This is a genomic window from Delftia sp. PX-1 (assembly GCF_055797465.1).
Genome location: NZ_CP184763.1, coordinates 279,734 through 665,000 on the forward strand (window position 1 = coordinate 279,734; position 385,267 = coordinate 665,000).

Genomic DNA, 385,267 nt, shown 5'->3' on the forward strand with positions numbered 1-385,267 from the left:
TGCGAGCCCCAGGTCAGGCCCCAGTCGCGGCAGGTCTGGCCCACGCGCACGGAGCCGGCCATGGTCCAGAAATGCGGGTCGGCCAGGGGGATGTCCACGGACTGCAGCGACAGCGCATGCACCATCTGGCGCCAGTCGGTGGCGATCATGTTGGTGGCCGTGGGCAGACCGGTGGCGCGGCGGAATTCGGCCATGACTTCGCGGCCCGAGAAGCCGTTCTCGGCGCCGCAGGGATCTTCGGCATAGGCGAGCACGCCGTGCATGTCGCGCATGAGGCGGATGGCGTCCTTGAGCAGCCAGCCGCCGTTGGGGTCCAGCGTGACGCGCGCCTGCGGAAAGCGCCTGGCCAGCGCGGTGACGGCCTCCACTTCCTGCTCGCCGGCCAGCACGCCGCCCTTGAGCTTGAAGTCGTTGAAGCCGTAGCGCGCATGCGCCGCCTCGGCCTGGCGCACGATGGCGGCCGGGTCCATGGCGGTCATGTGGCGCACCTGCGTCCAGTCGTCGCTGCCGCTTTGGTCTTCGCCGGGCCTGACGTAGGGCAGGTCGGTCCTGTCGGTGGGGCCGGTGAAGAACAGGTAGCCCAGCATCTCCACGCGGTCGCGCTGCTGGCCTTCGCCCAGCAGGGCCGCCACGGGCACGCCCAGGTGCTGGCCCAGCAGGTCCAGCAGGGCCGACTCCACGGCGGTGACGGCATGCACGGCAATGCGCAGATCGAAGGTCTGCAGGCCGCGCCCGCCCGTGTCGCGGCCGGCCAGGGCCTGCTGCACGTTTTGCAGCAGCTTGAGGTGGTTGCCCACGGACTGGCCGATGAGCAGCGCCTTGCTGTCCTCCAGCGCCTGGCGTATGCCTTCGCCGCCAGGCACCTCGCCCACACCGGTGTGGCCCGCGCTGTCGTGCACGAGCACGATGTTGCGCGTGAAGTAGGGCGCATGCGCGCCGCTGAGGTTCATGAGCATGCCGTCGCGGCCGGCGACGGGAATGACTTCGATCTCGGTGATGGTCGGGGTGGAGGACATGGCGTGCTCTTGGATCGTTTGGATCGGTCTCTGGGAAAAAAAGGGCTATGCGGTGGCGGCGGTGGCCGGCTGCTGCGCGGCCGACCAGGGCACCTCGGCCTCGGGCCGGCCCGTGGCGATGAACTGCGCCAGGTTGCGCAGCACGAGGTCGGCCATGGCGCGGCGGGTTTCATGCGTGCCGCTGGCGATGTGGGGCGCAAGCACCACGTTGTCCTGCGACAGCAGCTCGGCATGGGGGCGGGGCTCGTCCTCGAACACATCCAGGCCCGCGCCCGCGATGCGGCCCTGCTGCAGGGCCTGGACCAGTGCGGCCTCGTCGACCACGCTGCCGCGCGCCACGTTGACAAGAAAGCCCTGCGGGCCCAGAGCGTCCAGCACCTCGGCGTTGACCAGGTGCTGCGTGCCGTCGCCGCCTGCGGCCGTGATGACGAGGAAGTCGGCCCAGCGCGCCAGCTCCAGCAGCGAGGGCTGGTAGAGGTGGGGCGATCCCTCGACCGGGCGGCGGTTGTGATAGGCCACCTCCATGTCGAAGCCGGCCGCGCGGCGCGCCACGGTGGAGCCGATGCGGCCCATGCCGAAGATGCCCAGGCGCTTGCCGCTGGCACGCGTGCGGATGCCGAAGCGGCCCTGGCTCCAGTCGCCCCGGCGCACGAAGCGGTCGGACTCGCTCAGGCCACGCGCGGCGTCCAGCAGCAGTGCGAAGGCCATGTCGGCCACGCAGTCGTCGAGCACGCCGGGCGTGTAGCCCACGCGGGCTCCCTGGCGCAGCAGGGACTCGCGGTCCAGCGCGTCAAAGCCCACGCCGAAGCTGCTCACGAAGCGCAGCTGGGGCAGGGCCTGCACCACGCTCGCGGGCACGCCCATGGCGGCCGAGGTGACCAGGTATTCGAACTGCGCGCCGTGCTCGGCGAGAAAGCGCTCGCGGTCGGGCTGCTCGGACAGCAGCGTCACCTCATAGGCCTGGGCCAGCTCGGCATCGAGCTGGGGCAGCGGCATCTTGCCGAACTGGAGAACGCGTGGACGGGAGGTCGCCATGCCTTGGAATCCTTGGAACTTGCGGGGGCTGCAAGCCCCGGTGAAAAGGGCCTGCGGTGCGCAGGCCAGCGGGCAAAGGCCGGCGGGCAAAGGCCCCGGGGCCGGCCCGTTGTTTCCAGCTCAATCAGCGGTGATCTTTCTTGTCTGGATGAGTTGCTTCCAGCGCTCCGATTCCTGGGCCTGGTAGCGCGTGAATTCCTCGGGCGTGTTGCCCACGATCTCCAGGCCCTGCTCCACGAAGCGCTTGCGGATGTCGGGCTGCTGCACGGAGGCGATGGCGGCCTTGGCCAGCTTGGCCTTCACATCGGCGGGCAGGCCCTTGGGCGCGGCCAGGCCTTGCCAGGAATAGACCTCGGCGCCCTTGACGCCGGCCTCGGCCAGCGTGGGCACATCGGGCAGCACGGGCGAGCGCTGGCTGCCGGTCACGGCGATCGCATGCAGCTTGCCGCTGCGCAGATGGGGCAGCACGGCGTTGACGTTCTGGAACGAGAAGTCCACCTGGCCGCCGATCAGGTCGGTGATGGCCGGGGCGCCGCCCTTGTAGGGAACGTGCATGCCTTCGGTGCCGCTTTGCTGCCAGAACAGCTCGGCCGACAGATGGTCCGAGGAGCCGTTGCCCGAGCTCGCGAAACTGATCTTGCCGGGGTTGGCCTTGAGCGCGGCGATGACCTCGGCCACGGTGCGGGCCTTCTGCGCGGGGCTGGCCACGAGCACGTTGGGCGCCTGCACGGGGATGGTGATGTAGTCGAAGTCCTTGCCTGCGTCATAGGGCACGTTCTTGACCAGGTGCGGCGTGACCACGAAGGGGCCCAGCGAGGCCACCAGCAGGGTGTAGCCATCGGCCGGTGCGCGCTTGACGGCGCCCGCGCCGATGGTGCCCGTGGCGCCGGGGCGGTTTTCCACCACGAAGGGCTTGCCCAGCTGCTCGCCCATGCTCAGGGCCATGGCGCGGGCCACGGTGTCGGTGGAGCCGCCAGCCGGGAAGGGCACGATGATGTTGACGGCCTTGTCCGGGAAGCTGCCGGCCGCCTGCGCCGTGAGGGCCAGTGCGGCACCCAGCGCGATCAGAATCTTTTTCATGTTCTTGTCTCCTGGGGGGCGCAAGGGCCGGACTGGCCCCTGCGCCCGGTCTTGTGGCTTATTGGGGGCCGAGCTTGTCGATCAGGGCCTTGAGCTCTTCCAGCTCGGAGGGCTTGAGGTCCGTCAGCGGGGCGCGCACGGGGCCGGCGTCGTGGCCCACCAGCTTGGCGCCGGCCTTGATGATGCTCACGCCGTAGCCTTCGACGCGGTTGCGGATCTTCAGGTAGGGCATGAAGAATTCCTTGAGCAGCTTGTGCTGCGTGGCCATGTCGTCGGTGCGCACGGCTTCGTAGAACGCCATCGCCGTCCTGGGGATGAAGTTGAAGACGGCCGAGGAGTACACGGGCGTGCCCAGGGCCTTGTAGGCGGCCGCATAGACCTCGGCCGTGGGCAGGCCGCCCAGGTAGGCGAAGCGGTCGCCCATCGTCATGAAGATGGAGGACATGGTCTCGATGTTGCCCATGCCGTCCTTGAAGCCCACCAGGTTGGGGCAGCGCTCGGCCAGGATGGCCAGCGATTCGGGCGTGAAGCGGGTGCGGTCGCGGTTGTAGACGATGACGCCGAACTTCACGCTCTTGCAGACCTGCTCCACATGGGCGATCAGGCCTTCCTGGCCGGCTTCGGTCAGGTAGTGGGGCAGCAGCAGGACGCCGTGGGCGCCCAGGCGCTCGGCCTCCTGGGCGTGTGCGATGGCCGTGCGCGTGGGGCCGCCGGCGCCCGCGATGATGGGCACCTTGCCGCGGCAGGTGTCCACGGCGGTCTTGATGATCTGGCCGTATTCCTCGCCGTACAGCGAGAAGTACTCGCCCGTGCCGCCGGCCGCGAACAGCGCGCTGGCGCCGTAGGGGGCCAGCCATTCGAGGCGGGCCGCATAGCCCTTGGCATTGAAGTTGCCGTTGCTGTCGAAGTCCGTCACGGGGAAGGACAGCAGGCCGGAACTCATCACGTCTTTGAGGTCTTGGGGGGTCATGGTGCTCTCGGGAACAAGGGGGGGGGGAAGAAAGAAAAAGGGGTGGAATCAGTCGAGCTTCAAACCGGCTGTCTGAACCACTTTTTGCCAGCGCTGGCGTTCGGTGGTCAGGAAGCGCGCGGTCTCGGCGGGGTTCATGGTCACGACCTCGGCGCCCTGGCCCGTGAGGCGGGCGCGCACCTCGGGCGAGCGGATGGCGGTGATCAGGGCCTCATGCAGGCGCTGGACCACGGCCTCGGGCGTCTTGGCCGGAACGACCACGCCTTGCCAGGTGCCGGTCTCGAAGCCGGGCACGCCCTGCTCGGCGATGGTGGGTACGTTGGCGGCCAGCGGCATGCGCGTGCCCTTGGACAGGCCCAGCAGCTTGAGCTTGCCGCTTTGCACATGGGGGTAGGTGGCCAGCATGCCGTTCATCAGCACCTGGGTCTGGCCTGCCACCGTGTCCTGGATGGACTGCACGCCGCCCTTGTAGGGCACGTATTCCCAGCGGGCGCCCGTGGCGCGCGCCAGTTCCACGCCGGCCAGGTGCGGGGCGCTGCCCGTGGCGGTGACGGCAAAGCTCAGGTCTTCCTTCTTGGACAGGGCCACCAGCTCCTGCAGGTTGTTGGCCGGCACCGAGGGGTGGACCACCAGCAGGTGGGGCGAGTAGGCCAGCATGGCGGTGCCGCGCAGGTCCCGGGACAGGTCGAAGGACAGCTTGGTGTAGAGCGAGGGCGAGATGGCCAGCGCACCCAGGTCGCACAGCATCAGCGTGTGGCCGTCGGGCTGGGCCTTGGCCACCATGTCGGCGCCCAGGTTGCCGTTGGCGCCGGGCTTGTTCTCGATGACCACGGGCTGCTTGAGTTCTGCCGACAGCAGCGGGCCGATGGCGCGCGCAATGATGTCCGAGCTGCCGCCCGGCGGGTAGGGCACCACCAGGCGCAGCGGCCGCGTGGGCCAGTTGCTCTGGGCCAGCGCGCCGGCACCGGTGGCCACGAGGGCGGTGGCGCCAGCGGCGCGCAGGAATTGCTTTCGGCTCAGGGTCATGCTCTTGTCTCCGGGTTTTATGTTGTCAGTTGTCGTACAACTGGAGCGAATTTTCAACCGAGACATGCATGCCGTGATAAAGGGTTTTCCCTTGGTTGTCTGAATTCCTGTGCCGGCGCCATCGGTCCCGCAGGGCGCAGGGCGGTCCAGGATGCCCAGAAGGCGTCAGGAGGCGCTGGTCTTTTGCGCCAGGCGCAGGCGTTCGCGGCTGTTGGTCAGGTGGATGCGCATGGCCGCGCGGGCCGAGTCGGCGTCCTGGCGCTCGATGGCGGCGAGGATTTCCTCATGCTCGCGGTTGACGCGGCGCAGGTAGTCGGGGTCGCGCTGGGGCTGGTGGATGGAGGCGATGCGCGTGCGCGGAATCAGCTGGGCGCCGAAGTGGCGCAGGATGTCGCCGAAGTAGCGGTTGCCCGTGGCCTCGGCGATCTGGGTGTGGAAGGCCAGGTCATGGGCCACCGTGTCCTCGCCGCGCGCAAAGGCGATCTCGAAGGCCTGCAGCGCCGTGCGTATGCCCTGCAGCTGCTCGGGGCTGCGGCGCAGCGCGGCCAGGCCGGCGCTTTCGGTCTCCAGGCTGATGCGCAGCTCCAGCACGGCCATCACGTCCACGGCGGCCGTCAGCTCGTCGGCATTGAGCATCAGCGTGGATGCGGGCTGGGCGGCGCGCACGAAGGTGCCTATGCCATGGCGCGTCTCCACCAGGCCCGAGGCCTGCAGGCGCGACAGCGCCTCGCGCACCACGGTGCGGCTGACTTCGTAGGTCTGCACCAGCGACGATTCCGTGGGCAGCTTCTCGCCTTCGGCCAGCAGGCCGTTGCGGATCTTGCTCGCGAACTCGTCGAACAGCAGGGCGGCCAGATTGCGGCCGCTGCGACCGGACTTTCCTCGCAGGGGAAGCTCGATCGTTGGGGGTGATGCGGGAAATCCCTTTGCCGAACTTTCCATGGTGCTGATCATAATCTCTCCAAGTTGTACGACAACGTATCACAAGACGTCAACGCTTTCGCAGATTTTTCCGATTTTCCGACCCCGTCCGCAGTCCAGATGAGCACCTCCCAAGCGACCCACGCGATCCGCCACGTCCGCATCACGCCCATTGCCTTCCGCGATCCGCCGCTGCTCAATGCGGCCGGCATCCACGAGCCCTGGGCGCTGCGCTCCATCATCGAGATCGAGACGGCCTCGGGCCTGGTCGGCATCAACGAAAGCTACGGCGACCAGCCCATGCTCGATGCGCTGGCCAAGGCCGCGCCCGCGCTGGTGGGGCTGTCGCCCTGGGCGCTCAACGAGATGGAGGCCCGCGTCGCGGCCCTGGTGGCGCCGCCTGCGCTGACGGCGTCGGAGTTCCTGGGCCAGCAGGTGTCGCTGGCGCCGGGCACGCATGTGTCCAAGACCGTGGCCAAGGTGGTCAGCGCCTTCGAGGTCGCCATGCTGGATCTGCAGGGCCAGATGGCCGGGGCGCCCATCGTGGACCTGCTGGGCGGGGCGGCGCGCGACAGCGTGCCGTTCTCGGCCTACCTGTTCTACAAGTACGCCGAGCACATCGACAGGCCCTATGGGCCAGATTCTTCGCCCGACGCCTGGGGCGAGGCCCTGGCGCCGCAGCAGCTGGTGGAGCAGGCGCGGCGCATGATTGCGCAGTACGGCTTCCAGAGCATCAAGCTCAAGGCCGGCGCGCTGCCGCCCGGGCAGGAGGCGGCCGGCATCCTGGCGCTGGCCGATGCCTTTCCGGGCACGCCGCTGCGCATCGATCCCAATGGCAACTGGACGGTGGAGACCAGCCTGAAGATCGTGCAGCAGCTGCAGGGCGTGCTCGAGTACTACGAGGACCCGGCGCCGGGCCTGGACGGCATGGCCGCCGTGGCGCGCGAGTGCGATGTGCCGCTGGCCACCAACATGGTGGTGACGGACTTTGCCGAGTTCCGCCGCAACGCCGACATGGGCTGCCCCGTGAAGATCGTGCTCAGCGACCACCATTACTGGGGCGGGCTGCGCGCCACGCAGCGCCTGTCCACGCTGTGCCGCACCTTCGACCTGGGCCTGTCCATGCACAGCAATTCCCACCTGGGCATCAGCCTGGTGGCCATGACGCACCTGTGCGCCAGCGTGCCCCTGCTGACCTATGCCTGCGACACGCACTACCCCTGGCAGGACGAGGAAGTGGTCGAGGGCGGCCGGCTGCAGTTCGAGCAGGGCAGCCTGCGCGTGCCCACGGCGCCCGGCCTGGGTGTGCGGCTGGACCGCGAGGCCCTGGCCCGCCTGCACGACAACTACCTGCACTGCGGCATCCGCAACCGCGACGACCTGGGGCAGATGCGCAAGTACGACCCCGCGTTCACCGGCCACCAGCCGCGCTTCTGAACCCGCTTTCACACGATTCCAACGACACAAACCCGGAGACAAGCACCATGCAACGCCGCACACTCATCCAACATTCCCTCGCCAGCGCCCTGCTGCTGGGCACGGCCCTGGCCGCCATGCCGGCCGCAGCGCAGGGCAACTGGCCCACGGGCAAGCCCATCACCTACCTGGTGCCGTTCCCGCCCGGCGGCAATACCGATACGCTGGCGCGCGTGATCGCCCAGCCGCTGAGCAAGGCCCTGGGCACGCCCGTGGTGATCGAGAACAAGGGCGGCGCGGGCGGCAGCGTGGGCTCGGCCATTGCGGCGCGCGCCCCGGCCGATGGCTACACCATCCTGGGCGGCACCATCAGCTCGCACGCCATCAATGTGAGCCTGTACGCCAAGCTGGACTACGACCCGGTCAAGTCCTTCACGCCGGTGGCCATGCTGGGCTCGGGCCCGCTGGTGCTGGTGGTGCCGGCCTCCAGCCCCTACAGGACGCTGGCCGACGTGCTGGCCGCCAGCAAGGCCAAGGCAGCGGCGGGCGGCCTGACCTCGGCCTCGCCGGGCAGTGGCACCTCCAACCACATGGCGCTGGAGCTGCTGGGCTACCAGACGGGCGTGAAGTTCACCCATGTGCCCTACAAGGGCAGCGGCCCGGCCGTGCAGGACGTGATCGGCGGCCAGGTGGACATGATGTTCGACACCGCCCTGGTCGTCGGCCCCCATGTGCAGGCCGGCAAGCTGCGCCCCATCGCCGTGACCAGCTCCAAGCGCCTGGAATCCCTGCCCGATGTGCCCACCATTGCCGAGGCCGGCGAGAAGGGCTTCGACATGGGATCGTGGCAGGCCGTGTTCGCGCCCGCAGGCACGCCGGGCCCCATCGTGGAGCGGCTGCATGCGGAGATCATGAAGATCGTCGCCACGCCCGAGGTGCAGGCGCGCCTGAAGAACTTCGGCATGCTGCCTTCGCAGATGACACCGGCCGAGCTGGGCGAGTTCCAGAAGGCCGAGGTGGTCAAGTGGGGGAAGGTGATCAAGGCTGCTGGAATAAAAGCAGAGTGACCCCCTGAGGCGCTTCGCGCCTTCCCCCTTCTCGCTTCGCGGAGGGGGACGACACCCTCGCTGCGGGGCGGCGCGGCCGGCGTAGGCCCTTGCTTGGTGTCCCTCGCCTTGGGCCGCGCCGGTTGCGTGGGCTGTGCCAGCTGCTTTACTGCTGTAGTGCCAGCCCTTTAGAAAATTGAGACATTGCCATGAGTACCCCACTTCCTCTTTCCATCCGCATGCATCCGGCCGACAACGTGGCCATCGTGGCCAATGACGGGGGTTTGCCTGCGGGCACGGTGATGCCCGGGGGGCTGGTGCTGGTCGACAAGGTGCCGCAGGCGCACAAGGTGGCGCTGGTGGACATTGCCGAGGGCGGCGAGGTGCGCCGCTACAACGTGGTGATCGGCTATGCGCTGCAGGCCATTGCCGCGGGCAGCTGGGTGCATGAGCGGCTGCTGCGCATGCCGGGGGCGCTGTCTCTTGAGGGGTTGCCGATCGCCACGGTGCAGCCGCCCGAGCTGCCGCCGCTGACGGGCTACACCTTCGAGGGCTACCGCAATGCCGATGGCACGGTGGGCACGCGCAACATCCTGGCCATTACCACCACGGTGCAGTGCGTGGCCGGGGTGCTGGATTACGCGGTGGGCCGCATCAAGGCCGAGCTGCTGCCGCGCTATCCGAACGTGGACGATGTGGTGGGCCTGGAGCACAGCTATGGCTGCGGCGTGGCCATCGATGCCGTGGGCGCAGAGATTCCGCAGCGCACGCTGCGCAACATCAGCCACAACCCGAATTTCGGCGGCGAGGTGATGGTGGTGAGCCTGGGCTGCGAGAAGCTGCAGCCCGAGCGGCTGCTGCCGCCGGGGTCCTTCCCCATCGTCGATGAGCGAGAGCCCGCGCTGGACGTGGTCTGCCTGCAGGACGAGGCGCATGTGGGCTTCATGTCCATGGTGGACTCCATCATGGGCCGCGCCAGGGTGCATCTGGAGCGGCTGAACGCGCGCCGGCGCGAGACCGTGCCGGCCAGCGCCCTGGTGGTGGGCGTGCAGTGCGGCGGCAGCGATGCGTTCAGCGGCGTCACGGCCAATCCGGCCGTGGGCTTTTGCACCGATTTGCTGGTGCGCGCAGGCGCCACCGTGATGTTCAGCGAGGTGACCGAGGTGCGCGACGGCATCGACCAGCTCACCTCGCGCGCCTCCAGCCCCGAGGTGGCCCAGGCCATGATCGAGGAGATGGCCTGGTACGACGCCTACCTGGACAAGGGCCGCGTGGACCGCAGCGCCAACACCACGCCGGGCAACAAGAAGGGCGGCCTGTCCAACATCGTCGAGAAGGCCATGGGCTCCATCATCAAGAGCGGCACGGCGCCCATCACCGGCGTGCTGTCGCCGGGCCAGCGTCTGGCCGACCGGGGCATCCAAAGCGGCCTGGTCTATGCAGCCACGCCGGCCAGCGACTTCATCTGCGGCACGCTGCAGCTGGCCGCCGGCATGAACCTGCATGTGTTCACCACGGGCCGGGGCACGCCCTACGGCCTGGCCCAGGTGCCCGTGATCAAGGTGGCCACGCGCAGCGACCTGGCGCGGCGCTGGCATGACCTGATGGACGTGAACGCGGGCCGCATTGCCGAGGGCCAGGCCAGCATCGAGGACGTGGGCTGGGAGATGTTCCGCCTGATGCTGGACGTGGCCAGCGGCCGCAGGAAGACCTGGGCCGAGCAGTGGAAGCTGCACAACGCCCTGGTGCTGTTCAATCCAGCGCCCGTGACCTGAGCCACGCGCACAGGCCCCTGTCGGCACAGGCTGACAGGGCGCCGGTGCGCCGCTGCGCACAATGGGGGCCATGCCCTCAGATACCCCGGAAACTCCCCCCGCCTCGTCCTGGTCCGCACACCTGGACCGGCTGCTTGAACTGAACCCGCTGCGCGCCATGTGGAACGCCGTGCAGCTGTGGCTGGACGCCGATGGCCTGCGCATGAGCGCCGCCATGTCCTTCTACGGCATCCTGAGCCTGGCGCCGCTGCTGCTGCTGCTGGTCGGCCTGCTGGGCTGGTGGGTGGACCGCAGCTATGTGGAGCACCAGCTCATCGACCAGGTGCAGGACGTGATCGGCGAGCGCGGCGCCCAGGTGGTGCGCGGCGCGCTGGAAAGCGCCCAGCGGCCCGACGAGGGGCGGCTGGCTTCGCTGTTCGGCTTCATCCTGCTGATGTCGGGCGCCACCGGTGTCTTCGTGGAGCTGCAGTCCGCGCTGGAAAGGCTCTGGACCTCGAACGGCGAGCCGCCGCCGCCCAAGGCCGTGTGGTGGCGCATGGCCGCGCTGCGGCTGCGCGGCCTGACCTATGTGCTGGCGCTGGGCTTCTTGCTGCTGGTGTCCATGGCCCTGTCCACGGCCATCCAGCTGATCACCAACTGGGCCGGCACCAAGCTGCAGATGCAGCCGCTGGGGCCGCTGGTCAGCCTGATCAACGAGTGCGTGTCCTTCGGCATCACCGTGCTGCTCTTCGTGGGGCTGATGCGCATAGGCGGCGGCCCCAAGCCCCGGCTGCGCTATCTGATCTTCGGGGCCATCATCGGCGCCCTGCTGTTCACGCTGGGCAAGCAGGCCCTGGCCTGGTACCTGGCCACGGCGGCCGTGGTCTCGGCCTATGGCGCGGCGGGCTCGCTGGTGGTGCTGCTGATGTGGATCTACTTTTCCTCGGCCATCCTGCTGCTGTCGGCCGCCACTGCCAAGGCCTTCAGCGATGCCGGCGTGCGCTTCACCCACCCCATCCGCTGGGCGCCGCCCGCCGAGGCGGCCAGCGCCGGGGACACTCCGGGCGGCAAGGGCTGAGTTCCCGCATTTCGACGAAGATGAACGCCTGCGCCGCGGCCCGCAAAGCCGCGGCGCAGGCGTTTGGGCAATGGAACAATGCAGCAAAGTCCCCTGGCACCAAGGCCGGGGGCCAAGGACAAGATGGACCGATTGCAGACCATGCGGGTATTCCAGACCGTGGCCGACGAGGCCGGGTTTTCGGCGGCGGCGCGGCGCCTGGACATGTCCGTGCCCACGGTCACGCGCCTGGTGGCCGACCTGGAGCAGCACCTGGGCACGCGGCTGCTGCAGCGCACCACGCGAAGCGTCTCGCTGACCGAGGCTGGCGAGGCCTACCTGGAGCGCGTGCGCGGCATCCTGGCCGATGTGGAGGACGCCTTCAGCCTGGCCCAGGCGCACACGCTGGAGCTGTCTGGCGCCGTGCGCGTGCTCACGCCGCCCGTGTTCGCCGAGCATGTGCTGGCGCCGCTGGTGGCGGACTTCCACCGCCTGCATCCGCGCATTTGCATCGAGGTCTTCGTGGAGTCGGCCAGCGAGGCGGCCGTGGGCGAATACGACATCACCTTCGTCAATGCCGAGGAGGGCTACGACGGCAACGTGGTGGCCCGGCCCATCGTCACCACCTGCGGCCTGGCCTGCGCCGCGCCCGAGTACCTGGACGCCCATGGCGTGCCTGTCGTGCCCGAGGACCTGGCCGGCCACCAGTGCCTGCTGCGCCGGCGCATCCAGGGCCGCTCCGACATGCTGCGCATGCGCCGGCTCGACGGCAACGCGGGCGAGGTCGAGGTGGCCGTGCGCCCCGTGCTGGTGGCCAACCACACGGGCACGCTGCTGCGCGCCACGCTGGACGGCGCGGGCATCAGCACCCAGCCGCTGGACCTGATCGCGCGCCACCTGCGCTCGGGCCGGCTGCGCCATGTGCTGCCCGAATGGACCACGGGCCGATTCACGCTCTACGCCACCCTGCCCACGCGCAAGTTCATGCCGGCGCGCGTGCGCAGCTTCCTGGACTTCGTGGCCGAGCACACGCAGCGCTCCATGCAGGGCCTGCCCGAGAACCTGCCGGCGCTGTCCATCTAGCGTTCCCCGCTCCTGCCGGCCTGCGCCTGTCATCTAGGTTACTGCCGCAGCGGTTTGCGCCTCGGGGTTTCCCAGGTGAATTCCGCTGTGCGGAATCTTCGGGTTGATGGTGCACGGCACCGCCTCCTAAGCTGGTTCACAGCAAACAAGGAGGCAAGGCAATGCGAGAACAGACCCTGGTCCGGTGGCGGCCACCGGCGGCGGCAGGCGGGAGGCGGTGATGGACGTCTTCCTGCAGCAAGTGCTCAATGGACTGACCCTGGGCGGCATCTATGGCCTCGTGGCCCTGGGCCTGACCCTGGTCTACGGCATCCTGCACGTGCCCAACTTCGCGCACGGGGGCTTCTACATGATCGGCGCCTTCGTGGCCTTCCAGGCCATGGTGGCCTGGAGCTGGGGCTACTGGGCGGCCATGCTGGTGGCGGCGGTGGCGGTGGCGGTGCTGGGCATCGTCAGCGAGCGGCTGATCTTCCATCCGCTGCGCAAGGCCTCGCCCCTGCATCCCAAGATCGCCTCCATCGGGCTGCTGCTGTTCCTGGAGGCCGGAGCCCAGGCGCTGTGGGGCGCGGACTTCCAGCGCATGCCCACGCCCTATACCTCCATCGTGGAGATGGGCGGAATCACGGCGCCTGCGCAGCGCCTGCTGATCATAGTCGCGGCCTTTGCGCTGATGGTGGCGCTGCACCTGTTCCTGACGCGCACCACCACGGGCTCGACCATCATCGCCATGGCCCAGAACCGCGAGGGCGCATCGATGGTGGGCATCGACGCCAACCGCGTATCCATGCTGACCTTTGCCATCTCGGGCGTGCTCGCGGCCGTGGCGGCCACGCTGTATGCGCCCATCAACCTGGTCTATCCGGCCATGGGTCACCTGGTCATCACCAAGGCCTTCGTGATCATCATCCTGGGCGGCATGGGCAGCATCCCGGGCGCCGTGCTGGGCGGGCTGATCATCGGCTTCGCCGAGAGCTTCGGCGCCTACTACATCTCCACCGACTACAAGGACATCATCGCCTTCGTGCTGCTGGTGGTGATCCTGTCGCTGCGCCCTCAGGGCCTGTTCGCCAAGAGGAGTCATTGAATGAACGGATTCATCGACTCCCGCATCGCCTGGGGCCTGCTGCTGGCCGCCGGCATCGCCTTTCCCTGGCTGGCGGGCAATGACTACCACCTCACGGTGATGAGCACGGCCTACATCTTCGCCATCGCCACGCTGGGCCTGAACCTGATCACGGGCTACACGGGCCAGCTCAACCTCGCGCATGCGGGCTTCATGGCCGCGGGCGCCTATACCGTGGGCATTCTCACGGTGGACCATGGCTGGCCGTTCTGGGGCGGGCTGGTGATGTCGGGCGTGGTGTGCGCGGTGCTGGGCTACCTGATCGGCATCGTCTCGCTGCGGCTCAAGGGCCACTACTTCTCCATCTTCACGCTGTGCGTGGGCTACATCATGTTCCTCGTGATCGAGAAGTGGGAGGGCCTGACCCACGGCACCGTGGGCATCATGGGCATCCCCGCGCCCGAGGCCCTGGGCGCGCTGAGCTTCGAGTCGCCGCTGGCGCTGTACTACCTGGTGCTGGCCTTCCTCGTGGCCTCGGTCTGGGTGATGCGGCGCATCGTCCGGTCGCTGCTGGGCCGCACCTTCATGGCCATCCGCAACAGCGACGAGCTGGCCGAGGCGCTCGGCATCAACCTCATGCGCAACAAGGTGCTGGCCTTCATGCTGAGCGTGGTCTACGCGGGCGTGGCGGGCGGCCTGTATGCGGGCTTCGTGCGCTTCATCGGGCCGGACATGGCGGGCGTGCACCACACCTTCGACATGATGATCTTCGCCATGGTCGGCGGCATGGGCACGGTGCTGGGGCCGCTGCTGGGCGCCATCGGCATGCCCTGGATCACGCAGTACCTGCAGTTCCTGCAGGAGTACCGCTTCATCGTCTTCGGCCCCATTCTCGTGATGCTGGTGATCTTCATGCCCTACGGCGTGGTGGGCAGCGTCACCGCCTGGCGCGCGCGCCGCAATGCCAAGGAGGGCAAGCCGCATGCTCAAGATTGACCACCTGACCAAGCGGTTCGGCGGACTGGCCGCCGTGAGCGATGTCAGCACCGTGATCGAGGAAGGCCGCATCAACGCCATCATCGGCCCCAACGGCGCCGGCAAGACCACGTTCTTCAACCTGATCAGCTGCGTGCACAAGCCCACCTCGGGCACCATCACCTTCAATGGCCAGGACGTGACCTCGCTGCGCACCGACCAGGTGGCGAAACTGGGCGTGGCGCGCACCTTCCAGACCACGGCGCTGTTCGACCGCGCCACGGTGTTGGACAACCTTATCGTGGGCCACCGGCTGCGCACGCGCTCAGGGCTATGGGATGTGCTGCGCGGCTCCAGCCGCCTGCGCGAGGAAGAGCGCGTGTGCCGCGAAAAGGCGCGCGACGCGCTGGACTTCGTGGGCCTGTCGCACGTGGCCGGCCGCATTGCGGGCGACATCACGCAGGAGGAGCGCAAGCGCGTGGCCTTCGCGCTGGCCCTGGCCACCGACCCCAAGCTGATGCTGCTCGACGAGCCCGCCGGCGGCGTCAACCCCGAGGAGACCGAGGGCCTGGCCGAGCTGATCCGCAAGCTGGTGCGCCACGGCATCACGGTGGCGCTGATCGAGCACAAGATGGGCATGATCATGAGCCTGGCCGACAAGATCCTGGTGCTCAGCTACGGCGAGAAGATCGCCGAGGGCACGCCCGAGGAGATACGCCGCAACCCCGCCGTCATCGATGCCTACCTGGGGAGCGAGCATGCTGAAGTTTGAGAACGTGTCGCTGCGCTACGGCAGCTTCCTGGCGCTGGACGGCGTGAGCCTGCATGCCGACCGGGGCGAGCTGGTGGTGCTGCTGGGCGCCAACGGCGCAGGCAAGAGTTCGCTGTTCCTCACGGCCAGCGGCATCCACAAGGCCGCGGGCGGCTCCATCGTCTGGAACGGGCAGGAGCTGGCCGGGCGCAAGCCTTCGGCCATCGTGCAGTCCGGCGTGGTGCAGTGCCCCGAAGGGCGCAAGCTGTTTCCCCAGATGTCGGTGCTGCGCAACCTGCAACTGGGCGCCTATGTGCACCGCCGCGACCCCGGTCCCAGCCAGAAGACGCTGCAGGAGGTGATGGAGCTGTTTCCCATCCTGCGCGAGAAGCAGCACGACCCGGCCGGCTCGCTGTCGGGCGGCCAGCAGCAGATGGTGGCCATCGGCCGCGCCATGATGGGCCGGCCCCAGGCCCTGCTGCTGGACGAGCCCTCGCTGGGCCTGGCGCCCCTGGTCATCAAGCAGATGTTCGAGGCCATACAGCGCATCAACGCGGCCGGCACCACCGTGCTGCTGGCCGAGCAGAACGCCTATGCGGCGCTGAAGATCGCGCACCGCGCCTATGTGATGGAAAGCGGCCGCATCGTGCGCGAGGGCAGGCCCGCCGAATTGCTGGCCGACGACTCCATCCGCAAGGCCTACATCGGCGCATGACGCCGCCTCTTGCCTCTACCCAAGCCACCACCACCAACGATCCAAGGAGACAGACATGACAGCATTCGCACCATTGACCCGCCGCAGGGTGGGCACGCTGGCCCTGGCCTGCGCCGCCGTGGCCGCCGCCGGCCCCGCGCTGGCGCAGGAGGTGGTCAAGATCGGCTACTCCGGCCCGCTGTCGGGCGGCGCTGCCCAGTACGGCAAGAACGTGCTCGACGGCATGCAGATGGCCGTCTCCGAGATCAATGCCGCAGCGCCCGAGATCGGTGGCAAGAAGGTCAAGATCGAGATCGTTCCGCTGGACGACAAGTACAACCCGTCCGAGACCGCGATCAACGCCCAGCGCCTGGTGCAGCAGCACAAGACGGCGGCCATCCTGGTGCCGCATTCGGGCGGCATCTTCGCGCTGCAGACCACCAACGAGCGCAGCAACTTCATCGTGCTGGCCTACAGCTCGGTGCCGCAGATCACCAACCGGGGCAACAAGCTGACCCTGCGCATCCCGCCCGAGTTCACCTCGTACATCGACCCGTTCTCCAAGTACGTGATGGGCCGCTTCGGCAAGAAGGTGGCCCTGGTGGGCGCCGACCACGACTACGCCAAGGCCTGGGTCGCCGCCTTCAAGCCCGGCTGGGAAAAGCTGGGCGGCACCGTGGTGGCCGAGAACGCCATGAGCTACAACCGCGCCACCGATTTCTACAGCGGCGTGAGCAAGGCCCTGGCCGAAAAGCCCGACGTGCTCTTCGTGGGCGGTGCCTCCGAGCCCACGGCCCTGGTCGTCAAGCAGGCGCGCGAGCTGGGCTTCAAGGGCGGCTTCGTGGTCATGGACCAGGCCAAGCTCGACGAAATGGCCCGCGTGGTCGGCGGCTATGCGCCGCTGGAAGGCGCCATCGGCGTCATGCCCGTCTCCGAGGACACCAAGCCCGAGAACAAGGCCTTCGTCGAACGCTTCGGCAAGGTCTACCCGGGCCGCATCCCCGGCTCGGAGGCGCAATGGAACTACACGGCCGTGCACGCCACCGTCAAGGCCATGCAACTGGCCGGCTCGGCCTCGGACACCAAGGCCATCCACGCCAAGCTCGACGAAGCCTACAAATCCCTGCGCCCCGACGTGAACCCCGGCGGCGTCAAGGGCGTGGATGATCGCGGCGGCACGTTGACCACGGAACGCGGCGCCGCTGTGCGCGACGGCAAGATCGAGGCGGTGATGACGGTGGCGAACAAGTAGAGCGCCGCTCAGTTTTTCGACCGAAAGCGCCTGGTGCCAGCTTGATCTGGCCCAGGCGCTTTCTTGTGGACTCAGTTGTCCGGTACTTGCGTTTGACGTTACTGACGCGGCACGTTATTATTTGCTTCCATGACGATCCAGTCATTCAAGTGCCCCGACACCGAGCAACTGTTCCAGCAGAGGCGGGTGCGTCGGTGGAGCAGCATTGAAGTGGTTGCGCTGCGCAAGCTTCGGATGCTGCATGCCGCTCATGTGCTTCAGGACTTGAGGGTCCCGCCCGGAAACCGGCTGGAGGCGCTGCACGGAGACCGCAAGGGGCAGCACAGCATCCGCATCAATGACCAGTGGCGCGTGTGCTTTGTGTGGACCCATGAAGGCCCGAGTCAGCTGGAGATCGTCGATTACCACTGAAGCGAAAGCGTTGATCCTGGATCTGGCGCAGGAGTGCTGACCATGAACAAACCTTTGAACCTCCCCACGCCAGGCGAAATCCTGGCCACTGAATTCCTGGAGCCCATGGGCCTGACGCAATACCGCCTGGCCCAGGCCATCCATGTCCCGCAGACACGCATCGCGGCCATCGTCAAGAACGGCCGCTCCATCACCGCGGATACGGCGCTGCGCCTTGCGCGCTTCTTTGGCACGTCCGTGGAGTTCTGGATGAATCTGCAAAGCCAGTACGACGCCGATATCGCGCGCGAGGCCATAGGCGACGACCTGGAGTCCATCGAGCCCTTTGCTCTGCAGGCTTGAAGAAGACATGCTGAGTCGCTGCGCAGCGGCTCACGTAAGAAAGGCCCCTGCACCGCGGTACAGGGGCCTTTCTCATTGCAGGGCTGCGTTGTTTACAACAAGCTCGCTCCACCATCCAGCACCAACGCCTGCCCCGTCATGTGCCGCGATGCATCGGACGCCAGGTAGACCACGGCGCCCTTGAGGTCCTCCTCGCCGCCGATGCGTCGCAGTGGGGCGCGGGCGATGAGCTGGTCGCCGAGCTTGTCGATGAGGCCGTTGGCCAGCTTGCTGGGGAAAAAGCCCGGGCAGATGGAGTTGACGCGGATGCCGTAGTGGCCCCATTCCGAGGCCAGGGTGCGCGCCAGGTGCACGGCGGCCGCCTTGGAGGTGTTGTAGGCCACGGTGTTCATGCCGGACGGCGTGCCCTTGAAGGCCGCGACCGAGGCCGTGATGATCACGTTGCCCCGGCCCTTGGGGATCATCACGCGCCTGGCCACTTCGCGGGTGAGGAAGAAGGGCGCGGAGACGTTGAGGTTCATGACCTTGTTCCAGGCCTCGTCCGGGTATTCCTCGGCCTTGGCGCCCCAGGTGGCGCCCGCGTTGTTGACGAGGATGTCGATGTCGCCGCAGCGCGCCAGCACGTCCTCGACCAGGGCGGGGATGGTGTCGAACTTCTGCAGGTCGTTGGTGAAGGTCTCGACCTGGTAGCCAAGGCCCTGCAGGTGGGCCTTGGCCTCGGCCAGCTCGTCGGACTTGCGCGCCGTGATGGCGAGCCGGGCGCCCATCTCGCCCAGCGCCTCGGCCATCTGCAGGCCCAGGCCGCGCGAGCCTCCGGTGATCAGGGCGGTCCTGCCCGTGAGGTCGAACAATGCTTTCACGCTCATGCTGTATGTCTCCTGGCTTGGGTTTCTGGTGGTTGAGCAACACCTGCATGCTAGGGCGCCGGCACCGTGCACGCTGTCGTCTTGGCTACTTTGCCGTGCTGAGCGGTACCGCGCGGGCACCTGCGGGACAGGCGTTCAGGCCCTGTCGATGTCCTGCTGCAGCCGCCGCACCATGCGCTGCAGCGCGGGCACGCCGTCCTGGCGCAGCGCGTCGGCCGTGACGAAGCGCGAGGGCCCGCCCAGGCTGACGGCCATCAGCGGCAGGCCGCGCCCCGGCGAGAAGGCCAGGGCGATGGCGTTGACCTCGGGCTGCCAGTCGCCGAACGAACGCGACAGCCAGGGCTGGGGCTGGTTGCCTGCCTCCGGCCACAGCGGCAGCTGGGCCTGTGCGGCGGCCCATTGCTCGGGCGCGTGAGACTGCAGATAGTCCAGCGCGCGCTGGCGCTCGGACGCGGGGCTGGCGGCCAGCCAGGCACGGCCCACGGCCGTGGTGGCCAGGGGAATGCGCGAGCCCATGTCCAGGTCGCGGTGCATGAAGCGCGCGCTGGGGCAGTGCTCGATGTAGACCATGTTGTGCCGGTCGCGCGTGGCCAGGGCCACCTCGGCATCGGTGGCGGCCGCCAGCTTGCGCATCAGCGGGCGCGCGATCTGGCGCACGTCCAGGCGCGAGAGCATGGCGCTGCCCAGCGCCAGCGTGGCCGTGCCCAGGCGGTATTTGCCCTCTTCGGGCACATGGATGAGGTAACCCAGCGTGGTCAGCGTGTGCGTCAGGCGCGAGACCGTGGACTTGGGCAGTCCGCAGCGCCTGGCGATGTCCTGGTTGCCCAGCAGCTTCTCGCCGGAGCGAAAGCACGACAGCACGTCCAGCCCGCGCGCCAGTGCGACGATGAAGTTGCGGTCTTCGTCGCCTGGCGGGGCTGAAGGAAGGGAGGAGGGCGGCATGCGCCGATTATCGGCAGCCGCCCCGCCACGGGGTGTCGTGGGCTTTACTTCTCGACGAAGGCGCGCTCGACCACGAAGTCGCCGGGCGTGGTGGTGTTGCCTTCCTTGAAGCCGCGGTGCTCCAGCAGCTCCTTGAGTTCGTTCAGCATGGCGGGGCTGCCGCACAGCATGACGCGGTCGGTCTCGGGGTTGAGCTCGGGCAGGCCGATGTTCTGCGGGAAGGTTCCGGCCGTGATCTGGTTGGAGATGCGGCCCTGGTTGCGGAAGGGCTCGCGCGTCACCGTGGGGTAGTAGATGAGCTTGTCCTTGACGATCTCACCGAGGAACTCGTGCTCGGGCAGTTCCTTCTCGAACAGCTCCTGGTAGGCCAGCTCGTTGGCATGGCGCACGCCGTGCACCACGACCACCTTCTCGTAGCGCTCGTAGGTCTCGGGGTCGCGCGCCACGGCCAGCCAGGGGGCCAGGCCCGTGCCGGTGCCGATCAGGTACAGGTTCTTGCCGGGCAGCAGGTAGTCGATCAGCAGCGTGCCCGTGGGCTTCTTGCCGACGATGATGGTGTCGCCCACCTTGATGTTCTGCAGGCGCGAGGTCAGCGGGCCGTCGGGCACCTTGATGGACAGGAACTCCAGGTGCTCCTCGTAATTGGGGCTGGCAATGGAGTAGGCGCGCAGCAGGTTCTTGCCGTCGACCTTCAGGCCGATCATCGTGAAATGGCCGTTGGAAAAGCGCAGCGCAGTGTCACGGGTGGTGGTGAAGGAGAAAAGGCGTTCGGTCCAGTGGTGGACGGACAGCACGCGTTCTTCAAGAAAAGCACTCATGTTGGCAATACGGTGAATTCGGGGCGGACAGTGCCCGCCGGGACGTTGCAATGAGAGGTCAGTGCCATGCAGGCACGCGGTGGCGGGAAGCGCAGGGGGCAGGCGCGGTGTGCGCGTTGCCGCTGCTTCGTGGCGGCCGGTGACCGGGGCAAGGTCGCTATTGTCCGGTAAATGGCGTCAAAAGGGGCAGGCGCGAACCTTTGTCTTGATACGGATTAGTGATAAGCAAAATGACGCTGGCCGAGTCCAGCGGGCCATCGCCTATTGCTTTTCGGGCAGGCCAGCGTCGAGTGTCCAGTGCTGTATGGCCTGTGCCAGCCAGTCCATGAGCACGCGCACGCGGCGTGGCAATTGGCGGCGGTGGGCATAGATCAGGTGCAAGGGCATGGGCGGGGGCGGATGGCGGGGCAACACCTCGATCAGCTCCCCGGCATCCAGCAGCGGCTGCACGGCCAGGCGCGGGACCTGGATCAGGCCCAGGCCGGCCTGGCAGGCCGAGAGATAGGCCTCGGCGTTGTTCACGGTGAGCGCGCCCGCCATCGGCAGGTACCGGGGCTGGCCATCCTCCTCGTACTCGAAGCCCAGCGGCCGCGCGCCCAGCGTGCGCTGGTAGTGCACCAGCCGGTGACCGCCCAGATCCTGCAGCGTGGCGGGCAGCCCGTGGGCCTGGACATAGCCGGGGCTGGCGCAGGTGGCCAGCGCCACCAGGCCCAGCGGGCGTGCCACCAGGCCGGGCTCGTCCACGGGGCCCAGGCGCAGCACGCAATCAAAGCCTTCGCGCACCAGGTCCACGCGACGCTCGGTGCAGCTCAGCTCCAGCTCCAGCGCCGGATGGCTTTGCAGCAGTTGCGGCAGCAAGGGCATGACGACGTGGCGCGCCAGGCCGGTGGTCATGTCCAGCCGCACCTTGCCTTGCAGCGGTGCGTCGCCGGCCTGCTGGAACTGGCCCTGGAATTCGTCCACGTCGGCCAGCAGGTCCTGACAGCGTTCGTAGCAGGCCTGGCCGTCCTGGGTGAGCTGCACGCGCCGCGTGGTCCGGTGCAGCAGCCGCGTGCCCAGCCGCGCCTCCAGCTGCTGCACGGCCTGGGAGACGCTGGCCTTGGGCAAACCCATGCTGTCGGCCGCACGCGTGAAGCTGGCCATCTCGGCCACGCGGCTGAAGATCTGCATCTGCTCCAGAAGCTTGATTGTTTGCATGGGACGAACAAATAAATCAGAAACAGCCAATTTATCCAGAAAACAGCCTTCAATACAGTCGCCGTCATTGCAACCCACTGCCGAGGTCCGTCATGACAGCGTCTCTTTCGAACACTTCTCCTTCGACCGCTTCTTCCATTGCAAACCGCCGCATCGTCCTCGTCACGGGCGGCAGCCGCGGCCTGGGCCGCAATACGGCCGAGCACCTGGCGCGCCAGGGCCTGGACGTGGTGCTGACCTACCGTGAGCGTGCCGACGAGGCCCAGGCCGCCGTGGCCGCCATCGAGGCGCTGGGCGGGCGGGCCGCCGCCCTGCAGCTGGACGTGGCGCGCAGCGCGGGCTTTGCGGACTTTGCGGCCCGCGTGCGCCGGGCCCTGGCCGAGACCTGGCAGGCCGACCGCCTCGATGCGCTGGTGCACAACGCCGGCATCGGCATCAACGCGCCATTCGCCACCACCACCGAGGCGCAGTTCGACGAGCTGGTCGCCATCCACTTGAAGGCGCCGTTCTTCCTGAGCCAGCACCTGCTGCCCCTGCTGCGCGACGGCGGCAGCATCATCCACCTGTCCAGCGGGCTCACGCGCTTCACCCAGCCCGGTTATGCGGCCTATGCGGCCATGAAGGGCGGCGTGGAGGTGTTGACGCGCTACCTGGCGCGCGAGCTGGGGGCGCGCGGCATTCGCGTCAACACGGTGGCGCCGGGGGCGATTGCCACGGATTTTGGCGGTGGCCGTGTGCGCGACGATGCGCAGGTCGGCGCCGCCCTGGCCAGCCAGACGGCGCTGGGCCGCGTGGGCCAGCCCGACGACATCGGCCCCGTGATGGCCGCCCTGCTGCAGCCCGGCATGGGCTGGGTGCAGGGTCAGCGCATCGAGGCCTCGGGGGGAATGTTTCTCTGAAGGCGCCGGGAGGGGCGTCAGCGCAGCCGCTCGCGCGCCACCATGGACAGCAGCACGATGGCGGCGGCTGCGCTGATGTGGCCGAACCAGGCCACCAGCCCCAGCGACCAGGGCTCCACCTGCAGCGCCGCCCACAGCGACAGCGCCAGCAGCACCCAGCCGGCCGCGCGCAGGCGCCGTGTGCGGGCGGGTGGCAGTTCCTTGCCGAACAGGTCGCTCTGGTGGCGGTCCATGGCCAGGGCCAGGCAGGCGAAGGCGCCCAGGGCCAGCAGCTGACAGAACAGATGGGCCATGCTCATGCGCTGGTCTCCGCTGCGGCGGCTGCTGCTGTGGCGGCCACTGCCGTGGCAGCCACTGCCGTGGTGGCTGCTGCAGTGGCGGCTGCCGTAGGCGCGGGCCGGGCGGCGCGCACCGGTTTGGCCTTGGGCTGGTGGCGCTGGGTGCGCAGGGCCAGATGGGCATGCAGTGCGGCCAGGGCCAGCAGCATGAGGTCCATGCCGGCAAACACCCAGTCGCCCGCGCGCAGGCTGGCCAAGAGGCCGCGATCCGTGGTCAGCGCGTTGACCACGGGCAGCAGGGCCAGAACGGCGGCGCCGGCCCACAGCAACTCGATCCAGGCCCGCCTGGCGGGCCGGCCCATCGCCCAGAACAGGGTGGCCCCCCAGGCGATGAACATGGCGTGCACCTCCCACTCGGCGCGCTGCGCCATCTCCACCGGCAGCAGGCGGTTGGCCCAGAGCATGCCGGCCATGCCGATGGACAGGCCGGCGATGGTGGCGATGTTCAGCCGTTCCACGAGCCGGAAGCCGAAATGCGGCCTTTCCGGGTCGGGCAGCTTGCTGCGCCGCTTCACGTTCCACAGCACCAGTCCCGTGCCCACCATGGCCGTGCCCGCAAGACTGACGATGAAGTACAGCCAGCGCGTGGGCAGGTCGCCGAAGCGGCCCATGTGCAGCGCATAGAGCACGCCGCGCGTCTCGGCAGCGGCGCCCACGCTGTCCTGGGCCTTGAGCAGTTGGCCGCTGACGCCGTCGAACGTCATGAACTGCGGGCTGATGGAGACGCGGCCGTTGTCGCCGCGCACCACGACCACGCTGGCCTTGGCATCGCCGGGCAGGTTGACGTTCAGGCGCTCCACCTGGCCCGCGCCCCAGCGCTGCTCGGCCTGGCGCACCATGTCGGCCAGCGGTGCCAGGGGCGCGGCCTGCCCCGAGGGCTTGCCTGCCGGAACGAAGGCGCTGAGCTGCTGGCCTGCCACCACGCGCTGCTCGGGCGTCATGGTGGTGGCCAGGCTGGCCCAGGGCATGTACATCAGGGCCAGCGTCACCAGGCCGGTGTATGTGATCATCAGGTGAAAGGGCAGGCCCAGCACGGACAGCGCGTTGTGCGCGTCCAGCCAGGAGCGCTGGCCCTTGCCCCAGCGGAAGGTGAAGAAGTCGGCAAAGATCTTCTTGTGCGTGATCACCCCGCTGACGATGGCCACCAGCATGAACATGGCGCACAGCCCCGCCAGATAGCGGCCCCAGAGCACGGGCATGTAGTGGAACTGGAAGTGGAAGCGGTAGAAGAACTCGCCGCCGCGCGTCTCGCGCACCGGGCCTTCGAGGCGCGTGCCGGTGGCCGGGTCGAAGCGGCCGTTCTCGAAGCGGCGCCTGGTGCCCTTTTCGGTCTGCGGCGGGCTCCAGAACACCGTGGCCACCGTGCTGCGCGCATCGGGCAGGTTGATCAGCCATTGCGGGCTTTGCGGCGCCACATGCGCCATGGCGTCGCCGATCCGCTGGGCCACGAGCGCGGGCTCGCTCGCCTGGCTCTGGTGCGGCTGCTCGGGCTGCATCCACTGCGTGATCTCGTTCCTGAAATAGCTCACCGTGCCCGTGAGGAACATGGCGTAGAGGAACCAGCCCAGCAGCAGGCCGACCCAGGTGTGCAGGTCGGACATGGTCTGGCGGATGCCGGGCGCCTTGGCGGCTTTCCCGGGCTTGGCAGACTTGCCGGCCGTGTTCGTGGTGTCCGGGGTGTTCGTGGTGTTCGTGGTGTTCGTGTTCATGCGCCCAGCCCCTTGCCCCAGGTCCACCACGCGGCAGGCGCCAGTACCAGGGCGGCGACCAGCAGGCCGGCCCAGGCGCGCGTGGCGCTGCGCACGGCAAACACCCAGATCACCGCGCCCGCGTAGACGGCAAAGCTCAGCAAGGTGCCCGAGATCGCCGCCTGCGTGCGGTCTGCGGGCAGGGCCACAACGGCCACGCTGGCCAGGGCGGCCACGGCATAGCCGCCGAACAGCGCAGCGAGGATGCGGGAGATCAGCGGCCCGTAGTCACGGAACCAGTCACGGAACCAGTCATGGGTGCGGGCAAGAGTGGGAGATGGCATGGCGCAGTGCCTGGAAAGGCTCGAAAAACACCGGCAGAGGAGGCGGCGGTGGCGCGGATGTTATTTGAGAATAAGTCCCATTACAAGCAACGCTGGCAAGCTGCACGCCTGCCGTCCCTCCGCCTCCCCAACGCTGTCCCTCAGCCGGCCGGCAGCCGCATGCGTGCCTGCAGGTTCTCGAAGATCTGGCGCGTGACGGGGCTGATCACATGGCTGCGGATGTACAGGCGGTAGACCAGGTCCGGCAGCGGCGGCATACCGTCGCCCGCACCCAGCACGCGCAGGCCCGGGTCCAGTTGCTCCACGCCGCGCGCCGTCACGCCCAGGCCCGCGCGCAGGGCCGCGCGTATGCCCACCAGGCTGGTGCAGGTATGGCGCGGTGTCCAGGCGATGCCTGCCGCATCCAGCGCGTCGCAGCCCAGGCGGCGGAAGATGCTGGGCCCGTCGGCCATGACCAGGGGCACGGGCTTGCCCGGGTCATGGGCATAGCCCGCGCCGCACAGCCAGACCGTGGGTGTGGAGCGCAGGGCAAAGCCCTCGAAGCCTTCATCCTCCCGGTTGGAGATGGCCAGGTCCAGCTCGCCCTGCTTGAGCGACTCCATCAGGAAAGGGCTGCGCCCCACATGGATGTCGATCTGCATGCCCGGAAAGTTCAGCGCGATCTCCTGCAGCACGGGCGGCAGCATGTTGTCGGCCGCGTCGTGGGGTGCGCCAATGCGCACCAGGCCCTGCACCTGGCGGTGCTGCAGGTTGCGCAGCGCCTCGTCGTGGATGGCCAGCATGTGGCGCGCATAGCCCAGCAGGCGCTGGCCGTGGTCGGTGAGGCGTTTTTGCCGGCCCTGCTTCTCGAACAGCGCGTGGCCGATCTTCTCCTCCAGCCGCTGCATCTGCTGGGTGATGGCCGATTGCGTGCGGCCCATCTGCACGGCGGCGGCGGCAAAGCTGTCGTGGCTGGCAATGGCGGCCAGGGTGCGCAGCAGGTCCAGGTCAAGCGTCTCCATACTTCAATTTTATTGAAGTATTTGTTGAGGGTGCGTGGATTGTTGCGGGCCGGACGCCTCACTACAGTGGGCTTCAACGACGACAAGGAGTCCCCTTTGAATACCACCACCACCATCACCGAACAGCGCAGCGCCGCCGTGGCAGCGGCCATCGACCACATGAAGCAGGCCATTGGCGAAGGCGCTGCCACGCGCGCCAGCCTGGACGCCGTGCTCCAGCAGCTGCTGGGCCTGGCCGCGCGCCGAGACTTCTGGCAGCAGGCCGACTACGCCGCGCCCGAAGAGGGCGAGCACCAGGCGCGCTACCTGATCGCCGAGGACGCCGACCAGAGCTATGCGCTGTACCTCAACGTCATGCGCCCGGGCAAGCGCATCGTGCCGCACAACCACACGACCTGGGCCTGCATTGCCGCCGTGGAAGGCACGGAGCACAACCGCGTCTACGAGCGCACCGACGACGGCTCCGTCCCCGGCAAGGCCACGCTGCGTGAGACGGATCTCGTGGTGGTGGCGCCAGGCCAGGGCATCGCCCTCATGCCCGAGGACATCCACTCCGTGGAGATCCAGGGCGAGCAGGTCATCCGCCACCTGCACATGTACGGCCGCGCGCTGGAGACGCTCAACGAGCGCACCAGCTACGACCTGGCCGCCGGCACCTGCCAGACCATGGCCATCGGCGTGCAGACGCGCCGCTGAGCCCCGGCCTTCCGGCCGCTACCTCCCGCTTCCTGCCTTTTCCCTGTCCATGCCGCAGCGCGCCCCACGGGGCGCGCGTGGCAGGGCTTTGCCCGAAATTCCTTGCCGATCTTTTTCCCGGACCGCATGCAATGACCGCATCCATTGACGCCCACACCCTCAAATCCTGGCTGCACGACGGCCAGGAGATCGCGCTGCTCGACGTGCGCGAGCACGGCCAGTACGGCGAGTCGCACCTGTTCTACGCCACGCCCCTGCCCTACAGCCGGCTGGAGCTGGATGTGCCCCGCCTGGTGCCGCGCAGGCAGGTGCGCGTCGTCACCTACGACGGTGGCGAGGGCGATGCCGGCGCGGGCGTGGCCGGGCGCGCCGCGCGCCGCCTCGAAGCCCTGGGCTACACCCAGGTGTCTGTGCTGGAAGGCGGCACCCAGGCCTGGAGCGCGGCAGGCTACACGCTGTTCGCCGGCGTGAACCTGCCCTCCAAGACCTTTGGCGAACTGGCCGAGCACGCCTACGGCACGCCGCGCATCACGGCCCAGCAGCTGGCGGCGCGCCAGGCGGCGGGCCTGCCCCTGGTGGTGCTGGACGGCCGGCCCGTCTCCGAGTTCCACAAGATGAACATCCCCGGCGCCATCTGCTGCCCCAATGGCGAGCTGGCGCTGCGCGTGAGCCGCCTGGTGCCCGATGCGGCCACGCCCATCGTGGTCAATTGCGCGGGCCGCACGCGCTCCATCATCGGCGCGCAGACCTTGATCAACCTGGGCATTCCCAACCCCGTCTACGCGCTGGAAAACGGCACCCAGGGCTGGTACCTGGCCGACCTGCCGCTGGAGCACGGCGGCACGCAGCGCTATGGCGACGACTCGGCCAGCAGCGCGCTGCAAGCACAGGCCCGCGCCCTGGCCGAACGCTTCGACGTGCCCGAGGTCGATGCCGACACCGTGCGCGCCTGGAGCCAGGATGCTGCGCGCACGCTGTTCCTGTGCGATGTGCGCACGCCCGAGGAATTCAAGGCCGGTTCGCTGCCCGGCGCCCAGCACACGCCCGGTGGCCAGCTCATGCAGGCCGGCGACCAGTACGTGGGCGTGCGCGGTGCGCGCCTGGTGCTGTTCGACAGCGATGGCGTGCGCGCCCCCGTGGTGGCCAGCTGGCTGCGCCAGCTCGGCCATGACGCCTGCGTGCTGCGGGGCGGCCTGCACAGCGGCCTGGACCTCGCACCGGCCCAGCTGCCCCAGGCCCCCGCACTGGCAGGCATCGCGGTGCAGGCCCTGCACGAACGCATGCGCCAGGGCGAGGTGGCCGTGGTCGATCTGCGCGCGGGCATGAAGTACCGCGCAGGCCACATCGCCGGGGCCCGCTGGTCCATCCGCCCGTGCCTTGCCAGCGATCTGGCCGGCGAGACGCGCCAGATCGTGCTGGTGGCCGACGAGCCCGGCATGGCGCAATGGGCCGCGCTGGAGCTGCAGGGCGCCGCGCCGCTGCTGCTCGAAGGCGGCCTGGCCGCATGGCAGCAGGCCGGCCTGCCCGTCGAGGCCACGCCCGACAGCCCCACCGACGCCGAATGCATCGACTACCTGTTCTTCGTGCACGACCGCCACGACGGCAACAAGGAAGCGGCACGCCGCTACTTGGCCTGGGAGACGGGCCTGGTGCCGCAGCTCGATGCCCAGGAACTGGCCGCCTTCCGCCTGCCGAGTGCATGAAGCTCCCCCTGAGCGGCTTCGCCGCTTCCCCCTCTCTCGCTGCGCGGGAGGGGGACGGCACCCTCGCTGCGGGGGCGGCGCGGCCGGCGTAGGCCCTTGCTTGGTGCCCCTGGCCAAAGTCACGTCAGTTGCAAAGGCAGCGCCATATATCGCTGACTTGCCGTAGAGCGACATAAATCAGATCACATAACGACAGGAGACAAGACATGTTCGCAATCCCCACCCTGGCCAGGATGCTGGCCGCCAGCCTCGCGGCCCTGGCCATGCTCTCGCAGGCCACGGCCGAGCCGCTGGCTGCACGCAACGGCTATCCGGCCCAGCCGATCCGCTTCATCTCGCCCTTCCCGCCGGGCGGCGGCAACGACGCCAGCACGCGCTGGGTTACCACGCGCCTGACCGAGGCCACGGGCCAGCCCTCCGTGGTGGAAAACCGGGGCGGCGCGGGCGGCAACATCGGCGCCAAGGCCGTGGCCGAGGCCAAGCCCGATGGCTACACCGTGCTCACGGGCCAGGTCTCGCTGATGGCGGTGAACCCCGCGCTGTACAGCGCGCCGGGCTTTGATCCGCTCAAGAACTTCGTGCCCATCACGCAGATCAACGCGGCGCCGCTGGCCATCGTGGTCGCCTCGGCCTCGCCCCTCAAGAGCTTTGCCGACCTGGTGGCGCGCAGCAAGGGCGAGCCGGGCCGCGTCACCTATGCCACGCCCGGCAACGGCACGCTGTCGCACCTGGTGGGCGTGGTGCTGTCCAAGGAAAACGGCGTGCCCATGACCCATGTGCCCTACAAGGGCGCGGGGCCGGCCATCAACGATCTGCTGGGCCAGCAGGTCGATGTGCTGATCACCTCCACCTCGTCCGTGGCCGGCATGATCCAGGCGGGCCAGGTGCGTGCGCTGGCCGTCACCAGCCCGCGCCGCATCGGCGTGTTCGGCAAGGTGCCCACGCTGGAGGAGCTGGGCCTGCGCAATGCGCGCTTCGAGGACTGGTACGGCTTCTTCGCACCCGCCGGCACGCCGCCCGAGCGCGTGGCCTATCTGCACGACGCCATCGTGCGCACCCTGCAACTGCCGGAAGTGACCAAGCTGGTCGTCGATGGCGGCAGCGAAGTCGTGGCCAATACGCCCGAAGCCTTTGCCGCCCAGCTGCGCCAGGACATGGAGCGCTGGTCGCGCGTGGTCAAGCTCTCGGGCGCGAAGATCGACTGATGGCTGCCGAACACGCCCCCGTGCCTGGATCATCGGCCCCTGGTGCCCCCGCGCTGGACCTGCAGACCCGGCTGCTGCATGCGGGCAAGCGCCCGGCCTATGCGGGCGGCACGGCCGTCAACCCGCCCCTGGTGCGCGCCAGCACCGTGCTGTTCGAGAGCACGGCACAGCAGCGCGAGATGCGCGAGCGCCGCGCCGGCGAGCGCATCTTCAGCTACGGCGCGCGCGGCACGCCCACCGGCTTTGCGCTGGAAGATGCCGTCAGCGAGCTGGAAGGCGCCCACCGCACGCGGCTGCTGCCTACCGGCCTGGCGGCCATCGGCATGGCCCTGCTCAGCTACCTGCGCCCCGGCGACCATGTGCTGCTGACCGACAGCGCCTACCAGCCTGTGCGCCACCTGGCCGGCCAATGGCTGCGGCCCTACGGCATCGAGTACGACTTCTTCGCGGCCGATGGCAGCGACGCCCAGGCGCGCATGCGCCCCAACACCCGCATGGTCTATGCCGAATGCCCGGGATCGCTGGTCTACGAAATGTGCGACCTGCCCGCGCTGGCCGCCATGGCCCATGCGCGCGGCGCCCTGGTCGTGGCCGACAACACCTGGGGATCGGGCTGCCAGTACCGGCCGCTGGCGCTGGGGGCCGATGTCTCGGTGATGGCAGCCACCAAGTACCTGGCTGGCCACTCCGACGTGATGATGGGCACCGTGGCCACCACCGAGGCCGCCTGGGAGCCGCTGGCCGCGCGCTGCGATGCCTTCGGCATGGCGGTCAGCCCCGACGATGCCTGGCTGGTGCTGCGCGGCATGCGCTCGCTGGCCGCACGGCTGCAGATGCACGAGGCGCATGCGCTGGAGGTGGCGCACTGGCTGCAGCAGCACCCGGCCGTGGCCACCGTGTTCTGCCCCGCGCTGCCCACGCACCCCGGCCATGCGCTGTGGCTGCGCGACTGCCAGGGCACGAACGGCCTGGTTTCGCTGGAGCTGCAGCCCGGCACCGCCGAGGCCGCCGTGGACCGCTTCATCGACGGCCTGCGGCTCTTCGGCATCGGCGCCTCCTGGGGCGGCTACGAAAGCCTGGCGACGGCCGCGCACATGGCGCAGGCGCGCAGCGTCACCGACTGGAGTGCGCGCGGGCCCGTGGTGCGCCTGCACATCGGCCTGGAGTCGCCGCGCGACCTCATCGCCGACCTGGAGCAGGGGTTGGCGGCGCTGGACATGCCTGCCTGAGCGATCAGGCCCTCTGAGCGCGCGCCAGTTCGCCGGCCAGCGTCTGCACCAGCGCAGCGGCCGGCATCTCACGCGCCAGCGGCGCACCCTGGCCGGCCCAGTGGGCTGCGTAGTCGGAGCTGCCCTGGGCGGACGCCGCCTGGTGCAGGGCCTTGCCTGCGTCGTAGACGCGCGGGTAGTCGGGCAGGGGCTGGCCATGGCTGGCGCCCAGCGCATGCAGTCGGTTGACCATGCCGCGCGCCGGCCGGCCCGAGATGGCGGCGGTGATGCCTGTGTGGTGGGCGCGTTCGCTGCGCAGCTCGGCACGGTAGGCCGGGCTGGCGGACGATTCAGGGCAGAGGATGAAGGCCGTGCCCAGCTGCGCCGCACAGGCGCCCAGGCCCAGCGCGGCCGCAATGCCCTCGCCGTCCATGATGCCGCCGGCCGCGATCACCGGCAGGGCCGTGTTGCGGGCCAGCACGCGCACCAGGGCGAAGGTGCCCATCATGCGGTCCTGCGCGGGATCGAACGTGCCGCGGTGCCCCCCGGCCTCCACGCCCTGGGCCACGATGGCATCGACACCGGCCTGCTCCACCTGGCGCGCCTCGTCCAGCGACGTGGCGCTGGCCAGGGTCACGACGCCGGCTGCGCGCAGCGCGTCGATGAAGCCCTGCTCAGGCAGCCCGAAATGAAAGCTCACCACGGCGGGCCGCTCCTGCATCAGCATGGCCTGCAGCGCGGCGTTGCCGACGGCGGTGGCGTAGATCTCGTTGAGCGTGGCAGGCGGCGTGGCGCCAAAGCGCGCGAACTCGGGCGCCAGATGGGCCAGCCAGGCGGCCTCGCGCTGCGCATCGGCCCGGGCCGGCCGGTGGCAGAACAGGTTGACGTTGAAGGCGCCCGAAGTCAGCGCGCGCGTCTGCACGATCTGCTGGCGTGCCTGCTCCGTGCCGCTGGCGCCAATGCCCAGCGAGCCCAGGCCGCCGGCCTCGGTGACGGCGGCCGCCAGCGCGGGCATGGACGTGCCGGCCATGGGGGCCTGGATGATGGGATGGCGCATGCCCAGTCGGGCCATCCACGCGGTCTTTGCGGTGCTCATACGACTCCTTGTTTCCTGCCTCGAATCCGCGCACTCATGCGGCGGCCTGCCGGCGTGCGCTGGCGCGGCTGGCGGCGATCATCAGCGTGCCCAGCAGCAGCGACACGCTGCCGATGACGAACAGGCGCTGGTACGAGCCCAGGCCCGCATAGCTCCAGGCCATGAAATATCCCGACACGGCCTGCATCAGCGCAAAGGCCGCCGTGGCATAGCCCCACATGCGCTTGTGCTGCACGGGGCCGATCAGCTGCATCAGGTAGCCCGAGGTGATGGCCGCCATGCCCGGCGACAGCGCGCCCACCAGGAAGGACGAGGTCGCATGCCCCGCAAATCCCACCCAGAACAGCGGCATGGCAATGGCCAGGGTCTTGACCGCATAGGCGCCCGTGGTCGTGCCCCACCAGCCAAAGCGCGTGGCGCACAGCGAGGCCACCAGCGGCCCGGCAATGGCGCCCAGGCCGAACACGGCCCACTGCGTGGAGGCGTAGGCATCGCCCAACTGCAGCTCGCGCGCCAGGTAGTCCACCCAGAACACCGTGTGCGGCACAAAGCCGAAGGCGTCCGTCATATAGGCCAGCATCACCAGCACCACGGGCAGCGTCCACAGGGGCGCGGCGGGCACGGGCCGGGCATGGGGCGTGATGGCGATGGGCGCAGGCACCGGCAGCCGCCGCACATGGCGCCAGCCCAGCCAGCCGGCCCAGGCGCAGACCGCCGCCAGCGCCCACCAGACGGCGCCCAGGCTCTGGCGCGCCAGCAGCGGTATCAGCGTGGCCGACAGCAGGGCGCCGGCACCTATGCCGCAGAACATCAGCGGCCCCAGGGCCGCACGCCGCTGCAGGGGCGTGGCCGCCAGGGCCACGGAGGGGCCCAGCACCATCAGGATGGCGCCGCCAATGCCCGAGATGCAGCGCCAGGCAAAGAACCAGGGCATGGGCAGCGGCCAGGCGCAGGCCGCAAAGCTCAGCGCCAGGGCCACCCAGCACCACAGCAGCACGCGCAGCGCGCCCAGGCGTTCGGCCAGCGGCGCGGCCGCCAGCGCCCCGATCAGATAGCCCAGCAGATTGGCCGCGCCCAGGTAGGCCACCTGCTCGCCGCTGAACCAGCCGGCATGCACCATCTGCGGCATCAGCGCCGTGTAGGCAAAGCGCGCCAGGCCGACGCCGCTGAGCGTGGCCATGAAGCCGGTCAGCAGCAGGGAAGTTTCGTTGCGTTGGATCACGGGAGTGGGCGCCATGCGGGGAGGATGGGCATACCTTAAGCCGCCGGAGTCATCATGTCCAATGATTCAAAATGATGGCGTCGATCTCGATTGAAGATGAATGCCACTGGAGCCGCGATGCAATTGAAGTCCCTGCGCATGTTCCTGGCCGTCTGCGACAGCGGCAGCTTCGGCGCCGCCGCGCAGCAACTGCACACCGTGCAGTCCAACGTGACGGCCCATGTGAAAAAGCTCGAGGACGAGGCTGGCGTGCAGTTGCTGGAGCGCAGCGCTCCCGTGCACGCCACGCCTGCCGGCCGCCTGCTGGAGCAATACGCGCGGCGCATGCTGGCCGACCACGACGAAGCGCTGGCGCTGCTGCAGGGCAGCGCCCGGGCCGCAGGCGCGCTGCGCATAGGCTCCATGGAAACCACGGCCGCGCTGCGCCTGCCGCCGCTGCTGGCGCGCCTGCACCAGGCCCGGCCCGGCCTGGACCTGGAGCTGCGCACGGCCACCACGGCCGAGCTGCTGGCCGACCTGCTGGCAGGGCGGCTGGACTGCGCCTTCGTCTCGGGCATGCCGCCCCAGTCGCGGCTGCAGGGCTGGAAGGTTTTCGAGGAGGAACTGGTGCTGGTCACCGCCTTCGCGCTGCCGCGCTTTCCCGATGCCGCCCAGCTCAGCGCCGTGCCCTTCCTGGCCTTCCGCCAGGGCTGCAGCTACCGCCAGCGCATCGAACTGCTGCTGGCCACGCGCGGCGTGGCCGCACGCATCATGGAAATGGGATCGCTGGACGCCATCCTCGGCTGCGTGGCCGCCGGCATGGGCTACGGCCTGCTGCCGCGCAGCGTGGTCCAGGCCCAGCAGCACCGCTTCGGCGTGCACATCACGGCCCTGCCCGGCGCACTCGCCCAGGAAGTCGCCCGCGTGGAAACCTGGTTCGTCGTGCCCGCGCGCCAGGGCTGGTCGCCTGCGCTGCATGCGTGCGTGGAGGTGCTGGGGATCGAGGGTGTGCAGGGCGAAGAAGCCCTGGGCATGGAAGCCGTCCCGGCAGCGTCTGCCTGAAACTCAGAACAGATCGGAAGGCAAGGCTGCTGCCTTCTGGGCGACGTCCACCAGTCTTTGGGCCTGGGTGGTCGCATAGGCGGCGATGCGCTGGGCGAAGACGTGTTCTTCTGGCGTGTAAGGCGATTCGCGCAGAACCTTGGCCGCCGCACCAGGAGCTGCCCTGGCCATGCGCTGGGCTTCACGTGCGAGCAGCCTGCGGTCTATCGCACACAGGTGCGCGAAATGCGCAAACTCGAAGGGTGTGAGTTCCTCCAGCGCAAAGCAGTCGCCGAAGGCCATCGCCAGTTCCTGGGACACATCGGGATACTGGGCCACGCTGACGAGGTCATACCAGGGCGCGGTCGCCAGGCCCTGCGGCAGCACGTGGAAGGAGAAGTTCTTGCCATGTGCGTCGCCATTGCCGATCAGTATCTGGAACAACGCCCATCGGATCATTGCCAGCTTGTCCGCAGCCTTCGCCACCGAGTGCTCCAGTAGACCGAACAGCCGGGGAAAGCTCATGCCGTCGCGGTATAGCCGGGCATCGCCCACGCTGCCGATGTGGTGCTCGTACTTGTAGCTGACGGGAAGATCGCCCGCTTGGCATGCATCGATGATGTGGGTGCGCACGACCCGCCTTTGCGGCGCCTGCCGCACGCGGTCAAAGCGCCTGACTGCCAGCACCGGCTGTGGCACGTGCAGCATCTGCACCTCGGCTGCAGGCAAGCGCATGGCCGCTGCCAGGCGCATGCAGAAATGCTCGTTCACCACCATGTGCGGCACCGCGCTGTCGCGCGGCTGGGGTTTGAGGATGTGGGTGGACGGAACGTTGTCGGGAAGGAAGATGGTGCCTTCCTGCACGCTCTCGCCTTCCACGTGCACGGGCAGCTTGTCCTGGTAGCCGGCCACCGACATGCGCACTTTGCCATCCCACTCGATGAAAGGGCGCGTGTCTCGGTCTGCAATGCGTTGGGCGAGTTCGGCTGTCGATATGGGGCGAGCGGTATTGGCGGCCTGGGGATCGGGCTTGCTGCCGTCGGCCTGAAACCGGAAAGCCCCGGTGGTCTCGGCGCCGAGGGCGCGTATCAGACCGAAGATGTTGCCCTTGCCTATGCCCTGACTTCTGGCCACCACATCCAGCGCCGCGCCTTCAGGCAGCAGGTTCTCGATGAAACGCCGGATGGAGCGCGAGTCGTAGCCCCCTTCGGGAGCGGCCAGCGGCAGGCAGGGCGCCAGGTAGAAAGGCCGTTCATGCTCCAGCCATGCAGGCGCATACCGCAGTCCCCAAAGATCGTTGTGCGGGTCATGGGTCACATCGGCCACGTGCGTGCCGACATCGTTCCACAGCGAAAGCGAAAGCGACGGCGGCGTGGCCATGTGCGCTTCAGGCCCGTGGAAGTCGTGCCATCAGGGCGTCCTGCTTGGGCGCGATGACCATGGCGAGACCCAGCCCGTCGAGTACGGCCAGCAGCTTGTCGGAGCCCACGCCGCCCTTGCCGTTCTCCAGACGGGAGAGCAGATCCAGCGACACGCCGCACAGGGCTGCCGTGTCATCGATGCGCAGGTGCTGGGCCTTGCGCATGGCACGGATCTGGGCGCCGAGCCTGGACAGGTCAGCGATGACCACGGCCCCGGGCTGCAGGGGATCCTGCTGCGGGCCGTTCATGGGCGTGGAAGACGGCATGGATGAATTGGCTTTATTTCTGATATTCCGAAATTCTAGGATTTCTTAGGGAATTTTCAAAACAATTTCCAATATTCCGAAATTCAGGAGTACTTCGTTTCATTCAGGAGGAAATTTCGGAATATCAGAAATAATTCCGACAACCATGCAACCGCGTCCAATGCAGATCCTCATGAAGGCAACCGCAACACCCTCCGATACTGCATGGCCTCGGCCACATGCCCGGTCTCCACAGCCGCGCTGCCGGCCAAGTCGGCAATGGTGCGCGCCACCTTGAGCGCGCGGTGGGTGCTGCGGGCCGACCAGCCCAGGCGTGCGGCGGCCTTGTGGGCGAAGGCCAGGGCCTCGGGCGACAGGCCCAGGTGGTCGTCCAGGGCCTGGCCCTGGAGCTGGTGGTTGGCACTGCCCTGGCGCTGCAGGGCCAGCGCGCGGGCCTGGACCACGCGCTCGCGCACGGTGTCGCTGGCCTCGCCCGAGCGCGCGGCCAGCAGCTCCTGCGGGGGCAGGGCGCCGACTTCCACATGCAGGTCGATGCGATCCAGCAGCGGGCCGCTGATGCGCGCCTGGTAGCGCGCCACCTTGTCGGGCGTGCAGCGGCAGCGCTGCACCGTCGACCCCCAATGGCCGCAGGGGCAGGGATTCATGGCCGCGACGAGCTGGAAGCGCGCGGGGAATTCGCAGCGCTGGGCGGCTCTGGCGATGGTGATCTGGCCGGTCTCCAGCGGCTCGCGCAGCGCCTCCAGCGCGCTGCGTGCGAACTCGGGGAATTCGTCCAGAAACAGTACTCCGTGATGGGACTGCGAGATCTCGCCAGGGCGCGGCGGCGAACCTCCTCCGACCAGGGCCACGGCGCTGGCCGTGTGATGCGGACTGGCCGTGGGGCGCTGGCGCCAGCGCTCGGGCGTGAAGCGGCCGGCCAGGCTGGCGATGGCGGCGGCCTCCAGCGCCTCGTCATCGCTCATGGGCGGCAGCAGGTCGGCAAAGCGCTGGGCCAGCATGGACTTGCCCGAACCCGGCGGCCCCACCAGCAGCAGGCCGTGGCCTCCGGCCGCAGCGATTTCCAGCGCGCGCCGCGCCTGGGCCTGGCCGCGCACCTCGGCCAGGTCCAGGCTGCTGCGCACGGCGACGGCGGGCTGCGGCTGCACCGCATGCCAGCCCGGGCCGGGGCATGTCTGGGTGTCGCCTGCTGCCGGCAAGGGGTCGGTTTCGTCGGTGTCCTCGCTTTCGTCGCTGCAGCAGGCATCGTCCGGTTCCTGCTCCGCCTGCACCAGGGCATTGGCCGAGCGTGTGATGAAGCGGCGCACCACGTCCAGCAGGTGGTGCGCGCAGAACACCTGGGCCGACGGCACGAAGGCCGCCTCCTGCGCGCTGCCCGGCGGCAGCACCAGGCGGGCGCCGTCCTGCTGGCGGTGCAGGGCCAGGGCTGTGGCCAGCGCGCCGCGCACGGGCCGCAGCGCGCCCGACAGCGACAGCTCGCCCGCGAATTCGTAGTCGGCCAGCGCATCGCCATTGATCTGGCCGCTGGCCGCGAGAATGCCCAGCGCAATGGGCAGGTCGAAGCGCCCCGAATCCTTGGGCAGGTCGGCGGGCGCCAGGTTGACGATGATGCGTTTGTTGCTCGGGAACTCCAGCCCTGAGTTCAGCAGCGCCGAGCGCACGCGTTCACGCGCTTCCTTGACCTCGACATCGGCCAGACCCACCAGCGTGAACGACGGCAGGCCGTTGGCCAGATGCACTTCTACGGTGACACGCGGGGCGGCCAGCCCCAGCAGCGCACGACTTTGAACCAGGGCCAGACCCATGGGCACCTCGCAGGAACGACAGACACAAAGCCACACAAAGGAAGAAGCCGCCAGCGGTGCGGCGGCTTCGGTGACCCAGTATGGCAACGGCCTTGGGCCTTGTGGACGGCGGGCGCGGCGCTGAACCCAAATCTCAGAATGTTCTGACCCTTGCAGCGCAAAAATCAGAACAGCTTCACCAGCGCCGGAACGCTCAGCACGGCCGTGTAGTAGCCCATGAACTGCACGCCGGTGTTGAAGCCCGGGCCGCGTGACAGCAGGCCGCCGAGCAGGCCCGGCAACGGCCATTCCCCTGCGCCATGCGCCATGCGAGATTGCAGGCCGAAACGCGTGCGGTGCTGGCTCAACCCGCCTGAGCCAGCCCCCGGGCCTGCGCACGCAGCAGCGCGATGAAGCGCTGCTGCTCCTGCGTGGGCGCGTCATCGGTGCGGGTGAGGATGCCGAAGGGCGCCATGGGCACGTCGATGCAGACCGGCAGCGCCCTGACCAGGCCCATGCGCAGATAGTCCTTGAGCGCGGATTCGGACAGCAGCATCACGGCATCGGTCAGCTGCACCAGTTGCTGCATGGAGTACACCGAGCTGCATTCGATGATGTCGGCCGGCGCGGGCAGCTCCAGGCGCTGCAGCAGCTGGTCGAGCGCGATGCGCGCGGGGCTGGTGGCCGGCTGCAGGATCCAGGGCCAGTCGCGCACCAGTTCCTCCCAGTCGAGCTTGCGCCGGCGCGCCAGCGCATGGTCGCTGCGCACGACGAGCAGCAGCCGCTCGTTGCCCAGTTCCTCGAAGCCGTAGCCGCTGCTGTCTGCCGTGGGGCTGCGCCGTGCAATGGCCAGGTCGATGCGCCGCTGGTCCAGCAGGCGCAGGATCTGGTCGCTGGTGTCGCCCATGATGCGCAGGCGCAGCTGCGGGCTTTGCGCCTTCATGCGGGCCACGGCAGTCATCACCAGGTCGGGTGCTGCGCCCATGATGGTGCCGATGGACAGGTAGCCGTAGCCGCCCTGGCGGCGCGCGGCCAGGTCTTCGGCGCAGCGGTCCAGGCTGTTGAGCGAAGCCTCGGCAAACCGCACCAGCTGCGCGCCCAGCGCCGTGGGCCGCATGCCGCGCGGCAGGCGCTCGAAGAGCTGGCAGCCGAACATGTCCTCGATCTCGCGCAGCATGCGCGTGGCTGCAGGCTGGGACATGGCCAGGCTCAGCGATGCGCGGTGCAGGTTCAGGCTCGATCCCAGCGCCACCAGCATGTGCAGGTGCTTGTAGCGCAGACGGTTGAGCAGGCTGCGGTGCAGCACGGGCGGGGCGGATTCGGGCGGCTTGTCAGGCATAAGCGCAAGGTATCGGATGTGACCGAAATTCGATTTGTTGAGCATCGATCATGCGCCGTACATTGGCCCTGCGACAAGAAAAAACAGACCCAATCCAGGAGACAAGACATGCACAGCCCATCGCCTGTTTCATGACGCGCCGACGCGGCCGGCACCAACGCCGCGGCCGCGCTCGCACCTTCACAAAGCACGCCTTCAGCGCTCCGGACGACCGGGCGTGACGGCCTCTCATTGCCTGCAAGGAAAGTCATGAAAAAACTCCCCGCTCCCCTGCTCGCCAGGATCTCCTGGCGCCTGCTGCCCTTTTTGCTGCTCATGTACATCATGGCCTTCCTGGACCGGGCCAACGTGGGCTTTGCCAAGGTGGCCTTCCAGGCCGATACCGGCATCAGCGATGCGGCCTTCGCCTTTGGCGCGGGTGTGTTCTTCGCGGGCTATGCGCTGCTGGAGGTGCCCAGCAACCTGATCATGCACCGCGTGGGCGCCCGCATGTGGATGTGCCGGATCATGGTCACCTGGGGCCTGGTGTCGGCGGCCATGATGTTCGCCCACGACCAGACCACGTTCTACGTGCTGCGCTTTTTGCTGGGCGTGGCCGAGGCGGGGTTCTTCCCCGGCGTCATCCTGTACCTGACCTACTGGTTCCCGGCAGCGCACCGCGCGCAGGCCATGGGCTTTTTCTACTTCGGCGCGCCGCTGGCCTTCATCTTCGGCAGCCCGCTCTCGGGCCTGCTGCTGGAGCTGGACGGCATCGGCGGCTGGCACGGCTGGCAGTGGCTGTTCGCGGTGGAGGGGCTGATGGCCGTGGCCGTGGGCATCTGGGCGTATTTCCACCTGGACAACCGCCCCGCCGACGCCACCTGGCTCAGCCGCGAGGACAAGGCGCTGCTGCAGGACATCCTCGACAGCGAAGAGCGCGCCAAGGGCGGCCACGGCCACAGCCTGCTGGCCGCGCTGTGCCAGCCGCGCGTGCTCTACCTGGCGCTGATCTACCTGCTGATCCAGGCCAGCGTCTATGGCGTGGTGTTCTACCTGCCCAGCCAGGTGGCGGGCCTGCTGGGCACCAAGGTGGGCCTGCTGGTGGGCGTGGTCTCGGCCATTCCCTGGCTGTGCGCGCTGCTGGCCGCCTGGTGGATTCCGGGCCATGCCGAGCGGACAGGCCAGCCGCGCGGCATCGCCAGCCTGACGCTGGTGATGGCTGCCGTGGGCATGGCTGCATCGGTGAGTTTCTCCAGCCCCCTGCTGGGTGTGGCCGCGCTGTGCCTGGCGGCGGCCGGCTTCATCGCCGTGCAGCCCGTGTTCTGGACCTTTCCTGCCAACACGCTGGCCGGCGCTGCGGCCGCTGGCGGCATCGCCTTCATCAACTCCCTCGGCGCCGTGGGGGGCTTCATCGCCCCCATCGTCAAGAACTGGGCCGAGGGCTTTTTCCACTCCCCGGCGGCCGGCCTGTACCTGCTGGCCGGCACCACGCTGCTGGCTGCGGCCCTGGTGCTGGGCGTGCGCGCACGCCTGGCGCCGGCCTTGGCCGCACCGTCGGCCGCCTGAACCACTTGCACACGGAGCACAACCATCCCATGACACAGATCCCCACCATCAAGCAGGTGCGCGCCTTCACGCTCAAGGGCGGCGGCGCCGACTACCACGACCAGTCCGACGGCCACTGGATCGACGACCACATCGCCACGCCCATGGCCAAGTACCCCGAGTACCGGCAAAGCCGCCGCAGCTTCGGCATCAACGTGCTGGGCACGCTGGTGGTGGAGATCGAGGACAGCGCCGGACGCGTGGGCTTTGCCGTGACCACGGGCGGCGAGCCTGCGGCCTACATCGTCGAAAAGCACCTGGCGCGTTTCCTCGAAGGCGCCCGGGTGACTGACATCGAGCGCATCTGGGACCAGATGTACCTGTCCACCCTGTACTACGGCCGCAAGGGCATCGTCATCAACACCATCTCGGGCGTGGACCTGGCGCTGTGGGACCTGCTGGGCAAGGTGCGCGGCGAGCCAGTGCACCAGCTGCTGGGGGGCGCCGTGCGCGACGAGCTGCAGTTCTACGCCACGGGCGCGCGGCCCGACCTGGCGCAGAAGATGGGCTTCATCGGCGGCAAGATGCCGCTGCACCACGGCCCGGCCGAGGGCGAGGAAGGGCTGCGCCGCAACCTGCAGGAGCTGGCCACCATGCGCGAGCGCGTGGGCCCGGACTTCTGGCTCATGCTGGACTGCTGGATGAGCCTGGATGTGAACTACGCCACGCGCCTGGCCCAGGGTGCGCAGGCCCATGGCCTCAAGTGGATCGAGGAGGCCCTGCCGCCCGACGACTACTGGGGCTACGCGGCCCTGCGCAAGAACGTGCCCACGGGCATGCTGGTGACCACGGGCGAGCACGAGGCCACGCGCTGGGGCTTTCGCCAGCTGCTGGAGATGGGCTGCTGCGACATCATCCAGCCCGACGTGGGCTGGTGCGGCGGCATCACCGAGCTGCTCAAGATCTCGGCCCTGGCCGATGCCCACCAGGCCTTGGTCATTCCGCATGGCTCCAGCGTCTACAGCTACCACTTCGTGGCCACGCGCCACAACAGCCCGTTTGCCGAGTTCCTGATGATGGCCCCCAAGGCCGACGAGGTCGTGCCCATGTTCCATCCGCAGCTGCTGGGCGAGCCCGTGCCCGTCAACGGCCGCATGCGCCTGTCGGCGCTGGACAAGCCTGGCTTCGGCGTGGAGCTCAATCCCGAGTGCGCCCTGCACCGCCCGTACACGCACTGAAGGAGCCCGCCATGCAACTGCCTGCCAACCCCTTCAAGGCCGCGCTGCGGCGCGCCGAGCCGCTGTACGGCATCTGGGCCGGCTTTGCCACGCCCTATGCGGCCGAGATCATCGCCACCACGGGCTATGACTGGATGCTGGTCGATGGCGAGCATGCCCCCAACACCGTGCCCACGCTGCTGGGCCAGCTGCAGGCCGTGGCGCCCTATGCCACGCACCCGGTGGTGCGCGCCGTGCAGGGCGACACCGTGCTCATCAAGCAACTGCTGGACGTGGGCGTGCAGACGCTGATGGTGCCCATGGTGGAGACGGCCGAACAGGCGCGCGAGCTGGTGCGCGCCATGCGCTACCCGCCCCATGGCGTGCGCGGGGTGGGCGGCGGCCTGACGCGGGCCACGCGCTGGGATGCCGTGCCCGACTACATCCGCACGGCGCATGAACAGCTGTGCCTGATCGTGCAGATCGAGTCGCCCCGGGGCGTGGCCAATGCCGCCGAGATTGCGGCCGTCGATGGCGTGGACGCCGTCTTCATCGGCCCGGCCGACCTGTCCACGGGCATGGGCCATGCGGGCGACGCCAGCCAGGGCGAGGTGCAGGACGCCATACGCCGCACCGTCCAGGCCACGCTGGCTGCCGGCAAGGCCTGCGGCATCCTCGCGCCGCGCGAGGAAGATGCGCGCCGCTATGCGGACTGGGGCTGCCGCTTCATCGCCGTGGGCATAGACATCAGCCTGCTGCGCCAGGCCGCGCTGGCCAATCTGGGGCGCTATCGCGCCACGCACGCCACGGACCAGGCGGCCCCCCCTGCATCCCGCACCTACTGAACCCAAGGAGAACTCCATGGCATCCCTTCCCGTGCTGCGCAATTTCATCGCCGGCAGCTTCACCGACAGCGCCGAACTGCATGAGGTGACCAACCCCGCCACGGGCGCGGTGCTGGCGCGCGCGCCCCTGTCCAGCCAGGCCGATGTGGACCGCGCCATCGCCGCTGCGCGCGGCGCCCACAAGGCCTGGGCGCGCCGCCCGGCCGTGGAGCGCGCGCAGTACCTGCGCCGCGTGGCGGCCCGCATCCGCGACAACGCCGCGCGCATTGCGCGCACCATCACCGAGGAGCAGGGCAAGGTCCTGGGCCTGGCCGAGGTCGAGGTGAACTTCACCGCCGACTATCTGGACTACATGGCCGAATGGGCGCGCCGCATCGAGGGCGAAGTCATCACCAGCGACCGGGCCAACGAGCAGATCTTTTTGCTGCGCAAGCCGCTGGGCGTGGTCGCGGGCATCCTGCCCTGGAACTTCCCCTTCTTCCTGATCGCCCGCAAGATGGCGCCGGCCCTGCTCACGGGCAACACCATCGTCATCAAGCCCAGCGAGGAAACGCCCATCAACTGCCACGCCTTCACCGAGCTGCTGGCCCAGTGCGAGCTGCCGGCCGGCGTGTTTAACGTGGTCTATGGCCAGGGCAGCACGGGCGCTGCGCTGGCCGGGCATGCGGGCGTGGACATGGTCAGCTTCACGGGCAGCGTGGCCACGGGCGAGCGCATCGCCGCAGCCTCCGCGCCCCACATCACCAAGCTCAACCTGGAGCTGGGTGGCAAGGCCCCGGCCATCGTGCTGGCCGATGCCGACCTGGACCTGGCCGTGCGCGCCATCCGCGACTCGCGCATCATCAACACCGGCCAGGTCTGCAACTGCGCCGAACGCGTCTACGTGCAGCGCCAGGTGGCCGACGAGTTCACGGCCCGCATCGCCCAGGCCATGGCCGCCACGCGCTACGGCGACCCGATTGCGCGGCCCGACGTGGAAATGGGCCCGCTGATCAACCAAAAGGGCCTGGACAGCGTACAGGCCAAGGTGCGCCAGGCCATCGCCGACGGCGCGCAACTGGTCACGGGCGGGCAGGCCGTAGACCTGGGCGCGGGCTTTCACTTCCAGCCCACGGTGCTGGCCGGCTGCCATGCCGGCATGGAGATCATGCGCAAGGAAATCTTCGGCCCCGTGCTGCCCATCCAGGTGGTGGAGGACCTGGACGAGGCCATCGCCCTGGCCAATGATTGCGAGTACGGCCTGACCTCGTCGCTGTACACGCGTGACCTGTCCAAGGCCATGCAGGCCATGCGCGAGATCGACTTCGGCGAGACCTACATCAACCGCGAGAACTTCGAGGCCATGCAGGGCTTCCATGCGGGCGTGCGCAAGTCCGGCGTGGGCGGGGCTGATGGCAAGCACGGCCTGTACGAGTACACGCACACGCATGTGGTGTACCTGCAGGGGTGAGCCAACGGCTCGCCTATCGCTTCACGGTGGCTGACGTTATGAACCGGGCAATGGTGCTGGAAACCCCGGGCACTAGCGGCAGCCCCTCCTTGTCATAGGTTGCAAGATTGGCAGCGCGATCGTTGGTCTCCACCTTCTTGAGCACATGGTTGGTGGCGGGCAACAGCACAAGCTTGGCGTTCGGTGCAGCCTTGGCCAGACGCTGAGCATCCTTTGGCTTGATCTGCAGGTCGCGCTCACCTTGAATGATGAGCACGGGTTTGGAATAGCCCGCTATCAGGCGAGCGGGGTCCAGCGCGAAGGTGTTGATGAGAAAGCCTTGTACGCTGGCATGGAACATGGTGTTGAGCGGCCTGTCCATCTGGCGGGTATCCACGCGCCTGCCTGCTTCCAGAGCATCGATGACCGGTAACGCCTGGTCCAGGATCGGTGCATTGGCGGGGTCTTCCTTGAGCTGTTCCCGAAGCGTCTGCCCCATTGGGCGACCAGGAGCTGCTACCAATATCAGTCCGCAGATATCGGAGCGGCCCTGGCCAGCCTCCAGGGCGACCAGTCCACCTTCACTGTGTCCCAGCACCCAGACGCATTGGGCACCGGTCTCGCTGCGGATGGCGTCCACCCAGTGGTGCACATCTTCGGCATAGGCCTGGATGGTCACGGCATTGGGGTCCTCCACGGCCTTGTAGCTTTCGAACATGCCACGTTTGTCGATGCGTACGGTGGCAATGCCCTGGGTGGCCAGTTCCTGTGCGAGCAGTTGGTAGGTCGAGGCTTTGAGGCCGAACGGGCTGTTGCCGTTGCGGTCGGTGGGGCCTGAGCCGGGGACGATCAGTACGACCGGCGGCGCGCTTTGGCTCGGCATCAGCAGAACACCCCGCAGTGGGTCAAGTGGCCCCGTTGCCTGCAGCGGCTTTTCGCCAAGGACGGCCGTGGCCGGTGCGGCCATGGTGGTGCTTGCGCAGATGGCGGCCGCCAGGCCGAGGAGTAGAGCTTTCATGGGAAAGGCCGCAGAGTTGATCTGCGTGCCATTGGAGCATGCTTGTCTGTCGGCCCTGTCAGGTCGAGGCCGTGCGCTTGCGGTTGCGCGGCGCCTTGGGCGGCGGGCTGCTGGCCTCCAGCTCCCGCGCCCGGGCGCGGATGCGCGCAAAGGCGCTGGCCATGGCCTGCAGCTCGGGCTCGGGCACGGCGTCCATGAGCTCGCGGTTGATGGCCTGCACCTGCGGGAACAGCTCGGCATGCAGGGCGCGGCCCGTGTCGCTCAGGCGCAGCAGTGCGCGGCGCGCATCGCCCACCTGGCTCTCTTTCCACACCAGGCCCTTGGCCAGCAGCGCCGTGACCGCGCGCGAGGTGCGCGTGCGGTCCAGCTGCGCCTGCTCGGCCAGCTGCGAGGGCTGCAGCTGCCCGGCCTCGGCCAGCAGGCAGAGCATGCGCCACTCGCGCCGCGTGATGCCGTAGCGGCCCTCGCACAGGCGCACCACGCGGCTGCCAGCGGCCGCCTGCAGCCGCGCCAGGTGGTAGAGGAACATGTCGTCGAGCACGGCGGGGTGGCGCCAGCGGTGGAGGTCGGTCATGGACTCGCGGGCCGGTTTCGGGTTTACGCTAGGGATGATGGATTAGATGCATTGTCGGCGGCCTGCGTACATTGGCCGCAAGACAACGACAAGGAGACAAGTATGCCCAGCCCCCTCGCAGCCCTGGCGCGTGCCGCCCTGGCTTTGGTCGCCGCCGGCCTGTGCGCGGCGCCCGCCCTGGCCCAGGAATGGCCCAAGGCCAAACCCATCCGCATCGTCGTGCCCAATCCGCCGGCCGGCCCGTCCGACATCTCGCTGCGCCCCGTGGCCGCCGCCATGCAGGCGGCGCTGGGCCAGGCCGTGGTCGTGGACAACAAGCCGGGCGCCAACGGCAACATCGGCGCGGCCGAGGTCGCGCGCTCCGCGCCCGATGGCTACACTTGGCTGTGGGCCATGGACCCCGTGCTCACCGTCAACCCCCATGTCTACAAGAACATGGGCTACAAGGCCGACGCGCTGGAAACCCTGGTCGTGGCCGCGCGCTTCTCGCAGACCCTGGTCTGCGGCCCGGGCACGGGCTTCAAGTCCGTCAAGGACATGGTGGCCGCCAGCAAGACGCGCGAGCTGACCTATGCCTCGGGCGGCGCGGGCTCGCCGGGCCACCTGGTCATGGAATCGCTGCTGGCCACCTCGGGCGCCAAGATGGTCCATGTGCCCTACAAGGGCCCCGCGCCGGCCATGCAGGACCTGCTGGGCGGCCAGGTGGACTGCGGCTTCCTGGCCGGCCCCACGGTCTTGCCCCAGGTCCAGAGCGGCAAGCTGATCGCCCTGGCCACCTCGGGCAAGACGCGCTCGGCGTTGGCGCCCGAGCTGCCGACCATTGCCGAGTCGGGCTTTCCCGAGTTCGACGGCACCTTCTGGATCCTGCTGGCCGCACCCAAGGGCGTGCCGCCTGCCGTGCAAAAGCGCTTTGTCGACGCCATGAACGAGGCCATCCGCGCACCCGAGCAAAAGGAACGCGCCAAGGCCCTGGACATCGAGATGGTCGGCTCCACCGTGGCCGAGGCCCAGGCGCGTGCCAAGGGACAGTCCGCGCAGTGGGCCGCCCTGGTCAAGCGCATCCACCTGACCAACGACTGAAGCCGCCACCAGGGCCTGTGGCCCTGAGGCATCGCCGTTTTGGCGATACTCCCTTTCCCAACGCATCCACTGTCTTCTGGCTCCCATGGCAACCCAGCGCCCCAATCTGATCTTCATCCTGGCCGATGACCTCGGCTATGCCGACCTCGGCTGCACGGGCGCGCGCGATGCGCACAGCCGCGCCACCGATGTCTCGCCTCGCCTGGACGCCATGGCCGCGCAGGGCATGCGCTTCACGCGCGGCTATTCCAACTCGGCCGTGTGCTCGCCCACACGCTTTGCCCTGGCCACGGGCCGCTGGCAGTACCGCCTGCGCGGCGCGGCCGAGGAGCCGATCGCCAGCGTCCACGGCGACAAGGTGCTGGGCCTGCCGCCCGACCATCCCACCGTGGCCTCGCTGCTGCGCGACGCCGGCTACGCCACCGCCCTGGTCGGCAAATGGCACCTGGGCTACCCGCCGCATTTCGGCCCGCGCATGTCGGGCTACGAGGAGTTCTACGGCTTTCACGCAGGCGGCGCCGACTACTTCGCCCACTGCGACCCGCGCGGCCGCCCCGACTTCTGGATCAACGAGGAGCCGCACGAGGAAGAGGGCTACCTCACCGACCTGCTTAGCCGCCGCGCCGTGGACTTCGTCGAGCGCCAGACGGCCGACAAGCCCTTCTACCTGTCCCTGCACTACAGCGCCCCGCACTGGCCCTGGCTCACGCGCGACGACCTGGCGGAATCGCGGCGCATCGGCGGCTTCGGCAAGCACACCGACGGCGGCACCATCGAGACCTACCAGCGCATGATCCACCACATGGACGAAGGCATTGGCTGGGTGCTGGATGCGCTCGAGAAAAAGGGCATGGCCGAGAACACGCTCATCGTCTTCACCAGCGACAACGGCGGCGAACGTTTCTCCAACAACTGGCCCTTCATCGGCCAGAAGATGGACCTGCTCGAAGGCGGCATCCGTGTGCCCCTGGTGGCGCGCTGGCCCGAGCGCATGCCGGCAGGCGCCGTCAGCGACACGCCCAACCTGACCATGGACTGGTCGGCCACCTTCCTGGCCGCCGCGGGCGTGGACGGCCACGCCGACTACCCGCTGGACGGCGTCAGCCTGCTGCCCCTGATGGAAGACGGTACCTGGAACCCCGAGCGCGACCTGTGCTGGCGCATGAAGCACCGCGCCCAGCGCGCCCTGGTGCGCGGCGACTGGAAATACCTGCAGATCGAAGGCGTGGAATACCTGTTCAACGTGGCCCAGGACCCGCGCGAACGCGCCAACCTGCGCGACCGCGAGCCCCAGCGCCTGGCCGAGCTACGCGCGGCCTGGCAGCAATGGGATGCTTCACTGCCGCCCATTCCGGAAGAAGCCAAGGTGTCGCTGGTGTTCAGTCGGCAGGATCTGCCTTCGGCGACGTTTTGAGGGTGTGTGTGCCCGCAGGCTGTGGGCGATAAAACAAGGCAGGCCTTTGGGCCTGCCTTGTTTCCTGATTACTGGTACGTCCTGACCATGCCCGCCCGTGCGGCCTCCGAGTTGTCGCACATGTCCTTGGCCTGTTTGTAGAGTGCCTGGGCCTTGCTCTTGTCCTTGTCGACGACTTCGTAATGGCTGGCCTTGGCAAGCACCAGGTTGTATTGGAGATAGCCGGCGCTGGCCGATGGCAGCGACTTCACGGCCTGTGACACCATTTGGTCCAGGCCCTCCAAGGACCCGCCCCAGCGCGGGCTCAGGTAGTTGAGGGCATTGACGCGGGCCGCCAGGTTCTTGGGATCGGCCTGATCGGCCGCCTGCAGCCACTGCGCCGCAGTACGTCCACCCACCTGGTTTTCCATCGCGGCCAATCCAATCAGCATCGTCTGCGGCAAGGCCGAGCGGGCATCCAGCGCCATGGCCTTTTGCAGATACGGCTGGGCCTTCGCGCTGAGCTGCTTGACACTGTTCCACTGGCTGCCCGTCACGCTGGAAGCCGGCGCCTCACCACGCGCGCCAAATGCCTTGTTGCCGTAATAGAGGCCCGCATTGAGCTGGGCAAAGAACGACTTGGGCTGCTGATCCGCCCACATGCGCATCACGTTCTCTTCCTGCAGGCTCAGTTGCTGCAGTCCCAGCAGATCCCGCATGGTCAACAAGTCCCCGCCCGAGGAAGAAAGATTCTTCTTGTGCTTGCGGGCCAGTTCCTTGTCCAGCGCCTCGAACTTGAACTCGCTGAGCAGTGCAGCCCTCTCGGACTCTTCCAGAGTGGCATTGCCATCGGGAATCAGCGGGCACTGCGCGGCATAGGTGGCAGTGGCTGCGGAGAGAGACAGGGTGGCGAGCAGGATGCGGATCAGGGTTTGGGTGGGGTTGGAGGCCATGTGCGTCCCTCTTGGAAATGGAATGTGTTATTCAAAAATTTTCAAAATCAATGTTAGATATATTTGTCTTTCTCAAGACAATATATCCATCAAGATAAATTCGGCATCGAATGGTGAGCATCAGGCTCCATGCGATTAATTATCGACCAGCATGGTAAATAAATTATTCAGAAATTCAATTGCGTATGTTATGGATAAGCAGTTTTTGCTGGGCAACTGTATGACTGAGGTTCATGCGGCATTGGCATGTTCATCCTGGAATGCTTGGGGCTTGTTCAGTGAAGGCAGGCTGATTAATTATTTTGTCAATTTCGGATTGTGAATAGAGACTATATCGTTCAAGCAGTTATTGTTGTTGCACGATAATACTACGTGTTTGTCTTTCACATAAAATTTTCCTTCAAAGAAGCCGCTTGAATTAAAATTTTTTACGGCTTCGTTTTTTAAATTGAACTGCATAACTCTTCCCCAGTCATAGGATTTGTAGTCAATCAATGCGTCTTTTCTTTCAAGAAGCCCGCCAAATTCTCCTGCAGGAAAATATATATCGAGAGTTTTTCTATTCTTTTTGCTGAAAAATGGTGTGCTCACAATAAGTAGTGATTCTTTGCCTGCGAATTGAGTAGGCAGAGTCCATTTGCCTTTTACGGTTATGCATTTTTTGCTATTGGGTATGCAGAATTCGGAGGTTTTGGTATTTGAGTAAAAGAAATATATAGCACCCGTGACCGTGAAAGAAGTCAGCAAAATACCAGCAATATATTTTTTCATTTTATTCACATTCATCAGATGTTGAAATGGTCCAATTCCCTCGCCCTGCTGCATGAGCTGAATTGTCATAACCTTTGGGTGTGGCGCTAACCATTGCGCCGTATTCCGCGGCAACAGCTTTCGCTCCCGATAATCCACCAGAAGTTCCCGCAGCGATCAATGCGTCTGAGCCAAACTCAAACCCGATCTCTGCGGCCGTGAGTGCATCTATTTTTCTTTGTTTGTCTAAATATCTTAGTGCCTCGTTATCCCATTCACTCATCGGGGTACCTCGCGAGAGTTTTGCTACCAACTCTTCATATGCCTGCTTTCTCTTTAAAATTGCATCACATTTACACGATCTCTTTTTTGCGGATTTCCTTCCGGAAACAACACCCCACAAATCTAAAGCGCCTCCTGCAATATCAAAAAGACCGAGAGGGTCCATAGCGATAGTTGGTGATTTTGGGTATGAAGTATTATGAGATCCCCCCGCTAACCCAATCGGATCCTGATTGATATAGCTCCCCACCACCGGATCGTAATACCGATGCCGGTTGTAATACAGCCCCGTTTCCCTGTCATGGTGCTGCCCTGGCAGCCGGATCGCCTGGAGGATGCCTTGCGGGTTGTACTCCTGCAGCACATTGCCCCAGGGATCCAGCTTGCTACCCAGGCCACTTGGCCGGTCTGGTCCGTCAGGACCATTGGCGTGCCCAGTTGGTCGCAGTGGTAGTGAGATGGCGATGCGCTGTTGCCGCTCCTGTTCCTGCAGTTTTGCCTGCATGCCGCTCAGTAGGCGTGTGGTGCCCTCGGCCTCTTCGCCCAGGATCGCCTGGACGCTGGGCTGCAGGCTGTGCTCCAGGGTGTGGCGCAGGTGGCGGGCGGCCTCTTGCTGCATGTCCCTCGGCACGTCGCTGAGGGTGGTTTGCATGAGGGCCAGGGCTGGTGCCTAGTGGTCGTCGTCGCTATCCTGCGGCATGCCCGCAGTCATGGCTTGCCCCGGCAGGTGAGGCTCGTCTTGGGGATCGCCGCTGGCCATTGTGTTCCAGGTGTTCCGCTTGGTGCAGGCTGTGATTGTTGCTGTCGAATGTGTAGCGATTTGGGCTGTGAGGGCTGTACGAGAAGACATTTCTCATTAGCTTTTTCGCCACTGATCTTTAGTTTGTGTCGACACGCTGGATGGGGTGCGTACTCCGTGCATTTCTATGAATTTCGTGCAAGCCGTTAATTAATAAAACATGCCAAAAATCCGATATAACGCATTCATTTATTTTTATTTCCATCCTTCTGTAACTTATTTTTTTTATTTTTTGGAAAAATAGCAAAAATAATAAATACCACACCCAAAAATATACCACCACATTCTCCAAAAAAATCTAAAATCGGAAACGCCAACCAATAAATAAAATAGAATGGAGACGATTTTACACCTGTATGAATATTGACTCCATCGGGCAATCCAAGTGTAACAACAATAAAGAAACAACCAATTAAGAAAAGTAATTTTTTCATTATCTTCCCAGTCTAAAAATCCCTAACCCTTTCTTCCAATTATCTTTAACATCATAAGCATTGGAGAATGGATCTACTTTTGGATCAAATGGCATTTGATACGCTGGATCTCTACCTGCAGATACGCAGCGGCATCCCTGTGGAGGATCTGCAGTTGAATTTGCAGGGGAATGAAGTCTGTGGATTTTTTTGAATCGCCAGATTTGCAAGCAAGTGAATTTTTATCAGAACAATCCCATTCAACACATGGAAGATCAAGCGGATCCCCTGGATACCCCGGATTTGGCGTTTGCGTCATGTTCGCGGCAGCCTCATATGCTGCACGACGAGGCAGATCGCTACGAGGAATAGGTCTTGGTATTTGTCCTCGTGGATAGTATGTTCCCGCCGCAGGGGGACCAATTGAGCGTAATCCCATCGGATCTATCCAATTCAATGGATTTTCAGGGTAATTGAAATGATTAGTTCCGCCTAACCAACCAATCGGATCCTGATTCACATAACTCCCCACCACCGGATCGTAATACCGATGCCGGTTGTAATACAGCCCCGTTTCCCTGTCATGGTGCTGCCCTGGCAGCCGGATCGCCTGGTGGATGCCTTGCGGGTTGTACTCCTGCAGCACATTGCCCCAAGGGTCCAGCTTGGCCGCCCAGGTGACTAGCCCCCGTTGGTCGGTCAGGGCCATGGGCGTGCCCAGATGGTCGCAGTGGTAGTGGTGGATGGCGATGCGGGCGTGCTGTTCTTTTTCCTGTTTCTGCAGTTGGGTCTGCATGCCGGTGAGCAGGCGGGCCGTGCCCTCGGCCTGTTCGCCCAGCATGGCCTGGGCGCCGGACGGCAGGCCGTGGTCCAGGGTGTGGCGCAGGTGGCGGGCCGCGTCTTGCTGCATGTCGCGCGGCATGGCGTCGAGCATGGTTTGCATCAGGGCCAGGGCCGGCGTGTGGTTGGGGTCGTCCTGGTCGGGCAGGCCTGCGGCGATGGCTTGCACCAGCAGGTGGGGCTCGTCTTGGGGGTCGCCGCTGGCCGTGGTGCTCAGGCGCACCAGGGGCGTGAAGCTGCCGGGCTCGTAGATGGTGTGTTCTATGTGGCGCGTGTCGCTGCCGTGCTGCAGGCGCTCGGTGTGGATGAGGCGGTCGCCGTCCCAGCCGTAGTAGTGGGTGCGGGTGGGGGTGGTGGAGTCCGCGCTTTCGACCTGCTGCTTCAGGCGCCTGCCCAGGGCGTCGTAGGTGTAGCGGCTGTGGTGGCGCAACTGCTCGGCGTTGCCCTGGATCTGGCTGCTGCGCACGGCGATGAGCTGGTGTGCTCCGTCGTAGTGCAGTTGCTGCTGGCTGTGGTCTGCATGCATTTGCGCGATGCGGTTGCCGCAGGGGTCGTAGCGCCAGACGCGGTCTTCGCTGAAGCCGATGCGGTTGTCTTCCCAGCGCTGCACGGGGCCTTGCCGCTGGCCTGCAAGGTGGCCCAGGCCCATGAGGTTGAAGTCGGTGTGCCGCCAGTGGGCGTGGACCTGGGCGGCCCAGCTGTCCTGAGGGCTGGCTTGACCCGGTGTGCCCGGTGCGGGCAGGCGGTTGCCCGCAGGGTCGATCTGCCAGCGGGTGGTGGTCTGGGGCTGCTGGCTGTCGGTGGCCGCTCTGAGGCGCCCGGCGCTGTCGTAGCCGTAGCGCAGCAGTTGTGCGGCCTGGCCCGGGGCGCCGGCCTGTTCGATGGCAACGAGCTGGCCCAGGCTGTCGTAGTGGTAGCGGCGGCCAAGGATCTGGCCGATGAGGGGCTGGACGAGGTGTTCCCTGCCTTCCGTGCTTTGCAGGCCTGTGGTGCCCAGGGCCGTGAGGCGGCCCATGCTGTCCCATTGGCGTTGCACCTGCAGGGGGTGGTGTGCGTCGGCGTCTGCGTCTGCATCTGCTGCGGGAGTGGGTGGGTGCAGGCTGCGGCGGACTTCGCGGTGCAGGGCGTCGCGTTCGAAGTCGATGAGGCCGGCGCCGTTGAGCTGCAGTCCGTGCACATGGCCTGAGCCGTAGGTGAGCCAGGCGATCTTTCCCAGGCCTTGCAGCTGGCTGTGCTGGCGTGCGCCCAGCGCATCCAGGGTGTGGGCGATGCGGTGTTCGTATTCGATCTGCGCTGCGCCCCCGTTGCCGCCCCCGTCCTTGCCTGGGCGGTACAGCTGCTGCACTTCTGCGGTGATGCGGCCCAGGGCATCGCGTTCCAGTGCTATGCGGCTTTGCAGTTGGATGGTGTTCTCTGCGGTGTTCTCGACGGTGTGCTGCCAGACGCTGGCGGCCATGAGGCGTCCGGCCGCATCCCATTCGTAGCGGTGGGTCTGGGCCGGCGCATGGGCCGTGGCGGGCAGCTGACGTTCGACCAATCTGCCGCCTTCGTCCCAGCGGTAGTGGCTGCTGCTTTGCCGTGCAGCGTTGCCGTCCGTGGCTTCCATGAGCTGGCCTGCCGCATCCCAGCGGTAGCGCTGCAGCCGCTGGTCAAACCCTTCTTCCTGCACGAGCCGGTCCAGCGCGTCCCAGGCAAAGCGGCTTTGGGCTCCGTTTTCGTTGACGAGACGCGTGAGGCGGCCGGCGCTGTCGTATTCGAAGGCCAGGGTGAGGCCGCCATGTGTTCGCTGGACCAGCCTGCCCCAGAGGTCGTAGCGCAGGTGGATGCTGGGGTCGGCGGCCGGTGCAGCAGGGCTTTGTGCCCCCATGAGAGGGGTGAGCGGGGGCTGGGCCGGTTCGATGCGCGTGAGATGGCCTGCGCTGTCGTAGTGGTAGCGCTCGATCTGGCCGTTGGGCAGTTCGCTGGCCACGATGCGGCCCTGGCCGTCGCGCTGGTGGCGTTGGCGCTGGCCCAGGGCGTTGCCCACTTCGATGAGCGCACCCCAGCGGTCGTAGTGGTAGTGCGTGCTGTGGCCCGAGCAGTCGGTGTAGCTGAGCAGTTGGCCCGCGTCGCTCCAGGCCAGCTGTTTGCTGCCGCCCTGGGCGTCTTCGATGCGCCGGGGGCTGTCGCAGGTGAGCGGCGCTTCCTGGGGGTCGGGGTAGTGGTAGCGCTCGGTGCTGCCGTCGGCCTGGGTGATCTGGGTGAGGCGTCCCCAGGCGTCGTATTGGTAGCCGGTGGTGGCGCCTGCCGGGTCGGTGGAGGCGAGCAGGCGGCCCGTGGCTTCGTCGTGTTCCTGCTGGGTGCTGCGCCCATCGGGCAGTTGCACGCCGATGAGCCGGCCCTGGCCGTCGCGCCTGAGGTGGACGCTGCGGCCCAGCGGGTCGGTGCGCGAGGCCAGGCGGCCGAAGCTGTCGTAGGCCTGCAGCCAGCGGCTGCCGTCGGCCTTGTGGTGGGCGATGAGGCGCGACAGGCCCGCTGCGCCTTCGAAGTAGTAGGTCTCGATGCGATCCAGGCTGTCGCTGACGCGGGTGGCCGCGCGCGGCTGGCCGTCCGGGCCCGGCGGTTGGCTGAGGTAGTCGAAGCGGTAGGACAGCCCTTCCTGGTTGCTGTGTTCGATGACGCGGGCGCCGGGCTGGGCGCTCTCGTAGCGGTAGCGGTGCCAGGGTCCGCTGGCATGGCGGTGGGCGCTGATGCGGTGGTGGTCCCATTCGAATTCGCGCACGAGCTGGCCTGCGCGGTCGTGGACGGTGATGAGATCGCCTGCACTGCTGTAGCCGTAGCGCACGAGCGTGATGGGGGTGGACAGGGGATGCAACGGGTCCTGCGTGAGGTCGACCCCGATGAGGCGCCAGCCATCGTCGGCGCCCCACAGTCCGTTCAGGCCCTGCGCGTCCTTGCCGCCGTGGATGCGCTGGTGCAGCAGCCGGTAGCGCCGGCCCGTGCCGTCGCTCAGCGAGACCAGGCGGCCTGCGGGGATGGGGTCCTTGCTCGCACTGTGGCCGGCCTCGGGCGTGGTGCCGTCGCTGTAGTGGTAGAGCTGGCGGCGCCCGAAGCGGTCGATCTGGGCCATGAGGCGCCAGGGACCGTCGACCGACTCACCGGGCGGGGGGCCAAAGCCCCAGAGGGTGTCGCCATCGCTGCTGAAGGCCAGGATGGCCTCGGGATTGCACGCCAGCGCCGCCTCCACATGCGACCAGCGCGGGTTCGCAGCCCAGGGCGCTGTGCCGCCGTCCGGCTCCGGGCTGCCGCCGCGCAGCAGCCAGATGTCTTCGCTGGCACTGTGCAGCTGGCCGCCCGGGGCCAGAGGCTGGTCGAAGGTGATGACGCGGCCGCTGGCGTCCAGCAGCAAGGTGGCCTCTTCCTGCAGGCGGATGCTGAGCTCCTGCAGCAGGTGCCAGCCATGGCCCAGCAGGCCGCAGGCAGCGCCGTGCTCGGGGTTGACGTAGCTGCTGTATTGACGCTGCCAGGCCACGGGCAGCGCAGCCGAGGGCAGGGCAAAGTCCAGGTCTTGTGCGCCCAGCAGGACCTTGGCGCCCAGCTGGGGGTTGACGGGGGAGCTGACGGTGATGCCGCCCGGGCAGACGGAGCAGGCCAGGCCCCCCTGGCTGCCGATGAGCACGGTGCGCGAGCCGGTGACGATCTTGCCCTTGACGACGCTGTCGGTGATGCGGGCTGCGGGTTGGCCACTCATGCGAGGCTGCTCCTGGAGAGGTGAGAGAGAACGGGACGGCGGATGCAGAAGATGCGGGGAATGCAGGGGCTGCAGGACATGCGGGCCTCAGCAGTTGAGCCGGTCCATGGGCGAGAGGATCTGGATGTCGCCGGGCGTGATGCGGATGGTGCTTTCGCCGCAGGTCAGCAGGATTTCCTGCTGGGCTTCGAGCCGGATCTTGGCGGCATTGAGCTGGATGCTTTGTCCATCCATGGTGAGCTGGGAGGCCTTGCCACCTCCGCCTGCGCCCCCACCGCTGCCGCCGCCACCACCGCCCACGGTCAGCGAGTACTGCGAGCCCACTTCGGTGCTTTGCTTGCTGCCGACCTTGACCTGGCGCTCCTGCCCCACGGTGAGGCTCTGGTTCATGCCCACATGGGTCTGCATGGCCACGCCGATGTTTTCCATGTAGTTGACGCCGATGTTCATCATCTTCATCCCACCCACGTTCTGCATGTAGGCCATGCCTATGGTCTGGGTCTTGAGCAGGCCGACCGTGACGTGCCAGTTCTGGCCTATCTTGTCGGTCTCGGTCTTGCCGATGGTCTTGCTGCGGTTCTTGCCGATGGAGATGTTCTCGTCGATGCCAACGTCTTCATTGCGGTTGTCGCCGATGCTGATCTTCTCGTTATGGTCCACCCGCTCCGTGCGGTTGTTGTGCACGGTGATGGTCTCGTCACGGTCCACGGTCTCGGTGCGGTCGCGGTGGATGACGCTGGTCTCGTCCCGGTCGATGGTCTTGCGCCGGTCGTTGCCCACCCATTTGTCCTCGTCGTTCTCGACTTCGGTGAGCTGGTCCTTTTGCGCATGCAGCCACAGCTGTTCGGCGCCCGCCTTGTCCTCGAAGCGGATGGCGTTGGCGTCGCCCGGGCCGTTCTTCATGCCCGCGCCTGCGGCACCGCCCTTGCTCGACCGGGTCTTGATGCCCGATTGCGTGGCGTTGGCCGGCAGCGCCCAGGGCGGCATGTTGGCCGCGTTGTAGACGCAGCCCGTGACGATGGGATAGTCCGGGTCGCCGTTGAGGAAGTCCACCACCACCTCGTGCCCTATGCGCGGGATGGAGATGGCGCCAAAGCCTGGTCCTGCCCAGTTGGTGGCCACGCGGATCCAGCAGCTGGAGTTCTGGTCCTTGCTGCCCAGCCGGTCCCAGTGGAACTGCACCTTGATGCGGCCGTATTCGTCGGTCCAGATTTCTTCTCCGGCCGGACCCACGACGACGGCGGTCTGCGGGCCCGTGGTGCGCGGCTTGGGCGTGGTGCGCGGCGGCGTGAAGGCCAGGCTGGTGGGCTGGGCCTGCAGTTCGTAGCGCTGGAAGGAGCCGTCTTCGGCGGCGCTGCCCTTGGCGCCCGGGGCCACAGCGCTGACGCGGGGGTTCTCCTTGAGGTGGTAGCTCAGGCCGGTGATCAGGTACTGCCGGTTCTGGTCACCACGCGGGTAGTTGTAGAGGCTGAAGGTGTAGCCCGTGGCCAGCGCCCGGTGGCAGGACTGGCCCCGCACCCGGCTGTGGCCCGTGAGGCCTTGCTTCAGGCGCACGCGGATGTAGGCATCTCCATCGCCGTACTCCGTGTAGCCGCCCGGCCATTCGTAGGTTTCATGGCCGTCGTGCGCATGGCCCGGTGGATCGCGGCGCATGTGGGACAGTTCGGCCCGGGGCTTTTTGAAGTCGTAGTCGTCGATGTAATGGCGGCCCGGCTTGATTTCCTGCTCCAACTGCCAGGCGTGGATGTTTTCCTGATCGCCTGCGGCGGCTTTTTCCGGGGGATAGAAGGGAATGGATTCACCACCGGGCAATGCGCCATGCGAGGCAATGATGTCGTCGCACAGCACCAGGGTGTGCTGGCCCGATGCGTGCTCGAAGAAATAGTAGATGCCTTCGTGTTCCATCAATCGCGAGACGAAGTCGCAATCGCTTTCGTTGTATTGCACGCAGTAATCCCAACTGCGATAGGCGCGCGTGAGTTTCCTTTGCATTGGATGGCCATAGACGCCCAATACCTGCTCGATGATGTCGGGCACGTTGAGGTTCTGGAAGATGCGAAAGTCGCTCTTGCGCGTGGCCAGCCACAGCCAGGGGCTCAGGCGCGCCTTGTAGGCTTAGTGGCGATGGTCCTGGCCCTGCATGCCGAAGCGGGTGACGATGCCGTCGATGAAGCGCCTGCCGCCGCCCTGGGTTTCTATTTCTATGGTGGCGTTTTTGCCCAATAGGGCCTTGGGATCGATGCTTTCGTTTTCGCTGAGCATTTCCACATCGAGGCTGAAAAGCTGGCTGATGTTTTCCTGGCCGCGCAATTCACGGAAATGCAGTTCATCGCCCAATGGCGTATGGATGGTGACTCGGCGTGTCATTGTATGAACCGCCCTGGGGGCGGCCTCCCGTCTCTTGGTGAGCGGGGATCATAGACAAGCCGATGGCTATAGGGCAATCAAATGCAGGGTCAGATACATCCTGTAAATGTAAGCAATTTCCCATCTTGGATACAGGCATGTATTTGAATGGCAGGCTATCCAATCAGGCATGTTCCAAAATCAGGTAATCCAGACTTGGCTGATCATGTGCTGTGGCAGGCGACCTGGGAATGTGCTGTACTGGGCATGAAAGCATTTGCACTTTTTTGGTGCATTTTTGGTGAGATGCCATGTGAGCGACCGCTATCACCGTAACGGTGCAGAACTTCTGCACAAAGCCGGTGCATGGGAGGATGCTGCGGTGCTGCATTGGTGGGCCGGAAGGCGCCCCACCCGGCAGAAAAGACTGGCACGGTCCGTGCTTAACCCGGTTGTCACGAAATTTTTCAAACCGGAGGATCCCATGTCCCGTGCCAGCCTCAAGTCGCTCGCCATCGCCTGTGTCGCCATCGCTCCGCTCTGGGCCCACGCCCAGCTCACGGCCAATGTGTCCCTGACGACGAACTACAAGTTCCGCGGACAGGACCAGGACACGGGACGCAACAAGGCCGTCAAGCCTGCCCTGCAAGGCGGCTTCGACTACACCTTCGGCGACAGCGGCTGGTACATCGGCAACTGGAACTCCAGCGTGGACTGGCTGCCGGGCAACTCCCTGGAAACCGACTTCTACGGTGGCTACAAGTTCAAGGCCGGCGAGGTGGACCTGGACTTCGGGGCCCTGCAATACCTGTACTCGGGCAACTCCAGCGGCAACACCACCGAGCTGTATGGCGCGGCCACGTACGGCCCGTTCACGGCCAAGTATTCGCACACCGTATCCAAGGACTACTTCGGCTGGGCGGGCGAGAAAGCCGGCTCGGGCCTGTCGGGCCGCAATACCGGCTACCTGTGGCTGGGCTTCAGCAAGGAAGTCATGCCCAAGGTGACCGTGAAGGCCTCGCTGGGCTTTACGCGCTTTGCCAGCGACATCAAGGGCCTGGGCGTGCCCAACTATATGGACTACAGCGTGGGCGGTGCCTACGATTTCGGCGACGGCGTGTCGCTGGGCGCGGCCGTCACGGGTGCGAACAAGAAGTCTTACTTTGGTGACGTCAACAAGGCCCGCCTGATCGTGACGCTGACCAAGACCCTGTAACCGGACCTGAGGAGCTAAGCATCATGAAACTGGTGACCGCCATCATCAAGCCCTTCAAGCTGGACGAGGTGCGCGAGGCGCTCTCCGACATCGGCGTGCAGGGCATCACCGTGACCGAAGTCAAGGGCTTCGGCCGCCAAAAGGGCCATACCGAGCTGTACCGCGGCGCGGAATACGTGGTCGATTTCCTGCCCAAGCTGCGCCTGGAGGCCGCCGTGCCCGACGCGCTGGTGGACCAGGTGATCGATGCCATCGAGGCCGCTGCGCGCACCGGCAAGATCGGTGACGGCAAGATCTTCGTGCTGCCCATCGAGCAGGCCGTCCGCATCCGTACCGGCGAGACCGGCGACAGCGCACTGTGAGTTTCAACCCCACGTTTCCCGAAAGACTGCCATGACCAAACGACTTCTTTCCATGGGCCTGGGGCTGGGCCTGCTGGCCGCAGGCGCCGCCGCCCTGGCACAGGAGCCCGCCGCTGCTGCAGCCGTTGCCGATGCGGCCGCTGCGGCAGCCCCCGCCGCCGCGGCCGCAGCCGAGGCGCCGGCCCCCGCGCTCAGCGCCGGTGACACGGCCTGGATGCTGACCTCGACCATGCTGGTGATCCTGATGGTGATCCCGGGCCTGGCACTGTTCTACGGCGGCCTGGTGCGCACCAAGAACATGCTGTCCGTGCTGTGCCAGGTGTTCGTGATCTTCTCGCTGATCACGCTGCTGTGGGCCGTCTACGGCTACTCGCTGACCTTTGCGGGCGAAGGCAACTTCTTCGGCGGCTTCGGCAAGATCTTCCTCAAGGGCATTGCGCCCGACACGCTGGCCGGCGCACTGCCGACCATTCCCGAGTACGTGTTCGTGGCCTTCCAGTCCACGTTCGCCGCCATCACCGTGGCCCTGATCGTCGGCGCCTTCGCCGAGCGCATCAAGTTCTCTGCCGTGATCCTGTTCTCGGTGCTGTGGTTCACCTTCAGCTACATCCCCATGGCCCACATGGTCTGGGGCGGCGGCCTGCTGGGCAAGGACGGCGCGCTGGACTTCGCAGGCGGCACCGTGGTGCACATCAACGCCGGTATCGCCGGACTGGTGGGTTCCTACATGCTGGGCAAGCGCATCGGCTTCGGCCGTGAGGCCCTGCCTCCGCACAGCCTGACGCTGACCATGGTCGGTGCCTCGCTGCTGTGGGTGGGCTGGTTCGGCTTCAACGCCGGCTCGGCAGGTGCTGCCAACGGCATCGCCGGCCTGGCCTTCATCAACACCATCGTCGCCACGGGCGCCGCCACCATCTCCTGGCTGGCCGCTGAAGCCCTGCACAAGGGCAAGGCCTCGATGCTGGGTGCCGCCTCGGGCGCCGTGGGCGGCCTGGTGGTCATCACCCCGGCGGCCGGCCTCGTGGGCCCCATGGGCGCCATCGTCATGGGCCTGATTGCCGGTCCCGTCTGCCTGTGGGGTGTGTCCGGCCTGAAGAAGCTGCTCAAGGTCGATGACGTCTGCGACGTGTTCGGCGTGCACGGCGTGGGCGGCATCCTGGGCGCCATCCTGACCGGCGTGTTCTGCGCCTCCAGCCTGGGCGGCATCGAGCCGGCAAACTTCAACATGGGCCATCAAGTGTGGGTGCAGGTCAAGAGCGTGCTGCTGACCATCGTCTGGTCCGGTGTGGTGGCTGGCATCTCCTACAAGATCTGCGACTTGGTCGTCGGCCTGCGCGTCAGCGAAGAGTCCGAGCGCCAGGGCCTGGACATCACCACGCACGGCGAGGTGGCGTACTACCGCTGATCGGTTTACAGGGAGTTCATTGCGGATTGGCCTCGGTGCTTGCACCGGGGCCTTTTTTCATTGCCGCGCCGCAAACGCCCTTCAGCAGCTGAGGAAATCAGGAGGCCTGCTGCACGCCAACCGCCTTATGGTGAGCTCCGTTATAAGACGGATCTTTGGCCTATATTCCATTGACGGAATATATTCTGGAGGGAATAATGACCCAACCCTGGGAGGTGGAGTACACCGACGAGCTTGGCATCTGGTGGGCCGATCTGACGCAGGCCGAGCAGGAGTCCATCGATGCATCGGTTCGGTTGCTGGAGGCAAGAGGGCCGAATCTCGGATATCCCCATACGTCCGGCATCGAGCGTTCAAGGCACCCGCACATGCGCGAGCTTCGCGTGCAGCACGAAGGCCGGCCCTATCGGCTGCTGTACGCATTCGATCCGCGCCGCTGTGCCATCTTGCTGATCGGCGGCGACAAGACGGGCGATGGCCGCTGGTATGAGGTGCATGTACCCATCGCCGACCGCTTGTACGACACGCACATCGAGACCCTGAAAAGAGAAGGACAGATCCATGGCTAGGAAATTCAACGAACTGCGCGCCGGCATGTCGCCCGAGGCACAGTCCCGTGCTGCGGCACGGGCCGAGGCCATGCTTGTGGAAATGCAGTTGCAGGAGCTGCGCAAGGCCCGCAACGTGACCCAGGTCGAAGTGGCCAGGGCCATGAGCGTGGAGCAGGCTGCCGTCTCCAAGCTGGAGCGCCGCGAGGACATGTACGTGAGCACGCTGCGCGAGTACGTCAAGGCCCTGGGCGGCGAGCTGAAGCTGGTGGCCTCCTTTCCCGACGCCGACATCCAGGTCCATCCTTTCGAGCCGGCACGATGAAGGCCGCAGGCGGCTGATTCGACTTGCGCCTTTGCCTTTTCGTCCCGGGTGTTTTGCGCCGCCCGCAGAACTTCAAGCGCGCCGTTCAAAAAATTCACGGGCCCGCACCGAGGCGCAAAAGGGCCCAGCCGCTACCATGCAGGCCATGGATTCAGCCCAAAGCCAACTCATCCAGATCGCCGAGCGCGTGCGCGCCGCGGCGGCCGACGCCACGCCGCTGCGCATACGCGGCGGCGGCACCAAGGATTTTCACGGTCTGGCCTTGCAGGGCGAGCTGCTGGACACGCGGGCGCTGGCCGGCGTGGTCAGCTATGAGCCCAGCGAGCTGGTCGTGACCGTACGCGCCGGCACGCCGCTGGCCGAGGTCGAGGCCCTGCTGGCCGCACAGGGCCAGTGCCTGGCCTTCGAGCCTCCGCATTTCGAGGGAGCGGATGGCCGCGCCACCGTGGGCGGCATGGTGGCCTCCGGCCTGTCGGGCCCCTCGCGCGCCAGCGTGGGTGCCGTGCGCGACTTCATGCTGGGGCTGGAGATGATCAACGGCCAGGGCGAGCTGCTGCGCTATGGCGGCCAGGTCATGAAGAACGTGGCGGGCTACGACGTCTCGCGGCTGATGGCTGGCTCCTGGGGCACGCTGGGCCTGATCACCGAGGTCAGCCTCAAGGTGCTGCCCGTGGCGCCTGCCGAGGCCACGCTGCGCTTCGAATGCACGCAGCAGCAGGCGCTGGACTGGCTCAATGCCTGGGGCGGCCAGCCGCTGCCGCTCAATGCCAGCTGCTGGCTGCAGGAAGACAGCGCGGCCCAGGGCGTGCTGTACCTGCGCCTGCGTGGTGCGCGTGCCGCCGTGCAGGCGGCCTGCGGGCGCCTGGGGGGCGAGCGCATGCACAGCGCTGCGGCCGACTGGCAGGCCTGCCGGGAGCACCAGCTGCCCTGGTTCACCGCACGCGCACCGGGCCATGCGCTGTGGCGCCTGTCCGTGCCGCAGACGGCGCCGGTGCTTGCGCTGCCTGACGGCTGCACGGGGCCCCTGATCGAATGGCACGGCGCATTGCGCTGGGTACAGGCGCCGCGTGCGCTGGGCCATGCGCTGCGCACGCTGGCAAAAGCAGCGGGCGGATCGGCCACCTTGTTCCGCGCCGAGGCCGCAGACCAGCCCAGCGCCGAACCCGATTTCGACGCCCAGGCGGCCGATGCCACGGCCGCGCTGCATGCACGGCTCAAGCAGGCCTTCGATCCTGCGGGCATCTTCAACCGCGGCCGGCTGGCCGCCGCCTGGTAGGCCGGGCCAACGCCTGGCTCCGCCCATGCGCATGCGCCACCACCTGCACCTGCTCACGGACCGGCACCGCACGGTGGCCAGCAACCGCACGCTGGGCCTGTTGCTGGCCTTCAACGCGGGTGCGGTGAATGCGGGCGGCTTTTTGCTGGTGCACTCCTATACCTCGCACATGACGGGCTTTGTCTCGCTGCTGGCCGACAACCTGGTGCTGGGCAATACGGCTCTGGTGCTCAGTGCCTGCGGCGCGCTGCTGGCCTTTCTGTGCGGCGCGGCCGCGACGTCGCTGCTGGTCAACTGGGCGCGCCACCACCGGCTGCGCAGCAGCTATGCGCTGCCGCTGCTGCTGGAAGCCGCGCTGATGCTGCTCTTCGGCTTGCTGGGCGCGGCCATGCTGGCCTGGCCCACGCCGTTCGCCGTGCCGCTGGCCGTGCTGCTGCTGTCCTTCATCATGGGATTGCAGAACGCCACGGTGACCAAGATGTCGTCCTCGCAGATCCGCACCACACACATGACGGGCGTGATCACCGACCTGGGCATGGAGCTGGGTCGAGCCCTCTACTGGAACCGCCATGGCAGCCCGCCCGAGCACCGGGTCCACGCCAACCATGTGCGGCTGCGGCTGTTCGCAGGGCTGCTGTCCATGTTCCTGCTGGGCGGCATTGCGGGCGCGCTGGGTTTCAGGCACCTGGGCTTCGTCTTCGTCGTGCCGCTGGCCGTGGTGCTGTGCCTGCTGTCCCTGCCGCCGCTGTGGGCCGACCGTGCGCGGTTGCCCCTGCTGCTGGGCCGGCGAGCCGCGCCTCGCGCATGACCGCCGTGTCCGGCTGCCGTGCCTGACCGTTCCCCGATACCCATACAACAAGAGCCCCACCATGCAGACCCAACTCGCACCCCAGTACCGCGCCACGCCCGAGGGCCAGGAGGCCGAAGCCATTTTGCGCAAGTGCGTGCACTGCGGCTTTTGCACGGCCACCTGCCCGACCTACCAATTGCTGGGCGACGAGCTGGACGGGCCGCGTGGCCGCATCTACCTGATCAAGCAGGTGCTGGAGGGCGAGACCCCCACGCGCGCCACCCAGCAGCATCTGGACCGCTGCCTGACCTGCCGCAACTGCGAAAGCACCTGCCCCAGTGGCGTGCAGTACGGCCACCTGGTGGACATAGGCCGCAAGATCGTCGAGGAACAGGTGCCGCGCCCCTTCGGCGAGCGCGCCAGGCGCTGGGCGCTCAAGGAGGGGCTGAACTCGCCGCTGTTCGCCCCGGCCCTGAAGCTGGGACAGGCCGTGCGCGGCCTGCTGCCCGAAGTCCTGGCCGAGAAAGTGCCCCAGCCGCAGGACGCGGGCCGCTGGCCCGTGCGCGAGCATGCGCGCAAGGTGCTGCTGCTGGCCGGCTGCGTGCAGCCCGCGATGATGCCGCGCATCAACTACGCCACGGCGCGCGTGCTGGATGCGGCCGGCATACAGACCGTGATCGCTCCCAACGCCGGCTGCTGCGGTGCCGTGAAATTCCACCTCAACGACCAGGAAGGCGGCAAGGCGCAGATGCGCGCCAACATCGACGCCTGGTGGCCCCAGGTGGACAGCGGCGCGGTGGAGGCCATCGTCATGAACGCCTCGGGCTGCGGAGTCACCGTCAAGGAATACGGCCACCTGCTCAAGGACGATGCGCAGTACGCGGACAAGGCCGCGCGCATCAGCGCCCTCACGCGCGACCTGAGCGAGCTGCTGCCTGAGCTCCTGCCCGAGCTGGCCGAGCGCCTGCACGGCAGGGTGCGCGCACCGGCCGCGCCCATGGCCTACCACCCGCCCTGCACGCTGCAGCACGGGCAAAAGCTGCGCGGTGGCGTGGAAACCCATCTGGCCAGGCTGGGCTTCGAGCTGCGCGTGGCGCGCACCGAGTCGCACCTGTGCTGCGGCTCGGCGGGAACCTACTCGGTGCTGCAGCCCGAACTCTCGCACCAGCTGCGCGACCGCAAGATCGGCGCACTGACCGAAGGCTTCGATGCCCGGCGGCCTGCAGCCATCCTCTCGGCCAACATGGGCTGCATCGTCCACCTGCAAAACGGAACGGACGTGCCGGTGCGCCACTGGATCGAGGTGCTGGACGAGGCCCTGCCGGCCTGATGCCACCCGCGCATCTGTGCCGCATGCGCGACGCCGTGGGGACTATGCCCGCGCAAGCCTTTGCAATGCTGGCATGATGCGGGGTTTCGTTTTCTCCAAGCCCATGTGCTCCGCCATGACTGAATCCGTGTCTGAACCGCAAGAACAGAACGCCGCGCTGCCGGCGGACGCCGCTGCCGGCACCGTGCCGCAGGCTGCCGCCAGCGCCGATGGCCAGGGCCGCAAGCGCTCGCGCCGCGGCGGACGTGGCCGCAACAAGGGCAAGGCCTCCGAGCCCGTCGCCGACGCCGCAACCGGCGCGGCCGGCAGTGCCGAGGCCAACGCTTCCAGGCCCGTGCGCACCCAGCATCCGCTGCTGGCGCAACTGGCCCAATGGCATCCGAACCTGTTCGGCGAGCAGCCCCTGCCGCTCAAGCGCGGCATCTTCGAGGACCTGCTGGCCGCCCATCCCGAAGCCATCGACCGCGACCAGCTCAAGCTGGCCCTGTCCCAGCACACACGTTCCAGCCGCTACCTCACCGTGGTGGCCAGCGGCCAGGCGCGCCATGACCTGCAGGGCCAATCGGTCGAGCCCATGGCGCCCGAGCATGTGCACCATGCGCTGATCGAAGTCTTCCGTCGCCGCCAGCACCGCTCGCCCGAGGACCTGGCGCCCAAGCTGCGCAACCGCATCATCGCCGCCTACGAGGCCTCGGGCCTGTCCCGCGACGACTATGCGGCGCGCGTGCAGGGCCGTGACGAGGCCACCAACGCCCTGGTGGCCGAGGCCCTGGCCGAAGCCGATGCGCGTTCTGCACGAGACGAAGCTCTGCTGCGCGCCTTCGAGGCCAGCGGCCAGACCACCGAAGCCGGCTTTGCCGACATGTACGGCATGAACCCGCGCCAGGTGGCGCAGCAGCTGGAACGCGCCCGCCGTCGCCTGCAGACGCAGGCGGCCTGAGGTACCAAGGACCGGCACCAAGGACCGACGCCAAAGACCGGTAGCACCGCCTGCCGGCACACTCCACCGCCGCATGCTTGGCAAGGGCCGCGCCGGTGCACCTGCCCTGGATCACAGGCGGCATCTCTGCAGCGGACCCTTCCGCCAGCACGCAGATGCCCACCAGGGGCGGGCCCGGGGATGAACTGTTTCACGGACGCCGCTGCACCCGGCCACGGGGCGGCGGCGCCTTGCCGTGCGCGCTCGTTCCCGTGGTCTGGCAAGGGCGCGCAAGGCACTTCAAAAGCAAAAAAGCAAAAGGAGACTTGCGATGTGGCTGGGTTTGTCGTTGTTCTACGTGGGCGCCGTGCTGTGCCTGAATGGCCTGTGGATGCTGGGGCGCATTGCCGACCGGGAGATCTGGGTCATCAACGTGTTCGCGGGCCTGGTCTCGCTGATCATCGGCCTGGCCTCGGCCTTCGGGCCCGAGCCTGATGCGGCCTCTGTCAAGACCGGCGCGCTCACCCTGCTGTTCGCCTTCACCTACCTGTGGGTGGCCATCAACCGCTTCACGGGGGCCGATGGCCGGGGCCTGGGCTGGTTCAGCCTCTTCGTGGCGATCACGGCCGTGCCGGTGGCCATCGATTCGCTGATCGGCGCCCGCACTGCCATCGACTGGTGGATGGCCGCCAACTGGGCGGCCTGGGCCGTGCTGTGGGCCATGTTCTTCATGCTGCTGGCCCTGGGCCGCAACATCGGCCGCATGACGGGCACGCTGTGCATTGCGCAGGGCGTGCTCACGGGCTGGCTGCCGGGCTACCTGCTGCTGGCCGGGCAGCTCACGTGCTGATTGCGCAGCGTTGGTGCGGGCAGGGCGTCAAGCCCCATGCCGTCGTGCATGCGCCAGCGCAGACAGCAGCGCGGCCGCGATGATGCAGGCACCGCCCAGCAGCGTGCGCGGCGTCAGCACCTCGCCTGCAATCAGCACCGAGGAGACGCTGGCGAACACCACTTCGGCCAGCATGACCACGGCCGTCACGCCGGCCGGCAGGCGCGCGGCGCCGAACTGCAGCGCCCAGTTGCCCAGCATCAGCAGCACGGCCAGGCCGGCGGCGATCAGCATCCAGCCGGCCTGCGGAGCCGGCAGCGGCGGCACCAGGCCCACGCTGCTGCCTGCAAAGGCGCTGAACAGGCCCATCGCCATGCAGCCGCTGAACATGGCCAGCATGCGCGCCTGCGCCGGCACGGCCTGCAGGCGGCGCAGCAGCACGTTGGTCAGCGCGAAGGTGAAGCCGCCGAACAGTGCCAGGCCGTCGGCCAGCGACAGGCCGCGCAGCAGCCCGGGCGAGCCGCCGCTGAATGTGCCCTCGGGCACCAGCACCAGCGCCACCCCGCCGAAGGCCAGCAGCAGCCGCGTCAGCGCAGCGGGCGTGGGCCGCTCGCCCAGGAGCCTCCAGGCCAGCAGCACCGACCATGCGGGCATCAGATAGAACAGCAGCACCACGCGCACCACGTCGCCAATGGTCACGGCCCAGTTGAAGGCGATGTTGTTGCTGCCCGCGCAGGCGCCCAGCAGGATCAGGGCCGGGTACTGCAGCGCCTGGCGCAGGCTGGCCGGGCGCAGCGCCACCAGCCCCGCCAGCACCAGGGCATACATCAGCGCCGTGGCCCACAGCGGATGCAGGCCAGCCTCGTGCATGGCGCGGAACGGCCACCAGGCCAGGCCCCAGACCAGGGTGTTGAACAGCAGGGCGAGAACGGGCAGCGGGCTATGCATGGGGCAATGAAAAACGCCCGGGCAGGCAAGGCCTGCTCCGGACGCCGTGGGGACAAGGGCAGGCTAGTGGCAATCCTTGCGGGCAATCGCCAGCAGGCGCTCGACTTCCTCGGGATGCTGGCGCAGGTTGTTCCTGTGCCAGCGTCCGATCAGCCACATGATGCCGGCCACCACCAGGCCGAACACCGTGATGGCACCAAAGGCCGACAGCCCGAACTTGGTGGACAGAGCATAGAAGGCGCCCAGCGCCAGGATGCAGGCCTGCTCGTTGAAGTTCTGCACGGCAATCGAGCGGCCCGCGCCCATGAGGTTGTGGCCGCGGTGCTGCAGCAGCGCATTCATGGGCACGACCAGGAAGCCGCCCAGGCCGCCCAGCAGGATCAGGAAGGGAATGGCCACCCACACGCTGTGGATGAAGATCATGGCGATCACCAGCAGGCCCATGGTGATGCCCAGCGGAATGACGCGCGTGGCGTTGTCCAGCCGCATGCGCATGGATGCGAGGATGGCGCCTGCCGCCGTGCCGATGGCCACCACGCCCACCAGGGCCGATGCCTGGGAGGTGCCGTAGCCCAGGGCCGCCGCGCCCCAGGCCAGCACGATGTAGCGCAGATTGCCCGACACGCCCCAGAACAGCGTGGTCGTGGACAGCGAGATCTGGCCCAACTTGTCCCCCCACAGCCGCTGGCTGCAGGTCCAGAAGTCGGGCAGCAGGGCCAGGGTGTTGGCCAGCAGGCTCTTGCTGGGGTCCTGGCGCAGCGGGCGCAGGATGGTGTCGGTCAGCGGAATGCGCAGGTTGAACCAGGCGGCCAGCGCATAGACGCCGACCAGCACGGCAATCGCCGCCTCGGCTGCAGTGTCCACGCCCGTGTCCAGCAGCGGCAGGTCGAAGTCCAGCAGATGGGTCGAGATGCCCGGGCTCAGCAACTGCCCGCCCACGAGCACGCCCAGGATGATGGAGGTGATGGTCAGCCCCTCGATCCAGCCATTGGCCTTGACCAGCTGGGAGGCGGGCAGCAGCTCGGTGAGGATGCCGTACTTGGCGGGCGAGTAGGCCGCTGCGCCCAGGCCGACCACGGCGTAGGCGATTAGCGGATGGTTGCCGAACAGCATCATCAGGCAGCCCACGATCTTGATCGCATTGCTGATGAACATCACCCGCCCCTTGGGCAGGGCGTCGGCAAAGGCGCCGACGAAGGGGGCCAGGATCACGTAGAACAGCGCGAACATGGGCACCAGGGCGGCGCGCTGCCACTCGGGGGCGCCATTGGTGCGCAGCAGTTCCACGGCGGTCACGAACAGGGCGTTGTCTGCCAGCGAGCTGAAGAACTGCGCTGACATGATGGTGTAGAAACCGCGCTTCATGGATAGGCAGATGGGGTCAGCCGCAGGGCTGCTGACCGGTTAAATAAGGGCCCCGTGGCAAGTGACTGGCGGTTATATCACGCGGCCTTTGGCCGGCAGTGCCAGAATCCCAAGCTTCTGACTGAGTGAAAACCATGCCGCGTCCCATTCTTGCCACCATCCATTCCGCCGCGCTTCGCCACAATCTGGAGCGGGTGCGGCAAGCGGTCCCCGATGCCAAATTGTGGGCCGTGGTCAAAGCCAACGCCTATGGCCACGGTATCGAAAACGTGTTCGAGGCCCTGCGCGGCGCCGACGGCTTCGCCATGCTGGACCTGGCCGAGGCCGAGCGCGTGCGCCAGCTGGGCTGGCGCGGCCCCATCCTGCTGCTGGAGGGCGTGTTCGAGCCGCGCGACCTGGAGCTTTGCTCGCGCCTGTCCATCTGGCATGCCGTGCATTGCGACGCCCAGATCGACTGGCTGGCCGCGCACAAGACGCAGAACGGCCACCGCGTCTTCCTCAAGATGAACTCCGGCATGAACCGCCTGGGCTTCACGCCCGAGCGCTTTCGCGCGGCCTGGGCCCGGCTCAATGCATTGCCCCAGGTGGAGGAAATCTCGTTCATGACCCACTTCAGCGATGCCGACGCAGGCGCTGGCCAGTCGGGCATCTCCGCGCAGCTGCAGCGCTTTCACGACGCCACGTGCGACCTGCCCGGCGAGCGCAGCGTGGGCAACAGTGCCGCCACGCTGCGCCATGGCGACGATGCCCAGGTGCGCTGCGACTGGGTGCGGCCCGGCATCGTGCTGTACGGCAGCTCGCCCGACTATCCGCAGCACACGGCGGCCCATTGGGGCCTGCAGCCCACGCAGACACTGAGCTCGCGCATCATCGGCGTGCAGCAGCTGGCTGCGGGGCAGAGCGTGGGCTATGGATCGCGCTTCACGGCCGAAGGTCCCGTGCGCCTGGGCACCGTGGCCTGCGGCTATGCCGACGGCTATCCGCGCCACTGCGGCACCGGCACGCCCGTGCTGGTCGACGGCGTGCGCACCCGCACCCTGGGCCGCGTGAGCATGGACATGCTGGCCGTGGACCTGACGCCCGTGCCCGATGCCGGCATGGGCAGCGAAGTCACGCTGTGGGGCCGCGCCAGCAACGGCGCCGTGCTGCCCATCGACGAGGTGGCCGAGGCGGCCGGCACGCTGGGCTATGAACTCATGTGCGCCGTCGCGCCGCGCGTGAACAAGGCCGTCGATTGATCAGGGCGCGGCCTGGACGCTGTCCCTGGCCCGCTCCAGCAGCGCCATCATCTGCTGTTGCGCGGCAGGCTCCCAATCCTTGAGCAGCCGCGCCGCCAGCGCCTGGCGCGACTGGCGCAGCCGGTCGAACAGGGCCTGGCCCTGGGGGCTGAGGCTCAGGCAGCGCACGCGGCGGTCGCGGGCGTCCGGTTCGCGGTCCAGCCATCCCTGCTCCTGCAGCTGCGCCAGCATGCGCGCGAGCTGGGCCTTGTCCATGTGGCTGTGGTCGACCAGATCCCTTTGCGTGCGGCCCGGGTGCCGGCCCACGTACATCAGCACGCGCACCTCGTTGGGCGTCAGCCCGGGCTCCATGGACTCCATGTCCTCGCGCATGCGCGAGCGGAACAGGTGCAGCAGCTCGTGCATGGCCTCGAAGATATCGGCGGGCAGGGAGGCATTCATGGCAGGGTCTTGTGGAAATATGTTGACAAAGTCAACGGATGACAGAGAATTGGTGGACTAAATCAACATTCTAGGCCGTCACAGGCCGTTTCGCCAATGAACTTGCCCAATCCAGCCAACTCTGCCGTGGCGCCTGCCCCCGTCGTCCACCGTGTCCGCCATCCGTTCCGCGCCCGCCATGTGCAATTGCTCTCGCGCGAGCAGCCCAGCCCCGGCTTTGTGCGCCTGACCCTGGGCGGACCCGAGCTGGAGGACTTCGTGAGCGCCGGTTTTGACGACCACGTCAAGCTCATCCTGCCGCAGGCCGGGCGCGAACTGCCCGCGCTTCCCGTGCTGCTCGATGGCCGCCCCACCTTCGTGGAGGACGAGCGCCCCACCTTGCGCGACTACACGCCGCTGCACTACGACGCTGCGCGCCAGAACCTCATCATGGATTTCGCACTGCACGATGCAGGCCCCGCCACTGAATGGGCGCTGACCGCGCCCCTGGGCCAGTGGGTGGGCCTGGCCGGGCCGCGCGGCAGCCTGGTGATCTCGGCCAACCTGCCATGGCATTGGCTGTTCGGCGACGAGACCGCCATGCCCGCCATCGAGCGGCGCCTGGCCGAGCTGCCCGCCGGCAGCCGCGCCGTGGTGCGCGTGCAGCTGCGCAACCCTGCCGACCGCCGCCAGTGGAAGAGCACGGCCCAGCTGGACTGTGCCTGGGTCGAATCGCTGGCCGACGCCGTGCAGGCGCTGGAGCTTCCCCAGGACGACGACGGATATATCTGGGCGGCGGGCGAGCACAGCGCCATGGCCGAGCTGCGGCGCCTGCTGCTGGCCAAGGGCGCCGCGCCCAAGCGCATGCGCGTGGCCTCGTACTGGAAGCAGGGCCAGGCAGACCACCATGAAGACCTGAACGATCCCAGCTGACCTGCGTGGAGAAAAGCAAGAAAGGCACAGACGAAAAAAAGCCCACCGAAGTGGGCTTTTTTTCGTGGTGGTTGCGCGAGAAGGATTTGAACCTCCGACCTTTGGGTTATGAGCCCAACGAGCTACCAGACTGCTCCATCGCGCGGTAATTCCGCAGTAATTTCGTTTCACCGCATTTTGTGCAGCGAAGAAGGCAACTATAACCGATATCTCTTTGTCACGCAACTGCGTTAGACAACAGGCAGGCGGGCGGGGCGGCAGCCACCGCTCGGTATAGTGCCCAACCCATGGCCAAAGACAAAACCACGTTCATCTGCAATGCCTGCGGCGGCTCCAGCCCGCGCTGGCTGGGCAAGTGCCCGGCCTGCGGGGCCTGGAATTCGCTGATCGAGGCCGTTGCCGAGCCTGCGGGCGCGGGCAAGAACCGGCTCAGCCAGCCGCAGGGCTATGCGGGCCTGGCCAATGCCCAGGCCGTGATGCCGCTGTCGGCCATCGAGGCCCAGGACGTGGCGCGCACGCCCAGCGGCATCGAGGAGCTGGACCGCGTGCTGGGCGGCGGCATTGTCGAAGGCGGCGTGGTGCTGATTGGTGGCGACCCCGGCATCGGCAAGTCCACCCTGCTGCTGCAGGCCATGGATGCGCTGCACCGCGTGGGCTTGCCCACGCTGTATGTCACGGGCGAGGAAAGCGGTGCCCAGGTCGCGCTGCGCTCGCGCCGCCTGGGGCTGGAGGCCAGCCAGGTCAATGTGCTGGCCGAGATCCAGCTGGAGAAGATCCTCGCCACCATGGAGGCCACGCAGCCGGCCGTGGTCGTCATCGACTCCATTCAGACCGTGTACTCGGACCAGCTGTCCTCGGCGCCGGGCTCGGTGGCCCAGGTGCGCGAATGCGCGGCCCACCTCACGCGCGCGGCCAAGACCACGGGCATCACCGTGATCCTGGTCGGCCATGTGACCAAGGAAGGCGCCCTGGCCGGCCCGCGCGTGCTGGAGCACATGGTGGACACCGTGCTCTACTTCGAGGGCGACACGCACAGCAACTTCCGCCTGGTGCGCGCCATCAAGAATCGCTTTGGCGCCGTCAACGAGATCGGCGTCTTCGCCATGACGGAGAAGGGCCTCAAGGGCGTCACCAACCCCAGCGCCATCTTCCTGTCCCAGCACAGCGAGCCCGTGCCGGGCTCCTGCGTGCTGGTCACGCTGGAGGGCACGCGGCCCATGCTGGTGGAAATACAGGCCCTGGTCGACCAGGGCGGCCCCGCGCCCCGGCGCCTGTCCGTGGGCCTGGACCGGGACCGGCTGGCCATGCTGCTGGCCGTGCTCAGCCGCCATGCGGGCGTGGCCTGCGCGGACCAGGATGTCTTCGTCAACGCCGTGGGCGGCGTGCGCATCAGCGAGCCTGCGGCCGACCTGGCCGTGATGCTGTCCATCACCTCCAGCCTGCGCGGCCGCGCCCTGCCCAAGGGATTCCTGGCCTTTGGCGAAGTGGGCCTGGCCGGCGAAGTGCGCCCCGCGCCGCGCGGCCAGGAGCGCCTGAAGGAAGCCGCCAAGCTCGGCTTCACCATGGCCGTGGTGCCCAAGGCCAATGCGCCCAAGAAGGCTATCCCCGGCCTGACCGTGCATGCCGTGGAGCGCGTGGACGAAGCCATGAACATCGTCCGAGGGATGGGCTGAGGCACTGCCTTGCCGAGCGCATTGCGGGGGCATACGCACTGTCCGCAGCGGTCCTGCGGCGCCTCCATAAGACAATCGGCGCCATGAATTTGCGCAATATCCTGATTCCCCTGGGTCTGCTCGTACTGCTGGTGGCTGCGCACCAGTCCTATGGCTGGATGGGCGTGGTTGCCGTGGGCGGCGGCATCATGATGTGGCTGCTGCTGCATTTCACGCGGCTGATGTCCATCATGAAGAAGGCCTCGGACCGTCCCATGGGCTATGTGGGCAGCGCCGTGATGCTCAACGTCAAGCTCAAGCCCAAGGTCTCGCTGATGCACGTGGTGGCCATGACGCGCTCCCTGGGCGAGCGCCTGTCCGAAGACGGCCAGCATCCCGAGATCTACCGCTGGACCGACGGCACGCAATCCCATGTGACCTGCGAGTTCATGCATGGCCGGCTCGTGAAGTGGACCCTGGTGCGCCCCACGCCCGAACCCGAACCGCAACCCGAGACGGTGGCGGCCCCCGAGGCAGCCCCCGCGCCCTAAAATAGCGGGTTGGTGTTCTGTTCAATACCCCCAAGGATGTTTCTATGAGCCCCGTTGTTCCCTCGATGGCCGATCGTGACGGCAAGATCTGGATGGATGGACAGCTGGTGGACTGGCGCGATGCCAAGATCCACGTGCTGACCCACACGCTGCACTACGGCTGCGGCGCATTCGAGGGCGTTCGGGCCTACAAGACCGAACAGGGGCCGGCCATCTTCCGCCTGGAAGACCACACCAAGCGACTGTTCAACAGCGCCAAGATCCTGCGCATGCAGATCCCGTTCACCCAGGAAGCGGTGAACCAGGCCCAGGTGGAGGTCGTGCGTGCCAACCAGCTGGAATCGTGCTACCTGCGCCCGCTGACCTGGATCGGCGACCGCAAGCTGGGCGTCTCGCCCAAGGGCAACACCATCCACCTGATGGTGGCTGCCTGGGCCTGGGGCGCCTACCTGGGCGAGGAAGGCATGCAGCGCGGCATCCGCGTGAAGATCTCCAGCTTCACGCGCCACCATGTGAACATCACCATGAGCCAGGCCAAGGCGGTGAGCAACTACACCAACTCCATCCTGGCCAACACCGAGGCGCTGGACGACGGCTACGACGAGGCCATCCTGCTGGACGCCTCGGGCTTCGTCTCCGAAGGCTCGGGCGAGAACATCTTCGTCATCAAGGACGGCGTGGTCTACACGCCCGACCTGTCGGCCGGCGCGCTCAACGGCATCACGCGCAATACCGTGATGCACATCTGCAAGGACCTCGGCCTGGAGGTGGTGCAAAAGCGCATCACGCGCGACGAGCTGTACATCGCCGATGAAGTCTTCTTCACCGGCACGGCCGCCGAAGTCACGCCCATCCGCGAGGTGGACCGCATCGAGATCGGCGCGGGCAGCCGCGGCCCCCTCACCGAAAAGATCCAGCAGGCCTTCTTTGACATCGTCAACGGCCGCAACCCCAAGTACGCCCATTGGCTGACTCGGGTCTGAAAAAAATGACCCCCCACGCTACCCTTGCTTTGCAAGGTCCACTGCCCCCCGAGGGGGTGCTTTTCATCTTGGGGCGGCCCGGCGATGAAAATGACAGATACCCACGAAAGAGATAAGCAAGCATGACAACGAATGCCACCGTCGAACTGGCGGCCAAGGACCTCAACGCCCAGGGCGGCGTGTTCTGCCCCAGCCCCAAGGCCGACATGAAGCTGTGGAACAGCCATCCCAAGGTCTACCTGGACGTGGCCCACACCGGCGAGGCCAAGTGCCCCTACTGCGGCACGCTGTACCGCTTGAAGGCCGGCGAAGTCTTCGCAGGCGGGCATTGAGCAAAGCGGGCCTCGGCCCGCTTTGCGTGTCTCAGCGCGCCGAAAGCGCGCGGCTCCAGATGCTGTCTGGCGCAGCACCTCCGTGCAAAGCCAGCATGTCCGTGAAATGGCGCCGTTCCCCGCCGCGCAGCTTGACGATGGGTGCCGCCACCTGCGGCGCCTTCGCCAGGCACAGCTGGGGGTAGAGCAGGTACCACTTCCAGCGCAGGGCGCGGTGGTAGAAGAAGGCGGTGTCCTCGGCCTTGAACAGCGTGAGCCGGGCATCGGGCAGCCGGCGCATCACCTGCTGGGCCGTCACATGGATCAGAAGGTAATTTGGATCGGGGATGCCCTGCAGCACCTCGGCGGCGTCGGGCCGCGACTGCAGGCGCTGCAGGTAGGCCGCAGGGCCCTCCACGATCAGCGCCTGGTGAAACTCCTTTTGCCATTCCGATACAAAGCGCGAGCCGGCCGGAGCGCAGAATGACCAGCTTTCGATCACGGGGTAGCGCCTGTCCCTGGTGAAGCCCTCAAGGTAGAAGCCGGTCAGCTCGGCAGCGCCTGCGCCGGCGCCCATCCAGTCCAGCGGCGCGGTCAGCAGCGTGGTGGCATCGAACCAGTAGCCGCCGTGGTGCGCCACCAGATACAGGCGCAGCCAGTCCGATTGCTTGGTGGGGTGGAGTTCGGCAAACGCCGCAGGAAGGTCGCCGCAGGCCACGTACTGGCCCAGGCTCTCTGGTGTCACGACGATGACCTGGTGACCCGGGCATTGCCGCCGCCAGCTGTCCACGCACTGCTGGACGAAAGGGTCCAGGCCGGACTGGTTCCAGTACGTCCAGATCGTCTTCGGGATGTCCGCTGCAAGACCATCGGCTGCCGGGGGCGATGGGGGCAGCTGCAAGGGCGCGGGCATGGTGTAATCTGCGCCGATTTTGGAAGGGGCTGCCCAGCGATGGAGCAGCCTGAATAAGACCGCAGGAATTTTTTTCATAGCGGATGGAAAGCGGAATGCCCGCATTTTGGGGCAGAAAGTCGCGGTCTTGATGAGATTTGACAAGTCGAAGCTGCCAGGGCTCCTCACGACCCTGGCCGCTGTTCTGGTGCCCGGACTGGCCTTGTGGCTGCGTTCGGGCTATTCCTATGGCGCGGGCCTCATGGCCCTGGGCGCCCTGTGTTTTCTGCCCCGCTGGGTCCGGTACAGGCAGTCGCCTGGCACCTGGCTGCTGGTGGCACTGTTCATGGGCATGGCGGTGATGTGGTACCACCTGTCCGTGCTGGACGGGGGCACCGGTCAGTTCGACCGCCCCGTGAAATTCATCCTGGGCGCGGTCAGCCTGCTGTTCGCCATGTGCTACCCGCCCACGGCGCGGATCTTCCTGTGGGGCATACCGCTGGGCAGCGCAGGCGCGGGCTTCATGGCCCTGTGGCAGGTCTGCGTGCTGGGCATGGAGCGGGCCACGGGCTACACCAATGCCATCCAGTGGGGCAACATGGCCTTGCTGCTGGGCTGCTTCTCGTGCATCTATGCCATGTCCTTCTGGCACCAGCGCTCCCTGCTGTGGCGCCTGCTGGTGCTGGCGGCCGCTGCAATGGGTGCGCTGGCTTCGCTGCTGTCGGGCTCGCGGGGGGGCTGGCTGGCGCTGCTGCCGATGTTCCTCATGCTGATGGTGCTGGTGCGCATGTACCGCCCGCAGTACTTCGGGCGCCTGTTGCTGGGCTGCGCTGCAATCGTGGTGGCGCTGGCCACCGTGATGGCCTTCATACCCCGCGTCAGCGAGCGCGTCGACGAGGTCTACCTGGATGTGAGCAACTACCTGCATTCCGGCAACTCCGACACCTCGCTGGGCACCCGGCTGGAGCAGTACCGGCTGGCCGTGCAGATGATCGGCGAGAAGCCCCTGCTGGGCTGGGGCATGCAGGGCTATGTGGACGAGATGCACCGGCGCGTGGACGCGGGTGACTATGGACGCTCCATCCGCGAATACAACTTCATCCACAACGACTTCCTGGACATCTGGGTCAAGCTCGGCGTGCCGGGCGTGCTGCTGCAGGCGGCACTGTTCATCTCGCTGCTGTGGCTGTTCTGGCCCTCGCGGCGGCGCATGGCGCTGTGGCCTGCGGACAGCACCCCCTGGCGCGAGGCCCTGCTGCTGCGTATCCTGGGCAGCCTGATGCCAGCCATGTACCTGGCGTTCGGCATGTCACAGCAATTTTTCGTGCACAACAGCGGCATCGTCTTCTTCGTCTTCCTCGTGGTGGCCCTGTGGTCATCGCTGCATGGCCTGGAAAGGGCCAGCGGAGCCGTGCGGTGACGGAGCGCGCCACCACCGCCCGGCCCCGGGTGCTGCACTTCGTGACGGGCGGCTTCTCGGGTGCCACCCAGGTGGCGGTGGATCTGGTGTCGGCGCACCGCGCGTCGGGCCGCTTCGACGCCCGGCTGGTGCTGCGGCGCAAGCGCAATACCTCCGATGAACGCGTGCAGAAGCTGCGCGACGGCGGCATCGATGTCGATGTGGTCGCCGGCTGGTCCCATGCCGCCACCGTCTGGCAGCTGCGCCGCATCTGCCTGGACTTCCGGCCGGACATCGTCGTCGCCCATGGTTTCAGCGACCACCTCTGGGGCCGCTTTGCCGCGCTGTGGGCCGGCGTGCCCTGCCTGGTGCATGTGGAACACAACTCGCGCGAGCGCTACACGCGCTGGCGGCTGGCGCAGGCCCTGTGGCTGACCGAGCGCACGGCCGCCATCGTCGGCTGCTCCGAAGGCGTGCGCCAGAGCCTGCAGGACCGCGGCTTTCCTGCAGACAAGCTCTTGGCCATCAGCAACGGCATCCGGCCCGAGCCCTATCTGCAGGAGCCACCCCCCTTGCTGCAGCGCCGCCCGGACATCGTCATGGCCGCGCGCTTTGCGCGGCAAAAGGACCATGCCACCTTGCTGCGCGCGCTGGCCGTGCTGCGCCAGCGCGGCCTCAAGCCCACGCTGACCCTGGCCGGCGGCGGCAAGGCGCGCGCCCAGCAGGCGGCGCAGCGGCTCAGCGCCGAACTGGGCCTGCAGGACCAGGTGCAATTCATCGGCATCTGCAACGACGTGCCCGGCCTGCTGCGCGCGCACCGCGTCTGCGTGCTGTCCACGCACTACGAGGGCATGCCCCTGTCCCTGCTGGAGGGCATGGCGGCGGGCTGCGTGGTGGTGGGCAGCCGCGTGGTGGGCGTGCAGGAAGTGGTGCGGCCCGGCGACAACGGCCTGCTGGCCGCGCACGCCGACCCTGAATCGCTGGCCGACGCCCTGCAGCAGGCGCTGCAGGATGACGAGGCCGCCGTGCGCATGGCCGCCACCGCGCGGCAGGAAGCCCTGTCGCACTACAGCCTGCAGCGCATGACCGGCCAGTACGAAGACCTGTTCGCCCGCCTGCTGCAGGGGGAGCGTCCGTGACCTGGCTCAGCATCCTGGTGCCCGTCTATAACGTGGTGCCCTACCTGGAGGAATGCCTGCAGTCCGTCATGGACCAGGCCGATGCCGGCGTGCAGGTGCTGGTGCTGGATGACTGCTCCACCGATGGCTCCTGGGCCCTGATGCAGCAGCTGGACCAGCGCTGGCCCGGCCGCCTGCAGCTCATGCAGCATGAGCGCAACGCCGGCCTGAGCGCGGCGCGCAACACCATGATCGATGCGGCCACGGGCGACTACCTGTGGTTTTTGGACTCCGACGACAAGCTGCTGCCCGGCGCGATTGCCGGGCTGTCGGCCATCGTGAAACAACATGCGCCCGATGCCGTGCTCTGCGACTTCTCCGTCTGGCGCGAGGCCCCGCGCCTCAAGCACCGCCTGCGCGGCGAGGCGCACCGGCATAGTTTCCAGGGCCCCACGCTGCAATGCTCACAGGACCGGGGCGCCCTGCTGGCCGGCCTGCTGCGCACGGGCCAGCTGCATGCCTGGTCCAAGATCTCGCGCCGCAGCCTGTGGGATGCCGGCCTGCGCTTTCCTGCAGGCCGCTACTTCGAAGACATGATGACTATGCCGCAGATGGCGCTGCGCTGCGCCAGCTTCTACTACCACCCCCAGCCCTGGGTGGCCTACCGGCAGCGTGCCAACTCCATCCTTGCGTCCATGACGCCGGCCAAGGCCGCAGACCAGTCCGCCGCCCTGTGGCCCCTGGCCCAGGCCGTGCAAGCCCTGCAGGACGATGCGCTGCGCAACGACGGGCGCCTGCAGTTCGCCTGGGCGCACCAGGCTGCGCGCAACCTCATCGGCGCCCTGCGCTTTCTCGACCGGCAGCGGGACATGCCGCCCGCGCAGCGGCAGGCGCTGGCGCAGCAGTTCCTGGCGGACTTCGGCCGCATCTCCCCGCTGTCCCTGCCGGCCCTGCGCCAGGCCTATGTGCGCAGGGGCTGGGTGCTGCGCGCCTGGAAGCTGCGCCGCTGGGAGCAGTGGGCACGCCAGCAAGGAGCCCACGCATGAGCGGCCTGAAACTGAAAACCCGGGGCGAGCTGTGGCTGGCGGCCGGCATGCGCCGCTTCTACGCCACCTTCGCACGCCGCCTGGAGAAGGGCCCGGCGCCCGACTTCCGCAGCCATGACATCGGGCCTGCGGCGCCCGTGCCCGTCTCCACGCCCATTCCCCGCATCATCTGGGCCTACTGGAATGGCGACTCGGTGCCGCTGCTCATACAGCGCTGCTTCGACAACTGGGCCCGCCTGAACCCCGGCTACAGCCTGCGCGTCCTCAACGACGCGCAGCTGCCGCAGTACGTGCCGCAGCTGCCCGGCAACCTGCAGCAGCTGCCCGTGGCCAAGCGCTCGGACTGGCTGCGGCTGGAATTGCTGCACCGCCATGGCGGCATCTGGCTGGACGCCAGCACCATCCTCACCGAGCCGCTGGACTGGCTGCTGGAGCAGCAGCAGCGCAGCGGCGCCGACCTCGTCGCCTACTACCTGGAGCGCTACACCCGCGACCCGCAGGTGCCCGTGGTCGAGAACTGGCTCATGGCCGCGCCCCCGGGCAGCGCCTTCATTGCGGCCCTGCACAAGGAATACGTGGAGCAGGTCCTGCCGCAGACGGGCGAGGCCTATATCGCCCAGCTCCAGCAGGCCGGCGATTACGAACAACTGCGCCAGGGCATCGACATGCCCGCCTACCTGAGCATGCACCTGGCCATGCAGCGCGTGCTGCGCGCCGGTGGCAGCTACCGCCTGCGGCTGGCCAAGGCCGAGGACGGACCCTTCTTCCTGCACGTGCAGGGTAACTGGGGCCGCACCCCGCTCAAGATCCGCCTGATGTTCTCGCGCGCCGAACAGGCGCCCGTGCCGCTGATCAAGCTGCGCGCGCCCGACCGCAAGAAGCTGGACTTCTACCTGGAGCGCGGCCTCTACGTGCCCGGCAGCATCGCCGACCGCTATCTGCGGGGCTGATTCCCGCTCATCGCCTTCCATTGCGAGCCATAACCGGGCCGCGACGATGTGCCTGTGCCGATGCGCCATCATCGTGGCATTGCGTTTGAATGGGGGAAATGCATATGCACCAGGACTACGCCATCCTGAAGCGCCAGGACAATATCGATGCGTATTTCAAAGATATAGAGAAGATATACGTCTCCAATGGCTGGGGCAGCAGCTATCCGGAAGGCCTGCTTCGGCAGATGTTCAGTGCCTCCTACTACCTGCTGGCGACGACCACCAGCGGTGCTGTCGGCTTCCTGCGCGGCTTCACCGACGGCGCCATGGTCACGCACCTCAGTGAAATCGTCGTGGACCCCGGGCTGCAGCGGCGGGGTATCGGCAGGCTCCTCATGCAGGAATGCCTGCAGGATGTCGGCCACACCACCATTTATGCAGAGGCCCTCAATCCCCAGGCTGCCCTGCTTTTGGAGCAGCACGGCTTTGGTGAGAGCCGGGGTCTGAAGGTGTATTCAAGAAAGAGTGAGCGGGGCTGAATTCGGCAATCCAAAGGGCCCCGCATTCTCGCTTCCTGCCGTAGAGCCATCAGCCCAGGGCCGTCTCATGCAGGTAGTGCCACAGCACCCCTTGGCCCGCACGTTTGAGGATCACGACTGATCGGCGCGAGGTCTGCACGCCGTCCAGGCGATGGGTTTCCAGATAGCGCATGGCCAGGCCGGCCGTGTCCCGCCATACGGGCTGCATGTCGCAGACGCATATCTCCAGCCCTGGCCGCTGGCCGGCCGCGCGCCGGAACATCTGTTCCACATCGTCCAGGCCGACGAGCCTGCCCGTGGTGGTCACCATGCTGAACTCCGGGCTGAACTGGGGCATCAGCGCCTGCAGCGCTTCCTGTGCGCCCGCTGGTTGGGTGAAGACGGTGTGGATCAGCTCGTGCACCTGGTGGATGCTGCGTTCGGCGATGCCGATGTCAATGTCACGGTCGATGGGCTTGTTGTCTTGCATGGTGGTCCTCGGGGGTGTGCAGCGATCGCAGTTGCAGCAGGGGTACAAGCCCTGCCAGCGATGCGATCAGAAACGTCATGTGATAGGCCCGGCCTGCGTCCAGGCGGGTGGCGAGCGTGTTGAAAACCATCAGGAAAAACGCAGCGCCCACGCTGAAGGCCATCTGCCGGTTGAGGTTCCAGATCACGCTGGCCTGCTGCGTCTGCCGGCCGTCGAAGTCCAGCAGGGCCGTCGTCTGCGCGGTATTGGCACCCAGGCCGCCGCCCAGGCCCATCAGCCCGTAGGCGGCCGCCAGCAGCCAGGGGTCGGCGGGGGCCGCCACGGCGGCCAGCGCCGCAATGCCCAGGCTGTGCAGCACCATGCTGGCGATGAACAGGGGCCGTGCGCCCGCGCGGTTGTACAGCCGGCCGCCCACCAGCATGGACACCAGGGCGCCGCCTGCGTAGACCATCATGAATCGGCCTGTGGCCTGCGCGCTCAGGTGCAGCATGTCCTGCAGGTAGAAGATGTTGAGCAGGTTCACGCCCGTGAACACGCCGGGAATGGCGTGGTAGACGGCCACCGACATGCGCAGGCGCGGGCTTTTGAGCAGTTGCAGTTCCACAATGGGGTGGGCGGTCTTGCGGGCATGGATGGCATACAGCACCGTGAAGGCCAGGCCCGCCGCCATGCCCAGCCAGGCCAGCGCCAGGCCCTGGCCCGAACCTTGGCCTGCGCCATAGAGCGACATGCCCAGCAACCAGGCGGCCAGCGCGGCGCTGACCAGCACCAGGCCCCTGAGGTCCGGCCGCTGCCGGGCCGTGGCCGGTGCATCGCGCACCCACAGCCAGGCCAGGCCTGCGGCGGCCAGGGCCAGCGCAATATTGGAATGGAACACCCAGCGCCAGGAGCCGTGGTCCACGATCATCCCGCCCAGCCAGGGCGAGAGGGCCGGTGCGATCAGCGCCACGGCCATGACCAGCGTGGAGACACGCGCGCGCTCCGGCCCCTGGAACCGGTTGAAGGCCAGGGCCTGGCCCACTGGGATCACCAGCCCGCCCGCCATGCCCTGGATGAAGCGCCAGCCCACCAGCTGGCCGAAGCTGCCCGCCTCGCCGCAGGCCCAGGCGGCCAGGGCGAAGGCCAGCATGGAGCCCGCCATCAGCCCGCGCGCGCCCCAGCGGTCGGCCAGCCAGGGGGCGAGGGGAATGGCCAGCGTCAATCCCAGCATGTAGGCATTGGCCACCCAGGCCCCGGCCGAGATGCCCACATGGAACTCGGCCGCAATCGTGGGCAGCGCGACGGCGGGCATGAAGATGTTGATGCAGTCGACGAAGAAACCCATCAGGAAAACGGTGGCCAGGCGGTATCGGTATGTCATCTTGCGCTTTCAGGAGGGGCAAGACTAAAGAGCGCGGGCGGCCACGTCGATGGGGCTATGCTGGACTCTTTGTTTGACTGGATTGAACAATGACCCCCGCAAGCCCGGCCATGCACACACTGCTCCACCGCGCGCAGACCTTTCTGGCCGTGGTGGATTTCGGCTCGTACACCAGGGCGGCGGACTTCCTGGGCATCAGCAAGGCCATGGCCAGCCTGCACGTGAAATCGCTGGAAGAGGCGCTGTCGGTGGCCCTGCTGGTGCGCAACACCCGCAGCATCGCCCTGACGGAAACCGGGCGGGAGTTCTACGACGAGTTCAAGGGCATCGTCCGCGACGTGGGCAGCGCCTTCGACAACGCCATGCACAGCGGCAACCGCATCGCGGGCCGGCTGCGCATCAGCACCACCAGCGAATACGGGGAGAAGTACATTCTTCCGCTGATCCCGGCCTTCCTGGAGCGCTACCCGGGCATCTCGGTGGCCTATGACGTCAACTCTTCACTGAGCGACCTGGTGGCCGAAAAGCTGGACCTGGTCGTGCGCCTGGGCCACCTGGCGGACTCCAGCTTCAAAAGCCGCAGGCTGGCCGGCTACGACATCGTGCTGGTGGCCTCGGCCGCCTTCCTGCGCAGCCATCCCGTGCGCAGGCCCGAAGACCTGGCGGACCTGCCCTGGATTGCCAACAGCAACCTCACCCACCCCACGGCCTGGACGCTGCGCACTGCCGGCGGCCAGGGTGTGGACGTGGTGGGCCGGGCGGCCCACCAATCCAACTCCTCCACCGCCATCCGCGCCCTGGCCCGGTCCTCGCTGGGTGTGGCGGTGCTGCCTGCGTGGTTTGTGGAGGACGACCTGGCCGGCGGCGTGCTGCAGCGCGTGCTGCCGGACCACGCCCTGCCGCCCCAGCCCATCAGCGTGGTCTTTCCCGACAGCAGCCACCTGCCGCGCAAGACCCGCGTGTTCATCGACTTCCTGTGCGAGCACCTGGGCCGGGATTGAGGGTGCGGCTGGCCGGCCCGCCCTGGCCCCGTTAAACTGCCCGCAAGCCGAAAGGCCCGGTGCGTAGAAACACCTTTGAACCAGCGTGCAGCCCCCACCGTAAAGCGGGGCTTTGTCATACCCAATTTCAGGATGTGCGCTTGCGCACGTCCGCAAGTTATGGGGTGTGGTGGGGGCTACCCGTAAGGATGTCCGCATGGCTGGTTCCATGTTTCTAACCGCCACACTCCACCCGTTGTGCGTAGAAACGCAGCGCGTGGTTCTTCAGTCTCAACCAGGAGCTGCAGCCATGAACGTATTCACCTTGTCCGGCCTTTTCCGACAGGAGGGCTGACCCCATGACATCCCGCAAAAACACTGCCGGCGCGGCAGTGCAGGCGCAGCCTTTGCCCAAGCGGTCGCAAGCCGCAAGGCCTTCCGACTGGCCCAGCGCGTGGCAGGCCATGCATGTCTGTCTGGTCGTCATCGAGGGGCGGCTGGTCACCCTGGCCGAGGTCTGTGGCAAAAAGCCCGACCGCAAGGCCCGCCAGTTCGACGTGGAATGCGCGGTGGAGCTGGCGCTGGCGCACATACGCCGCATGCGCGCCGACCCGCCGGACAGCCACCAGGCGTTCGAGCAGCAGTGGCACCTGGCGTCCTGCGCCATCGAACTGGCCGATGGAGCCTACCGCTTCCCCCGCTCGCGCTACGGCCGCCTGCTCAAGCGCACCCGCTGGCATTTCGACCTGCTCAGGGATCTGGTGGAACGTGTGGAGTGGCAGCACCGGCGCGGCTGAGCCGCAGGCGGCAGCTCAGGCCAGCGGCAGCCGCAGCACGAAGCAGGCGCCCGGCTGGCCGTCGGCGCGGCCTTCGCAGTGCACGCTGCCGCCGTGGCGCTGGGCGATGGAGCGCACCAGGGCCAGGCCCAGGCCCACGCCGCCCGAGCGCTCGCTGGCGCCGGGCAGGCGGAAGAACTTCTCGAAGATGCGCTCGCGGTGGGCCGGCGCCACGCCGGGGCCGTGGTCGCAGACGCGGATCTCGGCCATGGCGTCCTGGCGCGCCAGCTCCAGCGTGATGGCGCCCTGGCTGTAGCGGCGCGCGTTCTCCAGCAGGTTGCGCACGGCACGGCGCAGCAGCTTGGAGATGCCGGGCACTTCCAACGCGTCGGTGGACTGCAGGTCCAGGTCGGCATCCACGCGCGCGCATTCCTCGGCGGCCAGGCCGATCAGGTCCACGGGCTCGATCGTGCCCACGTCGCCCTCATAGGTCTCCAGCCGGCTGGCCAGCAGGATCTCGTCCACCAGCTGGTCCAGCTCGCTGATGTTGCGCTGGATCTCGGCGCGCGCGCGGGCGCTGGCTGGGTCGTCGCCCATGAATTCCAGGCCCATGCGGATGCGCGTCAGCGGCGAGCGCAGCTCGTGCGAGGCATTGGCCAGCAGCGATTTGTGCGAGGTCACCAGGGTCTCGATGCGCGCGGCGGCGGCGTTGAACTGGTGGGCCAGGTCGGCCACCTCGTCGCTGCCGTGCTCGGGCACGCGCACCGACAGGTCGCCCTCGCCAAAGCGCTTGACGCCGCGCTGCAGGTTCTCCAGCCGCTTGAGCAGGCGGCGGATGATGGGGAACACGCCCACTGCCACGGCCACGCCCACCAGGCCCAGCAGCCACAGAAAGCCGAAGGGCGGGCGCAGCCAGAAGGCGGCGGCGCCGTCGTGCGGCGGGCGGTCACCGCGCGGCGGGCGCGGCGCCATGTGCAGCATGTAGGTCTGGCCGTCCGTGCCTTCGATCTCGAAGCGCAGGCCCTCCTCGGGCGGGCCGGGCAGGCGCCGCGCGCGGCCCTGGGCGATGACCTTGCCGTCCGCATCGCGCATGGCCACGTCGCGCGAGGGCGGCGAGCTGGCGCTTTGCACGTTCTGCGCGTTCTGCTCGGCCGCGATCTGCCAGGCCCAGGCCACCGTCAGCGTGAGCACGGCCACGCCGCCCACCACGGCCAGCCAGATGCGCAGGTACAGGCGCTGGGAGAAGAGGGACAGCAGCTTCATTCGCTTGGCTAGTCTTGTTGCTTGGCGAAGACGTAGCCCACGCCGCGCACGGTCAGGATGCGCTTGGGCGCCTTGGGGTCGGCCTCGATGGCGGCGCGGATGCGGCCCATGTGCACGTCGATGGAGCGGTCGAAGGCCTCCAGTTCGCGGCCTCGCACGGCCTCCATGATCTGGTCGCGCGTGAGCACGCGGCCCGCGCGCTCGGCCAGCGTGACCAGCAGGTCGAACTGGTAGGAGGTCAGCTCGCAGGGCTGGCCCGCCACGGTGACGCTGCGCGCGTCGCGGTCGATCTCCAGGCTGCCGAAGCGCAGTGCCGTGGTCGGCTGGCCTGCGGCCGAGCCCTCGCCGCCGCCGCCGCGCCGGCGCAGGATGGCGCGGATGCGCGCCAGCAGCTCGCGCGGCTCGAAGGGCTTGGGCAGGTAGTCGTCGGCGCCGATCTCCAGGCCGATGATGCGGTCCATGGGGTCGCCCTTGGCCGTGAGCATCAGCACCGGCACCTGCGCTGCGGCGCCGGGCAGGGCGCGGATGCGCCGGCAGACCTCCAGGCCGTCCATGTCGGGCAGCATGAGGTCGAGGATGACGAGGTCGGGCAGGTCGGCGCCGGCCACGCCGTCGGCGGGCTGCAGCTGCTCCAGGCCGCTGCGGGCGTCGCCCATGTGCGTGACCTGCAGGCCGTTGTTGCCCAGGTAGTCACCCACCATCTGCGCGAGGCGGGTGTCGTCTTCGATCATCAGAAGATGGTGCGTACTCATGGAGGGCAGTGTATTCATGCTGGGGCCTGGCGTCGTGTTGCGACGATGCTCGCAGCCCCCCGTCAGCCGTGCTTGTCGCTTGCGTAAAGTTCGGTAAAACAGCGCAGCCTGCGGCCAGCCGCTCAACTGCCGCGTTGCGCGGGCCGCACCGCATGCACGCGCGAGGCCAGCGCGATCAGCACCAGCACGGGCAGGCCCAGCAGGGCCGTGGCCTGGAAGAAGCTCACGTAGCCATGCGCATCGACAAAGGCGCCCGAGAAGCCGGCCAGCCATTTGGGCGCCAGCAGCATCATGGAGCTGAACAGCGCGTACTGCGTGGCCGAGTACTGCACATTGGTCAGCCCTGACAGGTAGGCGATGAAGGCCGCCGAGGCGATGCCGCCGGCCAGGTTGTCCGCGCTCACCACCCAGACCAGCGCATTCACGTCATGGCCGCGCGTGGCCAGCCAGGCGAACAGCAGGTTGGTGGCGGCCGACAGCGCGGCGCCCAGCATCAGCACGCGCATCACGCCCCAGCGCATGGCCAGCGCCCCGCCCAGGAAGGCGCCCGCCAGCGTCATGATCACGCCGTACACCTTGGTCACGGCGGCCACCTCGTCCTTGGTGAAGCCCATGTCCACGTAGAAGGGGTTGGCCATGATGCCCATGACCACGTCGCTGATGCGGTAGATGGCGATCAGGCCCAGCACCAGCAGCGCCTGCCACCGGTAGCGGCCCAGGAAGTCGGCAAAGGGCTCGACCAGCGCGCCACGCAGCCACTCGGCCGCATTGCGGGCAGGCGCCAGCGGGCGGGGCACCGGTTCCGGCGAGAGCAGCACGGTCAGCATGCCCACGGCCATGGAGGCGGCCATGGCCAGGTAGGCCACCTGCCAGGCGCCGCTCTGGTAGCCCGCCATGCCCGCCACCTCGGCGCGGGCGGCCAGCCACAGCACGCCGGCGCCGGCCCAGATCATGGCCAGCCGGTAGCCGGTCTGGTAGGTGGCGGCCAGCGCGGCCTGGCGCTCGGTATCGGCCGATTCGATGCGGTAGGCATCCAGCGCAATGTCCTGCGTGGCCGAGCCGAAGGCCACGGCCAGCGCGCACCACACCAGCGGCGTGAGCGAGACGCGCGGATCATTGAATGCCATGCCGCACAGCCCGGCGACGATGAGCATCTGCGCGAACAGCAGCCAGCCGCGCCGCCGCCCCAGCCAGCGCGTGAGCAGCGGCAGCGGCATGCGGTCCACCAGCGGCGACCAGACCCACTTGAAGGCATAGGCCAGGCCCACCCAGCTCAGGTAGCCGATGGTGGTGCGGTCCACGCCGGCCTCGCGCAGCCAGAACGACAGCGTGCCCAGCACCAGCAGCAGCGGAAGGCCTGCCGAAAAACCCAGGGCCAGCATGCGCAGGCTGGCCGGCTCGGCATAGACGCGCAGGGTCTGGGCCCAGCTGCGGCGGGGCGCTTCAGTGGGGGTGGAAGGGGCGGAGGAGGTGGTGGTGGACGGCTCGGTCATGTTGGGCTGCGGCAGGCTGCGGCCATTATCGGGCCCATGGTGGCGCGGACTGGCGCGCGCTACCATCGCGGGCACAGGATGCCGCCATGGCCTACACCCTCTCTTCCCTCCACAGCGATGCCGCCGCGCAAGACGGCGCGGCCGATGCCACCGATACCGCCTTCGCGCCGCACAGCTCGGTGCGCAGCTACAGCGGCGAGCACCAGGCCCATGCCCACGGCCATGCGCAAATCCTCTATGCGCTGCAGGGCCGCATGGAGCTGGAGGTGGGCGGGCGCAGCGCCTTTGTGGACGCCGTCAGCGGCATGCTCATCCCCGCCGGCGTGGACCACGGCTACCTGGCGGCGCCGCGCTCGCGCGTGTTCGTCATCGATGCGCCCAGCGGCCCGGGGCTGGACCGGATGCGGCGCTTTTCCGTGCCGCCCGCCCTGCGCGGCCGGGAGTCGGAAGGCCCGGCCGCCGAGCAGCTGGCCCAGGTGCTGCAGGCGCCCGGCCTGCTGGCGCGCCGGGGGCTGGACCTGCAGCAACTGACCACGAGCGTACAGGCCGCATTGCACGAGGACTGGCCCACTGCCCGGCTGGCCGCCCTGTGCCATATGAGCGCCCAGCGCTTTCACGCGCGCTTCGTGGAGCTGGCGGGCCAGCCGCCCCAGGCCTGGCTGCGCGGCCTGCGCCTGGATGCGGCCGAGCGCGGGCTGGCGCGGGGCCTGCCCCTGGAGGCCACGGCGCTGCGCTGCGGCTATGCCTCGGCCAGCGCGCTGGCCTATGCGCTGCGGCGCGACCGGGGCGTGACGGCGCGGCAGCTGCGCGGCTAGCCCGTTCACAGTCTTGCGGACTACGAGCGTTTCTCGACAAGTGCCCGGCCGCGCCAGGCGCAACATGGCGCCATGGTTCGCAATTCTTCCGCTTCTTCCTCCGCCGTCGGCATCGCCTTCGTCTCCGTGGCCGCCGTGCTCTGGGGCACGACGGGCACGGCGCAAAGCCTGGGCGCAGGCGGGCTGTCGCCGTTCTGGGTGGGCGCCGCGCAGCTGGCGGTTTCCAGCCTGTTTCTGGGCGCGCTGCTGGCGGTTTCCCATTGGAGGCTGCGCGGGCGGGCCGGGCAGGGCGGGGCGCGCGTCCAGCCGCTGCTGCCCAACCCGGTGCACCTGGGCCTGCGCCCGGCCTGGTTCCTGCTGGCATCCATGGGAATCGGCGGCTACAGCATCTTCTTCTACGAGGGCGTGACGCTCACGGGCGTGGCCGTGGGCACGGCCGTGGCCATTGGCAGCGGCCCCATCTGGGCCGGGCTGATGCAGGCGCTGGTGCTGCGCGCGCCCCTGTCTGCCCTGTGGTGGGCCGGCACGCTGGTGAGCGTGGCGGGAGGCGCGGCCATGGTGATGGCCCGGGGCGGCGCCACGCTGTCCTGGAGCGGCCTGGCCCTGTGCCTGCTGGCGGGGCTGTCGTACGCGGGCTATGCGCTGATCAACAAGCGCCTGGTCACCCACATGTCGCCGCGCGTGGTGAATTTCTATGTCTTCACCGGGGCGGCCAGCATGGCGGTGCCGATTGCGCTGGTGCAAAGCGGCCTGCCTCAGTGGAGCCTGGCGGCAGTGATGGTGGTGGTCTACCTGGGCGTGGTGGTGTCGGGCCTGGCGCACATGCTGTTTTCCATCGGGCTGCGCAGCATCTCCGGCCCCACGGGCGTGACGCTGAGCCTGATCGAGCCCGTGGCGGCCTTCGTGCTGGCGGTGTGGGTCGTGGGCGAGCGGCAGCCGCTGCAATCGTGGCTGGGGCTGCTGGCCGTGCTGGCCGGGCTGATGCTGGTGATCGGCGCCGAGATGCGCTCGCAGCGGGCCGTGATGGCCGCGCAGATGGCGTGACTCTTTGTAGGCCGGCGCCGCTCTTCACGATGCGCTGTTCTCCGCATGTTGCAGGCATGCACGGCCGCTAGACTTGGCGGCATGCAGCAGCCATCCCATCTCTCCTCCGAATCCTGTGCCCCGTCCGCCTGGGGCTGTGCCTGCGCGCCCTGGCGCGCGCGTCGCGGTTTCTTGCTGGCCGGCAGCGCGGCGGCCCTGGGCTTGGCCACGGCGCCGGTGGCGGGCCAGGTGCAGGTGGGCGGTGCCTCGGGCCTGCGCAAGCTGGTGCCGGCCGAGACGCTGGAAGGCGCCGCCACCGACCAGTACCAGCAACTGCTGGCCAAGGCCCGCGCCCAGGGCGCACTGGCCGGCGACAGCAACCCGCAGCTGCTGCGGCTGCGCGCCATCGCCCGGCGGCTGATCCCCTACACCGCGCAATGGAATCCGCGCGCCAATGCCTGGCGCTGGGAGGTGAATCTGATCGGCAGCAAGGAGATCAATGCCTTTTGCATGCCGGGCGGCAAGATCGCCTTCTACACCGGCATCATCGACCAGCTGCAGCTGACCGACGACGAGATCGCCATGATCATGGGCCACGAAATGGCCCATGCGCTGCGCGAGCACTCGCGCGAGCAGCTGGCCAAGAACCAGGCCACCAGCATCGGCATCTCGCTGGGCGCCCAATTGCTGGGCCTGGGCGACCTGGGCAATGCGGCGGCCCGCCTGGGCGGCCAGTTGCTGTCGCTGAAATTCAGCCGGGGCGACGAGAGCGAGGCCGACCTCGTGGGCCTGGAGCTGGCCGCGCGCGCCGGCTACAACCCCCAGGCCTCGGTCTCGCTGTGGCGCAAGATGGGCCAGGCCACGGGCGACCGCGGCGGCCTGGAATTCCTGTCCACCCACCCCGCAGGCCCCGAGCGCATCCGCGAGCTGGAGCGCAACATCCCGCGCGTGGAAGGCCTCTACGAGGCCGCACGGCGCGGGTAGGCAGCCGCCTTCAGGCGGCGGCTTTTTGCTTGGGTTGATAGCCCATCACGGCTTTCACTTCAAGGTACTCCTTGAAGCCGTGCTCGCCCCATTCCCGGCCCGTGCCCGACTGCTTGTAGCCACCGAACGGCGCGCCGAAGTCCGGCCCCGCGCCGTTGAGGTGGACCATGCCGGTGCGCAGGCGCGAGGCCACGCGGCGTGCGCGCTCCAGGCTGCCGGACTGCACATAGCCCGACAGGCCGTAGGGCGTGTCGTTGGCCTGGGCGATGGCCTCCTCCTCCGTGTCGTAGGGCAGGATGACCAGCACGGGGCCGAAGATCTCCTCGCGCGCAATGGTCATGTCGTTGCGCACATCGGCAAACACCGTGGGCCGCACGAAGTAGCCGCGCGCAAGGCCCTCGGGGCGGCCCGTGCCGCCGGCCACCAGGGTGGCGCCTTCGGCGATGCCGGCTTCGATCAGGCCCTGGATCTTGCGGAACTGCGCCTCGCTGACCACGGGGCCCATGTGCATGGCGCCGGTGTCGGCCAGTGCATCGCCCACCTTCATGCCTTCGGCAGCGGCCTTGGCCGCGGCCACGGCGCGCGCATGCAGGGCGCGCGGCACGAACATGCGCGTGGGTGCGTTGCAGCTCTGGCCGGAGTTGGTGAAGCAGGCGTTCACGCCCTGGGTCACGGCCTTTTCAATGTCTGCGTCGTCCAGCACGATGTTGGCCGACTTGCCGCCCAGCTCCTGCGTCACGCGCTTGACGGTATCGGCCGAGGCCTTGGCCACGGCAATGCCCGCGCGGGTGGAGCCGGTGAAGGTCATCATGTCGATGCCGGGGTGCACGGACATGGCCTCGCCCACCGAGGGGCCGTCGCCGTTGACCAGGTTGAACACGCCGGCCGGCACGCCCGCTTCGTGCAGGATCTCGGCCACCAGGATGGCGTTCAGCGGCGCGATCTCCGAGGGCTTGAGCACCATGGTGCAGCCCGCCGCCAGGGCCGGTGCCACCTTGCACATGATCTGGTTGATGGGCCAGTTCCAGGGCGTGATCATGCCCACCACGCCCACGGGCTCATGCACGATGCCGGTGGTGCCGCGCACGCTCTCGAACTCGAATTCCTTGAGCACCTGCAGGGTCTGCTTCAGGTGCCCCGCGCCCACGGTGGCCTGGGCCGCGCGCGACAGCCACAGCGGCGCGCCCATCTCCAGCGAGATGGTCTGCGCCACCTCGTCGATGCGGCGCATGTAGACCGCCAGCACCTTGTCCAGCAGGGCCAGCCGCTCGTCGCGCGTGGTCTGCGAGAAGCCGTCGAACGCGCGGCGTGCGGCGGCCACGGCTGCATCGACATCGGCGGCCGAGCCCATGCTGATGCGGGCCGCCACCTCCTCGGTGGACGGATTGATCACATCCAGCGTGCGCGGCACGGCCGGGGGAACCCATTGGCCGTCGATATAGAACTGCAGGTGCTCTTGCGTGCTCATGAAGCTGTCTCCGTGTCTCGTTGTCATTGGGTGGAAGGGGTGTCGAAGGTGACGCGCTGGTTCACGCGGTAGTGGGGCCAGTAGTCGGCCACAGCATAGTGCTGCGTGCTGCGGTTGTCCCAGATGGCGATGCCGCCCGCGTCCCATTGATGATGCACCATGAACTCCGGCTTCTTCAGCCAGTCCAGCAGGAAGGCGAGCACGCCGCGCGCCTCGTGCCGGTCCACGCCCGTGATGTGGCGCGTGAAATCGGCATTGACGAAGATGCACTTGCGGCCTGAATCGGGGTTGGTGCGCACCACGGGATGCGTCACGGGCTTGAACTGGCGCAGCGCCTCGAACAGCGCCTCCTCGCCCTTGCGGCCCAGGTATTCCCGGAAGCCCGATTCCTCCCAGGTATGGACCGCCTGCAGGCCTTCCAGGTACTGCTGCATGCCGGGCGAGAGCCAGTCATAGGCCTTGCTGGTGCTGGTCCAGCAGGTGTTGCCGCCGGCCGGCGGCGTGGTCACGATCTGGATCACGGTGCCCAGCGGCGGCTGCTGCTTCCAGCTGATGTCGGTGTGCCAGTTGTCTATGGCGGGCGGGCGGTCCTTGTCGGAGATGATCATCTCCACGTCGGGCATGCCGCTCTTGCGCTCGAAGTACGAGCCCTTGGACAGCGGGCCGAACACCTGCGCCAGCGCCACATGCTGCTCGGCCGTGATGGCCTGGGGCCGGAAGAAGATGACCTCGAAGTCGTACAGGGCCTGTCGCAGTTCCGCCTGCACCTCGGGGGACAGGGGGCGGGTCAGGTCCACGCCCTCGATCCAGGCCGCGAAGTTGGGCATGCGCGGCACGGGGCGGATGTGGTGGTAGCGGGCGTCGATGTCGATCAGCTGCATGGGGGCGGCATTGGCCATGGGGTACTCCTTGAAGGAACGGATGGGAGGGGAGGAAGGGAGGAAGGGGGGTGGGGAGAGAGGGCTGGCGGGCTCACTGCCAGTGCAGCAGCCGCCTCTCGGCCCAGGACATGAAGCGCACCATGCCCACGCCCAGCAGGGCCAGCACCAGCAGCAGCGCCATGACGCCATTGATGTCGAAGGTGGAGCCCAGGTAGGCCAGGGTCTGGCCCAGGCCCTTTTCGCTGGCGATGATCTCGGTGCCCACCACGCCCAGCAGGGCATAGATCAATCCCAGGCGCAGGCCCGAGAAGATCACCGGGACGGCGCCGGGCAGCGTGACCTCGAAGAAGGTGGTGGCGGCGCTGGCGCCCAGGGTGCGGCACAGCGTGACGTGGTCCTGGCTGACGCCCCGCATGCCTGCCACCGTGGCCGACAGCACGATGAAGAAGGTCAGCGAGCAGCCCACGGCGATCTTGCTGCCCAGCCCCAGCCCGAACCACAGGATGAACAGGGGCGCCAGCGCGATGCGCGGCATCACGTTCAGCGCGTTGAAGTAGGGCTCCGCAAAGCGCTCGATGGCCGGCCAGCGCACGAAGGCCAGCCCGGTGGCGAAGGCGGCCACGCTGCCCAGCACGAAGGAGCAGCCCACGGCGGCCAGCGTCCAGCCCAGGTCGGACCAGAACCGGGCCGTGCCCGCATGGTTCCAGAGATAGGCGGCCACGCCGCTGGGCTGGCCGAAGAAGGTGGGGTCCAGCCAGCGGCGCGCGGCGGCCCATTCGGCCAGTCCCAGCACGAGACAGATGAACAGCGCATGCAGCGCCAGCCATTGCAGACGGTCAGCCTTCATGGTGCACCCATCCCGATTCAAGCTGCGACCACAGGGCCGCATAGAGTTCATGGAAGCGCGGCGACTTCTGCAGGTCGCGGATGGAGCGCGGGCGCGGCAGGTCTATGGGCAGGTCGGCGATGATGCGGCCCGGGCGCGAGGACATCACCACCACGCGGTCGGAGACGGCCACGGCCTCGGCCAGGTCATGGGTCACGAACAGCACGCTGTGGCGGTGCTGCTGGCACAGGCGCAGCAGCAGGTCCTGCAGCTGCAGCTTGGTCTGCGCGTCCAGGGCGCCGAAGGGCTCGTCCATCAGCAGCAGCTGCGCGTCCAGCGCAAAGGTGCGCGCCAGCGCCGTGCGCTGGCGCATGCCGTGGGACAAGGCCTTGGGCAGGGCCTGCGCATGGTCGGCCAGGCCCACCTCCTGCAGCATGCGCAGTGCGCGCTCCGTGCTGTCGGCCGTGCCGACGCCGCGCACGCGCGCGCCGAAGGCGGCGTTCTCCAGCGCCGTGCACCAGGGCAGCAGGCTGTCGCGCGCCAGCATGTAGCCCACGCGGGAACTGCCCAGGCGCGGTGCCTCGCCCAGCACGCGCAGCGTGCCGGCGCCGGTGTGGGCCACCAGGCCCGCGCAGAGGTTGAGCAGGCTGGTCTTGCCGCAGCCGCTGGGCCCGACCAGCGAGACGAATTCGCCCTCGGCCACCTGCAGCGCAATGTTGTCCAGCACCTGCGTGCGGCCGTCGAAGCTCAGGTGCAGGCCGTCGGCGGCAATGGCCTGCGGCGGCAGTTGCGATACATTGGAAGTCATGGCGCGCGCCCCCTTCACTGCGCCAGCAGGGGCGCGGTGTCGATCAGCCGGCTGATCTGCCCCGTGCGCTGCAGGTAGCGCGCGGCATGCTGCAGGGCCTTGGGGTCCACCGCAAACTGCATGGAAGGAATGGCGTTGCGCAGCGCCACTTCCAGGATCCGTTCGCCGCCGGTCGTGTTGATGCGGAAGCTGTCCTGCGCGACTTTGAGCAATGCATCGAAATGGGCCGGTTCGCGGGCATAGTCGGCCGCCTCGTTCATGGCGCGGCGCAAGCCCTCCACGGCCGGGGCGTTCTTGCGCAGGAAGTCGGCGCGCACCACCTGCAGCACGCCGGCGCCGTTGGTGTCCACCACATCGGCCGGACCCTGGCCCCTGCGCGGATCGACGACGATGCGGCAGGCCTGGCTGACCTCGCAAAAGCCGTCCATGGGCGAGAACAGCATCAGGCCATCGACCTGCCTTTGCGCAATCGCCGGAAAGGCGGTGTTGGGCGATCCCACGGCGACGATGGTGACGTCGTCCGCCTTCATGCCGGCGCCCTGCAGCAGGCTCACGAGCTGGAACTCGGCCGCGCTGCCGCGCGCCGTCACGCCGATGCGCCGGCCCTTGAAGTCCTGCATCACGGCGGGATAGCCCTGGGCGGCATGCGGGGTGGGCAGGGCCGACGAGGCCATGAGGAAGAACGTCGGCGCGCTGGCGCCGCTGCCGATCACCTTGAGGTCGGCGCCCTTGTTGACCGCCTGGAGCAGCACCTCGGGCGGCGTAAACGCCACTTCGAGGTCACCGGCCAGCAAGGTCTGCAGCGCCAGCGGTGCCTGCGGGATGGGGCGCAGTTCGCAGCGTATGCCGTGCTTCTCGCACAGTCCCCGCGCGTTGGCCACGCGCACCAGGAAATTGCCGATGCCGGGGTAGTCCTGGATACGCAGCGTGGGCGTCTGTGCCAGGGCTGCCTGGGTCGAGAGCAGGGCGAACACGAAGGCGGATACCAGGGCGAGCGTGGTGCGGATCATGGGGGCGGGCTCCATACGTGTGGGTATGGGGCCGATTACAAGGACGGTGCTATGCGCCAATTGCCGCGAAAGGGACAATGATCGGGTGAACACCAAGCTCGGTTCCCCCAACACCTCTTTGGCGCAGGCGCGCAGCGAGCGCTATCGCGTGGACCTGCTGGCCGAATTGCCGGCCGCATCGGCACGCGGGCTGCGGGCCATAGGCTCCAGGCGCCGCTACCGCGATGGACAGTTCGTGCAAAAGCGCGGCGATGCGGCCGACCATGCGCTGGTGCTGCTGTCAGGGCGCTTTCGTGTCGTGGCCTTCACCGTGGGCGGCACCGAGCGCATGACGCGCTGGCTGGAGGCCGGGGAGATCACCGGCATCAGCTCGGTGCTGGGCAATGCGCCCGTGCCCGTGGACCTGGTGGCCGATGGCGATGTCGAGGTGCTGGTCCTGCCGCGCCAGCCGCTGCTGGACTTCCTGGAGCGCGATGCGCCCGCATGCCTGGCTGTGGCGCGCCTGCTGAGCCTGCGCGTGAACGGGCTGCTGGACACGATCTTCATCAGTTCGGAGGACACGCTGCATGCCCGGGTCTGGGCCACCTTGCAGGTTCTGGCGGCAGAGAACGGCCAGCCCCTGCCCGGTGGCCGTACCCTGCTGCGCATATCGCAGGGCGATCTGTCGCATGTGGTGGGCGCCTCGCGCCAGCGCGTGAACGAGGAGCTGCGCAAGCTGCAGGCGGGCGGCAGCGTGCGTCTGGGCTATCGGTGGATCGAGGTGCTGGGCTGAGGCAGCTGCAGGCTCAGGTCCCGCCCACGTAGGGGTTGCTCTTGCGCTCGCGGCCGAAGCTGCTTTCGGGGCCGTGGCCCGGGATGAACACGGTCTGGTCGCCCATGGGCCACAGGCGCTGGACGATGCTGTCGATCAGCTGCTGGTGGTTGCCCTGGGGAAAGTCGGTGCGGCCGATGCTGCCCGCGAACAGCACGTCGCCCACGAAGGCGCGGTCGATCTGCGGCGCATGGAACACCACGTGGCCGGGCGTATGGCCGGGGCAGTGGCGCACCTGCAGCGTTTCCTGGCCGATGCTCACCGTGTCGCCATCGTGCAGCCAGCGCGTGGGCGTGAAGGGGTCCGAATGCGGGAAGCCGAACATGGCGCCCTGCTGGGGCAGGGCATCGATCCAGAACTGGTCGCCGGGATGGGGGCCGATGATGGGCAGCTGCTGTGCATCGGCCAGCTCGCGCGTGCCGCCCGCGTGGTCTATGTGGGCGTGCGTGAGCCAGATGGCCTTGAGCGCCAGGCCCAGGCGCTCTATCTCCCAGCCGATCTGCTCCAGGTCGCCGCCCGGGTCGATGACGGCGGCTTCCATGGTCTGGTCGCACCAGACCAGCGAGCAGTTCTGCTGGAAGGCGGTGACGGGGATGGTGTGGTACTGGAGCATGGGCGGCGTGGGTGCTTCTGGCGAAAGCGCCCATTATTCCCGCTCCTTCCCCTGATGGCAGCGCAGGGCCGCCTCCGCTTGCGCCGTCAGGTGGTCGGTTGGCCGCATTGCCCGCAGAACCGCGCACCGGCCGGATGGCTGGCGTTGCAGCTCCTGCAGGCCTGCGGCAGCACCGCGCCGCCGCACTGCGGGCAAAAGCGCGAGCTGGAGGCAATCGATGCATGGCAGCCGGGGCAGACCGCCGCCACGGCCGCAGGCGGGTATGCGCCGCCGGCGTGATGCCCGCCGATATGGACGCCGATATTGCCGCCGTGATGGCCGCCGTGATGGCCGCCGTGATGGCCGCCGCGCGCGTGTTGTCCGAACAGTCTTTGCAAGAGTCCCATGGTGCCTTCCTTCGCACTGCGCGGCTGCGCCGCTGCAGTCGCTCAAAGGTGCATTGGGACACGGCAGCGGTGCGCCGGGTCGTGGATGGCGATCATTTAATGTGGCTGTCATTTCGCGGCAATCCGGCGTCTTGTGACGGACAGGCGACATCCTCGCGGGCAGACCCCGTGGCTGCCGCCACGCGGCCGTGATACAAGCTAGCCGTGCCGCCAAGCCAGCCTGCCGTCATGCAGGCGCGCAAGGATTTTTTCGAGGATGGGCCGGGCCGCCGCCTGCGCAATGCAGCGCAGGGCGGGTACCGGCATCACGCGAGGGAGAACCGGTATGTTGATTGGCGTGCCTGCCGAGACCATGGCAGGAGAAACCCGGGTGGCCGCGACCCCCGAGACCGTCAAGAAGCTGCGTGCGCAAGGCCATGTGCTGCGCGTGCAGTCGGGAGCGGGAGTGGCGGCCAGCGTGCCCGATGCCTTGTTCGAGGCAGCGGGCGCCGAGATCGTCGATGCGGCAGGCGCCCTGGGCGCCGATCTTGTGCTCAAGGTGCGCATTCCTTCGGAGGGTGAGCTGCCCCTGGTCCGCAAGGGCGCAACGCTGGTCGGCATGCTGGACCCCTTCCAGCCCGCAGGCCTGCAGCGCCTGGCCGATGCGGGCATCACGGCCTATGCGCTGGAGGCGGCTCCGCGCACCACGCGTGCGCAGAGCATGGACGTGCTGTCCAGCCAGGCCAATATCGCCGGCTACAAGGCCGTGATGATTGCGGCCAACCAGTACCAGCGCTTCTTTCCCATGCTGATGACGGCGGCCGGCACGGTGAAGGCCGCGCGCGTCGTGGTGCTGGGCGTGGGCGTGGCCGGCCTGCAGGCCATTGCCACGGCCAAGCGCTTGGGCGCCGTGATCGAGGCCAGCGATGTGCGGCCCAGCGTGCGCGAGCAGGTCGAGTCGCTGGGCGCGAAGTTCATCGACGTGCCCTACGAGACGGCCGAGGAAAAGGAGGCCGCCGAAGGCGTGGGCGGCTACGCCCGCCCCATGCCGCAAAGCTGGCTGGACCGGCAAAAGGCCGAGGTCGCCAAGCGCGTGGCCCAGGCCGACGTGGTCATCACCACGGCGCTGATCCCGGGCCGGCCCGCGCCCGTGCTGGTCACGGCCGAGATGGTGCAGGCCATGAAGCCAGGCGCCGTCATCGTGGACCTGGCGGCCGAGCGCGGCGGCAACTGCCCGCTGACCCAGGCCGGCATGACCGTGGTCACGCATGGCGTGACCATCGTGGGCCTGACCAACCTGGCGGCGCTGGTGGCGGCCGATGCCTCGGCCCTGTATGCACGCAATGTGCTCGATTTTCTCAAGCTCATCATCAACAAGGATGGCGCCCTGCATGTGGACATGGAGGACGACATCGTGGCCGCGTGCCTGATGGCCCATGAAGGCCAACTCGCAGCACAGCGGAGGAAATGACATGGAAGCCGTATCCCCCACCATCATCCATCTCATCATCTTCGTGCTGGCCATCTACGTGGGCTACCACGTGGTGTGGACCGTCACGCCCGCGCTGCACACGCCGCTGATGGCGGTGACCAATGCCATCTCGGCCATCGTCATCGTCGGCGCCATGCTGGCGGCGGCGCTCACGGAAACGGGCCTGGGCAAGACCATGGGCGTGCTGGCCGTGGCGCTGGCCGCGGTCAACGTGTTCGGCGGCTTCCTGGTCACGCGGCGCATGCTGGAGATGTTCCGCAAGAAAGAGCGCAAGAGCGCTCCGGCCAAGGACGGCAAGGACGCCAAGGCGGAGGGCCAGTCATGAGCATGAACCTCGTCACATTGCTCTACCTGGTGGCCAGCGTCTGCTTCATCCAGGCGCTCAAGGGGCTGTCGCATCCCACCACGTCCATACGGGGCAACCTGTTCGGCATGGCCGGCATGGTGATCGCCGTGCTGACCACGGCGGCGCTCATCGTGCAGCTGGCCGGCGGCAATGCATTGGGCCTGGGCTGGGTGCTGCTGGGCCTGCTGGTCGGCGGCACGGCCGGTGCCGTCATGGCGCAGCGCGTGGAGATGACCAAGATGCCCGAGCTGGTGGCCTTCATGCACAGCATGATCGGCCTGGCGGCGGTGTTCATCGCCGTGGCCGCCGTGGCCGAGCCCTGGGCCTTTGCCATCACGGCCAAGGGCGGCGCCATCCCGGGCGGCAACCGCGTGGAGCTGGCGCTGGGCGCCTTCATCGGCGCCGTGACCTTCACGGGCTCGGTGATCGCCTTCGGCAAGCTCAGCGGCAAGTACAAGTTCCGCCTGTTCCAGGGCGCGCCCGTGCAGTTCAAGGGCCAGCATGCGCTCAACGCCGTGCTGGGGCTGGCTGCGGCCTTCTTCGTCTTCGGCTTCTGGCACAGCCAAAGCTGGATGGACATCGTGCTGGTCATCGCCCTGGGACTGCTGCTGGGCGTGCTGCTGATCATTCCCATCGGCGGCGCGGACATGCCGGTGGTCGTGTCCATGCTCAACAGCTACTCGGGCTGGGCGGCGGCGGGCATCGGCTTCTCGCTGAACAACAGCATGCTGATCATTGCGGGATCGCTGGTGGGCAGCTCGGGCGCCATCCTGAGCTACATCATGTGCAAGGCCATGAACCGCTCTTTCTTCAGCGTGATCCTGGGCGGCTTCGGCGGCGAGGCCACCAGCGCGGCCGCAGGCTCCCAGCAGCAGCGCAACGTGAAAAGCGGCAGCGCCGACGATGCGGCCTTCGTCCTGGGCAATGCCGAGACCGTGGTCATCGTGCCCGGCTACGGCCTGGCCGTGGCGCGTGCCCAGCACGCGGTCAAGGAGCTGGCCGACAAGCTCACCGAGCGCGGCGTGACGGTGAAGTACGCCATCCACCCGGTGGCGGGCCGCATGCCCGGCCACATGAACGTACTGCTGGCCGAGGCCGAGGTCCCCTACGACCAGGTCTTCGAGATGGAGGACATCAACAGCGAGTTCGGCCAGGCCGACGTGGCCATCATCCTGGGCGCCAACGACGTGGTGAACCCCGCCGCACACGTCAAGGGCAGCCCCATCTACGGCATGCCCATCCTGGAGGCCTACAAGGCCAAGACGGTGATCGTGAACAAGCGCTCCATGGCGGCCGGCTATGCGGGCCTGGACAACGAGCTGTTCTACATGGACAAGACCATGATGGTCTTCGGCGACGCCAAGAAGGTGGTGGAGGACATGGGCAAGGCGCTGGAGTGAGGCGTGCGCCCGGGCTGAAGTCCGAGGAGGGCAGGGCCCAAGCCCTGGCCTCCTTGAAAACGATCTTGGGTCAGCCCCCGGACCGGGTCAGCAATTCGTCCAGCGCATCGGCGATGGCTTGGCCTTCATGCTCCAGTGAGGCCACCACTTCACCCAATTGATCCAGGGCGACTGAAACCATGTCCTGGGCATGCAGGACGACCGGCACGCCTTCAATGACAAACACGGGATTCATCCTCGCACCCACGGTTGGAGTGCCGCGCGGCAGCAGAGCTCGTCTGCGAACGAACCCACCGAGATGTTGACCGCGTTCCAGTCGCTGGCGCAGGCGTCGGCAAGCCGTTGGCGCTCACGCTGTGCGCCCTCCTGCCTGGCAACGTATTCGGCCAGCAGGGATTCCATGGTGGCCGAGAGATTGTCGGTATAGGCCTTGGCCTGCGTCACCAGATCTGCATTGATCGTGAGATGGATTGGCCGCTTGGCGCTGGAGACAGCAATGGATTTCATCTCGGAACCCTCAGATAAAGATCATGCGCACAGTGTCTGTATGAGACCGCGACGAGTCAAACCGCCGCGACCCAAGGCCCTGCTTGAACGTCTCACAGCTTCATGTCGTAGCCGATGGTCACCGGCGCATGGTCCGAGAACTTCACATCCTTGTAGATGTTCTCGGTGCGGGCCAGCGCGGCGGTAGCGGGGGTGGCCAGGTGGTAGTCCAGGCGCCATCCCACGTTGTTGGCGTAGGCCTGGCCGCGGTTGCTCCACCATGTGTAGCAGGTGTCGGTGGTGTCGGGCTGGAGCAGGCGATAAACGTCCACCAGGCCGCCAGTCGGCTCAGTTTTGTTCAACAATTTTGTCATCCACTCGCGTTCCTCGGGCGTGAAACCGCTGTTTTTCTGGTTGCTGCGCCAGTTCTTGAGGTCGATCTGCTGGTGGGCGATGTTGATGTCGCCGCAGAGGATGAACTCGCGTTCGCCCTTCATGCGCATCAGGTGGGCGTGCATTTCGGCCAGGAAGCGGAACTTGGCCGTCTGGCGCAGTTCGCCGGAGCTGCCGCTGGGAAAGTAGGCGCTGATGATGGACAGCTTGCGAGATGGCGTGTCGAAGCGCGCCTCCACGTAGCGGCCTTCGGCGTCGAATTCGTGCGAGCCGAAGCCGACCACGACGTCGCTGGGCTCGTGGCGGCTGTAGACGCCCACGCCCGAGTAGCCCTTTTTCTCGGCGTAGTGGAAGTGGCCGCGCAGGCCGGCCAGCAGCTCGAAGCGTCCGGTCATGTCGGCGGCCTGGGCCTTGATTTCCTGCACGCAAATACAATCCGGCGCAGTGGCCTCGATCCAGGCTTCGACGCCCTTGGTCGAGGCCGAGCGGATGCCGTTGAGGTTGAGGCTGGTCAATTTGAACAAGGATGAATCCATGGTGGTGAGTAATCTGCAGGCCGATGACGCAGGCCGTCTGGCGCAGGAATTTGTGCAATTCGCCGTTGACGCAGGGGTGCTGCGTTTCGGCGAGTTCAAGACCAAGGCCGGGCGCATGAGCCCGTACTTCTTCAATGCCGGCCTGTTCGATGACGGCGGCAAGATGGGCCGTCTCGCCGAATTCTATGCAAAAGCCATCGCGGCCAGCGGCATCGAGTTCGACATGATCTTCGGCCCGGCCTACAAGGGCATCCCGCTGGCGGCCACCGTGGCGGTGGAGCTGGCCCGCATGGGCATCAACAAGCCCTTTGCGTACAACCGCAAGGAAGCCAAGGACCACGGCGAGGGCGGCACCCTGGTGGGCGCGCCCCTCAAGGGCCGCGTGCTGATCGTGGACGACGTGATGAGCGCCGGCACGGCCGCGCGCGAGTCCATCGCCATCATCCGCGCCGCCGGTGCCACGCCGCATGCCGTGGCCATCGCGCTGGACCGCCAGGAAATGGCCACGGAAAATGGCCAGGACGTGCCCCACAGCGCCGTGCAGTACGTGCGCAACCAGCTGGGCATGCAGGTCTGCACTATTGCAAAACTGGCAGACTTATTGCTTTATCTTGAGATTCAAGGTGGCAGCGCAGGCAGCGGCCACCATGAGCGCGTGCTGGCCTACCGCCAGCGTTATGGAGTCAACGACAAGGGGTAAGCGGTTGATGAAGCGGGCGATGCATGCACGATCCTTGCTGTGTGCCATGGGCTTGGCCACGCTGGGCTGCGCCGTGCTCGCCCAGGATGTGCCCCTGGGGCCGGGCATCTATTCATGCACCGACGCCCGTGGCCGCCGCCTGACGGCCGACCGCCCGATTGCCGAATGCGTGGACCGCGACCAGCGCGTGCTGGGCAACTCCGGCGTGGAGCTGCGCCGCGTGGGCCCCACGCTGACCGACAACGAACGCGCCGAGCTGGACGCCCAGCGCCGCCGCGACCAGGCAGAGCAGCGCCGCATGCGCGAGGAGCGCTCGCGCGACAAGGCGTTGATCACGCGCTACCCCAACCAGGCCGCCCACGATGCCGAGCGTGCCGAGGCCATCTCCCAGGTCGATCAGGTCATCTCCGTGGCGCGCCAGCGCCAGCAGGAACTGCAGACGCGGCGCACGGCCCTGAATGCCGAGATGGAGTTCTACAGGAAAGACCCCGCCAAGGCGCCGGCATCGCTGCGCCGCCAGCTCGACGAGAACACGGTCTCGCAGGAGGAGCAGCAGCGCTTCGTCCAGCAGCAGGACCAGGAAAAGCGCCGCATCCAGGAGCGCTTCGATGCCGAGCTGCAGCAGCTGCGCCAGCTGTGGGCTGCGAGCGCACGCCGCTGAGGCTGGCCCAACGCCGCGCCCGCCGCCGCGTTCTTTCTTCTTCCTGCCCCTCCTTTCCTTCCTCCTTCTCGTTGCACGCTTGCTGAGTCGAATTCGTCCTGCATGCGGCGCCCGCATGCAGGGCTAGGCTTTGCGCATCGAGTCTGCGGGCTGACATCAAGGGAGGCAGCATGACGGTGTGGCGTTGGTTGATGGCCTTGCTGCTGTGGGCAGCCGGGGCCTGGCTGTCCTGGGGCGGCGCCCAGCTCCTGCTGGCCGGCGGCAGCGGCTACTACGTGATCGCCGGCCTGCTGCTGCTGGTGGTGGGGTGGGGCGTGGCGAGCCGTTCGGCCATGGCGCTGTGGCTGTTTGCGCTGTGGCTGCTGGGCACCGCGCTGTGGGCGGTCTGGGAGATAGGGCTGGACTGGTGGCCGCTGGCGGGGCGCCTGGGGGTGCCCTGGTTGATGGGCCTGCTGCTGGTGCTGCCCTGGTCGGTGCGTGCGCTGCGCCATGAGCCCGACATGGGCCAGAACCGGGGCCTGGCACCAGCCCATGCGGCGCTGGCGCTGGTGGTGCTGGGCACGGCCATTCTCGCGGGCCTGTCCTTCGGGCGCCAGCGCGATGCCCATGAAACCCAGGGCCAGTTTGCGGGGGCGGCCGCCGCTGCGTCGGACCTGCCTGCCGACGGCCAGGTCACGGCCGTGCAGAACATGTCCATGGTGGCCTCCGAGGCCGGCGGCCTGCGCAGCCCGCCGGTGCTGCAGGGCGATGCCACCGATGCCGTGCCCGATGGCGAATGGCATGCCTACGGCCGCACCGGAGCGGGCCAGCGCTATTCGCCGCTGCGCCAGATCGGCCCGCACAACGTGCGGCTGCTGCAATTGGCCTGGGAGTTCCGCACGGGCGATGTGCGCGGCAAGCCCGGCGATCCCGAAGAAACCACGTTCGAGGTCACGCCGCTGAAGATCGGCGAGCGCCTGTTCCTGTGCACGCCCCACCAGTCGGTGATTGCGCTCGATGCCACGACGGGCAAGCAGCTGTGGCGGCGCGACCTGCCCATGCCCAAGGGGCTGGCGCTGCAGCACCTGACCTGCCGGGGCCTGTCCTACCAGTCGGCGCAGGCGGCCGCGCAGTTCGATGCGGCGGCGGGGCAGACGCATTCGGCGGTGGCGCCGGCTGCAAGGAAGGCCGGCGCACAGGCGGCACGGGCGGTACAGGCTGATCCGGCTTCCACGGTCTCCCCGGCCTCCCCGGCCCCTTCCTCCGATGATGGCCGCTGTACCGCCAAGCTGTTCATGGCCACGGCCGACGGCAAGGTGGTCGCCCTCAATCCCGCCGACGGCCAGACCTGCGGCAACGTGGCGGGCGGCCAGGGCCATATCGACCTCTGGCAGGGCATGCCCGAGCGCAAGCCGGGCTCGTACTACTCGACCTCGCCGGTGGTGGTGGCGCGCGACCGCATCATCGTGGGCGGCACGGTGCTGGACAACCATTCCACGCGCGAGCCCTCGGGCGTGATCCGCGCCTTCGACATCCGCTCGGGCGCGCTGCTGTGGGCCTGGGACCCGGGCCGGCCAGCGACCAGCACGCCGCTGCCCGAAGGGCAGACCTATGTGCCCAGCTCGCCCAACAGCTGGTCCATCTCCAGCGTGGACGAGACGCTGGGCCTCGTCTTCGTGCCCATGGGCAATGCGCCGCCCGACCAATGGGGCGGCCGGCGCAGCGCCGAGGCCGAGCAGTATTCGTCCTCGGTGGTGGCGCTGGACATCGCCACGGGCGCCGTGCGCTGGGTGTTCCAGACCGTGCACCACGATCTCTGGGACTACGACGTGCCCTCGCAGCCCAGCCTGATCGACCTGGAGATCGGCGGCCACAGCGTGCCCGCCCTGGTGCAGCCCACCAAGCAGGGCGAGCTGTTCGTGCTGGACCGGCGCACGGGCCAGCCGCTGCTGCCCGTTACCGAGGTGGCTGCGCCGCAGGGCGCGGCACGCGGCGACCGCACGGCGCCCACGCAGCCGCATTCGCAGCTGAGCTTCAATCCCCCGGCCCTGACCGAACGCGACATGTGGGGTGCCACGCCCTTCGAGCAGCTGTGGTGCCGGCTGGCTTTCCACCGGCTGCGCTACGAGGGGCGCTTCACGCCGCCCTCGGAGCAGGGCTCGCTGATCTATCCGGGCAACTTCGGCGTCTTCAACTGGGGCGGCGTGGCCGTGGACCCGCGCCGGCAGGTGGTGTTTGCCACGCCCACGCGGCTGGCCTTCGTCTCCACCCTGGTGCCGCGTGCGGACGATACCTCGCTGCTGGTGCAGGATGGCGGCCCGCCCAAGGACGGCCTGCCCGCGCTCAACGAAAACTTCGGCGCACCGTTTGCGGTGCGGCTCAAGCCCTTTGTCTCGCCGCTGGGCATTCCCTGCCAGGCGCCGCCCTGGGGCTTTGTGGCGGGTGCCGACCTGCGCACGGGCCAGATCGTCTGGCAGCGCCGCAACGGCACGCCGCGCGACCTGAGCCCGCTGCCGCTGGGCTTTCGCATGGGCGTGCCCGGCATTGGCGGCCCGGTGGTGACCGCTGGCGGCGTGGCCTTCTACTCGGGGGCACTGGACAACTATGTGCGCGCCTATGACGTGGACAGCGGCCGCCAGCTCTGGCAGGACCGCCTGCCCGCAGGCGGCCAGGCCACACCCATGACCTACCTGGGCACGGACCAGCGCCAGTACCTGGTGGTGGTGGCGGGTGGCCATGGTTCGACCGGCACCAAGGCTGGCGACAGCGTGCGTGCCTATGTGCTGCCCAAGGAGGTGGCGGCGCCCTGAGCGCTCAGCGCCGTGGGGGTCTGCGCCGGCTCATGCCGATCCGGCCCGGCCCAGCATGCGCAGAACGCGCGTGACCAGCAGCGCGGCCACCCAGGCCAGTCCGCCGATCAGCAGCGGCAGGCGCAGCAGCGCGCCTTGCTGGGCGAACAGCATCAGCGCGTCTGCCTTCCACAGCGCGGCATAGCCCGTGTACAGGCCGTAGGCCAGCCAGGCCAAGGCGCCCAGGGCGAACAGGGCCGCCATGCGCCGGGCGCTGCGGCCATCGCGCGAATCCGCGGGCAGGGCGCGCGTGCCGTGCCAGACCCAGCCGATGGAGGCGAGCACCAGCAAGGCACTGGCTGCCACGGACAGCTGCAGCCAGGTATGGGGGGAGAGTGAGGACATCAAAAGGAAACTGCGCGCCGGCAAAGTGCCGGCCGCAGCGAGTGTAGCGGCGCCGTGCCCTGCGTGGTTTCGGTGCTCAGGCCGGGTGCCAGACGGTGGCGCCGTGGCCCTGGCCGCCGCTGCCGGGGACGGAATGGATGCCCAGCACGGCTGCATGGCGCTGCAGCAGGGCGTCGAACTGCTCGATGCTTTCCGCCGTGGCCGGGGCGTCGTCGTATTCGCTGGCCACCTGGTCCGTGGTGAAGGAGCTGGCGCCGAACTTCTGGACAATGTTGCGCAGCTTGTCGAGGTTGGGGCTGGAGGATGGTGTCATGGCAACTCCTTGGGGTCATGGACGCCTGCTGCGCCGCAGGCCTGTGGGCCAGTGTAGCCCCGGGGCCTGGAGCGGCCATCCGGGGCATCCCCGCAAAGCGGCGTAGGACTTGGAACCCGCCGTCAGCCGCCCGTGGCCACGGGGCCGGCGCTCAGCACTTCAGCCAGCGGCTTGCGCGGCGTGGGCACCTCGCGCTCGCGCAGATCGTCGGGCAGGGCGGCTGCATCGCCGCGCCAGCCCACGGCGATCACCACCTCGGGCTCCAGGTGCTCGGGCAGGCGCAGCACCTCGCGTGCGGCCTCGGCCGAGAAGCCGCCCATGGCGTGCGTGGCCAGGCCCATGGCATGGGCCTCCAGCGCCAGGTAGCCCCAGGCGCAGCCCGCGTCGAAGCTGTGCTTGCCGGGCGAGGCCTGGCGGTCGGACATCAGCACGATCAGCGCGCCCGCCTCCAGGCACCAGCGGCGGTTGAACTCGTTGGGAATGGTGCTGAAGGCCTGCCAGTTCGCATCGCCGCGCAGCGCATAGGCAAAGTGCCAGGGCTGCTTGTTGCTGGCCGAAGGGGCCCAGCGCGCGGCGTCGGCCAACTGCTCGACCTGGGCCTGGCTCAGTGCCTCGGGCCTGAAGGCGCGCGGCGACATGCGGCCCAGGAATTGCGGATGGATGGGGGTGGTGGTGTTGCGTGTCATGCGGATAGGCGGCAAGCAGAAAGGAAAGCGGCAACGATAGCGCAAGGCCTCAGGGCTGGCGCGGTGCCTGGCCATGCTGCTGGCTGATCACGCGCAGGTGGCGCTCCATGCGGATGAAGACCAGCACCATCACCACCAGCACGAGGAATGACATCAGCATGCTCCAGAAGGCCGTCTCCACGGCGCCGAAGCGTTCCTTCCAGGAGCTGCTGCCGTGGCTGTCCTCGCCGCGCAGCGCGCGCGCCGCATTGTCCAGGGACAGCGTGTAGTTCAGCAGCACCGTGGACAGGATCTGCTGGGCCGTCTGCGCCTGCAGCCGCGGCTCCAGCGCGGCATTGCCGAAGACCTGCTCCAGCGCGGCGGGCAGGCCCTGCACATAGGCCGCATAGGCGCCCTTGCCGTGTTCCAGCTCGGCGGCCTGGGCACGCTCGTGGATGGCGGCGGCGGTATCCACGGGATCGACCATCCAGCTGTCTTCCTCGTCGGCGGAGGCGGCTGCGGCAGCCGCTGCGTCGGCAGCCGCTGCATCGGCCGCCGCATCCACGGCCCCGGCATCGCCTTCGCGCTGGCCGCGCTCCTGGATGCGGCGCTGCACATCGGCCTCGGACGGCAGGGCGTCGCCTTGCAGCAGCGGGTGCAGCGGTGCCAGGCCCCGGGCCTGGTGGTCCCGCTCGATGCGCTCGCGCCGCGCAGGATCCTTGTTCACGAAGGCGCGCACCAGGGCGTCGGCCTTCTGGAAGGCGGGGCGCAGCGCCGGATCGGCCAGGCGCTTTTCCATGGCGGGTTCGCCGCCGCCCGCGCCCAGGTCGCGGCTGGTTTCGTCCACGACGAACTGCAGGTCGGGCCTGGCGTCCTTCCAGTTCAATTCCTGGGCCACGGCCTGGGGCGTCTCGGCCTTGCCGGGCCTGAAGCTCTCCCAGGTCCACAGTGCCATGCCCACCAGCACGAGCAGGGAGAACACCAGCAGCACCACGCGCACCACCTGCACCAGCAGGTCCTCGATCCTGCGCAGCATGTTTGTAATCATCGGATTCCTCGGTTGGTTCGTAAAACAAGGGCGCGTCCGGCCCGCCTGCAGGCCTGTTCTGTTGCTATTGATTTGAAAGCACCGGACGCAGACGCGCGAATTCTAGGAAGGCTGCCGCGCACGCGCGCACCGGTTCTCAATGTTTTACATTTCGCGCCAAACTCGAAGTGTGCATGTGCTCCCGTGGCATGCGCCGTCCTGCAATGGGTGTCTGCCGGATGGCGGGATGTTCATGGCCGCAGGGCGCATGGTTCTCCCGCTTGCGGGCGCGCTGGCTTTGGGCCTACCGGCTGTAGCGGCTTCCCGAATCCGCTGTAATGCTCGCTTTGATTTCTGACTGACTAGAGAGGGCTCGCCCATGACCAAAACGTCGCTGGATAAATCGAAGATCAAGTTCCTGCTGCTCGAAGGCATCCATCCGTCCGCACTCGAAGTGCTGCGCAACGCGGGCTACACCAATGTGGAGACCGTGACGGGCGCGCTGGAAGGCGAGGAGCTCAAGCGCAAGATCGCCGACGTGCACTTCGTCGGCATCCGTTCGCGCACGCAGCTGACGGCCGACGTGTTCGCCGCCGCGCAAAAGCTCGTGGCCGTGGGCTGCTTTTGCATCGGCACCAACCAGGTGGACCTGGACGCGGCGCGCGAGCGTGGCGTGGTGGTCTTCAACGCGCCTTACTCCAACACGCGCTCGGTGGCCGAGCTGGTGCTGGCCGAAGCCATTCTGCTGCTGCGCGGCGTGCCCGCCAAGAACGCCTCCGCCCACCGCGGCGGCTGGCTCAAGAGCGCCGAGAATTCCTACGAAATCCGCGGCAAGACGCTGGGCATCGTGGGCTACGGCTCCATCGGCACCCAGCTGTCGGTGATGGCCGAGTCGGTGGGCATGCAGGTGCTCTTCCATGACGTGTCCACCAAGCTGCCGCTGGGCAATGCGCGCCAGGCCGCATCGCTGGCCGATCTGCTGGCCGGCAGCGACATCGTCACCCTGCACGTGCCCGAGCTGCCCTCCACCCAGTGGATGATCGGCGCCAAGGAAATCGCGGCCATGAAGCCCGGCGCCATCCTGATCAATGCCTCGCGCGGCACCGTGGTGGAAATCGAGCCGCTGGCCGAGGCCCTGAAGGCCGGCAAGCTGCTGGGCGCCGCCATCGACGTGTTCCCCACCGAGCCGCGCAGCAACAAGGATGAATTCGTCTCGCCCCTGCGCGGCCTGGACAACGTCATCCTGACCCCGCACGTGGGCGGCTCCACCATGGAGGCCCAGGCCAACATCGGCCTGGAAGTGGCCGAGAAGCTGGTCAAGTACAGCGACAACGGCACCACCACCTCGGCGGTGAACTTCCCCGAAGTGGCCCTGCCCGCCCACCCCGGCCAGAACCGCATCCTGCACGTGCACCACAACCAGCCCGGCGTGCTGTCGGCCATCAACCAGGTGTTTGCCGAGAACGGCATCAACATTGCCGGCCAGTACCTGCGCACCGACGAGAAGGTGGGCTATGTGGTGATCGACCTGGCGGCCCAGTCCTCGGGCCTGGCGGTCGAGAAACTGACCCAGGTTCCCGGCACCATCCGCTGCCGCGTGCTGTTCTGATGGCCAGGTTTCAGGATGCTGCGCTTGGGCGCACTTCCTGAAACTGGCGCATTGCCGGGTCGCCCTATCTGCCCGGCTGCAGCAGCAGCCGCATCAGGTCCGTGCGCGTGATCAGGCCGGTCAGCCGGCCTTCGCGCATCACGGGAATGCAGGGCACGCTGTGCCGGGCCAGGGCGTCCAGCAACTGGCCCACGGGCGTGTCCTCGTCCACGCTGAGTTCAGGCGCATGAACCAGCTGGGGCAGCTCCGACAGGCGGGGCACGGCCCGGCTCTTGCCGGGCAGGCGCTGGCCCAGCCAGTTCAACAAAGAAGGTTTTGCCGCAGATTCGGCCGGGCGCACGGGGCTCATCCACAGCCACTCGTACAGCTCGGCACGGGAGACCGTGCCGGCCAGGCCGCCATCGGCGTCCAGCACCGGCAGGCTCTTGGCCGGGTGCGCGCGAAAGCGTGCGGCCACGGCGTGCACGTCGTCGTCCAAGGAGCAGCTCACGGGATCGCGCGTCATCAGCTGGGCGCAGCGCACGCCGCCCAGGCGGTGCTCGATGGCGGTTTCCTCGGCGGCGGCCAGCAGCTCGGCCAGGTCGTCGGCTTCCAGGTTGTTTTCCTGGCCGAAGCGCAGCAGCAGCGCCTCCAGATCGGCATGGGACAGGCCCAGGCGCGAGGCATGGCGATGGGCCGAATCGGCGGGCGAGGCCTTGGGCGCCGTGTCGGCATGGTGGGGATAGCGCCGGCCCGTGGCGCGGTGGAGCGCCGTGGCCGCCAGGACCAGCGCCAGCGTCAGCGCGCCCACGGGCACGAAGGGCAGCATCCAGCCGGCGGCCAGCGAGGCCTTGGCATTGAGCACCGTCAGCAGGGCCATGGCGCCACCCGGCGGATGCAGCGAGCGCGTCAGCAGCATGCAGCCTATGGCGCCACCCACGGCCAGCGCAGGGGCCAGCTGGGGAGGGCTCCACTGCAGCACGAACAGGGCCCAGAGCGCCGACACCGTATTGCCCACTACGCAGGACCAGGGCTGGGCCAGCGGGCTGGTGGGCACGGCGAACAGCAGCACAGCCGTGGCACCCAGCGGCGCGAACAGGCGCAGGGGAAGATCCCAGGTGCCCGCATGCGCCAGCCAGACCAGGGCCGTGGCCATTCCCATGCCCACGATGGAGCCCATGGCCACGCGCCACATGTCCGCAGGCGCGGGGCGTGGCACCACAGGCCCCCATGCTTTTCTGTTCCAGCCCATGGCCTTGTTGTCTTTTTGTCTTTGCCTGCGCGGCCCCGGGGAGGGCTGCAAAAGCGCGTCATTTTAGGAGGGGACGCCGCTCTTGCTGGCAGCATGGGCTTTGCACCCTTTCGGTGCAGCGCGCCTGCCGGCTCAGTCCACCACGGACTGGTACACGCCCTCGCGCATCACCCAGCGGTAGGGAATGCGCTGAGCCATGGACTGCATCATGAGGATGGCGAACAGGTCCTCCTGCGGATCGATCCAGAAGAAGGTGCCGTAGATGCCGCTCCATGAAAAGTCGCCCACGCTGCCCGGCAGCGGGTTGAGGCCCGGCGCCGTGCGCACCGCAAACCCCAGGCCGAAGCCCTGGCCCACGTCGGGCGAGGGCAGCTGGGCGCCGAAATACGCCATGTCCGGTCCCATGCGCACGCTGGCGGGCAGGTGGTTGGAGGTCATCAGCTCCACGGTCTTGCGCGAGACCAGGCGCACGCCGTCCAGCGTGCCGCCGTTGCGCCAGAACAGGCACAGCCGCGCGTAGTCGGCCATGGTCGAGACCATGCCACCGCCGCCCGACTCGAACACCATGGCGCGCGTGACCGGGGGGATGGGCGGCATCTGTTTCTGCGGCCCTTCGGGCTGGGGCCGCGCGGCGCGTGCGATCTCGCTGTCGGGCGCATGAAAGCCCGTGTCGGCCATGCCCAGCGGCCCGGTGATGTGTTCGCGCACGAAGGCGGCCAGCGTCTGGCCGCTGACCACCTCGACCACGCGGCCCAGCACGTCGGTGGACATGCCGTATTCCCAGGTCTCGCCGGGCTGGGCCACCAGCGGCAGCTGCGCGAGCCTGGTGATGAACTGCGCATTGGTGAACTTGCCGCTGAACAGGCCCGCATCCAGGTACATCTTCTTGACGGGGTGCTCGGTGCCGGCGAATCCATAGGGAATGCCGGAGGTGTGGCGCAGCAGGTCCTGCAGCGTGATGGAGCGTGCCAGCGGCGCGCGCTCCAGGCCCACGCGCAGCGCGGCCAGCTCGGGCAGGTACTGCTCCACAGGCTCGATGATGGACAGCCGCCCCTGCTCGGCCAGCATCATGATGGCCAGCGAGGTGATGGGCTTGCTCATGGAGGCGATGCGGAAGATGGCATCGGGCCGCATGGCCGTGCCGGCCTCGGGGTCCAGCAGGCCGAAGCTCTCCAGATAGGCGAGCTTGCCGCGCCGCGCCACCAGGGCCACGGCGCCCGGGATCTCGCCGGTGTCCACGCCGCGCTGCAGCCGGGCCGACAGGTGTGCCAGGCGCGCGCCGCCCAGGCCTACGGCTTCAGGGGAGTCGGCCCAGGGCAGGCCGGGGATGTGCAGGCGGTCGGTGCTGGCGGTCATGCTGTCTCCTCAGGTGCGATGGCAGGGATTCTGGAGACATGCGGGCGCAGGCGCTGTTCGGTGCGGGACAGCCGGCGCGGAGCGTGCACACGAAAAAAAGCCCGCCACGGTGGGCGGGCTTGGCGGGCCTGGTGGGCCGGGTGGACCGGGCGTGTGGTCAGGCCAGCTTGGCCTTGAGCAGCTCGTTGACCTGCGCCGGGTTGGCCTTGCCCTTGGAAGCCTTCATGACCTGGCCGACCAGGGCGTTGAAGGCCTTGTCCTTGCCTGCGCGGTACTGCTCCACGTTGGCCGGATTGGCGGCGATCACCTCGTCGATGATCTTCTCCAGCGCGCCCGTGTCGTTCATCTGCTTGAGGCCCTTGGCCTCGATGATGGCGTCGACATCGCTGCCTTCGCCGCTCCACAGCGCTTCGAACACCTGCTTGGCGGCGTTGTTGGAGATGGTGCCGTCGCCGATGCGCTTGATCAGCGCGGCCAGCTGGGCGCTGGAGACCTTGGCGGCCTCCATGCCGATTTCCTCGGTGTTCAGGCGGCGCGAGATCTCGCCCATGATCCAGTTGCTGGCCAGCTTGGGCGCATTGCAGGCCCGGGCCGTGTCCTCGAAGTAGGCGGCCATAGCCTGGCTTTGCGTCAGCGTGGTGGCGTCGTACTCGGGCAGGCCGTATTGCTCGACAAAGCGCGCGGCCATGGCGCGCGGCAGCTCGGGCATGTCGGCCCTGACCTGTTCCACCCACTCGGGCGCGACCACCAGCGGCGGCAGGTCGGGGTCGGGGAAGTAGCGGTAGTCGGCCGCGTCTTCCTTGGTGCGCATGGAGCGCGTCTCGCCCGTGTCGGGGTCGAACAGCACGGTGGCCTGCTGGATGCGGCGGCCGTCCTCGATTTCCTCGATCTGCCAGCGGATCTCGTAGTCGATGGCCAGCTGCATGTTCTTGAAGCTGTTGAGGTTCTTGATCTCGCGGCGCGTGCCCAGCGGCTGGCCGGGCTTGCGCACGGAGACGTTGGCGTCGCAGCGAAAGCTGCCTTCCTGCATGTTGCCGTCGCAGATGCCGATCCAGGTCACGATCTGGTGCAGCGTCTTGGCGTAGGCCACGGCTTCTTCCGTGCTGCGGATGTCGGGCTCGGTCACGATCTCCAGCAGCGGCGTGCCGGCGCGGTTCAGATCGATGCCCGACTGGCCGATGAAGTCCTCGTGCAGCGACTTGCCGGCATCTTCCTCCAGGTGGGCGCGCACCAGGCGGATGGTCTTCTTCTCGTCGCCGAGGAAGAAGGACACCTCGCCGCCCTGGACCACGGGAATCTCGAACTGCGAGATCTGGTAGCCCTTGGGCAGGTCGGGATAGAAGTAGTTCTTGCGCGCGAAGATGCTGCGCGGCGCAATGTGCGAGCCCAGCGCCAGGCCGAGGCGGATGGCGCACTCGACGGCCTTTTTGTTCATCACCGGCAGCGTGCCGGGCAGCGCCATGTCCACGGCGCAGGCCTGGGTGTTGGGCTCGGCGCCGAAGGCGGTGCTGGCGCGGCTGAAGATCTTGGACTGGGTGGCCAGCTGGGCGTGGGTCTCGAAGCCGATGACGACTTCATAGCCCTGGATGAGTTTCATCATTTGTTTTAGCTCTGTCTACGAATACCGCCCCGGCGACCAACGTCATAGCCCAGACGATAAATATCAGGAAGGTCAATTTTCTGTACAGGACCATCACGAAGCTGTAACACTCCTATTTCTACCAGCGTATCCCGGAGATCTAGTTCCTTTTTACTTTGACGCTTTTCTTGAATATCCCATGGAATAAACCAGGATTCGGAACGACTTTTTTCTTCAATGGTGGATATTGTCCTGTTTTTGGTATGTCGCCAATAATCAAGAAGTCTTATCCACTCCATGGGAACGGTCGTGCTTCTAATGACATCGAGGGCGTTTTCTACCCAAGGGTAATCTTCATTTAATTCCTGTACTCTATCATGAGAGGCTTTGCGAACCCCGCTGCGTATGGCCTCTGGATGCAAAACACGCTCTGAGAAATCTCCAAATCTGTCGCTGGTTTCTTCTAGCGCATGTGTCATTGCTCGAAAGAGTGTGCGCGGGCTAACGCGGTTTCGACCATCTGCTAAATGGTCATACCACCATGTAAAGACATAGCCCTTTCTTTTGTCTGAGCCCATGAAGGTTCCAGCAAACTCTTCTAGAAGCTTACGAATGCAATTGCTATCTCCTAGCGCTTTATTCGTCCATCTTTCATTGCATTTTGTCCAGTTGGATTCAACTATGCGGTTGCTCCAATCACGAAAATATGAGCTTCGCTGCCCAAGATAATGCCATAGGAGAGCGTAGAGATCCTCCCTGCTCCAAACAAGGTCAACTGCTTCATTCAAAAGCTTTGACGCATCTGAGAAATCGCTGACTTCGCGGGTGGTCATGTCTTCTCGTACAAAAGCTTTAAAGCGTAGGCCTTTGCTGCGTCTGAAATGAAGTAAAAACTGAAATAGGCCTCTTAAAAGTTTACGTGAGTCACCGAAGGCGCTGGCAACTAAGTCTAGTCCGTCAAATACTACTAAAACTTCTTTTTCGCTTGCATGATAATCGTCGCTTATTTTTTGAAGAGCAATTAAAAGCGCGTCTGGATTTTCATTTCCCCATTTAATTCTGGCACTCCAAGGGTCAAATTCACTACCTTTGGGAAATTTCATGCCTTGAGGGGTTGGGAATTGTGCGAGTACTAAAACTGCCCAGATATTCAATGGTTCAATATTTTGGTCATTCAGCCATTTGCTTAAAACTTGCTTGCTAGGAAGTTTTTGCTCAATACGATTATCCCATTGTATTGATTTGCAGTCCGTTAGATTTTTCCACCCTAATGTGGGCAATATATTGGCTAGCCCATTTCTAATGGGTTCATTTACTAAGGCCTCTGCCCAAAAGGATTTTCCGGCGCCTCTCATGCCACGCACGACCATAGTTTCGAGGCTTAGGGCTTTTCTGTGATGAGCAGGGACAAAAACGTCATCAATACTAGTGGGAGGAGCATCTGCTCTCCATGCGGTAAATTTTTCTAATGCATCGCGTCGCAATTCTTTTGTTACGTTATTCATTTGTTAATTCCGAGCCAATCAATGGCATTCTTTACAAAATCACCAAAGACTTTAGCCTGAAGTTCAGGACTCATGTGATCTTCAAACTGAAGTGGATCAAATGCACGCAACGAATCATCCCACCGGACTCGCCAAGGGTTGTGAGGCGCATCAACATCATCGAAGTCAAAATTAAAGGCATCTAGTCCATCAGTTCCTGGTGGAATTTCATCGTAAAGATCTTGAAACAGATCATACGAATTTTGCCGGAATGATTCAAAATAATTGGGCGCCAATGCTGGGTCTGGTGTTAAAGCAGAAACTAGTTGTAGATCTTCTCTGAAATCTTCTGCTGTATGAATGCTGGGATGGCGTTGTAGATGTCTGAATAGTAAGTTGTAAGCATCCCAAGTTTGACTGGTATTGATCGCAAACAGGAAGACGCGGGCACCTAGGCGTGTAATGGCAACTGCTGCAGTGTCATCTATGCCTGCGCGGCTATCTAGCAAGATTACGTCCGGATTGTATTCTGCTTCCAGTTTCTTAAGTGCCCTATCAAGCCTTTGAGCATACGACTCGCCATTCTCAGTTGTGGTATAAAGGCGTCCTAGTTTATTTACATATGAGTCCGATTTTCTACCGAACGCAGGAACAACGAAGATTCGACCGGAAACTATTTTGTTAAGCGGACTGCCTTCTACCATGCCACCTAATTCAAATAATGTGTTGGCGTCTGTTGGGCTAAGGGCATCTGCAGAAAACCAGTCTACCAAGCCATAATCTGGTCGAGCGTCTGGTGACATAAGACTGGATGATAGTCCTGGAGACTCGAAATCAGCATCCACAACTAACACACGTTTTCCCAATTGGGCAATACTAATGCAAAGTCCGACTAATGCGGTACTACGGCCAACGCCACCTTTGACACCAAAAAATACGCCTCGAGGAACATGTGAAGCTGTCTGGGAAATACGTGGGCGAAGCCAGTCCAGTTCTTTCTCTTGTCGATCAAGAACATAAATTTCAACTGGGTTTTTCTGTATAAGAGATTTATCTTCGCTTTCCCAGATATCTGCGGGGTCAAATAAATCATCTTCGAACATAAAAAGCATAGAAGCTGTATCTTCGCCATCTTCCTTGCTATGTCCTGCGCTAAGTAGGCCTAGTTCTTTGTTAAGCTCGGTTGCAGCGAAAATTAATTCGTCATACTGCTGGTCCTGGGGTCTTTTCCCTGGTATACAAATATGTAGGCGGCCTGCCCAGTCACGGACGATGACCAAAGGCCGTGTGGAAAGGCGCTTTTTCCAGAATTCAGCTCTATGATTTATTAATTCCAAGCACTTGGAGATTGCGGAATCCCAGTCGAAATGGCTAATGGTCATCTAATTAGGCCTTTTCTGATGTTGTGTGCTAGTTTGACAAGCTGAGTGGCTGCCTCTTCTTGTTTTGATAAGATCGATTCATTAAAGCAATCTGCGCTGTTTTTGTAATACCTCTGATCAACCGTCCAATCGTCGAAATGCTTCTTGAACATCAAGGCTTGACTTCTTATTGCGTGACGACGAGCTAAAGTACTATGTGATTCAAATTCGCGCCAAAAGTCTTGAAGATGTCCTCTGACAATATTGACTGAGCCTAGTTTGGTCTGCAACATGGATTTGAGTGCACATTCGGCGGCAAAGCCAAAAAGTTGGCTGGCGCCCGCAAAAGATGCAGGCGTCGCTGAATAAAGTACCCTTGCGTCTACCAAGTGGCGGTTTGCTGCTCCAAAGTAGTCGTCACTCATAGGATGCTGCTGTAGTTGCGTGCCAATTCGTGGCCTGCTGGAAGCGGTGGGCGGCGTTGAGCAGCTGGCCTTCCTTGAAGTAGTTGCCGATCAGCTGCAGGCCCACGGGCATGCCGGCCTCGCCAAAGCCTGCGGGCACGCTCATGCCGGGCAGGCCGGCCAGCGATGCGGGCAGCGTGAAGATATCGGCCAGGTAGTTGGCCAGCGGGTCGCTCTTTCCGCCCAGCTGCCAGGCCACGGTGGGCGCGGCGGGGCCGGCGATCACGTCGCACTGCTGGAAGGCGGCCTGGAAGTCGTCGGCGATCATGCGGCGGATCTTCTGCGCCTGCAGGTAGTAGGCGTCGTAGTAGCCCTCGGACAGCACGTAGGCGCCGATCATGATGCGGCGCTTGACCTCGTCGCCGAAGCCTTCGGCGCGGGTCTTCTTGTACATGTCCACCAGGTCCGTGTAGTCCTTGGCGCGGTGGCCGAACTTCACGCCGTCGAAGCGCGAGAGGTTGGACGATGCTTCGGCCGGGGCCAGGATGTAGTACACGGGAATCGACAGCTCGGTGCGCGGCAGCGAGATCGGCACCAGGCGGGCGCCCAGCTTCTCGTATTCCTTGAGCGCGCCATCCACGGCGGCGCGCACGTCGGCCGACAGGCCTTCGCCGAAGAACTCGGCGGGGATGCCGATGCGCAGGCCTTCGATGCCGTCGTTCAGGCGGGCCGTGAAGTCTTCGGCGGGCACGTCCAGGCTGGTGGAGTCGCGGTCCAGGTCGGGGCCGCACATCTCGGACAGCAGCAGGGCGCAGTCCTCGGCGCTCTTGCCCATGGGACCGGCCTGGTCCAGGCTGGAGGCGAAGGCGATCATGCCGTAGCGGCTGGCGCGGCCATAGGTGGGCTTGATGCCCGTGATGCCGCAAAACGATGCGGGCTGGCGGATGGAGCCGCCCGTGTCGGTGCCGGTGACGGCGGGCGCCAGGCCGGCGGCCACGGCCACGGCCGAGCCGCCCGAGGAGCCGCCGGGCACGCGGTCCAGGTTCCAGGGATTGCGCACGGGCGCGGGTGCGTCGAAGCCCACGGGCGCGACGGCCGAGTTCTCGTTGGCCGAGCCCATGGCGAATTCGTCGCAGTTGAGCTTGCCCAGCGTCACGGCGCCGGCCTCGGCCAGGCGGGTGACCACGGTGGCGTCGAAGGGCGAGCGGTAGCCGGCCAGCATCTTGCTGGAGGCCGTGGTCGGGAAGTCGCGCGTGACGAAGATGTCCTTGTGCGCAATGGGCACGCCAGCCAGGCGGCCGCCCTTGCCTTGGGCAATCAGTGCGTCGGCAGCGCGGGCCTGGGCCAGGGTGGCCTCTTCGTCGATGCTGACGAAGGCGCCCAGGTTCTGGTGCGCCTGGGCGCGGGCCAGGAAATGCTGGGCGGCTTCGACGGCGCCGAGCTTGCGCTCGCGCAGCAGGGCCGACAGGGCCGACACGCCGAGCGTGTGCAGATCAGTGGTTTGCTGGGTCATGTATGGGATGCGGAAAACGGGGACGGATGCCAGGGGACAGGAAGCAGGGCGAGCGACGCCCGGCGCTCACTCGATCACCTTGGGGACCAGGAACAGGCCGCGCTCGACGGCCGGGGCGCTGCGCTGATTGGCGTCGCGCTGGTCGGGCTCGCTGGCAATGTCCTCGCGCAGGCGCAGGGCAATGTCCTGGATGGCGGCGACCGGATGTGACAGCGGGCTGACGCCCGAAGTATCCACAGCCTGCATCTTCTCCACGATGCCGAAAAAATCATTGAGCTGGCCTAGCATGCGCTCACTCTCTGCGGAAGAGAGCTCGAGCCGTGCGAGGTTCGCGATGCGTGCGATGTCTTGTGCGTTCAGTGCCATAGGAATTTTGAAGGGGGCAACGGGATGTAAACCCGCATTTCAAGCCCCGGCAGTACAAGTTATTCACAGGGGATACGGTATTATCTCGGCTTTGCCGCAAGACCCTCTCCGAGCTGGTCATTGTGCGAAAAGCCAACCCCATCCAGACTCCCTAACTTTCATCCCGGCGATGGCAGGCCGACGAGCATGCCGTGCCTGAGAGGACTCTCGTAATGTTCGGAGCTTTCCGTCGGTATTTCTCCACCGACCTTGCCATTGATCTTGGCACAGCCAACACCCTGATTTTCGCCCGCGACAAGGGCATTGTTCTGGACGAACCCTCCGTTGTCGCCATCCGCCACGAAGGCGGCCCGCATGGCAAGAAGGTGATCCAGGCGGTGGGCCGTGAAGCCAAGGCCATGCTGGGCAAGGTGCCCGGCAACATCGAGGCCATCCGCCCGATGAAGGACGGCGTGATTGCCGACTTCGTCATCACCGAGCAGATGATCAAGCAGTTCATCAAGATGGTGCATCCGCGCTCGGTGCTCACGCCCAGCCCGCGCATCATCATCTGCGTGCCCTGCGGCTCCACCCAGGTCGAGCGCCGCGCCATCAAGGACGCGGCCGAGGCGGCAGGCGCCACCTCCGTCTACCTGATCGAGGAACCCATGGCCGCCGGCATCGGTGCCGGCCTGCCGGTGTCCGAGGCCTCGGGCTCCATGGTGGTGGACATCGGTGGCGGTACCACCGAAGTCGGCGTGATCTCGCTGGGCGGCATGGTCTACAAGGGCTCCGTGCGCGTGGGCGGCGACAAGTTCGACGAAGCCATCATCAGCTACATCCGCCGCAACTACGGCATGCTGATCGGCGAGCCCACGGCCGAATCCATCAAGAAGAACATCGGCTCGGCCTTCCCCGGCTCCGAAGTCAAGGAGATGGAAGTCAAGGGCCGCAACCTCTCCGAAGGCGTGCCGCGCAGCTTCACCATCTCGTCCAACGAGGTGCTCGAAGCCCTGACCGACCCGCTCAACCAGATCGTCAGCGCCGTCAAGAACGCGCTGGAGCAGACCCCGCCCGAGCTGGGCGCCGACATTGCCGAGCGCGGCATGATGCTGACCGGCGGCGGCGCGCTGCTGCGCGACCTGGACCGCCTGCTGGCCGAAGAGACGGGCCTGCCCGTGCTCGTGGCCGAGGAACCGCTGACCTGTGTGGTGCGCGGCTGCGGCATGGCGCTGGAGACCATGGACCGCCAGGGCAGCATCTTCACCAGCGACTGACGCGGCGCAGGCCGGGGCCCGTTGTCGCGGGCCCGGGCGGCGGCCGACCGACTGCAACGTTTTTCTTCTCCCTTCCGTGGTGACCTGCATGCTTGCCCTGCCTTCCTTCGCACCGGGCCCGGCCCGTGCTTTCCAGGCCGCAGCAAGTGCGGCAGGGCAGGCCCTGCCGCGCGGGAGGGGCGCATGAATCCCAACACCCTGGACCACTCGGCGCCCTCGCTGTTCAAGCGGCGGCCCTCGCGCGTCTCCCAACTGGCCATCTACAGCGCATTGGCGCTGTTTCTGATGGTGGCCGACGCGCGTTTCAGGATCACCGACCCCGTGCGCGTGGCCGTGTCCACCGTGCTGTACCCCGTGCAGTGGGTGATGCTCAAGCCGGTGGAGGCCGTGCACGACGCCAGCCGCTACCTGGGCTCGCTGGACGAGGCCCAGACCCGGGAGCAGGGCGCCCGCAAGGAACTGGTGGCCATGGCCCAGCGTGCCTCGCTGGCCGACGAACTGATCCAGGAAAACGACCATCTGCGCGAGCTGCTGCAGCTGCGCGACCGCCTGACCACGCCCGGCACGGCGGCCGAAGTGGTCTACGACAGCCCCGACCTCTATACCCGCCGTGTGGTCATCGACCGCGGCCAGGTGGACGGCATCGCCCAGGGCTCGCCCGTGCTCGATGAAAAGGGCGTGGTCGGCCAGGTCACGCGCGTGTATCCGCTGCGTTCCGAGGTCACCCTGCTCATCGACCGCGACCAGGCCATTCCCGTCTTCAACCCGCGCACCGGTGCACGCAGCGTGGCCTATGGCGACCCGTCGCCGCTGCGCACCGGCGGCATCGAGCTGCGCTTCATGCCCAGCAATGCCGATGTGCAGGAAGGCGACCTGCTGACCACCAGCGGCGTCGACGGCCTGTACCCGCCGGGCCTGCCCGTGGCCAAGGTGGTCTCGGTGGAGCGCCGCGCGGACTCGGCCTTCTCCCGCATCTACTGCGAACCCGTGGGCCGCGTGCAGGGCGTGCGCCACGTGGTGGTGCTCAAGCCGCTGGACCGCGCCACGCATCCCGAGGCGGAAGGCGCTGCCGAACCCCTGCGCGCCGGCAAGGGCAAGGAAAAAGACAAGGGCAAGGAAAAAGACAAGGCCAAGGACGGCAAGGGCAAGGAAGCCGCCAAGGACGGCGGCAAGGCCGGCAAGACAGATGCGCCGGCCACGCCTGCCGCACCCGCTGCTCCCGCCGCACCCGCCTCCGCCAGGAAGGAGCCCGCATGATCATGCCGCGCGGCCAGCAGCTGCTGCTGCCGGTCAATCCCCTGTTCATCGTCGTCAGCCTGCTGGCGGCGCTGGCACTCAACATGCTGCCGCTGGGCCGCCAGGCCTGGCAGCCGGACCTGCTGATGGTGCTGCTGGCCTTCTGGGCGCTGAACCAGCCCCAGCGCGTGGGCATGGGCGTGGCCTTTTTGCTGGGCCTGTGCATGGATGTGGACCGCTCCTCCCTGCTGGGCCAGCATGCGCTGGCCTATGCGCTGCTGGTGTTCGCGGCCGGCGCCATGGGCCGGCGCCTGTCGTGGTTCTCCACGCCCGTGCAGGCGCTGCACCTGCTGCCGCTGTTTGCCGTGGTGCACGGCCTGCAGGTGCTGCTGCGCATGGTGGCCGGTGGCATCATGCCCGGCCCGCTGGTGGTCGTCGCGCCTTTGATCGAGGCCCTGCTGTGGCCCCTGGTCAGCGGCCTGCTGCTGGCGCCTCAGCGCCGCCCGCCGGACAGTGACGAGAACCGTCCCCTGTGAGGCTTGACGCGTGATGGAAATCCGCAATACAGAAGCCGAGCTGCAGCGATTCAGGTTGCGCGCATGGGTGATGAGCGTGGTGGTGCTGCTGGCCTTCGGGCTGGTGGTGGCGCGCTTGCTGGTGCTGCAGGTGCAGCGCCATGAGGAGCTGTCCGAGCGCGCCGAAAGCAACCGCACGGCCGTGGTGCCCATCGTGCCCAACCGGGGCCAGATCCTGGACCGCAACGGCGTGGTGCTGGCCACCAACTACTCGGCCTACACGCTGGAGATCATGCCCTCGCGCGCGGGCAACCTTGAAGAGACCATCGACAGCCTGGCCGAGATCGTCGAGATCACGCCGCGCGACCGGCGCAAGTTCAAGCGCCTGGTGGACGACTCCCGCAGCTTCGACTCCCTGCCCATCCGCACGCGCCTGACCGATGACGAGGTCGCGCGCTTTGCCGCGCAGCGCTACCGCTTCCCGGGCGTGGACATCAAGGCGCGGCTGTTCCGCACCTATCCCATGCAGGACACGGCCAGCCATGTCATCGGCTACATAGGCCGCATCAACCAGCGCGAGAAAGAGGCGCTGGAAGACTCCGACGACGCCGCCAACTACCGTGGCACCGACGTCATCGGCAAGCTGGGCGTGGAGCAGAGCTACGAAACCGACCTCCACGGCCAGACCGGCTGGGAGGAAATGGAAACCTCGGCCGGCGGACATGCCGTGCGCAAGCTTGGCAGCCGCCCCGCCACGCCCGGCGACAGCCTGGTGCTGTCGCTGGACATCAAGCTGCAGCGCATGGTGGAGGAGCTGTACGGCGACCGCCGCGGCGCCCTGGTGGCCATCGATCCGCGCAGCGGCGAAGTGCTGGCCATGGTCAGCCGTCCCACCTTCGACCTGAACCTCTTCGTCGATGGCATCGACCAGGAGAGCTGGACCACGCTCAACGAATCCATCAACCGCCCGCTGCTCAACCGCGCGCTGCGGGGCACCTATCCGCCGGGCTCCACCTACAAGCCCTTCATGGCGATTGCCGCGCTGGAGTCGGGCAAGCGCCGCCCGGACACCACCATCATGGACAACGGCAGCTGGACCTTCGGCGGCCACACCTTCCGCTCGGGCCACCCCAACGGGCCGACCAACCTGCGCCGCTCCATCATCAAGTCGTCCAACGTGTACTACTACATGCTGGCCAACGACATGGGCGTGGACATGATCCACGACTACATGAAGCCGCTGGGCTTCGGCCAGCTCACCGGCATCGATGTGCGCGGCGAGGCGCGCGGCGTGCTGCCCAGCACCGAGTGGAAGCGCAACACCTACAAGCGGCCCGAGCAGAAGAAGTGGTACGCGGGCGAGACCATCTCGCTGGGCATCGGCCAGGGCTACAACAACTTCACCATCCTGCAGCTGGCCAATGCCATGTCCACGCTGGCGGCCAAGGGCGTCAAGCACCGCCCCCACCTGGCCGTGGGTCGTGTCGATGCCGTCACGCAGCAGTTCTCGGCCATCAACAAGGATCCAGGCACCAGCATGGGCTACAAGCCCGAGAACGTGGAGGCCGTGCGCGCCGCCGTGGCCGCCGTGACGGTGGAGGGCACCTCGCGCGGCATCTTCGGCAACGCGCCCTACACATCCACCGGCAAGACCGGCACGGCCCAGGCCGTGGGCGTGCGCCAGAACGAGAAGTACAACGCGGCACGCCTGTCCGAGTTCCAGCGCGACCACTCGCTGTACATCGCCTACGCGCCGGCCGACAACCCCACCATTGCCGTCGCTGCCATCGTGGAGAACGCCGGCTTCGGTGCCGCTGCCGCCGCACCGCTGGCGCGCCGCGTGTTCGACTACTGGCTGCTGGGCCGCTACCCCAGCCTGGAAGACATGGCCGCCATGCGCAAGGGCCAGGCCGGCGTGCCCATAGGCACCCCGCGCCGCGTCTCCGAAATCACGCTGGATGCGGAAACCGTGAACCTGCCCGGCCTGCCGCGCTATGAGCCGCCCGAGGCGCCGGTCCCCGTGCCCGCAGGCCGCCCGGCGGTGCTGTCGCCGCCTTCGGCTGCCGAGCTGGAGGATTGAGGCACGCTTGTGTGCCGCTGCAAGCGGGTCTGAGCCCTGCGCGGCAGATTCAGTGCTGCCAGGGATCGATGACCGTGACCCCGCAGTCCGCAAAGTCCCGCACATTGCGGGTGGCAAGGCTGGCTCCCCTTGAGCGGGCGATGGCCGCAATCATGGCGTCGAACTGGCTGATGGGTCTGCCGGACTGCCTTCGGGCCGCGGCGATCTGCGCATAAGCGTCAGCGGCACCGTTGTCGAACTCCAGGACGCGGCCTGCCATATCGATGTCCAAGATGGCCTGCACTGCAGCCAGCAACCCATGCTTGCGCTGTCCCTGCGGCAACAGCAGGACGCCGTACAGCAATTCGCCGCGCGTGATGGCTGTGGTGAGCAAACTGGAGCGGGGCTGGCTGGCCAGCCATTCCATGGCGCGCCTGTCGGGATCGGGGCGCAGAGCCTCGGACAGGACGTTGGTGTCGAGAATGATCACCGGCTGGCACCCAGCGGATTGCGAATGGGCTCGCGCTGCGCAAGCACCAGTTCAACGCCGCCCAGGGGCTCGACCCGGGCCCGGATGGAGTCGAACAGTGAATGCCCCTCCGCCGCATTGGCTGCGAGTGCCGCGCGCAAGATGTTGCGGGCCTCTTCTTCCATGGAGTGGCCGTGCAGGTCCGCCTGCAGACGCAGCCGGGCCTGCAGGTCTTCATCCAGATCGTGGATCGTCATGGTAGTCATGGCCAGGCTCCTTTCGGGTCAATGACGCATGGTAGTCATGGACACGCAAGGCGACAACGGCATGCCCCCTGCGCATGAGGGCACGCAAGGCGACGAATCAGGGCTTCGGCCTCAATGCCCCATGCGCCCGATGAACGCCGCGATCCGCTCGCTGGCCGGGTTGCCGAAGAATTCGGCCGGTGGCGCCTCGTGGGCGATGCAGCCCTGGTCGAAGAACATCACGCGGTCGGCCACCTCGCGGGCGAAGCCCATTTCGTGGGTGACCACGATCATGGTCATGCCGCCGCGTGCCAGCTCGCGCATCACGTCCAGCACCTCCTGGACCATCTCCGGGTCCAGCGCGCTGGTGGGCTCGTCGAACAGCATCACCTGCGGCTCCATGGCCAGGGCGCGGGCAATGGCCACGCGCTGCTGCTGGCCGCCCGACAGCTGCCACGGGTACTTGTGGGCGTGGGCCTGCATGCCCACGCGCTCCAGCAGGGCCATGGCCTTGGCATTGGCCTGGGCGCGCGGCGTTTTGTGGATGCGGCGCGGCGCCAGGGTCACGTTGTCCAGCACCGTCATGTGGCCGAACAGGTTGAACTGCTGGAACACCATGCCCACTTCGCAGCGCTGCTTTTGCAGCGTGGCTTCGTTGTCGGTGACTTCGACGCCGTCGATGGTGATGCGCCCGCCATCATGCGGCTCCAGCCGGTTGATGGCGCGCAGCAGCGTGGACTTGCCCGAGCCCGAGGCGCCGATGATCACCGTCACCTCGCCCGTGCAGAACTGCGTGGAAACGCCCTTGAGCACCTGGTGGCTGCCGAAGGACTTGGTGACCTTCTCGGCCACGATGTAGGGCATGCCCCGTGCCAGCTTGTCGGCGCTCATTTGTGGCGGCCCTCCACGTCGAAGCGGTACTCCACGGCAGCCGTGACCTGGGTCACCAGCGTGGTCAGCACCAGGTAGGTCACGCCCACGGTGACCAGGGTCTCCACGGGCTGGAAGGTGGCCGACTGGATGCGGTTGCCCACATTGGTCAGCTCCACCACGCCGATGGCGTACGCCAGCGACGAATCCTTGAGCAGGGCCACGAAGTTGCTCACCAGCGGCGGCAGCGAGATCTTGAAGGCCTGCGGGAACACCACGTCCATGAAGACGCGGCTGCGCGGCAGGCCCAGCGCGCGTGCGGCCTCGGCCTGGCCGCGCGGCACGGCCTGCAGGCCGGCACGCACGGCTTCGGCGTTGTAGGCGCCCACGTTCAGCGCCAGCGCAATGCAGGCGGCGGCGAAGTCGGGCAGGTTCAGGCCCGGGATCAGCACCGGCAGCGCGAAGTAGATGAACAGGATCTGCACCAGCAGCGGCGTGCCGCGGATCGCCCAGACGTAAAAGCCTGCAGCCCAGCGCAGGGCGGCCGTGCGTGAGGTGCGCGCCAGCGCGGCGGCGATGCCCAGCACCAGGCCGGCGGCGCCGCTGGCCAGCGTCAGGTACAGCGTGGTGCGCGCGCCATCGGCGAAGGTGTCGGCATTGGAGCCTATGGGCTCGGGCAGCAGGGACAGCAACTGCCCCAGCAGCGAAACCACGAGCACCATCAGCAGCAGGGCCGTGACCAGGGTGGCGTTGCTGCGCTGCGAGCGGCTCCAGTGGGCGGGCCAGAGGACGGTAAGCATAGGTGGGCTAGAAACAAAAAGGCGCCCTGCAAGTGGGCGCCGGTCGGGCAGATCTGCCCGGGGCCTCAGTCAGGGCAGCGGATGTCTTCGTGGAAATATTTCTGCGACAGCTTGGCGTAGCTGCCGTCGGCCAGGGCGTCCTTGAAGGCCTTGTTCCAGGCGTCGGCCAGCGACTTGTTGTCCTTGGCCACGGCGGCGGCGATGCGCTCGACCAGCAGCATCTCGCCCTGCTTGAGCTGGGCATTGGGGTTCTTCTGCTGCAGTTCCTTGGCAATGAAGCGCTCGGTCACCCAGGCGTCCACCCGCTTGGACAGCAGCGCATTGCGCGCGGCCTCGTTCGTGGGGAAGTTGACCAGGCGCTTGATGCCGGTCACGTTCTTCTCCATGTACTGCAGATAGGTGGAGCCGGTCTGCACCGACACCGTCTTGCCCGCCAGGTCCTTGGCCGAACGGATGGCCGGGTCCAGCGACATCACGATGCCGCCCGAGCAGTAGTGGGGCTGGGTGAAGGTCACGGCCTTCTCGCGCTCGGGCGTGATGCCGTGCGAGGAAATCACCAGATCCCAGCGGTCCTGCTGCAGGCCGGTCAGCAGGGCGTCGAAGCTGATGGTCTTCCACTCGTACTTCACGCCCATCTTGCCGGCCAGCATCTGTGCCAGCTCGACCTCGAACCCGGTCAGCTGCTTGCCCTCGAAATGGGCAAAGGGCGCGTAATAGCCTTCGGTGGCCAGGCGCAACGTGCCTTCCTTCTGGATGGCGTCGAAGGGGCGGGCCTGAACGCCTGCGGCGGTCCACAGGGCCAGCGCGGCGGCGGCGATGACGGTAATGCGTTTCATGGAAGCTCCAGGAGGGCTGTCGCTCAGGACCTGACCCCGGCGCCGCAAGATGGGGAAAGCGCCAACGCACGGATCGGTGCATGGCCATGGACGGCGGGGCCGATTGCGTGGCTGCGCGGCGGGTCGGGTGCAGCCGCTGGCAGGGGTGCGACATGCACCTGCCGCCGCAGCTCAAGGCGAAAAGTCGGCAATTATAGAAGGTTGCCGTCGCCGATGCCGATGGCAGGTGTTGCGGATGCCGCTGGCCTGCCTGCTCAGGCGATGAAGGCGTCGTAGCCGGTCTTGAGGATCAGCAGGCTCACCACGCCGATGAAGATGCCCCGCACGAAGCCCGTTCCATGGCGCAGGGCCATGTGCGTGCCCAGCATGGCGCCCAGCACGTTGGCCACCGCCATGGGGACGGCCAGGTGCCACCAGATATGGCCCTTGAGCGCGAACAGCGCCAGCGCCGCCAGGTTGGTGGCCATGTTCAGCAGCTTGGCCGAGGCCGAGGCGTTCAGGAAGTCATAGCCCATCAGCCGCACGAACAGGAACACGAAGAAGCTGCCCGTGCCGGGGCCGAAGAACCCGTCGTAGAAGCCGATGGCCAGGCCGATGGCGCAGGCGATCAGCGTCTCGGCGCGGCCCGAATAGCGCGGCGTGTGGTTGCGGCCCATGTCCTTGCGCGCCAGCGTATAGACCAGCACGCCCAGCAGCACCAGCGGCAGCAGCTGGCGCAGGAAGTCGGGGGAGATCTGCGTGACGGCCCAGGCCCCCGCAAAGGAGCCCGCCATGCCCACGCAGGCGGCCGGCATCATCGCGCGCCAGGGCAACTGCACCTTGCGGCCGTACTGCCAGGTGGACATGGCCGTGCCCCAGACGGAGGCGCTCTTGTTGGTGCCCAGCAGGGTGGCCGGTGGTGCGGTGGGGAAGGTGGCGAACAGCGCGGGCAGCAGGATGAGGCCTCCGCCGCCCACGATGGCGTCCACGAAGCCGGCCAGCATCGAGGCCAGCGAGACGATGATCCATTCCATAGGGCGGCGATTGTCGCACCGCCACGGTGCCGCATCAGGCTGGCCGCAGGCATAAAAAAAGCGCCGGACTTGCCGGCGCTCTGGGAAATGCATCTTGGGATGCTATTTATGAATGTTGATCTGGTTGTGTACGAGTTGTCTCCTCGGCCCCTCTTGTGCAGCACTGTGGTACCGCGAGAGTGGATGGACTTTAATGGCCGCACCTGGGTGGTGCATCGGGGATTTCCCGCAGTTGCCGCGAAAGTGCGGGATTGCACCAGCAAGGGGCTGGGACGATGATTGCCGGTTGCCGGACGTTCAGCGCATGCGCAGCACCAGCTTGCCGAAAGCACCCCGCTCCAGATGCTCCAGGGCTGCCGGCAGATCGGCCAGCGCGTATTCGCTGTCGATCACAGGTTGCAGCTTCAGCCAGTCCACGGCACGCACCAGATCCTGCAGCGCACGCCGGTGTGCCACGCCGATGCCCTGAACGGTGGCGCGTCCCAGCAGCAGCGGATAGACCGAGCCGCGCAGCTCGTCGCCCTGCAGATTGCCGATCACCGACACGCGGCCTCCCTGTGCCAGGGCCGATAGTGAGCGGCCGAAGTTATCCCCCCCGGCCAGTTCCAGCACATGGTCGGCGCCGCGTCCTCCCGTGAGGGCGCGCACCTCGGCGGCCCAGTCCGGCGTGCGGTGGCGGTGGATGCCGTGGTCTGCACCCAGCTGTGCAGCCCGCGCCAGCTTGTCGTCGCTGCCCGAAACCACCACCACGCGCGCACCCTGGGCATGGGCGATCTGCATGGCGAACAGCGCCACGCCGCCCGTGCCCATGATGACCACGGTGTCCCCGGGCCGCGTGGGCGCGGACTCGGCCAGCGCGAACCAGGCGGTTGCGCCCGCGCACGTCAGGGTGCTGGCCTGCGCAAAGTCCAGCTGACGGGGCGCGGCGACCAGGTTGTCTTCGCCCAGCACCACGTATTCCGACAGCATGCCCGGCCCGGGCGAGCCCAGCGGCAGGCTGGTGCGCGGCTGCACGCCGTCCTGCCAGCCGCAGAAGAAGGTGCTGATCACGGCGTCGCCAACCGCGAACTCCGCGACGCCCGGGCCGATGGCGACCACCTCGCCAGCCATGTCCGAGCCGGGCACCAGGGGCAGGGCCGGCCCCATGCCCATGCCGTCGCGCAGGATCAGCAGATCGCGGTAGTTCAGCGATGCCGCATGCACGCGCACCAGTACCTGGCCCTGCCCGGGCTCGGGAATGGGGACTTGCACCAGCTGCAGGTTTTCATGGCCCAGGGCGGGCAGTTGCCATTGCTGCATGAATGGGGAAGACGCAGGCACGGTCATGGAAGGCGGTCCTTTCGAGGCAGATATCAAACAGGACTTCAGTCTATTGATTCCTCCATAATTGCATTGATTCAATTGAGGCTATGGTTTGTAGAATTTATGGAACCAATTGCAAATGACAGGCTGGCAGGCGTCAGCGCTTTCGTCGCCTCGGCCGAGGCCGGCAGCTTCGCCCAGGCGGCCGAGCGCCTGGGCCTTACGCGCTCGGCTGTTGGCAAGGCCGTGGCGCGGCTGGAAGAGCGCCTGGGCGCGCGGCTGTTCGTGCGCACCACGCGCAGCCTGGGGCTGACCGAGGACGGCCAGATGTTCTACGAGCGCTGCGCGCAGGCGCTGGAGGACCTGGATGCCGCCCGGCACATGCTGGAAGCCGGGCGGCGGGAAGTGGTGGGCCGGCTGCGCATCAGCGCACCCGTGGTCTTCGGCCGCCACCACGTGGCTCCCTTGCTGCTGGAGCTGGCGCAGCTGCATCCGCGCCTGCGCATCGAGGCCAGCTTCACCGACCGCCAGCTGGACTTCGCCGATGACGGCATCGACCTGGCCATACGCAGCGGGGAACTGTCTGACAGCGACTGGCTGGTTGCGCGGCGCCTTGGCATGCAAACCATGGTGCTGTGCGCATCACCCGCCTATCTGCAGGTCCATGGCGCGCCGCGCAGCGTGGCCGACCTGGCCGGGCATCGCTGTATTGCCTATATGCGCAGTGGCCGCGCCGCCCCCTGGGGGCTGGCCGGTGAGGATGGATCGCTGGCCGCGCCCGTGCTGGAGCCGGCGCTGGGCTTTGACGACATAGAAACCATCGCCACGGCCACGCTGCAGGGCGCGGGCCTGGCCCACATGCCGCTGTGGCGGGTGCGCAGTGCGCTGGACAGCGGGGCGCTGGTGCGCCTGCTGCCCGACGTGCCGGCCGCGCGCATTCCCCTGCATGTGCTGTGGCCGCGCACGCGCTTTCTGCCCTACCGGCTGCGCGTGACCATCGATGCGCTGCTGGCGGCGATTCCGCCGCTGCTGCAGGAGCAGTCCTAGGCGGCCAGCGCAACGGCCGGTTCCGTGCTCTGCCGTGCCGGCTCCTGGCCCCGGCCCTGCCTGTCCGCAAGAATCCAGCCGGCGGCCTTCTCCGCCATCATCAGCGTCGGGCTGTTGGTGTTGCCGCTGGTGATGCGCGGCATGGCGCCTGCGTCGATCACGCGCAGGCCCTGTACGCCGCGCACGCGCAGGCGGCTGTCGAGCACGGCCATGGGGTCGTCGGCGCGGCCCATTCGCGTGGTCCCCACCGGGTGGAAGATGGTGGTGGCAATGTCGCCGGCCAGGCGGGCCAGGTCCTCGTCGCTCTGGTATTGCACGCCGGGCTTCCATTCCTCGGGGGCAAAGCGCGCCAGCGCGCTCTGGCTGACGATGCGCCGCGTCACGCGCAGGCTGTCGGCGGCCACCTGCCGGTCCTCGGGCGTGGACAGGTAGTGCGGCGCAATGGCAGGCGCCTGGCGGAAGTCCCCGCTGCGGATGCGTACCGTGCCCCGGCTGGTGGGGTTGAGGTTGCAGACGCTGGCCGTGAAGGCCGGAAAACCGTGCAGCGGCTCGCCGAAGGCGTCCAGCGACAGCGGCTGCACGTGGTACTGGATATTGGGGTGCGCCTGCTGGGGGCTGCTGCGCGTGAAGGCGCCCAGCTGCGAGGGCGCCATGCTCATGGGGCCGCTGCGGCGCAGCAGGTACTCCAGGCCGATGCCGGCCTTGCCCCACAGCGAATTGGCCATGGTGTTGAGCGTGCGCGCGCCCTTGATCTTGTAGACCGAGCGGATCTGCAGATGGTCCTGCAGGTTCTCGCCCACGCCGGGCAGGTCGTGGCGCACGGCAATGCCGTGGTTCTGCAGCAGCGCGCCCGGGCCGATGCCCGACAGCTGCAGGATCTGCGGGGAGTTGACGGCGCCCGCGCACAGCAGCACCTCCTGGCTTGCCTGCACATCGACCATTTCCGAGCCGGTCCAGACCTGTGCGCCGCTGCAGCGCAGGCCGCCGGCGGGCAGCGGCTCGAACAGCAGCCGGCTGACCTGGGCATGGGTCCACAGCTCGAAGTTGGGGCGGCCATAGCAGGTGGGCCGCAGGAAGGCCTTGGCGGTGTTCCAGCGCAGGCCGCCCTTCTGGTTGACCTCGAAGTAGCCCACCCCCTCGTTGCTGCCGCCGTTGAAGTCCTCGGTGGCCGGAATGCCGGCCTGCTGGGCGGCTTCGGCAAAGGCATCCAGGATGTCCCAGCGCAGGCGCTGCCGCTCCACGCGCCATTCGCCGCTGCCGCCTGTGCCCGTGCCGCCGTGCAGGGCGCGAAAGCGCGCATCGGCGTTGCCCCCGGCGTCCAGCCGCCAATGGCTTTCATGCTGGCGAAAGGCCGGCAGCACCTGGTCCCAGCGCCAGGCGTCGTCGCCGGTCAGCTCGGCCCAGCCGTCGTAGTCGCGGGCCTGGCCGCGCATGTAGATCATGCCGTTGATGCTGGAGCAGCCGCCCAGCGTCTTGCCGCGCGGATAGCGCAGGCTGCGGCCGTTGAGCCCTTCGTCGGGTTCGGTCTGGTACAGCCAGTCGGTGCGCGGATTGCCGATGCAGTACAGGTAGCCCACGGGGATGTGGATCCAGTGGTAGTCGTCCTTGGCGCCCGCCTCGATCAGCAGCACCCGGCTGCGGCCGTCGCGCGAGAGCCTGTTGGCCAGGAGGGCGCCTGCCGTGCCGGCGCCGATGACGATGTAGTCGAAGGTGGTATTGCTCATGGAGATGGGCGGGCGTCCGCTGCGGGCCGGAACGTCCTTGGGAGCCGGGGTTGGTGCTTCGGCCCATTGTGCGGACGGCATGCGCACTGTCGAGAGGGAAAGCGCGCTGGACTCCTTTTTTCGCAGCAGCGCATGCAGCAGCGATAGCGGTCCCGCTGGTTTTTTGATAAAAATTGCACGCGTAGGGCAAAGCCGTCGCGCACACGGCGTTGCGGGGCAATCTGCGGGCCGCGCCGCTCGGTTATCCTGCGGTCTTGGCGGGCGTGCCGCCTTGCCTGCCCACGCGCCTCGGCCTCGCCTTCGCAACCCCCAAGGACTTCCTGCACTTGTCTGCCCTCAACAATCCCCCCCAATGCAGCCTGCGCCGTGACAACGACGGCCAATGGGCGTTGCTGACCGGCTCCTGGGGCGCGGCCGAGCTGGGCCGGCGGGCGCAATGGCGCAGGCTGCGTGCACAGCTGGCCGACGCCAAGGGCGATGACCTGGGCTGGAACCTGAAAGGGCTGGACTGGCTGGACCACGTGGGCGCGCAACTGCTGTGGAACCACTGGGGCCGTCGCTTGCCCGCGCGCCTGGCGGCCAGCGACGCGCAGCGCGCCATGCTCGACCGCGTGGCCCGTTTTTCCAAGGAGCCTGCACCGCCGGCTCCGCGCCTGAGCCTGCTGGAGCACATCGACAGCCTGGGCTGCCTGGTGATCAACGCCTGTGGCCATTTCGCACAGCTGACGCGGCTCATCGGCCAGTTGCTGATCGACCTGGTGCGCTTTGCGCGTGCCCCGCACCGGGGCCCCTGGCGCGACATTTCCGGCCACCTCTACTCCATGGGCGCCACGGCCCTGCCCATCACGGCCCTGGTGGGCTTTCTGATCGGCGTGGTGCTGGCCTACCTGATGGCGCTGCAGCTGCGCCAGTTCGGGGCGGAATCCTTCATCGTCAACATCCTGGGCATCTCGCTGATCCGCGAGCTGGGCCCGCTGCTGGCGGCCATCTTGGTGGCGGGCCGCACGGGCTCGGCCATCACCGCCCAGATCGGCGTGATGCGCGTCACCGAAGAGCTGGACGCCATGCAGGTCATGGGCATACCGCACGGCTTTCGCCTGGTGCTGCCGCGTGCGCTGGCGCTGGCCATTGCCATGCCCCTGGTCTCGCTGTGGACCACGCTGGCCGCGCTGGCCGGCGGCATGCTGGCCGCCGACCTGACCATGGGCGTCACGGGCGCCTACTTTGCCGAGGCGCTGCCTGCCGCCGTGAAGATCGGCAACCTCTGGATCGCCATGGGCAAGTCCGTGGTCTTCGGCGCCCTCATCGCCTTGATCGGCTGTCACTGGGGCCTGCGCGTGGAGCCCAATACGCAGAGCCTGGGCAAGGGCACGACGGCCTCGGTGGTGTCGGCCATCACCATGGTCATCGTGGTGGATGCGATCTTCGCCATCTTGTTCAAGGACGTAGGCATCTGATGGCCATGGACACCGAAACCTCCTCCACGCCCGCAGCCGACGAGCCCATCGTGCGCATCGCCGGGCTGTGGAGCGTGTTCGGCGAAGGCGAGAACGCCTTTGCCGTGCACCAGGACCTGGACCTGGATGTGCAGCGCGGCGAGATGCTGTCCATCGTCGGCGGCTCGGGCACGGGCAAGACCGTGCTGCTGCGCCAGATGCTGGGGCTGCTGGAGCCCACCAAGGGCCGCGTCGAAGTGCTGGGCCGCCCGGCCAGCGAAATGGGCCGCGAGGGCGCTGCCAGCCGCGTGGGCATGCTGTTCCAGCACGGGGCGCTGTACTCGGCCTTCAGCGTGCTGGACAACGTGGCCTTCGCTCTGCGCGAGCAGGGCACGCTGCCCGACGATCTGGTGCGCGACGCGGCCCTGGTCAAGCTGCAGATGGTGGGCCTCAAGCCCGAGCATGCCTCGCGCATGCCGGCCGATCTCTCGGGCGGAATGATCAAGCGCGTGGCGCTGGCGCGGGCGCTGATCATGGACCCGCCCCTGCTGCTGCTCGACGAGCCCACGGCCGGCCTGGACCCCACCAGCTCCGACGAATTCTGCGAACTGCTGCGCGAGCTGCGTGCCGAGCTGGGCCTGACCGTCATCATGGTCACGCACGACCTGGACACGCTGTTCGCACTGTCCTCGCGCGTGGCCGTGCTGGCCGAGAAGAAGGTGCTGGTCAGCGGCCCGCCGCGCGAGGTGGCCGAGTTCAAGCATCCGTTCATCGAGCATTTCTTCCAGGGCGAGCGCGGCAGGCGCGCGATGAGCACGGTATGAGAAGCCCCCCTGAGTCGCTTCGCGCCTTCCCCCCTCTCGCTTTGCGGGGGGGGACGACACCCTCGCGGCGGGGCGGCCCTTGCTCGGTGTCCCTTGCCTTGGGGTGCGCCGGTTTTGAAGGCCGCGCTCTGAGTGCTGGCCCTGGGGGCTGTGGCCCCATGCCTTGTTTTGCTGGGCTCAACGTTATGGACCATTGATATGGAAAACAAATCACATGCCATGGCGGCCGGCATTTTCGTGCTGGTCGTGGCGGCCCTGCTGGCGGGGCTGGCGATCTGGCTGACGCGCGATACGCGGCAGTACAACGAGTACGAACTGTCCACCAAGGATGGCATCAGCGGCCTGCAGGCCCAGGCCGCCGTGCGCTACAAGGGCGTGGCCGTGGGCAAGGTCACGCGCATCGGGTTCGATCCGCAGACCAATGGCAACGTGCTGATCCGCATCGCCATCGGTGTGAACACGCCCATCACGCCCACCACGTTCGCCGTGCTGGGCTACCAGGGCGTCACGGGCCTGGCCCATGTGCAGCTCGATGATGCGGACCAGCCCCAGCCCCAACTGCCCCCGGGCCCCAGCGGCCTGCCGCGCCTGCCGCTGCGCTCTTCGCCGCTGAGCATGCTGGCCGACCAGGGGCAGGTGCTGCTGGAGCGCGCCGATGAAATCTCGCGCCGCCTCAGCGACATGCTGGACACCGACAACCAAAAGCGCGTGAGCCAGGCGCTGGAGAACATTGCGGCCGCTGCCGCAGGCGTGCAGCAGCTCACGCAGAACCTGGACCGCACGCTGTCCACCCAGGTGCCGCAGCTCGCCGCCGACGCCCACAACACCCTGCAGTCGCTGGAGAAGGCCAGCAACGGAGCCGCCGCCGTGGCGTCCGAGCTGCAGCAGACCGTGCGCCGCGTGAACGCGCAGGACGGGCCGCTGGAGCAGATCGCCCAGAGCACGCGCGCACTGACCCGCATGGCCGATTCGCTGGGCCGCAGCACGGTGCCGCACGCCAACCGAGCGGCCGATGATGTCTCGCGCGCCGCGCGCCAGATGGGCACGGCGGCCAGCCGCTTCAGCGACAACCCGCAGGCCGTGATCTACGGGCCGGGCCAGGCCCGTCCGGGGCCGGGCGAGCCCGGCTTCGTCGCCCCGTCTGCAGCCACCCAGCCCTGACCGAGGAACCCGCATGTCCCCATCTCGCAAGACCGCCGTGGCCAGCGCTGGACTGGCCGCCGCCCTGATCCTGCTGGCCGGCTGCTCGGCCCTGCCGCAGCCCCCCGCCCAGCCCGCACGCTATGACTTCGGGCTGGCGCCGCTGTCCACGCCCGCGCAGTCCGCCACATCCGCCGCCCCGCAGGCACGCACGCCGCTGGCGCTGGCCGATGTGGAGGCCCCCGCCCTGTCCGACGGCAGCACGGCCATGTTCTACCGCCTGGCCTATGCCAACGGCCAGGAACTGCGCCCCTACCAGCTGGCGCGCTGGAGCCAGCCTCCTGCACTGCTGCTGCAGCAGCGCCTGCGCAGCCAACTGGGCCTGCAGCGCCCCGTGCTGGCCAGCAGCGAAAGCGTGGCCCAGCCGCGCCTGCAAGGCGCCGTGCCCACGCTGCTGCGCGTGGACATCGAAGAGTTCAGCCAGGTCTTTGACGCGCCCGGCTCCAGTGCCGGCGTGGTGCGCCTGCGCGCCACCCTGGTCGAGCAAAGCGGTGCTGTGGACCGCCTGCTCGGACAGAAGGTGTTCGAGGTGCGCAGTCCTGCAGCTTCGGGCGATGCGGCGGGCGGCGCCCAGGCCCTGGCCAAGGCCACGGATGCGGCCATTGCGCAGATCGATGCGTGGCTGGGGCAGCAGGGGCACTGAGCGGCTGCTGGATTTCCAGCCCATCCATTCTCTTGAGAACGGCTGGTGGGTGCATTGCATCCGCTGGCCGTTTTTTGTTTTTGGCAACTGGCTCTGCACGCAAGTGGACTTTTTCTGCCCCTGCCGGATGGTTGCTTTTCGAGGCCGGGTCTCGGCCCGGCAGCCGACTGCCCTTTTCTTGATTCGCCAAGAAAGGTCAGATCACGAAGCAAGCCTGTCCTTCGGCAGGCTTGCAATCCCGCAACCGCCACGGCGCAGGTGCGGACATACGGGGAAAAGGTCGGTACTCAGGGCAGGGGCGGGCCGCGCCTGACCCAGCGCTTCCCGCGCGTCCGTCAGGGGCTGTAGTCCCGATCCCACCGTCTCGGCTGCCCCTGGGACGACCGTCAACACTAGGTCCAGACTACGACGCGCAGCCCCCAGGTTTTTTACAGTGGAACCGTCGCTGATGCAGATCGCGGCTTTGAAAAAACAAGGCCTGATTGCACGGCACGACTTCAACATCACTGAAAGGAACAAGCCATGAATGAAGACCGCATCAAGGGCAACTGGAAGCAATTCACCGGCAAGATCCGTGAGCAATGGGGCAAGCTCACCGATGACGATCTGGACGTGATCGCCGGCAAGCGCGAGCAATTCCTGGGCAAGCTGCAGGAGCGCCAGGGCCTGGCCCGCGACGCTGCCGAAAAGCAGCTGACCGACTGGCAAAAGCGCAACCCCGACTTCCGCTTCGAAGACTGACGAGGGTGGACTGCGGATGGGCTGGTCGCCCTGGCCGGCGCCCCCATCCGCTCCTCGATAGCCGGCATGCCCCCAGGGCATGCACCCAAGGCCCGCCGCCGCAGGCATCAAGGGCCACCTCAGTACAAATACAAGGAGTTCCATCATGCAAACACCGCAACGCTTTCGCCACATGCTGTCCGCCGTCGCCCTGGGCCTGATGGCCTCCGGCGCCATGGCCATGACCAATGCCGAGCACACGGCCGCCAAGAACCAGATCGAGGCCGACTACAAGGCTGCCAAGGAACAGTGCAAGCCGCTCAAGGACAACGCCAAGGACGTCTGCGAGAAGCAGGCCAAGGGCCAGGAAAACGTCGCCAAGGCTGAACTGGAATCGCGCCGCAATCCTTCGCCCAAGAACAGCGAAAAGGCACTCAAGGCCAAGGCTGATGCGGACTACGACATCGCCAAGGAAAAGTGCGATGACCTCAAGGGCGACGCCAAGGACGTCTGCGTGAAGGATGCCAAGGCTGCCCATGTGCGTGCCGTCGAAGCCGCCAAGGTGAACAAGGCCCAGGCCGAACCTGCCGCCAACTCTGCCGCCAAGGCCGCCAACGTGGCCGAGACCCGCAAGGACGCTGCCGAGGAAACCCGCGAAGCCGACTACAAGGCTGCCAAGGCCCGTTGCGACACCATGAGCGGTGACGCCAAGGATGCCTGCGTGGCGGATGCCAAGCGTAAATATGGACAGTAAGCTCCCCCTGAGCGGCTGACGCCGCTTCCCCCTCTCTACCCGCTTCGCGGGGGAGGAGGACGACGCCCTCGCCGCGAGGCGGCTCTTGCTTGGCGTCCCTGATGTTGGGGCGCGCCAGTTTTATCCGCCTTGACCAAGCCCCGCTCGCGGGGCTTTGCTGTTTTCGGGTTGGCTGATGTGGGTCAAACGGGTTGGGCGGTGCTGTTCCTAAGCTGCAGTCTTTCATGATGAAGGCAGGAGAAGCATATGGCCGTGCTGGAATGGAGCGGAGCGCTGGCATTGGAATTGCCGGCCATGGACGAGGTGCACCAGGAGTTCGTGCTGCTGCTGGCCGAGGTGGAGGCGGCCGATGATGCGCAGCTGTGCGTGCGCTGGGATGAGCTGATCGCGCATACGCAAGTGCACTTCGACCAGGAAGACCGCTGGATGCAGTCCACGCGGTTCACCAGCACCAACTGCCACAGCCTGCAGCACAAGGTAGTGCTGCAGGTGATGCGCGAGGGGGCGGCCAAGGCGGCAGCGGGGGATCTGGCCGTGATCCGCAGCATGGCGGGCGAGCTGGCGGCCTGGTTCGTGCACCATGCGCAGACCATGGATGCGGCGCTGGCCCTGCATCTGCGCAGCGCGGGCTTCGATCCCGCCACGGGCTCGCTGGCCCACCCCGAGGCCTTGCCCGAGCAGCCCATCACGGGCTGCGGCGGTGCATGCGACGGCAGCGCCGACCGCGCGCGGGCCGTGCCGGCCTGATCCGGCGGGCCTTCAATCGGCCAGCCAGCCCGCTCAGGGCACGATCGCGGGCGAGGCCAGGATGGGGAAGATCTTCACCAGCCCGCCCGCCATCACCTCTACGGCCAGGGCCGCGAGGATCAGGCCCATGAGCCGCGTCATCACGTTGATGCCGGTCTTGCCCAGCACGCGCGCAATCGGGTCGGCCAGCGAAAAGCAGACCATCACCACCAGCGCCACCACCACGCCATAGCCCACCAGCGCCAGGTGCTGCCAGATGGTGCGTGCCTGGTCGGCATAGATCACCACGGTGGACATGGAGGCCGGCCCTGTCAGCAGCGGAATCGTCAGCGGCACCACGGCAATGCTGTTGCCCATGGCGGCCTTTTCCGCGCCTGCCGCCAGCGTGGGCGCGTTGGGCCGTTCCTCGGCCGGGCGGGCGTTGAGCATGTTCATCGCGCTGATCAGCAGCAGCAGGCCGCCGCCCACCTGGAAGCTCTGCAGCGAGATGTTGAAGAAGTCCAGCACCTGCAGCCCGATGATGGCGCAGGCCGCGATCACGCAGAACGAGGCCAGCGCCGCCGTGCGAATGGTCTGCTGGCGCTGCTGGGCGCTGAATCCCTCGGTGTAGTGGATGAAGAAGGGGACGATGGCCAGCGGGTTGATGATGGCCACCAAAGTGATCAGCGGTTTGAGGTCCATGGTTGCCTTGGAGCTAGAGGTTGCCGCCCGAGATATCGACCAGGCTGCCCGTGGTGTAGTGCGAGCCGTCGGACATCAGCCAGAGGATGGCGTCGGCCACCTCCTCGGCCCTGCCGCCGCGCTGCATGGGCACGTTGGGCGCCAGGCGCTCGACGCGGTCGGGCTGTCCGCCGCTGGCGTGGATGTCGGTCTCTATCAAGCCGGGCCGCACGGCGTTCACGCGTATGCCCTGGGCGGCGACTTCCTTGGCCAGGCCCAGCGTCATCACGTCCAACGCGCCCTTGGCGGCCGCATAGTCCACGTACTGGCCCGGTGCGCCCAGCCGCGAAGCGATGCTGGAGACGTTCACGATGGCGCCACCCCTCCCGCCGTGGCGGGTGCTCATGCGCCGCACGGCCTCGCGCGCGCAGATGAAGCTGCCGATGGTATTGACGCGGAACATGCGCTCCAGCCGCTGCACGCTCATCTCGGCCACGGTCTGCGCGCGGTCCACCACACCGGCGTTGTTGACCAGGGCATCCAGCCGGCCGAACTGCGCATCCACCGCACCGAACAGGGCCAGCACCTCGGCTTCGTCGCCCACATCGGCCTGCACGGCCAGCGCGCGGGTGCCGGCCAGTTGCACGTCGGCCACCACGGCCTCGGCCGCATCGCGCTGGTGCTGGTAGCTGATCACCACGTCCCAGCCCCGGTGCGCTGCCATGCGTGCCGTTGCGGCGCCTATGCCGCGGCTGCCGCCGGTGATGAGCACGACTTTTCGTTCCATCGAATGTCTCCTGTGAAAGAATTGCCGCACGGGCCGGCCCGCCGCCATTACAGCATTGCGGGGCGCGTCCGCCCACCGGGAAATCACAACAGGTTCTCAGACAGAAAGGAACGCGGACATGGGCAGTTTTGTGCAGTTGACTTCATTGGATGGCACGTCTTCGCCGGCCTGGGTGGCCCGCCCCGACGTGCCCGCGCGCGGTGCCATCGTCGTGCTGCAGGAGATCTTCGGCGTCAACGCCCATATCCGCGCCGTGACCGACCGGCTTGCGGCGCGGGGCTATGTGGCCGTGGCGCCGTCACTGTTCACGCGTGTGGAGCCGGGTGTGGACCTGGGCTACGGCGACGCCGACCGTGCCAAGGGCATGGCGCTGAGATCCGCCGCCGAGGCGCTGCCCCAGCCCGGCGTGCTGCCCGAGATCGAGGCCGCCATCGCCCATGCCGCCACGCTGGTGCCCGGCGGCAAGGTGGGCATCGTGGGCTTTTGCTGGGGCGGCCTGTGGGCCTGGCGCGCGGCCTGCAACCTGCCCAGCCTGTCGGCTGCGGCCTGCTACTACGGCGGCGGCATGACCACGCCGCTGGAGATGGGCCGCGAGCCGCTGTGCCCCGTCATCGCCCACTTCGGCCGGCGCGATGCGCACATTCCCGTGGACGCCGTGCAGGCCTTCGCCCAGGCGCAAAAGCATGTGCAGGTGCACCTGTACGACGCCGACCACGGCTTCAACTGCGACCAGCGCAGCGCCTACGACGAGGCCAGCGCCCTGCAGGCGCGCGATCGCACGCTGGCCTTCTTCGACCAGCACCTGGCCTGATCTGCCGTGCCGGGCGTGGCCCGGCATGGAAAATCCAGGCATCGGGATTTCCGGGAGTGCTGCTTGAAACCCGGTGCCTGATGCAATAGGCTTTCCAGAAGTCTCAACAGGAAAGGATGTCCATGCGACCGTCCGTGGTACTCGACATGAATCGCAGCGCAGTGCGTGAAATGGCCAGCCGTTTCCGCACTGCGAACCCGCGCGTCTTCGGCTCCGTGCTGCATGGCACCGACCGGGACGGCAGCGACCTCGACCTGCTGGTCGATGCATTGCCGGGCGCGACGCTGTTCGACCTGGGCGGCCTGCAGGACGAGCTGGAATCGCTGCTCGGCCTTCGCGTTGGTCTGCTGACGCCCGGAGACCTGCCGCTGAAGTTCCGTGCCCAGGTGCTTGCGGAGGCGCAGCCGATATGAACGGGCATCGCCTTCCCGATTACCTCGATCACATACAGCAGGCCGCAACGGATGCCTGTAGCTTCGTGGAGGGCTTGGCCAAGGAGGATTTCCTGGAGGACAAGCGCACCCAGCAGGCCGTCATCATGAGCCTCGTCATCATCGGCGAGGCTGTCACGAAGGTCATGGATGGCTATGCCGAGTTCGCCCAGACACACGGGCAAGTGCCATGGCGCAACATGCGCGGCATGCGCAACCGCATCGCCCATGGCTATTTCGACATCAACCTCGATCTGGTGTGGGACACCGTGCAGACGGCCTTGCCTGAATTGCTCAGGCAATGGCCATCCATTCGCCGGGATGCGGACGGCGCCAGGCCGGGCTGACCGGTGCTGCGCGAGTGTCCGCAACTGGCCTGATCAACCCCCGGGGTCCGGATCACAGGCCGGCCCCGGCGTCGCCTTGCGCGCCTGCACGGTCTGCAGCGTGCCCCGCAGCGCGCGCTGCTGCGCGGTCAGGAAGCTCATCAGCCCGCCCAGGTCGCTCAGTTGTTGGTCTGGGCCAGCCATGCAGCACAGGTCGATCACCAGGCCCATCTGGTGCATGCAGTCCTTGAGGCGATAGACCTCGTATTCGGAAATGGGGTAGTACAGGCTGGTTTCTTGACCGGGCGTGCACACAGGGGCGAAGGGAAAGGCCGGGGTGATTGTTTCGCCGGGGACGGTGGTGTCAGCCATGGCGGCTCCTTTGCGACAGGTGTAGAACCTGCCTCCCCCCCGCCAAGAGGGGTGGCAGGACTGTGCAGGTTGGCGGACCGGGCAAAGGAGCCGGCACCCCCTTGCGGAGGTCCCGCACAGCCCCGCCAAAACGGAACTGTGCCCAGCGCAGCACACTGGGAAGATGGAAAAGCCGCTGTCTCGTTGTAAAGACAAACGGCTGCTGCTCCTTTGCTTTCGGGCCGCCAAGCCCGAATCCCCCGAGGGGATCGCGAAATGGTACTCCAAATGCGCGTTCTGCCGCGCTCTGAAGCCAGGCTCAACCTTGGGGTTGCTGCGCGTGCAGCCCCATGTGGTACAGCCCCCAGGGCGCCTGCGCAAAACGTTCCTTGAGCGGCTTGCCTGCCAGATCGGCAATGCGGTCGGCGTCGTACATGGCCCATTGCGGGCCCAGGCCGCCCAGGCCCAGGCGCCGGCCGTCCATGTGCGTGGCCAGCAGCATGCGCCATTGCAGGGCCTGCGCCAGCGGCAGCTGGGCGCGGTAGCCGTCGATGGCCTGCAGGGTGATCCACTGGCCCTTGGCCGCTGCGGCGGCGGTGTCCACGCCGGCCGCCTGCAGCACGGTGGCCAGCAGCGGGCCGCGCAGCCGGTGGGGCTGGCCGTCGTATTCGATATGGGGCGTGATCTCCACCGTGGGCAGGCGCTCCAGCGCACCGGCCCCTGTGGTCCAGGCCGAGTCGAAGGCCAGGCCATGGTTTTTCAGCAGCAGATCGGCCACCGGGTCCAGCGGCCCCCGGTTGCCGCGCACGCCGGGGCCGCTGATGGTGAGCACGGCGGCTTCGGTGCTTTTCCCGGGGGCGGCGGGGGCGGCCAGGGCCCTTTCGCACAGGGCCAGGCCGGTGGCTGCGCTGGCGGCCAGCAGGCTGCGGCGTGAAAGCGGGCTCCGGCTTGCGGATGCGGTCATGGGGAACTCCTGGGGGTGCGTGGCGATGTGCCAGCGCCGATTTTCCGTGAAGTGCCCATCCTGCGCGACAACGCCGCGCCCGCTGCGGTCAGCAGGCCCAGCAGCGCAATCCCCCCGGCGCCCAGCGCTGGAATGGGCGCCGCAGATGGTGCGGGGGCCGCCGTGACGGTCACGGTGTTGCTGTCCGAGCCGGAGGTATTGCCATCACCGGGCACATAGCGCGCCTGCACCGTGGCCGTGCCCGGTGGCAGCCGGGGCACGCTGCAGCTGGCCTGCCCGCCGGTCACCGGAACGCTGGCGCACAGCACCTGCGTTCCGTTCAAGAAATCCACCGTGCCGCTGGCGCCGGCAGGCAGCGTGACCTGGACGCTGAAAGTCACGCTCTGGCCATGGCCTGGCGCAGCGGGGGAGGCCGACAGGTGGGCGCTGGTGGCTGCCGGGCCGATCACCACGGTCACGGCTGCGGCTTCGGTGGTGGCGCCGTTGGCATCGGTGGCGGTCAGCGTGAAGCTGTAGCTGCCTGCCGCCTGCGTGGCTGGAGCCGAGAGGGTGCCGGCGGCCTGGCTGAAGCCTGCGGGCAAACCGCTCACGCTGTAGCTGAACGGCCCCACGCCGCCGCTGGGCACGGGCGCCAGCGGCTGGCTGTAGGCCGTGCCGTAGGTGCCGGAGGGCAGGCTTGCCGTGACGCTGAAGGCCGTGAAGCTGGCCTGCACGCTCCTGGCTGCATCGATGGTGACGCTGCACGTGGACGTGCTGCCGCTGCAGGCATCACCCCAGGTGGCAAAGGCATGGCCAGCGTCGGGCGTTGCGGCCAGGGTCACCAGGGTGGGCGCGCCTTCGAAGTAGCCATAGCCGGCCTGGCACAGGCCGCCTGGGCGGCCGCAGTCCTGTATGGCACCCGTGGCTGCAGGCGGGGAGGCCTGCGCCGATACGCCGCCCACGCCGCTGGTCAGAACAGTCAATGCCGCCTGGAAGACGTTCGCCTCCACGGCGCCGATGTCGCACCGCGCACCCTGCGGCCGGGCCACGCCGCGCTGGTCCGTGCCGGGTGCGGCAGTGCAGGCCACCCCGTCCAGTGCCGGGCTGCCGGTGGTGTTCAACATGGTCTGGGTGGGGCCGCCGTGGCTGGCCAGGGGGCCGAGCTGCGGGTTGCCCGTGGTGAAGGCCAGGGCGCTGATGTCGGCATTGTTCAGGGCCTGCGCCAGGCCCAGCAGATTGTTGCTGCCGCTGGCATCGCTGGTGCCGCCATTGCGCAGGTCCAGCACCACGTCCCTGCCAGCGGGCTGTTTGGTGGCCGGCTCGAACACGCTGTCCTGGGCAATGCTGGCCTGCATCTGCAGCGAGGCACCGCTGCGGGTGCAGCTGATGTTGCCACCCGCACTGCAGGCCGCCTGGGAATCGCCCAGGCTATAGATGGCGCCGCCTTGCGCGGCCGGGTTGTCGTCGCCATTGGCCTGCACGGTATTGCCGGCCAGGGTGGAGAAACGGATGGTGAGCACGCCGTTGTAGTTGAAAACGGCGCCACCCAGGCCGGCGCCGCCGCCGCTGCTGTTGCCCAGCCCGCCGTGTGCACCGTTGCCAGCCAGGGTGACCTGGTTCAGCGTCAAGGTGCCTGCGTTGTTGAAAATGGCCCCTCCCATGCCGCCTGCGCCACCGCCAGCGTCGAAGGGGCCGCCCCCACCGTTGCCGGCGCCGAAGCCGCCACCGCTGCCACGACGGCCACCACCACCGCCAAAGCCGCCACCGCCGGAGCCGCCGCCGCCACCACCGAAGCCGCCGTTCTTGCCGCTGGCGCTGCCACTGCCACCGCCCAGGCCGCCATCGTCCGGGCCGCCAGCGTTCGGCCCTCCCCCCGGGGACAAAGTCCCATCCTCGCCCACGCCGGCACCTGCAAAGGAGTTCAAGGAAAGCCTGCCTCCTTGCCCCCCTTGTGCGTGATTGCGCGTGAGCGTGCTGCGTTCGATGGTGAGCTGGCCCCGATTGAAGATGGCACCGCCCGCACCCAGCGCGCCGCCGCCAAAGCGGCTGGAGCCGCCTGTGGCCTGCCCCCCGGCCAGGGTCAGGCCGCGCAGGACCAGGCCACCCTGCGCATCGATGTCGAACAGCCGGAAGCCGGGTGCGGTACCGAGGCGCTGCACGCTCACGCCCTGGGGCGTCAGGCCATTGGCGGTGGCATCGATGGTGATGTGCTTGCCGCTGATGAAGAAGGCGCTGGGGCCGAACTGCGAGACGTAGCCGGGCCAGCTGGCCAGCGGCAGGCAGGTGGCGCCGGCGGCCTGCCCGGTGTCCAGGCAGTTGGTAAAGCGGGTCAGCGAGATGGTTTGTCCATCCAGGGCCGCGCCGAAGACGATGGTGTCGCCATCGGCGGCATGGTTGATGGCGTCGCGCAGGGTGTCGCAGTTGCGGTCGCCTGCGGCAGGCGAGCATTGCGCACGAGACAGCGGCTCGGTGTCTGCAATCTCGCCGGCGGTGGTGACGGTGAGTGTGGCGGCCTGGGCCGCGGCGCCGGCAAGGGCCAGTGACAACCCGACCGTCAGGCCCGGCAATGTCCGGACCCAGGGGCTTGGCGTGGGCATGGGTGGTGCGTCGGCTGCAGCAGACGGGTGGATGATGGACATGGCGGACCCCCTCGGTAGGCACAGCATCTCGGTGATGTGCTGAAGAGGGCAAATCTATGGGGTGTCCGGCTTTCTGTATGTCCCCCGTTCGGGCTACATGGCCGATGAGAGGAGCGGGGCCGCCATGCCGCCCATGTCACCTATCCGGGCGACATGACAGCGGTCTTGTTCCATGTGAACATGCGGCCCTCGCCACGCACTCCACCTCCATGGACACGCACACAGACCCTTCCTCTGCCGCCGCGACGGGTGGCGCCACACCCATCCGCGTGGCCGTGGTGGAGGACGACGCCGCCTGCCGCCATGCCCTGGTGGGCGTGATCAATGCCGCGAAGGACATGGTCCTGTGCTGGGCGGCAGCCAGCCGCACGGAGGCCCTGCACCAGCTCGGCCGGGCCGATGGGGCCGGTGCCATGGACGTGATGCTGGTGGACCTGGGCCTGCCCGACGGCAGCGGCCTGGAGGTGATTGCTGCCGTGCGTGCCCGCCATCCCGGGGCGGCGGTGATGGTCAGCACCATCTTTGGCGACGAGCAGCATGTGCTGGCCGCCATCGAGGCCGGCGCCATGGGCTATCTGCTCAAGGACCTGGCCGCCGACGCGGTGCTGGAGGAAGTGCGCAGCCTGCACGCGGGCGGCAGCCCCATCAATCCCATGGTGGCGCGCAAGCTGCTGCTGCGCCAGCAGCGGGCCGGGGCGGTGGCAGGGCTGGAACGGCCTGTGGAGCCGCAGGCCGCCGCGCAGGCGCTGTCCACGCGCGAGCTGGAGGTGCTGCGCCTGGTGGCGCGCGGCCATACGCTGGACGAGGTGGCGCGCCAGCTGGGCGTGTCGCGCCACACGGTGCGCACCTTCGTGCGGCGCGTCTACGGCAAGCTGCAGGTGTCCAGCCGCACGCAGATGATGCATGTGGCCTTGCAGCGCGGCTGGCTGGCCGAGGGGCGGCAATGAGCGCCGCCACGGTGGGCAGATGACGCAGCCGCTGCTGCAGGGGAGGGTCTTGCTGGTTTCGGCGGGACTGGTGGCGCTGGCGATGCTGCTGGCGGGGGCATTCGGGCTGCGTGGCCCCGCCGCAGGCGAAGCGGTGCAACTGCGCCAGGCGCAGCTGTGGCGGTCGGACAGCCCGCACTGGGCGCCGCCTGCGGCGCTTGCGTCGGCCGACGACGCGGTGCTGGATGCATCGACGCCGTGGAGCGATGTGGACCTGCCCTATGGGGGCGACAGGGCCGTGTCGGGCAGCGGCGACCTGGCAGCGGCGCCGCCCGAGGTGCGCTGGTTCCGCGCCGTGGTGCCGCCTGAAGCCCTGGTGCCTACGCCGCAGGGCGCGCGCCTGTATATCCCGCGCTGGCAGACGGTGGGCACGGTGGCGGTGTATGTGGATGGGAAGCTGGCCTGGCAGACGCGCGGCAGCCGGGTGTGGAACAGTTTCAACCGGCCGGTGTGGCTGGACCTGGGCGGGCTGGCGCAGCCGGGCAGACCGCTGCAGGTGCATGTGCGCATGGCCAGCCAGCAGGGCGTGGGCGGGGCGCTGTCCAGCCTGTGGGCGGGGCCGGCCGAGTCGCTGCGCCTGTCCTGGCGGCTGCGCAGCCTGCTCCAGGCCGATCTGGTGGTCTATACGGCAGGCTCCTACCTGGTGCTGGGCCTGTTCGCGCTGGCGCTGTGGACGCTGCAGCGGCGGCGCGGGGATGTGGTGTTCCTGCTGTTCTTCCTGATGTCGCTGTGCCAGTTGCTGGGCTCGCTGCAGTTCATGGTGGACGGCGAGGGGCTGGCCCTGTCGGACGGCTGGTTCTCCTGGCTGACGCTGGCCGGCCTCATGGGCGCCACGGTGGCGGCCTTCCATTTCCTGTGCCTGATGCAGCGCAGGCGCCGGCCATGGCTGGCCCGGGTGCTGCAGGGCTACGTGGGCACGGTGCTGCTGGTGGCGGTGCCGCTGTGGGGGCCGGCGCACGAGACCATCCTGCCGCTGCTGCGGCTGCTGATGGTGCCGCCGGAGATCCTGGTGCTGTGCATGGCCGTGGCGGGCGCCTGGCGCATGCGCGATGGCGGCAGCACCATGCTGGCCGTGTGGATGCTGCTGTCGTTTCCCATCGGCTTCCATGACCTGGCGCTGCAAAGCTACCTGATCAGCATAGAGAGCATCTACCTCACGCCCTATGTGTACCTGGGGCTGTTCACGCTGTTCCTGCTGGTGGCCTACCGGCGCTACAACGGCGCGCTGGCCGTGGCCGAGAACGCCAACCTGCATCTGGCGGAACGGCTCAAGGCCCAGGAGGCGGAGCTGGCCCAGGCCCATGAGCGCCTGCTGGCCGTGGAGCGCGAGCAGACGCTGATGCAGGAGCGCCAGCGCCTGATGCGCGAGATGCACGACGGCGTGGGCTCCTCGCTGATGAGCGCGCTGCGCGTGGTGGAGTTCAACCAGGCCGGCACGGTGGACCTGGTGCAGCTGCTGCAGGAGTGCATCGATGACCTGAAGCTGTCCATCGACTCGCTGGAGCCGCTGGACTGCGACCTGCTGGCGCTGCTGGCCGGGCTGCGCTACCGGCTGGGGCCGCGCCTGGAGGGGGCGGGGCTGCGGCTGCACTGGGAGGTGAGCGACCTGCCCGCGCTGCCCTGGCTGGATGCGCAGGCCGCCCTGCATGTGCTGCGCATCCTGCAGGAGGTGCTGACCAACATCATCAAGCACAGCGGCGCGCGCGAGATTACGGTGCGCACGGCCCAGGCCCCCCTGGACGGCCGGGCCGGCGTGCAGGTGCTGGTGGAGGACGACGGCCACCCCTTCGACCGCGCCCAGGCACCCATCGAGGGCCGCAAGGGACTGGTGAACATGCGCACACGCGCGCTGGCGCTGCAGGCGCGGCTGGACTGGGCGCCGCTGGCCGGCGGCAATCGCTTCACGCTGTGGATGCCGCTGGAGCGGGCGGGGCCCTAGCCCTGCGCCGTGCGCGCCATGTAGCGCTTGCGCCAGAAGAACATGGTCAGGCCCACGGCAATCGCCATCATCGAGCCCATGGCCCACCAGAAGCCGTCCTGCTTGTGCACCAGGGGGATGAACTCGAAGTTCATGCCGAAGATGCCGGCAATCAGGTTCAGCGGCAGGAAGACGGCCGTCAGCGCGGTCAGCGTGCGCATGATGTCGTTGGTGCGGTTGCTCTGCACCGAAAAATGCATCTGCACCACGGTCTCGGTGCTTTGCTCCAGCCGCCGCACATGGTGGACCACGCGCTCTATGTGTTCCAGCACGTCGCGGCTGCGCACCTTGAGCAGGTCCAGCTCGCGCAGCGCCGCCGCGCCCTCGGGAGGCGCCCAGGTCTCCAGCGCGTCGATCCAGTCCTGCACGGCAGCGCGCTGGTCTTCGCAGACTTCGTCCAGCTCATGCAGGGCCAGCCGTGCGTCCAGCAGCGCCCCCCAGTTGGCAAAGCGCGTGCGCGGGCGCAGCAGCTCGGTCTGCCAGTGGTCCAGCTGGCGCGACAGTTCGCGGCGCAGGTCCAGGAAGCCGTCCACGATGAGGTTGACCACGCGCAGCATGAGGTCGGCCGGGCTGGCCGGCAGCCGCGTGCCGGAGGTGGGGTTCAGCCGTCCCTCGCGCAGATCGCTGGGCATGGCGGCCAGCAGCCGCGCGGCATAGGCGTCGCGCACGGTGCAGTCGTCGGGGTGCACGGACAGCAGCACCTGGTCGAACATGGCAAAGCCCACGGGGCTGGTGTCGATGTTGCGCAGCACGGGCGGGCCTGTGCGGCGCACGGGAGGCGAGGGGGGCGCCGCCTGCGCCGCAGGCGAAGAGGCCGTGCCGGCCTGCGCGGCGGCACGCGCCTGCCCGCTGGCCAGGCGGCGAAAGACCAGCAGGTCGTACTGCGAGGTGTAGTCGTAGCGCGATGGCAGCTGGGCGTTGAGCAGGTCCGAGACATGCAGGTCCACCAGCTGCTGGCCCGACAGCAGCTGCAGCGTGCGCTGCACGTCGGCCAGCCGCTCCTGCAAGGTGGCGCGGGTGCAGGAGATCCACAGGAAGCCCTGCGCGGGCGCCTGCCCGGGCAGGTCGGCCAGTTCGGTGGCGCCGCCCGGCTGCAGGTGGAAGATGCGCATGTTCCTGGCGTTCCCGGCTGAGGGAGCGGCTCCCGTGCCCGTGGGCGGCGTCACCGGCGGCATGCGTTCAGCCGCGCAGCTTGCGCGCGGCGTCGATGGCGAAGTAGGTCAGGATGCCGTCGGCACCCGCGCGCTTGAAGGCCAGCAGCGATTCCATCATCACCTGGTCATGGTCCAGCCAGCCGTTGGCGGCGGCGGCCTTGAGCATGGCGTACTCGCCGCTGACCTGGTAGGCGAAGGTGGGCACGCCGAATTCGTCCTTGACGCGGCGCACCACGTCCAGGTACGGCATGCCGGGCTTGACCATGACCATGTCCGCACCCTCGGCCAGGTCCTGGGCGACTTCGCGCAGGGCCTCGTCGGTGTTGGCGGGGTCCATCTGGTAGACGTTCTTGTCGGCCTTGCCCAGCGCGCCGCGCGTGCCCACGGCATCGCGGAACGGGCCGTAGAAGGCGCTGGCGTACTTGGCGCTGTAGGCCATGATGCGGGTGTGGATGTGGCCGTGGGCCTCCAGCGCCTCGCGGATGGCGCCGATGCGGCCGTCCATCATGTCGCTGGGCGCCACCATGTCCACGCCGGCCTCGGCATGGGTGAGGGCCTGGCCTACCAGGACCTGCACGGTCTCGTCGTTGATGATGTAGCCGGACTCGTCGAGGATGCCGTCCTGGCCGTGGCTGGTGTAGGGGTCCAGGGCCACGTCGGTCATCACGCCCAGTTGCGGGAACTCCTTCTTGAGCGCCCGCACCACGCGCGGGATCAGGCCGTCGGGGTTGAGCGCCTCCTTGCCGTCGGGCGTCTTCAGCGAGGTCTCGATGGCGGGGAACAGCGCCAGGAACGGGATCTCCAGCTGCACGCACTGCTCTGCCACGGGCAGCAGCAGGTCCAGGCTCAGGCGGTCCACGCCGGGCATGGAGGGCACGGCCTCGCGCTGGTTCGTGCCTTCGTGCACGAACACGGGGTAGATGAAGTCATGGGCCGTGAGCACGTTCTCGCGCACCAGATTGCGCGTGAAGGCGTCGCGGCGCAGGCGGCGGGGGCGGTTGAGCGGGAAGGGGGTGGGGCTGGACAGATGCATGCCGAAAATTGTGCCCCATTCCCGCCGCAGGCCCCGCAACCCCGGCGACGACGCCGGCACGCGGGACTCGGCTTTTGCGCCTGCGCAGCCTGGCGCACCCCTGTACGCACGTACACTGCCCGCATGCTGTGGGTCAAAGCCTTTCATATCGTTTTCGTGGCAAGCTGGTTCGCGGGCCTGTTCTATCTGCCTCGCATCTTCGTCAATGTGGCCATGGTCACGCCCGGCTCGGTGGCCGAGCGTGAGCGCCTGCTGCTCATGGCACGCAAGCTGCTGCGCTTCACCACGCTGCTGGCCGTGCCCGCATTGGGCCTGGGCCTGTGGCTGTACCTGGGCTACGGCATCGGCAAGGGGCCGGGCAACGGCTGGATGCATGCCAAACTGGCCGGCGTGCTGCTGGTCATCGGCTACCACCATGCCTGCGGGCGCCTGCTGCGCAAGCTGATCGACAACCGGGACCAGCACAGCCACCGCTGGTTCCGCTTCTTCAACGAGGTGCCGGTGCTGCTGCTGGCGGCCATCGTCATCCTGGTGGTCGTCAAACCTTTCTGAGAAACCGTTCCAACGAAGAGGGAGGCAGGGCGTGGTGCAAAAGACTTCGGCCTGGCCGCTGGCACTGGTCTATGCGGTGCTCATCGTTTTCGCCAGCCTGTTTCCCTTCGATGGCTGGCGTGCCCAGGGCATTGATCCGCTGGTCTTCCTGACGGCAAAGATCCCGCCGCCGTACTGGACCTGGTTCGACGTCAATACCAATATCGTCGGCTACGCGCCGCTGGGCTTTTTCCTGGCGCTGGCCCTGGTGCGCAGCGGCAGCCCGCGCGCGGCCGTGCCGCTGGCGGCGCTGGCAGGCACCCTGCTGTCGCTGTCCATGGAGTTCCTGCAGATCTACCTGCCGCGGCGCGTTCCCTCCAATCTGGATCTGGTGCTCAATGCGGGCGGCACCTTGTTGGGCGCGCTGGTGGCGCTGCTGCTGGAGCGCCTGGGCGCCCTGGCGCGCTGGAGCGCCTTTCGCACCCATTGGCTGGGCGAGGATGGCGGCGGCGCCATGGTGCTGCTGGCGCTGTGGCCCTGGGCGCTGCTCTTTCCCGCCGCCGTGCCCTTTGGCCTGGGCCAGGTGCTGGAGCGGCTGGAGCAGGGGCTGCTGGATCTGCTCGAAGGCACGCCCTTTCTCATGTGGCTGCCGCTGCGCGAGTCGGCCCTGACGCCGCTATCGCCCGTGACCGAGATGCTGTGCGTGATGCTGGGCCTGTGGGTGCCCTGCCTGCTGGCCTATTGCGTGATGCGCCACATGGGTCGGCGCGCCGTGCTGGCGGGCTCGGCCATTGTGATCGGCATCGCGGTCTCGGCGATGTCGGCCGCGCTGAGCTGGGGGCCTGCCCATGCCTGGGAGTGGGTGGACCTGCCGGTGCGCATGGGCGTATGGGGCGGCGTGGGCCTGGCCATGGTGGCCCTGCCGCTGCCGCGCCGCGCCTGTGCAGCCCTGCTGATGCTGGTGCTGGTGCTGCAACTGAGCATCCTGAACCAGGCGCCCACCAGTGCCTATTTCTCCGAGACGCTGCAGGCCTGGGAGCAGGGGCGTTTCATCCGCTTCTACGGGCTGGGGCAGTGGCTGGGCTGGCTGTGGCCCTATGCCACCCTGGTCTACGTGCTGCTCAGGGTGGCGCGCCGCGATGCAGGGCCGCTGCCGCCTGCACCTTCAGCGCCCCCGGCGCCTTCGGGGCAGCAGACGCAGGCCTAGAATCCGCTGCATGAGCGAAAACCCACGTCCCGGGGCCGAAGGCGGCCAGCAAGGCGCAGGCAACTACTATGCGCGCCACATCTTCTTTTGCCTCAACGAGAGGCCTGGCGGCGAGGACTGCTGTGCGCTGCACGGCGCCAAGGCAGGCTTCGACCACTGCAAGAAGCAGGTCAAGCAGCTGGGCCTGGCCGGCAAGGGCCAGGTGCGCGTGAACAAGGCCGGCTGCCTGGACCGCTGCGCGGGCGGGCCCGTGGCCGTGGTCTACCCCGAAGGCACCTGGTACACCTTCGTGGACGAGACCGATATCGACGAGATCGTCGAGTCCCATCTCAAGAACGGCCAGCCCGTGGAGCGCCTGCTGCTGCCGCCCGACGTGGGCCGCTGAGCACCGGCTGGAACTTTGGGCCTTTCCGGGCATCAGTGCTTTGTCAGCTTGGACTGGCTGCTACTACTAGGATAGCGATTGTGAATGCGCAGACCGAACGTTTGACCCTGACCGGCCTTGCCGGGGCCGTGGAGGCCCTGCGCGACGCGCCGGCCGCCGATGCGACTGCGCGCGGCGTGGCCATCATCGCCCACCCCCATCCGCTGTTTGGCGGCACCATGGACAACAAGGTGGTGCAGACCCTGGCGCGGGCCTTCGTGCAGTGCGGCTACACGGCCGTACGCTTCAACTTCCGTGGCGTGGGTGCCAGTGCCGGCGAGCACGACGCAGGCATCGGCGAGGCCGAGGACATGCTGTCCGTGGTCCGCCAGGTCGCTCCCGAAGGGCCGATCGCGCTGGCGGGCTTTTCCTTCGGCGCCTTCGTCACCAGCCATGTGCTGGCGGGCCTGTGGAATGAAGGCCGGGTGGAAAAGGCTGTGCTGGTGGGCACGGCGGCCAGCCGTTTCTCGGTGGCCCCCGTGCCGCCCGAAGCCCATGACCGGACATTGGTGGTGCACGGCGAGGCCGATGACACGGTGCCGCTGTCGGCCGTCATGGACTGGGCGCGCCCGCAGATACTGCCTGTTACCGTCGTGCCCGGGGGCGGTCATTTCTTTCACGGACAATTGCCGCTGCTCAAGAGTCTCGTGGTCCGCCATTTGCGCTCACTTCCCTAGCGGCCCGCGCCGCTGCTCAATAGGCCCGCCCCAGCCGGCGGCATCTTCCGCCTTTCCTGCTTTACCTGCCCTTTAGCGAGAGTTTTCCTCATGAAGCCCATTTCCTCCACGCTGCGAGTCCTGGCACTGGCAGCGGCCATGGCGCCGGCCCTGGCGCTGGCGCAGATCACCCCGCCCCAGCCGCCCGAGATCGCGGCGCGCAACTATCTGCTGGTCGATGTCACCGCCAACCAGGTGCTGGGTGCCAAGGACATCGATGCGCCCATCGAGCAGGCCTCGCTGACCAAGCTGATGACCGGCTACCTGGTCTTCGACGCACTGCGCGCCAAGAAGATCACGCTGGAGCAGCGCCTGCCCGTCAGCGAGCGCGCCTGGAAGATGCCGGGCTCGCGCATGTTCATCGACCCCAAGATGCAGGTGCCGGTGGATGACCTGATCAAGGGCATGATCGTGCAATCCGGCAACGACGCCACCATGGCCCTGGCCGAAGGCGTGGGCGGCTCGGCCGAGAACTTCGTGCGGCTCATGAACGAGCAGGCCAAGGCGCTGGGCATGAAGAACACCAGCTACAAGAACCCCGAAGGCCTGACCGAGCCCGGCCACCTGACCACGGCGCGCGACCTGTCCATCCTCGCGCAGCGCCTGATGCAGGACTTCCCCGAGTACATGCACTACTACTCGACCAAGAAGTACTTCTACCCGGGCACGCCGGCCTCCAACGGCACCAACCGCAACTCGCTGCTGTTCCGCGACCCGACCGTGGACGGCCTCAAGACCGGCCACACCGCTGCGGCCGGCTACTGCCTGGTGGCCACGGCCAAGCGCGATCTGCCCAACGTGGGCAGCCGCCGCCTGATCTCCATCGTGCTGGGCGCCGCCAGCGAGAACGCGCGCGCCAATGAAAGCCAGAAGCTGCTGAACTGGGGCTATGCGGCCTTCGACTCGGTCAAGCTGTTCGATGCCGAGCAGGCCGTGGCCACGCCCGAGGTCTGGAAGGGCAAGGCGGGCACCGTCAAGATCGGCCGCACCACGCCCATCGTGGTCACCGTGCCGGCCGGCAGTGGCGGCAAGCTGAGCACCGAAGTCGTGCGCCAGGACCCGCTGATCGCTCCGTTCACCAAGGGCCAGGCCATGGGCACGCTCAAGGTCAAGCTGGGAGCCGACACCGTGGCCGAAGTGCCGCTGGTGGCGCTTGAAGGCGTGGAGCAGGCTGGCTTCTTCGGCCGTGCCTGGGATGCGATCCGCCTCTGGATCAAGTAAGCCCCGCGCCTGTCGCGCAGGCCCTCGCGTACCGGCTTGAAGGGGGTGCAGTTGTGCGATCTCCTGCAAGCTGGTACAGTCGAGGGCTTTTCGGAATTTCCGAAGGGATTCACGTTTTCGCTTTTCGCAAGCAATTCACGTTTAGGGACGTTTATTAATGCCAACCATTAACCAACTCGTGCGTCAGGGCCGCACGGTCGAAGTTGTCAAATCCAAGAGCCCTGCTATGGAAAACTGCCCTCAGCGCCGCGGCGTGTGCACCCGTGTGTACACCACGACGCCCAAGAAGCCTAACTCCGCTCTGCGTAAGGTTGCCAAGGTGCGCCTGACCAACGGCTTCGAGGTCATCTCCTACATCGGTGGTGAAGGCCACAACCTTCAAGAGCACAGCGTTGTGCTGGTGCGCGGCGGCCGTGTGAAGGACTTGCCCGGTGTGCGTTACCACATCGTGCGTGGCTCCCTTGACCTGCAAGGCGTCAAGGACCGCAAGCAAGCCCGTTCCAAGTACGGCGCGAAGAAGCCCAAGGCCAAGTAAGCCCTGCGTTTTTTCGAAGAAGGTGCTGTATCCCGCGTGGCGCGAGATCCAGCGTAGTGACCCCAAACGCAAGTGTTTTGCGCGGGTCGAGTAAGTGGGAGTCCTGTTGGCTCTCGCGGTGTCTGAAAAGACGCCAACTGAAGCAAGATAGAGGTAAAAAATGCCACGTCGTCGCGAAGTCCCCAAACGTGAAATCCTGCCGGATCCCAAGTTCGGCAATGTCGAGCTGTCCAAGTTCATGAACGTGATCATGGAAGGCGGCAAGAAGGCGGTCGCAGAACGCATCATCTACGGTGCCCTGGACCTGATTCAAAAGAAGCACCCTGACAAAGACCCGCTGGAAGCCTTCATCGTTGCCATCAACAACGTGAAGCCCATGGTCGAAGTGAAGTCCCGCCGCGTCGGCGGTGCCAACTACCAGGTGCCCGTCGAAGTGCGTCCCGTGCGTCGCCTGGCCCTGTCCATGCGTTGGCTGAAGGAAGCTGCACGCAAGCGCGGCGAGAAGTCCATGGCCCAGCGCCTGGCCAACGAGCTGCTCGAGGCCACCGAAGGCCGTGGCGGCGCCATGAAGCGCCGTGACGAAGTGCACCGCATGGCCGAAGCCAACAAGGCGTTCAGCCACTTCCGCTTCTAAGAGCGCTTCGCTCCTGATCAGACGGGCCGCATGCATTTTTGCCTGCGGCCTTGTCTCGATTAGGAGCATCCCCAGATAAGACTGCTGTCCGTCTGCACCATGAGGCTGGAACGGGCAGAGACTCCCTCCATACGATCAATCAAGGATCCATCATGGCTCGCAAGACCCCCATCGAGCGCTACCGCAATATCGGTATCTCCGCCCACATCGACGCCGGCAAAACCACCACCACCGAACGTATCCTGTTCTACACCGGTGTGACCCACAAGCTGGGCGAAGTGCACGACGGCGCTGCTACGACCGACTGGATGGAGCAAGAGCAAGAGCGCGGCATCACCATCACTTCCGCTGCAGTGACCTGCTTCTGGAAGGGCATGGACCTGTCCTACCCCGAGCACCGTTTCAACATCATCGACACCCCCGGCCACGTGGACTTCACCATTGAGGTGGAGCGTTCCATGCGCGTGCTGGACGGCGCCTGCATGGTGTACTGCGCCGTGGGCGGCGTGCAGCCCCAGTCGGAAACCGTGTGGCGTCAGGCCAACAAGTACAAGGTGCCTCGTCTGGCCTTCGTGAACAAGATGGACCGTACCGGCGCCAACTTCTTCAAGGTCGTCGAGCAGATGAAGCTGCGCCTGAAGGCCAACCCCGTGCCCGTCGTGATCCCGATCGGTGCCGAAGAAAACTTCAAGGGCGTGGTCGACCTCGTCAAGATGAAGGCCATCATCTGGGACGAAGCCTCGCAAGGCATGAAGTTCGAATACCACGAAATCCCCGCCGAGCTGGTGGAGACCGCCAACAAGTGGCGTGAAAATCTCGTGGAAGCCGCTGCCGAAGCCAGCGAAGACCTGATGAACAAGTACCTGGAAGAAGGTACTCTGTCCGAAGAAGACGTGAAGGCCGGCCTGCGCGCTCGTACGCTGGCTACCGAAATCCAGCCCATGCTGTGCGGTACCGCCTTCAAGAACAAGGGTGTGCAGCGCATGCTGGACGCCGTGATCGACTACCTGCCGGCGCCTGTGGACATCCCTGACGTCACCGGTACCGATCCCGAAAACGAAGAAACCAAGCTCAGCCGCAAGGCAGACGACGGCGAAAAGTTCTCGGCCCTGGCCTTCAAGCTGATGACCGACCCGTTCGTCGGCCAGCTGACCTTCGTGCGCGTGTACTCGGGCGTCCTGACCAAGGGCGACACCGTGTTCAACTCGGTCAAGGGCAAGAAGGAGCGTATCGGCCGTATCGTGCAGATGATGGCCAACGAGCGCGTGGAAGTCGAAGAAATCCGCGCCGGCGACATCGCTGCCTGCGTGGGCCTGAAGGACGTGACCACCGGCGAAACGCTGTGCGCCGTCGAAGCTCCCATCGTGCTGGAACGCATGGTCTTCCCCGAGCCCGTGATTGCACAGGCCGTGGAGCCCAAGTCCAAGGCCGACCAGGAAAAGATGGGCATCGCCCTGTCGCGCCTGGCTGCTGAAGATCCGTCCTTCCGCGTGCGCACCGATGAAGAATCGGGCCAGACCATCATCGCCGGCATGGGCGAGCTGCACCTGGAAATCATCGTTGACCGCATGAAGCGCGAATTCAACGTGGAAGCCAACGTGGGCAAGCCCCAGGTGGCCTACCGCGAAACCATTCGCCAGAAGGTTACCGATGTGGACGGCAAGTTCGTTCGCCAGTCCGGCGGCAAGGGTCAGTACGGCCACGTCGTGCTGACCCTGGAACCCCAGGAAGCCGGCAAGGGCTTCGAGTTCGTCGACGAAATCAAGGGCGGTGTGGTTCCTCGCGAATACATCCCTGCGGTCGAGAAGGGCGTGATCGAGGCGCTGACTTCCGGCGTGCTGGCCGGCTACCCCGTGGTGGACGTCAAGGTGCGCCTGACCTTCGGTTCGTACCACGATGTGGACTCGAACGAAATGGCCTTCAAGATGGCTGCCATCTTCGGCTTCAAGGAAGGCGCCAAGAAGGCCAGCCCCGTCATCCTCGAGCCCATGATGGCCGTGGAAGTCGAGACGCCTGAAGACTACGCCGGCACCGTGATGGGCGACCTGTCCTCGCGTCGCGGCATGGTGCAGGGCATGGACGACATGGCCGGCGGTGGCAAGTCCATCAAGGCCGAAGTGCCGCTGTCGGAAATGTTCGGCTACGCCACTTCGCTGCGTTCGCAGACGCAAGGCCGCGCTACGTACACGATGGAGTTCAAGCACTACGCCGAAGCTCCCCGCAACGTGGCCGAAGCCATCGTGGCTGCTCGCGCCAAGTAAGGCTTTTTGTATAATCGAAGGCTTTTGAGTCGCAGCCCCTGAAAAGGGGCTGCGATTTTTGCCGGTCTGCGATCCCATGCCGTCCTGTCACCTGTGCGGGGCGACCAAGCAATGGGATGCAGACCTTAAACATCACACAGGTTTTGCTCTTTCGGAGAAATCATGGCAAAGGAAAAATTCGAGCGGACCAAGCCCCACGTCAACGTGGGCACCATCGGTCACGTGGACCACGGCAAGACGACCCTGACGGCTGCCATCGCCACCGTTCTGTCCAAGAAGTTCGGCGGCGAAGCCAAGGCTTACGACCAGATCGACGCAGCACCTGAAGAAAAGGCCCGCGGCATCACGATCAACACCGCCCACGTCGAGTACGAAACGGCCAACCGCCACTACGCTCACGTTGACTGCCCCGGCCACGCCGACTACGTCAAGAACATGATCACCGGCGCTGCTCAGATGGACGGCGCTATCCTGGTGTGCTCGGCCGCTGACGGCCCGATGCCCCAGACCCGCGAGCACATCCTGCTGGCTCGTCAGGTGGGCGTGCCCTACATCATCGTGTTCCTGAACAAGTGCGACATGGTGGACGACGAAGAGCTGCTGGAGCTGGTCGAAATGGAAGTGCGCGAGCTGCTGGCCAAGTACGACTTCCCCGGCGACGACACCCCCATCATCCGCGGCTCGGCCAAGCTGGCCCTGGAAGGTGACGCAAGCGACAAGGGCGAGCCCGCCATCCTGCGTCTGGCTGAAGCCCTGGACACCTACATCCCCACGCCCGAGCGCGCTGTGGACGGTGCCTTCGCAATGCCCGTGGAAGACGTGTTCTCGATCTCCGGCCGTGGCACCGTGGTGACCGGTCGCGTTGAGCGCGGCATCATCAAGGTCGGCGAAGAAATCGAAATCGTCGGTATCCGCGACACCCAGAAGACCATCGTCACCGGCGTGGAAATGTTCCGCAAGCTGCTGGACCAAGGCCAGGCTGGCGACAACGTGGGCCTGCTGCTGCGCGGCACCAAGCGTGAAGACGTGGAACGCGGCCAAGTGCTGTGCAAGCCCGGCTCCATCAAGCCCCACACCCACTTCACGGCTGAGGTGTACGTGCTGTCCAAGGACGAAGGTGGTCGCCACACTCCGTTCTTCAACAACTACCGTCCCCAGTTCTATTTCCGCACGACCGACGTGACCGGCTCCATCGAGCTGCCCGCCGACAAGGAAATGGTGATGCCTGGCGATAACGTGTCGATCACCGTCAAGCTGATCGCCCCCATCGCCATGGAAGAAGGTCTGCGCTTCGCTATCCGCGAAGGCGGCCGTACCGTGGGCGCTGGCGTGGTTGCAAAGATCATTGCGTAATTCTTAGAAAACTAGGAATACACAATGTCCAAGCAAAAAATCCGCATCCGCCTGAAGGCGTTTGACTACAAGCTGATCGACCAGTCGGCTGCTGAAATCGTTGACACTGCCAAGCGCACCGGCGCCATCGTCAAGGGTCCCGTGCCCCTGCCGACACGCATGAAGCGCTTCGACATCCTGCGCTCGCCGCACGTCAACAAGACCAGCCGCGACCAGTTCGAAATCCGCACTCACCAGCGCCTGATGGACATCGTTGACCCGACTGACAAGACGGTTGACGCTCTGATGAAGCTGGACCTGCCCGCAGGTGTGGACGTCGAGATCAAGCTGCAATAAGTACTTCACAGGCCCCTTGCGGGGCCGTTGAAGGGCTTTGATTTAACGCGAACTTGCTTGAAAAGGCAGTTCGCGTTAAAATTTGGGGCTTCGCCTTTCTTGAGCGAAGTTTTATCAACCTTCTTTCGTGCGCAAGGCCTTGGTCATCTGGGGCGGGAGCGCAACGCTGGGCCAATTGCAGTTTCAGCGGCGGAAGTTTTGGAGCAAACAAATGAGTCTGAGCAACTCCCTCGGGTTGCTGGGTCGCAAGGTGGGCATGATGCGTCTGTTCACTGATGATGGGGACGCAGTGCCTGTCACAGTGGTGGATGTGTCGAACAACCGCGTGACTCAGGTCAAAACCCAAGAGAACGATGGCTACGTGGCCCTGCAGGTCACTTTCGGTTCGCGCAAGGCATCTCGCGTGACCAAGCCAGAAGCCGGCCACCTTGCCAAGGCAGGTGTCGAAGCCGGTGAAGTGATGGGTGAATTCCGCGTGACCGAAGAAACCGCTGGCAAGTACGCCGCAGGCTCCGTCCTGCCCGTCGCCGAGCTGTTCTCGGTGGGCCAGAAGGTGGACGTGCAAGGCACTTCCATCGGTAAGGGCTTCGCCGGCACCATCAAGCGTCACAACTTCCGCTCGCAGCGCGCCTCGCACGGCAACAGCCGTTCGCACAATGTTCCCGGCTCCATCTCGATGGCCCAGGATCCAGGTCGCGTGTTCCCGGGCAAGAAGATGACCGGCCACATGGGCGATGAAACCATCACCACCCAAAATCTCGACGTGGTTCGCATTGACGAAGCACGCCAACTGCTCTTGATCAAGGGCGCTGTTCCGGGCTCCAAGGGTGGCTTCGTGACGGTGCGCCCCGCCATCAAGGCCAAAGCTTCCAAGGGAGCGAACTAATGCAGCTCGAACTCCTGAATGAACAAGGCCAGGCCGCATCCAAGTTTGATGCGCCCGAGACTGTTTTCGGCCGTGAATTCAACGAAGACCTCGTCCACCAGATCGTGATCGCCTACCGTGCCAACGCACGCCAGGGCACTCGCGCTCAGAAGGACCGCGAGCAGGTTCGTCACACGACCGCCAAGCCGTTCAAGCAAAAGGGTACCGGCCGTGCTCGTGCCGGTATGTCCTCCTCGCCTCTGTGGCGTGGCGGCGGCCGCATCTTCCCGAATCTGCCTGAAGAAAACTTCACGCAGAAGATCAACAAGAAGATGTACCGCGCCGGCATGGTTGCCATCCTGTCGCAGCTGGCCCGCGAAGGCCGTCTGGCCGTGGTGGACTCGCTCAAGCTCGAAAGCCCCAAGACCAAGGTGCTGGCCGACAAGTTCAAGGCCATGAACCTGGAATCGGTCATGGTGATCGCTGAAGAAGTCGACGAGAACCTGTACCTGGCTTCCCGCAATCTGAAGAACGTGTTCGTGGTCGAGCCGCGCTACGCCGACCCCGTGTCGCTGGTGCACTACAAGAAAGTGCTCGTCACCAAGGGTGCGATCGACAAACTCAAGGAGATGTTCGAATGAGCACGCTCAAGTTTGACGAAGGTCGTCTGATGCAGGTGTTGGTTGCTCCCATCGTGTCCGAAAAGGCCACCATGGTTGCAGAGAAGTCCAACGCCGTGACGTTCAAGGTGCTGCAGAGCGCCACCAAGCATGAAATCAAGGCCGCCGTGGAACTGATGTTCAAGGTGGAAGTTGCTGGTGTCTCCGTGGTGAACATCAAGGGCAAGACCAAGCGCTTTGGCAAGACCACCGGCCGCCGCGACCACGTTCGCAAGGCCTACGTGATGCTCAAGCCCGGTCAAGAGCTGAACCTGTCCGGGGAGGCTGCGTAATCATGGCTGTTATCAAGCTCAAACCGACGACCCCCGGCCAACGCGGCACGGTCAAGGTCACGCGTGACCATCTGCACAAGGGTGCAGGTTTCGCCCCCCTGCTGGAGCCTCAGCACCAGAAGTCGGGCCGTAACAACAACGGTCACATCACCACCCGTCACAAGGGCGGTGGCCACAAGCACCACTATCGCGTGGTGGACTTCAAGCGCACCAAGGACGGCATCCCCGCCAAGGTCGAGCGCATTGAGTACGACCCCAACCGTACGGCCCACATCGCTCTGGTGTGCTATGCCGACGGCGAGCGTCGCTACATCATTGCTCCGCGCAACCTGGAAGTCGGCGCAACGATCGTCAGCGGTTCGGAAGCCCCGATCCGCGTGGGCAACACCCTGCCGATCCGCAACATCCCCGTGGGTTCGACCATCCACTGCATCGAACTGAAGATCGGCGCTGGCGCGCAGATCGCCCGTTCGGCAGGTACGTCGGCTACGCTGCTGGCCCGTGAAGGCATCTACGCCCAAGTGCGTATGCGTTCCGGCGAAGTGCGCAAGGTGCACATCGAATGCCGCGCGACCATCGGTGAAGTCGCCAACGAAGAGCACAGCCTGCGCCGTCTGGGCAAGGCCGGTGTGAAGCGCTGGATGGGTATCCGCCCGACCGTTCGCGGCGTGGTGATGAACCCTGTCGATCACCCGCACGGTGGTGGTGAAGGCAAGACCGGTGAAGGTCGTCACGCTGTTGACCCATGGGGCAACCTGACGAAGGGCTACCGTACCCGTAACAACAAGCGCACGCAGTCGATGATTGTGTCGCGTCGTAAGAAGTAAAGGGTAGCAAATGACTCGTTCTCTTAAAAAGGGTCCGTTTGTTGACCATCACTTGCTGGCAAAGGCCGAGAAGGCCGTCGCCACCAAGGACAAGAAGCCCGTCAAGACCTGGTCGCGTCGCTCCATGGTTCTGCCCGAGTTCATCGGTCTGACCATTGCCGTGCACAACGGCAAGCAGCACGTGCCCGTGTATGTGACTGACCAGATGGTCGGCCACAAGCTCGGCGAATTCGCGCTGACCCGTACCTTCAAGGGTCACCCGGCGGACAAAAAAGCCAAGAAGTAAGGAATAGAACATGTCTGAAACACGTGCTGTTCTCCGTGGCGTCCGCCTGTCTGTGGACAAGGGTCGCCTGGTCGCGGACCTGATCCGCGGCAAGAAAGTGGACCAAGCCCTGAACATCCTGACGTTCACGCAGAAAAAAGCTGCCGTGATCATCAAGAAGGTGCTCGAGTCCGCCATCGCCAACGCCGAGCACAACGACGGCGCCGACATCGACGAACTGAAGGTCAAGACCATCTTCGTCGAACAAGGCACCACGCTCAAGCGCTTCACCGCGCGTGCAAAGGGCCGCGGCAATCGCATCAGCAAGCCCACGTGCCACGTGTACGTGACGGTTGGCAACTGAAAGGCCTGGGAAGAATATGGGACAGAAAATCCATCCTACCGGCTTCCGCCTGGCTGTTAGCCGCAACTGGGCCAGCCGTTGGTACGCAAGCAACCGCGACTTCGCCGGCATGCTGGCCGAAGACATCAAGGTGCGCGAGTTCCTGAAGGCCAAGCTGAAGAACGCCGCCGTGTCGCGCATCCTGATCGAGCGTCCTGCAAAGAACGCCCGCATCACGATCTTCTCGGCACGTCCTGGTGTCGTGATCGGCAAGAAGGGCGAGGACATCGAGAACCTGAAGAAGGAACTCGCAACCCGTCTGGGCGTGCCCGTGGCTGTGAACATCGAAGAAGTGCGCAAGCCTGAAATCGATGCCAAGCTGATCGCCGACTCGATCTGCCAGCAGCTCGAAAAGCGCATCATGTTCCGCCGCGCCATGAAGCGTGCGATGCAAAACGCCATGCGTCTGGGTGCCCAAGGCATCAAGATCATGTCTTCGGGCCGTCTGAACGGTATCGAAATTGCACGCTGCGAGTGGTACCGCGAAGGCCGTGTGCCACTTCACACGCTGCGCGCCGACATCGACTATGGCTTCTCCGAAGCCAAGACGACCTACGGTGTGATCGGTGTGAAGGTCTGGGTCTACAAGGGTGACACGCTGGGTCGTAACGACCTGCCGGCAGCCGAGACCCCCCGCCCCGAAGAAGAGCGTCGTCCTCGCGGCCCCCGCCGCGATGGTCGCGGCGATGGTCGTCGTGACGGTGCTGGCCGTGGTGCCCGCCGCCCCGCAGGCGCTAACGCAGCACCTGCAGACGGCAGCGACAAGCCCGCCGGCGCTGGCGCTGATTCCGTTAAGCGCGTTCGCAAGACTGACGCGCCCGCTACAGCAGCGGACGGTAAAGGAGAATAAAGATGCTGCAACCTGCTCGCCGCAAATACCGCAAGGAGCAAAAGGGTCGCAACACCGGTATTGCAACGCGTGGTAACTCCGTTGCTTTCGGTGACTTCGGCCTGAAGTCCACTGACCGTGGTCGCCTGACGGCACGTCAGATCGAAGCGGCTCGCCGCGCGATCTCGCGTCACGTCAAGCGCGGCGGTCGTATCTGGATCCGCGTGTTCCCGGACAAGCCAATCTCTACCAAGCCCGCAGAAGTGCGTATGGGTAACGGTAAGGGCAACCCCGAGTACTACGTGGCCGAAATCCAGCCCGGCAAGGTGCTCTACGAAATCGTGGGCGTCCCTGAAGAGCTGGCTCGTGAAGCGTTCCGCCTGGCCGCTGCAAAGCTGCCGCTGCGTACGACCTTCGTGTCCCGTCAAATTGGTGCCTAAGGAGAACAACATGACGAAAGCTGCTGAACTCCGCCAAAAAGACGTTGCCGGCCTGGAAGCCGAAGTGAAGTCCCTGCAAAAGGCTCACTTTGGTCTGCGTATGCAAAAGGCCACGCAACAGCTGGGTAACACGAACACGCTGCGTACCACGCGCCGTGACATCGCCCGCGCCAAGACCATCCTTGCTGAAAAGCAAGCCGCCAAGTAATCAGGAAGCCGACATGACGGAAGCTAAAAAATCCCTCAAGCGCACCTTGATTGGCAAGGTGGTCAGCGACAAGCGTGCCAAGACCGTGACGGTCATGGTTGAACGCCGCGTCAAGCACCCGATCTATGACAAGATCATGATCAAGTCCAGCAAGTACCACGCTCACGACGAGCAAGGTGAGTACAAGCTGGGCGACGTGATCGAAATCACGGAAAGCCGCCCGCTGTCCAAGACCAAGAACTGGGTTGCTACCCGCTTGGTGCAAAAGGCTGCTCTGGTGTAAGCCTACCTAGGCCCACCGGCTGCAAAGCCACAGGAAACGACCCACAATGTGGGTCGTTTTTTCGTTTGGGGACCGCCATTTCGGCAGCCCCCGGTTTTGCACCACAAAGGAGATAGAGATGATCAAAGTCGGAGATGCCCTGCCCGCTGCCACCCTGATGGAATACGTGGAAGTCGAAGGCAATGGCTGCAGCATCGGCCCCAACCCCGTGAAGCTGCCCGAAGCCGCTGCAGGCAAGACCATCGCGGTCTTCGCCGTGCCCGGGGCATTCACTCCCACCTGCTCGGCCAAGCATGTGCCCGGCTTCGTGGAGCAGGCCGAAGCCTTCAAGGCTGCCGGCGTGGACGAGATCTGGTGCCTGTCGGTCAACGACGCCTTCGTGATGGGCGCATGGGCCCGCGACCAGAAGACCGATGGCAAGGTGCGCATGCTGGCCGACGGCGACGCCGCATTCGCCAAGGCCACCGGCCTGACGCTGGATCTGAACGGCAAGGGCCTGGGCCTGCGCAGCAACCGCTATTCCATGCTGGTCAAGGACGGCAAGGTCGTCACGCTGAACGTGGAAGGCCCTGGCAAGTTCGAGGTCAGCGACGCGGCCACTTTGCTGGGCCAGGCCAAGGCCTGATCGCGCTGCCGGCCTTCTGGCCTGCGCACCGCGCTATTGCGAAAAAAGGCATTGCACCCGGGTGCAATGCCTTTTTGTATTGGGGGCGCTGGTTCAGCCAGGCCGGCCTAGAAAATATCGGCCTTGAGGTAGTGCGCCCCCGCGATGGGGTTGTGATAGTAGGGCGGGATTTCCTCGAAGCCCAGGTCGACGTAGAGGGCGCGGGCCGATTCCATGTCGTCCAGCGTGTCCAGCAGCACATGGTCATAGCCGGCCTGGCGCGCCACATCAAGCATGGCTTCGGCCAGCTGCCGACCCAGTCCGAAACCGCGAAAGGCCTTGCGCACGAACAGGCGCCTCATCTCGGCGGCATTGGCGTAGTCGCAGTTGTCCAGGGGGCGCAGGGCGCAGCAGCCGGCCACTGCGCCATCGACCCTGGCCAGCAGGATGTGGCCGCGCGGCGCAGCGTAGTCGCCGGGCAGATCGGCGATCTCGGCCTCGAAATCTTGAAATTGCAGATCGACATCCAGGCTTGCAGCGTACTCCCGGAAGATCTGGCGGACTTCGTCCCAGTCTTCCGCGGGATTCGGCGCCAGCAAGGCGACAGCAGGCTTGTCCACGGGCACTCAGCTAAAACGACGGAAAGCGCAGTGTAGCGGCAAGCGGCCCACCTCTGGCTGCGCCGTCAGAAAGCGCCACCAAGCTGCTGTATCCACCATGCCGCAGCGCCTGCCCCGAAGGCCAGGGCCAAGGCCAGCCAACGGCTGCCTGCCGTGTCGCGTGAGGCGGGTACTGGCGCGGACAACTGTTTGTCCCCGGTCACCATGGCTCGCACCAGGCCGCGCCCGCGCCAGGCATAGAACACGATGGCCAGAAGATGCAGGGCCACCAGTGCGTACAGCAAATACTGTCCCCAATGCGCGTGATAGGCCGTGGCCTGCGCCACCGTGCCGCCCGATGCGAAGCGGCTCAGCGGCCCGGAGAACGCAATCTCGTCATCGCTGAGCAATCCGCTGCCTACCTGGGCGATCAGCACCGCCAGCATGGCCAGCACGGACAGAGCGCCCAACGGGCTGTGGCCTGCGCTGTCGCTCTCCGCTCCTTGTCCGCGCAGATGGCGCAGCAGGGCGGAAGGTGCATGGATGAAGCTGGCAAAGCGCGACCAGCGGCCACCCACCAGGCCCCACAACAGGCGAAACAGCAGCAAGGCCAGCATGACATGGCCCAGCAGCAGATGCCAGTTCATGGCATTGCCGCCCAGTTTGGCCGTCACGACCAGGGCAATCACGGTTGCGGCCAGCAGCCAGTGAAACAGCCGGGTGGGCAGGTCCCAGATGCGGACCTTGTGCTTGGCGGCGCCTTGTGCGGTCGGTTCTTGTGCCATGGCATGAGCGTGTGGGTGGGAATGAGTGCATTGTGCCGACCTGCATTCCGGAGCCGGCAGTCAATGCACCCTGGCTGCGGTCAATCAAAGCTGCGCCCGCAAGGCGTCACTGCCATACTGGCCCGGCAGATTTCCCCACACTCGAAAAGGAAAACCACGATGAAGAAAGTTTCTGCATGGGCGCTGGCCGCCCTGGTGGCCGCTACCGCGCTGCCGGCTTCCGCCCAGTTTGCCAAGTCCGAGGACGCCATCAAGTACCGCCAGGGCGCGCTGGCCGTGCTGGGCCAGCACTTCGGTCGCCTGGGTGCGATGGCGAACGGAAAGATCCCCTTCGATGCCAAGGCGGCCCAGGAAAACGCCGAGGTGGTGGCCTTGATGGCCAAGCTGCCCTGGGCAGGTTTCGGCGCAGGCACGGAGGGTGGAAAGGCCAAGCCTGAAATCTGGAAGGAGCAGGCCAAGTTCCAGGATCTGTCGGAGAAGATGCAGGCCGAGACGGTCAAGCTCGCTGCTGCGGCCAAGTCCGGCAACCTGGACCAGCTCAAGGCGGCCTTCGGCCCGGCCGCTGCCAGCTGCAAGGCCTGCCACGACAGCTTCCGCAGCCGCTGATCGGCATGCAGATGCAAAAAAACCGGCGTGATGCCGGTTTTTTTCTGGGCTTGCCTGCGCCGTATCAGGCTTCGGCCAGCAGTTTCTCGATCAGCCGGTGCAACTCGGCGAAGTCAGGCGCTCCCACATAGCGCTTCACGATGTCGCCGCGCTTGTTGACGATGTAGGTGGTGGGCGTCAGCTGCACATCGCCCCAGGCGCGGGCCACGGCGCCGGTGTTGTCCAGCGCCACCTTGAACGGCAGCTTGCGCGAATCGGCGAAGTTCACCACATAGCTGGGCGGGTCGTAGCTCATGGCCACGGCCAGGGTCTCGAAGCCCTGGCCCTGGAATTTCTGGTGGGTGGCGACGATCTCCGGCATCTCGGCCACGCAGGTGGTGCAGCTGGTGGCCCAGAAATTGACCAGCGTCACCTTGCCCTTGAAATCGGCCGTGGTCTGCTTGCTGCCATCCAGCAGCACGAAGGTCGATTGCGGCGCCGCCGTCTGGCCTGCGCCCGAATACACCCATGCGCCCATTCCGGCGGCTGCGGCGATCACCACGCCTGCGATCCAATGTTTTTTGCTTGCCATAGCGACGATTGTGCCCAAAGTTGTGCCCGTAGGCCTGCACGCATGCCGTGCACCGCGTTTCGATGCGCGGCAAGGGCAAAAGTTCGGGTCTCGGTCAAGCGGGCCGTGTCGATAATGCCGGCATGACATTGATGGAAAGCTTTTTGATCCCCATGGCAAGGCTCCGCGCTCCTGCCATGCGGCTTGCTGCCGCTGTGTTGGTGTTGACGCCCTTGGCCGCATGCAGTCCCCGGCTGGATTGGCGGCAGGTTGCGGTCGAGGGCACGCCACTGCGTGTGCTTTTGCCTTGCGATCCGCAATCGGCCACCCGGCCGGTGGAACTGGGCCAGGGCATGGGCACGGTGCAGATGTCCATGATGGGATGCGACGCCGATGCGTCCACCTACGCGGTTTCCCACTTCCTGGTCAGCGAGCCCTCCAGGGCCGCCGAGATGCTGTCGTACTGGCAGGCGGCCGTGCTCGGTCAGATGAATCCGGGTGCGCCGGGACAGGCGCCGGCCGGCGCCAAGCAATTGCGCTCCAAGGAAGATGGCTCCTTCGTGCCTGCAGGCGCCTTGAATCTGCCGCAGTCGCTGCGCACCACGTTTGAAGGCGTGGGTCCCCAGGGCTGGAAGCTCACGGCCCATGGCGTGTGGTTTGCACGAATGGAGCCGGCGGGCGCGCGCCTCTACCATGCCGTGATCTACAGCGACAAGCCGCGCACAGACGAGGCCAACAACTTCTTCGCCAGCCTGCAACTGCAGTAGCAACAGGTTTGGAGCCACGGATGCGGGAGGCAACTGTGGCATGGAGCGCAGCGCAGGCGCGCCGTTTGCCCTGCATGCGCCTTCGCACGCCATAATCGACTCCGAACCCTGTGACTTCATGACCACGCGCATCCTTTTGTTCACCCACGCACCTTTGGCCCAGGCACTGCGCGAATGCGCCCTGCATGTGTTCGCCGACAGTGCCGAGGACGTCCTTGCCCTGGATGTGCCCGCTCAGGAGCCGCCCGAGGCCACCCTGATGCGTGCCGAGCAGTTGCTTGAAGACCATGGCGGCCTGCTGGGGCTGCCCACGCTGGTGCTGACCGACCTCTTTGGTGCGACGCCCTGCAACGTGGCGCAGCGCCTTGTGGCGCAACTGCCTGCCGGGCGGCTGGTGGCCGGAGTGAACTTGCCCATGCTGCTGCGCTCCATAGGCTATCGCCACGAGGCGCTGGAAGCCGTGGCCGAGCGTGCCTTGGCGGGAGGCAGCCATGGGGTGATGCAGGTGGGCGTGAACACGCCTCAGAACCAGAGTCCGCGACCATCCAATGATCAAGACCCCTATCACCATCAGCAATAAACTGGGCCTGCACGCCCGCGCCTCCGCCAAGCTCACCAAGCTTGCAGGCAGCTTTCCCTGCGAAGTCTGGATGAGCAAGGGCGAGCGGCGCATCAATGCCAAGAGCATCATGGGCGTGATGATGCTGGCTGCCGGCATGGGCTCCGAGGTGCTGCTGGAGACCGACGGAGCACAGGAGCAGGAAGCCATGGATGCGCTGACCGCCCTGATCAACGACAAGTTTGGCGAAGGCCAGTAATGTGCCTTTGCGGCGCTGGCAGGCGGTGAGCGCAACAGAGCAACACGCGCTGGAACTGGACGATGCCGCATTGCGACGGTCCGGGGCCTGCGCAGCAGCAGGCAAAGGACAGGCGCAATGACGTTTGCAATCCACGGACTGGCCGTGTCACGGGGTATCGCCATAGGGCGTGCGGTGGTGGTGGCCTCCAGCCGCATGGAGGTGGTGCACTACTTCATCCGGCCCGACCAGGTGGACGCGGAAATCGACCGTGCCCGCAGTGCGCGCAATGCCGTCATCGACGAGCTGCGCCGCCTGCAGGATGAAATGCCCAAGGATGCGCCGGGCGAGCTGGATGCCTTGCTCGACGTCCACCTGCTGCTTTTGCAGGACGAGGCCCTGGCCGCCGCCATCAAGCACTGGATATCCGATCGCCTCTACAACGCCGAATGGGCGCTGACCACGCAGCTGGAGGTCGTCTCGCGCCAGTTCGACGAGATGGAGGACGAATACCTGCGCGAGCGCAAGGCGGACCTCGAGCAGGTGGTCGAGCGCATCCTGCGCCATATGAAGGGCATGGCCAGCCCCGTGCCCGCACCGGCCGAGCTGTTGGCAGTCGAGGCAACGGGGGAGAGCACGCCGCCGCAGCAGCCGCTGCTGCTCGATGGCGCCACCGAGGCGCCCCTGGTTCTGGTGGCGCAGGACCTGTCGCCAGTGGACATGCTGCAGTTCAAGAGCCGGTTGTTTGCCGGCTTCATCACGGCCGTGGGTGGCCGCACTTCGCACACGGCCATCGTGGCGCGCAGCATGGACATTCCTGCCGTGGTCGGCGCCCGGGCTGCGGGGCAACTGATCCGCCAGGACGACTGGATCATCATCGACGGCAATGCGGGGGTCGTCATCGTCGATCCCTCACCCATCATCCTGGCCGAATATGGCTTTCGCCAGCGCCAGAACGAGCTCGAGCGCGAGCGCCTCTCGCGCCTGCGCCACACGCCTGCGCTGACGCTGGACGGAGAGCGTATCGAGCTGCTGGCCAACATCGAGCAGCCCGGCGACGGGCCTGCGGCCGTGCATGCGGGCGCGGTGGGCGTGGGGCTGTTCCGCACGGAATTCCTGTTCATGGGGCGTGGCGGCAACCTGCCCGGCGAGGAAGAGCAATACCGGGCCTACCGCGAAGCCGTGGATGGAATGCAGGGCATGCCCGTGACCATTCGCACACTGGACGTGGGCGCCGACAAGCCGCTGGACAAGGCCCAGCCCAAGGACTACTACCTGAACCCCGCGCTGGGTCTGCGCGCCATCCGCTGGAGCCTGGCCGATCCGGCCATGTTCCGCACCCAGCTGCGCGCCATCCTGCGTGCTGCCGCGCATGGGCAGATCCATCTGCTGTTCCCCATGCTGGCCCACCAAAGCGAGATCGAGCAGACCCTGGCCCAGGTGAGGTTGGCGCAAAGCGAGCTTGACGCGCGCGGCGTGGCGCACGGCCCGGTCAAGCTGGGCGCCATGATCGAGGTGCCTGCGGCAGCGCTGATCGTGCGCACCTTCCTGCGCTATTTCGACTTCCTGTCCATCGGCACCAACGACCTGATCCAGTACACGCTGGCCATCGACCGCGCCGACGAGACCGTGGCCCATCTCTACGATCCCCTGCATCCCGCCGTGCTCAAGCTGGTGGCGGATGTGATCGCCGAAGGAAGGGCGCAAGGCAAGAGCGTCTGTGTCTGCGGGGAGACCGCCGGCGATGTGGCCATGACGCGCCTGCTGCTGGGCCTGGGCCTGCGCAGCTTTTCCATGCATCCGGCGCAGATCCTGGTCGTCAAGCAGGAAATCTTGCGTGCCGACACACGCAAGCTGGCCGCCTGGGCGCAGGAAGTCCTTCGTTCGGACAGCCCGGCAGCGCTGCTGAGCCCATGACTTCGGTCAAGTGAAGGCGCGAGGCAAAAAAATCACAACTTCAGTTGCGATTGATTCTCATTCGATGTTATGATCCGCTCCAATGCAGCAAGAAGCTCTCTGGTGGGGAATTCGAGCTGCAAGCTTTTTCAGTTTCATCGTGGGGCGACTCGCCAGGCCTGTTCAGCCTGCAGCAAGTCGGTTTGCCAGCCAGCGGTCTGCCGGTTAGCCAGGCTTTTTTTCTACGTGGAACGGGAAAGCACGATTGCATTCAATTCAAGCAGGGCATGCACGTTGGCCCTGCTTTTTTATTGCCTTCAACTGCGTCGGCATCAGTTGTTTTCCGGCTCAGGATGGCCTCGCACGACAAAGCGCCGCGAAAACCCCAGGGGGCGCGTGACGGCGCGCGGATCGCCAAGAAATGGCAGCCGGAATCCAGGTTCCTGCAGGATTTCGACACTCCAGTCCGTATTTCCCATGAATCGAAATCGCACCAGCGATCGTTCGTCCGATGGCAGCAACGAGAAGCTGCCCGTGGAATACATGCTGCCTATCACGGCCTTGTCGAGTGCGTGCAAATTCTCGTCGAGCAGCGTGATCCGCAGCATCTCCTCCATGGGCGTGTCATCGGTGGTGAACAGAAGGTAGAGGTCGTTCCATTCAAAGGCTGCCTCGAGAATGGTGCCGTCCACCAGAATGGGCGTTGCATTCCCGTTGAGCACCAGGCGGCTTTGCGGTACCTGCCCTGCAGGATGGGATGCGGCGGGCTGCAGTGACAACTGCCGGTCGGAGAGGATGCGCATCTGTTGTCCTGAAGTGTCACCAGAGGAATTCGACGCCTATGGCAGCCAGTGCCCCGCCGACAAAAGCGCCGACCACCACGCAGGCAGGTGCCCCGGGCCCGCAGGCCAGCCCGGCCAGGGCACCACCTGCCATGCCTCCACCGATCCCGGCACCTGTGACGGCCAATTCCTTGCCGGCGGCCTCCACCTTGTTGTCTGCGTTGGCGATGGTGTAGACCGATACCGCAATGGAGAAGACCAGGAGGCCGCGTCCTGCCCGGGAGAGCGTGCGCATTCTCTGGGTGATGGCGGCATTGGACTTGCCGGCGGATTTGACGATTTCGCCATACACGGCGTTTTGCTGGGCCGCCGTGAGGCGATCGAACCGCACGTTGGGGCCGTGCAATTGCTGGGCCTTGCGGGCAATCAGCTCATTGAGCGTCTTGCCCTCGCTCTTGATGCGTTGCGCCATGGCTCTGCCCACGGGGGTGCTGCGGCCTCGGATGATCTCCATGATGACATTGCGGGCCTCCTGGGCCTGTTGTGCAGCCTGTCCCCAGGTGATGCGGCCGCTCGTGGCCTGCAACTGAAGCTCGTTGGCCATGGCCTGAATCTGTCGGGCATAGGCCAGGCGTGCAGATGAGTCCAGCGAGAGATGCACCCCGGCATTGGCAACCTCTGCTTTCAGTGCCTGTATGGCGGCATCGAATGCTGCACGGTCCTTTTGCTCGTCATTGGCCATATGCATTTATCCCTTTGTCAATGGATCGGCGCCCGAACGCCCGAAATCCTGGATTTCATGTCGTTGAGCCGCATTCCTGGGTCGTTCGGATTTTTTTGAATGCAGAAAGCATTCGGAAAATCGGCATCATAAAGAGATCGGGAAATTCATCAACCGAGATGCCGGTGACACATGGCATCGATTGTTTGTTGCTGAATGTGTATTCAGGTCAAAACCGGCGCCTGAATACCATGCCTCCAGACATGAAAAAGGGGATGGCCTGCAAAGGCCATCCCCGAAGTGCGTGAAGAAGGCCGCCCTGCAGGCAGGCGGCCATCGCCGGCTCAGACGCCGGCGGCGTGTGCCTGCTGGTCCGCGTGGTAGCTCGAGCGCACCATGGCGCCCACGGCTGCATGCGTGAAGCCCATCTTGTACGCCTCTTCCTCGAACATCTTGAAGGTGTCGGGGTGCACGTAGCGACGCACCGGCAGGTGGCTGTTGCTGGGTGCCAGGTATTGGCCGATGGTCAGCATGTCGATGTCATGCGCACGCATGTCGCGCATGACCTGCAGGATTTCCTCATCGGTCTCGCCCAGGCCGACCATGATGCCGCTCTTGGTCGGAACCTTGGGGTGCAAGGCCTTGAACTTCTTGAGCAGGTTCAGCGAGAACTGGTAGTCCGAGCCGGGACGCGCTTCCTTGTACAGGCGCGGTGCGGTCTCCAGATTGTGGTTCATCACATCGGGAGGCGCGGCCTTGAGGATTTCCAGCGCACGGTCGTCGCGGCCACGGAAGTCGGGCACCAGGATCTCGATCTGGGTCAGCGGCGAGAGCTCGCGGATGTTCTTGATGCACTCGACGAAGTGGCCCGAGCCGCCATCGCGCAGGTCGTCGCGATCCACGCTGGTGATGACCACGTATTTCAGGCGCAGCTCGGCAATCGTCTTGGCGAGGTTGAGCGGTTCGTTGGTGTCCAGCGGGTCGGGGCGGCCGTGGCCCACATCGCAGAACGGGCAGCGGCGCGTGCACTTGTCTCCCATGATCATGAAGGTGGCCGTGCCCTTGCCAAAGCACTCGCCGATGTTGGGGCAGGAGGCTTCCTCGCAGACCGTGTGCAGCTTGTTGGCGCGCAGGATGTCCTTGATCTCGTAGAAGCGCGTGGTGGGGCTGCCCGCCTTGACGCGAATCCACTCGGGCTTCTTGAGGGCCTCGCCATGCTCGACCTTGATCGGGATGCGCGAAAGCTTCGCTGCCGCCTTCTGCTTGGCCAGCGGGTTGTACTCGGCTTGTGACTGCGCTTCGCGCACGACGGTGTTGGTGGTCATGGTTCTGGATTCAGGGGGCTAGGCGGCGCTGCAACTGTCGTCCCAGCACGCGCGCGGCTTCGTCCCAGGTTGTCTGAACGCCGATTGTAGAAAGGTCCACCGTTTGCAGCCCTGCGTAGCCGCAAGGGTTGATCCGGCCGTAGGGTTCCAGGTCCATGGCGGCGTTCAATGCAACGCCGTGATAGGTGCAATGCCGGCTGACCTTGATGCCCAGGGCTGCAATCTTGCCCAGCCCCGAAAAATCGGGTTGGGGCGCGGGCGAGCCGGGCGCGCGCAGTTGCGGGCGCTGGGGCAGCATGGCATGGCTGCGAGGGTCGTCGAGGCGCACGTAGATGCCGGGGGCGCCTTCCACGCGGTGGCCGGTGATGCCGAAATGCTCCAGCGTGCGGATGACCGCATCCTCGATGCGGAACACGTATTCCTTGACGAAGTAGCCCAGGCGCTGCAGGTCCAGCAAGGGATAGGCGACCACCTGGCCCGGGCCGTGGTAGGTGACCTGTCCGCCGCGGTTGGTGGCCACCACGGGAATGTCGCCAGGGCTCAGCAAGTGGTCACTTTTGCCGGCGAGGCCTTGTGTGAAATGTGCGGAGTGCTCGCATATCCACAGCTCGTCGCGCGTGCCGGCATCGCGTTGGCTGGTGAAGGCCTGCATGGCCTGCACCGTGGCCTCGTAGTCCGTGCGGCCCAGCAGGCGCAGGTCCAATGACTGCGACTGCTGCGCGTCAAGGGTGCTCACAGCACCACTTTCACCAGCGGATGCGAGGTGAAGGCGCGGTACAGATCGTCGAGTTGTTCGCGGCTGGTCGCCGTCACCGTGACGGTGACGCCCAGGTATTTGCCGCTGCTGCTGGGGCGCAATTCAATGGTGCTGGCGTCAAAGGCAGGATCGAAGCGTTGGGCGATCTGGGTGATCTCGTGCACCAGATGCTCGGCCTTGACGCCCATGACCTTGATGGGGAACTGCGACGGGTACTCGATCAGCGAATCCTTGCGCGGGTCCGCGCCCGGCTCGGTGGCTGGGGTGGGGGTAGGGGTGGAGGCGTCGGTCATAGGTGAATCAAGGTTAATCGCTTGGCGTTGGAGGCGATTGTGCGCTATCGTTCGCGGCCATGTCGCAGCCCGGGGCTGCCGCGTCGTCCGCCACGAGAACTCCACACACAACAAACAAGTGGCCTGCGGCGCGAGGCTGGCGCTGTTGGCCGGCTGCCACACAGCCCGGTCGCCGCCTCCGTTTTGGGCATGCCCGTAACAACCCCTATCGTTCGGCAGGGGTTTTTACTTATAATCAGAGGCTTTGTGAAAAAGTCTTGTCTGGTCTGCGGCCTTAGAGAATTCAATGAAAAACTACGCCGCCGACACAGACGCTGACAGGGAACTTGAGGGCGAGGATTCCGACTTCAAGCCCCTGACCTCCGAGGAGGCTCGGGAGTGGCGCACGCGAAACCCGCAGATGTCTGTGTGGCGTTTCGTGGTGGTCCAGGCGGCGGTGGGCGTGCTGGTGGCACTGGTCGCATGGCTGGTGACGGGGCGCGCCGAGGTCGGATGGTCGGCTGCCTACGGTGCCTTGTCGGTGGTGTTGCCGGCAGCGCTGTTTGCGCGTGCCGTCGTACGAAAGAGGCCGGGCGGCGCTGCAGCCGCCATGGTGGGAATTTTTGGCTGGGAACTGGTGAAGCTGGTGCTGTGCATTGCCATGCTGGCGGCTGCACCCAAGCTGGTCCCGGGGCTGAGTTGGCTGGCGCTGCTGGCGGGCTTGGTAGTCGTCATGAAAACGTATTGGGTCGCGCTGATAGTGCGATCCAGTGTCCGAAAAACCGATTGATATTTGAAGAGAAGTTGACCGATGGCCGCAGACGCGCACGCACCTACTGCAAGTGAATACATCGTTCACCACCTGCAGCACCTCCAGAACATCAAGCAAAAGTCGATCATCGACTTTTCGGTCATCAACCTGGACTCGATCGTCGTCAGCGCCACGCTGGGCGTGCTGAGCCTGTTCGTGCTGTGGCTTGCCGCGCGCAAGGCCACATCGGGCGTTCCGGGGCGCTTCCAGGCGGCTGTAGAGTTGCTGGTCGAGATGGTGGACAACCAGGCCAAGGCCAACATCCACAACGCGCAAAGCCGCAAGTTCATCGCTCCCCTTGCACTGACCGTGTTCGTGTGGATCTTCATGATGAACGCCATGGATATGCTGCCGGTGGACCTGCTGCCGGTGCTGTGGCAGGGCTTCCAGGGTGACTCGCACGCCTACCTGCGCGTCGTTCCCACGGCTGACCTCTCGACCACGCTGGGCCTGTCCTCGGCCGTGCTGATCCTGTGCTTCTTCTACAGCATCAAGATCAAGGGCATGGGCGGCTGGGCCCACGAACTGGTGACTGCCCCGTTCGGCACCAGCAAGAATCCCGTGTTTGCACTGATCCTGGGTGTCGTGAACCTGGCCATGCAAATCATTGAATATGTCGCCAAGACGGTTTCGCATGGCATGCGACTGTTCGGCAACATGTACGCTGGTGAGTTGGTGTTCTGTCTGATCGCTCTGATGGGCGGTGCGGCTGCCATGTCGCTTTCCGGTGTGTTGCTCCCCTTGGGGCACATCATTGCAGGCTCTATCTGGGCGATCTTCCACATTCTGATCATCACCCTGCAGGCCTTCATTTTCATGATGCTGACGCTGATCTATCTCGGCCAGGCGCATGAAGCCCACTGACCATTTCCTTTCCCTCTCAACCTTTCTCTTTCTTTAATCTCAGGAGTCATCATGGAAAACATTCTCGGTCTCGTCGCTCTGGCTTGTGGTCTGATCGTTGGTCTGGGCGCTATCGGCGCTTCGATCGGTATCGCCCTGATGGGTGGCAAGTTCCTGGAATCGTCGGCACGTCAGCCTGAGCTGATCAACGAACTGCAAACCAAGATGTTCATCTTGGCCGGTCTGATCGACGCTGCCTTCCTGATCGGTGTGGCCATCGCTCTGCTGTTCGCTTTCGCCAACCCCTTCGTCCTGGCCTAAGCTCCGATCAACGCCCTAGATAGAAAGGTGTTGCCGTGAGTATCAACGCGACCCTGTTCGTCCAGGCCATCGTTTTCCTGATCCTGGTGCTGTTCACGATGAAGTTCGTGTGGCCCCCGATCGCGAAGGCGCTGGATGAACGAGCTCTGAAAATCGCCGATGGCCTCGCTGCTGCCGACAAGGCCAAGACCGACCTGGCCGCTGCCAACAAGCGCGTCGAGCAGGAACTGGCCCAGACGCGCAACGAAACGGCATCGCGGCTTGCGGACGCCGAACGCCGTGCCCAGGCCATCATCGAAGAAGCCAAGGCCCGTGCCTCCGAAGAAGGCAACAAGATTGTTGCTGCTGCCCGCGCCGAGGCCGAGCAGCAGACAATCCAGGCCCGTGAAGCCCTGCGCGAGCAAGTGGCTGCGCTGGCCGTCAAGGGCGCCGAGCAGATCCTGCGCAAGGAAGTGGATGCCGGCGTCCATGCCGACCTGCTGAACCGCCTGAAGACCGAGCTGTAAGGAAGAGCAAACATGGCAGAACTCGCCACCATTGCCCGTCCTTACGCAGATGCCCTGTTCAAGGCCAGCACCCAGCAGGGTGCTGACCTGTCCGGCACTGTTGCCTGGGCGGAGGAATTGGCGGCGATTGCCGCCAATCCGCAATTGCGCCAGCTGGCCGACGACCCCAAGGTGACCGACGAACAACTGTTCGACGTCATCAGCGGCGTGGCCGGCTCGGCATTGCCCGATGCCGCACGCAACTTTCTGCGCGTCATCATTGAAAACGGCCGACTGCAAGCCCTGCCAGAAGTGGCGGCCCAGTTTCGCAGCCTCGTGAACCGCGCCGGTGGCTCGTCCGACGCCGTGGTTCAAAGCGCATTCCCCATAGATGCTGCCGCACTGGCCGCACTCGGGACTTCGCTGGAGAAGCGTTTCGGCCGAAAGCTGAACCTGTCGGTGCAGCAAGATCAGTCCCTGATCGGTGGCATCCGCGTCGTGGTGGGTGATGAAGTTCTTGACACCTCCGTCAAGGCCCGCCTGGAACAAATGAAAGCGGCCCTCATTGCGTAACAACGCGACTGAGGTCTCGGCTAACCAAAGCTAAAGAAGGAAAGAGTCATGCAACTCAATCCCGCAGAAATTTCTGAACTGATCAAGAGCCGCATCGAGGGTCTGGCTGGCAGCAGCGACATCCGTAACGAAGGCACCGTGGTTTCGGTGACCGACGGTATCGTGCGCGTGCACGGCCTGTCGGACGTGATGCAAGGCGAAATGCTGGAATTCCCCGCAGGCAAGGACGGCCAGCCCTCCTTCGGCCTGGCGCTGAACCTCGAGCGCGACTCCGTCGGCGCCGTGATTCTGGGCGAGTACGAGCACATCTCCGAAGGCGACACCGTCAAGTGCACGGGCCGCATTCTGGAAGTGCCCGTCGGCCCCGAACTCATCGGCCGCGTGGTCAACGCCCTGGGTCAGCCCATCGACGGCAAGGGCCCGATCAACGCCAAGATGACGGACGTGATCGAGAAGGTCGCTCCTGGCGTGATCGCACGCCAGTCCGTGGACCAGCCCCTGCAGACCGGCATCAAGTCCATCGACTCGATGGTGCCCGTCGGCCGTGGCCAGCGCGAACTGATCATCGGCGACCGCCAGACCGGCAAGACCGCCGTGGCCATCGACGCCATCATCAACCAGAAGGGTCAGGGCGTTACCTGCATCTACGTTGCGATCGGCCAGAAGGCTTCCTCGATCAAGAACGTGGTGCGTGCCCTGGAGCAGGCCGGCGCGATGGAATACACCATCGTTGTGGCTGCCACCGCTTCCGAATCCGCTGCCATGCAGTACGTGTCGGCCTACTCGGGCTGCACGATGGGCGAGTACTTCCGCGACCGCGGCGAAGACGCGCTGATCGTCTATGACGATCTGTCCAAGCAGGCCGTGGCCTACCGCCAGGTTTCGCTGCTGCTGCGCCGTCCCCCGGGCCGCGAAGCCTTCCCCGGCGACGTGTTCTATCTCCACAGCCGTCTGCTCGAGCGCGCAGCCCGCGTGAATGCCGACTATGTCGAAGCCTTCACCAAGGGCGAAGTCAAGGGCAAGACGGGTTCGCTGACGGCTCTGCCCATCATCGAAACCCAGGCGGGTGACGTGTCGGCCTTCGTGCCCACCAACGTGATCTCGATCACGGACGGCCAGATCTTCCTGGAAACCAGCCTGTTCAACGCCGGTATCCGCCCCGCCATCAACGCCGGTATCTCGGTGTCGCGCGTCGGTGGTGCTGCACAGACCAAGCTGGTCAAGGGCCAGTCCGGCGGTATCCGTACCGACCTGGCGCAATACCGTGAGCTGGCTGCCTTCGCGCAGTTTGCCTCCGACCTGGACGAAGCCACCCGCAAGCAGCTCGACCGCGGTGCCCGCGTGACCGAACTGCTCAAGCAGGCCCAGTACAGCCCCCTGTCCACCGCCCTGATGGGCGCTTCGCTGTTCGCAGTGAACAAGGGCTACATGGACGACATCCAGGTCAAGCAAGTGCTGGCTTTCGAGTCTGGTCTGCACCAGTTCCTGAAGACCAGCCACGGCGCCCTGATCGACAAGCTGAACGCTTCCAAGGCCATGGACAAGGATTCCGAAGCCGAATTGAACGCCGCCATCGTTGCGTTCAAGAAGTCGTTCGCTTAAACCGGACGAGGAGCCATCATGGCAGCAGGTAAGGAAATTCGCGGCAAGATCAAATCGGTGGAAAACACCAAGAAGATCACCAAAGCCATGGAAATGGTGGCCGCATCCAAGATGCGCAAGGCGCAGGAACGGATGCTGGCTGCACGCCCGTACAGCGAAAAGATCCGCAACATTGCAGTCCATCTTGGCCAAGCCAACCCCGAGTACGTGCACCCGTTCATGCAAGTGAACGGTGATGCCAAGACTGCCGGCGTCATCGTTGTGACGACGGACAAGGGGTTGTGCGGCGGCATGAACACCAACGTGTTGCGTGCTGTCACGGCCAAGCTGCGGGAGCTGCAGGATCAAGGCGTGTCGGCAGAAGCGGTGGCCATTGGCAACAAGGGTCTGGGCTTTCTGAACCGTGTCGGCGCCAAGGTGGTTTCGCACGCGACGGGTCTGGGCGATACGCCCCATCTGGAAAAGCTGATCGGCCCTGTGAAGGTGCTGCTCGATGCGTACGCAGCGGGCAAGCTGAGCGCGGTGTACCTGAGCTACACCAAGTTCATCAACACCATGAAGCAGGAATCGGTGGTGGAGCAGTTGCTGCCCCTGTCGTCCGAGAGCATGCAGGCCGAGAAGACGTCTGGCCATAGCTGGGACTACATCTACGAACCCGATGCGCAGTCCGTGATCGACGAGCTGCTCGTGCGTTACGCAGAGTCCCTGGTCTACCAAGCGGTTGCAGAAAACATGGCGTCCGAGCAATCGGCGCGCATGGTGGCCATGAAGGCCGCGACCGACAACGCCGGCAACGTCATCAGCGAGTTGAAGCTCGTCTACAACAAGACGCGTCAGGCAGCCATCACGACCGAACTGTCGGAAATCGTGGCTGGCGCCGCTGCGGTGTAAACGGCTTTAACAGACAAACTAATTGGAGCAAAAAATGGCTCAAGTGCAAGGCAAGATTGTTCAATGTATTGGCGCTGTGGTGGACGTCGAGTTCCCCCGCAACGCAATGCCCAAGGTGTTCGATGCCCTGAAGCTCGACGGCTCGGCCCTGACGCTGGAAGTGCAGCAACTGCTGGGTGACGGCGTTGTGCGTACCATCGCCCTGGGCTCGTCCGACGGTCTGCGTCGTGGCCTGATGGTGTCCAACACCGGCAACCCCATCACCGTGCCCGTGGGCAAGGCGACGCTGGGTCGCATCATGGACGTGCTGGGCAACCCCATCGACGAACGCGGTCCCGTGGATCAGGCCCTGACGGCCCCCATCCACCGCAAGGCACCGGCTTATGACGAGCTGTCGCCTTCGCAGGAACTGCTGGAAACCGGCATCAAGGTGATCGACCTGATCTCTCCCTTCGCCAAGGGCGGCAAGGTGGGTCTGTTCGGTGGCGCCGGCGTGGGCAAGACCGTGAACATGATGGAACTCATCAACAACATCGCCAAGGGCCACGGTGGTCTGTCGGTGTTTGCCGGTGTGGGTGAACGTACCCGTGAAGGCAATGACTTCTATCACGAAATGTCGGACGCCGGCGTGGTCAACCAGGAGTCGCTGAACGACTCCAAGGTCGCCATGGTCTACGGCCAGATGAACGAACCCCCGGGCAACCGTCTGCGCGTGGCGCTGACCGGCCTGACCATGGCCGAAGCCTTCCGTGACGAAGGCAAGGACGTGCTGTTCTTCGTGGACAACATCTACCGCTACACGCTGGCCGGTACCGAAGTGTCCGCTCTGCTGGGCCGCATGCCTTCCGCCGTGGGCTACCAGCCCACGCTGGCCGAGGAAATGGGCCGCCTGCAAGAGCGCATCACCTCGACCAAGGTCGGTTCGATCACTTCCATCCAGGCCGTTTACGTGCCTGCCGATGACTTGACCGACCCCTCGCCTGCCACGACGTTCGCCCACTTGGACTCCACCGTGGTGCTGTCGCGTGACATCGCTTCGCTGGGTATCTACCCCGCTGTCGACCCGCTGGACTCCACCAGCCGCCAGCTGGACCCCCAGGTCGTGGGTGAAGAGCACTACAAGGTGGCCCGCGAAGTGCAGGGCACGCTGCAGCGCTACAAGGAACTGCGCGACATCATCGCCATTCTGGGCATGGACGAGCTGGCTCCCGAAGACAAGCTGACCGTGGCCCGCGCCCGCAAGATCCAGCGTTTCCTGTCGCAGCCTTTCCACGTGGCCGAAGTGTTCACTGGCGCTCCCGGCAAGTACGTGTCGCTGGCTGAAACCATCCGTGGTTTCAAGATGATCTGCGCCGGCGAGTGCGATCACCTGCCCGAGCAGGCCTTCTACATGGTTGGCACCATCGACGAAGCCTTCGAGAAGGCCAAGAAGCTGGCGGCTTGAGCCTGCGGCACCCCCTGAGCGACTGCGTCGCTTCCCCCTCTCTACCCGCTTTGCGGGGGAGGGGCACGACACCCTCGCCGAGGGGCGGCCCTTGCTCGGTGTCCCCGATCTGGGCCCTGCCGGTTCCAAGTTCCAGTCCTACCTTTTCTGAGGAGCAAAGATGAACACCATCCACGTTGATGTGGTCAGTGCCGAAGAGTCCATCTTCTCCGGTGAAGCGCGCTTTGTCGCCCTGCCCGGTGAATCCGGCGAACTGGGCATTTTTCCCCGCCACACTCCGCTGATCACGCGCATCAAGCCCGGCTCGGTGCGTATCGAGATGGCTGACGGCAGCGAAGAGTTCGTCTTCGTGGCCGGCGGCATCCTGGAAGTGCAGCCCAACTGCGTGACCGTGCTGTCCGACACCGCTATCCGCGGTGCCGACCTGGACGCCGAGAAGGCCGAGAAGGCCAAGCTCGAAGCCGAGGAAGCGCTGAAGAACGCCAAGAGCGAAGTCGATCTGGCGCGTGCCCAGTCCGAGCTGGCCGTCATGGCCGCCCAGATCGCGGCCCTGCGCAAGTTCCGCCAAAAGCGCTGAGCCCTCCCGGGACCAGTCGCAAGAAAGCCGCCCTCGGGCGGCTTTTTTCATGGTGCGCAGGCGTCTCAGTCGCCGCAGCGGGCCTGGTAGACGTAGGTCACGGCGTTGTCCTTGGGGTCGACCGTGCGCGACTTGTGCGTCACGGCCTTGGCTGGCACGGGGCACAGCGCGCGGATCTGCTGCTCGCATCGCTTGGGGTCGTCCTCGCGCAGCTTGCAGCTGAGCACATAGTCGTACTCTTGCGAGTCATCGAGGACGGGGCTAGCGCAGGCGCTCAGGGCCAGCACGGCGGCCAGCAGGCCCAGGCGGGCCAGGGTGTTCTTCATGGTGTGGATGCTCCTTGATGAAATGGCGTGACGCTATCACAGCCTCCGTGCCCGCGATAGCTCGATGAAGGGGGGCGCTCGGCCTGAGGGCCGGTTTGCCTCAGTGCCGCTGTATCACGACGGTATCGGGAAGATTGTCGCCACCTTCGTGCACAGGCTGCAACGGGTCACGCGGGAAGTTGGTTTCCAGCAGCAGGCTCACGCGCTCCAGGGCTGCTGTCATGCCCATGGCATAGTGGCCGCCCTGGAAAGCGGCCTGCATGTCACTGATCAGCGTCTGCCACTGCTGGGCAGGCAGGGTGCGCGCCAGGGCGCGGTCGGCGACGATCTCGATGGCGTGGTCGGCCAGCAGCAGATAGATCAGGGCGCCGTTGTTGTGCTCGGTATCCCAGACGCGCAGCTTGCCGAACAGCGTGATGGCGCGCTCGCGCGGCGTGGCATCGCGCCAGATGTAGCTGGGCGGCAGGCCGGGCTCGACGCAGATACGGATCTGTCCTGTATGGCGCTGCTCGCTCATGGTGATCAGGCGCTCCAGCTCCGCCAGGGTCTCGGGTGGGAGTGCACGCCGCAGCTGCCCTTCGGCCCAATGGTGGCGCAGCAGCCGGACCAGACGCTGAACAAAGCCTGTGATTGCAGCCGCCATCTCACCAACTCCCCGAGGCGCCGCCGCCCCCAAAACTGCCGCCTCCCCCGGAGCTGAAGCCTCCGCCGCCACTGCTTCGTCCGCCGCCTCCGCCAAAACCACCGCCGTAGCCACCCCCTCCGCCCCATCCACCGCCACCCCTGCCGGAGCGGCCGCTGCCCAGCAAGGTGAACAGCAGAGCGACGATGCCTGCTCCGCCAGCCACCAGCAGACTGGCGGTCACCACATAGGCGGCAATGCCGGCGCCTGTGCCTGCCAGCACCGAGGCCAGGGGCCGGCCCAGCATCGAGCGCAGGATGGGACCCGCGATGACCACACCGAAAAAGAAGAACAGCATCAGGTCTTCCATGTCGAAGCCACGGTCCGGGCTTTTGGAAGAAGGGGCATTGGGGGAGGGGGCCGGCAGCTGCTCGCCCGCAATGCGTGCCGCCACCTGGTCCAGCGCAGCGGCAATGCCGCCTGCATAGTCGCCCTGGCGAAAGCGCGGGGTCATCTGCTGGTCGATGATGCGAGCGGCCGCCAGGTCGGGGATGGCGCCTTCCAGCGCGCGGGCCACTTCCAGCCGCATGCGCCTGTCGTTCTTGGCAATCACCATCAACAGCCCGTCGCCCACGTCGCGGCGGCCTATCTTCCAGTCGCTGGCCACGCGCCAGGCATAGGCGGCGATGTCCTCCGGCGCCGTGGTGGCCACCATCAGCACAACGACCTGCGAGCCCGACTTCTGTTCAATGCTGCGCAGCCTGTCTTCAATGGCCCGTGCCTCGTCGGGCGACAGCGTGCCCGTCTGGTCGATGAGCCGGGCCGTCAGCGGGGGGACGGGTTGCGGAGCCTGCGCCAGCGCGCTGCCTGGCAGCAACAACGCTGCCAGGAGCAGGGCGCAAAGCATGCGCCAGAGCGGCGCCAGGGATGTGGTCACGGTTTACTTGTTGCCGAAGTCCACCGTGGGCGGGCGAGAGATTTCGGCCTCGTTCTGCACGCTGAAGGTGGGCTTGGGCTCATAGCTGAAGACCTTGGCCGTCAGATTGGTCGGAAAGCTGCGCGCCAGCACGTTGTAGGACTGCACGGCCTGGATGTACTGGTTGCGCGCCACGGTGATGCGGTTCTCCGTGCCCTCCAGCGTGACGCGCAGGTCACGGAAGCCCTGATTGGCCTGCAACTGGGGGTAGCGCTCGGCCACCACCATCAGCCGGGACAGCGCACTGGACAGCTCACCCTGCGCCTGCTGGAACTTGTTGAAAGCCTCGGGGTTGTTGACCAGCTCGGGCGTGGCCTGGATGGAGGTGGCCTTGGCGCGTGCCTCCACCACCTTGGTCAGGGTCTCCTGCTCGAAATTGGCCTCGCCCTTGACCGAGGCCACGATGTTGGGCACCAGGTCGGCACGGCGCTGGTACTGGTTGAGCACCTCGCTCCAGGCCGACTTGGTCTGTTCGTCAAGGCGCTGGAAATCGTTGTAGCCGCAGCCGGTCAGTACCAGAACGGTGGCAAGTGTGGCGATTAGACGTTTCATGAGATGACAACCTGAAAGCGACAATGGAAGACAGTATCGTGCACGATGCTGCGCATCGCTGGCGATTGTGCTGCGCACCTGGCCCGCCGCCCTGTAGGGCAAAGGCCATTCGCAGCGACTGGGACAAGGACTGCAAACGGGCTCTATGCATCAATTCAACGCGGCGCGCTGGCTGCCCGGTGGCCACGCACAGACCATCTGGCCGGCGCTGTTCGCGCACCGTCGGCCGGCCGGCCATGCGGCACCCCGGTGGCGGTGGGAGCGCTGGGATACCCCGGATGGCGACTTCATCGATGTCGCCTTCGGCAGTGCTCCCACCCTGCCTGCCGATGCGCCATGGCTGGTGCTTTTCCATGGCCTTGAAGGCTCGGCGAACAGCCACTATGCCCAGGCCATGGCCTGTGTGGCCGAACAGCGCGGCTGGCACATGGCCGTGCCGCACTTTCGCGGCTGCAGCGGCGAGGTCAACCGGGCGCCGCGCGCCTATCACTCGGGCGATGTGCAGGAGGTGGACTGGATACTGCGCCGCCTGCGCGAGCGGTCTTCTCGCCCGCTGCATGCGGTTGGTGTCTCCCTGGGCGGCAATGCGCTGGCACGCTGGGCGGGCGTGCAGGCGGACAAGGCTGCCGAGGTGGTGCAGGCCCTGGCGGCGGTGAGTGCGCCGCTGGACCTGGCCGCCGGGGGAACGGCGCTGGGGAAAGGGCTGAACCGCTGGATCTACACGCGCATGTTCCTGCGCACCCTGGTGCCCAAGGCGCTGCTCAAGTGGGCGCAGTTTCCCGGTCTCTTCGATCGTGATGCCGTGCTGCGTGCACGTGATCTGAGAGAGTTTGACGATGCGTTCACGGCGCCGGTCCACGGCTTTCGTGATGCGCAGGATTATTGGCATCGGGCGGCGGCCAAACCGCTGCTGGGCAGCATTGCCGTGCCTGCACTGCTGCTCAATGCGCTGGACGATCCCTTTGTCCCTTCGTACAGCCTGCCGGCGCCAGGCGAAGTCGGCCCGCGGGTTACGCTGTGGCATCCGCCGCACGGCGGTCATGTGGGTTTTGCACAGGGGCGTTGGCCGGGACATGTACTGGCCATGCCGCAGGCCGTCACGCAGTGGCTGGCGCACAGTGAAAAAGGATGAATGCAATGGACGATATCGTGAAGCAGGCCATGGCCAAATGGCCCCATGTGCCTGCCTGCAGCGGCTGGCTGGGGCTGGACGAGCGCGGGCGCTGGTATCTGCGCGATGAACAGGCCCAGGCCAGCGGCGCTTTCGACAGCGGAATCCCGGGAGCCAAGGGCGCGGAGGTGCGCAACGAAAAGCTGGCGGACTTCATCGCCCGCAACTACCTGGCCGAGCCCGATGGTCGATGGTTCTTCCAGAACGGTCCCCAGCGCGTGTATGTGGAGCTGGAGAATGCTCCCTGGATATGGCGGTTGCGCTGGGATGGCGAGGGCCTGCAGATGCACAGCCATACAGGAGCCGAACTGGATGCCGGGGCCATCACCGAAGCGCTGATGGACGAGACGGGGCGCCTGTACCTGGCGACGCCTTCCGGCCTGGGCCTGGTCCATACGCAGGACATGATCGATGCCGCGGCTGCGCTGGAGGCGGGCGCGTTGCCGGCCTGTGAAGAGGTGCGGGCCGAGGCGTTGCCGCAGCGCTACGGTTTCGTGCGCAGTCCTGCGCGGGCATGAAAAAACCGGCCGAAGCCGGTTGGTTCCAGAAGTCCCGCGTGTTGCTCAATTGGCGGGGGCTGCTGCGCCTTCTGCCGCGGCGCCTTCTGCGGCAGGGGCCTTGGGTTCTTCGAACTTGCCGCCCGCTGCGTTGGCCATGTAGACCACGCCGCGTGCAATTTCGGTGTCGTTGAAGTCGCCGCCACCCTGAGGGGCCATGGCGCCCTTGCCCTTGAGTGCCGAGTGCACCAGGCCTTCCAGTCCCTGTGCTAGGCGAGGGCCCCAGGCCGCAGCATCCTCGAACTTGGGTGCTCCTGCAGCGCCCGTGGCGTGGCAAGCGGCGCACTGGCCCTTGTAGACCTCTTCGCCCGCGCGCAGGGGGCGGTTGGCATCACGGATCTCCACAAGGCCGATCTTCTGCAGGCGCTGAGCCTTGGCCATTTCGGTCTGGGAAGCGCCGGCACCGGACTTGTCGGCCGAACTCACGTACTGCACGAGGCCGATGATCACGAACACCGGAACCACGAACGAGAAAAACACCGCTATCAGCAGTTGCCTGGGATTCTTGATCGGGCCCGTATGGGCTTCTTCGGTGTGGGTTGCGCTCATGAAGTCCTCTTGTGTTGTGGGGGCGTGAGTCAACAACAAATTATATCGACGGCCCTCTTGCAGACACTGCGCGCAGACCCGGGTTGACCTGGGACGCACATATGCCATGAGATGGATCAAGCAATTGGCAAATGCTTGCCGCACTGAATGACAAAGAGGCGTTCACCTTGCGGTGAACGCCTCTTTGCGGTTGGCGCGGCAGATGCGGTTATTGCTGCGCGGGAGTTTGCTTGGTTGCAGCCGCTGTCGCCGTCCTGTCGGTCCAGCCGCCGCCCAGAGCCTTGTACAGCTCGATCTGATTGAGCAGTTGCGCCAGGCGCACGCTCACGGTGGATTGCTCCAGCGCGAACAGGGTGCGCTGTGCGTCCAGCAGGTCCAGGTAGCTGGCCACGCCGTTGCTGTAGCGCAGGTCGGACAGCTTCAGGCGTGCCTGCTCGGCTTCGAGCTGGGCGCGCTGGGCCATGATCTGGTCACGCAGCGTGCCTTGGCTGTCCAGTGCGTCGGAGACTTCGCGGAAGGCGCTCTGGATGGACTTTTCGTACTGCGCAATGGCCACTTCGCGATCGACCTTGGCCGCAGCCAGATTGGCCGAATTGCGGCCCGCATCGAAGATGGGCAGCAGGGCCGAGGGCGCCAGGGTGAAACCCCAGCTGCCGCTCTTGAACAGGCCCGACAGCTCGTTGCTGGCCGTGCCGAACTGCCCGGTCAACGTGATGCGCGGGAAGAAGGCCGCACGCGCCGCGCCGATGTTGGCATTGGCGCTGATCAGTTGCTGCTCGGCCTGGCGGATGTCGGGGCGCTGCGTGAGCAGGTCAGACGGCAGGCCGGCCGGCACTGCAGGCAGGTCGGCCGTGTCGCGCAGGCCCTGGCTGGAGCCCAGGCTGGCGACCACGTCCGCAGGCAGCGCCTGGCCCAGCAGCAGCACCAGGGCGTTCTCGTCCAGGGCACGCTGGCGCTGCTGCTGCGCCAGGGTGGCGCGCGCAGCTTCGGTCAGCGAGACGGCCTGGCGGTAGTCCAGCTCGGAGGCCACGCCCGTGTCGAAGCGCAGCTTGGTCAGCTTGATCGACTCTTCGCGGGTCTGCAGCGTGTCGCGCGAGATCTTCAGCAACTGCTCGTCGGCCAGCAGCGTGTACCAGCCGCTGGCCACGGCGGCCACCAGGCTGGTCTGCGCGGCGCGGCGCGCTTCCTCGGTGGCCAGGTACTGGGCCAGGGCCGCTTCCTTCAGGCTGCCGATGCGCCCGAAGAAGTCCAGCTCCCAGGAGGTCACGGCCAGGCCGACCTGGTAGCTGTTGACGTACTTGGTGCCGGAGCCCGTGGTATTCGGGGCGCGGCTGGCGTTGACGCCTGCACCGACCGTCGGGAACTGGTCGGCGCGCGTGATCCGGTACTGCGCCTGGGCGCGCTCGATATTGAGCGCGGCCACGCGCAGGTCGCGGTTGTTGTCCAGCGCGGTGCGCACCAGTTGCTGCAGGCGTGCGTCCTGGAAGAAATCCTGCCAGGGCAGCTGTGCGGCAGCCGTTCCGCCTTCTGCCGCAGCAGTGGCGTTCGCACGGGTGTATTGGGCCGCCACCGGAGCGGCAGGGCGCTCGTAGGTGGGGATGAGCGAGCATCCCGCCAGGAGCACGGCGGTGGCGATGGCCACCGGGGTACTGCGATTAATCATGGCTCAAGGCCTCCTTGCCGGCCGGTGTGGACGGCGGGTTGTGCGTTTTGATCTTGCCCTTGAACAGCTTGCGCACCACGACGAAGAAGGTGGGCACGAACAGCACGGCCAGCACGGTGCCGGTGATCATGCCGCCGAGCACGCCGGTGCCGATGGCACGCTGGCTGGCGGAGCTGGCGCCGGAGGCGATCACCAGAGGCACCACGCCCAGGCCGAAGGCCAGCGAGGTCATGATGATGGGCCGGAACCGCAGGTGCGCGGCTTCCAGCGCGGCCTCGATCAGGCCCTTGCCTTCGGCCTGCAGGTCCTTGGCGAACTCCACGATCAGGATGGCGTTCTTTGCCGACAGGCCGATCACCGTCACCAGTCCGATCTGGAAGTACACGTCGTTGGAATAGTTGCGCAGCAAGGTGGCAAGCACCACGCCCAGCAGACCCAGTGGCACGACCAGAATCACCGACAGCGGAATCGACCAGCTCTCGTACAGAGCGGCCAGGCACAGGAACACGGCCAGGATGGCGAAGGCGTACAGGAAGATGGCTTGCGAGCCCGCCAGCTTTTCCTCACGCGACTGGCCGGTCCACTCGAAGCCGAAGCCTTCGGGCAGCTTGGCAGCCAGCTTTTCCATCTCGTCCATGGCATCGCCCGAGCTGAAGCCCGGAGCAGCCGAGCCTTCGATGCGCACGGCCGGGTAGCCGTTGTAGCGCACCGTCTGCTGCGCGCCCTTGACCCACTTGGTGGTCGCGAACGTGGACAGCGGCACCGGATCGCCCTTGGCATTGCGCGCGTTCAGGCGCAGCAGATCGTCGGGCTGCATGCGGGCCGGAGCGTCGGCCTGCACGATCACGCGCTGCAGACGACCCTGGTTGGGGAAGTCATTGACGTAGGACGAGCCCAGTGCCGTGGACAGCGCCGCATTGATCGAGGTGAAGTCCACGCCCAGTGCGTTGGCCTTGTCGCGGTCGATCTCGATGCGCAGCTGCGGCGCGTCTTCCAGGCCGTCGGGACGCACGCCGGCCAGCACCTTGCTCTGCCCGGCCATGCCCAGCAGCATGTTGCGCGCATTGATCAGCGCATCGTGGCCGTGGCCGGCACGGTCCTGCAGGCGGAACGAGAAGCCCACGGCATTGCCCAGTTCGGGAATGGGCGGCGGGTTCACGGCGAACACGAAGGCGTCGCGTATGCCCGCCGTCATGCCCATGATGCGGCCCGTCATGGCATCCACCGTGGAGTCCGCTCCCTTGCGCTCGGACCAGTCCTTAAGCGGCACGAAGGCGAGGGCGGCGTTCTGGCCCTGGCCGGAGAAGCTGAAGCCCAGCACGCTGACCATGTTGGCCACTTCGGGCTGCGGCAGCACGGCCTCCTCGACCTGCTTCATGACTTCCAGCGTGCGCTCCTTGGCGGCGCCAGGAGGCAGTTGCACGTTGACGATGAAGTAGCCCTGGTCCTCGGTCGGCAGGAACGAGGTCGGCAGGCCACGGAACACCACCACGGCACCGGCGATCACGGCCAGGTACACGCCGATCATCAGCACCGAGCGCTTGAGCAGGCGGGCCACCCAGCCTTCATAGGACTTGGCCGAGCGTGCGAACGTGCGGTTGAACCAGCCGAAGAAGCCTTTCTTCTCGTGGTTGTGGCCGGCCTCCACGGGCTTGAGCAGCGTTGCGCACAGAGCCGGTGTCAGCGTCAGCGCCATGAAGGCCGAGAAGCTGATGGAGGCGACCATCACGATGGAGAACTGCCGGTAGATATTGCCGGTGGACCCCGCGAAGAAAGCCAGCGGTATGAACACCGCGATCAGCACCAGCGTAATGCCCACGATGGCGCCCGAGATCTGGCCCATGGCCTTGATCGCGGCCTCGCGCGGCGGCAGGCCTTCCTCGCTCATGATGCGCTCGACGTTCTCCACGACCACGATGGCGTCGTCCACCACGATGCCGATGACCAGCACCATGCCGAACATGGCCAGCACGTTGATCGAGAAGCCCACGGCCTGCATGACCGCGAAGGTGCCCAGCAGTGCAATGGGCACCACGATGGTCGGGATCAGCGTGTAGCGCCAGTTCTGCAGGAACAGGTACATCACCAGGAACACCAGCACGATGGCTTCCAGCAGCGTGTGGGCCACCTTCTCGATGGAGATGCTCACGAATTTGGAGCTGTCGTAGGGAATGGAGTAATTCACGCCCTTGGGGAAGAACTTCTTCAGTTCCTCCATGCGTGCATGCACGGCCTTGGCCGTGGCCAGCGCATTGCCGCTGGGCGTCAGCTGCACGCCGATACCCACGGCATCCTTGCCGTTCAGGCGGGCGGAGGTCGCGTAGGCCTGGCCGCCGATCTCGATGGTGGCCACGTCCTTGAGTCGCACGGTGGAGCCATCGGCATTGGCGCGCAGCACGATGTTCTCGAACTGGCTGATCGAAGACAGCTGGCCCATCACCGTCACCGTGGCGGCGATCTTCTGGCCCGTGATGTTGGGCAGGTCGCCGATGGCGCCGCTGGCCACCTGGGCGTTCTGGCTGCGGATGGCGGCTGTCACGTCCTCGGCCGAGAGCTTGTAGCCCTGCAGCTTGGCGGGATCGAACCAGATGCGCATCGCCTTTTCCGTGCCGAACAGCTGTGCCTGGCCCACGCCTGCCACACGCTGGATTTCGGGAACGATGTTGCGCGAGGCATAGTCGCCCAGGGCCACCGTGTCATAGGCCTTGGCGTCCTCGGACGACAGCATGATGAACAGCAGGAAGTTGGACGACGCCTTGTCCACGCGAACGCCCTGCTGCGTCACCGACGCAGGCAGGCGCGGCGTGGCGCGCGAGAGGCGGTTTTGCACGTCCACCTGCGCCAGGTCCACGTTGGTGCCGGCCTCGAAGCTGATGGTGATGCTGCCCGTGCCGTCGGCCTGGGCCACAGACTCCATGTAGACCAGGCCGGGCGAGCCGTTCATCTCGCGCTCGATCACGGACAGCACGCTGTCTTCGAGCACCTTCGCGGACGCGCCTGGATAGGCCGTGTTGATGACGATGGCCGGAGGGGCCACCTTGGGGTATTGAGCGATCGGGAGCTTGGTCAGCGCGATACCACCGAGGACGATGATGAACAGCGCGACGACCCATGCAAAGATCGGTCTGTCGATAAAGAACTTGGCCATTGCTGAGCCCCTTGATTACTTCTTGTCTGCCTGGTCTGCAGGCTTGGCATCGGCTGCGGCTTGCGGGGCTGGCGCTGCCGTGCCGGCCGGCTTCTGGGCGCCTGCGGCCTCGGGCTGCCAAGGTACGGGCTTGACCGGCGTGCCGGGTGGCAGCATCTGCAGCTTCTGGAAGCCGTCGACCATCACCTTCTCGCCCGCCTGCAGGCCTTCGCTGACCAGCCATTGGTTGTTCTGGGCCGTGGTCACCTTCACTTGGCGCTTGGTGATCTTGCCGTCGTCGCTGACCACGCTCACGGTGTCGCCGGTCTCGGTGCGCGTCACCGCCTGCTGGGGCACGGCAATGGCGTTGGACGCCTGGGCCTGCTCCATGCGCACGCGCACATACATGCCGGGCAGCAGCAATCCCTTGGGATTGGGCACCTCGGCACGCAGCGTGACCTGGCCGGTGGAGCTGTCCACGGTCAGGTCGGTGAACAGCAGCTTGCCCTTGAGTTCGTAGGCCGTGCCATCGTCCAGGCGCACTTCGACGCTGGCGGCTTCGGCGCCATCGGCCTTCTTGAGCTTGCCCTGCTCCATCGCGCGGCGCAGCCGGAAGGCTTCGCTGGACGACTGGGTGAAATTCACATAGACCGGATTGATCTGCTGGACCACGGCCAGCGGGGTCGCCTCGCCCTGGCCGACCAGCGCGCCTTCGGTCACCAGAGACTGGCCGATGCGGCCAGAAATGGGGGCGGTGACGCTGGTATAGCCAAGATTGATCTCGGCGGTCCGCACGGAGGCCTTGCCGGCCGCGACGTCAGCCTGGGCCTGCTTGTAGGCAGCCTCTGCATTGACGAAGTCCTGCTTGCTGATCGCGTTGGCGGCAACCAGCGGGCGGTAGCGTTCCAGTTGCGCCAGTGCCTGGGCCTGGTTGGCCTCGGCACGGGCCTGCGTGGCCTTGGCACTTTGCAGCGTCGCCTGGTAGGGCGCCGGATCGATGCGGTACAGCACCTGGCCGGCCTTCACGTCGCTGCCTTCCTTGAACAGGCGCTCCTGCACGATGCCGGCGCTGCGGGCCCGGATCTGGGCCACGCGGCGCGCGTCCACGCGGCCGGGCAACTCGGTCACAAGTCCCACATCGGCGGGGGTGGCCACCACCACACCTACAGGGACGGCGGGCATCTGCTGCTGTGCGGCAGCTTGTTCTTCGGGCTTTTTCCCGCAGGCGGCCATGGCCATTGCGGCGGTGACGGCCAGGGCCACGGTGGTGAGGCGCAGACTGTTGTAAGGGGACGGAGCGGCTGACACATTGCTGCGTGTGCTGGGCATGATGGGTCCTTGTGCTGAATCAAATAACGATGTTGACGTTCCGGTCAGCGCTATCCGGAACGCCCGTGTCCACGGGCAAGTCGCGGATTATACATACATACATGAATGTATAATGACCGCAGTTGCTGCAAGGCGGCGCGAAGCATGGCGTAGCGTGGCATGGCCGGGCTCAACGATGGAAGGAAATACATCTTGGCACGACGAACGAAAGAAGATGCGTTTGCAACGCGCAACAGTCTGCTGGACGCTGCGGAGCAAGTGTTCTACGAGCAGGGTGTCGCCCGGGCCTCGCTCAACGAGATTGCCCAGCGAGCCGGCGCCACGCGCGGTGCGGTCTACTGGCATTTCAAGGACAAGCTGGATCTCTTCTATGCCATGCTGGATCGCGTCACGCTCCCGCTGGAGCAGGCCGCTCAGGGCGACTGCGAAGATGACTCCGAATGCGATGCGCTGGAATATGTGCGGCGCCTGATGGCGGTGGTCTTCGGGCGCATTGCGGATGACGACAGCACGCGGCGCGTCTTCGAGATCCTGTTGCTCAAGGTGGAGTACGTGGGCGAGCTCATGCCGGTGCAGGAGCGCAATCGCGCGGCACTGGACTCCTTTTCGTCCCGGCTGGAGCTGGCGCTGTGTGCCGCCGCCGAAAGCCATGCGGTCACCATGCCCATGTCGGCGCACCAGGCATCGATCGCACTGTGCGCCATGTTTGACGGGCTGCTGCAGAGCTGGCTGCTGGGACGGGCTTTCGATCTCAAGCATGTGGGTGCCCAGGCGGTGGATGTCTGCCTGCGCGGGCTGGGCTTCACGGTTTCGGAGGCTCCTGCCCAATGAGCGGGCGGGGCCGCGGGGCTTGTACGCGGTAGTGCAAAGTCATGCGACAATCATCGGCTTGTGCAGGGCAGCGATGCCTTGAGCGGCTGTAGCTCAGTGGATAGAGTATTGGCCTCCGAAGCCAAGGGTCGTGGGTTCGATCCCCGCCAGCCGCGCCACATTTTTCTTGGATCGCCCCGGTGGCCTGAGAAAAAAATGCACTGAATTTTTTCAGACGAAAAAAACGGTGCTAGAATTCAAATCTCTTCGGAGGGGTGCCCGAGTGGCTAAAGGGGGCAGACTGTAAATCTGTTGGCTTACGCCTACACTGGTTCGAATCCAGTCCCCTCCACCAGTAATGGTGAAGAAGAGAAGTCATCTGAAAAGGTGGCAGCGTGCAGTCAATCTGTGCGGGAGTAGTTCAATGGTAGAACCCTAGCCTTCCAAGCTAATGACGCGGGTTCGATTCCCGTCTCCCGCTCCAGTTTGCAAGCAAAGTTTTTTGAGGTTGCTTCGGCGGCTTCAAGGCCCATGTGGCTCAGTGGTAGAGCACTCCCTTGGTAAGGGAGAGGTCGGCAGTTCGATCCTGCCCATGGGCACCATTCTCTCTGGTGCGCTCGCTAGATGGGGTTGCGCCAAATCCTGTTGTAGTGATTTAGATTTTTTTCGGAGTCGGAAAAATGGCTAAAGAAAAATTCGAGCGTACCAAGCCCCACGTCAACGTGGGCACCATCGGTCACGTGGACCACGGCAAGACGACCCTGACGGCTGCCATCGCCACCGTTCTGTCCAAGAAGTTCGGCGGCGAAGCCAAGGCTTACGACCAGATCGACGCAGCACCTGAAGAAAAGGCCCGCGGCATCACGATCAACACCGCCCACGTCGAGTACGAAACGGCCAACCGCCACTACGCTCACGTTGACTGCCCCGGCCACGCCGACTACGTCAAGAACATGATCACCGGCGCTGCTCAGATGGACGGCGCTATCCTGGTGTGCTCGGCCGCTGACGGCCCGATGCCCCAGACCCGCGAGCACATCCTGCTGGCTCGTCAGGTGGGCGTGCCCTACATCATCGTGTTCCTGAACAAGTGCGACATGGTGGACGACGAAGAGCTGCTGGAGCTGGTCGAAATGGAAGTGCGCGAGCTGCTGGCCAAGTACGACTTCCCCGGCGACGACACCCCCATCATCCGCGGCTCGGCCAAGCTGGCCCTGGAAGGTGACGCAAGCGACAAGGGCGAGCCCGCCATCCTGCGTCTGGCTGAAGCCCTGGACACCTACATCCCCACGCCCGAGCGCGCTGTGGACGGTGCCTTCGCAATGCCCGTGGAAGACGTGTTCTCGATCTCCGGCCGTGGCACCGTGGTGACCGGTCGCGTTGAGCGCGGCATCATCAAGGTCGGCGAAGAAATCGAAATCGTCGGTATCCGCGACACCCAGAAGACCATCGTCACCGGCGTGGAAATGTTCCGCAAGCTGCTGGACCAAGGCCAGGCTGGCGACAACGTGGGCCTGCTGCTGCGCGGCACCAAGCGTGAAGACGTGGAACGCGGCCAAGTGCTGTGCAAGCCCGGCTCCATCAAGCCCCACACCCACTTCACGGCTGAGGTGTACGTGCTGTCCAAGGACGAAGGTGGTCGCCACACTCCGTTCTTCAACAACTACCGTCCCCAGTTCTATTTCCGCACGACCGACGTGACCGGCTCCATCGAGCTGCCCGCCGACAAGGAAATGGTGATGCCTGGCGATAACGTGTCGATCACCGTCAAGCTGATCGCCCCCATCGCCATGGAAGAAGGTCTGCGCTTCGCTATCCGCGAAGGCGGCCGTACCGTGGGCGCTGGCGTGGTTGCCAAGATCATTGCCTAATTGATTCGTAGGGGTATAGCTCAATTGGCAGAGCGTCGGTCTCCAAAACCGAAGGTTGTAGGTTCGATTCCTACTGCCCCTGCCACCTGATGGTGGAATCGCAACGAGCCCGCCCCAAAGCGGGCTTCGGTGTCTTGGCGTTGCGCAAAAAATGCGCATTAGAAATGGATTATGGCCACTACTCAGGTTGAAACGGTCAGCTCCGGAGCTGACAAAGCCAAGCTTGCCGCAGTCGCGGCTTTAGTTGTTGCTGCGATCGCAGGTTTCTATCTGCTGAGCAAGCAAGGTCCCATCGTTCAGTGGCTGGTGCTGCTGGTCGGTCTGGCTGCGGCTGCTGGCACGTTCCTTGTTTCCGAGCCCGGAAAGCGTTTCGTCAGCTTTGCGCAGGATGCCTGGCGCGAAGTCAAGAAGGTCGTCTGGCCGACGCGCAAGGAGACCATGCAGATGACCTTGTACGTCTTCGGCTTTGTGGTCATCATGGCCTTGTTCCTGTGGTTCACGGACAAGACGCTGGAGTGGGTCCTGTATGACCTGATTTTGGGCTGGAGGAAGTAATGGATGCTGTCGAAACAGGTGTGAACGACGGAGGGGCAACGCCTGCCAATCCGGATCTGCGCTGGTACATCGTCCATGCCTACTCCGGCATGGAAAAGGCCGTGGAGCGCAACATCATCGAGCGCATCGCGCGTTCGGACATGCAGTCCAAGTTCGGCCGCATCCTGGTTCCCACCGAGGAAGTGGTGGAGATGAAGAACGGCCAGCGCCGTACCACCGAACGCCGCCTGTTCCCTGGCTACGTGTTCGTCGAGATGGTCATGGACGACGACACCTGGCACCTGGTCAAGCACACCAGCAAGGTGACTGGTTTCGTGGGTGGTGCCAAGAACCGCCCCGCACCGATCTCCGAAGAGGAAGTGCGCAAGATCGTCAGCCAGATGCAGGAAGGCACGGACAAGCCGCGCCACAAGATCGAATTCATGCCCGGCGAACTGGTGCGTGTCAAGGAAGGCCCCTTCACGGACTTCAATGGCTCGGTCGAAGAGGTCAACTACGAAAAGAGCCGCCTGCGCGTCTCGGTGATGATCTTCGGTCGCTCCACGCCGGTCGAGCTTGAATTTGCCCAGGTTGAAAAAACCTGAGTTACCGCTTACAATCTCTGGCTCTGCATTTTTAGGCTCGGTGCAGGGCGTGTCAGCAAGAGTCTTTTAACCCCCGGGGAGCTGCCGGCTGCAACTATTGTTGGTTGGGCCGGCGGCGCTATACCCGCAAGGAGCATTCAATGGCGAAAAAAATCGTCGGCTTCATCAAGCTGCAAGTGCCAGCTGGTAAGGCCAATCCCTCTCCTCCGATCGGTCCTGCGCTGGGTCAGCGCGGCCTCAACATCATGGAATTCTGCAAGGCGTTCAACGCCCAGACCCAAGGTGTCGAGCCCGGCCTGCCCCTGCCCGTGGTCATCACGGCCTTTGCCGACAAGAGCTTCACCTTCATCATCAAGACGCCTCCGGCGACTGTGCTGATCAAGAAGGCCATCAAGCTGGACAAGGGCTCCTCCAACCCCCTGAAGAACAAGGTCGGCAAGATCACCCGCGCTCAGCTGGAAGAGATCGCCAACACCAAGCTGAAGGACATGAACGCTGCTGACGTCGACGCCGCCGTGCGTACGCTGGCTGGTTCGGCCCGTTCGATGGGCGTGATTGTGGAGGGCGTGTAAATGGCCAAGTTGACCAAGAAGCAAAAGGCTCTCCAGGGCAAGGTGGAGTCCACCAAGCTGTACGCTTTCGCCGACGCCGTGGCGCTGGTGAAGGAAGCCGCCACCGCCAAGTTCGATGAATCCATCGACGTGGCCGTGCAACTGGGCGTGGACGCCAAGAAGTCTGACCAAGTGGTTCGTGGCGCCGTCGTGCTGCCCCACGGCACTGGCAAGACCGCCCGCGTGGCCGTGTTCGCCCAAGGCGCCAAGGCTGAAGAAGCCAAGGCTGCTGGCGCCGATGTGGTCGGCATGGACGACCTGGCTGCCCGCGTGAAGGCTGGCGACATGCCCTTCGACGTGGTCATCGCTGCCCCCGACGCCATGCGCGTCGTCGGTACGCTGGGTCAGATCCTGGGCCCGCGCGGCCTGATGCCCAACCCCAAGGTGGGTACGGTGACTCCCGATGTGGCCACGGCCGTGAAGAACGCCAAGGCTGGTCAGGTGCAATACCGCGTCGACAAGGCCGGCATCATCCACGCCACCATCGGCCGCCGCTCGTTCGACAACGAGAAGCTGCAAGGCAACCTGGCTGCGCTGATCGACGCCCTGAACAAGTCCAAGCCCGCCTCGAGCAAGGGCCTGTACCTGCGCAAGGTGGCTGTTTCGTCGACCATGGGTGTGGGCGTTCGCGTCGACACGCAAACCATCTCGGCCTGATAGCCAAGAAATCTTGAGGCGGCTTGCGGGCTGCCTCAGTGGTGGGCCGGCGCAGCGATGCGCCGGGTCATCCAAGACCGTTGGTGTGCCTTGCGGCACTTAAACCTCAGGGGCCAACGCAGATGGCGATCCCGCTGCAGATGGATGCATTTCCAAAACAGTTGGTCGCTGCAACAAGAGCGCGCATGAGGGGCCTGCCCCGAGTGTGCATTTGAAGGAGTAGACCTTGAGTCTTAATCGCAGTGAGAAAGAAGCGGTCATCAATGAAGTGACCAGCCTCGCCGCAAAAGCTCAAACGCTTGTGATCGCGGAATACCGCGGCATCACGGTCGCCGACATGACCAAACTGCGCGTTGACGCCCGCAGCAAGGGTGTGAGCCTGAGCGTGTTGAAGAACACGCTGGCCCGCCGTGCTGTGGCTGGCAGCCAGTTCGACGTTGTCGCCGACCAGATGACCGGCCCTCTGATCTATGGCTTCTCTGAAGACGCAGTGGCTGCCGCCAAGGTGGTGGCCGACTTCGCGAAAACCAACGACAAGCTGGTGATCCGCGGTGGTGCGTTTGCAGGCAAGGCCCTGGACGTGAACGGTGTGAAGCAACTGGCGAACATCCCCTCGAAGGAAGTTCTGCTGGCACAACTGTGTGGCTTGCTGATGTCGCCTATCTCGCGTACGGCCGTTGTGCTGGGCGCCCTGGCGGCAAAGAAGAGCGAAGGCTCTGCCGAAGAACCGGCAGCCGAAGCAGTCGCAGCCTGAGCGCGCGGCAGTTAACCAATATTGTTAGGAAATCAAAATGGCATTCGATAAAGACGCATTTCTGACCGCGCTCGACGGCATGACGGTCCTGGAACTCAATGACCTGGTGAAGGCCATTGAAGAGAAGTTCGGCGTGAGCGCTGCCGCCATGGCCGCTCCCGCTGCTGGTGGCGCTGCTGGCGGCGCTGCTGCTGCAGAAGAAAAGACCGAGTTCAACGTTGTGCTGACCGAAGCCGGCGCGAACAAGGTTTCCGTCATCAAGGCCGTGCGTGAAATCACCGGCCTGGGTCTGAAGGAAGCCAAGGACCTGGTCGACGGCGCTCCCAAGAACGTCAAGGAAGGCGTTGCCAAGGCTGACGCTGAAGCCGCTGTGAAGAAGCTGGTGGAAGCCGGTGCCAAGGCTGAACTGAAGTAATTCAGTCCCCTCAAGGGCTGGAGGCTCCGAAAAAGGGCCTCCAGCCTTTGGCGCTTGTGGAGAGCGTATCCATAGAGCACACTAGAAAGCGGTCTGGAGCAGCCTGTTTTCTAGTGTCTTCTGACAACCCGACAGCAGAAGATGCCTTGGTTCGGGCGATGTGCAACGCATCGCCGTCAGCCATGGTTGGTAGTGGCCAACCGCCAAGCCCGCAGGGAGCTTTCCATGTGGGGCAGTCGTCGCAGACCCAGGACTCATGTCTTTGCCCGGAGATCTCATGGCCTATTCTTACACCGAACGCAAGCGAATCCGCAAAAGCTTCGGGAGCCGCGACAGCGTGCTCGAAGTGCCTTACCTGCTGCAGATGCAAAAAGATGCATATACCGCATTCTTGCAGGCAGATGTAGCCCCCAAAAAACGCACCATCGAAGGCCTGCAAGCGGCCTTCAACTCTGCCTTCCCCATCGTCTCCCACAACGGTTTTGTGGAGATGAAGTTCGTCGAGTACAACCTCGCCAAGCCTGCTTTCGATGTGCGCGAGTGCCAGACCCGTGGTCTGACCTTCGCCTCTGCCGTGCGCGCCAAGGTTCAGCTGATCATCTATGACCGTGAGTCTTCGACCTCGCAGTCCAAGGTGGTCAAGGAAGTCAAGGAGCAAGAGGTCTACATGGGCGAAGTGCCCCTGATGACCGACAAGGGCTCGTTCATCATCAACGGCACCGAGCGCGTCATCGTCTCGCAGCTGCACCGCTCGCCTGGCGTGTTCTTCGAACACGACAAGGGCAAGACCCACAGCTCGGGCAAGCTGCTGTTCTCGGCACGCATCATTCCTTACCGCGGTTCGTGGCTGGACTTCGAGTTCGACCCCAAGGACCTGCTGTTCTTCCGCGTCGACCGTCGTCGCAAGATGCCCGTGTCCATTCTGCTGAAGGCCATCGGCCTGACGCCGGAATCGATCCTGGCCAATTTCTTCGTCAACGACAACTTCCGCCTCATGGATTCGGGCGCGCAGATGGAGTTCGTCCCCGAGCGCCTGCGCGGCGAGGTCGCGCGCTTCGACATCACCGACAAGTCGGGCAAGGTCGTGGTCGCCAAGGACAAGCGCGTCACTGCTCGCCACACGCGTGAGCTGGAGCAGTCGGGCACCAAGTTCATCAGCGTCCCCGAAGATTTCCTGATCGGCCGCGTGGTCGCCAAGAACATCGTTGATCCGGACACTGGCGAGATCATCGCCAAGGCCAACGAAGAGTTGACCGAGTCCCTGCTCAAGAAGCTGCGCAGCGCCGGCATCCAGGATCTGCAGTGCATCTACACGAACGAGCTGGACCAGGGCGCCTACATTTCGCAGACCCTGCGCACCGACGAAACCGTCGATGAGTTCGCTGCGCGCGTGGCCATCTACCGCATGATGCGCCCCGGCGAGCCGCCGACCGAGGACGCCGTGCAGGCCCTGTTCCAGCGCCTGTTCTACAACCCCGACACCTACGATCTTTCGCGCGTGGGCCGGATGAAGTTCAACGCCAAGGTCGGCCGCGATGGCGCCACCGGCCCCATGGTGCTGTCCAACGAGGACATCCTGGCCGTGGTCAAGATCCTGGTGGATCTGCGCAACGGCAAGGGCGAGGTCGATGACATCGACCACCTGGGCAACCGCCGCGTGCGTTGCGTGGGCGAACTGGCCGAGAACCAGTACCGCACGGGCCTGGCACGTATCGAGAAGGCCGTGAAGGAGCGTCTGGGTCAGGCCGAGCAAGAGCCGCTGATGCCCCATGACCTGATCAACAGCAAGCCGATTTCGGCCGCCCTGAAGGAATTCTTCGGTGCGTCGCAGCTGTCGCAGTTCATGGACCAGACCAATCCTCTGGCCGAAATCACGCACAAGCGTCGCGTCTCGGCCCTGGGCCCGGGCGGTCTGACGCGCGAGCGCGCAGGCTTCGAAGTGCGCGACGTGCACGTGACCCACTACGGCCGCGTCTGCCCTATCGAAACGCCTGAAGGCCCGAACATCGGCCTGATCAATTCGCTGGCCCTGTACGCCCGCCTGAACGAGTACGGCTTCATCGAGACGCCTTACCGTCGCGTGGCCGACGGCAAGGTCACGATGGAGATCGATTACCTGTCGGCCATCGAGGAAGGCAAGTACATCATCGCCCAGGCCAATGCCGAGCTGGATGCCGAAGGCCGCCTGATCGGCGACCTGGTGTCGGCGCGCGAAAAGGGTGATTCGACCCTGGTGTCGGCCGAGCGCGTTCAGTACATGGACGTGTCGCCCGCACAGATCGTGTCGGTGGCTGCCTCGCTGATTCCGTTCCTGGAGCACGATGACGCGAACCGCGCATTGATGGGCGCCAACATGTCGCGTCAGGCCGTGCCTGTGCTGCGTCCCGAAAAGCCCATGGTGGGCACGGGCATCGAGCGCGTGGCGGCAGTGGACTCCGGCACCGTGGTGACGGCAACCCGCGGCGGTATCGTGGACTATGTCGATGCAACGCGCATCGTGGTCCGCGTGAACGATGCGGAAGCCGTGGCCGGCGAAGTCGGCGTGGACATCTACAACCTCATCAAGTACCAGCGTTCCAACCAGAACACCAACATCCACCAGCGTCCCATCGTCAAGCGTGGCGACAAGCTGGCCAAGGGTGACGTGGTGGCCGACGGCGCATCGACCGACCTGGGCGAAATCGCCATCGGTCAGAACATGCTGATCGCCTTCATGCCCTGGAACGGCTACAACTTCGAGGATTCGATCCTGATCAACGAGCGCGTGGTGGCCGAAGACCGCTACACCTCGATCCATATCGAAGAACTCGTGGTGATGGCCCGCGACACCAAGCTCGGTGCCGAGGAAATCACGCGCGACATCCCGAACCTGTCCGAGCAGCAGCTCAACCGCCTGGACGAGTCCGGCATCATCTACGTGGGTGCGGAAGTGCAGCCCGGCGATGTGCTGGTCGGCAAGGTCACGCCCAAGGGCGAGACCACGCTGACGCCTGAAGAGAAGCTGCTGCGCGCCATCTTCGGCGAGAAGGCTTCCGACGTGAAGGACACCTCGCTGCGCGTGGACCAGGGCTCGCAAGGCACCGTGATCGACGTGCAGGTCTTCACCCGTGAAGGCATCCAGCGCGACAAGCGTGCCCAGCAGATCATCGACGATGAACTCAAGCGCTACCGCCTGGACCTGAACGACCAGCTGCGCATCGTCGAGGCCGACGCCTTCGACCGTATCGAGAAGCTGCTCAATGGCCGCGTGGCCAACGGCGGCCCGCAAAAGCTGGGCAAGGGCGCCAAGATCGACAAGGCCTACCTGGACGGCGTGGAGAAGTTCCACTGGTTCGACATCCGTCCTGCAGAGGACGAGGTCGCCACCCAGCTCGAGTCCATCAAGAACTCGCTGGAGCAGACGCGCCACAGCTTCGACCTGGCTTTCGAAGAAAAGCGCAAGAAGCTCACCCAGGGCGACGAGCTGCCCGCTGGCGTGCTCAAGATGGTCAAGGTCTACTTGGCCGTCAAGCGCCGCCTGCAGCCCGGCGACAAGATGGCCGGCCGCCACGGCAACAAGGGCGTGGTCTCCAAGATCGTTCCGGTCGAGGACATGCCCTACATGGCCGACGGCTCCACTGCCGACATCGTGCTGAACCCGCTGGGCGTGCCTTCGCGCATGAACATCGGCCAGGTGCTGGAAGTGCATCTGGGCTGGGCCGGCAAGGGCCTGGGCCAGCGCATCGGCGACATGCTGCAGCAGGAAGCCCGTGCCGCCGAAATCCGTGCCTTCATGGAAGAGATCTACAACTCGCGCGGCCGCAAGGAAGACCTGGCCCAGCTCGATGACAACGAGATCGTGTCCATGGCGCAGGCGCTGACCACGGGCGTGCCGTTTGCCACGCCGGTGTTCGACGGCGCTTCCGAGCAGGAAATCCAGGACATGCTGCATCTGGCATATCCGGAAGAGCTGAAGGAGCGCAAGGGCCTGACCGAAAGCCGCACGCAGGCCTACCTGTATGACGGCCGCACCGGTGACCGCTTCGAGCGTCCGACCACCATCGGCTACATGCACTACCTGAAGCTGCACCACTTGGTCGACGACAAGATGCACGCCCGCTCCACGGGTCCGTACTCTCTGGTGACGCAGCAGCCCCTGGGCGGCAAGGCCCAGTTCGGCGGCCAGCGTTTCGGGGAAATGGAAGTGTGGGCGCTGGAAGCCTACGGCGCCGCCTATGTGCTGCAGGAAATGCTGACCGTGAAGTCCGACGACGTGGTGGGCCGTACCAAGGTGTACGAATCCATCGTCAAGGGCGAGCACGCCATCGAGGCAGGCATGCCCGAGTCGTTCAACGTGCTGGTCAAGGAAATCCGCTCCCTGGGCCTCGACATCGAGCTTGAGCGTTCTTAAATATTGAAAAGGGAAAGAGTCTTATGAAATCTCTACTCGACCTGTTCAAGCAATTCACGCCCGATGAGCATTTCGATGCCATCAAGATCGGTCTGGCTTCTCCCGAGAAGATCCGTTCCTGGTCCTTCGGCGAGGTGAAGAAGCCCGAGACCATCAACTACCGCACGTTCAAGCCCGAGCGCGATGGTCTGTTCTGCGCCAAGATCTTTGGCCCCATCAAGGACTACGAGTGCCTGTGCGGCAAGTACAAGCGCCTCAAGCACCGCGGCGTGATCTGCGAGAAGTGCGGCGTCGAAGTGACCCAGACCAAGGTGCGCCGCGAGCGCATGGGCCACATCGACCTGGCTGCGCCCTGCGCCCACATCTGGTTCCTGAAGTCGCTGCCGTCGCGTCTGGGCCTGGTGCTCGACATGACGCTGCGCGACATCGAGCGCGTGCTGTACTTCGAAGCCTACGTGGTGACCGACCCCGGCATGACCCCGCTGAAGAAGTTCAGCATCATGACCGAGGACGACTACGAGGCCAAGCGCACCGAGTACGGTGACGAGTTCGAAGCCAAGATGGGCGCCGAAGGCATCAAGGACCTGCTCGAAGGCATCGACATCGACGTCGAGACCGAGCGCCTGCGCGGCGACCTGACCGGCTCCGAAGTCAAGGTCAAGAAGAACGCCAAGCGCCTGAAGCTGCTGGAAGCGTTCAAGAAGTCCGGCATCAAGCCGGGCTGGATGGTCATGGAAGTGCTGCCCGTGCTGCCCCCGGACCTGCGTCCGCTGGTGCCGCTGGACGGCGGCCGCTTCGCGACGTCCGACCTGAACGACCTGTATCGCCGCGTCATCAACCGCAACTCGCGTCTGCGCCGCCTGCTGGAGCTGAAGGCTCCGGAAATCATCGCGCGCAACGAAAAGCGCATGCTGCAGGAAGCAGTGGACTCGCTGCTGGACAACGGCCGCCGTGGCAAGGCCATGACGGGCGCCAACAAGCGTGCCCTGAAGTCGCTGGCCGACATGATCAAGGGCAAGAGCGGCCGTTTCCGCCAGAACTTGCTGGGCAAGCGCGTGGACTACTCGGGCCGTTCCGTGATCACGGTGGGTCCGTACCTCAAGCTGCACCAGTGCGGTCTGCCCAAGCTGATGGCGCTGGAACTGTTCAAGCCCTTCATCTTCGCGCAGCTCGAGCAGCGCGGCATCGCCACCACCATCAAGGCGGCGAAGAAGGAAGTGGAATCCGGCACGCCCGTGGTGTGGGACATCCTCGAAGAGGTCATCAAGGAGCACCCGGTCATGCTGAACCGTGCTCCCACGCTGCACCGCCTGGGCATCCAGGCCTTCGAGCCCATCCTGATCGAAGGCAAGGCCATCCAGCTGCACCCGCTCGTCTGCGCGGCCTTCAACGCCGACTTCGACGGTGACCAGATGGCCGTCCACGTTCCGCTGTCGGTGGAAGCACAGATGGAAGCCCGCACGCTGATGCTGGCCTCCAACAACGTGCTGTTCCCCGCATCGGGCGAGCCCTCCATCGTTCCTTCGCAGGACGTGGTGCTGGGTCTGTACCACGCGACGCGCGAGCGCATCAACGGCAAGGGCGAGGGCATGGTCTTCGCCGACATCGGCGAAGTGCAGCGCGCGCTGGACGCCGAGCAGGTCGAGCTGGCCGCCAAGATCAGCGTTCGCCTGACCGAGTGGACGAAGAACAAGGACTCCGGCGAGTTCGAGCCTTCGACCAGCCTGGTGGAAACCACCGTGGGCCGCGCCCTGATGTCCGAGATCCTTCCCAAGGGCCTGCCGTTCAGCCACATGAACAAGGCGCTCAAGAAGAAGGAGATCTCCAAGCTCATCAATGCCTCGTTCCGCAAGTGCGGTCTGAAGGCCACGGTGGTGTTTGCCGACAAGCTGCTGCAAAACGGCTTCCGCCTGTCCACGCACGCCGGCATCTCGATCGCCATCGGCGACATGCTGGTGCCGCCGCAAAAGGCCGAGATCATCGGTCGTGCCGAAGCCGAGGTGAAGGAGATCGAACAGCAGTACGTCTCCGGTCTCGTGACCGCTGGCGAGCGCTACAACAAGGTGGTGGACATCTGGGGCAAGGCCGGCGACGAAGTCTCCAAGGTCATGATGGCCCAGCTGGCCAAGGAAAAGGTCATCGACCGCCACGGCAACGAAGTCGAGCAGGAATCGTTCAACGCCATCTACATGATGGCCGACTCCGGCGCCCGCGGCTCGGCCGCGCAGATCCGCCAGCTGGCCGGCATGCGTGGCCTGATGGCCAAGCCTGACGGCTCCATCATCGAGACGCCCATTACGGCGAACTTCCGTGAAGGCCTGAACGTTCTGCAGTACTTCATCTCCACCCACGGCGCCCGAAAGGGTCTGGCCGACACGGCGTTGAAGACGGCCAACTCCGGCTACCTGACGCGTCGTCTGGTGGACGTGACGCAGGATCTGGTGGTCAACGAGGACGATTGCGGCACGAGCAATGGCGCACTGATGCGCGCCATCGTCGAAGGCGGTGAAGTCATCGAATCGCTGCGCGACCGCGTGCTGGGCCGTACCACGGCCGAGGACGTCGTGCATCCCGAGACGCTGGCCGTGCTGCTGCCCGCAGGCACGCTGCTCAACGAAGACGTGATCGACGAGCTGGAATCGCAAGGCGTGGACGAGATCAAGGTCCGCACCGCGCTGACCTGCGAGACCCGCTACGGCCTGTGCGCCAAGTGCTACGGCCGCGACCTGGGCCGCGGCGGCCTGATCAACCTCGGCGAAGCCGTGGGTGTGATCGCCGCCCAGTCCATCGGCGAGCCCGGCACGCAGCTGACCATGCGTACCTTCCACATCGGTGGTGCCGCTTCGCGCGCTGCCATCGCCTCGAGCGTGGAAGCCAAGTCCAACGGCTCCATCAGCTTCAACAGCACGATGCGCTACGTCAGCAACACCAAGGGTGAGCTGGTCGTGATTTCGCGTTCGGGCGAAATCGTCATCAGCGACAACGGCCGCGAGCGTGAGCGCCACAAGGTGCCCTACGGTGCCGTGCTGACCGTCAGGCCCGACCAGCAGGTCAAGGCCGGTCTGATCCTGGCCAACTGGGATCCGCTGACCCGACCCATCATTACCGAGTACGCCGGCCAGGTGCGCTTCGAGAATGTGGAAGAGGGCCTGACCGTGGCCAAGCAGGTCGATGAAGTGACCGGCCTGTCCACGCTGGTGGTGATCGATCCCAAGCGCCGTGGCTCTGCCAAGGTCGTGCGTCCCCAGGTCAAGCTGATCGATGCCAACAACCAGGAAGTCAAGATCCCCGGCACCGACCACTCGGTGACGATCGGCTTCCAGGTCGGCGCGCTGATCCAGGTGCGTGACGGCCAGGACGTGGGCCCCGGCGAAGTGCTGGCCCGTATCCCTGTCGAAGGCCAGAAGACCCGCGACATTACCGGCGGTCTGCCCCGCGTGGCCGAGCTGTTCGAAGCCCGCACGCCCAAGGACAAGGGCACGCTGGCCGAGATGACCGGCACCATTTCCTTCGGCAAGGAAACCAAGGGCAAGGTGCGCATGCAGATCACCGATCTGGATGGCAAGGTCTGGGAAGAACTCGTGCCCAAGGAAAAGAACATCCTGGTGCACGAAGGCCAGGTGGTCAACAAGGGTGAGTCCATCGTCGACGGCCCGGCCGATCCGCAGGACATCCTGCGCCTGCTGGGCATCGAGGAGCTGTCGCGATACATCGTCGATGAAGTGCAGGACGTCTACCGCCTGCAGGGTGTGAAGATCAACGACAAGCACATCGAGGTGATCGTTCGCCAGATGCTGCGCCGCGTCGTGGTCGAGAACACCGGCGACTCGACCTACATCGCTGGCGAGCAGGTCGAGCGTTCGGAGATCCTCAATACCAACGAGGCGCTGCAGCGCGAAGGCAAGATCCCTGCCACGTACTCCAACGTGCTGCTGGGTATTACCAAGGCATCGCTGTCGACCGACTCCTTCATCTCTGCCGCGTCGTTCCAGGAAACGACCCGCGTGCTCACCGAGGCTGCCATCATGGGCAAGCGCGACGAGCTGCGTGGCCTGAAGGAAAACGTCATCGTGGGTCGCCTGATCCCCGCTGGTACGGGTCTGGCATACCACCAGGCGCGCAAGGCCAAGGACGCCATGGACGACGCAGAGCGCCGCGCCATCGCCGACGCCGAAGCGGCCGAACTGGCCGGTGTGATGGCTGACGACGACGCTGGCGTGGCTGCCGTCGCCGGTGACGCTTCCGCTGACTGATAGGCGGTGTCACCCCCTGAGCGGCTGTGCCGCTTCCCCCTCTCTCGCTACGCGGGAGGGGGACGACGCCCTCGCTGCGGGGGCGGCCCTTGCTCGGCGTCCCTCTTGTTGGGACATGCTGTCTCCTAGAGCAGTGCATGGCGCAAGTGCTTGATGATGTGACGCTCCCGGCCTGCCCTGCGCAGGCGGGAGCGTTTTTCTTTGGGAATAACCAGAGTTCGGCCGGACCAGCTTCCGGCCGGGCCATTGCAGACGATGTGGTCCTTGTCTCTTGAATGGATGCTGCTGGCACTGCTGGTGTTCTGGGCCGTCGGCGCATACAACCGGCTGGCCCGGCTGCGCAGCGGCTGCGTGCAGCAGTTCGGTACGCTCGATGCATACCTGGGCCAGTGGCATGCCATGCTGCAGGCCTTCGAGGCACAGCCCAAGGGCGAAGGCCAAAGCCCCGCCCTTGTGCATGCCCAGGCCGCGCTGCACCAGACCGCCGCGCAGTTGCAGGCTGCGCTGGTCGATGCCCGTGGCCGGCCGCTGCGCGAGAGCGCGCTGGCCTCGCTGGAGCATGCCTGCTCGGCGCTGGAGGTGGCCTGGCAGGCCATGACCAAGGTCGCCGTTGACACCGGCGCCGGCGCCGCTGGCACTGGCACTGCGCCATCAGATGCCCCGTCGCCGGACCCCGATCCGCTGCAGCCCTGGCAGCAGCGCTGGACCGAGCACCAGGTGCGCAACCGCCTGGGACTGCAGCAATTCAACGCCGCGGCCGAGCGCTACAACGCCGCCATCGCGCAATATCCGGCCAGGTTGCTGGCCTGGCTGCTGGGCTTTCGCCCGGTGCGCAGCCTGCTGGTCGAACCTGCGCCCGGCAAGGTGCAGGAAAGTGGAACATGAACCAACGCACGCATTCTTCCCCGCGCCGCGCTGCGGCGCCCTCGCAGGCGCATGCCGTACCGGCCGCACCTCCTCTTTGGCAGCAGCTCGACGCCGTCGCCCAATGCCTGCAGGCCGTGCTCGAAGGCCAGTCCAGCCGCAGCGTGCTGGCGCGTGTGCCGCAGCCGCTGCGTCCCGGCGTGCAGGCCCTGCTGTTCCAGGTGCTGCGCCAGCTGGGCCGTGCCCAGGCGCTGCAAAAGCAGTTGGCCTCGCGCAACCCGCCGCCGCGCGTCAGCGCATTGCTGAACACCGCCCTGGCCTTGGCCTGGGATGAATCTCGCGCGCCATACCCGCCGTTCACCCTGGTCAACCAGGCCGTGGAAGCAGCCAAGCAAGGGCCGACTCGCGCGCAGTCCGGCTTTGTCAACGCCTGCCTGCGCCGCTTTCTGCGCGAGCGCGATGCCCTGGTCGCCGCCACCGAAGCCCAGCCGCAGGCGGTCTGGAACCATCCCGCCTGGTGGATTGCCCGCCTGCGCAAGGACCATCCCGATCACTGGCAGGCCATCCTGCAGGCCAACAACGAGCAGCCTCCGATGACGCTGCGCGTCAATCGCCAAAGGGCAGACCGCGCGCAGTACCAGGCGGCGCTGCAGGCCATGGACGTGCCATCGCTTGCCGTGGCCGACAGCGGCCTGCAACTGCAGCAGGCCTTGCCCGTGCAATCCCTGCCGGGCTTCGATCAGGGCCTGGCCTCCGTGCAGGATGCGGCGGCGCAACTGGCCGCACCGCTGCTGCTGCAAGGGCTGGAGCAGCCCGCCGGCCGAGCGTTGCGGGTACTTGATGCCTGCGCCGCCCCCGGTGGCAAGACGGCCCACCTGCTGGAATACGCAGCGCCGCAGACCCTGCAGGTCACGGCGCTGGAGATAGACGCCGAGCGCGCCGCGCGCATCGAGGACACGCTGGGAAGGCTGCAGTTGCAGGCGCAAGTGGTCGTGGCCGATGCGTCCCAGCCTGCGCAGTGGTTCGAGGCGCAATGCGGTGGCCAGCTGTTCGACGCCATCTTGCTGGACGCGCCCTGCACGGCCTCGGGCATCGTGCGGCGCCAGCCCGACGTGCGCTGGCTGCGCCGCGAAAGCGATGTGCACCAACTGGCCCAGATCCAGTCCCGGCTGCTCGACACCCTGTGGCCCCTGCTGCAGCCTGGCGGGCGCCTGCTGTACTGCACCTGCTCGGTCTTCAGGCAAGAGGGCGAGGCACAGGTTCAAGCGTTTGTTGCACGCAACAGTGAGGCGCGAACACTGCCGGCGCCGGGGCATTTAATCCCGGGCAAGGACTACAAAGCCGGCATGCTGGCTGACAATGCTTTGGGTGACCACGACGGCTTCTTCTACGCCTTGCTGCAAAAGACGCGCTGACCCCCGTCCCCGGACCAGGTCGCCAGCCTGGCTGCGCCTGCTGGCGCGGCTGGCCGGGGCACTTGTGCTGGCCGCCGTGCTGGCCGGCCTGGGCCTGCAGGCCAGGGCCGATGCGCTGACCGCCGAGATCGGATCCATGCAGCTCGAGCGCTCCGACGATGGTCTGCTGCTGTCCGCCAATCTCCAGTTCGAGTTGCCCTACCAGATCGACGACGCGCTGCGCCAGGGCATTCCCATGTACTTCGTGGCCGAGGCCCAGGTCCAGCGTGAGCGCTGGTACTGGTCCGATCAGCAACTGGCCACCGCCAGCCGCCACTACCGCCTCAGCCACCAGCCGCTGACACGCCGCTGGCGCCTGCACATCTCCAATACCCCCTTCTCCAGCGCCGGGCTGGGGCTGGCCCTGGGCCAGACCTTCGAGACCCTGGAAGATGCGCTGTCCTCCATGCGGCGCATCTCGCGCTGGAAAATCATGGACACGGCACCCACGCAGTCGGGTGTCTCGGTGCAGCTGCGCTTTCGCATCGACCTGTCCCAGCTGCCAAGGCCGTTGCAGATCGGTGCGCTGGGCCGCTCGGGCTGGAACCTGCAGCTGTCGCGCGCCCAGATGCTGGAAGACGCGCCATGAACCGGGACACCGACGCCGACGAACGCATGGCCCTGCCGGCTTCGGCCGGCCTGTCGCGCGGCACGCGCTGGGCCGTGGGCGTGGGCGCCGGTCTCATGGGGCTGGTCGGCGTGCTGCTGCTGTTCCTGCTGACCCTGGCCACCAACAACCGGCTGGACTACGAGCGCAACTACAACTGGCTGTTCGCCGCCAACGTGGTCGTGGCCGGCCTGCTGCTGGCCATCCTGGTCTGGGGCGGCATCCGCCTGGCCATACGCCTGCAGCGGGGGCGCTTCGGCAGCCGCCTGCTGCTCAAGCTGGCCGGCATCTTCACGCTGGTGGGACTGGTGCCGGGCCTGCTGATCTACATCGTTTCCTACCAGTTCGTCTCGCGCTCCATCGAGAGCTGGTTCGACGTGCAGGTCGAGGGTGCGCTGTCGGCAGGCGTGAGCCTGGCCAGTTCCACGCTGGAGACCGTGGCCAACGACATGGCCAACAACACGCGCACTGCAGGCGCCCAGCTGTCCCAGGTCTCCGATGCGGGCGCCGCGCTGATCCTGGAGCGCGTGCGCGACCAGCTGGGTGCCACCGATGTCGTGCTCTGGAGTGCGTCGGAGCTTGCCGTCATGGGGCCCACGCAGACCACGCGCAGCGGCGAGTTCCCGGGCCTGCGCGCCATCGCCAGCGCAGGCCAGTCGCGCTTCAACCTGCAGCCCGAACGCCCCAGCGCGCAAATGCTGCGCTCGCTGCGCGAGCAGCGCGCCGTGGCCAGCATCGAAGGACTGGACGACGACGGCACGGCCCAGCCGGGTGCCACAGCGCCGAATGCCCAGGTCCGCACGCTGGCCGTGGTTCCCAACCCCAGCGTGGGACTGCTGACCGAGCCGCGTTATTTGCAGGCCACCATTGCGCTGCCGCAGGCGCTGGTGACCAACGCCCTTGCCGTGCAGGCCGCCAACCGTGAATACCAGGAACGCGCGCTGGCACGCGGCGGCCTGCAGCGCATGTACATAGGCACGCTCACGCTCAGCCTGTTCCTGGCGGTCTTCGGCGCCGTGGTGCTGGCCATCGTGCTGGGCAACCAGCTGGCCAGGCCGCTGCTGCTGCTGGCCCAGGGCATGCGCGACGTGGCGCGCGGCGATCTGCGGCCCAAGCCGGCGCTGCAGACGCGCGACGAGATCGGCGGGCTCACGCGCTCCTTCGCGCTCATGACCCAGCAACTGGCCGACGCCCGTGCCGAAGCCAACCGCAGCATGGGCCAGCTCGATGCCGCACGCGGCAACCTGCAGACCATCCTCGACAACCTCACATCGGGCGTCATCGTGCTGGACGCGCGGGGCGCCATCGTCCTGAGCAATCCCGGGGCCACGCGCATACTGCGCGCGCCCATGGCCGTCCATGAAGGACGGGCGCTGTCCCAGGTGCCGGGGCTGGAGCAGTTCGGCGAAGTCGTGCAGGAGCAGTTCGCGCTCTTCCTGGGCGAGCAGGGGCGCGATCGCTGGCAACTGGTGCATGAGCTGCATGCCTCCACCGATGGCGGCGTCATCCAGCACACCACCACCCTGGTCATGCGCGGTGCGGAACTGCCCGATGCGCAGCGGCTGCTGGTCTTCGACGACATCTCCGAGATCGTCTCGGCCCAGCGCGCCCAGGCCTGGGGCGAGGTCGCGCGCCGCGTGGCCCATGAGATCAAGAACCCGCTCACGCCCATCCAGCTGTCGGCCGAGCGCATGGCCATGCGGCTGACCGACAAGCTGCAGCTGGCTGACCAGGCGCTGCTGGCCAAGTCCGTCAAGACCATCGTCGATCAGGTCGGCGCCATGAAGCGCCTGGTCGATGAATTCCGCGACTACGCGCGCCTGCCTGCCGCCAATCTGCAGTCGCTGGACCTCAACGCGCTGGTGACCGACGTGCTGCAGCTGTACGGTGAAGAGAACGCCGAAGTGCGCGTGGAGTGTGTGCTGGACCCGCAATGCCCGCCGATTTCAGGCGATGGCCAGCAGCTGCGCCAGGTCATTCACAATCTTTTGCAGAATGCCCAGGACGCCACGGCCCAGCGTGCGCAGGAAAGCGGCCAGCCCCCCGGCCCCGTGACCATAGAGACGCGCTGGAACGAGTCCACGCGCCGCGTGCGCCTGAGCATCAGCGACAGCGGCACGGGCTTCGCGGCCAACATCCTTCAACGGGCCTTCGAGCCCTATGTCACGACCAAGGTGCGGGGCACCGGACTGGGCCTGGCCGTGGTCAAGAAAATCGCAGACGAGCATGGCGCCCGCATCGACCTGGGCAACAGGGACGACGGCGGGGTGATTCAAGGTGCGCAAGTGTCGCTATCATTTGCGCCTGAGCGTACAGGATAGGCCTGACGCCCCCCCGCGCCTCAGCACATAGGCTTAAGACACATGGCAAACATACTGGTGGTCGACGACGAACTGGGGATCCGGGATTTGTTGTCGGAAATCCTCAACGACGAAGGTCATAGTGTGGACGTGGCCGAGAACGCCGGCCAGGCGCGCACGGCGCGCGCCTCCAACACCTACGACCTCGTGCTGCTCGACATCTGGATGCCCGACACCGATGGCGTATCGCTGCTCAAGGAATGGGCCTCGGCGGGCCAGCTGACCATGCCGGTCATCATGATGAGCGGCCACGCCACCATCGAGACGGCGGTGGAGGCCACGCGCATCGGTGCGCTGTCCTTCCTGGAAAAGCCCATCACCATGCAGAAGCTGCTCAAGGCGGTGGAGCAGGGCCTGGCGCGCAATGCCGCCAGCCAGGCGCCGGCTGCAGCGCCTGCCGCAGTGGCCGAGCCCGCCGACATCGCAGCCGTCGTCACGCCTGCGGCCAGCCGTGTGCCGGTGGACAACAACGTGCCGCATGCACACCAGGGTTTCGATCTGGACCGCCCCCTGCGCGAGGCGCGCGACGGTTTCGAGAAGGCCTACTTCGAGTTCCACCTGGCGCGCGAAGGCGGCTCCATGACCCGCGTGGCCGAGAAGACCGGCCTGGAGCGCACCCACCTGTACCGCAAGCTGCGCCAGCTGGGCGTGGACCTGGGCCGCAACAAGCGCGGATAGACTTTTTGAAGGAATTTTGGCTTTTTCGTTTTTGGGTCAAAAAATCCTGCATATAATCTAGTTCTCGGCCCGGTAGCTCAGTCGGTAGAGCAGAGGATTGAAAATCCTTGTGTCGGCGGTTCGATTCCGTCCCAGGCCACCAGATACAGTGAAAAAGATTACGGACTGCTTCGCAAGAAGCAGTCCGTTTTTCTTTGTGCCTCAGGCAATGCGTGATCCTGCCTGTGCGGCGGCTGCGGCCGCCTTCAGTCGTTCGCGCCCGCAATCGTCACCAGCAGCACGCAGCCCTGGTCGCCGCGCGCGTGCACATCGTGCAGCTCGCCGGCAGGCACCAGAACCACCGAGCCGGCCACCAGCCGCAGGCTGGCCAGGCGCGTGGCAATGCCGGCCTCGCCCGCCAGGCAGTGGATGGTGGCCTCGCCGGGGACCTGATGGCTGGGCAGGGCATGGCCGGGCGGTAGCACCAGGCGCAGCAGCTGCAGCTTCGGCGTTCGGATCAGGCTGGTGCTGATGGGCATGCCGTCGCGGGCGTGCAGGGCGATGACCTCCAGTGGCTTTGCGTGTTCGAGTGCCATGCTTGGCTCCTGCTTGATATGGGTCAGAAGGTGGTTGCGCCGCCGCCTCGCCGGTGCACTTGAAGATGTACGCTGGATGCATCTTATGCAGGCGCAGCGGGCCGGAAGGAGTGCACATCATGGCGCAATGGATGGAGCTGGAGGAACCCCTGAGAACCCGGGAGCCGGCGCCGCAATGGACGGCATTCCTCGAATTGGGATTTCGGCCGCTGTACCTGCTGGGCTGCCTCTGGGCCGCGCTGTCGGTGGCGCTGTGGGTCCATGCTCCGCAGTGGATCGCGGGGCGCATGCCCGGCGTGTTCTGGCATGCGCACGAGATGCTGTGGGCCTTCGTGGCCACCATCGCCGTAGGCTTTCTGTTCACGGCGGGCAGCAACTGGACGGGACGCAACCCGCTGCAGGGCCGGGCGCTGGGCGCGCTGTGCCTGCTGTGGCTGACCGCCCGTGCGGGCTTTCTGCTGCCCGGGCCGCAGGCCTTTGCCGTGGCTGCGCTGTGCGAGACCGCCTTCTTCGCCTGGGCCGCGCTGGCGCTGGGCCGCGCCATCCATGCCGCGCGCAGCCGGCGCAACTACGGTCTGCCCCTGCTGCTGGCCGGCCTGGGCGCGGCCGATGCGCTGTACCTGTGGTCCATCTGGCAGGGCGACTACGGCGCGCTGATGCAGCGCTTCAACGCAGGCCTGCTGTGCATGGCCGTGATTGCGCTGCTGATCGCGCGGCGCGTGATCCCCTTCTTCGCCATGCGCGCCGTGTCCGGCCTGCAGATCCCCATGCACACGGCCAGCGGCCAGTGGCAACTGGGTGCGGGCGTGGTGGCCATCGCCTGCCTGCTGGCGGGCTGGTGGCCGGGCCTGGCCGCCGGCCTGGCCGTGGCGGGCGTGATCGCCCTGTGGCAGGTGCTGGCCTGGAAGCCCCAGGCCGTGCGCCGCGTGCCGCTGCTGTGGATTCTCTACCTGGGCCACGCGGCGCTGGGTGCGGGCCTGCTGGTGGCCGGCGCGCATGCGGCCGGATGGGTGCTGCGCCCCGCCTGGCCCGTGCATGTGATCGGTGCGGGCAGCTTTGCCCTGCTCATCATCGGCATGTGCACACGGACGTCGATGGGCCACTTGGGCCTGCCGCTGCGCACCGACCGCAGCATGGTCGCCGCCTATGCCCTGGTCATTGCCGCTGCCGTGCTGCGCCTGGCGGCCCTGCTGCCCACGGCGCTGTCGCTGGCGGCGCTGCATGCCTCGGCCGCTGCCTGGGTATGGGCCTTTGCGCTGTACCTGTGGCGTTTCGCCCCGCTGCTGGTGCGCCCGCGTGCCGACCGGCAGGCATGATCGCAGGCCTGCCATGCGCCTGACTCTGATGACCGACTACGCGCTGCGCCTGCTCATGCATGTGGCGCGCCACCCCGGACGGCTGTGCACGATTGCCGAGATCGCCCAGGCCCATGCCATCTCCGAAGCCCATCTCATGAAGGTCACGCACCAGCTGGCGCTGCGCGGCTGGATCGTGACCGTGCGCGGCAAGGGCGGCGGCATGCGCCTGGCCCATGCGCCGGCCGACATCGGCCTGGGCGACGTGGTGCGCGGCATGGAGCCGGACCTTGCCATCGTCGAATGCTTCACGGGCACCAGCCCACCTGCCTGCACGCTTGCGCAGGACTGCCGGCTGGCCGGCGTGCTGGGCGGGGCGCTGGACAGCTTCCTGGCCCATCTGGACGGCTTCACGCTGGCCGATCTGCTGCCGGCTCCCGCATCCCTGCCGCTGCCCCTGCCCCTGCCGCACAGGAGGCGCGCATGAGCTACGGCCTGCTGCTGACCCTGCACCTGCTGGCTGCCATCGCCTTCGCGGGTACGGTGTTCTTTGAAGTGGTGCTGCTGGCCGGGGCGCGCCGCCACCTGCCCGCCATCGTGGCGCGCGCCACCGAGCAGGCGCTGGGCGACCGAGCGGTGGCCGTCATGCCCTGGGTGCTGCTGGTGCTGTACGGCGCGGGGCTGGGTCTGGGCTGGCAGCATCGCGCGGCACTGGCTGCAGCCTTTGCCGCTCCGCTGGCCAGCAGCTTCGGCCTGCTGCTGGCGCTCAAGATCGGGCTGGCGCTCAGCGTGTTCGGACATTTCCTGGCAGCCATGTGGTGGCGCCGGCGCGGTGTGCTGGGCGGGCGCCGCTCGCACCGCCTGCACCTGAGCGTGTTCTGCCACGTGCTGGCCATCGTGCTGCTGGCCAAGGCCATGTTCTACCTGCATTGGTAATGGACCCGCGCGGTCCCGGCCCGTGTCAACCGCGTTAAGCTCGCTGCTCGCATGGCTTGGAGCACGGGAGCGCAGAGGTGGCATCGCATTGGCAGCCGGGCTTGATCGCCCTGCACGGTAATCAGACGGAGGTGCTGGCCGATACGGTGCTGGCATGGCTGGCTGCGCACCCGCTGGACGTGCTGGAGCCGGAGGTGGTGCTGGTGCAGAGCAACGGCATGGCCGAGTGGTTCAAGATGCGCATGGCCGAGCAGCTGGGCGTGTGCGCCGCCGCGCGCGTGGAACTGCCCGCGCGCTTTGTGTGGCGCAGCTACCGCCAGGTGCTGGGCCGCCAGGCCGTGCCGCGCGAATCGCCCCTGGACAAGACACCCATGACCTGGCGGCTCATGCGCCTGCTGCCGCAGTGCCTGCATGACCCGGCCTTCGCCCCCATTGCAGGCTTTCTGCGCCCCGGCGAGCCCGAGCGGCTGCTGCAGCTGGCCCAGCGCCTGGCCGACCTTTTCGACCAATACCAGATCTACCGCGCCGACTGGCTGGACGCCTGGGAGGCCGGGCATGACGTGCTGCCCATGCCCTTGCGCCCTGGTGTGGCGGACGCCCCGGTGCCCGAAGGCCAGCTGTGGCAGCCGCGCCTGTGGCGCGCCGTGCTGGCCGAGCTGGACGAGGACCAGCGCGGCGCCACGCGCGCGCGCCTGCAGGGCCGGGTGCTGGCCGCGCTGCAGTCCGGCGAGCCGCCGGCCGCGCCGCTGGCGCGCCGCGTGGTGGTGTTCGGCATCAGCCAGTTGCCGCTGAGCCTGCTGGAGTTCCTGGCCGCCATTGCCCGCCACAGCCAGGTGCTGCTGGCCGTGCCCAATCCCTGCCGCTTCCATTGGGCCGACGCCATCGACGGGCGCGAGCTGCTGCGCATGGCGCGGCGCCGCCAGCCGCTGCGCGGCGGCCGCGACCTGGCGCAGCTGCCGCTGGAGGCCATGCATGCCCACGCCCATCCGCTGCTGGCCGCCTGGGGTCGTCAAAGCCGCGACTATGTGCGCCAGCTCGACGCCTTCGACACCACGGGTGCCGCAGCCCAGCTGCAGATGCCGCGCGTGGACCTGTTCGACGAAACCGATGCCGAGGACCTGCGCACCGCGCCGCTGCTGGCCCAGGTACAGCAGCGCATCCGCGACCTGGTGCCGCTGGCCGAGCACCCACCGCTGGAGGTGGCGCGGGCCGACCGCTCCATCGTGTTCCACAGCGCGCACAGCGTGGTGCGCGAGCTGGAGGTGCTGCACGATCAGCTGCTGCAGATGCTGGCCCGGCCGACCGATCCCGGGCAGCCGGGGCAGGCACCGCTGGCACCGCGTGACGTCGTAGTCATGCTGCCGTCCATAGAGACCGCCGCGCCCTCGATACGCGCCGTGTTCGGCCAGTACGGCAGGCATGATCCGCGCCACATTCCCTTTGACATTGCCGACCTGGGCGCACGCGCCAGCAGCCCGCTGGCCGTGGCCCTGCAATGGCTGCTGCGCCTGCCGCAGCAGCGCTGCCGGCTCAGCGAGCTGTGCGACCTGCTGGACGTCCCAGCGATTGCCGCGCGCATGGGTCTGGCGGCCGACGACCTGCCCCAGCTCACGCGCTGGATGGCCGGGGCCGGCATCCGCTGGGGACTCAATGCGCCGCAGCGCGGCGCCCTGGGCCTGCAGGCCTGCGGCGAGCACAACAGCGCCTGGTTCGGCCTGCAGCGCATGCTGCTGGGCTATGCCAGCGGCGTGGCGCAGGACGGCCAGGCCTTCGGCGGCATCGAGCCCTATGACGAGGTGGGCGGCCTGTCGGCCGAGCTGGCCGGCGTGCTGGCCGCGCTGCTGGAGCGCATGCTGGCGTGGTGGCGCGAGGCCGAGCAGCCCGCCATGCCCGAGGCCTGGGCGCAGCGCTTTCGCTCGCTGCTGCAGGACTTCTTCAAGGCGCAGGACGATGAGGACGAGGCCATGCTGGCCGCACTGGACGCCGCTCTCACGGACTGGCAGCGCGCCTGCGAGCAGGCCGGCTATGCGCAGGCCGTGGAACTGGGCGTGGCCCAGGAGGCCTGGATGCAGGCGCTGGAGCAGCCCTCGCTGTCGCAGCGCTTTCGGGCCGGTGGCGTGACCTTTTGCACGCTGATGCCCATGCGCGCCATTCCCTTCGAGGTGGTCTGCCTGCTGGGTATGAACGATGGCGACTATCCGCGCCGCGCCACGCGCAGCGACTTCGACCTGATGGCGCTGCCCGGCCAGCAGCGCCCCGGCGACCGCGCGCGCCGCGACGATGACCGCCAGCTCATGCTCGAAGCCCTGCTGTCTGCGCGCCGCGCGCTCTACATCAGCTGGACCGGCCACCATGTGCGCGACAACAGCGAGCAGCCGCCCTCGGTCCTGGTCTCCCAGCTGCGCGACTACCTGGAGGCCGGCTGGCGCGGCGAAGGCGGCCAGCCGCTGCTGGCGCAGCGCACGCAGCAGCACCCGCTGCAGCCCTTCAGCCGCCGCTATTTCGAAGAAGGTTCGCCCTGGACCACGTATGCGCGCGAATGGCGGGCCGCGCATGCGCAGTCTGACGGCACGAACGCGTTGCCTGCGCTGCCCGCGCAGCCGCGCCCGCCCTTTGTCCCCGACGCCTCGGCGCCGCTGACGCTGGCCCGGCTCACCGATTTCCTGCGCCACCCGGCGCGCGCCTACCTGCGCCAGCGCCTGCAGGTGCGCTTCGAGCAGGAGGACAACCCGGTCGTGGACGAGGAACTGTTCCAGCTCGACGGCCTGACCGAATACCTGCTGGTGCAGCAGTTGCAGCAGCAGGTGGCGGCCGGCCTGTCCGAGCCCGGGCAGGCGCCCCAGGCCATGGAAGACAGCGTGCGCGCCGCCGTGGCGCGCCTCACGCGCTCGGGGCGGCTGCCGCTGGCGGGGCTGGGCGCGCGCGGCGCGCGGGCGCTGCAGTCCTCGGTCACGCCTTCGCTGCGGGCCTGGCGTCAGCAACTGGATCGGTATGCCCATCCCGCGCCGCGCAGGCGGCTGCTGATCGAGGACGATGGCCTGGTGTTCGACGACTGGATCGACGGGCTGCGCCAGTCCTGCGAAACCGAAGAGCCCCCCGATGCGGACGACGCACAGTGCTGGCTGCTGCTGGACCCGCGCAACCTGCTCAATGCCAAGGGCAGGCCCCATGCTGACAAGCTCATGCCGGTCTACCTGCGCAGCCTGGCGCTGGCCGCCAGCGGCTCGCAGGCCGAGTTGCGCGTGGTGGCGCGCGACGGCCTGGTGCAGGTCCTGCCCATGGACCCTTCCGACGCGCTGGCACGGCTGCGTGAATTGATGGCCCTGTGGCGCGAAGGCCAGAACGGCCCGCTGCCCCTGCCGCTGCGCAGCGGCCTGGCCATGGCCGAAGGCTTTCCCGCTGCGGCCCAGCAGGCCTATGAGGGCGGTCATCTGGTCGGCGGCGAAGGCGAGGACCCGTCCTGGGCACGCTGCTACCCGGACTTCGAACGGCTGAGCGCCGATGGCCGTTTCGAGGCCCTGGCCCATGTCGCCCACGCGCCGCTGCTCGACTGGGTGGCCGCGCAGGTGCAGGTCCAGCCCTACCAGGCGGATGCACCATGAGCACCAGCGAAGTGACCGGCGACGTGACCAGCCATGTGCTCGATGCACAGCGTTTTCCGCTGTGGGGCAGCCGCCTGATCGAGGCCAGCGCCGGCACCGGCAAGACCTGGACCATCGCTGCGCTCTACCTGCGCCTGGTGCTGGGGCATGGCGAGGGCAGCCTGGACGGCATCAGCAGTACGGCCTTCGAGCGCCCGCTGATGCCGCCCGATATCCTCGTCATGACCTTCACGCGCGCGGCCACGCGCGAGCTGTCCGACCGCATACGCAAGCGCCTGATCGAGGCCGTGCAGTGCTTTCGCGGCGAGGCCGAGCCCGCGCCCCACGACGGCTTCCTGCACGCGCTGCGCGAGGCCTACCCTGAAGGCGCGGCCCGTGAACGCGCGGCCTGGCGCCTGGCCATGGCGGCTGAATGCATGGACGACGCGGCCATCCACACCATCGACGCCTGGTGCCAGCGCATGCTGCGCGAGCATGCCTTCGACAGCGGCAACCTCTTCGACGAAACGCTGGAGCCTGACGAAAGCCAGCGACAGACCGAGGCCGCGCAGGACTACTGGCGCCAGCAGTGCTACCCGCTGTCCGACGAACTGCTGGACGAGGCCCTGAAGATCTGGCCCCACGTCGATGCCCTGGTCGAAGACATGCGTGCCCTGCTGCGCGAGACCCCCGTGCCCGGCGCGGGCGAGGGCAGCCTGGCCGACTGCCTGCAGCGCGCCATGGAGCAGCGCCGCAGCCGCCTGCTGGCCCTGGCGGCCGGCTGGGACGACAAGGCACAGCGCCTGCAGCTGTGGCTGGATGGACAGCTCGACGGCCATGGCGCACTGTGGGACAAGCGCAAGCTGCAGCCCGCGCGCTACACCGGCTGGCTGGCCGCGCTGGCCGACTGGTCGCGCGCCCCGCTGGACGGTCCGCTGGCGCTGACCGAGGCCGCGCGCCACCGCCTCAGCCCCGAAGGCCTGGCCGAGGCCTTCAAGGGGGCGGCCGGCGATGTGCTCATGCCGCTGGAGCTGGCCGAGCTGCAGGCGCTGCTGGTGCAGCTGGAGCAATTGCCGCCCGTCAGCGTGGCCGTGCGCCTGCATGCGGCCGCGCGCGTGGCGCAGCGGCTGGCTCACCTCAAGCGCCAGGCCGGCAGCTTCGGCTTTGCCGACATGCTGCAGCGCCTGGACACGGCCCTGGCCGGCGACAACGGCGCCGTGCTGCGTGAGCGCATCCTGGCCCAGTACCCGGTGGCGCTGATCGATGAATTCCAGGACACCTCGCCGCTGCAGTACCGCCTGTTCGACCAGATCTACCGCACGGCGGCCAACGACCCGCACAGCGCCCTGCTGCTGATCGGCGACCCCAAGCAGTCCATCTACGGCTTTCGCGGCGCCGACATCCACAGCTACCTGCAGGCGCGCCGCGCCACCGAGGGGCGCCACTACGTGCTGGGCACCAACTACCGCTCCACCGAGGCGCTGGTGGGCGCCGTCAACCATTGGTTCGCGCAGGCCGAGCAGCGCCCGGGCGAGGGCGCCTTCATGTTCCGGCGCGGCAGCCACAACCCGCTGCCGTTCGAGCCCGTGGCCGCCCAGGGGCGCAGCGAGCAACTGCACACGCGCGACGGCGCCATGCCCGCCCTCACCGTGGCCTGGAGCGCGGGCCGTGACGAGGACACCGGCATCCCCCTACCTTTGTCGGCCGACGAGGTGCGGCGGCGCTTTGCGGCCCATTGCGCCGAGCAGATCGTGCAGTGGCTGGCCGACCCGCAGGCCGGCTTTGTGCAGCCCGATGGCCGCCTTGTGCGCCTGCGGCCTGCCGACATCGCCGTGCTGGTGCGCACGGGCCGAGAGGCGGCCACCGTGCGCCGCGAACTGCAGGCGCGCGCCGTGGCCTCGGTCTACCTGTCGGACCAGGATTCGGTGTTCGCCAGCGACGAGGCCCATGACCTGCTGTACTGGCTGCGCGCCGTTGCCGCGCCGCTGGACGCCCAGGCCGTGCGCGCGGGCCTGGCCACGCGGCTCATCGGCCTGTCGCTGGACGAGCTGGCCTGGCTGGCCGCCGACGAGGAAGCCTTTGACGCGCGCAGCGAGCAGCTGCGCGAACTGCACAGCATCTGGCTGCGCCTGGGCGTGCTGGCCATGCTGCGCCAGACCCTGTACCGCCTGGACCTGCCCGCGCGCTGGCTGCAGGACCCGGCCCTGGGTGGCGAGCGGCGCCTGACCAACTACCTGCACCTGGCCGAGCTGCTGCAGACCGCCAGCGCCCAGCTGGAGGGCGAGCAGGCCCTGATCCGATGGCTGGCCACCCAGATCGAGGCGCCGGGCAGCGGCAGCGAAGAGCAGGTGGTGCGCCTGGAAAGCGATGCCGACCTGGTCAAGATCGTCACCGTGCACAAGAGCAAGGGCCTGGAGTACCCGCTGGTCTGCCTGCCGTTCGCAGGCAGCTTCCGCCCCATGGAGCGGGCCAGAACGCCGTTCCTGACCCTGTCCGCGCAGGAGGGGGGGGAAGACGATGCCGCCCCGGCCCGCAGGCTGCTGCTGGACTTCAGCGACGAAGACCTGGCCCAGGCCGACCGCGAGCGGCTGCGCGAGGACCTGCGCCTGTTCTACGTGGCGCTCACCCGCCCGCGCCATGCGCTGTGGCTGGGCCTGGCCCCGCTCAGGCGCGGCAACGGCAAGGCCTGCGTGAACGAGCAGGGCGCCGCCGGCTACCTGCTGGGCGGCACCGAGCCGCGCTCGGCCCAGGGCTGGCTTGACGGCCTGCGACAGCTGTGCGGAGAAGACCCGCACATGGCCTGGCGCGATCTGGACGCCGAGCCGCTGCAGCGCACGCGCTGGCAGCCGCCGGACGCTGCCACGCCGCTGCACGATGCCCGGCCCTACGAGGCACGCTTCGACACGCGCTGGGGCATCGGCAGCTTCTCTGCCCTGGTGCGTGCCATGGCCGCGCCCAGCCTGCCCGTGCTGCCCGTGGCCGTGCAACGCCCGGCCGAGGATGAGCAGGCGCTGGAGCCTCCGCCATCGCCGGAACTGGCGGACATCGCCGGCCTGGCGGGCCTGCAGCCCCTGCAGAATGGACCGGCCGGCGGGCCTGCTGTCTGGCACCGCTTTTTGCGCGGCCCCGTGGTCGGCAACTTCGTGCACGACCAGCTTGAATGGCTGGGCGGCGAAGACTTTGCCCTGCCCGTGGACGGCCAGGGTGCGCTCGCTGATCGCCTGGTGCGCCGCTGCGAGCGCGCGGGCCGGGGCGAGCAGGCGCGCGACCTGCTGGCCTGGCTCACGGCCGTGGTCCACCAGCCGCTGGCGCCGCTGGATGTCACGCTGGCCACGCTGGGGCCGCAACTGTCCGAGATGGAGTTCTGGCTGCCCGCGCGCCAGCTGCCGGCCGAGCGCATCGACCAGCTGTGCCGGCGCTTCATCCTGCCGGGGCAGGAGCGGCCCGCGCTGCCCCAGCGCTCGCTGCACGGCATGCTCATGGGCTTTGCCGACCTGGTGTTCTGCCACGAGGGCCGCTACTGGGTGCTTGACTACAAGAGCAACCACCTGGGCCCGGACGGCACCGCCTACGACCAGGAGGCCTTGGCCCGCGCCATGCTCCACCACCGCTACGACGTGCAGGCCGCGCTCTACCTGCTGGCCCTGCACCGGCTGCTGCGCAGCCGGCTGGGCACGGCCTACGAGCCGCAGCGCCAACTGGGCGGTGCGCTGTACTACTTTCTGCGCGGCATCGATGGCCCGGCCGGTGGCATGCATGCCATGGCGCCCGAGCTGCCCTTGCTTGATGCGCTCGATGAACTGCTCGGTCCCGGCCGCGCCAACGCGGAGGAACTGCCATGAGCCCGCGCCCCCGTTCGCGCACCATCGATACGGCCACGCTGGACCTGTTCGATGAACGGCCGGGCGGCGACTCGCTGGGCGGCAAACCGCCGGGCGCCGTGCCGCCAGACACCAATGAAGTGCTGGCCCTGCTGCGCCGCTGGGCCGACGCGGGCCTGCTGCGCCGGCTGGATGCGGCGCTGGCCTCCTTCGTCGCCGGGCAGGATGCGCAGGCCGGGCCCGCCTTGCTGGTGGCCGCCGCGCTGCTGGCGCAGATGGAGGGGCGCGGCCACAGCTGCCTGCCCCTGGCGCCGCTGGCCGGCCACCCCAACGACGTGCTGGCCTGGCCGGCCGATGCGTTGCCCGCGCAGCAGGCCCTGTGGCAGATGCTGCCTGCGCGCCTGTCCGGCTGGGTGGCGGCGCTGAGCGCCAGCCCCGTGGTGCGCGTGGTGCACGGGGAGCAGGTAGATGGACAGGATGGCAGCGAGGACCTCGGCCAGCCCCTGGTGCTGGCCGGCGCAGACGGCCCCGCGCCGCTGCTGTATCTGCGCCGCTACTGGGACTACGAACGCGCCGTGGCCGCGCACGTCATCCAGCGCACGGCGGCGCAGGCCGTGGCCGGACAGCCGCTGGACGAAGCCCAGGCCCGCCACTGGCTGGACCGCCTGTTCCCGCCTGTGGCGGACGGTGGCGCCGTGGACTGGCAGAAGCTGGCCTGCGCGCTGGCGCTGCGCGGCCGGCTGTCGGTGATCACGGGCGGCCCTGGCACCGGCAAGACCTATACCGCCGCGCGGCTGCTGGCCCTGCTGTTTGCCACGGCGCCCGATGCCGGCCAGTTGCGCGTGGCCCTGGCCGCCCCCACGGGCAAGGCGGCTGCGCGCCTGAAACAATCGATCGACGGGGCCTTGCTGCAATTGCAGGGCAGCATGGGCGGCGAGATCGACCTGGCGGGCCTGGTGCAGCGCATGGGCGCGGCGCGCACCCTGCACTCCATGCTGGGCGCGCGGCCCGATACGCGGCACTGGGGGTTCCATGCGGGGCGGCAGCTGGACGTGGACGTGCTCATCGTCGATGAGGCCTCCATGGTCCACCTGGAGATGATGGCGGCGCTGCTGGAGGCACTGCCGGCCGGCGCCCGCCTGGTGCTGCTGGGCGACAAGGACCAACTGGCTTCGGTGGAGGCGGGCGCCGTGCTGGGCGACCTGTGCCGCGATGCCCAGGCCGGGCGCTACCTGCCCGACACGCTGGACTACGCACTGCGCGTGGCCGGCCAGCGGCTGCCGCCGCAGTTCGCGGCGCCGGCAGGCGACCGGCCTCCGGCTCTTGCGCAGCACACCGTCATGCTGCGCGAAAGCCGGCGCTTCGGGGGCCCCATCGGCCAGCTGGCACACGCCGTGAATGCCGGTGAGGCGGTGAAGGCCCAGGCCCTGCTCGATGCCGGCACGCAAGCCGGCGCAGGTTCCGAGCTGTGGGAACGCCATGGCGGCGGCGTGCACGCCGTGACCGAACTGGCCGTGCACGGGCGTGGCGGTCTTGCCAGCTATGCCCTCTATGCCCAGGCGCTGCAGGGCCGGCCGGATGCGGCCGGCGCCGACGAGGCAGCGCACCGCGCCTGGGTGGTCGCTGTGCTGCAGGCCTTCGAGCGCTTCCGGCTGCTGTGCGCCGTGCGCGAGGGGGACTGGGGCGTGTCCGGCCTCAACCGCGCGGTGGAGCAGGCCCTGGATGCGCAGGGCGTGATCCACCGAGGCGGCGAATGGTATGCGGGCCGTCCCGTCATGGTCACGCGCAACGACGCGCAGCTGGGCGTGTTCAACGGCGACATCGGCATTGCGCTGCCGGGAGCGCACCAGGGGCAGCCAGGGCAGCTGCTGCGCGTCTACTTCCTGCAGGGCGACGAATTGCGCTCGGTCGGCGTCAGCCGCATGGCCCATGTGGAGACCGCCTTCGCCATGACGGTGCACAAAAGCCAGGGCTCGGAGTTCGAGCACACCGCCCTGGTGCTGCCCTCGCGCGGCGGCAGCGTGCTGGGGCGCGAGCTGGTCTACACCGGCATCACGCGCGCCCGCCAGGCCTTCTCGCTGTTCTCCGAGGTGCCGGGCCTGCTGGCCTCGGCCGTTGGCAGCCCCACGCAGCGCGCCAGCGGGCTGCTGCGCTGGCTGCAGGAGTGAGTGAAGGCCCCGCGCCTCAGGCCGGGGTCTTGTCGCTGGCGTAGCGGGCCATCATCAGCGCCGTATTGGTCTTGCGGTCGGCATTGACCTGCTGCACCGTGGGCCGCTCGGCCATGCGTGCCAGGTACTCGCGCACGGGCAGGTCGGCCAGAACGTCGCGGCCGCCAACGATCTTGCTGGCCGCGCTGACCAGGGGCAGGTGGACGATGGCGCAGCAGTCGGCCAGCGTGAAGCTGTCGCCCGCCACAAAGGGTGAGAAACGCGCGAGTTTGGCGAAGGCCGCCACGTTCTTGTCGAGCTGGGCCAGCGTGCGCTCCCGGGTGGAGTCGCTGACCTGGCCGCCGAAGAAGGCCTGCGGGTAGAGGATGCGCGCCACCAGCTCCAGGTGCAGGTCCAGGTACACGCACAGCTCGCGCACCTTGGCGGCCTCGAAGGCGTCGGCCGGCAGCAGGGCCGGCGAGGGCGACAGCGTCTCCACGTACTCGACCATGGCGGCCGACTCGCACAGACCCCGGCCGTCGTCGATGCGCAGGTAGGGCACCTTGCCCAGCGGAGAAAGCGCCATGTCGGTCTCTCCCAGCCAGGCCAGTTCCTCGTTGAAGGGCAGCTGCTTTTCCAGCAGGGCCAGCTTGACCTTGTTGTAGTAGTTGCTGGCCGCGAATCCGCACAGGGTGAGCATGGGTGTCTCCTAGGGTGTTGGTGAGGGCTGGGGGATGCGCCTGCGATGGTAGGGGCGGGCAGGGCCTGGCGGGGTCACGGACATGACGTCCTGGGGCAGACCCCTAGAATGACGCCATGCCGCTTCGCCTGCCCTCCACCTTGGCTGCCTGCGCCCGCTGGGCGCTGGGCCTGTGGCTGTGCGTGGCGCTGGCATCGGCGTTTGCGCCGCTGGCGCGCGCCTCGGGCTGGGAGCGCCTGTGCTCGGCCGCTGGCGAATCGGTCTGGGTGCCCTCGCCAGCCGGTCAGGACGATGCCCTTGCCGGCAGCCACGGCATCGACTGCCCGCTGTGCCTGCCCCCGCTGGCGCCGCCGCCCGCCCGGTGCAGTGCGGCCCCGGCACCGCTGGTGGCAGATGCGCAGCCACGGGCGCACCCGGCCTCCGTCCACAGCGTGGCCATGCCGGCCCTGCCCCAGGCCCGCGCACCGCCCCGGTGACTCCCGGATTCACTCCCGCTTCCTTCGCTTGGCCAACCCTTTTTGCAAGGCACGAAGACCGTGCCGCAATGCATTGAAATTTCTGGAGAAACCGTGATGACACTGCGTCAATGGACCACCCCTTTCCTGATCGCCGCCTCCCTGTCCATGGGCCTGGCCCATGCCCATGCCGATGCGGCCCATGTCAAGGCCGACGCCGCCTGGGCGCGTGCCAGCGTGCCGGGCCAGCAGGCCACGGGCGCCTTCATGCGCCTGACGGCCGAGGAGCCGCTGCGCCTGGTGGGCGTGGAGTCGCCCGCCGCCGGCGTGGCCGAGGTGCATGAAATGAAGATGGAAGGCGATGTGATGCGCATGCGCGCCATCGACGGCCTGGACCTGCCCAAGGGCGTGGCCGTGGACCTGAAGCCCGGCGGCTACCACGTCATGCTGCAGCAGCTCAAGAGCCCGCTGCTCAAGGACAGTCAGGTACCCATCACCCTGGTGTTCAAGGACGCCAAGGGCGAGACCTCGCGCCTGAGCCTGCAGGTCCCCGTGCGCGCCATGGCGCCCGGCGCAGGTGCGGCATCGGCTGCGCAGGGCGGCGCGCATGGCGGACACGGCGGACATGCCGGCCACTCCCACTGAGCTTTTTGTCATCCACCGGGTTTGTGCGCAGCGGGCCGTGCATGACTTGCGATGGACTTGGCGTGTGCCTGGGTTAAGCTGAGCGCATGGCCGGTGTGCTTCACCGGCATGTTCTTCCAACCCAGTCCTAGCGAGTGCTGCCATGAGTGATGCGTCCTCCTTCGGTTTCGGCAAGTTCATCCCCGGTTTCGACTTCCTGCAGGGCCTGGCCCAGAGTGCAGGATCGGCCACCGCCCGGCCCCTGGGGCGCCTGCCCGAATGGGTGGCGCCCACGGTGAGCATCGAAGAGGTGGACAAGCGCATCACCGAACTCAAGGCCGTGCAGTTCTGGCTCGACCAGAACGGCAAGGCGCTGGCCGCCACCATCCAGGCCCTGGAAGTGCAGCGCATGACGCTGTCCACCTTGCAGGGCATGAACGTCAGCATGGGCGAGCTGGCGCAGGCCTTCCAGTTCCCTGCAGCCGCAACCGCCGCGGCCACCGCCGCGGCCAAGGGCGCCGCCAGCGCGGGGCAGGGCGACCTTTCGGACTGGCCCATGTCCTCGGCCGCCAGCCGGGCGAGCAAGAAGGAAAAGCCGCAGCCCGAGCCCGCACAGGCCGCTGCCGCGCCGCCTGCAGCCCCCGAGGCGGCCAAGGCCGCCGACAGACCCGCAGCCGCGGAGACTGCGGCGCCCAAGGACGAGTCCGCCCAGGCCGCCGCCATGGGCCAGGCCATGCAGTGGTGGGGCGCGTTGACCCAGCAATTCCAGCAGATCGCCGCCAAGGCCATGGCCGAGCCCATGGCCCCGGAGGCCGTGGCGGCCGCCCAGCGCGCCACCGGCATGGCCGGGGACCTGGCCAAGGCCACCATGGACCGCATGGCGGCACAGGCCAGCGCCTTTGCTGCGCAGGCGGGCAAGGCGGCGGCGGTCTCCCCTGCCAAGGCGCCGTCCGCAAAGCCGGCGGCCAAGGCTGCGGTGCAGGCCGAAGCCCCCAGGACCGCTGCCAAGGCTCCCGCCAAAGCGGCTGCCAGGAAAACCGCTGCAAAGGCTGGAGCCAAGGCGCCGGCCGCCAGCAAGCCGGCAGCCAAGAGCCGGCCGGCGCGTTGACCGATCGGGCCGGACCCATGGATGCGCAAGGCCCCAGCCACCCGCAAGCCGGGTGCTGGCGGGGCTAGAAAGAAGGTTGGTATGTCGTTGTTTCCTGTAGGCCATGCCAGCCATTCCGACTGGCGCGCCGCGGCCGACGCGGTGCTGCAGCAGCTGCGCTTGCAGATGGCCGGGCCCGGCCACGCGCAGCGGCCCCGTCTGGGACTGGTGTACCTGTCCCATGCGCATGCCGCCCACGCACGGCCGCTGTTGCAGCATCTGGCCAGGGCCCTGCCCCATGTGGCGGACTGGGCCGGCTGCTCGGCCGGCGGCGTTCTGGCCATGTCGCATGAGTACCTTTCAGGAACCGCGCTCGCGGTGATGCTGCTGGATGTACCGGCCGCCCACTACCGCCTGTATTCGGGCCTGGCGCCCCTGCATGCGCCTGGCGGCGAGGCCGGCTTCACCGCCCATTCGGCCCTGGTCCATGCCGCAGGCGGCCAGCCCGAGCTGGCCGAGCTGCTGTACGAGCTGTCCGAGCGCACCGAGTCCGGCCTGCTGTTCGGCGGCGTGGGCGATGACGGGGAAGATGGCGTGGAGGGCGTGCAGATCGCCTGCCGCACCGAGGATCTGCATGCGCAGCATGCGGACGCGCGCGGCATTTTTCGTGGCGGCTTTTCAGGCGTGGCCTTCGGTGCCGGCGTGCCCTGCATCACGGGCATGGCCCAGGGCTGCGTGCCGCTGGGCGAGGGGCTGGAGATCACCGAGGCGCGCGGGGCCCTGGTCACCGGGCTCGATGGCGATCCGGCCCTGCAGCGCCTGCTGCAACTGCTGGGCGTGGAGCTGGAAGGCAGCGACTGGCAGCCCGCGCTGACCACGGTCCGCACCACGCTGGCGGCCATTGCGCCGCCGGGCCGGGGCCTGGCCCACGGCGTGCTGACCGAAGAGGCCCAGGTGCTGACCCTGGTTGGCCTGGACCCGCTGCGCCAGGGCGTCGCCCTGTCATCGGCCGTGGAGGCCGGGCATTCGGTGATCTTCTGCCGCCGCCAGGCCCAGGTCGCGCGCCAGGAACTGCTGCAACTGGGCGCTGCGCTGCGCGATGCGGCGGAGCCCGAGGAGGCGGCGCCCGAAGGCGAGGCACAGCCCCGCATCCGTGGCGCCATCTACATCAGTTGCCGGGGCCGCGGCGGCGGCCTGTTCGGCGGCCCCGATGCCGAACTGCGCACCCTGCGCCACGCACTGGGCGATGTGCCATTGATCGGCTTCGTCGCCGAAGCCGAGATCATGGACGCCCGCCTGCACCGCTTCGCCGGGGTGTTGACGGTGTTCACTGCCTAGGCGTCGTACACGCCGTACACGCCGTCCGCACCTCAGACCGCGCGCGGGCGCACCGTGCCTGCGCTGCGATCCGGGTCCATGGCTACGGCTCCCAGAAAATCGAAATCCACGGCTGGCTGCCTGCCGCTGACCAGGTCGGCCAGCGCCATGCCGGAGCCGCAGGCATGGGTCCAGCCCAGCGTGCCGTGGCCGGTGTTCAGGAACAGGTTGGCGATGGGCGAGCGTCCGATCAGCGGCACATTGCTGGGCGTGGCGGGGCGCAGGCCGCTCCAGAACTGGGCGCGCCCGGTATCGCCGGCGCCGGGGAACAGCTGCTGCACGCGCCGCACGATGGCCTCGCAACGCACGGGGTCCAGGTTGCGGTCGTAGCCGTTGAACTCGGCCGTGCCCGCAATGCGCAGGCGGTCGCCTTGCGCGCCCGTGTAGCGCGAGAACACCAGCTTGAACTCGTCGTCCGTGAGGCTGACCTGGTAGGCCTTGGCGGGGTCCAGCACCGGCAGGGTCACGGAGTAGCCCTTGGCCGGGTAGATGGGCAGGCGCAACCCCAGCGGCTGGGCCAGCAGCGGGCTGAACGAGCCCATGGCCAGCACATAGGCGTCGCCCTGGATGCGTTCATAGCGGCCATCGGCATTGGTCACCTCCACATGGTCGATATGGCGGCTGGCGCCCGCACCCGTGGTGCGCAGCGCCGTCACGTGGTGGCTCTGGCGGAACTGCACGCCCGTGGCGGCGGCGATGCGCGCCAGCTCGCGTGTGAAGAGGTTGGCGTCGCCTGATTCATCCTCGGCCGTATAGGTGGCGCCCGCTATCTGCCCGCGCACATGGGCCAGGGCCGGCTCCAGGCGCACGGCTTCGTCGGCATCGATCAGGCGGCGGTCGCAGCCCAGGGCCTGCATCTGCTCGGTGGGCTTGAGCGCGCCCTCGAACTCGCGGGCGTTCGTGTAGAAGTGCAGGATGCCCTGCATGCGCTGCTCGTACTGGATGCCGGTGTCGGCACGCAGCTGCTGCAGGGCCTCGCGGCTGTAGGTGCCCAGGCGAACGATCTGCCGGATGTTGTGGCGCGTGCGCGCGGGCGTGCAGTTGCGCAGGAAGGACAGGCCCCAGAGCCACTGGCGCATGTCGGCGCGCAGGCGGAACAGCAGGGGGGCATCCTGCCGGCCCAGCCAGCCCAGCAGCTTCAGCGGTGCGCCGGGGTTGGCCCAGGGCTCGGCATGGCTGACCGAGATCTGCCCGCCGTTGGCGAAGCTGGTTTCGGCGCCGGGCGCGGCCTGGCGGTCGATGACGGTCACTCCATGACCGAGGGATTGCAGATAGTAGGCCGACGTGGTGCCGATCAGACCGGCTCCGAGAACGATGACGCGCATGACGATGCCCTTTCAAAGGCATGTGCCGGGTCACGCGAAAGCTGGCCGCTATGGTCTGGATAGCAGGCAGCCGGCGTCCGTCGTGACGCAGCTGCCGCTCCCCCTGTCCTTGGTACCTGAGAGATTCACCGCCGTCCATGGGAACGGGGCTTGCTCCTTCGGTGCGCCGCACATTGCGTGCGGCGGCTCTCCAGACGGCATGTTGTGTTTGCAGTACGGAACCTGAGCGTGTATGGGAGTTTGCGCCTTCGGTGAGGCTCGGCACCGTGGCGCCCGCCTGCTCTCCTGCAGGGGCGATTCTATGGGGCTTGCGCAGCCAGCTCCAGTCGTATTGGGGATACCACCAGTTACCTGTATGTGGTGTGGCTGATTCAGGGTATTCCCTAGATCGCTCAAGCGCCTCCCTCGTAGCGCTGGTACGAGTCTTCGGTTTCATGTAAAAAAACTATTGAAATAGAAAAAAACATGATTTAGCCTATCGATATGTGCAGTGGTTTGTCAGTGCTTGTTCTGGTCGATTGGACCTGCATGGGTTAACCATGGGTTGTATATATGTCTGATAGGCGACTTACCGTTGCACAGGTGCGGGTCCATGGAAACTGGTCCATCACTGAAAAAATACAAGCACGGTGAATATGGTTTGTCGAGGGAGGAATGTTTTGCGTCGCAAACCCGACTGAAGGTGTGTCCGCTCAATGGGCAGTGGAGCAGCGCGCAAGCGTTGATGGAAATCCGCCTTTTTTTGATTGACGCGCAGGATCTGCGCGAAAAATTTTGCTTCCAAACTCACCGGCTGCAAGGTGAGTTGTGGGCTCGTGATTCAAATAGAACTATTCGAGGTACGGCGATGCAAATGCGCTGGGTACAACTGATGGCCATTGCCATTGGGAAAATCATTTTCCTGTCATATCTCCTTGAGAAAACGGGGAATATCATGCATGCTCTCAATCGCCTGCCTGGTTCGGCGTTTTTTCGCAAGTGGCGTGCAGCGAAGTGCCTTTTCTCTTTGCTGCTGCTTTCATGCGCGGGTATCTCATCCACGGCACTGGCGGCGACCATCGTCTTCACGGTCACCGACAACAGCGACGCTCCCAATGCCAATGCAACGACACCAACCACCTGCGTCAGCACGCTGGGGGGCACCTTTGCTGGCGCATGTACGCTGCGAGCTGCCATTCAGGCAGCCAACTACACGCTGCAAACGCTGGATCCGAGTGCCGATGTTTCCATCGTCTTTGCGCCGACACTGACCACGTCGGTACGGACCATACAGAGCGGGACATCCAAGGATGCGGCGGGAAACCTCCATCCGTATGTCGACAATCAGACGGTTTACGTGCGCTGTGCCAATACATTCATCAGCGGAGCCCAGTCCGGCGCCGTGACGGGGGCCACCAATGCCTGTGGTCAAAGCCAGATGATCAGCGGCGGCGATACGGGCACCACCACTGGTGCCGGTGGTGCCTGGTACTGGCTCAAAGGCACCGTGCCAGCCGGCACGGGATCGTTGACCATCGATTTCGGGGGAGTCATACAAGTCCAGAACTGGGCGGACTCCCCCTGGGAAACTTTTTATCTTGGTGGGAAGAACATCACGCTCACCAATTCGCCCAATATGACCTGTGGCGAAGCGGTATTCGTCGTTGGCTCCACGGCGAACAATATCACCATTGATCGCGTCGGCCTGGTGAATGTGGCTCCAACCCCTGCGGGAGAGGGGACGCCGTTCAACTGCGAGCTGTACGCGGAGATTCATCAAGGCGCACAAAACGTATTCTTTACCAATAGCACGATCAATTCCGCGATATGGAATGGAAATTACGGCAATAACAAGGGCTCGGCCATTTCCGTTGCCGCAAGCAACGGTACAGGAGGCACGGTTTCCAACATTGTTGTCGATAATTTCACGGTAACGAATCTGCCCAACCCTATCGGGGGAATGCAGCTCGAGCAGTTCTTCCAGGTCATGTCGAACATGACCGTCAACGGATTGACGATCAAAGATTCGAATATCGCACTGAGCCCGACTGGTGGAAATGCGCCCAGGGCCGTGGTGTCGGTTGATGGAACGATCAACCTGGACAATGGAACTGGTCTTGCCGTGACGGGTAATACCTTCTCGCTGCCTATTGCCGCCTATACCACTTCATCGCCAATGCATGTGTCGGCACCAACGTTGAATATGGCAGCCTCAGGCACGACGCAGGTAGTGACGGTGACCGATAACAACTTCACTGGCGGCGGGGACGGGGTGAATATTGGTGGTACGGGTACGGCACCAGGGTTGATTGGCAACAACAAGATGACAAGCCAGTCGAGAAGTGCCATTCGTGTCACTGCGCGTGATTTCTTCAAGATTTCTCAGAACACGCTGTTTTCCGTGCCTGTGGCTGCAAACTCAGGTATCAGTTTGCTGACGACGGCCAATGGACAAACCGGATGGACCCCGACCCTTGGCGTTGGCGCCAGTGACACCGCCGCCTGCACCTGGACATTCAATATCACGGCAAATGCCAATGCGAGCGAGCCGGCACCGTATACGGTGGAAGCCTTTTGGTCGCCGACCGGCGCGGGCGCCAACGACGCACAGGTCTATCTGGGCTCAGGGACCATGGCCGGAGCCTCGGGAACGCTGACCGTTCCTTCGTATCTCAGCGGCCAGGTGCGGGTCACAGTGACGGACAGCAATTCCGGTGGAGCCCAGACCTCGCAGCTTTCAACGGCTGCAAGCGTCACCGGTTTTCCCTGTGCCCTGAAATCCGGCGTTCTGGCGACGACCAACAATCAACCTGTCGGCAGCAGCGACTTGCTGGAGGTCTACATTGTTGACGGCCAAGGCAATGCCTGGACGGGGGGCAGTGACACCGTTACCTTCGCAGCGCCGCCTGCAGGTGTCACGTTCAATGGCAGCTCCGCCGCAGTCAGCTGCATGACCGACTCCAGCGGAAAGTGCGCGTCTCCCATCAATGCCAGCAGCAGTGTCGCCGGAACATTCACCACACCCGTGACCTTGTCGTCGTCAGTCGCTGGTGCCACGTTCTCCAATCTTCCATTGGGTGGAAGCCCGGTATCTGGCGCAGTGACTTATCAGCCTTCGCCGGTTGCTTACAGCTTCACCGGGCTGCCGGCCAGCACGACCGGTTCTGAAATCGCCGCGAGTCCGCCATCGATTGCGGCCAATGGCGTCTCCACCAGCACCTTGGCCGTGCAGTTGAAGGATGCGTTAGGCAACCTTGTCACCACCTGTACCGATACGGTGGCCTTCACCCTCAATGCGGGGACGCAAGGCGTTCCTGCCGTCAGCGTCACGGGCTGCAGTGCCGGCATGTACACGGGGACGGTGACATCGCCGGTGCTGGTCGGCAGCGGCACCTTCGGGTTCACCATCAACGGGGCTGCGGCTGTTGCCACCGCAACAGTCTCCTATGCGGCCGCAACGCCGAGCACGAGTGCATCGACGATAGGCGCCACTCCGGCATCGATCGTGGCCAACGGCAGCTCCACCAGCGTGCTGCGCGTGCAACTGGTCGATGCCAGCAGCAATCCGATCAACACGTGCACGAACACAGTGGCGTTCACCCTGAACGGCGGAACGCAGGGAACGCCCAATGTGGGCGCGGCCTCGTGTACCGCCGGCATCTATACGGGCACCGTCACATCGCCCACGGCGGTCGGCAGCGGGATCTTCGGATTCACCATCAACGGCTCTGCCGCAGTTGCTACGGCTTCAGTGAGCTACACGGCGGGTCCGCCAAGTACCAGTGCCTCGACCATCGTTGCGAGTCCGACCTCGATCATTGCCAATGGCACTGCAACCAGCACATTGACGGCGCAGCTCAAGGATGCGTCAGGCAATTCGATTGCGACCTGTGCCAACACGGTGGCCTTCACGCTGAACGGTGGAACACAGGGCTCGCCCGCGGTCGGCGCGGGGGCGTGCAGCGCAGGGGTGTACACGGCCACCGTCACGGCACCTACCGCAGTCGGCAGCGGCACCTTTGGTTTCACCATCAATGGCTCGGCCGCCACGGCTACGGCTGCGGTGAACTACACGGCCGGCTCGCCCAGCAATGGCGCGAATGGAAACCTGATCAGTGCCAGTCCGCTCAGCGTTGTCGCAGACAACACGGCCACGAGTTCGATCAGCGTGACCCTGCGCGATGCCAATGGCAATCCCGCCACGGATACGGTGGCGCACACGATTGTCTTCACCAAAACGGGCGTGGGCACGACCACGCCGGCCGCACCCACGTGCACGATCGCGGCCAATGCCAATCCGGCCACCTGCTCCGTGACGGTGAAATCGGCCACGGTCGGCACCGCAAGTTTCACGGCAACGGACAACGGAACGGCCGTGAGCAATGGCAGTCCGGTATCGGTCAACTTCATTGCCGGGCCGCCCAGCAATACAGCCAGCGGCAATCTGCTCAGTGCCACGCCGCTCTCGGTGATGGCCGACGGTACGAGCACCGGCACGGTGACCGTCGCACTGCAGGACGCCAATGGCAATGCAACCGTCGATACGGTCGCCCACACCATCGGCTTTGTCCATACCGGCGCCGGCACGCCGTCGGCAACTTCCTGCACGATTGCGGCCAATGCGAATCCAGCGCGCTGCTCCATCACGGTGACATCCACCGTCGCGGGTGCGGCGAGCTTCACAGCCACGGACAACAACGGCACCACCACCCAGAGCGTGGCCAATGGCAGTCCGGCCGTGATCAACTTCACGGCCAATGCCGCCGACCCCGCCAGGTCGGGGGTGCGTACCGTCAGCAGTCCGGCCACGGCCAATGGCTCGGCGACGGATGTGCTTGAAGCGTTTGTGGGAGATGTCAACGGCAATCCGGTGGCCGGAAGCGTTGTCACGTTCTCTCCCACCGCAAACATCACCTTCAGCGGTACCTGCACCACCAATGCGGCTGGTACCTGCCAGGTCACCGCCAGGACAACCGTCGCGGGCTCCTACGCTTCCGGCGCAAGCATCGCGGGGGGCGCATTGAGCGGCAGCGGCATCAGCTCCGGCGGCAATACGTACGGCACTACGGCTGCCTATGTCTTTACGGCAGGTGCCGTCGATCCCGCCAATTCGACCATGTCGGTCGATGTGAACAACCAGGCAGCCGGCGGCGGCCAGGACGTCGTTTCCGTGGTCACCAAGGATGCGTTCGGCAATCCGGTCACCGGCGTTGCCGTGAACTTCAGCGTGACGCCTGCCGGAGCCTCTCCTGCCACCGCCAGCTGCACGACTGCGGGTGCGGCGGCGACCTGCTCGGTGTCGTTCACCAGCGTGACCGCATCGACTTACTCGGCTGCCGCCACGGTGGGTGCAACTGCCATCGGCAACAGCCCGCAATCGATGGCCTTTGTCGCCGGCAATGCCTCGGCAAGCAATTCGGGCCTGCGTGTCGTGAGCGACAACGCGGCGGCAAATGGCACGGCAACCGATGTGGTGGAAGCGTATGTGCGCGATGCCGGTGGCAACCCCAAGGGCGGCGAGGTCGTCACCTTTGCCGGTACCCCCGGCGTGAAGCTGAACGGTGGCGCGGACGGCGCGTCGGCCACTTGCACCACTGGAACAAGTGGCGCAACTCTGGGCATCTGCTCGATCACTGCCACCAGCACAGCGAGTGGGACCTACAGCATCGCCACCAGCATTCCTGCCGGAACCCTGGGTGGCACGTTCACCGTGGGAGCAAACGCGTATTCGCCAAGCGCCGCACAAATTCATTTTGTAAGCGTGGTGAACCTCAGTGTCACCAAGGCCAACCCTGGCAGCCTGACTGTGGGCACGCCCTTCAACTATGCGTTCTCCGTGTCCAATGCCGCCAGTGCCTTCGGTCCTGCCAACAGCGTGACCATCAAGGACCTGGTGCCGGCAGGCATCAGCATCACGGGCGTGCCGACTGGTGCAAACGTGGCCAGTGCGACCTGCACGCCCAATACCTTCCCGTTTGCGGGTAACGGCAGTTCCGTGCTGACGTGTACGGTGAGCTTCACCACACCGGTGGCGGCTGGCAGCAGCACCAGCTTCAACCTGCCAGCTGTGCCGACGGCGGTGGGCTCGAGCACGAACACGGCTTCCTACGATCCGTCCGGCGGCATCAGCCCCGTCAATCCGACGGCGGGTTGCACGACGGATTGCGCGTCGACGCCTTCCACGCCGGTGACACCTGGTACGCCAGCGCTGACGGTCACCAAGGCCAACCCGGGCAGCTTGGCTGTGGGCACGCCCTTCAACTATGCGTTCTCGGTAGCGAATGCGGCCGGTGCCTTCGGCCCTGCCACCAGCGTGACCATCAAGGACTTGGTGCCTGCGGGTATCAGCATCACGGGCGTGCCGACCGGTGCGAACGTGGCCAGTGCGACCTGCACGCCCAATACCTTCCCGTTTGCGGGCAATGGCAGCTCCGTGCTGACGTGTACGGTGAACTTCACGGCCTCGGTCGCAGCGGGTGGCAGCACCAGCTTCAACCTGCCGGCTGTTCCGACGGCTGTGGGCTCGAGCACGAACACGGCCTCCTACGATCCGTCGGGCGGCATCAGCCCGGTCAATCCGACGGCCGGTTGCACGACGGATTGCGCATCGACACCGACCACACCGGTCACGCCTGGTACGCCTGCGTTGACAGTCACCAAGGCCAACCCCGGTAGCCTGGCTGTGGGCACGCCGTTCAACTACGCCTTCACGGTAGCGAATGCGGCTGGTGCCTTCGGTCCTGGCACCAGCGTGACCATCAAGGACTTGGTGCCTGCGGGGATCAGCATCACGGGCGTGCCGACCGGCGCAAATGTGGCCAGCGCGACCTGCACGCCCAATACCTTCCCCTTCGTGGGCAATGGCACGGCGATCCTGTCTTGCACGGTGAGCTTCACCACCCCGGTGGCAGCTGGCAGCAACAGCAGCTTCAACCTGCCGGCTGTGCCGACGGCGGTGGGTTCGAGCACCAACACGGCCTCCTACGATCCGTCGGGTGGCATCAGCCCTGTCAATCCGACGGCAGGGTGCACAACAGACTGCGCTTCCACACCGGTGACTCCAGTCACGCCTGGTACGCCTGCGCTGACGGTCAGCAAAGCCAATCCGGGTAGCCTGGCCGTAGGTTCGCCCTTCAACTACACCTTCACGGTAGCGAATGCGGCCGGTGCCTTCGGTCCTGCCAACAGCGTGACCATCAAGGACCTGGTGCCTGCAGGTATCCGCATCACGGGTGCGCCGACCGGTGCGAACGTGGCCAGTGTGGACTGCTCGCCCAAGCCCAACACCTTCCCGTTTACGGGCAATGGCAGCACTGTCCTGACGTGTACGGTGAACTTCACGGCTTCGGTCGCAGCCGGTGGCAACACCAGCTTCAACCTGCCAGCTGTGCCGACGGCTGTGGGTTCGAGCACCAACACGGCCTCCTACGATCCGTCGGGTGGTACCAGCCCCGTCAATCCGACGGCCGGTTGCACGACGGATTGCGCATCGACGCCTTCCACGCCGGTAACCCCTGGTACGCCTGCGCTGACGGTTACCAAGGCCAACCCCGGTAGCTTGGCTGTGGGCACGCCTTTCAACTACGCCTTCACGGTAGCGAACGCGGCCAGTGCCTTTGGTCCCGCCACCAGCGTGACCATCAAGGACCTGGTGCCGGCAGGCATCAGCATCACGGGCGTGCCGACTGGCGCGAACGTGTCCAGTGCGACCTGCACGCCCAACACCTTCCCGTTTGCGGGTAACGGCAGCTCTGTGCTGACTTGCACGGTGAACTTCACGACCTCGGTCGCAGCCGGTGGCAGCACCAGCTTCAATCTGCCGGCTGTGCCGACGGCGGTGGGTTCGAGCACGAACACGGCCTCCTACGATCCGTCGGGCGGCATCAGCCCGGTCAATCCGACGGCGGGTTGCACGACAGACTGCGCTTCCACACCGGTGACTCCAGTCACGCCGGGTACGCCTGCGTTGACGGTCACCAAGGCCAACCCGGGTAGCCTGGCTGTGGGGACTGCGTTCAACTACGCGTTCTCCGTGTCCAACGCTGCCAGTGCCTTCGGTCCCGCCAACAGCGTGACCGTCAAGGACTTGGTGCCTGCAGGCATCAGCATCACGGGCGTGCCGACTGGTGCAAACGTGGCCAGCGCGACCTGCACGCCCAATACCTTCCCCTTCGTGGGCAATGGCACGGCGATCCTGTCTTGCACGGTGAGCTTCACCACACCGGTGGCAGCTGGCAGCAACAGCAGCTTCAATCTGCCAGCTGTTCCGACGGCTGTGGGTTCGAGCACGAACACGGCTTCCTACGATCCGTCGGGCGGCATCAGCCCCGTAAATCCGACGGCCGGTTGCACGACGGATTGCGCATCGACGCCTTCCACGCCGGTGACCCCTGGCACGCCTGCGCTGACGGTCACCAAGGCCAACCCGGGTAGCCTGGCTGTGGGCACGCCCTTCAACTACGCGTTCTCCGTGTCCAACGCTGCCAGTGCCTTCGGTCCCGCCACCAGCGTGACCATCAAGGACTTGGTGCCGGCAGGCATCAGCATCACGGGCGTGCCGACTGGGGCGAACGTGGCCAGTGGGACCTGCACGCCCAATACCTTCCCGTTTGCGGGTAACGGCAGCTCCGTGCTGACGTGCACGGTGAACTTCACTGCGGCAGTGGCGGCCGGTGGCAACACCAGCTTCAACCTGCCAGCTGTTCCGACGGCGGTGGGCTCGAGCACGAACACGGCCTCCTACGATCCGTCGGGCGGCATCAGCCCGGTCAATCCGACGGCAGGGTGCACGACAGACTGCGCTTCCACGCCTTCCACGCCGGTGACCCCTGGTACTCCTGCGCTGACGGTCACCAAGGCCAATCCCGGCAGCCTGGCTGTGGGGACTGCGTTCAACTACGCCTTCACGGTAGCGAATGCGGCCAGTGCCTTTGGTCCCGCCACCAGCGTGACCATCAAGGATCTGGTGCCGGCAGGCATCAGCATCACGGGCGTGCCGACCGGTGCGAACGTGGCCAGTGCAACCTGCACACCCAACGCCTTCCCGTTTGCGGGTAATGGCAGCTCCGTGCTGACGTGCACGGTGAACTTCACTGCGGCAGTGGCGGCCGGTGGGAACACCAGCTTCAACCTGCCGGCAGTGCCGACGGCGGTGGGTTCGAGCACGAACACGGCCTCCTACGATCCGTCGGGTGGCATCAGCCCGGTCAATCCGACGGCCGGTTGCACGACAGACTGCGCTTCCACACCGGTGACTCCAGTCACGCCTGGTACGCCAGCGCTGACGGTCACCAAGGCCAACCCGGGCAGCCTGGCTGTGGGAACTGCGTTCAACTACGCGTTCTCCGTGTCCAACGCTGCCGGTGCCTTCGGCCCCGCCACCAGCGTGACCATCAAGGATCTGGTGCCGGCAGGCATCAGCATCACGGGCGTGCCGACCGGCGCGAACGTGGCCAGCGCGACCTGCACGCCCAATACCTTCCCGTTTGCGGGTAACGGCAGCTCCGTGCTGACGTGCACCGTGAACTTCACTGCGGCAGTGGCGGCCGGTGGCAACACCAGCTTCAACCTGCCGGCTGTGCCGACGGCTGTGGGGTCGAGCACCAACACGGCCTCCTACGATCCATCGGGCGGCATTAGCCCGGTCAATCCGACGGCAGGGTGTACGACAGACTGCGCTTCCACACCGGTGACTCCGGTCACGCCAGGCACGCCTGCGCTGACGGTCACCAAGGCCAACCCGGGTAGCCTGGCTGTGGGGACTGCGTTCAACTACGCCTTCACGGTAGCGAATGCGGCTGGAGCCTTCGGCCCCGCCACCAGCGTGACCATCAAGGACCTGGTGCCTGCGGGCATCAGCATCACGGGCGTGCCGACCGGCGCAAACGTAGCCAGTGCGACCTGCACGCCCAATACCTTCCCGTTTGCGGGTAACGGCAGTTCGGTGCTGACGTGTACGGTGAACTTCACGGCTTCGGTCGCAGCGGGTGGCAGCACCAGCTTCAACCTGCCGGCTGTTCCGACGGCTGTGGGTTCGAGCACGAACACGGCCTCCTACGATCCATCGGGCGGCATCAGCCCGGTCAATCCGACGGCAGGGTGCACTGTGAACTGTGCATCGACACCAGCAACGCCGGTCACTCCCAGCACGCAGGTGCCGGTGGCTCCGACGCTGACGGTTTCGCCGACCACGGTGGGAGGCTATCCGCAGATTTCCGGCACCGGCACGCCGGGCTACACGATCACGGTGAAGGATGGCTCGACGACGCTGTGTACGGCAATCGTCGCGGCCGATCAGACGTGGAGCTGCACGCCGGGCGGCGGCTTGCCGACGCCGGGTCTGCACACGATCAGCGCGACCCAGACCAATCCTGGCAATGGCAACACCGGACCTGCCACAACGACTTCGCTCAACGTGCTCGGAACGACCTTCACGGGTCCGACAGCCACCGGGGCAGGCAACGCCACGGCGACCTTGAGCGGTGGTGGCGCGGGCTGCGGGTTCGATGTGTCGCAGTCGTACTTCGTCGCGGCTGCGGCGGGTGCGCCGGGCCAGTTGAGCTTCCCGTACGGCAATGTGCACTTCGTGGCCCGTGGCTGTACGCCCAGCAGCTCGATCACGGTCAGCGTCACCTGGCCGGGGCCGGTGACAGGCATGGCGTACTGGAAGTTCGGTCCAGCGTCCGCAGGGGCGGCGGACTCCTGGTATCAGCCTGCGGGTGCGGTGGTGTCGGGCAATACGACCTCGGTGGTGGTCACCGATGGCGGCCAGGGTGATGACGATCGCGCAGCCAATGGCGTGATCGTGGATCCCAGCGGTCCGGCGCGTGTGGGGGCGGCACCGGGTGCCCGGCCGATCCCTGCCCTCGAACCGCGCATGCTCGCCATGGCCATGCTGCTGATGCTGGCTGCAGGCCTGTGGAATCTGCGCCGCAGACGCGGTTGACACACGGTTGAAGAGGCGCTGAACCATCGCCTGCCGAACCTGTTTCGGCAGGCGATTTCCATTGGGTAGAGGCGCTGCATCCCGGCGGCTCAAGCCTGCACGAAACCCCAGGCCGCCTTGCGGGCCTATCGCGCGTGCAACACGCCGTAAATGAGAACAATTTAGAATTTCGCGCTGATGGGTGCCTTGCATCCCTGGGTCCCGGCCGACGCACAGGCGCCTGGCCCCTTCATTCCTGCACGCCTGCCTTCCATGCACCGTTCTGTCCTGATGTTCCGTTGCGCACCGTGATGGACCGCTGAACGCCGCCGCCTGCTCCCCATGACTTTCAAGAAAATCTGGTTCCAGTTGCACTGGTTCGCCGGCATTACGGCCGGCACGGTGCTCATCGTCATCGGGCTGTCGGGCGCGGTGTTCTCGTTCCATGAGGAGATCCTGGGCTGGCTGAATCCCGGCACTGTCTCCGTGCCTGCGCGCGATGACCCACCGCTGGGGCCGCCGCAGATTGCGCAGGCGCTGCGCGAGGCCGGCGAGCAGCGCGTGGTCCAGCGCATCACCGTCTTTGCCGAGCCCGGCCGCTCGGCCCAGGTGGCCTTCAAGCCGCCGGCCGGCCAGCGCCGGGGCCAGACGGTCTTTGTCGATCCCTACACGGGCGCGCAGATGCCCGAGCAACACGGCACGGAGTTCTTCGAATGGGTGGAGCGCCTGCACCGCTGGCTGCTGCTGTCGCGCGATGACGGCAAGCCGATCACGGGCACCCTGGCCGGCCTGTTGCTGATGCTGTCGCTGTCGGGCCTGTACCTGCGCTGGCCGCGCCGGCCGCTGTCCTGGCGCACCTGGCTGACCTTCGACCCGGCGCTCAAGGGCCGCTCCTTCCTCTGGGGCCTGCACTCGGTGGCGGGCACCTGGGCCCTGGTGGCCTATGTGGTGTTCACCTGCACCGGCATGTACTGGGCCTTTGGCGTGGTGCGCAGCACGGTGGATGGCTGGGCCGGCGTGCCGCCGCGCGTGGCCGCTCCCGCGGCGCCGTCCTCGAAACCCGGTGGCGGCCGGCCTGAGCCGACTGGCGCGCAGCAGCCCATCGACATCGCGCCCGGCTGGGCCGCCTTCGAGCGCATCGCCCATGGCTGGCAGTTCGCCCAGCTGCGCCTGCCCGAGCGCGCGGGCCAACCCCTGCAGATCAGCTGGCTGGATGCCGATGCCGCCCATGAGCGCGCGCGCAACCAGATGGCGTTGCTGCCCGATGGCACGGTGCAGCGCGACGAGCGCTATGCCGACCTGCCCACGGGCCGCCGCGCCGTGGGCGCCATCTACCCGCTGCACATGGGCACTTATTTCGGCATGCCGGGGCGCATCTTCATGACGCTGGCCTCGCTGATCATGCCCCTGTTCGCCATCACGGGCTGGATGCTCTACCTGGACCGCCGGCGCAAGGCGCGCGCCCTGGCCAAGGAGCGCCAGGCGCTGATGGCGGACCCGCCACCGTCCGCGCCTGCAGGCCAGGACACCGTGCTGGTCGCCTTCGCCAGCCAGGCCGGCCGCGCCGAGCGCCTGGCCGTGGCCACCGTGGCCGCGTTGCGCGGCGCAGGCATGGCGGCCAGCCTGCAATCCGTGGCGGCGCTGGATGCCGAGCAACTGCGCCACCATCGGCGCGTGCTCTTCGTGGCCAGCACCTTTGGCGAAGGCGACCCGCCCGATGCCGCGCGCCGCTTTGCCCGCCTGCTGGGCGCGGCCTCGGGCTCGGCCCTGCCGCACCTGCAATACGGCCTGCTGGCGTTGGGCGATCGGCAGTACGCGGCCTTCTGCGGCTTTGGCCATGCACTGGACCACCAGCTGCGCCGCCTGGGCGCACAGCCCGTGTTTCCGCTGATCGAGATGGATGGCGAGGACGCCCAGGCCTGGCATGCCTGGCAGCAGGCGCTGGCAGGGCATTTCAGCGCCGTGCTGCCCGTGTGCGATGCCCTGCCTGCGTCTTCGGCGGAACCGCTTGCCGATGCCACGGCCTTTGCCTCATGGCCGCTGCAGGCGCGCAGCCTGTGCAACGCGGGCAGCCAGGGCGCAGGGCTTTATGTGCTGGACTTGGCACCGCCCGAAGGCGTGGCCCCGCTGTGGCGGGCTGGTGCGCTGGCCGAGGTGCTGCCACGCCATGGCGCAGCCACCGTGCAGGCCTGGCTGGCCGTCCAGGAATGTGATGGTTCGGCCCCCGTGCAATGGCGCCAGCAGACCTGCACGCTGGCCGAGGCGCTGGCCGCCAGCGTGCTGTCGGCCCCGGGCGACATCGCCCCCGGCACCGCGCCCCAGGCCGTGGCCGATGCGCTGCGGCCCCTGCTGCCGCGCAGCTACTCGGTCGCCTCGCTGCCGCAGGACGGCCATGTGCGGCTGCTGGTGCGCCAGGCCCGCCATGACGGCGGCCTGGGCGTGGCGTCGGGCTGGCTGACGGCGCATGCGGCCCGGGGCACCTCCGTGGCCATGAGACTGGTGGAAAACCGCGCCTTCGAGCCGCGTGAAGAGGCAGGTGCCGAGCCCGACGCTCCGGCCATCTTCATCGGCAACGGCTCCGGCTATGCCGGCCTGCGCGGCCACCTGCTGGCGCGCATGCACGCAGGCCGCCACCGCAACTGGCTGCTGTTCGGCGAACGCCAGCGGGCCCATGACGGGTACTGCGAGGCCGAGGTCTCCGGCTGGCTGGCCGCAGGCAAGCTGCAGCGCGCCGACTTCATCTACTCCCGCGACCAGGCCCGGCGCCGCTACGTGCAGGACGCCCTGCGCGAAGCCGCCGACCCCCTGCGCGACTGGATCGCCGACGGCGCCGTGCTCTACGTCTGCGGCAGCGCCGACGGCATGGCCGCAGGCGTCGATGCCGCGCTGGCCGACATCCTGGGCGCTACCGCCGTCGAAGACCTGATCGTCGAAGGCCGTTACAGAAGAGATGTGTACTGAACGTGGTGCGCATGCTGGACGTAGCGGATAAAACCGGCGCGGCCCCAAAGCAGGGGACAGCAAGCAAGGGCCGCCCCGCAGCGAGGCTGTCGTCCCCCTCCCGCGTAGCGAGAGAGGGGGAAGGCGCGTAAGCGCCTCAGGGGGTGATGTACTTTTCCTTCCCGAGATTGAGCATCAACCGGTTCGCCCAGCCGAACAGCGCGGCCGAGTGCAGCATGTCCAGGATTTCCTGGTCCGTGAGGCCGGCATCGCGCAGCGGCTGCAGCTGGGCAGCGCCAAAGCTGCCCGGCGCGCGCGTCAGGGCCAGCGAGGACTGGATGATGGCGCGTTCGCGCGCATTGGTGCCGGCCGTGTCGGGGTCGTCGAACATCTGTGCCATGACATCGTTGCGCTTGGCCAACTGCTCGAAGCGCTGGGCGTGGACCGATGCGCAGTACACGCAGCCGTTGGAGCGCGACACGGCCGTGGCCGCCACCTCGCGCTCGGCGCGCGACAGGCCGCCGGGCGCGTACATGATGGCGTTGAAGGCCTGCGAGCGCTCCGACAGCACGCGCGGCTGGCGGGCCAGCAGCAGGTAGAAGTCCGACGTGCGCGCCTTGGGGTGGCTCAGGTCCAGCACGGCCTGCTGCTCGGCCGTGGCCGTGGCGGGGTCGAGCACGGGCAGCCAGGACGTCCAGTCCAGCGTTTCGCTGGTGTAGCCGTTGCGGCGCAGCGGCTCGCCCGGTGGCGGCAGGTTGGCGGGGTGCACGAAGGGTGCGGCGGCGGCTTCGGCAGCCGGCGTGCTGGCCTGGCCGCCCAGCGCGACCATGGCCTGCACGCCCGCGAACAGGCGCAACTGGTAGGCGATGAAACCCACCAGCTGGGCCACCAGTACGGTGTCGTCGATGGACAGGCCGGACTCGGGCATGGCCAGCAGGGCCGCGCGGTCGCTCTCGGCCGGGTGCAGGGCCAGGGTGCGCACAAAGTGCAGGGCCGCATCCAGGCGGGCGTTGCCGGTCTGGGCGCCGGGCTGGGCCAGCACGGTGCGCAGCGCGGGCGTCAGGGCGTCGCCCAGGGACTCGGCACGCTGGCGGTATTCATCGGCCAGGGCCTGGACGCCGCTGACGCGGCATTGCTCGCTGGCCAGCACCAGACGCTCGGCGCGCGACAGGCTGTCGGCCAGGCCGTCGCCCAGCAGCAGGTCCTCGCAGGCCTGGGTGGCGATGGCCACCTTGTCGCGCTGGCGGCGCGTGGCGAAAACGGGGGACTGGTCGGTCAGGCCGGCCAGGCGGTCGATGGTGTCGTTGGCGGTGGTCATGGGTATCTCAGGTCTTGTCTGCCAGGGCCCGCACGCGGGCTTCGGGGTCGGCGGGCGTCCATTCGCTGCCGTCGAGCTCGGGCTCGGAATAGGACTGCAGCTGGGCGTAGTGGTGTTCCAGGTCCTCGCGGTAGAACAGCGAGGCCAGGCCCTGGGCCAGCTTGCGCGCGCCGTCGCTGATGGCGGGGATATCACCCGACACCGTGCCGTGCGACAGCGCGGCCGGATAGCAAAAGCAGTGCACATGGTCCAGGCCGGGCAGGGCGCCGGGCGTCTTTTCCTGGAACTCGAACAGCGGGCCCAGGTCGGGCGAGTCCGACAGTTCCTGGTCCTCGGCACCCGCCTCGGGCACGAAGCGGTCGCTCCAGATGCGCACATGGGGCGCCAGGTCGGCGAACTCGGGGCGCTGGCGCCAGTCGATGGCAAAGCCGGTGGAGACGATCAGGAAGTCCAGCACGAACACGCCGCGCGGCGTGCTCACGCGCAGCTTGTCGCCTGCCTGCTCCACCTTCTGCACGGCGCAGCCCAGGTTGAAGTGGGCGTTGGCGTGGCGCGAGACGCGCAGCGTGCTGCCGTGCGGCGGTGGCACCTGCTGCACGTTGATGTAGTGGCGTATGCGCCATTTCCAGGCGTCGGGCAGCAGGAACTGGCCGTGCGTGAGGCCGGGCGTGCCCGAGCCCTTGGATTTGTTGATGCGCGGCAGGTCGCTGCGGCGCACCAGCAGGTCCACGCTGGCGGCGCCGTTCTCCAGCGCGGTGGCCGCGCTGTCCATGGCCGACGAGCCCGCGCCCACCACGCCCACGTGCAGGCCTGCCAGGCGGCGGTAGTCGAGCACGTCGGAGGAGTGTGCCCAGCGGCTGCGGTCCACGCCCTGCATGAAGGCGGGGATCTGCGGGCCGCCCAGGCCGTCGCGGCCCGTGGCCAGCACCACGCGGCGCGCCAGCCAGGTGCGCGAGGCGCCATCGGCCGTCACATCGACCTCGACCGTGCCGTCGGCCTGCGGGCGGATGGCCGTGACCTGGTGGCCGTTGCGCACGTCGCAGCGCATCACGCGGCGGTACCAGCGCAGGTAGTCCATCCACTGCAGGCGCGGGATCTTGTCCAGCGCGGCCCAGGCTTCGCGGCCCCATTGGGCGATGAACCAGGCGCGGAAGGTCAGCGAGGGCAGGCCCAGCGCGGGGCCGGTCAGCTCCTTGGGCGAGCGCAGGGTTTCCATGCGCGCCGTCGTGGCCCAGGGGCCTTCGAAGTCCAGCGGGGCCTTGTCCAGCAAAACGGCCGCGATGCCCAGCTGGGACAGCGCGGCCGACAGGGACAGGCCGGCCTGGCCGGCGCCGATGACCAGGACATCGTGCACGGGCTGGCCGTCGCGGGTGGAGGGAGGGATCCAGGCCTTGGCAGGCCAGCCCAGGGCGACGAGGTCGTCGCGCAGGCGTTCTTCAAGGGCAGCCAGGCCCGCAGGGGCCGCGGCTGCCGGTTCGGTCAGGGACATAGACTCACCAGGAACTCACGAGGAAAGGCGCGCCAGCGGGGCAGGGCCTGCGGGCGCGCGCGGCATCAATCGATGCTGATTTTCGCGTCTTTGACCACCTGTGCCCATTTCAGGCGGTCGTTGTGCACGGTTTTCTTGAACTGCTCGGGCGTCTCTATGCGGATGGCATTGCCCTGGGACTCGAAGCGCGCACGCACCTCGGGCAGCTCCAGCACCTCGCGCACGGCTTGGCCGAGCTTGGCCACGATGGCCGGGTCCGTGCCCTTGGGCGCGAAGATGCCGAACCAGATCGAGCTGTCGAAGCCCTTGGTGCCCGTCAGGCCGCTGGAGGCGATGGTGGGCACTTCCTTGATCACTTCCACGGGCTTGGCCGTGGTCACGCCCAGCAGGCGCACCTTGCCGCTCTTGTAGTGCGGCAGCACGGTCTGGACCTGGTTCATGATGCAGCAGGTCTCGCCGCGCAGCACCGAGGTGATGGCCTCGGGGCCGCCCTTGTAGGGCACGTGGACCATGTTCAGCCCCAGGCGCGCATTGAACTCTGCAAAGGCCATGTGCGTGCCCGCGCCGTTGCCCGTGGAGGCGTAGTTGTACTTGCCGGGGTTGGCCTTGATCTCGTCCACGAACTCCTTGAGGTTCCTGACGTTGATCACGTTGGGGTTGATGGTCAGCACGTTGGACACATCGATCAGCGGCGCCACGGGCACGAAGTCGGTTTCCACGTCAAACGGCAGCTTCTTGTAAAGCGCCGCATTGCTGCCGTGCGTAGCCGCCGTGCCGAAGGCCAGCGTGTAGCCGTCCGGCTTGGCGCGCGCCACGATCTCGCTGGCGATGTTGCCGGCCGCACCCGACTTGTAGTCAATGATCAGGGGCTGGCCCAGGCGCTGGGACAGCGGCTCCTGCACGCCGCGCGCGATCACGTCCACGCCCGAGCCTGCCGGGAAGCCCAGGATCATGGTCACGGGCTGGTGCGGCCACGAAGCCGCCGAATCGGCTGCCACCGCTGCGGTGGAGCCGAGGACGGCCAGGGCCGCGGCGGCGGCGGGAATCCAGGAGCGGAAAAGCGAGGGGCGCATGGTGTGCAGGGAAATCCGGTGAATCAATTCCCATATTTTCCTGAGAACTTAATGAGCCACTTTTATATGCATATGTTGGTATGAAGCCAGTGTGGGCATGGCCGCAGCGCTCAGCAAAAAGCCCGCCGATGGGGCGGGCTTCATGCCGGGCGCAAGCGCCCATCAATGGCGGTAGGGGTTGTTGGGGCGGCGGTCATGGCGGTCCGGCACGCCGTCGCGGTCACGGTCCCAGCGGCCGGGTGCGTAGCCCCAGCGGCCACCGTGCTGCGACCACACGGGCTGGCGGTACACATAGCCGGGGCGCGCCTTGACCCAGTGGCCGGCCACCCAGGCATGGCGGTGGCCCTGCGGGCGCCAGTAGCCCGGCGCCCACACATAGCCGCGGCGCGGTGCCGGAACGGCCTCGTAGCGCATGGGGGGCGGCGCGCCGAACTGCACAGAGATGGCGGCACCCGGCGCCGCGTAGGTCACGTTGGCCTGGGCCTGCGCGGTCCCGGCCCATCCGGCCAGGGCCACGGTCGCGGCGATCAGCGGTGTGCGAAGGGAAATCATGGCGGCTCCTTGTCCTTGGTTCATCGGGCTGGAGTCCCTGTGACGGGAATCCATGACTGCATGGTGCGAGTGCTGCGTCAAGCCCGGGTTGCCGCGACGCGAAGTCTTGCAATCTTGTGTATCGCCTTGGTGAAGCCTTGTTGCCAGGCGCTGCAGCGCAGGCTGCCGTCCTGCAGCCGCCGTCAGACAGTGCCTCTTCTCAGGGCCGTGAACGCCGTGAATTCCCAGCTGCGCATGGCCAGCACCAGAGTGTAGCCCTCGCGCTGGCCGGGCGGCAGGCGCTGGTCCTGCAGGTGCTGCTGGGAAAAATCATGGGCCAGCCGCTGTATGCGTTCCACGAAGCTGGGCGCCAGATGCCGGCCGATGGAGCCGTGCACCATCAGCATGCCCTCGCCCGGCTGGTCGAAGCCGCCGCCGAAATAGTCGAGCACGGCGTTCTCGCGGAAGTACTCCATCACCGGCCCGCGCGCGCGCCAGCGGAAGGTCTTGGCCAGGCGCAGCCGGTAGCGGTTGCCGGGGCGCAGCTCGATGATGCCGATGCGGTCCAGCTGGGCCAGGTAGCGGATGCCTTCGGCCTCGGTCATGCGGTAGGTGGCCACGATCTGCTCCAGCGTCCACTGGCTGAGCACGCAGATGGCCATCAGCAGCAGCTTGCGGTCGGCGACCACGGCGTTCTCCTGCTCCGGCGTCATCTCCTGCAGCAGCGGCTGGCTGTCGGCCACGCGGCGCGCCAGGTCGGCGAAGTCCAGGCTCAGCGCGCGGCAGATGGCATCGATGCGCGACAGCGGCATGTCGCCCTTGGCCAGCATGCGCTTGACGCTGGACTCGGCCATGCCCAGGGCGCGCGCCAGGTCGGCATAGGTCATCTGGGCGGCCTTGAGTTCCTTCTTGAGGGCGATGACGAGGTCGGCAGTGGTGCTCATGGGTAGCGATTATCGATACCCGAGGTGCTGGTTTGCGCGGCGGGTGCAGAAAAACGATGCTGGAAGGGCCGATGGCTCGCCACACTCCGCGCCACTTTCCACGAGGAGCAACACATGCCATCCACATTGATTTCACCGGCCGCCGCCCTACGCGCGCTGTACTGGGGCGCCGCCTTGCTGCTGCTGGCCGCCTTGATTGGCCCTGCAGTGCCGCAGCCCCAGGGCTTTCACGCGTTTGCCGACCAGCGCGCCTGGGGGCCGCTGCCCCATGCGCTGGATGTGCTCAGCAACCTGGGCTTTGCATGGGCCGCCGTGGCGGGCGCGCGCCTGCTGCTGGACCGGCGTAGCCAAGCGCTGGCGCCGGCCCTGCGCTGGCTGGCCGCGCTGTTCTTCACGGGGCTGGCGTGTTCGGCCATAGGCTCGTCCGTCTACCACTGGGCCCCCCACGATGCCACCCTGGCCGGCGACCGGCTGGGCATGTCCATGGCCTTTGCCGGCATGCTGGGACTGGCGCTGCAATCGCGCATTGCCGACCGCGTGGCCGTGCGCGCCGCGGTGGCCATGCTGGTCGCCGCCGTGGCCTCGGTGCTGGTCTGGCTGCATGGCGGCAACCTGCTGCCCTGGGCGCTGGTGCAGGGCGGCGGCATGCTGGCGGTGCTGGGCCTGGCCTGCGTGGCGCCGCGCCATGGCGCGCTGGCGCTGCGCCTGGGCGTGGTGATCGCCTGGTATGGCGCGGCCAAGCTGCTGGAGTGGGGCGATGCGGCCGTCTTCGAGGCCACAGCCGGGCTGGTGTCCGGCCACAGCCTCAAGCATGTGGTGGCGGCGGCCGCCGCCCTGCCCGTGATCACCGCGCTGCGTGCGGCCGGCACGGCGCGCATGGCCAGTACGGGCACAATGTGCGCCGATGCGTGCGGCCACGGCGGCGCCACCAACCGTTGAGGGAAGACAAGATGTTCCAGCAAGAGACCGGCAGCCCGTCTGCCCCCACCGCAACGGCCGGCGCCGTGCCATCGGCCGCGCACGAGCACCCCAACCAGTTCGCCCTGCTGGGCCAGCGGCGCTTTGCGCCGTTCTTCTGGACGCAGTTTTCCGGGGCGGCCAACGACAACCTGTTCAAGTTCGCGCTCACCGTGATGGTGACCTACCAGCTCAGCGTCTCCTGGCTGCCTTCGGCCATGGCGGGGCTGGTGATCGGGGCGCTGTTCATCCTGCCGTTCCTGCTGTTCTCGGCCACCTCGGGCCAGCTGACGGACAAGTGGGACAAGACGCGCATGTTCCGCCTGGTCAAGAACCTGGAGATCGCCATCATGGCGCTGGCCGCCTGGGGCTTCATCCAGGCCAATGTGCCCTTGCTGCTGGGCTGCGTCTTCCTGATGGGCCTGCACTCCACGCTGTTCGGCCCCGTGAAGTTCGCCTACCTGCCCCAGGTGCTCAGCGAGCGCGAGCTGACGGGCGGCAACGGCATGGTGGAGATGGGCACCTTCGTGGCCATCTTGCTGGGCAACGTGGCCGGCGGCCTGCTGGTGGCCGTGCCCGAGGTCGGCCATCTGCAGGTGGCCGTGGCTTGCCTGGCGCTGGCGGTGATCGGGCGGATCTTTGCGCAGTTCATCCCCAATGCGCCGGCCACCGATCCGCACCTGGTCATCAACTGGAACCCCTTCACCGAGACCTGGCGCAACCTGCAGCTGGCCCGAGAGCAGCCCGCCGTGTTCCGCTCGCTGCTGGGCATCAGCTGGATGTGGTTCTTCGGCGCCGTGTTCCTGGCCCAGTTCCCCAGCTTTGCCAAGGAGGTGCTCCATGGCGACGAGCATGTGGCCTCGCTGCTGCTGGTGGTGTTTTCCGTGGGCATCGGCACGGGCTCGCTGCTGTGCGAGGTGTTCAGCCGCCGCCATGTGGAGATCGGCCTGGTGCCGCTGGGCGCCATCGGCATGAGCGTGTTCGCCGTGGACCTGTTCTTTGCCTCGCGCGCACTGCCGGCCTCCGAGCTGATGGGCGTGGGTGCCTTCTTTGCCCAGCCCGCGCACTGGCGCGTGATGGCCGACCTGGGCATGCTGGCCCTGTCGGCCGGCATCTACAGCGTGCCCATGTACGCGCTGATCCAGATGCGCAGCCAGCCCACGCACCGCGCGCGGATCATCGCGGCCAACAACATCCTCAACGCGCTGTTCATGATCGCCTCCAGCGTGCTGGCCGGCGCGCTGCTGGCCGCAGGTTTCAGCATTCCCCAGGTTTTCCTGATCACGGGCATTGCCAATGCCGTGGTGGCTGCCTACATCTTCTTGCTGGTGCCCGAGTACCTGCTGCGCTTCGTGGCCTGGGTGGTCTCGCGCTTCGTGTACCGCTTCAAGGTGCAGGGCGACGAGCACATCCCGGCCACCGGCGCGGCCATCCTGGCCTGCAACCATGTGAGCTTTGTCGATGCCGTGCTGCTCATGGCTGCCAGCCCCCGGCCCATCTACTTCCTGATGGACCACCGCATCTTCCGCGTGCCCCTGCTGGGCTGGCTGTTCCGCCTGGCCAAGGCCATCCCCGTCGCGCCCCAGAAGGAAGATCCCGCCACCTACGAGGCTGCGTTCGAGCGCGCCGCCCAGGTGCTGCGCGAGGGCGACCTGCTGGCCATCTTCCCCGAGGGCGGCATCACGCGCGACGGGCAGCTGCAGGAGTTCCGTGGCGGCATCATGAAGATCGTCGAGCGCGCCCAGGCCGATGGCCTGCAGGTGCCCGTGGTCCCCATGGCGCTGACCAATCTCTGGGGCTCGTACTTCAGCCGCATCGAGCAGGGCGGCGCCATGGTGCGGCCCTTCCGCCGTGGCCTGTTCAACCGCGTGGGCCTGAACGTGGGCCAGCCCATGGCCCATTCCGAGGTGCAGCCCGCGCTGCTGCGCGAGCGCGTGCAGCGGCTGCTGGCGGCTTAAGAGGGGTTCTGTTCCTCCACCGTGAAGCTCAGGCCGGCATTGGCCTTGAGCCTGGCGATGAGCGCGTTGCCCATGGCAGGCGCCGTGGTCCAGATGCCGCCGGGCGTGTCCGGGGCGTCCTGCAGCAGGCAGACGGCGGCCTCGGTGATCATCTTGGACGTGGAGCCGTAGCCCGGATCGCGGTCGCCCTTGACGCCCACGCGCAGGCTGTGGCCGGCCGTGTCGGTGCCGATGAACAGCACGTCGTAGAAGCCGGATTCGCGCTCTTCGCGCGATGGCCCCTCGCCAGGCTTGGGGCCGTCGTCCGCGCCCAGCGACTTGTCGGCCGCCACGGCGTTGGCCAGGGCCTCGCCCTTTTCGCCCGCGCCTGTGACCATCATCTCGTCGTAGACAAAGTCGGCGCCATAGGCATGGCCCAGCAGAAAGTTGGAGCGGTGCACGTTGCGCGTGTTGATGGCCGCCATCACGAAGGGCGCCACCCACAGGCCCAGCACCTCGTCCACCATGGGCTTGCTGCCGGACGGTTGGCGCGGGCCTTCGAAGCCCGGCGTGAGCGAGAACGGATTGCGCAGCAGCTCCAGCACGTCCGGCTGGGCGGCGGCCGCCGCCATGGTGGCCTTGAGGCTGGCTGCCGTGCCGCCCGAGAACGTGCCCTTCATCTTGCGCACCCGGCCCCGCACGCGCTGGGCGGGCTGGCCGAAGCGGGCCTGCATCTCTCGCTGGAGCATGAACACGCCCAGGTCGAAGGGAATGGAATCGAAGCCGCAGGAGAACACGATGCGCGCGCCGCTGGCCCGGGCTGCGGCCTCGTGTGCATCGATCATCTTGCGCATCCACGCTGGCTCGCCACACAGGTCCACATAGTCCACGCCGGCGCTGGCGCAGGCGGCCACGAGTTCGTTTCCGTAGAGCTGGTAGGGGCCCACCGTGGTCAGCACCAGGCGGGCCTGCTCCATCAGCGCCTGCAGGCTTGCGGGATTGCCGGTGTCGGTCACCACCAGCGGGGTATCGGCGGGCGCGCCCAGCTCGTCGCGCACGGCCGCGAGCTTGGCGGCATTGCGCCCGCCCATGGCCCAGCGCAGGCCGCTGCCTGCGGGGTAGCGCCTGAGCAGGTACTCCACCACCAGCCGGCCCGTGAAGCCGGTGGCGCCGTGGACGACGAGGTCAAAGGGTTTGGTCATGGGAGATCTCCATCAATCAGCGTGGCGAACGTGCGATTGCCCGCTGCACTGCAGCCGGGGTGGGCGCATTGTCTGTGGCGCGCCGCAGGGTTCCTGTCGCCCAGGTGCCGTGCCCGATGTCCTGTGTGCTGGTGTCACATGCAGGAACTTTTTGGGGTGTAAACAACAGTCAAAAACTTGAAAAGTACCGTTTGAAGATACTCGATGGCCTGTGTCTGGCCACTGTTACGGTTGAATGCAGACACGCAAGTTACGTCTGGGCACCATGCGTCCCGTGTTCAACCAATGCCCTTGAGGGGCACCTCGGCAAATGTCCTCTTCTCCCATCGTCGTTCAGCGTGATACCCGGGCCTGGCAACTGCAGGTGTGGGTGTCGTTCGGCATTGCGGTCTCGCTGTGCGCCATCGGCCTGGCATGGCTGCCCGGCGAGCAGCTGGAGCAGGCCTTCATGGTGATGGGCTATGTGTTCTGCCTCTCGGCCGCCTTCGTGCTGGCCAAGTTCGTGCGGGACAACGAGGGCGGCCGCAGCGGCGCAGGCGACACGCCCATGTGGAAGCTGGTGGTCTGGGGCGGCTTTGCCGTGTCCATGGCGCTGACCGGCTGGGGGCTGGTGAGCATGGACATCAACGTGACCTACAAGGCCTTCCTGGGCGTGAGCTGGCTCTATCTCATCACCACCGCCTTCACGCTGGCCAAGATGCTGCGTGACCGCCACGAGGCCGACCTGGCGCAGGCCCGCATGCATGGCCGCCGCGAGGCCGCGCAACCGGCCGACGCCGAGTGATGTCCGCCCCTTCCCCGCATTTCCAGGAGTCCAAGCAATGATGGTCAACCAATCCGTTTTCGCGCGCCTGCCGCGTGCCCTGCTGGCCGCTGGTGCGCTGTGCGCAGCCCTGGCCATGGCGCCAGCCCATGCGCAAAGCGAGGCCTCCGTGGCGCTGTCCATGCTGCCCGTGGCCTCCGTGGTGGGCACGGCTTCGGTGGCTTCGGCGGCCGCTGGCGCCGTGGTGGCCGTGCCTGCCGCTTTGTCGGTGGGCGGCGCAGTGCTGACCGTGAAGGCGGTGCAGGCCTCGGCCACGGGCACGGTCTACCTGCTGGAGCGTGCCTCCGACGGCGCCCAGGCCAGCGTGGAAGTGGTGGGGCGAGGCGCCTCCGCCTCGGCTTACGCCGTGGGCACGGTGCTGACCTGCAGCGTGATCGGCACGGGCGTCATCATCTCGGCGGCCGGCAAGGTGCTGGCCTTCATCCCCAACGAGATGGGCAAGGCCCTGCTGCACAACGAACGCCTGTGATGCCCGCCATGAAACCGCTGCTTTCTCCTTCCCCTGCAGCCCGTGCCGCCTGCCTGGGCCTGCTGCTGGCCGCCGCGCTGGGCACGGCCCATGCAGGGCGCAGCTGCGAGGACAAGCCCCTCACTCCCCAGTCCCTGCAAAAGGGCCTGGACCTGGCCCAGCGCACATCCCAGGCGCTGGATGCCGAGTACGCGAAGAACGGCACCCGTGTCGTGCTGCTGGCGCGCGTGGGCCAGGACCTGAGCAAGTACGACCTGCACTACTCGCACTACGGCTGGGCCTACAGGACCCCCGAAGGCCCCTGGCGCGTGGCGCACAAGCTCAACGAATGCGGCACGGCCGGCGGCCATGTCTACCGCCAGGGCCTGGGCGAGTTCTTCCTGGACGACCTGTGGCGCTACGAGGCCGGCGTTCAGGTGCCCACGCCCGCCGTGCAGCAGGCGCTGTGGACCTTTCTGACCCAGCCCCAGACCGTGCTGCGCCTGCAGCACGAGCCCTACAGCATGGTCAGCTATGCCTGGGGCCAGCGCTACCAGCAGTCCAACCAGTGGGCCACCGAAACCCTGGCCGCCGCCATGGAGCCGGCCACGGTGCAGCGGCGCCAGCAGGCCCAGGCCTGGCTGCAGTTCAAGGGCTACGAGCCGGGCGTGCTGGTCATCCGCGCGCTGTCGCGGCTGGGCGGGCGCGTGACGGCCGCCAACATCGCCTTCGACGACCATCCCAACGACAAGCGCTATGCCAGCCGCATAGAGACCGTGACCGTGGAGTCGGTGACGCAATGGCTGCAGCGCGGCCAGCTGGCGGGTCCGGTGCGCGTGCTGCCCTGAGCCGGACCGGCTCTTCCTCCGCCTGCGGTCTTCCTCGGCCGCAGGCCACTGAAACAGGAGTTTCCCCATGAGCAAGGCCCTGCGTCTGCCCGAGAAATGGTTCCGCCGAGGCCTGTGGCTGGTGGCGGTGGTGTTCGCGTCCTTCCTCATCGGCCTGGGCGGCCTGGTGGTGGGCGACCTGCCCCAGGTCGAGTCGCCGCGCACGGTGGAGGACTTCATCGCGCCCGAGGCGGCCGAGCCCGTGAAGGCCGAGATCAAGGCCGCCGATGCCGACCACGACAAGGCGGAAACGGCGCTGGAGAACGCACGGCTCAAGTACCAGGCCGCGCAGTCGCGCTACCGCTCGGCGCGCGAGACCTTCGACAACTGGGTGGCCACGCGCCGTGCCACCGCCCGGCCCGAGCAGGACAGCGAACTGCTGTCGCGCACCCAGGCGCTCGATGCCATCAAGCAGGAAGAGAACACCGCCCGCGCCTCCGTGGAGCGGCTGCAGGATACGAGCCTGCGGGCGCGGCAGCGCCTGGACGCGGCCAACCGCCAATGGGACGATCTGCGCGACGGGGCCATGGAGGCCTGGCGCACGGAGATGCGCGCCGTCGAGCTGCGTGTCTTTCTCTACCGCCTGGCGCTGACCCTGCCGCTGCTGCTGGCGGCCGGCTGGCTGTTCGCCAAACAGCGCAAGAGCACCTGGTGGCCCTTCGTCTGGGGATTCATCTTCTTTGCGCTGTTCGCTTTCTTCGTTGAACTTGTGCCGTACCTGCCCGACTACGGCGGCTACGTGCGCTATGTGGTCGGTATCGTGGTGACGGTGCTGCTGGGGCGCGCGGCCATCCTGGGCCTGAACCGCTATCTTGAAAGGCAAAAGCAGCAGGAATCGCTGCCGGAGACGCAGCGGCGCCAGGAACTGGGCTATGACGTGGCCCTGGCCCGCCTGGCCAAGGGCGTGTGCCCGGGCTGCGAGCGCCCCGTGGATCTGAAGGACGGCGCCATCGACTTCTGTCCCCACTGCGGCATCGGCCTGTTCGACCGCTGCGGCAGCTGCAACACCCGCAAGAGCGCCTTTGTACGCTTTTGCCACAGCTGCGGCACCCAGGCCGATGGCCACAGCAGGAAGGCGGGCGCGGTGCTGCCCCGGGCGCAGGAGCCCGGGCCGGCGCCAGGCTGAGCCGGCCTGGCCGTCAGGGGCTCCAAGCCCCTTGAAGCTGCACGGGGTTGTGGTACACCATGGCTTGCGCGCTCGGCCGGGGCGCAGATGTCTTCAGCGAGGATGCCATGTCACGCCAGCTGCCGTATCCCCCACAACACACGCCAGCGCAACCCGCCCACCCACCGGCCGGCGGGACCGCCCATGTCCTTCCCCTTGCGGCCTGGGCCGTGGGGGCTGCCCTTCTGGCAGGTCATGTGCTGGCGGGCCCTTCTTCATGGAAAGCATGGGCGGCCTACGCCGCGCTGTCGGCATTGGCCGGCATGGCCTGGATCTGGCGCTGCCATGCAGCCGGCTTGCCGCTGACCCGGACGCTGCGCGGCCATGGCTGGATACAGGCCACGATGGCCTTGCTGCTGGCGGCATGGCAGCCGACCCTGGCCTGGGCTTGTGCCCTGCTGTGGCTGGCGGCCGTCGCCTGGCTGCCCTGGGATGGCGAGCGCGAGCAGGCGCTGCATCTGCCCACGGGCCAGGTGGTGGTGCTGTGCGCCATGCTGGCCATGCTCTGCGCCGTGGTGGTGGCCAGGCCCATGCCGCAGATGGCGCCGGGCCCGGTCGCCGTGCGCATCCTGTGGCTGGCCAGCGTGCTGCTGCCGCTGGCCGTGCATGCGCTGGCGCTGTGGCAGGCGCTGAGCCGCATGCAGCGCCAGTACACCGAGGAGCTGGCGCAGCTGTCGAGCTATTGCGGCCAACTGGCCGACGATGTGCAGCAGTTGCAAAAACGCGTGGGCTCGCTGCAATTGCCCACGGGGCGCGACACACTCACCGGCGTGGCCAATTACGCGCGATTGATGGATGTCGTCGATGGCCTGCGCGAACGCCATGCCCGCAAGCCCGAGCCGTTTTGCGTGGTGCTGCTGGAGCTGGACCCGTGGGTGGAGCGCGTGGGTGTTCACCAGGCCTACAAGGGCCCCTCGCTGCAGGACCGCGTGCTGCTCATGCTCAGCGGCCTGCTGGTCACGCATCTGCGCACCGTGGACGGCATAGGCCGCTACCGCGACGACACCTTCATGCTGGTGATGCCCGATACCGCCTCGGTCCAGGCCGTCTGGGCCCTGCAGCGCGTGCGCGAGGGTGTGCGCCAGCAGCGCTGGAGCGAAACGCCCATCCCCGATCCCGACAAGGACCCGCTGACCCTGACCCTGGCCGTGGCGGAGTTCCAGGCGGGCGAGACCTCGGAGCGGCTGGTGCAGCGGGCCGAGGCAGCCCTGTTGCATGGCCGCGCCTGCGGGCGCAACCAGATCGTGGTGGCCGAGGATGTGCGGCCGCCGCGCGCGTCCTAGACGCACAGCCTGCGATAGGGCCTGTTCATCCCCTGCGGGGGAGCGCGCTCCTCGGGATTTCCCGGATGCGGTCACAATGGGCGCCCATCGGGGCCGCCGGCCCGCCGCGCTTCATTGCATGCCCGTGCTTTCCTCCATTTCCCGGAATCTTCCCGACCGCCTCCTTTGGGGGCCGAAGCCGGCGTCACCGCTGGTGGACGAGGCGCTGCACCTGGAGCGCTGGAAACGCCGCACCTGGCAGCTGCACATCTCCGTGCTGCTCAGCCATCTCTATGCGCTGCTGCTGTTCCTGGGCCATGCATGGGCCGGCTACGCGCCCTGGCCCGTGGTGCTGGGCTATGGACTGTGGGTGGCGGCCGGCATGGGCTTCATCACCTGGGCCTATGCCAGCGACTGGTGCCACAAGCTGCGCGATCCGGGCATGTTCCTCACGCACCAGCTGGTGTCCATCATCGGCGTGCTGGGCATGGTCATGGCGGCACCCGCCCTGGCGTTCCAGTCGATGGTGATGCTGATCGCCTTCAGCGCCGACGGTTTTCTCGCGCGCAGCCGCACCAGCTTCTGGCTGACGTGGATAGGCACCCTCGTTGCCGTGGCCGCCATCATCTGCTGGCGGGGTCCGCTGATGCGCATGACCACGGACACGGCTGCGGGCCAGCTGCTGGCCTTCGGCGTGGTGCTGGGGGCCGTGGTGCGCTGCAGCGTGCAGGCGACCTTCTTTCGCAGCATGCAGTACCGGCTGGGCATCGCCAATGACAAGCTGGCCGCTGCGCTGGCGCAGATCGAGGCCTTGCTGCGCCATGACGACCTGACCGGCGTCAGCAATCGGCGCGGCGTGATGGAGCGGCTGCACGAAGTGCGCACCGCAGCCCAGGAGCGTGGCGAGGTGCTGTGCGTCGCGTTGCTGGACATAGACCACTTCAAGCGCATCAACGACAGCTTTGGCCATGAAGGCGGCGACCGCGTGTTGCGCGCTTTCGGCGCGCTGCTGAAGTCGCAGCTGCGCAGTACAGATGGCGTGGGCCGCTATGGCGGCGAGGAATTCCTGCTGGTGCTGCCGGACACCGGCCTTGCCCAGGCCGGCGAATTGCTGGAGCGCCTGCGCCTGCGCATTGCCGAGGCTCCGTGGACGCACACCCTGGGCGATGGCGCCCGCGTCACCTGCACGCTGGGCGCGGCGCAGTACCGCACGGGCGAATCGGTGGAGGCCACCATCGCGCGCGCCGATGCGGCCCTGTACCGAGGCAAGGCCCAGGGCCGCAACTGCACGGTGCTGGAGCCGCAACAGGCCCCGCAGGTCTTGAGCGGCGCCCCGGCCCCCCGGACTGATGCCGGAATGCCTGACCGCTTGTGAGTGCAGCTCACGACGAGTGACAGAAAACATCGTTATTCATGCGCACCGATCGTCCATAGCATCGGCATCCATGCTCGGAATGGACAAGGGTGCAAATATGAACCAATGGTTCGCTGAAATCGCCGGCAACGGGCCCGAGGGCGCTGGCATCGTGGTGTCTGCGCAAGGCTGGGATAGGCATCTGCAGTCCGGCCCCCGCCAGTTGCAGGCCGGCCCGCTCCGCGCCGAACTGGCCGACGGCGGCCTGCGCAATGTCCGCTATGGCGGCGTCGACATCCTGCGCTCCATGGCCTTTGTGGCGCGCGACGGACAGGGTGACCGCTGTGTGTATGGCGCGGGCGAACTGAGCCTGCGCGAGCGGGCCGGCCGCTTCGAGGCCTTCTACGAAACGGTGGTGGACTGCGAGGAGCTGAGCCTGGCCTGGCGCGTGCGCATCGTGGGTTCGGCGCGCGGACTGAGCTTCACGTGCTGGGCGCGAGCCCAGGGGGATGTCGACGGCGGCCTGCAGCGGGGCCTGCGCGCCGGGCGGGCGGGCCTGGAGCTGGTGTATCCGCTCAAGGTCCTGGCTGGCCGGCCCGTGCATGTCCAGCATGTCGATGGCAGCGCCGAAACCACCGTGCTGCCCGAGCCCGATGCGCTGCAGCGCCTGTCGCAGCTGTCTGGCATCGCCCATGTGCCCGCACCGGGCCTGCAGGTGGATTGCCGCCTGGAAGGCGCCGAGTTCGAGATGCTGGGCCAGCGCTGTGGCGGCAAGGCCTTTTTCCGGCTGCAGCCGCGCGCGTTGTCTCCTTCGCCCTCCTACCCGTTGACCCGGGGCCGGACCCTGGTGCAGATGGCGGGCCTCTCGTTTGTCTCGCCCGGCGCCCTGCAGTAGCACCGCAAGCAGCGCCTGGCCAGGCCTGGCCGGGTCAGCCTGTGCCTTGCAGGCGGGCGGCCTGCACGGTGGCCTCCAGCAGCTTTCTCTCCCTTTGCAGGTGGGCGGTGAACTGGGCTTGCTCCATGACCATGGGCTTGAAGCCGGCCTCGGCCAGCTTGCGCACCAGTTCCGGCTCGGCCAGCACGGCGGCGGTCTCCCGGGCCAGGCGCTCTGCAATGCGGGCATCGGTGCGGGCTGGCAGCAGCAGGCCTTGCCAGGCTTCGACATCGAACGCCTGCCAGACCGCCGTGTCCGACAGGCTGGGTGTCTGCGGCAAGGTGGCGGCCCGCTGGCGCGATGTCACCCCCAGGCCGCGCAGCTTGCCCTCGCGCACGAAGGACTGGACCAGGGCCACGGGCAGCACGGCCAGGTCGATCTGCCCGCCTGCCAGCTCGGTCAGCGCCTGCGGGCCGGATTTGTAGGGCACATGCGTCCATGACAGGCCGGCCTGCTGCTGGAGCATTTCGGCCGTCAGGTGCAGGCTGGTGCCCACGCCGTCGGTGCCCACGGTCAGCCGGCCCGGTTGCTGGCGTGACAGCTGCACCAGCTCGGCCGCCGTGGCGGCCGGCAGGTCGGGGCGGCCTGCCAGCACGAAGGCCGAAGAGGCCACGGGCGCCACGGGCAGCAGCTCCCTGAGGCCGTCATAGCGAAAGCGTTCTGGCGAGACCAGCGGCGCGATCAGCACGCAGCTGGCCACGCCAAACAGCACGGTGTGCCCGTCGGGCCGGGCCTTGATGACACGCTGGGTGGCGATGGTGCCCGAGGCGCCCACCGTGTTCTCTATGACCACGGGCTGGTGCAGCCGCTCGGCCAGCCTCGGCATGACCAGGCGTGCGGCCACGTCCACGCTGCCGCCTGGCGAAAAGGGCACCACCACGGTCAGCGGCTGGCTGGGCCAGGCGTCGGCCCCAGCCGTGGAGGCGCGGGCTGCCGGCGAAAGCCAGGGCGCGCCCAGCATCCAGGCCGCCAGTTGCCTGCGGTTGAGGCTCATGCCAGCCTCCCGGCAGCGCCCAGCCAGGGCAGCTGGTCCGCGTGGTAGCGCCAGGTCTGGAACACGCTGTTGAGCCGGCCGGGGCCGGTGCGGCGCGCTGCGGCATCGGGATACTCGGCGAACCAGGGCAGGATGTATTCCCAGACCACTTCCCCCGCAGGCGTGACCTCGAAGAGCCGGCCCGTGGCCGATTCGGTGATGTGGGTGTTGCCGTTCCACAGGCGCTGGGCATTGCCCATGAAGGCGGTGTAGAAGGCGTTGACCATCTCGTCCTGGTAGCTCCAGACCACGCGGTGGTCGGCCGGATCGATCTCCACCACGCGCGAGAAGGCCACGTGGGCGCCTTCGCGGAAGTTGCCGTTGTCGAAGGCCAGGATGTGGCCGTTGTCCAGCGCCACGGGCGCATGCTGGTGCGAGACCACGGAAGGCGGAATGTGCAGCGTCACCGCGCCGCTGGCCTTGTCCACGGCGATGATGCCGGAGGTGGTGCGCAGGCTCATGAGCACGCTGCCGTCGGCCCTCACGCCCAGGCCGTTGACCAGCGGCCAGTGGTATCGGCCAAAGCCCGGGTGGATGGGGAAATCCTCGGGCTCCAGGTGCTCCCAGACCTTCCACTCCCAGACCAGGCGGCCGCTGCGGTCCACCTCGCGGATCACGTCGCCGTACATCACCTCGCCGGGCCCGTGCGCGGTGCCGCCGGGCACGCGTTCGGCAAAGCCCGCAGGCACGGGCGCGCAGGCGGCGTAGAGCAGATGGCCGTTGGGCAGCCATTGCGCGTCATGGTGGTGGTCCGGGTCCTCGTGGCGCCAGACGATCTCGCCCTGCGGCGTGACCTCGTAGAAATCGCCACCGTGCCACATGGACCACGGCGCATAGCGGTCGGGCGAGCGGGGATGGTTGCCGTTGTAGCCCAGGTTGCCGTTGGGCAGGATCACGGCATGGCGGCCCGCGCGCACGGGCAGCTTCCATTCATGGGCCACGCGGCCCTCGATGTCCACCAGGTAGACATGGCCGTCGGCCGTCTGCGGCGCGATCAGGATGTAGCCGCCGGCCGAAAGGGCGGGGTCGTGGGCGATGAGTCCGACGCCGCGGCGGCGCTGGGTGACTTGGTCTACGGTGCTTGCCATGGGCTGCTTTCAAAGGAGGGCGGGGAATGAGCGCCACTGTAGGCAGTCGCAAGCGTCAGGAATAGCTGTTTGTTTTGGATGAGGTGTCAGATAAAAATTTACACTCCGCGCCATGCCCGCAATCTCCCAGGCCTTTCGCTGTTTCGACGAGGTGGCGCGCCGTGGCTCGGTGCGCAAGGCCGCCGTCACGCTGCACCTGACGGCGGCGGCCGTGAACCAGCAAATCCTCAATCTGGAGGCCCAGGTCGGCGTGCCGCTGTTCGACCGCCTGCCGCGCGGCATGCAGCTGACAACCGCCGGGGAGCTGATGCTGGCGGCCGTGCGGCGCAGCCAGCGTGACTTCGACAACGCACTGGCCCAGGTGGAGGACCTGCGCGCCCTGCGCCGGGGCCATGTGCGCGTGGGCGTGTCCCATGCCACGGCCGAGTACCTGCTGCCGCTGGTGATCGCCAGCCTGCATGCACGCTATCCGGGCATCACCTTCAGCGTGCGCTCGGGCACGGGCGAGGAGCTGCTGCGCGGCGTTGCGCAGGGAGAGATCGATGTGGCCTATTGCCTGCGCCGCCCGCCGCCGCCCGGCGTGCAGGAGGTGCGGGCCTGGCCCCAGCCGCTGGGCGCGGTGATGGCTCCCGGCCATCCGCTGGCCACCGAGCCGCGCCTGCTGCGCCTGCGCGATTGCGTGGCCTATCCGCTGATCCTGATGGCGCCGGGCATGGAGCTGCGCAGCATGCTGGAGCAGATGGACAGCGCAGCCCTGCACCAGCAGCGGCCGCTGGTGGAGACCAGCTCCGTGCCCATGGTGCGGCGCCTGGTGGCCGGCAGCACGGCCCTGGGATTCCTGGTGCCCGACAACGTGGCCGAGGATGTGGCGGCCGGCCGCCTGCTCTGGCGGCCCCTGCACGATGCAGGAGCACAGCTGCCAAGCTGTCTGTACCAGCGCATCGGCTACACCAGGGCGGCTGCCATGCGCCTGTTTCTGGACGAGCTGGAGCGCGTGGCCGACGAGATGCGCGCCGGCTTCGAGACCGGCGTGTCCTGGTCGCTCAAGGATATGGCGACCTGAGCGGCCCTGGCCACCTGAGTGACCTGAACGATCGGCTGCGGGGCGTCAGACGCCCCGGGCGCGCTCGGCCTTGAAGCGCGCGCGCATTTCGCTGAAGTTGCCGGCCTCCAGCGCGTTGCGCACTTCCTGCATCAGGTTCAGGTAGTAGTGCAGGTTGTGGATGGTGGTGAGCATGGGGCCCAGCATCTCGCCGCAGCGGTCCAGATGGTGCAGGTAGGCGCGCGAGAAGCCGTCGCGTCCGCCTTGCTCCCAGCTCACGCCGCTGGCACCGGCGCAGGCGTGGCAGGTGCAGCTGGGGTCCAGCGGCTGGTGGTCGGTCTTGTGGCGGGCATTGCGGATCTTCAGGTCGCCATAGCGCGTGAAGATGGTGCCGTTGCGCGCATTGCGCGTGGGCATGACGCAGTCGAACATGTCCACGCCGTCGGCCACGCCCTGCACCAGGTCCTCGGGCGTGCCCACGCCCATCAGGTAGCGCGGCTTGTGGGCCGGCAAGCGGTGGGGCGTGTGGGCCATGATGGCCAGCATCTCGTCCTTGGGCTCGCCCACAGAGACGCCGCCCACGGCGTAGCCGGGGAAGTCCATCTCGACCAGGGCCTGCAGCGATTCCTCGCGCAGGTTCTCGTACATGCCGCCCTGCACGATGCCGAACAGCGCATTGGGGTTGCCCAGGCGCTGGAATTCGTCGCTGGAGCGCTTGGCCCAGCGGCGGCTCATCTCCATGCTCTTGCGTGCCTCGGCCTCGGTGGTCTTGTGGCCGTTGGTCTCGTAGGGCGTGCATTCGTCCAGCTGCATGACGATGTCCGAGTTCAGGATCGTCTGGATCTGCATGCTGACTTCGGGCGACATGAACAGCTTGTCGCCATTGACGGGGCTGGCGAAGTGCACGCCTTCCTCGGTGATCTTGCGCATGGCGCCCAGGCTCCAGACCTGAAAGCCCCCCGAGTCGGTGAGGATGGGCTTGTCCCACTTCTCGAAGCCGTGCAGGCCGCCGAAGCTCTGCATGATGTCCAGCCCCGGGCGCATCCACAGGTGGAAGGTGTTGCCCAGGATGATCTGCGCGCCCATCTCCTGCAGGCTGCGCGGCATCACGCCCTTGACGGTGCCATAGGTGCCCACGGGCATGAAGATGGGTGTCTGCACCACGCCGTGGTTGAGCGTGAGCTGGCCGCGGCGCGCGTGGCTGGAGGGATCGGTCTTGAGCAGGTCGAATTGCAGCATAGCCCTCCATTGTCCCAGATGGCCGCATGCGCGTGTCGGACGCGCCGCGACTGTCCCCGGAGCCCGTCCGGCTTAGCCGGCCCGCGTCTACACTGGGGTGGTTGCGATTCGCCAGCTACAAAAAAGGAGGTCTGCATGCTGAAGATCATGATTGCCGTCGACGGGTCCGAGCCCTCGCTGGATGCCGTGCACCACGCCATCTCCCTGGTGCGCCAGGGCCTTCAGGCGCATTTCGTGCTGGCCCATGTGCAGCAGGAGGCCTCGCTGTTCGAGCTGGCCACGCAGGACTCGGACATGATCGCCGCCGCCAGCGTGGACGCCGGCATGCACCTGGTGGCGCCGGCCGTGGCCCTGGTGCGGGCGGCCGGCATTTCCTACGAGGTGGAGATCGGCCTGGGCGAGCCCGCCGCCGCGCTGGCCGACATTGCCGAGAGCACGGGCTGCGAGCAGATCATCATCGGCGCGCTGGGCCAGGGCGGCCTGCGGCGCGTGCTGATCGGCTCGGTCTCGCGCGAGGTGGCGCGCAACAGCCGGCTGCCGGTGACCATCGTCAAGCATGCCGAGCCGCGCGATGAAGATGAGGAGCAGGACCTGAGTCCCGAGTGAGGCCGCGCCGGGCAGGCGCGCGGGCCTTCAGGCAGCCCGCCGCTGCTGGCCCTGATGGCTCTGGTGCCGGCCTGCATGGGCGCCGTAAGCTCCGTAGGCGCCGTGGGCACCATGAGCGTGCGCATGCGCGTGGGGCTGCAGCTTGCCGTGCGGCAGGCTGGCCAGGCGCTGGAACATGCGGCGGCAATAGCCGCGTATGCCCAGGCATTTGTTGATCTCGTCCACCGGCAGGGGGCCCGAGACCACGACGATGCTGTCGGCCTGGTCCCAGTCGCCGGCCGCGCGCAGGCGCCGGCGCATGCACAGCGCCCAGGCATGGATGCGCGTGGGCGAGCCATGCTCATGGACCTGGCCCGTGACCAGGTCGAAGGCAATGGCCACCAGCTCGGTCCTGAGCCGGCAGCGGCGCTCGCCCGTGATGGCACTGGGCGTCTCGCGCATGTCGTACAGGCAGTAGCTGCCGGCCTTGAGCTGGTATTGCAAATCCATGGCGGACCTCCGCGGTTCGTTCTGGGGCGGGTTCCGGGCCTGCCTGCAAAGGCCCGGGGCATCGGCGCATTCTGACGCATGGCCCCGGCCGCTGGCAATGCAGCCAGCGGGGCGGGGCTTCCCCGCGAAGGGCAAGCGGCAAAGCGTGCCCGCGAGGGCCGGCCTTCTAGAAGTCCAGAAGGCTGAAGCCCACGCTGAGCACGGTGCGCTTGTAGTTGTAATCGATCAGGCTGTCACCGTATCCGCTGAAAAGCTGGACATGCAGGCGCAAATTGCTCTTGCCACCGTTCCATCCTTCGCCTAGGGTGCGCAGCCATTCGACGCGGCCGGAGCCGCGGCCCTGGCCCAGCGAGCCGCGCGCAGTGAAGCCCAGATAGTTCTGTGCATTGACGTTCCAGCCCAGTTTCACCTCGCCCCGGCCTATGTAGTCCTGGATGCGCGGGTTGTCGTCGTGCTCGGCGCTTTCGCGGATGCGCTGCCAGGCTTTGGCGTGCAGCTGCCAGCGGTTGTCCAGCTCGAAGCCGGTCATCAGATACCAGCGGTTCCAGCTGCGCGACAGCGGATCGCTCTGGCCGTTGGACTGGTGCACCAGTCCCACGCCGCTGTAGCGCCAGCGCCAGCCGAAGGGCAGCCGAGCATCGGTGGGGTAGACGTAGAAGATCTCGGGCTCGTGGTCCGTGTTGCGGAAGGGCCGCGAGATGGCGGGGCTGAACAGCTGCCAGTACGACTGCTGGGTGTAGCCGACCCACAGCGAGTCCTTGCCCGCCGAGGTGCTGCCGGTCAGCAGGCCCTGGGCGACCTTGGTGCGCACGGACAGCTGCACGCGCATTTCCTCGGTCTTGTAGGGCTGCGACTGCGCAGGGTCCTTGCCGGGCGTGGTGGGCTGCCGGTTGACATGGTCGGCCGTCACCACGGACACGGACATGGGCCGGTAGCCGCGGAAGCTGAAGGTGCCGCAGTCGCTGCCCGGTTCCAGCTCGAAGTAGCGCGACAGCTCGCTGTAGCGCGGGTCGCGGCAGCCGCCGTTGGTGGGGGTGGTGGGCAGCGCCAGGCCCTGGCCGCTGTCGGCCGTCACCACGGGGGCGGGCGTGGGCAGGGCGCCAGGATCGGCTGCGGCGCTGGCGGCCGGAGCACTCCAGCCGGTGGCCGGCGGCGCGGTCAGCGGTTGCTGCTGCTGTGCCCAGGTGTCGAAGCAGGCCAGGCGAGACTGGTTATCCGTGGTGGCGGCGCACTGGCGCCAGGCGTCCTCGGACAGGGGGCGGGGCGCGGTCTGCGCCTGGGCGCCGAGCCAGGGCGTGGCGCCCAGGCCCATGGCCAGGGCCCACTGCAGGGGTGTCGGCGTGCGGCTTGGGCGCTTGCGGCGATCCAGGTGTGGAGGATTCGTCATGGCTTGGGTCCGGTGATGGAAGGAGCGAAGAGTAAGGGGTAATGAGTGAAGAGGCAGCAGGGGCTCGTGTGCAGGCTCGGGGGCCGGTCAGGGCGCGAGCTTGCGCAGCACGAAGGGCCGGGGCGCGGCATCCTCGCCTTCGAGGTAGTTGCCGCGGATCTCGCGGGCGCAGCTGCCTTCGACGACATCGCCCAGCCAGGTGGCGGTGATGCGCTTGCCGTCGGCGCTTTCTTCCAGCGTGATGTGGTCATCGGCCACGTCGCCGACCATGGGCCGGGTGTCTGCGCCGCGCGCGATCGTGCCCTTGACGTTGCCCTTCCACTGGGGGTGCGGCCCCAGCTGCAGGCGCACGGGCTGGGCCTGGCCTTCGACCGTGCCGGTCCACTCGCCCTGCAGCTGGCTGTCCTTCATTTCCTCGCCCTCGGGGCATGAGAGAGGGGACTGTGCGGAGGTTGTGCGGGCGGCCTTGGGTGCGGCCTTGGCCTGGGCGGTGGACTGTGGGGTGGCCTGGGCAGTGGGCTGCAAGGCGGTGCTGGAGCAGGCGGCGGTCACGGCCACCAGCGCCAGGCTGAGAACGGGGCGGTAAAAACGCATGCGGTGTCTTTCGGGGAATCAGGAGTCGGCGGGCGTGGACTGCTGTGCCTTGAGCGCGAACTCGGCGCGCAGCTGGCGCAGCTTCTCGCGCGGGTCTTCGCGCGAGGTGGCGGCGTCCAGGCCCATTTCCTTGATGAAGCGGCTGGGCAGGGTGGAGACCATCTCGCGGCCCTTCTTGCGGCGCTTGGTCCAGCTCACGGCCAGCGATCGCCGGGCGCGCGTGATGCCCACGTACATGAGGCGGCGCTCTTCCTGCAGGCGCTGGGCGGTCTCGTCGCTGACCTTTTGCTGGCGGCCATCGTCGTCGTCGAGCTTGAAGGGCAGCATGCCCTCGGTCACGCCGACCAGCATCACATGCGGCCACTCCAGGCCCTTGGAGGCGTGCAGCGTGGACAGGATGACCATGTCCTGCTCCTTCTCGCGCTCGCTGATGGTGGACAGCAGGGCGATGTTGCGCGCCACCTCCAGCAGGCTCTTGACCTCGGTGTGCGTGGTCGTTCCCGCCGCATCCTCGATCTGGCCGCCGGCGCGCTGGGCCATCCAGTCGCAGAACTCCAGCACGTTGCTCCATCGCGCGGCGGCCACCGATTCGCTGTCCTCGCTGTCGTAGAGGTACTGCTCGTAGCCGATCTCCTTGAGCCAGTCGAGCATGAAGCCGCGCGACTGCTCGGCGCCCAGCGTGTGGCGGGCGCGGTATTCGAGGTCGTTGATGTAGCGGCCGAACTCCAGCAGGCTGTCATGCGCCTTCTTGGGCAGGGCCGCTTCCAGCATGTGCGCGAACAGGGCGCCGAACATGCTGAGCTTGTGCTGCGAGGAAAACTCGCCCAGCTTGCCCAGCGTGGTGTGGCCTATGCCGCGCTTGGGCGTGCCGATGGCGCGCAGGAAGGCGGGGTCGTCGTCGTTGTTGATCCACAGCCGGAACCAGGCGCACAGGTCCTTGATCTCGGCGCGGTCGAAGAAGCTGGTGCCGCCCGAGACCTTGTAGGGAATGTTGGCCTTGCGCAAGGCCTTCTCGAAGGGCTTGGCCTGGTGGTTGGCGCGGTAGAGGATGGCGAAATCCTTCCAGTCCGGCGGCGGGTTGCTGGCCGCGCGCAGGCTCTGGATGCGGGCCACGGCGCGCTCGGCCTCGTGCTCCTCGGTGTCGCAGTCCACGATGCGCACGGGCTCGCCTTCGCCCAGCTCCGAGAACAGCGTCTTCGGATAGAGCTTGGGGTTGGGCTGGATCACGTTGTTGGCCGCACGCAGGATGGCCGAGGTGGAGCGGTAGTTCTGCTCCAGCTTGATCACCTTGAGCTGCGGGAACTCCAGCGGCAGCTTCTTGAGGTTGTCCAGCGTGGCGCCGCGCCAGCCGTAGATGCTCTGGTCGTCGTCGCCCACGGCCGTGAAGTGGGCCCGGCTGCCCACCAGCAGCTTGAGCAGCTCGTACTGCGTGGCGTTGGTGTCCTGGTATTCGTCCACCAGCACATGGCCCAGCAGGCGCTGCCATTTCTCGCGCACCTCGGCGTGGTTCTTGAGCAGGCGCATGGGCATGCCGATCAGGTCGTCGAAGTCCACGCTCTGGTAGGCGGTCAGGCGCTCTTCGTAGCGCTGCATGATCAGCGCCGTGCTGCGTTCGTTGTCGTCCTGCGCCATGGCCAGGGCCTTGCGGCTGTCCCAGCCGGCGTTCTTCCAGTTGCTGATGGTCCATTGCCACTGGCGCGCCGTGGCCAGGTCGGTGGTGCCGCCCGAGCAGTCCTTGAGGATGCCCGTCACGTCGTCGGCATCCAGGATGCTGAACTGGGGCTTGAGGCCCAGCACATGGCCGTCCTCGCGCACCATGCGCACGCCCAGGGCGTGGAAGGTGCAGACCAGCACATCCTTGGCCTGTCGGCCGATGAGGCCGGCCGCGCGCTCGCGCATTTCGGCCGCTGCCTTGTTGGTGAAGGTGATGGCTGCGATGCGCCGTGGCGCCATGCCCGTCTCGATCAGGCGTCCGATCTTGTGCGTGATCACGCGTGTCTTGCCCGAGCCCGCGCCGGCCAGGACCAGGCAGGGGCCTTCGGTGTAGTGGACGGCCTGGAGCTGGGCCAGATTGAGTCCTGCGGACATGGGTGCGTTGCGCGGGGAAAGGCGTGAAAGTGAGGGAAGCGGGAGCATACCGCTTCGGGGGTCGGGGCCGTCCGGGCAGGTGTAAGCACCCTTGGAATTCGGCGACAAATCTCGCGACCCGCGGGGAGCTGTCTGTGGCTGTACAGCCACCGATAGAAAAGTTCACATTGATGGGTTTGATCGTTGAATGAAAACTATCGAAAATATCAGTGCTCGCCTATATTTGCTCCAGGCGACCTCGATCTGTTCATTTCCCGCTGCTATCCGGGGAGGCGTTGAAGTTGGCTCGCACTACCGATGAGATTGGCCTGGCTGCCGAGCTGTGGTCGCCGCTGCTCAAGCAGCGTTTTGAGACATTGTTTGCCGTGGCGTCCCGCAAGTCGCTGCGCGGCTGGCGGCAGGTGCCCCTGGTCAGCGCCCAGGTGCTGGTGGTGGACGGCAGCCTGCCCGTGCCCGAGGCGGCCGGATGGCTGCCTTGCGTGGTCTATGTGGGCGGTGTGCCCCAGGGGCAGCACCTGGAACGCACGCCCCAGCGCCTGGCCACCTATCTGGATCTGGATTTCACGCTCTCCGACCTGATCGACATGCTGGACCGGGCCGCCGTCTTCCTCATGGACTGGACGGTGCGCCAGCAGGTGGCGTCCTCGCAGACCCTGGTGCGCGCGCTGGATGATCTTCGGCAGCAGGCTGAGGGCTGCCGCTACCAATTCCGGCTCAAGGCCTGGGTGGCGCTGCCCGCGCCCTGGAACAGTGCCGAATCCCTGCGGGCCCTGGCCATGCTGTGCCGTGGCCCGATGGATGTGGCCACACTGTGCGAGCACAGCGGCATGGCGCCTGCCGCCGTGGCCGAGCTGCTGCGCCACCCCCGGCTGCGCGGCACGCTCGATTGCAGCCTGAGGCCGGCCCGTGCGGACGATCCGACGCCGCTGGGCGGCCACCGCGCGCAGGCGCACGGGGCTGCCACTGCCGTGGCGCCAGGCCTGTCGCGCCAGTGGGTGCAGCGGCTGACCGGCTGGATACGCCGCGGAGGGCAGGCATGAGCATGTGGATGAGCGACCAGCCCGGTGCGGGATTGGTGCGGGTGAGCCTGATCGGACCCATGGGCATCGGCAAGACCACGGCGCTGCGCAGCCTGTGCGGAGCGCTGATGGCCGCAACGGATGTGCCCAATCTCGACCGGGCCGCCCATTCCAAGGAGTTCACCACCGTGGGCGCGGAGTTCGGCGAGATCGATCTGGGCGAGGGAATGCGGTTGCAACTGGTGGGCAGCCCGGGCCAGGACCGCTTCGACTTCGTGCGCCGCTGGGTGCTCAATGCTTCGGTGGGCGTGCTGCTGATGGTGGATGTGGGCGATGCCTCGGCGCCGGACTATGCCGCGCAGCTCCTGTCCGAGATCGCCACCCTGGAGGTCGAACCCCAGGTGCTGCTGCTCAGTTGCCGTGACGCCAGCGAACAACAGCAGGAGGCGTTCAGCACCGCCTTGGCCGATCGAGGTCGCGGTATAGTGCCTGTCATCCAGGCGGACCCCCGTGACCGGCAGCAGTTGCTGGATGCGCTGGGGGTGCTCGTTTCCTTGCTTTCCTTGCAAAGTCAGGCATGAAGACACCAACGCATCCCCAGATTTCCTCCACCGTGATCGAAGCTGGCCAAGTTGCACTCAATCGCGTGGTGGCGCCTCTCGAGGGCGTGCATATCGCCTTGCTGTGCACGCCCGATGGTTTCGAGATCACGGCCCTGCGGGTCAAGAGCGAGCTGCCGACGGAGCGCCTGTCTGCCATGGCGGGCTCGCTGATGGCCATGGCAAAGGCCGTGGCCGCCGAGATAGGCCACAAGTCCTGCCACCGCCTGACCTTCGAGACCGAACTGGGTACCGTCCTTTTCCAGGCCGTGGGCGGCAGCCACCCGGCCATCCTGTGCATGGTGGTCGATCAAAGCGCCCTGCTGGGACGTGCGCTGTGGGCCGCGGGCGAAGTGGCCGGCGATCTGTCCCGTCTCTGACCCCCGTATCCGATTCAAGAGTTTTCTCCCCCGAGGAGCGGGCGCGATGAGTCCATCGCATCGCCTGCCCTTGCTATTTGAAAGAGGTGGCATATGGCTTCGATACATGATTCTCTGAACGGCCTGCTGGGCATCGATGGCGCCCTGTGCGCAGCCCTGGTGGACAGCACCAGCGGCATGCTGATGGGCAGCGCGGGCTCCGGCCTCGACATGGAGCTGGCCGCCGCCGGCAACACGGAGGTGGTGCGCGCCAAGCTCAAGACCATGCGCATGCTCAAGCTGGACGATGCCATCGACGACATCCTGATCACCCTGACCCACCAGTACCACGTCATCCGGCCCGTGGCCGCCCATGAAGGCGTGTTCTTCTACCTGGTGCTGGACAAGAGCCGCTCCAACCTGGCGCTGGCCCGCCGCAAGGTGCAGGAGATCGAAAAGGACCTGGCACTCTGAGAGCGCCCGCGCTCTTGCCGCCAGACCTGCCGGAGACGGATTCCGGCAGGTTTTTTTCGCCCGCCGTCACCGGTGCGCCACGGGCGCGCAGCGTACGCGCCGGCTTGCTGCCAGAATCGCCGCGTGCTGTCCGTCCTGCTGATCACCTTCCCCTTCTTCGCTCTCGTGGCCTGCGGCTTCGCAGCCACCTGGCGTGGCGTGCTGCCGCAGGCGGCGATACCGGGGCTCAACGCCTTCGTGCTGTATTTCGCGCTGCCCTGCATGCTGTTTCGCTTTGGCGCGCAGACGCCGATTGCCCAGCTGCTGGATGTGGGCGTCTCCGTGGTCTACCTGCTGTGCGCGCTGCTGATGGTGGGTGCCACCGTGGCGCTGACCGTGCGGCGCGTGGGCTGGAACGATGCGGCCTTTGGCGCGCTGGTGGCGGCCTTTCCCAACACCGGCTTCATGGGAGTGCCCATGCTGGTGGCGCTGCTGGGCGAGCGTGCGGCGGGCCCGGTCATCGTCACCATGGCCATCGACATGGTGGTGACCACCTCGCTGTGCATTGCGCTGTCGCGCCTGGGGCTGCCGGGCGGGCATGGCGTGTCCGTGGCGCTGCGCAGGGCGTTTGCCGGCATGGCCGCCAATCCCATGCCCTGGGCCATCGTGCTGGGTGGCGTGGCGTCGGCGGCGGGCTGGACGCTGCCCGGCCCCATCGACCGCACCGTGGCCATGCTGGCGGGCGCGGCCTCGCCCGTGGCGCTGTTCACCATAGGCGCCGTGCTGGCGCGCTCGCAGATGAACAGCCATGAGCGCGTGGCCGCGCGCGACTACGTGCCCATCGCGCTGGCCAAGCTGCTGCTCCATCCGCTGCTGGTCTGGGCCGTGGCCCGCGCGGCCATGGCGCTGGGCCTGCCGCTGGGTGAGGAGGCCTTCGTGGCCCTGGTGCTGCTGGCCGCACTGCCCAGCGCCAGCAATGTCTCGCTGCTGACCGAGCGCTTCGGTGCGCATGGCGGGCGGGTGGCCCGCATCATCCTGGTGTCCACGGTGCTGGCCTTCCTGAGTTTCTCGGGTGCCGTGGCGTTGATGGCCTGAGCAGGTCCGAGCGGCAGGACTGGGCAGGCCCGGTCAGTCCAGGCCTGTCGGCAGGCTGGCGCTCTCTACAATCGCGCCCATGTTTTTTCACCACCTCGACGGGATTGCATGAAACCCTCCCCCTCTGCCCTGGCCGGCGCTCCCACGGGCGCGGGCCTGCTCTGGATGGTGACGCTGGCCTGCCTGCTCTGGGCCCTGGTGTCCTGGCTGGCCAATGGCAATCTGGACGGCTACCACGACATGCTGGAGAACTATGCCTGGTCCCAGCCGCTGCAGCTGGGCACGCACAAGCACCCGCCGTTCTTCGCCTGGGTGGTCGGCCTGTGGTTCATGGTGTTTCCGCAGAACGACGCCTTCTACCGCCTGCTGTCCTATGCCAATGTGGGCGTGGGCCTGTGGGGTGTCTATGTGCTGGGCCGGCGCCTGGGGCTGGCGCGCCTGGCGCCGCTGGGGGCGCTGCTGCTGCTGTGGTGCTTCCCGTATACGACGCTGGCCGGCAAGTTCAACGCCAACAGCCAGCTGCTGTCCCTGTGGCCCTGGGCGGCGGCCCTGCTGCTGGCCAGCTGGCAGGAAAAGGGTGTGCGGGGCCTGGCCTTCAGCGTGGCCCTGGGCGTGGTCTCGGCCGCCTGCATGCTCAGCAAGTACTACAGCGGCGTGTTCCTGGCCGGTTTTCTGCTGCCCATCCTCCTGGTTCGCGAAGGTCGCCAGTGGCTGCTCACTCCCAGTCCCTATGTGGCGCTGGCAGCCTTTGGCCTGGCGCTGGCGCCGCATGTGGCCTGGATTGCCCACCACCAGTGGGTGACGCTGGGCTATGCCATGGACCAGGGCGGCGGGCAGGTGGTGTGGAGCTATGTGCTGCGCTTTGCGCTGGCGCCCATCTTCTACTGGCTGCCGGCCTGGCTGGCCGTGTGCCTGGTGTATGGCTTCATGCAGGCCCGCCAGCAAGGCGGTGGCTGGCTGCGCTGGAGCGCGCGCTTTCTGCGCCGCAGCTGGGCCTGGCAGGGGCGGGGCGACACCTTGTTCTGGCTGGCCCTCATGCCCTGGCTGACGACGCTGGGCTTTGGCGCCACCGGCGTGGTGGAGCTGTCCACGCCCTGGGCCATTCCCATCGGCTATGCCTTCGTGCTGCTGTGGCTGCGCAACCTGGACGCCGAGGCGCCTGCCGCGACGCAGGCCGCCCTGGCCGCGCTGCGCCGCGCCTGGTGGCCGAGCCTGGCCGTGGTGCTGGTGATTGGCGTGGCCGCGGGTTGGGGCAATGCGCGAAAGAGCAGCTCCGACTACTACCGGCCCGCGGCCGATGCGGCCCAGGCCATCGTGCTGTCCTGGAACCAGCGCCACCCGGAGCAGCCGCTGCAGTGGGTGGGCGGCGACTGGGCGGAAAACGCCATGCTCTCCTTCTATGCACAGCCGCATCTGCGCACCATCCCCGGACTGCCCGACAGCGAATATGCGCGTGTGCTGGCGCTGCCGGACTGGCGCCGCCAGCCCGGCCTGCTGCTGTGCCCGCGCGGCCCCGTGGCCGGCGAGCCCGGGCCGACCGCGAAATCGCGCGATTGCGAGCGGCAGGCGCAGGCCTGGCTGGCGAAGCTGGGCCTGCCGCAGGAGCCGCGTGTGCTCACGCTGCAACGCTCGGGCTGGCGTTTTCCTGTGCCCACACCTTATGCGTATGCGGTTTTTGATGTGTTGCCGCGCGCGGGCAGCCAGCCCGCTGACAATGCTGGCCTATGACCGAATTGCATGCTGACATTGCTCCGGCCGCTCCCAAGGGAATGCTGCCGCGTGCGCCGCTGCGGCTGAGCTGCGTGGTGCCGGCCCACAATGAAGAGGGCAACCTGGAGGCGTTCCTGCGGGCCCTGGACGCGACCGTGCGCACGCTGACGCCCGACTACGAGCTGATCGTCGTCAACGATGGCAGCCGCGACGCCACGCACGAGATCGCGCTGCGCATGGCGCAGGAGCTGCCCGTGCGCTACCTGGCGCTGTCTCGCAACTTCGGCAAGGAGGCGGCCCTGTCGGCCGGCATAGACCATGCGCGCGGCAATGCCGTGGTGCTGATCGATGCCGACTTCCAGCATCCGCTGCAGATGCTGCCCCAGATGTGCGAGCTGTGGCAGTCCGGCTACGACATGGTCTATGGCGTGATCGCCGACCGGGGCGCCGAAAGCGGCGCCAAGCGGGTGGGCACCAACCTGTTCTACCGGCTCATGAATGCCGGCAACCTGGTGAAGATCCCGCCCAATGCCGGCGACTTCCGCTGGCTGGACCGCTGCGTGGCCGACGCGCTCAAGGCCCTGCCCGAGAGCCACCGGTTCATGAAGGGCCTGTACGCCTGGGTGGGCTTCAAGGCGGCGGCACTGCCGTTCGTGCCGGCCGACCGCACGGCCGGGGCGTCCAGCTTCAATTTCCGGCGCCTGGGCTCGCTGGCCCTGCTGGGGCTGACCTCGTTCACCACCTTGCCGCTGCGCGTGTGGAGCATCGTGGGCGGGATGATCTCGCTGGCGGCCCTGCTCTACGGGCTGTGGATCACCATGGAGACGCTGATCTTCGGCAACCCGCTGGACGGCTGGCCTACGCTGGCGGCCAGCATCATGCTGTTCTCGGGCGTGCAGCTGATGTCCATCGGCATCCTGGGCGAGTACATCGGCCGGATCTATGACGAGGTCAAGCGCCGCCCCACCTATCTGCTGGCGCGCGACGAGGACCGCAGCCCGCTGGCGCCGCGGGAGTAGCCATGCACGATGTGATCGCGCAGCTGCGCCGCCTGCCGCAGGCGCTGCAGTTCGTGCTGGTGGGCGGCTGCGCGGCCGCCACGCACCTGGCCGTGGTCGCCCTGCTGGTGCAGCTGGCGGGCATGGCGCCGCTGCATGCGAATGTGCTGGCCTTTCTCGTGGCCTTCGTGGTCAGCTACAACGGCCATGCGCTGTTCACCTTCGTGCAGACCCAGGCACGTGGCCGGGCCGTGGTGGCCAAATACTTCGCCGTGGCCTGCGTCTCCTTCGTGGCCAACGAGCTGCTGTACTGGGCGGCCCTGCACTGGCTGCACTGGCACTATTTCTGGAGCCTGGCCCTGGTGCTGGTGCTGGTGGCGGTGGGCACCTTCGTCCTGGCCAAGTTCTGGGCCTTTGCGGCCCCCGGACGCAAGGAATCCCCATGAACACCATGCCTGCCATAAACGGGGAGAAGTCCCCGGCCAGAACCGTCGTCCTGTGCGCCGACGACTATGCGCTGCACCCCCTGGTCGACGAGGCCGTGGAGCAGCTCACGCTGCAGGGCCGGCTGTCGGCCACCAGCTGCATGACCACCTCGCCGCACTGGAGGCAGGCGGCCAGGCGCCTGCCCGCGCTGCGCCCGCGCCTGTCGCTGGGCCTGCACTTCAACCTGACCGAGGGCCATGGCCTGCAGCCCGCCGCCGGCATCGGTGCCGTGATCGCGCGCGCCTATGCCGGCGCACTCGGCGGCGCCGCCATGCGCGACGCCTGGCGCCGCCAGCTCGACGCCTTCGAGGACGCGCTGGGCATGGCCCCCGACTTCATCGACGGCCACCAGCACGTGCACCAGCTGCCCGGCGTGCGCGCCGCGCTGGTGCAGGAACTGCGCCAGCGCTATGGCGACAACGCCGACGACCTGCCCTGGGTCCGCTCCACCACCCCGGCCGGCCAGCTCTGGCGCGACCCCAAGGCCGCCATCATCGCCCTGCTCGGCGGCTGGACCACCACCCGCCGCCTGCGCCGCCAGGGCGTGCCGCTCAACCACGGCTTCGGCGGCGTCTACGCCTTCGACCAGCCCACGCCCGAAGGCTATGGCCGCCACATGGCCCAATGGCTGGCCCAGCTGCAGCCCGGCAGCCTCATGATGTGCCACCCCGCCACCGCCCCCGTCCAGGGCGACGCCATAGGCGCCCAGCGCGCCGTCGAATACGCCTACCTGCGCTCCGACGCCTTCGCCCAGGCCCTCGAACAGGCGCACTGCCACATCGCCCAAGGCCCCCTGACCCCGCTGTTCACAACGAACTAAGAAGCAGCAATAGAAAAGGCCCGGCCAAAAATGGACCGGGCCATGTGGGCGCAGCGCAAAAAACCGACGAGGCCCAAAGCAAGGGACAGCAAGCAAGGGCCGCCCCGCAGCGAGGCTGTCGTCCCCCTCCCCCGCGAAGCGGGTAGAGAGGCGCCGTGCCACGGGGGGAAGGCGCGCCAGCGCCTCAGGGGGTGCCTATCAATATTCCCAGAAGATGCGCTGCAGCTGCTTCGTGTCCTGCGTCTTGGTCAGGGCCACGGCGGCCAGCAGGCGGGCCTTCTGCGGGTTCAGGTCATGGGCGACGACCCAGTCGTACTTGTCGTCGGGCTGCTCGGCGTTGCGCAGCACGAAGCCGGCCGGCACGCGCGAGCTGCGCACCACGATCACGCCCTTTTGGCGCAGTTCATTGAGCTTGGGCACGATGCGGTCGGCCACCGAGCCGTTGCCCGTGCCGGCGTGCACGATGGCCTTGACGCCGGCCTTGCCCAGCGCGTCGATGGCCGTGGCCGGCACGTTGCCGTAGCCGTAGACGATGTCCACGGCGGGCAGGTCGGTGATCTGCTCGATGTTGAACTCGCTGCCCCTGGTGTGGCGCTTGACGGGGGCGCGGAACCAGTAGGTCTTGCCCTCGACCACCATGCCCAGCGGACCCCACTGGCTGGAGAAGGCATTGGTCTTGATGTTGGTGAGCTTGGCCACATCGCGCGCGGAGTCGATGTTGTCGTTCATGCTGACCAGCACGCCCTTGCCCGCCGAGTCCTTGGAGGCGGCCGTGGCCACGGCGCCCAGCAGGTTCAGCGCGCCGTCGGCCGAGATGGCCGTGCCGGGGCGCATGGAGCCGACCATGACGATGGGCTTGTCGGTGGGCACCACCAGGTTCAGGAAGTAGCCGGTCTCCTCCAGCGTGTCCGTGCCGTGGGTGACGACGATGCCGTCCACGCCGGGCTGCTTGGCCAGCTCGTTGACGCGGCGTGCCAGCGTCAGCAGTTCCTTGTTGGTGAAGCTTTCGGAGGCGATCTGGAAGACCTGCTCGCCAGAGACGTTGGCGATGTTGCTCAGCTCGGGCAGGCCGGCCAGCAGCTTGTCCACGGGGACCTTGGCGGCCGTGTAGGTGGCGCTGTTGACGGCGCTGGCGCCCGCGCCGGCAATGGTGCCGCCCGTGGCCAGGACGACCACGTTGGGCTTGCCGGCCTGTGCGGCGGGAGCGGGTGCAGGGGCGGTCGCCGTGGCGGGCGCTGCGGCTGCGGGGGCCTGGCTGGCGCCGGGCTGGGACGCGCAGCCTGCCAGCGCAAGCGCGACGGCCATCAAGGTCATACGGAAGGGGGTGAACGGCATGTATCGCTCCTGGAAAGGCATTGAATGATCCAGCCTTGTGGGCTGAATGCGGCACGATGCAATAAACATGCCCCGCCTGCATCAGCGCAAATCCCGATGGGAGCCACGCAGCGAATGCGCTAAAAGCGCTTCCGAAAAAGGAGCGGTGAACGCTTTGCGGGATTGCGCCCAAGGCCTGAAAGGCTTGGGGTTTTTTGGGGCCGTTCCAAAGGCCGTACCACGCTCAGATGGCCAGCGGGTCCACGTCCACCAGCCAGCGCACCAGGGCGCGGTGCTCGGGCTGTGCCCTGATCCAGTGCAGATGCGCCTGCCAGGCCCAGAGAAAGCGCAGCAGGGCGGGCCGCTGGGCCGACTCGATCAGCATCTGCGCCCGCTCCACATTGGCCACGCGCTGGACGGACATGGGAATGGGCGGGTAGAGAAACACATCGTCCACATGGGGCAGGCCGGCCTGGCGCGCGGCTTGGGCGGCGGCGGCCAGAAATGCCTGGGCGGCCTCCTGGCTGCGCGCATCGGCCCGCACGATGGCCTGGAAGGCAAACGGCGGCATGCCCGCATCGCGCCGCTCGCGCAGCTGGCGCGCCGCAAAGGCTGGGTAGTCGTGCGAGCGCAGCGCGGTGTAGACGGGATGGGACGGGTCGTGCGTCTGTATCCACATCTCCGGATGGCTGCCCTGGGCGGCCACGTAGTGCGCGTCGCGCCCTGCGCGGCCGGCCGCCTGCATCAGCAGGCTGAACAGGCGTTCGGGCGCGCGGTAGTCGCTGGAAAACAGCGCGCTGTCGGGCTGCACGGCGGCCACCAGGGTGATGCGCCGGAAGTCATGGCCCTTGGCCACCATCTGGGTGCCGACCAGCACGTCGATGTCGCCGGCATGCACCTGGGCCAACTGCTCCTCCAGCGCGCCCTTGGCGCGCGTGGTGTCGGCGTCTATGCGCGCCACGCGGGCGGGCTCGCGGTCGGGGCGTTGCACGTTGCGCAGCAGGCGGGCCAGTTCTTCCTCCAGCTGCTCCGTGCCCTTGCCCAGCGGCAGGATGTCGGGATTGCCGCAGCCGGGGCAGGCCATGGGCACGCGCTGGGTGTAGCCGCAGTGGTGGCAGCGCAGCGTGCGGTCGGCCTTGTGGAAGACCTGGTGGGCACTGCAGTGCGGGCAGTCGCTTTTCCAGCCGCAGTCGGCGCAGAACAGCACGGGCGCGAAGCCGCGGCGGTTGAGCAGCACCAGGCTTTGCTCGCCGCGCTGCACACGCTCGGTGATGGCATCGATCAGCGGCGGCGAGAACACGGCCTTGCGCGGCTGCTGGCCCATGTCCACCAGGCGCACGCGCGGCAGGGCGGCCGCGCCGATGCGGCTGGGCATGTGCAGGCGCAGGTAGCGGCCGCCCTGCGGCTCGTCGGCATTGGGCGGGCGGCTGGCGTGCCAGCTCTCCAGCGAGGGCGTGGCGCTGCCCAGGATGACCTTGGCGCCGGTATCGCGCCCGCGCCAGATGGCCAGGTCGCGCGCCGAGTAGCGCGCGCCTTCCTGCTGCTTGTAGCTGGCGTCGTGCTCCTCGTCCACCACGATCAGCGACAGCCCCGGCAAGCTGGCGAACACCGACATGCGCGTGCCCAGCACGATGCGCGCCGTGCCCGTGTGTGCCGCCAGCCAGCTCTTGAGCCGCTGCGGGTTGGTCATGCCGCTGTGCATGCTGACCACGCAGGCCGCGCCGTACTGCGGCGCAAAGCGCGCCAGGAAGCGCTGCTCCAGCTGGGGCGTGAGATTGATCTCGGGCACCATCACCAGCACCTGGGCGCCGGGGTCGGCATCCAGCGCGGCCTGGGTGGTCCTCAGGTAGACCTCGGTCTTGCCGCTGCCCGTGCTGCCGTAGAGCAGGAAGGGGCCGGGGTGGGCGGCGATCTGCGTGAAGACGTCGGCCTGCTCGGCGCTGAGGACGATGGGGGGAATGTCTGCGGCGGCCGGGGCCGGTGCGAGCGCTGATGCAGGCGCAGCGCCAGGCGCCGGTTGCGCCTGTTCCGCCTTTGCAGCCTTGGCCGCTTTCTTCGCCGCGGCCTTGGTCGGCCTGAGCCGGCGCGCCAGTTGCTCGGCCGTCATGTCGCGCAACTGCGGCGGCAGGGCCGTCACGGCGATCTCGCCCACGCTGCGCTGGTAGTAGTAGGCGGCGAAGGCCACCAGCCGCCGCCAGGCCGCCGGCAGCGGCGCGATGCCCTCCAGCACGGCGCAGATGGCGCGCAGCTCCACGCCTTCGGGCATGGCGGGCGGCTGGGCCGGCGCGTCCCAGACCACGCCCAGCAGTTCCCGGCGTCCCAGCGGCACGCGCACCAGGGTGCCCGGCTCCAGCGGCTGCTCGCAGGTGTAGCTCAGCAGATCACCCACGGCGCTGTGCGCCGGCGTCTGGACGGCGACATGGACGGTATGGGCGGGAAGGGGCATGGGAAGAAAGCGGGGCCTGAAAACGCTGGTGCCGCAGGGCACGAGCAGCGGCAACAAAGCCGCCAAGCATAAGCCTTGGGCAGCGTCCGAGGCGTGGGAAGCGGCGTTCTACACCAGACATCCCGGGCGGTGGCTACGGGTTTCTGGGTATATCGTCAATTTCTGTGGATAACTTTGTGGGGATTATTCGGATCTATGGCCATCCCCCCATTTGTCTGACCTTTCCGAGTGGTGCATTCTGAAAACGGTGCTATCAAAAAAAATCTTCAAAAACAACGGCTTATATCGATATGTCGCCCGCGTGCAGGCGCGGGTGACAACTGTGAGTCCTAAGACCTCGCTCAGATTTTTCTGTGCATAAGATGGTCTGTGGCCATCTTGTGCAGCAAGCGCCGGCCGGGCGCGCGGACTGTGGACAGCGCGGCCCAGCCGGGCCGGTGGCTGTCACGGCAGGGGGCCGGCGCTGCGCTGGCATCCGGTCCTGCGTGTGATGAGGAGCAGGGCGGGCGCTCAGCGCTGGCGCATGGCGCGCGAATGGCCGTGGACGGCCTCGACCAGGGCGGCCACATGCTCGGGCGGCGTGAACTGGCTGATGCCGTGGCCCAGGTTGAAGATGTGCGTGGGGCCCGTGGTGGTCCTGTCGGTGTGCGGGGCGCCGAAGCTGTCGAGCACGGCGCGCGCCCGCTCGGCCACGCGCTCGGGCGGCGCGAACAGCACATTGGGGTCGATGTTGCCCTGCAGCGCCTTGCCGGGTCCGCCCACCTCGCCGCCGACGATGGCGCGGGCGCGGGCCAGGTTGGCCGTCCAGTCCAGGCCCAGCACCTCGCAGTCCAGGTCCTTCATGTCGGGCAGCCAGATGCCGCCGCCCTTGGTGAAGACGATGCGCGGCACGTCCTGCCCATCGACGCCCGTGCGCTTGAGTCCGGCCAGCACGCGCTTCGTGTAGGCCAGGCTGAATTCCTGGAAGGCGCCATCGGCCAGCACGCCGCCCCAGCTGTCGAACACCATCACGGCCTGGGCGCCCGCATCGATCTGGGCGTTGAGGTAGGCGGCCACGCTGTCGGCGTTGATGGCCAGGATGCGGTGCATCAGGTCGGGGCGCGCATACATCAGGCTCTTGACCAGGCGGTAGTCGTCGCTGCCCTTGCCCTCGACCATGTAGCAGGCCAGGGTCCAGGGACTGCCCGAGAAACCGATCAGCGGCACGCGGCCATCGAGCGCGCGGCGGATGCTGGTCACGGCATCGAACACATAGCGCAGCTTGTCCATGTCGGGCACGGCCAGCTCGGCCACGGCGGCCTCGTCGCGCACCACCTTGGCAAAGCGCGGGCCTTCGCCTTCGGCAAAGGACAGGCCCAGGCCCATGGCGTCGGGCACGGTCAGGATGTCGGAGAACAGGATGGCCGCGTCCAGCGGGAAGCGCTCCAGAGGCTGCAGCGTGACCTCGGTGGCGTAGTCCACGTTGGTGGCCAGGCCCATGAAGCTGCCGGCCCGGGCGCGCGTGGCCTTGTATTCGGGGAGATAGCGGCCCGCCTGGCGCATCAGCCACAGCGGCGTGTAGTCGGTGGCCTGGCGCCGGCAGGCGCGCAGGAAGGTGTCGTTGGTCAGGGGGGCGAAGCTCATGGTGGGCGATTGTCGCCGAGTCGGCTTCGCCAGGTTGCCGCGATGCCCGAGCGACGCAGGGCGTCTTGCCCCGGGTTAACCCTGGTCAATATCGGCGGCAACGGGCTTTTTGAGGCCGCTACATTGTGCGGCGTGCGTTCCGCACGGGAATCCGTCCATGCAAGGAGAGAGTTTGCGATGCAGCGAAGAACCCTGACCCAGATCCTGGCCCTGGCACCGGCCTCGGCCGTTTGGGCTGCCAGCGGGCTGGCTGGAAGTGCCACGGCGGCCGAGCCGCTGTTTCCGGGCAAGGCGCCGCTGCGCATCGTCGTGGGCTACCCGCCCGGTGGCGCCACCGACCGCGTGGCGCGCATCGTGGCCGACAAGCTGCAGGCGCGCGTGGGCTCGCCCGTGGTGGTGGAGAACAAGCCCGGCGCGGGCGGCCGCCTGTCGGCCCAGTATGTGAAGAACGCGCCGGCCTCCCAGCCCGCGCTGCTGCTGGCCAACCCGGCCGTGATGCTGGTGGCGCCCCTGGTGTTCCCCGACTCGGGCTACGACCCCGACAAGGACTTCCGCCCGGTCAGCGAGGTCAATCGCTACGAATTCGGCGTGGCCGTGGCCAGTGCCGTGCCCGTCAGGCAGCTGTCGCACCTGCTGGCCTGGCTGCGTGCCAATCCGCAGCAGGCCAACGTGGGCGTGCCGGCCACGGGCAGCCTGCCGCACTTCTTCTCGCTGATGCTGGGCGAGGCCGCCAAGGTCCGGACCGAAACCGTGGGCTACAAGGGCTCGGCCCCGCTGCTGACCGACCTGGTGGGCGGCCAGGTGCCGCTGGCCATCGACACCTTCGACGTGCTGCTGCCCCAGCACGAGGCCGGCAAGATCCGCGTGCTGGCCGTGTCGGGCGAGCGCCGCAGCACGATGGCGCCGGACATCCCCACGCTCAAGGAATCGGGCCTGAACCTGTCGGGCATGGGCTGGAACACCTTGTTCGCGCCCCAGAGCATGGCGCCCGACATTGCCGAGCGCCTGTCGCGCATGGTGCAGGAGATCATGAAGGAGCCCGACACGCGCCAGAAATTCGAGGCCAGCCGGCTGACCCCGGTCTCCAGCAGCAGCGCGCAGACGGCCGAGATGCTCAAGGCCTACCGCGCCCAGTGGACGCCGGTGGTGCAGCGCTCGGGTTTCAAGCCCTGAACCTTCGACAAATCGGCCCGTGAGGGCCTTTTTTCATGGGGCCTAGGGTTTCCTCGGTGCCTGGGCGCTTGTGGTGGAAAGGGTCTGGCGACTAACATTTACCGACCATTCGGTAAATTATGTTTGATCTGCCGCATAAAGACGGCAGACAGGCCACGGAGACTTCCATGCCCCCATCGCTGGTTCTGGTTGAGCAGCAAGACGCCGTCCGCACCCTGGTGCTGAACCGCCCCGACGCGCTCAACAGCTTCAACGCGCAGCTGCACGAGCAGCTGCTTTCGGCCCTGGAGCAGGCCGCCGGCGATGCCTCGGTGCGCTGCGTGGTGCTCACGGGCGCGGGGCGCGGCTTTTGCGCGGGCCAGGATCTGTCCGACCCCGAGGCCGCGCCCGACCAGAACCTGGGCGACCTGATCGAGCGCCGCTACCAGCCGCTGTGCCTGCGTCTCAAGTCCATGCCCGTGCCCGTGGTGGCCGCCGTCAACGGCGTGGCTGCCGGCGCGGGCGCCAATATCGCGCTGGCCTGCGACCTGGTGCTGGCCGCACGCTCGGCCAGCTTCATCCAGGCCTTTGCCAAGATCGGCCTGGTGCCCGACTGCGGCGGCACCTGGCTGCTGCCGCGCCTGGTGGGCCGTGCGCGCGCCCTGGGGCTGGCCCTGCTGGGCGACAAGCTGCCTGCGGCCGAGGCCGAACGCATCGGCCTGATCTGGCGCTGCGTGGAAGATGCCGATTTGCGCAGCGAGGCCCAGACCCTGGCGCAGCGCCTGGCCGCCATGCCGGTGCGGGCCCTGGCGCGCACGCGGGAGGCCATGGACTCGGCCCAGCTGCTGGACTACGAACATGCGCTCACGCGCGAGGCGCGCCAGCAGGGCCAGCTGGGCGCAGCCCACGACTACCAGGAGGGCGTGGCCGCCTTTCTGGGCAAGCGGGCTGCCGTGTTCTCGGACCGCTGAGGAGCCCGCCATGCAAGACAACCACACCCCGGGCGAGGCCGCCCAGCGACTGGCCGAGCAGGTGCGCGACGGCATGCTGGCGCGCGACCGCGCCGCGCAAGGCCTGGGCCTGCGCATCACGGACATCGCCCCCGGCGCGGCGCGCATGGAGATGGCCGTGCGCGACGACATGCTCAATGGCTTCGACATCTGCCACGGCGGCTTCATCACGGCGCTGGCCGACACGGCCTTTGCCTATGCCTGCAATGCGCGCAACGAGATGACGGTGGCCTCGGGCCTGAGCGTGGACTTCGTCGCGCCCGGCCGGCCCGGCGACGTGCTCACGGCCCAGGCCCGCGAAGTCTCGCGCGCAGGCCGCACCGGCGTCTATGACGTGCAGGTCACCAACCAGCGCCAGGAAGTGATCGCGCTGTTCCGTGGCCGCTCGCACAGCTTCAAGGGCCGGCCCACCGTGCCCGGCCTGAACCAGCCCGTATGAAAGGGCCCAGCCATGCCTGTCCAGCGCCCCGCCCCCGGCGAACTCGAACCCATCGAAACCGCCAGCCGCGACGAGATCGCCTCGCTGCAGCTGCTGCGCCTGCGCTGGTCGCTGCAGCATGCCTACGACCATGTGCCGCATTACCGCCGCGCCTTCGATGAGAAGGGCGTTCATCCGTCCGACCTGCGCACGCTGTCCGATCTGGCCCGCTTTCCCTTCACCACCAAGAAGGACCTGCGCGAGAACTATCCGTTCGGCATGTTCGCCGTGCCGCGCCAGAAGGTGGCGCGCGTGCATGCCTCCTCGGGCACCACGGGCAAGCCCACGGTGGTGGGCTACACGTTGAATGACATCGACAACTGGGCGAACCTGGTGGCGCGCTCCATCCGCGCGGCGGGCGGGCGGCCCGGCGACATGGTGCATGTGGCCTACGGCTACGGCCTGTTCACGGGCGGCCTGGGCGCGCACTACGGTGCCGAGCGCGCGGGCTGCACCGTGGTGCCCATGTCGGGCGGGCAGACCGAAAAGCAGGTGCAGCTGATCCAGGACTTCCGGCCCGACATCATCATGGTCACGCCCAGCTACATGCAGGTGATCGTGGAGGAGATGCAGCGCCAGGGGATGGACCCGCGCGAGAGCTCGCTCAAGATCGGCATCTTCGGCGCCGAGCCCTGGACCGAGGCCATGCGCCGCGAGATCGAGGGCAAGGCGGGGCTGGATGCCGTTGACATCTACGGCCTGTCCGAAGTCATGGGCCCGGGCGTGGCCAGCGAATGCGTGGAGAGCAAGGACGGGCCGGTGATCTGGGAAGACCATTTCTATCCCGAGATCATCGACCCCGACACGGGCGAGGTGCTGCCCGACGGCAGCGAGGGCGAGCTGGTCTTCACGTCGCTGTCCAAGGAAGCCATGCCCATCATTCGCTACCGCACGCGGGACCTGACGCGGCTGCTGGCGCCGACCTCGCGCAGCTTCCGGCGCATGGGCAAGATCGTGGGGCGCAGCGACGACATGCTCATCATCCGCGGCGTGAACCTGTTTCCCACGCAGATCGAGGAGATCGTGCTGCAGAACGCCCAGCTGTCGGGCCAGTACCAGCTGGTGGTCACGCGCGAGGGCAACCTGGACCGGCTGGCCGTGCGCTGCGAGATGCAGCCGGGCACGCAGGGCGACACCGAGGCGCTGGCCCTGTGGGTGCAGCAGCGCATCAAGACCCTGGTCGGCGTGAGCGCCGAGGTCGAGGTGCTGCGGCCCGATTCCATAGAGCGCACCCTGGTGGGCAAGGCCCGCCGCGTGATCGACCACCGCAGCCGCTGAGCACGCACAGGAGTCCCATGGCCCGAGGCCGATCTTCCGGATACGACGACCAGCGCGAACTGATCCTGGGCCATGCCGCCGCGCTGTTCGCGCGCAGCGGCTACCCCGGCACTTCGATGAACGAGGTGGCCCAGGCCTGCGGCCTGTCCAAGCCCACCATCTACCACTACTTCCGCGACAAGTACGCGCTGCTGGTGGACATCACCGACGGCCACATGACGCGGCTGCAGGCCCTGGTGGACGAGGTGCAGGCCATGGGCCTGCCGCCCGAGCCACGGCTGCGCATGCTGATCGAGCGCTTCGTGCAGGAGTACGCCCATGCCCGGCATGCCCACCGCGTGCTGACCGAGGACGTGCGCTTCCTGCAGGACGAGGACCGCCAGCGCGTGGTGGGCAAGGAGCGCGCCGTGGTCGAGGCCTTTGCCCAGGCGGTGGCCCAGCTGCGGCCGGCCGCCGACGGCGCGGGCCTGTCCAAGGCGCTGGCCATGCTGCTGTTCGGGATGATGAACTGGATGTTCACCTGGCTGCGGCCCGACGGAACGCTGGACCACGAGGCCATGGCCCCTGTGGTGGCCGACCTGTTCCTCGGAGGCTTGCCTGCCGTGCAGACCCCAGGCAAACCCGTGCATCAAACCGCTGGCAAAAAAATAGTTACCACGGTAAATTGTGGCGCCTGACGGCACCGCGCCCCATCCAACACAAAGGAGACAGACATGAAGCGCATGACAAAACTGGGCCTGCTGGCCGCAACCCTGGCCACGGTCTGGGGCTCGGCCCTGGCCGACATCAACGTGGGCGTGGTGGTCTCGGCCACCGGGCCGGCCGCGTCGCTGGGCATTCCCGAAAAGAACACGGTGGCGCTGATGCCGCGCACGGTGGCGGGCCAGAAGGTCAACTACATCATCCTGGACGACGCCTCCGACACCACGGCGGCCGTGGCCAACACGCGCAAGCTGATCAGCGAGAGCAAGGTCGACGTGATCCTGGGCTCCAGCATCACGCCCAACTCGCTGGCCATGGTGGACGTGGTCTCCGAGGCCAAGACGCCCATGATCACGCTGGCGGCCTCGGCCAAGATCGTCGAGCCCGTGGATGCCAAGAAGTTCTGGGTCTTCAAGACGCCCCAGCACGACGCCATGATGGCCGCCGCCATCGGCGAGCACATGGCCAAGGCCGGCATCAAGACCGTGGGCTACATCGGCTTCAACGACGCCTATGGAGAAAGCTGGCTGCAGGAATTCCGCAAGGTGGCCGAGGCCAAGGGCCTCAAGCTCACCGCCACCGAGGCCTATTCGCGCAGCGACACCTCGGTCACGGGCCAGACGCTCAAGCTCATGGCGGCCAAGCCCGATGCGGTGCTGATCGCCGGCTCGGGCACGCCGGCCGCACTGCCGCAGAAGTCGCTCAAGGAGCGCGGCTACCAGGGCAAGATCTACCAGACCCACGGCGTGGCCAATGCCGACTTCCTGCGCGTGGGCGGCAAGGATGTGGAAGGCACGCTGCTGCCCGCCGGCCCCGTGCTGGTGGCCCACCAGCTGCCCGACAGCAATCCGGTCAAGAAGTCCGCCGTCTCCTATGTGGAGGCCTACGAGGCCGCCAACGGCAAGGGCACGGCTTCGACCTTTGGCGCGCATTCCTGGGATGCGGGCCGCGTGCTCGAAGCGGCGATTCCCGCCGCGCTCAAGAAGGCCCAGCCCGGCACGGCCGAGTTCCGCGCCGCGCTGCGCGATGCGCTGGAGCAGACCAAGGACGTGGCCGGCGCCCACGGCATCTTCAACATGACGCCCACCGACCACCTGGGCCTGGACCAGCGCGCGGCCGTCATGGTCAAGATCGAGAACGGTACCTGGAAGTACCAGCCCTGAACCTGCAGGTCTGAGGCCGCAGCGGCTGCCGCGCCTGGTGGCGGCCGCTGTGGCGCTTGGCCGCGTCTGCTCGAAAGTCGATCATGGATCTGCAAATCGCCCTGCTGCTGGGGCAGGACGGCATCGTCAACGGCGCCGTCTACGGCCTGATGGCGCTGGCCCTGGTGCTGGTGTTCTCGGTCACCCGCATCATCTTCATCCCGCAGGGGGAGTTCGTCGCCTTCGGCGCGCTCACCCTGGCCATGATGCAGGCCGGACGCGTGCCCACCACGCTGTGGCTGCTGCTGGCCCTGGCCGCCGCCGTGCTGGTGGTGGACCTGCTGCGCTGGCGCGCGGGCAGCCAGGTGAGCTGGCCCGCCACCTTCCTGTGGTGCCTGGCGCTGCCGGCCATTGCCGTGGCCCTGGCCTGGGGGCTGCGCCCGTCCTCGCTGATGCTGCAGGCGCTGGCCACCCTGGTGCTGATCACGCCCATGGGGCCGCTGCTGTACCGCCTGGCCTACCGGCCGCTGGCCCATGCCTCGGTGCTGATGCTGCTCATCGTCTCGGTGGCCATGCACGGCGTGCTGGTCGGCCTGGGGCTGCTGTTCTTCGGTGCCGAAGGCTCGCGCACCCCCGCGTTTTCCGAGGCGCAGCTGCGCCTGGGCGACATCACGATCTCGGGCCAGTCCCTGGTGGTGGTGGGCGTGACCCTGGTGCTGGTGGCCCTGCTGTTCGTGTTCTTCGAGCGCTCCATGATCGGCAAGGCGCTGCGCGCCACGGCCATCAACCGCGTGGGCGCACGCCTCATGGGCATTCCCACGGCCATGGCCGGCGACGTGAGCTTTGCGCTGGCCGCGCTGATCGGCGCCATCTCGGGCCTGCTGATCGCGCCGCTGACCACGGTGTACTACGACACCGGCTTTCTGATCGGCCTCAAGGGTTTCGTGGCCGCCATTGTGGGCGGGCTGGCCAGCTACCCGCTGGCCCTGGCCGGCGCGCTGCTGGTCGGGCTGCTGGAGGCCTTCTCGTCGTTCTGGGCCAGTGCCTACAAGGAGGTGCTGGTGTTCACGCTGATCATCCCGGTGCTGTGGTGGCGATCGCGCAATAGCCACCATGTGGAGGAAGAAGAATGAGCGCCCCCGTTTCCTCGCAGGCCGCAGCGCCTGCCAAGGCCGCCTCGGGCGGCATCAGCACGCGCGTGCTCACGGTGGCCGCCATTGCGCTGCTGGCCGCGTCCTGGGGCTTCCTGCCCGATTTCACCGTCGTCATCCTCAGCTACATCGGCCTGTTCGCCATGGTGGCGGCAGGCCTGGTGATGCTGACCGGCGTGGGCGGCATGACCTCGTTCGGCCAGGCGGCCTTCGTGGGCATCGGCGCCTATGCCACGGCCTGGGTCTGCACGGCGCCGGCCTCGGTGGCGGCGCTGGGCGGGCTGGTGGGCGCGGCGGGCCTGCCCTGGGTGGGCCTGGCGCTGGGCCTGCTCATCACCTTCGTCGTGGCCTGGCTGCTGGGCGCGGTCACGGTCAAGCTGCAGGGCCACTACCTGCCGCTGTGCACCATCGCCTGGGGGCTGAGCCTGTACTACCTGTTCGGCAACATGGAATTCCTGGGCGGGCAGACCGGCATCACGGGCATTGCGCCGCTGGTGATCGGTGGCGTCTCGCTGGCCTCGCCGCGCGCCATGGGCGTGGTGATCTGGGCCGTGCTGCTGGTGGCGCTGTGGCTGCTGCACAACCTGCTGGACTCGCGCGAGGGCCGGGCCATCCGCGCGCTGCGCGGCGGCCGCGTCATGGCCGAGTCCATGGGCATCGACACGGCGCACTACCGCGTCAAGCTCTTCGTGCTGGCGGCCCTGCTGGCCACGCTGTCGGGCTGGCTCTACGCCCACATGCAGCGCTTCGTGAGCCCGGCGCCCTTCAACCTGAACGTGGGCATCGAGTACCTGTTCATGGCCGTGGTCGGCGGCGCCGGCCACCTGTGGGGCGCGGTGCTGGGCGCCACGCTGATCACGCTGATCAAGCAAAAGCTGCAGGACATATTGCCGGCCCTGCTGGGCACCAGCGGCAACTTCGAGGTCATCGTCTTCGGCCTGCTGATGGTGCTGGTGCTGCAGCGCTTTGCAGAAGGCCTGTGGCCCACGCTGCAGGCGCTCACGGCGCGCTGGGTGCGCCGACCCGTGTCTGATCTGAAGCTGGCGGACGCTGCGCCGCTGGCGCAGCGCGCGCTGCCCGCGGCGGGCCAGGTGCTGCTGGCGGCCGAGCATGTGACCAAGCGCTTCGGCGGCCTGGTGGCCAACAACGATGTGGCCATGACGCTCAAGGCCGGCGAGGTGCATGCGCTGATCGGCCCCAACGGCGCGGGCAAGAGCACCTTCTTCAACATGATCTCGGGCGTGGACTCGCCCACCGAGGGCCAGGTGCGCTTCATGGACCAGGCCATGAACGATGCGCCCTCGCGCCGCTTCGCCGCCCTGGGCCTGGGCCGCACCTTCCAGCATGTGCGCCTGCTGGGCCAGCGCAGCGTGCTGGAGAACGTGGCCGTGGGTGCGCACCGGCGTGCGCACCGGGGCTGGCTGGCCTCCATGCTGCGCCTGGACCGGGCCGAGGAGGCCTCGGTACTGGCCGAGGCGCACCGCCAGATCGAGCGCTGCGGCCTGGGCGCCTTCGCCGATGTGCCGGCCGCCTCGCTGGCCCTGGGCCAGCAGCGCATCGTGGAGATCGCACGCGCCCTGGCCGGACAGCCTGCGGCCCTGCTGCTGGACGAGCCGGCAGCCGGCCTGCGCCACCTGGAAAAACAGGCCCTGGCCGACCTGCTGCGCCAGCTGCGCGCCGAGGGGCTGGGCATTCTCGTCGTGGAGCACGACATGGAGTTCGTCATGAATCTTGCGGACCGCATCACGGTGCTGGAGTTCGGCACCGTGATCGCCGAAGGCACGCCGGCCCAGATCCAGGTCAACCAGCGCGTGCTGGATGCCTACCTGGGCGGCGGCGACGACGACGAGGCAACCGGAGAGACGGCATGAGCGACACCCTTTTGCAGCTCAAGGGCCTGAGCGTGTCCTACGGTCCCGTGGAGGCCGTGCACCAGGTGGATCTGGATGTGCGCAGTGGCGAGATCGTCACCGTCATCGGCCCCAACGGCGCGGGCAAGACCACGCTGCTGTCGGCCGCCATGGGCCTGCTGCCCTCGCGCGGCGAGATCCATCTGGACGGCAAGCGCATCGCACGCCCCGGCGTCGAGGTCATGGTGGCCAACGGCGTGGCCCTGGTGCCCGAAAAGCGCGAGCTGTTCGGCGAGATGTCGGTGGAGGACAACCTGCTGCTGGGCGGCTTCTCGCGCTGGCGCCGGGGCCTGCGCGACCAGACGCAGCGCATGGACGAGGTCTTTGCCATCTTCCCGCGCCTGAGGGAGCGGCGCCCGCAGATGGCCTCCACCCTGTCGGGCGGCGAGCGCCAGATGCTGGCCATCGGCCGCGCGCTGATGGCGCGCCCGCGCCTGCTGCTGCTGGACGAGCCCTCGCTGGGCCTGGCGCCGCTGATCGTGCGCGAGGTGCTGCAGGTCGTGGCCGGCCTGCGCGACCACGGCGTCTCGGTGCTGCTGGTCGAGCAGAACGCGCGCGCCGCCCTCAAGGTGGCCGACCGTGCCTACGTGCTGGAGATGGGCGCCGTGGCCCTCAGCGGCGCGGCCAGGGAGCTGCTGCACGACCGGCGCATCATCGATACCTATCTGGGGATGGGGCGCAGTGCGGAGGCGGCGGCGGTGGCCTGAGACGCAACCCCCAGCCACAACGAAAAAGGCTGCCGGACCGGCAGCCTTTTTGCGTCTGCAGCGTGGCGCTCAGTCCAGCTTGATGTTGTTGGCCGCGATCACCCGACCCCACTTGCCGCGCTCGGCGCGCACGAACTGGCCCATCTGCTCGGCGCTGCCGGGCATGGGCTCCACGCCCATGGCGGCCAGGCGTGCCTTGGTGCGGGTGTCGGCCAGGGCCTGCTGCAGCGACTGGCTGAACTTCTTGACCACCTCGGCCGAGCTGCCCGTGGGCACGACGATGCCCTGCCAGGCATAGCCCTCGAAACCTTTCAGACCCTGCTCCTGCAGCGTGGCGATCTGGGGCAGCACGTCCACGCGGGCGGGGCTGGCCACGCCGATGGCCTTGAGCTTTTTCTCGCTCAGGAAGGGAATGATGGTGGCGCTGTCGGCCCACATGGCAGGGATCTGGCCGCCGACCACGTCCTGCACGGCAGGGGCCGCTCCTCGGTAGGGCACATGGGTCATGTTGGTGAGGCCCGCCTGCTCCCGGAACAGCTCGCCCACCAGATGGTGGGGGCTGCCCAGTCCGGCCGAGCCCCAGCTCACGCCGGTCTTTTGCTGTTTGGCCCAGGCCAGGAATTCGGCGAGGTTGGTGGCGGGCACCTCGTTGTTGACCACCAGCAGCATGGGAAAGCGCACCAGCATGCCCACGGGCTTGAAGTCGCGCTCGGCGTTGTAGTTGAGCTTGCTGAACAGGAAGGGGTTGGCCGCCAGCGTGGCGAAGTCGGCCGTGAACATGAGGTTGCCGTGGTCGCGCGAGCGGGCGCTGTACTCGGCCGCGATGTTGGTGCCCGCGCCGGGCTTGTTGTTGATGACGATGACCCGCTCCATGTTGCGGCCCATGGCTTCGGCGATGACGCGGGCGACCACGTCCGAGCCGCCGCCGGCCGCATAGCCCACGACCCATTCCAGGGGCTTGTCCTGTGCCAGGGCGGCAGGCCCTGCGGCCAGGGCCAGGCCCGAGCAGGCCAGTGCGGCCAGAAACTGCTTGCGTTGCATCCTTGTCTCCATGTTGTATGCGGCGCCCTTGTGAGATGTCCAAGGTGTGAGGCGGGCGCCTTTGTGGGGATGGCAGGCCGCCGTACGGGCGGCGGCGCGCGGCTTCAGGCGGCCGCGTGCACCGGGGCGACCGGCGTCACGGCGCCGCGCTCGGCCGGGTCCGCGCCGGCAGGGGCAAGTCCTGCGCTGGCGCGGGCCAGTTCGAGCGCATGCAGCAAGGTGCCCTGGTGGCCGATGTGGTTGGCCAGCAGCAGCACGAGGCGGGCATTGAGGGCATGGCTTTGCGCGGTATCGAGCCCCTGGTGGGTGGCGATCAGGGCTTCGTAGAAATCGTCGCAGGCCTGCAGGTTGGGGTGGGTGGACAGCAGCATGGCGGTCTCCTGTGAATGGGGCGTAAGAGGTTCAGGCCGTGGCGGCGGCGCCGCAGGCTCTTTGCAGCGCGGCGCGCACGCTGGCTTCGTCGGGGCGGCGCCAGCGCGCGCAGACATGCTGGTCAGGCCGCAGCAGGTAGCTGGTGCCCGGGCGTGCATCCAGGCGTCTGGCCGCCAGGCCGCGCGCATCGATGAGGTCGGCGTCTGGCGCATGGGCCTCGCCCTCGGCCGCGATGGACAGGCTGAGCACGCCGGGCAGCGCCTGGGCCCAGGCGGGCGTGGGGCCGAAGTGCAGCAGCGTGAAGTCCGGTCCCAGTGCGCGCAGCAGCCAGGCCGTGCCATCTGCGCCGGGCCGGCGCATGGGCGCATCGGCCAGCACGGCGCCGGGCAATTGGGTGCCGTCGAAGGTGTCGGTGTCGGGCGTGTTGAGCGCCGAGCCATGCAGCGTGGCCGGCACGGACAGCCGCCCGCTGTTGACGATGCGGCGCGCGAATTCATGGTCGCGTGCCAGGTCGAGCACGGCGTCGCGGAACAGGCGGCTGATCTCGCTCTTGGGCGTGATGAAGTCGGTGGCGCGCGTGGAGTTGCGGATGTTCTCGTCGGCCGCGTATTCGCGCTCGGCGCCATAGGTGGCGATCAGCGATGCATCGGCCTGGCCGCGCAGCACGCGGTCCAGCTTCCAGGCCAGGTTCTCGGCATCCTGCACGCCGCTGTTGGCGCCGCGTGCGCCAAACGGCGAGACGCCGTGGGCGCTGTCGCCCGCAAAGACCACGCGGCCATGGACGAAGCGGTCCATGCGCAGGCAGGCGAAGGTGTAGACGCTGGCCCATTCCAGCTCGAAGGGCGCGTCCTTGCCCAGCAGGGCGCGGATGCGGGGAATGATGTTCTCGGGCTTTTTCTCTTCCTCGGGATCGGCGTCCCAGCCCAGCTGGAAGTCGATGCGCCAGACATCGTCGGGCTGGCGGTGCAGCAGCACGCTCTGGCCCGGGTGGAAGGGCGGGTCGAACCAGAACCAGCGCTCGGTGGGGAATTCGGCATGCATCTTCACGTCGGCGATCAGGAAGCGGTCGCGGAAGATGCGGCCATGGCTTTCCTGGCCCAGCAGGCCGCGCAGCGGCGAGCGCGAGCCGTCGCAGGCCAGGACCCATTGCGCATCGATGCGGTAGCTGCCGTCGGGCGTCTCCACGGTCAGCAGGGCGCCCTCGGCCTGCGGTTCGAGTGCCGTGACCTTGCTGTGCCAGCGCAGGTCGATCAGCGGCAGCTGCAGGGCGCGCTCGACCAGGTAGGCCTCGGCGTAGTACTGCTGCAGGTTGATGAAGGCCGGGCGCTCGTGGCCGTCCTCGGGCAGCAGGTCGAAGCGGTACAGCGGCTGGTCCTTGAAGAAGACCTTGCCCAGGTTCCAGGACACGCCCTTGTCCACCATCGCCTGGCCCACGCCCAGGCGGTCCCAGATCTCCAGCGTGCGCTTGGAAAAGCAGATGGCGCGCGAGCCCGTGGACAGCCGGCAGTCGTTGTCCAGCAGCACCACGCGCTGGCCGCGCTGGGCCAGGTCGATGGCCAGCGACAGGCCTACGGGGCCGGCGCCGACGATGACCACGGGATGCCGGGCGGGCGTGTCCGCACCGGCGTCCTGGTCGGCATGGCGCTCGTAGGGGATGTGGATGGCCTGTATGTCTGCGCCGCTGCCGCGCAGCGCTTGCAGGGAGATGGCGGGGTGGGACATGGGGTTCGTCCTCTGTCGTGGGCGTATGAGAGAGAAAAGGCGCAGCCATCCCCGTCGGCATCAGGGAATGCCGGTGCGCGGGCGGGTGCGATGGGCAGGCGTGCCGGTGCTCAGGACCGGCACGCCGCCGTGGTTCAGCCTTCGAGCGCTTCCCACATCTGGCGGTCGCGCTCGGCGGTCCAGATGCGCGGGTCGGCATGGCCCGAGGCCTCGTCGTAGGCGCGGGTCACATCGAAGGGCATGCAGTGGTTGAAGATCACCCACTGGCCGTACTTGGGCTGCAGCTTGGCGAAGGCGGCCTCGTAGACCTTGCGCAGGTCCTGCTGGGCGTCGGCGCCGGCCTTGACCTCGGTCCACAGGTCGCTGATGAAGTCGCGCGTGCCGGCCAGGCCGGCCTGCACCTCGGCCGGCGTCTGCAGCGCGGCGCCCCGGCCTGGCACCAGCTTTTCGGGCTGCAGGGCGGCGATGGCGTCCAGCGTGTGCGGCCAGTCCTGGAAGTAGGCATCGCCCGCATAGGGCGTGGCGCCGAACTCCACCAGGTCGCCGCTGAACAGCACCTTGTCCTGGGGCAGCCAGACCACGGTGTCGCCCTTGGTGTGGCCGCGGCCCAGCTGCAGGATCTGCACTTCCAGCTTGCCCAGCCACAGCGTCATCTTGCCGGTGAAGGTCAGGGTGGGCCAGGTCATGCCGTCGGGCACGCTTTCCACGTTCTGGAACAGGCGCGGGAAGCGGCCGATCTCGCTGGCCTTGTCCTGCTCGCCGCGCTCCACGATGAGGTCAAAGGTGTCCTGGCTGGCAATGATGTGCTCGGCACCTTCCGCGAAGAAGGCCGAGGCGCCCAGCACGCGCACCGCGTGGTAGTGCGACAGCGTGACGTACTTGATGGGCTTGTCGGTGATCTCGCGGATGCGGCGGATCACGTCCTGCGCCATGACGGGCGTGGCCTGGGTGTCGATCACCATCACGGCGTCGTCGCCAATGATGATGCCGGTGTTGGGGTCGCCCTCGGCCGTGTAGGCGTAGGCGTGCTCGGAGAGCTTGTCGAAGCTGACCTGCTTGATTTCGAGGTCGGCGGCGGAGGCAAAGGTCTTGGTGGTCATGGGCATCCTGCTTTTGAAATGGACAAACGCATTTGTTTTTATCGAATGCCTGAATGCTAGGGAAAAATTCAACATTGAACAATTCGTTTGGCATAGTGAAAAACCCTCGGAGCCGCAAACTCCGGGTTCCAGCCTTCACAATGCCTGCCATGTCCGATGCCGCCTCTTCCCCGAACAGCCCCGTCTTCCTTCCTGACAGCAGCGATGACGAGCCCGCGCGCGGCCCGCGCGGCATCCAGAGCGTGGAAGTCGGCGGCCAGTTGCTCAAGGCGCTGGCACGCACGGGCCGGCGCATGGCGCTCAAGGATCTGGCGCGCGAGGCCGAGATGACGGCGGCCAAGGCCCACCCCTACCTGGTGAGCTTTTGCAAACTGGGCCTGATGGAGCAGGACCGCGCCAGCGGCCACTACGGCCTGGGGCCGCTGGCCATACAGATGGGGCTGATCAGCCTGCAGCAGGCCGATCCCGTGCGCCTGGCGATCGCCGAGCTGCCCGCGCTGGCGCAGGAGGTGGGCAGCACGGTGTCGATTGCCATGTGGAGCGGCCAGGGGCCGACCATCATCCGCGTGGAAGAGGGGCCCACCCATGTCTATGTGGCCATGCGCCACGGCACGCCCGCATCGCTGCGCCACACGGCCACGGGCAAGATCTTTGCGGCCTTTGGCGAGCCCGGGCGCATTGCGCCCCTGCTGGACGCGGAAGGCCACAGCCTGGAAGAGCCCGCCTTTGCAAAGGAGTTGGCCGCCATCCGCGCCAGCCGCCTGAGCCGGGTCGAGAACCAGCTGCTGTCAGGCGTGAGCGCGCTGGCCGTGCCGGTGTTCGACGGCTTTGGCCAGTTGGTGCTGGCCATTGCCGCCATCGGCCCCTCGGCCACGCTGGACCTGGATCCCCAGGGCCGGCCGGCCCGGCTGCTGCAGGCCCAGGCGCGCAGCCTGTCCCAGCGCCTGGGAGCGCCGGCCCAGGCCTGAGCGCGCAGCCCCCGGTGGGGTTCAGTGGCGCTTGGTCAAGGCTCAGTGCGTGAGCAGCAACTGGTCCCGGGCAGGCGCACGCCCTTCCAGCGTGAAGCCGGCCACCGTGCGCGACAGGTGGTGGGCCTGCTCGTTGAGCACGGACGATGCGGCGGTGGACTCCTCCACCAGCGCGGCGTTCTGCTGCGTGGCGCGGTCCATGTCGGCCACGGCCTGGTTGATCTGGCCGATGCCCACGCTCTGCTCGGTCATGGCGCCGTTGATCTCGACAATGATCTGGGAGACGCGCTGGATGCCGTCCACGATCTCGCCCATGGTCTGGCCGGCCGCGCGCACGCGCTCCGTGCCCATGGCCACGCTGGCGCCGGAGGCGTCGATCAGGGTCTTGATCTCCTTGGCGGCCGCCGCGCTGCGGTGGGCCAGGCTGCGCACCTCCGAGGCCACCACGGCAAAGCCCCGGCCCTGCTCACCGGCGCGGGCGGCCTCGACGGCGGCATTGAGCGCCAGGATGTTGGTCTGGAAGGCGATGGCGTCGATGACGCCGATGATCTCGCCGATCTTGGACGAGGCCCGGGAGATGTCGTCCATGGTGCTCACGGCGCTGCCCACCACGTCGCCACCCTTGGTGGCCGAGCTGCTGGCCGACTGGGCCAGGCGCGTGGCCATGGCGGCCGCCTCGGCCGACTGGCGCACATTGGCCGTCAGCTGCGACAGCGAGGCCGAGGTCTCCTGCAGGCTGCTGGCCGAGGATTCGGTGCGGTTGGACAGGTCCAGGTTGCCCAGCTTGATCTCGTCGGTGGCGGTCTTCATGGACTCCACGCCGTTGCGCACATCCTTGAGCACGGTGCCGATCTGCTCGACGAAGCCGTTGAAGGACGAGGCGATCTGCGCCACTTCGTCATTGCCCGACACCGGCAGGCGCTGCGTCAGGTCGCCGCCGCCCGAGCCGATCTTGTCCATGGCGTCGCGCACCTGGGACAGGCGCCGGAAGGACTGGGCCGTCAGCGCCGCCGCCACGGCCGTGGCCAGGCAGGCCAGCAGCACGATGGCGATGGCCAGCGTCTTGAGCACGCTTTGCAGGCCGGTCGTGGCCTCGGCCTTGTCCAGCGCCACCACCAGCAGCCAGTCCGTGCCTTGTACCGGGCGGGCCTTTAGCAGCTTGGCGCTGCCGCCCAGGTTCACTTCCAGCGGCGCCGTGGCGCTGGCCAGCGCGGTCAGCGCGGCCGGCGTCAGCAACTCGGAGATGTCGGAGGTGGGCTTGAGCAGCAGCTTGGCATCGGCATGCGCCAGCACCTGGCCGTCACGGCTGACCACGAAGCCCAGGCTGCCGGGCGTGGGGCGGATGGCGGAGACCACCTCGCGCACGCCCTCCAGCGGCACGGCGCCGCTGATCACGCCCTGCAGCGCGCCGCCGCGCAGCATGGGCGCCACGAAGGCCACATAGGGCACGCCCGTGGTGGAGTCGCCATAGGGCTTGGTCAGGGCCAGCTTGCCGGCCTGCACGGCGCTCTTGTACCAGGGGCGGGCCGTGGGGTCGTAGTCGGGCGGAGTGCTGGTGGTGGACTTGTAGGTCTTGTCTTCCCAGCCCACCGTGGTGATGGGAAAGCCGCTGGCCTGGCCCATGTGGGCGGCAAAGCCCTGCGGGTCGCCGTGCTCGATCACGGCGGCGGCGGCGCTGACGGCGCGTGCCTTGGAGGCCACCCACTGGTCGATGGCCATGGTGTTGCCGGCGGTGATGGCGTCCAGGTCCTGTTCAATGGTCTGGAAAGTGCTGCCGCGAACGATGTGGTACGTGGCAGCCCCCGTGATGGCAAGGGCGCCGACCACGGTGGCTGTGCTGATGGCAAGGATCTTGGAGCGAAGGGTCTGGAGCATGGCGCGGCAAGGGAAGACTGAGGACTCCGCAAGCCGCAATGGCCGGGCATGCGGCCCTGTCATTAACGCACAATTTGTTTCATTTTTGACGACATGCCAACCCTGTGGTGGCGTGCACCAACTTGCGCGCAGCACCTGTCATAGAGGCATTTGCTGCAGTGCACCATTGCAGTGCGGTGTGACATGTTGCTGTAACGCAACCGTCGCGGGACTTTCATGGCGGCTTTCCACAATGGCGGCACGCAGGCAAACCGAGTGGCACAGGCAGGTCACCGACTGCGTCCAACATGACGAGGAAGGCGGGCATATGGACGTTCTGGACACCCTTCGCAACGCGGCGATCGACGTCGCCAAGCCCCCGCTTTCCGCGCTTCTCCAGCCACCCCAGGCCGCGGACAAACCGCTGCGGCTGGATGTGCGCTGGGCCCGCCATCTCGACGAGGTGCGCCAGGTGCAGCGCCTGCGCCACGCGGTGTTCGCCGCCGAGATGGGCGCCGTGCTGCAGACGCCGCTGGCCGGGCACGACATCGATGCCTTCGACGACTTCTGCGAGCACCTCATGGTCTGCGATGCCGACAAGGGCGTGGTCATCGGCACCTACCGCCTGCTCACTCCCACCCAGGCGCTGCGCGCCGGGGGCCTGTACTCCGACCAGGAATTCGACCTGGGCCCGCTCGCCGCCTGGCGCCCGCGCATGGTGGAGCTGGGCCGCAGCTGCGTGCACGCATCGCACCGCCAGGGCGGCGTGATCCTGGCGCTGTGGGGCGCGCTGGCCGAATTCATGCAGCGCAACCGGCTCGACGCCATGGTCGGCTGCGCCAGCATCCCCATGCAGTACCCGGGGCTGGCCCATGGCGAGGGCCCGGCGCGCGTCTGGCAGCAACTGCGCCAGACCCATCTGGCCGAGCCCGAGCTGCAGGTGCGTCCCCGCGTGGCCCTGCCCGAGGAGCTGGCATCCATCAGCACCAGCGGCATGAGCGTGGAGCCGCCTGCGCTGATCCAGGGCTACCTGCGCACGGGGGCCAAGGTGCTGGGCGCGCCGGCCTGGGACAGCGACTTCAACACGGCCGACCTGCCCATCATGATGCGCATGCAGGACCTGCCTTCGCGCTACCTGCGCCTGTTCACGCGGCGCGGCTGAGGCCGTCGCAGCGTTTTGGGGAAATTGGGAATTTTCGGAAAGAGAGGGCGGAGCCGGCTTCTTGTGCAATGGGCCGGACCGTGATGTGCATCACAGGGCTGTCACAAAGACCGTGCATGATGCTGGATGTGGGCTGAAGCAGACACCCGGACGGAGGCAGGTAACCTGCACCGGACTGACCGGGCCTTGGTCCACGCCAATTGCAGGCCGCAGCCTTTTCGGGGCTGCGGCCTTTTTCATGGGCAATTCCTGAGTTACCGGGCAGTGGGCGGGGCATCGGCCAGAAGGCGCTGGTGTTCGATCTTCACGCAGCGGTCCTGCACGGTCCACAGGCCCGCAGCGCGGGCCAGTTCCAGGGCCTTGTCGTTGACCACGCCCAATTGCAGCCACAGGCAGCGCGCGCCGACGGCAACGGCCTCGGCGGCCAGCGGCGGGATGTCCTCGCTCTTTCGGAAGCAATCGACCATGTCGATGCGCAGGCCCTGTGCGGCCAGCGCGGCCGCAGCGTCGGCCAGGCTGGCATGGACGGGCTCGCCCAGGATGCTTCCGCCTTCGCGTGCCACCACGGGGTTCACGGGAACGATGCGGTAGCCGTGGCGCTGCATGTACTGCGAGGCCTGGTGGCTGGGCCGCTCGGGCTGCGGCGACAGGCCGACCACGGCCAGGGTGCGGCACTGCACGAGGATGTCGCGCAGGCGGGAGTCTGTTGCTGTATCGCTCATGCGCCGCAGTGTACGCAGCGCCTGCCGTTCAGGCGGGCAGGGCTGTCGCGTCCGCAGCATGGCGCCGGCGCAGCACCATCCCCCAGCCCAGCCCCAGCACGGCGGCCGTGGCCGAGGCCAACAGCACGCCCAGCTTGGCGGCATTGAGCAGGGCCTCGCTGTCAAAGGCCAGCGTGGCGATGAAGATGGCCATGGTGAAGCCAATGCCTGCCAGCAGGCCTGCCAGCAGCGTGTCGCCCCAGCCCATGCCTGGCGGCAGCGCGCACAGCCGCAGGCGCACGGCCAGCCAGCAGCTGATCAGCACGCCCAGCGGCTTGCCCAGCACCAGGGCCAGGGCCACGCCCCACATCACGGCCGAGGTGCCCGCCGCATCGATGCCAGCGGTGCCCGCCCCCTGCAGCGGCACGCCGGCATTGGCCAGCGCAAACAACGGCATCACGCCAAAGGCCACCCAGGGATGCAGGTCCGCCTGCACGCGCTCCACGGGCGCGGCGCTTTCGCGGCCGGCCAGCGCATGCACGGGCGTCACCAGGCCCAGCACCACGCCGGCCAGCGTGGGATGGGCGCCGGTCTGCCAGATGCCCCACCAGAGCACGGCTCCCGGCAGCACATAGGCCCAGGCGCGGCGCACGCCCAGCGACTGCAGCAGGAACACGCCGGCCAGGCCGGCGGCGGCCACCAGCAGCTGGCTCCATTGCAGCCCGCCCGAATAGAACAGCGCAATGATGAGCACGGCCACCAGGTCGTCGATGATGGCCAGCGCCAGCAGGAACACGCGCAGCGCGGGCGGCAGGCCCCGGCCCAGCAGGGCCAGCACGCCCATGGCAAAGGCGATGTCGGTGGCCGTGGGCACGGCCCAGCCATTGCGCAGCGGCGGCGCGGCATTGAAGGCCAGGAAGATCAGGGCCGGCGCCACCACGCCGCCCAGCGCGGCCATCACGGGTAGCAGCGCCTGGCGCGGCTGGGCCAGTGCGCCGGAATGCATCTCGCGGCGTATCTCCATGCCGACCACGAGAAAGAACACGCTCATCAGCGCATCATTGACCCAGAAATGCAGGGATTGCGACAGCTGCCACGGGCCCAGGCCCACGCTCAGCGGCGTGTGCCACAGCGCCTCATAAGAGCCGGCCCAGCCGGAGTTCGCCCAGACCAGGGCGGCGGCCGCTGCCAGCAGCAGCACGATGCCGCCCGCAGCCTCGGCATGGGACCAGCGGGACAGGAAGGCGCCGACGCGATCGGCGAAAGACAGGAAAAGGGGCGTGCGCGGGCCGGACGGCCGCGGGGTCGTGTAGGTGTTCATGTGCAAAGCAGCAAAGGGGCCTTGCGGCCCCGGTGCGCAGGCGGCCCGACCTGCGCTATCAACACCTGTCCTGCCGCCCCATGCGGTCTGGACACCCAGCCGCCATTATAAAAGAAGCCCCCACGCCCCCTTTGCTGCGCAAGGTCCGCTGCCCCCCGAGGGGGCCGCTTTTTGCCTTGGGGCGGCCCGGCGGCAAAAAATCGGCGGCCGGGACTCTTGCGCAAGACCCTGCGGATTCAGGGCCTGGGCGGCTCATTGCGCGAGACGCATTCGGCCAGCAGCCCCAGCGAGGACAGCGCAATCATGAAGACCAGGAACACATAGGCCGCCGTAGCCACGCCCAGGCTCATGCTGAAGCCCCATTGCAGCACCGAGCAGGCCATGCCGGTCTGCGGATACATGGCCGTGCATTGCGATGCGGCCGGCATGTGCACGTACCAGGTGATGGCCACCAGCATGGCGCCCGCCACCATGGCGGCGTTGGCCCAGGGATGGGTCTGCGGGTGGTAGAGCGCATAGATCAGCGCCACGGGAACGGCCAGGCCCCAGGCGAACATCATCAGCCAGCTGAACACCGGCGAGACTGCCAGGATGGACTGCAGCCACTCCATCTTGGGCAACCCGTTGACGAAGCCCAGCAGGTCCCACACAAAGGGCAGGACGATCCCCGCCACAGCCAGGCTGGCCAGTCCCAGCGCCAGCAGCAATCCCTTGCCGCGTGAACGATGGTGCACCCCCGAAGGGTGCGAATGGGTGATCAGTGCATGCATGGCCCACCTCCTGTGTCGTGCAGGGCGGGCAGTTGCCGCGCGGGCGGGTCCGGAGTCGGGCGGCAGCCGCGGCGCCTAGCGTTCGGATTGCGGTATTCCCCGGATGGATCCAGTCTAGGACGGCGTGCACTGCAACAGATGTAGGTCTTGCACCTACCCAAAATCGGGGTTTGTCCCAGGAGGGGGTGCCGTCAAAGCGCGGCCAGCGCCCCCAGCACCTCGCCCTTGGACAGCAGTTCGCTGAGCACCACCGGCGGCTTGCCCGGCGCATGCAGCACATAGACGGGCACGCCGCTGCGGCCCAGCTGCTGCAGCGCGGCGGTGATGGCCGGGTCGCGCCGCGTCCAGTCGGCGCGCAGCAGGGTCACGCCGTGCTTGTCGAAGGCGGCCAGCACCTCCTCATGGTTGAGCGTGGTGCGCTTGTTGACCTGGCAGGTCACGCACCAGGCGGCCGTGTAGTCCACGAACACGGGCTTGCCCGCCGCCTGCAGCTCGGCCACGCGGGCGGCCGACCAGGGCTGCCAGCGCTGGCCTGCAGCGGACGCCATGCCCGTGCCCTCCGCCTGGGCAGGTGTGGCGATCAGCGGTGCGGTGGTGGCCAGCAGCGCGCCCCCCAGCACCACGGCCAGCGTGGCCAGCACGGCGCGCGTGCGGCCCTTGAGCGTCAGCGTCCAGACCAGGGCGCTGAAGGCCAGCAGCAGGGCCAGCAGCGCGGTGGCGGCGTCGATGCCGCTCTGGTGCCCCAGCACCCAGACCAGCCAGACCACGGTGGCGAACATGGGAAAGGCCATGGCACGGCGGAAAGTGTCCATCCAGGCGCCAGGGCGTGGCAGCCAGCGCACTACGGCGGGAACGAAGCTGGCCAGCAGATAGGGCAGGGCCATGCCCAGGCCCAGGGCGGCGAACACCGTCAGCGCCTGCAGGGCCGGCATGTCGATGGCAAAGCCCAGCGAGGCGCCCATGAACGGCGCCGTGCAGGGCGAGGCGATGGCCACGGCCAGCACGCCGGACAGAAAGGCATCGGCCACCGGGTGGCGCGCATGCGCCGCAGCCCAACGCCCGGGCAGCATGGAGCCGAACTCGAACAGGCCTGCCAGGTTCAGGCCCAGCAGGGTGAACAGGGCTGCCAGCAGGGCCACGATGGCCGGCGACTGCAGCTGAAAGCCCCAGCCCAGCTGCTCGCCTGCCGCGCGCAGCGCCAGCAGCAGCCCGCCCAGGGCCAGGAAGGACAGGACCACCCCCGCCGTATAGGCCAGCCCGCCCAGGCGCTGGGCGCGGCGGTCCTGTCCATGGCGTGCAAAGCCCAGGATCTTGATGGCCAGCACCGGGAAGACGCAGGGCATGAGGTTGAGGATCAGTCCACCCACCAAGCCACCGAGCAAGGCCATCCACAGGCTGGTGGCGCTGGCGGCAGGCGCAGCGGCCTGGTTGGCCGCCAGGGCAGCGGCCAGTGCGGGCGAGACGCTGGCCATGGCGGCAGCTGTCCAGCGGCCCTCGACCGGGGCCTCGGCGCGCCAGGCCACGGGCTGGCCCTGCTCCAGCGCTGCGGCGCGCTCGGCGGGCGGCAGGGCCAGGACCACGGGCAGCTTGGCCGGAGTGTCGCCACGCATGTCGGACAGCGGCAGTTCGGCCACCCAGGCTGTGCCGTCCCAATGCTGCTGCCAGTCCTTGCCCAGTTCGGCCGCGTGGTGGAAGGTGTCGGAGGATTCGGGATAGAAGTCCAGCGTGCGGCCCTGCAGGGATTCAGGCAGCCCCTCGATGCGCAGCTGCACGCGCTCGGCGGGCGTCCTGCCTTCTGCTGCTGGCTGGCTGGCCGGCACCACCTTGGCCTGGGCCGGCGCGGACAGTGCCTGGGGCTTGAGCGCCCAGGCCTGGGTGAAGGCCTGACCCTGGCCTGCCGTGCTGCCCTGCACGGGCAGCTGCAGCTGGAAATCGCCTTCCTCGGGAATGCACTCCACGCGGCAGACCAGCCAGTTCGCATGCAGGCGCAGGTCCAGCATGCCGGACGAGGGCGGCTTGAAGTCGGCGGCCACCTGCACGGGCACGGGCAGCAGCACCTGGCCCTCATAGCCGTAGTTGAGCAGCGGGCCCACGCGCAGCGCCTCGGGCACGGGCCACTGGATCTCGCCCGCCGTCAGGCCCGCAGGCAGCTGCCAGTTCAGCTCGGTGGCCAGGCCGGAGTCACCGGCGTTCTTCCAGTAGGTATGCCATTCGGGCTGGTGGGTGATCAGCAGGCCCAGCCACAGTGTCTGGCCAGGCTGTACGCCTTCGGGCGCCTGGGCCACGAGTTCGGCGCGCACGCGCGGCGTGTCCACGGTCGCTGCCGCCCCGCTGCCGGTTTTCAGGCGGATCTGCGCGCCGGCCTGGAAGGCCAGCAGGCTGGAGGCGGCCAGAAGGAAGGCAAGAAGCCAGAAGGCGAGGCGCTGGGGTGCGGTGTGGCGAGGAGGCGTTTGGAGTGGCATGGCGGACTATGGGAGCCCGGGGCGGGATCTTTGGTTCCCCTGGCTGCAGGCGGCGATGGTAGCGGCCATGCGCCATGGAATCCTCTGTGCGTTGTTGCAAGACGATTGGCAAAAGATATCGTTGCATAGGCGCTTGGTATTGGACAGGCGATAGGTCCGTTGCCCATCATGGGCCGGCCACCCATCCGGGATAGAGCAACACAAGGAGACAAGCCATGCAGGAGACATCTCGCCGCCAATTCCTGGCCGCCGGCGCGGCAGCGGCCGCCGCCTGGGGGCTGCCGCAGCACGCGCGCGCGGCCGCTGCCTATCCCGACAAGTCCGTGCGCGTGATCGTGCCCTTTCCCGCCGGTGGCACCACCGACGTGGTGGCGCGGCTGGCCATGCAAAAGCTCGGGGAGCTGACCGGCCAGTCCTTCGTGGTGGACAACAAGGGCGGTGCCAATGGCGTCATCGGCACGGAACTGGCCGCCCGCGCCACGCCCGACGGCTACACCCTGCTGATGAACACGGCGGGCGCGCAGACCCTGAGCCCGGTGCTCTACAAGACCAGCTACGAGGCGCTGGCCAGCTTCGAGCCCATCAGCCATCTGTGCGACGTGGGCTTCGTCCTCATTGCGCGCAAGGACCTGCCCGTGAACAGCCTGCAGGAGCTGGTTGACATGGCCAAACAGGGCAAGCCGCTGAGCGTGTCCTCGGGCAGCAGCATGATTTCGCTGATCACCGAGCAGTTCAAGAAGGTGATTGGCGCGCCGGGCATCGTCAACGCCCAGTACAAGGGCACGGCGCCGCAGATGCAGGCCGTGGTCGCGGGCGAGGTGGATTTCTCGTTCGACTCCTTCACCTCGGTGGAGATGATCCGCACGGGCAAGGTCAAGGCCCTGGCCGTGCTGCTGCCCCAGCGCGCCGAAGTCTTTCCCCAGGTGCCCACCATCAAGGAGGCCGGCGTGGACGGCATGGGCTTCAGCTCCTGGTCGGGCCTGCTGGCGCCAAAGGGCACGCCCCGCGACATCGTGGCCCAGCTCGCGCAGCAGATGGACAAGGTCATGCAGATGCCCGACGTGCTGGCCAAGCTGCGCAGCTACAGCTATGTGCCGCGCCGGGGCACGCCCGAGGAGTTCGCGCGGCTGATCGAATCCGACAACGAGCGCTGGAAGCGCATCGTCAGGGAATCCAACTTCAAGGTCGAATGAGACGCGGGGCGGGGGCTAAGATCATGGCCATGCCAAGCTCCCCGCCTCCACACACGTCCCTCGGTACCTGGCCATCGCGCTGGTGGGCCGAAGTATCGGCGCGCGATTTCGCGCTGGCCCAGGCGGGGCTTGCCGCGGAAACCGTGGCGGTGCTGCCCGTGGCCGCCGTGGAGCAGCATGGGCCGCACCTGCCGCTGTCCGTCGATGCCCGCCTGCTGCAGGGCGTGATCGATGCGGCCCTGCCGCTGCTGCCGGCCGACCTGCCCGTGCTCTTTCTTCCTCCGCAGAACATCGGCTTCAGCGTGGAGCACCAATCGTTTGCCGGCACGCTGACGCTGTCGCCCGCCACGGTGATCGCGCTGTGGACCGAACTGGGCGCCTGCGTGGCGCGGGCCGGCGTGCACCGGCTGCTGCTGCTCAACGGCCATGGCGGACAGGTCAGCGTGATGGACATCGTGGCGCGCGAGCTGCGCATGCGCCACGGCCTGCTGGTCTACAGCAGCAGCTGGTTCGGCCTGGTGGACGATGCGGCCAATGCGCAGTTCAGCGCGCATGAGCACCGCTTCGGCATCCATGGCGGCGAGGTGGAGACATCGATGATGCTGCACCTGGCGCCGGAGACCGTGCGCATGGAGCATGCGCGGGACTTTCATTCCACTTCGGAGGATCGGGCGCAGCGGCATGCCTTGCTGGGCAATGGGCGAAGCGCCAAGATGGGCTGGGCGATCGAGGATTACAACGTTTGCGGCGCCGTTGGCAATGCAGCCGGGGCTGCGGCCGAGCGTGGTGCAGCCATGGTGCAGGCGTCGGCTAGAGGGCTGGTGCAGTTGCTCTCGGAGATGCATGCACTGGCCCCAGATACGGTGGGGCGGGCGCCGGAGCCGTTGTAGGTTTGTTGCGGGTTCGTTTTTGGACCCTGCCGGAAGGTGGTTTTTCGAGGCCGGGTCTCGGCCCGGCGGCCGACCTACTTTCTTGCGGCGCAGCAAGAAAGTAGGCAAAGAAATGCGCCCAAATGTCCGCGACCCCTTCGCTGCGCTGCGGGGCCACCTGCGCCGTGACGGTTGCGGGGTTCGCCGTGAAACTCTCTTCGCGCTGCGCGCTACGTTCAAACATCACGGCGAGTCAGATGACGAAGCAGTCCTGTCCTTCGGCAGGACTGCAACCCCGCAACCGCCACGACGCAGGCGCTGACATACGGGGAGTTGTTGCGGGCCTTCGCTGCGCTCGGCCTTTTTTACTGTTTCGGGATCTTGGCCTGGACGATCACGTCGCCCCAGCGTTTGATTTCCGATTGCAGCAATTGCGCGGTGTGCTCGGGCGTGCTGGATTGGGCTTGGACGTTCATTTCGCGCAGCTTCTGCGTGACTTCGGGGGAGTTCACGGCGGCGGCGATTTCCTTGTTCAGGCGGGCGATGATTTCCGGAGGGGTCTTGGCGGGGGCGGCCAGGGCGTTCCAGGAAGAGGCGACGAAGCCCTTGACGCCTGACTCCTGGGCCGTGGGCACGCCGGGCAGCAGGGCCGAGCGCTTGTCGCCGGTGATGGCCAGCAGGTTGACGGCCTTGGAGTTGATCTGGCCCATGATGGGCGTGAGGATTTCCACGGCCGCGTCGATCTGCCTGCCCCGCAGGGCCGTGATCACGGCGGGAGTGCCGTTGAAGGGCACGATCTGGGCGTCGATGCCGGCCGTGGTCTTGAACAGTTCGGCCGCCAGGTGCTGGGTGCTGCCGATGGCGATGCTGCCGATGTTGAGCTTGCCGGGGTGGGCCTTGGCCCAGGCCACCAGCTCGCCCAGGTTCCTGAAGCGCGAGTCGCTTGCGGTGAGCACGCCGATGTCGAAGTAGCCCAGGGTGGAAATCGGCGTGAAGTCCTTGACCATGTCGAAAGGCAGTTGATTGAACAGCCCCACGGTGACGGCGCTGCCGTTGGACATGAGGAACAGCGTGTGTCCGTCAGGTGCGGATTTGGCCACGGTGTCGGCTGCGACGATGCCGCCCGCGCTGGGCTTGTTGTCGATGATGACGGGCTGGCCCAGCTGCGAGGCCAGCTTTTGCGCAACGACGCGCGAGGTGACGTCGGCCACGCCGCCTGCGCCAAAGGGCACGACGATGCGGATGGGCTTGTTCGACAGGGGCTGTGCCTGGCTGGTGATGGCGGCCAGCAGCAGGGCCGCGCAGGCCAGGGCGCTGCGCGTGAAGCGGCGTTTGTTCATGGGTCTTTTGTCTCCTGGCCGGCCAGTGTGGCGCAAAAGCGCAGGCCGGCCCAGATCGCCCGTGTTCTGGCTGCTATGCCCTGGCGCAATAGCCGTGTGGCAGCCTGGCCGGGGCTGGATCAGGCGTGCGTGATCCAGCTGCGGTGCTCGTCCGTGTCCAGGTGGTTGAGCGTGTTGAAGGTCTGCAGCATCAGGCGCTTGGGGCTGGTGGTGAACTCGGTCACGGCGCTGTTGCGGATGCGCATGTTCAGCGCAATGGTGACCTCCGGCGAGGTGCCCAGCACATGGCCCACGGCGGTGGAGATGGGGCCGCCGCTGCTGACCAGCAGCACGTTTTCGTCGGCATGTTCATGCCGCACACGCTCCAGCACCTGGCGCACGCCGTCGGAGAAGTCGTCCCAGCTGGGCATGCCCTTGGGGCTGATGGTGCCGGCCATCCACTGGGCCAGGGCATCGCACAGCAGCCGGAAGTGGTGGCGGTACAGCTCGGGTGTGTCGGGCTTGGGCAGGGGCGCTGGGTGGATGGCCTGCAGCAGCGCGCCGCTGTCGTATTCATCGAGGCCCGCAAGCGCCTGGGTGCGGTGCTGCTCGGCAGGCAGGCTGCCCAGGCCTTCGGCGATGCCGGCCAGCGTCTGCGCATGGCGGCGCAGCGTGCCCGTGTAGACCGCGTCGAAGCGCAGGCCGCGCTCTCGCCAGTAGGCACCCAATCTTTGCGATTGCGCCTGGCCGCGTTCGCTGAGCTGGTCGTAGTCTTCGGCACCAAACGAGGCCTGGCCATGGCGCACAAGATAGAGGGTTCCCATGGCGCGGATTGTGGCCAGCGCTGGCGCCGGCGTTTGTCCTGCGGGCGACTGGCTGCCGCCTTGGCGACAGATTCCAGCAGCCCGGCAGGCCCTACAACAGCACCTGGCCGCTCACGCACTCCACCACATGGCCGCCTATCCACAGCGCGCCCTGGGCGTCCTCGCTGACATGCACGCGGCCGTCGCGGCCCACGCAGCAGCCCTGGCTGGCGATGTAGGGCGCGCGCAGCAGGCCTTCGCCGCGCAGCCACAGGGCCAGGCTGGCGTTGAGGCTGCCGGTGACGGGGTCTTCGGTGACGCCGACGGGGCTGGCGAAGCCGCGCACTTCCAGGCTGGGGGCGGCATCCGCATCGGCCCCGGCCGGGCGCTGGCCCGTGGCAAAGGCGCGTGCCTCGCGGCTGCTGCGGCCGATCAGTGCCGGTGCATCTTGCGCGCTTTCGTACAGCGCGCAGGCACCCACCTTGGTGTTCAGCGCCTTGAGCCTTGCATGGTCGGGCTCCAGCGCCAGCACCTGATCGGGATGCTCGAAGAGCACGCCCATCCAGCGCGGGCCGTTGTCCAGCCAGGCGGCGCGCAGGATCTGGCCGGGCTCCGCGCCCAGCGCGGCAGCCACCTCGGCCAGCAGGCCCGGCTCCACGACGCCGATGTCGGTGGCCGGTGCCTGGAAGGCCAGGCGTCCGTCCTGGCGCGCAATCGAGATCAGCCCCTTGGCGCATTCCTGCACGATGCGCTGCGCCTGCTGCGGCACGCCGCCCTGCGCCAGCCAGGCGTGGCAGCTGCCCAGCGTGGGATGGCCGGCAAAGGGCAGCTCGCCGCCCGGCGTGAAGATGCGCACGCGGTAGTCGGCGCCTGCGGCGCGGCCGGCCTCGGTGGGCGGCAGCACGAAGGTGGTCTCCGACAGATTGGTCCAGGCCGCGAAGGATTGCATCTGCGTATCGGTCAACCCGGTGGCGTCGAGCACGACGGCTAGCGGATTGCCCAGGTAGGGCCGTGCCGTGAACACGTCCACGGTCATGAAGGGGCGCTGGCGGGGAGCGGCGGTGGAGGTCATGGCAAGGGGCAGGGTTGCGATGGGCAATGCAGGATGAAGAAAGCCGGCGCAAAGCCGGCTTTCAGGGAACAGCCGGGGCTGTGCGTATCAGGCCGACAGCTGCGAGCGGATGGCGTCGGCCAGGGCGGCGATGCCCTTGTCGATCTGCTCGGCCGACACGGTCACGTAGGACAGGCGCAGCGTGTTGGCCTGGGGCTCGTCCGCGTAGAACGGCGCGCCGGGCACGAAGGCCGTGCCGCGTTCCACGGCGGCGGGCAGCAGCTTTTGCGCATCCATGCCCTTGGGCAGGCGAACCCACAGGAACATGCCGCCCACGGGACGGGTCCACTGCACGTCCAGGCCGGCCATCTCGCGTTCCAGCGCGGCCAGCATGGCGTCGCGCTGGCGCTTGTACATGGCGCGGATGGTGGGCACGTGGCAGTCCAGGAATCCGTCCTTGATGACCTCGGAGACCACGCGCTGGTTGAAGCCGGGCGTGTGCAGGTCGGCCGCCTGCTTGGCCTGCAGCAGCTTGTTGTAGACGGACTTGGGCGCCACCAGGAAGCCGATGCGCAGGCCCGGGGCCAGCACCTTGGAAAACGAGCCCAGGTAGATCACGCCTTCGGGGTTGCGCGCGGCCAGCGGCAGGGCAGGGGGCTGCTCGAACCACAGGTCGCCATAGGGGTTGTCCTCGATCAGCGGGATGTCGAGTTCACGCGCCTTGTCCACCAGGGCCTGGCGGCGTGCCTCGGCCATGGTGCGGCCGGTGGGGTTCTGGAAGTTGGGCAGCACGTAGGCCAGGCGGGCCTTGTCGGCGCCGGTGCCGGCCTTGGCGGCGAAGTCCTCGACGAGGATGCCGTCGTCATCGCTGTCCACGCCCACGGGAATCGGTTCCTGCGGCGCAAAGGCCTGCAGCGCGCCCAGGTAGGTGGGCTTTTCGACCAGCATGCGGCTGCCGCGGTCCAGGAAGACCTTGCCGATCAGGTCCAGCGCCTGCTGCGAGCCCGTGGTGATCAGCACCTGGTCGGGGTCCACTTCCCAGGGCAGGAAGTCGGCCACGGCCTGGCGCAGGGGCGCGAAGCCTTCGCTGGTGGCGTATTGCAGGGCCGCTGCGCCATCACGCTGCATCACGGTCTGGCAGGCCTGGGTGAACGCGTCCAGCGGGAAGGCCAGCGGCGAGGGCAGGCCGCCCGCCATGCTGATGATGCCGGGACGGTCGGTGAGCTTGAGGATTTCGCGGATGGCGGAGGGGTTCATCTTGGCAGCACGGTCTGCCAGCGTCCAGGTCGTCATAAAAAAAGCAGTTCCAGGTCTTTGCGGTGCCCGCCATGCGGGCGGGCTGGTATGGGTTGCCATGCCGTCGTGGGGCACGGGCCGGCCGCATGTGAAGAGCGCAGTGCGGATGGTGCTTTCGCTCTTGCGCCGGCAATGAGGGTATTTTGTCGCGGCCGTGAAGGGTCTGCGCATCCTCCCTTCAATAGCTGGGCAGGCCAGTACGGCCTTTGCCTGGGTGTGGATGGCAGACCCTCATGCGGCCACCATCCACATCGCCGTCAGCGCCAGCATGGCCGCCATGGCACGGTTGAACCACAGCAGCCTGCGTCCCTGGGCCAGCCAGTGGCGCAGCAGTGCGCCCACGCAGGCATACAGCAGATTGCTGGAGAAGGCATAGGCGGCCATGACGGGCAGCACCACGGACAGGCGCTCGCTCAGGTCGTCGTGCCCCGCCAGCCAGCCGGCCACGATGGCCAGGGCCAGCAGCCAGGCCTTGATGTTCACGAATTGCAATCCCACGCCCTGCCAGAAACCCACCTGCAGCTGCTGCTGCGATTGCAGTGACGCCATCTGTGCGCTGCGGCTCAGGCGCCAGGCCATCCACAGCAGGTAGCCGATGCCGGCGGCCTTGACCAGCCACAGCAGCAGCGGTGCCGCCACGATCGCCGCGCCCACGCCGGCCGTGCTCAGCACCAGCAGCAAGCACCAGCCCACGGGCACGGCCAGGACGAAGCGCAGCGCCGGGCGCAGGCCGTGGTTGGCGGCCAGGGCCGTGGACAGCGTGGTGTTGGGGCCGGGGCTGAAGCTCATGGAAGCGGCGAGCAGCAGCAAGGCGGTGAGTTCGGACGGTGGCATGAGGCGGTGGCCCCGGAGGTCTCCATACAGGCGGCAAGGGGCTGTTGGGGAGGAGGGCACGGCAGGCCTGCTCCGCAGCACGAATGCCTGCAATATAGGTGCAAGACCTGTACAGTACCAATACAGTTGAACCCTCAATTGCATGTTCTGTATCGGCGCCCATCCCGATACAGTGACGTTTTGGTGACCCTCTCATGCCCGTTCCCCTTTCGCGGCTGGCGCCGCAGACCCTGAGCACCCAGCTGGCCGAACGCCTGGGAGAGCGCATCCGCATGCGCCTGCTGCCGGCGGGCGCACGCCTGCCCTCGGTGCGCGAATGCGCGCGCCAGCAGGGCGTGAGCACGCACACGGTGGTGGCCGCCTATGACCTGCTGCAGGCCCAGGGCCTGGTCGAGGCGCGGCCGCAAAGCGGCTTTTTCGTGCGCGATTTCGTGCAGGACGCACCGCTGCTGCAGTCCGAACAGGCCCGCGCCGCGCCTGCGGACGAGGCCACCGGCGCGCCCAAGGGCACGCGCATCAATGCCTCCATGCTGGTGCGCGGCATGTTCCACCAGAGCGTGGGCGGCAGGCCCCAGCCCGGCGCGGGCGTGCTGCCGGCCCAATGGCTGGAGGCAGGCTTTCTGGCCGCTGCCATGCGCAAGGCCTGCTCGGGAAAATCCCTGCACGACTCCTGCGTGGGCTATGGCGACCCGCTGGGCGACATCAGCCTGCGCGAGGCGCTGTCGCGGCGCCTGGCGCGCCTGGGCATTGCGGCGGCGCCGCAGCACATCATCACCACCATGGGCGCAACGCATGGGCTGGACGTGGTCAGCCGGGCCCTGCTGCAGCCGGGCGATCCGGTGATGGTGGAGGAGCCCGGCTGGGCCGTGGAGTTCGCGCGCCTGGCATCGCTGGGCATGCGCGTGCTGCCCGTGCCGCGCGGCCCCGACGGGCCGGACCTGGCCGTGATGCAGCGCTACTGCGAAAGCTGCGCACCCAAGCTCTACGTCAGCGTGAGCGTGCTGCACAACCCCACCGGCTACAGCCTGTCGCCGGCCAGCGCCCATGAGGTGCTGCAGCTGGCGCGGCGATTCGGCTTCTACGTGGTGGAGGACGATACCTATGGCGAGATCGCGCCCGACCACGCCGCACGCATGACCGTGCTGGACCGCCTGGGCCACAGCATCTACGTGAGCGGCTTCGCCAAGCTGCTGGCACCCAACTGGCGCGTGGGCTATCTGGCGCCGCCGCCTGCGCTGGTGGAGCGCCTGGTGGACACCAAGCTGCTGTCCACGCTGACCACCCCCGCACTGACGGAACGCGCCCTGGCCCACTGCATGGACCAGGGCCAGCTGCGCCGCCATGCCGAGCGCCTGCGCCAGCACCTGGCCCAGGCCCGCATGCGCAGCGTGGCACTGGCCCAGCAGGCCGGAGCCCGCTTCGCGGCCGAGCCGGCCGGCATGTTCGGCTGGGTGGACACCGGCGTGGACACCGAAACCCTGGCCCAGCGCCTGCTGGACGCCGGCTACTTCATCGCCCCCGGCTCCATGTTCCACGCCGGCCGCCAGCCCAGCACCTGCATGCGCATCAACTTCGCCACCACGCAGGAACCCGCCTTCTGGCGCATCTTCGAACGCGAAGTCCAGGCCATGCGCGGCAGCGCATAGAAAAGGGAATGGGAGAGAGGAGAGGGGGAGGGGGCGGAAGGCGGGGAAGACTGTATCGACCCGCAAACATAGATCAGACCAGCAGCGCAAAAAACCCACGAGGCCCAAAGCGAGGGACACCGAGCAAGGGCCGCCCCGCCGCGAGGGTGTCGTCCCCCTCCCCCGCGAAGCGGGTAGAGAGGGGGAAGGCGCGTCAGCGCCTCAGGGGGTGCCCCCAGTCAATGCGCCCGCATCTTCGTACGCAGGCGCGCAATCGCCTGGCTGTGCAGTTGGCACACACGCGATTCGGTCACGCCCAGCACGGCGGCGATTTCCTTGAGGTTCATGTCGTGCTCGTAGTACATGCCCATGATGTACTGCTCGCGCTCGGGCAGGGCCTTGATGGCTTCGACCAGGGCCACGCGCAGGCGGTGGTCGCGCAGCAGCGCAAAGGGGTCGGCGCCGCTGTCGGCCACGTGGCGTTCGAGGAAGTCCTCGCCCTCGTCGCCGCCTGACATGTCTTCCAGGTAGACCAGTTGCGTGCCGCGCACCTTGCCCAGCAGCGACTGGTAGTCGTCCAGGTCCATGCCCAGCTCGTCGGCGATCTCGGACTCCAGCGGGGTGCGTCCCAGGCGCTGCTCCAGGCGGTGCAGCGCGTGCTCTATGTCCTTCTGGCTCTTGCGCGAGCTGCGGCTCATCCAGTCGCCCTCGCGCAGTTCATCGAGCATGGCGCCGCGGATGCGCTGGCTGGCGAAGGTCTCGAATTGCACGCCCTGCTCGCTCTCGAAGCGGGACAGGGCTTCGGCCAGGCCGATCATTCCGACCTGTATCAGATCATCAAGCTCCACATTGGGAGGCAGCTTGGCGATCATGTGCAGCGCGATCCGGCGTACCAGGGGTACGTGCCGACGGATCAGTGCATCGCGGTCGAGTTGGCCTTTGGCGGTGTACATGGCAGTCAGTGGCTCCAGGCATGGGATGCAGGCAGCGGTGCGTAGCCGGCGGCCAGGTCCTGGCCGCCATGCGGCAATACGCTGCCCGCATGGTTGAGCAACTGCAGCGCCAGGCGCTGCAGGTCCGGTGCATGGTGCAGGCGCACGGGCAGCAGCCCGGGCGCGTGGCCCAGATGGCGCTGTGCGCAGCGCAGCAGCGCGTCGATCTGTGACTGGCGCCGTTGCGCATCCTCGGCCTGGCTGCGGGCACCGGTCTGTCCGCGGCGCCAATCGTAGCTGGTCACATCCACGGGGTCAGCGCCGGGCAGCAGCGGCGCCAGCAGGCAGCGCAGGCCGGCATGCACGGCCAGCTGCTTGAGCTGGCGGTAGCAGCCCAGCACGCGGGGGCCGTGTTCGGGCAGCACCATCAGCGGGTGCACGGCCTGGCCGGGCAGATTGCGGGCCAGCGTGTCGGCATCGGCATACAGCATGACGATGGCATAGCCGCGCACATGGCGCTGCAGCCATTGCATGGGCGTCATGCCGGCTTGCCGTGCCTGCAGGGGCAGCAGCTCCAGGCCCTGGCGGGCAGGCAGCACGGCCACCGAGCTGTGACGGGGGTCGGGGTGCAGGCCGGTACGGGCCTGCCAGGCGCTTTGCTGCAGCAGCTGGGCCAGGCCAGGCGCGTCGGCCGCCTCGCCCTGGCTGGCATCGAGCACAAGGACGGGCATGCCCAGGCGCTGCAGGCTGGCGCAGACCGGCCACAGCAGAGATTGCTCGGACTGACCTTCAGGGTCGGCCGCCGTGTCGCGCAGCATGGCCAGCACACGCAGGCTGGACGGTGCTGCGGCGCCGGGCTGGCCGTGCAGGCCCAGGCCCTGGTGCAGCTGGGGGAAGGTCTCAAGCATGGCTGACCTCGCTGTCCATGGTGCTGGGGCTGGACGGGGTGAAGAAGAAGTCCAGGTCCAATGCCTTGGGATCGAAGGCCGAGCGGGTGGAGGCGCGCATGGAGGCGGAGACCAGCTGCTGCGCATCGGCGCGCTCCCAGTCTTCGGGCACGCGCTGGCCGTTGGTCACGCCGCGCAGCTGCATCTGGTGGCGGATCAGCGTGTCCACCGAGGGGCCCAGCTTCACGGCCTCGTCCACCTTGGTGAGGATGGCCTGGCTGGAGCCGCGTGCCTTGAAGGCCTGCATCACATCGTCCAGCGCATCGCCCTGGCCGGCCGCGTTCACGGCCAGCAGCTTTTGCACGCCGGGCAGGTCCAGCAGGTCCAGGATTTCGTCCTTGCGCGGATCGCGCGGGGCCACGCCCGTGGTGTCGATCAGCACCAGCTGCTTGTTGGCCAGCAGGCCCAGCAGGTCCTGCAGCGCGGCGCGGTCATGGGCCAGGTGGGCGACCATGCCCAGCATGCGGCCGTAGGAGCGCAGCTGGTCGTGGGCGCCGACGCGGTAGGTGTCCAGGGTGATCAGGCCGACGCTGGAGGCGCCGTACTTGGCCGCGCACAGGGCCGCCAGCTTGGCCGTGGTCGTGGTCTTGCCCACGCCGGTGGAGCCCACCAGGGCGAAGACGCCGCCTTGCTCGTACAGCGGCTCCTGGCCGGCGTCGGTGCGCAGATTGCGTTCCAGCACCTGCATCAGCCAGCGCACGGCGTCGCCGGCGGACAGGTCCTGGGGCATGTGCTCGACCAGGGCGCGGGCCAGCACGGGGGAGTAGCCCGCGCGGATCAGCTTGTGCGTGAGATTGGCGTGGATGGGGTTCTGGCGCGTCTGGCCCAGCCAGGTCAGGGTGTTGAAGCGCTCTTCGATCAGGTCGCGCACGGACTGCAGCTCATCGCGCAGCGCCTGGGAGGCCATGGCTGGAGCGGGTTCGCTGCGCAGGGGCTCGCGCAGCGGTGCCTCGGCGCTGGCGCGCAGCGGATTGTGGCGGGCCACGGAAGGCGCGGGCTGTGCCTTGAACGGCTGCTGTGCGGCCATGGGCGCGGCGGCCGGCGCTTCGCGCAGGGCGTCGCCCAGGCTGCGGCGCTGGGCAAAGCTGGGCAGGGGCTCGTCGACGCCGGCCTCGTGGCGGCGGCGCAGCATGCGTTCGCGCACGTAGTCCTGGAAGGACAGGGTGCTCATGGCCAGTTGCTCGGTGTCTTCCTGCACGCTCTGGCGCAGGCCGGCAGGCTCGGCACCATCTGCCGACAGCGAGGCTGCCAGCGAAGCCGCCTGTGAGGGCGCCGGCGAAGCCTGCTGTGCCGTGCGCGGCTGGGTATGTGCCTGGATCAGCTGGGCCTGCAGCTGGGGACGCAGGCCCGTGGTCTCCTCGGCCGAGCGGCGCTCGATGGCCTGCTGCAGCGGCGTGCTGCTGGCGGCGGCCTTGCTGTGCTCCAGCGTGTCCTCGGCCGTGGCCATGACCTCGACGCCGTCGGGCGTGCTGCGGTTGGACAGGATCAGGGTGCCCGCTCCGAAAGCCATGCGCGCCTTGGCCAGGGCCTCGCGGGAGGTAGGGGCGTAGAAGCGTTTGATGTTCATGCGGATGCACCTTTAAGAATCGAGCCGATGCGGATGGTGTGCGTCTCGGGGATCTCGCTGTGGGCGAGAACCTGCAGACGCGGCGCCACGCGGCGCACCAGGCGGGCAATGGAGTTGCGGATGGAATCGGGGACCAGCAGGCAGGCAGGCAGGCCCAGCTCTTCTTGCTGGTTGGCCATGTCGGCCGCCTTCTGGGTGAGGATCTCGGCCACGCCGGGATCCAGTGAGGGGGCGCCGGGGTTGGACAGGGCCTGCACCAGCAGGCGCTCGAGTCCGGGCTCGATGGCGATGACGTTCAGCTCGCGGGTCGGGCCGTAGATCTGCTGGACGATGGACGGCGACAGCGCAATGCGCACGCGGCGGGCCAGCTCGACGGGGTCCTGGGTGGTCGAGGAGTGCTCGGCCAGCGTCTCGATGATGGTGCGGATGTCGCGGACGTGCACCGAGTCCTCCAGCAGCAGCTGGAGCACTTTCTGGAACGTCGTGATGGACACCATTTTCGGAATGACTTCTTCGATCAACTTGGGAGCCAGCTTGGCCACATGCTCCACCAACTGCTGCGTCTCGGTACGGCTGATCAGCTTGGCGGCATGCACTTGCATCAAGTGTGACAAATGGGTGGCCATCACGGTTTCCGAATCAACCACGGTAAAGCCTGCCATTTGTGCCGCTTCCTTCTGGCGTTCGTCGATCCAGTGGGCGGGCAGGCCGAAGGCCGGGTCGGTGGTCTGGGTGCCGATCAGCGGGGTGCTGATGCCGCCCGGATTGATGGCCAGGAACATGCCGGGGAAGGCCTCGCCCTCGCCCACCATCACGCCGCGCAGGGTGATGCGGTAGGCGCTGGGCTTGAGCTCCAGGTTGTCGCGCACATGCACGGCCGGGGGCAGAAAGCCCACTTCCTGTGCGAACTTGCGGCGCACGCCCTTGATGCGGGTCAGCAGGTCGCCCTGGCGGCCCTTGTCCACCAGGGTGATCAGGCGGTAGCCCAGCTCCAGGCCCAGCAGGTCCACGGGCTGCAGGTCGTCCCAGGTGGCTTCGCCGTCGCTGGGCGCGGCCACGGGGGCGGGGGCCTGGGTTTGCTGGGCGGCGCGTTCCTGCTGGCGGCGCGAGAGCATCCAGGCCAGCCAGCCCAGCAGTGCGCCCGTGCTCAGGAACACGACGTGGGGCATGCCCGGAATGACACCCAGCAGGCCCAGCACGCCGGCCGTGATGCCCAGCACCTTGGGCGACATGAACAGCTGCTGCGCGATCTGCTGGCCCATGTCGGTTTCCTTGCCCACGCGCGAGATCACCATGGCCGCGGCCACCGAGATCAGCAGGCCGGGGATCTGTGCGACCAGCGCATCGCCCACGGCCAGCAGGATGTAGCTGTCGGCGGCCTGGCCGGCCGACAGGCCGTGCTGGATCATGCCGATGGCGAAGCCGCCGATGATGTTGATCACCAGGATCAGGATGCCGGCGACCGCGTCGCCGCGCACGAACTTGCTGGCACCGTCCATGGAGCCGAAGAAGTTGGCTTCCTCCTGCACCTCGGCGCGGCGGCGCTTGGCTTCCTTTTCGTCGATCAGGCCGGCGTTCAGGTCGGCATCCACGGCCATCTGCTTGCCGGGCATGGCGTCCAGGGTGAAGCGGGCCGAGACTTCGGCGATACGCTCGGCACCCTTGGTGATCACCACGAAGTTGATCACCACCAGGATGGCGAACACGATCAGGCCGACCGCGAAGTTGCCGCCGATCAGGAAGTGGCCGAAGGCCTCGATCACCGCACCGGCCGCTCCGGGGCCGGTGTGGCCTTCCAGCAGCACCACGCGGGTGGAGGCCACGTTCAGCGACAGGCGCATCAGCGTGGTCAGCAGCAGCACCGAGGGGAAGGCCGCAAAGTCCAGCGGACGGATCATGTAGGCCGCCACCATCATCACCATCAGCGCCACGGCAATGTTCAGCGTGAAGAACGTGTCCAGCAGCCACGGCGGAATCGGCAGCACCATCAGCGCCAGGATGGCCACCACCAGCAGCGGCGCCATCAGGCCCTGGGCGAACCTGGTGTTCTCGCCCGACCACATCGATTGCAGGGATTGGAGCGGATTCGTCGTCATGGAGCAGTACCTTCAGTGGTCGCGGCGGCGGGCGCGCGGCGGCCCTGGTGCGGATCGAGTTCGGCGGGCACGGCGGGTTCGCCGAGATCGCCAGGCATGGGGCCTTCGCCGCGCAGCGCGGCCTTCAGGCGGTAGACATAGGCCAGGACCTGGGCCACCGCCGTGTACAGCGCGGCGGGAATGGCCTGGTCCAGGTCGGCGTGCGCGTACAGGGCGCGCGCCAGCATCGGGGATTCGAGCACCGGTATCTTGTGGGCGCCCGCGACCTCGCGGATCTTCAGCGCCACCAGGTCCGTGCCCTTGGAGATGACCTGCGGGGCGGCCATGGTCTTTTCGTCGTAGCGCAGCGCCACGGCATAGTGCGTGGGGTTGGTGACCACGAAGTCGGCGCGCGGCACGGCGTTGACGCTGGCACGGTCGGCGATCTCGCGCTGCTTCTGGCGGATCTTGCTCTTGATCTGCGGGTTGCCGTCGGACTCCTTGTGCTCCTGCTTGACTTCCTCGTGGCTCATCTTCAGGCGCGACTTGAACAGGTAGGCCTGCAGCGGCACGTCGATCACGGCCATCAGGAACACCACCAGCAGCAGCAGGGCCACGCCGCTGGCCAGCCACTGCCCGGTCATGGTCAGCGCCATGGCCGAAGGCTGGGAGGAGATGGCGGCGATCTCGGCGATGTGGCTGCTCAGGAACTTCCAGGCCACGAAGGAGAGGATGGCCGTCATCGCCACCATCTTGGCCACGGTCACCATCTGCTGCTTGGAAAACAGATTGGTCAGGCCCGACAGCGGGTTGAGGCGGTTGAACTGCGGCTGTATGGGCTTGAGGCTCAGGATCCAGCCGCCGGCCAGCATGCCCGACAGCACGGCCGCGGCCGTGGTCACGGCGGCAACGCCCAGGGAAATCTTCAGGCCCAGGCTGCCCATGGACAGCATGCGCTCCATCATCAGGGCCGGGGTCTTGGCCGTGTGCGCGTCGAACGCCAGTTGCTGGGCCAGCGCCATGCGCAGGTGCTGGATCAGGGGCTCGGCGCCCATCAGCATCATCAGCGCGCCCGTGCCCAGGATGGCCAGGTGGGACAGGTCCCGGGAGCGCGCACCCTGGCCGTCAGAACGCGTTTTCTGCAGTTTGCGTTCGGTGGCTGGCAGGTTTTTGTCTTGGCTGGAGTCCATGGCGCAATGACGGAAGGATTTGCGTCATTGTCGGAACAAGCCGGATGGGCGAAGCCCCGATAAGCAGGGCTCAAGCGGCGCTTATGCGCTGTCTGGGGTGTGGTGCGGCAGGCAGCGGCACGCCGGCAAACCCTTGCCCCGCAGCGGGAAGGGTTGCCGTGCAAATGCAAATGCAAAGGCGCATGGCGCCCCGGGGTGTGTCAGAACCCCAGGCTGGCCAGCAGATCGTCCACCTGGGACTGTGAAGTCACCACATCGGGTGTCTTCTCGGGATCGACCACGGGGCCGGCCAGGTGCTCCTTGGGCTTTTCCAGCGGCTCCAGCGCCGTCTGCTGCGGGTTGGGCGAGGTCTGGATGAGCAGCTGCACCAGCTGGTCCTCCAGGTCGGCAGCCAGCGACACCACGCGGGCGATGACCTGGCCCGTGAGATCGTGGAAGTCCTGGGACATCATGATCTCGGTGAGGTGCTCATCGGCCTGCTGCGTGTCCTGCTCGACCTCTTCGAGGAAGTTCATCACCCGGCCCTTGGCCACGGCCGCCACGGGATCCTCGACCAGCTGCGCGCGCATGGCGCGCACGCGCTCGGCCAGCCGGTCCTGCTGGCTCTTGGCCAGCTCGACACGGTTGAGGACCTTCTCGGCGGCCTCTCCGGTCAGCCGCGCAATGTAGGAAAGGCGGCTTTGCGCATCCGGCAGCTCTCCCATGCTGCCGCGCAATCGGTCCGCATAGCCCAGCTCGTTGAGCGAGTCATGCAGCTGGCGCGTGAGAACGCCTACCTTGTAGTGGACGCTGTCGGGGACATCCGGGTTGCTCATGGCGCGCGCCCTACAGGCCCAGCTTTTTGAGGATCAGGTTGACTTTCTCTTCCAGCGTGGCCTTGGTGAAGGGCTTGACGATGTAGCCTGCCGCACCGCCCTGGGCCGCTGCCACGATGTCCTCCTTGCGGGCCTCGGCCGTCACCATCAGCACGGGAAGGTGCTTGAGTTTGTCGTCCTGCTTGATTTCGGTGAGCAGCTGGAAGCCGTTCATGTTCGGCATGTTGATGTCCGTCACCACGAAATCGAACTTGCTGTTGCGCAGCTTGTGCAGTGCCACGACGCCGTCTTCGGCTTCATCGGCTTCGGGAAAGCCGCTCTCCTTGAGCAGATTGCGCACGATGCGCCGCATGGTGGAGAAGTCGTCAACGATCAAAAAACGCAGGGCATTAGCCACGTGAGGCCCTTTCGGTCGGTAGGTGCTCGGTACTGGTAAGAATCCGCCGCGATGGTAACAATATGAAACCTTCTTGGCGCAATGTGGGAATTTTCCTGCTTTTCGGCAGCATCGGGCTCAAACCTTAATTTGTTACACGATCAGGTGACGCTGGCGCCGAAGGGGCGGCTGCGGCTGCGGGCGCGGCGGCAGCGGGCTGCGCGGCGGTCTCGCCGGCCGTGGCTTCGGCTGTGGCTGCATTCGCGGTGCCGCCGCTGCCGCCGGCCAATGACGGCGGCAAGGCGTTGCGCGTCACGGGCCCACGGTGGCCCAGCAGGCGCTTTTCGGCCTCCTGCGTGAGCACGGTGATGGTGATACGCCGGTTCTGGGGCGCGCGCGGATCGTCGGGCAGCAGCAGGTCGCTGCTGGCCAGGCCCGTGATGCGTGCCAGCTGGTTCAGGGGCATGCCGGCGGCCACCAGCTCGCGGCGCGAGGCGTTGGCGCGGTCGGCCGACAGCTCCCAGTTGCTGTAGCCGCGGTCGGCATTGCCGTAAGGGGCCGCGTCGGTGTGGCCGGACAGGCTGATGCGGTTTTCCGCGCCTGCCAGCGCCGCGCCCACCTCGCGCAGGATGTCGCGCATATACGGTTTGACCAGGGCGCTGCCGCTGTCGAACATGGGGCGGTTTTGCTCGTCCACGATCTGGATCTGCAGGCCGTCGGGCGTCACGTCGGTGCGGATCTGCGAACGGAATTCGTTCAGGCGCGCATTGCTGGTGATCATCGCGTCCACCTTGGCCTTGAGTGCCTTGATGCGGTTGGAGTCCACCTGGGCCTGATCGGCGCGGCCCGAATCGACGCTGGTGCGCCGGTTGGAGCTGTCTGCCGCCTCGGAACGCCGTACCTGGCCGTGCACCTTGGCCAGATCGTTGCCGCCGCCGGGAATCACGCTGGAGCTGTTGCCTGCGCCATCGCCGCCGGCCATCGCCACCTTCAGCGGCGAGGAAAAATACGCCGCGATGCCCTGCAGCTCGCCCTTGGCCGTGGAGCCCAGCAGCCACATCAGCAGGAAGAAGGCCATCATCGCGGTCACGAAGTCGGCGTAGGCGATCTTCCAGGCGCCGCCGTGGGGCGCATGCGCCGTCTTCTTGACGCGCTTGATGATGATCGGCTGTAACTTTTTCTCTGCCATGGCTTGACGCTGCTGGGTGCAGGATTACTTCTTGCCCTTGACGTGGGTTTCCAGTTCCAGGAAACCGGGGCGTTCGGTAGAGAACAGCACCTTGCGGCCGAACTCGATGGCGGTGGCGGGGTTGTAGCCCTGCATGCTGGCCAGCAAGGTGGTCTTGATGCACTCCAGTTCCTTGGCGGCGTCCTGGGCACGCTGCTCCACCAGGCCGGCCATGGGCTCCACCAGCGCATAGGCCAGCAAGATGCCCAGGAAGGTACCGACCAGGGCCGAGGCGATCATGCCGCCCAGCACCGAAGGAGGCTGGCCCACCGAGCCCATGGTGTTCACCACACCGAGCACGGCGGCAATGATCCCGAAGGCGGGCAGGGCGCCGGCCAGGCGGGTCAGTGCGTTGACGGGGGCATGGGCCTCGGCGTGGTGGGCCTCGATCTCGCTGTCCATCAGCGACTCGATCTCGTGGGAATTGAGATTGCCCGACACCATCATGCGCAGATAGTCGGTCAGGAACTCCACCACATGGTGGTCCGCCAGCAGCTCGGGGTACTTGGTGAAGATGGGCGACTCGTTGGGTGCCTCCACATCGCCTTCGATGGACATCAGGCCCTCCTTGCGGGCCTTTTGCAGAATCTCGTACAGCAGGGCCATCAGCTCCATGAAGCGGGCCTTGGTGTAGCGCGAACTCTTCATCACGCCAGGGATGGCCTTGGCCGTGGCCTTGAGCACCTTGGGCTGGTTGCACACGATGAAGGCGCCGATGGCGCCGCCGCCAATGGTGATCATTTCAAAAGGCAGTGCCTTGAGAATGACCTGGACGTTGCCCCCGTGCAGCACATAGGTGCCGAAGATGCAACCGAAGGCGACGATGTATCCGATGATGACAAGCATGGGAGTGGATTCTGTCAGAGGTGTCCCGATGGAAAAGTCGGAACTGGCTTGGAAATGCGCGCTTGTTTTGACACTGGGCCGTGGCGGGGTGGCGGCCATCGACGAACCCATGGCTTGTCAAGCTATCGGCCGCAGGCATCCATACTTGAGAGCCCTGAGATGAAGGTGTAAACGCGCCGCTGCGCGCCAAAAGCCTGAAAAGGCCGGCAAATCGGTGCCTGTTTGAATCTTGCAAGGCGGGCGCTTAACGGTGGATCGCGCGGCGCGCATGCGAGGATAGTCGGCACAGTTTTATTCTTTGTGTCACCGCGCGCACAAGCGTGCCGACCGCGGGCCGGCCTGATACTTCCTCTGCTCCACCGCCATGCCATCTTCACCCCTTGCCAACGCTTTTGCAGCCCCTGCGCAGCCGCCCAGCATCGACAGCGAGCTGACCCGCATCCGCGCCATGGTCGATCGCGCGCAGTTCCTCGAAGCTCTGTCGGAGCTGGCGCAGCTGGTGGCCCGGGAGCCGCGCAACTCCAAGGTCTGGCTGCACATCGGCTTTGTCTACGTGCGCATGAGCATCTGGCCCCAGGCCATGGACGCCTTGCAGATGGCGCTGGAGATCGAGCCGCGCATGCCCAACGCCCAGCGCCTGCTGGCCCTGGCCCTGTTCAGCACGGGCCGCAGGCAGGAGGCCTGCGACCTGATCGACGACGCCTGCCGCCACGCCAAGAACGAAAACACGCACTGGATGACGCGGGCCTACATCCACTCGCACACCAGCAGCGACCCGCTCAAATCCCTGGAAGTGGCGCGCGACTGGGGCCGGCGCTTCGCCGACCCGCTGACCCGCAACGCCAAGCCCTTCCCCCCGCGCGATCGCAACCCGCGCAAGAAGCTCAAGGTCGGCTATGTCACGGCCGACTTCCGCCAGCACTCGGTGGCCTTCTTCATGCGGCCCGTGCTGGAGCACCACAACCCGGACAACGTCGAGATCCACGTCTACTCCAGCGGCCGCCCCGACGCGATGACCGCAAAGCTGCGCGCCCTGGTGCCGCACTGGCACGATGCGGTCGAGCAGACCGACGACCAGCTCTACGAACAGATCCGCGCCGACGGCATCGATGTGCTGGTGGACCTGTCCGGCTTCACCCTGGGCCACCGCCTGGAAGTCTTCGCCCGCCGCGCCGCGCCCGTGCAGGTGACCTGGCTGGGCTATATGCATACGCTGGGGATGAAGGCCATGGATTACCGGTTGGTGGATGGCGGTATTGCACCGCCCAGCCATGCGCCGTATTACTCTGAAAACCTGTTCCAACTGCACTACATGGCTAGCTACGCACCGCCAGAGGATTCACCGTTGTGCGAAGAGCCTCCCATGCTGCGCAATGGTCATCCGACCCTCATCTCGCTGAACAATTCAGCCAAGCTGACCGATGAAATGCTTGCGGTTTGGGCCAGTATTCTTCATGCGCGTCAGGACGCACACCTGATCATCATGGTGAAAGAGCAGGACGCCGATGCGGCTCAAGCCCATATGCAGCCGCGTGTACAACTGGCAGGCATGCCCCTAGATCGGGTCAGCGTTCTGCATCAACAGCCGTTGGAAAGGTTTATGGAGTTGGGACATATCGCAGATATCGCACTGGACACCTCTCCTATATCTGGTGGCACAACCACATTGCATGCTTTGTGGATGGGGTTGCCGATCGTGGCCTTGGACGGTGAGCGCGGCGGAGATGCATCCACCGCGCGGACGTTGCAGACCTTGGGATTCAACGACGAAGTCTCGCTTGATATAGATGGTTATGTCAGTACCGCACTGCGATTGATGAATAGCCCTGATCTTTTGGCCGAGCGACGCCAAAAGGTACGGGCATGCATGCTCGATTGTGTGCTGATGGACTATCGGAACCGTACAGCCGAGCTTGAGCGGGCATATCGATTCATGTGGCTTAACTGGTTGCGTGGTGACCAAAAAACGCTGAGTGTCGGAGAAGAGTTGGAGCCCCTGTTGGCCGCTGCCTGTGCAAAGGCGGCGGCATGAATCACGCCTTGTCTTCTGAGCTGCCGGACTGGGTGCCGTTGCTTGTGCCTGATATGCCTGCCCCACAGGCGTTGCAATACTGGCTTGAACGCATGCACTCTGCTCGGCAGTACTCCAATTTCGGTCCATTGGTTAAAGAGTTAGAGAGCACTTTTGCCAATGTCTTTGATATTCCACAGGAGCAACTGACAACTGTTTCCAATGCCACTCAGGGGCTGGAGCTGGTCTTGCAAGCACTGGATTTATCCCAAGGATCCCGAGTGCTGCTACCGGCTTTCACATTTGTGGCCAGCGCTACCGCCGTTGTGCGTTCCGGCAATGTGCCTGTGCTTGCCGACGTAGACGCGATGCATTGGATGCTGACACCGGAAATCGCACGATCCGTTTGTGCAACGACCCGCATAGATGCTGTTATGCCGGTTGCGACCTTCGGAACACCGCATGACATGAGGGCTTGGCATCAGTTCGAGTTGGAAACCGGTATTCCTGTAGTCATCGACGCTGCTGCCGCTTACGGTAGCCAATGGCTGGACGGCGGGGAGGGAACACTGGTATTCAGCATGCATACAACCAAGAGCCTGCCTGCCGGCGAGGGTGGACTCATTGTTTCATCGCGCCCACAACTGAGCGCGAAAGTGCGTCAGCTTTCAAACTTTGGCATCAACTTGGATCCTCACGCTAAATTGCCCGTGGGTGCACTGGCTGGCATGGGAACGAATGCCAAGATGAGCGAATATCACGCAGCTATTGCTTTGGCTTCTTTGAAGACATGGGATGACCATGCAAAAGAAAGGCAGCGGTTGCATGCTGAGTTGCTTGAGGAGTTGAATTGCGCGAGCGGATACCGTCTGCTGTTTCAAGCTCAGGGCAATGGAGGTCCCAGAGTGGCGCCTACCTTGATGTCTGTGCAATTGCCCGATGAGTCTGCCCGTCAGCGTCTGGAACAAACTTGTGAAAAAGGTAGGATCGTCACACGCCGTTGGTATCAACCGCTACTCCAAGATATGCCTGCACTGCGAAATCATTGCCATGTGCTCGAGGCTCCAAATGCCAAGGCGTTGGGCAGAACTCTGTTGGGACTTCCTTTTTTTCTGGGGATGACACTGCAGCAACGTAGCACCATCAGGGATGCAGTGGCGCAAACGTTTGCTACAAGTTAATTTGATTTGAAAAATCGAGGCTTGGCTCAATTCCTCGCCTGGAGCTATCCGATCTTCCTGGTGAAATGGTCGCCTATCGTGGAGCGAGAACCAAAGATTGCGAGACTACGGTCCAGCTCATGATCAAAGTTATTTATGAGGTTGTTCCACCACTGCTTATCTGGAATGGCATTATTGTCGTACTCCATGCTGAAAAGCGAGATGTATTTAAGTGAGAAGGTCTCAAGTTCTGGCTCCAAAGGAATCAACTTCGCTCTCATGAAATTGAGAGAGTCTTCCAATGTGGAGTTTGGGATTCCCAGAATTGCTGCATAGCTTGACCAAACGTAATTCTCATTTGAGAGTCGGACGAATTGGGAGTAATGCATATCCGGAGATACATGCAAGCTCGGATCGTCGCTTGGGCGATTGTCTTCAGGAATGCTCCAGAGAGCCAGCATGTCCTCCGAGCGAGAGACCATGAATGCCTCTGATATTTGAAATGGCATATTCCTCATGGTCCAGCCCATATGGAATCCAATCTTGCCTGCTTGGTAATTTCCCTGAATTCCGAAGGACGCGCTTATATATCGTCTAACATCGCCGAGAATGATATTTCCACTTCTGACTCGAATGGAATATCTAAATCCTTTGCGGTGTATTATTTCTGCGCCAGCTTTGGCGGTCCGAATCATATAGTTTCGCCGCAAAGGCCCGGGGGTTTTTGGTGCATCGACTTCTATAATGTCATCTACCCATCTGGCGCAACGGCCCAATATCTCTGGTGACTGACCAGTGTCAGTCACCAGACAGTGGTAGTCATTGGGGTATCTATAGCGCTGATAGGCAAGGGCTAACTCTGTAAACGGGAGAATTGGTCCTTGGGTAAAAAAGCCTATATCCGAGAAACGCTGCTTGGGAGGGGGTGGGTAATCGATATTTTTCTGCAGATATCCCAATTCCTGAAGAATATCGTGACTACGGGTCCCATATTCAAGTGCTTGTATGCTTTTGAATTTTCCAAGGCTATTGATTTGGTGTGTGATCTCTACGCATGATCCGGAGAAGATGAGGATGAATATTTTTTCCGGATCTTCATTGGCTAGAGCATCAGGTGATCTGACTTCGATGCCGTTAATTATCTTGCCCTGATTTTCTAAGTAGGGGCAAATAGTGTAGGATACATCGATACCTACCAACTGATAGAAGTTCTTAAAAAACTGGCCGGCGCCCCAACCGATAAATTTTATTCCTTTTAGATCAAGAGAGGGATATCTGATAGATATCCGCGATAGCCCGCCGTGAATAATTGCCATGATGAATTTTATAGAGATTCTGTGCAAAGGGCATCAAGTAGAATTTGAACTGACTTGCCAGATAGTTCGACCCGTGCCTTAGGATTGAGGGTTTCCTTGGAATTGAAATTATCGGAAACCATGTTGATGGTCAAAGCCTGCCTCTTGCGAAGCATGGCAAGCAGATATAGATAATAGGTCTCCATATCCACGCCAAGTACACCGGCGTCCCGGTAGGCATGCCACCAATTGGTTCTGTCATCGTAGAAATTATCGGAAGCGAAGAAGGATCCTACGTGTACTTTGTGAGGATAACCTTTTGCCGTGTGCATTACTTTTTCTAGTAGGTCATAACTACAGCAGGAAGATAAGTGAGCTCCATCCGCACGGTTTTTGCCCAGTTGGCTGTCGCTTGATGCGGTTAGTGGAATGACCAGATCGCCAAGCTGTACATGATCCTGGAAACTACCGCAGGTGCCGATACGGATGATGCGCTGCACGCCATAAATATCGAAAAGCTCTGTTGCATAAATTCCCAAGCTGGGTTGGCCCATGCCGGATGCCTGAACGGAAATACGCTGATTTTTGTAATAACCAGTAAATCCGAGGCAGTTGCGAATGCTATTGACCTGCTCTGCTTTTTTGAGGAAATTTTCTGCAATAAATGCCGCTCTCAGAGGATCGCCGGGCATTAGCACCGTTTCTGCGTAGGCGCCGGGCTGGGCTTCAATGTGGGGCGTCATGGAGTAATTCCTTGATCATCCGATATTTTGATTTGTTGACATGATTGGCGACATCGAATCCCTCAAGAAGAGAAAGCTTGCTTTCGAACTTCGCAAGAATGTTGAAATCTGCCTGGAGTAGTTCAATTTCAATGAGTTTAATTACACTTTCTCGAACTGTGAAGCTGTAAAGTACAACAACTGCCTCGTTGGAAGTGAATATATGACAATCTTTATGAATCTTGAAATCAAACTGGGATGATAAAAGATTCAATAATGTGAGTACCGATTGCGTCTTGGCTTCGTGTGCGAGAGGAATAGTCAGCTCAAAGCGATTCAGGGAATTTGCATTCGAATCCTTGACGGTGATATCGGATGGGAATGTTGCGCCTGAAGGCTGTTCTCTATAACGAATGAACTCGATCTTTTTGTTTTCCGGAGTGAAGTAGTAGTCGGAAGAATTGACGCATTCATAGGAGAAATCAGAGTTTTCAGAAAAAAGTTTTATGAATTCTTGCTCGCTAACTTCATTTGCAAGATATTTTTTCTCAATTTCTGTGTCAGGGGAAATTCCGGTTTTTGAGATGTATTTGTTGTAATTTTCCCAAGTTCCTATATCAATATAGTTGTTGCCGTGGGACTTGTTGAATCCATATATATTTAGGATGTCTCCAATCTCTTTTGTTTTGCTGAAGACGTCCTCTTCGTGGAATTTTCGAAGATTGCGTCCGTCAAATTTTATGATTCCCCAGAATCTTTCTGAGTTGTTTTCAGTTTTCGCGGATTTTACCTCAAAGCGATTTCCGCATAATGTCAATCTATCAACTCTGGTGCTATTGGATGTTGTGAAAAGTCCTGCGCAAATGCCGGAGTTTCCGAGCATCTCCATAAATGGATTTCCATCAAAGATACTGTCTGGAAGGCCGAAAAGACATTGATCTTTGTCGTTGATGTTGGAATTCAGATAAAAATCCCGGAGAATCTGAGCGAATCCAAGTTCCTTTTGCTCTATGTGGACGAATTTTTGGGCGTCCGAATAAAATTCGGAAACATCTTGCTTGGTATTTTTTCCATGGATAAAGAAAATCTTTTCTGCTCCAGCGAAAAGCATTTTTTGAACCAAATGATTGGATACAGGATTGTAGAACCCGTAGTTCTTCTGGGGGAGCATTTCTTTGGAGAACGGCAGCCCAAGTCTTGTGCCTTGCCCTCCAATTGGGATGAGTCCGTAAATCATAGAATCCCTTAAGTGATGTGTGGGTGAAGAGAGGCGTCACCTACCATATGTGTAAATCGGTGAAGAATAGCGGGGGTCAAAAAAAGTCTTTGCCCGTATATCCTTGTTGTAGTGCTGTGGCCAGCCTAATTCACAGCCTTGTCCGATCTCTATGCGTGGGGCAACAACTGCCCCATTTCGCAAAATGCAGAACCCGCCGATCTGAGCTGCATCGCCAATCACCGCAGCGCCTTCTATCCAGCAGGAGTTGCGGATTTGGACGCCTGCACCAACCCGAGAGCCTGGAAGCAGGACACTGTTGTAGCCTATTCGACTGCCCAGACCAACGACAGCGTTATCGCCGATAAAAGTATTGGGCCCCACTTGAACATTGCCCGCCACGGCCGCTCTGGGGCTGATGAAGCTTGCCAGTTTGATGCGGTGATTCATGACCGCCTGCATCAGCTCGGCTCTCTTGAAATTACCAAATCTTTCGTCAATCGCGACAAAAGCAGTGCCATCATTTTCTGGAAGATCTTTAAGTGATTCCAGATCAAATCTGTATTGAGAGTCCTGAGGTATGATTATTCTCTTGATAAGCAGCTCAGGATGCGCTCGACTCCAGGCATCGTGGGCAATATCAAGGAAGGAGCTATCGAGGCCAATAATCCATTTACAGTTCATGACTGTCTTCCATTAGGGTGGTGTACCAGCGCTCAATCTGTTGATTGGTTGATTCATAAGCACCTTGAGTTGGCACCGGGGCATCCATGTGCAGCGTCGATTGCAGTTGCTCAAGAATGTCGTAGTCCTCTGTCAGGATGCGCTGACCAGCATGCATTGCGGCCAGTAAAACCTGAGCAGAGGTCGCATAAGCATTCTTTTTCCGAGCGGTGAAGTAGTAAACCTCCACATCCGTGCGATCAGGCGCTATTGGTGTGTGGTTTTCGATCGTGAAGGTGTGACCACCATCTCCACTGGCGATATGGGTGTTGGGATAGGCAAGCCAGTTGAAATATGCATCGTCTGTGCGTGGGTCTGCTTTCGATCGTGTCGAGGCGTGCCAACGGTCTACATTTCCATGCCATTCAAAGCGTGAAAGCTTCTCGATTATCCCTTCTGGCTTGCCGCCCAAACTAAAGCCACGCATTTCTTGGCGTAGCCCTTCGGGACTGGTGTCCGATAGTGGCTGCTCGGACTCTTTCGCGGCAGTCGAATCCACATCGATTGCGAAACTCACAACCGGGGCTAGGCTACGAGGGTGGACGTATGCGACATGGTTGGCATCGCGCAAATTCTCATAAGGCAACTTCCAGTTGAAATTGCAATTCCATGTGGTGACCATGACTTCGTTGTCATAGGAATTTGAACTGCTTTCCAGTGATTCTATAAAATCGGCTGAGAACTGCTCTTCCAATGGGTAGGGCTGCGGATCCAGGTTGACAAATATGAGATTACCGACGATGCGTAAAGCGAACTCGCGCAATTTCAGGGACTGCTTTTGCGCTTCATCGAACTGATAGATTGCATCACAGTGTGGAATATTGCTGACTTGTCCCGTCGCATTGTATTTCCACGCATGGTACGGGCAGATCAGCGGGCGGCAGCCGATGGCATCCTTCTGCAGGGCAGCACTACGATGCAGGCAAACATTCTCGAATGCATGAAGTTCCCCATGAAAATTTTGGATGACTATAGGTAGGCCTGCAATCTTTCGTGTGATGTACGAGTTGTTCTTGGGCAGCAAAGTCTTGAGTCCGGCAAATTGCCATGTTTTTCGAAAGATTCTTTGCTGCTCCTGGGAAAATACTTCGGAGCACAGGTAATACCTTGGGTGCATACGGGAACGCATCAGCTCAATTCTCAGGCAATATGGAATGAAAGATGACTTTGGCGGGATTGCCAAAGACCGTCGAACCGGCCGGGACGTCCTTGACAACCACAGCTCCTGCACCGACGGTGGCGCCCTCGCCGATTTGTATTCCAGGGAGAATGGTCGCGTGCGGATTGACTACGGCTCTTGCGCCTATACATGTCCCGCCACCAATAAAAACCATGGCACCAATCTGGGCGTAGTCGCCAATATGAGCGTCATGCCCAACCACGGTCATGGTGTGAATGTTTGCGAAGTCGCCAATCCATACATCGGGACTGATCTGAACTCGGCTGCAGAGGATGCAGCCCTTTCCAATGCGAATCCTTGGATTCAGGAAAGCTCCGGTAAGCAAGGGAATGAACTCCGCACCTCGCGTGAGCAGGGGCTGGGAATAATCATGCCTTGCGGCTGGAGCGCCTATGGCGCATACAAAGGCATCTTCTGGGGCTGGCACATAGTCCAGCGGGTTGCCAAGAATGGGGGTGTCACATCCGGTATCGCCCAGCAATCCCGGGCGGCTGTCCAGAAAACCTTTGATTGTCCAGTCTTTGCCATTGGCGGGGTCATCCTGCATTTGTGCAAGGACTTCGCGCCCCCATCCCCCCGCACCAATGATCAGTATCTTGTGTATCAAAGAATCGCTCCTCCATCCATGACCAGGCTGGTTCCGGTGACCCAGCGGCTGGCGTCAGAAAGCAGGTACACCGCCGCATTGGCGACATCCTCTGGAGTACCGAGGCCTAGGGGGTGTCGGATTTTCTGGGCTTCAAGCTGGTCGGCTCCCCACATCGGCGTGACCACGGCCGAAGGGGATATGCCGTTGACCCTGATCTTGCGCTTGGCCTGCTCCAGTGCCAGACAGCGAATGATGCCCGTCAGGCCAGCCTTCATTGCCGAGTAGGGGCCTACACCGCGAGTGCCGATGTGTGCAGCCGTGGAGAGCAGAAAAATGATGGACCCGCTCGGTTCGAGCGCTCCTGTCTGGAGCAGGCGCTGGGTCAACATGACAGGCGCGAGAAAGTTGATGGCATACATGTCTGTCATCGCTTGCTCACTGAGCTGCCGGATTGGGCAGTGCTTTTGCTGTCCCGCGCAATGCACCAAACCATTGACTGATGAAGCAATGGTCGCCAGGCGCTCGCGGTCTACCGAAGAGGTCAGATCTGCCGACATCTGTACATGGTCGGCCCCCTTCTTCAACCGGGTGTAAGTCTCTTCGAGTCTCTTTGCGTCGCGTCCCGTGATGATGAGGCGAGCTCCGCGCTGGGCACAAGTGATTGCAGTCTGCCGTCCAAGGCCGGAAGACGCACCAGTGACAAGAATCGTCTTGCCTTTGAGAGTGAACGGATCGTGCACTGGGGCGTTCATGCGTAAATGTCCATGGGAATGGTCAGACCACCGTCAACGATGAAATAGTTGCGCGTCAACCAGCGGCTTGCGTCCGAGAGGTAGAACACCGCCGCATAGGCGACATCTTCTGGCTCGCCCAGTCCGAGAGGTGCCAGCTCAAGCAGGCTGCCCATGTTGGCGCCGCCCTGACTCAATCCATCGAGCAAGGGCGTGCGGACATAGCCGGGTGCAATGCAGTTGGCTCGTATGCCTTGCTTGGCCACTTCCTGCCCCAGAGTGCGGACGGCTCCCAGCAATGCGGCCTTGCTTGCCGCGTAGGCAGCGCTGGCCATGGGGCCGATGTGCGACGCGACCGATGTGACGAAGACGATGGAGCCCTGAGGGGAAATGCGCTTTTTGGCGAGCAACCCTTTGGTCAGCAGAATCGGTGCGAACGTATTGCTGGCAAAAATTTCGTCCAGGTGCGTCTCGTTGACCATGCGAAACGGCACGAGCTTGGAAATTCCTGCCGCGTGCACTACGCCGTTGAGTACGCCTGCCGCCGTGACCAAGCTGTCCAAATCTGCCGCATTGGAAAGGTCGGCAACGATGGATTGATGTCCATCGCCCTGCAGGGCCTCGTAGGTGGAGGCCAGCCGGTCGGGGTTCCGGCCGGTGATGACCAGTTCAGCGCCTTGCTCGGCGCAGGAAATGGCAATCTGCCTGCCTATGCCGGAAGAAGCGCCGGTGACGAGAATTCGCTTGCCCGCCAGCGAGAAGGGATCGGGGGTACTCATTGCTCGACCATTGCTGGAAAGCGGGCGCTTTCTATGTCCACGATGGCCGTTCCCCAGGAAAGACCAATGCCGAAGCCGCACAGCAGCAGTCTGGCCCGGGCTCCGTCCAGCTGTTCGTGCAGGCGGGCAGTCACGGTGACCGGAAGCGAGGCGCCGCTTGTGTTGCCGAAATCGTGCAAAGTGGAAGGCACCTTTTCTGCAGGCAGTCCCAGCTTCTTGCGGATGGTCTCGTTGATCATCCGATTGGCCTGGTGAAAGATGAAATGGTCGATGCTGTCCTTGGATGTCCCGGTGTGCTCCAGCAGCTTTTCGACCGATGGCGGGATGCGCTGGGTGGAGAAGCTCAATACGGCAGGGCCATCGAGGATCAGGTCCATGGGAGAGCGCAGCACGCCATGCTGATCGCGTGTTGCCATGAGGTGCTCCACGCCAAAGGGCTCACGATGCCCGCCTGCCGGCAGCATGATGGCGCGGTAACCGCTTCCGTCGCTATTGAGGTCGAATTGCATGGGTGCTGCGCCGGGCGAGAACTCCAAGGCGGTGGCAGTACCTGCGTCAGAGAACAGAGGGTCCTTGACACTGCCGGACTTGTCTCCAACCAGCACCAAGCCCTTTTTGATGCCTCCAGCCGAGATCATGCTGCCCAGCAGATGCAGGCCGAATGGATAGCCTGAACAACCCAGGTTGACGTCGAAGGCGATGGTTGTATGAGGCAAGCCCAGACGGTCCTGCATGATGATGGCCGTGGCCGGAACGAGGTAATCCGGCGACTGGGTGACGACGATCAGCGCATCAATCTCTTCGCGCTGCCACTGCAGCTCTTCGAGCAGTTTTTCGGCGGCAGCCAAGGCAAGGTCGGAAAAGCATTGCCATTCAGAGCACAGGCGCCGGGTCTGGATACCGATGTTGCGCACCAACCTTTCCCGCTCCGAGCGTTGCGAAGGTGGGCAGTCCTCCAGATTGGACACCACCCGCTTGGGAACGCAACTGGCCATGCCCGCGAAGCGGACGTTGTGCAGAGTGGACAGCGCCATGGTGGTTATCCCAGCAGCTTGTAGAGATCAGCGATCGACGAGCAGTTCTTGAGGTCGTCGCCCGTGATGGTCTTGCCGTAGTCCACGTCGAACATGACGATCACGCCCAGCGCCGCCAGAGAGTCCCACTCGGGCAGGCTCTTGAGCTCGGTCTCGGGCGTCACTTCCACGGCTTCCTGGAAGTCCACGGCGGTCAGAAAGCTTTCGATGAATTGGTCAATGGAGGGCATGGGATGGGTTCCTGAAAAATAGGCTGGGCGCCTGCCTATGAGGGCAAACGCTTCGATGAATTTTCGCAGAGCCCTCCTGCGCCGGAAGGTTGGAACTGTAGGTAAAAGCGGGGCCTGTTCCGATGCTGCGAGAGGCGATTGTGTCCGTGCGAAGCCGGGGATGATGGCATACAGCCACGTGGCGTGCTTCCTGTTTTGTAGCAGCTGGTGACCGTTCCGTCTGGCAAAGGTGGAAGAAATGCGGTTTGCGCCCGCTTATCCGGGGGCCGTGCCTGCCGGCTTGCCTGCACGATGGCGGTATTTGTGCGGGTGTCGGCCTGGGCGCCGGGCCTGTGGTGGGGCGCTTGCCCGCAACCTTGATGACCAAGATGAATACGAACGAGCATTTGCAGCAGGCCCGCCAGTTGCACGACCAGTGGCAGTTCGAGCAGGCCCGCCAGGCTTACGAGAAGGTTCTGGAGCAGGAGCCTGCCCATGCCGAAGCCCTGCACGGCATGGCCCAGCTGCTGGGTCTGCACCAGCTGCGCAGTGCCGAGGCACTGCCCTATCTGGAGGCAGCCATCGGCGTGCGGCCTGCGGATTTTGGCTACTGGCGCCTGTACATCCACATGCTGATCCGCGAGGGGCTGCTGGACATGGCCATCTCGCTGATCGACGTGGCACGGGCCAACGGCATGCAGGAGATTGCGCTGGAACAGCTGGAAAAGGATGTGGCCCTGGTGCAGGGCGCGCAGGCCGCGGCTTTTTTGGAGGAGCAGGCCGCGCGTTGGCCGCTGGGACCGGCCGAGCCCGAGATGGCACCTGCTGCCGGCGATGGCCGAGGTCGGGTGCCCGAGGCGCAGCTGCGGCTGCTGGGGCAGCTGTTTGCCCAGCGCGAGCATGCCGAGGTCAGCCAGCTGGCGGGTTCGCTGGTGCGCCAGTATCCCAAGAGCGGCTTGGTCTGGAAGCTCAAGGCGGCAGCCGATCATGCGAACGGCCGCATCGAGGCCGCCCTGCAGGCCGCTAGCCAGGCGGCCAGCCTGCTGCCGCGCGATGCCGAGGTGCAGTTCAACCTGGGCGGCATCTGCCTGCAGGCAGGCCACGCAGCCGAGGCCGAGCGTGCGATGCGTGCGGCGTTGGCGCTGCGGCCGCATTGGACGCAGGCTTTCTCGCATCTGGGCGATGCGCTTTGTGCTCAGGACCGTACCGAGGACAGCCTGCCTTGCTATGTGAACGCGCTGCTGCTGGATCCAGACGACGCTGATAGTTTGTCGCGCCTGACGGCAGCACTACTGTGCACGGGCAGGCTCCAGGAATGCGCTCAATTTCTGGTGCTACTGATGAAGCAGCGGCCTCAGGACTTACGGCTTTGCCTAGCCAGCGCGCAGGTATTGAGCCAAGCAGGTTGGATGCTCCAAGCGGAAACAGCCTACCGGATGGCGCTCCAGATCGCGCCGGATAGCCTGGACTTGCTGCTCAAGCTGGGCCTGTTGCTCTGCGAAGGAGGACGGCTGGCGGAAGCAGAAACGTGCCTACTTAAGGCGCTACAGCTGCAGCCGGGCAATGTGGTGCTGTATTGCGAAACCGCCTTCACATTGTTTGCGCAAAAGAAATGGGACGAGGCTCTGGAAATGCTCACTCGGGCGTTGCAGATCGACGCCGACAATGCCCGTGCGCATACCCTGCGTTGTCAGGTACTGCTTGAGATGCGCGATTTGCCGGCGCTCGATTTGGCATTGCGGGAAGGGCTGGAGCGTTTGCCCGGCGATCGTCAGCTGATGTTTCAAAGGGCCGCCTACTTGGAGCGCAGTGGTGATGCGTCGCACCACATGCAGCAACTTGACGAACTGGCGCAGCTGCATCCGGACTACGAGCCGGCCTATAGCGCGAGGTTGTTCGCGATGATCCACTCGCCAAGTTCCTCGGCGGTTTCGGTGGGGCGTGCTAACCGTGAGTATGGGGCCCTTATGAGCCAGATCTACTCCGGTATGCAACGCGTGGAGTTCACCAATGTTAGGGATCCTGGCAAGGTATTGCGGGTAGGCTTTGTGTCCGGCGATCTGCGCAGACATGCGGCAGCCAAGTTCTTCCTGCCCGTGATGCGCGAGTTGTCAAAGCATGGCGGCATGGTCCACATCGCCTATTGCAACAACGAGATCCACGACGAGATTACCAAGGAGTTCCAAGGGCTATTCCAACTGTGGCGCGGCGTCCGCGATATGGATGTGCAGGCTCTGGCCGCCTTGGTACAGGCCGACGGCATTGACATACTGATTGATCTCAGTGGCCACACGCGGGGCCATCGACTGGACTTGTTCGCTGTACGTCCGGCACCTGTGCAGCTGACTTGGATAGGCAACCCAGGCAGCACTGGCTTGGAAACCATGGACTACATCGTACTTAGCGACTTAGTACTGGATCATGGCCTAGTCAAGACGCAGGTCACCGAACAGATAATGCGCCTGCCTTTGGCCTATGTTTTTGACGGCGGCATTCACCAGGAAGCCGTGGCGCCTCTGCCGGCCCTGCGCAATGGCCACCTGACGTTTGGCTCTTTCAACCGCCTGTCCAAGATCAACCGCAATGTGGTTGCAGTCTGGGGCGAGGTGCTGCGTGCCCTGCCCACGGCGCGGCTGAAGATTGCGGCCTGCCCTCGCTCCGGTCCTCCCCAGCACCTGCGCAACTGGCTGGCCGAGGAGGGCGTGGCCGCGCAGCGCGTCGATTTTGTGGAGCAGATGGGGTTCGAGCACTATCTGCAGGCCCACCATGACATAGACATCTGCCTGGATACCTTGCCTTTTACGGGCGGAGTGGTCACCAACCACGCACTGTGGATGGGCGTGCCCACGCTGACGCTGATGGGGGAACTGCTGGCGGGGCGGCAGTCGGCCGAAGTGATGGCTCGTGTCGGCCTGGACCAGGGCTTTGCAGCACGGGACCTGGCGCAACTGCTAGACCAGGCTGCGTACTGGCAGGCACATTTGCCGCAGCTGCAGCAGATACGCCAGGGGCTGCGCGCACGCCTGCAGGACCTGGAGCCGCAACAGGCGGATATCGTGGCGCGCTCGGTGGCGATGGGGATGCGCCAGGCCTGGGCCCGCTGGTGCCAGGGACAGGAGCCTGTGGATCTGCGTGTCTCCTATGAGGATCTGGGTCTGGCCGCTCCTGTGGCCCCCGTTTTGTAACAGCGAACCATGCACCGCGCGGATGGCCATGCCGCGCAGTGCAAAAAATCTTGTGAAGTCCCCCTAAAGTTCGCCGGGGCAGCTCCGAAAACCAACTCAGCAGAGGGACAAAAAGTCCTGAGCCCACCAAAAGCCGCGTAATTCGATGTGAAAGCGGCCGATGGTCGGATTGGGCCGCCGCCGCCCGCCTTGCGATAAGCGAGGGCACCGTGGCGGCGACGTAACTGACTTTACTAGGAGTTGTCACCATGGCCATGTCTATCAACACCAACGTGCAATCGCTGAACGCCCAGCGCAACCTGGCTACTTCGCAAAGCTCGCTGTCCACCACCATGCAGCGCCTGTCCTCCGGCCTGCGCGTCAACAGCGCCAAGGATGACGCAGCCGGCCTGGCCATCGCAGAACGCATGAACGCCCAGGTCCGCGGCATGAACGTGGCAGTGCGCAACGCCAACGACGGCGTGTCGATGGCCCAGACCGCTGAAGGCGCCCTGTCCAAGGTGACCGACGCTCTGCAGCGTATGCGTGAACTGGCTGTGCAGGCCCGTAACGGTACCAACGGCGCCAAGGACCAGGTTTCGCTGAACAAGGAATTCGTCGAGCTGGGCAAGGAAATCGACCGCGTGATCAAGGGCGCTGATTTCAACGGCAAGAAGATTCTGAGCACCGACGCCACCACGGACGGCTTCACATTCCAAGTCGGTGCTAATACCTCGGCCCAGGACACGATTAAGGTGACCACGACCAATCTGGGCACTGATACCGACATCGCAGCCATCACAGGCGCTTCTATTGGCAACACGGCAGCCGCAGCGCTGGATGCAACCGCTTTGGCGACCGTGATCGGCAACCTGGATACGGCCCTGGATAAGGTCAACTCCGAGCGCGCCGTGCTGGGGGCCACCCAGAACCGCTTCGAGGCCGTGGTCTCGAATCTGCAAGTGGCTTCCGAGAACACCGCTTCGGCCCGCAGCCGCATCATGGATGCCGACTTCGCTTCGGAAACCGCCAATCTGAGCCGCTCGCAGATCCTGCAGCAGGCCGGTACAGCGATGGTGGCTCAGGCCAACCAACTGCCCCAGGGCGTTCTGGCCCTGCTGCGCTGATAGTGCGAGTCCGGCGGCCTTTCCAAGCAAGAGGCGGCCGGAATTCTCCAGGCCCCAGGCATCTGCCTGGGGTTTTTTTATGGGCGAAAGGGCTGGCCAAGAGGGTGTTCGAAGGGTGAATTGGCGTCCGATCATGGGCTTTATCGGCGCTTTGGCGCAAGGGCTTTTCCGCACAATCATTGGCATCAGATAGGCAGAGCTGGAAGTCCTGGCGTGCTTTCTGGCGTTCTGGCGGCTTGGGGTCGTCGAACGGTTGGCCATTGTTCATGCCTAACGAGGAGCTGCCCCATGGCATCCATCATCAACACCAATCTTGTTTCGCTTAACGCCCAGCGCAATCTCAACACGTCCCAGTCGTCGCTGAGCACCACCATGCAGCGCCTGTCTTCGGGCCTGCGTGTCAACAGTGCAAAGGACGACGCGGCAGGCTTGGCCATTGCCGAGCGCATGAACGCCCAGGTGCGAGGCATGAATGTGGCCATGCGAAATGCCAACGACGGCATCTCCATGGCGCAGACGGCGGAAGGCGCGCTAGGTAAGATCGGCGACAGTCTGCAACGCATGCGCGAACTTGCGGTTCAAGCTGCCAACGACACCAACGGTTCGACGGACCGTGGATCGTTGAACAAAGAGTTTCAGCAGCTGGCGCAGGAAATTGCACGCATAGTTGGAAGTACAAGCTTCAATGGTCGCCAACTGTTAAATAGTGCGGATGCGACAGTTTTTCAGGTGGGCGCTAACACTGGCGCTGACAATCAGATCACGATTTCTGCTGTGAATCTGTCAGTTGCTGCGCCTGGTGGATTGGGCGTTACTGCAGGAACACCCCCAACGCTGAGTGGCGCCTTGGGCTCCTTGCTTGGTGCAAGCAGCTCCGCCGCTGACGCACGCCTGTCGATGGCTGCCATCGACACAGCATTGGATGAAGTCAACAACACGCGTGCCACTTTCGGTGCTGCGCAGAATCGTTTCGAGGCCGTAATTTCCAACCTGCAGGTTGCCTCGGAAAACACAGCGGCTGCACGATCGCGCATCATGGATGCCGACTTCGCTGCCGAAACCGCCAACCTGAGCCGCACACAGATCCTGCAGCAGGCCGGCACAGCCATGGTGGCCCAGGCCAACCAGCTGCCCCAGTCGGTGCTCAAGCTGATCCAGTAAGAGGGAGCCTGCGGGGCTTTTGAGCCTGGCTGCGCAGGGCGTAGCCAAAAAAAGCCTCAGGTTCGGGAGAAACCGGTCGATAAGATACCGGGGAATGCCTTCGGGCATTTGGTGTGCGTGTTCGCAAGGACGCGTTCTGCGCTGTGGCGCGGAGGTGTTCTGCACTTAGAAAGGGATGGTCATGGCCACCTTGAGCTCAGCTGGCATCAGCGGCAGCGGCCTGGACGAGACGATGATCGCCAAACTGGTGGCCCTGCAAAGGCAGTCACTGGTTCCGCTTCAGCAAAAAGCGTCTGTTCTGGATTCCAAGATATCCACGTTCGGGCAGATCAAGTCCCTGATGTCCACGCTTCAGGACGCGGCCACTTCGCTGGCCGATGCCGATACATGGCGCCTGACCAATGCCACCACGACCAATACGGCCGTGACTGCCACGGTGACGGACGCCAATGCTCTGCCCGGATCTTCGGTGATCTCGGTGACGGATCTGGCGCGCAGCCAGTCTGTTGCGACCGCTGTCATGCCGGCGTCCACCCAGTTCGGGGCTGGCAAGCTCACCATCACCATGGGCAGCTGGGACAAGACTGGCGACCAGTTCAGCAATCCCGGCACTCCCGTGGAGATCGATATCGCGGCCGGTGCCAAGCTGGAAGACGTGGTCCAGGCCATCAATAGCAAGGGAACGGGCGTGGTGGCGTCGGTGCTCAAGGATGCCCAGGGTGAACGCCTGGTGCTGCGCTCGCGTGCCACGGGTGCCGATGCCGGCTTCACGGTCGGTGCCAGTGGCGATGCCAGCCTGTCGGCCCTGGCCTTCAACGGCAAGGCAACCACGAGCTCCGTGGCGCAGTACGCCCAGAATGCCGAGATCAATGTCAATGGCATTACGGTGCAGTCGACCACCAACGAGTTCAAGCAGACCGTGCCTGGCCTGAACATCACCGTGAACCAGGTGACGGCGGCCGCCACCCCGGTGACGGTGACGGTGTCCTCGGACACTGAGGGCATGAAGAAGAAGATCCAGGCCTTCATGGATGCCTACAACGCGCTCAATGACGCGTTGGCCAGCTCGACCAAGTACGACGCCGAAAGCAAGGCTGCCGGCGTGCTGCAGGGCGACTCCACCACGGTGGGCATGACCAACAGCCTGCGCAGCGTGGTCTCGGGTACGGTTGCTGGCGCAGCGGACACGCTCAAGCGCCTGTCGGACATGGGCATTCAGATCCAGAAGGGCGGCAAGCTCGCCTACGGTACGACAGCCAGCGACAAGACCAAGCTGGACGCAGCGCTGAAGGACCCCGAGTCCATGAGCAAGATGTTTGCCGCCGTGGGAACGGACGGGCAGCCTGATACGCAGGGCCTGGCCGCGCGCATGAAGGATTTCACGCGCAAGGCGCTGGAATTCGATGGCACCTTCGACACCAAGAGCAAGAGCCTGCAGGAACTCAAGAAGAGCAACGGCAAGTCCCAGGACCGGATCAATGACCAGGCCGATTCGCTGGAAAAGCGCCTGCGTGAGCAGTACGCTTCGCTGGACAAGAAAATGAGCGGCTATTCGGCGCTGAGTGCCTACATGAACCAGCAGGTTTCCCAGTGGAATAAATAGACAGGAGCCATGCGGAGCGGCGGTCCTGTTTTCTGTAACCAATGCCCGGTGCCTCTAAATTTTCGGGCATTGCAGCCGAAGAACAAGACATCAAGGAAACGAACATGTACACATCGCTCAACCGTCGTGCTGCAAGTGCCTACGCCCAGGTCGGCGTCCAGTCCTCCGTGGACGGCGCATCGCCCCATCAACTGATCCAGCTGCTGTTCGACGCGCTTGAGAAAGCGCTGAACGCGGCCAAGGGAGCCTTGCAGCGTGGCGACATCGGCGAGAAAGGTGTGCAGATCGGCAAGGCCGTGCGCATTCTGGAGGAAGGCCTGAAGGCCTCCGTCAATCCCGATGAAGGCGGCGAGCTGGCCCAGAACCTGATTTCCGTCTACGACTACAGCATCACCCAGCTGACGCTGGCCAATCTGCGCAACGACGCAGCGCTGCTGCAAAGCGCGCAGGACGTGTTGGCTCCGATTGCCAATGGTTGGCGTGATATCGCCAACACGCCAGCCGTTGCCGGGACCTAGAAATGGAGTTGACATTGATTGACTTTTACCGGGCCATAGAAGACAGCAGCGCCAAGATGCTGCAGGCCGCACAGAACAAGGATTGGGAGGGAGTGACGCGCTACGAAGGCACCTGTGCCGTGCTGATCGAGCAGCTGCGGCTCAAGTCCCATGACGAGCCGCTGGCGCCTGAGCAACGCAAGGAGAAGGCCCGCATCATGCAGCGCATCCTGCGCAACGATGCCCAGATCCGCACGCTGGCCGAGCCCTGGCTGGCACAGTTCGAGCACATGTTCGACGGTCAGCCCCACGCCATGCATTGAGCCATGGCCTGACGGCGGCAGCTGCATCTGCAGCTTCCTGCCGGACATGAAAAAACCGCCTGAGATCCAGGCGGTTTTTTCATGGGTGGAATCTGCGGATGGCAGCGGCTGCAGATCAGGCCGCAGGTTCGGCCGCTGCGGGTCGCCGTATATCGATCAGGCCGCCGGCGCGGGCTGCACCTGCAGTTCGCTGAGCATGCGCAGCAGGTTGCGGTTGACGTCCTCGATCTCGAAGTCGTTGTCTTCGCGCAGCTGGCGAATCGGTGCGGGATCGTCGGATTCCAGCGCAATGGCCATCATCAGGGCCGGCGCGTAGGGGCCGGTGCGCGTCACGGCCGCGTCGAAGACGCGTTCGGACAGCGGTACGCGGCGCAGCACGGTGGGCAGGGGCTCGCCCAGCAATTGGTCCAGCTGCGAGAACAGGCCCAGCAGATAGACCTCGCGCTGCAGGTCGTGGCTGATGCCGGCTTCGATCAGGCGTTCGGTCAGGCTGGCGCGCAGCCGGATGGCGGTGCGCACGGGTATCAGGCTGGGCTCGGTGCAGGCGTGGGGCAGCTGGTCCGACAGCCAGCGCTGCAGCGTGCCGTAGCCCAGCATCACCAGGCCGCGGCGCAGCGAGTCCACATTGCCCCGCAGGCCCAGGGCCGCGGAGTTGGTGTAGAGCATGAAGCGATAGGCCAGGATGGGGTCCTCGCCCAGGATCTGCTCGAAGGCTTCCAGCGATTGCTCGGCATCGACGGCACGCATCAGCGCAAGCACGGTGTCGCGGCTGGGCAGGGCGGGGTGATGGCGCTGGGCATGCAATGCATCGGCCACGGGCCAGCCGGCGATGGCGCCCGCATGGAAGCTGTCCAGGCACAGATCGGCCAGAGCCAGGCTTTCCAGCCCTTCATACATCTGGCCGCCCAGCAGCTGCAGGGGGGGCAGGGTGGGGGCGGGCCTGGCGGCCTGCTTGAGGGCCTGGAGCTTGGTCGGCGCTTCGGCGGCCTGCGCGGCCTGCTGCAGCGCAAGCACGGTCTGATTGGGCATGCCCGAGGCGCCTTCGGGCGGCAGGTGCAGCAGGCTGCTGGCAAACCAGTGGGCGGCCTGGGCGTCGGGCACGTCGGACAGCGGGCCGCGCCAGACCAGCATCAGGCCGCGCGCATGGGCCTGGCGCACCAGGTCATAGATGGCGGAGTCCTGCAGCCAGTCGCCGCGCACCTCGATCCAGGGGCTTCCCTTGGAGGCGTTCTCCAGCAGGTCGCACAGCACCTGGCGGGATTGGGGCGACAGCAGCACCGGCGGCGACTGCGTGCCCCAGGTCTCGCGCAGTATGCGCAGCAGGTGGGCCACGTCGGCCTGGACGCCGGGCTCCTCGTGAAGATAAAGCTGCACGCCCGCCAGACGGCGGGCCTGGTTCCAGAGCGGCCTATAGCCGAGGGTCAGAGAGCTCAGGACGGACTGGACCATGGATGCATGCGCGGGCGGTTATCAGTTGATGAAGTTGAACAGTGACAGTTTCTGGATCGAGGCGTAGGACTGCAAGGCCGCCTGCATGCCCACCTTCTGCATGTCCACATCGGAGAGGGCCTTGATCATATCGATGTCTTCGGCCCGCGAGCGCGCTGCTTCCTGCTGGTCCGCCTGGTTCTTCATGTCGTCTTCGAGGCGGTCGGCGCGGTTGAGCTGGTCGCCGGCGAAGCTGCGCATGGCCTGGACGCGGCTCATGCCGGCGTCGAGTTCGTTGAGGCCGCGGCCCAGCGCCTGCTGCATGGCGCCGGCATCGGTGGCGCCGTTCTTCACGCCCGCGATCACGTTGTCCAGCACGCTGAACAGGTCGGTGCGCTGGCTGGGGCCCAGCGTGAAGCTGTCGCCCGTGGCCAGGTTGCCCGAGATCTTCATCGACATGCCGCCCACGGTGATGGTATCTCCGGCCGTGTAGGGGACGGCCGGGCCGGTCGTGCCACCGGAGGTGACGGTGTAGCTCAGGGCGCCCGTCGTGGCGTCCTTGGTGAAATTCAGGGTGTAGCTGGCGCCCGTGATGGCGCTGGGGTCCGACACCGTGCCCAGGTCGGCATAGGCCGAACTGCCCGTGGGCGACTGGCGCGTCACGGCGAACACGCCGTTGCCCGTGGGCACGTTCATCCAGGTCGCAAAGCCGTCCAGCGCCAGCGGCAGGCCGTTTTCGCTGCCCGTGGCCTGGCCCGGTTGCAGCTGGGAATTGGTGCCGGGGTTGCCGTTGGTGAGAGGGTCTTCCTTGCTGCCCAGTCCGCGGAAGATGGGCAGGCCGTTGGAGTCCTTGGCATTGGCGTAGCTCAGCACCTGGTTGCGTATGCTTTCGAGCTGCTGCACCAGCGCATCGCGCGCCTTCTGGTCATAGGAGCCATTGCCGGACTGCAGGATCAGGTCGCGGAAGTCCTTGAGCGCGTCGTGGGCGGTGCCCAGCTTGGATTCGCCCTGGGCCATCACATCGCGCTGCAGGCCCAGCACACGCTGGTCGTTTTCCGAGCGGGAGATGCGCGTGAGCGCGCGCTCGGCCTGGGCGGCGGCCACGGGGTCGTCGCTGGCGCGCACCACGCGCTTGCCGGAAGTGGTCTTTTCCATCAGGTCCACCAGACTCGTGTTGCGCGAGTTCAGGTTGTTGATGGTGCTTTCGTACATGTTGGCCGTGCCAATGCGGGAGATGCTCATGGTGGAATGCTCCTGTCCTGTGATCAGCGGCCCACGGTCTGCAGAACGCTGTCGAAAATGCTCTGCGCTACCTGCAGCATCTTGGCCGAGGCCTGGTAGGACTGCTGGTACTGCAGCAGCTTGGCGGCCTCTTCGTCGAGGTTCACGCCCGAGACGGCCGTGCGGTCCGCCTCCAGGTTCTTGGCGATGGTCTCGGACAGCTTGGCCGCGTACTGCGCGCTCTGTGTGCGGGTGCCCACCTGGGCCATGGCGGTGGAAAAGCCGTCGCTCAGCGTGGTCGAGCCATCGAAGAGCTTGCTGTCGCGCAGCGCCAGGAAGGAGCTGGCATTGCCGGCATCGCGCTGGTAGGCCGTGCCGTATTGCGGATCGGTGGCCTTGCCCAGCGTGACCTTGTCGCTGTTGGTTCCGTTGATGGCGGGCGTGCCGGTGATCTTGACCTGCAGGCCCGGCGCCAGCTGGATGGCCTGGCCGGAGGTGTACAGGCCCGTGGCCGGGATGCCGCCTGCCGGTGCCGGGGTGATGGTGTACTCCAGCTGTCCGGCAGCGTTCTTGCTGAACGACACCTCGGCGCCGGCAAAGATCGACAGGTCGAAGCCCGCGCTGACCTGGATGCCGCCCATCTGCAGCGTGGCGTCGCCCAGGGACTTGATGCTGGCGGCCACGGGGTTGGCCACGGCCAGGTCGTTGGGCGAGTGCACGGCGGCCTGGATGTCGTGGGCGCCTGCCGCCATGGGGCGGAACAGGATGGAGTTGCCCTGCACGCCTTCGGCCTTGAGGTCGAAGCGCAGGCCGTCGATCTCTTTGGAGCTCAGGTCGGCCATGTCGGTGAAGTCCGTGACCTTGCCGTCGGACAGGCGGATGACCTTGCCCGCTGGGGCCGTACTGCCGAAGACGACCTGGTAGTCGGAGGCCTTGAGCTGGCTGGCATCGACCACCGTGGTTGTCGGCGTGGTGGCACCTGTCCACTGGGCGCCCGTGGTCGAGCCGTTGCTGACCATGGACAGCTTGAACAGATTGCTGCCGCTTTGTCCCGACAGCGTCAGGCCGAGGTTGTTTTGCTGGTTCAGCGTGTCGCCGATGGCCAGTGCCATGCGGCCCAGCAGGTTGCGGCCCTCGGTCAGGTCGCTGCCCTGGAACTGCAGCAGGCCGGCGATCTCGCCGCCACCCAGCATGGAGGGCGTCAGCTCCACGCTCTGGCCGCCGGGCTGCTGGAAGTACAGGGCCATCTTGCCGCTGCCCGGAAACTCCGTGGCCTCCTTGAGCGTGAGCTGGGCCGAACTGGAGCCCAGCACCAGCGGCTGGCTGCCGCCCACGAACAGGCTGATGGTGCCGTCGTCCGCGGGGATCTGGCTGGTCTGCACATACTTGTTGATATTGCGCACCAGCTGGTCGCGCTGGTCCAGCAGGTCGTTGGGCGTCTGGCCCGAGGCGATGGAGCGGCTGATCTGCGCATTGAGCGTGGCCACCTGGCCAGCCAGGCTGTTGACCACGGTCACATCGTTGCCCATCTGCTGCTTGGCGCTGTAGTCCAGCTCGTCGAGCTGGGCCGATGCCGAGCGAAAGCGCGCCGCCAGCTCGTTCATGCGCGTGAGCGCCACCTGGCGTGCCGACGGGTCGGTGGGCGCGCCGGCCACATCGCCGAACGAATTCATCATGTCCGTGATGGCCGCGCCCAGGCCGGTCTTGCCGCCGCTGAACACTTCCTGCATCTGCGCCAGCGAGGTGGCGCGCGCCGAATCGGCCGCCGACACGGCGCTGGCCGTGGCCGCCTGGCGGTTCAGCAACTCGTTGAAGTTGCGCAGGATGGTGTTCACATCCACGCCATTGCCGATGTAGCCGCTGCCCATGTTCTGGCCCGGCGAGGTCTGGAAGGCCACGCTCTGGCGCGAGTAGCCGGCCGTGTTGACGTTGGCGATGTTGTGGCCGGTGGTCTGCAGGGCGATCTGATTCGCCATCAGGGCGCGGGATCCGACGTTCAAAAGGCTCATGGCGTGTTCTCGGTTTAGGCTTGTGCGCGTGCCGCGCTCTGCACGGCGCTCTGGATGGCGCGGCTGAGCTTGCTGGCGTATTCGGGATCGGTGGCGTAGCCGGCTTTCTGCAGCTCGGTCGCATAGGCCAGGGCCGAGTCGGTCTTGCCCATGGCTTTCTCGTAGCGCGGATTGCTGGTGATCAGCCGCGCATAGTCGCGGAAGGACTCCTCGTAGGAGCCGTAGGCGCGGAACTTGGCCGTGACCTTGCGCGCCACGCCGTCGATGTATTCGGTGGTCGTGACCTCGGCGACCTTGCCCGTCCAGCCCTTGCCGGCCTTGATGCCGAAGAGGTTGTGGGCATTGCTGCCATCGGCGTTCTTGATCTCGCTCTTGCCCCAGCCGGTCTCGTGGCCGGCCTGGCCCAGCATGAAGGCGGCCGGAATGCCGCTTTCCTGCGCCACGCGCGCCGCGGCGTCGCCATGGTGGGCCACGAAGTTGTCGCGGCCCTTGGGCGCGGGTGCGTAGGCGTTGACGGACTGGGCCGCACTGCTGCGGCTGCCGCTCCAGGCGCCGATGGCAGCGGTGCCGCCGGCGGCGCCATTGGCATTGGTGGCCGTGCTGCGCCAGGCGATGCGGCTCATGCTCAGCGTGGAGGGCACGGAGATCTCGGCATCCTCGGCGGCTTCCGAGCCCATGGTGCGGGCCAGCTGGCGCGTGATGGCATCCGACAGTCCGCCGGGCTGGCCCGACATGGCCACCGACAGCTGCTGGTCCAGCATGTCGGTGCTGAGGTTGCCCTGTGCGCTGTCGAGCAGGCCGGACTTCATGGTCGCCTCGCGCATGCTCTTGATCATCTCGCGCATGAACAGCGATTCCAGCTGTTTGGCGGTTTCCTTCGCGGCCTGCGGGCTGTTCTCGCCGGCCGCGAACTTGAGTGCGTTGAGGGACCGGGCGTCGGCCGCCAGCGCATTGCTGGCCGCAGTCTGCGATCCATTGGGAAGTGCGATGCTCATATCACCTCCAGTTCGGCGTTGAGAGCGCCTGCGGCCTTGATGGCCTGCAGGATGGCCAGCAGGTCCTGGGGCGTGGCGCCCAGCGTGTTGAGTGCGCGCACCACGTCGGTGAGCTGCGGGGAGCCGGGCATGTTGATGATGTTGCCGGGCTCCTGCTTGATCTGGATGTCGGACTTCTGGGCCACCACGGTCTGGCCCTGCGAGAAGGCGCCGGGCTGGCTGATCACCGGCGTGGTGCTGATGGTGATGGCCAGGTTGCCGTGGGCGATGGCGCAGGGACCCAGGGTCACGGCCTGGTTGAGCACGATGGAGCCCGTGCGTGCGTTGATCACGACCTTGGCCGAGGGCTTGGAGGTCTCGATCGGCATCTCCTGGATCTCGGCAATCATGCGCACGCGCGATCCCGGGTCCTGGGGCGCGGATACGCGCACGGTGCGCCCATCCAGCGCCTGCGCCACGCCCTGGCCCATGCGCTGGTTGATGGCGCGCACCACCTTGTCGGCGGTCTGGAAGTCGGTGGCGTTCAGGCCCAGCGTGATGCTGTCGCCTTCGTTGATCGGGGTGGGAACGGCGCGTTCGACCTGGGCGCCCTGCGGCACGCGGCCCGCGCTCAGGTGGTTGATCTGTACCTTGGAGCCGCCGGCCGAGGCGCCGGCGCCGCCGACCACGAGGTTGCCCTGGGCCAGCGCGTAGATCTCGCCGTCGGCACCGCGCAGCGGCGTGGTCACCAGGGTGCCGCCCTTGAGCGACTTGGCATTGCCCACGGAGGAGACGACCACGTCGATGGTCTGGCCTGGCTGGGCAAAGGCCGGCAGCTCGGCGGTGACGATCACGGCCGCCACGTTCTTGAGCTGCAGCTGGCCCGCGTTGCCTGTGGCGGGCAGCGAGATGCCCATCTGCTCCAGGTAGTTGGCCAGGGCCTGCTTGGTGTAGGGCATCTGGGTGGTCTGGTCGCCCGTGCCGTCGAGGCCGACCACCAGACCGTAGCCGGTCAACTGGTTGCTGCGCACGCCCTGGATGGCAGCGACCTCCTTGATGCGTGTTGCATGCGCCGGCAGGGTCAGCATGCTGGCGCCGAGGGCGGCTGCAACCCAGAACGGGCGCTGCGCTTGGCGCAATGTCAGGAGCATGGACAGTACTTTCATGCTGTCCATTCTCCGGAGAATCAGAACGGCATAACGTTCAAAAAGAACCGGGACAACCAGCCAATTGACTGCGCTTCCCCGGCCTGCCCGCGGCTGCGCGATTCCACGCGCACATTGGCCACCTGGGTCGATGCGACCAGGCTGCCGGGCTGCATGGTGCGCGGGTCCACCGTGCCCGTGAAGCGCAGCACATCCACGTTGTGGTTCACGCCGATCTGCTTTTCTCCGGCGATCACCAGATGGCCGTTGGGTAGCACATCGACCACCGTCGTGCTGATGGCGCCCGTGAACGTGTTGTCGCTGGACGTCGAGCCCGAGCCCGTGTAGTCGTTGTTGTTGTTGAAGCCGATGTTGGAGCGGTCCTTGAGATTGGCCAGCGCATTGCCCGAAAACAGCGGCAGCGCCGAAATCCCGGCCGTGGTCTTGTTGGACCGCTTGAGGCCCGAATCCGACTTCTGGCTGGCCGTCACACGCTCCACGATCTGCACCGTCACCAGATCCCCCACCAGGCGCGCACGCCGGTTCTCGAAACCGGGCCGGTAGCTGGCCGCGTTGAACAGGCTGCCCGTGGGGCTGCCCGCCACCGGGGCGGGCTGCGGCAGCACCGGCGGCGCCGTGGACGGCATGTCCACCGGCGGCGGGTCATTGAGCGTCGTGCAGCCCGACAGGACTGCCGCCAGCGCCAGGCACGTGCCCGTCGCGGAAAGGGAGAAGGTTCGTTGGGTCATGGCGATGTTCCCGGTGTTTCAGTGATCCATGCTTCGCATGAACCTGGCGAGCCATAGGCATGTGGCGTGACCCCGGAGACCGGCGCGGCCCAGGTCAGGGACGCCGAGCAAGGGCCGCCCCGCAGCGAGGGCGTCGTCCCCCTCCCTCGCGAAGCGAGTAGAGAGGGGGAAGCGGCGAAGCCGCTCAGGGGGAGAGATCAATTACAACTGCGCCAGCTTGGCCAGCATCTGGTCCGACGTCTGGATGGCCTTGGAATTCATTTCATAGGCGCGCTGGGTCTGGATCATGGTCACCAGCTCCTGCACCACGTTCACGTTCGAGCCTTCCAGGTAGCCCTGCTTGATCATGCCCATGCCGTTGACACCGGGCTGGCCCTGCTGGGGCTGGCCCGAGGAAGCGGTTTCCGTGAACAGGTTCTGGCCGCGCGGCTCCAGGCCGGCCGGATTGATGAACTGGCTCATCGCGATGTTGCCCACCTGCTGGGGCGCGGCCTGGCCGGCCATGGTCACGCTGACCACGCCCTCGGGGCTGATAGACACCTTGGTCGCGCCCTGGGGAATGGTGACGCCGTTGGCGATGGGCATGCCGCTGGCAGTCACCAACTGGCCCTGGGCATCGACCTGGAAGGAGCCGTCGCGGGTATAGGCCGTGGTGCCGTCGGGCATGTTGACCTGGAAGAAGCCGTTGCCGTCGATGGCCACGTCCAGCGCATTGTTGGACTGCTGCAGGGCGCCCTGCAGGAAATTGCGCGAGGTGGCCACCGTGCGCACGCCCAGGCCCAGGTGCAGACCCGTGGGCAGCTGGTTCTGCTCGGTGGTCTGGGCGCCCGACTGGCGCAGGTTCTGGTAGATCAGATCCTCGAACACCGCGCTGGCGCGCTTGTAGCCCGTGGTCGAGACGTTGGCCAGGTTGTGGGAGATCACATCCAGCTGGGTCTGCTGGGCTTCCATGCCGGTCTTGGAGATGAACAGCGAATTGATCATGGCGTTTTCCTTTTCAGTGCTTTCAGCCGTTCATGCTCAAGAGTTGGCTGGCCGTCTTGTCATTGGTTTCTGCGGTCTGCAGCAGGCGCATCTGGGTCTCGAACTGGCGGGCGGCGGCAATCATGCCGACCATGGTCTCCACCGAATTCACGTTCGAGCCTTCGATGGCACCCGACAGCAGGCGGGCGTTCTCGTCGTTGGGCAGCGGCTCGCCGTTGCCCGTGCGGAACAGGCCGTCGTTGCCGCGCACCAGCGCAGCGTCCTCGGCCGGCGTGGCCAGCTTGACGCGGCCCACGGCCACGGGCAGCTGGTTGCCGGTCTTGGCGGTCAGCGTGCCGTCGGAGCCCAGGGAAATCGTGGACTCGGGCGGAATGTCGATGGGGCCGCCGCCGTCCGACAGCACGGCCTGGCCGTTGCTGTTGACCAGCTGGCCCTCGGGGGAAACCTCGAACACGCCGTTGCGTGTGTAGGCTTCCTGGCCGTCCAGGCCCTGGACGGCGAACCAGGCGCGGCCCATGGCCATGGCGTCCAGTGCGCGGCCCGTGCGCTGGGTGGGGCCGGGCGTGTCCACGTAGCCGGAGGTCGCCTCCAGCGCGAACACGCGCGTGCCCGCGCCGCTGCCCTGCAGGGGCACGGAGCGGAAGGTGGACATTTCGGCCCGAAAGCCATTGGTGCCGGCATTGGCCAGGTTGTGGGCCAGCACGGACTGACGCTGCGCCGCTGCGTTGGCGCCCGTCATGGAGGTGTAGATGATGCGGTCCATGCCGGCTCTCCTGACTCAGTTCTTGGCTATCAGCGCAGGTTCACCAGGGTCGAGAAGACCTGGTCCTGGGTCTTGATGGTCTGGGCATTGGCCTGGTAGGCGCGCTGCGCGGTCATCATGTTCACCAGCTCGGCGGTCAGGTCCACGTTGGAGTCCTCCAGCGCGCCCGAACGCAGCGAGCCGAAGGTGCCCGACTCGGCCGTGCCGTTCAGCGCCGGGCCCGAATCGGCGGTCTCCACCCACTTGTTGTCGCCCACGGCACCCAGTCCCTGGGTATTGGTGAAGGCGGCCAGGGCGAGTTGGCCTTCGGTGCGCGTCACACCGTTGGAGTAGGTGGCCACGATGGAGCCATCGTTGCCGACGTTGATGCCGGTGAGCGCGCCAGCGGTATAGCCGTCCTGCTTGAGGCTGCTGACCGCGAACTTGGTGCCGAACTGGGAGACATTGGAAAAGTCCAGCGTCACACTGACGGAGCCCGGGGTTGGCGAATTGGGATTGTTGGTCTGGATGGAGGCAACCGCAGGGCTGGGAGCGACTGTCTTGAGCTTGCCTGCAGCGTCAAAGGTCAGTGTTGCCAGCAAGGTCGCTGTCTTGGGCGGGTTTGCCGTAGGGTCATCAAGGCCGTCATAGACCTTCCAGGTATTGGCGGTCGCGTCCTTCTCGAAGTACATCTGCACAGGTGTGGCCACGCCTTGGCTGTCATAGACATTGACCGATGTGCCATAGGTGGCGCGAGGAGTGGCCGGGATCGGTGGCGTTTTGGTGGCATCGCCTGCAGCCACGGTGGCACGGGCATCGAGGTTGAGATTCACGTCGATCTTGGTCGTGGTCTTGGCCGCGATCGGCTGGCCCGAGGGGAAGACCATGGGCACGGGCTGGCCGCCGGCCAGCACCTTTCCCGTGGTGGCGTCCACGGGGTAGCCCATGACGTTGTCGCCCTGCACGGTCTTGAGGTTGCCCTGCTTGTCCAGGCCGAAGTTGCCGGCGCGCGTATAGGCCGTGCTGCCGTCGGGCTGGCGCACGACGAAGAAGCCGTTGCCGTTGATGGCCACGTCCAGGTTGTTGCCCGTGGTGGTGATCGGACCCTGGCGGAACTGCTGGGTCACGGCGGCCACATTGACGCCGATGCCGCTGTTCTGGCCGCTGGCCGAGCCGACGGCGCTGGCCACGGCCTCGGCGAACTCGGCGCGCGAGGACTTGAAGCCCGTGGTGTTGGCGTTGGCGATGTTGTGGCCGATCACGTCCAGGTTCTTGCTGGCGGCGTTCAGACCCGAGAGGCCTTGTTGGAATCCCATGGTGTGCTCCTGCGATGGTTTGGGGTGTTTGGTGCGGTGTTCAGTACACGGCCTTGACGGAGGTGTAGGCGACGTTGGTGCCGTCGTCCAGCTCCAGCGTCAGCTTGCCGTCGGTGGTGCCCGTGGCAAGCACCGCGTGGGGCGACAGCGTGGTCGAGGCCACGGCCTTGTCGGCATTCGTGGCCTGCACCGTGTAGCGCAGCTGGCTGGCATCGCCCGTGTACTTGCTGCCGTCCCAGGTGAAGTAGTTGCGGCCCGCGGTGCCGCTGCCCAGCTCGACGGTGTCCACCAGCTCGCCGCCGGCCGTGGTGATCTGCACCTTGACATCGGCGGCCGGGCCTTCGAGGTCGAAGGCCGCCGTATAGGACTTTTCCTTGCCCACGCCCAGGGTGTTGCCCTCGGTCAGCACGGTGCGGCCGATCATCTGCGTGCCCTGCAGCACCTGCATGGCCGTGAACTGGCCGGCCATGCTTTCCATGGTCTTGTTCAACTGCTGGATGCCGGTGACGGTGTTGATCTGCGCCATCTGCGAGGTCATCTGCGCGTTGTCCATGGGATTCATGGGATCCTGGTTGTTCAACTGCGCGACCAGCAGCTTCAGGAAGCGGTCCTGCGCTGCTGCGGGGTCGGTGTTCGAATTGCTCGTGGTGTTCTTGCTGTTGAGGTCGGCCGTGCTGGCGACGCTGCCTGCGCCATAGATCATGGGAGTGGCTCCTGGAATGTGGTGCGGACGGGGCTCACTGGCCCATCTGCAGGGTTTTGAGCAGCAGCGACTTGGTCGTGTTCATGACCTCGACGTTGTTCTGGTAGGAGCGCGAGGCCGAGATCATGTTGACCATCTCGTCCACGGCGCTGACGTTGGAATGCGTCACATAGCCTTCGGCATCGGCCAGCGGGTGCTGGGGATCGTGGATGCGGCGGCCCGGCGTGTTGTCCTGGCTGATGGCGCTGACGCGCACGCCCGAGGAGCCTTCCTCGCCCATGGGCACGGTCTGGAAGACCACCTGGCGCGCCTGGTAGGCCTTGCCGTCGGGGCCGGCCACGGCATCGACGTTGGCCAGGTTCGAGGCCACGACGTTCAGGCGCTGGGACTGGGCGCTGACGGCACTGCCGGAGATGCTGAAGATGGAGAACATGGACATGGGAAAGCTCCTGTGATCTGTGGCGCCGGCTTACTGGCCCTGGATGGCCGACAGCATGGTCTTGGCCTGGCCGTTCAGAAAGCGCAGCGTGGCTTCGTAGCGCACGGCGTTGTCGACGAAGTTGGCGCGTTCGCGGTCCAGGTCCACGGTGTTGTTGTCCATGTTGGTCTGGGCCTGCACCGAGTAGCCGAGATGGCTTTGCGCGCTCTGCCCCGAGGCGGCGGCAGGCAGCGGAATGTGGCCGCCCTGGCTGACGCTGGCCAGCGTCATGGGCGAGGGGCCGGAGGTGACGGCCGTCAGCGCCTCGCGGAAATTGAAGTCGCGTGCCACATAGCCCGGGGTGTCGGCATTGGCGATGTTGCTGGCGATTGCACGCTGGCGCTCGGCGCGCAGCACCAGCGCCTTGCTCTGGAAGTCCAGTCGTTCAGTCATCTTGTCGAGCATGTCGGCCTCGCCCTCTGGGATTTGCGGTGATCGGTTGACGAAATGGCGGCAGCCCACGGACTGCGGCATGCGTCGATTATGGAAATCGGGCCCGAACGCTAAAGCGCAAAGAAAGCGCGTTTGCCTGCGCAGTTCGGCGCTTCGGAAAACGGCGCCCGCCCTATATTTGCTGGCATCGCTCCATGTATCCCGCCCATCCTGACGGGGTGCCGGAGCAAGTCAGGAGCCCCAGCCATGTCGAACTTCAGCACCGCCCATCCGCCTTCCGCCGCCCGAGCCTTCGCCCGCGCCGCCGCATGCGCTGCGCTCGCCGCTGGAGCATCGCTGGCAGGCAGCGCGTTCGCGCAGAACGCGCCCGATGGCGCGGCCCAGCTCAGCCAGATCGGCCAGCGCTTTGCCGACGAGGCCCTGCAGCAGGGCATGGCCGGTGCGGGCGCCCTGCCCCTGCGCATGGAAGTGCAGATGGGCCAGCTCGATCCCCGCCTGCGCCTGGCCGCCTGCGCCAAGGTCGAGCCCTATTTGCCCGCAGGCTCGCGCCTGTGGGGCCGTACCCGCCTGGGCCTGCGCTGCCTGCAGGGCGCCGTGGCCTGGAATGTGTTCCTGCCCATCACGGTCAAGGCCTGGGGGCCTGCCTGGGTGCTGCAAAACGGCGTGCCTTCGGGCCGCCCGCTGTCGGCCGACGACGCCGTCCAGGCCGAGGTGGACTGGGCCGAGGATTCGGCCGCCGTCTACGCCAACCAGCAGGACTGGGTGGGCCTGGTGGCTTCCCGCCCGCTGGCCGCAGGCCAGGCACTGCGCCAGAACATGCTGCGCACGCCGGCGCTGTTCGCGGTGGGTGCCGAAGTGCGTGTTCTGGTCAATGGTGGTGGTTTTTCTGTCACATCGTCGGGCAAGGCCATGTCTGCCGCCGGCGAAGGCCAGACCGTGCGGGTTCGCATGGATAATGGCCGGCTCATCTCCGGGGTGGTGAATCCCGAGGGCGTGGTGCTGGTGCAGTAAAAAAACCTCAAGTTTTGTTCCAGGCAGTCGAAAGCTAGGCACAGCGCCTTACGCCGCCAGGGCGATTGGAGAATCAAGATGAAGATAGGTCAAAAACCGGAACTGCCCGCCGCTGCCTCCCAGGCCGCCGCCAAGCAGCCCAAGACAGCCAGCGCCATTGCCAGCGAGGAATCCTCCGCACAGGCCCAGCCTGCCAAGGCGGCCGGTGTTCCCGTGTCGTTCTCGAACTCGGCCCGCGCACTGGACCAAACTGGTCGTGCCACCGCCGACTTCGATGCCAACCGCGTCAAGGAAATCCGCGAAGCCATTGCCAACGGCACCTTCCGCGTGAACGCCGACGCCGTGGCCGACAAGCTGCTGGCCAACTCCGAGGAATTCCTCTCGCACTCGCGCGTCTGAGCGCGGGTTCGGTTCTTTCTCTGTTTTTTCCTTCCGGCGCGAGCACGCGCTTTCTTTTTTCAGCAAGGCCTGTCCCATGACTCTCAGCGAGATGCTCGATTCCCTGGACGCGGTGGTCCGGATGGTGTCCGCCTCGCTGCAATCGAAGGATGCGGTCGCGCTGGAGCAGTCCAGCACCCGGCTGCGCGATGCCATGGCGGCGTTTTCCGAACTGGCCCGCCGCTTCAGCGCGGCCGACTGGACGCAGGAGCTGCGCGAGCGCGCCCAGGCACTGGGCGAGCAGATGGCCATGCAGCGCGACCAGCTGGCGCGCATGGTGGTGGTGGCCCAGCACCAGGCGGCGGCGCTGATTCCCCAGGCTTCGGACCAGGCCACGTATGGACGTGACCTGTATGGACACCCTCACGCCGGACCGGGCAAGGCGCGCATCTACCACTCGGCCAGCTGAAGCAGCCTCCGTCTTCCTTTTTCCTGTCCTGATCAACCCTCCGGCACGCGTGCCCGAGGGTTTTGTCTTTTCCGGGGTGGCGTCGGCGTGACGCGCCTGCCGGCCGGTGCAGGCAGGGCTGCGCATCGGCAGGCGACCCTCCATGCGCCGGAGGAGGTCACGCTTGCTGAAAAAGACGGGGGGCTTTGGGCCGTGCGGTGACGGGCGGCCAGGAATGGGGAGGGTGGGCAAAGGCCCGGTTCGGCGAAAGCGGAACAACGCCTTGAAGAAGGCCGGATCCTGCGCGTGCCGGAAAGACGCAGCCATGCGATGGTGCGCGCAAATGCTGTTCGGTCTGCGGTCTGCGGTCTGCGGTTTGGGTGGGCAAAGAGGGTCCGGCCGGGGCCGGACGTCCTCAGACTTGCATGTTCATCACGTCGGTATAGGCCTGCACGAGCCGGTTGCGCACCTGCATCGTGGCCTGGAAGCCGATCTGTGCCTTTTGCATGGCGATCATGGTTTCTTCGAGGCTGACGGCCGGGTTCTCCAGCTGCACTTCACGCTGCAGCTGGCTGGAGTGGTTCTGGGCTGAACTGACGGACTGCAGCGCGCCTTGAAGGGCCTGGCTGAAGCCGCCAGCCGCCACTTTGGTCGATGCGTCGCCTGCGCCCACGCCTTTGGGGAGCTGGGTGCCGTACAGGGGAGAGGTGGTACTGGGGATGCGAAGGTCCATGACACATTCCATCGGAGTTAGCAAGATGACGAGATCGTAGGTCGGCAGGGTTTTCGCATCCGGGCAAATAGAAGGTCAAACGGCGCGCTTATCGGGCGAATGTGAAGCGGCGGACTTCGAATAATCGACAGCACGCTAGGGTCCTGTGTGTGCAGGGCTCGAACACCTGGAACCAAGATGTCTGCTGTCGCTGAAATCCCTGTCCCCCAAGCCACTCCCGTCCCCCAGCCTGCCCTGCAGCAGCGCTGGACGGCCATGGACCGTGGCCAGCGCCTGCGTTGGGGCGCGATCGCCGTGCTGCTGGTTGTCGCCGTGGGGGCGGCGGCCATGTTCTACCGCCAGCCGGACTACAAGGTGCTGTTCTCCAATCTGAGCGACAAGGATGGTGGCGCCATCGTCGCCCAGCTGTCGCAGATGAACGTGCCATACCGCTACACGGAAGGCGGCGGCGCCATCCTCATCCCGTCCGACCGCGTGCACGATGTGCGCCTGAAGCTGGCCACCCAGGGCCTGCCCAAGGGTTCGGTGACGGGCTTCGAGCTGATGGAAAACAGCAAGTTCGGCATCACCCAGTTCCAGGAACGCCTGAATTTCCAGCGCGGCCTCGAAGGCGAGCTGACGCGCTCCATCCAGGCCCTGGCCGCCGTGCAAAGCGCACGCGTGCATCTGGCCCTGCCCAATCAGAACGGCTTTTTCCGCGAGCAGCAAAAGCCTTCGGCCTCGGTGCTGCTGAGCCTGTACCCCGGCCGCGTGCTGGACCGCACGCAGATCGCGGGCATCGTGCACCTGGTGGCCTCCAGCGTGCCCGAGATGGCGCCCACGGCCGTGAGCATCCTGGACGATTCGGGCAAGCTGCTGTCGCAGTCGCCCGACGGCAACGCCAACGCCGTGGACATGCAGCAGCTGAACTACACCCAGCAGATCGAGCAGCAGTACGTGCGCCGCATCCTGGATATCCTGGAGCCTGTGGTCGGCAAGAACAATGTGAAGGCCCAGGTCTCGGCCGAGATGGATTTCAGCCAGACCGAATCGACCTCGGAGCAGCACCGCCCCAACCAGTCCTCCGACGCGGGCGTGGTGCGCAGCCAGCAGGTGGTGGAGAGCACGGGCGAGCAAAAGCCGCCCCAGCCCACCGGCATCCCCGGCGCCACCAGCAACCAGCCGCCCCAGAACGCGTCCGCGCCGGTCAATGGCGCCAATCCCGCACCCCAGGCGGCCGATGGACAGAACGCCGTGCGCTCTGCCAGCAAGCGCGAGTCCATCACCAACTACGAAGTGGACAAGACCGTGCGCCACACACGCGGCAGCACGGGCAGCATCAAGCGCCTGACGGCCGCCGTGGTTATCAATGCGCCCCTGGTGGCGGCCGCTGCGCCGAATGCAGCCGGTGGCGCCACCGATGCCGCCACCGTTGCCGCCGCAGCGCGCGGCCTGACGGCGGCGCAGCAGGCGCAACTGCTGACCCTGGTGCGCGAGACCGTGGGCTACAGCGCCGAGCGCGGTGACTCGGTCAACCTGGTCAGCACACCCTTTGTGCAGGACGAAGCGCCGGCCGAGGTGCCGCTGTGGCGCCAGCCCGAAGTGCTGGACATGGCCCGCAGCCTGGGCGTGCCCATCGGCCTGGCCCTGTTCGGCGCCATCTTGCTGCTGGGCCTGGTGCGACCCATGCTCAAGGGCCGCAAGACGGCTGCCGTGGGCGGTCAGCTCAATGCCATCGAGGGCGAGCAGCTGGACCGTCCGGCGCTGGCCGGACCCGCTGTCGATCTGTCTCCCACACAGGAGCAGGTGCGCCTGGAGCAGGCGCGCCAACTGGCCAAGCAGAACCCGATCGCGGTGGCCAACATCGTCAAGACCTGGATCAACGGCGAGGCCACCTGAGCCTGCCAAACACGGATTGCTGAGATATGGACGAACGAGGCCTGAACGACGCCGCCATCTTGCTGGTCTCCCTGGGCGAGGAGGAAGCGGCCGAGGTGTTCAAGCACCTCACACCCAAGGAAGTGCAAAAGCTCGGCGAGACCATTGCGCACATGCGCGGCGTCTCGCGCGAGAAGGTGGACTTCGTCATCAACCGCTTTGCCGATGACGCGGCCGCGCAAAGCCTGCTGGTGGACGACGCCAGCGGCTATGTGCGCTCGGTGCTCAAGCGCGCCCTGGGCGACGACAAGGCCGCGCTGCTGATCGACCGCATCCTGCAGGGCGGCGATGTCTCCGGCATCGAAAGCCTGAAGTGGATGGACCCGCTGTCGGTGGCCGAACTGCTGCGCGGCGAGCATCCGCAGATCGTGGCCGCCATCCTGGTGCACCTGGAGCACGAGCAGGCTGCTGCCGTGCTGATGCAGCTGCCCGAACGCTTTCGCAGCGAAGTCATGCTGCGCGTGGCCACGCTGGAAGGCATTCAGCCGACCGCGCTCAAGGACCTCAACGAGGTGCTGTTCCAGGTGCTGGCCGGCGGCGACAAGATCCGCAAGACCTCGCTGGGCGGCGTCAAGACGGCGGCCGAGATGATCAACAACCTCGGCGGCAATGCCGACGTGGCCGTGCTGGACACCATCCGCAACTACGACCCGGACCTGGCCCAGAAGATCATGGACAAGATGTTCGTGTTCGACGACCTGGTCAAACTGGACGATCGCTCGGTGCAGCTGGTGCTGCGCGAAGTGGTGTCCGAGACGCTGATCATCGCGCTCAAGGGCGGTTCGATGGAAGTGCGCGACAAGATTCTGGCCAACATGTCCATGCGTGCGGCCGAGTCGCTGCGCGAGGACCTGGAAGGCCGCGGCCCGATGCGCCTGTCCGAAGTGGAAGCGCAGCAAAAGGAAATCCTGAAGGTGGTGCGCCGTCTGGCCGAAGAAGGCCAGATCACCATCGGCAGCGGCGCGGAGGACAGCTATGTCTAGTGGGATGAACTCGCGCTTCATTCCCTCCGAGGAGATTGACGAGCGCCAGGTGGTGCAGTGGCGCTTTGGTGCCGTGGACCACATGGGCGGCCTGCAAAGCCTGCCCGGCCTGCCGAACATTCAGGGCGCCCCCGATGCACAGGCTGCACCCGGTGGCGCCGGCATGGCGCGCACACCCGCTTCCTCGTCCGGCTTCCACAGCCTGTCGCTGCCCGGGCGCTCCGATGCGCCCCGGCTGGACGCCGATTCCATGGTGCTGGATGTCGACGCCGACACGCCAGGCACGGCGGCATCCACCCCCGCCGTGGACGAGGAGCGGCTGCATGAATTGCTGGAGCAGGCACGCGCCGAAGGCCATGCCGAGGGCCTGGAGCAAGGCCGCCAGGAAGCCCGGCAGCAGTGGCAGCAGCACATGGATGACTATGTCTCCGGCACGGGCCGAGAGACGGCGCAGCGCGTGGACGCGCTGCTGTCCGGCCTGGACGCCGGCTTCAAGCAGCTGCAGGCGGATGCGGCGCAGGAATTGCTGAACCTGGCCTGCGACATCGCGCGCCAGGTGGTCCGCCAGGAGCTGCGCAGCCAGCCCCAGGCCCTGCTGCCCGTGGTGCGCGAGGCGCTGGACATGCTGGCCTCCGACGGCCGCGCCGCCACCGTGCGCCTGAACCCTGCCGACTTCGCCGTGCTGGACGAGGCGCTGCGCGCCGAGCATGGCGCCCAGTCCAAGGTGCAGTGGATCAGCGACGCTGGCGTGGCCCAGGGCGATGTGCGCGTGGAATCGGGCGGTGCCCAGGTCGATGCCGGCATGGACAAGCGCTGGCGCCGCGCCGTGGCCGCGCTGGGCCTGGTCTCCACCTGGTATGACGGAGAACGCGATGCCGGTTGATGCCTCCCTGGCCGATGCAGGCAAGCCCTGGCAGCAGCTGCTGTCCAATGCCCGCGCCCGCCTGCACAGCGACATTCCGCTGGAAACCCACGGCACGCTCACGCGCCTGACCGGCCTGGTGCTGGAGGCCACGGGCCTGCAGGTGCCGGTGGGCTCGCAGTGCTGGATACGCCAGGCAGGCCAGGACCCGGTGCTGGCCGAAGTCGTCGGCTTTGCCGGCGAGCGTGCGTTCCTGATGCCTGCGGGCGACATCCAGGGGCTGTCCAGCGGCGCCATCGTGACGCCGGCCGAACCCTTTGTCGCCCCGCTGCGCTTTGGCGACGGTCCCGAAGAGCCCGTGTCCATGGCGGCCGGCGTGCTGCGCCTGCCCATCGGCAGCGGCCTGCTGGGCCGTGTCGTGGATTCGCAGGGGCAGCCGCTGGACCATGGCGGGCCGCTGGCCGACGTCACGGCCGATCTGCTGGACCGCAACCCCATCAACGCCATGGACCGCGACCCGGTGCGCGAGACGCTGGACACCGGCGTGCGCTCGCTCAACGCCCTGCTCACCGTGGGCCGGGGCCAGCGGCTGGGCCTGTTCGCAGGCTCGGGCGTGGGCAAGTCCGTGCTGCTGGGCATGATGGCGCGCTACACCCAGGCGGACGTGATCGTCGTCGGCCTGATCGGTGAACGCGGCCGGGAGGTCAAGGAGTTCGTCGAGGACATCCTCGGCGCACAGGACCGCAGCCGCGCCGTGGTGGTGGCCGCGCCGGCCGATGCGCCGCCGCTGCTGCGCATGCAGGGTGCCGCCTACGCCACGGCCATTGCCGAGCATTTCCGCGACAAGGGCCAGCATGTGCTGCTGCTCATGGATTCGCTGACGCGCTATGCCATGGCCCAGCGCGAGATCGCGCTGGCCATTGGCGAGCCACCGGCCACCAAGGGCTATCCGCCGTCGTGTTTTGCCAAGCTGCCGGCCCTGGTCGAGCGCAGCGGCAACGGCCTCAACGGCGTGGGCTCGATCACGGCCTTCTACACCGTGCTGTCCGAAGGCGACGACCAGCAGGACCCGATCGCCGATGCGGCACGCGCCATTCTGGACGGCCACGTCGTGCTGTCGCGGGCGCTGGCCGAGTCGGGCCACTACCCGGCCATCGACATCGAGCAATCGGCCTCGCGCGTGATGCACAACGTGGCCTCGCGCGAGCACTTCGAGCTGGCGCGGCGCTTTCGCGCTGTCTATTCGCGCTACCAGAAGGGCCGGGACCTGGTCCAGGTCGGAGCCTACATGGCGGGCTCGGACCCGCAGATGGACGAGGCGATACGGCTGCAGCCGGCCATGGCGGCCTTTCTGCAGCAAAGCATGTTCGAGTCGGCTTCCATGGACGAGAGCATCTCGGGCATGGCCGCCGCGCTCGGTGGTCAGTGATGCGGTGACGCGGCACTGAGATAACGCAACAGCGAACACAGGGAGGAAAACCCGGTATGTCGTCCTTGAATGCCTTGATGGTGGCCATCGATGCCGCGTCGCGCAAGCGTGACGAGGCGCGCCAGGCGGTGCAGGAGCGTCAGCGCTCGCAGCAGGCGGCGCAGGCGCAGATGGACCAGCTGCAGCACTACGTGCAGGAAATGCAGGCACGCTGGGGCGTGCAGCAGAACCAGTCCGTGCAGCCCGAAGTCATGTTCCACCAATACCAGTTCATGGACCGCCTGCAGCACGCCATCGGCCTGCAGACACGGGTGCTGGCCGACCTGGCCATCCGCCTGGAGGCCGCGCAAAAGGCCTTGATGGCCTGCGAGCTGCGGGTCAGCAGCCTGCGCAAGGTGGTCGAGGTGCGCCGCCGCGACCTGGCGCTGGGCCAGATGCGCCGCGAGCAAAAGGAAACCGACGAACGTGCGGCCATCCAGTTTTTCCGCCGCAGCTTCGGGCTGACATTCCAGGAGGCTTGACGCATGTCCACCAACCAGATCGAACAGCGCGCCGACGCGCGCAGCGCCATGCAGCGCACCATGGAGGGCGTGCGTTCCGCGCGCGCGGCGCAGCCGCCGTCCAATGAGCAGGCCGCAGGCTTTTCCTCGCTGCTGGCCGCCATGGATGGCATTGGCGGACTGCCGGACCTGGGCCAGGTCCTCGGCGATGAGGGGGCCGGCGCACTGGCCAACCTCAAGGGAGCAATTCAGGGCAGCCTGAAGGATCCGGCTGACCTGTCCGGCCTGGCGCAGGGGCTGCTGCAGACGCAATTGCCGCTGCAGCCCCAGGCGGAGACGGCCGATATGGCCACTTCCGCGCAGGCCGATGCCATGCTGCTGGCCGCCAACGGCCAGGCGCCCTGGCTCAGCCTGGTCGGGCAGACCGCCCACCTCGATGGCAAGGGCGACCGCGACATGCTGCAGGGCGTGGCGGGCGACTGGTTGTCTGGCCGGGGCAGTGCCGCCATGCTGGCCTTGCGCCAGGAGCAGGGCGTGGTGGCGCATGCCGCCTTCATGGCGCCGCAACCTGCAGCGGGCGATGCCGCAGGCGCGGCGCTGGCCGCGAACGCCAACACGGCGGCGCTGGCTGGCGCAGTGGATGCCGCTGCAGCCGGCACGCCCGCCGATACCGCTGTGCGCCAGGGCGCCCAGGCACAGACACAGGCGGCCGATGTGCTGGCCGCCGTGCAGTCCGATACGGCGCTGACGGCCGCCGCAGCGCGCACGGCATCTGCAGCCCAGGCCACGCATGAGCACACACCCCAGGCGCTGGCGCCCAGCGTGCGGCAGGACGCGGCCCTGGCGTCGGGCATTGCGCTCAACGGCATGGCGGCGGTGCGGCCCGCGGAATGGCGCGGCCTGTTCGAGCGGGCCCGCGAAGGTGGCACCGGCTCCGCAGAGTCTGCCGCCAACGGATTGCATGGGGTTGCAGCCGCCGTGGGCGCGGCCCACGCCGGCCAGTCCCTGGGACAGCAGGCCGCCGGACACAATGGCGCAGCCTTGGCCCAGCCCGATGCCCAGGCACAGCCGGGCAACTCCACCGAGCGCGAGCAGCAGGTGTCCGAGCAGGTGGCCTTCTGGGTGCACAACAAGAGCCAGAACGCCTCGCTGTCTGTCGAGCATGAGGGCAAGGCCATCCAGGTGCAGGTCAGCCTGCAGGGCAACGAGGCCCATGTGCGCTTTGGCGCCAGCGAATCGCAGGCGCGCGAATGGCTGGGCAACGGTGCCGACCAGCTGCGCGAGCTGCTGCAGGCCCAGGGCCTGCAACTGGCCGGCGTCAGCGTGGACGCGGGTGGCCAGTCCGGCAATGGCGAGGCGGGGGGCCGCCAGGGCGCGGATGCCCAGGCGCGCCAGGGCCGCGTGAGCGCCATGGTCGATGCCGCCGGCGTCACGGGCGGCAATGGTGCCGCACAGGCTGGTGGCCGCGCGGCGGCAGGCGGGGTGGATCTGTTCGTCTGATTCTTCCTGCGCTTCTTGCGGGGCGGCGCATGCGCCGTTTTCCGGGTTTTCAGAACAGGCCGGGTGGCGACAAGCTGCCCGGCCTGTGGCGTTTGGGGGCCATCAAGCCAGCGAGAAACCGGGGTTTCATGCGCTTATTCAGGCCATGGCCCGAGGTCCAATCGCCGAATAATTCCTGCCATGGGCCTGCTGCGTCATGGCGCCGCGCATGATGCGCGAGCGCGTGGCGGTCCCGCTCACCCAGAGGAATTCCAGTGTCTGCCACACCCAATGCCGCCAACAATGCAGCTCCCGCCCCGGCCAAGGGCAAGAAGCTGATCGTGCTGATCGTCATCATCGCCGTCCTGGCCATAGGCGCGGCCGCTGCCTTCATCCTGCTGTCCAAGCGGCACAGCAATGCCGATGAGGAGGAGGGCGGCTCCAGCAAGGCGGCCGTCACGGTTCCCACCTTCCTGCCGCTGGACAGCCTGGTGGTCAATCTGTCCGACCCGGGCGGCGACCGCTTCGTGCAGATCGGCATCACGCTGGAGCTGGCCGACGAGAAGACGGCCACTACGGTCAAGCAGTACCTGCCCAGCATCCGCAACGGCATCCTGATGCTGGTGTCCCAGCGCACGGCCGAGGAGTTGCTGGAGCGCGACGGCAAGGAACGCCTGGCTGCCGACGTGCTCAACGAAGTGTCCGCACCGCTGGGCTACGGCAACCAGGCCAAGGCCAAGAAGCGCAGCCGCGACGAGGATGCAGAGGACGAAGATGGCGAGCGCCGCCGCTCCCCTGGCAAGAACCCCGTGCGCCGCGTGCTGTTCTCCAGCTTCATCATTCAGTAACCGGGGAGGCAAGGCGCCATGAGCGATTCGTTTCTCTCCCAGGAAGAAGTCGATGCCCTTTTGGAGGGCGTGACCGGCGAGAGCCAGAAATCCACGACCGAGGAGGTCGAGGCGGGCATCATCCGCCAGTACGACATCTCCAGCCAGGAGCGCATCGTGCGCGGGCGCATGCCGACGATGGAGATCGTCAACGAGCGCTTTGCCCGCAACTTCCGCATCGGCCTGTTCAACTTCATCCGCCGCAGCCCCGAGGTGTCGGTGGGCACGGTGTCGGTGCAGCGCTACAGCGCCTTCCTGCGCGAGCTGGTGGTGCCCACCAACTTCAACATCGTCGCCATCCGCCCGCTGCGCGGCAGCGGCCTGGTGGTCTGCGATCCCTCGCTGGTGTTCGGCGTCATCGACACGCTGTACGGCGGCACGGGCCGGCTGCAGACACGCATCGAAGGGCGGGATTTCTCGCACACCGAGCAGCGCGTGATCAACCGCCTGGTCAACGTGATCTGCGAGGAATACAAGAAGGCCTGGCACGGCATCTATCCGCTGGAGCTGGGCTACCAGCGCTCGGAGATGCAGCCGCAGTTCGCCAACATTGCCACCCCCAGCGAAATCGTCGTGTCCACGGCCTTCCAGCTGGAGATCGGTGACATCTCGGGCTCCATCCACATCTGCATGCCCTATGCGACGCTGGAGCCCATCCGTGATGTCCTGTACTCCTCCACGCAGGGCGACTCCATTGAAGTGGACCGCCGCTGGGTCAAGGTGCTCAAGCGCGAAATCCAGGCCGCCGAGGTGACCCTGGTGGCCGAACTGGCGCGCGCCGACGCCACGGTGGAGCAGCTGCTGGCCATGCGCCCCGGCGATTTCATCGAACTCGACCGCGAGCCGCTGATCCGCGCCTCCATCGGCGGCGTTCCGATTTTCGAGTGCCAGTACGGCACTCACAACGACAAGTATGCAATCCGTGTCGAGCACTGCCTGCGCGGTGCCGATGCTGGCTGGATGGGAGAAAACAATGGCAACTGAAGACACGCAAAAGCCCGCTGGCGACGATCCGTTCTCGGGATGGGCAGAGGCATTGGACGAGCAGCGCGAGCGCGACGCCAAGCTGGAGGCGGAACAGGGCGGCCCGCTGACGGGCGAGCCCGTGCGCCCCTACGCCGGTGGCGGCGACGTGCCGGTCAACGACATCAACATGGTGCTGGACATCCCGGTGCAGCTGTCGGTGGAACTGGGCCGCACCAAGGTGCCGATCAAGTACATCCTGCAGCTGGCCCAGGGCTCGGTGGTCGAACTCGACGCACTGGCCGGCGAGCCCATGGACGTGCTGGTCAACGGCTACCTGATCGCCCAGGGCGAGGTGGTGGTGGTCAACGACAAGTTCGGTATCCGCCTGACCGACGTGGTCACGCCGTCCGAGCGCCTGCGCCGGGTCAGCCGTGGCTGAGAGCGCCGGCATGGGCCCGCTGTGGCCGACCCTGCTCACGGTCGTGGCCCTGGTCACGGCCATGGCTGCTCTGCCCTGGCTGCTGCGCCGCTTTCAGCAGCGCACGGCTGCGCTGCGTGGCGCAGCCGGCCTGCAGTCGCGGGTGCTGGGCGCCGTGGGCGTGGGCCCGCAGCAGCGGGTGGTGACGGTAGAAGTGGGCGAGGGCGCGCAGACCGTGCGGCTGGTGCTGGGCGTCACGGCGCAAAGCATCCAGTGCCTGCATGTGCTGCAGGCCCCGGCCCCTGCTGATTTTTCGGCTGCGATGGCGCAAGCGCGCAGCCTGCCTGCGGACGGTGCGAATGTCTGAATATTCCTGCAAGCGCCCGGCGCGCACGCTGAGCCAGGCCGCCGGCGCCGCAGCGCTGGTGCTGTGCTGCGCCACGCCCCTGGCCTCCTGGGCGCAGGGCGCGCCCGCCAGCCTGCCGCTGGTCATCGGCCAGGGCAGCGGTGGCACCAGTTTTTCGGTGCCCATCCAGACCCTGCTGTTCTTCACGGCGCTGTCGTTCCTGCCGGCCATCCTTTTGATGATGACGGGCTTCACCCGCATCGTCATCGTGCTGTCGCTGATGCGCCAGGCGCTGGGCACGCAGTCGGCGCCGCCCAACCAGGTGATCATCGGCCTGTCGCTGTTCCTGACGCTGTTCGTCATGGGACCCACCCTGGACCGCGTGTACCAGGAGGCCTATGTGCCCTACACCACGAATGCCGCGACCTTCGAGCAGGCCATTGAAAAGGCCGAGGCGCCCATGCGCGACTTCATGCTCAAGCAGACGCGCCAGTCGGACTTTGCGCTGTTCGCGCGCCTGGCCAAGCTCGAAGCCGGCGTCACCGCAGAGACCGCGCCGCTGCGCGTGCTGGTGCCGGCCTTCGTGACCAGCGAGCTGAAGACGGCGTTCCAGATCGGCTTCATGATCTTCATCCCCTTCCTGGTCATCGACATGGTCGTGTCCTCGATCCTGATGTCGCTGGGCATGATGATGCTGTCGCCCGTGCTGGTGGCCCTGCCGTTCAAGCTCATGCTCTTCGTGCTGGCCGATGGCTGGAACCTTCTCATCGGATCGCTGGCGGCCAGCTTCGCCGTCTAGTCCCGTTTTATTGGAAATCCTTCCATGACCTCCCAATACGTGCTCACCTTCGGCCGCGAGGCACTGACCTTGCTGCTCATGATCTCCATGCCCGTGCTGGGCGTGGTGCTGGCCGTGGGCCTGGCCGTCAGTGTCTTCCAGGCGGTGACCCAGGTGCATGAGGCCACGCTGGCCTTCGTGCCCAAGCTCATCTCCGCCGTGCTGGTGTTTGCCATTGCCGGTCCGTGGATGCTGAGCACGCTGGTGGATTTCATCCGCCGCACCATAGAGACCATTCCGCAGGCGGTGGGCTGAGCCCTTCGCCGCGCGCAGGAAACGCCGCCGTGATCACCTTCAGCGAAGCCCAACTGGTGGCCTGGCTGTCGCCAGTTCTCTGGCCGTTTCTGCGCGTGCTGGCCATGTTTTCCGTGGCTCCCGTGTTCTCGCAGCGCGTCATTCCCATGCGGCTGAAGATCGGCCTGGCCTTCCTGGTCGCGTTGTGCGCGCAGCCCGTGCTGGGCGATCAGCCCGTGATCGGCATCAACTCGCCGCAGGCGCTGGGGACGCTGATACAGCAGGTCGGCGTGGGACTGGCCGTGGGCTTTGCCGTGCGCCTGGTGTTTGCCGCCGTGGAGGTGGCTGGCGAGGTGGTCGGCCTGCAGATGGGCCTGAACTTCGCCAGCTTCTTCGATCCCACGACCAATGCCCAGCTCAGCGCCGTGGCGCGCTTCATGGTCCAGATTTCCACGCTGCTGTTCATCGTCATCAACGGACACCTGCTGGTGCTGATGGCCGTGCTCAAGAGTTACGAGGCGTTTCCTGTGGACGGCAGCTTCCTGCAGGCCATCAACCAGATGCGGCTGCACGAGATGGGGGCGGCGGTCTTTGCCAGCGCCTTCTGGATCGCCCTGCCCATGGTCGCCATGCTGCTGTTCGTGAACCTGGTGCTGGGCATCATTTCGCGCGTGGCACCGCAGATGAACATCTATGCCGTGGGCTTCCCGGTCACGCTCACCGTGGGCCTGACGGGATTGATGGCCACGCTGCCGCTGCTCGAGCAGCCCCTGGTCGCCTTGCTGCAGCGCGGCATCGCGGTGTTTGGCACCTCAATGTAAGCAGTTGTGAAAAACAACAGATTTTCCGCTCTGCCGGCCGCAAAAGCCTCAGATCAGCTGGTTGTGGATGGCGTAGGCCGTGAGTTCGGCGTTGCTGCTCATCTGCAGTTTTTCCAGCACGCGCGCCCGGTAGACGCTGACGGTCTTGGGGCTGAGCATCAGCTCGGTGGCAATGTCGGTCAGCCGCTGCCCGGCCGCGATCTTGATCAGCGTCTGCAGCTCGCGCTCGGACAGGCTTTCATGCGGCACCTGGGGTGCGGGCTGGGCCAGGCTGTCGGCCAGCATCTGGGCCACTTCGGACGTCAGGTACTTGCGGCCCGTGGCCACCGTGCGCACGGCCTCGATCAGCAGCATCGGATCGCCCGCCTTGTTGGCATATCCCTGGGCGCCCGCCTTGAGGCAGCGCAGCGCGTACTGGTCCTCGGGGTACATGGAGACCATGAGCACCTTGATCAGCGGATGGGTCTCGCGCACGCTGGCCAGGGCCTCCAGGCCGCTGCGGCCGGGCATGTTGATGTCCAGCAGCAGCACGTCGCAGGCGGCGGTGCGCAGCTGCTCACGCAGCTCGGCATAGCTGCCTGCTTCTGCGGTGACGCTGATGTCCACTGCCTCGGCCAGGGTGTCGCGGATGCCCCGGCGCAGCACCGCATGGTCGTCGCACAGCACCACGTGGATCAAAGTCGGCCTCCTGGAAAAAGGGTCACGCCGCCATGGCGTTCAGCATTCATTGCCCGGGATATTAGGGCAAGCGCCGCCATCGTCCAGCGGAATGGAGACGATGACCGAGGTTCCGCGTCCGGCTTGACTGCTGACATCCAGCCAGCCCCGAACGGTGCGCGCGCGCTCGCCCAGACCGCGCAGGCCGAAGGATTCGGGCTTGTCACGGGCGCCGTCGGCCAGGCCCACGCCGTCGTCCGTCACCTCCAGCGTGAGAAAACCTTCGCGGTCGGAGAGATCGATGTCCACATGGCGCGCCTGGGCATATTTGCCGACGTTGGTCAGCGCCTCCTGGGCCGTGCGGTAGGCCACGACCTGGATGTCGGGCGCGATGTCCATGCTTTCGCGGCTGCTGCGCACACGGGTGGGCACGCCCGTGCGGCGCTCGAAATTCTCGGCCAGCCACTGGACGGCGGCCACCAGTCCCTGGTCCAGCACGGGCGGGCGCAGGTTCATCATGATGCGCTGGCTGGCGCCCAGCGCGTGCTCCAGCATCTCCAGCGCAGCCAGCGCATGCTCGCGCAGCCCGCCCTCGGGCGCATTGCGCGCGATCCAGGCCACGTCGAACTTCACCGAGGTCAGCGAGCCGCCGATGTCATCGTGGATCTCGCGGGCGATGCTGGCGCGCTCGCGCTCGGTGGAGGTCTGCAGGTGCTCGGTCAGGTCGGCCAGGCGCCGCTCGGACGCCGCCAGCTCGGCCGCCGCGCGCCGGCGTGCCAGGCGAGCCTCGTGCACTTCCAGCGCATGCGAGACCACATGGGGCAGGCGCGTGATGTGGTCCTTGAGCAGATAGTCGCTGATGCCCTCGCGCATCACATCCACGGCGGCCGACTCGCCGATGGCGCCGGACAGCAGCACGAAGGGCGGGTGCCCGGGCTGGCGGCGAACCAGCTCCCAGGCATCCAGCGCCGTGAAGCCGGGCAGGTGGTAGTCGGCCAGGATGAGGTCGAATGCCTGGTTGTGCAGCGCAGCTGCGGCATCATCGAGCGTGTCGACCACGACAATCTCGCAGACCAGCCCGCCGCGCAGCAAGCTCAGCCGCGCCAGCGCCTGGTCGGCGGCCGAATCCTCGATGTGCAGTATGCGCAAGGGCTTGTGCGGTGGTCTGGCATCCCCGGGGGCGCTATCATGAGATACATTTTGGAACATAAATGCAAATGGTCGTGTACACCAAGGGATGCGCGGCATTCCCGTGAACGATTGACAAGGGTTGGCCGTGCTGCAAGGCACGGCGCACGTTGGGCTGAAACGCTGGTGGTGGAGTAACAATGCAGTCAATGCACAAGCCTTCGGGCGAGCCTGCCGTCCCCATGCCCGTCATGGTGGCCGCAGACCTGCAGGATGCCTTGCTGGTGGCGATGCGCGATCTGCAGCGCCTGGAAGGCCTTCTCAATCACGCAACGCAGAACCTGCTGGACCGTTTCGACGAGACCCACGGCCAGCTGGCCGGCGAGGCGCTAGCCGCCTTGCCCCAGCTCGATGCCGCCCGGTCCACGTTGAGGCTGGCGGTGACCGAGTTGCAGTTTCACGACATGTCCTCCCAACTGATCGCCCATATTACGAAGATTTTGCAAGGCTGCGCGTTCCAGTTGGCCGCAGCCACCATGGGTGTGGACGAGGGAGAGGACGATTCCCTGGGCCTGCCGGCGATACCCGACCGGCCCAATCCCGTCACGCAAAGCGAGATGGATGCTGGCTCGGTCGAACTGTTCTGACCGCTGACCATGCACCCATCCACCTTTTATTGCCCGTCTGTTGGAGCTATACATGCGATCGATTCTGGCTGTTGATGATTCCCCCTCGATGCGAAAGATGGTGGCGTTCACCCTCGCAGGAGCGGGATTTCGCGTCGTGGAGGCCGTGGACGGCGTGGATGCGCTCGAAAAGGCCCAGCTCGAACAAGTCGATCTGGTGCTGGCCGACCAGAACATGCCGCGCCTCGATGGCATCGGCCTGACGCGCAAGCTGCGCGAAAACCCGAAGTTCCAGAACACGCCCATTCTCATTCTCACCACCGAATCCAGCGACCAGATGAAGCAGGCCGGACGCGCTGCGGGCGCCACGGGCTGGCTGGTCAAGCCCTTCGATCCGAACCGTTTGATCGAAGTCATTCAGAAAGTAATGCGTTGAGCCGATAAGTACGGGCAACAGGAAACAGCAGGACCAAAGATGGCGGATCTACACCAGGATGGGGCAGGAGCGGGCGCAGACTTCGACCTGAGCCAGTTCTATCAAATCTTCTTCGAAGAAGCGGCCGAGAACCTCGACCAGATGGAGCAGATGCTGCTGAATCTGGATCTGTCGGCGGCCAACGACGAGGAGCTCAACGGCATTTTCCGTTGCGCGCACTCGATCAAGGGCGGCGCGGCCACCTTCGGCTTTGCCGATGTGACCGAGCTGACGCACCGCATGGAGTCGCTGCTCGACCGGCTGCGCCGGCATGAGATCACACCGATTCCGGAAATGGTCGACGTGCTGCTGGAGTCGGCCGATGCCAGCCGCAGCCTGCTGGCACGCCACCAGGCCGGCAACGAGGGCGAGGCCCTGTCCACCACGGATCTGGTGGCGCGCATCGAGATGCTGGCAGAAGGCCGCAGTGCCGTGCCTGCAACAGCCGCCCCGGCCGCTGCACCGGCACCGGCGCCTGCTCCCGTGGCAGCGCCGGTCGAGGCGCCCGCGCCTGCCGCGCCCGTATCGGGCGGCGCCGTCGGAACGGCACCCGCCAGTGGCGGCCGTTCGCTGCACATCCTGATCGGTCCGCTGGAGCGTCTGGAGATGGCCGAGGCCATCAAGGAACTGTTCCGCGACATTCCCGGCCTGGGCCGCATCGAGGACCTGGCCTGCGATCAGCCGCAAAGCCGCCTCTTTGCCGTGCAGACCTCGTCCACCGACGACGACCTGCTCGATCTGTTCGCCTTCCACGTGGCCAAGGAGCAGGTTCGCATCACGGCAGCCGATGAGGCGGCCGGGGCCGCTCCTGCAACCGAAGCGGTGCAGGTGGCCGAAGCCCCCGTCGCCGAAGAGCATGCCGCGCACGATCCCGACGCCGCCCTGGCCTCGGTCGCCATTCCGCCCGCCGAAGAGGCCTACGGCTTCTTCAACGGTGCACCCGGCATGCCCCAGGCCGACGGCGCGCTGGCCATCCAGCCGGCCGGTGCCGCGGCCAAGCCTGCTGCCAAGACGGCTGCCCAGGCGCAGCAGGCGCAGATGGAGTCGACCAGCATCCGTGTGTCGGTGGCCAAGGTCGATCAGCTCATCAACCTGGTGGGCGAGCTGGTCATCACCCAGGCCATGCTGGCGCAAAACAGCCACGGGCTGGATGCATCGGCCTACCAGCAACTGCTGGCGGGCCTGGCCGATCTGGACCGCAATACGCGCGACCTGCAGGAATCGGTGATGTCCATCCGCATGATTCCCATGTCCACCGTGTTCAGCCGCTTCCCGCGCATGCTGCGCGACCTGGCCGGCAAGCTGGGCAAGAAGATCGACCTGATCACTCTGGGCGAAGCCACCGAACTGGACAAGGGCCTGGTCGAGAAGATCACCGACCCGCTGACCCATCTGGTGCGCAACAGCGTGGACCACGGCATCGAAATGCCCGAGGAGCGCCTGGCCGCTGGCAAGTCCGAGCATGGCACGCTGACGCTGGCAGCCTCCCATCAGGGCGGCTCCATCGTCATCGAGGTGCGCGACGACGGCCGCGGCATGAACCGCGAGAAGATTCTCAAGAAGGCCCGCGAGCGCGGCATGGATGTCTCGGACAGCATGCCCGATCAGGATGTCTGGCAGCTGATCTTCGCGCCGGGCTTCTCCACGGCCGATGTGGTGACCGACGTGTCCGGGCGCGGCGTGGGCATGGACGTGGTCAAGCGCAACATCGCGGCGCTGGGCGGCTCGGTGGAGATCGAGTCCAACCAGGGCAAGGGCATGCGCGTGGCCGTTCGCCTGCCGCTGACCCTGGCCATCATGGACGGCATGTCGGTGGGCGTCAGCGACGAGGTCTACATCCTGCCGCTGTCCTCGGTGGTCGAGTCCTTCCTGGTCAAGGAAGAGGACGTCAACACCGTGGCCAACGGCACGCAACTGGTCAAGGTGCGCGACGAGTACATGCCCGTGTTCGCGCTGGAAAAGACCTTCCGTGTGCCGCGCAGCGACACCAGCCAGTCCAGCAACATCATGGTGGTGGTCGAGTCCGACGGCAGCCGCGTGGCCCTGCTGGTCGACGAGCTGCTGGGCCAGCACCAGGTGGTGGTCAAGAACCTGGAATCGAACTATCGCAAGGTGCCCAACGTTTCGGGCGCCACCATCTTGGGCGATGGCACGGTGGCGCTGATTCTGGACACGGGTGCGCTGGTGCGCCGCGCGCGCCACTGAATGGGACAGGGATACCTGACGACAAACGACGGAGCCGCAGGCAGAGCCTGCGCGCCGCCAAAAACCATGGCTTTCGCCACCACGGCGCGGGCCCGACAGTTGAGGAGCTGAGCAATGAGCGTGATCGCTAAGACTGCAGGCGTCGCCACCGGCGCGCGCGAGTACCTGACCTTCCGCCTGGACCAGGAGGAATATGGCATCGACATTCTGAAGGTGCAGGAAATCCGCGGCTACGAGCCGCCCACGCGCATCGCCAATGCGCCGGAGTTCATCAAGGGCGTGGTGAATCTGCGCGGCACCATCGTGCCCATCGTGGACATGCGCCTGAAGTTCAACTGCTCCCAGGTCGAATACAACAGCTTCACCGTCGTCATCATCCTGAACCTGCGCAACCGCGTGGTGGGCATCGTGGTGGACTCGGTCAGCGACGTGATGGAGCTGGCTCCCGAAGCCGTGCGCCCCGCGCCGGACATCGAAAGCGCCATCGACAGCGGCTGCATCCTGGGCCTGGGTTCGGTGGGCGAGCGCATGCTCATCCTGCTGGACATCGAAAAGCTCATGAACAACGTGGACATGGGCCTGGTCGCTTCGGCCGACTGAGACCCGTTCTTGCACTGAGCGCCCTCATGCGATCCGGTTCTTCCAATGCGGCACTGGCCGCGCGCCCCGTCGCCGACGACGGGGCAGCCAACGGGCCCCTGGCCCAGGGGCGCGAATTCGAATGGTCGTCGCGGGACTTCGCCCGCGTGCAGGCGCTGATCTACCAGCGGGCCGGCATCAGCCTGCACGATGGCAAGCACGCCATGGTCTACAGCCGCCTGTCGCGGCGCCTGCGCGAGACGGGCTACGACAGCTTTGCCACCTACCTGGACTGGCTGGAGTCCCAGTCCGATGGCGTGGAGTGGCAGGAGTTCGTGAACGCGCTGACCACCAATCTCACCGCGTTCTTTCGAGAGCAGCACCATTTCGAGATCTTTGCCCAGCATCTGCGCAGCAAGCCGGCCGGCACGGCCTGGAAGGTCTGGTGCAACGCGGCCTCGACCGGAGAAGAGCCTTACTCCATCGTCATGACGGCCCTGGAAGTGCTGGGCGCCACGCCCAGCTTCCAGTTGCAGGCCAGCGACATCGACTCGCGTGTGCTGGACACGGCGTCGGCCGGTGTCTATCGCGCCGAAAGCATCAAGGGCATGAGCGCCGAGCGCCTGCACCGCTTCTTCCTGCGGGGCAAGGCCGGCAATGCGGGCCTGGTGCGCGTCAAGCCCGAGCTGCGCCGTCTGGTGGAGTTTCTCAACGTCAATCTGATCCGTGACGATTGGCCGTTCCGCGATCCCTTCGACGTGGTCTTCTGCCGCAACGTGATGATCTACTTCGATGCGGCCACGCAGCGCCGCGTGCTGGAGCGCATCCACCGCGTCATGAAGCCCGGGGGCCTGCTGTTCGTCGGACATGCCGAGAACTTCAGCGACTCGCGCGATCTGTTCACGCTCAAGGGGAAGACGGTCTATGAGCGCCGCTGACGCAGGTCCTGCCGCACACAAGGGGGTCATCCCATGATCGGAGACCGCTCCGCCTTCGCTCCGCCCCCGCCGCCTTCGGAGCGCCGCCGCACGCCGCGCATCAACAGCTATACCGCTGCGGACTACCCGGCGCCGGGCGACCCGGTGCCGCGCTCCTCGCTGGAGCAGCTCAAGCGCCAGCAGCGCTACCCCGGCGAGGCGTCGTTCTTCTACTACGACCCGCATTTCCAGCACAACGCCGTCAAGGTGCTGCCGGGCGAATACTTCGTCTCCAACGAGGACGTGATCCTGGTCACCGTGCTGGGCTCGTGCATCTCGGCCTGCATCTGGGACCGCACCATGCGCGTGGGCGGTATGAACCATTTCATGCTGCCCGACGGCGACTCCGCCGATGCGTCGGGCCGCTACGGCTCGTACGCCATGGAATTGCTGATCAACGAAATGCTCAAGCTCGGCGCACGGCGCGAGTCTTTGCAGGCCAAGATCTTCGGCGGCGGGCAGGTGATGCACAACTTCACCACCATGAACGTGGGCGAACGCAATACCGCCTTCGTCACGCAGTACCTGCAGACCGAACGCATCCCCATCGTCTCGGAGGATGTGCTGGACATCTACCCGCGCAAGGTGGTGTTCTTCCCCGCCAGCGGCAAGGCCATGGTCAAGCGCCTGGCACATGCCCATCCGGAGGAGCTGGTACAGCAGGAATTCACGCGCGGCAATGCAGCCGTCGTGGCACGCAATACGGCAGGCGGCTCGGTCGACCTGTTTTGAGGAAGGTTCAAAGGAATGGACAGGAAAATCAGGGTGATCGTGGTGGACGACTCTGCGCTGGTGCGCAGTCTGCTGTCCGAGATCATCAATCGCCAGCACGACATGGAATGCATCGGCTCGGCCAACGATCCGCTGATCGCACGCGAGATGATCCGCGAGATGAATCCCGACGTGATCACGCTCGATGTGGAAATGCCCCGCATGGATGGCATCGACTTCCTGGGCCGGCTCATGCGGCTGCGCCCCATGCCGGTGGTCATGATCTCCACGCTGACCGAGCGCGGCGCCGAGGTCACCATGCGCGCGCTGGAGCTGGGCGCCATCGACTTCGTGGCCAAGCCGCGCGTGGGCGTGTCCAACGGCCTGCAGGAGCTGGCCGCGCAGATCGTGGACAAGATCCGCGTTGCTGCCGTGGCCCAGGTCCGGCGCCTGCCGGTCGCTCCGCGCAGTGCGGCTCCCGCCACCGGCAGCGCGTTGGCGCCGGTCTCCGCCTCGGCGGGCATGAGCGCGCCGCGCCAGGCTGCACCGGCGTCGCTGCTGGGGCGGCTGTCCACGGAAAAGCTGATTGCCATCGGTGCCTCCACCGGCGGCACCGAGGCCATCCGTGAAGTGCTCACCCATCTGCCGGCCGACTGCCCGGCCATCGTCATCACCCAGCACATGCCGCCGGGCTTCACCACCAGCTTCGCGGCCCGGCTCAACAGCCTGTGCCAGATGACCGTGAAGGAAGCACAGCAGGGCGAGCGGCTGCTGCCCGGTCACGCCTACATCGCACCGGGCGGCAAGCATTTCTCCGTGCAGCGCAGCGGTGCCAACTATGTCGCCGTGGTGGATGACAGCCCCCCCGTGAATCGCCACAAGCCTTCGGTCGAGGTGCTTTTCAAGTCGGTGGCGGCCTGTGCGGGCCGCAACGCCTACGGCATCATGCTCACCGGCATGGGTGCCGATGGCGCGGTCGCAATGCGTGAAATGCGCGATGCGGGCAGCTACAACTTCGTGCAGGACGAAGCCAGCTGCATCGTCTTCGGCATGCCGCGCGAGGCCATCGCCCATGGTGCGGCCGACGAGGTGCTGCCCCTCAACCAGATCGCCTCCGCCTTGCTGGGCAAGCTGCGCATAGGTTCGGACCAGGTTCACCACCGCATTTGAGTGCAACGGCCGGTCCTGGCGGCACCCATGAAAAAAAGAGCGCCATGCGCTCTTTTTTTTTCGTCCGAAGAAAGCTCACTCCGACAGTGCGCTCCAGCGATCCAGCGCCTCCATCAGCTGCTCATCGATCTCGCCATCGCGCTGATGCAACTGAACGGCGCGGGAATTGTCGCTGGCATACAGCGAACCATCGGCCAAGGCTTCCCGAATGGACTTCTGCTCTGCCTCCAGCGCTGCAATGCTTTCGGGCAACTGATCGAGCTCACGCTGCTCCTTGTAGCTGAGCTTGCGCTTGGGCTTGCCGTCGCTGCGTGCCGCAACGGGCTTGGCCTCTTCCTTGGATGGCTTGGGCTGCGCGGCCTCGGCCAGATCGCGGCTGCGGCGGGACTGGTCCAGCCAGTCCTGCACGCCGCCTTCATATTCGCGCCATTGGCCCGGGCCTTCCCAGGCGATGGTGCTGGTGACCACGTTGTCCAGGAAACTGCGGTCATGGCTGACCAGAAAAACGGTGCCGTCGTAGTTCTGAAGCAGGTCTTCCAGCATTTCCAGCGTCTCGATATCGAGATCGTTGGTCGGCTCGTCCAGCACCAGCACATTCGCGGGCCGGGCAAACAGCCGGGCCAGCAGCAGGCGGTTGCGCTCCCCGCCAGACAGCGAGCGAACGGGGGAATGGGCGCGCGCCGGAGAGAACAGGAAATCCGACAGATAGCTCTTCACGTGCTTTTTCTGGCTGCCGATCTCGATCCACTCGCTGCCGGGGCTGATGAAGTCCTCCAGCGTGGCATCCATGTCGATCTGGTGACGCATCTGGTCGAAGTACGCCACCTGCAGATTCGCCCCCAGCCGCACCTGGCCGCTGTCAGGTGCCAGTTCGCCCAGAATCATCTTGAGCAGCGTCGTCTTGCCTGCGCCGTTGGGTCCGATCAGGCCCACCTTGTCTCCGCGCAAAATGGTGGCGGTGAAGTGGGAGACGATGTTCTTGTCGCCAAAGGACTTGGCCACATCCGTCAGCTCGGCCACGATCTTGCCCTGGTAGCCGTCGCCTCGGCCCGACGCAATGTCCATCTTCACGCCTCCCAGCACCTCGCGGCGGGCAGCGCGGTTGGCCCGCAACTGCTCAAGCCGGCCGATGCGGCTCTGGCTGCGCGTGCGGCGGGCTTCCACGCCCTTGCGGATCCAGAACTCTTCCTGGGCCAGCAGCTTGTCGGCCTTGGCATTGATCACGGCCTCCTGGGCCAGCTGATCCTCCTTGGTCTGCTGGTACTGGACGAAATTGCCGGGATACGAGCGCAGCGTTCCACGATCCAGCTCCACGATGCGCGTGGAAACCCGGTCCAGGAAGGATCGATCGTGCGTAATGGTCACCACGCTGCCCTTGAAGTTCAGCAGCAACTCTTCCAGCCACTCGATGGCGTCAAGATCCAGGTGGTTGGTCGGCTCATCCAGCAGCAGTACATCAGGTCTCGCCACCAGGGCCTGGGCCAGTGCCACGCGCTTCTTCATCCCGCCGGACAGGGTGCCCACCACGGCTTCGGGATCCAGGTGCAGCCGCTGCAGAGTCTCCTCCACGCGCTGCTCCCAGTTCCAGGCGTCATAGGCCTCGATCTGGGACTGCAGCGCATCGAGATCCTCGCCCTCGGCGCCAGCCAGGTAGCGGTCGCGCACGGCAATCACCTCGGCTATGCCGGCGGATGCCGACTCGAAGATTGTCTGCTCGGGCACAAGCACCGGCTCCTGCGCCACATAAGTAATGCGGATACCGGACTGTGTCTGGACCTGCCCGTCGTCTGCCTTGGCCAGCCCGCCAAGAATCTTCAACAAAGAGGACTTCCCTGCGCCGTTGCGACCGATCAGGCCCACACGCTCGCCGCTCTCCAGGGAAAACTGGGCGTGGTCGAGAAGCGCCACATGCCCGAACGCCAGTTGGGCGTCTAACAAAGTAATCAATGCCATCGTGCGCGCATTATCTATGCGGGCCCGATTCCTGGTGCAGGCAGCAAGGCCTCCGCGCCCGGAGCCTGCCCGCAGGGCAGGCTCCGGGCGGGTTTCAGAGGGCGGGGCGGTGGCTTCTTCACTGGTCTGCAAGGAAGTTCACGAATTTCACGCCATCGGTAAAAACCCATGCTATAGTTCTATCCCTCGTCGCCACACTGCCTTGCAGACAGCGATGAGTCAGAAAAGTCTTGTAGACAGC

At 66.5% G+C, this 385,267-nt stretch carries 361 protein-coding genes, 7 tRNA genes, 3 pseudogenes and 1 riboswitch (1 of these 372 only partly in view); of the genes and pseudogenes, 211 read left to right on the top strand and 160 right to left on the bottom strand.

Annotation, left to right across the window (positions count from 1 at the left end; all coding sequences use genetic code 11):
• From ACN20X_RS01240 to ACN20X_RS01265, 6 genes are all read right to left on the bottom strand, one after another.
• On the bottom strand, positions 1–1,016 hold the 5' portion of the coding sequence (locus ACN20X_RS01240; RefSeq protein ID WP_473210213.1) for an enolase C-terminal domain-like protein. 322 nt of this gene lie to the left of the window's left edge; the window shows 1,016 of its 1,338 coding nt (coding positions 1–1,016); its start codon is at positions 1,014–1,016; its stop codon lies off the left edge, out of view.
• 45 nt (positions 1,017–1,061) lie between these two features.
• Positions 1,062–2,051, bottom strand: coding sequence for a 2-hydroxyacid dehydrogenase (locus tag ACN20X_RS01245; RefSeq protein WP_016448684.1), 990 nt, complete (start codon positions 2,049–2,051; stop codon positions 1,062–1,064).
• 120 nt (positions 2,052–2,171) lie between these two features.
• Positions 2,172–3,131 (bottom strand): Bug family tripartite tricarboxylate transporter substrate binding protein, encoded by a 960-nt coding sequence (locus ACN20X_RS01250; RefSeq protein ID WP_212645520.1) that lies wholly within the window; start codon positions 3,129–3,131, stop codon positions 2,172–2,174.
• A 58-nt stretch (positions 3,132–3,189) separates the two neighbouring features.
• Positions 3,190–4,101 (bottom strand): 5-dehydro-4-deoxyglucarate dehydratase, encoded by a 912-nt coding sequence (gene kdgD / locus ACN20X_RS01255; protein WP_016448682.1) that lies wholly within the window; start codon positions 4,099–4,101, stop codon positions 3,190–3,192.
• A gap of 48 nt (positions 4,102–4,149) precedes the next feature.
• Positions 4,150–5,127, bottom strand: a complete 978-nt coding sequence (locus tag ACN20X_RS01260; protein ID WP_013800130.1) for a Bug family tripartite tricarboxylate transporter substrate binding protein — start codon at positions 5,125–5,127, stop codon at positions 4,150–4,152.
• A 165-nt stretch (positions 5,128–5,292) separates the two neighbouring features.
• Entirely contained in the window at positions 5,293–6,081 is a 789-nt protein-coding gene (locus ACN20X_RS01265; RefSeq protein WP_016452152.1) for a FadR/GntR family transcriptional regulator, read from the bottom strand.
• Between the two features lie 87 nt (positions 6,082–6,168).
• Here ACN20X_RS01265 and ACN20X_RS01270 point away from each other — a divergent pair, with 87 nt between their 5' ends.
• The 12 genes from ACN20X_RS01270 to ACN20X_RS01325 all read left to right on the top strand — a co-directional run bounded on the left by ACN20X_RS01270 (position 6,169) and on the right by ACN20X_RS01325 (position 17,892).
• The gene (locus tag ACN20X_RS01270; RefSeq protein ID WP_017405276.1) at positions 6,169–7,485 is read left to right on the top strand and encodes a glucarate dehydratase family protein; all 1,317 of its coding nucleotides are present in this window, start codon (positions 6,169–6,171) and stop codon (positions 7,483–7,485) included.
• Between the two features lie 47 nt (positions 7,486–7,532).
• Positions 7,533–8,531, top strand: coding sequence for a Bug family tripartite tricarboxylate transporter substrate binding protein (locus ACN20X_RS01275; RefSeq protein WP_017405277.1), 999 nt, complete (start codon positions 7,533–7,535; stop codon positions 8,529–8,531).
• A 188-nt stretch (positions 8,532–8,719) separates the two neighbouring features.
• Entirely contained in the window at positions 8,720–10,285 is a 1,566-nt protein-coding gene (gene garD / locus ACN20X_RS01280) for a galactarate dehydratase (protein ID WP_473210214.1), read from the top strand.
• Positions 10,286–10,355: 70 nt separating this feature from the next.
• Positions 10,356–11,342, top strand: a complete 987-nt coding sequence (locus ACN20X_RS01285) for a YihY/virulence factor BrkB family protein (protein WP_473210215.1) — start codon at positions 10,356–10,358, stop codon at positions 11,340–11,342.
• Between the two features lie 123 nt (positions 11,343–11,465).
• Positions 11,466–12,404, top strand: a complete 939-nt coding sequence (locus ACN20X_RS01290; protein WP_016448675.1) for a LysR family transcriptional regulator — start codon at positions 11,466–11,468, stop codon at positions 12,402–12,404.
• Positions 12,405–12,624: 220 nt separating this feature from the next.
• A complete protein-coding gene (locus ACN20X_RS01295) occupies positions 12,625–13,488 on the top strand; it encodes a branched-chain amino acid ABC transporter permease (RefSeq protein ID WP_016448674.1) in 864 nt (287 codons plus the stop codon).
• On the top strand, positions 13,489–14,463 hold the full coding sequence (locus tag ACN20X_RS01300; protein ID WP_046238969.1) for a branched-chain amino acid ABC transporter permease: 975 nt from the start codon (positions 13,489–13,491) through the stop codon (positions 14,461–14,463).
• Positions 14,450–15,214 carry an ABC transporter ATP-binding protein gene (locus ACN20X_RS01305; protein ID WP_016452146.1) on the top strand — a complete coding sequence of 255 codons (765 nt, stop codon included), beginning with the start codon at positions 14,450–14,452 and terminating at the stop codon, positions 15,212–15,214. Before ACN20X_RS01300 ends, ACN20X_RS01305 begins: the two co-directional genes overlap by 14 nt.
• A complete protein-coding gene (locus ACN20X_RS01310) occupies positions 15,201–15,908 on the top strand; it encodes an ABC transporter ATP-binding protein (protein WP_016448672.1) in 708 nt (235 codons plus the stop codon). The genes ACN20X_RS01305 and ACN20X_RS01310 overlap by 14 nt, the downstream gene beginning before the upstream one ends.
• Before the next feature lie 55 nt (positions 15,909–15,963).
• Positions 15,964–17,139 carry an ABC transporter substrate-binding protein gene (locus ACN20X_RS01315; RefSeq protein WP_016452145.1) on the top strand — a complete coding sequence of 392 codons (1,176 nt, stop codon included), beginning with the start codon at positions 15,964–15,966 and terminating at the stop codon, positions 17,137–17,139.
• Positions 17,140–17,268: 129 nt separating this feature from the next.
• Positions 17,269–17,550, top strand: coding sequence for a type II toxin-antitoxin system RelE/ParE family toxin (locus ACN20X_RS01320; RefSeq protein WP_016452144.1), 282 nt, complete (start codon positions 17,269–17,271; stop codon positions 17,548–17,550).
• Positions 17,551–17,592: 42 nt separating this feature from the next.
• Complete coding sequence (locus ACN20X_RS01325; protein ID WP_013800141.1) at positions 17,593–17,892, top strand: HigA family addiction module antitoxin; 300 nt, start codon at positions 17,593–17,595, stop codon at positions 17,890–17,892.
• 92 nt (positions 17,893–17,984) lie between these two features.
• Here ACN20X_RS01325 and ACN20X_RS01330 read toward each other — a convergent pair whose 3' ends face one another.
• The 4 genes from ACN20X_RS01330 to ACN20X_RS01345 form a co-directional block, all read right to left on the bottom strand.
• Positions 17,985–18,758, bottom strand: a complete 774-nt coding sequence (locus ACN20X_RS01330) for an SDR family oxidoreductase (RefSeq protein ID WP_473210216.1) — start codon at positions 18,756–18,758, stop codon at positions 17,985–17,987.
• A gap of 135 nt (positions 18,759–18,893) precedes the next feature.
• A complete protein-coding gene (locus ACN20X_RS01335) occupies positions 18,894–19,700 on the bottom strand; it encodes an IclR family transcriptional regulator (protein WP_016448668.1) in 807 nt (268 codons plus the stop codon).
• Between the two features lie 44 nt (positions 19,701–19,744).
• Positions 19,745–20,518, bottom strand: a complete 774-nt coding sequence (locus ACN20X_RS01340; protein WP_473210217.1) for a ferredoxin--NADP reductase — start codon at positions 20,516–20,518, stop codon at positions 19,745–19,747.
• 261 nt (positions 20,519–20,779) lie between these two features.
• Positions 20,780–21,715, bottom strand: a complete 936-nt coding sequence (locus ACN20X_RS01345) for a LysR family transcriptional regulator (protein WP_016452142.1) — start codon at positions 21,713–21,715, stop codon at positions 20,780–20,782.
• 92 nt (positions 21,716–21,807) lie between these two features.
• Between ACN20X_RS01345 and ACN20X_RS01350 the strand changes: the two genes are divergently transcribed.
• On the top strand, positions 21,808–22,614 hold the full coding sequence (locus ACN20X_RS01350) for an SDR family NAD(P)-dependent oxidoreductase (protein ID WP_016452141.1): 807 nt from the start codon (positions 21,808–21,810) through the stop codon (positions 22,612–22,614).
• 17 nt (positions 22,615–22,631) lie between these two features.
• Here the strand turns inward: ACN20X_RS01350 and ACN20X_RS01355 are convergent, their stop codons facing one another.
• The 4 genes from ACN20X_RS01355 to ACN20X_RS01370 form a co-directional block, all read right to left on the bottom strand.
• The gene (locus ACN20X_RS01355; RefSeq protein ID WP_016452140.1) at positions 22,632–22,913 is read right to left on the bottom strand and encodes a DUF3325 domain-containing protein; all 282 of its coding nucleotides are present in this window, start codon (positions 22,911–22,913) and stop codon (positions 22,632–22,634) included.
• Entirely contained in the window at positions 22,910–24,661 is a 1,752-nt protein-coding gene (locus ACN20X_RS01360) for a PepSY-associated TM helix domain-containing protein (RefSeq protein WP_016452139.1), read from the bottom strand. Before ACN20X_RS01360 ends, ACN20X_RS01355 begins: the two co-directional genes overlap by 4 nt.
• Positions 24,658–24,984, bottom strand: a complete 327-nt coding sequence (locus ACN20X_RS01365; RefSeq protein ID WP_016452138.1) for a DUF3649 domain-containing protein — start codon at positions 24,982–24,984, stop codon at positions 24,658–24,660. The genes ACN20X_RS01360 and ACN20X_RS01365 overlap by 4 nt, the downstream gene beginning before the upstream one ends.
• Before the next feature lie 140 nt (positions 24,985–25,124).
• Positions 25,125–25,985 (bottom strand): LysR substrate-binding domain-containing protein, encoded by an 861-nt coding sequence (locus ACN20X_RS01370; RefSeq protein ID WP_016448662.1) that lies wholly within the window; start codon positions 25,983–25,985, stop codon positions 25,125–25,127.
• Between the two features lie 159 nt (positions 25,986–26,144).
• On the opposite strand from ACN20X_RS01370, the gene ACN20X_RS01375 reads away from it, so the two are divergent.
• The 4 genes from ACN20X_RS01375 to metC all read left to right on the top strand — a co-directional run bounded on the left by ACN20X_RS01375 (position 26,145) and on the right by metC (position 30,818).
• Complete coding sequence (locus ACN20X_RS01375) at positions 26,145–26,681, top strand: cysteine dioxygenase family protein (protein WP_046986944.1); 537 nt, start codon at positions 26,145–26,147, stop codon at positions 26,679–26,681.
• Positions 26,682–26,812: 131 nt separating this feature from the next.
• A complete protein-coding gene (locus ACN20X_RS01380) occupies positions 26,813–28,384 on the top strand; it encodes a rhodanese-like domain-containing protein (RefSeq protein ID WP_473210218.1) in 1,572 nt (523 codons plus the stop codon).
• Positions 28,385–28,590: 206 nt separating this feature from the next.
• Positions 28,591–29,589, top strand: coding sequence for a Bug family tripartite tricarboxylate transporter substrate binding protein (locus tag ACN20X_RS01385; RefSeq protein WP_065345443.1), 999 nt, complete (start codon positions 28,591–28,593; stop codon positions 29,587–29,589).
• Positions 29,589–30,818: a cystathionine beta-lyase gene (gene metC, locus ACN20X_RS01390; protein WP_473210219.1), complete on the top strand. Its 1,230-nt coding sequence runs from the start codon at positions 29,589–29,591 to the stop codon at positions 30,816–30,818. Before ACN20X_RS01385 ends, metC begins: the two co-directional genes overlap by 1 nt.
• Positions 30,819–30,822: 4 nt before the next feature.
• Here the strand turns inward: metC and ACN20X_RS01395 are convergent, their stop codons facing one another.
• Together ACN20X_RS01395 and ACN20X_RS01400 are read right to left on the bottom strand one after the other, a co-directional pair.
• Positions 30,823–31,893: an NAD(P)H-dependent flavin oxidoreductase gene (locus ACN20X_RS01395; RefSeq protein ID WP_473210220.1), complete on the bottom strand. Its 1,071-nt coding sequence runs from the start codon at positions 31,891–31,893 to the stop codon at positions 30,823–30,825.
• A gap of 34 nt (positions 31,894–31,927) precedes the next feature.
• Positions 31,928–33,130 (bottom strand): YbfB/YjiJ family MFS transporter, encoded by a 1,203-nt coding sequence (locus ACN20X_RS01400; RefSeq protein ID WP_016448656.1) that lies wholly within the window; start codon positions 33,128–33,130, stop codon positions 31,928–31,930.
• A gap of 102 nt (positions 33,131–33,232) precedes the next feature.
• Between ACN20X_RS01400 and ACN20X_RS01405 the strand changes: the two genes are divergently transcribed.
• Positions 33,233–34,156 (top strand): LysR family transcriptional regulator, encoded by a 924-nt coding sequence (locus ACN20X_RS01405; protein WP_016452133.1) that lies wholly within the window; start codon positions 33,233–33,235, stop codon positions 34,154–34,156.
• A 3-nt stretch (positions 34,157–34,159) separates the two neighbouring features.
• Here ACN20X_RS01405 and ACN20X_RS01410 read toward each other — a convergent pair whose 3' ends face one another.
• The 5 genes from ACN20X_RS01410 to ACN20X_RS01430 all read right to left on the bottom strand — a co-directional run bounded on the left by ACN20X_RS01410 (position 34,160) and on the right by ACN20X_RS01430 (position 38,987).
• Positions 34,160–35,515, bottom strand: coding sequence for a HipA domain-containing protein (locus ACN20X_RS01410; RefSeq protein WP_473210221.1), 1,356 nt, complete (start codon positions 35,513–35,515; stop codon positions 34,160–34,162).
• Between the two features lie 7 nt (positions 35,516–35,522).
• Positions 35,523–35,822, bottom strand: coding sequence for a helix-turn-helix domain-containing protein (locus tag ACN20X_RS01415; RefSeq protein ID WP_016448653.1), 300 nt, complete (start codon positions 35,820–35,822; stop codon positions 35,523–35,525).
• 170 nt (positions 35,823–35,992) lie between these two features.
• Positions 35,993–37,624, bottom strand: coding sequence for a YifB family Mg chelatase-like AAA ATPase (locus ACN20X_RS01420; RefSeq protein ID WP_473210222.1), 1,632 nt, complete (start codon positions 37,622–37,624; stop codon positions 35,993–35,995).
• Between the two features lie 164 nt (positions 37,625–37,788).
• Positions 37,789–37,971, bottom strand: a complete 183-nt coding sequence (locus ACN20X_RS01425; RefSeq protein WP_034348547.1) for a hypothetical protein — start codon at positions 37,969–37,971, stop codon at positions 37,789–37,791.
• The gene (locus ACN20X_RS01430) at positions 37,968–38,987 is read right to left on the bottom strand and encodes a LysR substrate-binding domain-containing protein (RefSeq protein WP_160851234.1); all 1,020 of its coding nucleotides are present in this window, start codon (positions 38,985–38,987) and stop codon (positions 37,968–37,970) included. Before ACN20X_RS01430 ends, ACN20X_RS01425 begins: the two co-directional genes overlap by 4 nt.
• Positions 38,988–39,191: 204 nt before the next feature.
• On the opposite strand from ACN20X_RS01430, the gene ACN20X_RS01435 reads away from it, so the two are divergent.
• Genes ACN20X_RS01435 through aldA form a run of 4 tightly spaced genes read left to right on the top strand, consistent with a single transcriptional unit; the run spans position 39,192 to position 43,978 of the window.
• Positions 39,192–40,487 (top strand): MFS transporter, encoded by a 1,296-nt coding sequence (locus ACN20X_RS01435; protein WP_034368750.1) that lies wholly within the window; start codon positions 39,192–39,194, stop codon positions 40,485–40,487.
• Between the two features lie 29 nt (positions 40,488–40,516).
• Entirely contained in the window at positions 40,517–41,704 is a 1,188-nt protein-coding gene (gene rhmD, locus ACN20X_RS01440) for an L-rhamnonate dehydratase (protein WP_043823180.1), read from the top strand.
• Between the two features lie 11 nt (positions 41,705–41,715).
• Positions 41,716–42,528, top strand: coding sequence for an HpcH/HpaI aldolase family protein (locus tag ACN20X_RS01445; RefSeq protein WP_473210223.1), 813 nt, complete (start codon positions 41,716–41,718; stop codon positions 42,526–42,528).
• A gap of 16 nt (positions 42,529–42,544) precedes the next feature.
• Complete coding sequence (gene aldA / locus ACN20X_RS01450) at positions 42,545–43,978, top strand: aldehyde dehydrogenase (RefSeq protein WP_016452097.1); 1,434 nt, start codon at positions 42,545–42,547, stop codon at positions 43,976–43,978.
• Positions 43,979–43,991: 13 nt separating this feature from the next.
• On the opposite strand, the gene ACN20X_RS01455 is transcribed toward aldA, so the two are convergent.
• The gene (locus ACN20X_RS01455) at positions 43,992–44,975 is read right to left on the bottom strand and encodes an alpha/beta hydrolase (protein WP_016452096.1); all 984 of its coding nucleotides are present in this window, start codon (positions 44,973–44,975) and stop codon (positions 43,992–43,994) included.
• A 58-nt stretch (positions 44,976–45,033) separates the two neighbouring features.
• Complete coding sequence (locus ACN20X_RS01460; RefSeq protein WP_016452095.1) at positions 45,034–45,549, bottom strand: MarR family winged helix-turn-helix transcriptional regulator; 516 nt, start codon at positions 45,547–45,549, stop codon at positions 45,034–45,036.
• 102 nt (positions 45,550–45,651) lie between these two features.
• On the opposite strand from ACN20X_RS01460, the gene ACN20X_RS01465 reads away from it, so the two are divergent.
• Complete coding sequence (locus ACN20X_RS01465; RefSeq protein ID WP_016448605.1) at positions 45,652–46,629, top strand: tripartite tricarboxylate transporter substrate binding protein; 978 nt, start codon at positions 45,652–45,654, stop codon at positions 46,627–46,629.
• A gap of 85 nt (positions 46,630–46,714) precedes the next feature.
• Positions 46,715–48,043: a sulfatase family protein gene (locus ACN20X_RS01470; RefSeq protein ID WP_016452094.1), complete on the top strand. Its 1,329-nt coding sequence runs from the start codon at positions 46,715–46,717 to the stop codon at positions 48,041–48,043.
• Positions 48,044–48,111: 68 nt separating this feature from the next.
• Here the strand turns inward: ACN20X_RS01470 and ACN20X_RS01475 are convergent, their stop codons facing one another.
• From ACN20X_RS01475 to ACN20X_RS01500, 6 genes and pseudogenes are all read right to left on the bottom strand, one after another.
• Positions 48,112–48,975: a DUF4034 domain-containing protein gene (locus tag ACN20X_RS01475; RefSeq protein ID WP_016452093.1), complete on the bottom strand. Its 864-nt coding sequence runs from the start codon at positions 48,973–48,975 to the stop codon at positions 48,112–48,114.
• Positions 48,976–49,272: 297 nt separating this feature from the next.
• Positions 49,273–49,800 (bottom strand): hypothetical protein, encoded by a 528-nt coding sequence (locus tag ACN20X_RS01480; protein ID WP_473210830.1) that lies wholly within the window; start codon positions 49,798–49,800, stop codon positions 49,273–49,275.
• Positions 49,748–50,773 (bottom strand): annotated as a pseudogene (locus ACN20X_RS01485) (RHS repeat-associated core domain-containing protein); the annotation flags it as partial. The pseudogene ACN20X_RS01485 and the gene ACN20X_RS01480, both read right to left, overlap by 53 nt.
• 218 nt (positions 50,774–50,991) lie before the next feature.
• Positions 50,992–51,240 (bottom strand): hypothetical protein, encoded by a 249-nt coding sequence (locus ACN20X_RS01490; protein WP_128422766.1) that lies wholly within the window; start codon positions 51,238–51,240, stop codon positions 50,992–50,994.
• Between the two features lie 73 nt (positions 51,241–51,313).
• Complete coding sequence (locus ACN20X_RS01495) at positions 51,314–55,789, bottom strand: RHS repeat-associated core domain-containing protein (RefSeq protein WP_473210224.1); 4,476 nt, start codon at positions 55,787–55,789, stop codon at positions 51,314–51,316.
• Between the two features lie 87 nt (positions 55,790–55,876).
• Positions 55,877–58,156: pseudogene (locus ACN20X_RS01500) on the bottom strand (type VI secretion system Vgr family protein).
• Positions 58,157–58,619: 463 nt separating this feature from the next.
• On the opposite strand from ACN20X_RS01500, the gene ACN20X_RS01505 reads away from it, so the two are divergent.
• From ACN20X_RS01505 to ACN20X_RS01550, 10 genes are all read left to right on the top strand, one after another.
• Positions 58,620–59,351: a TorF family putative porin gene (locus ACN20X_RS01505; protein WP_016448601.1), complete on the top strand. Its 732-nt coding sequence runs from the start codon at positions 58,620–58,622 to the stop codon at positions 59,349–59,351.
• A 23-nt stretch (positions 59,352–59,374) separates the two neighbouring features.
• Positions 59,375–59,713 (top strand): P-II family nitrogen regulator, encoded by a 339-nt coding sequence (locus ACN20X_RS01510; RefSeq protein ID WP_012202241.1) that lies wholly within the window; start codon positions 59,375–59,377, stop codon positions 59,711–59,713.
• 31 nt (positions 59,714–59,744) lie between these two features.
• Positions 59,745–61,118, top strand: coding sequence for an ammonium transporter (gene amt, locus ACN20X_RS01515; RefSeq protein ID WP_026062912.1), 1,374 nt, complete (start codon positions 59,745–59,747; stop codon positions 61,116–61,118).
• Positions 61,119–61,315: 197 nt separating this feature from the next.
• Entirely contained in the window at positions 61,316–61,687 is a 372-nt protein-coding gene (locus ACN20X_RS01520) for a type II toxin-antitoxin system RelE/ParE family toxin (RefSeq protein ID WP_047468107.1), read from the top strand.
• Positions 61,680–61,991: a helix-turn-helix domain-containing protein gene (locus ACN20X_RS01525; RefSeq protein WP_016448598.1), complete on the top strand. Its 312-nt coding sequence runs from the start codon at positions 61,680–61,682 to the stop codon at positions 61,989–61,991. The genes ACN20X_RS01520 and ACN20X_RS01525 overlap by 8 nt, the downstream gene beginning before the upstream one ends.
• A gap of 136 nt (positions 61,992–62,127) precedes the next feature.
• A complete protein-coding gene (glcE, locus tag ACN20X_RS01530; protein ID WP_473210225.1) occupies positions 62,128–63,267 on the top strand; it encodes a glycolate oxidase subunit GlcE in 1,140 nt (379 codons plus the stop codon).
• Positions 63,268–63,292: 25 nt separating this feature from the next.
• The gene (locus ACN20X_RS01535) at positions 63,293–64,075 is read left to right on the top strand and encodes a YoaK family protein (protein WP_016448596.1); all 783 of its coding nucleotides are present in this window, start codon (positions 63,293–63,295) and stop codon (positions 64,073–64,075) included.
• A 61-nt stretch (positions 64,076–64,136) separates the two neighbouring features.
• Positions 64,137–65,387, top strand: coding sequence for a glycolate oxidase subunit GlcF (glcF, locus tag ACN20X_RS01540; RefSeq protein ID WP_209672766.1), 1,251 nt, complete (start codon positions 64,137–64,139; stop codon positions 65,385–65,387).
• Between the two features lie 73 nt (positions 65,388–65,460).
• On the top strand, positions 65,461–66,327 hold the full coding sequence (locus ACN20X_RS01545) for a ProQ/FinO family protein (protein WP_046987537.1): 867 nt from the start codon (positions 65,461–65,463) through the stop codon (positions 66,325–66,327).
• 310 nt (positions 66,328–66,637) lie between these two features.
• A complete protein-coding gene (locus ACN20X_RS01550; protein WP_473210226.1) occupies positions 66,638–67,156 on the top strand; it encodes an AmiS/UreI family transporter in 519 nt (172 codons plus the stop codon).
• 27 nt (positions 67,157–67,183) lie between these two features.
• Here ACN20X_RS01550 and ACN20X_RS01555 read toward each other — a convergent pair whose 3' ends face one another.
• Complete coding sequence (locus tag ACN20X_RS01555) at positions 67,184–68,083, bottom strand: DMT family transporter (RefSeq protein WP_473210227.1); 900 nt, start codon at positions 68,081–68,083, stop codon at positions 67,184–67,186.
• Positions 68,084–68,146: 63 nt separating this feature from the next.
• Positions 68,147–69,448: a lysophospholipid transporter LplT gene (gene lplT / locus ACN20X_RS01560; RefSeq protein ID WP_016448591.1), complete on the bottom strand. Its 1,302-nt coding sequence runs from the start codon at positions 69,446–69,448 to the stop codon at positions 68,147–68,149.
• Between the two features lie 134 nt (positions 69,449–69,582).
• Between lplT and alr the strand changes: the two genes are divergently transcribed.
• Entirely contained in the window at positions 69,583–70,686 is a 1,104-nt protein-coding gene (gene alr, locus ACN20X_RS01565) for an alanine racemase (RefSeq protein WP_160855941.1), read from the top strand.
• Here alr and ACN20X_RS01570 read toward each other — a convergent pair whose 3' ends face one another.
• Entirely contained in the window at positions 70,687–71,127 is a 441-nt protein-coding gene (locus ACN20X_RS01570; RefSeq protein ID WP_016448589.1) for a MarR family winged helix-turn-helix transcriptional regulator, read from the bottom strand.
• Between the two features lie 96 nt (positions 71,128–71,223).
• Here ACN20X_RS01570 and ACN20X_RS01575 point away from each other — a divergent pair, with 96 nt between their 5' ends.
• Positions 71,224–72,039 (top strand): siderophore-interacting protein, encoded by an 816-nt coding sequence (locus ACN20X_RS01575; RefSeq protein WP_133073782.1) that lies wholly within the window; start codon positions 71,224–71,226, stop codon positions 72,037–72,039.
• 68 nt (positions 72,040–72,107) lie between these two features.
• On the opposite strand, the gene ACN20X_RS01580 is transcribed toward ACN20X_RS01575, so the two are convergent.
• Positions 72,108–72,184 (bottom strand) — tRNA-Met (locus tag ACN20X_RS01580).
• 142 nt (positions 72,185–72,326) lie between these two features.
• Between ACN20X_RS01580 and radA the strand changes: the two genes are divergently transcribed.
• The 4 genes from radA to ACN20X_RS01600 all read left to right on the top strand — a co-directional run bounded on the left by radA (position 72,327) and on the right by ACN20X_RS01600 (position 75,557).
• Entirely contained in the window at positions 72,327–73,712 is a 1,386-nt protein-coding gene (radA, locus tag ACN20X_RS01585; protein WP_016448587.1) for a DNA repair protein RadA, read from the top strand.
• An 83-nt stretch (positions 73,713–73,795) separates the two neighbouring features.
• Positions 73,796–74,242, top strand: coding sequence for a hypothetical protein (locus ACN20X_RS01590; RefSeq protein ID WP_016448586.1), 447 nt, complete (start codon positions 73,796–73,798; stop codon positions 74,240–74,242).
• A gap of 44 nt (positions 74,243–74,286) precedes the next feature.
• Positions 74,287–75,225, top strand: coding sequence for a branched-chain amino acid transaminase (locus ACN20X_RS01595; protein WP_016448585.1), 939 nt, complete (start codon positions 74,287–74,289; stop codon positions 75,223–75,225).
• Between the two features lie 122 nt (positions 75,226–75,347).
• Complete coding sequence (locus ACN20X_RS01600) at positions 75,348–75,557, top strand: zinc-finger domain-containing protein (protein ID WP_012202256.1); 210 nt, start codon at positions 75,348–75,350, stop codon at positions 75,555–75,557.
• A gap of 31 nt (positions 75,558–75,588) precedes the next feature.
• On the opposite strand, the gene ACN20X_RS01605 is transcribed toward ACN20X_RS01600, so the two are convergent.
• Entirely contained in the window at positions 75,589–76,449 is an 861-nt protein-coding gene (locus ACN20X_RS01605; RefSeq protein WP_017407684.1) for a capsular polysaccharide synthesis protein, read from the bottom strand.
• A gap of 130 nt (positions 76,450–76,579) precedes the next feature.
• On the opposite strand from ACN20X_RS01605, the gene ACN20X_RS01610 reads away from it, so the two are divergent.
• The 5 genes from ACN20X_RS01610 to ACN20X_RS01630 all read left to right on the top strand — a co-directional run bounded on the left by ACN20X_RS01610 (position 76,580) and on the right by ACN20X_RS01630 (position 81,462).
• The gene (locus tag ACN20X_RS01610) at positions 76,580–77,848 is read left to right on the top strand and encodes an O-antigen ligase family protein (protein ID WP_016448583.1); all 1,269 of its coding nucleotides are present in this window, start codon (positions 76,580–76,582) and stop codon (positions 77,846–77,848) included.
• On the top strand, positions 77,845–78,966 hold the full coding sequence (locus ACN20X_RS01615; RefSeq protein ID WP_203400278.1) for a glycosyltransferase: 1,122 nt from the start codon (positions 77,845–77,847) through the stop codon (positions 78,964–78,966). Before ACN20X_RS01610 ends, ACN20X_RS01615 begins: the two co-directional genes overlap by 4 nt.
• The gene (locus tag ACN20X_RS01620) at positions 78,963–79,991 is read left to right on the top strand and encodes a glycosyltransferase family 2 protein (protein ID WP_310044848.1); all 1,029 of its coding nucleotides are present in this window, start codon (positions 78,963–78,965) and stop codon (positions 79,989–79,991) included. The genes ACN20X_RS01615 and ACN20X_RS01620 overlap by 4 nt, the downstream gene beginning before the upstream one ends.
• Positions 79,988–80,941, top strand: coding sequence for a glycosyltransferase family 32 protein (locus ACN20X_RS01625; protein WP_473210228.1), 954 nt, complete (start codon positions 79,988–79,990; stop codon positions 80,939–80,941). The genes ACN20X_RS01620 and ACN20X_RS01625 overlap by 4 nt, the downstream gene beginning before the upstream one ends.
• A 104-nt stretch (positions 80,942–81,045) precedes the next feature.
• Positions 81,046–81,462 (top strand): GNAT family N-acetyltransferase, encoded by a 417-nt coding sequence (locus ACN20X_RS01630; protein WP_473210229.1) that lies wholly within the window; start codon positions 81,046–81,048, stop codon positions 81,460–81,462.
• A 49-nt stretch (positions 81,463–81,511) separates the two neighbouring features.
• Here ACN20X_RS01630 and ACN20X_RS01635 read toward each other — a convergent pair whose 3' ends face one another.
• On the bottom strand, positions 81,512–81,931 hold the full coding sequence (locus ACN20X_RS01635; protein ID WP_126311643.1) for a DUF4440 domain-containing protein: 420 nt from the start codon (positions 81,929–81,931) through the stop codon (positions 81,512–81,514).
• Positions 81,903–83,291 carry an MFS transporter gene (locus ACN20X_RS01640; protein ID WP_338499446.1) on the bottom strand — a complete coding sequence of 463 codons (1,389 nt, stop codon included), beginning with the start codon at positions 83,289–83,291 and terminating at the stop codon, positions 81,903–81,905. Before ACN20X_RS01640 ends, ACN20X_RS01635 begins: the two co-directional genes overlap by 29 nt.
• Positions 83,292–83,401: 110 nt before the next feature.
• Between ACN20X_RS01640 and ACN20X_RS01645 the strand changes: the two genes are divergently transcribed.
• Complete coding sequence (locus ACN20X_RS01645; protein WP_312840907.1) at positions 83,402–84,292, top strand: LysR family transcriptional regulator; 891 nt, start codon at positions 83,402–83,404, stop codon at positions 84,290–84,292.
• Positions 84,293–84,630: 338 nt separating this feature from the next.
• Positions 84,631–85,068: a hypothetical protein gene (locus tag ACN20X_RS01650; protein ID WP_012202265.1), complete on the top strand. Its 438-nt coding sequence runs from the start codon at positions 84,631–84,633 to the stop codon at positions 85,066–85,068.
• Positions 85,069–85,083: 15 nt separating this feature from the next.
• On the opposite strand, the gene ACN20X_RS01655 is transcribed toward ACN20X_RS01650, so the two are convergent.
• The 3 genes from ACN20X_RS01655 to ACN20X_RS01665 form a co-directional block, all read right to left on the bottom strand.
• Entirely contained in the window at positions 85,084–86,310 is a 1,227-nt protein-coding gene (locus ACN20X_RS01655) for an ATP-binding protein (RefSeq protein ID WP_016453614.1), read from the bottom strand.
• 8 nt (positions 86,311–86,318) lie between these two features.
• Entirely contained in the window at positions 86,319–87,080 is a 762-nt protein-coding gene (locus ACN20X_RS01660) for a response regulator transcription factor (protein WP_338499450.1), read from the bottom strand.
• 104 nt (positions 87,081–87,184) lie between these two features.
• Entirely contained in the window at positions 87,185–88,555 is a 1,371-nt protein-coding gene (locus ACN20X_RS01665; RefSeq protein WP_407065216.1) for an AmpG family muropeptide MFS transporter, read from the bottom strand.
• 86 nt (positions 88,556–88,641) lie between these two features.
• Between ACN20X_RS01665 and ACN20X_RS01670 the strand changes: the two genes are divergently transcribed.
• The 3 genes from ACN20X_RS01670 to ACN20X_RS01680 all read left to right on the top strand — a co-directional run bounded on the left by ACN20X_RS01670 (position 88,642) and on the right by ACN20X_RS01680 (position 91,377).
• Positions 88,642–89,370, top strand: coding sequence for a helix-turn-helix domain-containing protein (locus ACN20X_RS01670; protein ID WP_192368690.1), 729 nt, complete (start codon positions 88,642–88,644; stop codon positions 89,368–89,370).
• A 72-nt stretch (positions 89,371–89,442) separates the two neighbouring features.
• A complete protein-coding gene (locus tag ACN20X_RS01675; protein ID WP_473210230.1) occupies positions 89,443–90,414 on the top strand; it encodes a DMT family transporter in 972 nt (323 codons plus the stop codon).
• Between the two features lie 81 nt (positions 90,415–90,495).
• Positions 90,496–91,377 (top strand): M48 family metallopeptidase, encoded by an 882-nt coding sequence (locus ACN20X_RS01680; protein WP_422388082.1) that lies wholly within the window; start codon positions 90,496–90,498, stop codon positions 91,375–91,377.
• A 10-nt stretch (positions 91,378–91,387) separates the two neighbouring features.
• On the opposite strand, the gene ACN20X_RS01685 is transcribed toward ACN20X_RS01680, so the two are convergent.
• The 5 genes from ACN20X_RS01685 to ACN20X_RS01705 all read right to left on the bottom strand — a co-directional run bounded on the left by ACN20X_RS01685 (position 91,388) and on the right by ACN20X_RS01705 (position 96,370).
• Positions 91,388–92,845: an aldehyde dehydrogenase family protein gene (locus tag ACN20X_RS01685; RefSeq protein ID WP_046988067.1), complete on the bottom strand. Its 1,458-nt coding sequence runs from the start codon at positions 92,843–92,845 to the stop codon at positions 91,388–91,390.
• Between the two features lie 23 nt (positions 92,846–92,868).
• Positions 92,869–93,744, bottom strand: coding sequence for a TauD/TfdA dioxygenase family protein (locus ACN20X_RS01690; protein WP_016448570.1), 876 nt, complete (start codon positions 93,742–93,744; stop codon positions 92,869–92,871).
• A 73-nt stretch (positions 93,745–93,817) separates the two neighbouring features.
• Positions 93,818–94,573: an ABC transporter permease gene (locus ACN20X_RS01695; protein WP_034365684.1), complete on the bottom strand. Its 756-nt coding sequence runs from the start codon at positions 94,571–94,573 to the stop codon at positions 93,818–93,820.
• On the bottom strand, positions 94,563–95,360 hold the full coding sequence (locus tag ACN20X_RS01700) for an ABC transporter ATP-binding protein (protein ID WP_338499456.1): 798 nt from the start codon (positions 95,358–95,360) through the stop codon (positions 94,563–94,565). Before ACN20X_RS01700 ends, ACN20X_RS01695 begins: the two co-directional genes overlap by 11 nt.
• 14 nt (positions 95,361–95,374) lie before the next feature.
• Positions 95,375–96,370, bottom strand: a complete 996-nt coding sequence (locus ACN20X_RS01705; RefSeq protein WP_338499458.1) for an ABC transporter substrate-binding protein — start codon at positions 96,368–96,370, stop codon at positions 95,375–95,377.
• Positions 96,371–96,455: 85 nt separating this feature from the next.
• Here ACN20X_RS01705 and ACN20X_RS01710 point away from each other — a divergent pair, with 85 nt between their 5' ends.
• Positions 96,456–97,142, top strand: coding sequence for a Crp/Fnr family transcriptional regulator (locus ACN20X_RS01710; protein ID WP_013800207.1), 687 nt, complete (start codon positions 96,456–96,458; stop codon positions 97,140–97,142).
• Between the two features lie 13 nt (positions 97,143–97,155).
• Here ACN20X_RS01710 and ACN20X_RS01715 read toward each other — a convergent pair whose 3' ends face one another.
• A complete protein-coding gene (locus ACN20X_RS01715) occupies positions 97,156–97,794 on the bottom strand; it encodes an MBL fold metallo-hydrolase (protein ID WP_012202273.1) in 639 nt (212 codons plus the stop codon).
• 86 nt (positions 97,795–97,880) lie between these two features.
• Positions 97,881–98,180, bottom strand: coding sequence for a zinc ribbon domain-containing protein (locus ACN20X_RS01720; RefSeq protein WP_473210231.1), 300 nt, complete (start codon positions 98,178–98,180; stop codon positions 97,881–97,883).
• On the opposite strand from ACN20X_RS01720, the gene ACN20X_RS01725 reads away from it, so the two are divergent.
• From ACN20X_RS01725 to ACN20X_RS01740, 4 genes are all read left to right on the top strand, one after another.
• A complete protein-coding gene (locus tag ACN20X_RS01725) occupies positions 98,085–98,372 on the top strand; it encodes a hypothetical protein (RefSeq protein WP_473210232.1) in 288 nt (95 codons plus the stop codon). The two genes, ACN20X_RS01720 and ACN20X_RS01725, sit on opposite strands and share 96 nt — an antisense overlap.
• Positions 98,373–98,505: 133 nt before the next feature.
• Entirely contained in the window at positions 98,506–99,630 is a 1,125-nt protein-coding gene (locus tag ACN20X_RS01730) for a Re/Si-specific NAD(P)(+) transhydrogenase subunit alpha (protein WP_473210233.1), read from the top strand.
• Between the two features lies 1 nt (position 99,631).
• Positions 99,632–99,976, top strand: coding sequence for an NAD(P) transhydrogenase subunit alpha part 2 (locus ACN20X_RS01735; RefSeq protein ID WP_012202276.1), 345 nt, complete (start codon positions 99,632–99,634; stop codon positions 99,974–99,976).
• A complete protein-coding gene (locus ACN20X_RS01740) occupies positions 99,973–101,397 on the top strand; it encodes an NAD(P)(+) transhydrogenase (Re/Si-specific) subunit beta (RefSeq protein WP_012202277.1) in 1,425 nt (474 codons plus the stop codon). Before ACN20X_RS01735 ends, ACN20X_RS01740 begins: the two co-directional genes overlap by 4 nt.
• Before the next feature lie 70 nt (positions 101,398–101,467).
• On the opposite strand, the gene ACN20X_RS01745 is transcribed toward ACN20X_RS01740, so the two are convergent.
• The 3 genes from ACN20X_RS01745 to ACN20X_RS01755 form a co-directional block, all read right to left on the bottom strand.
• Positions 101,468–101,632 carry a CcdB family protein gene (locus ACN20X_RS01745; RefSeq protein WP_016453600.1) on the bottom strand — a complete coding sequence of 55 codons (165 nt, stop codon included), beginning with the start codon at positions 101,630–101,632 and terminating at the stop codon, positions 101,468–101,470.
• A complete protein-coding gene (locus ACN20X_RS01750; protein ID WP_016453599.1) occupies positions 101,629–101,904 on the bottom strand; it encodes a type II toxin-antitoxin system CcdA family antitoxin in 276 nt (91 codons plus the stop codon). Before ACN20X_RS01750 ends, ACN20X_RS01745 begins: the two co-directional genes overlap by 4 nt.
• Positions 101,905–101,996: 92 nt before the next feature.
• Complete coding sequence (locus tag ACN20X_RS01755; protein ID WP_016448562.1) at positions 101,997–102,800, bottom strand: exodeoxyribonuclease III; 804 nt, start codon at positions 102,798–102,800, stop codon at positions 101,997–101,999.
• Between the two features lie 10 nt (positions 102,801–102,810).
• Between ACN20X_RS01755 and pyrE the strand changes: the two genes are divergently transcribed.
• The 3 genes from pyrE (at position 102,811) to ACN20X_RS01770 (ending at position 106,962) form a co-directional block, all read left to right on the top strand.
• Positions 102,811–103,512 carry an orotate phosphoribosyltransferase gene (gene pyrE / locus ACN20X_RS01760; protein ID WP_016453598.1) on the top strand — a complete coding sequence of 234 codons (702 nt, stop codon included), beginning with the start codon at positions 102,811–102,813 and terminating at the stop codon, positions 103,510–103,512.
• A gap of 46 nt (positions 103,513–103,558) precedes the next feature.
• The gene (locus tag ACN20X_RS01765; RefSeq protein ID WP_473210798.1) at positions 103,559–104,173 is read left to right on the top strand and encodes a DUF4124 domain-containing protein; all 615 of its coding nucleotides are present in this window, start codon (positions 103,559–103,561) and stop codon (positions 104,171–104,173) included.
• Between the two features lie 170 nt (positions 104,174–104,343).
• Positions 104,344–106,962: a membrane-bound PQQ-dependent dehydrogenase, glucose/quinate/shikimate family gene (locus ACN20X_RS01770; RefSeq protein WP_310044821.1), complete on the top strand. Its 2,619-nt coding sequence runs from the start codon at positions 104,344–104,346 to the stop codon at positions 106,960–106,962.
• A gap of 30 nt (positions 106,963–106,992) precedes the next feature.
• Here the strand turns inward: ACN20X_RS01770 and ACN20X_RS01775 are convergent, their stop codons facing one another.
• The 4 genes from ACN20X_RS01775 to ACN20X_RS01790 form a co-directional block, all read right to left on the bottom strand.
• Positions 106,993–107,346, bottom strand: a complete 354-nt coding sequence (locus ACN20X_RS01775) for a hypothetical protein (protein ID WP_016448558.1) — start codon at positions 107,344–107,346, stop codon at positions 106,993–106,995.
• 76 nt (positions 107,347–107,422) lie between these two features.
• Positions 107,423–107,659, bottom strand: a complete 237-nt coding sequence (locus tag ACN20X_RS01780) for a hypothetical protein (RefSeq protein WP_473210234.1) — start codon at positions 107,657–107,659, stop codon at positions 107,423–107,425.
• A gap of 122 nt (positions 107,660–107,781) precedes the next feature.
• Positions 107,782–108,345 carry a nitroreductase family protein gene (locus ACN20X_RS01785; protein WP_043791108.1) on the bottom strand — a complete coding sequence of 188 codons (564 nt, stop codon included), beginning with the start codon at positions 108,343–108,345 and terminating at the stop codon, positions 107,782–107,784.
• Positions 108,346–108,394: 49 nt separating this feature from the next.
• Positions 108,395–109,372: a hypothetical protein gene (locus ACN20X_RS01790; RefSeq protein ID WP_473210235.1), complete on the bottom strand. Its 978-nt coding sequence runs from the start codon at positions 109,370–109,372 to the stop codon at positions 108,395–108,397.
• Positions 109,373–109,730: 358 nt separating this feature from the next.
• Here ACN20X_RS01790 and serA point away from each other — a divergent pair, with 358 nt between their 5' ends.
• Positions 109,731–110,960: a phosphoglycerate dehydrogenase gene (gene serA, locus ACN20X_RS01795; RefSeq protein ID WP_012202286.1), complete on the top strand. Its 1,230-nt coding sequence runs from the start codon at positions 109,731–109,733 to the stop codon at positions 110,958–110,960.
• 64 nt (positions 110,961–111,024) lie between these two features.
• On the opposite strand, the gene ACN20X_RS01800 is transcribed toward serA, so the two are convergent.
• From ACN20X_RS01800 to gatC, 8 genes are all read right to left on the bottom strand, one after another.
• On the bottom strand, positions 111,025–112,161 hold the full coding sequence (locus ACN20X_RS01800; protein WP_473210236.1) for an HPP family protein: 1,137 nt from the start codon (positions 112,159–112,161) through the stop codon (positions 111,025–111,027).
• Between the two features lie 162 nt (positions 112,162–112,323).
• The gene (locus tag ACN20X_RS01805; protein WP_473210237.1) at positions 112,324–113,547 is read right to left on the bottom strand and encodes a serine hydrolase domain-containing protein; all 1,224 of its coding nucleotides are present in this window, start codon (positions 113,545–113,547) and stop codon (positions 112,324–112,326) included.
• A gap of 157 nt (positions 113,548–113,704) precedes the next feature.
• Entirely contained in the window at positions 113,705–115,147 is a 1,443-nt protein-coding gene (gatB, locus tag ACN20X_RS01810; protein ID WP_473210238.1) for an Asp-tRNA(Asn)/Glu-tRNA(Gln) amidotransferase subunit GatB, read from the bottom strand.
• A gap of 5 nt (positions 115,148–115,152) precedes the next feature.
• Positions 115,153–116,631: a P-loop NTPase family protein gene (locus tag ACN20X_RS01815; RefSeq protein WP_473210239.1), complete on the bottom strand. Its 1,479-nt coding sequence runs from the start codon at positions 116,629–116,631 to the stop codon at positions 115,153–115,155.
• The gene (locus ACN20X_RS01820) at positions 116,628–117,992 is read right to left on the bottom strand and encodes a tyrosine-protein kinase family protein (protein ID WP_473210240.1); all 1,365 of its coding nucleotides are present in this window, start codon (positions 117,990–117,992) and stop codon (positions 116,628–116,630) included. The genes ACN20X_RS01815 and ACN20X_RS01820 overlap by 4 nt, the downstream gene beginning before the upstream one ends.
• Positions 117,989–118,396, bottom strand: a complete 408-nt coding sequence (locus tag ACN20X_RS01825; protein ID WP_473210241.1) for a hypothetical protein — start codon at positions 118,394–118,396, stop codon at positions 117,989–117,991. Before ACN20X_RS01825 ends, ACN20X_RS01820 begins: the two co-directional genes overlap by 4 nt.
• On the bottom strand, positions 118,389–119,888 hold the full coding sequence (gene gatA, locus ACN20X_RS01830; protein WP_473210242.1) for an Asp-tRNA(Asn)/Glu-tRNA(Gln) amidotransferase subunit GatA: 1,500 nt from the start codon (positions 119,886–119,888) through the stop codon (positions 118,389–118,391). The genes ACN20X_RS01825 and gatA overlap by 8 nt, the downstream gene beginning before the upstream one ends.
• Positions 119,889–119,954: 66 nt before the next feature.
• A complete protein-coding gene (gene gatC / locus ACN20X_RS01835) occupies positions 119,955–120,254 on the bottom strand; it encodes an Asp-tRNA(Asn)/Glu-tRNA(Gln) amidotransferase subunit GatC (protein WP_016448550.1) in 300 nt (99 codons plus the stop codon).
• Between the two features lie 212 nt (positions 120,255–120,466).
• Here gatC and ACN20X_RS01840 point away from each other — a divergent pair, with 212 nt between their 5' ends.
• The 4 genes from ACN20X_RS01840 to mrdA all read left to right on the top strand — a co-directional run bounded on the left by ACN20X_RS01840 (position 120,467) and on the right by mrdA (position 125,341).
• Positions 120,467–121,510: a rod shape-determining protein gene (locus ACN20X_RS01840; protein WP_012202293.1), complete on the top strand. Its 1,044-nt coding sequence runs from the start codon at positions 120,467–120,469 to the stop codon at positions 121,508–121,510.
• 183 nt (positions 121,511–121,693) lie between these two features.
• Positions 121,694–122,767, top strand: a complete 1,074-nt coding sequence (gene mreC / locus ACN20X_RS01845) for a rod shape-determining protein MreC (RefSeq protein WP_070080819.1) — start codon at positions 121,694–121,696, stop codon at positions 122,765–122,767.
• Positions 122,764–123,282 (top strand): rod shape-determining protein MreD, encoded by a 519-nt coding sequence (gene mreD, locus ACN20X_RS01850; protein WP_016448548.1) that lies wholly within the window; start codon positions 122,764–122,766, stop codon positions 123,280–123,282. The genes mreC and mreD overlap by 4 nt, the downstream gene beginning before the upstream one ends.
• Before the next feature lie 13 nt (positions 123,283–123,295).
• On the top strand, positions 123,296–125,341 hold the full coding sequence (gene mrdA, locus ACN20X_RS01855) for a penicillin-binding protein 2 (RefSeq protein ID WP_016453588.1): 2,046 nt from the start codon (positions 123,296–123,298) through the stop codon (positions 125,339–125,341).
• Positions 125,342–125,390: 49 nt separating this feature from the next.
• On the opposite strand, the gene ACN20X_RS01860 is transcribed toward mrdA, so the two are convergent.
• From ACN20X_RS01860 to ACN20X_RS01890, 7 genes are all read right to left on the bottom strand, one after another.
• Positions 125,391–125,810 carry a type II toxin-antitoxin system VapC family toxin gene (locus tag ACN20X_RS01860; protein ID WP_016453587.1) on the bottom strand — a complete coding sequence of 140 codons (420 nt, stop codon included), beginning with the start codon at positions 125,808–125,810 and terminating at the stop codon, positions 125,391–125,393.
• Positions 125,807–126,055 (bottom strand): FitA-like ribbon-helix-helix domain-containing protein, encoded by a 249-nt coding sequence (locus ACN20X_RS01865; protein ID WP_016453586.1) that lies wholly within the window; start codon positions 126,053–126,055, stop codon positions 125,807–125,809. Before ACN20X_RS01865 ends, ACN20X_RS01860 begins: the two co-directional genes overlap by 4 nt.
• Positions 126,056–126,166: 111 nt before the next feature.
• A complete protein-coding gene (locus ACN20X_RS01870; protein ID WP_012202297.1) occupies positions 126,167–126,925 on the bottom strand; it encodes an amino acid ABC transporter ATP-binding protein in 759 nt (252 codons plus the stop codon).
• The gene (locus ACN20X_RS01875; protein ID WP_016448543.1) at positions 126,922–127,704 is read right to left on the bottom strand and encodes an amino acid ABC transporter permease; all 783 of its coding nucleotides are present in this window, start codon (positions 127,702–127,704) and stop codon (positions 126,922–126,924) included. Before ACN20X_RS01875 ends, ACN20X_RS01870 begins: the two co-directional genes overlap by 4 nt.
• 65 nt (positions 127,705–127,769) lie before the next feature.
• Positions 127,770–128,540 (bottom strand): ABC transporter substrate-binding protein, encoded by a 771-nt coding sequence (locus tag ACN20X_RS01880; protein WP_017404916.1) that lies wholly within the window; start codon positions 128,538–128,540, stop codon positions 127,770–127,772.
• A 254-nt stretch (positions 128,541–128,794) separates the two neighbouring features.
• Entirely contained in the window at positions 128,795–129,553 is a 759-nt protein-coding gene (locus ACN20X_RS01885; RefSeq protein ID WP_141832744.1) for a sulfite exporter TauE/SafE family protein, read from the bottom strand.
• A 297-nt stretch (positions 129,554–129,850) separates the two neighbouring features.
• The gene (locus ACN20X_RS01890) at positions 129,851–130,879 is read right to left on the bottom strand and encodes a zinc-dependent alcohol dehydrogenase family protein (RefSeq protein ID WP_016448540.1); all 1,029 of its coding nucleotides are present in this window, start codon (positions 130,877–130,879) and stop codon (positions 129,851–129,853) included.
• 99 nt (positions 130,880–130,978) lie between these two features.
• Between ACN20X_RS01890 and ACN20X_RS01895 the strand changes: the two genes are divergently transcribed.
• Positions 130,979–131,902, top strand: coding sequence for a LysR family transcriptional regulator (locus ACN20X_RS01895; RefSeq protein ID WP_016448539.1), 924 nt, complete (start codon positions 130,979–130,981; stop codon positions 131,900–131,902).
• On the opposite strand, the gene ACN20X_RS01900 is transcribed toward ACN20X_RS01895, so the two are convergent.
• Positions 131,899–133,626 (bottom strand): GMC family oxidoreductase N-terminal domain-containing protein, encoded by a 1,728-nt coding sequence (locus tag ACN20X_RS01900; protein WP_209672790.1) that lies wholly within the window; start codon positions 133,624–133,626, stop codon positions 131,899–131,901. The two genes, ACN20X_RS01895 and ACN20X_RS01900, sit on opposite strands and share 4 nt — an antisense overlap.
• Positions 133,627–133,952: 326 nt before the next feature.
• Between ACN20X_RS01900 and ACN20X_RS01905 the strand changes: the two genes are divergently transcribed.
• The 7 genes from ACN20X_RS01905 to ACN20X_RS01935 all read left to right on the top strand — a co-directional run bounded on the left by ACN20X_RS01905 (position 133,953) and on the right by ACN20X_RS01935 (position 139,950).
• Positions 133,953–135,083, top strand: a complete 1,131-nt coding sequence (locus ACN20X_RS01905) for an MlaE family ABC transporter permease (RefSeq protein ID WP_473210243.1) — start codon at positions 133,953–133,955, stop codon at positions 135,081–135,083.
• Complete coding sequence (locus ACN20X_RS01910) at positions 135,083–135,886, top strand: ABC transporter ATP-binding protein (RefSeq protein ID WP_012202305.1); 804 nt, start codon at positions 135,083–135,085, stop codon at positions 135,884–135,886. Before ACN20X_RS01905 ends, ACN20X_RS01910 begins: the two co-directional genes overlap by 1 nt.
• A gap of 198 nt (positions 135,887–136,084) precedes the next feature.
• Positions 136,085–137,047, top strand: a complete 963-nt coding sequence (locus tag ACN20X_RS01915) for an MlaD family protein (protein WP_016448535.1) — start codon at positions 136,085–136,087, stop codon at positions 137,045–137,047.
• A gap of 13 nt (positions 137,048–137,060) precedes the next feature.
• Positions 137,061–137,729 (top strand): ABC-type transport auxiliary lipoprotein family protein, encoded by a 669-nt coding sequence (locus ACN20X_RS01920; protein ID WP_016453581.1) that lies wholly within the window; start codon positions 137,061–137,063, stop codon positions 137,727–137,729.
• Positions 137,730–138,251: 522 nt separating this feature from the next.
• Entirely contained in the window at positions 138,252–138,470 is a 219-nt protein-coding gene (locus ACN20X_RS01925; protein ID WP_012202308.1) for a CsbD family protein, read from the top strand.
• Between the two features lie 145 nt (positions 138,471–138,615).
• Positions 138,616–139,203: a hypothetical protein gene (locus ACN20X_RS01930; RefSeq protein WP_016448533.1), complete on the top strand. Its 588-nt coding sequence runs from the start codon at positions 138,616–138,618 to the stop codon at positions 139,201–139,203.
• Positions 139,204–139,449: 246 nt separating this feature from the next.
• Positions 139,450–139,950, top strand: a complete 501-nt coding sequence (locus ACN20X_RS01935; protein ID WP_016448532.1) for a hemerythrin domain-containing protein — start codon at positions 139,450–139,452, stop codon at positions 139,948–139,950.
• 33 nt (positions 139,951–139,983) lie between these two features.
• Here the strand turns inward: ACN20X_RS01935 and ACN20X_RS01940 are convergent, their stop codons facing one another.
• Together ACN20X_RS01940 and ACN20X_RS01945 are read right to left on the bottom strand one after the other, a co-directional pair.
• Entirely contained in the window at positions 139,984–140,631 is a 648-nt protein-coding gene (locus ACN20X_RS01940; protein WP_016448531.1) for a MarC family protein, read from the bottom strand.
• A gap of 13 nt (positions 140,632–140,644) precedes the next feature.
• Positions 140,645–141,397 carry an SDR family oxidoreductase gene (locus tag ACN20X_RS01945; RefSeq protein WP_016453579.1) on the bottom strand — a complete coding sequence of 251 codons (753 nt, stop codon included), beginning with the start codon at positions 141,395–141,397 and terminating at the stop codon, positions 140,645–140,647.
• A gap of 118 nt (positions 141,398–141,515) precedes the next feature.
• On the opposite strand from ACN20X_RS01945, the gene ACN20X_RS01950 reads away from it, so the two are divergent.
• The 3 genes from ACN20X_RS01950 to ACN20X_RS01960 all read left to right on the top strand — a co-directional run bounded on the left by ACN20X_RS01950 (position 141,516) and on the right by ACN20X_RS01960 (position 142,986).
• Positions 141,516–142,208 carry a dienelactone hydrolase family protein gene (locus tag ACN20X_RS01950; RefSeq protein WP_473210244.1) on the top strand — a complete coding sequence of 231 codons (693 nt, stop codon included), beginning with the start codon at positions 141,516–141,518 and terminating at the stop codon, positions 142,206–142,208.
• Positions 142,209–142,330: 122 nt separating this feature from the next.
• Positions 142,331–142,621, top strand: coding sequence for a nucleotidyltransferase family protein (locus ACN20X_RS01955; protein WP_473210245.1), 291 nt, complete (start codon positions 142,331–142,333; stop codon positions 142,619–142,621).
• Entirely contained in the window at positions 142,618–142,986 is a 369-nt protein-coding gene (locus tag ACN20X_RS01960) for a HepT-like ribonuclease domain-containing protein (protein WP_013800235.1), read from the top strand. The genes ACN20X_RS01955 and ACN20X_RS01960 overlap by 4 nt, the downstream gene beginning before the upstream one ends.
• A gap of 33 nt (positions 142,987–143,019) precedes the next feature.
• Here the strand turns inward: ACN20X_RS01960 and ACN20X_RS01965 are convergent, their stop codons facing one another.
• The 3 genes from ACN20X_RS01965 to ACN20X_RS01975 all read right to left on the bottom strand — a co-directional run bounded on the left by ACN20X_RS01965 (position 143,020) and on the right by ACN20X_RS01975 (position 146,898).
• Positions 143,020–143,337, bottom strand: a complete 318-nt coding sequence (locus ACN20X_RS01965; RefSeq protein ID WP_017405501.1) for a hypothetical protein — start codon at positions 143,335–143,337, stop codon at positions 143,020–143,022.
• 298 nt (positions 143,338–143,635) lie between these two features.
• Positions 143,636–144,280: a molybdopterin-dependent oxidoreductase gene (locus tag ACN20X_RS01970; RefSeq protein ID WP_473210246.1), complete on the bottom strand. Its 645-nt coding sequence runs from the start codon at positions 144,278–144,280 to the stop codon at positions 143,636–143,638.
• Complete coding sequence (locus ACN20X_RS01975) at positions 144,277–146,898, bottom strand: choice-of-anchor Q domain-containing protein (RefSeq protein ID WP_473210247.1); 2,622 nt, start codon at positions 146,896–146,898, stop codon at positions 144,277–144,279. The genes ACN20X_RS01970 and ACN20X_RS01975 overlap by 4 nt, the downstream gene beginning before the upstream one ends.
• A 209-nt stretch (positions 146,899–147,107) precedes the next feature.
• On the opposite strand from ACN20X_RS01975, the gene ACN20X_RS01980 reads away from it, so the two are divergent.
• Both ACN20X_RS01980 and ACN20X_RS01985 read left to right on the top strand, forming a co-directional pair.
• A complete protein-coding gene (locus ACN20X_RS01980) occupies positions 147,108–147,845 on the top strand; it encodes a response regulator (protein ID WP_473210248.1) in 738 nt (245 codons plus the stop codon).
• A 19-nt stretch (positions 147,846–147,864) separates the two neighbouring features.
• Positions 147,865–149,823, top strand: coding sequence for a sensor histidine kinase (locus tag ACN20X_RS01985; RefSeq protein ID WP_473210249.1), 1,959 nt, complete (start codon positions 147,865–147,867; stop codon positions 149,821–149,823).
• Here ACN20X_RS01985 and ACN20X_RS01990 read toward each other — a convergent pair.
• Positions 149,820–151,037, bottom strand: a complete 1,218-nt coding sequence (locus ACN20X_RS01990) for a magnesium transporter CorA family protein (RefSeq protein ID WP_473210250.1) — start codon at positions 151,035–151,037, stop codon at positions 149,820–149,822. The genes ACN20X_RS01985 and ACN20X_RS01990 overlap by 4 nt on opposite strands.
• A gap of 4 nt (positions 151,038–151,041) precedes the next feature.
• Positions 151,042–152,049: a porphobilinogen synthase gene (gene hemB / locus ACN20X_RS01995; protein ID WP_034347899.1), complete on the bottom strand. Its 1,008-nt coding sequence runs from the start codon at positions 152,047–152,049 to the stop codon at positions 151,042–151,044.
• A 123-nt stretch (positions 152,050–152,172) separates the two neighbouring features.
• On the opposite strand from hemB, the gene ACN20X_RS02000 reads away from it, so the two are divergent.
• The 21 genes from ACN20X_RS02000 to ACN20X_RS02100 all read left to right on the top strand — a co-directional run bounded on the left by ACN20X_RS02000 (position 152,173) and on the right by ACN20X_RS02100 (position 166,964).
• Entirely contained in the window at positions 152,173–152,601 is a 429-nt protein-coding gene (locus ACN20X_RS02000) for a CopD family protein (protein ID WP_016453572.1), read from the top strand.
• Between the two features lie 31 nt (positions 152,602–152,632).
• A complete protein-coding gene (locus ACN20X_RS02005; RefSeq protein WP_074922622.1) occupies positions 152,633–153,787 on the top strand; it encodes a VanZ family protein in 1,155 nt (384 codons plus the stop codon).
• Positions 153,788–153,797: 10 nt separating this feature from the next.
• On the top strand, positions 153,798–154,172 hold the full coding sequence (locus ACN20X_RS02010; protein ID WP_016448519.1) for a (2Fe-2S) ferredoxin domain-containing protein: 375 nt from the start codon (positions 153,798–153,800) through the stop codon (positions 154,170–154,172).
• A gap of 80 nt (positions 154,173–154,252) precedes the next feature.
• Positions 154,253–154,888: an alpha/beta hydrolase gene (locus tag ACN20X_RS02015; RefSeq protein WP_017405508.1), complete on the top strand. Its 636-nt coding sequence runs from the start codon at positions 154,253–154,255 to the stop codon at positions 154,886–154,888.
• A 90-nt stretch (positions 154,889–154,978) separates the two neighbouring features.
• Positions 154,979–156,148 (top strand): D-alanyl-D-alanine carboxypeptidase family protein, encoded by a 1,170-nt coding sequence (locus ACN20X_RS02020; protein WP_016453570.1) that lies wholly within the window; start codon positions 154,979–154,981, stop codon positions 156,146–156,148.
• A gap of 157 nt (positions 156,149–156,305) precedes the next feature.
• The gene (rpsL, locus tag ACN20X_RS02025) at positions 156,306–156,683 is read left to right on the top strand and encodes a 30S ribosomal protein S12 (protein WP_003059441.1); all 378 of its coding nucleotides are present in this window, start codon (positions 156,306–156,308) and stop codon (positions 156,681–156,683) included.
• 160 nt (positions 156,684–156,843) lie between these two features.
• Positions 156,844–157,317 (top strand): 30S ribosomal protein S7, encoded by a 474-nt coding sequence (gene rpsG / locus ACN20X_RS02030; RefSeq protein ID WP_016448516.1) that lies wholly within the window; start codon positions 156,844–156,846, stop codon positions 157,315–157,317.
• A gap of 152 nt (positions 157,318–157,469) precedes the next feature.
• Positions 157,470–159,578, top strand: a complete 2,109-nt coding sequence (gene fusA / locus ACN20X_RS02035; protein ID WP_016448515.1) for an elongation factor G — start codon at positions 157,470–157,472, stop codon at positions 159,576–159,578.
• A 162-nt stretch (positions 159,579–159,740) separates the two neighbouring features.
• Positions 159,741–160,931 carry an elongation factor Tu gene (gene tuf / locus ACN20X_RS02040; protein ID WP_016448514.1) on the top strand — a complete coding sequence of 397 codons (1,191 nt, stop codon included), beginning with the start codon at positions 159,741–159,743 and terminating at the stop codon, positions 160,929–160,931.
• Positions 160,932–160,955: 24 nt separating this feature from the next.
• The gene (gene rpsJ / locus ACN20X_RS02045; RefSeq protein WP_003059431.1) at positions 160,956–161,267 is read left to right on the top strand and encodes a 30S ribosomal protein S10; all 312 of its coding nucleotides are present in this window, start codon (positions 160,956–160,958) and stop codon (positions 161,265–161,267) included.
• 211 nt (positions 161,268–161,478) lie between these two features.
• Complete coding sequence (rplC, locus tag ACN20X_RS02050) at positions 161,479–162,153, top strand: 50S ribosomal protein L3 (protein ID WP_012202329.1); 675 nt, start codon at positions 161,479–161,481, stop codon at positions 162,151–162,153.
• Entirely contained in the window at positions 162,153–162,773 is a 621-nt protein-coding gene (rplD, locus tag ACN20X_RS02055; protein WP_012202330.1) for a 50S ribosomal protein L4, read from the top strand. The genes rplC and rplD overlap by 1 nt, the downstream gene beginning before the upstream one ends.
• Positions 162,770–163,084, top strand: a complete 315-nt coding sequence (rplW, locus tag ACN20X_RS02060) for a 50S ribosomal protein L23 (protein WP_012202331.1) — start codon at positions 162,770–162,772, stop codon at positions 163,082–163,084. Before rplD ends, rplW begins: the two co-directional genes overlap by 4 nt.
• A gap of 2 nt (positions 163,085–163,086) precedes the next feature.
• Complete coding sequence (rplB, locus tag ACN20X_RS02065) at positions 163,087–163,911, top strand: 50S ribosomal protein L2 (protein ID WP_012202332.1); 825 nt, start codon at positions 163,087–163,089, stop codon at positions 163,909–163,911.
• 10 nt (positions 163,912–163,921) lie between these two features.
• The gene (rpsS, locus tag ACN20X_RS02070; protein ID WP_012202333.1) at positions 163,922–164,197 is read left to right on the top strand and encodes a 30S ribosomal protein S19; all 276 of its coding nucleotides are present in this window, start codon (positions 163,922–163,924) and stop codon (positions 164,195–164,197) included.
• Positions 164,198–164,207: 10 nt separating this feature from the next.
• A complete protein-coding gene (gene rplV / locus ACN20X_RS02075) occupies positions 164,208–164,540 on the top strand; it encodes a 50S ribosomal protein L22 (protein WP_012202334.1) in 333 nt (110 codons plus the stop codon).
• A 16-nt stretch (positions 164,541–164,556) separates the two neighbouring features.
• Positions 164,557–165,429: a 30S ribosomal protein S3 gene (gene rpsC / locus ACN20X_RS02080; protein WP_012202335.1), complete on the top strand. Its 873-nt coding sequence runs from the start codon at positions 164,557–164,559 to the stop codon at positions 165,427–165,429.
• 2 nt (positions 165,430–165,431) lie between these two features.
• A complete protein-coding gene (rplP, locus tag ACN20X_RS02085; RefSeq protein WP_012202336.1) occupies positions 165,432–165,848 on the top strand; it encodes a 50S ribosomal protein L16 in 417 nt (138 codons plus the stop codon).
• A gap of 10 nt (positions 165,849–165,858) precedes the next feature.
• Positions 165,859–166,056, top strand: coding sequence for a 50S ribosomal protein L29 (gene rpmC / locus ACN20X_RS02090; protein WP_012202337.1), 198 nt, complete (start codon positions 165,859–165,861; stop codon positions 166,054–166,056).
• Positions 166,057–166,069: 13 nt separating this feature from the next.
• Complete coding sequence (gene rpsQ / locus ACN20X_RS02095; RefSeq protein ID WP_016448513.1) at positions 166,070–166,339, top strand: 30S ribosomal protein S17; 270 nt, start codon at positions 166,070–166,072, stop codon at positions 166,337–166,339.
• A 118-nt stretch (positions 166,340–166,457) separates the two neighbouring features.
• Positions 166,458–166,964, top strand: coding sequence for a peroxiredoxin (locus ACN20X_RS02100; protein WP_016448512.1), 507 nt, complete (start codon positions 166,458–166,460; stop codon positions 166,962–166,964).
• 107 nt (positions 166,965–167,071) lie between these two features.
• Here ACN20X_RS02100 and ACN20X_RS02105 read toward each other — a convergent pair whose 3' ends face one another.
• Together ACN20X_RS02105 and ACN20X_RS02110 are read right to left on the bottom strand one after the other, a co-directional pair.
• Positions 167,072–167,563, bottom strand: a complete 492-nt coding sequence (locus ACN20X_RS02105; RefSeq protein WP_016448511.1) for a GNAT family N-acetyltransferase — start codon at positions 167,561–167,563, stop codon at positions 167,072–167,074.
• A 65-nt stretch (positions 167,564–167,628) separates the two neighbouring features.
• Entirely contained in the window at positions 167,629–168,327 is a 699-nt protein-coding gene (locus ACN20X_RS02110; RefSeq protein WP_473210251.1) for a cytochrome b/b6 domain-containing protein, read from the bottom strand.
• 159 nt (positions 168,328–168,486) lie between these two features.
• On the opposite strand from ACN20X_RS02110, the gene ACN20X_RS02115 reads away from it, so the two are divergent.
• Positions 168,487–168,933, top strand: coding sequence for a c-type cytochrome (locus tag ACN20X_RS02115; RefSeq protein WP_473210252.1), 447 nt, complete (start codon positions 168,487–168,489; stop codon positions 168,931–168,933).
• A 64-nt stretch (positions 168,934–168,997) separates the two neighbouring features.
• On the opposite strand, the gene ACN20X_RS02120 is transcribed toward ACN20X_RS02115, so the two are convergent.
• Positions 168,998–169,504, bottom strand: a complete 507-nt coding sequence (locus ACN20X_RS02120; protein WP_473210253.1) for a TlpA disulfide reductase family protein — start codon at positions 169,502–169,504, stop codon at positions 168,998–169,000.
• A gap of 275 nt (positions 169,505–169,779) precedes the next feature.
• On the opposite strand from ACN20X_RS02120, the gene ACN20X_RS02125 reads away from it, so the two are divergent.
• The 4 genes from ACN20X_RS02125 to ptsP all read left to right on the top strand — a co-directional run bounded on the left by ACN20X_RS02125 (position 169,780) and on the right by ptsP (position 172,964).
• Complete coding sequence (locus ACN20X_RS02125) at positions 169,780–170,250, top strand: hypothetical protein (protein WP_227468475.1); 471 nt, start codon at positions 169,780–169,782, stop codon at positions 170,248–170,250.
• Positions 170,251–170,368: 118 nt separating this feature from the next.
• Positions 170,369–170,830 carry a PTS sugar transporter subunit IIA gene (locus ACN20X_RS02130; protein WP_026061990.1) on the top strand — a complete coding sequence of 154 codons (462 nt, stop codon included), beginning with the start codon at positions 170,369–170,371 and terminating at the stop codon, positions 170,828–170,830.
• Positions 170,799–171,068 carry an HPr family phosphocarrier protein gene (locus ACN20X_RS02135; RefSeq protein ID WP_016448505.1) on the top strand — a complete coding sequence of 90 codons (270 nt, stop codon included), beginning with the start codon at positions 170,799–170,801 and terminating at the stop codon, positions 171,066–171,068. The genes ACN20X_RS02130 and ACN20X_RS02135 overlap by 32 nt, the downstream gene beginning before the upstream one ends.
• A gap of 117 nt (positions 171,069–171,185) precedes the next feature.
• On the top strand, positions 171,186–172,964 hold the full coding sequence (gene ptsP, locus ACN20X_RS02140) for a phosphoenolpyruvate--protein phosphotransferase (protein ID WP_349335562.1): 1,779 nt from the start codon (positions 171,186–171,188) through the stop codon (positions 172,962–172,964).
• Positions 172,965–173,275: 311 nt separating this feature from the next.
• Here the strand turns inward: ptsP and ACN20X_RS02145 are convergent, their stop codons facing one another.
• The 5 genes from ACN20X_RS02145 to ACN20X_RS02165 form a co-directional block, all read right to left on the bottom strand.
• Complete coding sequence (locus tag ACN20X_RS02145) at positions 173,276–173,746, bottom strand: hypothetical protein (RefSeq protein WP_473210254.1); 471 nt, start codon at positions 173,744–173,746, stop codon at positions 173,276–173,278.
• A 16-nt stretch (positions 173,747–173,762) separates the two neighbouring features.
• Positions 173,763–174,473: a hypothetical protein gene (locus ACN20X_RS02150; protein ID WP_034368188.1), complete on the bottom strand. Its 711-nt coding sequence runs from the start codon at positions 174,471–174,473 to the stop codon at positions 173,763–173,765.
• A 317-nt stretch (positions 174,474–174,790) separates the two neighbouring features.
• A complete protein-coding gene (lipA, locus tag ACN20X_RS02155; RefSeq protein WP_013800257.1) occupies positions 174,791–175,771 on the bottom strand; it encodes a lipoyl synthase in 981 nt (326 codons plus the stop codon).
• 10 nt (positions 175,772–175,781) lie between these two features.
• Positions 175,782–176,507 carry a lipoyl(octanoyl) transferase LipB gene (lipB, locus tag ACN20X_RS02160; RefSeq protein ID WP_016453561.1) on the bottom strand — a complete coding sequence of 242 codons (726 nt, stop codon included), beginning with the start codon at positions 176,505–176,507 and terminating at the stop codon, positions 175,782–175,784.
• Positions 176,504–176,821: a YbeD family protein gene (locus ACN20X_RS02165; RefSeq protein WP_016448499.1), complete on the bottom strand. Its 318-nt coding sequence runs from the start codon at positions 176,819–176,821 to the stop codon at positions 176,504–176,506. The genes lipB and ACN20X_RS02165 overlap by 4 nt, the downstream gene beginning before the upstream one ends.
• A gap of 286 nt (positions 176,822–177,107) precedes the next feature.
• Here ACN20X_RS02165 and ACN20X_RS02170 point away from each other — a divergent pair, with 286 nt between their 5' ends.
• From ACN20X_RS02170 to ACN20X_RS02210, 9 genes are all read left to right on the top strand, one after another.
• Positions 177,108–177,590, top strand: a complete 483-nt coding sequence (locus ACN20X_RS02170; protein ID WP_338499501.1) for an ATP synthase subunit I — start codon at positions 177,108–177,110, stop codon at positions 177,588–177,590.
• Between the two features lie 21 nt (positions 177,591–177,611).
• Positions 177,612–178,475: a F0F1 ATP synthase subunit A gene (gene atpB / locus ACN20X_RS02175; protein WP_016448497.1), complete on the top strand. Its 864-nt coding sequence runs from the start codon at positions 177,612–177,614 to the stop codon at positions 178,473–178,475.
• Between the two features lie 51 nt (positions 178,476–178,526).
• Positions 178,527–178,775 (top strand): F0F1 ATP synthase subunit C, encoded by a 249-nt coding sequence (atpE, locus tag ACN20X_RS02180; protein ID WP_011803767.1) that lies wholly within the window; start codon positions 178,527–178,529, stop codon positions 178,773–178,775.
• A gap of 35 nt (positions 178,776–178,810) precedes the next feature.
• Positions 178,811–179,281: a F0F1 ATP synthase subunit B gene (locus tag ACN20X_RS02185; RefSeq protein WP_016448496.1), complete on the top strand. Its 471-nt coding sequence runs from the start codon at positions 178,811–178,813 to the stop codon at positions 179,279–179,281.
• Positions 179,282–179,293: 12 nt separating this feature from the next.
• Positions 179,294–179,833: a F0F1 ATP synthase subunit delta gene (locus ACN20X_RS02190; protein ID WP_012202354.1), complete on the top strand. Its 540-nt coding sequence runs from the start codon at positions 179,294–179,296 to the stop codon at positions 179,831–179,833.
• 48 nt (positions 179,834–179,881) lie between these two features.
• Entirely contained in the window at positions 179,882–181,435 is a 1,554-nt protein-coding gene (gene atpA / locus ACN20X_RS02195) for a F0F1 ATP synthase subunit alpha (RefSeq protein WP_016448495.1), read from the top strand.
• Positions 181,436–181,453: 18 nt separating this feature from the next.
• Complete coding sequence (gene atpG, locus ACN20X_RS02200; protein WP_012202356.1) at positions 181,454–182,326, top strand: F0F1 ATP synthase subunit gamma; 873 nt, start codon at positions 181,454–181,456, stop codon at positions 182,324–182,326.
• A gap of 34 nt (positions 182,327–182,360) precedes the next feature.
• Positions 182,361–183,770, top strand: a complete 1,410-nt coding sequence (gene atpD, locus ACN20X_RS02205; RefSeq protein WP_012202357.1) for a F0F1 ATP synthase subunit beta — start codon at positions 182,361–182,363, stop codon at positions 183,768–183,770.
• Between the two features lie 160 nt (positions 183,771–183,930).
• Positions 183,931–184,347: a F0F1 ATP synthase subunit epsilon gene (locus tag ACN20X_RS02210; RefSeq protein ID WP_012202358.1), complete on the top strand. Its 417-nt coding sequence runs from the start codon at positions 183,931–183,933 to the stop codon at positions 184,345–184,347.
• A gap of 65 nt (positions 184,348–184,412) precedes the next feature.
• Here ACN20X_RS02210 and ACN20X_RS02215 read toward each other — a convergent pair whose 3' ends face one another.
• From ACN20X_RS02215 to ACN20X_RS02230, 4 genes are all read right to left on the bottom strand, one after another.
• Positions 184,413–184,673: a hypothetical protein gene (locus tag ACN20X_RS02215; RefSeq protein ID WP_016448494.1), complete on the bottom strand. Its 261-nt coding sequence runs from the start codon at positions 184,671–184,673 to the stop codon at positions 184,413–184,415.
• Positions 184,674–184,773: 100 nt separating this feature from the next.
• Positions 184,774–185,316, bottom strand: coding sequence for a TPM domain-containing protein (locus ACN20X_RS02220; RefSeq protein ID WP_016448493.1), 543 nt, complete (start codon positions 185,314–185,316; stop codon positions 184,774–184,776).
• 1 nt (position 185,317) lies between these two features.
• The gene (locus ACN20X_RS02225; RefSeq protein WP_046238027.1) at positions 185,318–186,202 is read right to left on the bottom strand and encodes a TPM domain-containing protein; all 885 of its coding nucleotides are present in this window, start codon (positions 186,200–186,202) and stop codon (positions 185,318–185,320) included.
• 33 nt (positions 186,203–186,235) lie between these two features.
• Positions 186,236–186,823, bottom strand: coding sequence for a LemA family protein (locus tag ACN20X_RS02230; protein WP_016448491.1), 588 nt, complete (start codon positions 186,821–186,823; stop codon positions 186,236–186,238).
• Positions 186,824–186,968: 145 nt separating this feature from the next.
• On the opposite strand from ACN20X_RS02230, the gene ACN20X_RS02235 reads away from it, so the two are divergent.
• Positions 186,969–187,955, top strand: coding sequence for a YheT family hydrolase (locus tag ACN20X_RS02235; protein WP_046987758.1), 987 nt, complete (start codon positions 186,969–186,971; stop codon positions 187,953–187,955).
• Between the two features lie 5 nt (positions 187,956–187,960).
• A complete protein-coding gene (locus ACN20X_RS02240; RefSeq protein ID WP_016448489.1) occupies positions 187,961–188,512 on the top strand; it encodes a DUF2946 family protein in 552 nt (183 codons plus the stop codon).
• 57 nt (positions 188,513–188,569) lie between these two features.
• Here the strand turns inward: ACN20X_RS02240 and ACN20X_RS02245 are convergent.
• From ACN20X_RS02245 to ACN20X_RS02260, 4 genes and pseudogenes are all read right to left on the bottom strand, one after another.
• A pseudogene (locus tag ACN20X_RS02245) lies at positions 188,570–189,100 on the bottom strand (c-type cytochrome); the annotation flags it as partial.
• A 208-nt stretch (positions 189,101–189,308) separates the two neighbouring features.
• Positions 189,309–190,763: an efflux transporter outer membrane subunit gene (locus tag ACN20X_RS02250; RefSeq protein WP_016453556.1), complete on the bottom strand. Its 1,455-nt coding sequence runs from the start codon at positions 190,761–190,763 to the stop codon at positions 189,309–189,311.
• Positions 190,756–193,911, bottom strand: a complete 3,156-nt coding sequence (locus tag ACN20X_RS02255; protein WP_016448486.1) for an efflux RND transporter permease subunit — start codon at positions 193,909–193,911, stop codon at positions 190,756–190,758. Before ACN20X_RS02255 ends, ACN20X_RS02250 begins: the two co-directional genes overlap by 8 nt.
• Positions 193,912–193,926: 15 nt before the next feature.
• Positions 193,927–195,219: an efflux RND transporter periplasmic adaptor subunit gene (locus tag ACN20X_RS02260; protein WP_016448485.1), complete on the bottom strand. Its 1,293-nt coding sequence runs from the start codon at positions 195,217–195,219 to the stop codon at positions 193,927–193,929.
• 192 nt (positions 195,220–195,411) lie between these two features.
• Here ACN20X_RS02260 and ACN20X_RS02265 point away from each other — a divergent pair, with 192 nt between their 5' ends.
• The 21 genes from ACN20X_RS02265 to ACN20X_RS02365 all read left to right on the top strand — a co-directional run bounded on the left by ACN20X_RS02265 (position 195,412) and on the right by ACN20X_RS02365 (position 216,224).
• Positions 195,412–196,050 (top strand): TetR family transcriptional regulator, encoded by a 639-nt coding sequence (locus tag ACN20X_RS02265; RefSeq protein ID WP_193584789.1) that lies wholly within the window; start codon positions 195,412–195,414, stop codon positions 196,048–196,050.
• A gap of 82 nt (positions 196,051–196,132) precedes the next feature.
• Positions 196,133–196,208, top strand: a tRNA-Arg gene (locus ACN20X_RS02270).
• A gap of 90 nt (positions 196,209–196,298) precedes the next feature.
• Positions 196,299–196,384, top strand: a tRNA-Tyr gene (locus tag ACN20X_RS02275).
• Positions 196,385–196,439: 55 nt separating this feature from the next.
• Positions 196,440–196,513 (top strand) — tRNA-Gly (locus ACN20X_RS02280).
• A 43-nt stretch (positions 196,514–196,556) separates the two neighbouring features.
• Positions 196,557–196,631, top strand: a tRNA-Thr gene (locus ACN20X_RS02285).
• Positions 196,632–196,709: 78 nt separating this feature from the next.
• Complete coding sequence (gene tuf / locus ACN20X_RS02290; protein WP_016448514.1) at positions 196,710–197,900, top strand: elongation factor Tu; 1,191 nt, start codon at positions 196,710–196,712, stop codon at positions 197,898–197,900.
• 9 nt (positions 197,901–197,909) lie between these two features.
• Positions 197,910–197,985, top strand: a tRNA-Trp gene (locus tag ACN20X_RS02295).
• An 86-nt stretch (positions 197,986–198,071) separates the two neighbouring features.
• Complete coding sequence (gene secE / locus ACN20X_RS02300) at positions 198,072–198,455, top strand: preprotein translocase subunit SecE (protein WP_012202436.1); 384 nt, start codon at positions 198,072–198,074, stop codon at positions 198,453–198,455.
• Positions 198,455–199,039: a transcription termination/antitermination protein NusG gene (gene nusG / locus ACN20X_RS02305; protein ID WP_016450388.1), complete on the top strand. Its 585-nt coding sequence runs from the start codon at positions 198,455–198,457 to the stop codon at positions 199,037–199,039. Before secE ends, nusG begins: the two co-directional genes overlap by 1 nt.
• A 140-nt stretch (positions 199,040–199,179) precedes the next feature.
• Entirely contained in the window at positions 199,180–199,611 is a 432-nt protein-coding gene (gene rplK, locus ACN20X_RS02310) for a 50S ribosomal protein L11 (RefSeq protein WP_012202438.1), read from the top strand.
• On the top strand, positions 199,612–200,307 hold the full coding sequence (gene rplA / locus ACN20X_RS02315) for a 50S ribosomal protein L1 (RefSeq protein ID WP_016450389.1): 696 nt from the start codon (positions 199,612–199,614) through the stop codon (positions 200,305–200,307).
• Positions 200,308–200,533: 226 nt separating this feature from the next.
• Positions 200,534–201,061, top strand: coding sequence for a 50S ribosomal protein L10 (gene rplJ, locus ACN20X_RS02320; protein ID WP_016450390.1), 528 nt, complete (start codon positions 200,534–200,536; stop codon positions 201,059–201,061).
• Between the two features lie 37 nt (positions 201,062–201,098).
• A complete protein-coding gene (gene rplL / locus ACN20X_RS02325; protein WP_012202441.1) occupies positions 201,099–201,476 on the top strand; it encodes a 50S ribosomal protein L7/L12 in 378 nt (125 codons plus the stop codon).
• A gap of 277 nt (positions 201,477–201,753) precedes the next feature.
• Complete coding sequence (gene rpoB, locus ACN20X_RS02330; protein ID WP_016453553.1) at positions 201,754–205,866, top strand: DNA-directed RNA polymerase subunit beta; 4,113 nt, start codon at positions 201,754–201,756, stop codon at positions 205,864–205,866.
• A 23-nt stretch (positions 205,867–205,889) separates the two neighbouring features.
• A complete protein-coding gene (rpoC, locus tag ACN20X_RS02335) occupies positions 205,890–210,119 on the top strand; it encodes a DNA-directed RNA polymerase subunit beta' (RefSeq protein WP_016450392.1) in 4,230 nt (1,409 codons plus the stop codon).
• 255 nt (positions 210,120–210,374) lie between these two features.
• Positions 210,375–211,004 (top strand): LemA family protein, encoded by a 630-nt coding sequence (locus tag ACN20X_RS02340; RefSeq protein ID WP_016453552.1) that lies wholly within the window; start codon positions 210,375–210,377, stop codon positions 211,002–211,004.
• Entirely contained in the window at positions 211,001–212,398 is a 1,398-nt protein-coding gene (gene rsmB / locus ACN20X_RS02345) for a 16S rRNA (cytosine(967)-C(5))-methyltransferase RsmB (RefSeq protein WP_043792219.1), read from the top strand. Before ACN20X_RS02340 ends, rsmB begins: the two co-directional genes overlap by 4 nt.
• Entirely contained in the window at positions 212,343–213,026 is a 684-nt protein-coding gene (locus tag ACN20X_RS02350) for a DUF4390 domain-containing protein (protein WP_016450395.1), read from the top strand. The genes rsmB and ACN20X_RS02350 overlap by 56 nt, the downstream gene beginning before the upstream one ends.
• On the top strand, positions 213,023–215,365 hold the full coding sequence (locus ACN20X_RS02355) for a sensor histidine kinase (protein ID WP_473210255.1): 2,343 nt from the start codon (positions 213,023–213,025) through the stop codon (positions 215,363–215,365). Before ACN20X_RS02350 ends, ACN20X_RS02355 begins: the two co-directional genes overlap by 4 nt.
• Positions 215,366–215,407: 42 nt before the next feature.
• Positions 215,408–216,082: a response regulator gene (locus tag ACN20X_RS02360; protein ID WP_016450397.1), complete on the top strand. Its 675-nt coding sequence runs from the start codon at positions 215,408–215,410 to the stop codon at positions 216,080–216,082.
• Between the two features lie 66 nt (positions 216,083–216,148).
• Positions 216,149–216,224 (top strand) — tRNA-Phe (locus tag ACN20X_RS02365).
• A gap of 103 nt (positions 216,225–216,327) precedes the next feature.
• On the opposite strand, the gene ACN20X_RS02370 is transcribed toward ACN20X_RS02365, so the two are convergent.
• Entirely contained in the window at positions 216,328–216,657 is a 330-nt protein-coding gene (locus tag ACN20X_RS02370; RefSeq protein ID WP_012202449.1) for a cupin domain-containing protein, read from the bottom strand.
• A 119-nt stretch (positions 216,658–216,776) separates the two neighbouring features.
• On the opposite strand from ACN20X_RS02370, the gene ACN20X_RS02375 reads away from it, so the two are divergent.
• The 6 genes from ACN20X_RS02375 to recD all read left to right on the top strand — a co-directional run bounded on the left by ACN20X_RS02375 (position 216,777) and on the right by recD (position 228,458).
• On the top strand, positions 216,777–217,973 hold the full coding sequence (locus ACN20X_RS02375) for an NnrS family protein (protein WP_473210256.1): 1,197 nt from the start codon (positions 216,777–216,779) through the stop codon (positions 217,971–217,973).
• Positions 217,974–217,986: 13 nt separating this feature from the next.
• Positions 217,987–218,439, top strand: a complete 453-nt coding sequence (locus tag ACN20X_RS02380; protein ID WP_016453548.1) for an RrF2 family transcriptional regulator — start codon at positions 217,987–217,989, stop codon at positions 218,437–218,439.
• Positions 218,436–218,888: a CopD family copper resistance protein gene (locus ACN20X_RS02385; protein ID WP_016453547.1), complete on the top strand. Its 453-nt coding sequence runs from the start codon at positions 218,436–218,438 to the stop codon at positions 218,886–218,888. Before ACN20X_RS02380 ends, ACN20X_RS02385 begins: the two co-directional genes overlap by 4 nt.
• 77 nt (positions 218,889–218,965) lie before the next feature.
• Entirely contained in the window at positions 218,966–222,490 is a 3,525-nt protein-coding gene (gene recC / locus ACN20X_RS02390; protein ID WP_473210257.1) for an exodeoxyribonuclease V subunit gamma, read from the top strand.
• Positions 222,487–226,311: an exodeoxyribonuclease V subunit beta gene (gene recB / locus ACN20X_RS02395; protein ID WP_473210258.1), complete on the top strand. Its 3,825-nt coding sequence runs from the start codon at positions 222,487–222,489 to the stop codon at positions 226,309–226,311. Before recC ends, recB begins: the two co-directional genes overlap by 4 nt.
• Positions 226,308–228,458 (top strand): exodeoxyribonuclease V subunit alpha, encoded by a 2,151-nt coding sequence (gene recD / locus ACN20X_RS02400; protein WP_016453544.1) that lies wholly within the window; start codon positions 226,308–226,310, stop codon positions 228,456–228,458. The genes recB and recD overlap by 4 nt, the downstream gene beginning before the upstream one ends.
• A gap of 16 nt (positions 228,459–228,474) precedes the next feature.
• Here the strand turns inward: recD and ACN20X_RS02405 are convergent, their stop codons facing one another.
• A complete protein-coding gene (locus ACN20X_RS02405; protein WP_016450404.1) occupies positions 228,475–229,137 on the bottom strand; it encodes a glutathione S-transferase family protein in 663 nt (220 codons plus the stop codon).
• 116 nt (positions 229,138–229,253) lie between these two features.
• Here ACN20X_RS02405 and ACN20X_RS02410 point away from each other — a divergent pair, with 116 nt between their 5' ends.
• The 4 genes from ACN20X_RS02410 to ACN20X_RS02425 all read left to right on the top strand — a co-directional run bounded on the left by ACN20X_RS02410 (position 229,254) and on the right by ACN20X_RS02425 (position 232,641).
• Positions 229,254–229,613 carry a hypothetical protein gene (locus tag ACN20X_RS02410; protein ID WP_016450405.1) on the top strand — a complete coding sequence of 120 codons (360 nt, stop codon included), beginning with the start codon at positions 229,254–229,256 and terminating at the stop codon, positions 229,611–229,613.
• A 96-nt stretch (positions 229,614–229,709) separates the two neighbouring features.
• Positions 229,710–230,237, top strand: a complete 528-nt coding sequence (locus tag ACN20X_RS02415) for a copper chaperone PCu(A)C (RefSeq protein WP_016450406.1) — start codon at positions 229,710–229,712, stop codon at positions 230,235–230,237.
• Positions 230,238–230,379: 142 nt separating this feature from the next.
• Positions 230,380–231,324 (top strand): PhaM family polyhydroxyalkanoate granule multifunctional regulatory protein, encoded by a 945-nt coding sequence (locus ACN20X_RS02420; RefSeq protein ID WP_016453543.1) that lies wholly within the window; start codon positions 230,380–230,382, stop codon positions 231,322–231,324.
• Positions 231,325–231,405: 81 nt separating this feature from the next.
• Positions 231,406–232,641 (top strand): FIST signal transduction protein, encoded by a 1,236-nt coding sequence (locus ACN20X_RS02425; protein WP_016450408.1) that lies wholly within the window; start codon positions 231,406–231,408, stop codon positions 232,639–232,641.
• Between the two features lie 32 nt (positions 232,642–232,673).
• Here ACN20X_RS02425 and ACN20X_RS02430 read toward each other — a convergent pair whose 3' ends face one another.
• A complete protein-coding gene (locus ACN20X_RS02430) occupies positions 232,674–234,005 on the bottom strand; it encodes a D-amino acid dehydrogenase (protein ID WP_016453542.1) in 1,332 nt (443 codons plus the stop codon).
• Positions 234,006–234,098: 93 nt separating this feature from the next.
• Positions 234,099–234,209, bottom strand: a riboswitch (glycine riboswitch).
• A 388-nt stretch (positions 234,210–234,597) separates the two neighbouring features.
• On the opposite strand from ACN20X_RS02430, the gene ACN20X_RS02435 reads away from it, so the two are divergent.
• Positions 234,598–244,929: an invasin domain 3-containing protein gene (locus ACN20X_RS02435; protein WP_473210259.1), complete on the top strand. Its 10,332-nt coding sequence runs from the start codon at positions 234,598–234,600 to the stop codon at positions 244,927–244,929.
• 321 nt (positions 244,930–245,250) lie between these two features.
• Positions 245,251–247,869, top strand: coding sequence for a PepSY domain-containing protein (locus tag ACN20X_RS02440; protein ID WP_473210260.1), 2,619 nt, complete (start codon positions 245,251–245,253; stop codon positions 247,867–247,869).
• Between the two features lie 136 nt (positions 247,870–248,005).
• Here the strand turns inward: ACN20X_RS02440 and ACN20X_RS02445 are convergent, their stop codons facing one another.
• The 5 genes from ACN20X_RS02445 to ACN20X_RS02465 form a co-directional block, all read right to left on the bottom strand.
• A complete protein-coding gene (locus ACN20X_RS02445; protein WP_016454492.1) occupies positions 248,006–249,166 on the bottom strand; it encodes a CMD domain-containing protein in 1,161 nt (386 codons plus the stop codon).
• A 7-nt stretch (positions 249,167–249,173) separates the two neighbouring features.
• On the bottom strand, positions 249,174–250,655 hold the full coding sequence (locus tag ACN20X_RS02450; protein ID WP_016454493.1) for a SidA/IucD/PvdA family monooxygenase: 1,482 nt from the start codon (positions 250,653–250,655) through the stop codon (positions 249,174–249,176).
• Positions 250,656–250,720: 65 nt separating this feature from the next.
• Positions 250,721–251,728 (bottom strand): Bug family tripartite tricarboxylate transporter substrate binding protein, encoded by a 1,008-nt coding sequence (locus tag ACN20X_RS02455; protein ID WP_017406536.1) that lies wholly within the window; start codon positions 251,726–251,728, stop codon positions 250,721–250,723.
• A gap of 162 nt (positions 251,729–251,890) precedes the next feature.
• Entirely contained in the window at positions 251,891–252,280 is a 390-nt protein-coding gene (locus tag ACN20X_RS02460) for a YXWGXW repeat-containing protein (protein ID WP_016450353.1), read from the bottom strand.
• A 182-nt stretch (positions 252,281–252,462) separates the two neighbouring features.
• Entirely contained in the window at positions 252,463–253,203 is a 741-nt protein-coding gene (locus ACN20X_RS02465) for a helix-turn-helix domain-containing protein (RefSeq protein WP_012202467.1), read from the bottom strand.
• 114 nt (positions 253,204–253,317) lie between these two features.
• Here ACN20X_RS02465 and ACN20X_RS02470 point away from each other — a divergent pair, with 114 nt between their 5' ends.
• Complete coding sequence (locus tag ACN20X_RS02470) at positions 253,318–254,142, top strand: hypothetical protein (protein WP_016454494.1); 825 nt, start codon at positions 253,318–253,320, stop codon at positions 254,140–254,142.
• 11 nt (positions 254,143–254,153) lie between these two features.
• The gene (locus tag ACN20X_RS02475) at positions 254,154–256,118 is read left to right on the top strand and encodes an MFS transporter (protein ID WP_016454495.1); all 1,965 of its coding nucleotides are present in this window, start codon (positions 254,154–254,156) and stop codon (positions 256,116–256,118) included.
• Here the strand turns inward: ACN20X_RS02475 and ACN20X_RS02480 are convergent.
• Positions 256,115–257,299 carry a saccharopine dehydrogenase family protein gene (locus tag ACN20X_RS02480; RefSeq protein WP_016454496.1) on the bottom strand — a complete coding sequence of 395 codons (1,185 nt, stop codon included), beginning with the start codon at positions 257,297–257,299 and terminating at the stop codon, positions 256,115–256,117. The genes ACN20X_RS02475 and ACN20X_RS02480 overlap by 4 nt on opposite strands.
• A 310-nt stretch (positions 257,300–257,609) precedes the next feature.
• Between ACN20X_RS02480 and ACN20X_RS02485 the strand changes: the two genes are divergently transcribed.
• The 7 genes from ACN20X_RS02485 (at position 257,610) to ACN20X_RS02515 (ending at position 264,133) form a co-directional block, all read left to right on the top strand.
• The gene (locus tag ACN20X_RS02485) at positions 257,610–258,083 is read left to right on the top strand and encodes a YiaA/YiaB family inner membrane protein (protein ID WP_012202471.1); all 474 of its coding nucleotides are present in this window, start codon (positions 257,610–257,612) and stop codon (positions 258,081–258,083) included.
• A gap of 37 nt (positions 258,084–258,120) precedes the next feature.
• Positions 258,121–258,591, top strand: coding sequence for a hypothetical protein (locus ACN20X_RS02490; RefSeq protein ID WP_016454497.1), 471 nt, complete (start codon positions 258,121–258,123; stop codon positions 258,589–258,591).
• A gap of 8 nt (positions 258,592–258,599) precedes the next feature.
• Positions 258,600–259,418 carry a DUF2145 domain-containing protein gene (locus ACN20X_RS02495; RefSeq protein ID WP_473210799.1) on the top strand — a complete coding sequence of 273 codons (819 nt, stop codon included), beginning with the start codon at positions 258,600–258,602 and terminating at the stop codon, positions 259,416–259,418.
• A gap of 67 nt (positions 259,419–259,485) precedes the next feature.
• On the top strand, positions 259,486–260,583 hold the full coding sequence (locus ACN20X_RS02500; RefSeq protein WP_392416348.1) for a serine endopeptidase: 1,098 nt from the start codon (positions 259,486–259,488) through the stop codon (positions 260,581–260,583).
• A gap of 209 nt (positions 260,584–260,792) precedes the next feature.
• The gene (locus tag ACN20X_RS02505) at positions 260,793–261,905 is read left to right on the top strand and encodes a GGDEF domain-containing protein (RefSeq protein WP_223275270.1); all 1,113 of its coding nucleotides are present in this window, start codon (positions 260,793–260,795) and stop codon (positions 261,903–261,905) included.
• 193 nt (positions 261,906–262,098) lie between these two features.
• Complete coding sequence (locus tag ACN20X_RS02510) at positions 262,099–263,259, top strand: GGDEF domain-containing protein (protein ID WP_244160491.1); 1,161 nt, start codon at positions 262,099–262,101, stop codon at positions 263,257–263,259.
• A gap of 97 nt (positions 263,260–263,356) precedes the next feature.
• Entirely contained in the window at positions 263,357–264,133 is a 777-nt protein-coding gene (locus tag ACN20X_RS02515; protein WP_227472682.1) for a D-apionate lactonase family protein, read from the top strand.
• A 34-nt stretch (positions 264,134–264,167) separates the two neighbouring features.
• Here the strand turns inward: ACN20X_RS02515 and ACN20X_RS02520 are convergent, their stop codons facing one another.
• Positions 264,168–265,166 (bottom strand): Bug family tripartite tricarboxylate transporter substrate binding protein, encoded by a 999-nt coding sequence (locus tag ACN20X_RS02520; protein ID WP_016454503.1) that lies wholly within the window; start codon positions 265,164–265,166, stop codon positions 264,168–264,170.
• On the bottom strand, positions 265,163–266,293 hold the full coding sequence (locus ACN20X_RS02525) for an aryl-sulfate sulfotransferase (protein ID WP_473210261.1): 1,131 nt from the start codon (positions 266,291–266,293) through the stop codon (positions 265,163–265,165). The genes ACN20X_RS02520 and ACN20X_RS02525 overlap by 4 nt, the downstream gene beginning before the upstream one ends.
• A gap of 112 nt (positions 266,294–266,405) precedes the next feature.
• On the opposite strand from ACN20X_RS02525, the gene ACN20X_RS02530 reads away from it, so the two are divergent.
• On the top strand, positions 266,406–267,356 hold the full coding sequence (locus tag ACN20X_RS02530) for a LysR family transcriptional regulator (RefSeq protein ID WP_473210262.1): 951 nt from the start codon (positions 266,406–266,408) through the stop codon (positions 267,354–267,356).
• A gap of 45 nt (positions 267,357–267,401) precedes the next feature.
• Here the strand turns inward: ACN20X_RS02530 and tgt are convergent, their stop codons facing one another.
• A complete protein-coding gene (gene tgt, locus ACN20X_RS02535; protein WP_046988757.1) occupies positions 267,402–268,574 on the bottom strand; it encodes a tRNA guanosine(34) transglycosylase Tgt in 1,173 nt (390 codons plus the stop codon).
• A 135-nt stretch (positions 268,575–268,709) separates the two neighbouring features.
• On the opposite strand from tgt, the gene ACN20X_RS02540 reads away from it, so the two are divergent.
• Entirely contained in the window at positions 268,710–269,180 is a 471-nt protein-coding gene (locus ACN20X_RS02540) for a universal stress protein (RefSeq protein ID WP_016450367.1), read from the top strand.
• Positions 269,181–269,207: 27 nt separating this feature from the next.
• Here the strand turns inward: ACN20X_RS02540 and ACN20X_RS02545 are convergent, their stop codons facing one another.
• The 4 genes from ACN20X_RS02545 to ACN20X_RS02560 form a co-directional block, all read right to left on the bottom strand.
• Positions 269,208–269,669: a hypothetical protein gene (locus ACN20X_RS02545; protein WP_160855432.1), complete on the bottom strand. Its 462-nt coding sequence runs from the start codon at positions 269,667–269,669 to the stop codon at positions 269,208–269,210.
• A gap of 166 nt (positions 269,670–269,835) precedes the next feature.
• Positions 269,836–271,056 (bottom strand): phospholipase A, encoded by a 1,221-nt coding sequence (locus ACN20X_RS02550; RefSeq protein WP_047219272.1) that lies wholly within the window; start codon positions 271,054–271,056, stop codon positions 269,836–269,838.
• Between the two features lie 87 nt (positions 271,057–271,143).
• Positions 271,144–271,650 (bottom strand): hypothetical protein, encoded by a 507-nt coding sequence (locus tag ACN20X_RS02555; RefSeq protein ID WP_209803054.1) that lies wholly within the window; start codon positions 271,648–271,650, stop codon positions 271,144–271,146.
• A gap of 18 nt (positions 271,651–271,668) precedes the next feature.
• Positions 271,669–273,738, bottom strand: coding sequence for an ATP-dependent helicase (locus ACN20X_RS02560; protein WP_046241166.1), 2,070 nt, complete (start codon positions 273,736–273,738; stop codon positions 271,669–271,671).
• A 281-nt stretch (positions 273,739–274,019) separates the two neighbouring features.
• On the opposite strand from ACN20X_RS02560, the gene ACN20X_RS02565 reads away from it, so the two are divergent.
• From ACN20X_RS02565 to ACN20X_RS02605, 9 genes are all read left to right on the top strand, one after another.
• Entirely contained in the window at positions 274,020–274,778 is a 759-nt protein-coding gene (locus ACN20X_RS02565) for a hypothetical protein (protein ID WP_016450372.1), read from the top strand.
• On the top strand, positions 274,775–275,338 hold the full coding sequence (locus ACN20X_RS02570) for a GTP-binding protein (RefSeq protein WP_016450373.1): 564 nt from the start codon (positions 274,775–274,777) through the stop codon (positions 275,336–275,338). The genes ACN20X_RS02565 and ACN20X_RS02570 overlap by 4 nt, the downstream gene beginning before the upstream one ends.
• Positions 275,335–275,736 (top strand): roadblock/LC7 domain-containing protein, encoded by a 402-nt coding sequence (locus ACN20X_RS02575; RefSeq protein ID WP_016450374.1) that lies wholly within the window; start codon positions 275,335–275,337, stop codon positions 275,734–275,736. The genes ACN20X_RS02570 and ACN20X_RS02575 overlap by 4 nt, the downstream gene beginning before the upstream one ends.
• Before the next feature lie 93 nt (positions 275,737–275,829).
• Positions 275,830–276,189: a hypothetical protein gene (locus ACN20X_RS02580; RefSeq protein ID WP_016450375.1), complete on the top strand. Its 360-nt coding sequence runs from the start codon at positions 275,830–275,832 to the stop codon at positions 276,187–276,189.
• Positions 276,190–276,312: 123 nt separating this feature from the next.
• Positions 276,313–277,263, top strand: a complete 951-nt coding sequence (locus ACN20X_RS02585; protein ID WP_203400319.1) for an AEC family transporter — start codon at positions 276,313–276,315, stop codon at positions 277,261–277,263.
• Between the two features lie 108 nt (positions 277,264–277,371).
• A complete protein-coding gene (locus ACN20X_RS02590; protein ID WP_017406519.1) occupies positions 277,372–278,991 on the top strand; it encodes a glycosyltransferase family 39 protein in 1,620 nt (539 codons plus the stop codon).
• Positions 278,988–279,992 (top strand): glycosyltransferase family 2 protein, encoded by a 1,005-nt coding sequence (locus ACN20X_RS02595; protein ID WP_016454509.1) that lies wholly within the window; start codon positions 278,988–278,990, stop codon positions 279,990–279,992. Before ACN20X_RS02590 ends, ACN20X_RS02595 begins: the two co-directional genes overlap by 4 nt.
• A gap of 2 nt (positions 279,993–279,994) precedes the next feature.
• Entirely contained in the window at positions 279,995–280,417 is a 423-nt protein-coding gene (locus tag ACN20X_RS02600) for a GtrA family protein (RefSeq protein WP_017406517.1), read from the top strand.
• Positions 280,414–281,277 (top strand): ChbG/HpnK family deacetylase, encoded by an 864-nt coding sequence (locus ACN20X_RS02605; RefSeq protein ID WP_016450380.1) that lies wholly within the window; start codon positions 280,414–280,416, stop codon positions 281,275–281,277. The genes ACN20X_RS02600 and ACN20X_RS02605 overlap by 4 nt, the downstream gene beginning before the upstream one ends.
• 198 nt (positions 281,278–281,475) lie before the next feature.
• Here ACN20X_RS02605 and ACN20X_RS02610 read toward each other — a convergent pair whose 3' ends face one another.
• From ACN20X_RS02610 to hemE, 3 genes are all read right to left on the bottom strand, one after another.
• On the bottom strand, positions 281,476–282,612 hold the full coding sequence (locus ACN20X_RS02610; RefSeq protein ID WP_016450381.1) for an asparaginase: 1,137 nt from the start codon (positions 282,610–282,612) through the stop codon (positions 281,476–281,478).
• Between the two features lie 223 nt (positions 282,613–282,835).
• On the bottom strand, positions 282,836–285,037 hold the full coding sequence (gene priA, locus ACN20X_RS02615) for a replication restart helicase PriA (RefSeq protein ID WP_473210263.1): 2,202 nt from the start codon (positions 285,035–285,037) through the stop codon (positions 282,836–282,838).
• A gap of 510 nt (positions 285,038–285,547) precedes the next feature.
• Positions 285,548–286,660, bottom strand: coding sequence for a uroporphyrinogen decarboxylase (gene hemE / locus ACN20X_RS02620; protein WP_133074011.1), 1,113 nt, complete (start codon positions 286,658–286,660; stop codon positions 285,548–285,550).
• Positions 286,661–286,837: 177 nt separating this feature from the next.
• Here hemE and ACN20X_RS02625 point away from each other — a divergent pair, with 177 nt between their 5' ends.
• The 9 genes from ACN20X_RS02625 (at position 286,838) to ACN20X_RS02665 (ending at position 296,190) form a co-directional block, all read left to right on the top strand.
• The gene (locus ACN20X_RS02625; RefSeq protein ID WP_016450384.1) at positions 286,838–287,833 is read left to right on the top strand and encodes a tripartite tricarboxylate transporter substrate-binding protein; all 996 of its coding nucleotides are present in this window, start codon (positions 286,838–286,840) and stop codon (positions 287,831–287,833) included.
• Positions 287,834–288,000: 167 nt separating this feature from the next.
• The gene (locus ACN20X_RS02630) at positions 288,001–288,783 is read left to right on the top strand and encodes an enoyl-CoA hydratase-related protein (RefSeq protein ID WP_046987044.1); all 783 of its coding nucleotides are present in this window, start codon (positions 288,001–288,003) and stop codon (positions 288,781–288,783) included.
• A gap of 10 nt (positions 288,784–288,793) precedes the next feature.
• Positions 288,794–289,261: a hydroxyphenylacetyl-CoA thioesterase PaaI gene (gene paaI, locus ACN20X_RS02635; RefSeq protein ID WP_043792457.1), complete on the top strand. Its 468-nt coding sequence runs from the start codon at positions 288,794–288,796 to the stop codon at positions 289,259–289,261.
• Positions 289,262–289,273: 12 nt separating this feature from the next.
• On the top strand, positions 289,274–290,578 hold the full coding sequence (paaK, locus tag ACN20X_RS02640) for a phenylacetate--CoA ligase PaaK (RefSeq protein WP_392459300.1): 1,305 nt from the start codon (positions 289,274–289,276) through the stop codon (positions 290,576–290,578).
• Positions 290,579–290,595: 17 nt separating this feature from the next.
• Positions 290,596–291,255: a TetR/AcrR family transcriptional regulator gene (locus ACN20X_RS02645; RefSeq protein WP_133073984.1), complete on the top strand. Its 660-nt coding sequence runs from the start codon at positions 290,596–290,598 to the stop codon at positions 291,253–291,255.
• Positions 291,256–291,291: 36 nt separating this feature from the next.
• Positions 291,292–292,443, top strand: a complete 1,152-nt coding sequence (locus tag ACN20X_RS02650; protein ID WP_016454722.1) for an ABC transporter substrate-binding protein — start codon at positions 291,292–291,294, stop codon at positions 292,441–292,443.
• An 83-nt stretch (positions 292,444–292,526) separates the two neighbouring features.
• Complete coding sequence (locus ACN20X_RS02655; RefSeq protein WP_012202505.1) at positions 292,527–293,555, top strand: branched-chain amino acid ABC transporter permease; 1,029 nt, start codon at positions 292,527–292,529, stop codon at positions 293,553–293,555.
• Positions 293,552–295,444 (top strand): branched-chain amino acid ABC transporter ATP-binding protein/permease, encoded by a 1,893-nt coding sequence (locus ACN20X_RS02660; RefSeq protein WP_473210264.1) that lies wholly within the window; start codon positions 293,552–293,554, stop codon positions 295,442–295,444. Before ACN20X_RS02655 ends, ACN20X_RS02660 begins: the two co-directional genes overlap by 4 nt.
• Positions 295,441–296,190, top strand: a complete 750-nt coding sequence (locus ACN20X_RS02665) for an ABC transporter ATP-binding protein (protein ID WP_047219451.1) — start codon at positions 295,441–295,443, stop codon at positions 296,188–296,190. Before ACN20X_RS02660 ends, ACN20X_RS02665 begins: the two co-directional genes overlap by 4 nt.
• Positions 296,191–296,259: 69 nt before the next feature.
• On the opposite strand, the gene ACN20X_RS02670 is transcribed toward ACN20X_RS02665, so the two are convergent.
• The 4 genes from ACN20X_RS02670 to ACN20X_RS02685 all read right to left on the bottom strand — a co-directional run bounded on the left by ACN20X_RS02670 (position 296,260) and on the right by ACN20X_RS02685 (position 300,425).
• Positions 296,260–297,231, bottom strand: a complete 972-nt coding sequence (locus ACN20X_RS02670; RefSeq protein ID WP_126313026.1) for a Bug family tripartite tricarboxylate transporter substrate binding protein — start codon at positions 297,229–297,231, stop codon at positions 296,260–296,262.
• Between the two features lie 104 nt (positions 297,232–297,335).
• Positions 297,336–297,602, bottom strand: coding sequence for a DUF2783 domain-containing protein (locus tag ACN20X_RS02675; protein WP_013800326.1), 267 nt, complete (start codon positions 297,600–297,602; stop codon positions 297,336–297,338).
• A 31-nt stretch (positions 297,603–297,633) separates the two neighbouring features.
• The gene (locus tag ACN20X_RS02680; protein ID WP_313283858.1) at positions 297,634–299,325 is read right to left on the bottom strand and encodes an FAD-dependent oxidoreductase; all 1,692 of its coding nucleotides are present in this window, start codon (positions 299,323–299,325) and stop codon (positions 297,634–297,636) included.
• Between the two features lie 134 nt (positions 299,326–299,459).
• Complete coding sequence (locus ACN20X_RS02685; protein ID WP_016449270.1) at positions 299,460–300,425, bottom strand: MBL fold metallo-hydrolase; 966 nt, start codon at positions 300,423–300,425, stop codon at positions 299,460–299,462.
• Positions 300,426–300,574: 149 nt separating this feature from the next.
• Here ACN20X_RS02685 and ACN20X_RS02690 point away from each other — a divergent pair, with 149 nt between their 5' ends.
• Positions 300,575–301,393: an IclR family transcriptional regulator gene (locus ACN20X_RS02690; RefSeq protein ID WP_016449271.1), complete on the top strand. Its 819-nt coding sequence runs from the start codon at positions 300,575–300,577 to the stop codon at positions 301,391–301,393.
• Between the two features lie 42 nt (positions 301,394–301,435).
• Here ACN20X_RS02690 and ACN20X_RS02695 read toward each other — a convergent pair whose 3' ends face one another.
• Positions 301,436–303,268 (bottom strand): methyl-accepting chemotaxis protein, encoded by a 1,833-nt coding sequence (locus ACN20X_RS02695; RefSeq protein ID WP_017406066.1) that lies wholly within the window; start codon positions 303,266–303,268, stop codon positions 301,436–301,438.
• A gap of 307 nt (positions 303,269–303,575) precedes the next feature.
• Between ACN20X_RS02695 and ACN20X_RS02700 the strand changes: the two genes are divergently transcribed.
• Entirely contained in the window at positions 303,576–304,409 is an 834-nt protein-coding gene (locus ACN20X_RS02700) for a GNAT family N-acetyltransferase (RefSeq protein WP_034368458.1), read from the top strand.
• 254 nt (positions 304,410–304,663) lie between these two features.
• Here the strand turns inward: ACN20X_RS02700 and ACN20X_RS02705 are convergent, their stop codons facing one another.
• The 4 genes from ACN20X_RS02705 to ACN20X_RS02720 all read right to left on the bottom strand — a co-directional run bounded on the left by ACN20X_RS02705 (position 304,664) and on the right by ACN20X_RS02720 (position 309,663).
• A complete protein-coding gene (locus tag ACN20X_RS02705; protein WP_016454716.1) occupies positions 304,664–305,131 on the bottom strand; it encodes a CoA-binding protein in 468 nt (155 codons plus the stop codon).
• Between the two features lie 28 nt (positions 305,132–305,159).
• Positions 305,160–306,431: a Na+/H+ antiporter NhaA gene (nhaA, locus tag ACN20X_RS02710; RefSeq protein ID WP_473210265.1), complete on the bottom strand. Its 1,272-nt coding sequence runs from the start codon at positions 306,429–306,431 to the stop codon at positions 305,160–305,162.
• 236 nt (positions 306,432–306,667) lie between these two features.
• The gene (locus tag ACN20X_RS02715) at positions 306,668–307,201 is read right to left on the bottom strand and encodes a hypothetical protein (protein ID WP_016449276.1); all 534 of its coding nucleotides are present in this window, start codon (positions 307,199–307,201) and stop codon (positions 306,668–306,670) included.
• A gap of 191 nt (positions 307,202–307,392) precedes the next feature.
• Positions 307,393–309,663, bottom strand: coding sequence for a protein-disulfide reductase DsbD family protein (locus tag ACN20X_RS02720; RefSeq protein ID WP_016449277.1), 2,271 nt, complete (start codon positions 309,661–309,663; stop codon positions 307,393–307,395).
• Between the two features lie 215 nt (positions 309,664–309,878).
• On the opposite strand from ACN20X_RS02720, the gene ACN20X_RS02725 reads away from it, so the two are divergent.
• Both ACN20X_RS02725 and ACN20X_RS02730 read left to right on the top strand, forming a co-directional pair.
• Entirely contained in the window at positions 309,879–310,856 is a 978-nt protein-coding gene (locus tag ACN20X_RS02725; RefSeq protein WP_016449278.1) for a Bug family tripartite tricarboxylate transporter substrate binding protein, read from the top strand.
• Between the two features lie 29 nt (positions 310,857–310,885).
• Complete coding sequence (locus ACN20X_RS02730) at positions 310,886–311,746, top strand: creatininase family protein (protein WP_473210266.1); 861 nt, start codon at positions 310,886–310,888, stop codon at positions 311,744–311,746.
• A gap of 344 nt (positions 311,747–312,090) precedes the next feature.
• Here the strand turns inward: ACN20X_RS02730 and ACN20X_RS02735 are convergent, their stop codons facing one another.
• The 5 genes from ACN20X_RS02735 to ACN20X_RS02755 all read right to left on the bottom strand — a co-directional run bounded on the left by ACN20X_RS02735 (position 312,091) and on the right by ACN20X_RS02755 (position 317,028).
• The gene (locus ACN20X_RS02735; protein WP_473210267.1) at positions 312,091–313,065 is read right to left on the bottom strand and encodes a Bug family tripartite tricarboxylate transporter substrate binding protein; all 975 of its coding nucleotides are present in this window, start codon (positions 313,063–313,065) and stop codon (positions 312,091–312,093) included.
• Positions 313,066–313,184: 119 nt separating this feature from the next.
• Positions 313,185–313,868 (bottom strand): histidine phosphatase family protein, encoded by a 684-nt coding sequence (locus ACN20X_RS02740; RefSeq protein ID WP_074923343.1) that lies wholly within the window; start codon positions 313,866–313,868, stop codon positions 313,185–313,187.
• A 91-nt stretch (positions 313,869–313,959) separates the two neighbouring features.
• Positions 313,960–314,919 carry a PhzF family phenazine biosynthesis protein gene (locus ACN20X_RS02745; RefSeq protein ID WP_473210268.1) on the bottom strand — a complete coding sequence of 320 codons (960 nt, stop codon included), beginning with the start codon at positions 314,917–314,919 and terminating at the stop codon, positions 313,960–313,962.
• An 87-nt stretch (positions 314,920–315,006) separates the two neighbouring features.
• A complete protein-coding gene (locus tag ACN20X_RS02750; RefSeq protein WP_473210269.1) occupies positions 315,007–316,191 on the bottom strand; it encodes an aminotransferase-like domain-containing protein in 1,185 nt (394 codons plus the stop codon).
• Positions 316,192–316,425: 234 nt separating this feature from the next.
• Entirely contained in the window at positions 316,426–317,028 is a 603-nt protein-coding gene (locus ACN20X_RS02755) for a LysE family translocator (RefSeq protein WP_016449284.1), read from the bottom strand.
• Positions 317,029–317,222: 194 nt separating this feature from the next.
• Between ACN20X_RS02755 and ACN20X_RS02760 the strand changes: the two genes are divergently transcribed.
• Complete coding sequence (locus tag ACN20X_RS02760) at positions 317,223–318,674, top strand: aminotransferase-like domain-containing protein (protein ID WP_016449285.1); 1,452 nt, start codon at positions 317,223–317,225, stop codon at positions 318,672–318,674.
• A 218-nt stretch (positions 318,675–318,892) separates the two neighbouring features.
• On the opposite strand, the gene ACN20X_RS02765 is transcribed toward ACN20X_RS02760, so the two are convergent.
• From ACN20X_RS02765 to motA, 9 genes are all read right to left on the bottom strand, one after another.
• A complete protein-coding gene (locus tag ACN20X_RS02765; RefSeq protein ID WP_012202528.1) occupies positions 318,893–319,606 on the bottom strand; it encodes an RNA polymerase sigma factor FliA in 714 nt (237 codons plus the stop codon).
• 5 nt (positions 319,607–319,611) lie between these two features.
• The gene (locus ACN20X_RS02770) at positions 319,612–320,493 is read right to left on the bottom strand and encodes a hypothetical protein (RefSeq protein ID WP_016449286.1); all 882 of its coding nucleotides are present in this window, start codon (positions 320,491–320,493) and stop codon (positions 319,612–319,614) included.
• Complete coding sequence (gene flhF / locus ACN20X_RS02775; RefSeq protein ID WP_016449287.1) at positions 320,486–322,099, bottom strand: flagellar biosynthesis protein FlhF; 1,614 nt, start codon at positions 322,097–322,099, stop codon at positions 320,486–320,488. Before flhF ends, ACN20X_RS02770 begins: the two co-directional genes overlap by 8 nt.
• Entirely contained in the window at positions 322,096–324,195 is a 2,100-nt protein-coding gene (gene flhA, locus ACN20X_RS02780; RefSeq protein WP_016454350.1) for a flagellar biosynthesis protein FlhA, read from the bottom strand. Before flhA ends, flhF begins: the two co-directional genes overlap by 4 nt.
• Positions 324,192–325,364 (bottom strand): EscU/YscU/HrcU family type III secretion system export apparatus switch protein, encoded by a 1,173-nt coding sequence (locus ACN20X_RS02785; RefSeq protein WP_016449289.1) that lies wholly within the window; start codon positions 325,362–325,364, stop codon positions 324,192–324,194. The genes flhA and ACN20X_RS02785 overlap by 4 nt, the downstream gene beginning before the upstream one ends.
• Positions 325,365–325,564: 200 nt before the next feature.
• A complete protein-coding gene (locus tag ACN20X_RS02790; RefSeq protein ID WP_016449290.1) occupies positions 325,565–326,179 on the bottom strand; it encodes a protein phosphatase CheZ in 615 nt (204 codons plus the stop codon).
• Positions 326,180–326,189: 10 nt separating this feature from the next.
• Positions 326,190–326,576 (bottom strand): chemotaxis response regulator CheY, encoded by a 387-nt coding sequence (gene cheY, locus ACN20X_RS02795; RefSeq protein ID WP_012202534.1) that lies wholly within the window; start codon positions 326,574–326,576, stop codon positions 326,190–326,192.
• Positions 326,577–326,700: 124 nt separating this feature from the next.
• Positions 326,701–327,744: a flagellar motor protein MotB gene (gene motB, locus ACN20X_RS02800; RefSeq protein WP_016449291.1), complete on the bottom strand. Its 1,044-nt coding sequence runs from the start codon at positions 327,742–327,744 to the stop codon at positions 326,701–326,703.
• Between the two features lie 24 nt (positions 327,745–327,768).
• A complete protein-coding gene (gene motA, locus ACN20X_RS02805) occupies positions 327,769–328,629 on the bottom strand; it encodes a flagellar motor stator protein MotA (protein WP_016449292.1) in 861 nt (286 codons plus the stop codon).
• 364 nt (positions 328,630–328,993) lie between these two features.
• Here motA and ACN20X_RS02810 point away from each other — a divergent pair, with 364 nt between their 5' ends.
• Complete coding sequence (locus tag ACN20X_RS02810; RefSeq protein ID WP_016454349.1) at positions 328,994–330,661, top strand: O-linked N-acetylglucosamine transferase, SPINDLY family protein; 1,668 nt, start codon at positions 328,994–328,996, stop codon at positions 330,659–330,661.
• Positions 330,658–331,821 carry a DegT/DnrJ/EryC1/StrS family aminotransferase gene (locus ACN20X_RS02815; RefSeq protein ID WP_016454348.1) on the top strand — a complete coding sequence of 388 codons (1,164 nt, stop codon included), beginning with the start codon at positions 330,658–330,660 and terminating at the stop codon, positions 331,819–331,821. Before ACN20X_RS02810 ends, ACN20X_RS02815 begins: the two co-directional genes overlap by 4 nt.
• Positions 331,822–331,865: 44 nt before the next feature.
• Here ACN20X_RS02815 and ACN20X_RS02820 read toward each other — a convergent pair whose 3' ends face one another.
• From ACN20X_RS02820 to ACN20X_RS02865, 10 genes are read right to left on the bottom strand one after another with little or no spacing between them, the layout of a single operon-like run.
• Entirely contained in the window at positions 331,866–333,116 is a 1,251-nt protein-coding gene (locus ACN20X_RS02820) for a hypothetical protein (RefSeq protein WP_016454347.1), read from the bottom strand.
• An 8-nt stretch (positions 333,117–333,124) separates the two neighbouring features.
• A complete protein-coding gene (deoD, locus tag ACN20X_RS02825) occupies positions 333,125–333,838 on the bottom strand; it encodes a purine-nucleoside phosphorylase (RefSeq protein WP_016454346.1) in 714 nt (237 codons plus the stop codon).
• Entirely contained in the window at positions 333,822–335,054 is a 1,233-nt protein-coding gene (locus ACN20X_RS02830; RefSeq protein ID WP_016454345.1) for a hypothetical protein, read from the bottom strand. Before ACN20X_RS02830 ends, deoD begins: the two co-directional genes overlap by 17 nt.
• 36 nt (positions 335,055–335,090) lie before the next feature.
• On the bottom strand, positions 335,091–335,717 hold the full coding sequence (locus ACN20X_RS02835) for an LbetaH domain-containing protein (protein WP_151019347.1): 627 nt from the start codon (positions 335,715–335,717) through the stop codon (positions 335,091–335,093).
• Positions 335,707–336,885: an aromatic ring-hydroxylating oxygenase subunit alpha gene (locus ACN20X_RS02840; protein WP_016454343.1), complete on the bottom strand. Its 1,179-nt coding sequence runs from the start codon at positions 336,883–336,885 to the stop codon at positions 335,707–335,709. The genes ACN20X_RS02835 and ACN20X_RS02840 overlap by 11 nt, the downstream gene beginning before the upstream one ends.
• A 4-nt stretch (positions 336,886–336,889) precedes the next feature.
• A complete protein-coding gene (locus ACN20X_RS02845; protein ID WP_016454342.1) occupies positions 336,890–337,543 on the bottom strand; it encodes an acetyltransferase in 654 nt (217 codons plus the stop codon).
• Positions 337,540–338,277 (bottom strand): SDR family NAD(P)-dependent oxidoreductase, encoded by a 738-nt coding sequence (locus ACN20X_RS02850; RefSeq protein WP_016454341.1) that lies wholly within the window; start codon positions 338,275–338,277, stop codon positions 337,540–337,542. The genes ACN20X_RS02845 and ACN20X_RS02850 overlap by 4 nt, the downstream gene beginning before the upstream one ends.
• Complete coding sequence (locus ACN20X_RS02855; RefSeq protein ID WP_016454340.1) at positions 338,274–339,035, bottom strand: SDR family NAD(P)-dependent oxidoreductase; 762 nt, start codon at positions 339,033–339,035, stop codon at positions 338,274–338,276. The genes ACN20X_RS02850 and ACN20X_RS02855 overlap by 4 nt, the downstream gene beginning before the upstream one ends.
• A complete protein-coding gene (locus ACN20X_RS02860; RefSeq protein ID WP_016454339.1) occupies positions 339,032–340,069 on the bottom strand; it encodes a ketoacyl-ACP synthase III in 1,038 nt (345 codons plus the stop codon). Before ACN20X_RS02860 ends, ACN20X_RS02855 begins: the two co-directional genes overlap by 4 nt.
• Before the next feature lie 5 nt (positions 340,070–340,074).
• Complete coding sequence (locus ACN20X_RS02865; RefSeq protein ID WP_016454338.1) at positions 340,075–340,299, bottom strand: acyl carrier protein; 225 nt, start codon at positions 340,297–340,299, stop codon at positions 340,075–340,077.
• A gap of 359 nt (positions 340,300–340,658) precedes the next feature.
• On the opposite strand from ACN20X_RS02865, the gene ACN20X_RS02870 reads away from it, so the two are divergent.
• The 6 genes from ACN20X_RS02870 to ACN20X_RS02895 all read left to right on the top strand — a co-directional run bounded on the left by ACN20X_RS02870 (position 340,659) and on the right by ACN20X_RS02895 (position 348,153).
• Entirely contained in the window at positions 340,659–343,463 is a 2,805-nt protein-coding gene (locus ACN20X_RS02870) for an O-linked N-acetylglucosamine transferase family protein (protein WP_016454337.1), read from the top strand.
• Between the two features lie 248 nt (positions 343,464–343,711).
• On the top strand, positions 343,712–344,569 hold the full coding sequence (locus ACN20X_RS02875; protein WP_016454336.1) for a flagellin N-terminal helical domain-containing protein: 858 nt from the start codon (positions 343,712–343,714) through the stop codon (positions 344,567–344,569).
• Positions 344,570–344,857: 288 nt separating this feature from the next.
• The gene (locus tag ACN20X_RS02880) at positions 344,858–345,730 is read left to right on the top strand and encodes a flagellin domain-containing protein (protein ID WP_016454335.1); all 873 of its coding nucleotides are present in this window, start codon (positions 344,858–344,860) and stop codon (positions 345,728–345,730) included.
• Positions 345,731–345,911: 181 nt separating this feature from the next.
• On the top strand, positions 345,912–347,333 hold the full coding sequence (gene fliD / locus ACN20X_RS02885) for a flagellar filament capping protein FliD (RefSeq protein ID WP_016454334.1): 1,422 nt from the start codon (positions 345,912–345,914) through the stop codon (positions 347,331–347,333).
• A 104-nt stretch (positions 347,334–347,437) separates the two neighbouring features.
• Positions 347,438–347,851, top strand: coding sequence for a flagellar export chaperone FliS (gene fliS, locus ACN20X_RS02890; RefSeq protein WP_016454333.1), 414 nt, complete (start codon positions 347,438–347,440; stop codon positions 347,849–347,851).
• 2 nt (positions 347,852–347,853) lie between these two features.
• Entirely contained in the window at positions 347,854–348,153 is a 300-nt protein-coding gene (locus ACN20X_RS02895; RefSeq protein WP_016449305.1) for a flagellar protein FliT, read from the top strand.
• Positions 348,154–348,309: 156 nt separating this feature from the next.
• On the opposite strand, the gene ACN20X_RS02900 is transcribed toward ACN20X_RS02895, so the two are convergent.
• The 12 genes from ACN20X_RS02900 to flgB form a co-directional block, all read right to left on the bottom strand.
• Complete coding sequence (locus ACN20X_RS02900) at positions 348,310–349,602, bottom strand: HDOD domain-containing protein (RefSeq protein WP_016449306.1); 1,293 nt, start codon at positions 349,600–349,602, stop codon at positions 348,310–348,312.
• 21 nt (positions 349,603–349,623) lie between these two features.
• Positions 349,624–350,823 (bottom strand): flagellar hook-associated protein FlgL, encoded by a 1,200-nt coding sequence (flgL, locus tag ACN20X_RS02905; RefSeq protein ID WP_016454332.1) that lies wholly within the window; start codon positions 350,821–350,823, stop codon positions 349,624–349,626.
• A gap of 23 nt (positions 350,824–350,846) precedes the next feature.
• Positions 350,847–352,811: a flagellar hook-associated protein FlgK gene (gene flgK, locus ACN20X_RS02910; RefSeq protein WP_016449308.1), complete on the bottom strand. Its 1,965-nt coding sequence runs from the start codon at positions 352,809–352,811 to the stop codon at positions 350,847–350,849.
• Between the two features lie 14 nt (positions 352,812–352,825).
• On the bottom strand, positions 352,826–353,806 hold the full coding sequence (flgJ, locus tag ACN20X_RS02915) for a flagellar assembly peptidoglycan hydrolase FlgJ (protein WP_016449309.1): 981 nt from the start codon (positions 353,804–353,806) through the stop codon (positions 352,826–352,828).
• Positions 353,803–354,951, bottom strand: a complete 1,149-nt coding sequence (locus ACN20X_RS02920) for a flagellar basal body P-ring protein FlgI (RefSeq protein WP_016449310.1) — start codon at positions 354,949–354,951, stop codon at positions 353,803–353,805. Before ACN20X_RS02920 ends, flgJ begins: the two co-directional genes overlap by 4 nt.
• Before the next feature lie 20 nt (positions 354,952–354,971).
• Positions 354,972–355,679, bottom strand: a complete 708-nt coding sequence (locus ACN20X_RS02925) for a flagellar basal body L-ring protein FlgH (protein ID WP_012202559.1) — start codon at positions 355,677–355,679, stop codon at positions 354,972–354,974.
• A gap of 201 nt (positions 355,680–355,880) precedes the next feature.
• Positions 355,881–356,663, bottom strand: a complete 783-nt coding sequence (gene flgG / locus ACN20X_RS02930) for a flagellar basal-body rod protein FlgG (protein WP_012202560.1) — start codon at positions 356,661–356,663, stop codon at positions 355,881–355,883.
• A gap of 22 nt (positions 356,664–356,685) precedes the next feature.
• On the bottom strand, positions 356,686–357,426 hold the full coding sequence (locus ACN20X_RS02935) for a flagellar basal body rod protein FlgF (RefSeq protein ID WP_016449311.1): 741 nt from the start codon (positions 357,424–357,426) through the stop codon (positions 356,686–356,688).
• Between the two features lie 29 nt (positions 357,427–357,455).
• Positions 357,456–358,721 carry a flagellar hook protein FlgE gene (gene flgE, locus ACN20X_RS02940; RefSeq protein WP_016449312.1) on the bottom strand — a complete coding sequence of 422 codons (1,266 nt, stop codon included), beginning with the start codon at positions 358,719–358,721 and terminating at the stop codon, positions 357,456–357,458.
• A gap of 40 nt (positions 358,722–358,761) precedes the next feature.
• On the bottom strand, positions 358,762–359,424 hold the full coding sequence (locus ACN20X_RS02945) for a flagellar hook assembly protein FlgD (protein WP_016449313.1): 663 nt from the start codon (positions 359,422–359,424) through the stop codon (positions 358,762–358,764).
• Between the two features lie 34 nt (positions 359,425–359,458).
• Positions 359,459–359,863: a flagellar basal body rod protein FlgC gene (gene flgC / locus ACN20X_RS02950; RefSeq protein ID WP_016449314.1), complete on the bottom strand. Its 405-nt coding sequence runs from the start codon at positions 359,861–359,863 to the stop codon at positions 359,459–359,461.
• Positions 359,864–359,893: 30 nt separating this feature from the next.
• A complete protein-coding gene (flgB, locus tag ACN20X_RS02955; protein WP_013800365.1) occupies positions 359,894–360,307 on the bottom strand; it encodes a flagellar basal body rod protein FlgB in 414 nt (137 codons plus the stop codon).
• Positions 360,308–360,541: 234 nt separating this feature from the next.
• On the opposite strand from flgB, the gene flgA reads away from it, so the two are divergent.
• From flgA to ACN20X_RS02970, 3 genes are all read left to right on the top strand, one after another.
• Complete coding sequence (gene flgA, locus ACN20X_RS02960; protein ID WP_016449315.1) at positions 360,542–361,306, top strand: flagellar basal body P-ring formation chaperone FlgA; 765 nt, start codon at positions 360,542–360,544, stop codon at positions 361,304–361,306.
• Positions 361,307–361,384: 78 nt separating this feature from the next.
• A complete protein-coding gene (flgM, locus tag ACN20X_RS02965) occupies positions 361,385–361,705 on the top strand; it encodes a flagellar biosynthesis anti-sigma factor FlgM (RefSeq protein ID WP_016449316.1) in 321 nt (106 codons plus the stop codon).
• 76 nt (positions 361,706–361,781) lie between these two features.
• Positions 361,782–362,153, top strand: coding sequence for a hypothetical protein (locus ACN20X_RS02970; RefSeq protein WP_017403968.1), 372 nt, complete (start codon positions 361,782–361,784; stop codon positions 362,151–362,153).
• Positions 362,154–362,547: 394 nt separating this feature from the next.
• Here the strand turns inward: ACN20X_RS02970 and fliE are convergent, their stop codons facing one another.
• Positions 362,548–362,865 carry a flagellar hook-basal body complex protein FliE gene (gene fliE / locus ACN20X_RS02975; protein WP_016449318.1) on the bottom strand — a complete coding sequence of 106 codons (318 nt, stop codon included), beginning with the start codon at positions 362,863–362,865 and terminating at the stop codon, positions 362,548–362,550.
• A 177-nt stretch (positions 362,866–363,042) separates the two neighbouring features.
• Between fliE and fliF the strand changes: the two genes are divergently transcribed.
• The 13 genes from fliF (at position 363,043) to fliR (ending at position 374,545) form a co-directional block, all read left to right on the top strand.
• Positions 363,043–364,743, top strand: a complete 1,701-nt coding sequence (fliF, locus tag ACN20X_RS02980; RefSeq protein ID WP_026062017.1) for a flagellar basal-body MS-ring/collar protein FliF — start codon at positions 363,043–363,045, stop codon at positions 364,741–364,743.
• Between the two features lie 26 nt (positions 364,744–364,769).
• Positions 364,770–365,765 (top strand): flagellar motor switch protein FliG, encoded by a 996-nt coding sequence (fliG, locus tag ACN20X_RS02985; RefSeq protein ID WP_012202571.1) that lies wholly within the window; start codon positions 364,770–364,772, stop codon positions 365,763–365,765.
• Positions 365,758–366,648: a FliH/SctL family protein gene (locus ACN20X_RS02990; RefSeq protein WP_016454330.1), complete on the top strand. Its 891-nt coding sequence runs from the start codon at positions 365,758–365,760 to the stop codon at positions 366,646–366,648. The genes fliG and ACN20X_RS02990 overlap by 8 nt, the downstream gene beginning before the upstream one ends.
• The gene (gene fliI / locus ACN20X_RS02995) at positions 366,638–368,056 is read left to right on the top strand and encodes a flagellar protein export ATPase FliI (protein ID WP_034366515.1); all 1,419 of its coding nucleotides are present in this window, start codon (positions 366,638–366,640) and stop codon (positions 368,054–368,056) included. Before ACN20X_RS02990 ends, fliI begins: the two co-directional genes overlap by 11 nt.
• A gap of 56 nt (positions 368,057–368,112) precedes the next feature.
• Complete coding sequence (gene fliJ / locus ACN20X_RS03000) at positions 368,113–368,577, top strand: flagellar export protein FliJ (RefSeq protein WP_016449322.1); 465 nt, start codon at positions 368,113–368,115, stop codon at positions 368,575–368,577.
• 3 nt (positions 368,578–368,580) lie between these two features.
• Positions 368,581–370,056, top strand: coding sequence for a flagellar hook-length control protein FliK (locus ACN20X_RS03005; protein WP_473210270.1), 1,476 nt, complete (start codon positions 368,581–368,583; stop codon positions 370,054–370,056).
• 254 nt (positions 370,057–370,310) lie between these two features.
• Positions 370,311–370,883 (top strand): flagellar basal body-associated FliL family protein, encoded by a 573-nt coding sequence (locus tag ACN20X_RS03010; RefSeq protein ID WP_016449324.1) that lies wholly within the window; start codon positions 370,311–370,313, stop codon positions 370,881–370,883.
• 18 nt (positions 370,884–370,901) lie between these two features.
• Positions 370,902–371,906, top strand: coding sequence for a flagellar motor switch protein FliM (gene fliM, locus ACN20X_RS03015; RefSeq protein WP_016449325.1), 1,005 nt, complete (start codon positions 370,902–370,904; stop codon positions 371,904–371,906).
• Positions 371,896–372,327, top strand: coding sequence for a flagellar motor switch protein FliN (fliN, locus tag ACN20X_RS03020; RefSeq protein WP_016449326.1), 432 nt, complete (start codon positions 371,896–371,898; stop codon positions 372,325–372,327). The genes fliM and fliN overlap by 11 nt, the downstream gene beginning before the upstream one ends.
• A 10-nt stretch (positions 372,328–372,337) precedes the next feature.
• Positions 372,338–372,673, top strand: coding sequence for a FliO/MopB family protein (locus tag ACN20X_RS03025; protein ID WP_012202579.1), 336 nt, complete (start codon positions 372,338–372,340; stop codon positions 372,671–372,673).
• Positions 372,666–373,451 (top strand): flagellar type III secretion system pore protein FliP, encoded by a 786-nt coding sequence (fliP, locus tag ACN20X_RS03030; protein WP_046238927.1) that lies wholly within the window; start codon positions 372,666–372,668, stop codon positions 373,449–373,451. Before ACN20X_RS03025 ends, fliP begins: the two co-directional genes overlap by 8 nt.
• 24 nt (positions 373,452–373,475) lie before the next feature.
• Positions 373,476–373,745, top strand: coding sequence for a flagellar biosynthesis protein FliQ (fliQ, locus tag ACN20X_RS03035; protein WP_012202581.1), 270 nt, complete (start codon positions 373,476–373,478; stop codon positions 373,743–373,745).
• Between the two features lie 29 nt (positions 373,746–373,774).
• Complete coding sequence (gene fliR / locus ACN20X_RS03040) at positions 373,775–374,545, top strand: flagellar biosynthetic protein FliR (RefSeq protein WP_133073062.1); 771 nt, start codon at positions 373,775–373,777, stop codon at positions 374,543–374,545.
• 48 nt (positions 374,546–374,593) lie between these two features.
• Here fliR and ACN20X_RS03045 read toward each other — a convergent pair whose 3' ends face one another.
• Together ACN20X_RS03045 and ACN20X_RS03050 are read right to left on the bottom strand one after the other, a co-directional pair.
• The gene (locus ACN20X_RS03045; protein WP_016449328.1) at positions 374,594–375,223 is read right to left on the bottom strand and encodes a response regulator; all 630 of its coding nucleotides are present in this window, start codon (positions 375,221–375,223) and stop codon (positions 374,594–374,596) included.
• A gap of 39 nt (positions 375,224–375,262) precedes the next feature.
• A complete protein-coding gene (locus ACN20X_RS03050; RefSeq protein ID WP_016449329.1) occupies positions 375,263–376,411 on the bottom strand; it encodes a hybrid sensor histidine kinase/response regulator in 1,149 nt (382 codons plus the stop codon).
• Positions 376,412–376,530: 119 nt separating this feature from the next.
• On the opposite strand from ACN20X_RS03050, the gene ACN20X_RS03055 reads away from it, so the two are divergent.
• The 7 genes from ACN20X_RS03055 to ACN20X_RS03085 all read left to right on the top strand — a co-directional run bounded on the left by ACN20X_RS03055 (position 376,531) and on the right by ACN20X_RS03085 (position 383,073).
• Complete coding sequence (locus ACN20X_RS03055) at positions 376,531–376,977, top strand: hypothetical protein (protein WP_016449330.1); 447 nt, start codon at positions 376,531–376,533, stop codon at positions 376,975–376,977.
• A 52-nt stretch (positions 376,978–377,029) separates the two neighbouring features.
• Positions 377,030–377,392, top strand: coding sequence for a response regulator (locus ACN20X_RS03060; protein WP_016449331.1), 363 nt, complete (start codon positions 377,030–377,032; stop codon positions 377,390–377,392).
• Between the two features lie 39 nt (positions 377,393–377,431).
• Positions 377,432–379,636, top strand: a complete 2,205-nt coding sequence (locus tag ACN20X_RS03065; RefSeq protein WP_047327038.1) for a chemotaxis protein CheW — start codon at positions 377,432–377,434, stop codon at positions 379,634–379,636.
• Between the two features lie 114 nt (positions 379,637–379,750).
• On the top strand, positions 379,751–380,236 hold the full coding sequence (locus ACN20X_RS03070; protein ID WP_016449333.1) for a chemotaxis protein CheW: 486 nt from the start codon (positions 379,751–379,753) through the stop codon (positions 380,234–380,236).
• Positions 380,237–380,262: 26 nt separating this feature from the next.
• On the top strand, positions 380,263–381,153 hold the full coding sequence (locus ACN20X_RS03075) for a CheR family methyltransferase (RefSeq protein ID WP_016449334.1): 891 nt from the start codon (positions 380,263–380,265) through the stop codon (positions 381,151–381,153).
• A gap of 33 nt (positions 381,154–381,186) precedes the next feature.
• The gene (gene cheD, locus ACN20X_RS03080) at positions 381,187–381,924 is read left to right on the top strand and encodes a chemoreceptor glutamine deamidase CheD (protein WP_016449335.1); all 738 of its coding nucleotides are present in this window, start codon (positions 381,187–381,189) and stop codon (positions 381,922–381,924) included.
• Positions 381,925–381,939: 15 nt separating this feature from the next.
• Positions 381,940–383,073, top strand: coding sequence for a protein-glutamate methylesterase/protein-glutamine glutaminase (locus ACN20X_RS03085; protein ID WP_017407827.1), 1,134 nt, complete (start codon positions 381,940–381,942; stop codon positions 383,071–383,073).
• Positions 383,074–383,148: 75 nt separating this feature from the next.
• Here the strand turns inward: ACN20X_RS03085 and ACN20X_RS03090 are convergent, their stop codons facing one another.
• Positions 383,149–385,026: an ATP-binding cassette domain-containing protein gene (locus ACN20X_RS03090; RefSeq protein ID WP_473210271.1), complete on the bottom strand. Its 1,878-nt coding sequence runs from the start codon at positions 385,024–385,026 to the stop codon at positions 383,149–383,151.
• Positions 385,027–385,267 lie beyond the last annotated feature (241 nt).

Bases quoted from the DNA above. Each gene is read 5' to 3' on its own strand.
- ACN20X_RS01245 (WP_016448684.1), bottom strand. From the start codon at position 2,051: ATGGCGACCTCCCGTCCACGCGTTCTCCAGTTCGGCAAGATGCCGCTG.
- ACN20X_RS01250 (WP_212645520.1), bottom strand. From the start codon at position 3,131: ATGAAAAAGATTCTGATCGCGCTGGGTGCCGCACTGGCCCTCACGGCG.
- kdgD (WP_016448682.1), bottom strand. From the start codon at position 4,101: ATGACCCCCCAAGACCTCAAAGACGTGATGAGTTCCGGCCTGCTGTCC.
- ACN20X_RS01260 (WP_013800130.1), bottom strand. From the start codon at position 5,127: ATGACCCTGAGCCGAAAGCAATTCCTGCGCGCCGCTGGCGCCACCGCC.
- ACN20X_RS01265 (WP_016452152.1), bottom strand. From the start codon at position 6,081: ATGATCAGCACCATGGAAAGTTCGGCAAAGGGATTTCCCGCATCACCC.
- ACN20X_RS01270 (WP_017405276.1), top strand. From the start codon at position 6,169: ATGAGCACCTCCCAAGCGACCCACGCGATCCGCCACGTCCGCATCACG.
- ACN20X_RS01275 (WP_017405277.1), top strand. From the start codon at position 7,533: ATGCAACGCCGCACACTCATCCAACATTCCCTCGCCAGCGCCCTGCTG.
- garD (WP_473210214.1), top strand. From the start codon at position 8,720: ATGAGTACCCCACTTCCTCTTTCCATCCGCATGCATCCGGCCGACAAC.
- ACN20X_RS01285 (WP_473210215.1), top strand. From the start codon at position 10,356: ATGCCCTCAGATACCCCGGAAACTCCCCCCGCCTCGTCCTGGTCCGCA.
- ACN20X_RS01290 (WP_016448675.1), top strand. From the start codon at position 11,466: ATGGACCGATTGCAGACCATGCGGGTATTCCAGACCGTGGCCGACGAG.
- ACN20X_RS01295 (WP_016448674.1), top strand. From the start codon at position 12,625: ATGGACGTCTTCCTGCAGCAAGTGCTCAATGGACTGACCCTGGGCGGC.
- ACN20X_RS01300 (WP_046238969.1), top strand. From the start codon at position 13,489: ATGAACGGATTCATCGACTCCCGCATCGCCTGGGGCCTGCTGCTGGCC.
- ACN20X_RS01305 (WP_016452146.1), top strand. From the start codon at position 14,450: ATGCTCAAGATTGACCACCTGACCAAGCGGTTCGGCGGACTGGCCGCC.
- ACN20X_RS01310 (WP_016448672.1), top strand. From the start codon at position 15,201: ATGCTGAAGTTTGAGAACGTGTCGCTGCGCTACGGCAGCTTCCTGGCG.
- ACN20X_RS01315 (WP_016452145.1), top strand. From the start codon at position 15,964: ATGACAGCATTCGCACCATTGACCCGCCGCAGGGTGGGCACGCTGGCC.
- ACN20X_RS01320 (WP_016452144.1), top strand. From the start codon at position 17,269: ATGACGATCCAGTCATTCAAGTGCCCCGACACCGAGCAACTGTTCCAG.
- ACN20X_RS01325 (WP_013800141.1), top strand. From the start codon at position 17,593: ATGAACAAACCTTTGAACCTCCCCACGCCAGGCGAAATCCTGGCCACT.
- ACN20X_RS01330 (WP_473210216.1), bottom strand. From the start codon at position 18,758: ATGAGCGTGAAAGCATTGTTCGACCTCACGGGCAGGACCGCCCTGATC.
- ACN20X_RS01335 (WP_016448668.1), bottom strand. From the start codon at position 19,700: ATGCCGCCCTCCTCCCTTCCTTCAGCCCCGCCAGGCGACGAAGACCGC.
- ACN20X_RS01340 (WP_473210217.1), bottom strand. From the start codon at position 20,518: ATGAGTGCTTTTCTTGAAGAACGCGTGCTGTCCGTCCACCACTGGACC.
- ACN20X_RS01345 (WP_016452142.1), bottom strand. From the start codon at position 21,715: ATGCAAACAATCAAGCTTCTGGAGCAGATGCAGATCTTCAGCCGCGTG.
- ACN20X_RS01350 (WP_016452141.1), top strand. From the start codon at position 21,808: ATGACAGCGTCTCTTTCGAACACTTCTCCTTCGACCGCTTCTTCCATT.
- ACN20X_RS01355 (WP_016452140.1), bottom strand. From the start codon at position 22,913: ATGAGCATGGCCCATCTGTTCTGTCAGCTGCTGGCCCTGGGCGCCTTC.
- ACN20X_RS01360 (WP_016452139.1), bottom strand. From the start codon at position 24,661: ATGAACACGAACACCACGAACACCACGAACACCCCGGACACCACGAAC.
- ACN20X_RS01365 (WP_016452138.1), bottom strand. From the start codon at position 24,984: ATGCCATCTCCCACTCTTGCCCGCACCCATGACTGGTTCCGTGACTGG.
- ACN20X_RS01370 (WP_016448662.1), bottom strand. From the start codon at position 25,985: ATGGAGACGCTTGACCTGGACCTGCTGCGCACCCTGGCCGCCATTGCC.
- ACN20X_RS01375 (WP_046986944.1), top strand. From the start codon at position 26,145: ATGAAGCAGGCCATTGGCGAAGGCGCTGCCACGCGCGCCAGCCTGGAC.
- ACN20X_RS01380 (WP_473210218.1), top strand. From the start codon at position 26,813: ATGACCGCATCCATTGACGCCCACACCCTCAAATCCTGGCTGCACGAC.
- ACN20X_RS01385 (WP_065345443.1), top strand. From the start codon at position 28,591: ATGTTCGCAATCCCCACCCTGGCCAGGATGCTGGCCGCCAGCCTCGCG.
- metC (WP_473210219.1), top strand. From the start codon at position 29,589: ATGGCTGCCGAACACGCCCCCGTGCCTGGATCATCGGCCCCTGGTGCC.
- ACN20X_RS01395 (WP_473210220.1), bottom strand. From the start codon at position 31,893: ATGAGCACCGCAAAGACCGCGTGGATGGCCCGACTGGGCATGCGCCAT.
- ACN20X_RS01400 (WP_016448656.1), bottom strand. From the start codon at position 33,130: ATGGCGCCCACTCCCGTGATCCAACGCAACGAAACTTCCCTGCTGCTG.
- ACN20X_RS01405 (WP_016452133.1), top strand. From the start codon at position 33,233: ATGCAATTGAAGTCCCTGCGCATGTTCCTGGCCGTCTGCGACAGCGGC.
- ACN20X_RS01410 (WP_473210221.1), bottom strand. From the start codon at position 35,515: ATGGCCACGCCGCCGTCGCTTTCGCTTTCGCTGTGGAACGATGTCGGC.
- ACN20X_RS01415 (WP_016448653.1), bottom strand. From the start codon at position 35,822: ATGCCGTCTTCCACGCCCATGAACGGCCCGCAGCAGGATCCCCTGCAG.
- ACN20X_RS01420 (WP_473210222.1), bottom strand. From the start codon at position 37,624: ATGGGTCTGGCCCTGGTTCAAAGTCGTGCGCTGCTGGGGCTGGCCGCC.
- ACN20X_RS01430 (WP_160851234.1), bottom strand. From the start codon at position 38,987: ATGCTCAACAAATCGAATTTCGGTCACATCCGATACCTTGCGCTTATG.
- ACN20X_RS01435 (WP_034368750.1), top strand. From the start codon at position 39,192: ATGAAAAAACTCCCCGCTCCCCTGCTCGCCAGGATCTCCTGGCGCCTG.
- rhmD (WP_043823180.1), top strand. From the start codon at position 40,517: ATGACACAGATCCCCACCATCAAGCAGGTGCGCGCCTTCACGCTCAAG.
- ACN20X_RS01445 (WP_473210223.1), top strand. From the start codon at position 41,716: ATGCAACTGCCTGCCAACCCCTTCAAGGCCGCGCTGCGGCGCGCCGAG.
- aldA (WP_016452097.1), top strand. From the start codon at position 42,545: ATGGCATCCCTTCCCGTGCTGCGCAATTTCATCGCCGGCAGCTTCACC.
- ACN20X_RS01455 (WP_016452096.1), bottom strand. From the start codon at position 44,975: ATGAAAGCTCTACTCCTCGGCCTGGCGGCCGCCATCTGCGCAAGCACC.
- ACN20X_RS01460 (WP_016452095.1), bottom strand. From the start codon at position 45,549: ATGACCGACCTCCACCGCTGGCGCCACCCCGCCGTGCTCGACGACATG.
- ACN20X_RS01465 (WP_016448605.1), top strand. From the start codon at position 45,652: ATGCCCAGCCCCCTCGCAGCCCTGGCGCGTGCCGCCCTGGCTTTGGTC.
- ACN20X_RS01470 (WP_016452094.1), top strand. From the start codon at position 46,715: ATGGCAACCCAGCGCCCCAATCTGATCTTCATCCTGGCCGATGACCTC.
- ACN20X_RS01475 (WP_016452093.1), bottom strand. From the start codon at position 48,975: ATGGCCTCCAACCCCACCCAAACCCTGATCCGCATCCTGCTCGCCACC.
- ACN20X_RS01480 (WP_473210830.1), bottom strand. From the start codon at position 49,800: ATGCAGCAGGGCGAGGGAATTGGACCATTTCAACATCTGATGAATGTG.
- ACN20X_RS01490 (WP_128422766.1), bottom strand. From the start codon at position 51,240: ATGAAAAAATTACTTTTCTTAATTGGTTGTTTCTTTATTGTTGTTACA.
- ACN20X_RS01495 (WP_473210224.1), bottom strand. From the start codon at position 55,789: ATGAGTGGCCAACCCGCAGCCCGCATCACCGACAGCGTCGTCAAGGGC.
- ACN20X_RS01505 (WP_016448601.1), top strand. From the start codon at position 58,620: ATGTCCCGTGCCAGCCTCAAGTCGCTCGCCATCGCCTGTGTCGCCATC.
- ACN20X_RS01510 (WP_012202241.1), top strand. From the start codon at position 59,375: ATGAAACTGGTGACCGCCATCATCAAGCCCTTCAAGCTGGACGAGGTG.
- amt (WP_026062912.1), top strand. From the start codon at position 59,745: ATGACCAAACGACTTCTTTCCATGGGCCTGGGGCTGGGCCTGCTGGCC.
- ACN20X_RS01520 (WP_047468107.1), top strand. From the start codon at position 61,316: ATGACCCAACCCTGGGAGGTGGAGTACACCGACGAGCTTGGCATCTGG.
- ACN20X_RS01525 (WP_016448598.1), top strand. From the start codon at position 61,680: ATGGCTAGGAAATTCAACGAACTGCGCGCCGGCATGTCGCCCGAGGCA.
- glcE (WP_473210225.1), top strand. From the start codon at position 62,128: ATGCAGGCCATGGATTCAGCCCAAAGCCAACTCATCCAGATCGCCGAG.
- ACN20X_RS01535 (WP_016448596.1), top strand. From the start codon at position 63,293: ATGCGCATGCGCCACCACCTGCACCTGCTCACGGACCGGCACCGCACG.
- glcF (WP_209672766.1), top strand. From the start codon at position 64,137: ATGCAGACCCAACTCGCACCCCAGTACCGCGCCACGCCCGAGGGCCAG.
- ACN20X_RS01545 (WP_046987537.1), top strand. From the start codon at position 65,461: ATGATGCGGGGTTTCGTTTTCTCCAAGCCCATGTGCTCCGCCATGACT.
- ACN20X_RS01550 (WP_473210226.1), top strand. From the start codon at position 66,638: ATGTGGCTGGGTTTGTCGTTGTTCTACGTGGGCGCCGTGCTGTGCCTG.
- ACN20X_RS01555 (WP_473210227.1), bottom strand. From the start codon at position 68,083: ATGCATAGCCCGCTGCCCGTTCTCGCCCTGCTGTTCAACACCCTGGTC.
- lplT (WP_016448591.1), bottom strand. From the start codon at position 69,448: ATGAAGCGCGGTTTCTACACCATCATGTCAGCGCAGTTCTTCAGCTCG.
- alr (WP_160855941.1), top strand. From the start codon at position 69,583: ATGCCGCGTCCCATTCTTGCCACCATCCATTCCGCCGCGCTTCGCCAC.
- ACN20X_RS01570 (WP_016448589.1), bottom strand. From the start codon at position 71,127: ATGAATGCCTCCCTGCCCGCCGATATCTTCGAGGCCATGCACGAGCTG.
- ACN20X_RS01575 (WP_133073782.1), top strand. From the start codon at position 71,224: ATGAACTTGCCCAATCCAGCCAACTCTGCCGTGGCGCCTGCCCCCGTC.
- radA (WP_016448587.1), top strand. From the start codon at position 72,327: ATGGCCAAAGACAAAACCACGTTCATCTGCAATGCCTGCGGCGGCTCC.
- ACN20X_RS01590 (WP_016448586.1), top strand. From the start codon at position 73,796: ATGAATTTGCGCAATATCCTGATTCCCCTGGGTCTGCTCGTACTGCTG.
- ACN20X_RS01595 (WP_016448585.1), top strand. From the start codon at position 74,287: ATGAGCCCCGTTGTTCCCTCGATGGCCGATCGTGACGGCAAGATCTGG.
- ACN20X_RS01600 (WP_012202256.1), top strand. From the start codon at position 75,348: ATGACAACGAATGCCACCGTCGAACTGGCGGCCAAGGACCTCAACGCC.
- ACN20X_RS01605 (WP_017407684.1), bottom strand. From the start codon at position 76,449: ATGCCCGCGCCCTTGCAGCTGCCCCCATCGCCCCCGGCAGCCGATGGT.
- ACN20X_RS01610 (WP_016448583.1), top strand. From the start codon at position 76,580: ATGAGATTTGACAAGTCGAAGCTGCCAGGGCTCCTCACGACCCTGGCC.
- ACN20X_RS01625 (WP_473210228.1), top strand. From the start codon at position 79,988: ATGAGCGGCCTGAAACTGAAAACCCGGGGCGAGCTGTGGCTGGCGGCC.
- ACN20X_RS01630 (WP_473210229.1), top strand. From the start codon at position 81,046: ATGCACCAGGACTACGCCATCCTGAAGCGCCAGGACAATATCGATGCG.
- ACN20X_RS01635 (WP_126311643.1), bottom strand. From the start codon at position 81,931: ATGCAAGACAACAAGCCCATCGACCGTGACATTGACATCGGCATCGCC.
- ACN20X_RS01640 (WP_338499446.1), bottom strand. From the start codon at position 83,291: ATGACATACCGATACCGCCTGGCCACCGTTTTCCTGATGGGTTTCTTC.
- ACN20X_RS01645 (WP_312840907.1), top strand. From the start codon at position 83,402: ATGCACACACTGCTCCACCGCGCGCAGACCTTTCTGGCCGTGGTGGAT.
- ACN20X_RS01650 (WP_012202265.1), top strand. From the start codon at position 84,631: ATGACATCCCGCAAAAACACTGCCGGCGCGGCAGTGCAGGCGCAGCCT.
- ACN20X_RS01655 (WP_016453614.1), bottom strand. From the start codon at position 86,310: ATGAAGCTGCTGTCCCTCTTCTCCCAGCGCCTGTACCTGCGCATCTGG.
- ACN20X_RS01660 (WP_338499450.1), bottom strand. From the start codon at position 87,080: ATGAATACACTGCCCTCCATGAGTACGCACCATCTTCTGATGATCGAA.
- ACN20X_RS01665 (WP_407065216.1), bottom strand. From the start codon at position 88,555: ATGACCGAGCCGTCCACCACCACCTCCTCCGCCCCTTCCACCCCCACT.
- ACN20X_RS01670 (WP_192368690.1), top strand. From the start codon at position 88,642: ATGGCCTACACCCTCTCTTCCCTCCACAGCGATGCCGCCGCGCAAGAC.
- ACN20X_RS01675 (WP_473210230.1), top strand. From the start codon at position 89,443: ATGGTTCGCAATTCTTCCGCTTCTTCCTCCGCCGTCGGCATCGCCTTC.
- ACN20X_RS01680 (WP_422388082.1), top strand. From the start codon at position 90,496: ATGCAGCAGCCATCCCATCTCTCCTCCGAATCCTGTGCCCCGTCCGCC.
- ACN20X_RS01685 (WP_046988067.1), bottom strand. From the start codon at position 92,845: ATGAGCACGCAAGAGCACCTGCAGTTCTATATCGACGGCCAATGGGTT.
- ACN20X_RS01690 (WP_016448570.1), bottom strand. From the start codon at position 93,744: ATGGCCAATGCCGCCCCCATGCAGCTGATCGACATCGACGCCCGCTAC.
- ACN20X_RS01695 (WP_034365684.1), bottom strand. From the start codon at position 94,573: ATGAAGGCTGACCGTCTGCAATGGCTGGCGCTGCATGCGCTGTTCATC.
- ACN20X_RS01700 (WP_338499456.1), bottom strand. From the start codon at position 95,360: ATGACTTCCAATGTATCGCAACTGCCGCCGCAGGCCATTGCCGCCGAC.
- ACN20X_RS01705 (WP_338499458.1), bottom strand. From the start codon at position 96,370: ATGATCCGCACCACGCTCGCCCTGGTATCCGCCTTCGTGTTCGCCCTG.
- ACN20X_RS01715 (WP_012202273.1), bottom strand. From the start codon at position 97,794: ATGCTCCAGTACCACACCATCCCCGTCACCGCCTTCCAGCAGAACTGC.
- ACN20X_RS01725 (WP_473210232.1), top strand. From the start codon at position 98,085: ATGGACGCCGATATTGCCGCCGTGATGGCCGCCGTGATGGCCGCCGTG.
- ACN20X_RS01720 (WP_473210231.1), bottom strand. From the start codon at position 98,180: ATGGGACTCTTGCAAAGACTGTTCGGACAACACGCGCGCGGCGGCCAT.
- ACN20X_RS01730 (WP_473210233.1), top strand. From the start codon at position 98,506: ATGTTGATTGGCGTGCCTGCCGAGACCATGGCAGGAGAAACCCGGGTG.
- ACN20X_RS01735 (WP_012202276.1), top strand. From the start codon at position 99,632: ATGGAAGCCGTATCCCCCACCATCATCCATCTCATCATCTTCGTGCTG.
- ACN20X_RS01740 (WP_012202277.1), top strand. From the start codon at position 99,973: ATGAGCATGAACCTCGTCACATTGCTCTACCTGGTGGCCAGCGTCTGC.
- ACN20X_RS01745 (WP_016453600.1), bottom strand. From the start codon at position 101,632: ATGAATCCCGTGTTTGTCATTGAAGGCGTGCCGGTCGTCCTGCATGCC.
- ACN20X_RS01750 (WP_016453599.1), bottom strand. From the start codon at position 101,904: ATGAAATCCATTGCTGTCTCCAGCGCCAAGCGGCCAATCCATCTCACG.
- pyrE (WP_016453598.1), top strand. From the start codon at position 102,811: ATGGTGGTGAGTAATCTGCAGGCCGATGACGCAGGCCGTCTGGCGCAG.
- ACN20X_RS01765 (WP_473210798.1), top strand. From the start codon at position 103,559: ATGGGCTTGGCCACGCTGGGCTGCGCCGTGCTCGCCCAGGATGTGCCC.
- ACN20X_RS01770 (WP_310044821.1), top strand. From the start codon at position 104,344: ATGACGGTGTGGCGTTGGTTGATGGCCTTGCTGCTGTGGGCAGCCGGG.
- ACN20X_RS01775 (WP_016448558.1), bottom strand. From the start codon at position 107,346: ATGTCCTCACTCTCCCCCCATACCTGGCTGCAGCTGTCCGTGGCAGCC.
- ACN20X_RS01780 (WP_473210234.1), bottom strand. From the start codon at position 107,659: ATGACACCATCCTCCAGCCCCAACCTCGACAAGCTGCGCAACATTGTC.
- ACN20X_RS01785 (WP_043791108.1), bottom strand. From the start codon at position 108,345: ATGACACGCAACACCACCACCCCCATCCATCCGCAATTCCTGGGCCGC.
- ACN20X_RS01790 (WP_473210235.1), bottom strand. From the start codon at position 109,372: ATGATTACAAACATGCTGCGCAGGATCGAGGACCTGCTGGTGCAGGTG.
- serA (WP_012202286.1), top strand. From the start codon at position 109,731: ATGACCAAAACGTCGCTGGATAAATCGAAGATCAAGTTCCTGCTGCTC.
- ACN20X_RS01805 (WP_473210237.1), bottom strand. From the start codon at position 113,547: ATGACCGCCAGCACCGACCGCCTGCACATCCCCGGCCTGCCCTGGGCC.
- gatB (WP_473210238.1), bottom strand. From the start codon at position 115,147: ATGATGAAACTCATCCAGGGCTATGAAGTCGTCATCGGCTTCGAGACC.
- ACN20X_RS01815 (WP_473210239.1), bottom strand. From the start codon at position 116,631: ATGAATAACGTAACAAAAGAATTGCGACGCGATGCATTAGAAAAATTT.
- ACN20X_RS01820 (WP_473210240.1), bottom strand. From the start codon at position 117,992: ATGACCATTAGCCATTTCGACTGGGATTCCGCAATCTCCAAGTGCTTG.
- ACN20X_RS01825 (WP_473210241.1), bottom strand. From the start codon at position 118,396: ATGAGTGACGACTACTTTGGAGCAGCAAACCGCCACTTGGTAGACGCA.
- gatA (WP_473210242.1), bottom strand. From the start codon at position 119,888: ATGACCCAGCAAACCACTGATCTGCACACGCTCGGCGTGTCGGCCCTG.
- gatC (WP_016448550.1), bottom strand. From the start codon at position 120,254: ATGGCACTGAACGCACAAGACATCGCACGCATCGCGAACCTCGCACGG.
- ACN20X_RS01840 (WP_012202293.1), top strand. From the start codon at position 120,467: ATGTTCGGAGCTTTCCGTCGGTATTTCTCCACCGACCTTGCCATTGAT.
- mreC (WP_070080819.1), top strand. From the start codon at position 121,694: ATGAATCCCAACACCCTGGACCACTCGGCGCCCTCGCTGTTCAAGCGG.
- mreD (WP_016448548.1), top strand. From the start codon at position 122,764: ATGATCATGCCGCGCGGCCAGCAGCTGCTGCTGCCGGTCAATCCCCTG.
- mrdA (WP_016453588.1), top strand. From the start codon at position 123,296: ATGGAAATCCGCAATACAGAAGCCGAGCTGCAGCGATTCAGGTTGCGC.
- ACN20X_RS01865 (WP_016453586.1), bottom strand. From the start codon at position 126,055: ATGACTACCATGACGATCCACGATCTGGATGAAGACCTGCAGGCCCGG.
- ACN20X_RS01870 (WP_012202297.1), bottom strand. From the start codon at position 126,925: ATGAGCGCCGACAAGCTGGCACGGGGCATGCCCTACATCGTGGCCGAG.
- ACN20X_RS01875 (WP_016448543.1), bottom strand. From the start codon at position 127,704: ATGCTTACCGTCCTCTGGCCCGCCCACTGGAGCCGCTCGCAGCGCAGC.
- ACN20X_RS01880 (WP_017404916.1), bottom strand. From the start codon at position 128,540: ATGAAACGCATTACCGTCATCGCCGCCGCCGCGCTGGCCCTGTGGACC.
- ACN20X_RS01885 (WP_141832744.1), bottom strand. From the start codon at position 129,553: ATGGAATGGATCATCGTCTCGCTGGCCTCGATGCTGGCCGGCTTCGTG.
- ACN20X_RS01890 (WP_016448540.1), bottom strand. From the start codon at position 130,879: ATGACCGTGCCTGCGTCTTCCCCATTCATGCAGCAATGGCAACTGCCC.
- ACN20X_RS01895 (WP_016448539.1), top strand. From the start codon at position 130,979: ATGGAACCAATTGCAAATGACAGGCTGGCAGGCGTCAGCGCTTTCGTC.
- ACN20X_RS01900 (WP_209672790.1), bottom strand. From the start codon at position 133,626: ATGAGCAATACCACCTTCGACTACATCGTCATCGGCGCCGGCACGGCA.
- ACN20X_RS01910 (WP_012202305.1), top strand. From the start codon at position 135,083: ATGGCCATGGACACCGAAACCTCCTCCACGCCCGCAGCCGACGAGCCC.
- ACN20X_RS01915 (WP_016448535.1), top strand. From the start codon at position 136,085: ATGGAAAACAAATCACATGCCATGGCGGCCGGCATTTTCGTGCTGGTC.
- ACN20X_RS01920 (WP_016453581.1), top strand. From the start codon at position 137,061: ATGTCCCCATCTCGCAAGACCGCCGTGGCCAGCGCTGGACTGGCCGCC.
- ACN20X_RS01925 (WP_012202308.1), top strand. From the start codon at position 138,252: ATGAATGAAGACCGCATCAAGGGCAACTGGAAGCAATTCACCGGCAAG.
- ACN20X_RS01930 (WP_016448533.1), top strand. From the start codon at position 138,616: ATGCAAACACCGCAACGCTTTCGCCACATGCTGTCCGCCGTCGCCCTG.
- ACN20X_RS01935 (WP_016448532.1), top strand. From the start codon at position 139,450: ATGGCCGTGCTGGAATGGAGCGGAGCGCTGGCATTGGAATTGCCGGCC.
- ACN20X_RS01940 (WP_016448531.1), bottom strand. From the start codon at position 140,631: ATGGACCTCAAACCGCTGATCACTTTGGTGGCCATCATCAACCCGCTG.
- ACN20X_RS01945 (WP_016453579.1), bottom strand. From the start codon at position 141,397: ATGGAACGAAAAGTCGTGCTCATCACCGGCGGCAGCCGCGGCATAGGC.
- ACN20X_RS01950 (WP_473210244.1), top strand. From the start codon at position 141,516: ATGGGCAGTTTTGTGCAGTTGACTTCATTGGATGGCACGTCTTCGCCG.
- ACN20X_RS01955 (WP_473210245.1), top strand. From the start codon at position 142,331: ATGCGACCGTCCGTGGTACTCGACATGAATCGCAGCGCAGTGCGTGAA.
- ACN20X_RS01960 (WP_013800235.1), top strand. From the start codon at position 142,618: ATGAACGGGCATCGCCTTCCCGATTACCTCGATCACATACAGCAGGCC.
- ACN20X_RS01965 (WP_017405501.1), bottom strand. From the start codon at position 143,337: ATGGCTGACACCACCGTCCCCGGCGAAACAATCACCCCGGCCTTTCCC.
- ACN20X_RS01970 (WP_473210246.1), bottom strand. From the start codon at position 144,280: ATGACCGCATCCGCAAGCCGGAGCCCGCTTTCACGCCGCAGCCTGCTG.
- ACN20X_RS01975 (WP_473210247.1), bottom strand. From the start codon at position 146,898: ATGTCCATCATCCACCCGTCTGCTGCAGCCGACGCACCACCCATGCCC.
- ACN20X_RS01980 (WP_473210248.1), top strand. From the start codon at position 147,108: ATGGACACGCACACAGACCCTTCCTCTGCCGCCGCGACGGGTGGCGCC.
- ACN20X_RS01985 (WP_473210249.1), top strand. From the start codon at position 147,865: ATGACGCAGCCGCTGCTGCAGGGGAGGGTCTTGCTGGTTTCGGCGGGA.
- ACN20X_RS01990 (WP_473210250.1), bottom strand. From the start codon at position 151,037: ATGCCGCCGGTGACGCCGCCCACGGGCACGGGAGCCGCTCCCTCAGCC.
- hemB (WP_034347899.1), bottom strand. From the start codon at position 152,049: ATGCATCTGTCCAGCCCCACCCCCTTCCCGCTCAACCGCCCCCGCCGC.
- ACN20X_RS02000 (WP_016453572.1), top strand. From the start codon at position 152,173: ATGCTGTGGGTCAAAGCCTTTCATATCGTTTTCGTGGCAAGCTGGTTC.
- ACN20X_RS02010 (WP_016448519.1), top strand. From the start codon at position 153,798: ATGAGCGAAAACCCACGTCCCGGGGCCGAAGGCGGCCAGCAAGGCGCA.
- ACN20X_RS02020 (WP_016453570.1), top strand. From the start codon at position 154,979: ATGAAGCCCATTTCCTCCACGCTGCGAGTCCTGGCACTGGCAGCGGCC.
- rpsL (WP_003059441.1), top strand. From the start codon at position 156,306: ATGCCAACCATTAACCAACTCGTGCGTCAGGGCCGCACGGTCGAAGTT.
- rpsG (WP_016448516.1), top strand. From the start codon at position 156,844: ATGCCACGTCGTCGCGAAGTCCCCAAACGTGAAATCCTGCCGGATCCC.
- fusA (WP_016448515.1), top strand. From the start codon at position 157,470: ATGGCTCGCAAGACCCCCATCGAGCGCTACCGCAATATCGGTATCTCC.
- tuf (WP_016448514.1), top strand. From the start codon at position 159,741: ATGGCAAAGGAAAAATTCGAGCGGACCAAGCCCCACGTCAACGTGGGC.
- rpsJ (WP_003059431.1), top strand. From the start codon at position 160,956: ATGTCCAAGCAAAAAATCCGCATCCGCCTGAAGGCGTTTGACTACAAG.
- rplC (WP_012202329.1), top strand. From the start codon at position 161,479: ATGAGTCTGAGCAACTCCCTCGGGTTGCTGGGTCGCAAGGTGGGCATG.
- rplD (WP_012202330.1), top strand. From the start codon at position 162,153: ATGCAGCTCGAACTCCTGAATGAACAAGGCCAGGCCGCATCCAAGTTT.
- rplW (WP_012202331.1), top strand. From the start codon at position 162,770: ATGAGCACGCTCAAGTTTGACGAAGGTCGTCTGATGCAGGTGTTGGTT.
- rplB (WP_012202332.1), top strand. From the start codon at position 163,087: ATGGCTGTTATCAAGCTCAAACCGACGACCCCCGGCCAACGCGGCACG.
- rpsS (WP_012202333.1), top strand. From the start codon at position 163,922: ATGACTCGTTCTCTTAAAAAGGGTCCGTTTGTTGACCATCACTTGCTG.
- rplV (WP_012202334.1), top strand. From the start codon at position 164,208: ATGTCTGAAACACGTGCTGTTCTCCGTGGCGTCCGCCTGTCTGTGGAC.
- rpsC (WP_012202335.1), top strand. From the start codon at position 164,557: ATGGGACAGAAAATCCATCCTACCGGCTTCCGCCTGGCTGTTAGCCGC.
- rplP (WP_012202336.1), top strand. From the start codon at position 165,432: ATGCTGCAACCTGCTCGCCGCAAATACCGCAAGGAGCAAAAGGGTCGC.
- rpmC (WP_012202337.1), top strand. From the start codon at position 165,859: ATGACGAAAGCTGCTGAACTCCGCCAAAAAGACGTTGCCGGCCTGGAA.
- rpsQ (WP_016448513.1), top strand. From the start codon at position 166,070: ATGACGGAAGCTAAAAAATCCCTCAAGCGCACCTTGATTGGCAAGGTG.
- ACN20X_RS02100 (WP_016448512.1), top strand. From the start codon at position 166,458: ATGATCAAAGTCGGAGATGCCCTGCCCGCTGCCACCCTGATGGAATAC.
- ACN20X_RS02110 (WP_473210251.1), bottom strand. From the start codon at position 168,327: ATGGCACAAGAACCGACCGCACAAGGCGCCGCCAAGCACAAGGTCCGC.
- ACN20X_RS02115 (WP_473210252.1), top strand. From the start codon at position 168,487: ATGAAGAAAGTTTCTGCATGGGCGCTGGCCGCCCTGGTGGCCGCTACC.
- ACN20X_RS02120 (WP_473210253.1), bottom strand. From the start codon at position 169,504: ATGGCAAGCAAAAAACATTGGATCGCAGGCGTGGTGATCGCCGCAGCC.
- ACN20X_RS02130 (WP_026061990.1), top strand. From the start codon at position 170,369: ATGACCACGCGCATCCTTTTGTTCACCCACGCACCTTTGGCCCAGGCA.
- ACN20X_RS02135 (WP_016448505.1), top strand. From the start codon at position 170,799: ATGATCAAGACCCCTATCACCATCAGCAATAAACTGGGCCTGCACGCC.
- ptsP (WP_349335562.1), top strand. From the start codon at position 171,186: ATGACGTTTGCAATCCACGGACTGGCCGTGTCACGGGGTATCGCCATA.
- ACN20X_RS02145 (WP_473210254.1), bottom strand. From the start codon at position 173,746: ATGCGCATCCTCTCCGACCGGCAGTTGTCACTGCAGCCCGCCGCATCC.
- ACN20X_RS02150 (WP_034368188.1), bottom strand. From the start codon at position 174,473: ATGCATATGGCCAATGACGAGCAAAAGGACCGTGCAGCATTCGATGCC.
- lipA (WP_013800257.1), bottom strand. From the start codon at position 175,771: ATGACCACCAACACCGTCGTGCGCGAAGCGCAGTCACAAGCCGAGTAC.
- ACN20X_RS02165 (WP_016448499.1), bottom strand. From the start codon at position 176,821: ATGACCGACGCCTCCACCCCTACCCCCACCCCAGCCACCGAGCCGGGC.
- ACN20X_RS02170 (WP_338499501.1), top strand. From the start codon at position 177,108: ATGAAAAACTACGCCGCCGACACAGACGCTGACAGGGAACTTGAGGGC.
- atpB (WP_016448497.1), top strand. From the start codon at position 177,612: ATGGCCGCAGACGCGCACGCACCTACTGCAAGTGAATACATCGTTCAC.
- atpE (WP_011803767.1), top strand. From the start codon at position 178,527: ATGGAAAACATTCTCGGTCTCGTCGCTCTGGCTTGTGGTCTGATCGTT.
- ACN20X_RS02190 (WP_012202354.1), top strand. From the start codon at position 179,294: ATGGCAGAACTCGCCACCATTGCCCGTCCTTACGCAGATGCCCTGTTC.
- atpA (WP_016448495.1), top strand. From the start codon at position 179,882: ATGCAACTCAATCCCGCAGAAATTTCTGAACTGATCAAGAGCCGCATC.
- atpG (WP_012202356.1), top strand. From the start codon at position 181,454: ATGGCAGCAGGTAAGGAAATTCGCGGCAAGATCAAATCGGTGGAAAAC.
- atpD (WP_012202357.1), top strand. From the start codon at position 182,361: ATGGCTCAAGTGCAAGGCAAGATTGTTCAATGTATTGGCGCTGTGGTG.
- ACN20X_RS02210 (WP_012202358.1), top strand. From the start codon at position 183,931: ATGAACACCATCCACGTTGATGTGGTCAGTGCCGAAGAGTCCATCTTC.
- ACN20X_RS02215 (WP_016448494.1), bottom strand. From the start codon at position 184,673: ATGAAGAACACCCTGGCCCGCCTGGGCCTGCTGGCCGCCGTGCTGGCC.
- ACN20X_RS02220 (WP_016448493.1), bottom strand. From the start codon at position 185,316: ATGGCGGCTGCAATCACAGGCTTTGTTCAGCGTCTGGTCCGGCTGCTG.
- ACN20X_RS02225 (WP_046238027.1), bottom strand. From the start codon at position 186,202: ATGCTTTGCGCCCTGCTCCTGGCAGCGTTGTTGCTGCCAGGCAGCGCG.
- ACN20X_RS02230 (WP_016448491.1), bottom strand. From the start codon at position 186,823: ATGAAACGTCTAATCGCCACACTTGCCACCGTTCTGGTACTGACCGGC.
- ACN20X_RS02235 (WP_046987758.1), top strand. From the start codon at position 186,969: ATGCATCAATTCAACGCGGCGCGCTGGCTGCCCGGTGGCCACGCACAG.
- ACN20X_RS02240 (WP_016448489.1), top strand. From the start codon at position 187,961: ATGGACGATATCGTGAAGCAGGCCATGGCCAAATGGCCCCATGTGCCT.
- ACN20X_RS02250 (WP_016453556.1), bottom strand. From the start codon at position 190,763: ATGATTAATCGCAGTACCCCGGTGGCCATCGCCACCGCCGTGCTCCTG.
- ACN20X_RS02255 (WP_016448486.1), bottom strand. From the start codon at position 193,911: ATGGCCAAGTTCTTTATCGACAGACCGATCTTTGCATGGGTCGTCGCG.
- ACN20X_RS02260 (WP_016448485.1), bottom strand. From the start codon at position 195,219: ATGCCCAGCACACGCAGCAATGTGTCAGCCGCTCCGTCCCCTTACAAC.
- tuf (WP_016448514.1), top strand. From the start codon at position 196,710: ATGGCTAAAGAAAAATTCGAGCGTACCAAGCCCCACGTCAACGTGGGC.
- secE (WP_012202436.1), top strand. From the start codon at position 198,072: ATGGCCACTACTCAGGTTGAAACGGTCAGCTCCGGAGCTGACAAAGCC.
- nusG (WP_016450388.1), top strand. From the start codon at position 198,455: ATGGATGCTGTCGAAACAGGTGTGAACGACGGAGGGGCAACGCCTGCC.
- rplK (WP_012202438.1), top strand. From the start codon at position 199,180: ATGGCGAAAAAAATCGTCGGCTTCATCAAGCTGCAAGTGCCAGCTGGT.
- rplA (WP_016450389.1), top strand. From the start codon at position 199,612: ATGGCCAAGTTGACCAAGAAGCAAAAGGCTCTCCAGGGCAAGGTGGAG.
- rplL (WP_012202441.1), top strand. From the start codon at position 201,099: ATGGCATTCGATAAAGACGCATTTCTGACCGCGCTCGACGGCATGACG.
- rpoB (WP_016453553.1), top strand. From the start codon at position 201,754: ATGGCCTATTCTTACACCGAACGCAAGCGAATCCGCAAAAGCTTCGGG.
- rpoC (WP_016450392.1), top strand. From the start codon at position 205,890: ATGAAATCTCTACTCGACCTGTTCAAGCAATTCACGCCCGATGAGCAT.
- ACN20X_RS02340 (WP_016453552.1), top strand. From the start codon at position 210,375: ATGTGGTCCTTGTCTCTTGAATGGATGCTGCTGGCACTGCTGGTGTTC.
- rsmB (WP_043792219.1), top strand. From the start codon at position 211,001: ATGAACCAACGCACGCATTCTTCCCCGCGCCGCGCTGCGGCGCCCTCG.
- ACN20X_RS02350 (WP_016450395.1), top strand. From the start codon at position 212,343: ATGCTTTGGGTGACCACGACGGCTTCTTCTACGCCTTGCTGCAAAAGA.
- ACN20X_RS02355 (WP_473210255.1), top strand. From the start codon at position 213,023: ATGAACCGGGACACCGACGCCGACGAACGCATGGCCCTGCCGGCTTCG.
- ACN20X_RS02360 (WP_016450397.1), top strand. From the start codon at position 215,408: ATGGCAAACATACTGGTGGTCGACGACGAACTGGGGATCCGGGATTTG.
- ACN20X_RS02370 (WP_012202449.1), bottom strand. From the start codon at position 216,657: ATGGCACTCGAACACGCAAAGCCACTGGAGGTCATCGCCCTGCACGCC.
- ACN20X_RS02375 (WP_473210256.1), top strand. From the start codon at position 216,777: ATGGCGCAATGGATGGAGCTGGAGGAACCCCTGAGAACCCGGGAGCCG.
- ACN20X_RS02380 (WP_016453548.1), top strand. From the start codon at position 217,987: ATGCGCCTGACTCTGATGACCGACTACGCGCTGCGCCTGCTCATGCAT.
- ACN20X_RS02385 (WP_016453547.1), top strand. From the start codon at position 218,436: ATGAGCTACGGCCTGCTGCTGACCCTGCACCTGCTGGCTGCCATCGCC.
- recB (WP_473210258.1), top strand. From the start codon at position 222,487: ATGAGCACCAGCGAAGTGACCGGCGACGTGACCAGCCATGTGCTCGAT.
- recD (WP_016453544.1), top strand. From the start codon at position 226,308: ATGAGCCCGCGCCCCCGTTCGCGCACCATCGATACGGCCACGCTGGAC.
- ACN20X_RS02405 (WP_016450404.1), bottom strand. From the start codon at position 229,137: ATGCTCACCCTGTGCGGATTCGCGGCCAGCAACTACTACAACAAGGTC.
- ACN20X_RS02410 (WP_016450405.1), top strand. From the start codon at position 229,254: ATGCCGCTTCGCCTGCCCTCCACCTTGGCTGCCTGCGCCCGCTGGGCG.
- ACN20X_RS02415 (WP_016450406.1), top strand. From the start codon at position 229,710: ATGACACTGCGTCAATGGACCACCCCTTTCCTGATCGCCGCCTCCCTG.
- ACN20X_RS02420 (WP_016453543.1), top strand. From the start codon at position 230,380: ATGAGTGATGCGTCCTCCTTCGGTTTCGGCAAGTTCATCCCCGGTTTC.
- ACN20X_RS02425 (WP_016450408.1), top strand. From the start codon at position 231,406: ATGTCGTTGTTTCCTGTAGGCCATGCCAGCCATTCCGACTGGCGCGCC.
- ACN20X_RS02430 (WP_016453542.1), bottom strand. From the start codon at position 234,005: ATGCGCGTCATCGTTCTCGGAGCCGGTCTGATCGGCACCACGTCGGCC.
- ACN20X_RS02435 (WP_473210259.1), top strand. From the start codon at position 234,598: ATGGAAACTGGTCCATCACTGAAAAAATACAAGCACGGTGAATATGGT.
- ACN20X_RS02440 (WP_473210260.1), top strand. From the start codon at position 245,251: ATGACTTTCAAGAAAATCTGGTTCCAGTTGCACTGGTTCGCCGGCATT.
- ACN20X_RS02445 (WP_016454492.1), bottom strand. From the start codon at position 249,166: ATGACCACCGCCAACGACACCATCGACCGCCTGGCCGGCCTGACCGAC.
- ACN20X_RS02450 (WP_016454493.1), bottom strand. From the start codon at position 250,655: ATGTCCCTGACCGAACCGGCAGCCGCGGCCCCTGCGGGCCTGGCTGCC.
- ACN20X_RS02455 (WP_017406536.1), bottom strand. From the start codon at position 251,728: ATGCGCCCCTCGCTTTTCCGCTCCTGGATTCCCGCCGCCGCCGCGGCC.
- ACN20X_RS02460 (WP_016450353.1), bottom strand. From the start codon at position 252,280: ATGATTTCCCTTCGCACACCGCTGATCGCCGCGACCGTGGCCCTGGCC.
- ACN20X_RS02465 (WP_012202467.1), bottom strand. From the start codon at position 253,203: ATGAGCACCACTGCCGACCTCGTCATCGCCCTCAAGAAGGAACTCAAG.
- ACN20X_RS02470 (WP_016454494.1), top strand. From the start codon at position 253,318: ATGCCATCCACATTGATTTCACCGGCCGCCGCCCTACGCGCGCTGTAC.
- ACN20X_RS02475 (WP_016454495.1), top strand. From the start codon at position 254,154: ATGTTCCAGCAAGAGACCGGCAGCCCGTCTGCCCCCACCGCAACGGCC.
- ACN20X_RS02480 (WP_016454496.1), bottom strand. From the start codon at position 257,299: ATGACCAAACCCTTTGACCTCGTCGTCCACGGCGCCACCGGCTTCACG.
- ACN20X_RS02485 (WP_012202471.1), top strand. From the start codon at position 257,610: ATGTCCTCTTCTCCCATCGTCGTTCAGCGTGATACCCGGGCCTGGCAA.
- ACN20X_RS02490 (WP_016454497.1), top strand. From the start codon at position 258,121: ATGATGGTCAACCAATCCGTTTTCGCGCGCCTGCCGCGTGCCCTGCTG.
- ACN20X_RS02495 (WP_473210799.1), top strand. From the start codon at position 258,600: ATGAAACCGCTGCTTTCTCCTTCCCCTGCAGCCCGTGCCGCCTGCCTG.
- ACN20X_RS02500 (WP_392416348.1), top strand. From the start codon at position 259,486: ATGAGCAAGGCCCTGCGTCTGCCCGAGAAATGGTTCCGCCGAGGCCTG.
- ACN20X_RS02515 (WP_227472682.1), top strand. From the start codon at position 263,357: ATGAACCAATGGTTCGCTGAAATCGCCGGCAACGGGCCCGAGGGCGCT.
- ACN20X_RS02520 (WP_016454503.1), bottom strand. From the start codon at position 265,166: ATGAGCCTCAACCGCAGGCAACTGGCGGCCTGGATGCTGGGCGCGCCC.
- ACN20X_RS02525 (WP_473210261.1), bottom strand. From the start codon at position 266,293: ATGGCAAGCACCGTAGACCAAGTCACCCAGCGCCGCCGCGGCGTCGGA.
- ACN20X_RS02530 (WP_473210262.1), top strand. From the start codon at position 266,406: ATGCCCGCAATCTCCCAGGCCTTTCGCTGTTTCGACGAGGTGGCGCGC.
- tgt (WP_046988757.1), bottom strand. From the start codon at position 268,574: ATGCTGCAATTCGACCTGCTCAAGACCGATCCCTCCAGCCACGCGCGC.
- ACN20X_RS02540 (WP_016450367.1), top strand. From the start codon at position 268,710: ATGCTGAAGATCATGATTGCCGTCGACGGGTCCGAGCCCTCGCTGGAT.
- ACN20X_RS02545 (WP_160855432.1), bottom strand. From the start codon at position 269,669: ATGGATTTGCAATACCAGCTCAAGGCCGGCAGCTACTGCCTGTACGAC.
- ACN20X_RS02550 (WP_047219272.1), bottom strand. From the start codon at position 271,056: ATGACGAATCCTCCACACCTGGATCGCCGCAAGCGCCCAAGCCGCACG.
- ACN20X_RS02555 (WP_209803054.1), bottom strand. From the start codon at position 271,650: ATGCGTTTTTACCGCCCCGTTCTCAGCCTGGCGCTGGTGGCCGTGACC.
- ACN20X_RS02560 (WP_046241166.1), bottom strand. From the start codon at position 273,738: ATGTCCGCAGGACTCAATCTGGCCCAGCTCCAGGCCGTCCACTACACC.
- ACN20X_RS02570 (WP_016450373.1), top strand. From the start codon at position 274,775: ATGAGCATGTGGATGAGCGACCAGCCCGGTGCGGGATTGGTGCGGGTG.
- ACN20X_RS02575 (WP_016450374.1), top strand. From the start codon at position 275,335: ATGAAGACACCAACGCATCCCCAGATTTCCTCCACCGTGATCGAAGCT.
- ACN20X_RS02580 (WP_016450375.1), top strand. From the start codon at position 275,830: ATGGCTTCGATACATGATTCTCTGAACGGCCTGCTGGGCATCGATGGC.
- ACN20X_RS02590 (WP_017406519.1), top strand. From the start codon at position 277,372: ATGAAACCCTCCCCCTCTGCCCTGGCCGGCGCTCCCACGGGCGCGGGC.
- ACN20X_RS02595 (WP_016454509.1), top strand. From the start codon at position 278,988: ATGACCGAATTGCATGCTGACATTGCTCCGGCCGCTCCCAAGGGAATG.
- ACN20X_RS02600 (WP_017406517.1), top strand. From the start codon at position 279,995: ATGCACGATGTGATCGCGCAGCTGCGCCGCCTGCCGCAGGCGCTGCAG.
- ACN20X_RS02605 (WP_016450380.1), top strand. From the start codon at position 280,414: ATGAACACCATGCCTGCCATAAACGGGGAGAAGTCCCCGGCCAGAACC.
- ACN20X_RS02610 (WP_016450381.1), bottom strand. From the start codon at position 282,612: ATGCCGTTCACCCCCTTCCGTATGACCTTGATGGCCGTCGCGCTTGCG.
- priA (WP_473210263.1), bottom strand. From the start codon at position 285,037: ATGCCCCTTCCCGCCCATACCGTCCATGTCGCCGTCCAGACGCCGGCG.
- hemE (WP_133074011.1), bottom strand. From the start codon at position 286,660: ATGAGCTTCGCCCCCCTGACCAACGACACCTTCCTGCGCGCCTGCCGG.
- ACN20X_RS02625 (WP_016450384.1), top strand. From the start codon at position 286,838: ATGCAGCGAAGAACCCTGACCCAGATCCTGGCCCTGGCACCGGCCTCG.
- ACN20X_RS02630 (WP_046987044.1), top strand. From the start codon at position 288,001: ATGCCCCCATCGCTGGTTCTGGTTGAGCAGCAAGACGCCGTCCGCACC.
- paaI (WP_043792457.1), top strand. From the start codon at position 288,794: ATGCAAGACAACCACACCCCGGGCGAGGCCGCCCAGCGACTGGCCGAG.
- paaK (WP_392459300.1), top strand. From the start codon at position 289,274: ATGCCTGTCCAGCGCCCCGCCCCCGGCGAACTCGAACCCATCGAAACC.
- ACN20X_RS02645 (WP_133073984.1), top strand. From the start codon at position 290,596: ATGGCCCGAGGCCGATCTTCCGGATACGACGACCAGCGCGAACTGATC.
- ACN20X_RS02650 (WP_016454722.1), top strand. From the start codon at position 291,292: ATGAAGCGCATGACAAAACTGGGCCTGCTGGCCGCAACCCTGGCCACG.
- ACN20X_RS02655 (WP_012202505.1), top strand. From the start codon at position 292,527: ATGGATCTGCAAATCGCCCTGCTGCTGGGGCAGGACGGCATCGTCAAC.
- ACN20X_RS02660 (WP_473210264.1), top strand. From the start codon at position 293,552: ATGAGCGCCCCCGTTTCCTCGCAGGCCGCAGCGCCTGCCAAGGCCGCC.
- ACN20X_RS02665 (WP_047219451.1), top strand. From the start codon at position 295,441: ATGAGCGACACCCTTTTGCAGCTCAAGGGCCTGAGCGTGTCCTACGGT.
- ACN20X_RS02670 (WP_126313026.1), bottom strand. From the start codon at position 297,231: ATGCAACGCAAGCAGTTTCTGGCCGCACTGGCCTGCTCGGGCCTGGCC.
- ACN20X_RS02675 (WP_013800326.1), bottom strand. From the start codon at position 297,602: ATGCTGCTGTCCACCCACCCCAACCTGCAGGCCTGCGACGATTTCTAC.
- ACN20X_RS02680 (WP_313283858.1), bottom strand. From the start codon at position 299,325: ATGTCCCACCCCGCCATCTCCCTGCAAGCGCTGCGCGGCAGCGGCGCA.
- ACN20X_RS02685 (WP_016449270.1), bottom strand. From the start codon at position 300,425: ATGACCACCAAGACCTTTGCCTCCGCCGCCGACCTCGAAATCAAGCAG.
- ACN20X_RS02690 (WP_016449271.1), top strand. From the start codon at position 300,575: ATGTCCGATGCCGCCTCTTCCCCGAACAGCCCCGTCTTCCTTCCTGAC.
- ACN20X_RS02695 (WP_017406066.1), bottom strand. From the start codon at position 303,268: ATGCTCCAGACCCTTCGCTCCAAGATCCTTGCCATCAGCACAGCCACC.
- ACN20X_RS02700 (WP_034368458.1), top strand. From the start codon at position 303,576: ATGGACGTTCTGGACACCCTTCGCAACGCGGCGATCGACGTCGCCAAG.
- ACN20X_RS02705 (WP_016454716.1), bottom strand. From the start codon at position 305,131: ATGAGCGATACAGCAACAGACTCCCGCCTGCGCGACATCCTCGTGCAG.
- nhaA (WP_473210265.1), bottom strand. From the start codon at position 306,431: ATGAACACCTACACGACCCCGCGGCCGTCCGGCCCGCGCACGCCCCTT.
- ACN20X_RS02715 (WP_016449276.1), bottom strand. From the start codon at position 307,201: ATGCATGCACTGATCACCCATTCGCACCCTTCGGGGGTGCACCATCGT.
- ACN20X_RS02720 (WP_016449277.1), bottom strand. From the start codon at position 309,663: ATGCCACTCCAAACGCCTCCTCGCCACACCGCACCCCAGCGCCTCGCC.
- ACN20X_RS02725 (WP_016449278.1), top strand. From the start codon at position 309,879: ATGCAGGAGACATCTCGCCGCCAATTCCTGGCCGCCGGCGCGGCAGCG.
- ACN20X_RS02730 (WP_473210266.1), top strand. From the start codon at position 310,886: ATGCCAAGCTCCCCGCCTCCACACACGTCCCTCGGTACCTGGCCATCG.
- ACN20X_RS02735 (WP_473210267.1), bottom strand. From the start codon at position 313,065: ATGAACAAACGCCGCTTCACGCGCAGCGCCCTGGCCTGCGCGGCCCTG.
- ACN20X_RS02740 (WP_074923343.1), bottom strand. From the start codon at position 313,868: ATGGGAACCCTCTATCTTGTGCGCCATGGCCAGGCCTCGTTTGGTGCC.
- ACN20X_RS02745 (WP_473210268.1), bottom strand. From the start codon at position 314,919: ATGACCTCCACCGCCGCTCCCCGCCAGCGCCCCTTCATGACCGTGGAC.
- ACN20X_RS02750 (WP_473210269.1), bottom strand. From the start codon at position 316,191: ATGACGACCTGGACGCTGGCAGACCGTGCTGCCAAGATGAACCCCTCC.
- ACN20X_RS02755 (WP_016449284.1), bottom strand. From the start codon at position 317,028: ATGCCACCGTCCGAACTCACCGCCTTGCTGCTGCTCGCCGCTTCCATG.
- ACN20X_RS02760 (WP_016449285.1), top strand. From the start codon at position 317,223: ATGCCCGTTCCCCTTTCGCGGCTGGCGCCGCAGACCCTGAGCACCCAG.
- ACN20X_RS02765 (WP_012202528.1), bottom strand. From the start codon at position 319,606: ATGTACACCGCCAAAGGCCAACTCGACCGCGATGCACTGATCCGTCGG.
- ACN20X_RS02770 (WP_016449286.1), bottom strand. From the start codon at position 320,493: ATGCTTGAGACCTTCCCCCAGCTGCACCAGGGCCTGGGCCTGCACGGC.
- flhF (WP_016449287.1), bottom strand. From the start codon at position 322,099: ATGAACATCAAACGCTTCTACGCCCCTACCTCCCGCGAGGCCCTGGCC.
- flhA (WP_016454350.1), bottom strand. From the start codon at position 324,195: ATGACGACGAATCCGCTCCAATCCCTGCAATCGATGTGGTCGGGCGAG.
- ACN20X_RS02785 (WP_016449289.1), bottom strand. From the start codon at position 325,364: ATGGACTCCAGCCAAGACAAAAACCTGCCAGCCACCGAACGCAAACTG.
- ACN20X_RS02790 (WP_016449290.1), bottom strand. From the start codon at position 326,179: ATGAGCAACCCGGATGTCCCCGACAGCGTCCACTACAAGGTAGGCGTT.
- motB (WP_016449291.1), bottom strand. From the start codon at position 327,744: ATGGCAGAGAAAAAGTTACAGCCGATCATCATCAAGCGCGTCAAGAAG.
- motA (WP_016449292.1), bottom strand. From the start codon at position 328,629: ATGCTTGTCATCATCGGATACATCGTCGCCTTCGGTTGCATCTTCGGC.
- ACN20X_RS02810 (WP_016454349.1), top strand. From the start codon at position 328,994: ATGCCATCTTCACCCCTTGCCAACGCTTTTGCAGCCCCTGCGCAGCCG.
- ACN20X_RS02815 (WP_016454348.1), top strand. From the start codon at position 330,658: ATGAATCACGCCTTGTCTTCTGAGCTGCCGGACTGGGTGCCGTTGCTT.
- ACN20X_RS02820 (WP_016454347.1), bottom strand. From the start codon at position 333,116: ATGGCAATTATTCACGGCGGGCTATCGCGGATATCTATCAGATATCCC.
- deoD (WP_016454346.1), bottom strand. From the start codon at position 333,838: ATGACGCCCCACATTGAAGCCCAGCCCGGCGCCTACGCAGAAACGGTG.
- ACN20X_RS02830 (WP_016454345.1), bottom strand. From the start codon at position 335,054: ATGATTTACGGACTCATCCCAATTGGAGGGCAAGGCACAAGACTTGGG.
- ACN20X_RS02835 (WP_151019347.1), bottom strand. From the start codon at position 335,717: ATGAACTGTAAATGGATTATTGGCCTCGATAGCTCCTTCCTTGATATT.
- ACN20X_RS02840 (WP_016454343.1), bottom strand. From the start codon at position 336,885: ATGCGTTCCCGTATGCACCCAAGGTATTACCTGTGCTCCGAAGTATTT.
- ACN20X_RS02850 (WP_016454341.1), bottom strand. From the start codon at position 338,277: ATGAACGCCCCAGTGCACGATCCGTTCACTCTCAAAGGCAAGACGATT.
- ACN20X_RS02855 (WP_016454340.1), bottom strand. From the start codon at position 339,035: ATGAGTACCCCCGATCCCTTCTCGCTGGCGGGCAAGCGAATTCTCGTC.
- ACN20X_RS02860 (WP_016454339.1), bottom strand. From the start codon at position 340,069: ATGGCGCTGTCCACTCTGCACAACGTCCGCTTCGCGGGCATGGCCAGT.
- ACN20X_RS02865 (WP_016454338.1), bottom strand. From the start codon at position 340,299: ATGCCCTCCATTGACCAATTCATCGAAAGCTTTCTGACCGCCGTGGAC.
- ACN20X_RS02870 (WP_016454337.1), top strand. From the start codon at position 340,659: ATGACCAAGATGAATACGAACGAGCATTTGCAGCAGGCCCGCCAGTTG.
- ACN20X_RS02875 (WP_016454336.1), top strand. From the start codon at position 343,712: ATGGCCATGTCTATCAACACCAACGTGCAATCGCTGAACGCCCAGCGC.
- ACN20X_RS02880 (WP_016454335.1), top strand. From the start codon at position 344,858: ATGGCATCCATCATCAACACCAATCTTGTTTCGCTTAACGCCCAGCGC.
- fliD (WP_016454334.1), top strand. From the start codon at position 345,912: ATGGCCACCTTGAGCTCAGCTGGCATCAGCGGCAGCGGCCTGGACGAG.
- fliS (WP_016454333.1), top strand. From the start codon at position 347,438: ATGTACACATCGCTCAACCGTCGTGCTGCAAGTGCCTACGCCCAGGTC.
- ACN20X_RS02895 (WP_016449305.1), top strand. From the start codon at position 347,854: ATGGAGTTGACATTGATTGACTTTTACCGGGCCATAGAAGACAGCAGC.
- ACN20X_RS02900 (WP_016449306.1), bottom strand. From the start codon at position 349,602: ATGGTCCAGTCCGTCCTGAGCTCTCTGACCCTCGGCTATAGGCCGCTC.
- flgL (WP_016454332.1), bottom strand. From the start codon at position 350,823: ATGAGCATCTCCCGCATTGGCACGGCCAACATGTACGAAAGCACCATC.
- flgK (WP_016449308.1), bottom strand. From the start codon at position 352,811: ATGAGCCTTTTGAACGTCGGATCCCGCGCCCTGATGGCGAATCAGATC.
- flgJ (WP_016449309.1), bottom strand. From the start codon at position 353,806: ATGAGCATCGCACTTCCCAATGGATCGCAGACTGCGGCCAGCAATGCG.
- ACN20X_RS02920 (WP_016449310.1), bottom strand. From the start codon at position 354,951: ATGAAAGTACTGTCCATGCTCCTGACATTGCGCCAAGCGCAGCGCCCG.
- ACN20X_RS02925 (WP_012202559.1), bottom strand. From the start codon at position 355,679: ATGACCCAACGAACCTTCTCCCTTTCCGCGACGGGCACGTGCCTGGCG.
- flgG (WP_012202560.1), bottom strand. From the start codon at position 356,663: ATGATCAATTCGCTGTTCATCTCCAAGACCGGCATGGAAGCCCAGCAG.
- ACN20X_RS02935 (WP_016449311.1), bottom strand. From the start codon at position 357,426: ATGGACCGCATCATCTACACCTCCATGACGGGCGCCAACGCAGCGGCG.
- flgE (WP_016449312.1), bottom strand. From the start codon at position 358,721: ATGGGATTCCAACAAGGCCTCTCGGGTCTGAACGCCGCCAGCAAGAAC.
- ACN20X_RS02945 (WP_016449313.1), bottom strand. From the start codon at position 359,424: ATGATCTATGGCGCAGGCAGCGTCGCCAGCACGGCCGACCTCAACAGC.
- flgC (WP_016449314.1), bottom strand. From the start codon at position 359,863: ATGTCCATGTTCTCCATCTTCAGCATCTCCGGCAGTGCCGTCAGCGCC.
- flgB (WP_013800365.1), bottom strand. From the start codon at position 360,307: ATGCTCGACAAGATGACTGAACGACTGGACTTCCAGAGCAAGGCGCTG.
- flgA (WP_016449315.1), top strand. From the start codon at position 360,542: ATGTCGAACTTCAGCACCGCCCATCCGCCTTCCGCCGCCCGAGCCTTC.
- flgM (WP_016449316.1), top strand. From the start codon at position 361,385: ATGAAGATAGGTCAAAAACCGGAACTGCCCGCCGCTGCCTCCCAGGCC.
- ACN20X_RS02970 (WP_017403968.1), top strand. From the start codon at position 361,782: ATGACTCTCAGCGAGATGCTCGATTCCCTGGACGCGGTGGTCCGGATG.
- fliE (WP_016449318.1), bottom strand. From the start codon at position 362,865: ATGGACCTTCGCATCCCCAGTACCACCTCTCCCCTGTACGGCACCCAG.
- fliF (WP_026062017.1), top strand. From the start codon at position 363,043: ATGTCTGCTGTCGCTGAAATCCCTGTCCCCCAAGCCACTCCCGTCCCC.
- fliG (WP_012202571.1), top strand. From the start codon at position 364,770: ATGGACGAACGAGGCCTGAACGACGCCGCCATCTTGCTGGTCTCCCTG.
- ACN20X_RS02990 (WP_016454330.1), top strand. From the start codon at position 365,758: ATGTCTAGTGGGATGAACTCGCGCTTCATTCCCTCCGAGGAGATTGAC.
- fliI (WP_034366515.1), top strand. From the start codon at position 366,638: ATGCCGGTTGATGCCTCCCTGGCCGATGCAGGCAAGCCCTGGCAGCAG.
- fliJ (WP_016449322.1), top strand. From the start codon at position 368,113: ATGTCGTCCTTGAATGCCTTGATGGTGGCCATCGATGCCGCGTCGCGC.
- ACN20X_RS03005 (WP_473210270.1), top strand. From the start codon at position 368,581: ATGTCCACCAACCAGATCGAACAGCGCGCCGACGCGCGCAGCGCCATG.
- fliM (WP_016449325.1), top strand. From the start codon at position 370,902: ATGAGCGATTCGTTTCTCTCCCAGGAAGAAGTCGATGCCCTTTTGGAG.
- fliN (WP_016449326.1), top strand. From the start codon at position 371,896: ATGGCAACTGAAGACACGCAAAAGCCCGCTGGCGACGATCCGTTCTCG.
- ACN20X_RS03025 (WP_012202579.1), top strand. From the start codon at position 372,338: ATGGGCCCGCTGTGGCCGACCCTGCTCACGGTCGTGGCCCTGGTCACG.
- fliP (WP_046238927.1), top strand. From the start codon at position 372,666: ATGTCTGAATATTCCTGCAAGCGCCCGGCGCGCACGCTGAGCCAGGCC.
- fliQ (WP_012202581.1), top strand. From the start codon at position 373,476: ATGACCTCCCAATACGTGCTCACCTTCGGCCGCGAGGCACTGACCTTG.
- ACN20X_RS03050 (WP_016449329.1), bottom strand. From the start codon at position 376,411: ATGTTCCAAAATGTATCTCATGATAGCGCCCCCGGGGATGCCAGACCA.
- ACN20X_RS03055 (WP_016449330.1), top strand. From the start codon at position 376,531: ATGCAGTCAATGCACAAGCCTTCGGGCGAGCCTGCCGTCCCCATGCCC.
- ACN20X_RS03060 (WP_016449331.1), top strand. From the start codon at position 377,030: ATGCGATCGATTCTGGCTGTTGATGATTCCCCCTCGATGCGAAAGATG.
- ACN20X_RS03065 (WP_047327038.1), top strand. From the start codon at position 377,432: ATGGCGGATCTACACCAGGATGGGGCAGGAGCGGGCGCAGACTTCGAC.
- ACN20X_RS03070 (WP_016449333.1), top strand. From the start codon at position 379,751: ATGAGCGTGATCGCTAAGACTGCAGGCGTCGCCACCGGCGCGCGCGAG.
- ACN20X_RS03075 (WP_016449334.1), top strand. From the start codon at position 380,263: ATGCGATCCGGTTCTTCCAATGCGGCACTGGCCGCGCGCCCCGTCGCC.
- cheD (WP_016449335.1), top strand. From the start codon at position 381,187: ATGATCGGAGACCGCTCCGCCTTCGCTCCGCCCCCGCCGCCTTCGGAG.
- ACN20X_RS03085 (WP_017407827.1), top strand. From the start codon at position 381,940: ATGGACAGGAAAATCAGGGTGATCGTGGTGGACGACTCTGCGCTGGTG.
- ACN20X_RS03090 (WP_473210271.1), bottom strand. From the start codon at position 385,026: ATGGCATTGATTACTTTGTTAGACGCCCAACTGGCGTTCGGGCATGTG.